The organism is Planococcus lenghuensis (genome assembly GCF_001999905.1).
Taxonomy (GTDB): domain Bacteria; phylum Bacillota; class Bacilli; order Bacillales_A; family Planococcaceae; genus Indiicoccus; species Indiicoccus lenghuensis.
Map to the genome: position 1 here is coordinate 2,421,463 of NZ_CP019640.1, position 461,373 is coordinate 2,882,835.

General features: G+C 47.5%; 431 protein-coding genes, 1 tRNA gene, 12 pseudogenes, 1 riboswitch and 2 other annotated features (2 of these 447 cut by a window edge). Of the genes and pseudogenes, 103 read left to right on the top strand and 341 right to left on the bottom strand.

The annotated features are described in order from the left end of the window. The 5 genes in view from ctaF to cyoE are tightly spaced (at most 55 nt apart) and all read right to left on the bottom strand, a layout consistent with a single transcriptional unit that may run on beyond the window. Positions 1–134 carry the start of a cytochrome c oxidase subunit IVB gene (gene ctaF / locus B0X71_RS12455; protein ID WP_077589723.1) on the bottom strand. 199 nt of this gene lie to the left of the window's left edge, so the window shows 134 of its 333 coding nt (coding positions 1–134); its start codon is at positions 132–134; its stop codon lies off the left edge, out of view. A gap of 1 nt (position 135) precedes the next feature. Beyond that, positions 136–765, bottom strand: a complete 630-nt coding sequence (locus B0X71_RS12460; protein WP_077589724.1) for a cytochrome (ubi)quinol oxidase subunit III — start codon at positions 763–765, stop codon at positions 136–138. Next, entirely contained in the window at positions 752–2,638 is a 1,887-nt protein-coding gene (gene ctaD, locus B0X71_RS12465; protein ID WP_077589725.1) for a cytochrome c oxidase subunit I, read from the bottom strand. Before ctaD ends, B0X71_RS12460 begins: the two co-directional genes overlap by 14 nt. 32 nt (positions 2,639–2,670) lie before the next feature. Then, entirely contained in the window at positions 2,671–3,774 is a 1,104-nt protein-coding gene (gene coxB / locus B0X71_RS12470) for a cytochrome c oxidase subunit II (protein WP_077589726.1), read from the bottom strand. A 55-nt stretch (positions 3,775–3,829) separates the two neighbouring features. Next, positions 3,830–4,747, bottom strand: coding sequence for a heme o synthase (cyoE, locus tag B0X71_RS12475; protein ID WP_077589727.1), 918 nt, complete (start codon positions 4,745–4,747; stop codon positions 3,830–3,832). Positions 4,748–5,107: 360 nt separating this feature from the next. Between cyoE and B0X71_RS12480 the strand changes: the two genes are divergently transcribed. Further along, positions 5,108–6,025 carry a COX15/CtaA family protein gene (locus B0X71_RS12480; protein WP_077589728.1) on the top strand — a complete coding sequence of 306 codons (918 nt, stop codon included), beginning with the start codon at positions 5,108–5,110 and terminating at the stop codon, positions 6,023–6,025. Between the two features lie 308 nt (positions 6,026–6,333). Then, the gene (locus B0X71_RS12485) at positions 6,334–7,749 is read left to right on the top strand and encodes an IS1182 family transposase (RefSeq protein WP_269750116.1); all 1,416 of its coding nucleotides are present in this window, start codon (positions 6,334–6,336) and stop codon (positions 7,747–7,749) included. 93 nt (positions 7,750–7,842) lie between these two features. Here B0X71_RS12485 and pyc read toward each other — a convergent pair whose 3' ends face one another. From pyc to B0X71_RS12500, 3 genes are all read right to left on the bottom strand, one after another. Continuing rightward, entirely contained in the window at positions 7,843–11,283 is a 3,441-nt protein-coding gene (pyc, locus tag B0X71_RS12490) for a pyruvate carboxylase (RefSeq protein WP_077589730.1), read from the bottom strand. 15 nt (positions 11,284–11,298) lie between these two features. Beyond that, positions 11,299–12,468 carry an FtsW/RodA/SpoVE family cell cycle protein gene (locus B0X71_RS12495; RefSeq protein ID WP_077589731.1) on the bottom strand — a complete coding sequence of 390 codons (1,170 nt, stop codon included), beginning with the start codon at positions 12,466–12,468 and terminating at the stop codon, positions 11,299–11,301. A 70-nt stretch (positions 12,469–12,538) separates the two neighbouring features. Then, complete coding sequence (locus tag B0X71_RS12500) at positions 12,539–12,820, bottom strand: Fpa/YlaN family protein (RefSeq protein ID WP_077589732.1); 282 nt, start codon at positions 12,818–12,820, stop codon at positions 12,539–12,541. 172 nt (positions 12,821–12,992) lie between these two features. Here B0X71_RS12500 and B0X71_RS12505 point away from each other — a divergent pair, with 172 nt between their 5' ends. The 3 genes from B0X71_RS12505 to B0X71_RS12515 are packed head-to-tail and all read left to right on the top strand — an operon-like array spanning position 12,993 to position 14,154. Further along, entirely contained in the window at positions 12,993–13,505 is a 513-nt protein-coding gene (locus tag B0X71_RS12505) for a hypothetical protein (protein WP_077589733.1), read from the top strand. Next, complete coding sequence (locus B0X71_RS12510; RefSeq protein WP_077589734.1) at positions 13,502–13,711, top strand: YlaI family protein; 210 nt, start codon at positions 13,502–13,504, stop codon at positions 13,709–13,711. The genes B0X71_RS12505 and B0X71_RS12510 overlap by 4 nt, the downstream gene beginning before the upstream one ends. After that, entirely contained in the window at positions 13,708–14,154 is a 447-nt protein-coding gene (locus tag B0X71_RS12515; RefSeq protein WP_077589735.1) for a hypothetical protein, read from the top strand. The genes B0X71_RS12510 and B0X71_RS12515 overlap by 4 nt, the downstream gene beginning before the upstream one ends. Here the strand turns inward: B0X71_RS12515 and B0X71_RS12520 are convergent. Together B0X71_RS12520 and typA are read right to left on the bottom strand one after the other, a co-directional pair. Beyond that, complete coding sequence (locus B0X71_RS12520; protein WP_077590992.1) at positions 14,148–14,447, bottom strand: YlaH-like family protein; 300 nt, start codon at positions 14,445–14,447, stop codon at positions 14,148–14,150. The genes B0X71_RS12515 and B0X71_RS12520 overlap by 7 nt on opposite strands. 56 nt (positions 14,448–14,503) lie before the next feature. Further along, complete coding sequence (gene typA / locus B0X71_RS12525; RefSeq protein WP_077589736.1) at positions 14,504–16,354, bottom strand: translational GTPase TypA; 1,851 nt, start codon at positions 16,352–16,354, stop codon at positions 14,504–14,506. Positions 16,355–16,462: 108 nt separating this feature from the next. Here typA and B0X71_RS12530 point away from each other — a divergent pair, with 108 nt between their 5' ends. Next, the gene (locus tag B0X71_RS12530) at positions 16,463–16,648 is read left to right on the top strand and encodes a YlaF family protein (RefSeq protein WP_077589737.1); all 186 of its coding nucleotides are present in this window, start codon (positions 16,463–16,465) and stop codon (positions 16,646–16,648) included. Positions 16,649–16,701: 53 nt separating this feature from the next. Here the strand turns inward: B0X71_RS12530 and B0X71_RS12535 are convergent, their stop codons facing one another. Together B0X71_RS12535 and B0X71_RS12540 are read right to left on the bottom strand one after the other, a co-directional pair. Then, positions 16,702–17,493 (bottom strand): inositol monophosphatase family protein, encoded by a 792-nt coding sequence (locus B0X71_RS12535; protein WP_077589738.1) that lies wholly within the window; start codon positions 17,491–17,493, stop codon positions 16,702–16,704. 71 nt (positions 17,494–17,564) lie between these two features. Further along, positions 17,565–17,759 (bottom strand): hypothetical protein, encoded by a 195-nt coding sequence (locus B0X71_RS12540; protein WP_077589739.1) that lies wholly within the window; start codon positions 17,757–17,759, stop codon positions 17,565–17,567. A gap of 151 nt (positions 17,760–17,910) precedes the next feature. Between B0X71_RS12540 and B0X71_RS12545 the strand changes: the two genes are divergently transcribed. Further along, a complete protein-coding gene (locus tag B0X71_RS12545) occupies positions 17,911–18,546 on the top strand; it encodes a YktB family protein (RefSeq protein WP_077589740.1) in 636 nt (211 codons plus the stop codon). A gap of 35 nt (positions 18,547–18,581) precedes the next feature. On the opposite strand, the gene B0X71_RS12550 is transcribed toward B0X71_RS12545, so the two are convergent. Further along, positions 18,582–18,860: a UPF0223 family protein gene (locus B0X71_RS12550; RefSeq protein ID WP_077589741.1), complete on the bottom strand. Its 279-nt coding sequence runs from the start codon at positions 18,858–18,860 to the stop codon at positions 18,582–18,584. A gap of 23 nt (positions 18,861–18,883) precedes the next feature. Next, positions 18,884–19,843, bottom strand: a complete 960-nt coding sequence (locus B0X71_RS12555; protein ID WP_077590993.1) for an NAD(P)H-dependent flavin oxidoreductase — start codon at positions 19,841–19,843, stop codon at positions 18,884–18,886. A gap of 139 nt (positions 19,844–19,982) precedes the next feature. Here B0X71_RS12555 and B0X71_RS12560 point away from each other — a divergent pair, with 139 nt between their 5' ends. Next, a complete protein-coding gene (locus B0X71_RS12560) occupies positions 19,983–21,452 on the top strand; it encodes an aminotransferase class I/II-fold pyridoxal phosphate-dependent enzyme (protein WP_077589742.1) in 1,470 nt (489 codons plus the stop codon). Positions 21,453–21,534: 82 nt separating this feature from the next. Here B0X71_RS12560 and B0X71_RS12565 read toward each other — a convergent pair whose 3' ends face one another. From B0X71_RS12565 to B0X71_RS12595, 8 genes are all read right to left on the bottom strand, one after another. After that, positions 21,535–22,326 carry a hypothetical protein gene (locus tag B0X71_RS12565; RefSeq protein WP_156889867.1) on the bottom strand — a complete coding sequence of 264 codons (792 nt, stop codon included), beginning with the start codon at positions 22,324–22,326 and terminating at the stop codon, positions 21,535–21,537. Positions 22,327–22,394: 68 nt separating this feature from the next. Next, entirely contained in the window at positions 22,395–22,520 is a 126-nt protein-coding gene (locus B0X71_RS21585; RefSeq protein WP_269750081.1) for a hypothetical protein, read from the bottom strand. Between the two features lie 750 nt (positions 22,521–23,270). Next, positions 23,271–24,209 carry a polysaccharide deacetylase family protein gene (locus B0X71_RS12570; protein WP_077589744.1) on the bottom strand — a complete coding sequence of 313 codons (939 nt, stop codon included), beginning with the start codon at positions 24,207–24,209 and terminating at the stop codon, positions 23,271–23,273. A gap of 111 nt (positions 24,210–24,320) precedes the next feature. After that, positions 24,321–25,730 carry a dihydrolipoyl dehydrogenase gene (lpdA, locus tag B0X71_RS12575; RefSeq protein ID WP_077589745.1) on the bottom strand — a complete coding sequence of 470 codons (1,410 nt, stop codon included), beginning with the start codon at positions 25,728–25,730 and terminating at the stop codon, positions 24,321–24,323. Positions 25,731–25,734: 4 nt separating this feature from the next. Beyond that, positions 25,735–27,132 carry a dihydrolipoamide acetyltransferase family protein gene (locus B0X71_RS12580; protein ID WP_077589746.1) on the bottom strand — a complete coding sequence of 466 codons (1,398 nt, stop codon included), beginning with the start codon at positions 27,130–27,132 and terminating at the stop codon, positions 25,735–25,737. A gap of 29 nt (positions 27,133–27,161) precedes the next feature. Next, entirely contained in the window at positions 27,162–28,139 is a 978-nt protein-coding gene (locus tag B0X71_RS12585) for an alpha-ketoacid dehydrogenase subunit beta (RefSeq protein WP_077589747.1), read from the bottom strand. A gap of 3 nt (positions 28,140–28,142) precedes the next feature. Continuing rightward, the gene (gene pdhA / locus B0X71_RS12590; protein WP_077589748.1) at positions 28,143–29,255 is read right to left on the bottom strand and encodes a pyruvate dehydrogenase (acetyl-transferring) E1 component subunit alpha; all 1,113 of its coding nucleotides are present in this window, start codon (positions 29,253–29,255) and stop codon (positions 28,143–28,145) included. 257 nt (positions 29,256–29,512) lie between these two features. Further along, positions 29,513–30,154: a YkyA family protein gene (locus B0X71_RS12595; protein ID WP_077589749.1), complete on the bottom strand. Its 642-nt coding sequence runs from the start codon at positions 30,152–30,154 to the stop codon at positions 29,513–29,515. Positions 30,155–30,300: 146 nt separating this feature from the next. Here B0X71_RS12595 and def point away from each other — a divergent pair, with 146 nt between their 5' ends. Then, entirely contained in the window at positions 30,301–30,867 is a 567-nt protein-coding gene (gene def / locus B0X71_RS12600) for a peptide deformylase (RefSeq protein WP_077589750.1), read from the top strand. A 119-nt stretch (positions 30,868–30,986) separates the two neighbouring features. Here the strand turns inward: def and B0X71_RS12605 are convergent, their stop codons facing one another. Beyond that, positions 30,987–31,763: a Cof-type HAD-IIB family hydrolase gene (locus B0X71_RS12605; protein ID WP_077589751.1), complete on the bottom strand. Its 777-nt coding sequence runs from the start codon at positions 31,761–31,763 to the stop codon at positions 30,987–30,989. Between the two features lie 286 nt (positions 31,764–32,049). On the opposite strand from B0X71_RS12605, the gene B0X71_RS12610 reads away from it, so the two are divergent. Both B0X71_RS12610 and rnjA read left to right on the top strand, forming a co-directional pair. Then, positions 32,050–32,268 carry a DNA-dependent RNA polymerase subunit epsilon gene (locus B0X71_RS12610; RefSeq protein ID WP_077589752.1) on the top strand — a complete coding sequence of 73 codons (219 nt, stop codon included), beginning with the start codon at positions 32,050–32,052 and terminating at the stop codon, positions 32,266–32,268. Beyond that, positions 32,265–33,932 carry a ribonuclease J1 gene (gene rnjA / locus B0X71_RS12615; protein WP_077589753.1) on the top strand — a complete coding sequence of 556 codons (1,668 nt, stop codon included), beginning with the start codon at positions 32,265–32,267 and terminating at the stop codon, positions 33,930–33,932. Before B0X71_RS12610 ends, rnjA begins: the two co-directional genes overlap by 4 nt. An 82-nt stretch (positions 33,933–34,014) precedes the next feature. On the opposite strand, the gene B0X71_RS12620 is transcribed toward rnjA, so the two are convergent. Beyond that, on the bottom strand, positions 34,015–34,674 hold the full coding sequence (locus B0X71_RS12620; protein WP_077589754.1) for a potassium channel family protein: 660 nt from the start codon (positions 34,672–34,674) through the stop codon (positions 34,015–34,017). Between the two features lie 229 nt (positions 34,675–34,903). Further along, on the bottom strand, positions 34,904–35,203 hold the full coding sequence (locus B0X71_RS12625) for a hypothetical protein (protein WP_077589755.1): 300 nt from the start codon (positions 35,201–35,203) through the stop codon (positions 34,904–34,906). A gap of 255 nt (positions 35,204–35,458) precedes the next feature. Between B0X71_RS12625 and B0X71_RS12630 the strand changes: the two genes are divergently transcribed. After that, complete coding sequence (locus B0X71_RS12630) at positions 35,459–36,661, top strand: MFS transporter (protein ID WP_077589756.1); 1,203 nt, start codon at positions 35,459–35,461, stop codon at positions 36,659–36,661. A 142-nt stretch (positions 36,662–36,803) separates the two neighbouring features. Here the strand turns inward: B0X71_RS12630 and B0X71_RS12635 are convergent, their stop codons facing one another. From B0X71_RS12635 to B0X71_RS12670, 8 genes are all read right to left on the bottom strand, one after another. Next, entirely contained in the window at positions 36,804–37,652 is an 849-nt protein-coding gene (locus B0X71_RS12635; RefSeq protein ID WP_077589757.1) for an ABC transporter permease, read from the bottom strand. Then, entirely contained in the window at positions 37,649–38,584 is a 936-nt protein-coding gene (locus B0X71_RS12640) for an ABC transporter ATP-binding protein (RefSeq protein ID WP_077589758.1), read from the bottom strand. Before B0X71_RS12640 ends, B0X71_RS12635 begins: the two co-directional genes overlap by 4 nt. Next, positions 38,581–40,944, bottom strand: a complete 2,364-nt coding sequence (locus B0X71_RS12645) for a DUF8725 domain-containing protein (protein ID WP_156889868.1) — start codon at positions 40,942–40,944, stop codon at positions 38,581–38,583. Before B0X71_RS12645 ends, B0X71_RS12640 begins: the two co-directional genes overlap by 4 nt. A 64-nt stretch (positions 40,945–41,008) precedes the next feature. Next, positions 41,009–41,896 carry a transcriptional regulator CcpC gene (locus B0X71_RS12650; RefSeq protein ID WP_077589760.1) on the bottom strand — a complete coding sequence of 296 codons (888 nt, stop codon included), beginning with the start codon at positions 41,894–41,896 and terminating at the stop codon, positions 41,009–41,011. Between the two features lie 51 nt (positions 41,897–41,947). After that, positions 41,948–42,391, bottom strand: coding sequence for a cyclic-di-AMP-binding protein CbpB (cbpB, locus tag B0X71_RS12655; RefSeq protein WP_077589761.1), 444 nt, complete (start codon positions 42,389–42,391; stop codon positions 41,948–41,950). A gap of 142 nt (positions 42,392–42,533) precedes the next feature. Then, positions 42,534–43,301 carry a 2,4-dienoyl-CoA reductase gene (gene fadH, locus B0X71_RS12660; RefSeq protein WP_077589762.1) on the bottom strand — a complete coding sequence of 256 codons (768 nt, stop codon included), beginning with the start codon at positions 43,299–43,301 and terminating at the stop codon, positions 42,534–42,536. 23 nt (positions 43,302–43,324) lie between these two features. Further along, positions 43,325–45,406, bottom strand: a complete 2,082-nt coding sequence (locus tag B0X71_RS12665; RefSeq protein ID WP_077589763.1) for an RNA degradosome polyphosphate kinase — start codon at positions 45,404–45,406, stop codon at positions 43,325–43,327. After that, positions 45,403–46,962: a Ppx/GppA family phosphatase gene (locus B0X71_RS12670; RefSeq protein WP_077589764.1), complete on the bottom strand. Its 1,560-nt coding sequence runs from the start codon at positions 46,960–46,962 to the stop codon at positions 45,403–45,405. The genes B0X71_RS12665 and B0X71_RS12670 overlap by 4 nt, the downstream gene beginning before the upstream one ends. Before the next feature lie 90 nt (positions 46,963–47,052). Between B0X71_RS12670 and B0X71_RS12675 the strand changes: the two genes are divergently transcribed. Then, the gene (locus tag B0X71_RS12675) at positions 47,053–47,508 is read left to right on the top strand and encodes a YkyB family protein (protein ID WP_077589765.1); all 456 of its coding nucleotides are present in this window, start codon (positions 47,053–47,055) and stop codon (positions 47,506–47,508) included. A gap of 84 nt (positions 47,509–47,592) precedes the next feature. Here the strand turns inward: B0X71_RS12675 and B0X71_RS12680 are convergent, their stop codons facing one another. The 6 genes from B0X71_RS12680 to B0X71_RS12710 form a co-directional block, all read right to left on the bottom strand. Further along, positions 47,593–48,450 (bottom strand): NAD(P)-dependent oxidoreductase, encoded by an 858-nt coding sequence (locus tag B0X71_RS12680; protein WP_077589766.1) that lies wholly within the window; start codon positions 48,448–48,450, stop codon positions 47,593–47,595. Between the two features lie 282 nt (positions 48,451–48,732). Continuing rightward, entirely contained in the window at positions 48,733–49,935 is a 1,203-nt protein-coding gene (locus B0X71_RS12690) for a DUF4129 domain-containing protein (RefSeq protein WP_198038589.1), read from the bottom strand. Next, entirely contained in the window at positions 49,932–51,086 is a 1,155-nt protein-coding gene (locus tag B0X71_RS12695) for a DUF58 domain-containing protein (protein ID WP_077589769.1), read from the bottom strand. The genes B0X71_RS12690 and B0X71_RS12695 overlap by 4 nt, the downstream gene beginning before the upstream one ends. Beyond that, complete coding sequence (locus tag B0X71_RS12700) at positions 51,086–52,021, bottom strand: AAA family ATPase (RefSeq protein WP_232336692.1); 936 nt, start codon at positions 52,019–52,021, stop codon at positions 51,086–51,088. Before B0X71_RS12700 ends, B0X71_RS12695 begins: the two co-directional genes overlap by 1 nt. Before the next feature lie 17 nt (positions 52,022–52,038). Further along, a complete protein-coding gene (locus B0X71_RS12705; protein ID WP_077589770.1) occupies positions 52,039–52,245 on the bottom strand; it encodes an aspartyl-phosphate phosphatase Spo0E family protein in 207 nt (68 codons plus the stop codon). 68 nt (positions 52,246–52,313) lie between these two features. Beyond that, positions 52,314–52,502, bottom strand: coding sequence for a hypothetical protein (locus tag B0X71_RS12710; protein WP_077589771.1), 189 nt, complete (start codon positions 52,500–52,502; stop codon positions 52,314–52,316). A gap of 334 nt (positions 52,503–52,836) precedes the next feature. On the opposite strand from B0X71_RS12710, the gene B0X71_RS12715 reads away from it, so the two are divergent. Next, a complete protein-coding gene (locus B0X71_RS12715; RefSeq protein WP_077589772.1) occupies positions 52,837–53,550 on the top strand; it encodes a hypothetical protein in 714 nt (237 codons plus the stop codon). Between the two features lie 40 nt (positions 53,551–53,590). Here B0X71_RS12715 and B0X71_RS12720 read toward each other — a convergent pair whose 3' ends face one another. Both B0X71_RS12720 and B0X71_RS12725 read right to left on the bottom strand, forming a co-directional pair. Then, a complete protein-coding gene (locus tag B0X71_RS12720; RefSeq protein WP_077590995.1) occupies positions 53,591–54,034 on the bottom strand; it encodes a MarR family winged helix-turn-helix transcriptional regulator in 444 nt (147 codons plus the stop codon). A 33-nt stretch (positions 54,035–54,067) separates the two neighbouring features. Then, a complete protein-coding gene (locus tag B0X71_RS12725) occupies positions 54,068–54,571 on the bottom strand; it encodes a methylated-DNA--[protein]-cysteine S-methyltransferase (RefSeq protein ID WP_408634099.1) in 504 nt (167 codons plus the stop codon). Between the two features lie 93 nt (positions 54,572–54,664). Here B0X71_RS12725 and B0X71_RS12730 point away from each other — a divergent pair, with 93 nt between their 5' ends. Next, positions 54,665–56,443 (top strand): B12-binding domain-containing radical SAM protein, encoded by a 1,779-nt coding sequence (locus tag B0X71_RS12730; protein WP_077589774.1) that lies wholly within the window; start codon positions 54,665–54,667, stop codon positions 56,441–56,443. Positions 56,444–56,678: 235 nt separating this feature from the next. On the opposite strand, the gene B0X71_RS12735 is transcribed toward B0X71_RS12730, so the two are convergent. From B0X71_RS12735 to B0X71_RS12765, 7 genes and pseudogenes are all read right to left on the bottom strand, one after another. Next, positions 56,679–58,028 (bottom strand): TrkH family potassium uptake protein, encoded by a 1,350-nt coding sequence (locus tag B0X71_RS12735; protein WP_077589775.1) that lies wholly within the window; start codon positions 58,026–58,028, stop codon positions 56,679–56,681. Between the two features lie 91 nt (positions 58,029–58,119). Further along, a complete protein-coding gene (locus B0X71_RS12740) occupies positions 58,120–58,872 on the bottom strand; it encodes a TerC family protein (protein ID WP_077589776.1) in 753 nt (250 codons plus the stop codon). A 224-nt stretch (positions 58,873–59,096) separates the two neighbouring features. Beyond that, positions 59,097–60,179 (bottom strand): annotated as a pseudogene (locus B0X71_RS12745) (SDR family oxidoreductase). Between the two features lie 92 nt (positions 60,180–60,271). Then, the gene (locus B0X71_RS12750) at positions 60,272–63,331 is read right to left on the bottom strand and encodes an efflux RND transporter permease subunit (protein ID WP_077589777.1); all 3,060 of its coding nucleotides are present in this window, start codon (positions 63,329–63,331) and stop codon (positions 60,272–60,274) included. 325 nt (positions 63,332–63,656) lie between these two features. Next, a complete protein-coding gene (locus B0X71_RS12755; RefSeq protein ID WP_077589778.1) occupies positions 63,657–63,917 on the bottom strand; it encodes a hypothetical protein in 261 nt (86 codons plus the stop codon). A 122-nt stretch (positions 63,918–64,039) separates the two neighbouring features. Then, entirely contained in the window at positions 64,040–65,608 is a 1,569-nt protein-coding gene (locus B0X71_RS12760; protein WP_077589779.1) for a peptide chain release factor 3, read from the bottom strand. A 106-nt stretch (positions 65,609–65,714) separates the two neighbouring features. After that, positions 65,715–67,175 carry a UDP-N-acetylmuramoyl-L-alanyl-D-glutamate--2,6-diaminopimelate ligase gene (locus B0X71_RS12765; RefSeq protein ID WP_077589780.1) on the bottom strand — a complete coding sequence of 487 codons (1,461 nt, stop codon included), beginning with the start codon at positions 67,173–67,175 and terminating at the stop codon, positions 65,715–65,717. Between the two features lie 175 nt (positions 67,176–67,350). Here B0X71_RS12765 and B0X71_RS12770 point away from each other — a divergent pair, with 175 nt between their 5' ends. Then, positions 67,351–68,922: an ATP-binding protein gene (locus B0X71_RS12770; RefSeq protein ID WP_077589781.1), complete on the top strand. Its 1,572-nt coding sequence runs from the start codon at positions 67,351–67,353 to the stop codon at positions 68,920–68,922. 45 nt (positions 68,923–68,967) lie between these two features. On the opposite strand, the pseudogene B0X71_RS12775 reads toward B0X71_RS12770, so the two are convergent. Continuing rightward, positions 68,968–70,355: pseudogene (locus B0X71_RS12775) on the bottom strand (aldehyde dehydrogenase). A 127-nt stretch (positions 70,356–70,482) separates the two neighbouring features. Here B0X71_RS12775 and B0X71_RS21230 point away from each other — a divergent pair. From B0X71_RS21230 to B0X71_RS12795, 5 genes are all read left to right on the top strand, one after another. Continuing rightward, positions 70,483–70,626, top strand: coding sequence for a hypothetical protein (locus B0X71_RS21230; RefSeq protein WP_198038590.1), 144 nt, complete (start codon positions 70,483–70,485; stop codon positions 70,624–70,626). Positions 70,627–70,765: 139 nt separating this feature from the next. Beyond that, positions 70,766–71,467 (top strand): thermonuclease family protein, encoded by a 702-nt coding sequence (locus B0X71_RS12780; protein ID WP_077589782.1) that lies wholly within the window; start codon positions 70,766–70,768, stop codon positions 71,465–71,467. Between the two features lie 18 nt (positions 71,468–71,485). Next, positions 71,486–72,004: a 2'-5' RNA ligase family protein gene (locus B0X71_RS12785; protein ID WP_077589783.1), complete on the top strand. Its 519-nt coding sequence runs from the start codon at positions 71,486–71,488 to the stop codon at positions 72,002–72,004. 97 nt (positions 72,005–72,101) lie between these two features. Further along, a tRNA-Val gene (locus B0X71_RS12790) sits at positions 72,102–72,174 on the top strand. A gap of 173 nt (positions 72,175–72,347) precedes the next feature. Further along, complete coding sequence (locus B0X71_RS12795) at positions 72,348–73,394, top strand: acyltransferase family protein (protein ID WP_077589784.1); 1,047 nt, start codon at positions 72,348–72,350, stop codon at positions 73,392–73,394. Positions 73,395–73,483: 89 nt separating this feature from the next. Here the strand turns inward: B0X71_RS12795 and B0X71_RS12800 are convergent, their stop codons facing one another. From B0X71_RS12800 to B0X71_RS12830, 7 genes are all read right to left on the bottom strand, one after another. Then, positions 73,484–74,194 (bottom strand): hypothetical protein, encoded by a 711-nt coding sequence (locus tag B0X71_RS12800; protein ID WP_077589785.1) that lies wholly within the window; start codon positions 74,192–74,194, stop codon positions 73,484–73,486. Positions 74,195–74,327: 133 nt separating this feature from the next. Then, on the bottom strand, positions 74,328–74,597 hold the full coding sequence (locus B0X71_RS12805) for a hypothetical protein (RefSeq protein ID WP_077589786.1): 270 nt from the start codon (positions 74,595–74,597) through the stop codon (positions 74,328–74,330). A 95-nt stretch (positions 74,598–74,692) separates the two neighbouring features. Beyond that, positions 74,693–74,962 (bottom strand): hypothetical protein, encoded by a 270-nt coding sequence (locus tag B0X71_RS12810; RefSeq protein ID WP_077589787.1) that lies wholly within the window; start codon positions 74,960–74,962, stop codon positions 74,693–74,695. Between the two features lie 381 nt (positions 74,963–75,343). Next, a complete protein-coding gene (locus tag B0X71_RS12815; protein ID WP_077589788.1) occupies positions 75,344–77,383 on the bottom strand; it encodes a TRAP transporter permease in 2,040 nt (679 codons plus the stop codon). Next, complete coding sequence (locus B0X71_RS12820; RefSeq protein ID WP_077589789.1) at positions 77,373–77,882, bottom strand: DUF1850 domain-containing protein; 510 nt, start codon at positions 77,880–77,882, stop codon at positions 77,373–77,375. The genes B0X71_RS12815 and B0X71_RS12820 overlap by 11 nt, the downstream gene beginning before the upstream one ends. A 74-nt stretch (positions 77,883–77,956) precedes the next feature. Next, positions 77,957–78,991 carry a TAXI family TRAP transporter solute-binding subunit gene (locus B0X71_RS12825; RefSeq protein WP_077589790.1) on the bottom strand — a complete coding sequence of 345 codons (1,035 nt, stop codon included), beginning with the start codon at positions 78,989–78,991 and terminating at the stop codon, positions 77,957–77,959. 195 nt (positions 78,992–79,186) lie between these two features. Then, positions 79,187–79,780, bottom strand: coding sequence for a phosphatidylglycerophosphatase A family protein (locus tag B0X71_RS12830; RefSeq protein ID WP_077589791.1), 594 nt, complete (start codon positions 79,778–79,780; stop codon positions 79,187–79,189). Positions 79,781–79,887: 107 nt separating this feature from the next. On the opposite strand from B0X71_RS12830, the gene B0X71_RS12835 reads away from it, so the two are divergent. From B0X71_RS12835 to B0X71_RS12845, 3 genes are all read left to right on the top strand, one after another. Further along, positions 79,888–80,610 carry an alpha/beta hydrolase gene (locus tag B0X71_RS12835; protein WP_077589792.1) on the top strand — a complete coding sequence of 241 codons (723 nt, stop codon included), beginning with the start codon at positions 79,888–79,890 and terminating at the stop codon, positions 80,608–80,610. A gap of 75 nt (positions 80,611–80,685) precedes the next feature. Continuing rightward, complete coding sequence (locus B0X71_RS12840) at positions 80,686–81,204, top strand: YjcG family protein (protein ID WP_077589793.1); 519 nt, start codon at positions 80,686–80,688, stop codon at positions 81,202–81,204. Further along, positions 81,205–81,633: a GNAT family N-acetyltransferase gene (locus tag B0X71_RS12845; protein WP_077589794.1), complete on the top strand. Its 429-nt coding sequence runs from the start codon at positions 81,205–81,207 to the stop codon at positions 81,631–81,633. 121 nt (positions 81,634–81,754) lie between these two features. Here B0X71_RS12845 and fabI read toward each other — a convergent pair whose 3' ends face one another. Both fabI and mgtE read right to left on the bottom strand, forming a co-directional pair. Continuing rightward, positions 81,755–82,525 carry an enoyl-ACP reductase FabI gene (fabI, locus tag B0X71_RS12850; RefSeq protein WP_077589795.1) on the bottom strand — a complete coding sequence of 257 codons (771 nt, stop codon included), beginning with the start codon at positions 82,523–82,525 and terminating at the stop codon, positions 81,755–81,757. 77 nt (positions 82,526–82,602) lie between these two features. Further along, positions 82,603–83,976: a magnesium transporter gene (gene mgtE / locus B0X71_RS12855; protein WP_077589796.1), complete on the bottom strand. Its 1,374-nt coding sequence runs from the start codon at positions 83,974–83,976 to the stop codon at positions 82,603–82,605. 78 nt (positions 83,977–84,054) lie between these two features. On the opposite strand from mgtE, the gene prpE reads away from it, so the two are divergent. Beyond that, positions 84,055–84,795, top strand: coding sequence for a bis(5'-nucleosyl)-tetraphosphatase PrpE (gene prpE, locus B0X71_RS12860; RefSeq protein WP_077589797.1), 741 nt, complete (start codon positions 84,055–84,057; stop codon positions 84,793–84,795). Here the strand turns inward: prpE and B0X71_RS12865 are convergent. The 4 genes from B0X71_RS12865 to B0X71_RS12880 are packed head-to-tail and all read right to left on the bottom strand — an operon-like array spanning position 84,786 to position 87,547. Further along, the gene (locus B0X71_RS12865; protein WP_077589798.1) at positions 84,786–85,667 is read right to left on the bottom strand and encodes an RluA family pseudouridine synthase; all 882 of its coding nucleotides are present in this window, start codon (positions 85,665–85,667) and stop codon (positions 84,786–84,788) included. The genes prpE and B0X71_RS12865 overlap by 10 nt on opposite strands. Next, on the bottom strand, positions 85,667–86,470 hold the full coding sequence (locus B0X71_RS12870) for an NAD kinase (protein WP_077589799.1): 804 nt from the start codon (positions 86,468–86,470) through the stop codon (positions 85,667–85,669). The genes B0X71_RS12865 and B0X71_RS12870 overlap by 1 nt, the downstream gene beginning before the upstream one ends. Continuing rightward, positions 86,467–87,144, bottom strand: a complete 678-nt coding sequence (locus B0X71_RS12875) for a GTP diphosphokinase (RefSeq protein WP_077589800.1) — start codon at positions 87,142–87,144, stop codon at positions 86,467–86,469. The genes B0X71_RS12870 and B0X71_RS12875 overlap by 4 nt, the downstream gene beginning before the upstream one ends. 13 nt (positions 87,145–87,157) lie before the next feature. Then, the gene (locus B0X71_RS12880; protein ID WP_077589801.1) at positions 87,158–87,547 is read right to left on the bottom strand and encodes a UPF0738 family protein; all 390 of its coding nucleotides are present in this window, start codon (positions 87,545–87,547) and stop codon (positions 87,158–87,160) included. A 135-nt stretch (positions 87,548–87,682) separates the two neighbouring features. Between B0X71_RS12880 and B0X71_RS12885 the strand changes: the two genes are divergently transcribed. The 3 genes from B0X71_RS12885 to B0X71_RS12895 all read left to right on the top strand — a co-directional run bounded on the left by B0X71_RS12885 (position 87,683) and on the right by B0X71_RS12895 (position 89,565). After that, positions 87,683–88,261, top strand: coding sequence for a CYTH domain-containing protein (locus B0X71_RS12885; protein WP_077589802.1), 579 nt, complete (start codon positions 87,683–87,685; stop codon positions 88,259–88,261). A 111-nt stretch (positions 88,262–88,372) separates the two neighbouring features. Continuing rightward, entirely contained in the window at positions 88,373–88,771 is a 399-nt protein-coding gene (locus B0X71_RS12890) for a globin domain-containing protein (protein ID WP_077589803.1), read from the top strand. Further along, positions 88,768–89,565, top strand: a complete 798-nt coding sequence (locus B0X71_RS12895; protein ID WP_077589804.1) for a DsbA family protein — start codon at positions 88,768–88,770, stop codon at positions 89,563–89,565. Before B0X71_RS12890 ends, B0X71_RS12895 begins: the two co-directional genes overlap by 4 nt. 276 nt (positions 89,566–89,841) lie before the next feature. On the opposite strand, the gene B0X71_RS12905 is transcribed toward B0X71_RS12895, so the two are convergent. The 11 genes from B0X71_RS12905 to B0X71_RS12955 form a co-directional block, all read right to left on the bottom strand. Beyond that, positions 89,842–90,750, bottom strand: a complete 909-nt coding sequence (locus B0X71_RS12905; protein ID WP_077589806.1) for a metallophosphoesterase — start codon at positions 90,748–90,750, stop codon at positions 89,842–89,844. A gap of 221 nt (positions 90,751–90,971) precedes the next feature. Continuing rightward, entirely contained in the window at positions 90,972–92,780 is a 1,809-nt protein-coding gene (gene pepF / locus B0X71_RS12910) for an oligoendopeptidase F (RefSeq protein WP_077589807.1), read from the bottom strand. Between the two features lie 57 nt (positions 92,781–92,837). After that, entirely contained in the window at positions 92,838–93,905 is a 1,068-nt protein-coding gene (locus tag B0X71_RS12915; protein ID WP_198038591.1) for a competence protein CoiA, read from the bottom strand. Between the two features lie 248 nt (positions 93,906–94,153). Beyond that, the gene (gene mecA, locus B0X71_RS12920; RefSeq protein ID WP_077589809.1) at positions 94,154–94,804 is read right to left on the bottom strand and encodes an adaptor protein MecA; all 651 of its coding nucleotides are present in this window, start codon (positions 94,802–94,804) and stop codon (positions 94,154–94,156) included. Between the two features lie 246 nt (positions 94,805–95,050). Beyond that, positions 95,051–95,446: a transcriptional regulator SpxA gene (spxA, locus tag B0X71_RS12925; protein ID WP_164474933.1), complete on the bottom strand. Its 396-nt coding sequence runs from the start codon at positions 95,444–95,446 to the stop codon at positions 95,051–95,053. Between the two features lie 373 nt (positions 95,447–95,819). Next, a complete protein-coding gene (locus B0X71_RS12930; RefSeq protein WP_077589811.1) occupies positions 95,820–97,025 on the bottom strand; it encodes a putative glycoside hydrolase in 1,206 nt (401 codons plus the stop codon). Positions 97,026–97,266: 241 nt separating this feature from the next. Further along, positions 97,267–98,205, bottom strand: coding sequence for an ABC transporter ATP-binding protein (locus B0X71_RS12935; RefSeq protein WP_077589812.1), 939 nt, complete (start codon positions 98,203–98,205; stop codon positions 97,267–97,269). Continuing rightward, positions 98,198–99,259 (bottom strand): ABC transporter ATP-binding protein, encoded by a 1,062-nt coding sequence (locus B0X71_RS12940; protein ID WP_077589813.1) that lies wholly within the window; start codon positions 99,257–99,259, stop codon positions 98,198–98,200. The genes B0X71_RS12935 and B0X71_RS12940 overlap by 8 nt, the downstream gene beginning before the upstream one ends. Before the next feature lie 18 nt (positions 99,260–99,277). Beyond that, positions 99,278–100,297 (bottom strand): oligopeptide ABC transporter permease, encoded by a 1,020-nt coding sequence (gene opp3C / locus B0X71_RS12945; RefSeq protein WP_077589814.1) that lies wholly within the window; start codon positions 100,295–100,297, stop codon positions 99,278–99,280. Continuing rightward, positions 100,297–101,232, bottom strand: coding sequence for an oligopeptide ABC transporter permease (gene opp3b, locus B0X71_RS12950; RefSeq protein WP_077589815.1), 936 nt, complete (start codon positions 101,230–101,232; stop codon positions 100,297–100,299). The genes opp3C and opp3b overlap by 1 nt, the downstream gene beginning before the upstream one ends. Before the next feature lie 201 nt (positions 101,233–101,433). Continuing rightward, positions 101,434–103,170, bottom strand: coding sequence for a peptide ABC transporter substrate-binding protein (locus B0X71_RS12955; RefSeq protein ID WP_077589816.1), 1,737 nt, complete (start codon positions 103,168–103,170; stop codon positions 101,434–101,436). 240 nt (positions 103,171–103,410) lie between these two features. On the opposite strand from B0X71_RS12955, the gene B0X71_RS12960 reads away from it, so the two are divergent. Further along, positions 103,411–103,752, top strand: a complete 342-nt coding sequence (locus B0X71_RS12960; RefSeq protein ID WP_077589817.1) for a DUF3899 domain-containing protein — start codon at positions 103,411–103,413, stop codon at positions 103,750–103,752. Between the two features lie 187 nt (positions 103,753–103,939). Continuing rightward, positions 103,940–104,152 (top strand) — a binding site (T-box leader). 40 nt (positions 104,153–104,192) lie between these two features. Next, positions 104,193–105,185 (top strand): tryptophan--tRNA ligase, encoded by a 993-nt coding sequence (gene trpS / locus B0X71_RS12965; RefSeq protein ID WP_232336693.1) that lies wholly within the window; start codon positions 104,193–104,195, stop codon positions 105,183–105,185. 44 nt (positions 105,186–105,229) lie between these two features. Here trpS and fabF read toward each other — a convergent pair whose 3' ends face one another. Together fabF and B0X71_RS12975 are read right to left on the bottom strand one after the other, a co-directional pair. Further along, positions 105,230–106,471 (bottom strand): beta-ketoacyl-ACP synthase II, encoded by a 1,242-nt coding sequence (gene fabF / locus B0X71_RS12970; protein ID WP_077590996.1) that lies wholly within the window; start codon positions 106,469–106,471, stop codon positions 105,230–105,232. Between the two features lie 27 nt (positions 106,472–106,498). Beyond that, the gene (locus tag B0X71_RS12975) at positions 106,499–107,434 is read right to left on the bottom strand and encodes a beta-ketoacyl-ACP synthase III (RefSeq protein ID WP_077589819.1); all 936 of its coding nucleotides are present in this window, start codon (positions 107,432–107,434) and stop codon (positions 106,499–106,501) included. A gap of 185 nt (positions 107,435–107,619) precedes the next feature. Between B0X71_RS12975 and B0X71_RS12980 the strand changes: the two genes are divergently transcribed. Further along, complete coding sequence (locus B0X71_RS12980; protein ID WP_077589820.1) at positions 107,620–107,811, top strand: YjzD family protein; 192 nt, start codon at positions 107,620–107,622, stop codon at positions 107,809–107,811. 67 nt (positions 107,812–107,878) lie between these two features. Here the strand turns inward: B0X71_RS12980 and B0X71_RS12985 are convergent, their stop codons facing one another. The 3 genes from B0X71_RS12985 to B0X71_RS12995 form a co-directional block, all read right to left on the bottom strand. Further along, complete coding sequence (locus B0X71_RS12985) at positions 107,879–110,008, bottom strand: ATP-dependent Clp protease ATP-binding subunit (RefSeq protein WP_156889949.1); 2,130 nt, start codon at positions 110,006–110,008, stop codon at positions 107,879–107,881. Between the two features lie 372 nt (positions 110,009–110,380). Beyond that, entirely contained in the window at positions 110,381–110,689 is a 309-nt protein-coding gene (locus B0X71_RS12990; RefSeq protein ID WP_077589822.1) for a metal-sulfur cluster assembly factor, read from the bottom strand. Between the two features lie 59 nt (positions 110,690–110,748). Then, positions 110,749–111,528 (bottom strand): alpha/beta fold hydrolase, encoded by a 780-nt coding sequence (locus B0X71_RS12995; RefSeq protein ID WP_077589823.1) that lies wholly within the window; start codon positions 111,526–111,528, stop codon positions 110,749–110,751. A gap of 130 nt (positions 111,529–111,658) precedes the next feature. On the opposite strand from B0X71_RS12995, the gene B0X71_RS13000 reads away from it, so the two are divergent. Further along, on the top strand, positions 111,659–112,465 hold the full coding sequence (locus B0X71_RS13000) for a Cof-type HAD-IIB family hydrolase (RefSeq protein WP_077589824.1): 807 nt from the start codon (positions 111,659–111,661) through the stop codon (positions 112,463–112,465). A gap of 19 nt (positions 112,466–112,484) precedes the next feature. Beyond that, positions 112,485–113,336, top strand: coding sequence for a DegV family protein (locus tag B0X71_RS13005; protein WP_077589825.1), 852 nt, complete (start codon positions 112,485–112,487; stop codon positions 113,334–113,336). A gap of 94 nt (positions 113,337–113,430) precedes the next feature. Here the strand turns inward: B0X71_RS13005 and B0X71_RS13010 are convergent, their stop codons facing one another. The 7 genes from B0X71_RS13010 to B0X71_RS13040 all read right to left on the bottom strand — a co-directional run bounded on the left by B0X71_RS13010 (position 113,431) and on the right by B0X71_RS13040 (position 125,397). Beyond that, the gene (locus tag B0X71_RS13010; protein ID WP_156889870.1) at positions 113,431–114,867 is read right to left on the bottom strand and encodes an alpha-amylase family glycosyl hydrolase; all 1,437 of its coding nucleotides are present in this window, start codon (positions 114,865–114,867) and stop codon (positions 113,431–113,433) included. Between the two features lie 164 nt (positions 114,868–115,031). After that, on the bottom strand, positions 115,032–115,409 hold the full coding sequence (locus tag B0X71_RS13015; protein WP_077589826.1) for a YisL family protein: 378 nt from the start codon (positions 115,407–115,409) through the stop codon (positions 115,032–115,034). A 70-nt stretch (positions 115,410–115,479) separates the two neighbouring features. Continuing rightward, positions 115,480–116,379, bottom strand: coding sequence for a fumarylacetoacetate hydrolase family protein (locus B0X71_RS13020; RefSeq protein ID WP_077589827.1), 900 nt, complete (start codon positions 116,377–116,379; stop codon positions 115,480–115,482). Positions 116,380–116,424: 45 nt separating this feature from the next. After that, positions 116,425–117,597 (bottom strand): DUF418 domain-containing protein, encoded by a 1,173-nt coding sequence (locus tag B0X71_RS13025; protein WP_077589828.1) that lies wholly within the window; start codon positions 117,595–117,597, stop codon positions 116,425–116,427. Positions 117,598–117,607: 10 nt separating this feature from the next. Further along, entirely contained in the window at positions 117,608–121,222 is a 3,615-nt protein-coding gene (gene addA / locus B0X71_RS13030; protein WP_077590998.1) for a helicase-exonuclease AddAB subunit AddA, read from the bottom strand. Next, a complete protein-coding gene (gene addB, locus B0X71_RS13035) occupies positions 121,209–124,676 on the bottom strand; it encodes a helicase-exonuclease AddAB subunit AddB (protein WP_077589829.1) in 3,468 nt (1,155 codons plus the stop codon). The genes addA and addB overlap by 14 nt, the downstream gene beginning before the upstream one ends. A gap of 91 nt (positions 124,677–124,767) precedes the next feature. Beyond that, positions 124,768–125,397 carry a TVP38/TMEM64 family protein gene (locus B0X71_RS13040; RefSeq protein ID WP_077589830.1) on the bottom strand — a complete coding sequence of 210 codons (630 nt, stop codon included), beginning with the start codon at positions 125,395–125,397 and terminating at the stop codon, positions 124,768–124,770. Between the two features lie 154 nt (positions 125,398–125,551). On the opposite strand from B0X71_RS13040, the gene B0X71_RS13045 reads away from it, so the two are divergent. Together B0X71_RS13045 and B0X71_RS13050 are read left to right on the top strand one after the other, a co-directional pair. After that, entirely contained in the window at positions 125,552–126,244 is a 693-nt protein-coding gene (locus tag B0X71_RS13045) for an AzlC family ABC transporter permease (RefSeq protein WP_077589831.1), read from the top strand. Further along, entirely contained in the window at positions 126,244–126,549 is a 306-nt protein-coding gene (locus B0X71_RS13050) for an AzlD domain-containing protein (protein ID WP_077589832.1), read from the top strand. The genes B0X71_RS13045 and B0X71_RS13050 overlap by 1 nt, the downstream gene beginning before the upstream one ends. Positions 126,550–126,566: 17 nt before the next feature. On the opposite strand, the gene B0X71_RS13055 is transcribed toward B0X71_RS13050, so the two are convergent. The 12 genes from B0X71_RS13055 to hpf form a co-directional block, all read right to left on the bottom strand. Then, entirely contained in the window at positions 126,567–126,818 is a 252-nt protein-coding gene (locus B0X71_RS13055; RefSeq protein ID WP_077589833.1) for a CsbA family protein, read from the bottom strand. A 22-nt stretch (positions 126,819–126,840) separates the two neighbouring features. Beyond that, positions 126,841–127,956: a trans-sulfuration enzyme family protein gene (locus B0X71_RS13060; RefSeq protein ID WP_077589834.1), complete on the bottom strand. Its 1,116-nt coding sequence runs from the start codon at positions 127,954–127,956 to the stop codon at positions 126,841–126,843. Then, complete coding sequence (locus B0X71_RS13065; RefSeq protein ID WP_077589835.1) at positions 127,953–128,549, bottom strand: redoxin domain-containing protein; 597 nt, start codon at positions 128,547–128,549, stop codon at positions 127,953–127,955. The genes B0X71_RS13060 and B0X71_RS13065 overlap by 4 nt, the downstream gene beginning before the upstream one ends. A 112-nt stretch (positions 128,550–128,661) precedes the next feature. After that, complete coding sequence (locus B0X71_RS13070) at positions 128,662–130,125, bottom strand: murein hydrolase activator EnvC family protein (RefSeq protein WP_077589836.1); 1,464 nt, start codon at positions 130,123–130,125, stop codon at positions 128,662–128,664. Positions 130,126–130,153: 28 nt separating this feature from the next. Continuing rightward, entirely contained in the window at positions 130,154–131,038 is an 885-nt protein-coding gene (gene ftsX, locus B0X71_RS13075; protein WP_077589837.1) for a permease-like cell division protein FtsX, read from the bottom strand. Beyond that, a complete protein-coding gene (gene ftsE / locus B0X71_RS13080) occupies positions 131,028–131,714 on the bottom strand; it encodes a cell division ATP-binding protein FtsE (protein ID WP_077589838.1) in 687 nt (228 codons plus the stop codon). Before ftsE ends, ftsX begins: the two co-directional genes overlap by 11 nt. A 391-nt stretch (positions 131,715–132,105) precedes the next feature. Then, a complete protein-coding gene (locus B0X71_RS13085; protein ID WP_156889872.1) occupies positions 132,106–132,582 on the bottom strand; it encodes a c-type cytochrome in 477 nt (158 codons plus the stop codon). Between the two features lie 38 nt (positions 132,583–132,620). Beyond that, a complete protein-coding gene (locus tag B0X71_RS13090) occupies positions 132,621–133,493 on the bottom strand; it encodes a YitT family protein (RefSeq protein WP_077589839.1) in 873 nt (290 codons plus the stop codon). 109 nt (positions 133,494–133,602) lie between these two features. Continuing rightward, positions 133,603–134,704 (bottom strand): peptide chain release factor 2 gene (gene prfB, locus B0X71_RS13095; RefSeq protein ID WP_156889950.1). Its coding sequence is split into 2 segments (ribosomal slippage): positions 133,603–134,631 and positions 134,633–134,704, totalling 1,101 coding nucleotides; the frame shifts between segments, so codons are not numbered across the junction. A gap of 58 nt (positions 134,705–134,762) precedes the next feature. After that, complete coding sequence (secA, locus tag B0X71_RS13100; RefSeq protein ID WP_077589841.1) at positions 134,763–137,285, bottom strand: preprotein translocase subunit SecA; 2,523 nt, start codon at positions 137,283–137,285, stop codon at positions 134,763–134,765. A gap of 87 nt (positions 137,286–137,372) precedes the next feature. Continuing rightward, complete coding sequence (locus B0X71_RS13105; RefSeq protein ID WP_198038592.1) at positions 137,373–139,757, bottom strand: putative bifunctional diguanylate cyclase/phosphodiesterase; 2,385 nt, start codon at positions 139,755–139,757, stop codon at positions 137,373–137,375. Positions 139,758–139,834: 77 nt separating this feature from the next. Then, on the bottom strand, positions 139,835–140,398 hold the full coding sequence (hpf, locus tag B0X71_RS13110; RefSeq protein ID WP_077589843.1) for a ribosome hibernation-promoting factor, HPF/YfiA family: 564 nt from the start codon (positions 140,396–140,398) through the stop codon (positions 139,835–139,837). Between the two features lie 127 nt (positions 140,399–140,525). Here hpf and B0X71_RS13115 point away from each other — a divergent pair, with 127 nt between their 5' ends. Then, a complete protein-coding gene (locus tag B0X71_RS13115; RefSeq protein WP_077589844.1) occupies positions 140,526–141,233 on the top strand; it encodes an SDR family NAD(P)-dependent oxidoreductase in 708 nt (235 codons plus the stop codon). Positions 141,234–141,311: 78 nt separating this feature from the next. Here the strand turns inward: B0X71_RS13115 and B0X71_RS21410 are convergent, their stop codons facing one another. The 6 genes from B0X71_RS21410 to B0X71_RS13150 all read right to left on the bottom strand — a co-directional run bounded on the left by B0X71_RS21410 (position 141,312) and on the right by B0X71_RS13150 (position 147,518). Then, positions 141,312–141,965, bottom strand: a complete 654-nt coding sequence (locus B0X71_RS21410; RefSeq protein WP_077589845.1) for a ComFC family protein — start codon at positions 141,963–141,965, stop codon at positions 141,312–141,314. Continuing rightward, positions 141,962–143,287 (bottom strand): ATP-dependent helicase ComFA, encoded by a 1,326-nt coding sequence (locus tag B0X71_RS13125; RefSeq protein WP_077589846.1) that lies wholly within the window; start codon positions 143,285–143,287, stop codon positions 141,962–141,964. The genes B0X71_RS21410 and B0X71_RS13125 overlap by 4 nt, the downstream gene beginning before the upstream one ends. Before the next feature lie 241 nt (positions 143,288–143,528). Then, positions 143,529–144,083 carry a YybH family protein gene (locus B0X71_RS13130; RefSeq protein WP_077589847.1) on the bottom strand — a complete coding sequence of 185 codons (555 nt, stop codon included), beginning with the start codon at positions 144,081–144,083 and terminating at the stop codon, positions 143,529–143,531. Between the two features lie 446 nt (positions 144,084–144,529). Next, positions 144,530–145,462, bottom strand: a complete 933-nt coding sequence (locus B0X71_RS13140) for a nuclease-related domain-containing protein (RefSeq protein ID WP_198038593.1) — start codon at positions 145,460–145,462, stop codon at positions 144,530–144,532. 205 nt (positions 145,463–145,667) lie between these two features. Further along, positions 145,668–146,342 carry a response regulator gene (locus B0X71_RS13145; protein WP_077589850.1) on the bottom strand — a complete coding sequence of 225 codons (675 nt, stop codon included), beginning with the start codon at positions 146,340–146,342 and terminating at the stop codon, positions 145,668–145,670. Positions 146,343–146,375: 33 nt separating this feature from the next. Next, complete coding sequence (locus tag B0X71_RS13150) at positions 146,376–147,518, bottom strand: sensor histidine kinase (RefSeq protein WP_077589851.1); 1,143 nt, start codon at positions 147,516–147,518, stop codon at positions 146,376–146,378. A gap of 173 nt (positions 147,519–147,691) precedes the next feature. Here B0X71_RS13150 and B0X71_RS13155 point away from each other — a divergent pair, with 173 nt between their 5' ends. Both B0X71_RS13155 and B0X71_RS13160 read left to right on the top strand, forming a co-directional pair. Next, on the top strand, positions 147,692–148,324 hold the full coding sequence (locus tag B0X71_RS13155; protein ID WP_077589852.1) for a YigZ family protein: 633 nt from the start codon (positions 147,692–147,694) through the stop codon (positions 148,322–148,324). A 110-nt stretch (positions 148,325–148,434) separates the two neighbouring features. Then, complete coding sequence (locus B0X71_RS13160; protein WP_077591000.1) at positions 148,435–149,436, top strand: LCP family protein; 1,002 nt, start codon at positions 148,435–148,437, stop codon at positions 149,434–149,436. Positions 149,437–150,166: 730 nt separating this feature from the next. On the opposite strand, the gene B0X71_RS13170 is transcribed toward B0X71_RS13160, so the two are convergent. Continuing rightward, on the bottom strand, positions 150,167–151,225 hold the full coding sequence (locus B0X71_RS13170; RefSeq protein ID WP_077589854.1) for a glycosyltransferase family 4 protein: 1,059 nt from the start codon (positions 151,223–151,225) through the stop codon (positions 150,167–150,169). A 299-nt stretch (positions 151,226–151,524) separates the two neighbouring features. Between B0X71_RS13170 and B0X71_RS13175 the strand changes: the two genes are divergently transcribed. Continuing rightward, entirely contained in the window at positions 151,525–152,463 is a 939-nt protein-coding gene (locus tag B0X71_RS13175) for an accessory Sec system S-layer assembly protein (RefSeq protein WP_077589855.1), read from the top strand. 112 nt (positions 152,464–152,575) lie between these two features. On the opposite strand, the gene B0X71_RS13180 is transcribed toward B0X71_RS13175, so the two are convergent. Continuing rightward, on the bottom strand, positions 152,576–153,526 hold the full coding sequence (locus B0X71_RS13180; RefSeq protein ID WP_077589856.1) for an NAD-dependent epimerase/dehydratase family protein: 951 nt from the start codon (positions 153,524–153,526) through the stop codon (positions 152,576–152,578). Positions 153,527–153,636: 110 nt separating this feature from the next. Between B0X71_RS13180 and B0X71_RS13185 the strand changes: the two genes are divergently transcribed. Next, positions 153,637–153,936: a hypothetical protein gene (locus B0X71_RS13185; RefSeq protein ID WP_077589857.1), complete on the top strand. Its 300-nt coding sequence runs from the start codon at positions 153,637–153,639 to the stop codon at positions 153,934–153,936. Between the two features lie 45 nt (positions 153,937–153,981). Here B0X71_RS13185 and B0X71_RS13190 read toward each other — a convergent pair whose 3' ends face one another. The 5 genes from B0X71_RS13190 to nhaC form a co-directional block, all read right to left on the bottom strand. After that, positions 153,982–154,581, bottom strand: a complete 600-nt coding sequence (locus B0X71_RS13190) for a 3'-5' exonuclease (RefSeq protein ID WP_077589858.1) — start codon at positions 154,579–154,581, stop codon at positions 153,982–153,984. Between the two features lie 295 nt (positions 154,582–154,876). Next, positions 154,877–155,980, bottom strand: a complete 1,104-nt coding sequence (locus tag B0X71_RS13195) for a general stress protein (RefSeq protein ID WP_077589859.1) — start codon at positions 155,978–155,980, stop codon at positions 154,877–154,879. A 133-nt stretch (positions 155,981–156,113) separates the two neighbouring features. After that, complete coding sequence (locus B0X71_RS13200; protein WP_077589860.1) at positions 156,114–157,433, bottom strand: NAD-dependent malic enzyme; 1,320 nt, start codon at positions 157,431–157,433, stop codon at positions 156,114–156,116. Positions 157,434–157,592: 159 nt separating this feature from the next. Then, entirely contained in the window at positions 157,593–158,273 is a 681-nt protein-coding gene (locus B0X71_RS13205; protein ID WP_198038594.1) for a general stress protein, read from the bottom strand. A gap of 113 nt (positions 158,274–158,386) precedes the next feature. Beyond that, positions 158,387–159,793 carry a Na+/H+ antiporter NhaC gene (nhaC, locus tag B0X71_RS13210; protein ID WP_077589862.1) on the bottom strand — a complete coding sequence of 469 codons (1,407 nt, stop codon included), beginning with the start codon at positions 159,791–159,793 and terminating at the stop codon, positions 158,387–158,389. 232 nt (positions 159,794–160,025) lie between these two features. Between nhaC and B0X71_RS13215 the strand changes: the two genes are divergently transcribed. Both B0X71_RS13215 and B0X71_RS13220 read left to right on the top strand, forming a co-directional pair. Next, entirely contained in the window at positions 160,026–161,471 is a 1,446-nt protein-coding gene (locus B0X71_RS13215) for a tetratricopeptide repeat protein (protein ID WP_232336694.1), read from the top strand. Between the two features lie 12 nt (positions 161,472–161,483). Further along, the gene (locus tag B0X71_RS13220; RefSeq protein ID WP_077589864.1) at positions 161,484–161,822 is read left to right on the top strand and encodes a hypothetical protein; all 339 of its coding nucleotides are present in this window, start codon (positions 161,484–161,486) and stop codon (positions 161,820–161,822) included. Between the two features lie 165 nt (positions 161,823–161,987). Here the strand turns inward: B0X71_RS13220 and B0X71_RS13225 are convergent, their stop codons facing one another. The 6 genes from B0X71_RS13225 to B0X71_RS13250 all read right to left on the bottom strand — a co-directional run bounded on the left by B0X71_RS13225 (position 161,988) and on the right by B0X71_RS13250 (position 166,287). After that, on the bottom strand, positions 161,988–162,266 hold the full coding sequence (locus tag B0X71_RS13225) for a hypothetical protein (RefSeq protein WP_077589865.1): 279 nt from the start codon (positions 162,264–162,266) through the stop codon (positions 161,988–161,990). Between the two features lie 52 nt (positions 162,267–162,318). After that, positions 162,319–162,954: a hypothetical protein gene (locus B0X71_RS13230; RefSeq protein ID WP_077589866.1), complete on the bottom strand. Its 636-nt coding sequence runs from the start codon at positions 162,952–162,954 to the stop codon at positions 162,319–162,321. Between the two features lie 85 nt (positions 162,955–163,039). Further along, entirely contained in the window at positions 163,040–163,267 is a 228-nt protein-coding gene (locus B0X71_RS13235) for a hypothetical protein (protein ID WP_077589867.1), read from the bottom strand. Between the two features lie 61 nt (positions 163,268–163,328). After that, entirely contained in the window at positions 163,329–163,790 is a 462-nt protein-coding gene (locus tag B0X71_RS21240; RefSeq protein WP_198038595.1) for a hypothetical protein, read from the bottom strand. A 308-nt stretch (positions 163,791–164,098) separates the two neighbouring features. Beyond that, a complete protein-coding gene (locus B0X71_RS13245; RefSeq protein WP_077589868.1) occupies positions 164,099–164,398 on the bottom strand; it encodes a helix-turn-helix domain-containing protein in 300 nt (99 codons plus the stop codon). A 590-nt stretch (positions 164,399–164,988) separates the two neighbouring features. Next, a complete protein-coding gene (locus B0X71_RS13250) occupies positions 164,989–166,287 on the bottom strand; it encodes a M20 family metallo-hydrolase (protein ID WP_077589869.1) in 1,299 nt (432 codons plus the stop codon). A gap of 518 nt (positions 166,288–166,805) precedes the next feature. Here B0X71_RS13250 and B0X71_RS13255 point away from each other — a divergent pair. Then, a complete protein-coding gene (locus B0X71_RS13255) occupies positions 166,806–167,987 on the top strand; it encodes an iron-containing alcohol dehydrogenase (protein WP_077591001.1) in 1,182 nt (393 codons plus the stop codon). 210 nt (positions 167,988–168,197) lie between these two features. On the opposite strand, the gene B0X71_RS13260 is transcribed toward B0X71_RS13255, so the two are convergent. From B0X71_RS13260 to B0X71_RS13270, 3 genes are all read right to left on the bottom strand, one after another. Beyond that, a complete protein-coding gene (locus B0X71_RS13260; protein ID WP_077589870.1) occupies positions 168,198–170,114 on the bottom strand; it encodes an IS1182 family transposase in 1,917 nt (638 codons plus the stop codon). Positions 170,115–170,402: 288 nt separating this feature from the next. Next, positions 170,403–171,560: an aminotransferase class I/II-fold pyridoxal phosphate-dependent enzyme gene (locus B0X71_RS13265; protein ID WP_077589871.1), complete on the bottom strand. Its 1,158-nt coding sequence runs from the start codon at positions 171,558–171,560 to the stop codon at positions 170,403–170,405. Between the two features lie 66 nt (positions 171,561–171,626). Beyond that, positions 171,627–172,265 carry a LytTR family DNA-binding domain-containing protein gene (locus B0X71_RS13270; protein ID WP_156889873.1) on the bottom strand — a complete coding sequence of 213 codons (639 nt, stop codon included), beginning with the start codon at positions 172,263–172,265 and terminating at the stop codon, positions 171,627–171,629. 158 nt (positions 172,266–172,423) lie between these two features. On the opposite strand from B0X71_RS13270, the gene aceA reads away from it, so the two are divergent. From aceA to yhfH, 3 genes are read left to right on the top strand one after another with little or no spacing between them, the layout of a single operon-like run. Further along, positions 172,424–173,716: an isocitrate lyase gene (gene aceA, locus B0X71_RS13275; protein ID WP_077589873.1), complete on the top strand. Its 1,293-nt coding sequence runs from the start codon at positions 172,424–172,426 to the stop codon at positions 173,714–173,716. 13 nt (positions 173,717–173,729) lie between these two features. Further along, positions 173,730–175,334 (top strand): malate synthase A, encoded by a 1,605-nt coding sequence (aceB, locus tag B0X71_RS13280; protein ID WP_077589874.1) that lies wholly within the window; start codon positions 173,730–173,732, stop codon positions 175,332–175,334. 24 nt (positions 175,335–175,358) lie between these two features. Then, entirely contained in the window at positions 175,359–175,487 is a 129-nt protein-coding gene (gene yhfH, locus B0X71_RS13285; protein ID WP_077591002.1) for a protein YhfH, read from the top strand. A 158-nt stretch (positions 175,488–175,645) separates the two neighbouring features. Here the strand turns inward: yhfH and B0X71_RS13290 are convergent, their stop codons facing one another. Beyond that, entirely contained in the window at positions 175,646–176,140 is a 495-nt protein-coding gene (locus B0X71_RS13290) for a cupin domain-containing protein (RefSeq protein WP_077589875.1), read from the bottom strand. Between the two features lie 91 nt (positions 176,141–176,231). Here B0X71_RS13290 and B0X71_RS21000 point away from each other — a divergent pair, with 91 nt between their 5' ends. Together B0X71_RS21000 and B0X71_RS13295 are read left to right on the top strand one after the other, a co-directional pair. Next, positions 176,232–176,372, top strand: coding sequence for a hypothetical protein (locus B0X71_RS21000; protein ID WP_156889874.1), 141 nt, complete (start codon positions 176,232–176,234; stop codon positions 176,370–176,372). A 59-nt stretch (positions 176,373–176,431) separates the two neighbouring features. Next, a complete protein-coding gene (locus tag B0X71_RS13295) occupies positions 176,432–177,091 on the top strand; it encodes an HAD family hydrolase (protein WP_077589876.1) in 660 nt (219 codons plus the stop codon). A gap of 44 nt (positions 177,092–177,135) precedes the next feature. On the opposite strand, the gene B0X71_RS13300 is transcribed toward B0X71_RS13295, so the two are convergent. Further along, the gene (locus B0X71_RS13300) at positions 177,136–178,656 is read right to left on the bottom strand and encodes a class I adenylate-forming enzyme family protein (protein ID WP_077589877.1); all 1,521 of its coding nucleotides are present in this window, start codon (positions 178,654–178,656) and stop codon (positions 177,136–177,138) included. A 124-nt stretch (positions 178,657–178,780) separates the two neighbouring features. On the opposite strand from B0X71_RS13300, the gene B0X71_RS13305 reads away from it, so the two are divergent. The 5 genes from B0X71_RS13305 (at position 178,781) to B0X71_RS13325 (ending at position 183,418) form a co-directional block, all read left to right on the top strand. Then, complete coding sequence (locus B0X71_RS13305) at positions 178,781–180,091, top strand: acetamidase/formamidase family protein (protein WP_077589878.1); 1,311 nt, start codon at positions 178,781–178,783, stop codon at positions 180,089–180,091. Between the two features lie 159 nt (positions 180,092–180,250). Next, positions 180,251–181,054: an ABC transporter substrate-binding protein gene (locus B0X71_RS13310; RefSeq protein ID WP_077589879.1), complete on the top strand. Its 804-nt coding sequence runs from the start codon at positions 180,251–180,253 to the stop codon at positions 181,052–181,054. 165 nt (positions 181,055–181,219) lie between these two features. Then, positions 181,220–182,005 (top strand): ABC transporter substrate-binding protein, encoded by a 786-nt coding sequence (locus tag B0X71_RS13315; protein WP_077589880.1) that lies wholly within the window; start codon positions 181,220–181,222, stop codon positions 182,003–182,005. A 38-nt stretch (positions 182,006–182,043) separates the two neighbouring features. Next, positions 182,044–182,703, top strand: coding sequence for an amino acid ABC transporter permease (locus B0X71_RS13320; RefSeq protein WP_077589881.1), 660 nt, complete (start codon positions 182,044–182,046; stop codon positions 182,701–182,703). Beyond that, entirely contained in the window at positions 182,696–183,418 is a 723-nt protein-coding gene (locus B0X71_RS13325) for an amino acid ABC transporter ATP-binding protein (RefSeq protein ID WP_077589882.1), read from the top strand. Before B0X71_RS13320 ends, B0X71_RS13325 begins: the two co-directional genes overlap by 8 nt. 128 nt (positions 183,419–183,546) lie before the next feature. Here B0X71_RS13325 and trpA read toward each other — a convergent pair whose 3' ends face one another. The 14 genes from trpA to B0X71_RS13390 all read right to left on the bottom strand — a co-directional run bounded on the left by trpA (position 183,547) and on the right by B0X71_RS13390 (position 199,893). Continuing rightward, the gene (trpA, locus tag B0X71_RS13330; RefSeq protein WP_077589883.1) at positions 183,547–184,326 is read right to left on the bottom strand and encodes a tryptophan synthase subunit alpha; all 780 of its coding nucleotides are present in this window, start codon (positions 184,324–184,326) and stop codon (positions 183,547–183,549) included. Next, on the bottom strand, positions 184,326–185,516 hold the full coding sequence (gene trpB / locus B0X71_RS13335; protein WP_077589884.1) for a tryptophan synthase subunit beta: 1,191 nt from the start codon (positions 185,514–185,516) through the stop codon (positions 184,326–184,328). Before trpB ends, trpA begins: the two co-directional genes overlap by 1 nt. Next, a complete protein-coding gene (locus B0X71_RS21245; protein ID WP_198038596.1) occupies positions 185,513–186,130 on the bottom strand; it encodes a phosphoribosylanthranilate isomerase in 618 nt (205 codons plus the stop codon). Before B0X71_RS21245 ends, trpB begins: the two co-directional genes overlap by 4 nt. After that, positions 186,127–186,897 (bottom strand): indole-3-glycerol phosphate synthase TrpC, encoded by a 771-nt coding sequence (gene trpC, locus B0X71_RS21250; protein WP_198038597.1) that lies wholly within the window; start codon positions 186,895–186,897, stop codon positions 186,127–186,129. The genes B0X71_RS21245 and trpC overlap by 4 nt, the downstream gene beginning before the upstream one ends. Beyond that, entirely contained in the window at positions 186,894–187,904 is a 1,011-nt protein-coding gene (gene trpD, locus B0X71_RS13345; RefSeq protein ID WP_077589885.1) for an anthranilate phosphoribosyltransferase, read from the bottom strand. The genes trpC and trpD overlap by 4 nt, the downstream gene beginning before the upstream one ends. 846 nt (positions 187,905–188,750) lie before the next feature. Continuing rightward, entirely contained in the window at positions 188,751–190,346 is a 1,596-nt protein-coding gene (locus B0X71_RS13350; protein WP_077589886.1) for a long-chain-fatty-acid--CoA ligase, read from the bottom strand. A 152-nt stretch (positions 190,347–190,498) separates the two neighbouring features. After that, entirely contained in the window at positions 190,499–191,737 is a 1,239-nt protein-coding gene (locus tag B0X71_RS13355) for a YobA family protein (protein ID WP_077589887.1), read from the bottom strand. A gap of 93 nt (positions 191,738–191,830) precedes the next feature. Next, complete coding sequence (locus B0X71_RS13360) at positions 191,831–192,955, bottom strand: YeiH family protein (protein ID WP_232336695.1); 1,125 nt, start codon at positions 192,953–192,955, stop codon at positions 191,831–191,833. A 104-nt stretch (positions 192,956–193,059) separates the two neighbouring features. After that, positions 193,060–194,256: an NADP-dependent malic enzyme gene (locus B0X71_RS13365; protein WP_077589889.1), complete on the bottom strand. Its 1,197-nt coding sequence runs from the start codon at positions 194,254–194,256 to the stop codon at positions 193,060–193,062. 138 nt (positions 194,257–194,394) lie between these two features. Further along, entirely contained in the window at positions 194,395–194,724 is a 330-nt protein-coding gene (locus B0X71_RS13370) for a hypothetical protein (RefSeq protein ID WP_077589890.1), read from the bottom strand. Between the two features lie 87 nt (positions 194,725–194,811). After that, positions 194,812–196,605, bottom strand: coding sequence for a gamma-glutamyltransferase (ggt, locus tag B0X71_RS13375; RefSeq protein ID WP_077589891.1), 1,794 nt, complete (start codon positions 196,603–196,605; stop codon positions 194,812–194,814). Between the two features lie 254 nt (positions 196,606–196,859). Next, on the bottom strand, positions 196,860–197,555 hold the full coding sequence (locus B0X71_RS13380; protein WP_198038598.1) for an SGNH/GDSL hydrolase family protein: 696 nt from the start codon (positions 197,553–197,555) through the stop codon (positions 196,860–196,862). An 81-nt stretch (positions 197,556–197,636) separates the two neighbouring features. After that, positions 197,637–198,608: a ring-cleaving dioxygenase gene (locus B0X71_RS13385; RefSeq protein WP_077589893.1), complete on the bottom strand. Its 972-nt coding sequence runs from the start codon at positions 198,606–198,608 to the stop codon at positions 197,637–197,639. Positions 198,609–198,816: 208 nt separating this feature from the next. Further along, positions 198,817–199,893: an RNA-guided endonuclease InsQ/TnpB family protein gene (locus B0X71_RS13390; protein ID WP_077589894.1), complete on the bottom strand. Its 1,077-nt coding sequence runs from the start codon at positions 199,891–199,893 to the stop codon at positions 198,817–198,819. Between the two features lie 280 nt (positions 199,894–200,173). Here B0X71_RS13390 and B0X71_RS13395 point away from each other — a divergent pair, with 280 nt between their 5' ends. Next, the gene (locus tag B0X71_RS13395) at positions 200,174–200,929 is read left to right on the top strand and encodes an NRDE family protein (protein WP_077589895.1); all 756 of its coding nucleotides are present in this window, start codon (positions 200,174–200,176) and stop codon (positions 200,927–200,929) included. A 72-nt stretch (positions 200,930–201,001) separates the two neighbouring features. On the opposite strand, the pseudogene B0X71_RS13400 reads toward B0X71_RS13395, so the two are convergent. Beyond that, positions 201,002–202,167: pseudogene (locus B0X71_RS13400) on the bottom strand (IS3 family transposase). A 311-nt stretch (positions 202,168–202,478) separates the two neighbouring features. On the opposite strand from B0X71_RS13400, the gene B0X71_RS13405 reads away from it, so the two are divergent. Next, entirely contained in the window at positions 202,479–202,997 is a 519-nt protein-coding gene (locus tag B0X71_RS13405) for a hypothetical protein (RefSeq protein ID WP_077589896.1), read from the top strand. On the opposite strand, the gene B0X71_RS13410 is transcribed toward B0X71_RS13405, so the two are convergent. The 11 genes from B0X71_RS13410 to B0X71_RS13460 all read right to left on the bottom strand — a co-directional run bounded on the left by B0X71_RS13410 (position 202,994) and on the right by B0X71_RS13460 (position 213,549). Then, on the bottom strand, positions 202,994–203,593 hold the full coding sequence (locus B0X71_RS13410; RefSeq protein ID WP_077589897.1) for an anthranilate synthase component II: 600 nt from the start codon (positions 203,591–203,593) through the stop codon (positions 202,994–202,996). The two genes, B0X71_RS13405 and B0X71_RS13410, sit on opposite strands and share 4 nt — an antisense overlap. Next, a complete protein-coding gene (trpE, locus tag B0X71_RS13415; RefSeq protein ID WP_198038746.1) occupies positions 203,590–204,933 on the bottom strand; it encodes an anthranilate synthase component I in 1,344 nt (447 codons plus the stop codon). The genes B0X71_RS13410 and trpE overlap by 4 nt, the downstream gene beginning before the upstream one ends. A 70-nt stretch (positions 204,934–205,003) precedes the next feature. Then, positions 205,004–205,220 (bottom strand) — a binding site (T-box leader). Between the two features lie 156 nt (positions 205,221–205,376). Continuing rightward, positions 205,377–206,207 carry a hypothetical protein gene (locus tag B0X71_RS13420; protein ID WP_077589898.1) on the bottom strand — a complete coding sequence of 277 codons (831 nt, stop codon included), beginning with the start codon at positions 206,205–206,207 and terminating at the stop codon, positions 205,377–205,379. A 505-nt stretch (positions 206,208–206,712) separates the two neighbouring features. Then, positions 206,713–207,837 (bottom strand): M20 family metallopeptidase, encoded by a 1,125-nt coding sequence (locus B0X71_RS13425; protein ID WP_077589899.1) that lies wholly within the window; start codon positions 207,835–207,837, stop codon positions 206,713–206,715. 133 nt (positions 207,838–207,970) lie between these two features. After that, a complete protein-coding gene (locus tag B0X71_RS13430) occupies positions 207,971–208,183 on the bottom strand; it encodes a KTSC domain-containing protein (RefSeq protein WP_198038599.1) in 213 nt (70 codons plus the stop codon). Between the two features lie 2 nt (positions 208,184–208,185). Beyond that, positions 208,186–209,103: a DMT family transporter gene (locus B0X71_RS13435; protein WP_232336696.1), complete on the bottom strand. Its 918-nt coding sequence runs from the start codon at positions 209,101–209,103 to the stop codon at positions 208,186–208,188. 60 nt (positions 209,104–209,163) lie between these two features. Continuing rightward, positions 209,164–210,657 (bottom strand): amidase family protein, encoded by a 1,494-nt coding sequence (locus B0X71_RS13440; RefSeq protein WP_077589900.1) that lies wholly within the window; start codon positions 210,655–210,657, stop codon positions 209,164–209,166. Between the two features lie 209 nt (positions 210,658–210,866). Beyond that, positions 210,867–212,204 (bottom strand): RNA-guided endonuclease InsQ/TnpB family protein, encoded by a 1,338-nt coding sequence (locus tag B0X71_RS13445; RefSeq protein WP_198038602.1) that lies wholly within the window; start codon positions 212,202–212,204, stop codon positions 210,867–210,869. A 219-nt stretch (positions 212,205–212,423) separates the two neighbouring features. Then, positions 212,424–212,648 (bottom strand): hypothetical protein, encoded by a 225-nt coding sequence (locus tag B0X71_RS13450; RefSeq protein ID WP_077589902.1) that lies wholly within the window; start codon positions 212,646–212,648, stop codon positions 212,424–212,426. 17 nt (positions 212,649–212,665) lie between these two features. Beyond that, the gene (locus B0X71_RS13455; RefSeq protein WP_077589903.1) at positions 212,666–213,136 is read right to left on the bottom strand and encodes a DinB family protein; all 471 of its coding nucleotides are present in this window, start codon (positions 213,134–213,136) and stop codon (positions 212,666–212,668) included. 110 nt (positions 213,137–213,246) lie between these two features. Next, entirely contained in the window at positions 213,247–213,549 is a 303-nt protein-coding gene (locus tag B0X71_RS13460; RefSeq protein WP_077589904.1) for a DUF2188 domain-containing protein, read from the bottom strand. A 185-nt stretch (positions 213,550–213,734) separates the two neighbouring features. Here B0X71_RS13460 and B0X71_RS13465 point away from each other — a divergent pair, with 185 nt between their 5' ends. Genes B0X71_RS13465 through B0X71_RS13480 form a run of 4 tightly spaced genes read left to right on the top strand, consistent with a single transcriptional unit; the run spans position 213,735 to position 215,794 of the window. Next, the gene (locus tag B0X71_RS13465; protein WP_077589905.1) at positions 213,735–214,040 is read left to right on the top strand and encodes an antibiotic biosynthesis monooxygenase family protein; all 306 of its coding nucleotides are present in this window, start codon (positions 213,735–213,737) and stop codon (positions 214,038–214,040) included. Next, positions 214,037–214,390, top strand: coding sequence for a hypothetical protein (locus B0X71_RS13470; protein ID WP_077589906.1), 354 nt, complete (start codon positions 214,037–214,039; stop codon positions 214,388–214,390). The genes B0X71_RS13465 and B0X71_RS13470 overlap by 4 nt, the downstream gene beginning before the upstream one ends. A gap of 17 nt (positions 214,391–214,407) precedes the next feature. Then, entirely contained in the window at positions 214,408–215,067 is a 660-nt protein-coding gene (locus B0X71_RS13475) for a cobalamin B12-binding domain-containing protein (protein WP_077589907.1), read from the top strand. Further along, positions 215,048–215,794: an STAS domain-containing protein gene (locus B0X71_RS13480; protein WP_077589908.1), complete on the top strand. Its 747-nt coding sequence runs from the start codon at positions 215,048–215,050 to the stop codon at positions 215,792–215,794. Before B0X71_RS13475 ends, B0X71_RS13480 begins: the two co-directional genes overlap by 20 nt. A gap of 59 nt (positions 215,795–215,853) precedes the next feature. Here B0X71_RS13480 and B0X71_RS13485 read toward each other — a convergent pair whose 3' ends face one another. From B0X71_RS13485 to B0X71_RS13520, 8 genes are all read right to left on the bottom strand, one after another. Then, a complete protein-coding gene (locus B0X71_RS13485) occupies positions 215,854–217,551 on the bottom strand; it encodes a glycerol-3-phosphate dehydrogenase/oxidase (RefSeq protein ID WP_077589909.1) in 1,698 nt (565 codons plus the stop codon). Between the two features lie 169 nt (positions 217,552–217,720). Next, positions 217,721–219,217 carry a glycerol kinase GlpK gene (gene glpK, locus B0X71_RS13490; protein WP_077589910.1) on the bottom strand — a complete coding sequence of 499 codons (1,497 nt, stop codon included), beginning with the start codon at positions 219,215–219,217 and terminating at the stop codon, positions 217,721–217,723. A gap of 13 nt (positions 219,218–219,230) precedes the next feature. Continuing rightward, a complete protein-coding gene (locus B0X71_RS13495; RefSeq protein ID WP_077589911.1) occupies positions 219,231–220,076 on the bottom strand; it encodes an MIP/aquaporin family protein in 846 nt (281 codons plus the stop codon). Between the two features lie 192 nt (positions 220,077–220,268). Next, the gene (locus B0X71_RS13500) at positions 220,269–220,814 is read right to left on the bottom strand and encodes a glycerol-3-phosphate responsive antiterminator (RefSeq protein ID WP_077589912.1); all 546 of its coding nucleotides are present in this window, start codon (positions 220,812–220,814) and stop codon (positions 220,269–220,271) included. A 210-nt stretch (positions 220,815–221,024) separates the two neighbouring features. After that, entirely contained in the window at positions 221,025–221,582 is a 558-nt protein-coding gene (locus B0X71_RS13505) for a DUF4126 domain-containing protein (RefSeq protein ID WP_077589913.1), read from the bottom strand. A 59-nt stretch (positions 221,583–221,641) separates the two neighbouring features. After that, entirely contained in the window at positions 221,642–222,559 is a 918-nt protein-coding gene (locus tag B0X71_RS13510) for an ROK family protein (protein ID WP_077589914.1), read from the bottom strand. Positions 222,560–222,656: 97 nt separating this feature from the next. Next, positions 222,657–222,923 (bottom strand): YciI family protein, encoded by a 267-nt coding sequence (locus tag B0X71_RS13515; RefSeq protein WP_077589915.1) that lies wholly within the window; start codon positions 222,921–222,923, stop codon positions 222,657–222,659. Continuing rightward, complete coding sequence (locus tag B0X71_RS13520; RefSeq protein ID WP_077589916.1) at positions 222,920–224,017, bottom strand: threonine aldolase family protein; 1,098 nt, start codon at positions 224,015–224,017, stop codon at positions 222,920–222,922. The genes B0X71_RS13515 and B0X71_RS13520 overlap by 4 nt, the downstream gene beginning before the upstream one ends. 124 nt (positions 224,018–224,141) lie before the next feature. Between B0X71_RS13520 and B0X71_RS13525 the strand changes: the two genes are divergently transcribed. Next, complete coding sequence (locus B0X71_RS13525; protein ID WP_077589917.1) at positions 224,142–224,858, top strand: MBL fold metallo-hydrolase; 717 nt, start codon at positions 224,142–224,144, stop codon at positions 224,856–224,858. A 79-nt stretch (positions 224,859–224,937) separates the two neighbouring features. On the opposite strand, the gene B0X71_RS13530 is transcribed toward B0X71_RS13525, so the two are convergent. After that, complete coding sequence (locus B0X71_RS13530) at positions 224,938–226,191, bottom strand: glycosyltransferase family 2 protein (protein ID WP_077589918.1); 1,254 nt, start codon at positions 226,189–226,191, stop codon at positions 224,938–224,940. Further along, on the bottom strand, positions 226,188–226,949 hold the full coding sequence (locus B0X71_RS13535) for a hypothetical protein (RefSeq protein WP_077589919.1): 762 nt from the start codon (positions 226,947–226,949) through the stop codon (positions 226,188–226,190). The genes B0X71_RS13530 and B0X71_RS13535 overlap by 4 nt, the downstream gene beginning before the upstream one ends. Positions 226,950–227,303: 354 nt before the next feature. On the opposite strand from B0X71_RS13535, the gene B0X71_RS13540 reads away from it, so the two are divergent. Next, positions 227,304–227,699: a helix-turn-helix domain-containing protein gene (locus B0X71_RS13540; protein WP_198038603.1), complete on the top strand. Its 396-nt coding sequence runs from the start codon at positions 227,304–227,306 to the stop codon at positions 227,697–227,699. Next, positions 227,696–228,643, top strand: coding sequence for an RNA-guided endonuclease InsQ/TnpB family protein (locus B0X71_RS13545; protein WP_077589921.1), 948 nt, complete (start codon positions 227,696–227,698; stop codon positions 228,641–228,643). Before B0X71_RS13540 ends, B0X71_RS13545 begins: the two co-directional genes overlap by 4 nt. A gap of 303 nt (positions 228,644–228,946) precedes the next feature. On the opposite strand, the gene B0X71_RS13550 is transcribed toward B0X71_RS13545, so the two are convergent. From B0X71_RS13550 to B0X71_RS13565, 4 genes are read right to left on the bottom strand one after another with little or no spacing between them, the layout of a single operon-like run. Next, a complete protein-coding gene (locus tag B0X71_RS13550; RefSeq protein ID WP_077589922.1) occupies positions 228,947–230,596 on the bottom strand; it encodes a polysaccharide deacetylase family protein in 1,650 nt (549 codons plus the stop codon). Positions 230,597–230,614: 18 nt separating this feature from the next. After that, complete coding sequence (locus B0X71_RS13555; protein ID WP_077589923.1) at positions 230,615–231,598, bottom strand: hypothetical protein; 984 nt, start codon at positions 231,596–231,598, stop codon at positions 230,615–230,617. Beyond that, positions 231,595–232,824 (bottom strand): glycosyltransferase family 2 protein, encoded by a 1,230-nt coding sequence (locus B0X71_RS13560; RefSeq protein WP_077589924.1) that lies wholly within the window; start codon positions 232,822–232,824, stop codon positions 231,595–231,597. The genes B0X71_RS13555 and B0X71_RS13560 overlap by 4 nt, the downstream gene beginning before the upstream one ends. Then, complete coding sequence (locus B0X71_RS13565) at positions 232,821–233,582, bottom strand: hypothetical protein (protein ID WP_077589925.1); 762 nt, start codon at positions 233,580–233,582, stop codon at positions 232,821–232,823. Before B0X71_RS13565 ends, B0X71_RS13560 begins: the two co-directional genes overlap by 4 nt. Positions 233,583–233,852: 270 nt before the next feature. On the opposite strand from B0X71_RS13565, the gene B0X71_RS13570 reads away from it, so the two are divergent. Continuing rightward, complete coding sequence (locus tag B0X71_RS13570; RefSeq protein WP_077589926.1) at positions 233,853–234,590, top strand: NERD domain-containing protein; 738 nt, start codon at positions 233,853–233,855, stop codon at positions 234,588–234,590. Between the two features lie 58 nt (positions 234,591–234,648). On the opposite strand, the gene B0X71_RS13575 is transcribed toward B0X71_RS13570, so the two are convergent. The 6 genes from B0X71_RS13575 to B0X71_RS13600 all read right to left on the bottom strand — a co-directional run bounded on the left by B0X71_RS13575 (position 234,649) and on the right by B0X71_RS13600 (position 239,345). Next, positions 234,649–235,641: an oxidoreductase gene (locus tag B0X71_RS13575; protein WP_077589927.1), complete on the bottom strand. Its 993-nt coding sequence runs from the start codon at positions 235,639–235,641 to the stop codon at positions 234,649–234,651. A 133-nt stretch (positions 235,642–235,774) separates the two neighbouring features. Further along, entirely contained in the window at positions 235,775–236,080 is a 306-nt protein-coding gene (locus B0X71_RS13580; RefSeq protein ID WP_077589928.1) for a hypothetical protein, read from the bottom strand. A gap of 65 nt (positions 236,081–236,145) precedes the next feature. Continuing rightward, the gene (locus B0X71_RS13585; protein ID WP_077589929.1) at positions 236,146–236,616 is read right to left on the bottom strand and encodes an immunoglobulin-like domain-containing protein; all 471 of its coding nucleotides are present in this window, start codon (positions 236,614–236,616) and stop codon (positions 236,146–236,148) included. A gap of 194 nt (positions 236,617–236,810) precedes the next feature. Continuing rightward, positions 236,811–237,455, bottom strand: a complete 645-nt coding sequence (locus tag B0X71_RS13590) for a flavin reductase family protein (protein ID WP_077589930.1) — start codon at positions 237,453–237,455, stop codon at positions 236,811–236,813. 85 nt (positions 237,456–237,540) lie between these two features. Next, on the bottom strand, positions 237,541–238,812 hold the full coding sequence (locus B0X71_RS13595; RefSeq protein WP_077589931.1) for a hypothetical protein: 1,272 nt from the start codon (positions 238,810–238,812) through the stop codon (positions 237,541–237,543). Next, positions 238,812–239,345, bottom strand: coding sequence for an SEC-C metal-binding domain-containing protein (locus B0X71_RS13600; protein ID WP_077589932.1), 534 nt, complete (start codon positions 239,343–239,345; stop codon positions 238,812–238,814). The genes B0X71_RS13595 and B0X71_RS13600 overlap by 1 nt, the downstream gene beginning before the upstream one ends. Positions 239,346–239,548: 203 nt before the next feature. Between B0X71_RS13600 and B0X71_RS13605 the strand changes: the two genes are divergently transcribed. Beyond that, positions 239,549–239,758 (top strand): hypothetical protein, encoded by a 210-nt coding sequence (locus tag B0X71_RS13605; RefSeq protein WP_156889876.1) that lies wholly within the window; start codon positions 239,549–239,551, stop codon positions 239,756–239,758. A gap of 114 nt (positions 239,759–239,872) precedes the next feature. Further along, positions 239,873–240,583, top strand: coding sequence for a helix-turn-helix domain-containing protein (locus B0X71_RS13610; protein ID WP_077589934.1), 711 nt, complete (start codon positions 239,873–239,875; stop codon positions 240,581–240,583). 202 nt (positions 240,584–240,785) lie between these two features. Here the strand turns inward: B0X71_RS13610 and B0X71_RS13615 are convergent, their stop codons facing one another. The 9 genes from B0X71_RS13615 to B0X71_RS13655 form a co-directional block, all read right to left on the bottom strand. Beyond that, positions 240,786–241,571 (bottom strand): class I SAM-dependent methyltransferase, encoded by a 786-nt coding sequence (locus tag B0X71_RS13615; protein ID WP_198038604.1) that lies wholly within the window; start codon positions 241,569–241,571, stop codon positions 240,786–240,788. Between the two features lie 19 nt (positions 241,572–241,590). Further along, positions 241,591–243,033 (bottom strand): D-alanyl-D-alanine carboxypeptidase/D-alanyl-D-alanine endopeptidase, encoded by a 1,443-nt coding sequence (gene dacB / locus B0X71_RS13620; protein WP_408634149.1) that lies wholly within the window; start codon positions 243,031–243,033, stop codon positions 241,591–241,593. Between the two features lie 108 nt (positions 243,034–243,141). Continuing rightward, a complete protein-coding gene (locus B0X71_RS13625) occupies positions 243,142–243,630 on the bottom strand; it encodes a VanZ family protein (RefSeq protein WP_077589937.1) in 489 nt (162 codons plus the stop codon). 26 nt (positions 243,631–243,656) lie between these two features. Further along, on the bottom strand, positions 243,657–244,166 hold the full coding sequence (locus B0X71_RS13630; RefSeq protein ID WP_077589938.1) for a DUF6933 domain-containing protein: 510 nt from the start codon (positions 244,164–244,166) through the stop codon (positions 243,657–243,659). A 254-nt stretch (positions 244,167–244,420) separates the two neighbouring features. Further along, positions 244,421–246,064, bottom strand: a complete 1,644-nt coding sequence (locus B0X71_RS13635; RefSeq protein WP_077589939.1) for a hypothetical protein — start codon at positions 246,062–246,064, stop codon at positions 244,421–244,423. A gap of 310 nt (positions 246,065–246,374) precedes the next feature. Beyond that, positions 246,375–247,154 (bottom strand): 2-keto-4-pentenoate hydratase, encoded by a 780-nt coding sequence (locus B0X71_RS13640; RefSeq protein ID WP_077589940.1) that lies wholly within the window; start codon positions 247,152–247,154, stop codon positions 246,375–246,377. Between the two features lie 72 nt (positions 247,155–247,226). Further along, on the bottom strand, positions 247,227–247,673 hold the full coding sequence (locus B0X71_RS13645; RefSeq protein WP_077589941.1) for a DUF6376 family protein: 447 nt from the start codon (positions 247,671–247,673) through the stop codon (positions 247,227–247,229). A gap of 111 nt (positions 247,674–247,784) precedes the next feature. Then, a complete protein-coding gene (locus B0X71_RS13650) occupies positions 247,785–249,161 on the bottom strand; it encodes a trypsin-like peptidase domain-containing protein (RefSeq protein WP_077589942.1) in 1,377 nt (458 codons plus the stop codon). A 110-nt stretch (positions 249,162–249,271) separates the two neighbouring features. Next, a complete protein-coding gene (locus B0X71_RS13655) occupies positions 249,272–249,727 on the bottom strand; it encodes a DUF6376 family protein (protein ID WP_077589943.1) in 456 nt (151 codons plus the stop codon). Positions 249,728–250,005: 278 nt separating this feature from the next. On the opposite strand from B0X71_RS13655, the gene B0X71_RS13660 reads away from it, so the two are divergent. Beyond that, positions 250,006–251,151, top strand: coding sequence for an acyltransferase (locus tag B0X71_RS13660; RefSeq protein ID WP_077589944.1), 1,146 nt, complete (start codon positions 250,006–250,008; stop codon positions 251,149–251,151). Positions 251,152–251,559: 408 nt separating this feature from the next. Here B0X71_RS13660 and B0X71_RS13670 read toward each other — a convergent pair whose 3' ends face one another. Further along, complete coding sequence (locus tag B0X71_RS13670; RefSeq protein WP_077589946.1) at positions 251,560–251,838, bottom strand: hypothetical protein; 279 nt, start codon at positions 251,836–251,838, stop codon at positions 251,560–251,562. 642 nt (positions 251,839–252,480) lie between these two features. Between B0X71_RS13670 and B0X71_RS13675 the strand changes: the two genes are divergently transcribed. Then, entirely contained in the window at positions 252,481–252,861 is a 381-nt protein-coding gene (locus tag B0X71_RS13675; RefSeq protein WP_077589947.1) for a GtrA family protein, read from the top strand. 33 nt (positions 252,862–252,894) lie between these two features. On the opposite strand, the gene B0X71_RS13680 is transcribed toward B0X71_RS13675, so the two are convergent. After that, entirely contained in the window at positions 252,895–253,881 is a 987-nt protein-coding gene (locus B0X71_RS13680) for a glycosyltransferase family 2 protein (RefSeq protein WP_198038605.1), read from the bottom strand. 191 nt (positions 253,882–254,072) lie between these two features. Here B0X71_RS13680 and B0X71_RS13685 point away from each other — a divergent pair, with 191 nt between their 5' ends. Together B0X71_RS13685 and B0X71_RS13690 are read left to right on the top strand one after the other, a co-directional pair. Continuing rightward, positions 254,073–255,605 carry a glucosyltransferase domain-containing protein gene (locus tag B0X71_RS13685; protein WP_077589948.1) on the top strand — a complete coding sequence of 511 codons (1,533 nt, stop codon included), beginning with the start codon at positions 254,073–254,075 and terminating at the stop codon, positions 255,603–255,605. A gap of 293 nt (positions 255,606–255,898) precedes the next feature. After that, positions 255,899–257,101: a stalk domain-containing protein gene (locus B0X71_RS13690; RefSeq protein WP_077589949.1), complete on the top strand. Its 1,203-nt coding sequence runs from the start codon at positions 255,899–255,901 to the stop codon at positions 257,099–257,101. A gap of 69 nt (positions 257,102–257,170) precedes the next feature. Here the strand turns inward: B0X71_RS13690 and B0X71_RS13695 are convergent, their stop codons facing one another. The 29 genes and pseudogenes from B0X71_RS13695 to B0X71_RS13840 form a co-directional block, all read right to left on the bottom strand. After that, entirely contained in the window at positions 257,171–258,913 is a 1,743-nt protein-coding gene (locus B0X71_RS13695; protein ID WP_077589950.1) for a phospho-sugar mutase, read from the bottom strand. A gap of 28 nt (positions 258,914–258,941) precedes the next feature. Then, positions 258,942–259,832, bottom strand: coding sequence for a UTP--glucose-1-phosphate uridylyltransferase GalU (gene galU / locus B0X71_RS13700; RefSeq protein ID WP_077589951.1), 891 nt, complete (start codon positions 259,830–259,832; stop codon positions 258,942–258,944). Between the two features lie 269 nt (positions 259,833–260,101). Next, positions 260,102–262,150 (bottom strand): LTA synthase family protein, encoded by a 2,049-nt coding sequence (locus B0X71_RS13705; protein ID WP_198038606.1) that lies wholly within the window; start codon positions 262,148–262,150, stop codon positions 260,102–260,104. Positions 262,151–262,667: 517 nt separating this feature from the next. Continuing rightward, on the bottom strand, positions 262,668–263,729 hold the full coding sequence (locus B0X71_RS13710) for a DUF6612 family protein (protein ID WP_077589953.1): 1,062 nt from the start codon (positions 263,727–263,729) through the stop codon (positions 262,668–262,670). Positions 263,730–263,821: 92 nt separating this feature from the next. After that, a complete protein-coding gene (locus B0X71_RS13715) occupies positions 263,822–264,022 on the bottom strand; it encodes a hypothetical protein (RefSeq protein ID WP_077589954.1) in 201 nt (66 codons plus the stop codon). Between the two features lie 54 nt (positions 264,023–264,076). Further along, on the bottom strand, positions 264,077–264,256 hold the full coding sequence (locus B0X71_RS13720; protein WP_077589955.1) for a hypothetical protein: 180 nt from the start codon (positions 264,254–264,256) through the stop codon (positions 264,077–264,079). Further along, positions 264,219–264,992: a type II toxin-antitoxin system SpoIISA family toxin gene (locus B0X71_RS13725; protein WP_077589956.1), complete on the bottom strand. Its 774-nt coding sequence runs from the start codon at positions 264,990–264,992 to the stop codon at positions 264,219–264,221. Before B0X71_RS13725 ends, B0X71_RS13720 begins: the two co-directional genes overlap by 38 nt. Positions 264,993–265,021: 29 nt before the next feature. Beyond that, positions 265,022–266,050, bottom strand: a complete 1,029-nt coding sequence (locus tag B0X71_RS13730; protein ID WP_077589957.1) for a glycosyltransferase family 2 protein — start codon at positions 266,048–266,050, stop codon at positions 265,022–265,024. A gap of 463 nt (positions 266,051–266,513) precedes the next feature. Continuing rightward, positions 266,514–267,176, bottom strand: coding sequence for a DUF4352 domain-containing protein (locus tag B0X71_RS13735; RefSeq protein ID WP_232336698.1), 663 nt, complete (start codon positions 267,174–267,176; stop codon positions 266,514–266,516). 524 nt (positions 267,177–267,700) lie between these two features. Continuing rightward, entirely contained in the window at positions 267,701–268,267 is a 567-nt protein-coding gene (locus tag B0X71_RS13745; RefSeq protein WP_077589959.1) for a TetR/AcrR family transcriptional regulator, read from the bottom strand. Between the two features lie 120 nt (positions 268,268–268,387). Further along, positions 268,388–269,590, bottom strand: a complete 1,203-nt coding sequence (locus B0X71_RS13750) for an ABC transporter substrate-binding protein (RefSeq protein ID WP_077589960.1) — start codon at positions 269,588–269,590, stop codon at positions 268,388–268,390. Between the two features lie 94 nt (positions 269,591–269,684). Continuing rightward, positions 269,685–270,392, bottom strand: coding sequence for an ABC transporter ATP-binding protein (locus B0X71_RS13755; protein ID WP_077589961.1), 708 nt, complete (start codon positions 270,390–270,392; stop codon positions 269,685–269,687). Continuing rightward, on the bottom strand, positions 270,376–271,152 hold the full coding sequence (locus tag B0X71_RS13760; RefSeq protein WP_077589962.1) for an ABC transporter ATP-binding protein: 777 nt from the start codon (positions 271,150–271,152) through the stop codon (positions 270,376–270,378). Before B0X71_RS13760 ends, B0X71_RS13755 begins: the two co-directional genes overlap by 17 nt. Before the next feature lie 16 nt (positions 271,153–271,168). Beyond that, positions 271,169–272,179, bottom strand: coding sequence for a branched-chain amino acid ABC transporter permease (locus B0X71_RS13765; RefSeq protein WP_077589963.1), 1,011 nt, complete (start codon positions 272,177–272,179; stop codon positions 271,169–271,171). Position 272,180: 1 nt separating this feature from the next. Beyond that, positions 272,181–273,044, bottom strand: a complete 864-nt coding sequence (locus B0X71_RS13770; protein WP_077589964.1) for a branched-chain amino acid ABC transporter permease — start codon at positions 273,042–273,044, stop codon at positions 272,181–272,183. Between the two features lie 43 nt (positions 273,045–273,087). Further along, positions 273,088–274,236: an acyl-CoA dehydrogenase family protein gene (locus B0X71_RS13775; RefSeq protein WP_077589965.1), complete on the bottom strand. Its 1,149-nt coding sequence runs from the start codon at positions 274,234–274,236 to the stop codon at positions 273,088–273,090. 17 nt (positions 274,237–274,253) lie between these two features. Next, a complete protein-coding gene (locus B0X71_RS13780) occupies positions 274,254–274,670 on the bottom strand; it encodes an acyl-CoA thioesterase (RefSeq protein ID WP_077589966.1) in 417 nt (138 codons plus the stop codon). Positions 274,671–274,676: 6 nt separating this feature from the next. Further along, entirely contained in the window at positions 274,677–275,849 is a 1,173-nt protein-coding gene (locus tag B0X71_RS13785; RefSeq protein WP_077589967.1) for a thiolase family protein, read from the bottom strand. Between the two features lie 20 nt (positions 275,850–275,869). Further along, positions 275,870–276,283: a MaoC/PaaZ C-terminal domain-containing protein gene (locus tag B0X71_RS13790; RefSeq protein WP_077589968.1), complete on the bottom strand. Its 414-nt coding sequence runs from the start codon at positions 276,281–276,283 to the stop codon at positions 275,870–275,872. Further along, positions 276,280–276,729, bottom strand: coding sequence for a MaoC family dehydratase N-terminal domain-containing protein (locus B0X71_RS13795; RefSeq protein WP_077589969.1), 450 nt, complete (start codon positions 276,727–276,729; stop codon positions 276,280–276,282). Before B0X71_RS13795 ends, B0X71_RS13790 begins: the two co-directional genes overlap by 4 nt. Before the next feature lie 18 nt (positions 276,730–276,747). Next, positions 276,748–277,512, bottom strand: a complete 765-nt coding sequence (locus B0X71_RS13800; protein ID WP_077589970.1) for an SDR family oxidoreductase — start codon at positions 277,510–277,512, stop codon at positions 276,748–276,750. 77 nt (positions 277,513–277,589) lie between these two features. Then, entirely contained in the window at positions 277,590–278,768 is a 1,179-nt protein-coding gene (locus tag B0X71_RS13805) for an acyl-CoA dehydrogenase family protein (protein WP_077589971.1), read from the bottom strand. A gap of 145 nt (positions 278,769–278,913) precedes the next feature. Next, positions 278,914–280,485: a long-chain-fatty-acid--CoA ligase gene (locus B0X71_RS13810; protein ID WP_077589972.1), complete on the bottom strand. Its 1,572-nt coding sequence runs from the start codon at positions 280,483–280,485 to the stop codon at positions 278,914–278,916. Between the two features lie 13 nt (positions 280,486–280,498). Then, positions 280,499–281,269 carry an SDR family oxidoreductase gene (locus B0X71_RS13815; protein WP_077589973.1) on the bottom strand — a complete coding sequence of 257 codons (771 nt, stop codon included), beginning with the start codon at positions 281,267–281,269 and terminating at the stop codon, positions 280,499–280,501. 162 nt (positions 281,270–281,431) lie between these two features. Continuing rightward, positions 281,432–281,993 (bottom strand): annotated as a pseudogene (locus tag B0X71_RS13820) (M15 family metallopeptidase). After that, complete coding sequence (locus tag B0X71_RS13825) at positions 281,950–282,621, bottom strand: DUF1643 domain-containing protein (RefSeq protein ID WP_198038607.1); 672 nt, start codon at positions 282,619–282,621, stop codon at positions 281,950–281,952. Before B0X71_RS13825 ends, B0X71_RS13820 begins: the two are co-directional and overlap by 44 nt. A gap of 135 nt (positions 282,622–282,756) precedes the next feature. Then, positions 282,757–283,470 carry a type 1 glutamine amidotransferase gene (locus B0X71_RS13830; protein WP_077589975.1) on the bottom strand — a complete coding sequence of 238 codons (714 nt, stop codon included), beginning with the start codon at positions 283,468–283,470 and terminating at the stop codon, positions 282,757–282,759. A 40-nt stretch (positions 283,471–283,510) separates the two neighbouring features. Then, a complete protein-coding gene (locus tag B0X71_RS13835; protein WP_077589976.1) occupies positions 283,511–284,965 on the bottom strand; it encodes an amidase family protein in 1,455 nt (484 codons plus the stop codon). 250 nt (positions 284,966–285,215) lie between these two features. Beyond that, positions 285,216–286,283, bottom strand: a complete 1,068-nt coding sequence (locus B0X71_RS13840) for a M42 family metallopeptidase (RefSeq protein ID WP_077589977.1) — start codon at positions 286,281–286,283, stop codon at positions 285,216–285,218. Between the two features lie 720 nt (positions 286,284–287,003). Between B0X71_RS13840 and B0X71_RS13850 the strand changes: the two genes are divergently transcribed. Next, the gene (locus B0X71_RS13850; protein WP_077589979.1) at positions 287,004–287,648 is read left to right on the top strand and encodes a transposase; all 645 of its coding nucleotides are present in this window, start codon (positions 287,004–287,006) and stop codon (positions 287,646–287,648) included. Between the two features lie 109 nt (positions 287,649–287,757). Here B0X71_RS13850 and lexA read toward each other — a convergent pair whose 3' ends face one another. The 7 genes from lexA to B0X71_RS13885 all read right to left on the bottom strand — a co-directional run bounded on the left by lexA (position 287,758) and on the right by B0X71_RS13885 (position 296,124). Continuing rightward, positions 287,758–290,190 (bottom strand): transcriptional repressor LexA, encoded by a 2,433-nt coding sequence (gene lexA / locus B0X71_RS13855; protein WP_077589980.1) that lies wholly within the window; start codon positions 290,188–290,190, stop codon positions 287,758–287,760. A 267-nt stretch (positions 290,191–290,457) separates the two neighbouring features. After that, the gene (locus B0X71_RS13860; RefSeq protein ID WP_198038608.1) at positions 290,458–290,682 is read right to left on the bottom strand and encodes a YgaP family membrane protein; all 225 of its coding nucleotides are present in this window, start codon (positions 290,680–290,682) and stop codon (positions 290,458–290,460) included. A 220-nt stretch (positions 290,683–290,902) separates the two neighbouring features. Next, a complete protein-coding gene (locus B0X71_RS13865) occupies positions 290,903–292,216 on the bottom strand; it encodes a 2-hydroxycarboxylate transporter family protein (RefSeq protein WP_332309449.1) in 1,314 nt (437 codons plus the stop codon). 187 nt (positions 292,217–292,403) lie between these two features. Further along, positions 292,404–293,120: a response regulator gene (locus B0X71_RS13870; protein WP_077589983.1), complete on the bottom strand. Its 717-nt coding sequence runs from the start codon at positions 293,118–293,120 to the stop codon at positions 292,404–292,406. After that, positions 293,113–294,774: a DcuS/MalK family sensor histidine kinase gene (gene dcuS, locus B0X71_RS13875; RefSeq protein ID WP_077589984.1), complete on the bottom strand. Its 1,662-nt coding sequence runs from the start codon at positions 294,772–294,774 to the stop codon at positions 293,113–293,115. The genes B0X71_RS13870 and dcuS overlap by 8 nt, the downstream gene beginning before the upstream one ends. A gap of 497 nt (positions 294,775–295,271) precedes the next feature. Next, positions 295,272–295,520, bottom strand: coding sequence for a hypothetical protein (locus tag B0X71_RS13880; protein WP_077589985.1), 249 nt, complete (start codon positions 295,518–295,520; stop codon positions 295,272–295,274). Between the two features lies 1 nt (position 295,521). Beyond that, a complete protein-coding gene (locus B0X71_RS13885) occupies positions 295,522–296,124 on the bottom strand; it encodes a deaminase domain-containing protein (RefSeq protein ID WP_077589986.1) in 603 nt (200 codons plus the stop codon). Positions 296,125–296,931: 807 nt separating this feature from the next. Here B0X71_RS13885 and B0X71_RS13890 point away from each other — a divergent pair. Continuing rightward, complete coding sequence (locus B0X71_RS13890) at positions 296,932–297,885, top strand: alpha/beta hydrolase (RefSeq protein ID WP_077589987.1); 954 nt, start codon at positions 296,932–296,934, stop codon at positions 297,883–297,885. A gap of 295 nt (positions 297,886–298,180) precedes the next feature. Here B0X71_RS13890 and B0X71_RS13895 read toward each other — a convergent pair whose 3' ends face one another. Together B0X71_RS13895 and B0X71_RS13900 are read right to left on the bottom strand one after the other, a co-directional pair. Next, positions 298,181–298,438, bottom strand: coding sequence for a Txe/YoeB family addiction module toxin (locus B0X71_RS13895; protein WP_077589988.1), 258 nt, complete (start codon positions 298,436–298,438; stop codon positions 298,181–298,183). Then, complete coding sequence (locus B0X71_RS13900; RefSeq protein WP_077589989.1) at positions 298,439–298,696, bottom strand: type II toxin-antitoxin system Phd/YefM family antitoxin; 258 nt, start codon at positions 298,694–298,696, stop codon at positions 298,439–298,441. Positions 298,697–298,876: 180 nt separating this feature from the next. Here B0X71_RS13900 and B0X71_RS13905 point away from each other — a divergent pair, with 180 nt between their 5' ends. Next, positions 298,877–300,232 carry a hypothetical protein gene (locus B0X71_RS13905; protein WP_077589990.1) on the top strand — a complete coding sequence of 452 codons (1,356 nt, stop codon included), beginning with the start codon at positions 298,877–298,879 and terminating at the stop codon, positions 300,230–300,232. Positions 300,233–300,374: 142 nt separating this feature from the next. On the opposite strand, the gene B0X71_RS13910 is transcribed toward B0X71_RS13905, so the two are convergent. After that, positions 300,375–300,800 (bottom strand): CBS domain-containing protein, encoded by a 426-nt coding sequence (locus B0X71_RS13910; protein ID WP_077589991.1) that lies wholly within the window; start codon positions 300,798–300,800, stop codon positions 300,375–300,377. Between the two features lie 334 nt (positions 300,801–301,134). Here B0X71_RS13910 and B0X71_RS13915 point away from each other — a divergent pair, with 334 nt between their 5' ends. Together B0X71_RS13915 and B0X71_RS13920 are read left to right on the top strand one after the other, a co-directional pair. Beyond that, positions 301,135–302,205 carry an aldo/keto reductase gene (locus B0X71_RS13915; RefSeq protein ID WP_077589992.1) on the top strand — a complete coding sequence of 357 codons (1,071 nt, stop codon included), beginning with the start codon at positions 301,135–301,137 and terminating at the stop codon, positions 302,203–302,205. A 170-nt stretch (positions 302,206–302,375) separates the two neighbouring features. Next, positions 302,376–302,975 (top strand): DsbA family oxidoreductase, encoded by a 600-nt coding sequence (locus B0X71_RS13920; protein WP_077589993.1) that lies wholly within the window; start codon positions 302,376–302,378, stop codon positions 302,973–302,975. A 138-nt stretch (positions 302,976–303,113) separates the two neighbouring features. On the opposite strand, the gene B0X71_RS13925 is transcribed toward B0X71_RS13920, so the two are convergent. Then, a complete protein-coding gene (locus B0X71_RS13925) occupies positions 303,114–304,754 on the bottom strand; it encodes an AMP-binding protein (protein WP_077589994.1) in 1,641 nt (546 codons plus the stop codon). 494 nt (positions 304,755–305,248) lie between these two features. Here B0X71_RS13925 and B0X71_RS21795 point away from each other — a divergent pair. Next, positions 305,249–306,614: pseudogene (locus B0X71_RS21795) on the top strand (cytochrome P450); the annotation flags it as partial. A 107-nt stretch (positions 306,615–306,721) separates the two neighbouring features. Then, a pseudogene (locus B0X71_RS21800) lies at positions 306,722–308,443 on the top strand (diflavin oxidoreductase); the annotation flags it as partial. 446 nt (positions 308,444–308,889) lie between these two features. Here B0X71_RS21800 and B0X71_RS13935 read toward each other — a convergent pair. From B0X71_RS13935 to fdhD, 5 genes are all read right to left on the bottom strand, one after another. Further along, positions 308,890–310,227 carry an RNA-guided endonuclease InsQ/TnpB family protein gene (locus B0X71_RS13935; RefSeq protein WP_198038609.1) on the bottom strand — a complete coding sequence of 446 codons (1,338 nt, stop codon included), beginning with the start codon at positions 310,225–310,227 and terminating at the stop codon, positions 308,890–308,892. Positions 310,228–310,545: 318 nt separating this feature from the next. Beyond that, positions 310,546–311,532: a CBASS cGAMP-activated phospholipase gene (locus B0X71_RS13940; RefSeq protein WP_077589997.1), complete on the bottom strand. Its 987-nt coding sequence runs from the start codon at positions 311,530–311,532 to the stop codon at positions 310,546–310,548. A gap of 346 nt (positions 311,533–311,878) precedes the next feature. Next, positions 311,879–312,340, bottom strand: a complete 462-nt coding sequence (locus tag B0X71_RS13945) for a PIN domain-containing protein (RefSeq protein WP_077589998.1) — start codon at positions 312,338–312,340, stop codon at positions 311,879–311,881. Next, positions 312,337–312,588, bottom strand: a complete 252-nt coding sequence (locus B0X71_RS13950; RefSeq protein ID WP_077589999.1) for a hypothetical protein — start codon at positions 312,586–312,588, stop codon at positions 312,337–312,339. Before B0X71_RS13950 ends, B0X71_RS13945 begins: the two co-directional genes overlap by 4 nt. A gap of 82 nt (positions 312,589–312,670) precedes the next feature. Next, complete coding sequence (gene fdhD / locus B0X71_RS13955; RefSeq protein WP_077590000.1) at positions 312,671–313,498, bottom strand: formate dehydrogenase accessory sulfurtransferase FdhD; 828 nt, start codon at positions 313,496–313,498, stop codon at positions 312,671–312,673. A gap of 153 nt (positions 313,499–313,651) precedes the next feature. Between fdhD and fdhF the strand changes: the two genes are divergently transcribed. Both fdhF and B0X71_RS13965 read left to right on the top strand, forming a co-directional pair. After that, the gene (fdhF, locus tag B0X71_RS13960) at positions 313,652–316,573 is read left to right on the top strand and encodes a formate dehydrogenase subunit alpha (RefSeq protein ID WP_077590001.1); all 2,922 of its coding nucleotides are present in this window, start codon (positions 313,652–313,654) and stop codon (positions 316,571–316,573) included. Positions 316,574–316,593: 20 nt separating this feature from the next. Then, positions 316,594–317,070 (top strand): helical membrane plugin domain-containing protein, encoded by a 477-nt coding sequence (locus B0X71_RS13965; RefSeq protein WP_077591008.1) that lies wholly within the window; start codon positions 316,594–316,596, stop codon positions 317,068–317,070. A 203-nt stretch (positions 317,071–317,273) separates the two neighbouring features. Here the strand turns inward: B0X71_RS13965 and B0X71_RS13970 are convergent, their stop codons facing one another. After that, positions 317,274–318,038 (bottom strand): HIRAN domain-containing protein, encoded by a 765-nt coding sequence (locus B0X71_RS13970; protein ID WP_077590002.1) that lies wholly within the window; start codon positions 318,036–318,038, stop codon positions 317,274–317,276. A gap of 1 nt (position 318,039) precedes the next feature. Next, a complete protein-coding gene (locus B0X71_RS13975; protein ID WP_077590003.1) occupies positions 318,040–318,915 on the bottom strand; it encodes a HipA domain-containing protein in 876 nt (291 codons plus the stop codon). A 312-nt stretch (positions 318,916–319,227) separates the two neighbouring features. Here B0X71_RS13975 and B0X71_RS13980 point away from each other — a divergent pair, with 312 nt between their 5' ends. After that, positions 319,228–319,482, top strand: a complete 255-nt coding sequence (locus tag B0X71_RS13980; RefSeq protein WP_198038612.1) for an AbrB/MazE/SpoVT family DNA-binding domain-containing protein — start codon at positions 319,228–319,230, stop codon at positions 319,480–319,482. A 378-nt stretch (positions 319,483–319,860) separates the two neighbouring features. Continuing rightward, complete coding sequence (gene bioD, locus B0X71_RS13985; protein WP_198038613.1) at positions 319,861–320,565, top strand: dethiobiotin synthase; 705 nt, start codon at positions 319,861–319,863, stop codon at positions 320,563–320,565. 107 nt (positions 320,566–320,672) lie between these two features. On the opposite strand, the gene B0X71_RS13990 is transcribed toward bioD, so the two are convergent. The 26 genes from B0X71_RS13990 to flgB all read right to left on the bottom strand — a co-directional run bounded on the left by B0X71_RS13990 (position 320,673) and on the right by flgB (position 342,816). After that, positions 320,673–321,578 (bottom strand): AEC family transporter, encoded by a 906-nt coding sequence (locus tag B0X71_RS13990; protein ID WP_077590006.1) that lies wholly within the window; start codon positions 321,576–321,578, stop codon positions 320,673–320,675. Positions 321,579–322,002: 424 nt separating this feature from the next. Continuing rightward, on the bottom strand, positions 322,003–322,449 hold the full coding sequence (locus B0X71_RS13995) for a YaaR family protein (protein ID WP_232336699.1): 447 nt from the start codon (positions 322,447–322,449) through the stop codon (positions 322,003–322,005). Positions 322,450–322,455: 6 nt separating this feature from the next. Next, on the bottom strand, positions 322,456–322,908 hold the full coding sequence (locus tag B0X71_RS14000) for a hypothetical protein (RefSeq protein ID WP_077590007.1): 453 nt from the start codon (positions 322,906–322,908) through the stop codon (positions 322,456–322,458). Positions 322,909–323,005: 97 nt separating this feature from the next. Beyond that, a complete protein-coding gene (locus B0X71_RS14005) occupies positions 323,006–323,785 on the bottom strand; it encodes a FliA/WhiG family RNA polymerase sigma factor (protein ID WP_232336700.1) in 780 nt (259 codons plus the stop codon). Between the two features lie 35 nt (positions 323,786–323,820). Continuing rightward, positions 323,821–324,678, bottom strand: coding sequence for a MinD/ParA family protein (locus B0X71_RS14010; protein WP_077590008.1), 858 nt, complete (start codon positions 324,676–324,678; stop codon positions 323,821–323,823). Continuing rightward, positions 324,671–325,792, bottom strand: a complete 1,122-nt coding sequence (gene flhF, locus B0X71_RS14015) for a flagellar biosynthesis GTPase FlhF (protein WP_077590009.1) — start codon at positions 325,790–325,792, stop codon at positions 324,671–324,673. The genes B0X71_RS14010 and flhF overlap by 8 nt, the downstream gene beginning before the upstream one ends. Next, positions 325,789–327,849, bottom strand: coding sequence for a flagellar biosynthesis protein FlhA (flhA, locus tag B0X71_RS14020; protein ID WP_077590010.1), 2,061 nt, complete (start codon positions 327,847–327,849; stop codon positions 325,789–325,791). The genes flhF and flhA overlap by 4 nt, the downstream gene beginning before the upstream one ends. 22 nt (positions 327,850–327,871) lie before the next feature. After that, complete coding sequence (flhB, locus tag B0X71_RS14025; protein WP_077590011.1) at positions 327,872–328,960, bottom strand: flagellar biosynthesis protein FlhB; 1,089 nt, start codon at positions 328,958–328,960, stop codon at positions 327,872–327,874. Further along, positions 328,953–329,741, bottom strand: coding sequence for a flagellar biosynthetic protein FliR (gene fliR, locus B0X71_RS14030; protein WP_077590012.1), 789 nt, complete (start codon positions 329,739–329,741; stop codon positions 328,953–328,955). The genes flhB and fliR overlap by 8 nt, the downstream gene beginning before the upstream one ends. Before the next feature lie 10 nt (positions 329,742–329,751). After that, positions 329,752–330,021, bottom strand: coding sequence for a flagellar biosynthesis protein FliQ (gene fliQ, locus B0X71_RS14035; RefSeq protein ID WP_077590013.1), 270 nt, complete (start codon positions 330,019–330,021; stop codon positions 329,752–329,754). A 16-nt stretch (positions 330,022–330,037) separates the two neighbouring features. Continuing rightward, the gene (gene fliP, locus B0X71_RS14040; RefSeq protein ID WP_077590014.1) at positions 330,038–330,727 is read right to left on the bottom strand and encodes a flagellar type III secretion system pore protein FliP; all 690 of its coding nucleotides are present in this window, start codon (positions 330,725–330,727) and stop codon (positions 330,038–330,040) included. After that, a complete protein-coding gene (locus B0X71_RS14045; RefSeq protein WP_077590015.1) occupies positions 330,724–331,371 on the bottom strand; it encodes a flagellar biosynthetic protein FliO in 648 nt (215 codons plus the stop codon). The genes fliP and B0X71_RS14045 overlap by 4 nt, the downstream gene beginning before the upstream one ends. Next, on the bottom strand, positions 331,371–332,435 hold the full coding sequence (fliY, locus tag B0X71_RS14050; RefSeq protein WP_077590016.1) for a flagellar motor switch phosphatase FliY: 1,065 nt from the start codon (positions 332,433–332,435) through the stop codon (positions 331,371–331,373). The genes B0X71_RS14045 and fliY overlap by 1 nt, the downstream gene beginning before the upstream one ends. Next, a complete protein-coding gene (gene fliM / locus B0X71_RS14055) occupies positions 332,425–333,411 on the bottom strand; it encodes a flagellar motor switch protein FliM (RefSeq protein ID WP_077590017.1) in 987 nt (328 codons plus the stop codon). Before fliM ends, fliY begins: the two co-directional genes overlap by 11 nt. A 14-nt stretch (positions 333,412–333,425) precedes the next feature. Continuing rightward, complete coding sequence (locus B0X71_RS14060; RefSeq protein ID WP_077590018.1) at positions 333,426–333,641, bottom strand: flagellar FlbD family protein; 216 nt, start codon at positions 333,639–333,641, stop codon at positions 333,426–333,428. Positions 333,642–333,694: 53 nt separating this feature from the next. Beyond that, positions 333,695–334,483: a flagellar hook-basal body complex protein gene (locus B0X71_RS14065; RefSeq protein WP_077590019.1), complete on the bottom strand. Its 789-nt coding sequence runs from the start codon at positions 334,481–334,483 to the stop codon at positions 333,695–333,697. A gap of 40 nt (positions 334,484–334,523) precedes the next feature. Beyond that, positions 334,524–334,991, bottom strand: coding sequence for a flagellar hook capping FlgD N-terminal domain-containing protein (locus tag B0X71_RS14070; RefSeq protein WP_077590020.1), 468 nt, complete (start codon positions 334,989–334,991; stop codon positions 334,524–334,526). Between the two features lie 19 nt (positions 334,992–335,010). Then, positions 335,011–336,381 (bottom strand): flagellar hook-length control protein FliK, encoded by a 1,371-nt coding sequence (locus B0X71_RS14075; protein ID WP_077590021.1) that lies wholly within the window; start codon positions 336,379–336,381, stop codon positions 335,011–335,013. Then, positions 336,378–336,839, bottom strand: a complete 462-nt coding sequence (fliJ, locus tag B0X71_RS14080; RefSeq protein ID WP_077590022.1) for a flagellar export protein FliJ — start codon at positions 336,837–336,839, stop codon at positions 336,378–336,380. The genes B0X71_RS14075 and fliJ overlap by 4 nt, the downstream gene beginning before the upstream one ends. Position 336,840: 1 nt before the next feature. Continuing rightward, positions 336,841–338,157: a flagellar protein export ATPase FliI gene (gene fliI / locus B0X71_RS14085; RefSeq protein ID WP_077590023.1), complete on the bottom strand. Its 1,317-nt coding sequence runs from the start codon at positions 338,155–338,157 to the stop codon at positions 336,841–336,843. Further along, a complete protein-coding gene (locus tag B0X71_RS14090) occupies positions 338,138–338,935 on the bottom strand; it encodes a FliH/SctL family protein (RefSeq protein WP_077590024.1) in 798 nt (265 codons plus the stop codon). The genes fliI and B0X71_RS14090 overlap by 20 nt, the downstream gene beginning before the upstream one ends. Further along, positions 338,928–339,947, bottom strand: coding sequence for a flagellar motor switch protein FliG (gene fliG, locus B0X71_RS14095; protein ID WP_077590025.1), 1,020 nt, complete (start codon positions 339,945–339,947; stop codon positions 338,928–338,930). The genes B0X71_RS14090 and fliG overlap by 8 nt, the downstream gene beginning before the upstream one ends. An 11-nt stretch (positions 339,948–339,958) precedes the next feature. Further along, on the bottom strand, positions 339,959–341,593 hold the full coding sequence (gene fliF, locus B0X71_RS14100) for a flagellar basal-body MS-ring/collar protein FliF (protein WP_077590026.1): 1,635 nt from the start codon (positions 341,591–341,593) through the stop codon (positions 339,959–339,961). A 25-nt stretch (positions 341,594–341,618) separates the two neighbouring features. After that, positions 341,619–341,915, bottom strand: a complete 297-nt coding sequence (fliE, locus tag B0X71_RS14105) for a flagellar hook-basal body complex protein FliE (RefSeq protein ID WP_077590027.1) — start codon at positions 341,913–341,915, stop codon at positions 341,619–341,621. Between the two features lie 35 nt (positions 341,916–341,950). After that, positions 341,951–342,406 carry a flagellar basal body rod protein FlgC gene (gene flgC, locus B0X71_RS14110; RefSeq protein WP_077590028.1) on the bottom strand — a complete coding sequence of 152 codons (456 nt, stop codon included), beginning with the start codon at positions 342,404–342,406 and terminating at the stop codon, positions 341,951–341,953. Positions 342,407–342,411: 5 nt separating this feature from the next. Beyond that, positions 342,412–342,816, bottom strand: a complete 405-nt coding sequence (gene flgB, locus B0X71_RS14115; RefSeq protein ID WP_077590029.1) for a flagellar basal body rod protein FlgB — start codon at positions 342,814–342,816, stop codon at positions 342,412–342,414. Between the two features lie 76 nt (positions 342,817–342,892). Then, a riboswitch (cyclic di-GMP riboswitch) is annotated at positions 342,893–342,982 on the bottom strand. 326 nt (positions 342,983–343,308) lie between these two features. Here flgB and B0X71_RS14120 point away from each other — a divergent pair. Next, positions 343,309–344,133: a flagellar hook-basal body protein gene (locus tag B0X71_RS14120; RefSeq protein ID WP_077590030.1), complete on the top strand. Its 825-nt coding sequence runs from the start codon at positions 343,309–343,311 to the stop codon at positions 344,131–344,133. Between the two features lie 51 nt (positions 344,134–344,184). Continuing rightward, positions 344,185–345,027, top strand: a complete 843-nt coding sequence (locus B0X71_RS14125; RefSeq protein ID WP_077590031.1) for a flagellar hook-basal body protein — start codon at positions 344,185–344,187, stop codon at positions 345,025–345,027. Between the two features lie 525 nt (positions 345,028–345,552). Here B0X71_RS14125 and flgL read toward each other — a convergent pair. From flgL to B0X71_RS14185, 12 genes are all read right to left on the bottom strand, one after another. Beyond that, positions 345,553–346,434: a flagellar hook-associated protein FlgL gene (gene flgL / locus B0X71_RS14130; RefSeq protein WP_077590032.1), complete on the bottom strand. Its 882-nt coding sequence runs from the start codon at positions 346,432–346,434 to the stop codon at positions 345,553–345,555. Between the two features lie 24 nt (positions 346,435–346,458). Then, complete coding sequence (flgK, locus tag B0X71_RS14135) at positions 346,459–347,727, bottom strand: flagellar hook-associated protein FlgK (RefSeq protein WP_077590033.1); 1,269 nt, start codon at positions 347,725–347,727, stop codon at positions 346,459–346,461. Between the two features lie 25 nt (positions 347,728–347,752). Continuing rightward, positions 347,753–348,238: a flagellar protein FlgN gene (locus tag B0X71_RS14140; protein ID WP_077590034.1), complete on the bottom strand. Its 486-nt coding sequence runs from the start codon at positions 348,236–348,238 to the stop codon at positions 347,753–347,755. A gap of 30 nt (positions 348,239–348,268) precedes the next feature. Further along, complete coding sequence (gene flgM, locus B0X71_RS14145) at positions 348,269–348,541, bottom strand: flagellar biosynthesis anti-sigma factor FlgM (RefSeq protein WP_077590035.1); 273 nt, start codon at positions 348,539–348,541, stop codon at positions 348,269–348,271. Between the two features lie 20 nt (positions 348,542–348,561). Next, positions 348,562–348,948 carry a flagellar protein gene (locus tag B0X71_RS14150; RefSeq protein WP_232336701.1) on the bottom strand — a complete coding sequence of 129 codons (387 nt, stop codon included), beginning with the start codon at positions 348,946–348,948 and terminating at the stop codon, positions 348,562–348,564. 122 nt (positions 348,949–349,070) lie between these two features. Then, the gene (locus tag B0X71_RS14155; RefSeq protein ID WP_077590037.1) at positions 349,071–349,496 is read right to left on the bottom strand and encodes a flagellar basal body-associated FliL family protein; all 426 of its coding nucleotides are present in this window, start codon (positions 349,494–349,496) and stop codon (positions 349,071–349,073) included. A gap of 14 nt (positions 349,497–349,510) precedes the next feature. Then, entirely contained in the window at positions 349,511–350,320 is an 810-nt protein-coding gene (gene motB / locus B0X71_RS14160) for a flagellar motor protein MotB (RefSeq protein WP_156889877.1), read from the bottom strand. After that, positions 350,310–351,116 carry a flagellar motor stator protein MotA gene (gene motA / locus B0X71_RS14165; protein ID WP_077590039.1) on the bottom strand — a complete coding sequence of 269 codons (807 nt, stop codon included), beginning with the start codon at positions 351,114–351,116 and terminating at the stop codon, positions 350,310–350,312. The genes motB and motA overlap by 11 nt, the downstream gene beginning before the upstream one ends. A gap of 312 nt (positions 351,117–351,428) precedes the next feature. Beyond that, complete coding sequence (fliS, locus tag B0X71_RS14170; protein ID WP_077590040.1) at positions 351,429–351,803, bottom strand: flagellar export chaperone FliS; 375 nt, start codon at positions 351,801–351,803, stop codon at positions 351,429–351,431. Between the two features lie 17 nt (positions 351,804–351,820). Then, a complete protein-coding gene (locus tag B0X71_RS14175) occupies positions 351,821–352,210 on the bottom strand; it encodes a hypothetical protein (protein WP_077590041.1) in 390 nt (129 codons plus the stop codon). Further along, positions 352,210–353,664, bottom strand: a complete 1,455-nt coding sequence (gene fliD, locus B0X71_RS14180; protein ID WP_232336702.1) for a flagellar filament capping protein FliD — start codon at positions 353,662–353,664, stop codon at positions 352,210–352,212. Before fliD ends, B0X71_RS14175 begins: the two co-directional genes overlap by 1 nt. A 180-nt stretch (positions 353,665–353,844) precedes the next feature. Continuing rightward, entirely contained in the window at positions 353,845–354,558 is a 714-nt protein-coding gene (locus B0X71_RS14185) for a glucosaminidase domain-containing protein (protein ID WP_232336703.1), read from the bottom strand. A gap of 239 nt (positions 354,559–354,797) precedes the next feature. On the opposite strand from B0X71_RS14185, the gene B0X71_RS14190 reads away from it, so the two are divergent. Next, positions 354,798–355,676, top strand: a complete 879-nt coding sequence (locus B0X71_RS14190; protein ID WP_077590044.1) for a hypothetical protein — start codon at positions 354,798–354,800, stop codon at positions 355,674–355,676. A 51-nt stretch (positions 355,677–355,727) separates the two neighbouring features. Here the strand turns inward: B0X71_RS14190 and B0X71_RS14195 are convergent, their stop codons facing one another. From B0X71_RS14195 to B0X71_RS14290, 20 genes are all read right to left on the bottom strand, one after another. Beyond that, positions 355,728–355,928, bottom strand: coding sequence for a YjfB family protein (locus tag B0X71_RS14195; RefSeq protein ID WP_077590045.1), 201 nt, complete (start codon positions 355,926–355,928; stop codon positions 355,728–355,730). Positions 355,929–355,952: 24 nt separating this feature from the next. After that, positions 355,953–357,203 carry a flagellin N-terminal helical domain-containing protein gene (locus tag B0X71_RS21590; RefSeq protein ID WP_077590046.1) on the bottom strand — a complete coding sequence of 417 codons (1,251 nt, stop codon included), beginning with the start codon at positions 357,201–357,203 and terminating at the stop codon, positions 355,953–355,955. A 452-nt stretch (positions 357,204–357,655) separates the two neighbouring features. Next, entirely contained in the window at positions 357,656–357,790 is a 135-nt protein-coding gene (locus tag B0X71_RS14205) for a flagellin (protein ID WP_052653961.1), read from the bottom strand. A 321-nt stretch (positions 357,791–358,111) separates the two neighbouring features. After that, complete coding sequence (locus B0X71_RS14210; RefSeq protein ID WP_077591011.1) at positions 358,112–359,035, bottom strand: flagellin N-terminal helical domain-containing protein; 924 nt, start codon at positions 359,033–359,035, stop codon at positions 358,112–358,114. A 168-nt stretch (positions 359,036–359,203) separates the two neighbouring features. Next, the gene (csrA, locus tag B0X71_RS14215) at positions 359,204–359,428 is read right to left on the bottom strand and encodes a carbon storage regulator CsrA (protein ID WP_077590047.1); all 225 of its coding nucleotides are present in this window, start codon (positions 359,426–359,428) and stop codon (positions 359,204–359,206) included. 3 nt (positions 359,429–359,431) lie between these two features. Continuing rightward, positions 359,432–359,890, bottom strand: coding sequence for a flagellar assembly protein FliW (gene fliW, locus B0X71_RS14220; protein WP_077590048.1), 459 nt, complete (start codon positions 359,888–359,890; stop codon positions 359,432–359,434). Between the two features lie 34 nt (positions 359,891–359,924). Then, a complete protein-coding gene (locus B0X71_RS14225) occupies positions 359,925–360,533 on the bottom strand; it encodes a restriction endonuclease (RefSeq protein ID WP_077590049.1) in 609 nt (202 codons plus the stop codon). A gap of 5 nt (positions 360,534–360,538) precedes the next feature. Then, complete coding sequence (locus B0X71_RS14230; RefSeq protein WP_198038614.1) at positions 360,539–362,635, bottom strand: bifunctional diguanylate cyclase/phosphodiesterase; 2,097 nt, start codon at positions 362,633–362,635, stop codon at positions 360,539–360,541. A 441-nt stretch (positions 362,636–363,076) separates the two neighbouring features. Next, the gene (locus B0X71_RS14235) at positions 363,077–365,335 is read right to left on the bottom strand and encodes a putative bifunctional diguanylate cyclase/phosphodiesterase (RefSeq protein WP_077590051.1); all 2,259 of its coding nucleotides are present in this window, start codon (positions 365,333–365,335) and stop codon (positions 363,077–363,079) included. Between the two features lie 266 nt (positions 365,336–365,601). Further along, a complete protein-coding gene (locus B0X71_RS14240) occupies positions 365,602–365,865 on the bottom strand; it encodes a hypothetical protein (RefSeq protein ID WP_156889878.1) in 264 nt (87 codons plus the stop codon). A 303-nt stretch (positions 365,866–366,168) separates the two neighbouring features. Continuing rightward, the gene (locus B0X71_RS14245; protein ID WP_077590052.1) at positions 366,169–366,414 is read right to left on the bottom strand and encodes a hypothetical protein; all 246 of its coding nucleotides are present in this window, start codon (positions 366,412–366,414) and stop codon (positions 366,169–366,171) included. 234 nt (positions 366,415–366,648) lie between these two features. After that, complete coding sequence (locus tag B0X71_RS14250; protein ID WP_077590053.1) at positions 366,649–367,833, bottom strand: J domain-containing protein; 1,185 nt, start codon at positions 367,831–367,833, stop codon at positions 366,649–366,651. A gap of 86 nt (positions 367,834–367,919) precedes the next feature. Continuing rightward, entirely contained in the window at positions 367,920–369,212 is a 1,293-nt protein-coding gene (locus B0X71_RS14255; protein ID WP_077590054.1) for a tetratricopeptide repeat protein, read from the bottom strand. A gap of 10 nt (positions 369,213–369,222) precedes the next feature. Continuing rightward, a complete protein-coding gene (locus B0X71_RS14260) occupies positions 369,223–370,956 on the bottom strand; it encodes an Hsp70 family protein (RefSeq protein WP_077590055.1) in 1,734 nt (577 codons plus the stop codon). A 31-nt stretch (positions 370,957–370,987) separates the two neighbouring features. Further along, positions 370,988–372,091 (bottom strand): nucleotide exchange factor GrpE, encoded by a 1,104-nt coding sequence (gene grpE, locus B0X71_RS14265; protein ID WP_077590056.1) that lies wholly within the window; start codon positions 372,089–372,091, stop codon positions 370,988–370,990. Beyond that, entirely contained in the window at positions 372,088–373,551 is a 1,464-nt protein-coding gene (locus tag B0X71_RS14270) for an AAA family ATPase (protein ID WP_077590057.1), read from the bottom strand. Before B0X71_RS14270 ends, grpE begins: the two co-directional genes overlap by 4 nt. Continuing rightward, positions 373,552–374,988, bottom strand: coding sequence for a DnaJ domain-containing protein (locus B0X71_RS14275; RefSeq protein WP_198038615.1), 1,437 nt, complete (start codon positions 374,986–374,988; stop codon positions 373,552–373,554). A 174-nt stretch (positions 374,989–375,162) separates the two neighbouring features. Further along, a complete protein-coding gene (locus tag B0X71_RS14280; protein ID WP_077591013.1) occupies positions 375,163–376,320 on the bottom strand; it encodes a PrsW family glutamic-type intramembrane protease in 1,158 nt (385 codons plus the stop codon). A 2-nt stretch (positions 376,321–376,322) separates the two neighbouring features. Beyond that, positions 376,323–378,005 carry a zinc ribbon domain-containing protein gene (locus B0X71_RS14285; protein WP_077590059.1) on the bottom strand — a complete coding sequence of 561 codons (1,683 nt, stop codon included), beginning with the start codon at positions 378,003–378,005 and terminating at the stop codon, positions 376,323–376,325. 12 nt (positions 378,006–378,017) lie between these two features. Then, positions 378,018–378,482, bottom strand: coding sequence for a zinc ribbon domain-containing protein (locus tag B0X71_RS14290; RefSeq protein WP_198038616.1), 465 nt, complete (start codon positions 378,480–378,482; stop codon positions 378,018–378,020). Between the two features lie 169 nt (positions 378,483–378,651). Here B0X71_RS14290 and B0X71_RS14295 point away from each other — a divergent pair, with 169 nt between their 5' ends. Then, positions 378,652–380,064: a TcaA 3rd/4th domain-containing protein gene (locus B0X71_RS14295; protein ID WP_077590061.1), complete on the top strand. Its 1,413-nt coding sequence runs from the start codon at positions 378,652–378,654 to the stop codon at positions 380,062–380,064. A gap of 88 nt (positions 380,065–380,152) precedes the next feature. Continuing rightward, complete coding sequence (locus B0X71_RS14300; RefSeq protein ID WP_077590062.1) at positions 380,153–380,485, top strand: hypothetical protein; 333 nt, start codon at positions 380,153–380,155, stop codon at positions 380,483–380,485. Between the two features lie 283 nt (positions 380,486–380,768). Here the strand turns inward: B0X71_RS14300 and B0X71_RS14305 are convergent, their stop codons facing one another. The 6 genes from B0X71_RS14305 to B0X71_RS14330 form a co-directional block, all read right to left on the bottom strand. Beyond that, positions 380,769–382,388, bottom strand: coding sequence for a bifunctional metallophosphatase/5'-nucleotidase (locus tag B0X71_RS14305; RefSeq protein WP_077590063.1), 1,620 nt, complete (start codon positions 382,386–382,388; stop codon positions 380,769–380,771). Between the two features lie 143 nt (positions 382,389–382,531). Next, on the bottom strand, positions 382,532–382,915 hold the full coding sequence (locus tag B0X71_RS14310) for a hypothetical protein (RefSeq protein WP_077590064.1): 384 nt from the start codon (positions 382,913–382,915) through the stop codon (positions 382,532–382,534). After that, complete coding sequence (locus B0X71_RS14315; protein WP_077590065.1) at positions 382,899–384,692, bottom strand: dynamin family protein; 1,794 nt, start codon at positions 384,690–384,692, stop codon at positions 382,899–382,901. Before B0X71_RS14315 ends, B0X71_RS14310 begins: the two co-directional genes overlap by 17 nt. Continuing rightward, entirely contained in the window at positions 384,689–386,644 is a 1,956-nt protein-coding gene (locus B0X71_RS14320; RefSeq protein WP_077590066.1) for a dynamin family protein, read from the bottom strand. The genes B0X71_RS14315 and B0X71_RS14320 overlap by 4 nt, the downstream gene beginning before the upstream one ends. 17 nt (positions 386,645–386,661) lie before the next feature. Beyond that, complete coding sequence (locus B0X71_RS14325) at positions 386,662–389,598, bottom strand: TcaA NTF2-like domain-containing protein (protein WP_077590067.1); 2,937 nt, start codon at positions 389,596–389,598, stop codon at positions 386,662–386,664. Positions 389,599–389,628: 30 nt separating this feature from the next. After that, on the bottom strand, positions 389,629–391,524 hold the full coding sequence (locus tag B0X71_RS14330; protein WP_198038617.1) for a dynamin family protein: 1,896 nt from the start codon (positions 391,522–391,524) through the stop codon (positions 389,629–389,631). A gap of 1,089 nt (positions 391,525–392,613) precedes the next feature. On the opposite strand from B0X71_RS14330, the gene B0X71_RS21420 reads away from it, so the two are divergent. Beyond that, on the top strand, positions 392,614–392,940 hold the full coding sequence (locus B0X71_RS21420; protein WP_232336704.1) for an amidase family protein: 327 nt from the start codon (positions 392,614–392,616) through the stop codon (positions 392,938–392,940). 618 nt (positions 392,941–393,558) lie between these two features. Continuing rightward, on the top strand, positions 393,559–394,101 hold the full coding sequence (locus B0X71_RS14345; protein WP_156889879.1) for a D-lyxose/D-mannose family sugar isomerase: 543 nt from the start codon (positions 393,559–393,561) through the stop codon (positions 394,099–394,101). A gap of 273 nt (positions 394,102–394,374) precedes the next feature. Here B0X71_RS14345 and B0X71_RS14350 read toward each other — a convergent pair whose 3' ends face one another. Both B0X71_RS14350 and B0X71_RS14355 read right to left on the bottom strand, forming a co-directional pair. Next, positions 394,375–395,274, bottom strand: coding sequence for a dihydrodipicolinate synthase family protein (locus B0X71_RS14350; RefSeq protein ID WP_077590070.1), 900 nt, complete (start codon positions 395,272–395,274; stop codon positions 394,375–394,377). A 112-nt stretch (positions 395,275–395,386) separates the two neighbouring features. After that, positions 395,387–396,586, bottom strand: a complete 1,200-nt coding sequence (locus B0X71_RS14355; RefSeq protein WP_077590071.1) for a pyridoxal phosphate-dependent aminotransferase — start codon at positions 396,584–396,586, stop codon at positions 395,387–395,389. Positions 396,587–396,942: 356 nt separating this feature from the next. Between B0X71_RS14355 and B0X71_RS14360 the strand changes: the two genes are divergently transcribed. Together B0X71_RS14360 and B0X71_RS21005 are read left to right on the top strand one after the other, a co-directional pair. Next, a complete protein-coding gene (locus B0X71_RS14360; RefSeq protein WP_077590072.1) occupies positions 396,943–398,319 on the top strand; it encodes a GDSL-type esterase/lipase family protein in 1,377 nt (458 codons plus the stop codon). Positions 398,320–398,329: 10 nt separating this feature from the next. Then, positions 398,330–398,503, top strand: coding sequence for a hypothetical protein (locus B0X71_RS21005; RefSeq protein WP_156889880.1), 174 nt, complete (start codon positions 398,330–398,332; stop codon positions 398,501–398,503). Positions 398,504–398,573: 70 nt separating this feature from the next. Here B0X71_RS21005 and B0X71_RS14365 read toward each other — a convergent pair whose 3' ends face one another. The 9 genes from B0X71_RS14365 to B0X71_RS14405 form a co-directional block, all read right to left on the bottom strand. Further along, entirely contained in the window at positions 398,574–398,987 is a 414-nt protein-coding gene (locus B0X71_RS14365) for a DUF4395 domain-containing protein (RefSeq protein WP_077590073.1), read from the bottom strand. A 411-nt stretch (positions 398,988–399,398) separates the two neighbouring features. Further along, positions 399,399–400,688, bottom strand: coding sequence for a threonine ammonia-lyase IlvA (gene ilvA / locus B0X71_RS14370; RefSeq protein ID WP_077590074.1), 1,290 nt, complete (start codon positions 400,686–400,688; stop codon positions 399,399–399,401). A 312-nt stretch (positions 400,689–401,000) separates the two neighbouring features. Beyond that, positions 401,001–401,519 carry a type II toxin-antitoxin system VapC family toxin gene (locus B0X71_RS14375; protein WP_077590075.1) on the bottom strand — a complete coding sequence of 173 codons (519 nt, stop codon included), beginning with the start codon at positions 401,517–401,519 and terminating at the stop codon, positions 401,001–401,003. After that, positions 401,516–402,052, bottom strand: a complete 537-nt coding sequence (locus tag B0X71_RS14380; RefSeq protein ID WP_077590076.1) for a MerR family transcriptional regulator — start codon at positions 402,050–402,052, stop codon at positions 401,516–401,518. Before B0X71_RS14380 ends, B0X71_RS14375 begins: the two co-directional genes overlap by 4 nt. A 148-nt stretch (positions 402,053–402,200) precedes the next feature. Further along, complete coding sequence (locus tag B0X71_RS14385) at positions 402,201–404,768, bottom strand: plasmid pRiA4b ORF-3 family protein (protein ID WP_198038618.1); 2,568 nt, start codon at positions 404,766–404,768, stop codon at positions 402,201–402,203. 48 nt (positions 404,769–404,816) lie between these two features. Next, positions 404,817–405,290: a ParB N-terminal domain-containing protein gene (locus tag B0X71_RS14390; RefSeq protein ID WP_156889881.1), complete on the bottom strand. Its 474-nt coding sequence runs from the start codon at positions 405,288–405,290 to the stop codon at positions 404,817–404,819. 340 nt (positions 405,291–405,630) lie between these two features. Continuing rightward, entirely contained in the window at positions 405,631–406,059 is a 429-nt protein-coding gene (locus B0X71_RS14395) for a protein-export chaperone SecB (protein ID WP_077590079.1), read from the bottom strand. After that, entirely contained in the window at positions 406,059–406,550 is a 492-nt protein-coding gene (locus tag B0X71_RS14400) for a helix-turn-helix domain-containing protein (protein WP_077590080.1), read from the bottom strand. Before B0X71_RS14400 ends, B0X71_RS14395 begins: the two co-directional genes overlap by 1 nt. Positions 406,551–406,762: 212 nt before the next feature. Then, on the bottom strand, positions 406,763–407,206 hold the full coding sequence (locus B0X71_RS14405) for a hypothetical protein (protein ID WP_232336705.1): 444 nt from the start codon (positions 407,204–407,206) through the stop codon (positions 406,763–406,765). A gap of 323 nt (positions 407,207–407,529) precedes the next feature. Between B0X71_RS14405 and B0X71_RS14410 the strand changes: the two genes are divergently transcribed. The 8 genes from B0X71_RS14410 to istB all read left to right on the top strand — a co-directional run bounded on the left by B0X71_RS14410 (position 407,530) and on the right by istB (position 414,686). After that, entirely contained in the window at positions 407,530–409,071 is a 1,542-nt protein-coding gene (locus B0X71_RS14410; RefSeq protein ID WP_077590081.1) for a YifB family Mg chelatase-like AAA ATPase, read from the top strand. Beyond that, on the top strand, positions 409,026–409,685 hold the full coding sequence (locus tag B0X71_RS14415) for an REP-associated tyrosine transposase (RefSeq protein WP_232336706.1): 660 nt from the start codon (positions 409,026–409,028) through the stop codon (positions 409,683–409,685). Before B0X71_RS14410 ends, B0X71_RS14415 begins: the two co-directional genes overlap by 46 nt. Positions 409,686–409,886: 201 nt before the next feature. Beyond that, entirely contained in the window at positions 409,887–410,141 is a 255-nt protein-coding gene (locus B0X71_RS14420; RefSeq protein WP_077590082.1) for an AbrB/MazE/SpoVT family DNA-binding domain-containing protein, read from the top strand. Continuing rightward, the gene (locus B0X71_RS14425) at positions 410,138–410,545 is read left to right on the top strand and encodes a type II toxin-antitoxin system death-on-curing family toxin (RefSeq protein ID WP_332309450.1); all 408 of its coding nucleotides are present in this window, start codon (positions 410,138–410,140) and stop codon (positions 410,543–410,545) included. The genes B0X71_RS14420 and B0X71_RS14425 overlap by 4 nt, the downstream gene beginning before the upstream one ends. A gap of 397 nt (positions 410,546–410,942) precedes the next feature. Beyond that, a complete protein-coding gene (locus B0X71_RS21595) occupies positions 410,943–411,068 on the top strand; it encodes a hypothetical protein (RefSeq protein WP_269750082.1) in 126 nt (41 codons plus the stop codon). Positions 411,069–411,592: 524 nt separating this feature from the next. Continuing rightward, positions 411,593–412,144, top strand: coding sequence for a hypothetical protein (locus B0X71_RS14435; protein ID WP_077590083.1), 552 nt, complete (start codon positions 411,593–411,595; stop codon positions 412,142–412,144). 386 nt (positions 412,145–412,530) lie between these two features. Next, positions 412,531–413,946 (top strand): IS21 family transposase, encoded by a 1,416-nt coding sequence (istA, locus tag B0X71_RS14440; protein ID WP_232336707.1) that lies wholly within the window; start codon positions 412,531–412,533, stop codon positions 413,944–413,946. Then, entirely contained in the window at positions 413,943–414,686 is a 744-nt protein-coding gene (gene istB / locus B0X71_RS14445) for an IS21-like element helper ATPase IstB (RefSeq protein WP_077590085.1), read from the top strand. Before istA ends, istB begins: the two co-directional genes overlap by 4 nt. A gap of 222 nt (positions 414,687–414,908) precedes the next feature. Here the strand turns inward: istB and B0X71_RS14450 are convergent, their stop codons facing one another. The 8 genes and pseudogenes from B0X71_RS14450 to B0X71_RS21805 all read right to left on the bottom strand — a co-directional run bounded on the left by B0X71_RS14450 (position 414,909) and on the right by B0X71_RS21805 (position 419,562). After that, positions 414,909–415,709 (bottom strand): ExeA family protein, encoded by an 801-nt coding sequence (locus tag B0X71_RS14450; RefSeq protein ID WP_077588586.1) that lies wholly within the window; start codon positions 415,707–415,709, stop codon positions 414,909–414,911. Next, a complete protein-coding gene (locus B0X71_RS14455) occupies positions 415,702–417,057 on the bottom strand; it encodes a DDE-type integrase/transposase/recombinase (protein ID WP_156889802.1) in 1,356 nt (451 codons plus the stop codon). Before B0X71_RS14455 ends, B0X71_RS14450 begins: the two co-directional genes overlap by 8 nt. A gap of 39 nt (positions 417,058–417,096) precedes the next feature. Beyond that, positions 417,097–417,609 (bottom strand): DUF6431 domain-containing protein, encoded by a 513-nt coding sequence (locus B0X71_RS14460; RefSeq protein WP_077588584.1) that lies wholly within the window; start codon positions 417,607–417,609, stop codon positions 417,097–417,099. 83 nt (positions 417,610–417,692) lie between these two features. After that, entirely contained in the window at positions 417,693–417,815 is a 123-nt protein-coding gene (locus B0X71_RS21600; protein ID WP_269750083.1) for a hypothetical protein, read from the bottom strand. 6 nt (positions 417,816–417,821) lie between these two features. Beyond that, positions 417,822–418,112 carry a GDP-mannose 4,6-dehydratase gene (locus B0X71_RS14465; RefSeq protein WP_077590086.1) on the bottom strand — a complete coding sequence of 97 codons (291 nt, stop codon included), beginning with the start codon at positions 418,110–418,112 and terminating at the stop codon, positions 417,822–417,824. Beyond that, positions 418,087–418,533: pseudogene (locus B0X71_RS14470) on the bottom strand (UDP binding domain-containing protein); the annotation flags it as partial. The pseudogene B0X71_RS14470 and the gene B0X71_RS14465, both read right to left, overlap by 26 nt. 312 nt (positions 418,534–418,845) lie before the next feature. After that, a complete protein-coding gene (locus B0X71_RS14480) occupies positions 418,846–419,193 on the bottom strand; it encodes a hypothetical protein (RefSeq protein ID WP_077590089.1) in 348 nt (115 codons plus the stop codon). Between the two features lie 99 nt (positions 419,194–419,292). Beyond that, positions 419,293–419,562 (bottom strand): transposase, encoded by a 270-nt coding sequence (locus B0X71_RS21805; RefSeq protein ID WP_077590090.1) that lies wholly within the window; start codon positions 419,560–419,562, stop codon positions 419,293–419,295. A gap of 142 nt (positions 419,563–419,704) precedes the next feature. On the opposite strand from B0X71_RS21805, the gene B0X71_RS14490 reads away from it, so the two are divergent. Then, on the top strand, positions 419,705–420,058 hold the full coding sequence (locus B0X71_RS14490) for a hypothetical protein (RefSeq protein WP_156889882.1): 354 nt from the start codon (positions 419,705–419,707) through the stop codon (positions 420,056–420,058). A gap of 192 nt (positions 420,059–420,250) precedes the next feature. On the opposite strand, the gene B0X71_RS14495 is transcribed toward B0X71_RS14490, so the two are convergent. The 3 genes from B0X71_RS14495 to B0X71_RS14505 form a co-directional block, all read right to left on the bottom strand. Beyond that, on the bottom strand, positions 420,251–421,549 hold the full coding sequence (locus tag B0X71_RS14495) for a lipopolysaccharide biosynthesis protein (RefSeq protein ID WP_198038619.1): 1,299 nt from the start codon (positions 421,547–421,549) through the stop codon (positions 420,251–420,253). A 365-nt stretch (positions 421,550–421,914) separates the two neighbouring features. Further along, positions 421,915–422,954, bottom strand: a protein-coding gene (locus tag B0X71_RS14500; RefSeq protein WP_198038620.1) for an IS630 family transposase whose coding sequence is annotated in 2 segments (ribosomal slippage) — positions 421,915–422,454 and positions 422,457–422,954 — 1,038 coding nt in all. Because the reading frame shifts where the segments join, the coding sequence is not laid out codon by codon here. 114 nt (positions 422,955–423,068) lie between these two features. Then, positions 423,069–424,343, bottom strand: coding sequence for a hypothetical protein (locus tag B0X71_RS14505; RefSeq protein ID WP_077590093.1), 1,275 nt, complete (start codon positions 424,341–424,343; stop codon positions 423,069–423,071). 150 nt (positions 424,344–424,493) lie between these two features. On the opposite strand from B0X71_RS14505, the pseudogene B0X71_RS14510 reads away from it, so the two are divergent. Further along, positions 424,494–425,850: pseudogene (locus tag B0X71_RS14510) on the top strand (transposase). 576 nt (positions 425,851–426,426) lie between these two features. On the opposite strand, the pseudogene B0X71_RS14515 reads toward B0X71_RS14510, so the two are convergent. From B0X71_RS14515 to B0X71_RS14545, 7 genes and pseudogenes are all read right to left on the bottom strand, one after another. Beyond that, positions 426,427–426,987, bottom strand: a pseudogene (locus B0X71_RS14515) (ISL3 family transposase); the annotation flags it as partial. A gap of 106 nt (positions 426,988–427,093) precedes the next feature. Further along, positions 427,094–427,543 (bottom strand): hypothetical protein, encoded by a 450-nt coding sequence (locus B0X71_RS21015; RefSeq protein ID WP_156889883.1) that lies wholly within the window; start codon positions 427,541–427,543, stop codon positions 427,094–427,096. Between the two features lie 321 nt (positions 427,544–427,864). After that, positions 427,865–428,857, bottom strand: coding sequence for a glycosyltransferase (locus B0X71_RS14525; RefSeq protein ID WP_232336857.1), 993 nt, complete (start codon positions 428,855–428,857; stop codon positions 427,865–427,867). Positions 428,858–428,862: 5 nt separating this feature from the next. Next, entirely contained in the window at positions 428,863–429,993 is a 1,131-nt protein-coding gene (wecB, locus tag B0X71_RS14530; RefSeq protein ID WP_077590097.1) for a non-hydrolyzing UDP-N-acetylglucosamine 2-epimerase, read from the bottom strand. Positions 429,994–429,995: 2 nt separating this feature from the next. Next, positions 429,996–431,108 carry a polysaccharide biosynthesis C-terminal domain-containing protein gene (locus B0X71_RS14535; protein ID WP_077590098.1) on the bottom strand — a complete coding sequence of 371 codons (1,113 nt, stop codon included), beginning with the start codon at positions 431,106–431,108 and terminating at the stop codon, positions 429,996–429,998. Beyond that, positions 431,105–432,130: a nucleoside-diphosphate sugar epimerase/dehydratase gene (locus B0X71_RS14540; RefSeq protein ID WP_077590099.1), complete on the bottom strand. Its 1,026-nt coding sequence runs from the start codon at positions 432,128–432,130 to the stop codon at positions 431,105–431,107. The genes B0X71_RS14535 and B0X71_RS14540 overlap by 4 nt, the downstream gene beginning before the upstream one ends. 17 nt (positions 432,131–432,147) lie before the next feature. Beyond that, a complete protein-coding gene (locus tag B0X71_RS14545; RefSeq protein WP_077590100.1) occupies positions 432,148–433,350 on the bottom strand; it encodes a glycosyltransferase family 4 protein in 1,203 nt (400 codons plus the stop codon). Positions 433,351–433,585: 235 nt separating this feature from the next. Here B0X71_RS14545 and B0X71_RS14550 point away from each other — a divergent pair. Continuing rightward, positions 433,586–434,958, top strand: a protein-coding gene (locus B0X71_RS14550) for an IS3 family transposase (protein WP_156889851.1) whose coding sequence is annotated in 2 segments (ribosomal slippage) — positions 433,586–434,045 and positions 434,045–434,958 — 1,374 coding nt in all. Because the reading frame shifts where the segments join, the coding sequence is not laid out codon by codon here. Positions 434,959–435,163: 205 nt separating this feature from the next. On the opposite strand, the pseudogene B0X71_RS14555 reads toward B0X71_RS14550, so the two are convergent. The 5 genes and pseudogenes from B0X71_RS14555 to B0X71_RS14580 form a co-directional block, all read right to left on the bottom strand. Next, a pseudogene (locus tag B0X71_RS14555) lies at positions 435,164–435,900 on the bottom strand (IS110 family transposase); the annotation flags it as partial. 172 nt (positions 435,901–436,072) lie between these two features. Beyond that, entirely contained in the window at positions 436,073–436,708 is a 636-nt protein-coding gene (locus tag B0X71_RS14565) for a NeuD/PglB/VioB family sugar acetyltransferase (protein WP_077590102.1), read from the bottom strand. A gap of 30 nt (positions 436,709–436,738) precedes the next feature. Continuing rightward, positions 436,739–437,389 (bottom strand): PIG-L deacetylase family protein, encoded by a 651-nt coding sequence (locus B0X71_RS14570; RefSeq protein ID WP_077590103.1) that lies wholly within the window; start codon positions 437,387–437,389, stop codon positions 436,739–436,741. Positions 437,390–437,438: 49 nt separating this feature from the next. Beyond that, the gene (locus B0X71_RS14575; RefSeq protein ID WP_077590104.1) at positions 437,439–438,338 is read right to left on the bottom strand and encodes a methionyl-tRNA formyltransferase; all 900 of its coding nucleotides are present in this window, start codon (positions 438,336–438,338) and stop codon (positions 437,439–437,441) included. 106 nt (positions 438,339–438,444) lie between these two features. Continuing rightward, a complete protein-coding gene (locus B0X71_RS14580) occupies positions 438,445–438,765 on the bottom strand; it encodes a transposase (protein ID WP_077590105.1) in 321 nt (106 codons plus the stop codon). Between the two features lie 487 nt (positions 438,766–439,252). Between B0X71_RS14580 and B0X71_RS14585 the strand changes: the two are divergent. Further along, a pseudogene (locus tag B0X71_RS14585) lies at positions 439,253–440,272 on the top strand (IS630 family transposase). Between the two features lie 169 nt (positions 440,273–440,441). Here the strand turns inward: B0X71_RS14585 and B0X71_RS14590 are convergent. The 7 genes and pseudogenes from B0X71_RS14590 to B0X71_RS14620 form a co-directional block, all read right to left on the bottom strand. Continuing rightward, positions 440,442–441,556 (bottom strand): annotated as a pseudogene (locus B0X71_RS14590) (IS4 family transposase). Positions 441,557–441,705: 149 nt separating this feature from the next. Continuing rightward, positions 441,706–442,320, bottom strand: a complete 615-nt coding sequence (locus B0X71_RS14595) for a sugar transferase (protein WP_198038622.1) — start codon at positions 442,318–442,320, stop codon at positions 441,706–441,708. Further along, on the bottom strand, positions 442,320–443,447 hold the full coding sequence (locus B0X71_RS14600) for a DegT/DnrJ/EryC1/StrS family aminotransferase (RefSeq protein ID WP_077590106.1): 1,128 nt from the start codon (positions 443,445–443,447) through the stop codon (positions 442,320–442,322). Before B0X71_RS14600 ends, B0X71_RS14595 begins: the two co-directional genes overlap by 1 nt. Before the next feature lie 67 nt (positions 443,448–443,514). After that, positions 443,515–445,392 carry a polysaccharide biosynthesis protein gene (locus B0X71_RS14605; protein WP_077590107.1) on the bottom strand — a complete coding sequence of 626 codons (1,878 nt, stop codon included), beginning with the start codon at positions 445,390–445,392 and terminating at the stop codon, positions 443,515–443,517. 138 nt (positions 445,393–445,530) lie between these two features. After that, positions 445,531–446,298: a tyrosine-protein phosphatase gene (locus B0X71_RS14610; RefSeq protein WP_077590108.1), complete on the bottom strand. Its 768-nt coding sequence runs from the start codon at positions 446,296–446,298 to the stop codon at positions 445,531–445,533. A gap of 47 nt (positions 446,299–446,345) precedes the next feature. Then, positions 446,346–447,050 carry a CpsD/CapB family tyrosine-protein kinase gene (locus tag B0X71_RS14615; protein ID WP_077590109.1) on the bottom strand — a complete coding sequence of 235 codons (705 nt, stop codon included), beginning with the start codon at positions 447,048–447,050 and terminating at the stop codon, positions 446,346–446,348. 5 nt (positions 447,051–447,055) lie between these two features. After that, a complete protein-coding gene (locus B0X71_RS14620) occupies positions 447,056–447,778 on the bottom strand; it encodes a YveK family protein (protein ID WP_077590110.1) in 723 nt (240 codons plus the stop codon). 160 nt (positions 447,779–447,938) lie between these two features. Here B0X71_RS14620 and B0X71_RS14625 point away from each other — a divergent pair, with 160 nt between their 5' ends. After that, positions 447,939–448,736, top strand: a complete 798-nt coding sequence (locus B0X71_RS14625) for an SGNH/GDSL hydrolase family protein (protein ID WP_077590111.1) — start codon at positions 447,939–447,941, stop codon at positions 448,734–448,736. A 12-nt stretch (positions 448,737–448,748) separates the two neighbouring features. Next, positions 448,749–449,675: an LCP family glycopolymer transferase gene (locus B0X71_RS14630; protein WP_077590112.1), complete on the top strand. Its 927-nt coding sequence runs from the start codon at positions 448,749–448,751 to the stop codon at positions 449,673–449,675. Positions 449,676–449,767: 92 nt separating this feature from the next. Here the strand turns inward: B0X71_RS14630 and B0X71_RS14635 are convergent, their stop codons facing one another. The 11 genes from B0X71_RS14635 to murJ form a co-directional block, all read right to left on the bottom strand. Then, complete coding sequence (locus B0X71_RS14635) at positions 449,768–450,733, bottom strand: glycosyltransferase family 2 protein (RefSeq protein WP_077590113.1); 966 nt, start codon at positions 450,731–450,733, stop codon at positions 449,768–449,770. A gap of 63 nt (positions 450,734–450,796) precedes the next feature. Further along, complete coding sequence (locus B0X71_RS14640) at positions 450,797–451,972, bottom strand: glycosyltransferase family 4 protein (protein WP_077590114.1); 1,176 nt, start codon at positions 451,970–451,972, stop codon at positions 450,797–450,799. Between the two features lie 95 nt (positions 451,973–452,067). After that, on the bottom strand, positions 452,068–453,234 hold the full coding sequence (locus B0X71_RS14645) for a carboxylate--amine ligase (RefSeq protein WP_077590115.1): 1,167 nt from the start codon (positions 453,232–453,234) through the stop codon (positions 452,068–452,070). Next, positions 453,221–454,570 carry an O-antigen ligase family protein gene (locus B0X71_RS14650; RefSeq protein ID WP_077590116.1) on the bottom strand — a complete coding sequence of 450 codons (1,350 nt, stop codon included), beginning with the start codon at positions 454,568–454,570 and terminating at the stop codon, positions 453,221–453,223. The genes B0X71_RS14645 and B0X71_RS14650 overlap by 14 nt, the downstream gene beginning before the upstream one ends. Before the next feature lie 21 nt (positions 454,571–454,591). Continuing rightward, positions 454,592–455,392 (bottom strand): DUF2334 domain-containing protein, encoded by an 801-nt coding sequence (locus tag B0X71_RS14655; protein ID WP_077590117.1) that lies wholly within the window; start codon positions 455,390–455,392, stop codon positions 454,592–454,594. 33 nt (positions 455,393–455,425) lie between these two features. Then, on the bottom strand, positions 455,426–456,484 hold the full coding sequence (locus B0X71_RS14660; RefSeq protein ID WP_077591019.1) for an NAD-dependent epimerase: 1,059 nt from the start codon (positions 456,482–456,484) through the stop codon (positions 455,426–455,428). Between the two features lie 14 nt (positions 456,485–456,498). Then, positions 456,499–457,158 (bottom strand): sugar transferase, encoded by a 660-nt coding sequence (locus B0X71_RS14665; protein WP_077590118.1) that lies wholly within the window; start codon positions 457,156–457,158, stop codon positions 456,499–456,501. A gap of 210 nt (positions 457,159–457,368) precedes the next feature. Next, a complete protein-coding gene (gene galE, locus B0X71_RS14670) occupies positions 457,369–458,415 on the bottom strand; it encodes a UDP-glucose 4-epimerase GalE (RefSeq protein ID WP_077590119.1) in 1,047 nt (348 codons plus the stop codon). Between the two features lie 44 nt (positions 458,416–458,459). Further along, entirely contained in the window at positions 458,460–459,689 is a 1,230-nt protein-coding gene (locus B0X71_RS14675; RefSeq protein ID WP_077590120.1) for a glycosyltransferase family 4 protein, read from the bottom strand. Between the two features lie 18 nt (positions 459,690–459,707). Beyond that, positions 459,708–460,997, bottom strand: a complete 1,290-nt coding sequence (locus B0X71_RS14680) for a nucleotide sugar dehydrogenase (protein WP_077590121.1) — start codon at positions 460,995–460,997, stop codon at positions 459,708–459,710. A gap of 83 nt (positions 460,998–461,080) precedes the next feature. Then, positions 461,081–461,373, bottom strand: the 3' end of a protein-coding gene (gene murJ, locus B0X71_RS14685) for a murein biosynthesis integral membrane protein MurJ (protein ID WP_077590122.1). It continues 1,222 nt past the right edge of the window; the window shows 293 of its 1,515 coding nt (coding positions 1,223–1,515); its start codon lies off the right edge, out of view — the gene reads right to left on this strand; it ends in the stop codon at positions 461,081–461,083.

Below are 461,373 nucleotides of genomic sequence, written 5' to 3' on the forward strand. Positions count from 1 at the left end.
GTGAATGCAATCAGTGTCAGAAAAATCATCAGTGCAAATGTCGCAACTTGACCGCGCATTTCATGTTCGCGTTTACGTTTTGCATACTCATACTCCGCCTGGGATCTTTTGTGTGTCTCAACATCATGTGCCATGTTATCCGACCACTCCCATCAAGTAGACTACTGTGAAAATGAATACCCATACAACGTCAATGAAGTGCCAGTACAGCGATACCGTATAGAACTTCGATGCATTATACAAGTTCAGTCCGCGTTTTGCGTTTCTCAGCATCAACAGGATGAACCAGCCGAGACCGAGCGCCACGTGCAGTCCGTGTGTACCTACAAGTGTGTAAAACGCGGAACTGAATGCACTTTGACCATATGTGAAGCCAAATTCATGTACGTAGTGATTGAACTCATAAATCTCAAATCCAAGGAATGTTGCCCCCAGCAGAACCGTTACAGCCATCCATGCCTGCATCGCCTTGAAATTATGGCTCTTCATATGGAACATTGCATAAACGCTTGTCAGAGATGAAGTCAAAAGAAGCATCGTCATGATAAAGACGAGCGGAAGCTCGAACAGCTGATTTGCCGTGAGCTCCATTCCCTGCGGCCCTTTATCCTTCAAAGCTAAATATGTTGCGAACAGTGTGGCAAACAGTACAGTCTCTCCACCGAGAAACAGCCAGAATCCGACAAACTTATTTTTACCTTCCAGTGTGGCCGTCTCGGGATGGTCCGGCCACGTCTGAGGGGAATACTGTTTATTGATGTCCACCTGTATGCCCCCCTTCTTCCAACAATTCTTCTTTATGGATATGGTAACCGAGATCATCCTTCAGTGAACGGGCTGCCATCGAGCCGAATGTGATCAGCATTCCGATAATCAGCACCGGCAGCGTCCATGCCTTGTCACCATCGATATGGAATAGTGCACCGAATGCGGCGACGAACAAGCCGAATGACATAATGAATGGAATGATCGAGTTGTTCGGCATATGAATATCCCCGATCGGTTCAGCATAGGTCATGCCTTCCGGATTACCTTCCATTTTTTCGAGCCAGTACGTATCCAGACTCCGGACAAGCGGTGTCTGTTTGAAATTGTAATACGGCGGCGGAGACGGGATAGCCCATTCGAGTGTACGGCCGTCGCCCCATGGGTCATTGCCGACCCGCTCATTTTTGACCGAAGTCATAATGATGTTGATCACCAAAGTAATTACACCAAGAGCCATGAAAATTGCTCCGACTGAACTGATCAGGTTATACAGATCCCAGCCTTGGTCGCCGACATACGTGTATACGCGTCGTGGCATACCCAACAGTCCAAGGAAATGTTGGATAAAGAATGTTAAATGGAATCCGATAAAGAATAACGTGAAGGTGATTTTACCGATTTTATCGCTCAGCATAGTACCAAACATCTTCGGCCAGTAGAAATGCAATCCGCCGAGAAGTCCCAGTACAACCCCACCGACAATTACATAGTGGAAGTGCGCTACGATGAAGTAGGAATCATGCAGCTGGTAATCGAGCGGTGCGATGGCCTGCATAACGCCGGTTACCCCGCCTGCTACGAATGACGGAATGAATCCGAGTGCATACAGCATTGGAGTCGTAAAGGAAATATTTCCGCCCCATATGGTTAAGAGCCAGTTGAAGATCTTAACCCCTGTCGGAACGGCAATCGCCATTGTGGCTACCGCGAAAATCGCATTTGCCGTGGCGCCAAGTCCGGACGTGAACATATGGTGTGCCCAAACCATGAAGCCGTAGAAACCGATGATAATGGTCGCAAATACCATGGCCGAGTAACCGAATAGCCTTTTTCTTGAAAACGTCTGGAAAATTTCAGAGAAAATCCCGAATGCCGGAAGGATGAGAATGTATACTTCCGGGTGGCCGAAGATCCAGAACAGGTGCTCCCAGATGATGGTATTACCTCCCATTTCCACGTTAAAGAAATTACCGTGGAATAGCCGGTCAAGGATCAGGAAGAACAGACCGACAGTCAGTGGAGGGAAAGCAAAGAGAATCAGTGCAGACGCGATAAAAGTTGTCCACGTAAACAGCGGCATTCTCATATAGGTCATTCCTGGTGCACGCATGTTGATGATCGTAACCAGGAAGTTGATTCCCGCAATCAGGGTCCCTGCCCCTGAAATCTGAAGTCCCAGTGCATAGAAGTCAACTCCGTGCCCTTCAGATGCCAGTGCAAGTGATGCATAAGATGTCCACCCTGCATCCGGTGCTCCACCGAAGAACCATGAAAGGTTCAGGAAGATCCCGCCAAAGAAAAACAGCCAGAATCCGAGCGAGTTCAGGAATGGAAATGCAACGTCCCGCGCTCCGATCTGGAGCGGAACGACGGCATTCATGAATGCGAATAATAATGGCATCGCAGCCAGGAAGATCATCGTCGTACCGTGCATCGTCATAATTTCATTATAAAGTCGCGCGCTCAGGAATTCATTTGCCGGCACTGCCAGCTGAATCCGGATGAGCATCGCTTCAATTCCGCCGAGGACGAAAAAGAAGCCGCCTGAGACTAAGTACAGAATCGCAATCTTCTTATGGTCAACGGTCGTGAGATAATCCCATAAAGTTGCGCCAAAGCCCTTTTTCCGTGCTTGTGCAGTAGAACTCACAACGTAACCCTCCCTTTTAAATTAAAATGTCCTTAATCTTGTTCTTCTTCAACCGTCAGGCTGAACAAGTATGCAGCAAGTGCATTCAGTTCTTCTTCCGTGAACCCTTCGCCATCACGCCCCGGAAGACTTCCCGGATCCGGCATCAGGTTACCCGGCTTGTATTCCTGCGGCTCAGAGATCCATTTTATGAGGTTCTCTTCGGAATGCGGCAGGAAGCCGGCGATCCGGTTACGGTCGCCGAATGTTGCAAGGTTAGGAGCGATTCCGCCGGTTGTCTGTGCGCCGGAAACTGCATGGCAGGCAATACAGCTTTCTTCAAACAAGTCCTGTCCTGCTTCTGCAAGTTCTCCTGCTTCTGCAACGTCTCCTGTAGATTCCTGCATTGCTGCTACCCAGGCGTTGAATTCCACTTCACTGAGCACTTTTACTTTAAAATCCATCAAGGCGTGTGAAGGTCCGCACAATTCAGCACATTTCCCGTAAAATACGCCATCTTCAAGATCAGCTGATTCTTCATCAAATGTCAGATAAAAAGTGTTGACCCCGTCAACGTTCGCATCCACTTTTCCTCCGATGGATGGAACCCAGAACGAGTGTTTTACGTCAGCTGCAGTAAGATTGAAATAAACTGTTTCATCTGCAGGAACGACAAGCTCCTGTGCTGTGTAGATTCCAAGGTCCGGATAAGCAAATTCCCACCAGTAAAGTTTTGCGGTCACATCGACCGTCAAGCTTGCAGGCGTTCCTTCTGCATCAAGAACTCCCATGTCGTCCACGTCTTCCAATTGATATGTAATTGCTACGGTTGGAACAGCGAGGAACAGGACAATCGCAATCGGAATTGCTGTCCAGAGAAACTCAAGACGCTGGCTTCCTTCCACTTGCTCAGGCATGAAGTCGTCTCCAACTTTTTTCCGGCGGAACTTGACGATTGCTAATACATAAATAATAGTTACAACAAGTATAACAAATACCATAACGCCAGTAGACAGCAGCAATAGATCATACTGATCTTCCGCCACTTGACCGGCCGGCTGAAGGATCGATATCTGTTCTTCCCCACAGCCTGCCAGGAAGGCCGTCAGTGCAGCCAGCAATCCAAACAGTCGCCACTTTTTAAGACCTTTCATCATAGCTTTTTAAACCTCTCTTTCATATGAATAATAATGGTGCTTCACAACACTGTTCTCAGACAAACAAAGCGAAAATGATCATCGAGACAAACAGTATGGTCATGTAATTCAGCGAATAGATGAACATCTGCATTGCCCATTTTAAATCATTTTTGGCACTGAAACCGCGAAGGGCTAAAATGAGCCAGCCGATATTCAATACAGTCGCCAGGATTACGAATCCTGCACCGAGTTCCAGCAGAAGCAACGGAAGCGGGAACAGCACAAGCACCCATGCAAGCATGGATTTCTTCGTGCGTGCGAACCCTTTGATGACCGGAAGCATCGGAATTCCGGCTGCCCGGTATTCTTCCGTCCGTTTCATCGCCAGCGCATAAAAATGGGGCGGCTGCCAGGCAAACATGATCAGGAACAATGCCCATGCCCCCGGCCCGAGGGCCGGTTCGACTGCAGCCCAGCCGATTAGCGGCGGGATGGCTCCGGAAATACTGCCAACAATCGTATTGCTGACATGGCGGCGTTTTGACCACATGGAGTACAGCACCACATATGCCAGCACTCCTGCAATGCCCCACAGACCCGCAGCCACTGAAGCGGAAAACAATAAGATTTCGCCTACAACAATGAAAGACAATGCCATCGCCAGAACAGCTGACGGTTTAAATCTGCCGGTGACTGTCGGCCGCGACTTTGTCCGGGACATGACCGGATCGATATCCTGGTCAATATAATTGTTCATAGCCGCAGATCCGGCAATAATGAAAGCAGATCCTGCTATGGCGAGCACCAGAAGGTCCAATTCCTGAAGAAAATGTCTTCCTGAAAACTGGAAAGCCAGCCAGAGGCCGGTGAAAACTGTGATCAGATTGGAATTGACAATCCCAATTTTGATCAGCGCTAAAAAGTCCTGTATGAAGGTTGCAGTTTCCGTCTCCGCGGTTTGCGGTGCGGAAAGCGACCGGCCATTAGACATAGAACCTCCTCCTTTCAATGTTGTAAGCTGATTCCGCTAATCCTTACTATATCGAATTCCCACCCATATTTCTACACGCAACTAGCAATTCACAGGAAATGCGGGGATTTCGAATGATTTCGCAGGAATACATACTCTTCCATGATACAGCACGAATCTGTTTTTTTTTAGATGTAAACGATGCCTTTTTTGAACAGTTTGTGAAAGAGCAGGCAATAGTTTTGTCCATTTTCCGAAACTTACCGGTCCTGCCCGTTTTTCATTGTTTTTTAAAAGGACATTCGCTATTATCGAGTATGCGGGCATACGCCCATGCATATTAAGCAATTGGTTTGTTCAGATAGAAAAGTAGGTGTCTCCATGCGCGGAAAACAATCGACATATTTAAAATGGCTGGCCGTTGCGGCAACGGTCGGCATGCTTCTGATCCTGCTTGGCGGGGCGCTTGTCACAAAAACAGAAAGCGGAATGGGATGCGGCCGCAGTTGGCCCGGCTGCAATGGTGAACTGATTCCGACAGAAATTACTGCTGAAGTGCTTATTGAATTTTCACACCGGCTCGTAACTGGATCGGTCGGCATTTTAATTGTTGTTCTGGCTGTTTGGGCATGGCTGGCATACGGTCATATTCGGGAGACAAAATTCCTTGCTTTCATGGCTGTGTTCTTTCTCATTCTCCAAGCTCTCATTGGAGCAGCCCAAGTGCTGTGGGGACAGGGAGATTTCATTCTTGCCCTGCATTTCGGCATTTCCCTGCTTTCCTTTGCGGCAGTTCTTCTGCTGACACTTCTGATTTTCGAAGTGGACAGGAAGTTCAATGCTGACCGGCTCCGAATTGGAAACAAGTTAAAAGTGCATACCATCGGCGTAACCCTTTATTCGTACATCGTCATCTATACCGGGGCTCTCGTCCGTCATACGGAATCAAGTCTTGTATGTGCCGATTGGCCTCTGTGCAGAAACGATCAATTCGCTCTTCCGTATAACCGGTTTGAGTGGGTACAGATGGGACACCGCCTGGCGGCTGCGCTTATTGTTGTGTGGCTTGGCTATATCGCCTGGCATACCTATAAGCAGTACCGGGACCAGAAAGTGCTGCAGCGCGGCTGGCTGATTGCTTTTACGCTTGTCCTGCTGCAGGCGACGACCGGCATGCTCGTGGTCCTGACCCAGCTGAACCTGGTCATTTCACTTCTGCACTCCCTGTTCATCTCGCTGCTGTTCGGGCTTCTGTGCTATATGATTATGCTGATTTCAAGAAGCAAGCATTCTTTATGATCTTTATAAAAAAACAAACGGGGCTGTCCCGAAAGGTCATGAAAAATGACCTCGAGGGGCAGTTCCTTTTTCTATTCGTAAAGAAGTAGCTGGGGTTCGGCCCGGCGGACGCTTTCCGCGGGCACGGCTTCAGACGCTTCCCTCGCTGGGCTCGGTCCAGGGTCTTCAGCTCGTGCTGGTCCCGCAGGAGTCGCCGCCGGCCTTCCCGCTAGTCAAGTCATCAGCGCATACAAAAATCGTCCGTTTCTGTAAAATGGGAGTTACCACACCACCACTCAGAAAGGACGATTTTTATACGCAATCCAACGATTGCTTACACCGATTATACCACGCAACCGGCTCTTCCGTCAGGTAAATTACTTGAACACGAAACCGCAGTTTCCACCCAAGGGCGCCGGCCGGCTCCCGCATTCAAACCGTATGATCCGAACCAGACCTTATGCATTCCTGATATTGGCGCCCTGATTCCCGACCATCATGTGGCTCGTGTGGTGGATCAACTGGTTGAGGCTTACCCTGAGGAAGTGTTGACCGCCTGCTACCCTGGCGGCGGGCGGCCACCCTTCCACCCGAAACTGATGCTCAAAGTTATTCTCTATGCCTATTCCCAAAAAGTTTATTCCTGCCGGGGCATCGCCACGATGCTGCACGAGGATCTTCCGGCGATCTGGCTGGCGGCGATGCAGAAACCGGATTTCCGGACCATCAACCATTTCCGGAGCGTCCGAATGGGAGCGGTCATCGATCAGTTATTCGAGTTCACTGTTTTGGAACTTCACCGGCAAGGGTTTGTCGAGTTTGAGAACTACTTCCTGGACGGGACGAAGATGGAAGCGGACGCCAATAAGTATAGCTTTGTCTTCCGTAAGGCGGTGACGGGGCAGGAAGCGAAACTGAAAATCAGAATCCAGGAAACGCTTCAGGAAATCCAGGAGATTGCCAAGGCGGAGGGATTGGAACTGGGCCAGCTGGCCGAGGAGCCGGCGGCTGTGGAATTGGCTTCAGTTGCGAACCGGCTGGAAGACCAAGTGGATATCCTGACGGATCTCATCGCTGAGGAAAAGCTCGTGGAAAACAGAAAAGGACTCCGCAAACGGCACAGTCTCCTGAAAAAGAAAGTGAAACTGATTCGTGAAAACTTCATTCCTCGCCAAGAAACGTATGCGGAACAGCTCGCCGTCTGTGGAGAGCGCAACAGCTTCTCGAAGACGGACCCGGACGCCACATTCATGCGGATGAAGGAAGATCATATGAAGAATGGCCAGCTGAAACCCGGATACAATATCCAGATGGCGACCGAGAATCAATTCGTGCTGTTCTATACCATTCATCAGCGCCCGGGAGATGCTCGCTGCCTGATTCCACATCTGGAAGCGCTGCAGGCATCTGCCCTGCCTATGCCGAAGACCATCGTCGCGGATGCCGGCTATGGAAGCGAAGAGAACTACCTCTACCTGATCGGGGATGAAAAAGAACCGCTTGCCGGCTTCCTGATCCCGTATGGCACCTATCTGAAAGAGCAGACGAAGAAGTTTAAAAACAATGAATGGAACGTGAAAAACTGGACGTATGAAGAAGCGGATGACCGATTCATCTGTCCAAACGGCCGCCGCGTCGTTTTCAAAAAATATCAGGAGAAGAAAACATCGAATTTGGACTTATCGCCATGGCGCATAATTTTCGGAAAGTGGCCGGTTTCCTCCGTTCACTTTCCGAAAAAGTAGACTTTAAAAAACAGGGAGAGAACAACCAATTGGTTATTCTCTCCCTGTTTTTAATTTAGGGGGGCTTTTTGGACAGCCCCGTTTGTTTTTTTATTATTTCCGATCCATTTCAATCAGCAGATCGCCTGTTGCAATCCCTTCATTCGGACTGACGTAAATCTCTCGGATGGTTCCATCAAATGGTGCCTGAACGGTCGTTTCCATCTTCATCGCCTCTGTTACCAGCAAATGGTCTCCGCGTCTTACTTCAGCACCTTTTTCTGTAACAACTTTCAGCACAGTGCCCGGCATGGTCGCTCCGATATGGCTGTCGTCAGCAGGATTCGCCTTCAGGTGGGCCGCATTGTCAGTCTCTACTGCCATATCCTGAATGTTGATCTCCCGCGGCTGGCCATTCAGCTCAAAGTACATCGTCCGCATTCCGTTTTTCTGCGGTTCACCGATGGACACAAGCTTGATCATCAACGTTTTTCCTTTTTCAATCTCTACTTGAATTTCCTCACCGAGACGCATGCCATATAGGAACGTCATCGTGTCCAACACCGAAACATTGCCGAACTGCTCATTGGTCGCTGTGTACTGATCAAAGACTTTTGGATACAGCGCATATGCAAGCATTTCATGACTTGTTACCGGCCGATCCAGCTTCTGGAATAATTCTTCATTAATTCTTTCAAAATCAGCCGGCTCCAGCAATTCTCCTGGACGTACCGTAATCGGTTTTCTTCCTTTTAGAATGACTTTCTGAAGATCTTCAGGAAATCCGCCGTAAGGCTGACCGATATATCCTTCAAAGAATTCGATGACAGAATCCGGAAAATCAAGGGCTTCCCCTTTTGTCAAAACAGTTTCTTCATCCAGGTTATTCTGTACCATGAAGAGCGCCATATCGCCCACCACTTTCGATGATGGAGTTACTTTGACCACATCGCCGAACAGCAGGTTCACCCGGGAATACATGTCTTTCACTTGCTCCCACCGGGCACCGAGACCAACGGCTTTCGACTGTTGCTGGAGATTTGAATATTGCCCACCCGGCATTTCGTGAACGTAAATTTCAGAATGCGGACTGTTCATTCCGCTCTCGAAATCATGGTAGTAACGTCGCACATCTTCCCAGTAACGTGATAATTTCTCAAGCGACGCGACATCACCGCGCACTTCCCGCTTTCCGCCGCTCAATGCATAGTGAAGCGTACTTGCAGAAGGCTGGGAAGTCAGCCCCGCCATGGAACTCAACGCCGTATCCACGATGTCTGCTCCTGCTTCAATGGCTTTTGCATACAGGAACACACCATTACCGCTTGTGTCATGCGTATGCAGATGGATCGGAAGCGAAACAGTCTCTTTAAGTTCTGAAATCAGGCGGTAAGCAGCTTCAGGCTTCAAGAGGCCGGCCATATCCTTGATCGCCAGAATGTGTGCGCCGGAATCTTCCAATGCTTTCGCCATTTCCTTATAGTAATTCAGTGTATACTTATCGCGGGATGGATTCAGAATATCACCAGTATAGCAAATCGCCGCTTCCGCCACTTTTCCGGACTGCCGAACTTCATCAATTGCCACTTCCATGCCTTTCAGCCAATTGAGTGAATCGAAAATGCGGAATACATCAATTCCGGCGTGACCGGCCTGCCGGATGAATTCCCGAATAACGTTGTCGGGATAGTTCTTGTAACCGACCGCATTCGCACCCCGGAACAGCATTTGGAACATGACGTTCGGGATTTCTTTCCGGAGCTGGATCAGCCGCTGCCATGGATCTTCTTTGAGGAATCGGTACGACACATCAAACGTCGCCCCTCCCCACATCTCTAGTGAAAACAGGTCCGGCTGCAGTCTGGCTGTCTCTTTGGCAATATCAAACAAGTCATAGGACCGGACACGGGTAGCGAGCAGCGACTGATGGGCATCACGCATCGTCGTATCCGTCAGCAGCACGTCCTGCTGGTTCTTGACCCATTTAATCAGCCCATCCACGCCTTCACGTTCAAGAATCTGTTTTGTTCCTTCCGATGCCGGTTGCCGGAGATCGACTTCCGGTTTCCGCGGGTCCGCATAAATCGGTTTAAGCTTTTTCTCAATTCCAGGAAATCCATTTACAGTAACGTTTCCGATATAGCTGAGCAGTTTCGTTCCACGGTCTTTCCGGACCGGAAAAATGAACAGTTCAGGTGTTGAGTCGATGAAACCGGTATCAAATTCACCGCTCAGGAATTTTTCGTGTTTTACTACGTTTTCCAGGAATGGAATATTCGTTTTAATCCCGCGGATTCGGAATTCCTGTAAGTTCCGATCCATTTTCGCAGCTGCTTCCTGGAAAGTAACCCCCCACGTGGATACTTTCACCAGCAACGAATCGTAGAAAGGTGTAATGACAGCTCCCTGGAATCCATTGCCTGCATCAAGCCGGACGCCAAAGCCGCCGCCAGACCGGTATGTCATCAATTTGCCTGCATCCGGCATAAAGCCATTCAGCGGATCTTCTGTTGTCACACGGGATTGAATGGCATGTCCGAACAGCGGAATTTCGTTTTGCTGCGGAATCCTCACTTCCGGCGAATGCAGGCTATATCCTTGGGCAATGTGAATTTGTGCATGCACAATATCGATCCCTGTCACCATTTCCGTAATTGTGTGTTCCACTTGGATTCTTGGATTTACTTCAATGAAGTAAAATTCATCATCTGCTACCAGGAATTCAACAGTTCCTGCGTTAACATAGGACACGTTATTCATCAGTTTAACAGCAGCTTCACAAATGCGGTTTCGGAGCTCGTCGGAAAGCGAATTTGAAGGAGCAATTTCCACTACTTTCTGGTGGCGCCGCTGAATGGAGCAATCCCGTTCGTACAGGTGGATGATATTTCCTGACATGTCCCCAAGGATTTGGACTTCGATATGCTTGGGCTTACTGATGAATTTCTCCACATACATTTCATCCGATCCAAATGCCGCTTTTGCTTCAGATTTCGCCCGCTCGTATGCTTCCGGCAATTCCTCTGCGTTGTTCACAATCCGCATACCGCGTCCTCCGCCACCCAGTGACGCTTTAATCATCAGCGGAAAACCTGCGGATGCAGCAAAATCCTGCACTTCCTCAAGGGATGCAACAGGACCGTCAGACCCTGGAATGACCGGGATGCCAGCCTTGATGGCTTGGTCGCGCGCTTTCACTTTATCGCCGAACATATCAAGATGCTTCGATTCCGGGCCGATAAAAACGATGCCTTCTTCTTCACAGCGCCGGGCAAAATGAACGTTTTCTGACAGAAATCCGTAACCGGGATGGATGGCATCTGATCCCGAATCCTTTGCGATTTCGATGATTCCTTCAATATCAAGATAAGCATCAATCGGCTTTTTCCCTTCGCCGACCAGATACGATTCATCAGCCTTATAACGGTGAAATGATCCCTTATCTTCCCGGGAATAAATCGCAACTGTGCGAAGATTCAGTTCTGTACAGGCGCGGAAAATCCGAATAGCGATTTCTCCGCGGTTAGCAACCAATATTTTTTTAATCGTCTTCAAACATAACCCCTGCCTTTACTCGTTTAATTTTTCATACTTGTGAACCGTTGAAACATTCAGAAGAATCCCCATAGCTAACGATAACAAAACGATGGACGTTCCGCCATAGCTGATGAATGGCAGCGGCACACCGGTCAGTGGAATGATTCCCGTCAGACCGCCCAGGTTAACAAAGCTCTGGATTCCGATCATACTGCCGACCCCGGCAGCCAGCATCCGGGCAAGCGGATCTTTCGTTGTCATCGCGATGGATAAAGCTTTCAGCACGATAAACGCCAGACCGCCGATAACAAAAGCTACACCAAGCACGCCTAGTTCTTCCGCAATGACCGCCATGATGAAATCGGTATGGGGTTCCGGCAGATATCCGAGCTTCTGTATCGACTGACCAAGGCCGAGTCCCGATAAACCGCCGGATCCTATGGCCAGATAGCCGTTCACAATCTGAAATCCATAGCCGAGTTCATCGGAAAACGGATTAAAGAAGGCATCGACCCGGCCAAGGCGTTTCTCGGTGAAAATCTGATCGCCGGCGAAGATCATGAAAGGAATGATAAAAATGGCGACAGCCCCGACCACGATACTTGAGAGCCGCATAAAAACGTTAAAGCGGATTCCGCTTGCCGCCATAACACAAAGACCGATCATACCAATTAGCGTGGCCGTCCCAAGATCGGGCTCAAGGAACACAAGAAAAATTGCAAACGTCATGACTACCACCGGCGGAATGATTCCTTGGTTTAACTGATTGATCGTCCCGTTATCGTATTTATTGGCAAATGCACCGGCCAGATAAAGGATGATGCCGATTTTCGCCACTTCCGAAGGCTGCATGTTCACGAGTCCCATAATACTGATCCAGCTCTGTGCACCGCCATTTGCTTCCCCGATGAAATGGACGAGTATCAGTCCAAGGAACATCACTGCAAGGATTGCCGTCAGTACTCTTCGATTGCGGAAATATTTATAAGGGAATAAAGCAGCAACGGCCAGCACCGGAAGCGAAATGGCCAAGTTGAACAGCTGCCGGATGAAGTAATGGTTCGGTGATTGATCGAGGACGTTATAGGCCCATGCTATACTGGCGCTGTAAATCATGATCAGCCCGAAAATCGAAAGTGCTATGTATGTAAAGAATAAGTGAAAATCAAAATACCGTCTATATTTCTCTATGTACGCTTTCATGCAGTTCCCTCATTCTGTCCATGTAGTTGAGATTAGTAAAAAAACTCAAACTGGGTGGTTTGAGTTTCAGTCATTTATTCGTATACGCCTCATGAAGGAGTGACAGCTTCTTCTCAAGTGTATCGATCAATAGTTTGCCTTCTTCCCGGTCAATCAGGCCGAGTTTAACAGCAAAATCAATTTCACGCGATAAGCCAAACATCTGGGTATCCAGAACCTCTTCATAGAGCGGGCATTGAGGCATTGTCAGATGATCCATCTGGACCTTGATCAGTTGCTCAATTTTCGCGGCATCTGCTCTGAGGAGTTCTGTAGCTTTCAGCTGATATGATTGTTCCTTTGTATGTTCCATGAGGACTCCCCCATACTTGATATTTCTTCTCAGTGTCGCTTGTCTTAAAGTGTAGCTGTAATTCCGGCAAATTGCAAGCTCGTTTACAGGAATGGGCTGAATCCCTTTGTCGTTTCACCAGGAACAGTTATACTGGTAATAATGACTATTTTATTTTTGGAGGCTTTTAATTATGGAAATGATTATACCTGTTAAAGGAGCTGTGGCTTTCCAGATCACATTGGACCCCGGCACATGGATTTTTGATGACCGCAAAATTGAGCTGACTGATTTCTTCAGCGGCAATACAGAAGAAACAGATGAGCTGGAAGAATACAAACGGGCAACCGGTGCACATTGGTCCCGTGAAATCATGGAAGGGGCAGTATTTCCGCCTACGCTGAAGACAGAACGCAAATTCAAGAAATCAGAATTGCTGACAGGGACGTTCGGCATGCGCCTGGAACCTTTCCTCAATAATGCCCAGCCGCTGGAAGGGGCGAATCAGGTGGTGATCGAGACAAAAGATGGCGAAACAGCTTTTGATATCGAAACGGCGAAGTCCCTTCTGCTGAAGTTCAGCCATGAAGGGAAACCGCTCCAGGAAGATGGACCCGCACACGTGCTGCTTCCGGATGGTTCGAACAGCGATCATCCCATCACGGATGTCCGGGCGATCCGTGTGGAGAAGGTGACAGCCGTATGATGGTGCAGTGTGTGATCTGTGACATCCTTGAGGAGTTGGACAACACGGCACCTGAGGCAAAGCGATTGCGCAATCGGCCGATCCACACGTATATGTGCGCGGCTTGCCACGAACGCGTGACCGCACGGACGAATGAGCGCATTGCGACCGGCAAGTTCCGATTTTACAGAAGTTCCCGAAGAATCGAAGGGGATTTCTATTCATGAAACTGCTGAAAGGTATTTGGATCGGGTTCTGGAGCGGCTTTATCCTCGCAGGTGTTTTGCGCTGGCTGGAAGCACTTACCGGCAAGCAAGTTTATTCGCTGCTGCTGAACATTGATTTCCTGCCTTTTGTAACCTCTGGAGATTGGTCGGAAACCGGGCTGTTCGTTCTCCATATCGGACTGTCTGTCGTCATCGGGATTGTTTATGTTTTCCTTGCAAAGAGACAGCGCTACACTTTCGGCCAGCTTTTTCTGATTAGCTTTCTGGTCGGTCTTCCTTTCTTCCTGCTGTACTTTCCGTTGGCCGCTTTAGCTGTGGAGCCACTCGTGTCGCCATTGGATCTCAATGCCTTTCTGTATTGGACTTTCGGACATTTTACATTTATCCTCGCCCTTCCGGTGCTCTATAAATTATTTGAACGCGAAAACGCTGCCTCTCAATGAGAAGCAGCGTTTTCGCGTTTTTCACGCCATAAGCGAACTTTATAAAGCACTAAGATCAGCATCGCGATCAGCAATCCTTCAACGACCGGCAGGAAGACCGCCAGAAACGTCAGGATTAAGCCGCCAAGCAAAAGAAACACACCGATGATGGCATTTTGCCAGAAGCCAAGCTTTTTGGCAAAACCCAGCTTGTACACAATTGCTGACAGCACGAATATGATGGCGAGAAGTGCAACTCCCGCTACATCATAATTCGGCAAGGTGCTATACAGAAAACGTGCGACAGGGTACATATTTTCATACACGAATTGCTGTTCGGCTCCCACGCTTTACACCCTTTCAGCAGAACTTATGCTTCAAGCTCAGCATATTTTTTCTTTTTCGCAAGCCGTTCCCGCTCGTTTTTATCCAGAATCTTTTTCCGAAGGCGGATCGATTCCGGCGTCACTTCACAGTATTCATCGTCATTCAAATACTCGAGGGCTTCTTCAAGCGTCATGATTCTTGGTTTTTTCATCGTAGTGGTCTGCTCTTTATTCGCAGAGCGGATGTTGTTGGCCGCTTTCACTTTTACAATGTTGACGGTCAAATCATTATCCCGGCTATGTTCGCCGACGATCATGCCTTCGTACACTTCCGTACCCGGCTCAACGAAGACAATACCACGGTCTTCTACACCGAGCAGGCCGTATGAAGATGCCTTGCCGCGTTCCATCGATACGAGTACACCTTGTCGTCTGCCGCCGACCCGGCCGGCTGCAAGCGGCTGGTAGCTATCAAATGTGTGGTTGATGATTCCATATCCACGCGTTTGCGTCATGAACTCAGTTGAATAACCAATCAGACCGCGTGCCGGTACGTTAAAAATCATCCGGACCTGTCCGCTTCCGTTATTGATCATATCAAGCATTTCACCTTTTCGTTCACCGAGTGATTCAATAATCGCACCGGTATACTCTTCAGGCACATCCACTTGAACCCGTTCAACCGGTTCACATCTGACTCCATCGATGACTCTGACGATGACCTGAGGTTTTGACACTTGAAGTTCAAAACCTTCGCGTCGCATATTCTCGATCAGGATGGACAAGTGCAACTCGCCGCGTCCCGATACGATCCACTCATCCGGTGAATCTGTATTATCGACACGGAGCGATACATCCGTCTGGAGTTGTTGTTCCAGACGCTCCTGAATTTTGCGTGACGTGACGAATTTCCCTTCTTTCCCTGCGAACGGACTATTGTTCACGAGAAATGTCATCTGCAGCGTCGGCTCATCGATGCGAAGAAGCGGCAACGCTTCGGGATGATCCTGCGGACATACCGTCTCACCGACGTTGATGTCTTCCATTCCGGAAATCGCAATCAAATCTCCCGCTTCCGCACGTTCGATTTCAACCCGTTTCAGGCCGAGGAAGCCATGGATTTTAGTAACCCGGAAATTTTTCACTTTTCCATCAAGCTTCATGAGAGAAACTTGCTGACCGACTTCGATCGCGCCGCGGAATACACGGCCGATCCCGATTCGCCCAACATAGTCGCTGTAATCCAGCAAAGCTACTTGGAACTGAAGCGGCTCGTCCCGATTATCGACAGGAGCTGGAACGTGATCAACGATGGAATCGTAGATGACCTGCATGTTTTCTTCCTGATCAGCCGGATCCGGTGAATCAGATGCCGTACCATTCATGCCGGAAGCATAAATGACCGGGAACTCCAACTGGTCATCATTTGCATCCAATTCGATGAACAATTCGATGACTTCATCGACAACCTCTTCCGGTCGTGCAAAGTCACGGTCGACTTTATTGACAACGACGATCGGCTGCAAATTCTGTTCAAGGGCTTTTTTCAAAACGAAACGCGTTTGCGGCATACAGCCTTCATACGCATCCACAACGAGAAGGACGCCATCCACCATTTTCATGATGCGCTCAACTTCTCCGCCGAAATCCGCATGTCCTGGGGTATCAAGGATATTAATCTTCGTATCCTTGTACTGGATCGCTGTATTTTTCGCCAGAATCGTGATTCCGCGCTCTCTCTCAATATCATTCGAATCCATTGCACGTTCATCCACATGCTCATTCGAACGGAAAATTCCTGACTGCTTCAAAAGCTGATCGACAAGTGTTGTTTTCCCGTGGTCAACGTGTGCGATGATCGCAATATTTCTGATATCTTGACGTAACTTTGTCATTCTTTCACTCCACTATTCTTTTTTTCGAATGTCTAACTGTGCTATTATAACATAAACAAATAAAAATCCATATTAATTGATTTTGAATGTATGACAGGAGGAAATGATTTGAAAGACATTAAATGGGTCTTCGTGTTTTATTCCCTCGCTGCACTTGCTGCCATGGCAGGAATCGGTGTGGCGGTCGGTGAACGGAGTGCCATCGGCATTTTCCTCATGATTGCGGTCCTCGGCCTGGTGATGGCCATGGGATTCAAGACGAAGAGAAAAATGATCGATGCCGGATTGCTGTAGGAAAAGTAACTTTCTTCATTAAAACAGGGAACGCCGCGGCGTTCCCTGTTTTGTCATTTCAATTTAATATACCGATCCAGAAGCAATGGATGAATTGATGGATTTGCGATCAAAAAAGAATCCGATTGCAATAAATTCGCCGAGTCTCCATGAAAATTGGAAGCGACTGCTCCTGTCTCCAACGCAATAACCAGTCCCCCGGCAATATCCCAGGGTGACAGCCGCATGGACACATAGGCGTCCAGTCGCCCGCTTGCCACATAAGCGATTTCAAGAGAAGCCGCTCCGTAAGAACGGGCGCCGCGGATATCCCTGATCAGCTGAATCACTGCTTCGTGATCAATGTACCGGTTGGGTGTGAGCCAAGTGGAATTTATACCGACCATCGCTTCACTGATCGCCGTCTCCGTAAGATCAGGCAAACGTTCATCATTCAGATACGCCCCTTTTCCCTGCTGGGCGCTATAGAGATCATCATTTACGACATCGTATATGTATCCCAGCACACCTGTTCCTTCTTGATATATTCCGAGTGATATTGCAAAATTACGCTTTTGATGCACAAAATTCATTGTCCCGTCAATCGGGTCGAGTATCCAGATAATGCCCGATAAATCCTCTACAGGGTCCCCGAACCCTTCTTCTCCGAATATCCGGTGATCGGGAAAATCGTTTTTAATCCGTCCGATAAAGAATTGTTCAATTTCCTTATCAATATTCGTAACCAAGTCATTCGCATCGGCTTTCGTTTCCACCTGAATATCCTGTACGAATGAATTCCGGATGCGGTGGCCCGCTTCTTTAATCAATGATTTGGCATATTTATCGATGCTGCTGAAATCCATGTCGACTCTCCTCCTCTTCCCTCATTATAACGACAGAAGCACCTGAACAGAAGCATTCAGGTGCCAACGTCCTACAGAGCATGAAGAGCACTCAATTCCGAATGAATTTCAGTCAGCCGTTCTATGCTCTTCTTCCGTTGCTTTTCGTCCTGGTTTTGCATGGCATCAAACAATGAGCTCAATTCATAATCCAGTTCCAGCCTTAGTGTCTGAACGTGTTCTTTTTCGAGATGGGCTTTGCGGATAATGTGGACAGCCTGCTTCATCGGGCGCACCTCCCTGCCGAGACAATCGTCAGAATTGTTTTATAGTTAACTTACAATACCCCCATATTATCGGAAGAAAACGTTTTTTGAATTTTTTCCTTATGATTTGGTACACTGGATGGTGATGAATTTAAAATCAGGAGGTCTGCAGATGAATCACTTTTGGACAGATGAAGATTTTCATGTTTTCGATGTGCCTGGACTCGACGAGCGGATGGATGAACTTAAGCGGCGGATCCGCCCGAAATTCGAAGAACTGGGACAAATCTATTCCTCTTACTTATCTGAAGTTGACGGGCAGGAATTTTTTGCGCATATCGCCAAACATGCCCGGCGTACAGTCAACCCGCCACAAGACAGCTGGGTGGCGTTTGCCGCCAATAAGCGGGGATATAAAGCTCATCCACATTTTCAAATCGGTTTATGGGGCAGTCACATCTTTGTGATTCTGGCTGTTATTTATGAAGCAGCTGAAAAGACCAGGATGGCATCGGATTTATTGGAAACCCGTGAAGTCCATGAACTGCCGGAGGATTTTGTCTTAAGCGGAGATCACACAAAACCTGAAGCGGGAAGAATGGATGACATGACTTCGGAAGATGTGACCGGACTGCTAATCCGGCTTCGGGATGTGAAAAAAGGAGAGCTGGTCATCGGCCGCCATTTATCCCGCGCTGACGCGGTCACCATGTCAAAGGAGGAATTCCGGGCATTCACTGAAAACACATTCGATCAGCTCCTGCCGATCTATAAGACACTTACACATGGCCCGAAAATTTCCCAATGAAAAATCTCGCAGCGACAAATTGCTGCGGGATTTTTCTATTTAGCGGATACTTTCAGTTTCTCGCCATTTTGTGAAGCTTTCATTTGCTTGATGACCGGGTAGCCGGCGTAGCCGCTGACTTCTTCAAACTCGCGCAGCAATGTTTTTTCTTCGGCCATCGAAGGCACAATGTCCTTAAAGCGTCGATAGCGGTCCATCATGTCTTCTCTGGCGATTCCTTTTTCGTACGCCAGTTCAATTCCCTCGAAAAACTCGATGACTTGGACAATTTCCCCGGTTGACCAGTCGGTGGATAATGGATAAGCATACTCCATTAATGTCACTCTCCTTCTTCCACTTACTTACCCCATTTTCGCCTGATTAATTCAGCTTCTCCAATCATTCGCTCAATCAATTCTGCAACGGAAGGCACGTCCCGAATCATACCGGTCACCTGACCAGCCCAGCCGAAGCCGGACTCTGCCTGACCGTCATGAATATAGCGCTTATTCGCTTCCCCGCTTATGTAGGACTTCAGCGCTTCATATGTCGGCGTCTCCTGTTCGATTTCCAGAATCTTTTCCGTCCAGTCGTTTTTGAGAACCCGCGCCGGTGCACCGATGCTCCGTTTGATGATCTGGGTACCGCTTTCCTGACTGCTGATGAGCGCTTTTTTGTACGCTTCGGAAGCATGGATGCATTCTTCCGTCGCAATAAACCGCGTGCCCATTTCCACCCCTTCCGCTCCAAGTGCAAGAGCTGCCATTAACCCGCGGCCGTCTCCGATTCCACCGGAGGCAATTACGGGAATGTCCACCGCGTCCACTACTTGCGGCACGAGAACCATCGTGCCGATGTCATCACGGCCCAAATGACCGCCCCCTTCCTGACCGACAACCATTACGGCATCAGCCCCGAGCTGCTCCGCTTTTTCTGCCTGCCGTCTGGCAGCAACCAATACGAGTTTTCTGATGGCTGTTCCTTTCAGCTGTTCAAAAATCGGTGTCGGGTTGCCGCCCGTCATCGAAACGACTGGCACTTCTTCCTGGATCGCCACGTCCAACATGTGATCAAAGCGCCTTCCGTGTTCACCGATTGCAAAGTTTACACCGAACGGTTTATCGGTCAAGCGACGCACTTTCCGGATTTCTTCCCGCAATTCCTCTGGCGATGACAGACTCATCGCTGTAATCTGCCCCAGTCCGCCTGCATTCGAAACGGCTGCTGCCAAATCAGCATATGCCAAATAAGCCAGCCCTCCCTGAATGATCGGATACTTGATATTAAGCAATTCTGTAATTCGCGTTGAAAATTCCATTTCTTCCATCCCCCTTTTCCTACCTCAATTTACTCTATTCGGGAGCAATTCTAAAATTCCTTCATTATTCCTAGTATCGGCCCTTCCGGCATGCTATAATGCTTTTGTTTTCATTTTATAAGTGAGGTGATACGGCCAATTGTCACAATCAGAAACCCCGTTATTCGATGTGCTGAAGAAGCATCGGAACCGGAATCCTATTCAATTCCATATTCCAGGCCATAAAAAAGGACAGGGAGTCGACCCGGAATTCCGGGAATTTGTCGGAGACAATGTCCTTTCAATCGACTTGATCAATATTGCTCCACTTGATGACCTTCATTCACCAAAAGGCGCCATCAAACAAGCACAGGAACTTGCCGCCCAGGCATTCGGTGCTGATTATACGTTTTTCTCGGTCCAGGGAACAAGCGGTGCTATTATGACCATGATTTTGAGCGTCGTTGGACCCGGAGATAAAATTCTGGTTCCCCGGAATGTCCATAAGTCGATCATGTCTGCCATCGTTTTCGCCGGAGCGGTGCCGGTTTTCATTCATCCGGAAGTAGATCCGGAATTGGGCATTTCCCATGGCATCACACCGGAAGCAGTAGAAAAAGCACTGGAAGAGTATCCTGACACTAAAGCGGTGCTCGTCATTAATCCGACGTATTTCGGTATTGCAGCAGATCTGAAACGGATCGTTGATATTGCACATAATTATGCTATTCCTGTACTTGTAGATGAAGCGCACGGCGTCCATATTCATTTCCATGAGTCTCTGCCAATATCAGCAATGACAGCCGGGGCAGATATGGCAGCGACCAGTGTTCATAAGCTCGGCGGCTCCATGACACAGAGCTCTGTTCTGAATGTCCAAGGCGAACTCGTATCTGCCAAACGGGTGCAGTCAATTTTGTCGATGCTCACGACAACTTCCACATCTTATCCGATTCTGGCATCGCTGGATACGGCACGCAGGCAACTTGCGATGCACGGGCAGGAATTGATTGACCAATCGATCCGGCTTTCCCGTGAAGCCCGGAAGCGGATTAACAAAATTCCGCATCTTTTATGCGTCGGGCAGGAAATCCTGAAAACCTCAGCTACGTACGATATGGATCCGACGAAACTGCTGATCAGCGTAAAAGATCTTGGCATCACTGGCCATCAGGCAGAGGAATGGCTGCGAACGCAGGCAAACATTGAAGTGGAATTGTCGGACCTCTATAACATCTTATGTATCATCACGATCGGCGACACCCAAAAAGAGATTAATCTCCTGGTGAATGCCTTAAAACGGATGAGCGATTCCGTTAAAACAGATTCCGTCATTCAGGAAGCGGAAGTGCTGCTTCCGGATATTCCCCGGCTGGCGATGACACCGCGTGATGCTTTTTATGCCACCACGGAAGTGGTTCTCATGGAAGAAAGTGTCGGACGCATTTCAGCGGAGTTTGTCATGGTGTATCCGCCGGGAATCCCGATTTTCATCCCGGGGGAAATTATCACGCAGGAAAACATCGAATACATCCATAAAAATATTGAAGCGGGACTTCCAGTGCAAGGCCCGGAAGATAACCGCCTTCAATACTTGCGCGTAATCAAAGAACAAGTGGCGATCCGCTGAACCGGATTCCATCTTGCCGGCATAATACGAACCAAAACAGGCAGCCATTCTCTTCACTGGAGGAGCGGCTGCCTGTTGTCTTCTACTCTTCCATTCTATAATAACTCCGGTCCAATTCACCGGGAATTCGGACAATCAGCCGTTTAGCTTCCGAAATCACCTGTGCTTTTCGGCCATCAAGAAACCGGAGGGGACTCTCTGAATGAGTGGATATGGTTCCTTCGATTTCAAATCCTGGAAATTCATTATCCAAGTGAATAGTGTAATTATCCGGTTCTTTATCCCAGTAACCGCTTGACGATAATTCATCGAAATGAACGGCGTACTTCCGGCCTGTGTTATACATCTCACTTTCTTCCATGTGGATATTGTAATAATAATTGCCGCCCGGTTCTTCCTGATAAGTTCCTTCAATCCCTTTCAGTGCGACCGCTTCCTGAAATGGAATATTCACAGATTCAGCCGTATAAGTTTCCGCTCCATACTGGATTGTGTATGTGTGTTTCCCTTTGCAAATCTTAGAATCACAGCTGCTTTCATCCACTGTGAAACCGATTGTCAGCACGACCGGCCCTTCCGTGTGATAATCGCCTCCACTTCCTCCGAAATGAGTGGGAAAGTCCGTTTCAACTTGGCTATCCGCGTATTCAAGTTCATACCCCAATTCCTGTTCCAGTTCCGCAAGTTTTTCCCGTGAGTGCGCTTTTACGTCACCTTCAAAGATAAGGTCTTCCACGGCATTCTCCATGAACCGGTTCCCAACGGTTCCGTGGATATGCATCACTGAATGAAAGACAATGAAGCCAAGGAAGTTATATGTGATGAGCTTGAGAAAAAACGTTTTGGTCCTGCGCAGCTTTACCCATTTAGCCACCAGAATCATTATTCCCAGATCCACAAGGAAAACAATGATCGGCAGCCCGATAAAAGCGCCAAAAAACATTAATCCGGCAAACAGATTCGTTGGTCATACCAACTGTCCCACACGCAAACCACATAAATCACAATCAATGCCGCATTGCCGATGACAGCAACACACCATTCCTTCGACCACCCATCCATGCACATCCCACGCTTCCTTGTCCTCAGACTGCATACTCTTTATTGTATAGAATCCATGATTGGCACTAAATTCCCTTGACTCCTTGACTATACATGGGCGGTCAGCAAGGCCTGCGGTTTTGGACATTTAAAAACAGCACCGCAAGTCAGCGATGCTGTCAGACTGTAGACAAAAGATTTTTTATACAAATAACTGGATATGAACGAGTCTCGTTCAATTAAAAGAAAGTGAAAACAGGAAAAAGGACGCTCCCGTCCTTTCCGCGGACTGACTGCCGAGCCTCCCCGTCCTGAAGGACGAGGGGATCTCGTCAGCCAGTTATTCCGCAGGAAAGGCAGGGACCGAAAGGATTGAGGAGTCTGCCTTTGCGACGAGCTTGCGCAGGAGCATCTCTTTTTGACAGGAGCGTTTCCCTTTTTCCTGTCTTATTTTCATTAGGATTCGTTATGCCGCTAAGCGTTCTGAAACAGTAAAGATCACCAAACGAGGCTGGATAACTAGTAAGGATATTCTTTACGGTCATCCCGTAACTGTTCTCACAGCACAGTCGAAGTAAAACTCGCGAGACTCCAGCAGGAGAGCGGACAAAGGAAGACCCTGCAGGCCGCTTGCGGCCGAAGCGGCTTGCCGTCCGCCTGCGGAAAGCGAGCGGGTTTTGCCGACTGCTGCCGAAGGTAATCCGTTTATGCAATCTGCTCCGAGTTTATCTACACTCTGATAGCACCGCAAGTCTGCGGTGTTGTCTATGTCATCTGTTATTCCTGGTCTCCGACTGTTCCTCCACCTTCAATCAGGTCCGGATCCGCAAATGTATATCCCTTGTCACGCAGGCCTTGAACGATGTCCGGAAGGGCTTCCGCTGTCCATTCCCGGTCATGCATCAGCAGAATGGCACCGTCTGTCAGCAGTTCTGTATTTACCATGACATCAGCCAAAACTTCTGCTTCCATGTATTCTGCATTCCAGTCATAGCCATATGTCCAATTCATCGTCAGCATATTCAACTGGTCTGCAACAAGGTAACTTGTTTCCGTATTCACTCCAAAAGGTGCGCGGAAAAAGCGCGGCTGCTCACCAATAGTTGTCTGGACCTGTTCTGTAACAATTTGAATTTCTTCCGTCTGGTCTTCAGGTGGCAGCTCAGAGAGGTTTTCGTGTCCCCAGGTATGATTGCCGATTGCAAATCCCATATCCTCAATTTGCTCGAGCTTCTCTTTCCCTTCAGGTGTATCGATGAAATGTCCGTTTACAAAGAAAATCGCCGGAACGTCGAGTTCTTCGAGCGTTTCCGCCATTTGTACCGCATACTCATCCGGTGCATCATCAATCGTCAGCAGAACGACATTCTCAGGCGCTTCTTCCGTTAAAGGCAAAAGCGTCCAAGTATCAGGGTTAACGCGGTATATCGGTTCGTAAGTTGTTTCTTCCGCTACTTCTTCTTCCTCTGTTTGCTCTGTTTCTTCCACCACTTGTTCGTCCGTCTCTCCGGTCACTTCCACTTCATCTGTATCAGCAGCGCCATCGTCGGTATCTTCTTCCAGCGCTTCGGTCTCTTCCTCGACATCTTCTGCGCCTTCATCAATCTCTTGTTCAACAGCTTCAGTTTCAGCTGCAAGTTCATCCACTTCTTCGTCTCCGCATGCAGCAAGTACTGCCAGCGAAGCAGTAAGAATAATCCAGTTCTTCCGTTTCATTTGTTCATCCCCTTATCCTTTTTCAATCGTCTTTCTTAACCATACCCTTACTAAGATAAGAATACACGAAAAACCCGTCCGGCAGTTTTGCCGGACGGGGTCATTGCTATCTTACTTTACAATATGAATCGGTGTGCCAAGTGCCACTTCAGCAGCTTCCATCGCGATTTCTCCAAGCGTTGGGTGCGCATGAATGGTCATGGCAAGGTCTTCGACTGTAACACCGGTTTCGATTGCCAGACCCAGCTCTGCAATCATATCCGAAGCGCCCTGGCCGACAATTTGAGCACCGAGCAGCAGACCGTCGGATTTACGTGAAACGAGTTTCACAAAACCATCCGTTGCATTCAGCGCAAGCGCACGGCCGTTGGCTCCGAACGGGAATTTAGCGGCTGTCACTTCAAAACCTTCTTCTTTTGCCTGATCTTCAGACAGCCCGACTGTTGCCAGTTCAGGATCCGTAAAGCAGACAGCAGGAATCGCAAGATAATCGACTTCGGATTTTTCACCGGCGATCGCTTCTGCTGCGACTTTCCCTTCATATGATGCTTTATGTGCAAGCTGCGGACCTTCAACGATATCGCCGATTGCATAAATGCTTGAGATATTTGTGCGGCATTGCTTATCCACATCGATCAGTCCGCGTTCACCCATCTTCAAGCCGAGCTCTTCAAGCCCGAGCTCATCGGTGTTTGGACGGCGGCCAACTGTAACGAGCACATAATCCGCATCCACTTTCTGTTCTTCGCCTTTGGCTTCATACGTGACTGTGACGCCGTCTTTTGATTCTTCGACACCTTTCGCCATCGCTTCCGTGACGACTTCAACACCTTTTTTCTTCAGGTGTTTTTTGACGATTTGTGTCATTCCTTTTTCAAATCCGGCAAGAATATCTTTCGTTCCTTCCAGAATCGTCACCTCAGAACCAAGGTTGGCATAAGCCGTACCCAGTTCAGTTCCGATATAGCCGCCGCCGATGACAACGAGTTTTTTCGGAACTTCTTTCAGGTCAAGTGCCCCTGTTGAACTCAGTACACGGTCTGAGAATTTGAATGACGGAATTTCAACTGGCCGTGAACCCGTTGCAATGATGGCATTTTTGAATTTATACGTCTGTGAATTCTTCTCATCCATCACTTTCACTGTGTTCTCATCCACGAAATAGGCTTCTCCGTTCACGATCTCCACTTTATTGCCTTTGAGGAGCTGCTCAACGCCGCCCGTCAGCTTTTTCACAACGCCGTTCTTGAACTCCTGCGCTTTTTCAAAGTTGATCGACACTTCTTTTGCGACGATTCCCATGTCATCTGAATCCTGGGCATGCGCAAAGCGGTGTCCGACTGAGATCAATGCTTTTGAAGGGATACAGCCGACGTTCAGGCAGACACCTCCGATGTATTCTTTTTCTACAATCGTTACTTTCTGACCGGTTTGTGCAGCACGGATGGCTGCAACATAACCGCCAGGGCCTGAGCCAATGACGAGCGTATCTGTTTCGATTGGGAAATCTCCTACTACCATAAGTTTACGCCTCCATTAATAAAAGTTCTGGTTCGCTGAGCAATCGTTTAATGTGATTCAGTGCATGCTGGGCAGTTGCTCCATCGATCATGCGGTGATCGAAGCTCAATGATAATGCTAACACAGGAGCAGCTGCAACTTCACCATTTTTAATAACCGGTTTTTCGGCAATGCGACCTACGCCGAGAATTGCCACTTCCGGATGGTTGATGACCGGTGTGAACCACTGGCCGCCGGCTGAACCAATATTCGTAATCGATGTTGATGCACCTTTCATTTCACCTGGTGCCAATTTTCCGGACCGAGCTTTTTCCGCCAATTCATTGATTTCGCTGGAAATCGAGAATACTGACTTACGGTCCGCATTTTTCACCACCGGCACGAGCAAGCCACGTTCTGTATCCGCTGCGATTCCGATATTGTAATAATGCTTGTGGATAATTTCCTCTGTCGCATCATCATACGAGACGTTCAGTGACGGGAACTCACGCAGTGTGCTGACGAGCGCTTTGACGATATATGGCAAGTACGTGAGTTTGATGTCTCTCTCTGCGGCCACAGCCTTGAATTTCTTGCGGTGGGCCACCAGTTCCGTTACATCGACTTCGTCCATCAGTGTAACGTGAGGAGCCGTGTGTTTTGAATTGACCATCGCTTTGGCGATCGCTTTTCGGATGTTCGAAATCTTCTCGCGTGTTTCCGGGAATTCACCTTCCGGAACCTGCGGTGCTTTCGCTGCAGGTGCTGCCTGCTCCTGAGCTGCTGCCGGAGCGGCTTCCTGTGGCTGAGCTGCCGGCTGCTGTCCGCCTTCTTTGAATCCATCGATATCTTCTTTCAGTACGCGGCCGTTATTGCCTGAACCGGCCACCGAACGGATATCGACGCCTTGTTCACGTGCGTATTTCCGCACGGATGGCATTGCGATCACGCGCCGGTTCGGATCCGCTTCTGCGGCTTGAGGTTGCGCTCCCGCACCGGTGGATCCTTCTGATCCCTGCGGCTCCGCTTCGTCCTTCGCCTGATCTTTATCGATGTCCTGTCCCTGTTCCATTGAACCGGACTGAGCAAGCTCTTCGGTTCTTTCCTGACCAGCATCGCCAGCCTGCTTTTCATCGGAACCTTTCTCGCCCGCATGCTCGCCCTTGAACTGAATATCTTCAGCATCCGGTGCATCGATTCGAATAAGCACGTCGCCGACGACTGCCACAGTCCCTTCTTCCACAAGCACTTCTTCAATTGTCCCTGCAACAGGAGATGGAATTTCCACTACTGCTTTATCGTTCTGTACTTCACATAAAATGTCGTCTTCTTCGATGGTGTCACCGGCTTTGACAAACCACTTGACGATTTCGCCTTCGTGAATGCCTTCACCGATGTCCGGTAAACGGAATTCAAATGCCATCTCTTTCACCCTTCCTGTTGTTTACTGACTTAAAAATTCAATACTTTTTTCGCTGTTTCTACTATATCCTTTGCGTTCGGCAGCCAAACCGCTTCAGCTTGAGAGAACGGGAATACTGTATCAGGCGCAGTCACACGCAATACCGGCGCTTCAAGGCTCAGGATGGCACGGTCATTAATTTCGGCGACAACATTCGCTGCTACTCCGCCTTGTTTCTGCGCTTCCTGCACGACAATTGCACGATTTGTTTTTTCAACGGATGCGATGATTGTATCGATATCAAGCGGCTGGATTGTACGGAGATCCACCACTTCCACTGAATGGCCTTCTTTTTCCAACTCTTCAGCTGCTTTAATGCTTTCCTGTACCATCGCACCATACGCAATGATCGACAGGTCCGTTCCTTCCCGCTTCACGTCCGCTTTTCCGAGAGGAATCGTGTACTCCTCTTCCGGGACTTCCTGACGGAATGAACGGTACAGCTTCATGTGTTCCAGGAAAATGACCGGGTCATTGTCACGGATGGCAGAAATCAGCAGTCCTTTTGCGTCATAAGGCGTAGACGGGATTACCACTTTCAGTCCTGGCTGCTGGGCGACAAGCCCTTCCAGGGAATCCGCATGGAGTTCAGGTGTGTGTACACCGCCGCCGAACGGAGAACGGATAGTGATCGGCATATTGAATGCACCGCCTGTACGGTAACGGTAACGGGCCATCTGGCCATTGATGGAGTCCATTACTTCATAAACGAAACCAAAGAACTGAATCTCCGGTACAGGACGGTAGTTCTCCAGTGACAGACCGATTGCCAGGCCGCCGATGCCCGATTCAGCGAGCGGTGTATCGAATACGCGATCCTCCCCGAATTCTTTCTGAAGCCCTTCCGTCGCCCGGAATACGCCGCCGTTGTTTCCGACGTCTTCTCCGAATACAAGGACATTCTCATCATTTTTCAGCTCTGTCCGGAGAGCTTCCGTAATCGCTTGGATCATTGTTAATTGCGCCATCGGTTACTTCGACTCCTTCGCTTTATAAGTCTCATACTGTTCTTTAAGGTTTTGCGGCATTTCATCATACATGATTTCCATCAGGTCGGTCACTTTCTGTTTCGGCGTGTTATCCGCCTGTTTGACCGCCGCTTTTATTTCTTCTTTCGCCTGCTCGATAACTTCGTTTTCTTTTTCTTCGCTCCACAGGTCTTTCGCTTCCAGATATTTGCGGAACCGGACGAGCGGATCTTTCTTTTCCCATTCGGAATCCGTTTCGGATGTACGGTAACGAGTCGGGTCATCTCCGGCCATTGTATGCGGGCCATAGCGGTAGCAAAGTGTCTCGATCAGCGTCGGGCCTTCTCCGTCAACAGCACGTTTTCTCGCATCGCGTGTAACGGCATAAACAGCCAGTGGATCCATCCCATCGACCAGCACACCAGGAATTCCGGCTGCCACTGCTTTTTGGGCAATCGTCTGAGCGGATGTCTGCAGTTCCCAAGGCGTGGAAATTGCATACTGATTATTTTGCACAAAGAAAATAGCCGGTGAGCGGTAAGAGCCGGCAAAGTTGATGCCTTCGTAGAAATCTCCCTGTGAAGATCCGCCATCTCCTGTATATGTGACAGCGACCGCTTTCTTGTTTCGCTTCTGCAATCCCAATGCTACTCCGGCTGTCTGTACATATTGCGCCCCGATGATGATTTGCGGCGGCAGCACGTTCAGACCCTCAGGCATCTGATTTCCTTTAAAATGTCCGCGCGAGAACAGGAAAGCCTGGTGGAGCGGCCAGCCATGCCAAATAAGCTGCGGCACGTCCCGGTAACCCGGAAGAATATAATCTTCCTTCTGAAGCGCGAAATGCGATGCAATCTGTGAAGCTTCCTGTCCGGCAGTCGGCGCATAGAAGCCGAGTCGTCCCTGACGGTTCAGTGAGATGGAGCGCTGATCCAGGATCCGTGTATACACCATGCGGCGCATGAGTTCCTGCAATTCCTCATCTGACAGATTCGGATCTGCGTCTTTGTTGACGATTTCCCCTTCTTCGTTCAGCACCTGGAACATTTCGAACTTGCTCTCAATGTCCTGCAATGTGCCGACCGGATCGAATTGTTTGGATTTTTTCGATGCCATACCTGCAACTCTCCTTTGATCTGTATTAAAAAATTTTGATAATATAGTAATACAAGTTGTTTTACCATTTCAGTATACTTGAGTTATTTTAGCCGGTCAAACATTGAAATCCCAGTGCCCCGGCCCACTTTCAGTTAACAGAAAAATCTTATAACACAAAACTGTACCAACTATTTTTATCCCCTGTTATATATGCTGTTAAACCTGAAATAGACTTTTATCCAACAAAAAAACGGCCGGAAATCCGGCCGCCTATCCTACTCTTCTTCCTCTAACTGTTCAATAATGCTGTTTTTCAACGTGTTGAATTCTTCTGTTTTTTGGTTAAAAGCCTCTACGCTTGTCAGCACCGCTTCATTTTGCTCGTTAACAAGCGTCGTCTGCTCCTGCAGCTGCTCCAAGTCTGTTTCCTCATCGCCGAGCAGGTTGTAAAGCTCGTTTTGCAATACCGCCAACTCCTCATATTCAGCGATGAAGGTCTGATGAGCAGCATAACGTTCTTCCATTACAGTCTTCAATGCTTCCAGTTCGCTGATAATCGCTTCGTCTTCCGCTTCGGCGATCACGCTGTCAATTTCCTCGAATTGTTCAGCCGCAGCCGCTATGGATTCTTTCTCGGTTTCAAGCAAGGCCAGGCGCTCTTCTACCGAGGCGAGCGCTTCAGCTGAAAGTTCATTGACTTCTTTCATCTCTTCCTGGGTCAGAGCCATAACCGATTCGAACATCTGCTGTTCTGACTGTTCCAATTCTTCCAGTTCACTCTGTACATTCAAATATTCTTCTTCTGCAGCCAGCGTATCATTCAGCACACTGTTCAAATCTTCCCTCACTGAAGATTCAGAACAGGCACCAAGCAATAACGCACTTGATAAAACCGCAGCTGTAATTGTCTTTTTCACCGGTTGACCCCCTTTTAACGATACTTTTAACTATAGGCGACACACACCTAAAACTCAACAGTTTTCGGGCTTTTTTCCTTCCCAGCACATCCGGGTTTCGCTATACTAATAGGCAGGTTGATTTTAAGAAAGGAAGTTTCAGAGATATGATTTTGATGAAAGATATCATCAGGGAAGGCAATGAACTTCTCCGCACATGCGCAGAAGAAGTTTCATTTCCACTGGCACCTGAAATTGAACAGCTCGGGCGCGAACTGCTGGAGTATGTACAAAACAGCCAGGACGATGATTTAGCAGAAAAATACGGACTTCGCCCCGGTGTCGGCATCGCAGCACCGCAGGTCGGACAGCTTCACCGACTATTCGCTCTTCATCTGGAGCAGGATAACGGGGAGTGGCTGAGCTTTGTCGCAGTCAATCCGAAAATCGTCAGTCATTCCATTGAACTGGCTTATTTATCCACAGGTGAAGGTTGCCTGTCCGTCGACCGGTCTGTGCCGGGTTATGTGCCGCGCTACGCCCGCATCACCGTGAAATTCAAAGACCTATCCGGCAATGAAAAACGAATGCGCCTGAAAGGGTTTCCCGCTATTGCATTCCAGCATGAGCTGGATCACTTGAATGGCGTGCTGTTCTATGACCGGATCAATTCCGATGATCCATATGCGGAAATCGAAAACGGAATCATGATTGATATGGGCAAAGACCAGTGACTCCAGTCATTGGCGTCCGGCTGCAGACAACCCCTGACCAAGAGGTTTGCCTGCAGTTTTTTTATTTTCAAAATCGGTCTTTAACCGGAAAATTTCTTTTAAGAAGTCTGCGGATCCATTCAAATCAGTCCAAGATGCGTGAATGCCTTCGCCAATCCATGTTCATCCACGTGATCCGTAATATAATCCGCTTTTTTCTTCACTTCTTCGTGGCCATTCCCCATTACGACACTGTAGCCGGCAAGGTCCATCATCTGCACGTCATTCAATCCATCTCCAAACGCAATCGTGTCTTCGAGGGCATGACCAGTGGCTTTAATGAGTTTTTTGATTCCCTCCGCTTTTGAACCCCCAGCAGGCAGAATGTCACAGGAAACGCGGTGCCATCTCACAAAGTCCAAATCCGGAAACGATTCATGGTAAGCAGGCTCTTCTTCCCGGGCGCAGAATACAAGAGCCTGATACACAGGACTGTTCAAGTAGAAATCCTGTTCTTCCGGCGGATGGGTAAAACCGATTTTCAGACTCTTGATACTTTCGCTGATATGCGGATGAAAATCAATTGTCGATACCATCCTGGCTTCGTCCATGTAAACGATGGGATGATCCCGAAGTTCTGCAAACCGGGATACATCTTTCAGCAATTGCTTGTCGATCGCTCCTTTATGAATCGGCTGGCCTGAATGCACGACATACTGGCCATTGAACGAGATAAATGAGTCGACCTCCAATTCCGCAGCCAACCTTTTGAACATGAACGGCGCCCGGCCTGTTGCAATGGCCAAATCATGTCCGTTTGCCCGCGCTTTCTCTAATGCTGATTTTGCCGAGTCAGGCAAACGCTTATTTGTATCCAGCAGTGTTCCGTCAATATCTAACAGCAATAACTTCTTCATCCAGTCCATCTCCAATCAAAAATATACCAAATTATTAGAACTTTTTTCTCTGTCAAGGAAAAATCCGTTGCAGTATAATTGCCTGTAAGGGAGGGATTTATCTTGCTAAAACGCATCAAGCGGAAAATCCTCAGACAGCTGAACGGCGTAATGAATAAGAAAAAAATTGCATAGTATCATTCGCCCTTCTGCCTTGCAGAAGGGCCTTTCTTTATTTTACGTGATTGCCGTGATAAGATAAAGAAAGGCATTTTAATTATCGTACGTGAAAAAAGGAGAGCAAACGATGATTTTTAAAGTTTATTATCAGACAAACCGATCTGAGGTTCCAGTCCGCGAAAATACCAAGAGCCTCTATGTCGACGCATCGAACGAGCGTGAAGTTCGCAGACATTTGAAAGATCGGGACTTGAACATTGAGTACATTCAGCTGCTTGAGGGCAACCACCTTGAGTATGAACAGGCCAATCCCCACTATGAAGTGGAGACAGCTGATAACCGATGAAGGCAGTAAAGAATGATCAGACAGCTGTTTTCGCACTGGGCGGACTGGGCGAAATCGGCAAAAACACATACGGTGTCCAATTCCAGGATGAAATCATCCTGATTGATGCCGGCATCAAATTTCCGGACGATGATCTGCTTGGAATCGACTATGTGATTCCGGATTATACGTACCTCGTCAAAAATGCGGATAAGATCAAAGGGCTTTTCATCACGCACGGCCACGAAGATCATATCGGCGGCATTCCCTACTTGCTGAAGCAAGTAAATGTGCCAGTATATGGCGGGAAGCTGGCCCTCGGGCTGCTCCGCAACAAACTTGAAGAACACGGATTGATCCGGCAGACGAAGCTGATCGAAATCGGAGAAGATGATGTCATCAAATTCCGGAAAACATCCGTGTCCTTTTTCCGGGTCACACACAGTATACCGGATGCTTATGGTGTAGTAGTAAAAACGCCTCCCGGCAATGTAGTTCACACGGGCGATTTCAAGTTCGATTTCACTCCGGTCGGTGAGCCGGCTAATTTGCGGAAAATGGCGGAAATCGGTGCAGAAGGCGTCTTATGCCTCCTGTCGGATTCCACGAATGCTGAAGTGCCGAATTTCACGATGTCAGAACGCAAAGTCGGGGAGACAATCGAAGAGATTATGCGCAGCGTGGAAGGCCGGCTGATTTTTGCGACGTTCGCGTCCAATATTTACCGGGTTCAGCAAGTAATTGATGCAGCGGTCAAAGATGGACGGAAAATTGCGATTTTCGGACGAAGCATGGATAACGCAATAACAATTGGCCGGGAACTCGGCTATGTCAACGCGCCGGAAGAGTCTTTCATTGATTCGCATATGATCAACCGGCTGCCGGCTGATAAAGTCCTGATCCTCTGTACCGGATCCCAGGGCGAGCCGATGGCGGCACTGTCACGGATCGCTAATGGCACGCACCGTCAAATTTCAATCCAGCCTTCGGATACGGTCGTCTTCTCGTCTTCCCCGATTCCAGGGAATACGCGAAGCGTCAACCGGACCATTAACCTGCTGTTCCGGGCGGGTGCGGATGTTATCTATGGCTCACTTAATAATATCCACACATCCGGGCACGGTTCACAGGAAGAACAGAAACTGATGCTGCGGCTGATCAATCCAAAGTTTTTCATGCCGATTCACGGCGAATTCCGGATGCTGAAAATGCATAAAGAACTTGGTGAGGACTGCGGAATTCCGACCGAAAATATTTTCATTATGGAAAACGGAGATGTACTTTCCTTAAGTCCCGATGAAGCAGCACGGGCAGGCCGGGTGCCATCAGGCGATGTATACATCGACGGAAAAGGCATCGGGGATATCGGCAACATCGTCCTGAAGGACCGCCGGGTTCTTTCAGAAGAGGGACTTGTGATTGTCGTCGTTTCTGTCGACAAAGAAAAACGCAAAGTTGTTTCCGGACCTGATATCATCTCCCGCGGCTTTATTTATATGCGGGAATCCGGGTCGATGATCTATGAAGCGCAGCAGATGCTGAACCGGCATCTTAATAAGAAGATCAAGCAACAGCCGGACGATTGGCCAGAGTTGAAAAGTGAGATTTCCGATGTGCTCGGCCCCTATCTGTATGATAAGACGAAGCGCAGACCGATGATCATGCCGGTTATCATGGAAGTGTAAAGAATATAAACAAGAAAAGAAGTTCCGGAGGCATCCCCTCCGGAACTTCTTTTCTTGTTGTAATTATTTTAGTGTGCTTTTACTACTGCATCATCTTTTTCTCAAAACGGTTGATGTCTGCGTCAGAACCGATAATAATCAGGATATCTTCTTCTCTGATCCGGAAATCTGCTTGTGGTGAGACATTTATGTCCTCTCCGCGTTTAATGCCGACAATATTGATGCCGTATTTTGCACGAATGTCCAGGTCTTTAAGGGTATACCCTTTCAGCTTACCGTTCGCCCGAAGTTCCATGATAGAATACTCTTCAGACAATTCCAGGTAATCGAGCACATTATTCGACAACATATTATGTGCAATGCGCCGGCCCATATCCCGTTCAGGATGCACCACTTGGTCTGCACCTATCTTCCGAAGCACTTTTTCATGGTAGTTATTTTGCGCTTTTGCTGTAACGTTGCGGACACCGATTTCCTTCAGCATGATCGTCGTCAAAATGCTGGACTGAATATCATCACCGATTGCTACGATCACATGCTCAAAATTACGGATACCAAGTGATTTCAGCACCGTTTCATCCGTCGTATCCGCAGCAACCGCCTGCGTCGCAACGGTTGCAAATTCATCCACCCGTTCAGTATCTTTATCAATCGCCATGACGTCCGCACCCTGTTCAATCAGTTCACGGACAATACTTGAACCGAACCGGCCGAGTCCGATTACCACAAATTCCTTTTTCATGTTTCTGCCTCCGTCTGTTCATGCATGTCTTATATAAATCGAACCACTGTTTTTCATTTGCCGATCTTCCATAAACCAGCGGCGCCGGCATTTCCGCAGGTTGGGCTCATCGCAAAAGCCATGTCCGGATCATCCAAGGCACGCTATAAACATTTTAGTTCTTTGATTCATCATATACAATTTACCATAAGATGAAAATGTTCCCCGGCTCAAGCCAGGGAACATAATTTTATCGCTGTTTGCGGTCCGATGGCTTGGCTGGCCGGTTCTTACAATACTCGCAGTGCAAGTCAGCGCAGATTTCTTCGCGCCATTCATCGCATTCGGTGCAATAACTGGCATCGAATGCATCATGGAAAGCCAGCGGCGACAGGCATGTATGGCAATAGGAATGAACATCTGTCCATTCAATCACTTGCCGCTTTGCCAAGAGATACAACCCTTTCTCGCCTTCTTTGTAATTCATGATGGATGGCTTCCGTGCTTTCCTGTTTTTAGGATCGAGGAGAAATCTCAACTTGTCATCCATTCTGTTCACTTCCTGTCCGAACTATCATTCCCCTCATCATAGGGGATGCAAGGCCATAAAATCAATAGCTGCCCATCAGTTTTTCTTTTTCTGTCACGGATCAGCCCAATAGCAAACAGAATCGTTGACGGATTGACTTTATCCCTTCAGTCCATTCTGTGAAATCCAGCTGCATTCCGTGTGTCCTGCCCCAACCTGTGGTAAACTGTTTTTTAGCAATACGAAATACTTTTTTTTGAAAGAAGGAACTCCTTTATGGCGCAGACAAATCGGTTCGCCTTGTATATCCTTATGTTTAATATGTTTATCGCAATGAGCGGAATCGGTTTGATTATTCCTATTATGCCAGCTTATTTGGAAACGTTCGGTGTTGCCGGACAGGCACTCGGAACGCTGATCGCCACTTTTGCATTGGCCCAGTTTCTGTTTTCTCCGCTGGCAGGTGATTTGTCCGATAAATACGGACGTAAAAAACTCATTATTTTCGGACTGGTCGTTTTCGGCTTATCTCAACTTCTTTTCGGTTTGGCCACTGAGTTATGGCTGCTCTATGTAGCCAGATTCTTCAGCGGTCTTGGCGGCGCTTTCCTTGTTCCGCCAATGATGGCCTTTGTCGCTGATATCACGACTTACGAAGAACGCGGACGGGGCATGGGACTGCTCGGCGCTTCCATGTCGCTCGGCTTCATGATCGGACCGGGGATTGGCGGTTTCCTCGCTGAAGTTAGTCTGCGGTTTCCATTCATCATTGCGACCATTGTGGCACTTATTGCAGCTGTCATTTCAATGATTGCGCTGCCAAATGTCCAGCCAACCGTTACAAATGCGCTTGCTAAAAGTGAAAATATCTTCCAACAGATGCGCCGGTCAACGGCTACGCCTTATTTTGTTCTGCTGATCGTCATGTTTGTTTTTTCTTTCGGTCTTGCTAATTTCCAGTCCACATTATCGCTCTACGTCGATCAGCGATTTAATTATTCCCCTCAGGACATCGCGATCCTGATTACTGCCGGCGGTTTTGTCGGGGTAGTTGTGCAGACTTTTGTAATCGACAAGCTGTTCCGGCGTTTCGGTGAGATGAATGTTATTCAAGTCAACTTGGTTATTGCTTCACTTGCTATGATTGGTATTCTCGCTGTCAGTTCGTTCTGGACCATTCTTTTTGTTTCTATGGTCTTCTTTACATCAACTGCGTTACTCCGGCCGGCGATTAACACATTGATTTCCAAACTGGCCGGTGAACAGCAGGGATTTGCCGCCGGAATGAACAATGCATATATGAGTCTCGGGAATATGTTCGGGCCTGCCATTGCAGGAATTCTTTTTGATATTGATATGACATTCCCTTATATCGCAGGCACACTCATTTTATTGATCAGCTTTTTCATTGCCACCCGCTGGTCTTCAAGAAATCGGCAGCTGATTGCTTCAAGCCGGGAAAGTGTACAGTCATCTTAAAAAGCGAAGGAGAGCTCACTTGCTCTTCTTCGCTTTTATGGATTTTGGCGCTTCGCTTTCCAGCTGAGTTCCCCTTTTTGCTCTATGTTTTTTGAAGCGAAAAATCAACATTGTTCTTTAACAAGATCTTATTGTCCTTTTCTCACTTATATCTGTGCATGTTCACACGGAGGGTTTTCACTGCTACTAAAAGCGCAGCAGCTGTCAGCAAACTATAGAAAATGACATACGTAACCCAGAGCGGAAACCGGATGCCCGTCAAGCCGTATACTTCTTCCAGTGTCTGCGGTTCCAGCAATGACAGCAGCACGATCACCGGATTGATCGCTCCGAGAAAATAACTCAGTGGTGATACGGTGTTTTCCGGATACAGTCCGGCTGCGTTGTTGAATTGCAGTGATAACAGCAGAAAAAAAGCAGTCATACCGGCGAAGAAAACCATGGTCCCATAAGTGGAGATCATGGAGACGATCGTGCGCCTCGTCACAGTTGAATACATAACACCGACAGATCCGAATGCCAAGAGTGTAGTAATGTCAAACATCAGAATCATGAAAACCTGTCCCGGTGAAACACCACCGTACAGAAAGACCAGACTGTAAATGGGCAGTCCGGCTATAATCAGTAACAGTAGAAATACAACAGAGGATGTCAGCTTGCCGAAGATAATCTGGAAAGATGTCTGTGAAGTGGTCAGCAAAATATTGAGCGTCTGTTTTTCCCTTTCTGTGCTGATTGCACCGGCTGTCAGCCCAGGTGTGATGAATAAAATCAGACCCAGCTGAATAAAGGAAATCATCATGAACAGGATAATGCTGTCCGCTGGCCGGAAAAACCCGTTTCCTGAAAAGGCCGTCTGCAAATAGATGAATCCAAAGACAAAAATACTCATAGCGAGCAGATAAAACAGCACACCCACAAAACTTTTGGCATTGCGGAACCGCAGTTTCAGCTCTTTGATGAGCACCGGATTTATCAGGATCACTCTCATGCCGTATCGCCTCTTTCAGTGATTGCCATATAGACGTCTTCCAAATCGGTCTCTTCTTCTGCAAAGGACACGATCGGCAATTCTGCCTGAAGTGCCTTCTTCAGCAACTCCTGCTGTTCCTGCTCTGTGCCTTGGTAAAAAAAGGTGAACACTTTCTTCTGAAAATCAACGTTGACCCGGCTAATGGATGGATCTTGTTCAAAAAAGACAGCAGCTGTTTCAAGCTGATCGAGCAGCCGCACTGTAATCATTTTTTCGCTCTTCAGTTTTTCCTGAATCGCATGGACAGACCCAAAGGCTTTCAGCTTCCCTGCGTCAATAACACCGATCGTGTCGCACATATCCGCCAGTTCCGGCAAAATATGCGATGAAATCAGGATCGTTTTCCCTAATTTTTTCAGCTCGATCAAAATCTCCCGCATTTCAACACGCGCCCGTGGATCCAGACCGGAAGCCGGTTCATCGAGAATCAGAATATCCGGATCATGAATCAGCGCCCTGGCAAGACAAAGACGCTGCTTCATGCCCCGCGATAAATCATCCACATAGTCATACCGTTTATGCTCCAAGTTCACCAATTCCAGCAATTTCGGAATAGCCGAATCCCGCGCCACTTTGCTCAATCCATAGCTGGCGCCGTAAAAGTCCAGATACTCCTCTGCCTTCAACTGATCGTAAACACCGAAAAAATCCGGCATGTATCCGATTCGCTTGCGTACTTCTTGGGGGTTTTCAGTGAGACTGATTCCGTCGACAGTCACTTGGCCGGCTGTCGGCTGCAGAAGAGTTGCAATAATTGAAAATGCTGTGGATTTTCCGGCCCCATTCGCTCCGACAAATCCAAACACTGTACCGGATTCAATCATCAGATTCAAATCCTGAAGCGCATAGAACGAGCCGAATTTTTTGGTCAGTCCTTTAATTTCAATCATTCTGCAATGACTCCTCTCACTGACAGCTGCGGTAATGTGATTTCCGGATCAGCCGCTGCCGACTGACGGACTTCGAACTCCAATATAATTTGGCCGTCAGCAGACATATACTGCCCGGCGTTTTCTGTTAACCTCTCCTGCTCGGGGCTGAGCGTTTTGTATTCCCCGGACCGCTGATTCAAAATGGCCATCCGCATCCCCCGACTGATTCCAGAGAAGTTCAATTCCTCCAGTGAAAGCCGGGCTGCGAGCTCAAGGTCAGTCATAGAATAGGTGAGCGTATAGATTCCATCCTGCATGAAATAAACCGGCGGCATTTCCGAAATCTGTTCAGCGTAACCGCCGGGTTCCTGTGAAGTGACTGCTGTGTCAAAGAATGGGCTATCCAGCTCTACGTCACCGGCCATAATATGTCCCGGGGCAATCGGCTGCAGCAGCAGATTGACTGCCGAAACGTCCGCACGCTGCCCCTGAAGTTCCACTGGCGCAATTGCTTCCCGGGTAAAGCCGATTAAATACACCGACCGGTCACCGTCCGCTGTCACATGGTCGTAAGCCACTGAAAGGGCAGCCTGTTTCCGCGCCGGCAGGATATCTTCGGGCTCTGCGACCGGCTGAAAACCGTAGTACTGAGCGGCAGGAGACGCAGGCGCCAGTACATTCGACTGGACTGCTTTACTGACAGCCTGTTCTTCTCCCGGGCCCAGTGAACCGATTTCCATCATCCGTGTCCCCGACCATATCGTGATATCTTCTACAGCGAATGAAAAGCCATTACGAATCGAACCGGTCAGCTGACCATCTTTAACCGTCAGGTTGGTTTCGAATTTCCCGGCCTGTTCAAGAAAAGTGTGACCTACTATGGACGACACCGACCAATAACGCATATTCCGGATGATCAGCGCTGTCTCTTCCGCGTTCTGTTCAACTATTGCTGCCTGATGCAGATTCCGGTCTGCAAATAAACCGGTCAGTGAGCTGGCCAGCTCTGTGCCGCCCGGTGCTTCAAACCGGTAATCACCGTCTCTGTTGGACAGCAGGGAGTTGACAAAGTATCCATCCAGGCTTCCTTCACCGCTGGCTTTAAAGAGACCGGTCTGCTGAATTTGCGGGTTTCCGAGCCGGTCTTTTGCTCCTGCTGCAAATAACAGGACAGATGCCAGCAATGCCAGCAGAGGGATTATTAGCCAGGCGTATTCCCTGCGGTCTTTCCATTTCAGCACAGCATAAAGTACAGGCACTGCCAGCAGGATATAAAGAGCCACAAGGATTATTGCCAGTGGCAGGGAGACCGCAAAACTTTCAAACAACTCATTGACTGAACCGATATCGTAGACGAGCCGGTCCTGAATCAGCTGCTCCGGAGGCAGTACGGTCTTCTGTGACTGCCCGGTACTCAATAATGACTGCATATACGTCGCATAACCGCTGTCACTGGTGATTCGTGGATCTCCGATCGAAAAAGCGATTCCGATCACCTGCCCGCTGCCCAGTTCCCGCGATGCTGCGACTGGCTGTTCCCGGTTTTCAGAAAGGACCATTGCACCTTCGTTCAGCACGGCCTTATACCCGGGAACCGGTTCATCAAATCCTTGGATGTCCAATTCTTTTGCCGCTGCTATCGTCAGTGGCAGGTAATCCGTCAAGTTCGCCGCTGTCCCGGCTGCCGCTGATCCAGCTCCGAAAACAACAGTACCTCCTTCCTTAATCCATTGCAGCACGGCATTTTGAGCTTCAGCCGGCAATTCTCTGTATGCCGCTTCATCCGCAATCAGGTAGTCGAGCGATTCCAGTGCTGCCGGGTCCGTCGGAAATTGGAAGTCGCGGAGCCGGTTCAGCTGAAACAACTCCGTTGCTGCGCCTTGAGAAGCTAACCCTGTCCGCAATGAAATAAAGCTGTCTGCGTTGCTAGACAGAACACCGATAAAGCGGGTGGCGGGATCCATAAATAAGGGCGTCAATGTGTCAGACCCTTTGAAATCGATGGGTTCGCCATCTTCCCAGCCGCCTTCATACAGGAAAATCATCTGCATCTGCTGACCGCCCATATTTCCTTCACCCAATCCGGGAATGGCAAATTGGATGGTTTTTGTTTCTCCCGCTGCCAGCGTGACAGGGATTGCACGGCCGCCTCCTAAATTGTAATTTTCCATGAACTCCACAATGAGATCCCCTGTAAAATCGGATCCGCTATTGGAGAGTGTAATCACAACCGGTGCTCCCTTGCCATACTTTACTTTCCCTTCAAATCCCGCTTCCGTCTGCACGGTAATATCAGGTGCAGCCGCCGCATATGGCGGACAGACAAAAATTGCAGTCAACAGCAGCACAGCCAGCAACATACGACAGCCTCTTCCCATCCAGTGACACCCCTTCATTCTTTCTCTACTGACTAGAACGCTTCAGGACTGCTTAAGTTTCTCTTTATCCCCCTTTTGCAGTCAGCCGGACCGCATGTTCCTGCACAATATCCACGAACGCCGACACCTGACGAAGTTCAAAGGCGGATTCATATCCAATGAGCCAGGTATCCCGCGTCAATTCAGTCTCTTCCCCTTCGCCTGCCAGTGGAATGGTATGCACCCCTTTAAGATCAGAAAGCGTAATGGCCGGCAATATTGCGTAGCCGATTCCATTGAGCGCCATCTGCCTGCAAGTCTCGATCTGATCCACTGTGATTTGCCTTTTGGGGTTGGAATCGAAATGTTTCTGCCACCATTGCCGAATTTCTTCATAATAATTTGAATCGCTTTTAAATTGGATGAATGGCCTGTCTGTCCGGCTTACTTCATCCATTGTCTGCATTTCCTTATCCACCAGATACAGCGGGTCTTGGAATAAGTGGATTTTTGTTCCTTTCCAATCTGTGTGGCCGCGTACGATGCCAATATGTGCTTCTCCTTCGTAAAGGGCCCGGACGATTTCAGAGCTCCATCCGGTGATCAATGAAATTTTCGCATCCGGATACACAGTCACAAAGTCTTTCAGCACTTTTGGAAGCCAGTTCTGTCCGATGATGGATGCGCAGGCAATCCGGAGTGTACCGTGCACTTTGGAAGAAAGCGTATGCAGCATTTCAAACACTTCTTCTTTCCGTTCCAGTGTCTCCGATGCAAATCGGATGACAAGCTCACCTGCGGGTGTAGGCATCAGCCCTTTCTGTGATCGCACAAATAGCTGCTCCCCCCATTCTTTTTCGATATTCTGAAGGCGCTGGGACAGGGCTGGCTGTGACAAAAAAAGTCGTTCAGCCGCCTTCCGCATATTCCGCTCTTCTGCCAGCACTTTCAGGATCAATTCCTCACTCGCCATCATTTTTCTCCTCCCTATTTCCGGCAACAGAAAAAGGCCCCCTGAAGAGGCCTAGTCATGAAGCTGGTATAATCGTTTTTTAAGCTGTTTCAGCATTACGCGCCTTGTCAGTATACCGGTGAACATACCGGCATCATCGACCACACACAAGAAATTCTGGTCTATCAGCAGATCAAGCGCCTTTTGAAACCGGTCATCCGGTCGGATAAGCGGCATATCCGTCTCCATGATGTCTTCCACTTTCAAGTCCGGCAACCGTTCATATTCAATATGGTCCAATCCTAAAATGGCATCCGTAATTCGCTGGGCGTTAATCAAACCTCTGAAACGGTACTTCAAATCCAATACTGGTATAGCTGAATAGCCGGTTTTTGTAAGCACCAGCAATGCATGTTCAGCACTGTTTCCGATTTGTACATGAGCGACTTTTTCCGAAGAAATGATAAAATCCTCAATTTTTGCTTCAAGAAAATCTCTGTTCGGTAATGAAATCATCACATTGTCTCCTTTATGACGTGGCAGATGAGCCGATTCCTCTGTATCATCATACCATAAAACGAATATATATGAATAACCGAATCCTGTGAGCAGGCCGGCAATTCCAGTTCATTTAGGGTAGCTGCAGGGCGCTCCCCCGTCAGAACGGGAATTTATTGAGCCACTGACCGCCATCGAGTGTTACAATTTCACCATTCATATAAGCCGCTTTGTCCGATAAGATAAAGGCAGCAAGTTCCGCGATCTCTTCCGGTTTCCCAAGCCGGCCAAGCGGCACGGATTCCAGTGTCCGTTTAGCAGCTTCTTCCGATTCCCATAATTTATCTGCCCCTCCGGTCCGTTCGATCGGCCCAGGTGCAATGCCATTCACCCGGATGCCGTATTGAGAGCCCCATTCCACTGCCAGCGTACGGGTCAGTGACATGACACCCGCTTTGGCAGCCGCAGAATGGGCGACGCCAGCTCCGGCATTCCAGGCGTATGTAGCCAGCATATTCAAAATGCTGCCTTTGTGTTCATTGTCAATCCAGTAATTCCCGACAGCGTGTGAACAGAAAAATGTGCCATTCAACACAATATCAACAACTGATCGCCAGCCATTTGGCGACAGTTTTTCAGCATGGGCGATGAAATTTCCGGCAGCGTTATTGACCAGCGCGTCAATTCCCCCGAATTTTTCATGAGTGAATTTCACCATTGCTTTTGCATGTTCCGGTTCCCGGACATCCATCTGGAAGAGTTCCACCTGTCCCCGGCCATGGTCGATTTCCCGCTGTGCTGCATTGAGTTTTTCCATATCCCGGCCGGTAATGACGACATTCGCCCCTTCTTCAGTAAACTTCTTTGCCATGTAAAAACCCATTCCGCTTGATCCGCCTGTAATAATGATGGTTTTATTCGTGAACATCCCAAATTCCCCCTCCAATTTACTTACTCCATTTCCCGTGCTTTATACGCCTGTTCCAGTAAATAGTTCTGGCTGTTGAATTTCCCGTGTTCCCCCGGTTCGGCATAATCGTATTCACCGCTTGCGTTCTGCAGCCTGGCTTTCGCCGTATCCGCTAGCTGGATATCCATAAACTCCATAATCCGTTTCTTGATCCTGTCTTCAAGCACTGGAAACAGAATTTCTATCCGCTTGGTCATATTGCGTGTCATCATATCAGCAGAAGAAAGATACACCCGGTCTTCTCCGCCATGATGGAACCAGTAAACCCGCGAATGTTCCAAAAAACGGCCAACGATTGAAATGACCCGAATGTTTTCGCTGACTCCCGGAATACCGGGCCGCAGACAGCAAATGCCCCTCACGATTAAATCGATTTTCACACCAGCCATTGATGCCTTGTACAGGTTCATGATCAGTTCTTTATCCGTCAGCGAATTCATCTTCAGCTTCATGAATCCTTTGCCGTGCTTTTTATGTGTATCCGTCTCTTCTTTGATGAGCCGGATCATTTCATCCCGGATATCAAAAGGCGAAATGATCAAGTGATTGAACACCGGTTTTTCTGTATACCCGCTCAGAAAATTAAAAAAGTTAGTGGCATCAATGCCAATTTCCTGTTTCGAAGTGATAATCCCCATATCCGTGTACAGTTTGGCAGTCTGGTCATTGTAATTGCCTGTTCCCAGATGGACGAATCGCTGAATCTCCCCTTCCGCCCGCCTGATTACCAACGTGATTTTTGAATGGGTTTTCAAATTATGCATCCCGTAAATGACAAGACATCCGGCCTGTTCAAGCTCTTTAGCCCAATGGACATTATTCTCTTCATCAAACCTGGCTTTCAGTTCTACGAGCACGGTCACTTGCTTGCCGTTTTCCGCCGCCTGTTTCAATGCCTGAATAACAGGCGAGTTTCCGCTTACCCTGTATAATGTCTGCTTGATAGCCAGAACAGCGGCATCATTCGCTGCTTCCCTTACAAAGTCGACGACCGGAACAAACGACTCATATGGATGATGAAAGAACAAATCCTGTGAAAGGGCTTTCTTAAACAAGTCTTCATCCGACTGCAAATCAAGCGGCGGCTGAGGGATAAACGCCTCATACCGCAGGTGATTATGATTCGGCACATTCTTATTGAATGAAAAGAGCGCGGTCAAGTCGAGCGGCCCGTCGATGAAATAAATATCTGACTGCTGGATTTCCAGTTCCCTGCATAAATAAGTCAGCAGCTTTTTATCCACATTCCCGCCTTGGACCTCAAGTCGGCAGGCGGCACCCCACTTCCGCTTTTTCAGCTCTTTCTCTATTTCTACAAGCAGGTCCTGAGCTCCTTCCTCGTGAATGGTTAAATCTGCGTTCCGGGTGATGCGGAAAGATAAAATAGAGCGGACGGAATAGCCTTTAAACAGCCGGCTGATTTCCTGCACAATAACATCTTCCAGCAGAACGGTTTTATATACATTCTTGCCGCACGGCACTTCTATAAAACGCTCCAAAATTGGCGGCACTTGCACAATGGCAGTTTTTTCAATCGCTTCTTCGCTCTCCTGCTCTTCAATTGTCACGATGAGATTCATCGTCTTGTTGAACAGTGTAGGAAATGGGCGGTAAGCATCAACAGCGACCGGCGTTAAAACGGGGAAGATTTGGCTTTCAAAATACTCTTTTATAAATCGCTGCTGCTTTTTATTCAGTTCAGTCAATGGCACGACTCCGACTTGCTCCTCCTCCCGCAGCACTTCCATGAGCCGGGCAAACAGCACGGTCTGCCGCCTCACCAGTTTCTGAGTCCGGATTGCAATTCGCGCCAGCTGTTCTTTCGGGGTCATGCCGGCTTTATCTTCCGGTTTATTATACCCTGCCCTCACTTGGTCCTGAAGACCCGCGACCCGCACCATGAAAAATTCATCGAGATTCGAACTGAAGATCGCCAAAAACTTCAATCTTTCCAGCAGGGGGTTTTCCGGATCTTCCGCTTCTTCTAAAACTCTTTCATTGAACGCAAGCCAGCTGAGTTCCCGGTTATTGTAGTAATCTGTTTTCCCTGCGAGCCCTTTCATCGCTGCACTTCCTTCCCACTCTGTGCCAGCCGCCGGAATACGAGTAAAACATCCTGCCCGATGAAATTTTCCAAATGCTTCTTCTGGCGGCCGGCGTGGTACTCCTCTGCCATTGAATTTCCGCTGGCGCCGACATGAAGTTCAAAGCCGTTTGGCGTCTGAACTAATTCAATCTCCCGCGCAACTTGCCGTTTACTGACATTCAATGCGTAGACGAACTTGAGCAGCCTTCCGAAATCCCTGTATTTCTTTATTTCTTCATCGCTGAACCAATCGCCGAAATCCTTCGCATAACGGCTGAATAATTCTTTGTTTTTATAGGAAGCTACAAGTGCCAGCCGCACCCGGTCCTTATGGAACAGCCCATCGATGGACCGGTTAGCCAATAAGTAAAAAGTGTGTTCACTCGCGCCATCCTGATCAATATACTCGCCGAGACTGAACAGCGAGGCGGCACGAGCAATCAGTTCTTCATCTTGCGGATTGCATTGAAAAAAACCCAGATCACAGCATTTCAGATAAAGACCGACTGCCGTCGCTTTCATAAATTCGCTATGTTCTTTATTCACCCCGAATTCAGCGACCAGCTCCTCGTAACTATGCCGGAAGACATCATGTTTATCAAACACCTGCTCATCCTGCTGTCTGATGGCATTGATCATAATGCCTTCCCGGAGACCCTTACGGCTGAAAATGAACTCATTGGCCTGTACTGTCTTAAGGAGAATCCGGAACACTTCAATTGCGAGCAGAATGATATCCGCCCGGTCACTCGACAAGCCTTCCACTTGTTTCATATCCTGCAGGGTTTTGCCTTGGAACCGGTCGCTCATTCGAATAAGGTCACCAGGCTTCATCTGGTACTGATGCACACCTGAAATCGGATAATGCTTTTCTTCCTGGTCAATCTGCGCCACATTCCTGGCGCTCCCGCCAATACCGATGACGGGCAGACCCAGTCCCTGGAGCCATGGAAGAGATGCAAACTGTTCTGTCACAAAAGCTTCCAGCTTCTTCTGATTTGCAGCCGTGAGCCGGTCTTCTTCTATAAACTGCTGCTTCAGTGATACGGCCCCGAACGGAAAACTATGCGTGTGCTGCAATTTCTTATTCTGAAAAAAAGTGATTTCCGTACTGCCTCCACCGATATCAATTGTCACACCGGATTCAGCAGGAATCGAATGGACGACCGCGAGAAAGCCGAAATACGCTTCCTCTTCTTCCGAAAGCACATCAATTGTGAGTCCGGTGGCCTGTTCCATCCGACTGATGATTTCCTGCTGATTTGACGCTTGCCGGACCGCTGCGGTTGCAGTCGTGTATACATTTGTTACAGCAAAATCCGCCAGTATTTCGTTAAATGACTGCAGGATTTCTTCCAGTCGCCTGATGCCTTCTTCTGCCATTATCATACTGTCATCCAGAAAAGTGCGCAGTCTGGCAACAGTCTTGATATTTTGAATTTCATCGAGTCCCCGTTCCTTTGTGTGTTCGTAAATCACGAGTCGCACTGTATTGGAACCAATGTCGATGACCCCGATTTTCCCGTGTTCCATAAACATCCCCCTTTCTTGTTATACCGTATACAGAATCGTCACATTTTGATATGATAGGGCCAACCAAATGACAGGGAAAGGAATGATTCCGTGCCAGCTGCCAGGACAGATTCGGAAATCGCTCAGGCGATCTTCACAGTAAACCGTCATGCAAAGACCGCTCCGGACAATCAGTATTTATACGCCTTAAAAAAAGAAGCGCTTCAGAAGATGGTACTTCAGAACAGAGCTCGCAAAATCGGGCTGCACTTCAGCAAAAACCCCCAAAAAAGTCAACAGCAGTCCTCTGTCCTTGTCCAATGCGGTGAATATTATTTTCACTTGCTGCCCAAAAAAGAAGATTTTAAGCAATTAGAACATCTGGGGGAACTCAACAGCTCCTATCGGAATCCGCCAAGCCGGATGAATCTCCGCAGCGCCAAAGCAATCCTGACGGAATTTACCGGCCTTCACCCGAAAGAACAGAAACCCGTGAAACGCCAGCAGTCCTATACTCCTCCTCGCTCCGATCGCTTTTATTCGAATAAAAAATCCTATTTTGACTGATTGGATACAGCCGGACCAAAGGCGTTATACTCCTGGTCCGGCTTCTTGTTTGCCGCTGTGGCTATTCCTGTATCTGCTTAGTGATCAGTCATAATGGCGAATCAGGGCCTGTGTGCCATTTTCACTGTAGCCTTTTTCCGCAAGTTCTTCATACATGGACAGTGACAGCCGGAGCCCCGGCAGCTTCAGTCCCAGCCGTTCTGCCTCGTCGGCCGCTATTTTCATATCCTTGATAAAATGTTTTATGTAAAATCCCGGCTGAAAATCTTCTTCAATCATGCGCGGCACGAGATTGGAAAGAGACCAGGATCCTGCTGCCCCGGTCGATATGGAGCGCAGGACCGTTTCCGGATCCAGTCCCGCTTTTCTTGCATAAACAAGCGATTCACAAACCCCGATCATTGTGGAAGCAATCGTGATTTGATTGCACATTTTCGTATGCTGGCCTGCTCCCGCCGGCCCCTGATACACGATATTGCCGCCAAATAATTCGAATACTGGATAAAGCCGGTCGAATTCGCTTTTCTCTCCGCCGATCATAATAGAAAGCGTGCCATTTCGGGCGCCGATATCACCGCCGGACACAGGTGCATCCATCGCATGCATTCCACGGTTCTTGGCTTCTTCAGCGATCCGCTGTGCCAGCAGCGGCTGTGAGGTAGTCAAATCGATCAATGCTGCGCCTTCCTTAGCATGCCGTAAAATGCCCAGGTCACTGAAGTATACTTCTTCAACATCTTCCGGATAACCGACCATTGTAAAAACCGTCTCTGCCTCTTTTACGGCTTGTCCGGATGTATCTGCCCAAGCGGCGCCTTCTTTGATCAGATTTTCAGCTTTTATCCGGGTCCGGGTATGGATTGTGACTTTGTGACCTGCTTGTAATAAGTGCCGGACAATACTATTTCCCATTACACCTGTTCCGATAAACGCAATTTTCATTTATTATCCCTCCCGATTTACTTCCATCTTACCAAACCGTCGCTGAACGTTCATTTCAAAGAGCAGACATCGATGGAAAAATCGATTCTTCATGAAGCTGGATACCGCTTTCCTGTATGCCCTTGGAAAATCATTCGGTTCCACAGCAGAAGTCAAAAAGGGATGGACGCTCTTACTTCTCAGCCCATAAAAAAAGGCCAGCCCATCAGTCGGGCCGGCCACAAAAGGGGGAAATGAGAATGTTGCTGTGTTCAATAATAGTATCCCCCGCCTGCAGTTCATCTAAACCTCGTTCGGAAAAAACTTTTTTATTTTTTCGATTTCCTGCAGAAAAGCTTCAGCATCCGCTTCTGAAATGGTACGGCCGCCATACCGGACACTGTCATATGTCCGGAAAAAAGCAGCAGGGCCCGGCCAGTTCATCCGCCTGAACCATTCACGCACAGTTTCAGCTTCTTCCCGCCCGCAGCCGTTTTCCGCCGCCTCCCGTTCAAACTCCCGGAACTTTTCCCGTATAAGAGGCAGATCGACCGCTGAATATTCGATGGCTTCCTGCTGCTGCTCCTGTTGCCCGGAAGCTGCATTTCCATAACTGACTTCCGCCGGGACTTCTGCAGGTGCCATCTCCGCAGGTCTGTACTGCCGCTTTCTCAGCCATAGAACCAGGGCAATAATAACTGCTGCGATAACAGGAACAGCAAGCCATTCATAAGGAAAAGGCGGTGTATAGACCGTCATCTCACCTGTTGCAGTTTCGGGCGGGCCGGGACTTTCCGTTTCTTCACCCGCTTCCCGCGGTTCTAAAGGAGCCTGTTCAAGAAATTGAAGCACATTCTCCATCAGTCCTTCAAACGGCTGCAGCACAAACGCCAAAATCCCTCCAATGGCGCTTCCGAGTGCGACTCGGATTCCATCGATGATCAAATAGAATGACAGCGCACCGCCTGCCGGCAATAAAATAAGCAGACTGGCGGCTTTCAGAAATGATTGCCGCGAAATAGCTGCAGCAGTGGCGGCATATCGGTACAGGAGCCGGCTGCCGGCAAAAAACAGCAGCGTGAAAAAAGCGATCGCATAAAAAGCGATCAACCGGTTCTCTTCTCCCCAGATGATCAGTGCAAACAGGCTGAGCGGGAAAACGAGCAAGAACAGCAAGAGAAAGTTGCCGTCATATTCATCCTGACGCTCAGAAAACCGGGCGTGAAGCCGCTGGAATGACAGAAGCGCAAACAGGATGCAAAGAATAGCTGAAACACCGGCAAATAATAAACTGCTCATGACAATCAGACAAATGCCGGCTGTACGCAGCGGGTTATACGCCCACTTCAGTAAGACACCTGTTATCAGGATCCCTGCAGCAATTGCCGACACCAGGAACAATAAGCCAGGCGGGGCTGCTGCATTGCCTCTTAAAAGCAGCAAAGGCAATGCCAGCAGGCAGGAATCCAGCACAAATAAGCTGAATGGTAACAGTCTCTCTGTCATCCGGCGGTCCCCCCGTTCCGAATGGCTTGAATCTTCAAATCGGTTCTTTGGCTCCATTTGGCGACGAAGCTGCCGATCCGAAGCGAGTCATCAGTCAGCACATAGGTACGGACCGGCAGCTGGACGTGAAAATCCAGATGGGCCAGAATATTTGGCAGGGGTATAACCGAATCATTCTTCGAAATGACCGCCAATAATTCCAGCGCCCGCTGCCGCTGTTTCTGACCGGTCCCTTCCGGCAGATAAAGATACGGCACTTTACCGGCAGACCGCACATTAACAGCGACTGAGAAAGCAATGCCATCTTTTGCGCAGCGGTCAACGAGCGATGCCAGCTCTTCAATCCGTTCTTCAAGATGCGGTATAGTTGAATAGCGGGATGCGACATCAGCGATGAACAGAATGGATTCATCTGCCGTTTTACTGAATACTTTCGTCTGGTACCGCTGAAGGCGGGCACTCGCTTTCCAATGAATATGGTGAAATTGATCAGAGGGCGCATAATCCCGGGTGCCGATCGGCTGAAACAAATCATCAAATACTGAATCCCGCACTTCCAGCTGTCCGGGTCTGAGCTTTGATGAAGAGCGGTCAGGCGATAGCGGATAAAGTTTCGGATAAACCAGAATTTCCTGCCGGACCGGTTTATTATACTTCAACATACTTTGACCCTCGCCGAACGGATGGGGAATATACAATTCCATTGACTGAATTTTGGCCAGTCCCCGCCGTTTGCCTTCTATCGGGAGTCGGACACGGACCGTTTTTCTGAAACCCGCCGTGAACGGGATATCCACTTCCACCAGCTCCCCAAAACGCTTTTCGCCGCCTGTGACCGGTTCTGCAACATCAGGGAAAAACACTTTTAGTTTCCCGCCCCATATCGGAAGTCCGCGATTGATAAACTCCAGATCCCATTCCGAGCTGCCCCCCGGCAATAGCCGCTTTCTCACCCGGCCGCTGACAAGCACCAGTTTCTCGCCTGCATGGTTGATGTAATAGAATTGCATTCCAATGATGATGCCGGCAAAGACAAGCACAGCTGCCGCTATATACAGCCGCATGAAAGTTGTCAGGAAAAGAAACAGCAGCAGGAGCGCCAATACCCGCTTTTCCTCATGCGTCTCCAAATGATCCCGATCCCATTCCATTACATAACCTCTACAGGCGCAGAAACAGAATCCAATACCGCCTCCACTATATCCTTCGGCTCATGCACCAGTGAACCTTCCGGTGTCAGCATGATCCGGTGGAGGCTTACCGGTGCGAACACCACCTTTACATCATCCGGTGTAACAAATGCCCGGCCTTGAAGAAACGCCCAGCCCTGCGCCGCATTTGCCAGCGCAAGCCCGGCCCGTGAACTGAGTCCCAGCTCAATGGCTTCATGCTGGCGGGATGCCCGGATAAGCGCCACTATGTATCTTTCAATATCTTCATGCAGGTCAACATTTCGGGCTTCAGCCATCCAGTTCCGGATATCCGCCTGTGCGGCTGCCGGCTCTTCTGTTCCCGTTCCGGCGCTCCGCCCGCCGCGGAAACCCTGGACGATCTTCAGCTCTTCCTCTTCAGAGGGATACCCGATCTCCAGCCGGAATAAAAAGCGATCCAATTGGGCAGCCGGCAATGGAAATGTTCCTTGCTGCGATTCCACCGGATTCTGAGTAGCAATTACCATGAACGGATCCGGCAACCGGACGGTCTCTCCGTCGATGGTGGCCTGTTTTTCCTCCATCGCTTCCAGCAAACTGGACTGCGTGCGGGGAGTCGCCCGGTTGATTTCATCAGCCAGCAGCAAATTCGTCATGACAGGGCCGGGGCGCAATTCAAATTCGCCTTGTTTCGGATTATAAAATCGGATTCCTGTAACATCTGAAGGAAGAACATCCGGTGTAAACTGAATGCGCTGGAAAGCCCCGTCAAAAGAGGCAGCAAACGCTTTTGCCATCCAGGTCTTCCCGGATCCGGGTACGCTTTCCAGCAGAATGTGACCGCCTTGGAGAAGTGCGATCAGCATAAAATCTATTTCCCGCTCCCGGCCGATTACTTGTTCATTTAATCGCTTTTTCAATTGCAGTAAATCCAACGAAATTCCCCTCTCCCTTACACTTTTCTTTTACTGTGCCGCGATGGTTCCAGCCCCTCATTGGACAGGTGGCTTTTTCTGCTCTTTTCATAAATGTTCATGATACTGTCCAGTCGCTTGCTTAATTTCAGTGTTTCAGGGCTTGAAACTCCATTCCTTACTGCAGATTCGATCATCGCTTTCCGCGTCGCTTCCAGATTAATGACGATAACAGACGATATCATGTGCAGCACTCCCTATGTGCAGATCTTTTTATTCATTATACACCTGAATAAAAAGCATTGGTACTTTTTCAATTTCTTGGAATTTTCGAGAACGTGTACGTGACATTCCCGTGATGGCCAGCCTCGCCTCTGAATTGCTTGAAGTCCGACCGGCTGATCAGCACTGCCCTTAAGTCTTCAAACTCCTCTTTTGTCACAGCAACTTCTGGAATGTCGCCTGCTTTCAATTGATCGAGCATTTCATTATAGTTTTTCATACGATTCCTTCTTCCATAAAAAATTCATAAGAGACCTTTTATCTATGTCCCTCTTTCCGCGCTGCAGCGCTCAGCAAATCGGCGTTTAAAATTATCTGAGTCGCCACATTGCCCAGCCCTGTAATTTACTATACAGCAAAGACCAAAGGATTGAAGTTAGAAGTTATTTGCAGATTACTCTAATGCTGTCTTTCCTAGTTCTTATGCCCGTAATTTAAGAGTCAGTATATTTTTGGTACGACTTTTTCACTGTTTTACTCCTAGACTCTGCCCGCAAGAACTGAAACCTGTCATAATGTTCATGCGTCAACTGTTTTATAAAGGAGGGTCAATGATGAGTACAAAATTGAGATTTGCTGCTGTATTGCTAGCAGCCAGCAGCACACTGGCCGCATGTGGATCAGCAGAAGAAGCAGAACAGACCGAGACTGAAGTCTCAACAGAATCAGTTGAAGCAACTGGGACTGAAGCTTCAGAAACAGTTACCGAGAACGAGGTCTCTGAAGAAGTAACAACGACTGAAGAAACTGCTGATGCTGAAGAAGAAATGGCAGAAACAGAAGAAGCAGCAACTGAAGAAACAGAAACTGAAGAAGCTGCTTCCGCGGGAGAAACAGCTCAAGAAGAGCAGGGCGTCTGGACCCAGAGTCCCGAACAGACATACTCCATTGCATTACAGCCTGGATTTGAACTTTCTTCAGAAGAACCATATAAAGATGCGCTCTATTGGTCTGAAGATGAGTCGGTATTCATGCGCATAGAAGTATATTCGAAGGGTGATATGGATTTCGCATTTACTGCTGACACCTTGGAACAAACTCTTCAGGCAGTTAATCCGGAAGCGGAGCTTACTGAGACAGCTTCTTTTGATAAATCCGGATACATAAATGCAGTCGCAAAAGAAACTGAAACAGCTAATGGGAAAGTAACCGGTATTGCGTACGAAAACGACAGTTCAATCGTCCGCCTTACTATTTTCGATACCACAACGGCTGGTCTTACAGACACGTTCATCCAGATGGGAAAATCAATTAAACCTGGAAAATAAGTAAAAGGCTTGCCGCTTGGGCAAGCCTTTTTCAACGTTTTCAATATGACAGATCTTTGATGGAAAGACCCAGCTTCTTCAAGAGTTCAATCGCTTCTTCCTTTTCATCGGATGATAGGGAATTCGTCAGTTCGTGTAAATGCTGTTCGTGTTCCGGAAAAAGGCTTGCCATGAGAGCCTCACCATCAGCTGTAATCTCCGCATACGTCACCCGCCGGTCAGTCGGACAGTTTACGCGGCTGAGATATCCGCGCTTTTCCAGCTTATCGATGACATACGTAATCGAACCGCTTGCCAGGAGAATTTTCCCTCCAATTTTCTGCAGCGGCTGCTTGCCTTTATGGTATAACAACTCCAGTACCGCAAACTCCGTCGGATTCAGTCCGTTCGCCTGAAAAAACTGATTCGTCTTTTCGGAAATGGCCTTATGCGCACGGGAGAGCACGATAAAGAGCTTCAGTGATTGCTTGATATCTTCATTCATCTGATCCACTCGTTTCAGCTTATTCAATTCCCATTATAACGGCATTTTTCCTGGGTTGTCAAAAACGGGCGAAGACAGGAATTTTTCATGCACAAGCAGTCCTTCTTTTAAAGAGACCCGGCTCCCGGCATATCCCTTTAACGTCTTATCTTTTCCGATCACCCGATGACATGGAATGATAATGCCGATCGGGTTGCGCCGATTGGCCTGTCCGACTGCACGCATCGCTTTCGGATTGCCGATCCGCTCCGCCAGTTCCTGATAACTGATGGCTTCTCCATAGGGAATCGCCTCCAGCTCTTTCCACACTTTCCGCTGAAACTCAGTGCCTTCCACTTTCAATGGCAACTTGAATTTTGTTCGTTTGCCATCGAAGTATTCAGCCAATTGCTTTTTCGTCTGCTCCATCAGCTGCTGTTCTTCCGCTGTCCCTTCGCCGGCTGCCGCCGGCTCTCCAAAGTCAACATGCACCACCGCATTGCCATCCACTGTGATCACCACCGGCTCAATCGGTGTTTCCACTGTTCTTGTCAGCAAGTTCATCCCTCCATCCCTTCTGCTTTCCTCCTATTGTACCTCTGTTCACCGACTGGTAAAATAAAAGCACTCGACAGAAGGAGAACTTTCACCATGACTATCATTTTATCAACACTGAATGCAAAGTTCATTCACACAAATATTGCGATCCGCTATTTGAAAGCTTCAGCTCTTCCCGAGTTTGATGTTACTCTCGCTGAATATACAATTAAAGATCCCATCTATAATATCGTTGCTGATCTTTACCTGAAAAAGCCGGACGTTCTCGGCTTCAGCTGCTATATCTGGAATATTGAAGAGACCATCGAAGTCATCCGGATGATGAAAACAGTCAACCCGGATACAGTGATAGTCGTCGGCGGTCCCGAAGTGACATATGATGCATATGATTTACTTAAACGTGTACCGGAAATCGACTATATTGTAATCGGCGAGGGGGAGCAGTCTTTCAAAGAACTTCTGAAAGCGCTCGACGGCCGTCAGGAAATTGCAGCCGTACCGGGTATCGCCTGGCTGAAGGATAATAAATTTACTGTCCATCCGCCAGCGGCAAAAGCGGATCTCCGGGAGCTTCCGTCCCCCTTCCGTTTTCCGGAAGATATCCAGAACTTGCCGCGCCGCATCACCTATATTGAAACGAGCCGGGGCTGTCCATTCTCCTGCCAGTTTTGCTTATCATCCATTGAAGTGGGGGTTCGCTATTTCAACCGGGAACGGATCAAAGAGGACATTCGTTATCTGATGAATAATGGAGCAAAAATCATTAAATTTGTAGACCGGACTTTCAATATCAGCCGAAGCTACGCCATGGAGATGTTCCAGTTCCTGATCGATGAACACAGACCCGGCGTCGTGTTCCAGTTCGAGATCACAGCCGATATTATGCGGCCGGAAGTCATCCAGTTTTTGAATGATAATGCTCCTGCCGGTCTGTTCCGCTTTGAAATCGGGGTGCAGTCGACGAATGACCTAACAAATGAACTTGTGAAACGGCGCCAGAACTTCGAAAAGTTGAAACGGACGGTTACGATGGTAAAAGAAGGCGGCAAAATTGATCAGCATCTCGATCTGATCGCCGGGCTGCCGGAAGAAGATTATGATTCATTCCGCACCACGTTCAATGACGTATTCGCCATGCGGCCGGAAGAACTTCAGCTTGGATTCCTGAAGCTGCTGCGCGGTACAGGCTTGCGTGTTCAGGCAAAAGAGTATGGCTACACCTATATGGACCGGGCACCATATGAAATCTTTTCAAACAACGTCCTGACATTTGATGAAATCCTGCAAATCAAACAGGCCGAGGATGTACTGGAGAAGTATTGGAATGCCCATCGAATGGACCGGACCATTGAATACCTCGTTTCCATCTATCCTTCCCCGTTCGACTTTTTCCAGTCGTTCGGAACATATTGGGAAGAACGCGGCTGGTCACGCATCGGTCATCAGCCGGAAGACCTGTTCAGGCGGCTTGAGGCGTTTCTAATCGAAGATGGCATTGCCAATCTGGGCATAGTCCGTGATCTCCTTAAACTCGATTACCTGCTGATCCAGAACGGAAAGCCCAGAAAACCATGGTGGCCGAAGGATATGGAAGAAACAGAAAGAACCGGCCTTTACCGGGAAATCGGTAGCCGACCGGAAATCGCCGGCAGTCTGCTTGATGGTATGAGCGAACGCGAAATGATTAAACATACGCTTCTCATACCATTTGGATTCGATTCACAGACCGGCAATCCGGCCGAGTATTCATCCGGCCCCGGTTACTTGCTCGCGCTGTTCAGGCAAGGGCAGTCGCCGTCCATGAAATTCATACAAAAAGAGCAGATCAGTAGCAATCACCCGGTCAGCCGGATAGTGCGAAACCTGGAATAACATGCCGCTCAGACCGTTGATTCGCACCTGAATCAGCGGTTTTTCAATACTGCTGATTCAACGCTTCCCATCGAATGGCATTGGTTTCGATGTCCGTTTTGACAAAAAACCAACGACGAGTCCTGTGGAAATACGAAGCGCCGCAGTTACTTTGCGGGACACCAAAAGGGCCTTCCGCTATGGAAGGCCTTTTTTGAATTGAATACCAACGATTGATTTTTTTGGCGCTTTTTTGTCATCCAATAATGACGCGTTCTTTCGGAAAATGGAAATTGGTTGGATCCGACTTGCCGCCGAGGGTGAAGATGAATGAGATCAGCCCGACCCGGCCGATGAACATCAGGAGCATTACGACTACTTTTCCGATCGAAGACAGCTCAGGCGTCAGTCCAAGTGACAAGCCGCATGTTCCGAATGCGGAAGTGATCTCAAACAATATCGCGATGGCATCTGCTTCCGGCTCTGTGACGAGCAAGATCATTACGGACACCATCACAAGGAACCCCGCCAGAATAATAACGGCAAATGCCCGGAAAACATCAGTCAGGTAAATTTCCCGGCTGAAAACTTTAATACTGTTCTTTCCTCTGCCGAAATTTATAAGAAACAGGATAGCGATGGCAAAAGTCGTCGTGCGGATGCCACCTCCCACAGAACTCGGCGAGGCGCCAATGAACATTAGAGCACTCATGAACACGTTCGTCGCTTCACCGAACAGGCTGACATCAATTGTGGCCAGCCCGCCGGAACGTGAGGAAACCGACTGAAAAAGCGCGGCGAAAAACATCTCATGCCACGCCATGTTCCGGAAGGAATTGCCTGCCTCTAAAATCAGAATGACGACAGTCCCGACTGCCAGAAGCGCAGCGAATGTAGCGGTTGTGATTTTTGTAAACAGCGAAAAACGGAAAGATCCATCCTGATCCGCTAAAAAAGCTTTCGCTTCAATTAGAACGGGAAATCCGATGGCTCCCAGGATGATCAGGAGAATCACGATAATTTGAACAAAATAGTCATTGAAATAAGGCAGCAATGAGGCCCCGGTTATATCAAACCCACCGTTCGTTGTGGCCGATACCGAGGTGAATGCACCATGCAGAAGTGCTTCAGCGAAAGTTTCATAAAACTGGGTAAAATACAAAGTCAGGACCAATGCACCAATTGCTTCAATCAGCAGTAGAATCTTGATGATTTCCTTGATCAGATTAACGACTCCGGACATCTGTGTCTGGTTATGGTCAATCATGATCAGCTGCCGTTCACGAAGGCCGATCCGTTTTCCGACCAGCAGCCAGAAGAATGTGCCGATGGACATAATACCAATTCCGCCGAGTTGCATGATGAACATCAAAATAATGATCCCTTGAACGGAATAAGTGTCTATAATCGAGAGGACTGTCAGCCCTGTGACGCTGACCGCGCTGACTGCCGTGAACAGGCTATCGATAAGAGAAACTTCAATCCCCGGCCGGTGAACGCCTGGAAGACGCAGCAATAAGAACGAAAATCCGATAGCAGCGAAGTAATAAGCTGCAATCAGCTGCGCAGGTGTTAAATTACGAACTTTCTCAAATGAAATATTCATCAAAAAATCCTTTCGGCCTGTCTGTCTCTCACCATTCTATGTAATTCAGCAAAAAAAAGAAAGGGAGAATTTTCTCCCTTTCGCATCATTCCTATTCTTTCGCACGGCTTCTTACACCCGTCAGATATCCAACGACCACGATGGCAACAAGTACACTCCAGAAGATGATTTCCCATGTAGTTGAATGCGGGAAGTGCGGATCAATAATCTGCAGATTCTGGTGTCCAAGTGTCAGCACAGCCAATTTGACACCTACCCACCCGACGATGACAAAAGCCGCGGTTTCAAGCTGTGGATATTTTGCCAGCAACTGTACAAATTTATGGGCGGCAAACCGCATGATGATCACACCAATCAGTCCACCGGCAATCATGACAGAGAATTGACCGCCGTTGATGCCGCCGACCTGGAAATCTCCTACTTCAGTGAGTGTTACTGCGATGGCAACAGCTGCCAGCATCGAATCAATCGCAAATGCGATGTCCGCGAGTTCCACTTTTAATACAGTCATCCAGAAACCGGAGCCTTTCGTTGCTTCCGGCTCTACGCTATGCTCTTCCCCTTTTCGCTGATCATAAATGTGCTTAACAGCGATAAAGAGCAGGTAAGCTGCACCAAGCGCTTGGATCTGCCAGATATCGATCAGCAAGGTCACCATGAACAATGCAGCAAAACGGAAAACGAATGCACCGAACAAGCCATAAAATAAAGCTTTTTTCTGTTGTGCCGGCGGCAGGTGCTTAACCATAACAGCCATTACCACAGCATTATCCGCCGCTAAAAGCCCTTCAAGACCAATTAGCACGAGCAGTACCCATGCATATTCCAAAAAAACTGTTTCCAACAAAATCTCCTCCTGTATTTCGCCCAACAAAAAAGACCCTCGCCTAAAAAAAGGCAAAGGTCTCGCTAAGCAAATTAGTACAACTTGCTATTATAGCCGATGGCGCAGGCCATGTATTGACGACTATAAAATAGGTTTCCCTAAAGCTACTCCCCTTTGACTGACGTCAAAAGTTATTCGGTTTCTAAAATAAGTATACCAGACCCGAAACTGTTGTAAAGCATCTAAGATATCGGAATCTTCTTAGATGTGTCGTTTTTGTGTTGCTGATAGAACCGGACCATCGCCGGCAATGTTTCCAGGAAATCCGCACAGTGAATACCGCTCCCTTTGAGGAGCCGCTGGGCATTCGATGCATCAAAAGAGGCATGCCATTCAAAGTAATCGAGTGTCTCCGCCTCTGTCTGCAGGTACTTCCGGATCGGCCGCACTCCCATACCGATTTCCGCCAATTTCTTGGGCAATCTTCCCTTTGGCGGCTTTCCGGTCATCTCCAGGACCATTGCCCGGTAAATCTCTTCCACCGGGTGTGGAGCCGGGTCGGTCAGATGCACTGTTTCCCCTTCTGCTTCCGCCAGCCTGCTTAAGTACACTGCTGCATCAAGTACATAGTCAACCGGCACGACATTCAGAGACTCGGCAGTGTTCCCGATGTACGGAATGACAGGCAACATCTTCAGACGGTCAATCATGTTCAGAAAAAAATACGGACCATCAAATTTAACGGTCTCCCCTGTTTCAGAATGCCCCCGGACAATGCCCGGGCGGATGATGGTGATCGGCATTTCCGTTTTCCGGGCATCCACCAGCACTTCCGCTTCAAATTTCGTCTCCTCGTAATAGTTCTTGAATGCTGCCGGCCGGATTAATTCATCCTCATACAGCATTCCTTCCCGCAGACCTGCCACATAAGCTGTGCTGAAGTACATGAAACGTTTCAGTTCCGGAAGCTACGCGATAAATTCCAGTACGTTTTGCGTTCCTTCAACGTCCACTTTCCATGCGATAGGTCTTGGCACCGCCAAGTCATAGATGGCCGCCAAATGCCAGAAGATACAGTCATTCTCTGCCATCCGTATTCGCTCAACCGGCGAAATCCCCAAAGCTCCCTTTGTGATATCCCCCTGGACCAGATGTACTTTGGTACCTGTTTCCTGTTCGATTTCCTGTGCCTTGGCCCTCGCTTTTTCCATTTCCGAAGGCAGAACGATTGCCGTCAGCCGGCTGTCCCCCCGGGTATGCCTGCAGATCAATTGACTTGCAATGAACCCCGGAAAGCCTGTAAAAATAATCTCTTGCATGCTCATTCCTCCCGACAAAAAAACCTGTACAGAACTAAGTTCTGCACAGGTCACTGTAATTCCTTGTTATATGAGGAACAAGCATTGGAAGATTTCTGTTACTTCCTCGTTTTTCTTCGCGTTTCCCGGTCAAATAAGCTATAAACGACCGGTACCACGTACAGTGTCAGGAAAGTGGAACTGATCAATCCGCCGATAACTGTAATGCCCATCGGCTGGTTTATTTCCGTTCCTTCCCCGATGCCAAGTGCAAGAGGGAGCAATCCCAGGATTGTAGTCAATGCCGTCATCAGGATTGGCCGAAGCCGATCGCGGACTGACATGATAATCGCTTCGTGTGAGGCAATACCTGCCGCTTTCCGCTGGTTTACGTAATCCACCAGCACGATTCCGTTGTTGACGACGATTCCGACAAGCACGAGCAATCCGATGACCGCGGTGATGCTGACCGGTGTATTTGTCACGAATAGAGCGATGGACATCCCGATGACCATAAGCGGCACCGTGAACATAATGACAAATGGGTACTTAAATGACTCGAACTGGGCTGCCATCACAATGTAGACAAGCACGACAGCAAGCATGACAGCAAGCGCCATATCATCAATGGAATCTTCCAGCAGTTCCCGGTCTCCGCTGAAATTGATTTCCGTCTGATCGTCCAGGTTCAAGTCTGCAATGGCCTCATCGACCCGATCGGACATATCACCAAGGGAAACACCTGACCCGTAGCGCAGTGTAAAGGACACGCTTCTCGCCTGGTTTGACCGGCTGATCGTTACCGGTCCTTCGGTCACTTCAATATCCGCGACGTCTTCAAGCGCAATGAACGTGCCGGATGGCGTCCGGAGAGATAAATCACGCAGCTGTTCAACGCTGTCCCGGTATTCTTCAGCGTAACGGACATAGACGCTGTACACCTCATCTTCATCCGTCACGATTTGAGTGGCAAGAGCTCCCCGGGTTACATTGTTTACGGTCTGGGCGATTTGAAAAGGCGCCAGTCCATATTCGGCTGCAGCTTCCCGGTCGACTGTCACTTGAATTTCTTCAACTGTTTCTTCCAGATCAGTCGTCAGCTCCGTTACGTTCGGCAAGTCGATCAATCTCTCACTGATTCCAGCGACCGCTTCGTCAAGACGGTTGCCGTCCGTATCCGTGACCGTAAAGGATAACGTGTTCGGCGAAGAGCCCGCAGCTGTCTGGAGGTTAAAACTTACTTCCGCCTGTTCTCCGACGGCTTCCTTCACTTCCGGTTGCACGTCATCCACGAATTCGAATACAGAGCGGTCACGCGCGTCCAGTGAGACGAGTTTGACATATACTTCTGCCTGATTCGTTACAGAGGCTCCCCGCGATAAGCTTTCCTGTGTGCCGCCGATCAAGCTGACATAGACATCCACATCTTCTTCATTCTCCAGCTCATCTTCAATGATCTGCACGGCTTCCTCGGTGGCTTCAAGTGAAGATCCGCTTTCGGTCTCGACGCTGATGCTGACGAATCCTTCATCCGTGGCGGGCAGGAATTCTGTCCCAACACGCATGACACCGAAGATACCGACGGCAAGTAAAACGAGCGCTGTGAGCAGCACCAGGAAGCGGTGGCGCAGTGACCAGGCCACTGAACGGGCGAAGCCGGTCATGAACCGGGAATGCTGCCGTTTTTCTTCCACACTCTCATCATGCGGCTTCAGCATTTTGGAGGCAAGCATCGGAATGACTGTAAGAGCTACAGCCAATGAAGCGAAGAGGCTGAACGAAATTGTCAGTGCAAATTCCGTAAAGATCTCGCCGATCAGTCCTGAGATGAAAATAACCGGGACGAATACAGCAACTGTTGTAAGTGTAGACGCTGTAATTGCTCCTGCTACTTCCCTCGCTCCATCAGAAGCTGCCTGCCGGGGATCTTTTTTCATACCGAGATGCCGCTCGATATTCTCGATCACCACAATGGCATTATCGACCAGCATGCCGATACCGAGCGCCAGCGCACCTAAAGTCATGATATTAAGCGCAAAATCCGCAAAGTACATTAATACGAATGTAACAATAACGGAATATGGAATAGCCACACCGATAATCACCGGGCTTTTAATCCCCCTGAGAAATAAAAACAGCACAAGCATGGCAAAGATCCCGCCATACAGCAAGGTCATTCCGATGTTTGTAATGGCAAGTTCAACATACTCTCCCTGATCGAACAAAATGTCCGATTCCACTGAATTGAACCGTTCTGTTTCAAGCAGCTCATCCAGCCGCTCCTGGAACGCTCCGGATACTTCCGCAGTGTTGGCGCCTGATTCTTGCAGTACGGATAACAGAACAGCCGGCTCCTCGTTCGCCCGCGTTTCAGTTCCGCTCTCCTGCTCACCAAGCGCTACTTCTGCTACATCACTGAGCAGTACATTGTCACCGGTAAGCGGATCAACTGTCACAATCAGTTCCTGAATCTCCTCCACGCTTGTCAGCGTGCTCACGATACGCGTTGATAGCTGCCGGTCATCCTCCGTTTCAATGGGATCGCCCGGCAGTGAAATATTATTCGCCTGAAGCAGCTGGACGATGTCCGCCTGCTGTAGCCCATACTCCTCCAATGTCTCCGGATCCAATTGCACCTGCACTTCTTCAATAAGGGCTCCTGAAATATTGACACTGGCGACACCTTCCGCCTGCAGCAATTCGGTTTCCAGTTCCTCCGCCAGTACGCGAATGTCCGTACTGGTATCCGTTGCTCTGAGCGCCAGCTGAATAACCGGGAATTGAGCCGGATCAAATTTCAGGAATTGCGGCTCTCCCGAATCTTCCGGCAGCGGCGTCTGATTCAGCCGCTGCAGCACGTCAGACTGCACATCATCGATGTCTGTGGCCCAGCTGAATTCCAGAAGAATAAAATTGGCGCCTTCCTGGGAAGTGGACTGGATCGATTGGATCCCTGGCAGCGTCGCCAAACTCGCTTCAAGCGGCTCGGTCACTTGCTCACTCACTTCTGTCGGACTGGCGCCTGGATAATTCGTCACCACCACACCAATCGGCGGATTCAGCTCAGGAATCAGCGTAACCGGAATACGGGTGAACGAAACTGCACCTAAAATGAGCACCAAAAACATCACAACGATTGTAAAAACTGGTCTTTTTATTGAGAAATCGCTTAATTTCATTTCGTTTACCCTCTCCTGCCGCAAAATGCGGATACTACCTATTCAATCATAAGAAATTGAAGGACAGACTTCAAATCAGGAAGAAGAAAACCTGCCTGGAAACTATCCGGCAGGTGTCACAGTTTGTTCATATGGCAAGCCATCAGACTGCATTTGCAGCAAATAACTTGCCAGGAGCGGATTTGCCGATATAATAGCCTTGCGTAAAGTCATAGCCCAGCTTCCTGCATACGTGAACTGCTCCCCATTGAATGGAGAGCTTCGAAAGGCAATGACCTTCAGCCATATTTACCAAAATCTATCTTCCGAACTTTTCTGCATATCCTCAGGTCGTCCCCTTCCCCTTTCGGTTCACTGGTTTTATTGATGAAACTCTTGATGCCGGCTTCAATCGCATTTTGCCTGCTTTCAATTGCAGCTTTCCTTGCCCGCTGATCGAGTAGACGGCGACTCCTGCGGAAATCAGCACAAGCTGAAGACCCCGGCCTGAGCGCAGCGAGGGAAGCGGCAGAGGCCGGGCTTGCGGAAAGCGTCCGGCTGGAGCGATTTCTTCAGAGCCGAAATAGCCAGTAGTAAAAAAGATCAAGGAGGCATCCCTTGGTATAGCTGAGGTTGACGCAATCTCGGCTGTTCCCGCGAATAATCCAGGAGATTAAAAAATACATTTCCCTGTCTTCACAAAAAAAGCCTGCCCATGGGCAGACTTTTTTAAAGTAAACTATAAAGTTTTATATCCGGATTCTTATCCTGGAACCAGCGGGTGGCAAACTCATTCTCAAACAGGAACACGAGATTATCATGCCGGTCTTTTACCAGCATCGACCGCGGTCCGGACATGGATTCTTTTACATCCTGTTCATTTTCAATCCAGCGGGCCACTTTTGTCCCGACCGGCTCCATCCGGACTTCAACATTGTACTCATTTTTCATCCGGTGCTCGAACACTTCAAATTGCAGCTGTCCGACAGCCCCCAGAATCACTTCTTCCAAATGGAGTGTTTTGTAATATTGAATGGCGCCTTCCTGCACAAGCTGCAAGATCCCTTTGTGGAAGTGCTTTGACTTCATGACGTTTTTTGCAGTCACTTTCATGAACAATTCCGGAGTGAATTGCGGAAGTGCTTCGTATTGAAGCTTCTTACCGACCGTTACTGTATCTCCGATCTGGTAATTTCCGACATCGTACAATCCGATTATATCGCCTGCGACCGCTTCCGCTACTGTTTCCCGGTCATCTGCCAGGAATTGTGTGGATTGGGCAACTTTGAAAGACTTCCCCGTCCGGGCAAGGGTTACATTCATGCCACGCTCGAATTTACCGGTGACAATGCGCAGGAAAGCGATCCGGTCCCGATGCGCCGGATTCATGTTGGCCTGGATTTTAAAGACAAATCCGGAAAACGGCTCTTCCACCGGATTCACCACTTCTTCGTCCTGTGTCACCCGGCCCTGAGGCGGCGGTGCGAACTGCAGGTATGTCTCCAGGAATGTCTCCACACCGAAATTCGCCAAGGCACTGCCGAAAAACACAGGTGTCAATTCACCATTCGCGATCCGTTCAGCCGAGAAATCATTCCCTGCCTCGTTCAGCAATTCAATGTCTTCGAGGGCCTGTTCATAATAGGAAGTTTCTTTCATCGGATGGTCCCCGATCAGCTGACCGTCTTCGTCCAATTCCATGAAACGGCCTGTTTCTGAACGAAATGGTTCAACGCGGTTATTATACCGGTCATAGATGCCGAGGAATTCTTTCCCCATGCCGATCGGCCAATTCATCGCATAGGATTCAATCCCCAATACTTCCTCCAGCTCTTCCATTAGTTCAAGCGGTTCTTTGCCTTGTCGGTCCATTTTATTGATGAATGTAAAGATGGGGATGCCACGCATCCGGCAAACCTTAAATAATTTGATGGTCTGCGCTTCAATCCCTTTTGCTACATCGATAATCATGACAGCCGAATCGACCGCCATCAATGTCCGGTAAGTGTCTTCACTGAAATCCTGGTGGCCGGGCGTGTCCAGAATGTTCACCCGTTTGCCGTCGTAATCGAACTGCATGACAGAAGATGTAACTGAAATCCCCCGCTGCTTCTCGATATCCATCCAGTCAGACGTTGCAAATTTGCCGGTTTTTTTCGCTTTGACTGTTCCTGCATCCCGGATTGCACCGCCGAACAGCAGCAATTTCTCCGTGAGCGTGGTTTTCCCTGCATCCGGGTGGGAAATAATTGCAAACGTTCTTCTTCTATCTATTTCTTGCTTTAGTTGTTGTGACATATTGTCTTGCTCTCCTTTTTTCTGCCTACCTCATCTTAGTGTGGCCATCTGAAAATCGTCAAGCTAAAACGCCGCATTGCCCATTTCCGGCAAGCAGCGCTTCAGCTCAGCAGAATTTTTTCTTTGCTTCTTCAATCGCGATCTCTTTATCACTGTGCGGCTGTTTCTCGTTTCCGACGATCTGATAATCTTCATGTCCTTTTCCGGCCAAAACGATAATGTCACCTGGCTCTGCCTGCTGAACGGCAAACCGGACAGCTTCCTCCCGATCGCCGACGCAGGCATAATTTTCATGGACCATGCCTGCGGCCAAACCGGAAAGGATACTATCATATGCTTCAAACCGGGGATCATCTGTCGTCAGCACCACAAAATCAGCTACTGATGCTTTTTCAGCCATGACCGGCCGTTTTGTCAAATCCCGATTCCCTCCCGTGCCGACCAGGAAAATAATCCGCTTTTCCTTAAATTGGCTTACGGAATGCAAGGTCTTCTCAATGGCATCCGGTGTATGGGCATAGTCAATGAAAATCGAAACCGGCGCTTCATGCTCCACTTTTTCTAGCCGGCCATTAACCGGCGGAATTAAGGCAAGCGCAGCCGCCAGCTCCTCCATCCGGTATCCTTCTGCATAAAGGGCAGCCAATGCCGCCAAGGCGTTGGAGACGTTAAAATGACCAAGGAGTCCCATGGACACCATCTGTTCTCCCTCAGGATATTCCAACCGGAAAGAAGTGCCTGAAGGTGTCATTTTAATATCACGGGCCATAAATTGAGCCGGCACTGCAATGCCGTACGTATAGACCGGATACGGCGTCATCTCTGCATACCGCTTCGACCATGGGTCATCCGCGTTCAGGACCACTTGCTTTTTTTCCTGCAGGTTCTGCCCAAGCTGAGCAAACAGCAGACCTTTTGCCTGTCCGTAGGCTTCCATGGTGCCGTGGAAGTCCAAGTGATCATGTGTAAGATTTGTGAATATCGCTGTATCAAACTCCACACCGGCAAGCCGGCCTAATATTAATCCGTGTGATGAAACTTCCATCGTCATGTGATTGCAGCCATGATCCGCTGCTTGTCGGATCATCCGCTGGGTCGTCAGTGAATCGCTTGTTGTATTGGCTGACTGGTGGAGCGTTCCGTCCAGGTTAAAACCGATTGTCCCGCTTAGGGCGGATTTTTCACCCAATTGCATTAAAATGGCATGCACCATGCCTGCTACACTTGTTTTGCCATTTGTGCCAGTGACACCGATCATTTTCATCGATTTGGATGGATAACCATAAAACTTGGCGGCTATCAGTCCCATGGCCCGCACAGTATTGTCAGTCAGGACGACAGCAGCTTTCCGGACGTTAACGGGCTTGGACGCAATGATCACTGCCGCTCCTTTATCTTCCGCAGCTTCTGCAAAATCATGCCCATCCACTGTATAGCCTTCAATGCAAACAAACAGCGAGCCTGGCTGCACGTCGCGCGAATCCATTGTAATATGTTCAATGCTGGCCGGCAGCCCCCCGGACAGAAGCCGGTGCGGCAACCCCATCAATAATTCATTAGTTTTCATTACTTATTCCTCCTAAAAAAAGCGGCAGACATAGAAAAAAGCCGGATACTCATTTCCGCCCATCAGCGGCTTTCACCGTCGTGTTTCTCCTTTCCTATCATACCAAAATACACTTTGTTCCGACACTCCCATCTTTATATAGTAGAATGGGATAAAATGATTCCTGAGGTGCTGTATGAATCAGACGATTACAATGTATAAATGGAACCGGCTGCTCTTGCCCTGTTTCTGGCTGTTCCTTGGTTTATATGCGGGTTTCAGTCTTCTGACGCCACTTTCATTCTCGCTGCCGGCGATGCTGATCGGAATTGCCACCGGTCTCTTTCTTCTCGTACTGCTGCGTTTCCGTATAAACGAACGAATTCTTCAGCATGTGTTGCTTTTATCCATGAACCTTTATATTTTTTTAGCTGTCTGGGATTCCACATACCCAACCGCCTATACGTTTCTGATTCTTCCGCTTCTGGCAGCTTCTTTTTATGTGGATGCTGTCCCCGTACTCGTTCTTATGGCAATCACGCTTCCTGAACTGGTGCTGGCTGCGCTGTTCGCCCCGGTCCATATCACGCTGGCAGTTTATCCTGTGCTCGGGCCGTCTGTTCTGCTGCTGATCACTGCTATCGTCATCCTTGTACTTGTGCACTCTGTTTATTCCGGTAAATTCTGGCGGGCTATGGAAAACAAAAACCGCTCAATGGAGCAGGCGCTTCTTTCCAGAGAAGGTTATCTGCAGCTGTTTTTCGGCAATGCACAAGACGCGATTGCCGTCTTTGATCTGAACGACCGGGTAATCGATATTAATCCTGCCTTTGAAGAACTGTACGGCTGGACCCGGGAAGAAGCCATTGGCCGAAAACTCCCTATCGTTCCGCCTGAACACCGAGAAGAGGCAAATGACCGGCTCCGGAATCTGTTTAAGGGACAAAGCTACTCTCTCCTTGAAACCACAGATATGCGCCGGGATGGCTCTTATTTCGATGCGGAAGTGACCTTGTCATCCATCCGGGATGAAAATGGAAAAGTGATTGCCACTTCCGTTATTTCCAGGGATATCTCTTACCGAAAAGAGACTGAGAAATTAATCGTCCAATCTGAAAAACTGAAATTGGCAGGCGAAATGGCAGCAGGGGTAGCACATGAAATCCGCAACCCGATGACGGTCATCTCGGGATTTGTTCAGATGATGCATCATGACACAGGCCATCCTTATCAGCCCTACACCAAACTGATTCTGTCGGAGATTGAACGGATTAATCTGATCATCGGTGAATTTCTTATCCTGGCCAAACCCCAGGCAGTACAATTCAGCAAAGTCAGCCTCCGTCAGACACTGGAAGAAATACTTCTGCTGTACGGACCGGAGTTCAATATGCAGGGGGTTATTTTCCGGGAGACATGGGAGACTGAAGATTTTGCTGTACGCGGTGAAAAAAATCAGCTGAAACAAGTGTTCATCAACCTGATCCGCAATGCCATTGAAGCGCTTGGAAATGAAGGGAAGATTTCGCTCCATGCAGAAAAAGCGGCGGACCGCACAGTGATCATCCGTTTAAAGGATAATGGTTCCGGCATTCCACCAGAGGTGCTCACCAAAATATTCGAACCATTTTATACGACAAAGTCAACCGGCACAGGACTGGGGCTGATCATTTCACAACGGATCATCCAGGATCATGGCGGTTCGCTCAGTGTTCTCAGTGAACAAGGGAAAGGAACGGAAGTGGTTGTTCAGCTTCCGCTGATTTAAAGCAAAACCGGCTCTTCCATTCAAGAGGAAGGGCCGGTTTTCTCGTTACCGCAGAACGGTCCGCACTAATTTCACTTTCTTGCCATAAGGCGGGAACAACAGGTTTACCGGCAATTTCGTCGATTTTTTCATGATCGATTTAGTGTGCGTGAATGCTTCAAAGCTTGTGTAGCCATGATAGGCACTGAGCCCTGATGATCCGACACCGCCGAATGGCAGGTGAACATTTCCGACGTGTGAGACCGTATCGTTGATGCAGCCGCCGCCAAACGGCAACTGATCCAGAAAGAATTGCTGTGCACGCTCGGTTTCAGAAAAGAAGTAAGCAGCAAGCGGTTTGGGCAATTTCCGGATTTTCGATAGCAGGGTCGGCAAATCCTGGTAAGTGAGCACCGGCAGGATGGGACCGAATATTTCATCTTCCATCGCGGGACTGTCCCATGAAATATTGTTCAGTATAACCGGTTCGATATAGCGCTGTGATCGGTCCGTTCTGCCGCCGTATGCGATATGATTTGTCTCTCTGTCGATGATATCCGTCAGCCGGTCAAAATGCAGCACATTCACAATGCGCCCATAATCCGGACTGTCAATCGCGTTTTTACCGTAAAAAGTCTTAATCGCATCTTTCATCTTCTCAATCAGCTCATCTTTTACGGATTCATGAACGCAGACATAATCGGGAGCCACACATGTCTGGCCGGTATTCATCAGCTTGCCCCAGATGATGCGTCTGGCTGCGGTATCGAGATTCGCAGTGTGATCGACAATTGCCGGGCTCTTGCCCCGAGTTCAAGCGTCAGCGGTGTCAGCCGCTCTGCAGCCGCCTTCATGACGATTTTGCCGACTTGGACGCTCCCGGTAAAGAAAATATAATCGAATGGCGCGTGGATGAGCGCCGTCACTTCATCCTTTGCTCCTTCGACAACCCGGATATAGTAAGGCGGGAATGCATCTTCAATGACTTTACGGATCGCCTTTGCCACATTCGGTGTTGTTTCAGAAGGTTTTACAATAGCGCAATTGCCGCCGGCGATTGCACCAAGCAGAGGTTCAATGACCAGTTGGAAAGGATAATTGAATGGACCGATTACCAGGACAGATCCGTACGGCTCCCGGATAATAAAGCTCTTTGCCGGCTGCAGATGCAGAGGTGTTTTTGCCTCTTCCGGCTCCATCCACTCTTCCACATGCTTTTCCATGTACCCGATGGAATTGAGCACAAAGCCCACTTCAGTCGCGTATGCTTCAAACTCACCTTTACCCAAATCCCGCATCAGAGCTTCCGTAATCTGTTTTTCGTTCACCTGAATCGACTGCTTCAATTTTCTGAACTGCTGTTTCCTGAATTCTGCCGGTCGGGTGGTACCCGTGTAAAAGAAATCATGCTGTTCCTCAATCATCCGTGCGACTGTTTCATCTGTTACTTGCATTCCGATTCCTCCTTTGCTTCTTTATAATTGTAGCTTGAATCATCTGACATTACAAAATCCGGCTGTTTAAAGTCCAGTCCCTTCCGGGTATAGAGAAATAACCAGCTATTACAAGGAGGAATTCAACATGAATCACACAGAAAACTGGTGGGAAACAATTTTTGCGGGAACACTTGAAGTCGGTCTTAACAAAGAACGCCTTGAGGACATTGATGAAGAATCATTTTTATATTATGACGCAGATAGCCTGATGCAGGAGCAGCAGCTGTAAATGCAGAACCCACTGGCACTGATCTACCTTGTTACATAGAAACGCCTTTTCCGTTACAATTAACCGGAGAAGGCGTTTTAATATGCAGGGCTTTTTCATGTCCTGCATCCATAGTGAATAACCGAAAACAGGTGATCCAATGAAAACCATTAATAGCTTGCTGTTCAGTCTGCTCTTCCTGCTTGCCGGCTGCAATGCAGCAGAACCGGCTGACAGTCTGGGCCGGATGCCAGCAGAACTGCTGTCTGTTATCGATGGCGATACGATCAAAGTGCTTTATGAAGGCCGGGAAGAGACCATCCGGTACTTATTGGTCGATACACCGGAAACCAATCATCCGGAATTGGGCCAGCAGCCGCTTGGACCGGAAGCAACCGGAAAAAACAAGGATATTCTGAAGGCAGCAGAAATTGAAATCGAATTTGACGAAGGCAGGCAGTACGATGACTATGGCCGCCTGCTCGCTTATGTGTATACGGATGGCGTAAGTGTCCAGGAGCAATTACTGGAAGCTGGACTGGCCCGGGTCGGCTATGTATTCCCTCCAAATACCCAGTATATCGAAGAATTCGAACAAGCCGAGGATATCGCGCAGGAAATGGGAATTGGAATTTGGGAAACTGCGGGTTATGTAACGGACCGCGGGTTCAATTCAGAAGTGTTTGAACAGACAGGTTCAGGAACAGACAGCACCTGCAGGATTAAAGGCAACATCAATCGAAAAGGCGAGAAAATCTACCACCTCCCCGGAGCCTTGAATTACGAACAAACGAAACCGGAGGAATGGTTCTGTTCTGTCGAAAAAGCAGAAAGTGCCGGATTCCGGACATCCCCAAATTAAAGAAGTGGAGGAGAAATGATGCAAGCACTAGTACTCAGGTTCGATTATAAATCCTCTGCCTTTATGGAAAATCTGCAAAAGCAGGCGGTCAATGCCGCTGGGATGTCCGGGCCGCCGCTTCCGCCGCATTTGTCGCTTCTGACGTTGCAGCACGCGGATTCCGCAAGCTTAAAACGCGTGGCCGAAGACAAAGCCCTGCATCTGAATAACACGTTCCTCTCATTCAGCTCCATCGGTTTTTTTAAGCAAAATGGAAGATTCTTTCTGTCACCGGCCGCTTCCAAAGCGTTGATGGATGCGCATTTTAAGATCCAATCAACCGCCCGCGGATACCAAGGCCACCTCCATGAGCATGAACCAGAAGAGTGGACGCCCCATGTACCGATCATTACTGGCATCTTACCTCCATTCCAAGGACCGATGTTCGCCCGACTGTCGATGGAATTTGAGCCTTTTAAAGCTAAAGCTGCCGCCATTGAATGTTGGACGTTGACCGGTGATCATATCGAGACGGATTGGAGTCTGTTCCTGGATTGATCGCTGCAGAATGGATAAAGAAACCGGATGTTAATATAAAGTCTTTGTTGACTTTTATCCGAAATAGGTTATATAATAAATCTTGTCTTAACGAAACGATTCCTTAGCTCAGCTGGGAGAGCGCTACCTTGACAGGGTAGAGGTCGCTGGTTCGAACCCAGTAGGAATCATATGATCATGCGAAAGAGCCTTGCAGAAGTATTCTCTGCAAGGCTCTTTCTATTATTTCCGGCCTGCTGTTTTTCCGCCATTGTGTTTGAATACAGTCTGATGGGGCATATTAACTATACAAGCCGGTTAGCCGGCAACTGAAAAGGTAACTTGCAGACTAAGGGTGTGTGCCATGCAACCAAGAAAAACAGAATTGAATGCCAACGAAAAAAATCGGGACCCATTCTTTGATAATGCCCGGTTTATCCTCGTATCATTGGTTGTCTTCGGTCATTTGATCAGTCCCGGCCGGGAATACAGCGACCCCATTTTCTTTGCGAATAACTTCCTCGGCTCATTTCGGATGCCAGCCTTGATATTGATCACAGGCTACTTCTCGAAGCGATTCATCAAGGATGGTTTCGTCAAAAAAATCACGATGCACGTCCTGATTCCCTACCTTATATTTCAGGGCGTCTACTCGCTGATGAATGATTTCATTTACGATCGTGAACACTTTGTGCCGAATTTTTTCATCCCTGCATACGCAATGTGGTTTTTGCTCAGCCTTTACTTCTGGAACATGATGCTGTTCATTTTCACGAAGTTTAAATATCCGATTTTGATGGCATTTCTGGTTGGAATCGGAGTAGGCTGGCTTGATGATGCAAGTCATTATTTAAGCGTAACCCGGACATTCGTGTTCTTCCCATTTTTTTTGATCGGCCATTATTTGGGTAAAGATCAGTTTGATTGGATCAAACAGAACATGACCAAGAAATGGTCAATTATCAGTATTGCTGTCAGTTGGCTGCTCTTGTCTTTGTTTCCGCTTCAGGAGGCAAGAACGTATTTGCTTGGCAGGTATCCGTATATTGAAATTGCCGATTCTTATTTTGAGGGAACAGTCGTTAGAATCGTCTTCTATATTATTATGCTGTTAGGGATTCTTGCATTTTTGCCTTGGGTTCCAAAAAAAGAGACGTTCTTTACAAGGCTCGGCAAGCGGACGGCCTATGTCTATATCCTTCATATATTCGTGATGAAACTTTTCTATGCGCTTGAATGGACTCCAGACATCCAATGGTGGCATATTATCGGCGTCCCAATCATTTGGCTGCTTATCGTCTACGTTACCAGTTCTGATTGGGTGGCTTCGGTTACCCGGCCATTTATCGAGGGACGGATTGCGGAGCCATTGTTTAAAGATGAACCGAAGACGCGGAAAAGCGAAAAATGACCGGCGCATGCCGGCATATGCCAAGAGAAAAAGGAAGAATCGCAGCGTAAATGCGATTCTTCCTTCTCTATACTAAATTATTTTCATTATTATTCTGCCGCTTCAATCTCTTCGACTGTTCCGACTGTCTCTTCCAGTTCAGCAAAGTCTGAGAAGTCAGCAATTGCCATGTCATATTCAGCTACCACATAATCATTGAATTCGACTGCTGTCCAGCCAAGTGGTGTCAGGTAAGTCGTTTCAAGTTCAGCTTCGTCAATTGCACCGAAGTCCACTTCTTCTGCAGTTGCTTCTTCTTCACCTTCCGCAGCCTGAATCTCTTCAACCGTTCCGACTGTCTCTTCCAGTTCAGCAAAGTCTGAGAAGTCAGCAACGGCCATGTCATACTCAGCCACTACGTAATCATTAAATTCGACTGCTGTCCAGCCAAGCGGTGTCAGATAAGTCGTTTCAAGTTCCACGGGGTCAATGACACCGTAGTCAATTTCTTCGGCCTCTTCACCTTCAACCACTTCTTCTGTTTCAGTGGTGACTGCACCGTCCAATAAGCCTTGTTCTTCCGCCCAGAGATTTACGTCATCTTCTGAAAGATAACCTTGTTCTTCAAACCATGCGCCTACATCTTCTTCTGCAATGTAACCCTGCTCTTCAAACCATGTACCTACATCATCTTCGTTAACGTAACCTTCCAGGTCTGTCTCGGTCAGTCCTCCCGCTGCTTCTTCGCCTGAACAAGCAGCTAGAATTCCTGTGGATAGTACCGCAATCCCTGCCCCTTTAACCATTTTATTGAATTTCATAAATATCGTCTCCTTTCGTTATAAAAAGTCTTATTCACGTTTCATAATATCCTGCTTTGGATGGCAACAGCCACTACACGCAAAGAAGCGTCCAGTGGCTGTATGATGTTCCAGTTCCCAGAATACAATTTTCTTATTCAAACAGGCCTTGTTCTTCAGCCCATGTATTCAAGTCATCTTCCGTATAGAAGCCTTGTTCTTCAGCCCATAGACCGAGGTCCTCTTCCGTATAATAGCCTCGCTCTTCAGCCCAGACACTCAAGTCATCTTCCGTGTAATAGCCTTCCAGATCGGCGTCTGTCAGGTATTCCCCTTCGCCGGCACCTTCTTCAGCACAGCCGGCCAGAACTCCAACGGATAATGCTGCGATTCCGACACCTTTTATCACATTTTTAAAAGCCATTTTCACACTCTCCTTTTTTGTAAAATAATTTTTATAGTATCGTGATATTCTGAGATTTTCATTGGTTATCAATGATTACTCTTTAAAACTGCTGCTTATTCAAAAAGACCTTCTTCTTCAGCCCATGTATTCAAGTCATCTTCCGTATAGAAGCCTTGTTCTTCAGCCCAGATACCAAGATCTTCTTCCGTGTAATAGCCTTGCTCTTCTGCCCATGTATTCAAGTCATCTTCCGTATAATAGCCTTCCAGATCGGCATCTGTCAGGTATTCCCCTTCACCGGCACCTTCTTCAGCACAACCGGCCAGAACTCCAACGGACAATGCTGCGATTCCGACACCTTTTACCACATTTTTAAAAGCCATTATTACATTCATCCTTTCTTTTTGAAATATAATTTTTACGTTACTGTAACATTACCCGGCCCTCATTTTAGTAAACGTGTAATAAGATTTCTTAAAGATAACAGCAGCAAACTCTTAAGAGCAGCATGTAAAAATGCAATAACGTCTGTACACTCCTTCTCCTAAAACAGTTCAGCATATAATGTTATTTTTTAGGTACCCGGCATTCCCTGTACTAAACATCTGCCAGCTGTTCATCTGATACATAACAACAATCATTAAAGTTCCTGGTTGCCTTGTTCCGTAGCCACTTCCTGTATTAAATAGCTTTGAGAAGGGTTCTCCGGATTTCTGCATAAAAAAAACAGACCCGGAGAGGAATCTCGGGTCTGTTGAACCTTTCTATGCGGTTGTTGTTCGTTCCTGCTGTCGATTGCGTGTAACAAATTGGATCGCCAGCAAAATCAGGAAAACAGCGAGCCCTATGGTATCCGACACACTTTCCGGATAAATAAGTGCAAGTCCGGTCAGCACGGCAACAATCCGCTCAATCCAATAAAGCTTCCGGTACCAGAAGCCGATGAGACCGGCACCGATAGCCGTCATGCCGGCGAGTGCCGTAAAGACCACCCATACGACTTGGGGCAATGTTGTATCAATCATCAAGAGTTCCGGTGAGAGAACGAACATATACGGGATGATGAAAGCCGCGGCGGCGAGTTTAGCAGAGTTAACACCGGTTTTAATCGGCTCTCCGCCGGATACCCCTGCAGCCGCAAACGCCGCAAGCGCAACAGGCGGCGTAATGTCGGCGATAATCCCGAAATAGAACACGAACAGATGGGCAGATAATGCGACAACCAGCGGCACTGCTGCACCTGTCGGCTCACCGAGCATCAGCAGCGTAATGATCGCTGGCGCGGCGATTGTTGATGTAATAACATAGTTAGCGGTTGTAGGCGAGCCCATTCCAAGCACGATGGATGCCAGCATCGTGAAGAACAGCGTCAGCAAAATGCTTCCGCCTGAAGCTGATACGAGACCGGTCGCCAAGCTTAGCCCGAGCCCTGTCTTTACCACAACGCCCACAATGATACCGGCAGCTGCAGTCGCCGCAGCGACTGCCAATGCTGTCCGCGCCCCATCCACGAGCGCATTAATCGTATCCTTGATGCCGATCCGCGTCGCCCGGTCAATCGCACTGACGATAATGGTCAGCAGAATGCCGTAGAGTGCGGCCTGCATTGTCGGAATTCCGATCAGGAGGAACACAATGATTGCCACAATTGGCGATAGTAAATATATCTTCTTCAACACTTCTTTACGGTTCGGCATTTCTTCAGCTGGGATTCCCTTCAGTCCAACCCGCTTTGCCTCAAAATGCGTCATGATCCAGACTCCGGTGAAATACAGCAATGCCGGGATAGCAGCCGCTTTGGCGATATCCCAGTACTGGATGCCGCCGCCGATGAATTCGACCATCAGGAAAGCCGCTGCTCCCATGATTGGCGGCATGAGCTGACCGCCTGTGGAGGCGGCTGCTTCCACTCCGCCTGCAAACTCTTTTTTATATCCCAATTTTTTCATCATCGGAATTGTATAAGATCCCGACGTCACAACGTTCGCCACTGAACTTCCTGAAATAGTACCTTGAAGAGCACTTGAAAAAATGGCTACTTTTGCCGGTCCGCCCGTCAGGCGTCCCGCCAGTGTGACTGCTAAATCGTTAAAGTATTGGCCAACTCCTGTCTTGACGAGGAATGCACCGAATAACAAGAACGTAAAGATGAACGTCGCAGACACGCCGATTGGCGTTCCTAAAATGCCATCCGTTGTAAAGAACATCAGCTGAACAACGGATTCGAGATCCTGCCCCCGGTGAGCCAAAAACCCCGGAAAACTCCGCCCAAAAAACGCATAGATTAAGAATACCGAAGAAATGATCGTAATCGGCAAACCGACTGCCCGGCGTGTGGCTTCGAGTGTCAGTACAATCGCCAGGACACCGACAGCCATATCTAAATCGCCGAGACGTCCGACCCGCTGAATAATTTCTTCATAATAGATTGGCCAATACAACCCCACTCCTACTGAGAGGATGGCCAGGATAATGTCATAGAAAGGCACACGATCTCTCCGTGCGCCTCTTTTTCTGGCTGGGAAGAGCAGGAAAATCAAAGCCAATGCAAATCCCAAATGAATCGAACGTTGAATATAGGCTGTGAACTGCCCGAAAATTGCGGTATACAGCTGGAACAGGGCAAATGCCAGCAATCCGAAGAAAATGATGTTTTTCATGATGCCGACTACGTCCCGCGTATTCGACTCAGGGTCGTACTTCTGCAGCAATTCCTTCTGCTGATCCTCTGTGAAATATGTATCTTCCGGCGGCAATTTTTCTTCCTGCCGTTCTTCGTTATCCGGCGGCAATTTATTGCTCATTCAGCTTCACTCCTTTTACCTGTTGATATAAGGAAAGTTTCTCTACATGGAATGTATAGGACTCTCCCCGCTGCAGTACCTCTTTCAAGTCATACACGCGGCCTTCCGTCATCAATTCAAGATCCAGGTCGACATCGCCAACAAACAGACTGAATTCAGGGAGAATCCGATTCATGTTGCGGATAAAGAACTTCCCGTCTTCTTCGACAAACACTTCCCCTTTTCCTGCATTTGCCGGCATACCAATGGCAAAATCCTCATACTGCAGCTCTGTAATCCGGAAATTCCCTTCCTTTGTCACTTCGTAGCTCTCAACCACGTCGGATAAATGAATGGAATGCGTATAGCGGATTTGAAAAAATGATTCCTGTTTCGGCAGATATGCCGCCAGTTCGCCTGTTTCATTGTGGATAAATGCATAACTCGATTGCCAAGGCACAAAAAAAACGAGAGTGTTCAAAAGGAAGAAAATCAGCATATATCCAAAGAGCTTCTGCATTATTTCTCCTCCGCTTCCCTTAACACAAATAACGGCGATAAGGCCATGGCCTTATCGCCTGTCATCAATCCAGCTTATTCGCCGAGCACTTCATCGAAATAGAGCTGTGCTCCTGGATGCACATCGATGCCAACGCCATCCAACGCAGTTTCCGCATTGATCAGCGCCGCTTTCGCGTGTGTGATTTCATCCGTGTTTTCATAAATCGCTTTAGTTGCTTCATAAACGAAATCTGCAGAAAGTTCTTCTGAGACCACCATCATTGCCATGACGGATACTGTCGGCACTTCTTCCGTCAGACCATAAGTTCCTGCAGGAACTACGTCATTCGCATAGTATGGGTACTGCTCGATTAATGCTTCCGCCATATCGGCTTCAACCGGTACGATAACGACATCCGCAACTGCGTTCAAGCTTTCCACTGCGCCGGTCGGTGTACCTGAAGTGATGAAGGCTGCATCAATCTGGCCTGCCTGCAGGCTCTCCTGCGATTCGCCGAAATCCAGGTTCTGGGCTTCGATATCATCAAGAGTCAGTCCGTGGACTTCTAGAAGCTGTTCAGCATTGGCTGCTGTACCGGAGCCCGGGGCACCAATCGAGATACTTTTGCCTTCAAGATCATCAAATGATGTGATCCCTGAGTCCGCAGTTGTAACGAGCTGGATTGTCTCCGGATACAAGACGCCCATTGCCGCGATATCTTCTACAGCTCCGGTTTCTTCAAACATCATCAAACCTTCAGAGGCATAGTAAGCGATATCCGTCTGTACAAAAGCCATTTCAGCATCACCGTCTGCAAGTGCCGCTACGTTTGCAGCAGAAGCCTGAGAGGATTCAGCTGTAACATTGACGCCTGTCGCTTCTTCAATGATCGCTGCCATTGCGCCGCCGAGCGGGTAATATGTTCCGGTTGTTCCGCCGGTCAGAATACTGACGAATTCAGGGAATTCCGCAGCTTCCTCTTCCACCACTTCTTCTTCAGCACCTTCTTCCACCACTTCTTCTTCAGCGCCTTCTTCCAGCGGTGTCTCTTCATCGCCGCATCCAGCCAACAGCACAGATCCAGCGACGGCAAGTGATGTAATCATTCCGAACTTTTTCTTCAACATGCATTTTCCCCCTTCATATTGAATGTTATGTAGCTTCTGTTAATCATACCATGCCATTCACTTTCCATGTCAATTACATTTTACCTAATAGATAAAACTATTGATTTTTCCGAAAAAATAATTATCAAAAATGAAACATGGCCGCAAAAAAACAGCGTTTTTTGGAAATGCCAGGATTTATACTTTTTCCAACCCCTACATTTCTGCGCCTTTTACGTTTGTTTCCGGTGCAGTATCATCCGGATCCACATCTTCAAACGTCCGGCCCTGTTCTTCCAGGTCTCTTGTCCGGTGCGCAATGCGGGAAGATGCACAAGCGGTGACACTGGCCACGAGATCGTCGAGGAAGGTATGGACACCTTCGCCGTGTTTAGTATCAAGTTTATGGATGATGCCGACTTTATTTTTATCCAGATGGCCAAACGTGGTGACTGCAATGCTTCCGTACGTCAGGACAGCACCAAGCCCGATCATTTCGTCCACTCCGAACAGCCCTTCATCCGAATCGACAATTTGCTGAAGCGGGCTCGATAACTTGCCCTGTTCCGCAAGTTCATCAAGTTCGATGCCGACAAGCAGGGCATGTTGTACTTCCCGTTTCATCAGCACGCTCTCAACGGATTCAATGCAGTGCTGCATCGTCAGTCCATTATTATACGGGACCTGCATTTCAAACACGATTTCCGCAATATCTTCAACTGTGACGCCGCGCCTCTCCAGAGCAGTGTGGGTCGCTTTTGTCACTTCATCCGAATGCACCCGCATTTTTCTTCCATCTTGCTCTTTCATTTTTAAAAAACCCCTTTCCTCTGCCAGACTTATGCAGCTTCTATAATTATACCTTGTTCTATCAGTATGTTACAATTTTCATAAAATCCAAACCGGGAGGATGACAAATGGAACGAGGCGTTATACAGGAAGTCGCACTTTACAGCAACGAGTTACAGGAAGAAATGGAATTACTCATTTACGTTCCTGCCAATTACTCCCCGCTTTATAAGTATACAGTCATTATCATGTCCGATGGCCGGGATTATTTTCAGATGGGCCGGGTTTCCCGGACAGCAGATGCGTTGCTGGAAACCAACGAGATCGAGAACGTGATCCTGGTCGGGATTCCTTATAAGAGCGTTAAGGACCGATGGGAAAAGTATCATCCGGATGGCAGCCAGCATGCAGCTTATGTCCGGTTTCTGGCACATGAAGTCGTTCCTTATCTGGATCGGGAGTATCCGACTTACCAGATTGGCAATGGCCGCGCATTGATGGGTGATTCTCTTGCAGCCACTGTTTCATTGCTGACAGCCATAAAATACCCGAACAGCTTCGGCCGTGTCATCATGCATTCACCGATGGTCGATGAAACGGTCCTCGAAAAAGTAAAGAGTTTCACAGAACCGCATGCTTTCTCCATCTATCATGTGATCGGCGAGGAAGAAACGGAAGTGCCGACTACCCAAGGCGGACGGGAAAATTTCCTGGAACCAAACCGGACGCTGCATCAATTGTTGGAACAAAAAGGATTTTCATCATTTTACGAAGAGTTCGCAGGCGGACATACGTGGAAGTACTGGCAACGGGATATGGAACGCGCATTGCGTCTGAACTTCGGCCAATGACCTGTTCACCATCCACCAGCTATATTTGCTATAATGAAAGCGCGAGTAATGATTCAGATGAGGAGGTCATCAGTTATGAAGTATGGCGTTGCAGCATTTCCATCAAAAGAAATGCAGGATATTGCGAATTCTTACCGGAAGCGGTATGATCCGCATTATGCCAAAATCACCCCACATATGACGCTGAAAGATGCGTTCCGGGCAGACGATGCGAAAATTAAAGAAATTGCCATCGAAATCGAGAAGGTTGCAAAACGGCATTCGCCGTTCATGATGCATGTAACCAAGGTGAGCTCATTTGCACCTGTTACGAACACGCTATATCTTAAAGTGGAACAGACACCTGAGCTCATGAGTCTCCATGAAGACCTGCATTCCGATTTCTTCGGAGGGCCGCCGCAATTCCAGTATGTACCGCATATCACGATTGCTCAGCAGCTGTCAGATTCAGAGCATGCTGATATCTATGGCCAGCTTAAAATGGCCGGCATGGATCATAAAGAGACCATTGACCGCTTTCATCTGCTGTATCAGCTGGAAGACGGATCCTGGCAAGTGTATGAAACATTCAGACTGACAGGAGAGAAATCCTGAGTGCTGAAACTGAAGGTTGCTGAAACATCACTGGAAAAAGAACAGGCTTTTGACGTGCGGAGACGGGTGTTCACCGATGAGCAAGGCGTTTCACCTGACATTGAGTTTGATGAGTGGGACAAAACCGCTGTGCATTTTATCGGCTATAATCTTCAGCAGCCGATTGCAGCGGGCCGGTTGCGGATTATCGAACAGGGCATCGGTAAAGCGGAACGGATCTGTGTCCTCCCCGAATTTCGGGGACACGGAATCGGCGCCATGATGATGACTGAGGCAGAAGAATATGCACGGACTCAAAAACTTCATATTGTACGGCTCAATGCGCAGGTTCATGCACTTCCCTTCTATGAGAACCTGGGTTACACGACCGTTTCAGAAGAATTTCTGAGTGCAGGAATTCCGCATAAGACAATGGAAAAAACGCTATAAACCACTCAACCCGGACTGCAGGCAGTCCGGGTTTTTGTGCAGTTTAATTTGGTATTTCTACGAAAAAAAAGCACCGGAAAAATCCGGTGCCTGGATTGAAAGAAATGTCTTGCTGATTTCCTTAAAGAATATGATAGCCGCTGTCCACATGAATGACTTCGCCCGTAATGCCCCGGGACATCTGACTGAACAGGAACGCGGCTGTGTCGCCGACTTCTTCCGGTGTCGTGTTGCGGTGCAGTGGTGCTTTTTCTTCAATTTCCTTAAGAATCGTGTTGAAATCGCCGACGCCTTTTGCTGATAATGTGCGGATCGGTCCTGCTGAAATGGCATTGACCCGGATATTGCTCCGACCGAGATCATGGGCCAAGTAACGGACAGACATCTCCAGTGACGCCTTGGCGACACCCATCACATTATAATTCGGCATTACACGTTCCCCGCCGATATACGTCAGTGTCACAATGCTTCCGCCTTCTGTCATGAGCGGCTTTGCATGCTTCGCGATGATTGTGAGTGAATACGATGAAATGTTTTGTGCAAGCAGAAATCCTTCCCGGGAAGTGTCTGAGAAATCCCCTTTGAGTTCTTCTGTCTTTGCAAATGCGATGCAATGTGCAAGACCGTCGATTTTTCCGGCTTGCTCCCCGATTTGGCTGAAACATCTTTCCACGTCTTCGTCACTGGTCACGTCACATGGCAATGCCAGCTCATGATTCCCTTCTAACGTATCAACGAGATCCCGGACCGGTTTTTCAAACCGTTCTCCTGCATATGTAAAAATCAAGTTTGCCCCCGCAGCGTCCAGGGAGCGCGCAATCCCCCATGCGATACTGCGCTTATTGGCCACGCCCATGATGACAAATGTCTTGCCGGCTAATGAAATAGTCATTTTATTCTCCTCCTGCCTTTTTTATTACCTGGTGCTAATATTACATGATAAAAAAGAAAAGTGCAATTTGCACTTTTCTATAAGTCTCCCAGAAACAGTGTTGCCAATCCCAGGTAAATAACAATACTGATAATATCGTTCAGCGTTGTGATGAATGGCCCGGATGCCACAGCCGGGTCGATTTTCATACGGTGAATCAGCAGCGGAATGAAAGACCCGGCCAGCGTCGCCACGAAAATAGAACTGAAAATAGCCGCACCGACAAGCAGTCCGATCAGCAAATCACCTTTCCAGAAATAAACGAGCAAAATAACAACAGTGGCACAAGCAAGGCCCGTAATGAGCCCTGTCCCCGCCTCTCTGGCCAGCAGTTTCAATTTGCTTTCTTCTTCAATATCTCCTGTTGCAATTCCGCGGACCGCAACAGCTAGCGCCTGCGTGCCGCTATTGCCTGCCATCCCTGCAATCAGCGGGATGAACACAGCCAGCAATGCCACTTGATCAAGTGTTTCTTCAAACAGTCCCATCAGGTTGGCTGTAATCATTCCCAGAAACAAGAGAAGCACAAGCCAAGGCAATCGCTTTTTCGCTGCCGTGAGCGGTCCCCGGTCGAATGTCTCCATATTGGAAACCGCCGCAAGTTTAGAGTAGTCATCTGACGCTTCTTCTTCAATTACATCGATGACATCATCAACCGTGATAATGCCGAGGAGATGGTGCTGGAAATCGACGACCGGCAAGGCCAGGAAGTCATAATCGCGGATCATGCGCGCCACTTCCTCCTGGTCTTCACTGACTGATACACTGACTACTCGTTCATTCATGATGGAACTGATCAGTGTGTCTTCATCTGCAATAATCAGATCCCGGAGCGTGATGATCCCGGACAATCGCTTCTCTTCGTCAATCACGAACACATAATAAATCGTCTCGGCGTCAGGCGCTGCATTCCGCAAAATATTCATTGCAGAACGGACCGTGGAGTTCTTCGGGATGGCAACGAATTCCGTTGTCATAATGGAGCCGGCTGTATATTCCTCATAATGAAGCAGATCTTTGATTTTCTGTGCCGCTTCCCTATCCATGATGGTCAGGTAACTGACGACTTGTTCTTTATTTAATTCATTTAGAATATCAACTGCATCATCCGTATACATATCAGCAAGCAGATCGGCTGCGTAATTTGCATTCATCTCTCTGAAGTATGCTTCGTACTGGTCATCATCCAGCTCAATTGCTTCGTAGATGTCCGCCATTTCGTCCGGAGATAAATACTGGTAGAGCAGCTGCCGTACATCCGGATCTGCCTTCACATAAAAAACGGACTGGTCGTATGGATGATGGGATAAAAACTCTTCCCGGAACGCCTCGACTTCCCGCCGTTCCAGCAAATCCATCAGGAGTTCCTCGTCCAGTTCACGCCCCTGTGCTGTAATTTGTTCTTCCGCCATCAGCTGCTCCCTCCTTTCGGCTCCATCGATTTGTTCTTTCTCTTCAATACGATACACTAAGAACAGAGGTGAGAAAAGATGAAAGTAGATGTAATCGGTGATATTCACGGCTGTTTTGCCGAATTGAATCAGCTTATTGAAAAACTCGGATATAAAGCAAGCCTGAATGGCACATACCGGCACCCGGCAGGCCGGCAGCTCGCATTTGTCGGAGATGCACCGGACCGCGGCCCGGACTCCCTTTCCGTCCTCCGGCTGCTGTTCAGTATGCAGGATGCCGGCAATCTCTCCTACTCTCCAGGCAATCACTGCAATAAGCTTTACAGGTACTTTCTTGGAAACCATGTTCAGATTGCACACGGACTAGAAACGACCATAGCGGAATGGAAAGCACTGCCGCTCAAAGAACAGGAAATCTTCCGCAAGCGTTATAAGAAGTTCTATGAGGCTTTACCGCTATATCAGCAGTTTGACAATGAACTCGTGGTGGCGCATGCCGGGATACGCGAGAATATGATCGGACAGCCGATTTCGAAAAAAATCAGTTCGTTTGTGCTTTATGGCGATGTTACCGGAGGTTTCCATCCCGATGGCCGTCCCGTCCGCCGGGATTGGGCGAAACACTACAACGGAAAACAGTGGGTGGTGTATGGCCATACCCCGACCTCCGAACCATACTTTATGAATCGCACGGTCAATATTGATACCGGCTGTGTATTCGGAGGCGCCCTCTCAGCATTCCGCTATCCCGAAAAAACCATTGTTTCAGTTCCTTCCCGGCAGCCGTTCGAGCCGGACCGGTTCCATCATTATGTTTGAAGGAGATGCTTCATATCTGAAGGAAGCGGCGAAGAGAATACAAAAGGTTCCCGGCTGACCGGGTGGATGAAGGTAAGGCGGGTGCAGTGGAGTGCCTGCCGGTCAATCAGCTCTGTCGGCCCTCCGTATAAATCATCCCCCAGCAACGGATAGCCTGCATGCGATAAATGAACCCGGATCTGATGGGTCCGGCCGGTGCCAAGCTGCAGGCCGACATGCGTATAATTCGGATAACGATTCAGCACTGTTACTTCAGTATGCGCATGCTGGCCGTCAGCGCGGACTTCCCGTTCAATGATAGAGCCGGATTTTCGACCGATCGGTGCTGTAATCGCCCATTCGCTTCTAAGAGGCGTTCCATGGACCAGCGCCTCATACTGCCGTTTCATCTGCCCGTTCTGCTGTTCCTGGGACAGCACATGATGAATGTGACGATTCTTTGCAATACAGACGAGGCCGGATGTATTCCGGTCCAGACGGGTTACGACATGGATTGTCGCAGGTGTTCCCGTCTTCTCGAAATGAGCTGCAACAGCATTTGCAAGCGTGCCAGCCGGATGGTCGCGTGAAGGAATTGTACTCTTGCCTGCCGGCTTGTCTGCAATAAACACTGCCTCGTCCTCGTATACGACAGTTAGCATGGCTTCTTCTGCCAGCAGCCCCGGACTCCGTTCCTCCAGTGGAAAAACGACAGTTACGCTGTCTCCGCAATTCAGTACATGACGCACCGTCTGCGCACAGCCGTTCACCAGGAGCTGGCCTCCTTCAAACTTAACAGCTGACAGCGTCCGTTTTGATATGCCCCATTCCGCCAGTGCTTCCCGAAGCAGCTGGCTTTTTCGGGCTGTAAATGTCAGCTGAAAAGGCTGCATTAATGTTCACTGCCTTCGATGAATGAATCATGCACCCGTTCCCAGAACGGAAATGGCCGAAATCTGGCGAAACGGACTTTCTCTTTTGCTACATCATACTCGATTGCCGTTACATTCTTATGCAGCAGATGCAGGTGGTCGACTGTAATCATGAAATCCTGTACCTTCGCCGGTTTCAGAACGCATTGGTGATGGGCAGGCAACACCAGTGATGAACCCACCGTTCGGAATACACGGTTATTGATCGATGCCATTTCTGTCAGCTGCATGGCCTGAAGTGATGGATGAATGATCGCACCGCCCAGCGCTTTATTGTACGCTGTACTGCCGGATGGGGTCGACATGCAGAGGCCGTCTCCTCTGAAACGCTCGAAATGGTCCCCGTTTAAGAAGACGTCCATAACAAGGGTGACGTCCGGTGATTTTACAGTCGATTCATTCAACGCCAGGTACCGGGCAGAAGCATTTTCCTGTTCACATACCACATTCACTTCAAGTAATGGGTATTCAATTACCTTATATTCTTTTTTAGCAATGGATAGAACCAGTTTTTCAATTTCAATCGGCTTCCAGTCGGCGTAGAATCCGAGATGGCCTGTATGTATGCCGACAAAAGCGACCTGGTCCAGCTGATCCCGGTACTGATGAAATGCATGCAGCAATGTTCCGTCACCGCCGATGGACAGGACCACGTCCGGAGCCGCTTCATCCCAGCTCATACCGAAGTCCTCCAAATATCCTCTTGCTGTTGCAGCCAATTCGTTGGACAATTCATCACTTCTTGATTGGATATAGAATTTCATGCGTCAGTTCGTCCTCCTTCGCGCTTCGAGGAAAATCGGGATCCCGGCGCTTCTTTAAATTCACTGAAATAAGCCTGTGCTTCTTGTATCTCATGCCGGATCAGCGACATTTCCTCATCCAGCCGAAATGCTGCTTCTGCTGCTCCCTGCAGCCGGCGCTGAATCTCCTCAGGGAACGCACCTTTGTATTTATAATTCATCGAATGTTCGATTGAGGCCCAAAAATTCATTGCCAGCGTCCGTATCTGGATTTCGACAAGGATCTTCTTTTCTCCGTCGATGGTCTGCACAGGATATTCCGCAATGACATGATATGAACGGTAGCCGCTCTGCTTCTTATGGGAAATATAATCCTTTTCCTCGACAATATGCAGGTCTCTCCGCTGACGGAGCAAATGCACGACCGTCTCAATATCATCAACAAACTGGCACATCATGCGCAAACCGGCAATATCCTGCAGTTCATGTGCCAGCCGGTCCGAAGGTTCGAACGGGATTCCTTTTTCCAGCGATTTGTCATAAATACTCGGAAGAGGCTTTACCCGGCCGGTTACAAACTCAATCGGTGAATTTTGGTTTTCTGTTTCAAATTGTCCCCGCATGCCGCGGAATTTCACTTTCAGTTCGTCCACAGCCTGCTTGTAAGGTGCCAAAAACTGTTCCCACTGTCCCATCACCCGGTCCTCCTCACTGTCCCCGGCGCCGAAAAGCCACTGCTTCCCGGAACAATTCCCTCTCCTCTGCCGGGAACGCCGTTTCTGTCTGATCTGCGCTGTCCAGAAGTCGCAGGAGCTCTTCATGGAACTGCAGCAGCGGAATGGTCTGATTTCCCCAGACGATGGATGGCAGCCGATCCTGCTGCAGCGCAACGGCTAATGCGTGGTTCCATTTCCGTTCAAAGCGCACATACACCGCTTTTTTTCCTGTACTCAGCCGGTAAATGATTGCGCCGTTTTCCGGATCCGCCGTCATTTCACCGGTTGCTTCCAGCAATTGGAACGGCTCTTCTTCATTGATATAGAACCGGCTCTCCAGTTCATCATGCTTAGCTGACGAAATATCGGCAAACTTGTGCATCCGATCCTCTCCTTTTCCAGCTGCTTCACTTATCGTTATTTTAGCACAGCTTGCCTTTCGTTGCAGATTGCGAAAAGTTAGCTGATAATGAAAGAGTGTTCACAGCACGGAATCCGCAAGACTGGAGTGATAAATGTGACAAAAGAGCTTGAGATCGAATATAAAAATATGCTGACGAAAGATGAATATCAGCGATTGCTCTCCCATTTTAATTTTACCTATCAGGAAGCCCATGTACAGGTGAATCATTATTTCGATACCCCAGACGGCCAATTGCGCAAGCAAAAATGTGCGCTCCGCATTCGCCAGACCGATAAAGAAATTGAGTGCACATTAAAAACCCCTGCTCCCGATGGGAATTATGAAATCACCGACGAATTAACTGAAGAACAGGCAGCTGCCATGCTGAATGGTGAGGGCTTTTTTGCCCCCGAGGTGACTGAAACACTGGAATCGCTCAATATTGCCCCTGCAGATCTCCAGCCCTTTGGCACACTGACAACCCGGCGGCTTGAAGCGCCACATGAAGAAGGACTTCTCGTCTTTGACCATTCTGAATATGGAACCGAGGAAGATTACGAGCTTGAGTATGAAACAGAAGATGCAGTGAAAGGTAAAGAGCGGTTTGAACAGTTTCTGAAGGAACATCATATTCCGGCCCGGCCGGCTGATAAAAAGATCGCCCGGCTGGTCAAATACCTGACGCGGGACTGATTTGGATGCCGGATTGCTTATAAGCGATCCGGATTGCCGGTCGATATATTTGTGAAAAACTGCAAGCGTTGATAGAATGAGTACACAGGTTGAAGCAAAGGAGATTGTTATATGACTGAGAAACCGATACTTCCGTACGAGCAGATTGGTGCGGAAAAACTGTCACAGCTGATCGACGCTTTTTATGCACGCGTCGGCAAGCATCCGAAGCTAAAGCCGATTTTTCCAGATGATTTATCTGAAACTGCCCGTAAGCAGAAGCAGTTTATGACTCAATATTTAGGCGGGCCGAATCTCTACTCCGCCGAACACGGACATCCGATGCTGAAGGCACGCCATTCACCCTTTCCGATTACTCCGGAACGCGCACAGGCCTGGCTGGAATGCATGAGCGATGCAATGGATGAAGTCGGATTGGAAGGAAAGTTCCGTGAAGTCTTTTACCAGCGGCTTGTCATGACGGCTCATCACATGGTGAATCGGCCAGACGAAGAGGAGGTGTGGAGTTGAATTATCAGGACCCATCTTTTGATGTTGTTCCGGCTCCCGACCCAAAAAAACGGCTGGAGCTTTATGTATTTGTGAGTCCACTTTGCGAAAAAAGCTGGAAATTGCAATCCGTCATCCGCAAATTACAGATTGAATATGGCACTTATTTTACAGTACGAACCGTATTGGCCACCAAATTGACCGCTCTAAATACGGTCGGTTTCGAAAAAACAGAGCAGAAGAACAGTTCGACTCACCCTGTGCTCGCTTCAGTTGCCATCAAAGCAGCTGAACTTCAGGGCAGACGCGCTGGCAGCCGGTTTTTCCATAGTCTTCAGGAACATTTATTCCTGAAAACGAAAGATGTTGCCTCATATTCAATTTTGCTCGATATCGCTGAAGAAGCGACACTGGACTTAGATGAATTCCAGCAGGATTTCCATTCCGCTCAAGCAGCAAAGGCTTTTCAATGTGATATGCAGATTACTCGTGAAATGGAAGTCGATGTTGTTCCAAGCATTGTATTCTTTAATGAAAACATTGAAGATGAAGGAGTCAAAGTCGCTGGTCTTTATACGTATGATATTTATGAAGCTGTTCTAAAAGAAATGCTCGGCAAGGTGGAACCAAAGCGACAGGATCCTCCGCCGATGGATGAACTCTTTAAAAAATACCAAACTCTTGCGACGCGAGAAATCGCCTCGATTTATAATATTCCGGAACAGCTGGCTGAACGGGAACTGAAAAAACACCTTCTTCAGCAGAAGCTGACCTGCATTGACCATCCCGAAGGTACACTCTGGAAAGTGAAATAAGAAGAACTGCAGCCAGGAGTTTATTCCTGGCTGCAGTTCTTTTTTGCTGAAACAAGCTGATAAACGAAGAAAAGCTTCTTCCTCTCGGAAAGAAGCTTTTCTTCTGTTATTACACAAAGGGGATGGGAGAAATGTTCACGCTCAAACAAAGGGGTGTATGTTTGCTTGTGATTTATTTCACACCTTAAATTTATCATACTATAATTGTTAATGCAATATTTCACAAACGATTTCACAGTTTCGCCATATCCGGCCAGATTGACAATCATAGTTTTTCTATTCTGCTGCATTCAGTGTAAAAAACGTCAGTTCCGGTTTAGCATTGAATCTGATCGGCACCGCACTCATACCGATGCCCCGATTGATATAGAGCCGGTTCCCTTCAGCTCCATAATCGCTGTCTGCCCATCCGTCTATATGGACTGGCTCTTCTGAAGTCAATGCTACCCAAGACCATTGCGGCAGTCCTGGCAGGCTGATCTGTCCGCCATGTGTATGTCCCGCAACAGCCAGCGGTGCTGAATCTACCGGAATTTCTTCAAAGGAATTCGGATTGTGCATCAGGGCGACCCGCGGCGCTTCATCCGGTATTTCTTCGAATGCTGCAGCCGGCACATCTTCCTCTGCCCACTCTGAACCAATTCCTGCGATATAAAGCCCGGATTCCCCATCAGCAAGGACTGCGCCTTCTGCATCAAGTGCAACAGCTTCGTTATGGAGCACTTCAATACCCATATCTGCCAATGCATTCCGAAGCCTCTCCACTGTTTCAGGCGATGGGTTCCCTTCTTTTTTATCCAGTCCATAATCATGATTGCCAAGTACCGTATAGACTGGAATATCAGCTTCTCCAATCGGGCGCAGCACCTCGACGGCTTGTGCCACTTCCGCCTCTGATTGGTCTTCAGGATGATAGATAAAGTCACCGAGTATCAGGACAGCCGCCGGATCCCGGTCGACAATTTTTTCAACGGCTTCTTCGACAGTACTTTTATTATCCAGCCACATGCCGACCTGGAAATCTCCGAACACTGCGATTTCCTGCCCTTCCCATTCAGCAGGCAAGTTAGGAATTGCAGCTTCTTCTTCTTCTACATCTAAAAGATATGGTTCAATCAATCCATAAATTAGGAAAGCAGCTACCGCTATCACAATAGCTATCAATACCGTTTTCCACGTTTTCATCTCATTTCCTCCTTAATTCAATGCGCTTACTACCTGAATTTCCCCTGTATGGACCTAGTTAAACACCAAGTCAGTCAGCAGGCCAAAAGGACTACGTCTCTTTTTGACCTTCCATAAGGCCTGGACAACAACCTCTCTCGGCCTCTTATTACGCTGGTAAAAACTGAAAAAGACTGCAGTTCTCCCTGTTTAAGACGGGATAAACTGCAGTCTTATTTCTATTATTGTTTTGCCAACAGACTTTCCAGTTCATTCAGTTTTTCTTCAAACACTTTGCATGCCTGCTCAATCGGTTCAGATGAGGTCATGTCTACTCCGGCCGCTTTCAGCACTTCAATCGGATAATCTGAACTTCCTGCTTTCAGGAAATTATCGATGTACCGCCTGACAGCCGGCTCTCCTTCTTCAAGGATCTGCTGGCTTAAAGCTACAGCAGCACTGAAGCCGGTTGCATACTGGAACACATAATAATTATAGTAGAAATGAGGGATACGGGCCCATTCAAGTCCGATCTCTTCATCGATGAATGCTTCTTCACCGAAATACTTCTTGTTCAGTTCATAATAGACCTCAGTCAGTTTATCGGCTGTCAACGCTTCTCCATTTTGATCCATTTGATGGATCACATGCTCAAATTCAGCGAACATAGTCTGTCGGAATACGGTTCCGCGGAAGCCGTCCAGCCAGCGATTCAGCAAGTAAATATGTTCCAGGTCGTTATTCGTTTGTTCCATAAGATAATCATTCAGCAATGCCTCGTTGCAAGTAGATGCCACTTCTGCTACGAAGATGGAATAATTCCCATAGACGTATGGCTGGTTCTGACGGGAATAATAGCTGTGAACGCTATGTCCGAACTCATGGGCAAGCGTAAACAGATTTTCAATATTATCATGCCAGTTCATCAGGATATAGGGATTTGTTCCATAGGCGCCTGAAGAATAAGCGCCGCTGCGCTTTCCTTTTGTCTCCACGACATCCACCCAGCGATTGGTGATTCCTTCTTGCAGGATACCGCTGTAGTCCTCACCAAGAGGCGCGAGTCCTTTAAGCAACATTTGCTGCGCTTCTTCATATGGGGTGTCCATTTTCACTTCTTTTACTAAAGGAGTGTACATATCATACATATGGACGGCATCCAGTTCAAGAACTTTTTTACGGAGTGCGACATAGCGATGCAGAAGCGATAAATTGTCATTCACTGTTTCAACTAAATTATCGTAAACGCTCTCCGGAATATGGTCGGCCGACAATGCCGCTTCCCGGGCTGAACGGTAATTCCGGATACGGGCAGTGATGTTATCCCTCTTCACCGTACCCGAGAGCGTTGAAGCGAACGTATTTCGGAAGTTTCCGTATGTTTCATATACTGCTTGGAAAGCATCCTGTCTGACACGGCGGTCTTCGCTTTCCAAAAAGCGGACGTAGCTGCCGTGTGTCACCTGGACTTCCTGGCCGTCTTCACCGGTAATGACCGGGAATTCGAGATCGGCATTATTCAGCATGCCGAATGTCTGTGCGGGAGCTGCAGCCACTTCGCTCATCTGGGCCATCAGTGCTTCCTGATCGGCCGGTAATACATGCGGACGGAGTTTATTCAGTTCCTCCAAAGACTGGCGGTACATCTGAAGACCTTCATGGCTATCCACAAACTCATTCAGTGCACTCTCATCCAATGAAAGAATTTCAGGTGTCAAAAACGACAGGGAAGCACCGGTCTTGGCGAGCAGTGAATTCATCCGGCTGTCCAGTGCCTGATAATGGGCATTGGTCGTGTCCTGGTCATAGCGCATATGCGAGTATGTATAAAGCCGGTGAAGTCGCTCTGACACCGCATCGCGGTATGTAAGCACTTCAAGAAGGGCATCCGCACTCTCAGTAAGCCGGCCCTGATAGGAGTCCGCCTGTTCCACCATTGCACTGACTTCTTTAAACTCAGTCTCCCAATCCGCATCTGTTGCAAAAATATCCTCAAGTCTCCAGGTCAGTTCTTCAGGGACTTCTTTACGTGTTTTTACTTTATTGTTCATCTTTTGTTCCTCTCTTCCTGTTCGTTGAATATCCATCCTCCCTTATTTTCTCAACCTTCAATATGTTTTGCAACTTTGAGAAAACAGGAATGCAGCCATATCTTCTTCAGAATCCGTGTCTACCAATTGCTGATAAGCCAATGCATATTGTTTGATTACGCGTTTTGCAGTCTCTTCATCGCCCGCTGCAATGCTGATTCTGCCGGAATTTACCAGAAATTCTTCATTAAAATCCCCTTCTATGACAAGCAGCTGCCAAAGAACTGCGTGCATCCGGAAAACTTCTGCATATTGAATCGGCACACCCAGGAATGGAGGCAGCTGTTCAACATTGTACCGCATTTTGTAAATCACCCGCCAAAATGGATCCTTTAAGTGCCGGCTGCCGAATTTGCGGGCTCGGACAAGGCGGTCGCGCTCTGAACGGAACAACAGGCAGATTTGCCGAAACTCCTCCTTGTTTACCGGCCGTGCCCGGGCAAATGGAAATATCTGCTGACTAGCAGGGAGTGATCTCACTTTTCCTGCCCACCGATTCCCGCCTAAATAGAAAAGATTAGAAGCATAGCAAAACATGTCCCGGTCCGGATCAAAGAACAGTACGCAGTTTTGCTGTTTTAGTATCGCCTGTTCAAATACTCTTAGCTTTAGTGCTTGGACTCCTTCTGAAACAGGTGCGGCAGTCCCTGAAATCCAGCAAGGAGTAAAGCCGGCTTTCCGGTAACCCGCTGTCCTTCTCTCCACTTCTTCAGCCGGAATCGGGCTGCATTGATATTCAACTGCATAGGTATCACTGATTAGGAGATCAGCACGTTGAGCAATCGGCTGAATATATACTTCAAGCTGACAGGAAAATTTTCTGCTGGTAAAAAAGGAATGGAGCTGATGTTTGCCGGATAAATGTTTTGGGGATTCAGGTTCACTTAATGATGCACAAAGCGAATGATGCTGATGTGCGAAATGGGGAATTTTCACACTGCCAATCTTCAGGAGGAGTTTTTCGTTGCATAGCGGGCAAAAAAAATATCGGGTCTGTCTCAACCGGTGAAGTTCCGTACGGCTTATCGTTTTTGTCAGGATGATCAATTGATCGTCCTGCGTCTTTGCGGTCAGTATACTAATCACTCTCCTTTTCCGAATTATATGGGAAAGCATTCCACTGTCGCAACCGGAAACAGCCCAATCAAAAAACAAGTCAGATTTTAATATAGACGGAGCAAAAAACTATCTATAAATAATGCACTTTCCTTTGGGTCACCTTGCACAGAGCCCTGTGTTCTGATTACACAGCTGCCTTGTGTCTATACAAAAAAGGCATTTCCGAATGAGAGTCATTCGGGAATGCCTTTAGAAGCTATTTGCTGTGAAACAGCTTAGCCGAAATAATATTCGGTATTGGTCAGTGCATGGTCGGCAAATATTTCTTTGCCGTATTCCTGCAGCCGGTGAATTGTAGTCATTGAACCGTCCAAATGCTCTGAAATGATGCTGACATAATTCTGGACATCTTCATCAGAGTGGATGATTTCGTCAAAACTGACATACAGATAGTACTTACCTTCAAAGAAATAAAGCTTGGAATCCAGCTGAACGTATTTCAGGTTCCTGGCAACCGGTACAAGTTCCTCTACCTCTGAAAGAACGAATGTATAATCCAGACGGCCGGCTGTGTGCTGGTCGAACATGGCATCATAATCGTCAAATTCCGGATTTTCTTCGCCCATGAACATTTTACGGCGCTCTTCCAATTCTCCCGGAATGTCCATTTTTTGTCCGTCTTTCGTCAACTGGGCTTTGGTCACAGTCACTTCAAGTCCTTTGTCCATTGCCTGAACTTGAATCCAAAGCGGACCTTCCATCTCGAAATCTGCTTCCTCGTGCACTTCGTCCATCATTTCCCAGAAAAGCTCTTCGCTTTTTTCCTTGTTAAACCATATTTCATCGCGGGTAAAGCCCCGTTCTTCTACATCGACATAGGAAATGTAAAACTTTACTGTATTGTCATTCACGCGCTCAATGTCCATTTTACATCTCTCCTCTCGAAATGGACCAGGAGAAACGGTGTCTCCAAAGCCGCTCCGTTGTAAATCTCTTGTTGTTTTCTTGTTGTTTCTCTGCTTCCCCGTCTGCCGGCAAACTAAACAGTTTTTAGGAAAGTAAAGAGATTTTAACCTAATTTCCGGTGAGTTGCAACTAAACAGGATAGAAAAAAGCTGCCGGATTTAGTGTATGAGTTTCCAACAGATCCGGTCAGCTTTTGGTTATTTATTCTAATTCACCATGCGCTGCGCTTCAAGCAATTGATACGCTCTTACTTTGCGCGGCAGGAAACGGCGGATTTCATCTTCATTGTACCCGACCTGCAACCGTTTCTCGTCCATGATGATCGGACGGCGAAGCAGACCCGGATGTTCCTGGATCAGTTCGTACAGACGTTGCAGAGGCAAAGATTCCAAATCAACATTCAGTTTTTGGAAAATCTTAGACCGGGTGGAGATGATTTCGTCGGTTCCATCCTCTGTCATCCGGAGGATCTCTTTGATTTCACTGATCGTCAATGGTTCAGAGAAAATGTTTCGTTCTGTATATGGAATGTCATGTTCTTCAAGCCAGGCCTTTGCTTTTCTGCAAGATGTGCAACTTGGTGAAGTAAATAGTGTTACGATCACTGCGGACACTTCCTTTCGGATTCGGGAAACTGTATTTATTTCCAGATTAGAATCACTTTAATTTAGAAGTCTAACATCATTATACAATAAAACCAGTCAAGTTGATACAATATAATCTAAAAAAAGTGAAGCTCCATGCGAATTCATTACGGCAATTATCTTGGCTGTCACTGACGCTTTTAGTAATACTCTCAAGTGGTATTAATTTACCCTTGAACACTGAAAAATAAACTGTTTTCCAAAAAAAATATTCTCAATTACGAATTTCTTTTTGAAAAATTTCTTCCTTATATAGTACGTTCCAGACAGGCAATAGTTTCAGAAAACAGCAAAAAACCGCTCTGTTTTCAGAGCGGCCGTTTCAATTTGATCAAGGGGTATAGTCGACTCCATTTGTGTACTTATTTCCGGCATTCCATAACAAGTACTCATTGATTCCGTTATCTTTCAACGCTTTAATCTGCGCTTCCACTTCCTGCGGGCCATAGACTTTGTAATTCCCTGAACCAAGATAAGACGCAGTGAAGTCCTGGATCCATGGCCGTGATACCGGCGGATTCTCCAATTCGGCAATCCGTGCGCTTTCAGCTTCCGCATAGCCATCGATCAATTCATAAGGGTACAAGTCCGGCTTATCAAGGCCAAAAGAAGGTCCCCAGTGACTCGGATAAATCATCGCCGAAATCACATCTACATTCTCAGAAATTTTAGAGAAGTTCTGTCCGATATTCGGCTCCTCAGGTACCATAGCTGCATAGCCGAATATATCCACAGATACATCGACACCATACGGCTCAAGTCGTTCTTCCGCATAGGCAACGAAATCCGTCACTGCCTGTACCCGGCTCTGGACTGAATCTAAGTCGGATTCCTCATAGTCCCCTCTGGAATAGGTCAGCTCCTCGTCCATATAGCCGAACCCTTCAGGAAAACGCACATAGTCGAACTGGATTTCCTGAAATCCCATTTTAGCGGCTTCTATCGCAATCTGGACGTTATAATCCCATACTTCTTTCATATACGGATTGACGAATGCCTCTCCGCGTCCATTCTTCCACACTTCTCCCCCGGCTGTATAAGAAAGCTCCGGGCGGCGTTCCGCCAGTTCTGTATCCTTGAATACAACAATACGGGCAATCGGATAAATCTCCCGTTCTTCCATTTCCTCTAACAGCGAACGCGGATCAGCGATATACGGCTTGCCGATGTCAAACTCTGCAAGTTCCGATCCTTCTTCCGGCTCATACGTTAAATGGCCGAAATCATCTTTAATATCAATAACCATTGCATTAAGATCAGTCGACTCAACATAATCGGCCAGCTGACTGAACCGGGCACCTCCAGCTGAATGCCCCGTCAGGAAAATTCCCCGGACTGCATCAGGATATGTAAAATCCAAACCGGAATCATAATAAAACAGTTTCGTAGCAGCTACGAGTTCAGGGTTGATTGGAAAATTACTATATGCACGGAGGGCGAAATCTTGCACATTCGCCTGCTCAGCAGCATGCACTTGCGGTACAGCTAGTACACCAGCGGCGATGACAGCAGCAGATACTTGTTTCAGCCATTTCATGTCTTGACAGCACCTCTTCTCAGTATTCTATTCATTTTAACAAGTAACCAAATGAAAGGAAAGGATTTATCGGATGAACCACCGATATGCTTTCTCTTGAGCTGTAAACGGATGATTTCCATACATAACACACATCCCTTGCGACACCCGGTTTACGTTGTCAAACAAAGCCACAGAGACCGATGTTTTCGGATCTCTGTGGCTTGGGTGTTGCTTGGAAACTTATTTATGGTTATGTGATTCAGAACGTGGCTTTTTCCTGTTTTAACGATTCGAATTCCCGTTCAGAACAGAATACATAATGCCCCGATGTCACTTCGCGCATGGCAATCTCTTCACCATCTTCGTATTTGTGTACAGCAGGATCATATGACTTCCGTACGCGGTTCCGTTCATAGTCCGGATCCGGAAGTGGAATTGCAGACAGGAGTGACTGGGTATACGGATGAAGCGGGTTTTTGTACAGTTCATCTGCCGGAGCCAATTCAACAAGCTTGCCGAAATACATAACGCCAATCCGGTCAGAGATATACTTAACCATGGACAGATCATGGGCGATGAACAAATATGTCAGCCCTTTCTGCTGCTGGAGTTCTCTCAGCAGGTTAACCACCTGCGCCTGGATGGATACATCAAGAGCAGAAATCGGTTCATCGGCAATGATGAATTCTGGATCAACAGCCAATGCACGGGCAATGCCAAGACGCTGCCGCTGCCCGCCAGAAAATTCATGCGGATAGCGATTGGCGTGTTCTTTGCTGAGTCCGACAGTCTCAAGCAGATCATGGACCATTTCTTTTCGGTCTGTCTGATTTTTGGCAAGACCATGGATATCAATACCTTCTGCAATGATGTCCATAACTTTCATGCGCGGATTAAGAGAAGCGTAAGGATCCTGGAAAATCATCTGCATTTTACGGTTAAATTTCTTCAAGTCTTTTTTTGACTTTTTTCCATGGACGTTCTCGCCATTGAAGTATACTTCGCCTGCGGTAGCATCATAGAGGCGGATAATAGTCCGCCCGGTTGTTGATTTACCACAGCCAGACTCACCTACCAGGCCGAGCGTTTCACCTTTGTATATATCAAATGTAATATCATCAACTGCCCGGACTTCATTTGCTTTGTCTTTATTGAAATACTGCTTCAAGTTTCGAATTTCCAACAGCTTTTCAGACATTTACTTTGCCCCCCTCATAGTAGCGGCTTCCCGGATAACTCTTCATTCGTTCAATGATCATCGTTGGCGGCTCCACTTGTGGTGCATCGGGATGCAGAAGCCATGTTGCTGCATAATGTGTATCACTGACCTTGAAGAAAGGCGGTGATTCTTCGAGGTCGATTTGAAGGGCATAATCGCTTCGAAGAGCAAAAGCATCTCCTTTAGGCGGTGACAGCAGATCGGGCGGTGTACCTGGAATTGCATACAATTTCTCATCCGCAGTATCAACAGACGGCATGGAGCTGAGGAGCCCCCATGTATACGGGTGCTGTGGATTATAGAAAATCTCATCCACCGTACCGATTTCTACAATTTTCCCGCCATACATAACGGCTACCCGGTCAGCAATATTAGCAACAACGCCAAGGTCATGGGTGATAAAAATGATCGATGTATCAATTTTTTTCTGCAAATCTTTCATCAATTCCAGGATTTGCGCTTGGATGGTTACATCAAGTGCGGTAGTCGGCTCATCAGCAATCAATATTTTGGGATTGCAAGCCAAAGCGACTGCAATGACGATCCGCTGACGCTGACCACCGGAAAACTGGTGAGGATATTGCTTCATCCGCTGTTCAGGATTCGGCATACCAACCATCCGCAGAAGGTCAACCGCAATCCGTTTCGCTTCTGCCTTTCCGACTTTTTGATGTTTTAGAAGCGGTTCAATGATTTGAGTACCGATTTTCATTGTCGGATTCAGCGAAGTCATTGGATCCTGGAAAATCATTGAGATATCTTTTCCTCTGATTTTTTGCATTTCTTTATCTTTCAGCTTTGTCAGATCACGTCCGTCAAACAGAATTTCTCCACTCTTGAATTCAGCAGAGTTTTCAGGCAAGAGACGCATGATCGATTTAGTTGTGACAGACTTACCGGAACCGGATTCCCCCACAATCGCCAGCGTTTCTCCCTTATAGAGATCAAAATTCACGCCACGGATCGCTTTTACTTCACCAGCGAACGTATTGAAGGAAAGCTCAAGATCCTTAACTTCCAGAATTTTTTCCATTGTCTGCTTCCCCCCTTATTAATCTTTCATCTTCGGATCGAGCGCGTCACGCAGCCCGTCACCGATCAGATTAAACGCAATCATGATGATACTCAAGACTATTGCAGGATAGACCAGAATATGCGGCTGGAATTCAATCAGTTTATACCCGTCATTAATCAGTGTTCCAAGTGAAGCTTCCGGTGCCTGCAGCCCCAGACCGATAAAGCTTAGAAACGCTTCAAAGAATATGGCATTTGGAATGGTAAACATCGTGTTGATGATGACAATCCCAAGAATATTCGGCAATAGATGTTTCCAAATAATCCGTGTATTGCTGGCTCCCAGTGTTTTCGAAGCCAGAACAAACTCTTGGTTTTTAAACTTGAGGATTTGTCCGCGGACAACCCGGGACATACCGATCCATCCGGTAATCGTAAGAGCGATGATGATCGCTGTAATCCCAGGATCCATAATCATGATCATCAGGATAACAACAACCAAGTTTGGAATTCCGATCAGGATTTCGACAATCCGCTGCAGAACATCATCAATGCGCCCCCCGAAATAACCGGAAATACCGCCATAGACGATACCGATGCCCATATCGATGATTGCAGCCATGAAGGCGATGAAGAGAGAAACTTGCGTTCCTGCCCAGACCCGGCTGAACATGTCACGTCCCAGTCCATCTGTACCTAACCAGTAATTGACTTCAACGTTTTTCATTTCATATAAATCGACTTCCTGTCCGCCGAGTGTACCGACGCCGTCAAATAACGGAAGAAATTCAAGTCCACCGACTTTAGGCGGCAGGTTGGCGTGCGTGATTGTCTGCTGGTTCGGATCGAACTGGCCGATATGTGGTCCGATGATCGACATGATCAAAATCAAAAGGAAAACAACCAGTGAAACTACGGCCCCTTTGTTTTTACGCAGTCGTCTCCAGGCATCCTGCCAGAAGTTCAGGCTTGGTTTTGCGATTTTCTCTGCTTGAGAAGGGTCAATGGTTACCCGCTCAAACACTCCCTTTGGAAGTTGTTCAGGATGTTGAGTCATTAATCTTTACCTCCAGACAAACGGATTCGGGGATCGATAATTCCGTAAAGAATATCCACCACCAGAATGATGAAAATCAGGAACGCAGAGAAGAAGAGTGTCGTACCCATGATGACCGCGAAGTCATTAACTGTAATGGCTTTGACAAACTGCTCGCCGATTCCGGGTATAGCGAAGATTTTTTCAATAACAAGAGAACCTGTCAGAATAGCAACAGCTAAAGGTCCAAGTACGGTAACAAGCGGTATAAGTGCATTCCGAAAAGCATGTTTGAATGCAACTTCCGACCGGCTGGCTCCCTTGGCTCTTGCTAATGTAATATAATCAGAACTTAGCACTTCAATCATTTCAGTTCGAATGAAACGGGCTGCAACAGCAAGCGGCGACATTGCAAGCGCAATAGTCGGCAAGACACTCGACATGAAGCCATCATCCCAAAGTGCAACCGGGAACCAGCCAAATTTCATACCAAACCAGTACTGCAACCCAGCAGCAAACACGAATGACGGTATGGAGATCCCGAGAATCGCTGCGAATGTGCTGGAATAATCAATCCATGAATTCTGTCTCAATGCTGCAATCATTCCCAGTAAAATACCGATGAATGTACCAAGAATCATTGCCTGAGCACCAATTTGGAATGACGGCCCAATCCGGTCAAGTAGAAGAGTTGTTACTTCCACACCCATGAACTGATTAATTGAAACGCCTAGATCGCCTTGCAAAAGACCAGTTATATACTCAAAGTACTGAACGGGCAGCGGTTTATCCAATCCATACTTTGCCAATACGATTGCCTCTTGTTCTGGGGACAGTTTTGAAGCGGCAGCAATTGGGGAACCAGGCAGAATTTTCATCAAGAAAAACGTGGCTGTCGCAATAAGATACAGCGTGATTAACATATAAATCAACCGCTTAGCAATATACTTTAACATTGTTGCACCTCCTGAAAGTTACTTCTATTATACAAGCATTCTTTTTGTTTAAAAAGAGGTTCTTCCGCTTTTCTAAATATATGTTCAAATTTTTAATGCGGTCATTTAATTTTCTGTGAATTTTTCTCCATTAGAAAAGAGAGTATACCGCGTAAACCTGCGATATACTCTCTTCATTGTGTCGATCAATACAGTAAACTCTTACTCTGCTCCATCGATGTAAGCCCATTTGTAGCTATAGTCGCCGCCAAATGGATGTGAAACGATGTTATGCACATAAGGTTTTTGCAGTGACATCAGACCGCGCTGATAGACTGGTGCAATAGCAGCGTCCTCGAGGAGGATGCGTTCTGCTTCAGCCATAGCAGCCCAGCGAGCTTCAGGGTCTAAAGCCAATTCGTTTTTCGCTGATTCAACAAGTGCGTCGAATTCAGGATTAGAATAGCTCATTTTGTTGTTCGGTCCGTCTGTAACGAACAAGTCGACGAATGTCATTGGATCCTGGTAATCAGGTCCCCAACCAGCAAACTGGATATCGTAGTCCTGTGCTTCATCAGCCTCAAGACGCACGCTGAATGGCACTTCTCTCAGTTCAAGAGTCAGGCCAGGAAGAGTTGTTTCAAGCTGCTGCTTCAAATACTCATCCATTTTCTTGGAAAGTTCTGTGTCTCCACCGAGCAGTTCAAGTGTGATTTCTTCAACGCCAAGCTCTTCAAGTCCAGTTTCCCATGCTTCAAGAGCAGCTTCCGGATCATAGCCGAGCAGATCGCCATTGATATCGCGGAAATCTTCGCCTTCTGCATTGAACGCAAAGTCAGTTGGTACAAGGTAATCAGCAGGAAGTGATCCGTTAGCCAGGATTACAGTCGCCAAGTCTTCTTTGTTGAAAGCCATCGCAATTGCTTCGCGGATATTTTCATTAGCAAGCGGTGTTGGCTCGCCATTGCGTTCCTGATTGAATTTCAGGTAGAACAATGTTGGTTCCAGTTCAGACACGAGTTCAGGATCACTTGCATACTGCATCGCGAATTCACCTGACAGAGCTGTGCGGTCTTTCTCGCCAGACTGGTAAAGGTTTACTGCAGTTGAAGTTTCTTTAACTACATCGTAATTGATTTCTTCAAGGTTAACCGCTTCAGCATCCCAGTATTCAGGGTTTTTCTCAAGTGACCAACTCAGACCAGTTCCGTCCCAGTTTGTCAGAACGAATGGTCCATTGTAAAGCAGGTTTTCAGAGTTTGTAGCATAGTCATCACCAGCGGCTGTTACGAATTCTTCATTCAATGGGTAGAATGTTCCGAAAGCCATCAGTGATTCGAAGTAAGGAACCGGACGCTCCAACTGTACTTCGAGAGTTGAATCATCGACTGCAGTAACGCCGAGTTCAGATGGTTCCAGTTCACCGGCAGCGATTTCAGTCGCGTTGTCAATTACACCGGAGAACATGTATGGGCCGTAAGAAGATCCGGTAGCCGGATCGATCGCACGCTGCCATGCAAAGACAAAGTCATTAGCTGTGACAGGTGTACCGTTTGACCATACAGCATCCTCACGGATTTCAAATGTATAAGTCAAGCCGTCTTCACTGACTTCAGGTTCACCAGCAGCAACTGCTGGTACAGCAATATTTTCTTCATTCAGGCGGTACAGACCTTCGTTGACGTTGTTAAGCAGGTTAAATCCTACTGAATCTGTAACGAGTGATGAATCTAATGTTGGAATTTCTGCACTTTCAATCAGTTCCAACACCTGCGGCTCATCCAGTTCTTCTGGAACTTCAGCCACCACTTCTTCTTCGCCTTCAACAGGCTCTTCCTCTACGACTTCTTCTTCATCCACGACTTCTTCTTCAGTTGCTTCTTCGCCGCCACAGGCTGCGAGGAACATGCCAAGAACAAGAACGAGACCGAGAAGCCAGAAAATCTTGCTGTTTTTCACTCAGTTGACCCCCTTAAGTTTTCTGAAAAATTGGTACAATACTTATTATACAGATTCTGGCGTATATGTACAGACCTCCATAAAAAAACTTATATAAAAATGATATTTAGTTCACATACTTGTCATAAAAGCCTTAATCTTGTCACATTCCACAGTTCTAATTGCATAGCTGCCAGATAATTAATCTTTGATTTTACCATCCGGTTCTTTTACAATAAAAAGAAAATGAGGTGTATATTATTGAAGAAGTTTTTACTGAGCGCCTTAGCTGTGCAAGCGATTATTTTGCTGACGATTTTGTTCCGTGAACAGCAGCTTAGCCTGCTGTCATATATTGATACTTCGTTTATCTATGGCGGTATTCTCTTTTTCATTGGGGCGACCATTTATGTCGTCCAGAGCGGATTTTTTGATATTTTCACAGTCAGTATGCGCAAAGCATTTGACCTCCGCTCCGGTTTTGACATCGATGAAATGCGCACGCCTTCTGAATTGATCGCCGTACCTTTTTTGCCGCTGCTGTCAGTCGGCACGGCAACAATCACGTTGATGGGTGTTGCTTTGTTCTCCTATTATATCTAAAACTTCACAAATGTTCAGTATTGTACTATACTAAATTTCAGTTATTCCGATTACATGGTTCCGGCTGAATGACTTCCCGCTTCCAATCTGCCGGGAATCAGCACCAGAACCTTATAATCTGATCGTGTACGGAGAGCAGCCGGGGAAGAATCATTGCTTCCTCTGCAGACCGCCGGGATGATCTGTCGATAAAGCGCAGATGAAGAGTAGTACAGGAAGCTTCTTCTTATCAGAGAGCCTGTGGATGGTGTGAACAGGTGAAGAGCTTTTTGGAATGGACTTCGGAGCTGAGCCGGTGAACTCAAAGTAGCCGGCTCCGTCCCCTTCACGTTACGAAGTTGAGCGGCCGGCGACGGCAATCAGGGTGGTACCGCGGAACAGCACATCATTCGTCCCTTTTTCCAGGATGAATGATGTGCTTTTATAATGGGGAGGAATTTATGATGAAACGGATTTTTTCAGGGGTCCAGCCCACTGGAACTGTAACACTCGGCAATTATATTGGTGCTTTCAAACAATTTGTGGAGCTCCAGTATGATTATGATTGCGTGTTCTGCATTGTCGACCAGCATGCCATCACCATGCCGCAAGATCGACTGGAGCTTCGCAAAAGTATTAAGTCATTGGCAGCTCTGTATCTCGCTGCAGGCATTGATCCAGACAAAGCCACGTTATTTGTTCAGTCGGAAGTACCGGCCCACGCACAGGCTGGCTGGATGCTGACTTGTACAGCATCCATCGGTGAACTTGAACGAATGACCCAGTATAAGGATAAATCCGCAGGCAATGCGGCTGTTTCAGCAGGTCTTCTTACCTACCCTCCACTTATGGCGGCGGATATCCTGCTGTATCAGACCGACATCGTTCCGGTCGGCGATGACCAGAAACAGCATATTGAGTTGACGCGCGATCTCGCTGAACGATTCAATAAGCGGCATAATGATGTCTTTACGCTTCCTGACATCCGTCTTCCGCAGAATGGCGCCCGCATCATGGCGTTGCAGGATCCCAATAAAAAAATGAGCAAATCAGATCCCAATAAAAAATCGACCATTACGCTGCTCGATGATTTGAAAACCATTGAGAAAAAAATCAAAAGCGCTGTCACGGATTCGGAAGGCATCGTTCGATTTGACAAAGAAAACAAGCCGGGCATCTCCAACCTTCTGACAATCGAAGCAGCTTTGACAGACCAGTCCATTAAATCACTGGAAGCCAAATATGCTGATGCTGGCTATGGAGAATTCAAAGCATCCGTAGCCAAGGCAGTGACCGATCACTTGAAACCGATCCAGGAACGTTATAACGAACTGATCAATTCAGAGGAATTGGACAGGGTACTGGATGAGGGGGCTGAAAATGCCAGTAAAATTGCCAACAAGACCCTTAAGAAAATGGAAAATGCCATGGGCCTTGGCCGAAAAAAAAGATAAAGTGAAAACCACCTTGCCTGTTTTCTGAGGCAAGGTGGTTTTTATTATGCTTCGATTTTTTTAAATACGAGTGATGCGTTATGTCCCCCGAAGCCGAGTGAGTTACTCATAACATATTTCAAATCAGCTTTGCGGGCTTCATTCGGAATGTAATCAAGATCACATTCCGGATCCGGGTCAGTGAGATTCATTGTCGGGGGCATGATTCCCTCTTGCAGCGCAAGAATTGAGAAGATTGCTTCTACTCCGCCGGCCGCTCCGAGAAGGTGCCCTGTAACCGACTTAGTGGAACTCATGCCGAGCTTATACGCATGATCGCCGAAAACAGATTTCACGGCCATCGTCTCGTATAAGTCGTTATACGCAGTGCTTGTACCGTGCGCGTTAATGTAATCGATCTCCTCTGTTTTTACCGCTCCATCTTCAAGCGCCTGTGCCATCGCCCGTGCAGCTCCCTCGCCCCCTGGAGCCGGTGCTGTGATATGGTGGGCATCGCCGGTGGAACCGTATCCGGTAATTTCCGCATAAATTTTAGCTCCGCGGGCCTTCGCATGCTCATACTCTTCGAGAATGATAACCCCGGCCCCCTCCGCAATGACAAAACCATCCCGGTTCTTATCAAACGGCCGGGAAGCCGTAGCGGGGTCTGTGTTGGTTGTCAGCGCTGTATTCGAACTGAACCCGGCTACTGACAGACGGGTAATCGGTGCTTCTGCTCCTCCCGATATCATGACATCAGCGTCACCACGCTGAATCACTTTGAAAGCATCGCCGATGGAATTTGTTCCGGATGCACACGCCGTTACCGTACAGGAGTTGATGCCCTTGGCACCAAAGTAAATTGAAACTTGCCCTGATGCCATATCCGGAATAATCATCGGCACAAAAAACGGGCTTGTCCGGCGATAACCGCGTTCATTCAGAATATCGTGCTGAGTTTCAATCGTTTCCATGCCGCCGATTCCGGAACCGATCCAAACGCCTGTCCGAAGTGCAGTTTCATCATCCAGTTCCAATTCAGCATCTTTCATCGCCATAATGGATGCAGCCAGTGCATAATGCGTGAACCGATCCATTTTTCTGGCGTCTTTCCGGCTGATATAATCTTCTATAGAAAAGTCTTTTACTTCCGCTGAAACCTTTGCCGGGAATTCATCCGGATTCAGCCGGGTCATTGGTCCGATTCCGGATTTCCCCGTTTTTACCGCTTCCCATGAAGCTTCAGCAGAATTGCCGACCGGTGAAACTGCTCCTAACCCGGTGACTACTACGCGACGTTTTGTCATTTCATTTCCGTCCTTTCGCATTTCCCCTTATTTCCCCCACTTCATAGCGATGGCTCCCCATGTGAGACCGCCGCCAAATCCAACCATAACGATTACATCATCATCCTTGATCTTGCCGCTTTCCAGTTCCTCAACAAGTGAGATCGGAATCGACGCTGAAGATGTATTTCCGTACTTATGCACAGTCTTCGACATTCTTTCCGGCGGCAGATCGAGCCGTGTGCGCGATGCCTCCATGATGCGGATATTAGCCTGATGCGGTATCAGCATATCGATATCGTCTTTTGTAAGCCCAGCTTTATTGATAACGCCTTCAGCTGACTCACCCATCTGACGCACGGCAAATTTAAATACTTCCCGGCCATTCATCGAAATGAAGTCACCATCCTGCAGCAAGTATTTCCCGCCTGATCCATCAGTGCCAAGCTCGAAGGATAAAATACCCCGTCCCTCTGATACTTTCCCCATTACAGCAGCTCCTGCTCCATCGCCAAAAAGCACAGCTGTGTTGCGGTCCTGCCAGTCAGTGATCTTTGATAATTTTTCAACACCGACAACCAGAATATAATCGTAGACATTTCCATCAATGAATTGCTTGGCTGTCGTCAGTCCATACATAAATCCTGCACAGGCTGCAGACAAATCCATCGCTGCAGCATTCACTGCGCCAAGTTCCTGCTGAATCATACTGGCGACAGAGGGAAAACCGTAGTCCGGCGTCACTGTAGCAACTAAAATTAATCCGATTTTTTCAGGGGTGATACCTGAATCATCGATTGCCCGCTGTGCCGCCCTAAGAGCCATATGTGAAGTGTTTTCCTCGTCTCGGGCAATGCGCCGCTCTTCGATTCCTGTCCGGGTCCGGATCCATTCATCTGAGGTATCCATCCGTTTTTCCAAATCTGCATTCGTCAGCACTTGTTCCGGAAGATGTCTTCCGATACCGATTATTCCAGCATTCATATGATGACCTCTTTTCATTAACATCAAATACTATTACCTGGTATTAATTTTAGCCCATTTTTCGTTTTTTTACAACCATTGGACAAATTTTCGCCATATCAGGTATGAAAGCTCAACTTTCATTCTCTTTGCCAACACTTTTATGGTATGATAAGATCAGAACTTTTATGCAGAGGTGAAACCGTGTGGCGTATATCATGACATTTGTGTGGTCAGCATTGCTGATCTCAATGGTAAATTATGTAGTAAGCGCAATTCAAGGCGTTCCATTCGACTTCATGTGGGGTATTTACATGTCCCTTATCGTATCAGTCCTTGTGTTCTTGATTGCCGCGTTAATTCCAGGCAATCTTGCCCCAGGAAAAGATCACCATTAAAAAAATGCCCTGAACAGCCGGTTATCCGGCTGTTCAGGGCATTTTATGTGCTGCTTGGCATTACTGGTTAAACAGATGGGACATTAAGAATAGTTAAGTTTCCATTTTCCATCGTCAGCTGGAGAGTCGCGCCTTCCGTAACTCCGCCCTTGATCAGCTCCCGGGCGACCCGCGTTTCGATTTCACGCTGAATGAACCGCTTTAACGGCCGTGCACCAAATACGGAGTCTGTTCCGGCTTCAACTACATATCGGATCACACTGTCAGCGACATCCAGGCTGATGCCTTGCTGACTCACCCGCTGTTCAAGATCTTTCATCATTTTCTTGGCGATCCCATAAAAATGCGCATTGCCGAGTGAATGAAAGATGATGATGTCATCAATCCGGTTCAGCAGTTCAGGGCGGAAATGGTTGCGCAATTCAGCCATGACTAGATCTTCCGTTTCGTGTTCACTGCTATCAGCAATAAACGCCGATCCAATATTTGATGTCATAATGACTACCGTATTCGAAAAGTTCACCAGTCTTCCCTGACTGTCCGTAATCCGGCCGTCATCGAGCACTTGCAGCAGGATATTCGCCACATCGGGATGCGCCTTTTCAATTTCATCCAGCAGCACGACAGAATAAGGATTCCGGCGTACCGCTTCTGTTAGCTGGCCGCCCTCTTCAAACCCAATATAGCCGGGAGGGGCGCCGACGAGCCGGGAAACACTGTGTTTTTCCATATACTCCGACATATCGATACGGATGAAATGATCTTCGGAATCAAACAGATTCGCAGCAAGTGCTTTAGCAAGTTCTGTCTTCCCAACACCGGTCGGGCCAAGAAAAATGAATGAACCGATTGGCTTATTCGGATCTTTGATGCCGGCCCTCGCCCGCCATACCGCTTCAGTTACAAGCTGCACGGCATTGTCCTGACCAATAACGCGTTCTTTCAGCGTATCATTGAGCCGGAGCAGTTTCTCCCGTTCTCCTTCAATGAGCTTGGTTACCGGGATTCCTGTCCAGCGGGCAACAATCCCTGCAATTTCTTCTTCCGTCACTTCCTCGCGCAACAGACGCTGGCCGTCTCCCTGCTGCAGTGCACCTTCCAGTTTCACCAACTCTTTTTCCATTTGCGGAATCCGGCCGTGTCGGAGTTCAGCAGCCCGGTTCAGGTCATACTTGTTTTCTGCATCTTCCAACTGACGCCGGGCAGTATCCAACTGGCTGCGTTTTTCCTGAATGGCCTTCAAGGCTCTTTTTTCTTCATCCCAACGGGCCTTCATATCTTCTGTTGTTTCTTTCAGGACATTGATCTCTGCCTGCAGCTGGCTCAGCCGCTTCTTGCTCGCTTCATCTTTTTCTTTTAACAGAGCCTGTTCTTCGATTTCAAGCTGCATCAGACGCCGGGTTGTTTCATCAAGTTCCTGTGGCATGGAGTCGATTTCCGTCCGGATGAGTGCACAGGCCTCGTCGATCAGATCGATCGCTTTATCCGGCAGGAACCGCTCTGTGATATACCGGTCCGATAATGCAGCGGCTGCGATAATCGCCCGGTCATGAATCCGGACACCGTGGTGCAGTTCAAATCGTTCTTTCAAACCGCGGAGAATTGAAACTGAATCCTCCACAGAAGGCTCACGCACCATCACCTGCTGAAAGCGCCGTTCAAGAGCCGGATCTTTTTCGATATGCATGCGGTATTCATCAAGCGTTGTTGCTCCGATGCAATGCAATTCACCGCGTGCCAGCATTGGTTTAAGCATATTGCCTGCATCCATGGCGCCTTCCGTCTTTCCTGCCCCAACAATTGTATGCAATTCATCAATGAACAGAATGATGCGGCCGTCCGACTCCTTCACTTCTTTAAGGACGCCTTTCAGCCGTTCCTCGAATTCACCGCGGTATTTAGCGCCTGCGATAAGTGCGCTCATATCCAGTTCATACAGTATGTGATCTTTCAGACCTTCCGGCACGTCATTCTTTACAATCCGCTGAGCGAGCCCTTCAACGATTGCCGTTTTCCCGACACCCGGTTCACCGATCAGCACAGGGTTATTCTTCGTTTTCCGGGACAAGATTCGGATCACATTCCGGATTTCCTGATCCCGCCCGATGACTGGGTCCATCTTACCGGACTGGGCTTGTTCAATCAGATTACGGCCGAATTGCTCCAATGGTGTTTTTTGTTCTTCATTAATATTCATCATCTGCTCTCGCCTCCTAATCACTTAGCCTTTAATTATTTGACCTTTTTTGACTAATGTAATTATATGACGCTTCAGACCCTTTTGCAAATGAAAACTATAGGAAAAGCGCAAGCGCCCGGTAGCCCCGACAAACGCTGGAGGGCGCGCCTGAGATGACGGTCTTTGTCATCGCGGGCGGGTCTGAAGCGACCTCGAGGGGCTGGGTGCTGGCGTCTGGACAAGCGGAAAAGCGCAAGCACCCCGGTAGAAGCGCTGACAGCTTTCACAATGAACACAAACAAAAAATAAGGCGATGGGCCATTATAATTTTTCCACGCAAAAACCGCATCTTCCATTACTGGAAGATGCGGTTTCCTCATTCATTATCAATTATCTTACGCCAAGTGCCATTTTTGCATAGCGGGACATGTGATCTTTCGACCATGCCGGCTGCCAGACGATATTTACTTCAACTTCATTCACTTCGGGAAGTTCTGATAAAGCTGTTTTTACCTGATCCACAATCATCGGACCCATCGGGCAGCCCAGTGATGTCAATGTCATCGTCACAACTGCTTTTCCTTCTTCCTGGAGCTCCACATCGTAGATGAGCCCAAGATTGACGATATCGATGCCAAGCTCCGGGTCAATAACCTGCTCCAATGCTCCCATCATGCTGTCGCGCATTTCCTGATCCATTCAAGTTCCCTCCCTTTTCCGTATATCTTCAGTTTAGCAAATTTCATAACTAAAAGAAATCAGCGTGCTTCCTGTTTCATCAAATGAGCTGCCAGCCAAGAAGTGGCTTCAAGCATCCCTTCACGGGAAACGGCATGCCCGGCCTGCCGGTCACGGATGAATCGGATTCGTTCCGGGAACTCCGCGTAATCTTCAAGCAGTAATTGATAGAAACCAAATGTCGGCTCAAACGGCACCGTTACATCTTTCTCTCCATGCCAGAAGTAGACCGGCCGCCCTTCCAGTTTCTGGCGATTCTTCGTCAAGTCAAACTGCGCAAGCGATGTCATCATCGTCTCCCGTTCTTCTTCTGTAAGCGGCAGCTTGAATCCACGGGATTCGAATTGCTGCATTTGTGCTTCTGCAAATTGTACATACCCAGCCGATCCCATCATAATGGCCGCAGTTCGGATCCATGGATAAACTGTCAGTGCACCCAGTGCTGTAATTCCACCCATGGAAGTACCGGCAACGCCAATCTCGCTGTCTGCCAATCCCTCTTGCTGGACATGTGTGTTAAGGAAAGCCAGTTCATCGATTGATGTCAGAACAGTTTCCCAGAATCGCATACTTTGCTGAACCTGATCGATTGGTTCCGTCCGCTCACCATGGAGAATGGCATCAGGCAAGATTGTCCGGATGCCTTTTTCGGCTAATTGGTAAGCATAATGCAGATTATGTTCCTTTGCGCTTGTAAATCCATGAAGAAAAACGACGGTTGGCAGCGGCTCATTGAACTGCGCATCCGGCCCCGTGTGCAGCACAGGGATTTCTCCCCATTGTTCTTTTATCACTTTCATCTACTAATTCCAACTCCTTTCCATTATTTTAACGCCTGATTGCCCGAAAAACAGCTAAAACAACTGAAGTTTTTGACGCGGCAGGCTCTTTATCGATAAACTGAAAGATAGAGAGAAAGGGGATACCGACATGAAACAGCATTTAATTGTCCTCGATTTGGACGGAACACTTTTAACAGATGAGAAAGTCATCTCGGCTAAAACGAAACGTATACTGCAAAAGGCCATGGCGGCTGGCCATCAAGTCATGATTGCAACCGGCCGGCCGTACCGGGCAAGCGGGATCTATTATGAAGAGCTTGAGCTGACGACGCCGATTGTGAACTTTAACGGCGCATTCGTCCATCATCCGTCAGATGCCCGCTGGGGAGTACATCATTCCCCGATCAGCTTGAATGTGGTTCACGAAGTGGTGGAATCTCTGCATGACTTTGATTTCTATAATGTCGTCGCGGAAGTGAAGGATGATGTCTATGTCCACCAGCACGATGAAAAATTGCTGAACATCTTCAAGTTCGGTGATCCCGAAGTTACAGTCGGTGATTTGCGCAATTACTTGAAGGCCGATCCGACTTCCATGCTGATCCACGCACCAGTGGAGAAAGTTCCGCTGATACATGATCATTTGAACGCCGTCCATGCGGAAGCCATCGACCATCGGCGCTGGGGTGCTCCTTGGCATGTAATCGAAATTGTCCGCAGCGGGATGAACAAGGCTGTCGGACTTGACCGCGTCGCCAAGTCGCTCGATATCCCCCGGGAGCGGATCATCGCTTTTGGTGATGAAGACAACGACCTCGAAATGATTGAATATGCCGGGGTAGGGGTTGCGATGGATAATGCCATCGATTCATTGAAATCCATTGCCAATGAAATTACATCATCCAATAATGCGGACGGAATTGCCGAATTGCTTGCTGACCGTTTAAAACTATAAGGGAATCGGAGGAATTTTTATGAAAATCTTTGCTGACAGTGCATCTGATTTACCGAAATCCTTTTTTGAACAAAACGGTGTGGGATTGTTTCCGCTCCGGGTACATATCGGAGAACAGGAATTCCAGGATATCCTGACCATCGATTCAAAAAAAGTCTATGAAGAAATCCGGAATGGCCAACATCCGAAAACATCCCAGGCTTCTCCTGAAGATATGCTGGCTGCTTTTGAACAACTTGCCCAACAGGGTGAAACCGGACTTTACATCGCTTTTTCATCTGAGTTATCCGGCACACACAACACGGCTGTCATGGTGGCCGAGCAAGTGCGCGAAGAGCATCCGGAACTTCAACTGACGATCATTGATACGAAATGCGCATCGCTTGGATATGGATTGATTGTAGAAGAAGCCGTCGATATGCTGCACGCCGGCAAGTCAGCTCAGGAAATTGAAGAACATACCCGGTTTATGGCAGCTCATATGGAACATCTTTTCACAGTGGAAGACCTCGACTATTTAGCCCGCGGCGGCCGGGTCTCCAGAGCCAGCGCTTTTGTCGGCGGGCTGTTGAATATTAAACCGCTTCTTCATGTAGAAGACGGCAAACTGATCCCGCTTGAAAAGTTGCGGGGCCGTAAAAAAGTCATGAAGCGCATGCTTGATGTAATGGCAGAGCGCGGTGAAAAACTGGATGAACAGCGCATCGCCATTAGTCATGGAGACGATGAAGCGGTAGCGCTAGAAATGAAACAGGCGATCGAAGAACGATTTAACCCGAAAACGGTTGAAGTCCACTTGATCGGTTCCGTAATTGCCGCACATACAGGTCCCGGTACCCTGGCTGTCTTTTTCTTGAACAAAGCGCTGTAAAAGGTGTCAGCCGGCTAATATTTTTCAGAAGCTTTATATAGTGTTAAAAATACCCCTCCGAAATGACTTGTCGGAGGGATATTTTTATTCAAAGCTATTGCTGAGCCGGTCGCTTGCCTCTGCGCCAGACAAGCCACAGAAACAGGACAAACAGGACGAAAACAAGTGCCAGTGCAACAAAATACCAGCTGTTCAGTCCCCGTTCTTCCATCACGGTATAAGCTTCTGCCAGTTCCCGGTTCAGTGTAATCTGGTAGTCCCCTTCGTCGTTCTGCCGGACGATATCACTTTCAAACAATCCCCGCATTTCCTGGCTGTTCCCAATTACTTCTCCCGGAATCGTCAAATGTTGCGTATCGGTCGTATTGTTGATCGCGATGATCCATGACTCTTCTTCATTCGACCGCTTATATACGAACCAACCATCATCAGCTGCGAGCACTTCTAATTCACCGGTGCGGAGTGCTTCCGACTCATTGCGGAGAGAGGTCCAATCGCCGATATAGTTGATCAGCTCTTCATCCACGCGCAAATTGAGGATATCGTGTGATTCAGGCGGACCGGATCCAGTAACCGCAATTTCAGAGCCATACTGGACCACCGGTATTCCCGGCATCGACAGCAGCTGAGCAAATACCAGCTTCCACCGGGTAGGCGGATACATCGTTGATTCAAGCACACCCGCTGTAAACCGGGAACTTTCCAGTGAATCAATCCGGATGAGCTGCCCTTCGCTTCTCTCCATCAAGTCGATCAGCGCCGCAGTATCTGTATCCGCTGTCCGGTATGCTTCCCGAAGAACTTCTTCAGCTTCAGGCAATACCGTCGCATCCAGGTCGATTGCAGCTTCCTCAGAAAGCGGACTGTCGCTTAGAATGTAAAGCGGCCGTACTTCTTTCAGCGAATCAGCAAATACGTTGATGAACTCTGGAGCCAATTCATCTGTATCCTGCAGTCTTAGTCCATCAACGTTATAGGTGTTAATGAATTCGCGAAATGCTTCAATCAGCGCTTTCTGTACATCAGGGTTCTCAGTATTAAGTGCGAATGTCCCATCTTCATTTTCTGTGGCCCATTCCGGATATTCCTGTATCCAAAGATGATCTGCACTGAGTTTCTGTGTAGGAACGTCCACGATGATCCTGATTCCGCGGTCATGCGCTTCTTCAATCACCGCTTTCAGTTCTTCAGCTGTACCGAAATGCCGCTCCAGCAAGCTATAATCCGAAACTTCTCTTCCGTCGTACGAATCTGTTGCAAATATTGGCCCGATGGACAACATCGTAAACCCAAGTTTTTCGACGTGCTCCAGATTTTCAAGAAGGCCGGCAAAATCCCCGCCATTGAAGGCATTGGCATCCCGCGTGTCCACGTCATAATCATTCTGTACTTCCTTATTAAAAAAACGATCCACCAGTATATCGTAAACAGTTTCGTCTTCGATTGTGCGTTCTTCCGCCGCCTGCGCAGGCGTCATGACAGACAGCGCCAGCAATCCTGCGAGGAAACCCGTGATCCATTTCTTGCCCAAATCTGTCTCCCCTTTCCATTCAAGACAATCAAAGCTGCTGGTATTATTTTAACAAACCCGATTGGCTACCGCTATGCACAATCCGGAAAATCAACCGGCACATCACCGGTATGCGTCAATCCTGTGAACTAATACGCAAAAAAAACAGACGCCGGAGCGCCTGTTTAAAATGCTAGAAAATCGAGGTTCAGTGGAAGTCTGAATCCGTAGAACAATGTTACAAACAGGAAAACAGCAAACAGCAGCCAGAATAGCCCCGTTGATTTTCCTTTCTTGCCCCGAACCAGTACCATTTCCATCATACCGATCGTCAGCAGGCCGAATAGGAATTTCAGGCCATACTCCATCGCATTAATGGAAGAGAACTCGAAGAACAAGGCACCACCTGTGATGATGATCAGGATGTAGAACACCCGCAAAATCATCTGTGTAATTTTTCGGCCTTTTGAGTCCGCAGCCATGGCTGCCGCTGCAAAAAACAAAATCAGACCGACGACCCATGTTGTGATGTGCAAATGTGTTGATGCTGTAAGAAAGTCCAAATTGTCACCCCATTACCAAGTATGTCGGTTTTCAGTATAGCACACCGGGTTGGGAGAGACACAAACAGCTTTATTCCAAATGTGTCACAAGTGTGCCGATGCCTTCAATCGAGATTTTAACTGTATCGCCGGCTTTCAGGAACTTCGGCGGATTGAATCCTTTGCCAACGCCGGCTGGTGTACCGGTCAACAAAATATCGCCTGGTTCCAAAGCAACATATTTGGATACTTCACTGATCAGGTCATCTACAGCACGGATCATGTTCGCAGTCGTCCCGTTCTGCCGCACTTCATCATTCACTTTCGTGACGATGGATAGTTGCTGCATCGGGGCAATTTCATCTTTCGATACAAGATACGGTCCCATTGGACAGGAACCGGGCAGGCTCTTGCCAAGGAAGAATTGCTGGTGTTTTTTCTGCAGATCCCGGGCGGTCAGATCATTGGCAATCGTGTAACCGAACACGTGATCATACGCGAGCTGCTTGGGAATAGCTCTTCCTGCTTTCCCTATGACGACTGCCAATTCACCTTCATAATCATATTGATCTGTCAGATCTGCATGAACGGGAACCGTTGCTTCATCGCCGGCTATAGTAGTCGGTGATTTTGTGAAAACCACCACGGCTTCAGGAACCGAATCGCCCATTTCTTTTGCATGATCTTCATAGTTTTTTCCAATGCCAATGATATTTTTCAACGGCCGCGGAATTGGTGCCAGCCATTCAATATCCATAAAAGAGTGTTTGAATTGTTCAGGGTGATCTGACTGCTTTGCCGCTTCCGTCAATTTACGGACTTGTTCTACAAATTCCATACCGAGAGAAACCCCTTCAATCAGGGTTTCCGGAAACGACTTCAACGGCTGCAGTTCCTGCTGGATTTTCAGAACATCCCATACTGCTTCTTCCTTTTTTACTTTCGGACCGAATCGCACTTCGCCTGAGTAGCGGAATGATAACAGCTTCATTCAATAAACACTCCTTCTGTTGTGATTGCTATTCATTATACACGTTCACGAACCGGATGGGGTGCTTTTTTTCGTTCCATACGTGACTTTGCGCCATAGCATTTCAAGCGGTCCCTGTTTGAACCGCGTCAGCCATAATTCCGCAAAAATCACAAGAAGCGCATAGATGCCAAATGCCATCCATGTACCGGTGACCACATCAATCTGTCCATACAGCCCGAATCCATACGAATAAAAGATAGTCGTCGCAATGACGGATTCAGCGATGTATGTGGTCAGTGACATACGGCCGGTTTTTGCCAGCGGGCGAAGCAATTTATGAATGTATACATTCTGTGCAAGCAGGGCAATCACTGCGGCATACCCGACAGCAACGAGCGGCCCGCCGATGAAATCCTGTAAATATTGCGTGAAATAATCCGCCTGCCAGAGGAACGGCAGGAACTTCAGCAGCAAACCGGCACCTAGACCGATTACCGCAAGAGCTGTCCATAATTTCCATAGCCGCTTCGCCTGTTCAATGAGGCGTAACTTCCCGGCCGCGGCACCGATCAGCATATACGGCAAAATGGTCACTGTGAAGAACAGAGCATTGCCTAAATTATTTGTGTTGTACCAATCAGCAAAGCGTTGCATGAAAATATCTGAATAAGACCCTTGTGCATATGCCTCATAGGAACTGATCACTTCTTCGATGCCGGTATAGAAAGGTGCCCCGGACGTTGCTGCCATGTAAGAAGCAAGCAAAAACATCGTATGCGGCACAGCATAGATAAGTATCGCACTGACGAGCAATGCAACGGCAGGAAGCCGCAGCAGAAAAATGAGCAAAAATCCGAGCAGCGCATATGTAATCAGAATATCCCCATACCAGATGAGAAAGGCATGGATCATCCCAAATACGAGCAGCACAAGCAGACGGCGTACGGCAAGCGGCAAAAATGCCTGCCCCCTCTTTTCCGCCCGCATGAACTGAATCGCCAGTCCGTACCCGAACAGCATGGAAAACAACGGATAGAAACTGGTCTGTACAAACACATCAATGTATTTGAACGCCGCCCGGTCTGCTGGTGCTTCAAAAAAACTGTATGAATCGATATAAGAAAACGGGGTATGGAATGCGAGCATATTCACCACAAAAATGCCGAGGAGCGCAAAGCCCCTCATCATGTCAATCGCATCAATCCGTTCATCCAACGCTACCGGCTGCAATTTCACGGCAATCCTCCTAAATCCTGACTTCCTGATCCGCATCGAAGAGATACAGCACCCGCTCTTTTACGTGTATCAGCAGAATATTTTCCACAGCTTCTTCATAAGCAGTAAGCTGCACACCGTAACGTTCGGCCATTTCCTTTGGAACATCCGCTATCTGGCGGGTCCGATCCGTTTTATAATCCAGCAGGACCCAGCCGTCTTCTTCCTCAAACAGGCAGTCAATGATCCCTTGGACAATCTGGTGATCACCATCCTGGTCTTCACGGCCGTAAGTGAACGGCACTTCCCGTTTGATGGCTTTTGCATTCCGGAGCCGCTTCCAGATATCGCTGTCATAGAAACGGACAATGCCGGCGGGATCCACCGCATTCCCTTCATCGGGCGTCAATAGTTCACGACCAACCAGCTCATCGATAAATGCTTTTACTTCTTCCGCATTCAGTGACTTGTCCAGCGGCAAATGTTGCATGACAGCATGGACGGCTGTCCCGATATCTGCGGCTGTTAATCGGTCTTCCTGCATGAAATCCGGCCGGTGATACAGCGTGGAACGCATCGGTACAGCGGGGCGCATGAAGATTTCCGGTTCCTCGAGCCGCTCAAGTGCCTGAAGGCGTTTCAGCTCGGTCACCGATTGCTTCGAACGCTTTTCCACTGCTTTCTGATGCGGATAGCGGAAATTGAACCGGTGCTCGATTTCAGCTGCAGCATCCTCCGGTTCACTTTCCTGCCCCTCTGTTTCTTCTGTCAAGACAAGTGTCGGCTTTAGATCAATAGCCTGTTCAACAGAAAGCCGGAACCGGGCTGGATGTGACAATGTTTCCCCATCCAATCCGAGTGAATCCGCCACTTGTGGGTGGCGTGCAAGTGCCGGGCCGATCCAGTCCAGGAATCCCTTAGCCCGGGAACGCACGAAATCAGGCAATTGCTTTCCCGCTGTCATGTGTCGCCATGATTCCGTGAGTTTATCCAGGTCCCGGACAGATGCCGACAGATACAGCCTTTCTTTTGCCCGGGTCATCGCCACATACAGCACCCGCATCTCCTCTGCCCGCATCTGAAGCTGCTGTTTTTCTTTTACAGCCAGAAACGGCAATGAAGTATAAGCGAGCCGGGTATCCGGGTTGACTGCCTTGACGGCCAATCCGAATTCCTTATCCGATAAATAGGATTTTTTAAAATCCATTTCGTTGAACGACCGGCCCATCCCTGCCAGGAACACGACCGGAAATTCCAGCCCTTTTGATTTATGGACAGTCATAAGTCGGACGACATTTTCCCGCTCCGACAATGAACGGGCAGTTCCAAGATCATCCCCTCTTGCTTTCATCCGATCAATGAACCGCAAAAAGCGGAACAATCCGCGGAATGACGTTTTTTCGTATTCCAATGCCCGGTCATGCAGGGCACGGAGGTTCGCCTGCCGCTGCTTTCCGCCGGACATGGCACCTGCCATCTCCAAGTAATTCGTATCCATGTAAACCTGCCAGATCAGATCTGCCAATGAGCCTCTCCGGGCCAGATTCCGCCAGTCTTCCAGCTGTACCGTAAAACGGCGGAGTTTTTCTGCAGTATCAGGACGGATGCCGGTTCCGCCGCGTATAAATTCTTTTAACGCATCATAATACGTTCCTTGTGGAAGTGCAAGGCGGATTTGAGCAAGTTCGTTTTCCTTCAGACCAATGAAGGGTGCCCGGAGAACAGCAGCCAGCGGGACATCCTGGTATGGATTATCGATGACACGCAATGTATTTAGCATGATCATCACTTCCAGCGCGTCGAAATATCCGCCTGTCAATTCGGCATAGAGCGGAATACCGGCCTTTTTAAATTCATCAGCGATATCCCCCGACCAGGTCATGGAACGCATCAGAATAACAATATCCCGGTATTCAAGCGGCCGGTTCTCGCCTGTCCATGGATCCTGCACTGTCGCTCCGGAGTCCATCAGCGCATTAACCTTATTAGCGATCAGCCGGGCTTCCCATTGTGATTTTTCTAATTCTTCGTCCAGTTCTTCTTTATCTTCTTCCAGATCAGGATCATGGATCAGTGTAAGTTCAACCGGCATGCCATTACCGGTATATGGAGCTTGCGGCTTCAAAGCAGCCGCTTCATCATAGTCGATTTCACCGACCCGTTCACCCATGATCTGCGAAAAGATAAAATTTGTGCCATCCAGGATTTCTCTCCGGCTTCGGAAATTGGCATTCAGATCAATCCGGCGGCCTTCTTCTTTCGGGTCGCGCTGAAATTCGGCATACTTTCCAAGGAACAGCATGGGTTCAGCCAGCCGGAATCTGTAGATGGATTGTTTTACATCCCCGACCATAAATAAATTGCCGTTCCGTTCATCTCCGGACTTCACCAATTGCAAAATGGTCTCCTGCAGAATATTGATATCCTGATACTCATCCACCAGTACCTCTTTAAACCGCTTCTGATACTCTTCTGCAATCGCTGAAGGCCGTCCCTCTGAACGAAGGAGCTGCAATGCGTAATGTTCAAGATCCGCAAAATCGACAATTGCCCGCTCCATTTTCAAAAGACGGTACTGTTCTGCGAATTGCTTCGTCAACGCGGTCAATGTGCGCATCATCGGTGCCATCTCCCGCATTTCCTGAAGCAGCCGATCGGGCGGACGGATAAAATAATCATCCCTGACTTCTTCCATTACCTTCTTCAGCTGCGCACGCTTTTTCTTGGCAGCTTCCGCAAGCTCCGGACTGCAGGAGTCTTTTCGGATAGCCGCCGCTTTCTCCAGCCGGAATCCGTTCATGAAACGAAACAGATTTTCCCATGATTCATCCAGCGCACCGAGCGCACTTTGAATCACATCTCCGTCCAGCCGGAACGTTTCTGCCAGCGGGGCAGGACCATCCGGTTCCTGGGCGAGACGGACCCCTTCTCCTGCAATCTGCAGCGCTTCTTCAAATGCATGGCGGATCGACAGTTTCAAGTCGGCTGCGAACTGCAGCTCATCCACCGTAAACCCTTCCGGCACATCGTACAGGGCCGGCACGCTGTCCAGCCAAATTTCAGGGTCCGGATGCACCCGTGAATAATCAAACAAATTGCTGATCAGTGTTTCCATCGCTGCATCGCTCCGATCAGACGTAAAACTGTCCGCAAGACGGTAAACCCCTTCGGCATCTTCGCTATCATATGCCCGTTCAAGTACCGCTGCCATGACATCATCCCGCAGCAATGCTGCTTCCGTGTTATTGGCAATCCGGAAACCGGGGTCAATGTCCAGCAAATAAGCATACTGCCGGACAATCTGCATACAAAATGAATGCAGCGTGGAGATCTGGGCTTTATTGATCAGTCTGAGCTGTTTGCGCAGATGCTGGGATTTCGGATTGGCTGCAAGCGCTTTTTCAAGCGCTGCGGCCATCCGGTGCCGCATTTCTGCAGCAGATGCATTCGTGAATGTCACCACGAGCAACTCATCCACATCCATCGGATCCAGTTCGTCCATGACCCGTTCGATCATCCGATTGATCAGCACCGCTGTCTTCCCGGAACCGGCGGCAGCGGAAACCAATGTGTCCTGCCCTTTTGCCCAAATCGCTTCCCATTGGGCATCTGTCCAAGTGGCATTGGCCGGTTTAGTCGGAATCATCTTCATTCAGCTCCTCTTTCATTAAATCAATTGATTCTTTCGGTGAGTTCGACGGAAGCCGCCGGTACTTCTGATCCGGGTCAGCCGGATCGAATTGGCACACAGGCCGGTAAGAACAGAATTGACAAGGTGTTTTGTCCTTCAGCTTGTATGGATCGATACGGGTATCACCGCCAAGTATTCCATTTCCCGCCTGCTGGTGTTTATGCCGGGTGAATTCACGGATCATTTGCATGTCCTCGAGTTCCACGGTCTTAGACTGGGAAGGAGAGACTTGGCCATCCTTTTTCAGATACACAGGGATAATTTTGGAATGGCCCTCCGCTTTTCCATCCATTGTCCGTATTACTTCCGGATCTTCAACGATCAATCCGTTCATTTTGTAAGCTTTTAACAATTCTGTCTCCAATTCCTCTGCTGTCAGTAATTTCGTCTGCTTCAGCATCGGATTGTGCATATGAAAATACAGGACACCTGCCGGTTCAGCTTCTGTGCCGAGCCAGCGGCCTGAATTTGTCAGCGCCACATCCAGATAAGTGAAAGTCTGCAGCGCGAGACCGCGGTACACTTCATTAAGATCCAGTCCATTCCCCGACATTTTGTAATCGAGCACCCGCATATATGGCTTTCCGTCGATTTCTGCAGAATCGACCCGGTCAATACGACCGCGGACATACATCTTTCGACCGCGCTTGAGATTGACTTCAAGCGGCGGAACAGCTTCCTTCGGTCCGAATGCGACTTCCATTGCAATTGGCGAGAAACCTGTCACTTGCGCATGCTTTGACAGCATCGCGGCTGTCTGGCGAATCACACCTTCTAATTTATGCTGAATGTAACGGTAGCGGGAGGAGCTGATCAGAATCTGATTCACGAAATAAGGAGACAGTTCCTCCATCGCCTGCTTCGCCAGGTTTCGGCACTGTTTCTTTGTAAGTGAAGCCCAGGATACCCCCAGTCTGCCTACCTCATCTGAAATCCATTTGATTGCCGCATGGAATAAATCACCTATCTGCGGTGATTCCAATTCATATCTGCTCCGGTCCTTCAGCTGTAGCCCGTGAGCTGCAAACTGAGCGAACGGACAGCTGAAATACTGCTCCACCCGGGAGACGCTCGAAGAGACTGGTGTCCCGTAAAGCGATTCTGTGAGTTCTTCATCAAGCTGCTCAGCTTCATTGGGCTTTATCGGTGCCAGGATCTTATCTACTACAGATTTGTAAAATAAATCTTTCTTATAATAGTCGAGTACAGCCTGCCAGACGGGAGACAATTCCCCTTTCCTGACTTGACTCGTCAGATACATAAGCGTCGGGCGCGGATGAGAAATATATGCCAGCTGCGTCTGACCCTTCATGTCTTCAGGATCCATGACAGCCGGTTCCGGAGCAATCGAGAACATCTCCAATAATTGCTGAACGTACAAGGACGGCAGCAGCGCCCCGCCCTCTTCGTCCGCAATGGGATAAGAAACGGTTAACGTATCAGAAGCAGATGAGAATGCCCGGTAGACGACATAAGCCTCATCCAGTAGCCGCATCCGGGAAGTCGGTGCCAGTTCATAACCGACATTCATGAACCATTCCCGTTCACTGTCTGTCAGCAGCCCTTCTCCTTCAATCCGCTTTGGCAGCACCCCGTCCGTCGCACCGATCACATACACTGACCGAATGTTAATAAGACGTGCAATATCCACAGTCTGAACGGTCACCTGATCGATTGATGGAGGGATGCGCGAAAATTCAAGGGTTTCAAACCCTTCATCCAGGATTTTGACGGCGGTCGTCAGTTCCAGTTCCTGACTGCCGAACATCAGAACGAACTGATCCAGCACTTCTATCCACCTGTCCCACGCCTGCTCGTGTTCTGTCGCCGCAAGCAGCCGATGTTCCTTTTCTTCACGTTCTTTCAGGCGCTGAATCTTTTCATACACGCCAAGATCCTCAATAAACACAAACAGCGCTTCTGCCACATCCCGACCGGTCCGGCATCCATCCAGTTTATCCCGCAGGCCGGCAAGCGGTGCCAGAATCATATCCCGGACAGCATGCAATTCCTCCTGCTGCGCTTTTTCTTCATCTGTCTGTAAAACTGTATGGAGTTCAAGCCCCCGGTATTTTTTGTAGAACCACCGATTTTCGTCGAACCAGCGTTCTCCATAAATGCCATTTGCGATTATAAAATTCTCAAGTACGTCTCCCCGTTCACGCCATTCATGTACGCTTTCTCCCGGAAAAAACAAATCCGTCTTGACCGCCCTGAAAACCGGTTCATAAGACAGGCCGCTCAAAACCGCTTCAAGGGCCGACCGGCTGAGTTCAATCAGCGGATGGTGAAGCATGGATTTTTTCCGGCTGATAAATACCGGAAGCTCATATTGGGCGAAAATCGTTTCGATCAGCTCATTATATGCTTCAGGCTGCCGGTATAAGACAGCCATATCCCGATAACGCATGCCTTGCATCGCCTGTTCCCGGATCTTTCGCGCCACTGCATGGATCTCAGCCCGCCGATTCGATGCCTCTGTAACGCGGACATATCCTTCTGACTCAGTCTGCACGACCGGCTGCATATCAAAACAGCGTTCAAGATGAGCAGTATCCCGATTATTAAAACGGCGTGGTTCAGTCATGTGGACAGGTGGCTCCGATTCGATTCCATCCTGAGCTGCAAGTTCTGTCAATCGCCGGGCTGTACGGACAGGCTGGTAAAATAATGACTGCTCTTCAATTGTTCCGGTAAGTTCATCCATCGGCAAGGCGATGGTTACTGACTTTGCATACTTCATGAGCTCCCGGATAATTTCATATTCCTGAGCAGTGAATGTCACAAATCCATCGATATAAATATCAGCCGTTTTTATCAGTTCAGAATATCGGACTTTCTCGGCGAGCATCCGCAGATGCCCCTCTGAATCGACATAGGTCGTACCCAGACGGCTCTCGATTTCTGTGAGAATCAGTTCAAGGTCTCCGGCTTTATCAAGCAACGTTCGCGGAGCACCCGCTGAAGCGAGTGCATTCCGCAATTCCTTCAATTCTCCGCAATCTACGCAATAGCGGGCGAACTCCTTAAGCAATTCCTCGATCTGATCTGTAAATCCCCGTTTGCCCGCAGCCCGCCGGAATAGCTGAAAATCTTCCTTGTGTTCTTCCAGTAGGCTCCGGATCAGCATGCGGTAACCGAATGTATTGACTTCCTTCCGGCTGATCCCGCCTACTTCCTGAAGCACGCGCCATGCCAGCCGCTTGAATGTCACCGCCTGTGCCCGGATCAGGCCTTTCATGCTGTATCCGGTGGAGAGTCTGTACTCGGTCGAGAATGACATTTGATCAGGCACCACGAAAAAAATCGGGTCACCATCTGCATCATGTTCGAGCGTTTCTGCAATTTCCTCCTGGATAAAACGGGTTTTTCCGGAACCCGCGCGTCCGTATACGATTCGTAGCGACACAGCTTTTCCCCCTTAAAACAAGAACATTTGTTCTATCAATTATACAACAAAACATCCCTGCATTCCACCGCTTCATGAAATGCAGAGATGCTCATCGATTTTTTTTGTCCGGCTCCTTACTCATTTCCCTGAATTCCTGCTCGGCCTTCGCGTTCAGCCGTCTTTCAAAAAATTTACCGGCAACATACAATACAGCAATCACTGCCACAACTATCGCTGTCCGGAGAGGCTGTGTAATCAAAGCCCGCCAGTCATAACCGACGAAACTCACAAACAGAATCATAACAAACTTACCGGCCAGGAGTGTCAGTAAATAATACTTCTTTTTAATATTTGAAAGTCCGGCCACCACATTAACAATCGACGAGGGCGTAAACGGAAAACAAAGCAGCAAAAACAGCGGACCGAAACCATTCCGTTCAACCCATAAAATCAGTTTCTGCACCCGTTCGTGCCGCGTCATGAAATTCAGAAAGCGGGCTTGTCCATAATTCCGGACCACCAGGAATACGAGATAGCCCCCGGCCACTGTACCGGCCCATGACAGTAAAAATCCAAACCACAATCCGTAGGCCGATGCATTGGCGACGACAAACACAAAAAGCGGTAAAAATGGAAGAAAGGCTTCCAGGAATGGGAGCAGAAAACTGATGAACGGTCCAAATGCTCTATAGGAAGCCATCAATTCTTCTATATTCTCTAGCGTGAAAAAATCGGTCATACCGGACTCCTTTTGCAATAATGGAAGAAATTTTCATGAAATTGTTTATAAACACATGAATCTTTGGTATTGTTTCTTTGGTATTGTTATTTATCAGTTTACCGGACAATATTGCTGTCTGAAAGCATGAACACTCAGGAAAAGGAAGATGCCTATGCAAGCGCGTGACTTCTCCGCGGGTCTGAAAGCAGGTACCAGCATTGCGATCGGCTATTTTCCAATTGCATTGACATTTGGGCTGCTTGCCAAGACAACCGGTTTAACCATTTTGGAAGCAACCGCCATGAGCATTTTCGTCTTCGCTGGTGCCGCGCAATACATTTCGCTGTCACTGATTGCCTCAGGAGTCAGCCCCACAGTGATTGTCCTTAATACGTTCATTGTCAATATCCGTCATTTTCTGATGACCGCTTCCCTGAACGAGAAGATGGAACCGGATTCGAAATGGAAAAAAGCGCTGTATGCGTTCGGAGTCACAGATGAAACTTTTTCAATCCTGGCCACTGGGAAGGGCAACCGGATTCCAACTGCGTTTGCCGCTGGTGTCATCTTGATTGCTTATGGCAGCTGGGTGACTTTCACGGCTGTTGGCCACCGGGTCGGTGCTAGTCTTCCCTTGTTTTTACAGGCGGCGATGTCCATTGCGCTATATGCCATGTTCGTCGGTCTCCTTGTCCCTTCGATGCGCGGGAACCGGAAGGTCGTCATGCTGGCATTGACTGCCGCTCTGTTCAATTCTTTTTTTTATTTCACCGGATTGCTGGCAACCGGCTGGGCCATTTTGGTCGCCACCTTGGCTTCATCGATCTTCATTGAAATCGTCTATGCACGAAAGGGGAAATCATAATGGACGCCTGGTATTGGTGGATGATTTTAGGCATGGCCATTGTCACATACATCCCCCGCGCGATTCCGCTCACATTTTTAGAAGGGCGGGAACTTCCGAAACCGGTACAGAATGTACTTCGCAATATTCCTTATGCCGTGCTCGGCGCCTTAATTTTTCCGGCTATTTTTTTTATCCAGGAAAATATCTGGTTTGGTGTTATCGGGGCAACTGCAGCATTCGGACTGGCATTCAGCGGCGCAAATGTAATGATTGTCGTGCTGGGTTCGATTGCCGTCTTGGCCGGATTCAGTTTATTGCTGTGAAAAAAGCCGATTTTCAGTCAGTCCTGAAAATCGGCTTTTTCGGCTCTTTTCACCATATTGGACGCATACCAAAATCCGGCTGTAAGTGAAAACGCATTGACGGCAAACAATAGCCAAGTGTTTGTATAGCCGGCGTAAACAGCAGCAGCAATAAGTGACACAGTCAAAATGAGACCGACAACATGGTGATATGTCACACGGGTAAACAAGACGACCAACAGACCGGGAACGAAAAGCGACAGCATAAATTTGGTCAGCATGGATTCCATGTGTTCATCTCCTGTCTTTAGATCAACCAGCCTGAAAAGCTGCTTCCAGCTGTTCAAGGATATCTTCAGCGCTTTCGATGCCCGCTGAAAGTCGGACAATCCGGCCGGTAATACCGAGTCGTTCCTTTTCTTCATGGGATAACGCCCGGTGACTCGTGCCGTATGGATAGGAGACTGTCGTTTCAACACCGGCAAGCGTAGGTACGATCAGGATCCAGCCAAGGGAAGAGAAAAAGCGGTCTACATCTGCTTCTTCTCCAAGTTCAAACGTCACCATGGCGCCTTTCCCTGGATACCAGACCTTCAAGCCTTTCGTTTCCAGAAACGCAGCAATCCGGCCGGCATTCCCTGTCTGTGCTTTTATGCGGAGTGCAAGTGTTCGGATTCCCCGGACAGCCAGCCAGGACTCAAACGGACTGAGATTCAGCCCCATGCCGGTAATCGTGCGTTCCGCTTCCGCGATCAGCTCTTCATGCCCAACGAGCACACCCGCAGAGACATCACTGTGACCGCCAAGATACTTCGTGGCACTGTGCACGACAAGATCAGCGCCCAGCTCATACGGTCTGCTCTCACACGGAGTAGCAAAAGTGTTATCGATCATTAACTTAGCGCCATATTGGTTCTTCAGCTGCACCAGTGCCGCAATATCTTCGAGGCGGAGAAACGGATTGGTGATGGATTCGCTGATCAGCAGTGAAATCTCAGGATAATCGATCAATTTTTGTTCCACTGCATCGGGGTCCGCAAAATCCACAAAATGTCCCGTGATTCCCAGATTCTTTAATTCATTCTTCAATAATGCGACAGTGCCCCCGTACACATCCTGAGCGGCCAGCACATGACTGCCAGCTGTGGCTGCCGTCAATATACCGGCCAGAATGGCGCCGGTACCGGAGGAAGCCGCCACGCCGCGCGGTGCATTCTCTAAATCCGCGACGGTCTGCGCAAGCAAATCGGTGTTCGGGTTGCCGTTTCGTGTATACAGATACGAACCATTGCCTTCATAATACCCGTTCATTTCTTCCAGTGAATTAAAGGAAAACGCAGAGGTCTGATAAATCGGCTGGACAAGCGGCTGAATCTGTCGTTCCTTCAATGGTTTGCTGTGGACAGCCCGCGTTTCAATTGATTTCATTCGATTTCCTCCTCTGCTAGTCCGCTTACCAGTTCCTCCAGCATATCATTGCTGAGCGGGCCGCGGATCTGAGTCACAAGACGCCCTTCTTCATTTATGAGAAACGTCGTCGGGATCGTCAGTATTCCGTATGCTTCCCGCACTTGCCCTTCTTCATCCAAAGGGATCGGGAATGTTAATCCGTATTCCTGTACGAAAGCATTCACTTTATCCAGGCCGCTGTCTTGGTCGGTTAAATTGACAGCCAGGATTTCCACATCAGCGTCCGCTGCTAATCCTTCATAATAGTTTTGCATTTCAGGCATCTCTTTTTTACAGGGTTCACACCAGGATGCCCAAAAATTCAGCACGACAGCCTGTCCCCTGTAGTCCGATAACCGGATGGTTTCTCCACCCAGGCTTTGGAGCCTGAAATCAGGCGCCGGTTCCCCGGCTGCCAGTCCCGCCCCGCCCGCTGCAGAAAATTCAACGACGGATCCGAGATCATCCGCCGGAATCAATTCATTCTTTTCCAATCTGTCCTGTACGATGCCGACAATAAAATAAACGATCAGGCCGGCGAGCAGAAGCAGACCAAACACTTTTTTCGCCATAAGGACGCTTCACTCCAATCCCTACTATCATACGATACAAATCTCATCTAATCTACTGCCCATCAAGACAAATTAAAAACCGGGAAGCAAAAGCTTCCCGGCATTCGTTACATTAAAATGATACATAATTCAATGGATTGACGAAATTCGTCCGCGCGCTGTTCCATGGTCCCACGTGCACTTCGAAGTGAAGATGCGGCCCTGTGGAACGCCCCGTGCTGCCCATACCACCGATGAATTGACCAGCCCCCACGGATTGACCCGGGCTGACCGCAATTGAGCTTAAATGCGCATACACAGTCGTATATACCTGACCACCGATCGAATGGGTCAGCATGATCATATTGCCATATGTCCCCATCGGTCCGGCATGAACAACTACACCATCGCGAGCTGCAACGATCGGTGTTCCGGAATTATTCGCAATATCGAGACCGATATGTGTCTCATAACCATCACCGATATCCCGGCCGCCAGCTCCGGAAGAGATGTATCCGGTCGTCGGACGAACCCATCCCGATGAAGGAGATGAAGAACTTGATGCGACTTTGCTTTTAGCCGTTACAGTTGCAGTTTCTTCAACAGGTGCCGGTTCACTGGATGCCGATGATGCCGGTGTGCTGTTCTTTTCTGCGGCTGCCGCTCTTTCAGCTTCAGCCCGCTCTGCCGCGGCCTGTTCAGCAGCCGCCCGTTCAGCAGCCGCTTTCTCTGCAGCGGCTTTCTCTGCAGCGGCTTTCTCTGCAGCCAGTCTCCGCAGGCGCTCTTCTTCCTGCTTGCGCGCGACTTCTGCGAGTCGTGCCTGTTCTGCAGCTACCTGCTGTTCGAGTTCCGCACTGACTTCAACGGATTCAGCATGGGCTACTTCCAATGCCCCTTTTTCTTTTAGAAGCCGGGCCTGCTCTGTCTCCAACTGTTTGACAAGGCCCGCCTTTTCACTTTTTTGGTTATCAAATGATTGCTTTAAGCCCACCAGTTCCGCCCGCTGCAGTTCCTGCTCTGCCAGTTTCTTTTCGACAAGCGTTTTCTGTTCGCCAAGCAGTTTCTTGTCTTCTGCCTGTTGCCGCATGATTTCGCGGTCTGCTTCGATCAGTGTATTGACTGCAGAGAATCGGTCAATGAAGTCAATGAAGCTGTTTGCTCCCAAGAGGACATCGATGTATTCAACCGGACCGCCGCTTTTCTGAATGGCGCGTGCGCGTTCTTTCAGCAGCTCTTCGCGTTCAGCGATTTTCTTTTCAAGTTCAGCGATGGATTGCTGCAGTTCTTCAATCTCAGAGTTCGTCTGTACGATTTCCCCTTCAACAATTGCAACCCGCTGTTCAGTCTCCCGGATCTTGCCGTCCAGTTCCTGGATCTGCGCCATGATCTGTTCCAGTACAGACTGATTCTCGCTGATCTGACTTGTTTTTTCACTGATGCCTGAACGAAGTTCACCTTGCTTTTGCTCCGCCTGTTCCTGGCGTTGCTTCAATTCGTCCAGTTTGCTCGCTTCTGCCGATGGAACCAGCAGACTTGCTGCGAGCAGAGAAGATAATCCAGTCATCATCCACTTTGACTTCACGCTCAAAATCCCCATTCCCCTTTCGCAATCAACCATCTCTATTTTAGACTTTTAAGAATTTCCGTATTGACATAAAGCTGCCCCAGATACCGATAAAGACTCCCATGAGCAGGATCAATGCATTAACCTGATAAATAAATGGAGAGAACTCCAGCAGCTGGATCATCTCACCGCTGAGTCGGGGCTCTGCGTATAACGTGACATTATAGTAAAGCAACGTCACAAGAGCGACCGGCACAATTGCACCGAGAATACCGAGCCACATCCCTTCCAGAATAAACGGAATCCGTACAAACCAGTTGGTGGCTCCTACCAGTTTCATGATCTCAATCTCATGGCGCCTTGCCACAATTGTAATCCGGATTGTGTTTGAAATCAGGAACATTGCAGTAAACAACAACGCCAGAATCAGGCCAAGACCGATATTGCGGCTCAGGTTCAGGAAACTGAAAAGCTTTTCAATCTTGCCTTCTCCGTATTTTACATCTTCGATTCCCTGAAGGCTTGCCACTTGAGTTGCCACTGAAGCGGTCTGCTGAGGATCCGCAGCTTTGATATAGAAAACATCGTTCAAAGGATTGCTTTGATTGAACAGACTGAGTTCATCGCCATAATCCGTAATCAGTTCCTGCAACTCATCTTCTTTTGTAGCATATGCGACCGACTCAACTCCCGGAAGCTGACCGATTACCGTTTCCAGGTTGCCTGCTGTACTTTCATCGGCGGTTAATGTCACGAACGCTTTGATCTCCACATCGTTTTCCAGATCATCTGCCACTTTGTTTAAGTTCATCATAATGACCATAAAGACTCCGACGAGGAGCAGGGTGACAGTCACTGCGCTTACAGATGCGAAAGTCATCCATGCATTGCGGCCGAGGCTTTTAAAGCTTTCCCGGAAATGGCGGAATGTCGTTCTAGGCTTCATAGCCGTAGTCACCTCCGGCTACATCCCGGACAACAAGCCCGTCTTCGATTGCTATGACTCTGTGCCGGATTGCATTTACAACTTCCCGGTTATGCGTCGCCATAATAATTGTTGTGCCGCGTGCATTGATCTGCTCAAACAGTCTCATGATCTCCCATGAGGTATCCGGATCCAGATTCCCGGTCGGTTCATCTGCAATGACCACTTTGGGAATATTGACGATGGACCGGGCGATCGCTATGCGCTGCTGTTCACCGCCGGATAATTCTGCCGGCAGCATTTTCGCTTTATGTTCAAGTCCGACCATCTGTAGAACTTCCATTACCCGCCGCCTGATGGCTGCCGGTGATGTTTCGATGACTTCAAGGGCAAAAGCGATGTTCTCATAAACAGTCAGGCGCGGAAGAAGCTTAAAATCCTGAAACACAACGCCAATCTGACGTCGCAAGTAAGGAACCCGCTTGCTTTTCAGTTTTGCCAGGCTTAGGCCATTCACCATAATCTGCCCGGCTGACGGTTTTTCTTCCCGGTAAATCATTTTGATGAATGTGGATTTCCCCGCACCGCTTGGCCCGACTACATATACGAATTCTCCCTGGTTGATTTCCAGGTTAACGCCGTTTAAGGAGACAATTCCATTCGGATACTTCTTATATACATTTTTTAACTGGATCATGAATTTACCACCTATAAGTAATCAGCCGATTATTACTATATGTAAAACCGGCAGACTCATTATAACATTTGAATCCTCTTGAATTATTACATTTATGTATCAATTCTGCTTCATTCTTTCCTCCTTTTTGCTTCTATAGACTTATTTCTATAATCGGTTGTATGCCCTTTTTCACACTGCTCTTATTCTGTTCGACATATACCGGCTATCTCCTCTTTCCTTAGTCCAATTGACAGGCCTTTCTGAATTTTTTCTCGTTTATTGCAACCGGTCAACAACTCTCCTTTCTTTCGGGCTTGGTCATTGGCTGATGCTATGGCCGCAAAAGAAAATGCAGAAAGCCTGTTAATTCAAGGCTGTCTGCATTATGAATTTCAGCTATTATCAGGTTTTATTGGAGCGTTGATAAATATTCCGCCACTGCTTCCGCTTCTGCGCCGGTAATGATTTCAGCGGGCATGGCTCCCGGTCCTTCGTGAATCACAGTGAGAATTTCATCAGACGACAAGCGGGATCCGACGTCATTCAGTGCCGGGATACCTCCGACTCCTGCTAAATCCGCTCCATGACACGATGAACAGTTTTGCTGAATAATCTGTTCAGCATCAACAGTTGCGACTCCTTCAGAGCCTGCATCCCCTTCCGCGTCATCTTCACCAATTGCATCATCCGGAGATTCAGCCACAATATCTTCTTCATCTTCCTCGACCACTTCTTCAGCTGCTTCTTCTGTATCTTCTTCAACCGGATCTTCTTCAGGAGCATCCTCTGTCAGTTCATCTGATTCTGTGAAATCCGCTTCTTCTTCGCCGCATGCCCCTAATAAAAGTGCTGAACCAAAAACCATAGCCATCAAGTATTTTCTCATGATATACGACTCCTCCTGTCTGTTCTGTATATGCCAGTTCAAGCACGCGTGAAACCTTCCCCGAGCACTTCAGAGGCATCGGACACAATGACGAACGCCGTCGGGTCCACTCGCTTCACCAGTTGTTTCAGCCGGGAAAATTCTGTCTGATGCACGACCACCATCACAACCGGTTTTTCCGTCTCCGTGTATCCGCCTGTAGCTGCCAGTTTCGTTACACCACGGTCAATGTCCTCATAAATCGCATCGCGGATCGCTTCTTGTCTATTAGTTATGATATACACTAATTTGGATCTTCCTAAACCGACTTGCACAAGATCGATTGTCTTTGTTGTTACATATAAACCGATAAGTGCATACAGTCCTTGTTCAATATCGAAAACGGCGGCAGCCGCCAGCACAATCAGGCCGTCAATCAGCGCAACGCTCGTTCCGAGTGTGAAGCCGGTATACTTGGTGATGATTTGCGCGGCAAGATCCGTTCCGCCAGTGGAAGCATTCCCGCGGAATACAGCACCAAGTCCCAATCCGACCCCGATTCCGCCGAATAAGGCACCAAGCAGCGGGTTAAGGGTCCATGGTTCCCATGAATCTGTCATGAATACAATAAACGGCAAAAAAATCGTCCCGACTGCTGTTTTAATCCCAAATTGCTTACCAAGCAGGATTACTCCTGAAATGAATAATGGAATATTCATTGACCATTGGACAAACGCCGGTTCCCACCCCCACAAGCCATACAGAATGGTGCTGATTCCGCTGACTCCGCCGGATGCCACTTCATTTGGCAAGAGGAAAACATTGAACGCAATAGCGACACAGGCGGAACCCGCCAGTACCAGTATGTACTCTGTTACGGCTGATAAGAGCGGATGCGGCTCTTTCTGAATTCGTTTATTTTTTCTTTGCACGGTCCTGTTGCCTCTTTTCTTCTCTAGTTCGGTCCTGAACGAGTATAGCAGACAGATCTGCAGATGTGAACTTCACCCGAATAAAGAAAAAAGCGCCCGAAGACGCAGTTTACTGCATCTTCGAACGCAAATAGGAATTGATGAATCCGTCGATATCTCCATCCATTACGGCTTGGAGGTTTCCGGTTTCATGGTTCGTCCGGTGGTCTTTCACCATTGAATACGGATGGAATACATAAGAACGGATCTGGCTTCCCCATCCGATCTCTTTTTGTTCTCCACGGATCTCCGCCATCTGAGCTTCCTGCTCTTCAATCTTCAACGCATACAATTTAGCTTTCAACATATTCATGGCCTTTTCCCGGTTTTTGATCTGAGAACGTTCCTGCTGACAGGAAACAACTGCGCCCGTCGGGATATGCGTGATCCGTACAGCGGAATCGGTTGTATTGATATGCTGACCGCCTGCCCCACTGGCCCGGTACGTATCGACTTTCAAGTCTTCTGTCCGGATCTCGATTTCAATTTCTTCATTGAACTCGGGCATAACATCAATCGATACAAACGATGTGTGCCGACGACCGGATGAATCGAACGGCGAAATCCGGACAAGCCGGTGAACGCCTTTTTCCGCTTTCAGATAACCATACGCGTTATGACCTTTAAAACCCAAGGTAACGGATTTGATGCCGGCTTCATCACCCGGCAGGTAATCCAGTGTCTCTACTTTGAACCCGCGCTTTTCTCCCCAGCGGGTATACATCCGCAGCAGCATTGAACCCCAGTCCTGCGATTCAGTGCCGCCTGCTCCCGGGTGCAGCTCAAGGATCGCGTTGTTTTTGTCATACGGTTCACTCAGGAGCAGCTGTAATTCAAAATCATCCAATTTCGCTGTGTACTCCTTCAGCTCGGTGCCGAGTTCCTCCTGCAGTTCTGTGTCCGCTTCTTCCCGGAGCAATTCAAGCGTCATTTCCAAGTTTTCCTGCGTCTCCTCGAATCCCCGGTAGGTGCCCACCAGATCCTTCAGACCATTTAATTCGGATATAACGGACTGGGCGCTATCCTGGTCATTCCAAAAGTCAGGATCCAGCATCATTTCATCGAGTTCCTGTATGCGTGCCTCTTTGTTCTCTAAGTCAAAGAGACCCCCTGTAGTCCGCCAATTTTCCGGCTGTATTGTCTAGCTCGTTACGTACTTCTGCTAATTCCATCATGTGTGATGATCCTCCTCATAATAAGACCGAAGAGCACTGGCTCTTCGGCTTGGTGTTACTGCTGGGCAGCTTCTGCCCCATGACAGTTTTTGAATTTCTTGCCGCTGCCGCAAGGGCACAGTGCATTGCGGCCGATGGTCATTGCTTTTCTGGCCGGCATGCGCTTTTTCTTTTCTGTCCCTTGTTCTTTCGGATTCACTGCCTGGCTCTTCGCTACTTCCTGACGCTCCAGGTTATCGCGGATTTCCGCCTTCAGTGCATATTTGGCAACATCTTCATCAATGGATTCCACCATCGCTTCAAACATTGCGAATCCTTCATTCTGATACTCACGAAGCGGATCATTCTGTCCATATGCCCGCAGATGGATTCCTTGGCGCAGCTGATCCATTGCATCGATATGGTCTGTCCATTTTGTATCGATCGTGCGGAGCAGGACGACTTTTTCAAACTCACGCATGCGTTCGGGTGTCAGTTCCGCTTCTTTTTCATTATAGTACCGGATTGCCTCCTGCTGTACAAGGCTGATCAGCTCTTCCTGTGACTTCCCGTCAAGGTCCTGCAGCGACAGTCGGTCTTCAGGCAGAAGATTGGCATGGATTACATCAAGCAACGTCTTTAGGTGCCATTCCGCCTGGCTTTCCCCTTGCGTATACGACTGGACAGTGCGACGGATTGTGCGGCTGATCATATCTTCGACAAGCCCGCGCATGTTCTCTGTTTCCAGCACTTCCATGCGTTCCTTGTAAATGACTTCACGTTGCTGTCGCAGCACGTCGTCATACTGAAGCAGTCGTTTCCGCGCATCGAAGTTATTGCCCTCCACCCGTTTCTGGGCGGACTCGACTGCACGGGATACCATGCGGGACTGCAGCGGCTGGGAATCGTCCATGCCAAGCCGTCCCATCATTGTGCGCATCGAGTCAGATCCGAACCGGCGCATAAGATCATCTTCAAGCGACAGATAGAACTGAGTAACACCCGGATCTCCCTGACGGCCTGAACGGCCGCGAAGCTGATTATCGATCCGGCGGGATTCATGCCGCTCGGTCCCGATGACAGCCAGACCTCCGGCTTCGGTGACCCCTTCTCCGAGCTTGATATCGGTTCCGCGCCCCGCCATGTTGGTCGCGATCGTAACGGCACCTTTCTGTCCGGCATCCAGAATGATTTCTGCTTCTGTGCCGTGGTTCTTGGCGTTCAGCACGCTATGCTTGATGCCATACTTCGTCAGGTAATTCGAGATGATTTCCGATGTCTCGATTGCGACTGTACCGACGAGCACCGGCTGACCGTTCTTGTGCCGGTCCCGGATATCTTCTGCAACGGCTTTATATTTGCCTTCGATGGTCGCAAAGATTAAGTCCGGGTGATCTTGACGGATTACCGGTTTGTTCGTCGGAATAGACACAACATTCATATTGTAAATATTGCGGAATTCCTCTTCTTCCGTTTTCGCTGTACCTGTCATACCGGACAGTTTGTCATACCGGCGGAAGTAGTTCTGGAACGTAATCGTGGCCATTGTCATCGATTCGTTCTGAATTTCGAGTCCTTCTTTCGCTTCGATCGCCTGGTGCAGTCCATCAGAGTAGCGGCGCCCTTTCATGAGGCGTCCGGTGAACTGGTCAACAATAATCACTTCTTCTTCCTGCACAACGTAATCAACGTCCTTATGCATGGTGACATGCGCTTTAAGTGACTGGTTAATGGCATGATTCAGCCGAACATGGGCAATATCGAACAGGTTATCGATTCCGAATGCCTTTTCAGCCTTTTCGATGCCATCTTCCGTCAACACTACACCTTTTGTTGTTTCATCATAGGAATAATCAGTATCCTTGTTCAGCATGCTGGCGAACTGGTTCGCCTGCACATAGAGCTGGGCTGCCTTGGCTGCAGCGCCGGAAATGATCAGCGGCGTCCGCGCTTCATCGATCAAAATCGAGTCCACTTCATCAATGACGGCATAATGAAGCGGGCGCTGCACCATATGCTCTTTATAAAGCACCATATTATCCCGCAAATAATCGAACCCAAGTTCATTGTTCGTGCTATACATGACATCCGTCTCGTAAGCAGCCCGCTTTTCTTCTTTCGTCAGTCCGCTTTGATTTAAGCCGACCGTCAGTCCGAGCCACTGATACAGCTGCCCCATTTCCTCAGCATCCCGGCTGGCAAGGTATTCATTGACTGTAACGACGTGGGTGCCTTTTTTCGTCAGAGCATTCAGGTAGATTGCGAGCGTCGATGTCAGCGTCTTCCCTTCACCCGTCCGCATCTCGGCGATATTACCGCCGTGAAGCGCAGCAGCACCCATAAGCTGAACGCGGAAAGGATAAAGGCCAAGCACGCGCTTTGCCGCCTCCCTTACAGTCGCAAAAGCTTCCGGCAGGAGGTCATCCAGTGACTCTCCTTTTTCATGGCGTTCCATGAATTCCGCTGTTTTTGCCTGCAGTTCCTCATCAGACAGCGCCTCAAATTGCGAGGCGAGCGCTTCAACACTGTCAGCTGTCTTTTCCAGTTTCTTCAGATCACGTTTATTTGGATCAAATACTTTATTTAAAACTCCAAGCATGTATAACCGCTCCCTGCTTAATTTACCTCGATAAGTTTCAACGTACATTTTACCACTTTCACTTGATGTGAAGCAAATAGTTGACCGCTAGTTCTTGCGGGCAGCCAGGAACCGCAAAAGGTCATTAAACGGAAGCGGGCGGCTCACCAGGTATCCTTGCACCGATTCAGCCTTCCAGCTTTTCAAAAGGGCCAGTTCCTCATCCTGTTCCACCCCTTCAGCCACGACTTTCATATCAAGTGCCTTTGCAAGCTCGATAACCGTATGGACAATTGCCTGCATATGCGGTTCTTCTGCCATCCGGCTAATAAATGTGCGATCGATTTTCAAGCGGTCAACCGGAAGTATCCGCAAGTAATTCAGTGATGAATAACCTGAACCGAAATCATCCAATGCCACTTTGATGCCGATTGCCTTCAGTGCATAAAGTGTCCGGCGCGCTTCATTGATACGGTCAACAATAACCGATTCCGTAATTTCAATTTCAAGCGCTTCAGGAGGGTAGCCATAAAAAGCGAGAAGCCTTTCGATTTTCCGGGGCAAATGGTGGTCATGCAATTGCCGCACATTCAGGTTGACAGATACCGTTCCGATTTCAGGATGCTGTCTCAGCAGATCACTTCCCAGCCGGATGCTCTCCTCCATAACCCATTCATCAATACTTGTAATTTGCCCGCTTTGTTCTGCCACAGGGATGAATTCACTCGGACTGATTAATCCCTGTACCGGATGATTCCACCGAAGTAATGTCTCCACCCCATTCAGCCTGCCTGACGCCAGATCAAGCTGCGGCTGAAAGTGCAGCACCAGCTCGTCGTTGTCAATCGCAGTCCGCAGACCCCGTTCAATCGAATTTCGCGCGGCAACTTTCTGTTTCATATCATCGCCAAAAAATAAAATGCGGTCCCGGCCGGCTTCTTTAGCCTCAGACAGAGCCGTGTCGGCAGCAGCCAGCAACTCTTCTTTATTGGCTGCATCGTACGGATATACCGAAACTCCGATTGTCGCTGTCATATACACCAATTGTCCTCGCACCTCGTAAGGCTCTGTCAGCCGGGCATGCAATTCTTTCATATGCAGATGAAGCAGCGCAATATCTTCAACTGTCGCCCGGAGCACAAGGATGAATTCATCTCCGCTGAAGCGCCCGATGAAAGTTTCATCTGTCATAAACTCATTGCGCAGCCGCTGACTGAATTGCACCAGCAGCTCATCCCCGAATGTGTGTCCGCTGATATCATTGATCTGTTTGAAGCGGTCAAGGTCAAGAAAAGCGATGGCGACCACTTGATCTGACTCTTCCGCTTTCCGTATAGCTGCAGTGATCACTTCTTCCGTATGGTAGCGGTTTGGCATGTCTGTCAGATTGTCATACAGCGCCTGATAATTCATCTCGGCAACCTGCTCATGAATCCGCTCGGCAAGACGCTTCACCGCTCTGGCTATCGCTCCGACTTCATCGCCCCGGCTGAGCGCTGCAGAAATCTGATGGCCCGGAACTTCAGCCTTGCTTATGTCATGAAGCAGCACCGGGATTTCCCGCAGCAAATATTTTAATACTGCAAGGATTGTCAGGAGAACCGCCACCACGCCCACCAGCCAGACCAGAAGGGAAAACGACCGGAGTTCCTCGATCGGCTCAAGCGCGACTGATGCCGGAATTGCGCTGATCACAGACCAGTTCAATGTCGGAACCTGGACTCTCTCTGCAAGCAGCAAGCCATTTGCCGTGGAGATCTGCTGCACCTCTCCTACAGGTAAATCCTCATTGTTCAGCACTTCTCCCAAACGGGCGGGATCATAAATCACGTCCCCTTCCTCTGACAGAATCAGCAGTTGCTGATCGAATGACTGAATCGAATCAAGGACAGGCAGAATTGCTTCCAGGTATATATCCAGCCCGACAAAACCGAGTCGTCCTTCTTGGTCTATCACTGGATGTATGACGCTGACTGTCGGTTTCGATGTCAGCAGATCCGTGTAAGGCCGCGAATATGTAGTGTCGAGGCTATTTGTCGCCTCTTCAAACCAAGGCCGTTGGAGCGGCGCAGTTTCGACAAGCTGTTCTCCATGATCAGCGATCAAAAATCGTTCTTCAGTATGCGATACCCAGACCGAGCCGATTCCTTCACTGCTTTCCTGAATCTTCGTTACCGCTTCATTCAGCTGAGAATAATATGGATTTGCTGCTATGCCGTTTCCATCTGCAACAGCCAGGAAATCAGCTGTCAGCGGCCGCTTTGCCAGTTGACGGGCAATTTCCCCATTCAACTCCAGCTGTTTTGAAATATCCAGCGCTGTCAATTCACTTTTCAGCAGCAATTCATGTTCAATATGTTCCAGTAGGTAATTCTCATAGCGTTCTGTTGAGACAGCGGCCAGTAATAGCAGCACTACCAGTACGGCAACCAGCATTACGACCGCCACTTTTCCCGTCAGCCCCGTCTTTACGTCTTTCACTTTCCTTCCCATGCCGCCCTCCTTACCACTAGCCATGTTTTCAAGAACAAAAAAAGCCTCTCCGGGTTTAAGAGAGGCTTTCAACTTCGTCAGCTTGTTTCAATCAGCCCGTATGTGCCGTCTTTCCGTTTGTAAACAATATTCGTGCCATTGGAATCTGCATCTGTAAAGACGTAAAAATTATGACCCAGCATGTTCATCTGAAGCACAGCTTCCTCTTCGTCCATTGGCTTCAGATCAAACTGTTTTGTCCGGACGATTGTCAGGTCTTCTTCATCTTCTTCAGCGATCCGCTGCTGCTGCGCTTCGTTTTCAAGCGCTGCGAAAGCAACTCCGATTCCGTCGCGGTCACGGAACTTACGATTTACCCGGGTCTTGTATTTGCGGATCTGCCGTTCAAGTTTATCAACAATCAAATCTACTGCCGCATACAGATCATTGTGGCGTTCTTCTGCGCGCAGTGTTAGATTTTTCATCGGAATCGTGACTTCCACTTTTGTTTGAGCGTTATTGTATGTTCGCACGTTCACGTTCGCTGTAGCGTTTGTGCCCTCTGGAAAATAACGTTCGACTTTTTCTACCTTCCGTTCAATATGTTCACGGATTGCCGGTGTAACGTCGATGTTTTCTCCTCGGATGTTATATTGTAACATACAAATTCCTCCTTTATTAAATGCATACTGTACCATTCTATTTTTCCCCACCGACCTCCTGCATGAAACATAAAAAGTTTTAGCCTGCGATGTAATAGGTAAACTGACATCAAGGAGGGGACAAATTATGTTCGAGCAAAAGACTGTGATTGTTACAGGTGCCGCACAAGGCATCGGCCGAAGTGTAGCTGAGCACTTCGCCGAAAAGGGGGCCCGGGTCATCGGGCTTGATATTGAAAGTGCGTCGGCTGCGTCCATCGATTTCTGGAAATGTGATGTCGGGGATTTTGAAGACGTGACCCGGACGTTTATGGAAATCAATGAAGAATACGGAGCCATCCACGCACTCGTGAATAACGCCGGAATTTCTGAATTTAAATCGCTCTGGGAAGTGAGTGAAGCAGACTGGGACCGTGTGCTCGATACCAATTTGAAAAGTGTCTTTATCTGCAGCCGTGAAGCTGCCCGTTATATGACGGAAGACGTACGGGCTATCGTCAATATGGCATCAACCCGGGCATTCATGTCCGAACCGGACACTGAAAGCTACGCCGCATCCAAAGGCGGCATTTTCGCACTGACCCACGCCCTTGCCGCCACACTCAGCGAAAGGAATATCCGCGTAAATTCCATCGCGCCGGGCTGGATTCATAATGGAGATCCTGATGACCTGCGCCCGCAGGACCATTCGCAGCATTGGAGCGGACGCGCCGGCCGACCGGATGATATTGCGCGGGCCTGCCTCTTTCTATGCAATCCAGATAATGAGTTTATCACTGGAGAAAACCTGCGGATCGATGGCGGCATGACCAGAAAAATGATTTACGAACATTGAGATTCCCGCCCGCCACCTGGCTGGCGGGTTTTTCTGAATTGATTTCACTTTAATTTGCTGTCCTGCCATCAGAATCATTTATCCGCGAATCAGCGTGAAAACAAGAATCTCTTCAGCACCGGCTTGCCGCAACACTTTTGCTGCATGACGCAATGTCGTGCCGGTCGTGTATAAATCATCAGCAATCGTTACACGTTTCGGCACTTCCGCTCCATTCCATTTGAATAGAAGAGGTGAAGCCAGCCGTTCCTGTCTCGTCTTTTTCCCTTGGATGCCGCCCTCCTTCACAAGGGTTTGCAGATACGGCAGCCTTGCAGCATCGAGCATGCGCTCCACTTGCGGAAAAGTTCGTTCCCGTTCGCGTTCTTCATTCATCGGCACCGGTACGATGAATCGTCCTTTCAACGCGTCATGAAGCACAGGAGCGAAAACAGCAGCGAGCGCTTCATCTTTAAGAAATTTATATTGATGCAAGTAACGTTGCATCGCTTCGTTATACATAAAGAGACTCTTGCCGCCGGAAATCAGTCCGGCATATTTCGTCCGCTCCCACATCCGGCACTCCGGACATAAATTAGCTGATGAAATTCCGCAAACAGGACAGACCGGTCCTGTGATCCGGCTGAATCCCTGTTCACAGCGGGCACAAATGACTTTGCCGATATCCCGGCAGAACATCGTCCGCCAGGAGACCTGCATAGCCATCCGGCGGTCACAGAGCAGGCAATTCATGAAAAGCCCTCCGTATTGTAGAGCCGGATCAGCCGTCGGGCACTGTCCATTTTCCGGGAAATTCCGTTATGGAAAAAAAGCACATCCCCGGTCGGCTGCTCTGCCGACCGACCAGCCCTCCCTGCAATCTGAATAAGCGCGGCCGCCGTAAAAATCGCTTCATCCGCTCCAACGACAGCCACTTGAACGTTGGGAATTGTAATGCCGCGTTCCAGAATGGTCGAAGTCACCAATCCTGGCACCTCCTGATTCCGCAGCTGCAGTACTTTCTGTTTCCGGTCCGGGTCTTCCGCATAAACTGCCTGAATGCGCGGATCAAGTGCCTGGAATAGCGGAATCGTTTCTTCGATGAGTTCAATGGTCGGCAGGAATAGCAGGAACGGCTGCCGGTTTCGCAATTTTTCTTCCAGCCAGGATTTGAGTTTCGGCGGAATGGTTTTTCTGCGGAACGCTTTCCGGTAATTCCATAGAGACCGGTACTCCGATTCAGGAAGCGGATGGCCATGATAGCGCCTGAAGATGCGGGACTGATTTCGAACCGATCGTAGCATTGCATTTGACGGTGTGGCAGTCACATACGCAACCGGGGCATCCGGCTTTTTCGCTTTCTGTACGGCATACTGCAATGCCTGATCGGCGGAGTAAGGAAATGCATCGGCTTCATCGACTATCATGAAACCAAAAGCCTCTTGAAACCGGTACAATTGATGGGTCGTAGCGATGACGAGCTGGGCAAAACCGGTTTCTTTTGGTGCATCGCCGTACAGCGTATGTATGACAGTACCGGGAAAAGCCTCTTTCAGCCGCGGGGCAAGTTCAAGAACGACATCCGTGCGGGGAGCTGCCAGGCATACCCGCTTGTTTTTCAATAATGCCGCATAGATCGGCGGAAACAAAAGCTCGGTCTTACCAGCACCGCATACTGCGTAGATCAAATGGTCTTCGTTCCGTTCAAGACTGGCAAGCAATTCATCAGAGGCCTGCTTTTGAGGTGAAGTGAGCGTGCCATTCCATGCAAATGAATGGACGCATGAAGGGGATAAAGAAGGATCTGCCCAGGTAATCAGTTCGGTGCAGGAACTGACCCGCCCCATGGTAAGACAATGCCGGCAGTACAAACAATCTGCCTGGCACCGGGCACAGCGGAATTTCACAATGTGCCGGGTATTTTTTTCGAGGCAGCGGGCACATTGCTTATCCGTAATTCCAGGAATAACCTTGATTTTTCCGCTGAGGATCAGTGCATCTATCTCATCAGCAGGAAATGGTGTATGTTCACGAAGCCAAATCCGCCCTGTCAGAAACACTTCTATTTCATCCATTCGCAAGTTCCTTTCTTTTTATAGTAGGTTCTGTTAAAGAATAATGTTGTTTTTTACTACAAAAAATCTGGAGCAAAAAGCGGAAACGCCTGCAGAAAAGCGAGGCGCTGAAATCCACTCGGGCTTTTAAGTCCGAGTTAGTTCAGTGTAAGCCCGCGGCAAGTGGAGCTATTTTGCGGAAAATCAACAGAGATATTTAACATAGCTTTGTAGTAAAAAATCTCCCGCCATTGCAGGAGATTCACTGGTTACCGATAAAATGAAGGGCCGATACGCGCCACTCGCCATCTTCTTTTTCAAATACAACAACTTGTCTGCCCGTCTGCTCGATCGTGTTATCCGTTTCTGCATCAACCATCGTAACATCAATAACAGCGAATACTTCCGCCCGATCTTCTTCGTACTTCACAATTGTCATATCACTCGGTTCATATGTTGTTTCATACTGTTCAAATGTATCCAGCAGCAACTCTTTATCCGCTTCCCGGTCAAATCCTTCCGGGTCATCGGCGAGTACGTTCATGAACGCATCAATATCTTCAGCATTGAAGGCGTTAATGTATGCGTTATAAGCTTCAAGAAGTACTACTTCTTCTCCTGCCGGCACATCCGCGGCAATCGGTGTCCCGTCTTCATCGAGCGTAAACCCGACCGTATCATCTTCCACGCCGTGACCTATGGCATCATTTGTATTTTCATACCCGGCTTCAGCTGTATCTGCATTCTGTGTTTCTTCATCTGCTGAACAGCCGGCTAATAAACCCATTGCGCCTGCAGCAAGCAACCATTTTTTCATCATGCATTCCTCCTGCGGTTATTTTTGCACAACCGGAGCCCCTATTCAACTTGCATGCGGCTGGAATATGCAATGTGTGGCAGGATTGTGGCGCAGTTTGGGTATGTTACTTGCGAATTTTTCACAGTTACTTGCGAATTTTTCACAGTTACTTGCGAATTTTTCACAGTTACTTGCGAAAGCGGCTTCGTTTCTTGCGAATTGGAAAACACTTGCGATACTCCCCCGGTTACTTGCGAATGCGCCGGATTTACTTGCGAAAACGGCTTCGTTTCTTGCGAATTGGAAAACACTTGCGATACTCCCCCGGTTACTTGCGAACATGCCGCATTTACTTGCGAAAACAGCTCAATTTCTTGCGAATCGGAAAACACTTGCGAAATTCCCCCCGGTTACTTGCGAACACAGTACATTTACTTGCAAATGCAGCTCAGTTTCTTGCAGGTTCATCTTTTCAATAAATACTTACTATCCCTGAATGTTCCGATGCGTTCCAGATCCATGCTCCGCAATAATCTCCCTGCTGCATGCACACTCGTTAATCCCAGCATTTCCCGCGCGTCCCGGTTTGTTATCGGTTCCCCTGTAATCAGCAGCCAATCCCGCACAGTCCGTTCGTGCGCAGCTTTCTCTTTTGCTCCGCATCCGCAAATCCAGCAGCCATGCAACCGCTTCATGCCAAGCCGGCCGCACGCATTACACCACACACCTGTTTTCATCCTTGAAATGGGAAACCTCTTATCCAAGTGAAACGGCGGATGCACAAAAGGCCGATGGAACCTGATTAGCTCATCTGCAATTTTTTGCATTTCAGCTGGATGCATCATCCAGGCTTCTTCCGCCAGACGACTCATAAAAAGGGGTAGCTGGTGGGAGAATAACACAACCTGCGAAGATGGAATATTTTCCGGAATTTGTTTCGCATAGGAAAACACGAGGATGGACCGGAGCGGCACAATGAGTTTATGGCGCATGAGCCATTCCTCGAAGAGCCACGAATGTGTTTCCATTTGCTCGAGCGGGCTCTTTATGCCGGCTCTTGAACCATCTTCTTTTAACTGAACCGCCTGTTGTGGATTTTGTCTGATCTGCGTGCGGCCACCCAGGTTTTTCACTTCAAATACATAGATGCACCACGGCGTAATCATGACGGAGTCCAGCTGGAACGGAAATACAGATTCCAGCGATACATCATGCAAAATCAGATGCGGAAACTTCGGCTCACACTGCTCCATGTAATAATCGAACCGTTCTTCCCCACCCACACCGGCGCAGACACTCTGGTACTCTTTTTCGAGAGCATCGCTTCCAGGAAATCTGCGCATCAGCACTTCCAGCCGTTCTTTATCCGCCGGCTCACCTCTCATCTTTACAAGCAATAGCCTCCCTCTTTTCCGCTCTAATGTAGCACGCCGCTTATCATTCGCCAATAGCATTCAGCAAACCCGTATTTTCAAGCTATCTATGCCGGCAAATCGGTATTTTCAGACACTTCCATCTGCTTTCCCCACACTTTCTGAATTAAAAAGCCGATATTTTTCCATGCAAAAACCCGCAGCACGATGCTGCGGGTTTATGAAAACTTTATCGAACTTCCACCCAGCCATTTTTGATTGCTGTAACAACGGCTTGCGTCCGGTCATTCACCTGCATTTTCTGCAAAATGCTTGAAACGTGGTTTTTTACGGTTTTCTCAGAAATAAATAACGTTTCCCCAATCGCCCGGTTGCTTTGGCCATCCGTCAGCAGCTGAAGCACTTCACTCTCACGTTTCGTGAGCAAATGGTAAGGACGTCGGATTTCCGACTGGTGGAATGACCCCTTATTTTCCCGCTCGCTCAATCGCCGGAACTCCGCCACGAGGTTGCGAGTGACTTTCGGGTGCAGGTAAGAGCCGCCCCGTGCGACAACTTTGATCGCTTGGACAATCGCTTCTGCATCCATTTCCTTCAGCATGTAACCCAGTGCACCAGTCTTGAGAGCATGCGTTACATACGATTCATCGTCATGAATGGACAGGATGATGACTTTCGCATCGGGGTGCTGTGCGATCAGTTCACCGGTTGCTTCCACGCCATTTTTCTGTGGCATGTTAATGTCCATCAGGACTACATCCGGCTGGTGTTCTTCGTATAATTTACTGACTTCTGTGCCGTCGCCGCCTTCCGCTACTACATCAAACGAATCCTCGAAATCCAGGATTCGCTTAACTCCCTCACGGAACAGCTGGTGATCGTCCACTATGATTATTTTTGTCATTCAGTCATCCTCCTCCACTCCAAAAAATCTATTTCACTTATCTGTCGGTATTTGAAACATCAGGACCGTTCCTGCTCCGGGCGCTGAGTTAATAAACATTTTACCATCAATGAGGTCAACCCGCTCCCGCATGCCGATCAAGCCGTATGATTGCTGTTTAACCGCATTTGGATCAAAGCCGGTCCCGTTGTCTTTCACGATGAAGGTCACTTTGTTTTTCTCCCATTCAGCTGTCACCTGGATTTCACTGGCTTTTCCGTGACGAACGGCATTTGACACTGCTTCCTGCACCATGCGAAAGACCGGAACTTCCCTTTCTGCCGGCAGCCGCCTCTCCCTGCCTTCTGACTGGAAACTGATCCGGCACCCAGGGTTATAATCTTCAATTGTGGCCAAGTATTTTTTCAATGTCGGCACCAGCCCAAGATCATCGAGCGCCATTGGCCGCAAATCATAGATGATACGCCTAACCTCAGTGAGCGCGTCCCTTACCATCTCTTTCAACGACGTTATTTCCTGGAAAGCCTGAGCTGCCCCTTTTTCGCGGTATGTCCGCTCAATCAAATCGGATCGGAGAAGCACATTGGCCATCATCTGGGCTGGTCCATCATGGATTTCACGGGAAACCCGCTTTCGTTCCTCTTCCTGTGCTTCAATAATCCGAAGACTGTAATCTTGTTTCAATTGCGTATTTTCCAGTTCTGTTCTGTCCGACTTTTGATTGGATGTCATATAATTAATGACGAAATTCACCTGATTAACGAATAACTCAGCACGCTCAATCGTCCGCAGCAAATGCTGCAGCCGCTGTTCCAGCTCATCCCGTTTTTGCCGGAGCTGCTTTTCTTCAGAGCGGTTCACTGACAACTGAATTTGAAGATCATTGGCCTGCTCATACACTTTACGCACTTCGGTTTCAGTGTATATACTATTGTCCCGTGACACTTCCGCCAGCCGCCTGCGGGAGACTTGCGCTTTTTCTTCCAGCACATCCCCTTCCGCTATGGCCCGGGAAATATCTGTCCGGATCTTCTCCAGTTCCACATGCAGTTCTTCATAACTTTGGCGGCTCTGTTCACTTATAATGAAAATATCCTTCTTGGACTGGTTCATTGTCTCCATCATTCGGCCGAAAATGAAATCCAGTTCCTGGAAATTCGACTTCTTGGAAGCCATTTGCAACCCGCCTAATCTGTGCTGAAAATAATTCCTTAGCCATCTGGACAGCAGCTATGCAGAGGTTAATCCTAACTGCCTAGAACTTCTTTAGTATAGCATGAAGTATATAGGTATATATTAAGAAACCATTACAAATTGTCTGATTATATTCTACAACAGGAGGTCATAAAATGCGAGCCAATTACAAAACCATCAAAGGTTTTGCCACTGCAGAAATCATCATTCAGAAATCCCGATTCATCGGACACGCAGCGCGCGCAGAAACGGAACAGGAAGCGCTGGGCTTCATCGAATCCATCAAAAAAGAACACAGCAGCGCCACACATAACTGCTCTGCTTACCTGATCGGCGAAAACGACCAGATCCAAAAAGCGAACGATGACGGAGAACCCAGCGGGACTGCCGGTGTCCCTATGCTCGAAGTCCTGAAGAAGCAGGGACTAAAAGACACTGTTATTGTTGTTACCCGTTACTTCGGCGGGATTAAACTTGGCGGAGGCGGATTAATTCGCGCTTATGGCAAGTCTGTGACCGAAGCCTTAGACGCCGCAGGCATTGTGGAGCGCCGGCTTCACCATTTGATGGACGTTTCAATCGATTACACATGGTTGGGGAAAGTAGAAAATGATGTCCGGCAATCCGTGTATCCGCTAAAAGAAATCAGCTATACGGAAAGCGTTAATCTCTTTATTTATGTACCGGCCACTGAAGTGGAATCCTTTACAGCCTGGATGCTGGAACTGACAAACGGTCAGGCGGAAATCGAACAGACTGATTCTGAATTCCTGGAGTTTCCTGGCTGAATTCTTTTATTTTACTCGCCTTTTCAACCGTTGTATAATGGAGTGTAGGAATAAAATTGCCACATGACCGAGTTATGGACCACTTCATTTATGCGGAGGCAGATAAACTGATGAATAGAAAAGAATACCGGCGGCAGACAGGCGGCGGGAAGAGAACCTGGCTTAAATGGATCATCACTATTGCTGTTACATTGCTGCTTGCCGTTTCTGCATATGGTATTTTCTTGATCAAGCAGGCGGAACAGGCCGCAAATGACTCGTTTGAAAGTCTTGAAGGCCGTGATATCTCTGACTTGCGGACGGAAGAAGTTGAACCGCTCGACGATAATGTATCAGTCCTGTTCATGGGACTGGACAACAGTGAAAAACGGAATCAGCAGGACAACAATACCCGGACCGATGCATTGATCCTTGCGACACTGAATAATCAGGATAAATCAGTGAAATTGGTGAGTATTCCGCGGGATTCCTATGCTTATATCCCTGAAATCGGTACGGAGGATAAAATCACACATGCGTATGCCTACGGAGGAGCCGAATCGACAATCGAAACAGTGGAAGAACTCTTCGATGTACCGGTGGATTATTATGTGAAAATGGATTTCAATGCATTTGTGGCCTCGGTGGATGCTCTAGGTGGAATCACAGTTGAAGTTCCATACGCTCTTGATGAAGCGAATGAGAATGATCAACAAGATGCGATTCAACTAAGGCCCGGGATCCAGAAAGTTAATGGTAGCGAAGCGCTCGCTTTAGCAAGAACCCGCTATTACGACAATGATATTGAACGGGGAAAACGACAGCAGATGATTCTCGAAGCAATTTTAAATAAGGTGTTATCTGTTAGTTCCGTTTTCAAATATGGTGATGTTATAGACGCTGTCGGAGAAAATGTAAAGACAGATCTTACTTTCAAGGATATGCAGGCTTTCATTGAATATGCACAAGGTGGCCACTTGGACATAGAGAATTTCTCGCTGGCGGGTTATGATGATATGTCAACCGGAACCTATTACTGGAAGTTAGATGAAGATGCTCTTATCGATGTCTCCAATACTCTTCAGAAACATCTGGAGTTCCAACCGAATCCAGAGAATACATCTAGCAGTTAGGCATATTCCAAAACTGGAAATTGAACAAAAACTGATAGCGGAATTTAGAGCCACTCAGCAAAATGAGATAAGGAAAAGAAGCACTCCCAACGTCGTATGTAGTAAAGACGACAATTTGGGGGTGTTTTTTCTGTAGGTGATCAAAAAAGGGATCATCAAAGCGGTTCTAACAGGAAGAAATCAAACCAGAGGTTATCCGGACAAAGCTCAGCGACGACTATACTAGTGTAAAATCATGTAACTTCCCCACGAGGAAAGGATGCTTTATCTGCCAACCATTCTAAACTTCTATAACAACGAAGTGATTGTTTATCAAATCAGCAAGCCCAGCTCGTACTGGATACGCTGGCAATCGCTTGTCAGAAGAATAGAATATAGCCGGCCGGCATTATTCTGCAAGTTATCCAGGTTCCTCATACATATCCAGCGCTTTTCGGTGACGACAAAAGAAAAAGGCATTATCACTGGCATATTCCAAAAAGGAAACTGCTTTGATAACGCCGTCATCGAATCCTTCCACTCCCCACTAAAGTCGCAAGAACTCCCTGCCCTGAAAAGGGTATACTTAACTAATGCCTTTGTATAATGAAAATCGGAAGATTAAATGTACTACTACAACTACATTGGACCATTTTAAAAGTTAAACTGCCATTCCCCGATTGATTATCGGACAATGGCAGCCTCGGTGTTTTCTTATATCTCAAATTACCGGGTTAATTCATTTTTTGCCTCAGTGTTTTTCAGTTGCTTTACGATTTGCACGAAATAAGTTTAACAATGGCCGGTAATTCTGTCCTGCCAGTCCTATCACCTCAACAAATAACTCAATCACGATAAGCATGACCGTCACTAATAAGACAGCTCCCCAGACTGTTGCTTGTGAGAACAACAGTGCAGCTAAGCCAAAAAGTGCAGCAATTCCATAAATAATCAAAACTGTCTGGCTATGAGAAAAACCTGTTCGTAGCAAACAATGATGCAAATGTGATTTATCTGCAGCTGATAAAGGCTGTTTTGCTCGAAGCCGACGCACGATTGCGAAAAAAGTATCAGAAATCGGCACTCCCAAAATAATAATTGGGATAATAAGCGCAACTGCTGTTACATTTTTAAAACCCATTAGTGCCAACACAGAGATGATGAAACCCAGGAACAGAGCCCCTGTATCACCCATAAAAATCTTTGCCGGGTGAAAATTATAAAACAGAAAACCAAGTGTACTTGCGATCAGCAATGAAGCCATCACTAAGACAAACATATCCCCCATAATGAAGGCCATGCCGGCAAGTGAAATCATTGCAATTGTCGAAACACCTGCTGCCAGCCCATCAAGTCCATCAATTAAGTTGACTGCGTTTGTAATAGCGATGATCCAGACAATTGTCAGCGGAATGCTCAGATAGCCAAAATCCAATTGACCGCCGAATGGCAGATTAATAAATGTTATCTGTAAATCTCCCCACACAACGACAATCCCTGCAGCCAAAAACTGTCCCAAGAGCTTTGCCTTGGCAGTTATTTCTCGCATGTCATCGAATACGCCTGTTATTACAATTACTAATGCTCCGATCAACAGCGGAACAGCAGCCGGATTGTCTGGCCTTGCAACTAAATAACCGATTAAAAAAGCACAGAAAATGGCCAGACCGCCTAAACGAGGCATCACTCTTGCATGTACTTTCCGGTAGTTCGGACGGTCAACAGCACCAACCCGGAAAGCGAGTCGCTTAACTAATGGGGTTAAAACTATTGAGCCGATAAATGCTACTACCAATCCCAGGTAAAGCATGTTGTTCCTCCTCTGGCACCTCTTGTGCACGTAAATCAATTCACTAATGATAACACAATTCCTCTACCTGCCGGAAGAGAAATTTATTACTTTGAGAATATAGACGCAGTGATTCTGCTAAGGTTTCAACCATCAGTAGAGTTTGCAGGTGAAGTTTGTTAAAATATATGACAGTGGTGAATTCAGCAGCGAGAATGAGCAAAAGACTGAATCAATGCTTTTAAGAAACGAAAACAGGAATTAAAATGCGATGGTGTTCATTCACGTTAAGTATACCCTGAACAGGAGGAATTATTCCTATGGCAGACTTTTCACCTTTCAATAAATATGAAAAAAACGGCGAAGATTCAATTGTAGACTCCAACAAAATTACAGAAGGCACTTCTGCAGCTGAAGAGCAAACGGAGCCAGCTGAAGAAGTGAAAACGACTTTATCCATCCATCCTGACTGGGAAATGACAGAGGAACAGGAGCAGTCGCTCGAGATGCTCGGTTCTTTTTTACCTAACCTGAAAGCCGGGCAGCTCTCGCTGTCAGGCATCGAAATCGAGGAAGATGAAGAAACAGGTGATTGGCAGGTCGAAGCCTTTTTCCGGTCTTCTCTTCCAAAAGAGATCAAGCTAGGAAAAATGGAATTGCTGGTCCTTGATGACAAGGGACAGCCGATTGCTGCCCAAGTGTTCGATATGTCAGAGCTCGGCACACTCCCGCCCCGGTCGGACCGCCCTTGGGTTTTCCGTTTTGATAAGGCGAATATCCGGGCAGATAAGGCACCAGAAGAAGGCTGGAAGCTCACTTTCAATTTACGGTCCCTTATGCCCCACCGGCTTGATTTTGATGAAACCTGGAAAGACGCACTGACAGACGAGCAGAAAAAAGTTCTGGTAAAGGCTGTAAGCACACTTCCGGCCCTGAAACCCGGCGAAGTAAACGTTACCGGTTTTCAGATCCGGCCGCTTGAAAACGGCAATCTTGCCGTTTCCCTGCTGATCCGCAACGGTCGGAAGCGGAATCTGGTCATCGAGAAAATCCCGCTGGAAGTGCTTGATGCCCAGCGCCGGCGTGTCGCTGCCGGCTCATTCAATTTAAATAAACTGACAGTGAAGGCCAACACGACAAAACCTTGGAATTTCATCTTTCCAAAACAAATGGTTTTAGTCGATGATCCTGACTTCTCGAAATGGACTGTGCGGGTTGTGCAGCCTAAGAAGCCTGATCAGCAGCCACCTGTCCAATAATTACAAAACGGACTTGCAGCATTTTGCCTGCAAGTCCGTTTTTTTGTGAATAGGAATTTCCTTGTCCCGGACAGATCAGCTGAAACCTGTCGGCAGTAGTGCCCGCAATCTCTTAAAGCTTTTGCAGCACAGATTCCTGTTTGTCAGACAGCCCCGTCTTCAGTTCACGGGATTCTTCACTGAACCACTTCCGGGTGTCTGCCGCCAGTTCGGCAAGCGGTGTAAATTCCAATCCGGCTTGTTTGGCCCGCCTGTTATCTGCCAACAGAAAACCTTCCGGATACTCAGGTGATACGGGAATCCATAACGGAATCTCAAATGGCTGGATGTTTCTTTCCTTCAGTGCTTCATCGGACACCCATATTTTTTCTGCTCCTCCTGTATCGAGTGCATCCACGAATTCACCCATTGCTACAGGATCAGCGGTCACGTTGAACGTCCCTGTTGTGCCGGCTGCTGTTTGAGTGACCGTAAATTGCGCAAGATCCCGGGCCGCGATCCATTGGACTTTCCGGTCCGCACTTCCCGGTATGATGACAGTTCCCTTCTCTGCCAGCTTCACTGCCCAGTAAGTGAAACGGTCTGTCGGATCAAACGGACCTGCAACAATGCCTGGACGGATAACGAGCGCTTTCTCTCCGAATTCTTTCCGGATCAGTTCTTCACACATAATTTTCAGCGGACCGTACGTCTCGCCTGTTACCTGATCGCTGTCCGGTCGGGTTTTATGCAGAGAAGCATCTTCCCCGGCAGGTCCTCCGGAAAAGTCGTCATATACTGAAATAGTGGAAATGAACGTATAGCGATCGGTTTCCACATGCCGGAGCACAGGTTCTAAATCAGCGGGACTGTATGCACTTACATCGATGACGGCATCCCATTTTTCCCCTGCCAGTTTATTTGCATCCATGCGCCGGTCTCCGGTGATCCGCCGAAGTTCCGGAAATGCATTCGGCTGGCTCTTCCCCCGGTTAAACAGTGTGATATCATGCCCCTGTTTCACTGCTGTTTCCGTAATATGCCGGCCAACGAATGAAGTTCCGCCAAGTATTAAAAGCTTCATCAAAAATCCCTCCATAGTCACAAGTGTTTATAGTTTCCTTTTCATAAAAACGTGGTATGATAATTCAAATTCTATAAATAGACTTTAAAAACAGAGGTGCACAAACTAATATGAACGACGAATTTCGCGAGTATGCCATGAAGACGCAATGGTCACCGGCCGATGAAGCAGCTGTCCTCCGCATGGAATGGCTGAAACGCGCAGAACTGGCTAAATCCATCACCTGCCCGGGATTGCTTGTCGATTTGTCACTTGATCAACATGCAGAAGTACGGGAAGGCGCTGCACACAATCCTTATACACCGTTGCCCACACTTCGCCGTCTGGCAGACGAGGATCTCTGCAGCAGCATCCGGAACGCCGCCAGACTGACACTTTCATCACTCGCCGCATCTTCTTCCACAGGATAATAATATAACTAAGCCAATTGCCTCCAGCTGCTCTGCTGGAGGCTTTCAATTTTGGACAGCACAGAACTGGTAAATCGCTGCGGCAGCCAGGCAATCACCAAGTGCATCATGAGCGTGATGTTCCAGCTCGAGAAAGGCTGACAACGTCGTCAGCTTGTAATCCGGGATGTTCCGTAACGTCTGTTTGGCAAGCCGGACGGTATCGATGACGGTATATGCCGGAATAGACGCTATGGAATCCAGTGCATACAGAAATCCCATATCGAACGGGGCATTATGGGCGACAATCGGATAATCTCCAATGAATGCGATTAAATCATCGATGACTTCTTCAATGACCGGTGCCCCTGCCACGTCTTCATTCCGGATGCCAGTGATGGAAGTGATGGTCCTGGAGATATGGCATTGTGGGTCCACCAGCAGGTAGAAGGTATCCGTACGGCGATGATTTTCATACTTAACCGCCCCGATTTGAATGATCTTATCTTTCCAGGCACTCAAACCGGTTGTTTCAAAGTCGAGAACGACATAATTTTTGACCACTTCCATGCTGAGTGAATATTTCTGTTGCCGGTTTTTCCGGCTGCCGCTGTATTGCATTTTTTTCTTTTGTTTAAGTAATTGTTCCGCACTCCGCTTTTCCATCGGTCCCCGCCTTCCTGAACAGTTTTTATTGTACATGAAAGAGTTTGGAATTTCCGGCAAAAGAAAAATGCCTGCACATTTTTCTTTTGTACTCCTTTCTATACCGAGCTGACCAATCAGTCAGCAAAGCCGAAAGAAACTGAACGCTCCGTCATCAACAGACCTTGGAATTGCCATAAAAAAGCTGCCCCACAAGTTTGCAGGGCAGCCTTCGATGTTTCTTCTGCATCTCCATAATTATACCGCAGAAGCATTCAAGTCATACAGCGGTCTTACCTTCAATGGCGCATGTCGTTTAGAATGGCCGGGATGAAGGCGGTAAATCGTCATTGCGGATACTGCGGCGATTTCGCCCATCATCCGGCAGGTCGTCTTCACGATCGCTGCGTTCCCGCTTGTCAGTGACCACTCGTTTTTCCCGCTTTGTTTCCGCAAGATGCTGTTCCTCTGAATCCCGCCCGAATGGTGCCGGACCGAGATTCGGATCGTTGCCGGGTGAAAATTCATCGTCACTGCGGTTCACCCCATCATTGCGGTCTTCATACGGATGATCTTGATGACGGTCGGCTTCTTGTTCTGTTTCCCGCAGCAGACCTGGTTCATGGTTAGTACGGGCACTCGATCGCGGTTCAATATCATCCTTACTTGATGATGGATGAATCGGAGAACCATGCTCTTCTTCATTATTGCTTGCTTTATGTGCGGCTCTCTCACCTTTTTGCACGTCCTTGTCAATGATTCGGGCATCAGGATGCCGCACATCGTCTCCCCGCTCTTCGTGGCGGTCAAACAAAGCATATGCCGTATTGCGGCCATGGATACCGTCATCGTCTTTAATATGCTTCCCTTCGATATACCGGTCATCAACATAACGGGAATCATTCTGCGTCTGTTCCGCTTCTGGTGTGGGCCGGCTTGTATTATCTTCTGCCCGGCGTGTTTCCGTTCTGTTATCAGTTGAATCAATCACGATGCGTTCTGCCGTATAGTCGGTCTCACTGGTCTCATCTTCTTCAAAATTCGTTCCGGCTGCGATCACCCGGCCATCATCGAATTTATCCCCCACCGTCGTTCCCGTATCGTTGATCCTATCACGGCGCGGTACTCCGTGATCCGCATAAATTACTGCTCCACCGCGGTTAAGCCCATCCTTGAACTTTCCCTGATCCGTTTCTGTCAGGTTCAATTCGCGGAAGCGTTCTTCGTTTAAGTCCCTGTCTGTGTAGAAAGATTTGAATCTCTCTGTTCCATCTGAGACGTGTTGAATCAATTCGCTTTCATTGCTTGCAAGTATATGCAAATCTCTTTCGTTATAACCCTGCAACTTCAGCTCTTCCACTTTCCGGTCCAGTTCATCCGGTGTATAAATCACTTCTACTAAACGTTCATTTGACTTCATAGTTAGCCTCCTGTCTTCAAAATATGTCTACTTTCTATGTACCCGGTGCCCCAGAACCATTAAACCATCCTGTGGCGGTGTGAATGACAGATAAATGCAAAAAACTGCCCCCCGTTCGGGAGCAGTTTCAGCGTTATTTGGCTTTGATTGAAGCGACACGTTCCACTGCTTCTGCGACCGCCTGATGTACCGCGGGGTTCAGCGCATTCGGCACAAGATCGCCCGGTCTTGTATTATCCACGATCGCTTCTGCTGCTGCGATCAGCATCGCATATGTGATTTCCTTAGCTTCCGCATTCAATGCGCCGCGGAATATTCCCGGGAAGCCCAGCACGTTATTGACGAGACGTCCGTCAGCAGCAAATGCAGCACCGGCCTCAAGCGCATCTTCCGGTCGGATTTCCGGATGTGGATTGGACAAGGCCAGGATGACTTGCCCCTTTTTCACCATTTCCGGTTTTATGAGCCCTTGTACGCCTGTTGTCGCAATGACGATGTCACATGTATCCATCAAATCATTGAGCGAATCCATTGTTTTTCCGCCATAACCTTTTAGTCGGTTTACTGCTTCTTCGTTCAGATCAATGCCGAATACATCCTTCACTCCATATGCCATGAGCATTCTGCAGATTGCAATGCCGGCTGCCCCCAGTCCGATCTGTCCCACTACCGCCTTTGCAGGATCAATCTCCGCCGCTTTGCAGGCTGTCAGAAATGAAGCAAGTGTCACGACAGCTGTTCCGTGCTGATCATCATGCATGACCGGAATCGGCAGCTCCGCTTTCAGCCGTTCTTCAATTTCAAAACAATGAGGGGATCCGATATCCTCAAGCAAGATTGCACCGTAGCTCTGATGGATGTGTTTCACTGTCTCCACTACTTTGTCCGGATCGCTCGTGTCCAGTAAAACCGGTACACCGCTGATACCTGCAAACTGGTCAAACAGAACAGCTTTCCCTTCCATGACGGGCATACCTGCGACCGGCCCGATGTTTCCCAATCCCAAAACCGCAGTACCGTCAGTCACAATGGCCACTGTATTGCCGATGCTTGTGAAGTAGCGGGCCTTTTCCGGATGCCGCTGGATCTCTTCGCACACATTCGCTACTCCAGGCGTATAAACCCGGCGCAGGTCACTCAGCGACCGGACGTCCGTCTTGCTCTTCATATGAATTTTGCCGCCCTCATGCGCCTTTAGCACATCATCAGTCACAGCAAGGATTTTCACACCATTACCAAGTGCTTCCACTTCACTAACAACCGCATTCAGTTCATCGTCGTCTTCACAGACAACTGTAATATCACGCACCGTTGAAAGCGTGCCGATTTTAATTGTTTTAATGTCACCGATATCGCCGCCGACATTTCCAATAGCCGTCGCCACTTTTGCAAAACTGCCGGGTGCTGATGGGATTTCTACGATCAATGTCCGAATAACTTGTCTTTCTGTCATAAAGACCCTCCTCTGGAATATGCTCTTCTATGTTACGTTATCCCCTTTAAATGGTACAGCAAAAACAGCAAAGAATCCCTTCAGACAATAAGATATCACCTATGAACATAAAAAAATCATCATGCAGCTGTTGCTGCATGATAATTCTGATTCAGCTTCCTATTGTTCAGGATTGGAATTTGTCTCTGTCTTGCTCATTCCAGCGCGGGGTCGCTGAACAAATGGTTTTTCTCCTTCAGTGAACGAGTAATGATTGATATCCTTCAGCAGGATTGGGAATACCATGAAATCACCTGTTGGGATGAAGGTTTCTCCTTCGGCGAACCGCTCTTCCTGCTGGCCGTAATTATTATCAACTGAATTGACATACTGATTCGTTGACGGCGAAATATGGGCATCTGGCGCGTCTGCACCGGCTGCGGATCGGTCCTTGAAGTCACCGTCCCGGACTGCATCAACCGGTCCTCGGTCATGTCCGGTTTCTGCTGCAGCCGCTGCAGTTCCCGCTTCTTCTTCCACATAAAGCAAAACGCCGCCGCTTCGAATAGCTTCCCGGCACTTCTCACGTTCAGCATCGGTCAGATGGAGTGCATTCAGTCCTTCATCGGCCTGATCCCGGCCACTTAAAAAGTTTTTGAATTTATCTGCAAACGAAGAATTGCTATGATCTGATTCCACTTGAATTCCCATCCCTTGTTCCCAGGACCGGAATTTCTTTTCGTCATCCGCAATTACATGAATATCGTGTGCGCGATACCCCTTTTTCTCCAGGTCAAGAATCCAGTTTCTTGCTTCGGCATCAGAAAACGCGATACCTGCCAGTTCTTTATTCACGTGCATAGTGAAAACCTCCATTGAGTCTGATAGTATTATTCATCTTTACCCGACTCCCGAGAATCCCTAAACACAACAGCCTCTCAGCATGAAGAAACTGAGGGGCTGCGCACTGTTTATTATTCAGGCTGGACAGTATCCGGTGTATAATCGTCTGACTGTTGTTTCGTTATCGTAAAACCGGTCAGTCCGTAGATGATGGAAATGAGCGGCACAGTGTAATTGAAGACCGCAAACGCCGCATATTCAAACGCACTGACACCAAGTGTTCCGAGAATAAAGACACCACATGTATTCCAAGCAAAGAAAACAGAAGTCAATGTCCCGCCGTCTTCAAGGGCGCGGGATAAGTTTTTAGAGGCCAAGTTCTTTTCCTTGTACGAACTCGCATACATCCGGGAGGGGACTACGATCGAAATGTACTGCTCGGCGCACATAGCATTCGTTGCAGTCGCTGATAACACAGTGGAAGCAACAAGCCGGCCGCCGGTTTTGGCCATTTTCAAAATCTGGGCCATGATTGCCTTCAGCATTCCGGTATATTCAAGAATACCGCCAAACGACATTGCCACGAGAATCATGGAAACGGTATACATCATTGAATCGAGGCCGCCCCGATTGAACAGATCATCCACGAGAATGTTACCTGTTTCAATAACATATCCGCCCTGCAGAACACCGACCGCTTCCGAAAGCGATCCACCCTGCACGAAGATCTGCGCAACAAAACCAAGGAGCACACCGACCAACAATGCCGGGATGGCAGGAACTTTAAAACCGACCATTACGAAAACAGCCAGCGGAATCAGGAGCAGCCATGGCGAAATAACGAAGCTGTCCTGCAATACAGCCATCGTCGTTGCGATATCTGCTGTGTCAGTACCTGCAGCTGAAAAATCCCGGCCCAAAAACCAGAAAACAGCGAGCGCAATGATGAAACCAGGCACCGTTGTCCACCACATATGCTTAATGTGAACGAATAAATCCGTACCGGTCAACCCGGCTGCTAAATTGGTCGTATCTGAAAGCGGTGACATTTTATCCCCAAAATAAGATCCGGAGATGACCGCTCCCGCAATCATCGCAGGAGGAATTCCCATGCTGAGTCCAATGCCCATTCCGGCAACTCCGATTGTCCCCATCGTTGACCAGGAGCTTCCAATGGCCAGCGAAACCACTGCACAAATTACAGCGATTGACACAAGAAAGAGGGCCGGTGTTAAAATATTCAGCCCATACAGGATCATGGTAGCCACTACACCGCTTCCGATCCACGAGCCGATAATAAGACCGATTAAGATAATGATGATGATGGCCGGCAAAGCAAGCCGGATGCCTTTGTACATCGCTTCTTCAATGTCTTCCCATTTACTTCCGGACCGCCAGGCAACCAGCGCTGCAACAGCCGTACCGAACAGAAGCGGCATATGTGGCCCCTGTTCCAGGTATACGATGGTGATGAGCATAGCTGCAATCATTGCAATCAGCGGCACAATCGCCCACCAGAAAGATATCCGATTTTCCATTCATGTTCCCCTTTTCGTCTATTTTTAATAAAAACCTGCCATTTTAATATTCTCTCCATATTCCGACAAGAAATCAAGCCTATTTTTTATACAGTACTGAATATTTAATTAGATACCAACGGACTACAAGATCGAACGAACTAGTTTGATTTCGAGACTTTCATACGCAAAAAGTTTCATTTTAGGAATTTTCACAAAAAACGTTAATTCATTTTTTGTAAAAAGTGGTAGTATGAAAAATAGAAAACTCTTCGCTGAAACGGAGGCGGATCTCATCGTATTAGGCAGTCGTTTAACCACGTCGGTTACAAAACCATCCGGACGTGTCCTGAATGGAAAACCCAGAATTGCCAGCTTCCTCCCCGCCGGTCCTGAAAGGAGAAGTCGAATGGAAACTGGAGCCCGCATCAAATATCATCGAATAAAACAGCAGCTGGAACTGAGCGACCTGGCAGCAGACCTTCTGCTTCCAGCTGAGCTAAAAAAAATCGAGTTAGGCGAAATTACCCCTTCACCTGAAGTATTAAAAGCGTTATGTGAAAAACTTAAAATCCCGTTAAATCCAATTGAAAATCCGATTGGACAAGAATTGATCGAGCAATTCAAGGAAATGCTGCTGCATCCGCAAGAACGAATCCGGATCAGAGAGCATTACTATTTCATTTTGCAGCACCCTCTGCTCAACATTGATGAAGAAGTAGAGCTGGAATATAGCATTCAATTGATTCGTTTCTTCGTCATCACAGGAGACTTAGATGGCGCTGGAGAAAAGATTCAAGAACTAGAAAAATTCAAAGAATTTATGAACCAAGAGCAGTACTATCTATTCCATAAATATTGCGGGAACCATAATTACATGATAAAGAATTTTGATGAAGCGCTGAATTTATACTTACTTGCAGAAAAAATCGCTCCATCTTCTGTATTACCAACTGAATGTGGTGACCTGTATTATTCTATAGCTATATCTGCTGCACAGTTGCACAAAAATGAAGTAGCTGATAAATATTCTCGAATGGCACTTGCTATCTATGAAGAAGAATTCGTACCTAAACGTATCGTTGAGTGTCATATTAACCTTGGTATTACGCAGCAGCGTTTAAAAAATTTCAAAGCATCACTTGACCATTTAAAAATCGCTTTAAAAATCGGCAAAAAGTTGAATATTAATAATTTACTATATATTTCTGAGTTTAATTGTAGTATTTTCTACTACGCCCACCGAGATTTCAACTCTTCAATTCATCACATGGAAAATTGCCTCAACTATATACCTGATGAATATATTGCTGATAAATTGGCCGCGTACTGTTTACTTGTAAAATGCTGTTTCGAGAAACAAGATTATATAGGACTTCAGAAATGGATGAAGACAGGAAACAATTTAGTAATCGATAATAATATTGATCTTAACTCTCCAACTAATCAAAAGTTTAGCGAAGCCTATTACGAATTCCGGTGTCTACAAAATCTCTATGAAGAAAATTACACTGCATTCGAAAAAGATGCGCTAAAAAGCCTAATTCCGGTATTAGAAACCGATAAAAATTTTCACGATCTGGCATATTATTATGGACATTTGGGTAATGTATACTTGAAATTAGGAAAATTCAAGAAGTCTGCTATAATGCTAAGTGAGGCTCAAGAAGCTCTTAAAAAATTCAATAGTTTTCATTGAAGGAGGATTCTTATGAGAAAAGCAAGCATTTTTGTTCTACTAACAGGTGTTTTTTTTACCAGTTTAGTTTCTCACCCTAGCACACTTGATAGCACTAATACAATTGCAGCTCGGGAGATTATCCCGGAGCCTTGGAGCTCGAAGCATGAAATCGCAGCTCGGGAAATCATTCCGGAACCTTGGAGCCCGAAGTATGAAATCGCAGCTCGGGAAATCATTCCGGAACCTTGGAGCCCGAAGTATGAAATCGCAGCTCGGGAAATCATTCCGGAACCTTGGAGCCCGAAGTATGAAATCGCAGCTCGAGAGATTATCCCAGAACCTTGGAGCTCTAAATACACATCGGTGTAGAGCATAACCTTACATAAAGAGCACTGTCAGTATTCGTGACAGTGCTCTTTTAATATCCACTTATCCTTAACTGCAATTGCTGGCTCGTAGGTTTTCGGAACAGGCTAAGCGACTGCTTTGCACCTTGCCTAAAAAATGAGGCATAACTGATTCCTACCTTTACAGCTACCGGTTAATCGGATCATGATAATATATGTATGCTAAAATGTCTTCCCCTTCTGCGGATTGCCATTCCTTCCACTGCTCTGATTCTTCATCAAAATATTCAAATCCAAAAATGTAATTGGATTTACGGTCCTGCCGTTCGAATTCCATGATGAAAATTTTAATTACTTTTGCCGCCGTTTCGACTGAATCGACCTCATAGTCCCGGAAATGCTCTTTTCGGTTATCCAAGAAAACAGCAAACCAGACACGGTATTTTCCTCCCGCTTCTTTTCGCATGACCTCCAGCCCTCCCCTTTTTTACGTGGCCAGTCAGCCGCCAATCGCAAAATCAGATCCCGCATAGTTCCATTGCCCGTCGCCGGCCGTTGCCTCCGAACTGCTTTCTGATATCCGGGTGCTTCATAAACCACTCGCAATAATCGGCAATCATGTCAGCAGCATTTGCCGGCACAACCATCCCGGCCGGCCCATGTTTATCACCTGCTTTTCCAAACAGCAATTCCACAGCCTCGGCCTCTCCCACCGCAATCCATGGCACGCCTTCAGCCATTCCTTTTAATATACTTAATGGATACTTGTTTGCCTTTCCCATCCACAGGCATACATCCAATTTTTGAAAATGGGTGCCTCCTTCTGCTGTTACCCCCAATTCAACAACTTGCTGCAATTGCTGGCAGTCTTTCTCTTTCTGAAGCCAGCTACTTACCTCTGCTGTCATCCCTTCCTCCAACACTACAATTAACTGGAACCGGCACTGTCTGGACAACAGAATTCGAGCGACTTTAAAGATAGTCAGAATAGCATCGGTTTCTAACCGGTCATGAACCGATCCGATCCTGAACCGGTTAACCTGCTGCTCAACGCCGGCCTTGCCACTTTCTACGACAATGGATTGAAGCAGTTGATCCGGCGGTTTAATCATTTCCGGAATATTACCTTTTCCATTGATCACTGCAGCTGCCATAATTACCAGCCCTTTCCGCTTAGATGAAATTATAAAAACCTGCAGTCCGCCCGATGATCAATGGCATATAAATTATTCCGCCTTTTCATAAACGGATTGTCTCTAATTCCTTCACTGCTCTATCAAACAATTGCTGTTTTGGCTCCAGTCTGTAATAACGTCGCCAGGCGATAAAAATCTCTTTTACCACGCCAAGCTTCTTTGCGCCTTCCACAGCGTTTTTTTGTTCAATTACACAAGTTTCATACATGATTTGCTTGAGTGGTTTGTCAAAATTCCGTTCTACGACTCCTTTATACTGTACATAGCGCACGTTTTTCACCCGCTTTCAATTTTTAGCAGATTCATTTCCCCCGTCGCTGATTTCTCTCTGTCTATTTATTCTCCGGATCATCCGTCGCCTTTTTCCGATACTCGTCCACAAGCTCCGCTGTGAATTCATAGAACGGCAAAAGTCCTGCTTCCGGGTCCAACCCTTCACTTTGATAATGGACTGATTTACAGCAAGCAATTCTGCGGTCAATCATTTCAGCAAACCCGCGAAGAGATACTTCATCTCCATATTGAAGCGGCCGGTCCAAGTTCTCCTCCTGCAGGTCCTGGCTGAATTTCTCTTTCCGACCGGTCAATTCATCTACCGCTTCATCAAAAGCAATTTGCTTAGGTTCCAATCTGTAGTGATGACGCCAATATATAAATATTTCCTTTGGAACTCCCAGTCGCTTTGCGCCTTCTAAAGCACTGACTTTTTCTTCTTTGCATAGTTTATACATCAATTCTCCCAGGGATTGTTCATATTCCCGTTCCACTACTTTTCTGTACTGTCCATACTTCATCGCTACCCTCCTTGCTGACGCAGGATGATAATAAAATTCAGTTTAAAAGTACTAAATTTTTAGAATAGTTTATCACAAAAACCGTGATTTAAAAAGCCTTAATAGCAGTGTTTCAAGTACGTTTTATCTATAAAAAAATCTAAAAAGGTATTTTAAATGAATTAAAAGACCGTACTGACGCTTCATTTACTAGGAATAAAGGTATTTTTAATTATATGTAACGAATACATTTATATTTAAAAAATGAATAATTTGAACTAAAAAAAGAACTCGGAAGCTATAGCTTCCGAGTTCTTTTATGCATCTCCTTACTTCTTCCATAAACCGATGATTCCATTTCTGCGATAGATCAATTCATTATTCTCAAGCACTTTCAAAATTTTGGTCAATGTCTGATGGGGCATATTCAATTCTCGGGTCAATTCCTGGATAGTCCGGAACAATACTCCTTCTTTCGTCGAGTTTGACTGGAAGTATTCAAGGAACCGTTCTCCTTTATCATTTAAAGACGGAGAAGCAGTTTTCAAACAATTCCTGCATTCCTGAATAATCAGCTGCTCCGGGTAATAATTTTTTTCATTATTTTTGTAGCTCGTGGAAGACGCCATGCAAAAACCTCCTAACAAAGTGAGAGTAATTCTCCCTTCTTACTAAACATTATACCCATTTCAGTGCTAACTGCTCAATGAATTTTCAAATTTTTTGATAGTTCTATTTAATTATTCTTCTTCAAGTATTTTTCGTATTTTTTTGAAGACCCGATATATGTGTGAGAATCTTAACAGGAAGAGGAGGCAAAAAGGAGCATTTTTAGGCCCCTCTTTATGCTTACAGGAATTTATCGATCATTAATTCAAAGAAGTTCTTTTCCAAAAGAACCAAGAGTTGCCGACTCACCAAAAAGAATCCATTGCCCTGCAAGCACTAAAAGTGAGCTGTTCCGAAAGTGTCTATTGTGACCGATTGGGATAGCTTTGATTGTTTCAAGTGTTATTTTCTGTTTTTACTGACCGCATTCCTTTTTTTAGAAAAGTTCACTTATTTCTGAAGAAATAAAGAAAACCATCCGGCAAATTTAATCCTGCGGATGGTTTTCTCCTAATTGTTTTGTTTTGTCGGATTCATACAAATGCCAACAGAAGAATCAGCTTCTGCTCTACTGAACCTGTCAGTCGCTGAGCGAGGCTGCGTCTGTCCATTAACCGGCAGTAGCCGATTGCTGTTGCTCAATAAAGTCTTTTAAAATATGCGCTGCCGTGACACAATCATTCAGCGAGGTCCATTCCCGCGGATTATGGCTAATTCCATCTCTGCTACGGGCAAATAGCATGGCTACTGCAATATGGCGCCCAAGGATCATTGCGTCATGTCCGGCCCCGCTGGGTATGCGAATCGGAGTGATATTAAACTTTCTCAGTGATTCCGAAAGCTGGGACTGCCATTTTTCTTCAACGGGGATTGGCTTGATTTTTGTTTTTTGGCTAAGTTTTGCTGCAACGCCGCTCGATTTACTGATCCGATTTGCTTCCTGTCTGACTGCCTCCAGCAGCTGATCCCTTGGTTCTTCATGGATATCCCGCAGATCAACAATCAATTTCACTTCCTGCGGAATAACGTTCGTTCCATTCGGAGACACATCCAGTTTTCCAACGGTCGCCACCGCAGTATCGCTTATCGTAGCCGGCAATTCGGCAACGCGTTGAATGAAGGCAGCGGCCGCTACAAGAGGATCCTTCCTTCCTCTCATCGGTGTATTGCCTGCATGACCTGCTTCTCCTGTAAAAACCACTTCCAACCAGGCAGGTCCTGCGATGCCGCTCACAATGCCGACCGGCTGCTGTTCCTGTTCCAGTTTCTTCCCTTGTTCGATATGCAACTCCACAAACAATTCAAGTTCCTCTGTGATATCCCGTTTCGCCTTCCGATAGCCCTCCAGGCTGCTGCCGTATTCAGTCAGCACCTGTTCAAAAGACGTACCATTGAAATCTGTCAGTGCTGTGAATTCGTCCAAATCCGCTTCACCGGTCATAGCCATACTGCCGCTCAGGCCACTGTTGAAACGGGATCCTTCTTCATCTGAAAAGATCAGTAATTCATATGGTTTTTCAGGCTGATACCCAGTCTCCCGCCAGGCTTCTGCCACTTCCAAGGCCGCAAGTACGCCAAGCGGACCATCGAAATGGCCGCCATTCGGCACGCTGTCCACGTGCGATCCGGAAGCGATCGCTTTCGCCTCCGCATTTTTCCCTTCCAAACGTCCGATTACATTTCCCGCGCCATCTTCCCGCACGTGGAATCCCGCTTCCCGCATCCATTCCTTCACCAGTTCTTTTGCCTTCTTCTCATCTGCTGAATAGCCCGGTCGCCAAAATCGCTGTTCCGACACACCGATTTCTGCAAGTGAAGCAAACCGTTTAGCCAACCGTTCTCCGTTCACACCGTCTTTATTTAGGTTCTGATCATATCCATCCACCAGCTGTGCATAAAAATCCTTCATTTTTTACTCATCCTTTCTCTTTAGCTGCTCAATTCTCCGACACAGTTCAACACAATGAAGAATCCATACGGAATCGGACTTTTACACGAACAGCAGCAATCTTCCTGCCGCCATGCAGGATTACTGACAGCCGGCATTTGAGCTATGGCTCTTTTGCCTGCCCTCCCTCCTCTTTCTGAATCGACCTTCCGTCCATTCTCCATTATCATACTGCGATGTCTTCTACTTTAGCATAGTGAATTGCATGAAAACATAATTTATTGATAGAAAAGATTTGGGCTTTCCCGCCAAGTTCTTTCTATATAAAATTATCAGAGTATTGGAACTGACAGGACCATCATGCTATTCTATCAGCAAGGAAGAGGAATAGAGTGATTGTTATACATAATCTGCAGAACTATGAACATTCCTGTAATCCTATGAAATCAGCTGTTCTGTTTAATGCAGGTATGATACCGGGCAGTCCCGGAACTGCCATTGACCAATCAACAATCATCTTGAAAAAAAGGAGTGACCGCATGACCGTTTCAAAACTCGTATTTGTTCCACTCAGTTACACCGGATGGGGCGCACTTGATCACTTGATTCCTGAAACAAAAAAGCATTCTCCCCGGAAAATACTGATCGTGACCGATCCGATGCTCGAGAAACTTGGATTAACGAAACAAGTGACTGAACCGCTTCAAAATGAGGGTTATGAAGTCATCCTCTATACAGAGGTGGTGCCGGAACCGCCGATCGCCATCGGGGAAAAACTCGCGAAATTTACGCGCAGCGGCGGTTTTGATATGGTGATTGGCTTCGGTGGCGGCAGCGCACTCGATTTGGCGAAAGTCGCTTCTGCAATGGCTGCCCATGAAGGAAACGTGGCCGATTACTTGAACCTTAGCGGAACAAAGAAAATTTCCAAAAAGGGGCTGCCGATGATCTTGATTCCGACAACTTCAGGTACGGGATCTGAAGTGACGAACATCGCCGTATTATCGCTTGAAACGACGAAAGATGTCATCACCCATGATTATTTGCTGGCGGATGCAGCGATCGTCGATCCGGTCCTGACTGTTTCCGTGCCGGCAAAAGTGACGGCCGCCACCGGCATTGATGCGCTGACTCATGCGGTTGAAGCTTACGTTTCGGTCAATGCCAGCCCGGCGACGGATGCGCTTGCGCTCCAGGCGATTCGCCTGATCGCCGGTTCCCTTAGACAGGCGGTTAATAACGGCGAAGATAAACAGGCCCGGACCGATATGAGCCTCGGTAGTTACTTGGCCGGCCTTGCGTTTTTTAATGCCGGTGTCGCCGGCGTACATGCCCTCGCCTATCCGCTCGGGGGCCAATTCCATATTGCCCACGGTGACTCGAACGCTGTGTTGCTGCCGTACGTGATAGGATATATCCGCAAAAGCTGCATGTCACGCATGGCGGATATTTTAGAAGCGCTCGATGGGAACTCCGCGTATCTGTCTGACGAACAAGCATCGCGCCGCTGTGTGGAAGAACTGGTCCGGATTGTGAATGACGTCGGTATCCCGCAGACACTTCAAGGCTTTGATGTGCCGGAAAGCGCGCTGGAGCCACTGACTGCAGACGCCGTCAAACAAAAACGCCTGCTGGCCCGAAGCCCCATGGAACTTGCGGAAGATGACATTCGGAAAATTTACCGGTCGGCCTTTGATGGAATTGTGACAGAACCAACCTGATGGAACTTGTCTTGCCCGGCCGGCCCCCTAAGCTGTTCAAATTATCTGCAGACGTTTGCCAAACATGCTCGGCGGGAAAACAATACTAACCAAACATCCGGGAGGGATCGCATATGTCTGATAATCAGGAAAAAGACGTACTGAAGGACAATCAGGAGAAGATGCGCGAACTGATAGACGAGAAGGAACAAGAAGACGGCAACAACGCCGTCAATCCCGAACAGCAGAAACGCGAGAACCAGTCGCTTGAGGACCAAGCGCGCGTACCGGATCGGAACAATGCCATGAAACCGACTGTCGCCAACCGGAAAGCACCCGGATACGACGATTAAAACGAAAGGGGCTGTCCAAAAAGCCCCCTAAATTAAAAACAGGGAGAGAATAACCAATCGGTTGTTCTCTCCCTGTTTTTTTAAAGTTCGCTTTTTCGGAAAGTGACCGGAGGAAACCGGCCACTTTCCGAAAATTATGCGCCATGGCGATAAGTCCAAATTCGATGTGCACTTTCTGAAGCCCCCGGAGATGGAACCGGCGGAACGCCAAATTGCCCTTGATATCGCCGAAACCGGTTTCCACCTCGATTTTTCTTCGGGCATATACCGATTTTCGGTCCTCACATTCAAGGGCTTCTTTCGCTTTCATTTTCAATTCCTCATAGACCGGGTTCCAATGAACCTGACGGTTCCCCTTTGCCTTGGTACACGATTCTTTCAGCGGACATCCGGTACAGTCTTCACATTCGTAGATTCTATAGGACTGAACAAAGCCCGATGCATTTTTCTTCTCCTGATATTTTTTGAAAACGACGCGGCGGCCGTTTGGACAGATGAATCGGTCATCCGCTTCTTCATACGTCCAGTTTTTCGCGTTCCATTCATTGTTTTTAAACTTCTTCGTCTGCTCTTTCAGATAGGTGCCATACGGGATCAGGAAGCCGGCAAGCGGTTCTTTTTCATCCCCGATCAGGTAGAGGTAGTTCTCTTCGCTTCCATAGCCGGCATCCGCGACGATGGTCTTCGGCATAGGCAGGGCAGATGCCTGCAGCTCTTCCAGATGTGGAATCAGGCAGCGAGCATCTCCTGGGCGCTGATGAATGGTATAGAACAGTACAAATTGATTCTCGGTCGCCATCTGGATATTGTATCCGGGTTTCAGCTGGCCATTCTTCATATGATCTTCCTTCATCCGCATGAATGTGGCGTCCGGGTCCGTCTTCGAGAAGCTGTTGCGCTCTCCACAGACGGCGAGCTGTTCCGCATACGTTTCTTGGCGGGGAATGAAGTTTTCACGAATCAGTTTCACTTTCTTTTTCAGGAGACTGTGCCGTTTGCGGAGTCCTTTTCTGTTTTCCACGAGCTTTTCCTCAGCGATGAGATCCGTCAGGATATCCACTTGGTCTTCCAGCCGGTTCGCAACTGAAGCCAATTCCACAGCCGCCGGCTCCTCGGCCAGCTGGCCCAGTTCCAATCCCTCCGCCTTGGCAATCTCCTGGATTTCCTGAAGCGTTTCCTGGATTCTGATTTTCAGTTTCGCTTCCCGCCCCGTCACCGCCTTACGGAAGACAAAGCTATACTTATTGGCGTCCGCTTCCATCTTCGTCCCGTCCAGGAAGTAGTTCTCAAACTCGACAAACCCTTGCCGGTGAAGTTCCAAAACAGTGAACTCGAATAACTGATCGATGACCGCTCCCATTCGGACGCTCCGGAAATGGTTGATGGTCCGGAAATCCGGTTTCTGCATCGCCGCCAGCCAGATCGCCGGAAGATCCTCGTGCAGCATCGTGGCGATGCCCCGGCAGGAATAAACTTTTTGGGAATAGGCATAGAGAATAACCTTGAGCATCAGTTTCGGGTGAAAGGGTGGCCGCCCGCCGCCAGGGTAGCAGGCGGTCAACACTTCCTCAGGGTAAGCCTCAACCAACTGATCCACCACACGAGCCACATGATGGTCGGGAATCAGGGCGCCAATATCAGGAATGGATAAGGCCTGGGTCGGATCATACGGTTTGAATGCGGGCGCCGGCCGGCGCCCTTGGGTGGAGACTACGATTTCATGTTCAAGTAATTTACCTGACGGAAGAGCCGGTTGCATGGTATAATCGGTAGAAGCAATCGTTGGATTGCGCATAAAAATCGTCCTTTCTGAGTGGTTGTGTGGTAACTCCCATTTTACAGAAACGGACGATTTTTGTATGCATTGATGACTTGACTAGCGGGAAGGCCGGCGGCGACTCCTGCGGGACCAGCACGAGCTGAAGACCCTGGACCGAGTATAGCGAGGGAAGCGTCTGAAGCCGTGCCCGCGGAAAGCGTCCGCCGGGCCGAACCCCAGCTACTTCTTTACGAATAGAAAAAAGGGGCTGCCCCTCGAGGTCATTTTTCATGACCTTTCGGGACAGCCCCTTTTTTTTACGCCTTATGAAACTGTCTGTATGAATTTCTCCATCCGCTTCATGCCTTCTTCAAGCACAGGCAGACTGTAAGCATAGGAAATGCGCAAGAACCCTTCACCGTATTCCGTAAATGCGGATCCCGGCACCGCCCCAACGCCCCCTTCTTTCAGCAGTCGCTCTGCAAATTCAGCGGAAGACAAGCCGAACTTCTTAATGGACGGAAAAATATAAAAAGCGCCGGTCGGCAGCACGACGTCAAGCCCCATGGCTGTCAGTTTCCTGTATACAAAATCCCGCCGTTCGATGTAAGCTTCATTCATCGTTGCCGGGACATGCCGCTGGGTCGTCAGCGCTTCAATGGCTGCATGCTGACTTGGCAACGATGCGCATGTCGCATTGTATTGATGAACCTTTAACACGTGTTGCATGACCCAAGCCGGCCCCAGGACGAATCCGAGCCGCCAGCCGGTCATTGCATGTGACTTCGACAGCCCATGCACGATGAACATCCGGTCGCGCAAATGTGCGAACCGGGCAAATGACCGGTGCTGATCGTCAAAGGAATTCTCGCTGTACACCTCGTCCGATACGATAAACACTTCGTGCCGGTTTAGCACGTCAGCCAATTGCTGCAGTGTTGTTTCATCCAATGTAACGCCCGTCGGATTGGACGGGAAATTCATGAGGACCGCTTTCGTTTTGTCAGTGATCAATGCCTCCAACCGCTCAGGGTCCGGCTGGAAATCCGTATCCGACGTATCGAGATAAACCGCTTTCGCTCCCGACAGCCGAATGAGCGGTGCGTAACCCGGATAAGCCGGCGCCGGAATGATCACTTCATCCCCTTCTTCCAAAATCGTCCGAAAAATGGAATCGAGTCCTTCACTTGAGCCGTTTGTTGCGATGATTTCGTTTGCCGCACTGTATGTAAGGCCGTGGATGTCCTTGAAGAATGACTGGATGGCGAGCCGCAATTCCATCAGCCCGGCATTATGCGAATAGCCGGTCTGGTTGGCTTGAATCGCCCGCATGCCTGCTTCTTTCACTGCTTCCGGCGTCGCAAAGTCTGGCTGCCCGACCGTCAGTCCGACAGCGTCCGGATAATCTGCCAATAGATTGAAAAACTGCCGGATGCCCGAAATCGCGATTTCTTCCGTCCAGCGGTTGATTGAAATCCCCATGAATGCAAAACCTTCTCTCTTGTGTTTCCTTTCATTATCACACAGAACTTCCAATGGAAGAAACCCTTAAAATCCAAGCCGCTTCCGGACGTCCGCTGTATAATTCTGACTGACCGGCAGCAGTGCCTCATCCTTCAGCTTTAATAGGAAACCCGAAGAAATATCCCGGGTGATTTCACGGATGCAGCGGATATTGACGATGTATGATCGGTGGACAGCCAGGAAGGTATCCGGCAGCAGCTCCCGAAGCTGCTTCAATGTATAGGCCGTACTATAGGTGCCTTCTTCTGTGTAAAACCAAGTTTTTTTATGCTGGCTTTCAATGTAGAGGATGTCTTCCACCGGCACCGGATGCCATGTATCCTCCGTTTTTCCTGTCAGGAATGCAACCGGTTCTTTCTGCTTCATTATGTAAGCGGATGACAGCAGCACCACAACCGCCCCGCCCGTGATCGGATAGCCGATGCCGAAACAGGTCTCGCCCGGGAGGAAATCCGTCACTTGCCGTTCCACCCGTTGGCCTGATTCCATGACTTGGCTGGCAATGCTCCCCCTCTCCACAGGCTGGCCGATCCGGATAGATGCGTTAAGTGCACCGGAGCGGAAATACACATAATCCCCGTCTCGCGCCACCGCAATCGCCGCTTCCGCCGGCATCCAGTCCATCCAAAACGTTTCAAACTTCAATACATCCTTCAATTCCATTATACATACCCCTTCCATCCATCCATATTGGCTTTCATCCCGTAAAAACCGTCTTTTGTCGGAAAATTGTTTCAAACAGAACATTCTGTACTATATTAATAAACAAGATAACACACTGTTATAAAACAGTAAATCATTTTCGAAAGGTGAGGATTAATTTGACGACAAAACAACAGCAAATCGATGAACTGAACAGCAAATGGGCAACGGATGCGAGATGGCAAGGGATTGAACGGCCGTATACAGCAGAAGACGTCGTGAAACTGCGCGGTTCTGTAATGATAGAACATACATTGGCGAAACGGGGTGCCGAGCGCCTGTTCCGTTCGCTGCATGAAGAGGAATTCGTGAATGCGCTTGGGGCGCTGACCGGCAACCAGGCGATCCAGCAAGTGAAAGCGGGACTGAAAGCCATTTACTTGAGCGGCTGGCAAGTGGCAGCGGATGCGAACGTCGCCGGCCAAATGTACCCGGATCAGTCGCTATACCCGGTCAATTCCGTTCCGCAAGTCGTCAAACGCATCAACCAGGCACTGGAACGGGCGGATCAGATTGACCAATCCGAAAACCGGGCCGATGGGTTTGACTGGTTCGCACCGATCGTCGCGGATGCGGAAGCCGGTTTCGGCGGACCGCTGAACGTATTTGAATTAATGAAAGCGATGATTGAAGCAGGTGCTGCAGGCGTCCATTTTGAGGACCAGCTCGCCTCTGAAAAAAAATGCGGTCATCTTGGCGGAAAAGTATTGCTTCCAACTCAGAATGCGGTACGGAACCTCATTGCCGCCCGGCTGGCAGCAGACGTGCTCGGCGTGCCGACCATCCTGATCGCCCGGACCGATGCCGATGCAGCGGATCTCATCACAAGTGATATCGATCCGGCAGATCACCCCTTCATCACCGGAGAGCGCACACCGGAAGGTTTTTACCGGACGACTCCCGGCATCGATCAGGCGATTGCGAGAGGACTCGCTTACGCACCGTATGCAGATCTTGTCTGGTGTGAGACTTCGCACCCGAATCTGGAAGAAGCGAAACAATTTGCAGATGCCATACACGCTCAATTCCCGGACAAAATGCTTGCTTACAATTGCTCGCCTTCGTTCAACTGGCAGGCGAAGCTCGACCAGGAGACGATTGCAAAATACCAGGTTGAGCTCGGCAAGATGGGCTATAAATTCCAATTTGTCACTCTCGCCGGCTTCCATGCGCTGAACCATAGCATGTTCGAACTGGCACACGATTACCGGGATCACGGTATGGCGGCGTACTCGAAACTGCAGCAGGCAGAATTTGCAAGCGAAGCAAAAGGCTATACCGCAACACGCCATCAGCGTGAAGTCGGTACCGGCTATTTCGACGAAGTTTCACAGGTAATCTCAGGTGGTACTTCATCCACTGTTGCGATGAAAGGCTCAACGGAAACGGCACAATTCGTGCCGACAACATGAGAGGGGGATGCAAATGACCACAAATCAGACTTCTGTTGAACGCATAACCGTCACAGGCGGCCCGGTGACAGGAAGCGATACAGTCCTGACACCGGCGGCACTGGAATTTTTGATCGGCTTGCATGACCGCTTCGATAAGCGGAGGAAAGAGCTGCTCCACAACCGGCAGGAGCGGCAGCGGGAAATCGACGATGGCAAACTCCCTGACTTTCTGCCGGAAACAGCGCATATCCGGACGGGCGACTGGACAGTTGCTCCACTCCCGCCGGATATGCAGGACCGGCGGGTGGAAATCACCGGACCGGTCAACAGGAAAATGATCATCAATGCCTTGAATTCCGGAGCAAAAATGTTCATGGCGGATCTTGAAGATGCCAACTCCCCCACTTGGAACAATGTTATTGAAGGACAGCGCAACTTGCAGGACGCCGTCCGCCGGGAGATCCGCTTCACAGATCCGAAAAGTGGAAAAGCCTATGAACTGAATGACGAAACAGCTGTGCTGATGGTGCGACCGCGCGGCTGGCACCTGGAAGAGAAGCACATCCAGATTGACGGGCAACCGGCTTCAGCAAGCCTGATCGATTTCGGCCTTTACTTCTTCCATAACGCACAGGAGCTGATCGACCGCGGCACCGGCCCTTATTTTTACTTGCCGAAGCTTGAGAGCCACCTGGAAGCCCGGCTCTGGAATGAAGTTTTCATACACGCACAAGAAGCACTCAGCATCCCGCAAGGCACAATCCGGGCGACTGTCCTGATCGAAACGATTCTGGCCGCGTTTGAAATGGATGAAATTTTGTACGAGCTCCGGGACCATTCCGCCGGCCTCAATTGCGGCCGCTGGGATTATATTTTCAGCGTTTTGAAACGGCTGCGTAACCGGCCGAAAACCATCTTCCCGGACCGGGCCCAAGTGACGATGACCGTGCCGTTCATGCGCGCATATACCCAGCTGGCGATTAAGACTTGCCATAAACGGAATGCCCCGTCAATCGGCGGCATGGCGGCACAGATTCCTGTAAAGAATGATCCGGAGGCAAATGCTGCTGCGTTTGAGAAAGTACGGCTCGACAAGGAGCGGGAAGTGACAGATGGACACGACGGTACATGGGTTGCCCATCCCGGACTTGTAGCTATTGCAAAAGCGGAATTTGATAAACACATGCCTGAACCGAATCAGATTCACCGCAGGCGGGACGACGTGAATGCGACAGCGGATGAGCTGCTGGCCGTTCCCCGCGGCATGATCACCGAAGCTGGACTCCGGGAAAACATTTCAGTTGGTGTACAATACCTGGCCGCCTGGCTGAACGGCAGCGGGGCTGTCCCGATCAATAACCTGATGGAAGATGCTGCAACAGCGGAAATCTCCCGCGCTCAGGTCTGGCAATGGATCCGTCATCCGCAAGGCTGCCTGTCGGACGGACGGAAAGTGAGTGTCCGGCTGTTTCAGGAAGTGCTGGCGGAAGAGTTGGCAACAATCCGGGAAACCATCGGTGAAGAAGCATTCGAACGGGGAAATTTTCAAGAAGGTGCTGATTTGTTTTCATCGCTGATTCTGGAACGGGATTTCGTGGAATTCCTGACGATACCTGGCTATAAAAAACTCTCATAAAAAATTAGGAGGCGATTTATCATGATGGAAACACTCGAATTTTACCGGAACTTGCCGAAAAAGGTCTGTGTCGAATGTGGACAGGAAATCGAAGAACAGCATGAATCGTATCTATATGAATGTGAGCGTTGCATTGGACATGGCAATGATTAAACACAAGGAGGCGGACCTTTTAGAGGCCGCCTCCTTGTTTATTCGCAGCAATGCGCCGTGTTTATAGATGATCGGCATATGATGGGTGAGTTACTTGCGAGCCTCACTTATCCGGCACTTTATCCGCTGCATGGTTGTGTATTGCCCAAATTCCACGGTTACTTCCATGCTTCAAACAGCGGCCCGTCCTCTCCGTAAATCGGGTCCTGCATCGGCAACGGCACACTGGCGATTTCTTCGAGCGCATATGGGCGTTCTTCCGGCTTGCCCAGTTTTTTGTTCGGATTGATGCCGCTCGGGTATGCGCCCACCACTTGGAAATCGTCGGACGCCTCTAATTTCTTATGACCGGTTCCTGCCGGAAGCACGGCGACATCGCCCGCTTCTACCGTTACGGTTTTCCCTTGTTCACCGCCGAGCCGGATTGCCGCTGAACCGGACCGCACGCCGAGCACCTCATGCGTGTTACTGTGGTAATGGTGGTAATCAAATACGCCGCCTTGCCAGCTGTTCGTCCAATCGTGTTTATTGAACGTCTTTTCAATCGCGGAGGGATTTTCACTGAATGCCCCTTTATACAAAAGCACAGGCAGGTTCGGGTTATTCGGGATATTGCCATCATCCTGGAAATTCAGTTTCTGGATTGAGTCCATTTCAAATCATCTCCTTTTTCCTTAATTACCCGGCAGCCGTCCGTTTAATTCGGAAAACAGACGGGAAAACGATAACCAGGAGGGATTTTTGATGAGTGAGAAAAAAGACTACTTTAAAAATGAAAACGGTGAAAACACCGAACAGCAGCAGGAGAACCAGTCCACCAAGGATCAGGCACGTAAACCCGACCAGCAGAACAATATGAAACCGCAGGAAAATCAGCGGAGATGAATCGGAAGCCGCCCATCATCGGGCGGCTTTTGGTATGATACACCAAAGGAGTGAATACAATGCGCGCAGCCATATTCGATTTCGACGGCACGTTATATGCCGGAGAAACGTTTGATCTTTTGATGAATCATTTAAAGTACCATCCCACCCACAAAAACCGCTATCAAAAATTCTACAGAGCCATCATGCCACCCTATATCGGTTATAAACTGAAACTGGTACCTGAAGCCGTCATGCGGGAAAAATCCATGCAGGCCTACCTGTCCGCGTTTCATCAGCTTTCTGAAACGGAATTGACCGACTACTTCCGTGAAGTCGCTGACAAAATGAAGGATAATTTAAATCAGGAAGTTAAGAAACGAATGGAGAAACACGCCGAACAAGGCGATTTCGTCATGCTTGTATCCGGTGCCTTCACCCCGCTGTTGGATGCTGTAACAGCAGACTTGCCGGTCGACCGGGTCATCGGTACGCAGGTCTCCTATCCGAATGGCATATTGGATAAGCGTTCCCCCGTCCGGCATATTCAATCGGAACGAAAAATCGAGGAGATTAAAGCCGCTCTCGGCGATCGTGAAATCGATTGGAATGATAGCTTTGCCTACAGTGACAGTGTGTCTGATTTGCCGATTCTCGAACTTGCCGGTAATGCAGTTGCCGTTCAGCCGGACGAACGATTACGGACCATCGCCTCGAAGCGCGGATGGGAAATCCTGTGAATAAGAAATGCCGACCGGTTGCCCAGCCGGCATTTCTTTTGTTATCATCCTGTTTTCACTTCATCGCGCAGCACCGTCTTCAGCACTTTTCCACTTGCATTGCGCGGCAGGCTATCGATGAATTCCACTTCCTGAGGTAGTTTATATTTGGCGATTTTTCCTTGGCAATAGTCCAGCACTTGTTCTTCCGTCAATCGCTGCCCTTCTTTCAGGACGACGAAGGCTTTCGGCACTTCCCCCATCACTTCGTGCGGTACCCCGATCACGGCAGCCTCCAACACTTCCGGAATTTCATACAGCACTTCCTCGACTTCCAGTGGATAAATATTTTCGCCTCCGCGGATAATCATGTCTTTCTTGCGGTCAACGATATATAAAAACCCTTCCTCATCGAATTTACCAAGATCACCTGAGAACAGCCACCCATCCCGGACTGTCTGATATGTCGCCTGTTCATTCTTCAGGTACCCCTTCATCACTTGCGGGCCTTTTACGATAATTTCACCGACTTCCCCGACCGGGAGCGCATTTCCTTCTTCATCCGCTACCCGGACGCCTGTATACAAGAGCGGCTTGCCGACAGACCCGATTTTCTCCAGCGCTGATTCATCGGTCAGACTGGTGGCGGCCGGTGCGTTCTCCGTCTGGCCGTACAAGTTCTGGACTTTCACGTCCGGGAACAGCATCTTCACTTTCTTCACGAGTTCATAGGGCATCGGAGAAGCACCGTATGTGAATAAACGAAGGGATGATAAATCAGTCTTTTCAAGCTGCGGGGTGTTCAGCAATACGCTGTACATCGCCGGCACACCGAAAAAGATGGTGATTTTTTCTTCCTCCATCGTTTTCAAATTCTTTTCTGCAGCGAATCCCTCTTCGATCACAACTGTGCCGCCCTGGTAAATCAGTGGAATACTGAACACATGACTGGCTGCACAATGGAACAGCGGCGCCACAATCTGCACGCGATCTTCTGCCGTCATTTCCATCGAGGCAGACCAGATTTCCGCTGCGGCCTCCACATTTTTATTCGACAGCATCACGCCTTTCGGTTTACCGGTTGTGCCCGATGTGTAAAAGACGACAGACGTATCTTCCGCCATTCGTTCAATTGGAATCGCTTCACCTTCCTTGCCGGTTACAATCGATTCCAATGATGGCGCTTCCCCCTCACCCGTTCCCCGTACAATCCGGTCTTCGAGTGCCGGTAGTTTCGGCAGCAGTTTCCCGATGAGTTCACTGTAACTCTCATTGTAAATAAGGCCGCGCGCTTCCGAATGGGACAGTATGTACTCGATTTCAGAAGCTGCCAATTTCACATTGACCGGCAATACCGTGAATCCGCCGATCTGGCAGGCATAATAGCAAACAAGAAAATCATCGCTATTGGGTAGATACAATGCCACGATATCATCTGCCCTATATCCCTTGTCCTGGAAATACCGGGCAAGCGATGAGGCTTTCCGGTAAAAGTCCCTGTAGTTCGTTTCCGTTCCATTAAACACGGTAATCGCTTTCTCCGGCTGTTTATCAGCTGCTATTTTCAACTTTTCTGCAATAAACATCTTCCCATCCCCTTTTGAAATCATAAGCTCTTTATTCATTATACCGGAAGCGGTTTTAATTTTGGCAATATTTAATAATGTTCATGCTATACTTTAAATAAGACTGCAAAAGGAGGGAAAAATCATGTCAGCTGCAAAAGAAACCTTACTCGTTAATGAATATGTAAACGGCGTGCTCGACCCCGAACTCGATATGCTCGGTCCCTTGAAAGACGGCGGCCATATTATCGCCCACACCGCTCCCGGCTGTTGGGGTCCGATGATCACGCCGTGCATCCGGGGCGGGCATGAAGTGACACGCCCGGTCTATGTGGAAGGGGCAGAACCGGGTGATGCAATTGCGATCCGCATTAAAACGATCGAAGTCACCTCGCTTGCCACTTCTTCCGGCAACGACCAGCCGGTTGAAGGCCGATTTCTCGGAGACCCGTTTATTGCAGTGAAATGCCCGGGCTGCGACACGCTGTATCCCGACACCGTCATCCAAGGCACAGGAGACGAAGCCATCCGCTGTGCAAATTGCGGAGAAAATGTCACGCCATTCGTTTTCACGAATGGATACACCATGTTCTTTGGTGAAAATGGGGATGTTGGTGTCACACTCTCAAAGGAAGCGGCCGAAACGATTGCGCAGGATGGACGTACCTATATGAAAACACCGGAAAATTCCGTACAGAATCCGATTGCCACGTTTGCACCGCATGACCTCGTCGGCACCATCGCACGCATGCGGCCGTTTCTCGGTCAGCTTGGTACGACACCTTCCCGTCCGATTCCGGATTCACATAACGCCGGGGATTTCGGATCTTTTCTGATCGATGCACCGCATGAATATGTCAGCACGCAAGAGGAACTTGATGAGCACCGGACGGACGGCCATATGGACATCAGCCGCGTACGTGCAGGCGCCATCCTCCTCTGCCCTGTCAAAGTGCCGGGCGGCGGCATCTATTTGGGGGATATGCATGCAATGCAGGGAGATGGTGAAATCGCCGGCCATACAGCGGATGTGGCGGGTGTCTCCCACCTGCAGGTCCATGTATTGAAAGGCGTGAAACTCGACGGCCCGGTTCTCCTGCCGAATACAGAAGATTTGCCATACACTGCAAAGCCTTTTACCCGGGCGGAAAAGGAAGCGGCGAAGAAAATTGCGGAACGATGGAACATTGGCGAACCCGAAGAATCCCTTCCAGTTTCATTCATCGGTACCGGTCCTACGTTGAATGCCGCAACCGACAATGGTATGCAGCGGGCAGCCGATCTGTTCGGGGTGCCGGTGCCTGAAATCCTGAACCGGGCAACCATCACCGGGTCCATTGAAATCGGCCGCCATCCAGGCGTCGTGACTGTGACCTTCCTTGCGCCCCGGCATTATCTAGAAAAAGCAGGTCTATACGAACTGGTCGATAACCAATACCGGGAACGCGAAGAATGACCGGTGCAGGAAGGCGGCTCTGAAGTGCTGTCTTCCTGTTGCTCAGTTACATAATTATTCACATTTTTTATACCAAAATTTAAAATAGCTTTTCTCCCGTATATTTTTCTGGTAAAATTCGTTTTATCGAATATTTATTCAAGAATGGAGGATTTATTCATGTTTAAAAATAAATTGGTTTTTGCCGGATTTGCTTCGGTTTCTCTCGCACTCGGCGCATGTGGCGCGGAAGAAGCGGCAGAGGTTGAAGAAGCGGATGCAGGAGCCGGAGAAGTCACGGAGGAAATGGAAGTTCTGGAAGTGGCGACGTCTGCTGATTTCCCTCCATTTGAATCGCGCAACACCGAAGGGGACTTTGTCGGTTTTGACATTGACCTTGCAAACTACATTGCCGATGAACTCGGTTATGACCTCGAAATCACGGACATGAAGTTTGACGGGCTGATCGGTGCGCTACAGAGCGAGCGGGTCGATATGGTCATCTCCGGCATGAGTGCGACCGATGAGCGCAAAGAGAATGTCGATTTCTCCACCGCCTACCATCATTCCGGTGAAATGTTCCTGACGCAGGCCGGGTCCGATATCGACACACTGGAGGATCTTGAAGGAACAGTGGTCGGCGTCCAGCTCGGTACGATTCAGGAAGACGGCGCACAAAAACTGCTTGAAGAAGAAGATCTTAATTTCGAGCTGAAAGCACTTGATAATGCCGGGCTGCTCATCCAGGAACTGATGAGCGGGCGCATTGATGTCGTGTATATGGACGAGTCGGTTGCTACCGGCTATATCGAGGAACAGGGACTTGAAGGATTTGCAGACCCGACAACGAGCTCGCCAGGCATGGCGGTCGCTTTCCCGAAAGGCAGCGAATTGGTTGATGAAGTGAACGCTGTCCTTGCAGAAGCGGAAGAAAGCGGCTATTTGGCTGAATTAGAAGAAAAATGGCTGTCAGAAGAAGAGTAACCACTGATACTTCCGGGCAAAGTCACCGCGCTTTGCCCGTCTTATTTTTGATTGCAAGACCGTATGTCTTTTGACGGCCTTTTATAAACAGGACTTTTCTAACCAGGATTATTCTGTTAAAATCCGTTTTATTGAATAAACATTCACACAGGAGGTTTTTATTAAATGCTGAAAAATAAATGGATGTTAACAGGAATGGCTTCACTCACCCTGGCACTTGGTGCCTGCGGTGCAGAAGAGGCAGGACCGGCAGAAGAAGGCGCAGCAGAATCTGAAGAAGCTGAAGTACTTGAAATGGCGACATCTGCAGATTATCCGCCGTATGAATCACGCAATGCAGAAGGTGAATTCGTCGGTTTTGATATTGAACTGGCCGAGTATATCGCCGATGAACTTGGCCGTGAACTTGAAATCACCGACATGAAGTTTGATGGACTGGTCGGTGCCTTACAAGCTGGCCGGGTGGATATGGTGCTGGCCGGCATGAACGCAACTGAAGAACGGAAAGAGAATGTTGAGTTTTCAACCGTCTACCATAATTCCGGCGAAACATTCCTGACACTTCCGGATGCCGGCATCTCGTCGATTGAAGATTTGGAAGGACGCACAGTCGCCGTTCAGCTTGGCACAATGCAGCAAAATACGATCGAAGCGCTGGTCGAGGAAGAAGGTATGGACATCGAAATCAAAGCGATCGATGATGCCGGCCTCATGATCCAGGAGTTGATGTCCGGACGCGTGGATGCCGCTTATCTTGATACAACCGCTGCAACCGGGTTTATTGAAGAACAGGGTCTGGCCGGGTTTGAAGATCCGACTGTCGAATCCCCTGGTGTCGCTATCGCTTTTCCGAAAGACAGCGAGCTGGTCGATGACGTGAATGAAATTTTGGCGGAAGCGGAAGAAAGCGGCTACCTCGAGGAATTGCGAAACGAATGGCTCGTCGAATAGAAAGCCGGGTAAATCCATTGCTAAAGGTGTGTGACTAAATGAATCTCGATTTTACGCAGCTTGTTCCCTATCTCCCATTTATCCTTGAAGGGATATGGGCAACCCTGAAATTCGTAGCCGTCGCGCTCGTGTTCGGCTCAATACTCGGCGTTCTGCTGGCGCTATGCAAAATCGGCAGTATCATGTTTCTCCGGTGGTTTGCAGATGCCTATACATCCGTATTCCGCGGCACGCCGCTCATCCTGCAGCTGATGATCATTTATTTCGCGGTGCCGCAACTGACCGGTTATGATATTACTGCATTTACATCAGCTGTTCTTGCGTTCGGCCTGAACTCGGCGGCCTACATTTCCGAGATTATCCGGGCCGGCATCAATGCGGTCGATAAAGGACAAGTCGAAGCCGCCCAAGCGCTTGGAATTCCGTATAAAGCCATGATGAAAGATATCATTCTGCCGCAGGCGTTCAAAAACATCCTTCCTGCCCTGATGAACGAATTTATCACGTTAACAAAGGAATCGGCACTCGTTTCCGTCATCGGGTATCTCGACCTGATGCGGCGCGCACAGGTGGTCGGCGCTGAATTGTACCGCAATTTCGAACCGCTTCTGTTTGTCGGACTCATTTACTGGCTGATGGTGATGGGCTTGACGCTCATTGGCAGACAAGTCGAACGGAGGATGAGAGCAAGTGATTAAGACCGAAAAACTTTTCAAGCAGTTCGGGAAAAACGTTGTCCTGAAAGATATCAATACGGAAGTGGTCCAAGGTGAGGTAGTCGCAGTCGTCGGTCCGTCGGGCTCCGGCAAATCGACATTCCTCCGCTGCCTGAATATGCTCGAAGTGCCCACTTCCGGAAAAATTACGTTCCGTGATCAGGAACTCACCAATCCAAAAACGAATATCCAGAAAGTCCGGGCGCAGATTGGCATGGTGTTCCAGCATTTCTACCTGTTTCCGCATTTGACGATACTCGACAACCTTTCATATGCACCACAAAAAGTGAAGGGCGAATCAAAAGCTGATGCAGAAAAAAAATCGAAACAGTTGCTCGAACGGGTTGGCCTCTCCGATAAAGCGGAGGCCTATCCTTCCAGCCTGTCCGGTGGTCAGAAACAGCGGGTTGCGATTGCGCGGGCACTTGCCATGGAACCGGATCTCATGCTGTTTGACGAGCCGACCTCCGCACTTGATCCCGAGATGGTGAAAGAAGTGCTCGATGTTATGAAAGACCTGGCAAAATCCGGCATGACGATGCTTGTCGTCACCCATGAAATGGGCTTCGCCCGGGAAGTGGCGGATCGCGTGCTGTTTTTGGATCACGGTGTCCTCATTGAAGAAGGCACGCCCGATGAATTCTTCGGCAATCCGAAGACGGAGCGCGCACAGGATTTCCTGGAAAAAGTTTTATAATGAACGCAGAAACCCCGCGAGGCAGAAAATGCCTCGCGGGGTTTTATCGTCCTGGTCTGTATGACAAATTGCAGTAAATCGGTCTGAACGCGGATTAGCGGCTAATCTCGATCCGCCGCTCCAGCTCTCTAGCCTTTATTCACCGCTAAGCCCGTCACGCCTTGCACGAGTTCACGGATATCGTCTTCCCGGCCTTCATGGAATGCCTGGACGATCGTTGAGCCGACGATGAAGCCGTCACACGAGGCAACGAGCCCCGCAGCTTGTTCCGCACTCGAAATGCCGAAACCGGCCATGACCGGCACCGGGCTTTTCGAACGGATCTTCTTGAGGAATGGCGCTACGCTGTCCGAAAATTCCGTGCGGCCCCCGGTGACACCTTTCACCGTCACAGCATACACAAAGCCTTCCGCCTGTGCCAAGATCGCTTCAAGCCGTTCGTCGGTCGTCGTCAGCGTCACGAGTTGCACAAGCGGCACTTCCGCTTCCGACAACGCCGGCTGTACGAGATCCTGATGCTCAAACGGCAGATCCGGGATGATAACACCGGCAATACCGGCTTCCCGGCAGCTTTCAGCGAATGCTTCCGCCCCGTACTGCAGCACTGGATTCAAATACGTCATAATGACGAGCGGCACTTCAGGCGTATGCTTAAAACCGCGTACTGTCGCAAATACATCGCGAAGCGTCACGCCTTCCCGAAGCGCCCGCACACCGGCATCCTGAATGACCGGTCCATCCGCCACCGGGTCGGAAAACGGAATGCCGAGTTCAATTGCGGTCACGCCAGCTTCCTCGAGAACTTCAATCCGGTTTTCCAGCGTTTCCAGTCCGCCGTCCCCTGCCATGATATAAGCAACGAATGCCGGATTTTGTTTTTCAATCGATTCCTGCAAAAAGCGTCCCATCATTCCACCTCCACGTGCTTGCGGATTGTTTCCATATCTTTATCACCGCGGCCGGACAGGCAGACGACGAGCACAGAACCTTTGTCCATCTTCTTCGCCTGGCGCTCTGCCTCTGCCAAGGCATGCGCCGATTCGAGCGCCGGGATAATTCCTTCAAGGCGCGACAATTTCTTCAGCGCATCGAGCGCTTCATCGTCGGTGATCGCCGTGTATTTCACCCGGCCGATCTCGTGCAGATAGGCATGTTCCGGACCGATTCCCGGGTAATCAAGACCTGCTGAAATCGAGTGAGCTTCCTGAATCTGGCCGTCTTCTGTCTGCAGCACTTTCATGAACGCGCCATGCAGCACGCCGAGCTTGCCGCCTGTCAGTGTTGCCGCATGCTTCCCGGAATCAATACCGGAGCCTGCCGCTTCCACGCCGATCAATTCCACGCTTTCATCGTCCACAAACGGATAGAACATCCCGATTGCATTGCTGCCGCCCCCGACACAGGCCACAATGGCATCCGGCAGTTTCCCGGTTTTTTCTTTCACTTGCCGCTTTGTTTCGTCGCCGATGACGCGCTGGAAATCGCGCACCATCTCCGGAAACGGATGCGGCCCGAGCGCAGAGCCGATCAAATAATGCGTGTCTTCCACGTTTGCCACCCAATGGCGCAACGCTTCATTCACTGCGTCTTTCAACGTCGCGCTGCCGGCACTCACACCGCGCACTTCCGCGCCGAGAAGTTCCATCCGGAACACGTTCAGCTGCTGACGCCGGATATCCTCGTCACCCATGTAAACAATGCATTCCAAACCGAACAGCGCGCATACCGTTGCTGTCGCAACACCGTGCTGACCGGCGCCGGTTTCAGCGACGATTTTTTGTTTGCCCATCCGTTTTGCGAGCAGTACCTGCCCGAGCGCATTATTGATTTTATGGGCACCGGTATGGTTCAAATCTTCCCGTTTCAGATAAATTTCAGGACCGTCGAATGCTTCTGTAAGCCGTTTTGCATACGTGAGCGGCTGTTCGCGTCCCACATACTCCTTCAAATAATAATCGAGCTCTTTCTGAAATTCCGGATCCGCCTTGACTTCCGTATAGGCCGCTTCCAGTTCTTTTACTGCTTTCATTAACGTTTCCGGTACAAATTGGCCGCCGTAGCGCCCGAAAAAGCCCGGCCGTTCTTTCGCTGACGTCATCCCTTTTCCACTCCTTTTGCTGCCTCGATGAATGCCCGGATTTTCGCCGGGTCTTTTCTGCCGTCTGTCTCCACGCCGCTCGAGACGTCAACCATGACAGGTTTCAGTATCCTGATCGCTTCCGCTACGTTGTCTGTATGCAATCCGCCTGCAACTGCCAGCCGGTTCTCCGTTTCCGAGAAGCCTTTCAGCACGTCCCATTTAAACGTTTCGCCGCTGCCTCCGCGGTACTCCACGCCGGGCGCATCCGCCAGCACGACCGCCGCTTCGGAAGCGGCCAATTTCGCTCCATCTTCTTCTGTCCGGATCGATACCGCCCGGATGACCGGGACCGGCAGTTCTTTCAGCACATCATCCGGTTCATCGCCGTGCAGCTGAATAAAATCCAGTCCCACTTTGCGGGCGATGCGCGTCATTTCCTCCGGCGTTTCATTGACAAACACCCCGACTTTCTTGATGTGGGGCGGTATTTGCGCAGCCAGTTTTTTTGCTTCGTCAACTGTCACCTGCCGTTTGCTCGGCGCAAAGACGAATCCGATCAGATCAGCACCTGCCTCCATCGCCGCCTGCACGTGCTGCTCTTCTTTCAGTCCGCAGATCTTCACCTGGGTCATCGTGCTTCCTCCTGACGGAACAGCGAGTCGAGGAATGCTCCCGGATCATTGGCACGCATGAGCGATTCACCAATCAGCAGGCCTTTGACACCGGTTTTCACAGCCCGTTGTGCATCTGCCGGTGAATGAATGCCGCTTTCGCTGATGAAGAGCTGTTCGTCTGTGAAGAATGAAGCGAGTTTTTCGGTATTCTCAAGACTTACTTCAAACGTCGACAAATTACGGTTATTGATGCCGATCAATTCCGCACCAAGCGCCAACGCGCGTTTCATTTCTTCTTCATCATGCACTTCAACGAGCGCTTCCAGTCCGCGTTCTTCTGTATAGGCAAACAACTCGTGCAATTTCTCATCGTCAAGTGCTGCCACGATAAGCAATACGACTGTTGCACCGGCATTTTTCGCCCGGTCAATCTGCTTTTTATCGACAATGAAGTCTTTATTCAGTACCGGAACGGCCACTTGTTTGGCGACTTCATGCAAATCGTCGATCGAGCCATTGAAATATGACTCATCCGTCAGCACGGAAATCGCGGATGCACCTGCCTGTTCATAGCGTTTCGCCTGGCCGATGACATCCACTTCCGCGCGGATAACCCCTTTTGACGGGGACGACCGTTTGATCTCCGCGATGACGCCAGCTGGTTTTGCGAGGCGCAATAAATCCGCAAGCCGCGGTTTTGCCGGGTAATCTGTTTCCGGAAAATCCGTTCTCAAACCGGCCAATTCCTGCTTTTTTGTTTCAAGTATTTTCGTCAAAATTGTCATTGAGATACCTCCTGGGCTACAAGCTTCCGGTACACCGCTTCGACACGGCCGGAAGAAAGACTCCTCTTCGCTTCTTTTACACCTTCTGCCACGCACGAAACCCGGCCGGCCACATAAAGTGCAAGTCCGGCATTCAATGCAACCACGTCCTGATAAGCGCTTTCCTTTCCGGCAATCAGCTCCCGGAAGATTTCTGCATTGCGCTGGGCGTCCCCGCCGCGAAGCGCTTCTATCGGCTGTACATTCAGCCCGACATCATGCGGATGGATTATCATGTCCGTCAGTCCGTTTTCATCAAATAAAATCACGTGATTGTCACCTGCCAGAGACAATTCGTCCATCCCGCCAGCCCCGTGCAGTACCGCTCCTCGCTTCCGCCCGAGTTTCACAAGCGCTTCCGCCATCGGCCGCATCTTATCTTTGCGGTATACACCGGTTACTTGGTACGTCACCGGAATCGGATTCGCAAGCGGTCCGGCCAGATTAAAAATAGTCGGCGTATCGATTGATTTCCGCACATCCCGCAAGCGTCCGATCGCCGGGTGGATCGCCGGTGCGAATAAAAACGCGAGACCCGTTTCTTCGATCACTTCGTTGAATCGCTCTGCGGCCACATTCACATCCACACCGATCGCTTCCAGCAGATCGGAACTTCCCGCTTTACTCGATACGCTCCGGTTGCCGTGTTTCGCCACTTTAACATCAAGAGAAGCCAAGACAAACGCGACCGCTGTGCTGATGTTGAAACTATGCGATTTATCGCCGCCGGTTCCGCAGACATCCATCAATTCGTAATCACCGGCATCGATATTCGCCGTCCGGCTCAACAATTCACCCACAAGTCCTGCAATTTCCGGTGCTGCCTCACCGCGCGTATGGAGAGCGATCAAAAATTCCCGGATCTCCTCGGGTTTCGTTTCTTCTGCGAGCATCTGCTGCCCCGCCTGTCTCATCTCGTCTTCCGAAAGAATGCTTCCGCTGTTCACCTGTGCTGTATATTCTCTCATGTTCTCTTCTCCTCTCAGCTCTTTTGATTTCTGATGGCTCCTGGACAACAAAAAAACCGCAGCTGAACGCAAATCGCATTCTGCTGCGGAGGACGGGTCAACCCCGCGGTGCCACCTCACGTTGATGCCGGATTCCGGTCATCATCTCAAATGCCCGTTAACGCCAGGCATACGTCTCCCCTACAAGCCGCGTCTTTCCTGCCGCATTCGGGTAAGCTCTCGAAAGTCCATTCGTGCAGGTGCCGCTCTCCGGCTTCCACCAGCCGCCGGTTCTCTATGCAGCGCACACTGCCTACTCTTCTTCGTCTCCGATTTATCTCTTCTCTGCTCTAAGGTCTTGCTCTCAACTGGTCTCTTGCTCTGAATGAACTTGTTATCCGTACAACAAGTTGTGTCCAATCATATAAGGTTTCAACTATTCTGTCAAGTGACCGGATTTTCAGCGGATGGATATGTTTTTTATCTGGAACTGACACATCTTGAGTAATGAATGCAAGCTTACTTGCGGATTTAGTTTAAACGCGTGCAAAACTTCGGTTATTACTTGCGGATTTATCATAGATACTTGCGAAATAATTCCGTTTGCTTGCGAATCTTGGGCTGTTATTTGCGGATTCACTGGTTTTATTTGCGAAATCGGATTTACTCGCGACGTCCCTTGTTTACTTGCGAATCCGGAGCTGTTACTTGCGAATTCACTGATTTTACTTGCGAATCCATTAATTTTTCTCACAAAATCTCATTAAATACTTACAAAGAATTCAAAACCTTATCCAACCACCAAATTGCCAATAAAAAAGGGAATCCACGCTCCCTGTCCGGAGCGCGGATTCCCGCTTGAGTTCGTCAATTCACATACCGACCGGGCTGTTTACCTTTCTCATTCCAGTACGCGTTCCGCAAATGTACTTTCTGAATTTTCCCGGATGCTGTCTTTGGCAATTCATCAACAAATGCCACACTTGTGACAGCTTTGAAGTGCGCCAGTTTTTCACGGGAAAATTGAATAATATCTTCCGCAGACGCCTCGGCGCCATCACGGAGCACGACATAGGCATGCGGAGTTTCGCCCCATTTTTCGTGTGGCACGGCGATGACTGCCGCCTCCAGGACTGCTGGATGGTCGTACAGAACACCTTCCACTTCAATGGATGAAATGTTCTCACCGCCGCTGATAATGATGTCTTTCTTGCGGTCGGTGATTTCAACATAACCGTATTCATCAACTGTCCCCATGTCCCCGGTATGCAGCCAGCCATTCTGAATGGCTTCCTTCGTCGCTTCTTCATTCTTCCAGTAACCATGCATAACACCGTGTCCCCGCACGACGACTTCGCCCACTTCCTGTCCGTCCGCCGCAACTTCTTCTCCTGTCTCATCCACGACGCGCACATTAGAGCCGATCATCGGATACCCGGCTTTCGCTTTGATACGCGTCTGCGTCTCTGCCGGCAGTTCATGATGCTCGGAGCGAATCGTCGATACAAGACTGAGTGGTGACGATTCAGTCATGCCGTATACCTGGATGAATTCCCAGCCCAATTCTTGTTCAACCCGCCGCACAAACGCAGGCGGCGGTGCCGAGCCGGCAATAACGACACGGACATTCTCACCTGACGCCGGTGCATGTTCTTCAAAGTACTGCAACAGAGCATTCAGAACCGTCGGCGCCATATGCAGGACCGTGACTCCGTGTTCATTGATCGCCCTGAAAATCGCTTCCGGTGTCGCTTTTCGCAAACAGACATGAGTTGCGCCATTCGCCGTGTAATAAAACGGAGAGCCCCAGCCGTTTACATGGAACATCGGCAGCACATGCAAATACACATCCGTATCCGTCACCCGCAAATGATGCATCGTTGTCAGCGCATGCAGGTAATTGTTGCGATGCGTCAGCATCACACCTTTTGGATTGCCCGTTGTGCCGCTCGTGTACAGCAGACTGCAAACATCGTTCTCATCAAGTTCGGCCCGGTTAAATGGAATTGCCGGAAACGCGGAAAGCCATTTATCATACGCCAAGTCCTCGGTTTCGCCGGTCTTGTAATGAACGATAATTTTCTGCACGGTTTCCAGCCGGTCGCGGATCAGCTCGATAAGCGGCAGCAGATCTTCATCTGCAAATAGCACTTTGGATTCACTGTGGTTCAGGATAAATAAATAATCATCCGGTTTCAACCGGATATTCAGCGGCACCATCACAGCGCCCAGCTGGAAAATGCCGTAGAACCCTTCAAGCATCTCAGGTGTGTTCGGTGCAAGATAAGCGACCCGATCCCCTTTTTCCACACCTAGATTTTTGAGTCCGTGCGATAGCTTATTCACCCGATCGTTCAGTTCATGGTATGTAAGTGTCCGGTCTCCTCCGATAACGGCTTGTTTATCACCGTAAAGCCGTACGGCTCTGTCCAGAAATTCCGGAAGCACCAACGGTATATTCATACGATCACCCCACTTCTAGTATATGAATCAGTATACCACTGACTCTTTTCCATTTCTATACTATTCACACTTGTCAGACTTGTAAGCGTGCAGCAGCGAGACGAGTGTTTTAAGCGAATGCTTCCCGCAAAAAAAGCGGGCAGCAGCCCGCTTCATTGTTCATCCGGTATAATCTGTTCCTTTTCTGTTCCATTAAGTTGCAGAACAACCGTCCAGTTATCCGCCTCTGCATTGTATGCGACCGACTGGATTGCAGGGACTTCAAATGATTCTCCACTCATTCCTTCAAGTGCCGTCCGCACGGCTTCTGCCTCAGTCAGATCCGCTCCTTCCGGTTGATATGCCGGCAGTACTTCTACGAATACTGCTGTCCCCTGTCCTGGATAGGATTCCATGATCGGCCCGGCTGCTTCCACCTGCACTCGCTGGCCGACTTCCAGCTGCTCTGCTGCTTGAGGGAAATCATACCAAATGGCGGAGTAAAATTCCTCCTGTCCGCCATTTTCACTGAAATCCTGCGCCTTGGCAGCAATAGCGAGGATACGGTCATCTTCCACGTCCACCAAGTAAGCGCCTTTATCCGACGGTTCTGGTACCGTCGCCGGTTCAGGGTATGCGACTGCCGCTTCTCCCGGCAGCGGCACCATCATGCCGGACTGTTCAATGACCACTTCCTGATCCGGCAGCATGGCAGCCAGCTCCTGTTCCTGCTCTTTCGCAAGAAAATTATGGCCCACTTGGATTTCCCCGGTCTTCACATCAGGTGCGACACTGAATGAGGCTGCGCCATTCGGATGGGCCGTTGCTAATTCATTTAATTTTTCGCCAAGCTCGTTTGCTGCCGCGTTCAAGTCTGCTTCCGCATAAGCACTATCAAAAATGTGAATCGGTGCTGCCAGTATTTCTCCCGCATCCACCTGCTCCTGCAGCATGGAAACAAGCTCATCGACACGCTCATCCGGTTCTTCAATGCCGACCCACACCCCGGGCTCTGCTGCACCGGACTGCGGTGTTTCAATATACAGCACACCAGCTTCACTAAAGTTTCCATATACATCCATTACTGCTTCATGAACAGCTTGTGCCTCGATTTGCTGTACAGCGAGCCCTTCCGCAAGTTCATCCGTCGGTTCCCCAAACGCGCCCGATGTGAATTCTTCCATTTCCCTCACAGCCGCTGCCGCTTCATTCCGCGCTGTCGGCTCTGCCGTCTGCTCAAGCGTCGCAATGATTTCATGGCCACCTTCTGCGGCCGGTTCTTCAGAAGATACCGATTCATCCCCCGGCGTCGTCTCTGGTTGCTCTGTCGGTTCCTCGGAGGATAACTCCCCTTCGGTACCGCATGCCGCCAGAACGAACGCAAAGCTGATTGGCAATACAAGCTTTTTCATTCTTTCCGCCTCCTTTATTGAATCAGACGGATAATGCAGAAAAAAGTCACAGAATTGCCTGAGCTGGAACCTACCGCTTCAGCGGTAGAAGTATCAGACAGCAATGAAATCGCCAAACACGGAAATCAGCACAAGGCTCACCGCACCAACAGCAAATGCTGCGGTAAATCCGATGGCGAATGGTTTCATGCCGAGCCCTTTAAATACATTGAAACTGGTCGATAACCCGATACCGGCCATTGCAATACCGAATAGATAAGTGGAGCCGAATGTGCTGACAGCTACAGCTGCCTGTTCCCATGTCCCAGGAGCCAGCAGACCGAATGCTTCCCCTGAAGCTGTTGCTGTCGCATCTCCGATTGTCCGGAGGAGTGCCATGGCAAAAAATCCGATGATGAACAGCGGAACAAGCTGATGCCATTTCGGCAGCACGGCGGATTCCTTATCCCGCTTCCATAACAGCACGCTGACGAATGGAATCACAGCAATCAGGAACAGGTTACGGATCAGCTTCGTGACAGTTGCCACATCGACGACTTGGGCAGAGTTGATCAAATCGCCGTAAATCAGTGCAGCACCGGTCACTTGTGCAGTATCATGAATGGCGGTTCCGAGGAACAGACCGGCTTTCACAGGGTCATCCGAAAAAAAGAATACAATTATGTATGGATAAATCAACATGCCGGTAAGACCGAATATCGTAATATTGGCCACTGCATACGCCACTTCATTTTCCTTCGCCTTGATCACTGGCGCTGTCGCCATAATGGCTGTTAAGCCGCAGATGCTTGTTCCTGAAGCGATCAATGTGCCAAGCCTTGCCGATTGTCCCAGTTTTTTTGTACAGAACAGCGTAACACCTAAGGCGACAGAAATGCAGGCAATGATCAGCGGAATGCCCCATGCACCGAGCGCAAGGGCTTCCAGCAGACTGAGCCGAAGACCCAGCAGCACAATACCCGCTTTCAATACCATTTGTACAGAAAAAGTCACGCCTTTTACAAAGCGGGAATTTAGTCCGATGGTATTGCGGATGAGAATGCCGAGTAAAATAATAATAAAAATCTCCGATACCGGGTTCACTCCGTCTTCAGGAAGCACACCGGTTGTCTTCAGCAATACACCCAGCGCTTCTGCACCAAAAATACCTGCAAGCATCAGCAGCAGGCACAGGAAGAGCCCCGGTGCGATTTCCTGGCAGTTACGCAGTCTTCCCAATTTGCTCATCTCCTACTAAATTTGATTGTACTCTTCAGTATAACAAGAAATACGTGAAATCGAAAAACTGCATCCGGTACGGCCGGATGCAGTTTTGAGTCTATTTAATGTTCATCAGTTGCCAGCAGGGCGGTAACACCGCTTTTCCTGGCTGTTTCAGCAACTGCAGCAGCAACAGCTGGTGCTACCCGACGATCAAATGGTGCCGGAATCACGTAATCGGCGTGAAGTTCTTCTATAGCCAGCAGGCCGGCAATCGCTTCGACGGCGGCAATTTTCATCGTTTCATTGATCTCTGTTGCCCGCACATCGAGGGCTCCCCGGAAAATGCCGGGAAACGCCAGAACATTATTGACCTGATTCGGAAAATCCGAACGGCCGGTTCCGATAACTTTCGCTCCTGCTTCTTTAGCAAGGTGTGGGAGAATTTCAGGATTCGGGTTTGCCATTGCAAAAATAATCGAGTCCGGCGCCATTGAGCGGACCATATCCTGTGTCAGCGCCCCTTCTGCAGACACGCCAATGAACACATCGGCTCCTCTGATTACATCTTTCAATAACCCTTCCGTCCGGTCACGATTCGTGAATGAACCAATCTCTTCTTTATAAGAATTCATTCCGTATAGCCGGCCCTCAAATATGGCACCTTTTGTATCACACATGACGATATCGGTAAATCCGCTGGCATGCAGCAGTTTGACGATTGCAATTCCGGCAGCACCCGCGCCATTAACTACAACTTTTGTTCCTTCTTTTGTCCGGCCGGTAAGCTGCATGGCATTCAGAAGACCTGCAAGCGTGACAATCGCCGTGCCATGCTGATCATCATGAAATACCGGAATATCCAGTTCCTCTTTCAGCCGCTCCTCAATTACGAAGCAGGCAGGTGCAGCAATATCTTCCAGGTTAATCCCACCGAAACCGGCATCCAGCAGCTTGACCGTTCTCACTATTTCGTCCGTATCGGTCGTCTTCAACGTGATCGGAAACGCATCCACTCCTGCAAATTCCTTGAAGAGTACCGCTTTTCCTTCCATGACCGGCAGGGAAGCAGCGGAACCGATATTGCCAAGTCCGAGTACAGCTGTCCCGTTCGTTACAACCGCTACTGTATTGCCTTTCATCGTATATTCGTAAATTTTCGTGCCATCCTGAGCAATTTCCAGGCACGGAGCAGCAACGCCCGGTGAATAGGCAAGACTAAGATCTTCTTTATTCGCCACCTTCACTTTGGACCGGACTTCCAGTTTCCCTTGATGTTCCCGGTGCAGCTGTAATGATTCATCCCGTAAATCGCCCACTCCATCATCTCCTTTTCAATTCGCAGCCTTCTTTGTGGCGGCTATCCGTTATCCATTCCCGAAATATGACCGGGTTAAGAGTTTAATTTGAATGAACTATTTATTTTCATAAAAAAACCGTCCTTCGACGGTTTTTTTCTACAAATGAAACGATTCATCGTATAATGGCTTCACATGCAGATCATATGCTTCTTTTACTTCTTCGATATCATAGATTCCACCGGGCACTGCTTCGTCTTCAAGCTGTTCGATATGCTTGGCCACTTGATCGGCAAAGAATTTGCCGGCTGCCACTTCATTCGGATAGAGATTGCGGGCGTCAGCCAGCAGTTCTTCATCCAGCATGCGATTGAATGCATAATACACCGCCGCATTGACAACCGTTACATTATCGCCGTTCACGTTGGTAGCCAAATAATAATTGCCATACTCGTCTTTAATCAGGTCCCGTTCTGCTACGATTTTCATGCAAATCGCCTCCTTACTTCTTGTTTTTCTATACCCTTTCCCGGTTCAGAAAAAACAGGGTGAGCCAGCTGGCTCACCCTGCACTGATCACTTATCGTCTTTTCCGTTTGGATGCCCTTTGCCTTTCTTGCTGTACTCAACACCGATAGCAGCTCCATTCCGACTGGAGTCGGCCACGCCCTTAAACAGGCCTAATTCCCGGTCAATCAGGATGCTCTGAACATTTCCCAGAACTACCGGGGAAGAACCGAAACGGTGCCCCATTCCCTTGAGGACAGTAAGCACCTCAGCCGGCACTCCTTCTTCATAGCGATAAGAAGTGATACTGTTTGAATAGATCCGCGGTTCTTCGACGGCTGCTTTCAATTCCATATCGTATTCGATTGCATGGAGAATCGTTTGAAGGACAGATGTGATAATCGTCGGCCCGCCCGGTGAACCTACGGTCAGGACCGGTTCGCCATCATCGAACACGATGGTCGGTGTCATGCTGCTGAGCGGCCGCTTGTTCGGCTGCACTTCGTTTGCGCCGCCTGGGACAGCGTCAAAATCAGTCAGTTCGTTGTTCAGCATGAATCCGTAGTCCGGCACCATGATCCCTGTACCGAATACTTGTTCAATCGTCGTGGTATACGACACGACATTGCCATATCTGTCCGCTACGGTGAAGTGAGTTGTTTCTCCGTACTGGTCATTCGCCGGCTGTGCAACCGGTGCCGGACCCGAACCAGATTCAAATGACCACGGGTCGCCTGCTGTCGGGTTGGTGTTGACTGAGTCCAAGCTGATTAGTGCCCGGCGTTTCGCAATATAGTCGGGATGCAGGAGACCTTCAACAGGTACATCGACAAACTCCGGATCCCCTGCATATGCTGCCCGGTCTGCATAAGCGAGGTGCATGGTTTCCGCTAACAGATGATATTTTTCCCATGACCGAACGTTATACTGGGACAAGTCGAATCCATCGAGAATTCCGAGCATCTGCAGCAGGAACACGCCGCCCGAACTTGGTGGAGGCATCGAAGCGATCTCATAGCCCTGATACTCGCCCCATACCGGTTCATCAACTGTCAATTCGTAATTCGCCAAATCTTCAGCAGCCATGGAACCCCCGAATTCCTGGACCGTTTCTGCAAGGGCGTCGGCAATCGGGCCCTCGTAAAATACATCTGTCCCTTTTGCCCGGATTAACTTTAATGTATCCGCTAAATCCGGTTGAACGAGGAGTTCCCCTTCCTCGAGCGGTTCACCATTTGGCAGGAATACCTCTGCTGCTGCGCTTCGGCTCAGCTTCTCTTCGTTATCAGCAATCGCCTCGGCAAGCACCGAGTCGATCGGGAAGCCCTTTTGTGCAAGTTCGATTGCCGGTTTGATCAAGCGCGGCATCGGCAATGTTCCCCAGCGTTCATGCGCTTCTTCCAGTCCTTTTAGCGTTCCAGGCACCCCTACGGCTGTGCCTAGCATTGAGCGGGTGCCAAATGGAATCGGTTTTCCATTTTCATCGAGGAACATATCCGGTGTTGCGCCAGCAGGTGCCCGCTCCCGGCTGTTCACGATTTGGGTTTCACCGGTTTCAGCGTCATACACCATCATAAATCCGCCGCCGCCGATTCCCGACATCATCGGTTCTGTTACGTTCAAGGCAAACTGAATGGCAATTGCTGCATCAACTGCGTTACCTCCTTTTTCCAATACAGCTGCACCAATTTCCGAAGCGAGCGGGTGGGCTGTAGCAACCATACCGCCATCCGCCACAGCGACTTGGTCGTATTCCTGATAATTTATGTACCCTTTTTGCGCACTGCCAGAAGCCGGGAAAACACCGATCACTAATACGGTGCTCAGCATTGTGACAGCAGTTGAATTCAGTAATCCTTTCATATCTTTCCTCCTCCTTTCAACGTTAATTTTAATTTAACTGAAAGTATTTGCCTTTTTCAATCAAAATTTTCTAAATATTTTAAAATTAATTATAAAGAACTGAAGATTTTACCGCTCCTCCGTCCTTGGAATGAGAAAATCTATGGATAAATAATAAAAAATCGTTTTTACTCATAAACCTCGTTGGGAAAACGAACGAGAAGCGGAAGAACTTAAAATAACGAAAAAAACCGCTCCCACTATAAGGAACGGTTTTAATGGTCGCCAGAGTGAACGGAATAACCCCGATCAGCCAACGTTGTTTTCAAAAGATCATTCATGATTTTATAGCCATCCTCGTTCGGGTGAATCGAATCAAGCCAGATGGAGCGGTTCTTCCCCATGGCATTCAGCCGCGCAACAATGATGTCTTTTTCGCCGATTGCCGTATTCCAAATGGTGATCAGCAAATTGGTGAAACCAAAGTACTGCACTTCTTTCTTCATCGAATTATATAAATTGTTTTGAACAATCATCGCATTGCTGCTGGTATCCCGGATATACCGGTAAATTTCCAAAAGATTCTTCCGGTAATTGCGTTTCAACTGGCCGAACTGGCGGATAAGTTGTTGCGGACCGCCGGTTTTGAAAGCACGCAGCAAATCGTTGCCTCCGATATTCAGGATAACCAGATCTGCCTCCCGGATGGCTTCATCCCATCGATGAAGCTGTAGCCGTTCCACCAGGCCGTCACTTGTCAGGCCGTTAATACCGAAATTGGTCACTTCACTGTCAGGAAACGTCTGTTTTAAATAGGTTGCCAGTCCGCCTTGCGTTCCGTAACCATAAGCAACAGAGTCACCAAGAAGGACAATCCGTTTAATATACAGGGGTTTCATTGCCTGTTTCAACCGAAGAAACGGCACCCCAGCAAAAAGGGCGCCCGTCCGTGAATGCTGTGTCGTTTTCAATACTCCACACGTCCCTTTCATACTAATCTTCTTGTTATTTTAACATAAAATTAGCATTTATTCGATTGGAACGCTTTTATATCATGAACGCTTTATGTTGATCGGCTTGATATTTGCTTCAATCGATGCCCGCTGATTTTCTAAAAACGGCGGCAGCGCCAACGATTCGCCAAGCGTTTCGAACGGTTCGTCTGTTGCAAAGCCAGGACCGTCTGTTGCGAACTCGAACAAGATACCATTCGGTTCACGGAAATACAGCGACTGGAAATAATAGCGCTCCACCAGTCCGGAATTCGGCAGACCGGTCCGGTTCAGTACATCGGCCCATTTTGCCAATTCTTCCTCATCATCTACCCGAAATGCGACATGGTGGACACCGCCGCCTCCCTGCTGTTCAACCGGCAGAAAATCATTCGGTTCAAGATGCACTTCCGCTCCTGAGCCGCCTTCCCCTGTTTCCATGATAATGATTTCGTCCTGGCCCTCCGCAATCGCCGGAATGCGGGACTTTTCCCGGAAACCGAGCAGCTGGAGCACTTGCTGAGTGGGCTGCGCATAACGGACTGTCAGCTTAACCGGGCCAAGTCCGAGTATGCCATGCTCAGTTGGAACCGGACTCTGATCCCATGGCTTGCCGCCTGCTACGCCTTCATTGTGCTCATCCGATACGATTGCGAGCTTCTGCCCTTCCGGATCTTCAAAGAAAATGACATTGCGCCCTGCGAATTCTTCGATCGGTTCATGCTTCACGCCGAATTCTTCAAACCGCTGCCGCCAATAATCCAGCGCCCGGTCATTCGCCACCCGGAGTGACGTGCCTGAGATACTGCTGACGCCTTCCTTTTTCGGTCCTACACCCACGAAATCGAAAAAAGTCAGTTCTGTTCCGGGATTTCCCCGCTCGTCTCCATAAAACAAATGATATGCGGTCGTATCATCCTGATTAACGGTTTTCTTTACAAGGCGCATGCCCAGCACTTCCGTATAGAAATTCACATTATCCTGTGCATCACCGGTGATTGCTGTTAAGTGATGGATTCCTTTAACATTCATCAGCTCACATCCTTTTCTGTAATGTTGACACTCCCACAGCTAAAGCAGTGGGATTCTGAAGTGCCCGAACATCCTCGGTCCATTTCTGGTTCGGATGAGCCTTCAGTTCAGGGCGGTGCCATCAGCCCATCCCGCACCGTTCGGGAAACCGTCGATTTCCGTGTGCCTGTGCGGGCGTCCCTGCTGTGACCACAGGGATAGGTTGTTTCTATCCTGCTTTCTTCGTTGCCGACAGTCCGCTAATCGCCTTGGCGATATTGATGGCGGCGTTCAGGTCGGCGTGCAGCTGGTATCCGCACGTGCGGCAACGGAACACATGCCGCTTCCGGTTCGCTTTTTCGGCGTGTCCACACTTGCAGGTCTGGGAGGTGTAGTCCGGTTTCACGTATTCCACTTGGATTCCCGCCATGGCCGCTTTGTATGCGATGAATTCCTGAAGCTGGTAGTGTGCCCACGAATGCAGGTTCCGTCCCGCTTCCTTCTTCGATTTAGCGGAATGACGGATGCCGGTCAGATCTTCCATTCGTAGCGTGCGAACACCGTTCGCCACTGCGAAATCGACTAACCGACGGCTGATGAGATGGTTCATCTCCTTCATCCACTGCGCTTCCTTGCCTTTGGACTTTCGAATAGCATTTAGTTTCTTCGCCTTGCCGAGTTGCTTTCTGCGGGCGGCGTGGCGTCTTCTGTGGAACGCCACTTCTCTACCAGAGAAGAAACAGGCATGGGTTCCAATGGAGCCGACTGCGAGAAAGTCCAATCCGACGTCGATGCCCATCATTTTTTTGGCTGTTTCTGCCGGTTTTGGTGTAGCGAACGCAAACGAGACGGACACGAACCACTTGCCTTTCTTTTCGTGCAACATGGCCGTGCCGATGTTGGCCCCTTCCGACAGGGCGAGTTCCAGCCGTTTCAGCTGGTGCGCCTTCGCCACGACAGGCACACCGACACGCTTTTCCTGCGTCGGGAATGACACCTTGTACTGCCCGTTCTCGTGTTCAATGCGGAAGTTCTGGTTGTTGTAGACGCACCACTGGCGACGGAAGATTTTGGCTTTTTGGTTTTTCTTTTTGGATGTGACTTCCCGAATCGTCTGGTTGACGATGGCGGACGGCAATTTTTCATCCGAGAACTTCCTGAAATGCGCCGATGTCGCCCTCGCCAATTCCTCATAGCCGAGGAGCCAATTGGCAAATCGGGTATTCAATTCGGTCATCTGGCGGTAGATCGCCTGTTTGTGTCGGGTCGGTTTCATCAGTTCCAGTTTCATCGTCAATGTCGGCATCCACTCACCCCTTATCGTCGGTTATACCGATAACTTACCAGAAATGGGCAATCAAAGATACTTGCTTTCATCCCACCCCTAAAGGAGTGGGCTTTCTCGCTCGTCAATTCTGTAAATTTTCTGTTCGACGCAGAATTTGTTCCGTCCTCATCATCCCACACTTTTTATCTCGATATCAAGATAAGCAATTGAAAGAAGCGATTTTTCGTTTTCTCTTCCATTTCATGTTATAACCGAATTAAGAAATCAGATGTATTCAGTTGGAAAGGAGCTGTCTTTGATGTGTCTTATTAATTTTCAATTCCACAATGACCCGCGCTATAAACTTGTGCTTGCAGCGAATCGGGATGAGTTCTACGGCAGGCCGACCGCACCTGCTCATTTTTGGGAAGATTCACCGGATTTGCTGGCCGGGCGGGATTTAAAAGAAATGGGTACTTGGATGGGGGTGACCAGGAATGGCCGGTTTGCGGCGCTTACGAATTTCCGGGACCCCGACCGGGAAACATCCGGAAAGCGGTCCCGCGGTGAGATTGTCCAGAATTACTTAACGGGCAATGAGTCATCGGAAGCCTTTCTGCAGAACTTGGATCCGTCTGCTTATAATGGATTCAATATCCTTGCAGGTACACCTGATGCACTCTTTTATCTCAATAACGTTGAAGGGAATGTGCAGGCTGTCTCCCCCGGCGTCCATGGCGTCAGCAATCATTTCCTGGATACACCCTGGCCGAAAGTTCAAAAGGGAAAAGCAGGACTACGCGCTGCGCTTGAGGAAGATGACGTAAACATAGAAAAGCTGTTCCAATTGCTGCAGGATGCAGAAGCGGCAGAAGATGTCAGCCTGCCGGACACAGGTGTGGGAATCGAACTCGAGCGGAAATTATCCCCATTGTTTATCCGCATGCCCGACTACGGAACAAGGGCATCCACTGTTCTGACCATCGATCGGCACAATCAAGTGACATTCATCGAACGGATATACGAAGAAGGAATTTTTCAGACCGAAAACCGTTTCACCTTTTCAGCTGGCTAAGTTATATATAAGAAAAATGCCAGATGACAGTAGACTGACATAGCGATTTGGAACACATATAAAACACCATCTTTAGGTTGCCATGGCCCCGAATTCTTTCGGGGTCAGGTAGCCTAATTTTTCTAGGATCCGTTCTTCGTTGTAATACTGGATATAGTCCTTCACTTTTGCCGCAACCTCGATATTGCGCAGGGAATTGAACCTGACGAACTGGAATTCTTCTGATTTGATGCTGGAATGAAACGATTCAATGACCGCGTTATCCCAACAGTTGCCCCGTCTTGACATACTGCTGACCAAGTGTGCCTGTTTCACCAGGTCTTGATAGGCGAAGGACGTATAGACACTCCCCTGGTCGGAGTGGATGATGACGCCTTCAGGGTTTCCGCGCGCTTCCAGTGCCGCCTTCAGTGTGTCCGTCACGAGTGCTGTCTGCTGGTGGTCATCCAACTTGTATGCGACGATTTCGTTATTGAACAGGTCCAAGATCGTCGACAGGTACAGCGTCGAACTGCCGTACTGAATGTACGTGATGTCCGTCACCCATTTCTCATTCGGTGCGGAAGCCATGAAATTTCGTTGCAGGAGGTCCGGTGCCACGATGACCGATTCACCCTGTGATTTCCATTTTCGTTTTGGTTTCACCCGGCACTGCAGGTTGTGTTTCTGCATGATGCGCTGGACGGTGTTGCGATGCCGGTCGATCTTGTACTCCTTCTTCAGCCGCTTCTTGATTTTCCGGTGGCCAAGCCGGTACTTCGTCTTCTTGCACAGTGCGATAATCGCTTCTTCTTCGAACGTCAGGGCATCCGCTACGCCTTCGGCCAGCCAGCGGTAATAGTTGGAGCGTGCCACGCTCAATGCGGACAGGATCGCTGTCACCGTATATGTTTCCCGATACGTTTCCACTAATTGGAGAACTACTTGCTTTTCAACTCCTTTGCCATCTCCAAGTACTTTTTTACGATTTCGTTCTCCATTTCCAGGTTTGAAATCCGCTGGTCTTTCCTCTCCAGCTCACTTGCGAATTCCGGTCCGTGCCCGTAGGTATACTGCTTCCCGATCGGTTGGTCGAACCGGTGGATTTCATTTGCCTTGTATCACTTCATCCAGGTATAGATTTGGGCTTTGTTCTTAATGCCGTATTTTTCCATGATTTCTTTGTTTGTCAGTTCGCCACTCATCTTGTCCTTGATGACTGCCCACTTCGTTTCGCTTGTATACCGGTTTTTGCCCATGCAAAAACACCTCCGATTTCAGTACTTCTTGCAAGTGTACCACTCCGAAGGTGTTTTATTGTGTCTCATTTATTTATGTTAGTCTACAGCTCCCTGGTTGCTTTATCTGATTATCCTGTATTTCCTTGGCGTTACACTGAACAAACGGATCGGCAGGCGCTGGTCCGTTTTTCTGTTTTCCGGATCATGTTTCCTAAGTGAATGTGGTTCTACAGGCTGATTTTTTACCTGCAGCCCGGATTAACGTCCAGTCCGGCATGCGCTACAATAATTTGAAGTGTCATCCCTGAATTGGAGAAATGAGGAATAGAATGAAGAAACACTTGCTTATTTTATTCGGCATCATTTTCTTCCTGATGCAGCCATTCTTTTTATGGCTGTTGGAACCGGAAGAAACACTTGATGTCGCTGTTCTGGATAAAACAGTGCCCCAGGAAAATTACCGGGAGCACCATGGACTCATCTGGCTGCTGCAGCATTACAAGTATAGAGCGGCAGAGGGTGAACCCTACCGTAACATAGCCGACTACTATGGTTTCATACCGGACGAAGCCGATGAAAGTTATGGAATCCGTACGCTTCCGCCTTCCCTGGATGGAACGGACCTTATTTATGTTGCCGATACGTACGGTGTATACAAAGAGGATCTTGCATGGAATGAGGAAATCGCTTCCGGCGATGCGCTGGAATTGTGCTGGCTGGTCAATACTTTTAAGCTTTATGAAAACAGACTGGCAACTCCGCTGGCCGCATTTCTTTTCCCTGACTCCGCTGCAAGAAAACAGGCACACCGTCTGCTGCCAGTGTGCCTGTTCCCTGTCTTCACTTAAGCATTCGTCGGCTGGACGGAATTCTTCAACTTCGGCACAGCATCGAGGAAATTCTGAACGAGCCGGTCGCCATCGGGTGTCCCGATCGATTCCGGATGGAACTGGACGCCGAACAGCGGAAAGCGGTTGTGGCGAATCGCCATGACCGTCCCGTCATCCGCTGTAGCCTGCACGTTGAATACATCCGGCAACGAAGTTTTTTCCGCCATCAGGGAATGATAGCGCATGACCGGCAGCGGATCAGGAAGGCTTGTAAACAGATCCTGTCCTGTATGCGCGATCTCTGATACTTTCCCGTGCATGATCACAGGCGCTTGGATGACATTTCCGCCGAACGCTGCAGCCAGGAGCTGATGGCCTAGACAGACCCCGAGAATCGGGATTGATCTATACACAGCTTGAATCAGTTCAATCGATTCCGGCAGGGCATCCGGATGGCCCGGACCCGGCGACAGGATGATGGCATCCGGTTTCAGTTCGAGCACTTCCTGTGCCGTGATGGCGTCATACCGCACGACTTTTACTTCTGTCCGCCTCGCGACTGCCTGATAAATGTTGTAAGTGAATGAATCATAATGATCAATGAGGAGAATCATCCGAACACCTCCATCAGAGAACGTGCTTTATGCAACGTCTCTTCGTATTCTGCCTGCGGGTCCGAATCGTATACGATTCCGGCTCCTGCCTGCACATAGACCCGTTCGTCTTTTACGACAAACGTACGGATGGCAAGTGCGACATCCAAGTTGCCATTGAAGCCGAGGTATCCGATCGCTCCGCCGTATACTCCGCGCCGCTCGTCTTCAAAATCCCGAATCAGCTGCATCGCCCGGACTTTCGGTGCGCCGGATACCGTGCCGGCCGGCAGACAGGCGACGAGCGCATCGAGCGGATGCATATCGGTTGCAAGCGTTCCGGTCACTTCCGACACGATATGCATAACATGCTGGTATTTCTCGATTTCCATATACTTCGGAATCTGCACCGATCCGACGGCTGCAACCCGGCCGACATCGTTCCGGCTCAAGTCGACAAGCATCTGATGCTCCGCCCGCTCTTTCGGATCCGCCAGCAATTCTTCCGCCAGTGCATCATCTTCTTCTTCAGTTATCCCCCGTCTGCGCGTGCCGGCGATCGGATTCGTCTTGATTTCCCCGTTCCGCACGGACAATAAACTTTCCGGTGAGGCGCCGACGATCGCATAGCCGTCAAATTCGATATAGAATTGATACGGTGACGGATTCTGTTTCCGGAGTTTCCGGTACAGCGTGAATGCATCGCCTTTATAATCCGCATGCAGCCGCTGGGATAAGACGACCTGGAACACGTCTCCCTGACGGATATGCTCTTTTGCCTGTTCAACTTGCGTCCGGAAGGAGTCCCCGGTGATTTCTGAAGAAAAATGCAGCTTTCCCGGTTCTTCTGGAGCCGGTTCATCTTCCGGTATCTGCAATTGCGCCTGAACAGCATCCAGAGCTGCCTCACCGTGAAGCGACAGCACCGTCACTTCCTGCCGCAAATGGTCAAATACGACGACTGTCTCGTATTGCTGCATATGGACGGCCGGCATATCGAGCGTATCCTTGCGCGTAGCCCCGATCGGTTCATATGCCCGGATGGCGTCGTAGCCGATATAGCCGGCGAGCCCGCCTGCAAACGGCACATCAACCGGTGACTCAACGTGCGGCACCCGCTTTTGCAGCAGATCGAGCGGCTTGCCTGTCACTGTGTGTTGTTCACCTGTCCGGTGATCGATTTCCGTCAACTCATTATCCGTGCCGATAAAACTCTTCGCAGGTTCCGCTCCGATAAACGAATACCGGCCGGAAGCTGTATGCTTCAATGAACTTTCCAGCAGGCATTTACGCGCGCCTTCAAGCCGTTTAAAGATGGCAATCGGCGTCAGCCGGTCACCTTCCAGTTTTCTCGTGTACATCTCCACTCTGCTCAGCTCCTTTAATTTCACGCAAACAAAAAACACCCGCCGAATGGACAGACGAGTCCATTCAGAGGGCGCCAGTATGCGCGGTACCACCTCTTGCTGAAGCCAGAAACCGGCTTCCTCTCAAGCCCCGTAACGAGGGGGACGGATTCCTCTACTGATCGATCTGTTCAAGGAATCTCTCATAAGTCCATTCATGCGGAGACCGGTCAGTTTCCACCTGCCACTGACTCTCTGAATTCGGCCGCTCCCGCATTACTTTTCTTATTCAGCGATTTGCTCTGCTATTCTCCGCCTGGCTCTGCTCAGCTGTACAGCGGCTGCACCGCTCCCGGTACATTCTCCGCGTCCGTACAAAAGGTTTGGTTCATCATAAGAAATTTTAGCGGAATTGTCAAACATGGCTGTTTGCATCAATCCCGGTAACCAGCCAGTGATCATTCACCAGCTGACGCTATAGTGAATGGTACGATCAGGGAATCGAGGATTAATCTATATTCTCCCGCCGGCCACTCATCACTTAACTCGGACAGTTCCAATTCCCACTCGCATTTCTCGTACGACGGGCAGGAAAAGGAATCAGCGGAAATGGTTTTTTCGTTTTCCTGATATGGCACCCATTCCAGTTGCTCATTTAACTTTTTAATACGAATGGTTTCGACCTGAAACACCTCGGGCTGCCAGTTTTCCACGTTGATCAACAGAGTGGGCGTGTCAGCGGATAATGCAGCCTGCGGGGAAAAAGCAATGATACCCGCTGGCTGACCTGTTTTCTTCTCCAGCGCCCGGTACAGAATATCTTTGATGGCTGCCGTATCCCCATCATCTAAATAGTACCGCCCGTTCAGGTCTCCAGTTTTCTCAAAAGCTCCTCTTATTTCATCAAAAAAGAAAAAGTAAATCGAATTCAGCGGACCCTCCTTTTGAAAAAGGAGAGTCAGACTTTCGCCGATGGCCGTTACAGGCCCCTCCTTCCGGTCAGCCCGTTCCATAGCGGTGATGATCATCAAGATATCTTCTTCATCCGTTAAAACCACTTCATGGGAAACTGAATGCTGCGAGTCATACGTGGTGAAAAACGCACCCGAGCCAATTACTGATTCGATGCTGTCCAGATCAATTTCCAGGGGATCAGCAGCAGTCTTCGCTTCATCTGTCTGTTCCTGAGGAACCTGTTCAACCGATGGAACAGGTTCTGCTCCGGATGCACACCCGCTCAATATCAGGCCCCCACCGAGCAGGCTGCCCAGCAGCGATGACATTTTCATATTCTTCCCCCCCGATTCTCTCTCCGGTTCTCTGCCTGTACTCAGTAGTCGTGCTGCAAGTCAGTAAGTTTCAATAACCCCCTTGTATACTGAGAAAAGCGCAAGCGCTCTGAAATAGCGAGGAAGGCAACCTAAGAACGCGGCATCGTACCGCAATGGTTGCCTGCGCATCATGGAGATCTCCGACGGGCGCTGAAGGACTGCAGTCGATGGCGCTCTATGCCTTCGTGAGCAAGTACGAAGCGACCTCGAGGGACTGAGATAAAGGGAAGTGGTGTGAGCAGTGAAAGCCCGATAGCAGATTGGAGGGGCCGACCCGAAAACCTATTTCCGGCGGGAGGGACGAAATCAGCATACGGTCTGGCGAAACGAAACTGGATATAAAAAACCACAAACATGTTATCCGTGATGCACCGAACTTATATACTTTCTTGTTCTTGTATAAAAAAGCTGTACGATCTAGTCAATCGCATAGCTTCTCCCCCTCCTCCTTTAAAAACCACCATCAGAGAGAAACAATCAATTTTCCGAGCAACGCCGTCCGGAACGGAATCTGGTCTTTCAGGATGTGTTCATCTTTTGCGTGCATGCCACTGCCTGCCGCGCCGAGTCCATCTAGCGTCGGAATCCCCATGCTCGATGTGAAGTTTCCGTCACTGCCTCCGCCGACCGATGCCTCACCGATCTGGATGCCCAGCTCCGCTGCCACTTTTCGGGCACGCTCGAACAATTCACCGGTTTCCGCTGTCCGCTGCATCGGCGGCCGCATGATGCCGCCTTCAACTTCAAGTTTTACCCCTTCCGCGTGCGGAGTAAGTTCTTCCATCAAATGCGCGATCCGGTCCTGTTCCTCTTCGGTTTCCGTACGTACATCCACTCCAAGCACTGCTGAATCCGCAACGACATTCAAGGCACCACCGCCTTCCATCGCCCCGACATTTATCGTCGTGCCGGTCTCATAATCCGTCAGCGATTCAAGATACAATATCTGTTCCGCCGCTTCCCGAATGGCGCTGATCCCTTCATCATGATGGTTTCCGGAATGCGCCGCTTTTCCGCTGATGCGGACGAAATAGCGGGCAGATCCTTTTCGGCATGTTTTCAGCGCACCTGATTCCTCGACCGGTGGCTCTGTCACCAGCACGAATGACGCCGTTTTCGCTTCTTCCTTGATCACCGTCCGGGCAGAAGGACTGCCGATCTCTTCGTCACTCGTGCAGATGTGGACAATTTTCTTATTTAATGAAATGCCAAGATCGCGGCAGGCTTTAAGTGCCCAGATCGCCTGCACAAGACCACTTTTCATATCGAGGATGCCTGGTCCATAGATGCGGTTCCCTTCTTCCCGGAACGTAAGCTCCCCTTGATCCCATACCGTATCGAAATGGGACAGCAAGAGCAATTTATTTTCTCCGTTGCCATATTCAAAACGAAGATGATTGCCATATTCCTCTTCTTCGATTACGTCCGCTTTGCAGCCGAGCCGTTTTGCGTACAGTTCCTGCACCCGCTTGCCGCACTGGTCTGCCAATTGTTTATCCGAAGACGGTGAATCCGCCTCTACAAGAAATTTGATGTCTGCGATAATGCCATCCAGATGTTCTGCTATGTAAGCCTGAATTCGGTCCATCTTTCGTTTCCTCCTAAAAGTTCATATCATCAGTATTCCACGAACTGCGACCCAGCACCAGACCTCTTCTAATAAAAATTTGATCAGCCCCTTTTGAAAAATCAAAAAACCGCCCCAGCAGGAGCGGTTCCTATCACCATGCCCGGTTATACGGGTAGCGGTCTTTAATCTTTTCGGCAAAGTACTTTCCGTGTGATCCGGCACTCATGAGTCCGCGGAATACATGCTCCGGCACTCCCTGGTAGTCATAGATGCTGCCATCCTGGAATTCAATCCGCAGGATGCCATCAAACGGGTTGTAACCCGCTTCTTTTAAATGGGTTGATAAAAGCTTGAACATATCCATACTCAGCCCTCCTGCCTTGTTTTAATACGCCGCCTTCTGCGTCTGATCAGTTCCTCTGCCGCGCCCGAGCCAAGAAGCACCCCGGACACGATAAAGATGAACCCGATGAAATGCGCCGGCAACAGTTCCTCCCCTAAAATTACGGCTGCACCGAGCAATGAGAACAGCGTTGGCAAATTAAGGAAAATTGCTGTCTCTGCCACGCCGACTTTACCGATCATATGGTTATACGTCATATGACCCACGGCTGTTGCAAGGACCGCTGATATGAAAAATGCCGCCCATACATAGCCCGGTGCATCATCAAATTGCGCAAACCCGCCCGGCTCCATCTGCGTGCCGATCACGAGCAGGATCACTGAACCGATAACCAGCATATAGCCTGTCAGCAAGCGGGGATCAAGCGTTTTTGCAATTTTACTGATGATGATGAAACTGAGTGCCTGCGTGAAGATGGCAAGGAACATATACAAATCGCCGACTCCGATGCCGGCGATTCCTCCTTCGCCTGCCAGTACCGTAATTGTGATACCGATGGTCCCGAGCAGAAACCCGACCGACCGTAAAACCGACGGTACCTGTCGCAAAATGACCGTTGCGAGGAAGGCACTCAGCAGTGGTCCGAGCCCAAGAATCAGTCCACCGTTCGCAGCCGTTGTGATTTCAAGACCGATCGCCATAAAGAAATGGTGTCCGACCACATTCAGCAGACTTCCGCCGACAATAAAAACAGATTCCCGTTTTGTCGGCAGGCGCAGCAGCTTCATGAAACTCAAAATCAGAAACACCACAAAGCCCGCTGTCATGACCCGAAGCGCCTGAATCGTTACCGGCGGCAAATACTCGACCAGCAATTTTACAATTGATACATTTAGCCCCCATATCACCATGACAGCCAATAAAGTAATATAAATTTTCAAAAGATGATTCCTTCTTCCATCAATCCTGTACTATTCCCATATTCTACATGAAACAACTGATCAATTGGCGAAATTCGGATTCCCGGCCATGCCGATCCAAAGGTCTGACTGTTCGATCGCCGCTGCCGTCTGCAGCAGCAATGCTTCATTGCCTTTATTCGCCATGAGCTGGACACCGATTGGAAGGCCGGCCGCCGTTACATGAACCGGTACCGATACGGCCGGCTGTCCCGTCAGATTTGCGAGCTGCGTAAATGGTGTGCAGGTGAGACTCGGAAGGAACATATCATAAATGAGCGCCTGCTCTTCCTGCCAGGTCTTCGCCCGGGCGAGGCGTGCAAGCAGCATAGCCCGCGACTCTTCAGAGTGCGTGAGGTCGCCGACTTTCGGTGCAGCTGAAGCAGTTGCCGGTGTGATATATAAATCGTAGGTTTGGTGAAGGTCCGCCATTTTGGCTGCTGCCCGGTCCCATGATGCAATGCTTGCGGAATAATCAGCAGCCGACACGTTTTTTCCGGCTTCTGCCATCAGCCAGCCCTCGATCTCCAAATCATCTTTCGTAAGCGGACGGCCGAGCATTTGACCGAGCTGCCGGACAACGAGTGCCATCTCGCCGCTGTTCATGATGTAATAATCCTGCATGAGCCGGATGCCGTCCACACCATTCCCTTCCTCTTCTACCCGGTGCCCTTGGCGTTCAAGCCATTTCACCGTTTTCCGCACGGCCTCTTTCGCCTCAGCCGACACCGGCGTCCCGACCGGCGATTCCAGTGAGAATGCCACTGTTAAGGACTTTGGTGCCTGCTTCAACGTTTCCAGGTAACTGCCGGCGAATAACGGCACCTGGAATGCCGCTTCCGGCTGAATGGTCTGCAGCACATCAAGAAGCGCCGCGCTGTCGCGGACCGTTCGGGTCAAAGCGAAATCAATCGAAGCTCCCTGCCATTGCCGGCCGGTTCCCGGCCCTACCGGTGTCCGTCCGCGTGTCGGCTTCAAGCCGAACAGCCCCGTGAACGAAGCCGGAATCCGAATCGATCCGCCGCCGTCACTTGCACCTGCCACCGGCACAATGCCTGATGCGACAGCTGCTGCCGATCCGCCGCTTGAACCGCCCGGTGAATAATCGGGATTCCATGGATTGCGTGAAGCTCCATGTGAGGCAGGTTCTGTGATGTTCTTCAATCCGAATTCCGGCGTATTGGTGTGGCCGATGAATGACACCCCGGCGGCCCGGAGCCGCGCAACGAAATTCGAGTCGCGGTCCGATAAGGCTGATGCCAATAGCTTCGACCCCGACGTCAACGCTTCCCCTTTCAGCGCCTGCGAAATGTTCTTCAATGCGATCGGCACGCCCATGAACGGACCATCAGGCAGATAGGCAGCTTCCGTTACTGCCTGCGGATGCCGCGTTTTTGTAAAAGCGTTCAGTTCAGGATTCACTTGTTGCAGCCGGGTGAAACTCAGCTCCAGCAGCTCAGCCGGCGTCACTTCCCGCTTCTGGACGAGCTCTGCCAGTCCCACCCCATCAGTTTGCATGTATGTAGTTAAATCCACGTCATCCCTCCATCATCATTTCGATTATCTTGTGAAAGAATACCATTTTGTGAACTACCCGCCACTTAATTTTCTTCGAAAATTTGAAGTGGGGGCTTCGGGAAAGAAAACTTCCCCTCTTTTATTGCTTGGTCACCCACGGAACCCACGTTCCATGTCACAAGCCTTGAATTCGTGGCGTCCCGACCACTACTCAGCGGGAAAATACGTTAGCTGGAGACGGGGGCGGCTAAGAACCCCAAATCCGACAGCGTGCGGATGCCGTAGTTCTTGAGGTTGAGGGCTGCGTTATGGTCCCAGTCGATCATGGCTTGGCAATGCGCACACGCATACGTCCGTTCAGAAAGCCGCAAGTTCTCTTTTTTTGTGCCGCAGGCGCTGCACAGTTTACTGGATGGAAAGAAGCGGTCGGCGACGATGTAGTGTTTCCCTTTTCGTTCCGCTTTGTATTTGAGCATATTACGGAACATGCCGAACCCGTTGTCGTGCAGTTTCTTGCCGAGTTTCAGGCACTGCGCCAGGTTTGACAGGTCGAGGTCTTCCACCACAATCGCATCGTAATCATTGGTTATCTGGTCACTTTTCTTGTGGAGAAAGTCTTTCCGCTGATTGACGGCCTTCGCCATCGTCTTCTGGTAGTTCTTGAGCGCTTTCTGGTAGTTCTTCGAATCGATCGGATTTCCGTCTTTATCCTTCGGCGCCCGTTCCTTCTTCCGTGCCAGCGACTTATTCTGCCGCCGCTGCCGTTTCTCGATGAGGCGGTGGAACCGCGGGTATTCCGCCTTTTGCCCCTCGCTGTCCATGTACAAATCGGATTGGCTGTAGTCCAATGCGGTAATTTTGGATGTGGCGACCTTTTCCACGAGTTGCAGCTTTTCAAATGGGTAATCGACGGAAATGGCCACGATGTAGCGGTCACCTTCCCGTTTGATGGTCGCCTTTTTGATCAGGCCATCGGCGGGAAGCGCGCGATGCAGGCGGATCGACACACCCTCGGCGAATTTCGGGATGCGCAGGAACGTCACCCCATCCCGTGATTCGATGCGGATGTTCCCGTTCGTCTGATTGGTCGTATAGCTGAACCTGCCCTGCTTTTTACTGTGGAACTTCGGCAGGCCTTCGACATCCTGAAGGGATGGCGCATAGCCGTCCGTCATCTTCTGACGAACCGACTTTTTATACTGCAGTGGTCGCTTGCCGTATGTCTCGTTGTACTTTTTGATGGCCGCCTGGAAACGGATCTTGGCATCGTTGTACACAAACGAATCAGTCGACCGATCCAGGAAATCATAGCGCTGGGTGATCGTCGTATAATTCGGAACCTTGTACGCCAGGAATCCGCCTGAGAAGCTGATGGCCTCAAGGTGCTCGTACAGCCCCGCCACGTATTCGTTATAGATTTTGCGCTCGCAGCCGAACGCCATCTCGAGGCGCTGTTTCTGTTCGTCCGTGGGGAAAATGGCGAAACGGAAGGCACCCGTCACCCATCCACCAGGCAATTGTTTTTTCGTGCCTTTGATGTGATGTCCGTTTTTGTCTGTCGCCATGCCGCCGCCCCCTTTTCCCATTCGTCACAGGTGTGCCGGAACATGTGTTCTGTTAGTTTAAGTATACACGTCCGCCAAGCGAAAAGAAAACAAAAAACTGTCGGCGAACGCCGACCGACATTCATCCCCACCCTGCTCGCTCCGCTCCCCGAGGATGGGGACTTCTTTCGGAATTCGTTAAAACACACTCAGCCGATTTTAAAGTGAGCTCAGTTGAAATCATCCTTCTTCTGCTGCCACCGAATAGCATTTCAGGCTTATTCCAGACATTTTTTTGCTTGGCACACCAAAATTTTTAAAAGTAAATTTTCTCTGTCCCTCAAATAAAAAAAGAATGCCTATTTGGCATTCCCGATCATACAACGGATTTACAATATGAACGACAGCATAAAAATAAAGCTCCAGTAGCAAAAAGCCGCTGAAGCCGCGAATCAGACTGCTCATCACCATTCCTCCAGATCCTACAGCGGCAGCGGCCGGACATGTGCATCAATTTCTTTCTGATGTTTCCGGTCGTGAGCCACCATGCCGCTGAAGTAATCGAGCAACGTAATTTCAGGATTGCCTGGATACGGCTGCAAAAATCGCTCCTCAGGAATCTTATCGATAAAGGTGACAAGCGCATTGCGCACTAACACGAATTCATCGATGAGGTCTTCTTTTGAAATGCCTGACCGGGCAAAGTCGCTCGCATGTTTATTGAGCGCATCCACATCCACTTTGAGTTTCGGCGGTTCATCTCCGCGCAATAGATAGGAGATCCGGTTTTGAATCAGGAACTTATCCCAAGTAATAAAATGTGATATAACATCTGCCGGCCCCCACGCCCCTTCCCGGAATGGGCGAAACCACAATTCGTCCGGAACCGCCTTCAGTGACTCTGCCCATTCAGCCGTCGCCAATTCTTCTTCCATAATGCGCTTTTTTTCCATAAACATCCCCTCATAATAAGTCTGATACTTTCTTTATTCGACAGAATACCGCCTGCTTCCTGCAAAAAAACAGCCCGGGCAGAGGGATTTCCTCTTTCCGGGCTGTTGCTTCAGTCATCATTACCGCTGTTATTGTCATCGTCGTCTTCATCAAAATCAAAATTCTCCTGGCGCTCAATTTGGCCATCGTCATCATGGATGATGGCAATCGTGCCGGCATCCTTCGCTTTCTGGATAGCATCATCAATCGCTTTATCGCGGTCGTCGTACGTTTCGACCGGATCATCTTCACCTTCCCGTTTGATGGCCCATTCGCCGTCACCGTGCGGCACCATGTGGAACCGTGCATCTTCTGTGCCGGCGCGGTCTTCGAAATACTCACTGCGGTTTTTGTTATCGTTGTTATCAGCCATTCTATTGCCTCCTTGTAATCACGTCTTATCTTCTATATTACCCGGACAGCATACCGGGAAACGTAGCTTGACCGACAAGATCTCCTGTCCGCTTTCCAGCCCTCCGATGAGTCCCCAATTCTTCTATTTTAAAGATGCCAATGGTAAACTAAAGGTACTTTTTATGAATCGAGGAGGAATTCCGGTTGTTTATTGTGACATCGACGGTGACTGTTCCACCGGGGAAATCCGGGGAAGTCATCGATATATACAGAAACCGCTCGCGCCGGGTTGATCGTGCTGACGGCTTCCAGTCATTCCGGCTGCTGCAGAATATGAAAAAGCCGGAGGAACTGACTGTGCAATTGGAATGGGAGTCAAAAGCGGCCTACCTTGCATGGGCGCGGAGTGACGAGTTCAAAGAGATCCATGATCTTGAAAAAAATTACCCGGACCAGGAATTGGCAGGCATCGTGCCGACTGTCCGGCAATACGAGGTTGTGACTGAATGAACGCAGCAGTAAAAGAGCAAATCGCCGATCAAGTGACCGCCGGCATTTATGAAGCCTATCCTGATTTATGGGAACGGTTCGGTGAGCGCGGATATAAGCATACGAAAGAAGACAATCACCATCACTTGGATCATCTGGAGACCGCCTACGAACTCCGACAGCCCCAGCTGTTTCTGGAGTATACTGACTGGCTTGAGACCGTGCTGACAAGCCGAAACGTGGAAACCGGATTAATCATTGATAATTTCGGCCGGCTGATTGATGTAATCCCAGGACAGACAGATCCCGATGAAGAATCATTCATGATCAGCTGTCTGCAGGATGCGGTCCGAAAGCTGGAACGGCCATGAACGGAGAGGAGTCATCTATGTTAATTGAGCCAAAAGCGTTGGCCCGGTTATTCCTTGACGGGGAAGAGACAAAGGCGCTGACAGAAATCCAGGCGTACTTGGCAGAACACTCCAAAAAGGAACTGTATCATGACTTACTGACACCAGCCATGATTCATATTGGAGAACTTTGGGAACGCAATGAAATCTCGGTTGCCGATGAACATCTGGCGACAGCGATCTGTGATTTTGTCATGTCTGCTGTTGATATCCGGCCCGTTTCACTGCCGTCCGATGGCAGCAAAACAGCCCTCGTGCTCGGCGTTGAAGGCGAACAGCATTACCTTGGACTGAAGATGACCGCATCGCTTCTGCGGGAGAATGGCTGGAGTGTCCATTATCTGGGACCGGATCTTCCGCTGGATCATGCATTGGCAGCCGCCGAACGCTGGCAGCCGGATGCCATTGGCTTATCAGCAGCGCTGGCCTACCGGGCGCCTGCTGTCCGCAAATTCGTGGAAGCATTCTTGGAACTTCAGCCGGCCCCCGTCATTTTCATCGGCGGCCGGGCCGTAAGTGCAGCAGACCTGTCCCACTTGGAACAAGAAGGCGTCCTGCTGTTTGACAATCTGCATCAGCTGGAGCGCTGGATCCGGGAAGAAGGAGGAACAGAGCAATATGAAAAATCCGCAATCTGAGGAATGGCCGCTCCCTGTACTGAAAATAACCCGGGATTTCACCATCCAGGACCGGTCATTAGAGGCGGAGAAAATCCTTGTCCCCGCTGCCTCATTTCTTGATTTACTTGATGAAGACAGCCGGCAAAAGGCAGAAAACCTCCTGCCGAAAGGGCTGCCGGGCAAGGGGATTGAACTGAACTTTCTCGGAAGAGGAGAAGAACGGTTTGCTGCTGATGTCCATGTAAACTGGAATGATGAAGAGACCGCTACGCTGGTCATCGTGCCGCACGCCGAAAGCCACAGACGCATCGCCGGCCAGTTCACGAGTCTCCGGCAGCGGCTGAACGAGACGAATTACGACCTGCTGCTGGAAAAGATGAAAGTGGATGAATTGGTGAAACGGGTCCGGGAATTATCAGCTCCGCTCATCCGGCTTGATCGATCGCGCATGCTCATCCCGCTCTTTGGGGATTTGACAGTAGAACAGATGGCTGCAGTGCAGGAGAAAGTATTGAGTGATACATACGCATCCGGCGCAACGAAAATCATTCTGGATTTCACCGCTGTCGATCTAATCGATAATTCCGGTCTCCAGGAATTCAATTCGCTGCTGCAGTCGCTCAGCCTGATGGGCACATCCGTCACGCTGACCGGCCTGCATCCGGATCATGCCCGGCGGCTCAATGAATTGGATGTTCACCTGGGCATAACGTATGCTTCCTCGCTTCAGGATATCCTGCAGTAGCAGGGATCGCTATTTAAAAAAGCGTGAGACCGGTACCGGTCTCACGCTTTTTCGATTTATTATTTCGCTTCAACCGGTTCTTTCTCTACCCAATTCACGCCATACGGCACCGGCTGGGTCGCTTCAAACAGAAGTTCATCCAGCTCTTCGCGGTACAGCTGTTTCTGCTCATCCGTCCAGCCAAACGCACCAGCCATGTAATTGAGGACCGGATCCTTATATGTCCGTACCCAATCAATCTGGAAATAGATGGCCCCGGTCCGTCGGACAAAGAAGTCGACTGGCTTACAAGTCGCTTCATGTTCAATGCCGTACCGCAGCATGGCATACGCAAGCGGATGGATGCCGATCTTATCCGCCTCGTCTTTGCCGGATACGTAATACTCCAGCACTTTATCCACATTTGCGCCGTAGCGCTCCGTCAGCTGGCGAAGAGCGCCTTCCGGCAGACCGAGCGGCTCACCTGCCCGTTCAATATCATCGATGAATTTCTTAAAGCCTTCCGAGCCGCCGACTTCACCGCCTGAAATCGGCAGGTGTTTCGTGTCACTTTTCGGGAACGTCCGCCCCTCTTCTTCCTTCAGCTGGGAAGCGACGAGATCCGCGATATGCTCCGCCATTTTCCGGTAACCGGTCAACTTGCCGCCGGCGATTGAAATAAGCCCGGATTCCGAAACGAAAATCTCATCCTTCCGGGAAATTTCAGAAGGATCTTTCCCTTCTTCGTAAATGAGCGGCCGGACACCCGCCCAACTCGATTCAACGTCTTCCACAGTCACACCAACTTCCGGAAAGATGAAATCGACAGCCTTCAGCAAATAGTCGCGGTCTTCTTCCGTCATGGTCGGGTGTGCGATATCCGCTTTGTATACCGTGTCCGTCGTCCCCACATACACTTTGCCTTCGCGCGGGATTGCAAAGGCCATCCGGCCATCCGGCATATCAAAGTAAATCGCCTGTCGGAGCGGGAACCGGTCTCCGTCAAACACCAAGTGAACCCCTTTCGTTAACTGAAGGGTTTTCCCCTTCTTCGAGCCATCTTTTTCGCGCAGTTCATCAACCCATGGTCCGGCTGCGTTGACGACTTTCTTGGCACGGATGGAGTGGATGGTGCCGTCGATCTGGTCTTCCGCATTGACACCCACGACGCGGCCGTCCTCATAAAGGAACTGGATAACTTTCGCGTAATTGAGTGCATGCGCACCGGTCTCCACAGCCTTTTTCATCACTTCAATCGTCAGCCGGGCGTCATCCGTCTTGTACTCCACGTAATATCCGGCACCTTTCAATCCGTCCCGCTTCAGCAGCGGTTCCCGTTCGAGTGCTTCGTCAATATTCAGCATGCGGCGGCGCTCGCCCTTTTTCACACCTGCCAGGAAGTCATAAACGCGCAAGCCGATATTTGTGCTGTACGGGCCAAAATTCCCGCCCTTGTAAAATGGCAGCATCATCCATTCCGGCGTTGTTACATGCGGGCCGTTCTCATACACGATTTCCCGTTCTTTGCCGACTTCCGCCACCATCTTCACTTCGAATTGCTTCAAATAACGCAAGCCGCCATGGACGAGTTTCGTGGAACGGCTGCTGGTGCCCGCCGCAAAATCCTGCATTTCCAAAACGCCGATTTTCATTCCGCGGGTTGCAGCGTCAAGCGCAATCCCTGCACCTGTGATTCCACCGCCGATGACAAGCAAATCAAGTTGCTGGCTCTCCATCTCTTTGTACGTCGCTGATCGTTCAAAACTGGAAAATCCCATAGACCTTATCTCTCCTTCTGTTGACAGAAAATCGAAAAGAGACCAGACGGCACCCCTCAGAGTAATTCTGCAGGTGTCGGTGGTCTCTCAAATTCTCCATCCAGTTATTAACTTGTTCTGACACCTATTATAGCATATCAAAAGCCAAATAGCGCCGAATAACCATGTGTTACAGTTTAAATGTTCGTGTAGCTTCGACAGCCTGCTGCCACCCATTATACAAGGACGCACTTGTCTCTGCATCCATTTCGCGTGTGAAGCGTTTTTCGAGCTGCCATTGCTTCGCGATTTCGTCCTTATCTTTCCAATAACCAACAGCAAGTCCGGCAAGATATGCTGCACCGAGCGCTGTTGTTTCCTGAATGCCTGGCCGTTCAACCGGAACATCCAGAATATCACTCTGGAACTGCATCAGGAAGTCGTTCGCGACGGCTCCGCCGTCAACACGGAGCGTCTTCATGTCGGTTCCCGCTTCTTTTTGCATAACGTCCACGACATCTTTTGTCTGATAGGCCAGCGATTCAAGCGTTGCCCGGATGAAATGGGCTTTTGTCGTACCGCGTGTCAGACCGAATACGGCTCCGCGTGCATCCGTGTCCCAATAAGGTGTACCGAGCCCGACGAATGCCGGCACCATATAAACGCCTTCCGTTGACTCGATCTGTGTCGCATAGTTTTCGCTTTCCGGTGCTGTGTTGATAATCTTCAAGCCATCACGCAGCCATTGGATGGCTGAGCCGGCCACGAAGATACTGCCTTCAAGCGCATATTCCACTTTTCCGTCCACGCCCCATGCAAGCGTCGTCAGCAAGCCCTGTTCAGAAGCGACCCCTTCTTCACCTGTGTTCATGAGCACAAAGCAGCCGGTGCCGTATGTGTTTTTCACCATGCCTTTTTCGAAGCAGGCTTGTCCGAATAGCGCGGCCTGCTGGTCCCCGGCAATACCGGCGATCGGCACTTCATGGCCGAAGAAATGATAGTTCACTGTTTTTGCATAGACTTCGGATGACTGCTTGACTTCCGGCAGCATGCTTTTCGGTACCGTAAGAATTTCAAGCAGCTCGTCATCCCACTGCAGATCATAGATATTGTACATCAGCGTGCGGGAAGCATTGCTGTAGTCTGTGATATGCGTTTGGCCCCCGGACAGCTTATAGACGAGCCAGGAATCGATGGTGCCGAACATCAAATCGCCATTATCCGCTTTTTCCCGGGCACCTTCCACGTTATCCAAAATCCATTTTACTTTGGTGCCTGAAAAATAAGCGTCGATCAGCAACCCTGTCTTTTTACGGAACAATTCATTATGTCCCTGTTCTTTCAGTTCCCGGCAGATACCATCGGTCTGGCGCGACTGCCAGACGATTGCCCGGTAGACCGGTTTTCCGGTATTGCGATCCCACACGACAGCGGTTTCCCGCTGGTTTGTAATGCCGATCCCTTCCACTTGGCTCGGTTCAATATCCGCTTTGCGGAAAACGCCTGCCACACAGGCAAGAACGGATGTCCAGATTTCATTGGCGTCGTGTTCCACCCAGCCCGGCTTCGGGAAAAACTGTTCGAATTCCTGCTGGGCAGTTTCAACGATTTCCCCTTTTTTATTGAACAGAATAGCCCGTGAACTGGTTGTTCCCTGGTCGATCGCTAAAATATACGTTTCACTCAAATTGATCCCCTCCTCAGACTGTTTTCCCTACAATTTTATTCTCTTCTAAATGATCCGTTTTTTTTCGACCCTTTTTCAGTTCTGTGTTGGCAGCACCGATCAGGATCAACAGCATCACCACGCTCAGTCCCCAGAAGACCGGGCTGTAATCCCCGGTAAAGAAAGCTTTATAGAAAACAGCGCCGTAAACACCGCCGAAGAGCGGACCGACGATCGGCACCCATGCATAGCCCCAATTCGAATCGCCTTTTCCAGGAATCGGCAGAATCGCATGCGCAATCCGTGGACCGAGATCACGGGCCGGGTTGATCGCATAGCCTGTTGCTCCGCCGAGCGACATCCCGATCGCGATGATAAGAGCACCGACGATGAGCGGATTCAGACCTTCCGTGAAATCATTGGCTCCGATGAACAGAAGTCCCATGACGAGCACCGCTGTACCGATCGTCTCACTGACCAGGTTTGAAAATGGACTATGGATGGCAGGATCAGTCGAGAAGACTGCCAGTTTGGCCCCTTGGTCTTCAGTCCGTCTCCAATGCGGCAAATAATTAAGAAAGACAATGAAAGCCCCGATGATGGCACCGACCATTTGCGCCGCAATGTATAACGGTACTTTCTCCCATGGAAATTCACCGACCGAAGCAAGACCGAGTGTCACAGCCGGATTGATGTGAGCACCGGAAAACGCGCCTACTGCATATACCGCCATCGTAACGGCCAGTCCCCACGCAATCGTAATGACGACCCAGCCGCTGCCTTCTGCTTTGGAATCTTTCAACACCACACCTGCAACAACCCCACCACCGAAAATAATCAGGATCATCGTTCCGATTACTTCAGCTACAAACTCTGACATGGTAAAACACCTCTTTTCTCAGTTTAAGCAAGACTGTCAGGCTGATACAGAAAAAGACCCACACCAAACGCACACACTTCCACGGTGAAAGCGGCATTTGATGTGGGTCTCCAGATCTCCATCACAATCTTAACTTGTTAACTACAACTTAACGGATTATGAAAACGCTGTCAACAGGTTTTTATACTTTTTTCATAATTCCCACAGATCACTCTGAGATGTTGAAATGGCGATGGCTCCTCCTTCGAGGGCCCGCTGAATGTCCGCTTCCGTGCGGATAAGCCCACCTGCGATAACCGGGATTTCGATTTGATCAGCAATTTCCCGGATGACAGAAGGAATAACCCCTGGCAGCACTTCGATGTAATCCGGCTGTGCCTGCCGGATGATTTTTAAATTATGATCAAGTGCCTGACTGTCCAGGATGAAGAGACGCTGGATTGCCAGGACCTTGTTCTTCTTGGCCATTCCGATAACATTGGCCCGAGTGGAGACAATACCGTCCGGTTTGATACTGCGGACCAGAAACTCGATTCCCTGTTCATTTGTCTGCAGTCCTTGAACAAGATCGGCGTGCACCAGCACTTTCTTGCCTGCTTTCTTAATTTCACGCACGAGCGGCTTCAGCTGTCCGAGATGGACTTCGAGAATAATGATGTACGGATAATCACTCGCGAGAAGCCGGTCAAATCCTTTCATGCTCCTGATCGCCGGAAGCACACCTTGCAGTTTGTCCATGCATTATTCCCTTCCTTCCGTTTGTCATTTCACTATAATTATGTAAAAAGCATACATCGATTTGCCGCTGCTGTCTTTACGAAACATCCAGCTTATCTTACCAACAGGCTTGGCAATTTGTAAATGAACTGCTTTGTGTGAACCATAGGAAAAACATCAAAAAATAAAAAGCACCATAAACATGAAGTCTATGGTGCAATAAGGTTTAGGTTATGCCATCCGATCTTTAAATGTAATCCGTCTGTATGCTTTATAAATCAGGTATCCGGCCACAGCAAGGACGATGACAGCGAGCACCGGCACAAGAAAAATCAGGACCGGACCGACAATCGCTATGCCATCTTCCATGGCGGATACGACAGGACTTACTGCCGCAGTTTCGCTGACACCTTTGACGATGGAAGTTGTGGCATGGGCAGTCGTCGCAATTCCGCCTCCCCCGATAATGGCGATGCTCCAGCTGACAAACGGATCCATATCACCGATGAATGAAGCCGTCAGCAAAATCCCGGCGACTGTTGCGGCCGGAGTGGCAAGCATTTTCAGGAAAGTACCAAGAACCGGCAGGTAATTGACACCGATTTCAAGCAGTGTCGCAACACCGAACGCAATCAGTGCCGGCGTACTCCCGATCCATTCAAATCCTTCTGCAAGCGTCACCCATTCCGTGCGCACGAACAATCCGGTTATGAGCAGCGGCGTGAAGATGCGGAACCCTGCCGTCGCACTGAGTGCTAATCCGACAATCACAGCCAGAATCGCTTCCATTTATATCCCTCCAAACAACAGCTTTCATCTTTATTAACCTATACCCCATTCCGGACCGATTAAGAGCCCGGCTGGAAACAGAGCGCTGCAGCGCCGATCACACCTTCACTCTGATTCAGTTGGGCCGGTACAACTTGCGTCTGCCGGCCGACAGCATCAAGTGCATAGCGGCTGATATGCGTCTGGACCGCTTTGAACAAGGGATCACCAACTTGTGAAACTCCGCCGCCGATTATGATTGCTTCGGGGTCGAACGTATTGACAAGCGACACGGCAGCAGTGCCCAATGCATGAAACACCCGGTCAACAAACTCCATTATAGCAGCATCCCCCGCCCGGTATAGATCGAATACTTCTTTCGTTGAAAGTGTCCGACCTGAAATCACCGAGCCATGCTTGGCAATCGACGTACCGGAAGCAATCAACTCCAAGCAGCCATAGAGACCGCAGAAACAGCGGCCGAATGACGGATCGACCACCATGTGCCCGATTTCACCGGCATTGCCCCGCCGGCCGCTCACAAGCCGGCCATCCGATACGATGCCGGCGCCGATGCCGGTACTGACAGTTACATAAACAAAGTCATTCAAGCCGCGTGCAGCTCCAAGCCATTTTTCTGCAAGTGCCGCGGCGTTTGCATCGTTCTCCAGTAAGACCGGTATGGAAAATCGCTGCGCCATCAATTGCACAACCGGCACATCGATCCACCTCGGCAAATACGGCGGTGAATGGATGGCACCTCTTTTCGTATCAAGCGGCCCAGGCGCTCCGATACCGATACCGCTTAAGTCGCCTGCCTGAAGGCCAGTCTCCTTGATCAATTTGCTGATGACTCTGCTGATGCGTTCGATCATCTCCTCCGGCGCCACGGTACCATCTGTCGGAATGACCGTTTTTTTAAGAATCTCCCCCGTTTCCGCCACGACTGCCGCTGCTGCTTTTGTTCCTCCTATGTCAACGCCAACTGCGTATTTCATCCCCGTCGTCTTCCTTTCCTGTTGAATCCCGATAGAAATACCTTACCGCATCAATCAAAAAAATGCAGTCCCGGAGACCGGAACTGCAACGCGGGTGTCAGTCTGCCCAGACTGCCTCCCATTCATGGATTTCGCTGTTTCTTGCCCCTTGCCGGATATAAGGATCCTGATCCGCCAGTGCTGCACAGTCCGCGAGCGATTCAGCCTGGTAGATGATCAGTCCGCCGGAACCATCCGGAAACCGGCCGTTCGCACGCACATGTCCCGCGGTTCGCATTTGTTCGAGGAATGCCAAATGATCCGAACGATAGCGAACGCTTTTTTCTTCATCAGCCATTCGCAGAAACACCGCAAATGTCTTCATGACATCACCTTCTTTATTTCTGAATCGAATTGCTGAAACACTTTCCGGACTTCCGCTGCTGACAGATTCGCATATTGATCACCGAGACTCACTTCAAAATAGCAATTGTGGTCGTCTATTTTCCGCACATAGCCTGTAATTCCGATGCCGGTCTGTTCCTGTGCAGCAGCAATCGCTTCCGCTGCCTGTTCTTCGGGCAGAGCGATATGGACGTGGAACATATTCGATACCGGCACTTCCGGCAGCGTCGTGACGGCAGGCACATTATTGAAATAACCGGCCAGTTCTGTTGCATCCTCATAATACCGGCGCATCTGGTTGACCCGCTGATCAAAATAATAGTCGGCACTCACGATGTACGGATACAAGCTGATCAAATCGCCGCCGTGCCTCCGTTTCCACACTTTGGACTGCTGAATGAACTCTGCGTTCCCCGCAAGTACCGCCCCCGCAATGCCGCCGATGCCTTTATAGACGGAGATATACACACTGTCGAACAATGCGCTTATCTCGGCTGCCGTTTTTCCGTAATAAGGCAGGACTTCAAGAAGTCGCGCCCCGTCCAAATGAAGCCGGATGCCATGTTCCCGGCAATACGCAGAGATGTCTTCGAGCGTCTTGTAATCCGGCAATTGACCGCCGATTTCCCGCTGCGGCAATTCAAGCAGGATACAGGCGACTTTTTCCTGCATGTTTACGATATCTTCAAGTGTGATAATACTATTGCGGTCCGCCAGCAATATGGATTGGATGCCGTGCAGCTCCTGCAACCCGTTTTCTTCGTGGATCTCCAAATGACTTAACGGGTGGTAGCCGACTTTCCGGATCCCCTCCTCGTCGCTCCAGATACGCAGGGCTATCTGCTGAGCCATCGTGCCGCTCGGGAAGAACACGGTCTCTTCTTTCCCAAGCAGTTTCGCCATCTTGTCTTGGAAAGCATCAATTACTTGGCCCTCGCCGTAATGATCACTCTTTAGTCCGTCATCCACTTGGGCAAATGCCTCTTTCAATATGCGGGCGGTCCGCTTCCCGTGCCCGGCCAGTTGGTATTCGGTCTCTTCGAATGTATCCCGCAGTCGATTTGTATCCTTCATCCTGGTTCCTGCCCCCTCCGGTTTCCTTCCCCTTACTATACCATGATTATTCTTTCGCTTTGCACTCGCCAAATCCGTCATTTTCCGGCAAACTGGAGGAAAGAATGTGAAGGAGTGAATAGCAATGCGGACGACCACAATTGGAACGGTTCATCAATTATCATTCATGCCCGACGCATTTCCTGTGAATTGCTATTTAATCGAAGAACGGGATTCCCTGACACTCATCGACACCGCTCTTCCTTACAGCACGGCGGGTATCCTGAAGACAGCAAGAACGATCGGCAAACCAATTACACACATCATTCTGACCCATGCCCATATGGATCACGTGGGTTCGCTCGATGAATTGACGGACGCTTTGCCAAATGCCCAAGTCGGTATTTCAGTACGGGATGCCCGCCTGCTTGCCGGTGACAGCGATTTGCTCGCCGGTGAGCCGCAGAGCCCTGTCAAAGGCGGCTTGCCAAAAAAGATCCGGTCACGACCGGATATTCTCTTGAAAGAGGGAGATCGGATCGGTTCGTTGGAAGTGATTTTTTCACCCGGCCACACGCCAGGTTCCATTTCACTGATTGATACGCGGAACGGCAGTCTGATTGCAGGCGACGCTTTTCAAACTAGAGGCGGCGTTGCGGTATCAGGCCAAGTGAAACCGCTGTTCCCTTTTCCTGCCATGGCCACCTGGCACAAAGGAGCAGCCCTGATCAGCGCCAAGCGCCTGCGCGCGCTCAATCCGGCACTGCTTGCTGTCGGCCACGGCCGTATACTCGAACAGCCGGCTCGCGCGATGGATAAAGCGATTGCTGTCAGTGAGAAGAAATTAAAACCTTCAAGATGATGATATGCAGCCGGTCAATTAAAAAAGGCACAGCCCGGTCCTCTGATCGGCTATGCCTTTCTTTTGTTGCAACTGTTCCTTAAAGCGGGTCTTTTTTCAGTTTCTCTTCCAGTTCCGGGCCGAAACGCTGTGTTTTATCCCAAGCGATGGCTTCATTCTGAATCCGACTCCAGACATACAGCACAAAGCTGCGGAATAACAGCAGGAGAAACAGCTGGGCGTAAGTGAAATACATCGTGAGGGCGAGCAGGACATTTTTCAGGGAAACATTCTTATCAACGACAAGCGCGCTCAGCAGCTGACCGACGTACACGACATACGTTAAAAACCACAGCATCAGCACCGGCGTATTCATGTGAGGCAGTTCATACCCCGTGATGCCGAAGATGAAGAACAGATCCGATAAGAGCAGCATCAGCACAAACACCAAATAAGTAAAGACGTGCTGCAGACTGAAGATGAAACCTTTCCCTTTCCAGAGCGACCATTCACGAAACGATTTTTCAAGCAGATAAATGTTTCCGGTCAGCCACCGGGTCCGTTGACGGATCAGTGCATTGATGGTTTCCGGTTCCTGTTCCCATGTACGGGAAGTCGGCACGACCGGGAGCCGGTAACCCGCCGCATTCAGCCGGACCGTCAGCTCGGCATCTTCCGCTAACGCATATACATCATAGCCGCCCATTTCTTCGATTGCAGAGCGCCGGAGCAGCATGTTCGTGCCGGCGAGTGAACCCAACTTAAAGAGCGCCCAGCGGCCGCATTGCATCAGCAGCTGAAATACCTGAAACTCGAGCCCGATCATCCGGGTGAGCACATTCGCGCCGGAATTCCGCGTTTTTACATAGCCGACAGCCCCCGCAGCATCCGGCGTCCGCTCGGCTGCTTGCACCAGCTTTTCGAGTGCATCCGTTTCCGGCTCATTGTCCGCATCGAATACCATGAAGTAATCCGAAGAGATGAGGCTGATGCCATAATTGAGCACGCGTGATTTTCCGTTAGGTGCTCCTTCAGGGACAGGTATGTAATGAATCCGGGAAAACACTGCCGCATATTCCTGTGCAATCGCAGCTGTGTCATCTTCCGAGCGGTCATCGAGCACATAAACATCCAACCGGCCACTGTACCGAAGCCGGTTCATTGCCTGGAGCGTCGCATCAAGAACCAATCCTTCGTTATGTGCCGGAATCAGCACGGATACACTTGGGTAGTTCTCTAACTTGGATGAGTCCCCGGTTCGTGCCCGGTACCAGATGCCGGCAATTGTCAGTACGGAGTAATACAGCAGCAGCAGCCAGAAGAACCCTAAAATAATCGTGATGGCATGACTCATCCGGCCTCCTCCATGGCGAGCGACAGCTGACTTAGATCCCTCAGTTGCGCTTTCTTTACTTGGTACGGCGGTTCCAGCAGATTCAATTCCTGCTGCAGGTTTTCCTGAAACCGCTCAACCACCCGCTGGACGCCTGCCGCATTCGTGTCTTTCAGCAGCAGGTAGAGCGTATCGTCCATACTGGTCGCCAAGTCATATTTTTGCCTGATTGTGTGCTGGATCGTCCGCTCCATCGTGTCCATTACGCTTCGCTGAGCGCCTGTACCGTCTTGAATTAGAGCCAGCTCCAAAAACCAGATCTCCTCTTGATGGCGCTCGCTTGATTTCATAAGCCAAGCAGCCTGCTCGATGAATTCATGGACAGTCAGGAGCTCCGATTCACCTGTGTATTTCTGAAGCAGGCTGATCTGCCGTTTCAGTTCGTCCTGCTCATACCCGAGCTGCTTCACTGCATTCAGCAACACCCAGTACAACAGCAGAAAACCTGTAAACAGCAAGTGACTGTAGATGAGCGGCAATTCATTGGCCGGCTCCTCCGTCGTCACAAATACATAAAACGCCAAAAATGCGCCATAACTCAGAATGGCGCTCATCGCATACAGGAACACGAACCGCTCGTGGATCGCCGCCATGATCAGCAGGGAAATAACCGAAACCGCTGTCAATTCCCGCCAGAATGGCAAACCGGTAAAGATGAGTGCCCATCCGGCCCCTAAAATCAGGACGAGGAGGATTCCCAATTTCAAATTATTCTTCATGGTCTCACCTGCTCTTTCGTTTGATTAAACTGCTCTCTTTAATCTACTCCTGATACCGTTCTGTGACTCCAGTGATCTCCGTCCATCACGGTTCCGGAACAAGGAAAGTCCCTTCTCAGAGATCAGCGGATGCTAAAGACAAAGAAGTTTTTTAAAATTCCATTTAGTTTAACGAATTCCGAAAGAAGTCCCCATCCTCGGGGAGCGGAGCGAGCAGGGTGGGGATGAATTTCGGTCGGCGAACGCCGAAAATTTTTCTTTTCTTTTTGTCAAACCAGCCTGTATACTCGAAATAAACAGAACGTGAGTTCCAGTATACAAAGGGCAATGAATGAACAGGAAGGAGGCAGTGTCATGGCGGCTGACAAGAAGGGAAGTCCTATCAAAGGCACGAAAAAGCAATTGCCTGACGGGTGGATAACAGGCGCGTTCCGTTATGCCATTTTTCCGACGGATGAACAGAAGCAGCGCCTGGAGATGGCATTCGGATGTGAGCGGAAAATCTACAATGAGTACGTGGCCGGGTTGGTTGAACACCTAACATCCATCGAATTCTCAGGCGGTTTTTTGACCTACAAGGTTCCGAATTACACGACGATCACTAATCGGTTTGATTTCCTTGACAAGTCAAATGACGCCTTTGTCTACAACGATGCCAAGATCCGTTTTCAGGCAGCCATCAAAAAATATAACGAGACCTACGGTAAACGCGCCCGCTGCAATACAAGGAATCTGTACAGAAAAAGATGAAAGCCGGCTATGTGCCTTCCCTTCGAGACGTCAAGGGGCTGCCGAAATTTCACAGTAAAAAGCAAGGCAGATTCAGCTATACAACCAACCAGACGAATGGGAATATCCGCATCGAATCGAGGGATGGGGTGACGTTTCTGCGCATTCCGAAATTCCCTGAAGGTATACCCGTTCGATTGCATCGGGAACTGCCCGCCGATGGGCTGATCAAAAAGGCGACCATCAAACGGGAAGGTGACCGCTACATCGTGGCCATTTCCGTCGATTATCCATTTGAAAAGCTGCAACTCGTGGAAAAGGTCGCCACATCCAAAATTACCGCCTTGGACTACAGCCAATCCGATTTGTACATGGACAGCGAGGGGCAAAAGGCGGAATACCCGCGGTTCCACCGCCTCATCGAGAAACGGCAGCGGCGGCAGAATAAGTCGCTGGCACGGAAGAAGGAACGGGCGCCGAAGGATAAAGACGGAAATCCGATCGATTCGAAGAACTACCAGAAAGCGCTCAAGAACTACCAGAAGACGATGGCGAAGGCCGTCAATCAGCGGAAAGACTTTCTCCACAAGAAAAGTGACCAGATAACCAATGATTACGATGCGATTGTGGTGGAAGACCTCGACCTGTCAAACCTGGCGCAGTGCCTGAAACTCGGCAAGAAACTGCACGACAACGGGTTCGGCATGTTCCGTAATATGCTCAAATACAAAGCGGAACGAAAAGGGAAACACTACATCGTCGCCGACCGCTTCTTCCCATCCAGTAAACTGTGCAGCGCCTGCGGCACAAAAAAAGAGAACTTGCGGCTTTCTGAACGGACGTATACGTGTGCGCATTGCCAAGCCGTGATCGACCGGGACCATAACGCAGCACTCAATCTCAAAAACTATGGCGTTCATACGTTGTCAGACTTAGGATTCCTAGCTGAACCTGCATCTGTCTAATTCGTTTTCCCGAAGATAGTGGTTGGAACGCCACGAATTCAAGGCTTGTGACATGGGGCGTTGGCCCTGTGAGTGACCAAGCAATAAAAGAGGGGAAGTTTTCTTTCCCGAAGCCCCCACTTCAAATTTTCGAAGAAATTAATTGGCGGGTAGTTCACTTAAATAGTACTATATGCACCACACTTAATCCATTACTTTCTAATTAATAATTGAAATTTATTAATTGAAATAAACCCAGTATTTTTCATTAAATCCATGCAAAAAGACCTTGCACATTCGTATGTGCAAGGTCTTTTCATAAAATCAGCGTCCGCGGAGAACCCGCTTCTGACGGATGGAAGTGATTACAATCAAGAGAAAGACCAGTATCGGAACCGCGAACCACCACATATCCTTGGCCGTCTGGGCTACAAGCACGCCAACGCCCCGGTCCACCGTGATTTTTCCATCACCCGTCGAGATGGTCAATCCATTCACGACCACCCGGTTATCCAGTTCTTTCATATTCACCCACTCGTATTCGTCATACACCGATAAAACATCCAGCACATCTTTCAAGCCATCGAGCCCAAGATACGGATGATAGAAAAAAGCGAGATAACTGTCTGAAAAACTGGCGGCATAGCGGGCTTGTGCCGTCAATTCCGTTACTGCATCCGGATTGTCTGGTTCAATGTAGCCGAGCGTTTCCGGCAGCACCTGCATGCCGTGCAGTTTAACCGGTTTCGTTTCAAATAGGCTGATACCTGTCCCGTTGAATGTCTTATCGGATAATTGGATTTCACCGACATACGTCGAGAAGTAATCGGAAAGAATTCTATATCCGGTTTCTGACATGGAGTAATGCGGCGCTTCGAAAGCGAGTGGATACAATCGCTGCTCAGTCAATTCCTGAATGCCCCGTTCGACAGTCGTGCGGATATAGGACTCCTCGAATGCCTGTCCCTGTTTAAGGAAAGCGGCGAATTCCTCATCCGTCGAAAAATCCTCCCGGAGCAGTACCGGTTCATCTTTGCTCTGATAGATCGGCCGGTCGTGCTCCACATCCCAATACTCGAATCCCTCGCCCGTTTCGCTGTCCCGGTACTGATGACGGTAGCCGTGCAGAATGATGGAGGCGCCGTTCGCCTGCATCCCAAGGAGAACGCGGACAAGCTCCGGTTCATCTGCCAGTCGGATCTCTTCGTGAGTCTGGGGATTCAGATACACAGGAATCACCGTAATGGCATAGGGGATATTCTGTTCCGCCAAGTAATCGCCGATTGCTCTCAGCTGGATAGGATCGCTCTTTGGATGCACATCCTCAAGCCGGAGAAACTTCTTCGGTGCCTGCCGTTCGGCCTGATAAAAATCAAATAAAGTTTCTCCCAGTGCATCGCTGACCGGTCCGGTAACCGATTCAGCAACAGCGACGAACGTATTCCCTTGCCGGAGTATCAGCGGAAGTTCACCGCCAGCCACCTCTGCTGTATAGAGCACTTCCCAGCCGGCCGTATTTTCAAAGCGGGTCACCAGTTTATCGACAGGTGCTTCCCAGGTACCAGCCGCATTCCGGATGGCTGTGATTTTTTCAGCTCCATCCGGCCCCAGCTTCTCCACTGCCGGAAACCGGTCAATATGCCGGCCGATCAAATACAGAGGTCCGGTGAATTCACGGAATAGTTCAAGTTCTTTATCGGACAGCGCCTCTTCACTGAATCCGGCATACAATACATGCGAATAGCCGGCAATTCCTTCTTCTGCCGCTTCTGATAACGGCAGAATTGTCCTGTCTGACGCAAAATGGCCCGTAGCCAGATCGAGCGCATGCAATTCATTCACCTGCACGCCCGCATCGCCTTTATAGACGATTAGCGTTTTTGCCTGATTGGCTGCAGCCTCGGCAGCAGCCGGTGAGACAGCGGAAAAAATCAGGCTGAATCCCAGTAACAGCATGCTGAATACCGGCTTCATGGCTCAATCCCCCTTTTATCAGTCCTTTTTCTGCAGCAGGAGCTGATAATGAATGTAATCGAAAAAATGCAGTGCATCTTCATCATGTTCGCTGGCGATTACCCGCACATTTGCTGTAACTTCTTCTGCAAGCTCCGGCTCCCCGATTCGTTCAAAATACGCTTGCAGAAAGTAATAGACAGCAAGTGATTCATACGGGACGGTTGCCTGGAGTGAATTCCGATCATACCGGCCGAATACTTTCCCTTCAGTGTTCCACTCCGTCAGCAGCCAGTCATCGAAGCGGTCGGAAGAAAGTCCTTTATCCGCCCGATTAATGGCAATCAGCAATTGGTCGATCATGTGCACTTCGTCGTTTTTTACATAATTGCCTTGCTGAAAATCATAATACTCCGGGAAAAATAGTTCTGTTTCGTCCACATTTTCAAGCAAATCCTGGCCGCCGACCGTTCCGGAAGGATCATCGATCAAATAGCTGAGCGTGATCCGCTGCGCCGGCTGACCGATTGACCAGTCGTAATAATCGACGGGATAGCTTTCCGTCTGCTGAAGGCGCAAAAGCGTAGAAGCGAGCCGGTCGGCCAGCTCCCGGTAAGCCGGTTCCCCGAACCGCTCCGCTCCTTCCCGCAATACGCGGATCAGCCGCATATCGTCTATGAGCGCATTGACATTTGAATTTTCATAGAGTACCCAACGGACGAACGTGCCTCCCTGTTCTTCTGTGATGAACGCTTCCTGAAGGCGCCTGAACTGTCCGGCAAATGCCTCAGCATCGCCAGCTTCCACCAAGTACTGCATATACAGTCCGATGCTCTCGGATAAATAGGCGGAGTCCTGTTTATCCGGGTAGGCATGGATAAACCCTTCCTCATTCATATACTTCGCTGCAACTTCCTGCTGCACAGCCGTCCCCTTCTCCGTATCCTGACTTTGCTGCGGATCATCACCGGCACAGCCGACCAGCGCAACCACGGCCAGCAATGCCTGTAGCCATTTATTCATTCCACCGTTCCTTTAAAGCGCTGGGTCTTGTCCCAGGCGATGGTTTTTTTACGCAGCCGATTCCACGTGTATATACTGATGCTGCGGAACAGCAGGAGCAGAAACAGCTGCGCATATGTGAAATACATGATGAGGGCAAGCAGAACATTTTTCGCCGATACATTCCGGTCCACGACAAGTGCACTCAGCAACTGGCCCACATACAGGATATAAGTCATAAACCATAGCATGGTCAACGGCGCATCCATTGCCGGCAATTGGGCTCCTGCGAGACTTGCAAGAAAAAACACGTCCGACACAAGCAGCGTGAGCACGAACATGAGGTAAGTGAGCACATGCTGCAGACTCAGGATAAACGTCCGGCCGGACCAGAGTGAACGGTCCCGGAATGATTTTTCCAGCAAATAGAGATTACCACTCAGCCAGCGGGTCCGCTGCCTGATGAACGCCCGCAGCGTCTCCGGTTCCTGCTCCCATGTACGGGAAACCGGCACGACAGGAAGTGTATAACCCAAGGCGGTCAGCCGGACCGTAAGCTCGGCATCTTCCGCAAGCGCATTCACATCATAGCCGCCGAGTTCCTGGATGATGAACCGCCGGAGCAGCATATTTGTTCCAGCGAGGGAACCGAGATTGAACAGCGACCAGCGCCCGCATTGCATCAGTAATTGAAACACTTGAAACTCCAGACCGATCATGGCTGTCAGCAGATTGGTGTCCGTATTCTTCGTCTTCACGTAACCGACAGCTCCCGCTGAATTCGGTGTTCTCTCCGCCGCTTCCACCAGTTTTTTAACCGCATCCTGTTCCGGTTCATTATCCGCGTCATAAACAACGAAATAATCCGACTCAGTCATCCCAAGCCCGTAGTTCAGGACACGGGACTTGCCGGATGGCTTCCCTGCCGGTACAGGAATGTAATGGATACGGGAAAACAGCTCTGCGAATTCCTTTGCGATTTCCGCTGTGCGGTCTGTCGAACCATCATCGAGCAGGTAAATATCCAACTGACCGCGATACCGAAGCCGGATCATCGCCCGCAATGTGTCTTCAAGCACAACGTCCTCATTATGGGCCGGAATCAGCACCGACACACTCGGGTAATGTTTTAAGCTTTTGGGCTGCCGGCTTTGCAGCCGGTTCATGATCCCTGCAACAGTCAGCAAAGAATAGAATACAAGCAGCAGCCAGAAAAAAAGGAGGATGGCAATCAGGATCACTGTCATACCGCTTCCTCCTTCACCCGCACAAGCTGACCGATATGGGAAATACGTTCCTTCCGGGCGCGGTAAGGCGTTTTGACCAAATTCAATTCCTGCTGCAGATTCGCCTGATAACGTGCCAGTACCCGGGCAACTCCTTCTTCAGACGTTCCCTTCAGCAATAAGTAAATTCTATCATGAACTGCTGTCGCCAGGTCGAACTTTTGGCGCATAGTCGTTAAAGTGGTCCATTCCATTACATCCCGGAGACTGGAATGCGTGCGCATGGCCCCAGGAATAATTTCGATTTCCACGAGCCATGTCTCCTCCTGATTCCGTTCAGCCGCTTTTAACACCCAGACAGCTTGTTCCATGAATTCATGTACCGTCAGTAATTCGGAATCGGGACCGTATTTCTGTAATTCCCTAACCCGACGGCGAAGCTCATCCGACTCATAGCCGATCTGTTTAATTTCATGCAGAAGGAGCCAGTAAAGGAGCATGAACGCAGTGAACAGCAGGTGGCTATAAATGTAAAGCATCTCCACTGACGAGCGCTCTTCAGCTGCAAAGGCATAAATGGTAAGAAAAGCGCCATAACTTAACACAGCACTCATGATGTAGGCAAATAGATACCGCCCGTGAATCGAAGTCATAATGAGTACCGATATACAGGCGACTATCGCGGTCTCCCGTGAAAACGGTAATCCAGCCATCCCGATTGCCCAGCCTGTGACAAGAATCAGTATTAACAATGTGCTCAGCCTTACATTCTTCCCCATTCCTTTCACCTCCATTTTTCTAAAAATTATAAAAATTAAACCATTTATCTTACATTACTACAACGACTCCTGATTCACCATAACTATATATTCATAAAAAATGAATAAAAAATTGTAATATCAATTGTCCTGCGTTTTAAGTAATAAAAAATTTCAAAAACTGTTCCATTATTGAAGATGTACAGGCATACTGAAAGAAAGAAACAATAACTCGCAGGAAAAATAGTTTTAAATTATTTTTTATTTCATTCAAATGGGAGGTGTAGGAATTTGGCTATCGGCATTTTACTGACTTTGCTTGCAGTCGGCATCGCATTGAAGTCGCCACAAGTGAAAGGGTATTTAGGAGAAATGGGCATCCGGTTTGCCTTGCGGGGGTTAGGAAAGGAAAACATTGAAATATTGAATGACATTACGCTGCAAAACGGGAACAAAACGGCGCAGATCGACCATATTGTCATCGGGCGAAATGGCATCTTCGTAATCGAGACGAAAAACTACCAAGGCTGGATTTTTGGTTCGGAGAAAAATGCCAAATGGACGCAGACCATCTATAAATCCAAGCGGCAATTCCAAAACCCGATCCACCAGAATTATGGCCATATCAAAACACTCGAACAGTATTTGCCGGATTACGTGCAACCGATCGTTTCCATCGTGGCGTTCACCAACAGCGGCACGTTGAAAAAAATCGATGTGACTTCCGATCACATTCACGTTGTCCAGACAGATGGCGTTGTCCCTGTCATCAAGTCGTATACAGAAGAGAGATTCAGCCAGCGGAAAGTGCATGAGATCGCCGATCAGATCCGCACCTTCAGTTTGCGCGGCAGAACTGTCAAACAACAGCATGTGGCGACCATTCAGGCGGATCAGCAGCAGAAAGCAAAAGATATGTCACAAGGCATCTGTCCAAAATGCGGTCAGCCGCTTGTCGCGCGGACCGGGAAACGCGGGTCGTTCACCGGCTGTTCGGCTTTTCCGAAATGCCGGTTCACCGCAGCTTAAAAGCCGATCCCCGATTTTCAGGGGAACGGCTTTTTGCCTGATGTATGCAGTGTCGCGTTTATTTAACGGGATTGCTGAATAGCCAGTTCTTCACAAAATCCGGATCCTCCAGCAGCGGCCGGCCGATGGCGATGCAGTCCGCCCGCCGTGACTTCACAACCTCTTCCGCCAGTTCTTGCGTGTGAATTAATCCCACCGCAATGACTGGTACCTCTGTATATCCCTTAATGGTCGCCGCATGCGGCACCTGGTATCCCGGGCCGACATCAGATGGTTTTACCGGCAACAGTCCGCCGGTCGATACATGGATAGCATCCACTCCGAATGGTTCAAGTGCATTCACCGCTCCCCCGATATCGTCAGGTGTTAAACCGCCATCGACATAATCAGTGGCCGAAAAGCGGATCTGTACAGGATACTCTTCCCCTACCTGCTTCCGCACAGCTTGGAGAACCTCTTTTAGAATCCGTAACCGGTTTTCGAAAGAGCCGCCATAGGCGTCCTCGCGCTTATTGGATAGCGGTGACAGGAATTGATGCAGCAAATACCCATGAGCCGCGTGCAATTCGATGCCATCGAATCCCGCTTCCACCGACCTCCCCGCTGCCTGCCGGAATTGCTCCACGACTTCCCGGATTTCTTCCTGTGTCATCTCGTTCGGCGTTCCATAATCCTCATTGTATGGCAATGCACTCGGCGCCAACATTTCCCCTTGGTTATCCGGGGAAGCTTTTCGGCCGCCATGGCATAACTGGATAAACACCGGCACGCCATGTTTATGGACCGCTTCCGTCACATTTTTCAATGGGCTGATGTGCCGGTCACTGAAAATCCCAATATCATTCTGAAACAGCCGGCCGCTTTCAGCTATACTTGTCGATTCAATTATCACAAGTCCCAAGCCGCCTGCTGCAAACCTGCTGTAATGGCCGGCATGGTAGTCCGTCGCATAGCCTTCAGCGCTTCCGCGATACTGCTGCATGGGTGCAGCAATCAGCCGATTTGCCAATTCAATACTTCCGATATTGATCGGATGATTCAACAAAGACATCGTGCTCCTCCTCTTCTGTCAAGACATTGATGCAACACCATCCTTTACCCGTTTTCCGACCGCATAGTCCAATCATAAAAAAGCCGCTCACCGGACCAGGCGGGCCAGTGAGCGACTTTTCTTGCACGGCCGCTTATTTAAATTCGATCGGATGAATTGTCTCAAGTTCCACGATATTATCTTTCGGCTTTTCCTTATTCACTGTGCGCACATTCATATCCGCACGTCCGGTTTTGTTATCGAAGGTTTCAAACGTTACATGCACCGGCTCTTCCGATTGCAGGTTATCCAAAAACAACTCATAGCGCGGCACGTTGTGCATCACCAATTCGTACTGAACATTGCCATCCAATTCCTTTTCCAGGAATGATCCGGATGCAAATTCAATTTCTTCTCCACTCTTCGTCATTTGCAGTCTTCTCAATTCATATGCAGCCATTGCATAAACTCCTTTCATTTTTCGTCCTATATACTGTTTTGACGTATAAGAGCGAATTCAAACACTTATTTCACCGTAAATGGCACCGCGACGGAAGTTTCGTAGAAAGGTGCTTCGGACGCCGAAAATGTCTTCACAAGCCGATACTCACCCGGCAAGAGAGTCTCGCCCAGCTTCTTGATCGAGAAAGTCTGCTGGATTTCAGCTCCTGCCGGCAACTCCTTACCGTAGTCCTTGAAATCGGCATCCTTATAAAAGACAGCATCCGAATGATCCATTGCGAACCATTGACCATCCTTATTCACTTCGATTGAAAAATACTCGCCGAATTCCATGGCTTGTCCGCTCTCATTCATCATAGTCGTTGTAATTTCAACCGGGGGATCTGTAAATGAATCTTCTGCAAGCGCAATGGATATCCCTTCTCTTTCCATTGGCATCACCTGTTCAGGCACCGGATCAGCGAATGTAGGTACTGTTTCTTCATTTCCGCAGGCAGCAAGGAATACCAGACTTAAAGCCAGGATTCTTTTCATCACGATCGCCTCCTGACTGAAGCCTAGCAGAGGCCATCTTCCGGAACCTTGATGGGCGTCAAGCATGGGATTACTTCCCTCAGTTTCGAGCCGATCAAATTACTTCATCCATCCCATATCTAATAACCAATACCCATTTTTCGTATCTTCCTCATTCACCGGAAAAATCTCAACCCAGTTTTTCCATCTCCCTTTCAGCGCCTGCCGCTTTTATCCACCGGCTTTTTGATGAGTTCGCCCAGATTGTCGTTCGGCAAAGAAAAAATGGTCTCAACCAGTGCATAATTCCCGGCAAGCCGGCCGAGCGGAGCCAGTTTCTCCAAGTTAATCCGTCCGTTTTCGTATAACTCGTCATCCACATGGAACCGTACCAATTGGCCGATGACAAGGTGGTCATCTCCAAGCTGAAGGATTGTGTGGAGTTTGCATTCCATGCTGACGGGCGCTTCCGCAACGCGTGGAGCCCTTACGACTTCACTTGCTGCGGATGGCAAATCGGCGTAGTCGAATTCATCCACGTCAGGCGGCAGCGTCTCGGCGCTTTTTGCCATTTCATTTCCCATCGACGACGTCAGAATATTAATGACGAATTCCTTCTGATCGCGGATATTGTGCAGCGTATCCTTCACTGTTCCTTTCCGTTCCCCTGTCCCTTCACCAACCGAGAAAGCGAGCATCGGCGGATTCCGGGATACCACATTAAAAAAACTGTACGGTGCCAGATTCGGAATTCCCTCCTGCGAAATCGTCGATACCCAGGCAATCGGCCGCGGCACCACACTGCCGACCAATAATTTATACATATCCTTTACGGAAAGTTCATTTGGATCAATGATCATCGTCATCCCTCTTTCAGATCTTGGATTCATTTTATTCCATAGGACAGAAAAACCGCCGCCCTTTTCCGGATGGCGACGGTTTCTGTTACTCAGCAGCTTTCAGTTTCATGAGCGGCCAGTACAGCAGCCAATAGGTGAATTGCGCTTCTTCCTCAACGAGCGAGATCCGGCGCGGGAACATCCCCGGATCTGTGATTGATCGGATACGCTCTTTCACACCTTCGTCGGCATCCAGTGCCAACAGTGCATCAACTGCCGCATCGTAAGAAGCACCCGCTTCGAGTGATTCCCGCAGCTGACTCAGATACAGCCGGGCATTTTCCGCTACACTGTCGAGCACATCGAGCAATTGGCCCGCTTCTGCAAGTTTCCCTTCTGTGAGCAGCGAGCTTGCCAAAAGCCAGCCGGTTCCCTGGTGATCCTGGGAGTTGCGCTCCAGCAGATGAGCAAGCTCCTGCAATGCCCGTTCGGTATCCCCTTGAGTGATTTTCCAGGCTCCAAACGCGAATAAAGCCCGCAGTGCCGGCCGGTTTGGCACGTACAGCCATGAATCATCAAAGTCGGACTCATAGCGGCGAAGTCCGGTATTGACAGCTTTCAGAAAATAGGTTTCCTTCTGAAGGATATCTTCTTCCTGTTCCGCCAGCAGCAAATTCACATCCGGAAGATCCGGTGCAAGTTCAGCTGCCTGCCGGGCGAGCTGCAGCCGTTCTGCATCACTGCCGGAATCATATGCATCATAGCAAAACTGCTGCGCCCGCTCTTCATCGGTCGCCGGTTCGAATGGTTGGTTCTGCTCTTCCTGCAGCATCCGGTCCAGCTCATCGGCAGAAGCACCTTCATGCCGGGAAACCCGCGTGAACATTTCCCACAGCTCCCGTTCAGTCGGCTGTGGGTCGGTTCCGATTTCTTCCGCTGTCCCGAATTGCTCCGAGACAACCTGACTCACACGCTCGGCGATGAAGTCGGCAACCATGTCGCGGTATTTGGCCAGCGTGCCGCCAGTCACATCGAAGTATTCACCAATTTCTTTCTGCGTCACATCCCGGTCGCCGAACACCGCATTTTCTGTTGCACCTGCAATCAGCCCTGCTGCCACTGCTTCGGCTTTTCGGGCATTGACCGGTTCCTTCAGCAGAAACAGCTGGGCAATCCGCATCATCGTATCCCGTTCCAGTCCATGTTCTGTTAAGTAGCGGTCAACCGCCGCCAGTACATCCTGTTCAAATGCGGAAAACTCCAGTTCCCCTTCAAACTCGCCGAATAATTTGTACAGCGAAAGCACATCACCGTCGAAGGACTGCAGTCGCTCTTTAATAGCTTCCATCAGTTTTTTCTGATTCGGCGGTATGAACATCAGTCCGGCTGTTCCTTGAAGGCTGCGCTCACCGCCTCGCGGATCCGGCATAACAGTGCCGAATAGCCAGCCGCCGTTCCCCGATAGGCATTCGCTGCGATTGTGTACAGCTGCTTGCTCACTTCATCCTGAAGGGTCAGCGTAAAGCCGTCGTTCGCCGTCACTTTGCCGAGTGCGATGAACGGCTGCTGCCAGGCAGTCAGCACGTCCCGTACCTGCGGGCGTTGCGCTGTGTTCACCTGACGGATCAGAAACCGCCGCCACAACTCTTGGCGCTCGATATACATGTATGTTTCAAACGCTAGTGTTTCAATAAGTTGTTCATCGAATAGGCCCGTCAGCTCTTTCGACCATTTCGTAATGCGTTCCGATATTTCATTATGCTCACGGTGGCCGAGCCCTTCATTTACGGCCCCTTCCATTACACTTTGCAGTTCTTCATCGATTAACTCATGAATCTCTTTTGGCCGTCCGCAGCATTTCTTATGTTTCTTACCGCTGCCGCACGGGCAAGGCTCATTGCGTCCAGTCATTCCATTCACCTCTTCTAAAAATATCTCGAAATAAGTCTATCATACTTCCCGATGTTTCCTGGTCCACTGAAAGTTTACCCTACTTTTACAGTCTTTAAAATTAATTTCAGTAAACCTGGAAATGGGATTTATAGTCCGTAGCACTTCCCTTCGCCTATTATCTATAATGATTGAGGCTGCGGAACCTGCAGGCTGCAGCCGCCATGTCATTTGCACAGGAGCTGATCAATATGATGGATTTGGAACTAGCCGCTCAGTCGCAAAAAGAGGAAGTTGAGAGAAGAGCTGAAGGAGCTTGGCGTCATCAGGACAAGATGGACAAGCGATTCCTGGAAAAAGTGATGAGACGCCTGCGGACGAAGCGCCGGAAGCGTCTTCTCAATCCGATCTACAAAACACCACTGCTCTTATAGATTTTTATTCAGCCGGACCATCCTCCCGATGGTCCGGCTGCAACTTGTTCTGTATAGCCAGAACGGCCAGCGCATTTTATAATAAATAATAAACGGTTGAAGCGAGGGGCTGCGATGGATGTTTTAAAAGACTTTGGCGTGCGGATGAAAGAACTGCGTCTGAAAGCCGGCATCACTCAGGAATCACTGGCCATCCGAGCTGAACTGGACCGCTCCTATGTCGGTGCTGTCGAGCGCGGTGAAAAGAACTTATCTCTTCTCAATATCGAGAAAATCGCCAATGCATTGGATGTTGATCTGTCTTATCTGTTTGAAGACGAACGATTCGCTCCGCGTTCCACTTCCTTAAAACGGGATCTTAAAAAACCGTTAGAGACCAGGTTCGTTTACGATATTGACTTCGATAATCAAGTTATGGCCTGGAAAGTCACCGGTCCGCTGAACGAGCACGACGTACATAAAATCGCGCAGAACATCAAAAGCCTGGTCCTGCTCCTCAAAAAAGGTGAAGTGAAACTGCTCATCGATAACCAGCCGATGATCATCGACGGCCTTCCTTTCGTCTTCTCCCCTGAAGTGTATGACGTCTGGGAAGAACTTCAGACCTGGCTGCTGCCGTACTTGAACCGGGTGGTCGTCCTCTGCAATTCCCGGTTCATGAAAAACCAGCTGGACCGGCTGGCAAAACGGAGCGGGATTGCCTGTATCTCCAAACACATTTTCAGCCCCGACCTGGAGGGCAACAGCCGAGAAGCGCTGGCCTTCCTTGATATTGAATCTAATCCGATCCTAACAAGTGAACCGAAAGAAGCCGGCTCCGTGTGAGCCGGCTTCTTTCGTTGTGACGTTAGTATGCTTCATGAAACAGCGGGGCTGTTTCTTTGCGAGTTCCACAAGTTGGGGCTTGAGTTCCACCAGTTGTGGCTTGAGTTCCACTAGTTTGTGCTTGAGTTCCATCAGTTAGGGGCTGCTATCTCTAACGCCAAATTAAAAACCCCTCCATAACAACAGGAGAGGTTCACCGCATTCACTTTAATTGTTTTTCGCACATGACCATCCACTCATCAATGACTAATTTTTGGATTGCATCTCCTTGCCCCGTGATGGCGAAATAATCCATGGCAACCGGGTCCGCTCCCAATAAATGCTCGGTGACGCGCCCGATCTGGTCGTCGTTTTCTGCAGTGCGCGCTACCCATACCGGGTAATCGAAGGTTTTCTTGCGATCCAATGCTTTTGTGATCATGAGCCCGTTCGCCGTAAACAATTCCGTCCACTCGTCCTTTGACAGGCAACGCACGTGGCTGTCATCACGCAATTTTTCGGTTTGATTCATGAAAGCGCCAAGTGCCGGATCATTCGGTGCCACGTTATCAATCATCAGGAATTTTCCGCCTGGTTTCAACACCCGTGCAGTTTCCGCAATGAAACGGTCCGGATTCGGGAAATGATGCGGTGCAATCCGGCACGTCACGATATCGAATGTATCCTGCAGAAAAGGCAGCGATTCCGCATCGGCGATAACAAACATGACATTATCAAACGAAGACCGCAAGTACTTGGCGGTATTGTCCAGCATCTTTTCGGTCAGATCGGTCGCAAGAACAAGAGCGGTATGCGGTGCGAGCGCTTTTGCGACATGGCCGCCACCAGTCGCGACGTCAAGCGCAACAGCAGTTTTTGCAGGTTGCAGCCACTCGGCCAGCAACGGTAAATCTGTTCCTTTTGCATGACTATCACTTGTCACGTACTTATCCGCGTTTCTGCCAAATACATGCTTCACTTTTTCTTTTGCCGTTTTTTCCATGTTCATCCCCCCGATTTCCCGTGAATTATTCACCGTACTCGGCAATCGCCGCTGCGATAGCATCTTCAGTGGTTTTTTCATCTTCCAGCAGGTTATTGACCAAAACCGAAAAGATGAGACGTTCGCCGCTTTTTGCCGTCACATAGCCGGATAGCGTAGAGACAGATGTCAACGTGCCTGTTTTCGCCTGAACATTCCCGTTAGCTGCTCCATCCGTCAAGCGGTCCCGGAGCGTGCCACCGACGAAACGCTCTTCCGCGCCTGCAATCGGAAGCGACGCAAGGAACGCTTCATACCAAGGCTTCGCCTGCACCGCAAACAGTAATTGTGAGATTTCATTTGCCGGAATCATATTGGCATGCGACATGCCGGAGCCATCGCGCAGCTGAATCGTCGCCGTGTTGACGCCCAGAGTTGCCGCGACTTCTTCGATGACGCGCAGACCCGCATCCCAGCTGCCTTCCCCGTGCACCTTCCTCCCCATTTCTTTTGTCAGAATTTCGGCATGGCCGTTATTGCTCAGTTTCATGAACGGAATCAGAAGTTCCCGAAGCGGCATCGATTGCCGGTCCGTCAGCAATGCGGTGTCTGCAGGCACTTTGCCCATCCGCAAGCCATTTATTTCGATTCCTTCAGCCGCCAGTGCCTGATAAAAAAGACGCAATGCATATCCTGCCGGTTCCCAGACGGAAATCCATTCCCGTGCTTTTTCGGTGCCAGAAGGTATGCTTCCTGTCACTGTAATTTCATTGGTCCCATGCACCCGAAGAATTTCAATCGAATTCGGTTCATCTGCGCCCGCTGTTATCGCCCGGTTCGTGACCGATACATAATCTGTCGATGGCGATAACATCACTTGCGCCGCGGCCCCTTCCTCTTTACCAGGATGCACTTCCACAAGCACAGAACCGGCATCGTAGTCGCTATTCGGTGAAGCGGTCAGCGCAGATATTTGTGAACCGTAATAGTAAGTTTCATCCGTCCAAGTGATGCCGGAAGATAACCGGACCGCATCAAACCACGTATCATCCCCGATGAGATCTCCGTTCACACGCCGGATACCCTGCTTCTTCAGCTCTATAGCAAACGTGCGGAAATCTCCTTCCACCAGTGTCGGATCTCCTTTGCCGATCAAATACAAACTCCCGTTCAGCACTCCTTCCTCCAAAGTTCCGTCGGTATGTATTTCCGTTGTAAAGCGGTAGTTCTCTCCCAGGATTTCAAGTGCAGCAGCGCCCGAAAACAATTTCATATTCGATGCAGGCCGCAGCCGCATCTCCCCGTAGTGATCATAAATTTTCTCACCCGTATCCGCTTTCCGGATGCTGACACCCGCTAACGCACCCATCAGCCGATTATCGGCAATAATCCGGTTCAGCTTCCCTGCAAGCCCGCTGTAACGCCCTTCTTTCTCTGTGAACAACTCGTCAGCCCCTTTGCGTTTCCTGAAAAAATCATACCATATCAGCAGAACCAATATTCTGATTTTTCTTTCCCTTTTTCTGAAAAACTGTTTTCTCCATAAGCAAAAAAGCCAGCCCGCATGGGAACTGGCTAACTTTATGCTGTCTGAGAGTTATTTTTCTTCTGCGCATTGTCGCTGTACTTCTTGGCTTGGCCTCGGCTTACGGAACAGGGTTCTCCAAAAATAGAGGCCAATCCCCGCTGCGGCTCCAGCACTGTCAATGAGTACATCCGTCACGGCAGGACCTCGCCCCGGCACGAAAGATTGGTGATATTCATCCGATATGGCATACAGAACCGCGATGATAAATGCGCTGAAAATGCTACGGATACCATGGATTCCGCTTTGTCTGAGTGCGTAAAGCGCCAGTACCGCCAATATCAAATACGCTATGAAATGTGCGCACTTCCGGATAAATGTGTGAAACTGTTCTGGATCAATCTCCAGGAACGGCAAGACACTTTCAATTGTGTTCATTACCATTCCGGTGATTCCGGAACTGAGCCCGCCGGATGCCGAGCCCTGCTGGCCTGACAGGAAGAAAATCAGCGCCATCCACAGGAGAACAGGGACCCAGGAAAAAATGTATGTCTTATTCATCTGTTCAATTCCTTTTCTCTACCTAATCAATGTCCTGCAAATCGGCCGGTCAGCTCTGCAATCATCGTCTTGCCTGAATACACCAGCGGAAGCTTCAGCATGACGAACTCGTTCAGCCGCCGATTAATATCAGAGAGACTGACCGATTCCCCGCTGTCCAGAATCGCTTCGATATAAAATGCACTTTCATTCAATTGGCCGAGGATGGACCGCTCACTCGTTTTTGTAAAGCGCACGCCATCCATTCGGGAAAGGTACGCCTTGATCAGTTCCTCATCCGTACCGTCCGCCGCCAGATTCGCCGCCAGTTCCTGTCGCATGATTTTCTCAAACTTAGCCATTTCCTTCTTCGTCACTGGACCTATGAGAAAATTATACCGGGTTTTGTTGTTCATCAGAAGAATGAACTTCCGCCGCTGCAGCATCAGCAGGTTAGCATGCCAGGCATAGAGCGCATCCTGTTCGTCTCCGGGCTTCGGTTCCGGCTTGACCTTCATGCTATCAAGCATTTTTTTCGTGCACTGGATAGTCATCATGTATATTCTGTCCTTTCATACAACCGGTCATACAGATCATACTTCAGAAATATAAACCTCTTTATAATACGCTCCTGTTCTGCTGTTCACCGGTGCGTAAAATTCCATCGACATTAAAACTTATTCAATGATGCTTCATTATATCATTGGGAATCTATATTTTTACATTTATAAAATGAAAAAGCCACGACGGAAAATAACTCACCATCGCGGCTCAATCACTCAGTGGTTCAGTTCATTACGATCATTACTCACTAATCCTTTTCATTTTTTTCCGCTCTTTCCATTCGGCTGATCACCTGCTGCACTTCTTCCATGAATACCGGAATCTTCTGTGAGACATGCGCTTCCAGCACCCACAGAACCTGCAGTGCGCTGTACACTTTCTGTTCCTCCACAGGCACATCGTCTTCAGTGCTTTCAGATGTCAGCATCCGTTCAGCCAGATCGTCCTGGAAAATCGGGTAATAATCGAGCACAGATGCATAGAACTTATCAAGCTGCAGATTTTCAAAGCGCATCAAGTACGTGCAAACGTTGAATTCTTCCGCAAACTCGGCTTGGAATCGTTCCAGCAGCCGGATGTCGGTCTGTTCAAGTGTCGTATAGACAAGATCATGGAATGCCAGGAATTCTCTCACATACACATAGATAAACTGCGGGTTTGCCGCTTTCTCCGGCGGTAGCCCGAACAGGTTATTATCATGGTAATGATTGTGGAGCTGGCGGTACAGATTCTTCAGCTTCAGCCTCTTCAGTAAAGCCTGTTCCGCTTCCCATTCCTGTTTTTCTTTTTCCGCTGCTGCTTCCCGTTCCCGCTGTTCTGCGGTTTGGACTTCTTCCAATTCCAACAGGGCTTGCTCAAGTTCAAGTCTTTCCCTAGCGTCTGTCTCTGCTTGCTTGAGCTGCGCTTCTTCCCGCTCATGCTGCTTCTCTTGCCAGCTGTGAATTGCTTGAATCAGGGCTTCTTCCCGTTCGCGCCGCATTTTTTCCCAGGTGCGCTGCTCATGAGCAAACGCTTCTTCCCGCTCACGCTGTTCGTCAGCCCATACCGATGCCTGTTCCCATTTTTCCTTGGCCAGCCTTTCTGCCTGTTCCCGGTTTGTTGTTTCGTTCACCCGGATTTCCGCGATCAAAGCAGCTTGCCAGTCACTTTGTTCTTCAGCAATCAATTTTGCTTGTTCTCTTCGTTTTTCTTCCAATTCACGCATTTCTTCAATCAGCAAATTTTCCCGCTGATGCCGCATCTTTTCCCATTCCCGCTGTTCCCGGATAAACGCTTCTTCCCGTTCACGCTGTTCGGCAGCCAGCGTTTTTTCACGTTCCCATTTCTTGTCGGCCATTGTTTCTTCCCGGATACGCCGCTTTTCCTCTTGCTCACGTATCTCATGAATCAATGCTTCTTCCCGTTCACGCTGCTCTTTGGCCAGCAGGCGCTCTTGCGCACGCTTTTCTTCGGCCAGCTTTTCCTCCTGCTTCCGGGCTGTATCGGCTAATGCAATTTCCTGTTCGCGCCGTTCAGCAGCCAGCTCTTCTTCCCGTTCATGCTTTGCTTCCCGCTCGCTCACTTGAGAGCGCCGCTGTTTCCGGAATGCGGTCAGCATTATAAGTACGACACCGGCAATGCTCACAACAAAAAACGCGGCCAGCACAATAGCCAGCACCACGAGCACCGTCAGCCCGCTGAAACCGTTCCATAAAATCACCACCGGCGCCACAATCCCGATCAGGAGTGCAGCAATAACGATGGCGATCAATCCCTTTATCGCTGTATCGAATTCCGTTTCCACAGGCGGCCCCTCCCTTTCGTCTCCCGAGGTGAGCCACACAATAATCCCGGTGACCACCAGCAGCAGAAAGATAAAAAGCAATAACATAACAAGTTGTGTCAGTATCATAGGCAGACTTCCTTCCGTCTTCCCTCATTACTCCTTAAATAGCCTCCAAAAACTTTCTTAAACCCATCCAAAATCGGACGACAAGTGCTTAAAGTGCGTTCAGCGATTTTTAAAGTGTATTCATTGGCCCATAAAGTACGTTCACCCAAACTTAAAGTTCACTCAATCAGTCTTATAATGCATTCAGCACATTTTAAAATGCACTCATCTCTTCTTAATCGCCACTGGACACCACCCAACATAAATTCCTCTCATAAAACACAAAAAACCACCCCCGTATCACCTCAGGGATGGCTCGCATCTCAACAATTTATTTCACTTCCAGCGTTACGGTTCCGATTCCTTCATAATCCACTTCATATGTCCCGCGCTCCAGCGGCTTTGGCAGGATGAATGTGCCGGATGATACGGACATTCCTTTCCGGAGCACCATGCCATGCATGGAAAGTTCATTCACCAGCCATTTTATAGCGTTCACCGGATGCCCCAGCACTTCCGAAGAATCGCCGGCTGCGATTTCTTTCCCGTTTAGCGTCAGCACGCCGCGCACCCCATCCAATGCTTCATATGACAGATCCCCGCGCGGTGTGCCCGTCATAATTTTCCCCGCCACCGCACTGTCGGCAATGACTTGACCGAGCGACACATTCGGGAACCAGTCCGTGAAGCGGGAATCGGGAACTTCAATCCCCGGTGCGATGAGTGTTTTCCGCAAAATGTCCTGCTCGTTATCATGAATCGTTAAATCCTCCTGCACAATAAAGATCAATTCCATTTCAATCAGCGGGGAGAACATCGAATCCAGTTCGATTGTCCCGTCACTGATCGCGGATGATGTCAGCGCGCCGTACAGCGGTGTATCGGAGGCGAATAAAGCTTGAGTCTCGTCGCTCGTCAGGCTGATTTTATAACCGATCAATTCTTCGTTCAGCCGCGTGAACTTATGGGATGTCACTTCGTGCTGCACTTTATAAGCATGGTCTTTCTGCAGTGATGCCGGAATGACGCTCTTATCCAATGGCACTTTGCTGCTGTAGGCCTCGAACAGAAGCTCGCCCAGTTCCTGCACACTCGGGGTTTTCTGTGTCATACTTCCACTCCTTGTTTTTCGTCTTTCGGATTATTTTACGCTACTCCGGCTGCAATCACCAGAGCAATCCGATTATTCACTCAGCGCCTGAATCTGATTGACGATCCGGCCGACTTCGCTTAGCGTACGGAAGATTTCCGTGTTTTCAATCACTTCAGGAGCCAGCGTACCATCTTCGATATTCGTCAAATACAAATCGATCCCTTCCAGAGCCCGCTCATTCAAATTGATGGCCTGCTCATGCAGCTGGCCGCCGACCGCCGGCTCTTCAAGCGCATTGAATTCCTCGATGTTCTGCCGCATGTCTTCAAGCTGCACCTTGAGATCGGCGGCCGCCTGCGGATCTGTCACCGCCCGTTCAGCAAGCGCCGGCACCTCATTGGCAAAATCCTGCGCTTCATTTGCATATTCCGTCGCTTCGCTTACATACGTCACTGTCGAACTGACATCTTCGAGCAAAGAACAGCCGCTCAGTCCGATGGCTGCCGTCAGAAATGCAGCTGCCATTGTTTTTTTCATGAAAAACCCTCCTGTATTTTGTTTATATTCTCTACTACGGATGACGAACCTGAAAGATTCATCATGAAAAAACATCCCTTCCGGCTGAAGAGATGCCTTTCCGCTCATCATTCACTTGTCCCGAGTAATCGCCGAGATGTAATAGTAACCGTACTCATCCATCACAACAGTGTATGTCTTTACCCGCTCTTCCGCTGACCATTCGCCGGCTGAATTCTTAAAATCGAATGTTTCGTGCGTATGCACGAGTGCATGGTCCTTAAAAATCTCCACATCCGTAACTTCCAGACTTGTGAATTCGAACTCCATGCCCTGCCCGGCAATCGAGTCAATATACTCCCGGATGCCATGGTAAATGTCACTGTCATAGACGAGCAGATCTGCGACATAGATAAAATCCTCATATTGAAGCGCCATTTCATAAAAGTCCCGGTAACTGCCGATGAACGCACCAAGCGACGTCTCATCATACTCATACGCTGTCGTCTCATCGTAATTATACTCATAAGCTCCATCTTCATAGTTTCCGTAGCCTTCAGAAGAGCCGAACACAGACACAACTGCATCTTCCGACATCGGGTTATCTGCCCAACCCGTCAGCGTGCTGTGCATGGAGTACATCGGAATCGAAAAGCCGATTTCTGGCCCTTCCATGATCAGCAGCGAATTGATGCCGATAACTTTTCCCGTTTTGGCATCAATCAGCGGTCCGCCGCTTGAGCCGGGTGCCACTTGTGCATCAATCTGGTACACGTCCTCGTAGATGAATCCGACTTCAAAATCCCGTTCCGTGCCGGTCAGGTAACCGATGGAAGCGGTATTCTCAAATCCGGAAGGACTGCCGAGCGCAATCACTTCCGTACCGACCGGCGTTGCCGCCAATTCGGTTTCCAGCGGCTCCATGCCGGCAAATGCATCCACCAGGATGAGCGCAATGTCCGATTCATCTGAAATACCGACCACGCGTCCCGACTTTTCCTGCCCGTTCACAGTCCGGACCATAACGTCTGTAACCCCTGCAACCACATGCGCATTCGTGACGACCATTCCTGTATCGGTGAATAAAAAACCCGAGCCCATGCCGGTTTCCGTCAGGATGGTATACACTTTTTGCTGCGCCTCTTTAATAATGGCGGTTTTCGCTTTATGATTCGTTTCCGTTTTTTTCTCTTCATTAGCCGGCAGTACAGGTTCTTCCGCTTCTTCCCTTTCTTCCGGGACTGCCACGGACACCGGTTCCGGTACCGTACCGGCCGGCTCTGCCGTATCCGTTCCGAGCCAGATAGCTGCCGTCCGGCGCACTTCATCCTGGAATAAAAGCGCCGTTCCCGCTGCGATAAAGAATATGGCCAGGAGAAGAACCAATAGACTTCTGCCGACTCCTTTGCTCAATCGGCCTGGTCGGGATTGGTCCGCCAAGGGCAGTCCGCAATTTGCGCAGAAATTCGCATTCCCATCATTTTTCTCACCGCATTTTATACAGAACATGCTGGCTCCTCCTAACCGGTCCTAATACAGCAACGGAGAATTTTTGTATTTATTTGATTCGGCAAAGCACCAAAAAACCCCTGCACCCGGATAAAGAAATCCGGACTTCTTTACGCTTCTTCCTCAAGCGCCTGGATTTCATCCAGGATATCCACTACTGCGCTCAGCGTCTGAAAAATCGTTGTTTCTTCTGCTGCTGCCGCATCCAGTGTATCTTCTTCAATGCTTGCCTGGAATGTTTCAATCCCTTCCAGCGCCTCTTCATTCAAAGCGACCACATCAGCGTGAAGGTCCGCCCCGACTTCCGGTTCCTGAATCGCATTGAACTCTATAATATTGCGCCGCATGCTTTCCAGATATGTCTCCAGTTCGGCTGCCGCATCTTCATCCGTCACAGCTTCATTAAGCAAAGGAGGAACTTCTTCCACGAAATCATTCGCGGCTTCTTCAAATTCCAATGACTCATTTTCATAGGTGACTGTTGTTTCAACGCTCTCTTCTTCGCCGCCGCATCCTGTAAGTGAACTTGCTGTCAGGATGAATAGCGCTGCCGTTATTTTTTTCATCATATCTCCTCCCAATATATGTTCATATACTCACTTTTATTAATCTTTACCTATCCTTTACCCCAGTTGGCAGCAATCTATGACTGCTTTAGGAAAATTGCAACAAGCCTCTTACAAAGAATGGATTGCTTTAAATCTGGTATCTGATTGTAAGCAAGCTTTAATATTTGTAATTGAACAGTAGGATTGCATTGGGAACAAACGGGGGATTTATACTTGTAAGAGGCGCCGATAGCTTAGCAGTTCGCTTCACACATTGAAAAGGGAACGGTGAGATCATGAAAATTGAGAGAAGGCACCTGACAGAAGTGCAGTACGCACGGGCATTTGCTATTTTCGCTGTATTAGCCGTTCATTCATCGAGTACCGGGGTCACATTGGTATCTCACAGCTCATTCACATTTCTGTTCTATAACTTTTTCAACATCGCAGGCAAATTAGGAACACCTACTTTTATTTTTTTAAGCAGTTTCGTTCTTTTCTACACATATTATTACAGGGAATTCTCATTTCACTTACTTAAGCAATTCTACAAAAAACGCCTATTGTACATCTTAGTTCCTTATCTCTTTTTCTCAATTGTTTATTTTTCAGTGGTTCAGTTGATATATGGGGAAGAAACCTCCTGGGCGCTTTTGATCCGTGATTTCTTTATTAAACTTGCGACTGGAGACGCTTACGCACATTTGTATTTTGTTTTTGTCAGTGTCCAATTTTATTTAATGTTTCCAGTACTGCTGTTGCTGTTTAAAAAATCGGCCTTTATCAGGAGATACGCGTTACCCATCGGGATTGCACTTCAATGGAGTTGGGTATGGCTGAATGCCGAATTTTTCCAAAGCCCGATGAAAGGGTCTATCGCATTCTCATACTTCATGTTTTATTTCTTTGGTGCATTTCTGGGCGTCAATTACGAGAAAATCGCCGTTTATCTGTTTGATTGGAAGAGATACACATTGGCAATCGCCGCAATATTTATCGGCTATGGATTCATGATGAATCTGTATGTCGGTGTGTATTACTTGACGCGGACCGGACAGCTTTCTCCCTCTAATGAACTGGTGGAATTTGCTTGGAGCATGCACGCCCTCTTCGCTAGTAGTTCCATTTTTATCGTTGTCCATTTCTTTAAGTTTTGGAAAAACGAATGGGTTAAAAATATGCTTTATGAAATTGGTGCTGTATCGTTCGGCATTTACTTGATTCACCCGCTTTTTTTGCTGTTTCTCCGAGCAGCATTGCCAAGCGGAACACCGATCGTTTTTCATTCCTGGCAGTTGTTCACGTTAATCGTCATCTTCATAGGCAGTTGGCTCATCGTCCGATTGACATTCAATTATCTGCCATACAGCTGGATCATCTTTGGGAAAGATGGCACTCCGGCTTACCCTCCGGCAAAAACCGCAAGAAAAGCGAACGCATGAAAACAAAGACACCTTAAAAAGAAAGAGCATCGGCTTTTAGCCGATGCTCTCTTTGTGTTTCTTTGTCAGGTGCCACGAGTACTTTTTGTCGGCTACGTTTCCGATCACTGCAAACACCAAAACACCGATAACCACAATAGCAGATTCTGTCGAATCAAAATTTCTGTAAGACGTCAGCGTGTTATCCAGCCACCGATAGCCGACCACCGACCAATAGGCTATGAGGAATCCGCTGGCAGCGCCGGCAACAGTTCCCCCTAAACTAAACCATTTCGTATCGCGCTTTATGAAAAACAGCCCCGCCAGCAAACAGACAATAGAAATCACATGGAAATATGTATAAGGCCATTTGAGATTATTAAAAAATGGATATGTCCAGGCGTCAATAACTTTGACAAGCCGGATGAGCTAGAATGCGAAACCTGCTCCGAGCAACAGTCCAAGCAGATTCAGCCGCTTGTAAAAAATCAAGAAAATGATAAATAATACCGGCATCACCGACAAGCCGATTATAATTGCTGAGATTAGAGAAGAAAAAGCCGGGCCGAGCGAGCCGGCTTCCACTGGAGGCAGCTGGGCAATTTCTTGTTGATAAAAGACGCTAACTCCAAAATATGCTAAAAGTATACTGATCCCCGTCATAAAGGTGGCCATCGCTGAAATTACGATTCTTACAAACCAATCCATTGTCATCCCCCTTTTTCTTTAATGGTCATAAGCAACCACTTTCCATTATTATACATACAGTATAAGTCCTGTGCATCAAGGGCAAAAAAATCGCAGGACACTGAGGCTTCCTGCGTCGCTTTTACTTATACGCCAGATGTTCATGTTCCCAAAACGCCTCTTCGAATTTCTCACTAAAATAAAATAATCAAGTCTATCAATTCCGTGCAAGTTACAATTATGATTCTTTTTCAGGATCTTTCATTGCTAACCCCGTGAACGGCAGGAAGACAATTCCCATTGCAATAAACGCGTTCCGATAAATCTCGCTGGCTGTTGATTTATGTAGAGAATCCATAATACGCAAAGGTGAGTGAAGCAATCAGCCCTGACAAAACCAGTAGCAATAACAGGAGGTTCACGCCCCTCCTTCGCTTTGTCCTCTGATTGTCACCTCGCCGGAGCACACAGAATGAAGTGGCAAATCTAACTCCAAATTATACCGTTTTTTCTGATAGCCATCGTATAGTTACACATCGTAAACTGTATTTTTTCTTGCAAAAAACCCTAAAATAGGGGAGGATAAAGAAAGCATTCAGTATGAATTGGCAGGAAGGGATAGTATCTGTGCGAATGAATCTAAAATCCTTGGAGCAAACTACTATGGTCGCGAAATTTTTAAACTCTGAAGTGTTCCGTTTCCTCGTGGTTGGCGTCGCCAACACACTTAACTATTATGTACTGTACCTGCTGTTCAATTATGTGTTCCATATCAATTATTTAACAGCCCATATTACAGCATTCATCATCAGCATGATCGGTTCCTTTTACTTGAACTCCTATTACACGTATCGGTCACGGCCATCATTAAGTAAATTCTTGAAGTTTCCGCTGACTTATGTCGTCAATATTGCGATTTCGACCGTAAGCATCTATATTCTCGTGGATCTGCTTGAGATTAATGAAACGGTATCGCCACTCATTGCGACGTTAATCGCAATCCCATTCACATTCGTCATTTCGAAGAAAATTTTAAAAACCTAGTAAAAGAAGACCTTGCCAAGAAATCAGGAGATTTCACTTGGCCAGGTCTTTTTCATATACAGAGTGTAATTTTTCTTCAGGTGGCGTTGTTTGTGAATAATACTCGTCGATAAGGTAAACCGGCCGATTTTTCGTTTCCAAGAAAATCTTGCCTAAATACTCGCCAATAATACCGAGCGACAGAAGCTGCATGCCGCCAAGAAACAAAATCACAACCATTAACGATGGGTAACCCGGCACCGGATCTCCGAAAAATAGTGTACGCAGGACGATGAACACCATATACACGAATGCGAAAACCGAAACAATGAGTCCGAAGAATGACGACAGCCGAAGCGGTTCTACGGTAGATGAAGTCAAGCCATCAATCGCAAGATTAAAAAGCTTTGGATAGTTCCATTTTGTCGTCCCGGCTGCCCGTGCTTCCCGGTCAAACAGGATCTCTTTCTTGTGATAACCAATCCAACTGAACATCCCTTTAGTATACCGTTGGGATTCCCGCATCTGTTTTAGCGCATCGATACACCGTCGGTCAAGCAGTCTGAAATCTCCGGTGTCGGGCTGAATTGGCACATTCGATACTTTATCCAAAATTCTATAATAAGAATTCGATGACCATTTCTTGAACCAACTCTCGCCTGCGCGGCTCCTTCTCTTAGCGAATACGTCATCATAGCCTTGCTCCCAATAACCGATCATTTCAGGGATCAGTTCAGGCGGGTCCTGCAAATCCGCATCGATAATGATGACTGCATCCCCTTGGACATGATCAATTCCTGCAAGCATAGCTACTTCTTTCCCAAAGTTCCTGGATAAATTAACATAAGAAATTTCCGGATAATCCAGCCGCAGCAGCTTCAGCTTCTCGAGAGTCCGGTCCCGGCTGCCATCATTGACGAACAGAAATTCAAATCGATAATCAGCCAGCGCCGATGTGACACCTTTCAAACGCTTCAAGAGCACCTCAAGCACTTCTTCTTCATTGTATGCCGGGATAAGTATCGTAATCAATTTCTTCAATTTAACTTCACCTTTCATTTCCTTCAACTGGTTCGTCCCTGATTATATCACGAACGCAGCCCTCGATATCGATCAATTACAATGTATCAGACCAAGGGTGTCCTTTTCAAACGAATATCTGCTATGATATAATTTCGAATGATTTTTAACAATACTTTACAGCATCCATCAAAGTACAGAAGGAGAAAAAAATGTCCGATCAGCAATTGTCAAACTGGCTTCAACAGTTGAAACCCCAAACGAAAACCGCTTTTATCTCAGTATTGGTCATCGGATTCCTTACGCATACGTTTGTCTTCACGAATACATTACCAAATCATGACGGACTGGTGAATCTCTACAGTACACAGGATAAGTCAGACCTCGGCCGCTTTTTCCTGTCACCTTTCAGTGGCATAAGCTCTTATTTCAGCCTGCCATGGATCAATGGTGTTCTTTCTGTTTTTTACTTAGCGTTAATGGCAGCTGCTCTTGTGGAACTATTTCAGCTGGAAAAGAGAATTTCCGTTATCCTGACGGGAGGTCTGGTCGTCACTTTCCCGGCTGTTAGCTCTACATACGCTTATATGTTCACAGCAGATGGTTATATGGCTGGAGCAATGCTTACCGTCCTGGCATTACTTATCACAAACAAATACAAGTATGGTTTCCTGCCTGGCAGTCTGTTATTTTACTTTGGCGTTGGAGTCTATCAAGCCAACTTGCCATTCCTTCTTACACTAGTCGCCGTTCTTCTTGTGAGTGATATTCTAATACGCGGAATGAAATTGAAGGAATTTATCATACAAACGATTCGCTGCGGCCTGCTTACGGTAATCGGCATGGTGCTGTACGCAGTAACATTCAGGATTTATAGAAGCAGATCTGGAAATATATCAGATTACCAAGGGCTGTCTGATGTGGGGCTAAGCATTGATATTATCGATGAAGCCATCTGGCAGGTGGTGGGCAGGACTGGAGACTTTTTCTTCCGTGGATTCTTAACTGATATTCCTGTTACGTTATTTGGAATGCTGAATATAGTCGTGTTCCTGCTCATTGCTGCCGGCATTGTGTTGCTCATCATACAGAACCGATTATGGCAGGACTGGCTCATGCTGCTCATCGCATTTGTACTTCTTGCAGCGTTGCCGTTTCTATCCTACAGCCTATACTTCATTTCACCTGGCGTTGTCTATCATATGCTGATGGTGATGGCACTTCTTAGCTTTTATTTACTTCCTGTCATTTTCTTTGACCGACTAGACCTTCAGGTTTTTTCGAATAAGATCTTCTCATGGATGACAATTCTTGCGATGACACTCATCGTATTCAATTTCGCGATCATCGCCAATATTACCTATTTCAATCTTGATTTGAAATATGAAAAGACGACAGCTTTCGCTGGCCGGCTCGTTAGCCGAATCGATCATACTCCGGACATAGATGAAGCAGGTAAACTGGCAATTATCGGCAGAGCACAGACGGATTTACCACTCACTTCGGAGATAATTCCACAAAGCATTCCAGCAATGACCGGTTCATCCGGCGGTCTCCTGCTGACACAGCCTTATCTGTATCAAGCCCTGTTCAATACGTATTATGACCTTTCCTACAGGCTCGCTACTCCGCCTGAAATCCAGGCACTACAGGAGACCGAAGCTTACGAAGAGATGGCTGTCTGGCCGGCTGAAAATTCTGTTCGCGTAATCGACGACATCATCGTTGTGAAATTCGGGGAATAACTATCCGCTCAGTCAAGTAATATAGAATCTCTAAATATTTTCTAATTAACCCGCTAATTCATAATTGGATCGGCGGGTTTTTAAGTAAGTTTAAATGCACACAGTGAAACAATTATCAGTAATGCATTCAAGATAGAGTTTCGACCACGGTATGAGAATCAGCCTCCTTTTAAAATAATTTACAGCTAGTTTAAAAACAGCTGCTTTCCATCTTTCATTCAAAAAAATTTATGCTATAATCTAAATTAGTACAATTCATCCAATACTTTAGTCCTTATGTCAAAGGAGATACCATGAGAAAATTCACCGTCTATCTCATCTTAACGCTGCTAATTATCTTATCTGTTTTGTTACCGGGCACATTGCGGGCGAACGCTGTGGAAACTCCTGTGTCTGTTTATGCGAATGGCAGTCTGATTCAATATGATTCAGCACCGACTGTTGTAAATGGACGGACGATGGTGCCAATTCGCCATACACTTGAAGCTTTCGGAGCGACAGTTCAATGGAACAGCAATACAAAATGGACGACGATCACGAAAGGATCGGATACTGTCCAAATTCGGACAAACGATACAACTGCTTACCGGAACGGGGTGGCTTTCACCTTGGAAACAGCTCCTTTCAGTAAAAATAACAGAAGTTACGTGCCACTACGATTCATAGCAGAGACTTTCGGGTACCGGGTGGAGTGGAACAGCACTTCCCGTTCCGTCTTCATCACCGAGCCTCTGCAGCCCATAGCTGTTCCAGTTCTTATGTATCATCATATTGCTGAGAACGGAGCGAGCGGCTCAATCATTTCACCGGCACGTTTCCGTGAACACATGCAAATGATCCATGCAGAGGGTTATACGACAATTACGGATAACCAGCTGTATGAGAATCTAAAAAATGGCGCACCGCTTCCGCTAAAACCGATTTTAATCACATTTGATGATGGCTATCAAAGTAATTTTACATATGCCTATCCAACTCTGAAAGAATTGGGAATGAAAGCCAGTATTCATCTTATTACAAGCAGGGTTACTGATGGAACTCCTTCATATACGAATGAAATTCCTAAAATGTCATGGGCAGAGGCACAGCAATCAGGAGATGTATTCTCATTTCAAGGACATACAGAGGATTCTCACTTCAAAGGCGTGACAGCGAATGGCACAACCCGAGGTGTTATCACCGGCAGAATTATTAAGGCTGATGGTCAATTAGAGACCCAAGCGGAATTTGAGGAAAGATTGCTTCGGGACCTCACCGTTTCAAAACAAACGATTGAGGAGCGGCTTGGCCAGCAAGTGATAACTCTTGCCTATCCATTCGGCGATTATTCTGCAGATACCATCCGCATCGCCCAAAAAGCAGGGTACAAGATGGCCTTCACCGTCAAACAAGGTAAAGTTGAGTCGACTACTGCGGATCTGTTCCGACTGAACCGCATCACAGGTAATGGTCAGCTGACTGCAGACCAGTTGCGGCAAGTCATAAACCAATACTGAGAGATATAGCAATATTTAATCGAAAAAGAAGCAGAGGATAAGTTTCATCCCCTGCTTCTTTTTTTGATACTATGCCTGCATATTCTGTCTGACCCGCGCCATAACTGCCTCTTTTAATCCTACCAATGCTTGTTCACTGGCCTTTGCTGTAGTTCTTTTGACGCCGAAATAGAATTTAATCTTCGGTTCTGTACCCGATGGACGCAGGCAGAACCACGATCCGTCTTCAAGCTTGTATTTCAGAACATTCGATGCGGGCAACGTAATCGCTTCTTCAGATTGATCAGCAGTGAAAGTCCGGACGCCGGTCTTATAATCCTCAATTTCAGTCACCTGCTGTCTGCCGGCGGACTCGGGCGGTGCCGAACGGAAGCCGGAGAGAATCACATTTATTTGTGCGACACCGTCCTTGCCTTTCAGTGTCAGCGACTCCAGGCCTTCCCTATAGTAACCGTACGTCTGGAACAATTCCTGCAGCCCGTCATACAGGGTCATGCCTTTCGCTTTATAGAAAGCGCCTACTTCAGCAATTAGCATGCACGTCTGAATGGCATCTTTATCCCGCACGAAGTCCTTGACCAAATAGCCGTAGCTCTCTTCGTAGCCAAATAGGAAGCTTTTCTCACCTGTCTGTTCAAACTCCAAGATTTTCTCTCCGATGAATTTAAACCCGGTCAGTGTATCGATCGTATCCACACCATGGGCAGCTGCAATATCACGTCCGATTTCCGAAGTCACAATCGTTTTCAGCACGACCGCATTTTCAGGAAGCGTATTTGATTTTTGTTTTTCTTCGATCAAATAATGCAGCAGGAGTGCCCCGACTTGATTGCCGGTCAGCACCTCGAACGCGCCATCCGCATTCCGCACGGCGACGCCGACCCGGTCGGTATCCGGATCTGTCGCCATGAGAAGATCCGCGTTATGCTGTTCACCGTACTTGATGGCCAGCTCGAACGCTGCATGTTCTTCCGGATTCGGGAATTCAACCGTCGGAAAACTGGAATCGGGCTTTTCCTGTTCCGGTACGACTTTCACATGCTTGAAGCCAATCGCTTCAAGCCCTCTACGGACGGGAATATTCCCGGTTCCATGGAGCGGCGTGTAAATGATGGTGAAATCATCTGCCACTTCACTGATCACATCTGAATTGGCCGTCACTGTCTTCAATTGTTGCATATACGCCCGGTCGACCGTCTCACCGATGACTGACAGCAGGCCGGATGCCTTTAGCTCTTCTTCATTTCCGACATCGATCGCCAATTCGTCTTCCACGGCGTTTACGTTCCCCACGATGGCATCCGCCGCTTCGGACGTCACCTGTGCGCCATCTTCCCCGTACACTTTGAAGCCGTTATACTCCGGTGGGTTGTGACTCGCTGTAATCACAATTCCGTTAAACGCATGCAGATACCGGACGGCGAATGATAGCTCCGGTGTTGATCGCAGCGATTCAAACACATACGTCTGAATGCCATGCGCGCCAAGCGTCTTTGCCGCTTCCAGCGCGAATTCAGGAGATTTAAAACGGGAATCATACGCGATCGCCACACCGCGGGCTTTCGCTTCCTCACCATGTGAATCGATATAGCGGGCAAGGCCTTCCGCAGCTTTTCGGATGGTATAGATGTTCATCCGATTAATGCCTGGTCCGAGTTCCCCGCGGATGCCGCCCGTTCCAAATTCCAATGCCCGGTAAAAGCTGTCCTCAAGCTGTTTCGGGTCCTGTTCCAGTGCATGGAGCGCTGTTTTCAGTTCCGGATCCAATCCGCTGAATTGTTGCCACCTAGTAACTTCTTTCTGCCAATCCATTCAGATACCCCCATCAGCTTATACATAATTATTGTCCGATCTCTTCCTTGTTTAAGATGCTCTCCAGGTAAGCCAACACATCTCCACGCAAATCATCCCGCATAAGCGCATAATCGACCGTCGCTTTAATGAAACCGAACTTATCCCCGACGTCATAACGGAGTCCGGTGAATTCTTTGGCGAGCACAACCTGTTTTTCATTCAGCTTCAATAGGGCGTCCGTCAATTGGATTTCACCGCCAGCCCCTGGCTCCAGTGTCTCCAGAATATCGAAGATTTCGGGACGCAGAACGTACCGGCCCATGATTGCATAATTGGAGGGTGCATCTTCCCGTTTCGGCTTTTCGACGAATGAATCAACATGGATGATGCCGCTGTCCGTCTGCATGCCTTTCGGAGAGATAATTCCGTACTTCGACACATCGCTTTCCGGAACCTGTTGCACTCCGACGACAGACGAATTATAGCGCTCATACGCTGAAATCAACTGCTTCAATGCTGGATTTCCCGGTGAATGAACGATATCGTCTCCGAGTAGTACCGCAAATGGCTCATCACCGACAAAGCGGCTTGCACATGCGATGGCATGGCCCAGCCCTTTCGGTTCTTTCTGACGAATGTAGTGGATATTCACCATATTAGAGATTGACTGGATTTCTTTCAGAACATCATGCTTCCCTTTTTGCGCCAGTGTTTCTTCCAGTTCGTAGGATTTATCGAAATGGTCTTCGATGGCCCGTTTACCACGCCCACTAACGATAATGATATCTTCAATACCAGATGCGACCGCCTCTTCTACGATATATTGGATGGTCGGCTTATCTACAATCGGCAGCATTTCTTTCGGTTGTGCTTTTGTGGCCGGAAGAAAGCGCGTCCCAAGACCCGCCGCCGGGATAATGGCTTTTCTGACTTTCATAGAATCACTCCTGATCGGCCCCTTCTGCAGCAGGACCCTAATTTTATTAAGTTTGTTTCCTGTGCTATTTTACCATAAAACAGGCAACAATTGTCTGAATTCAATATGTCGTTTTTTCAGCTACGCTTGCTGAAAACCGCTTTTAATTGGCAAAGAAACCATATAAAAGCAAGAAATATAGTAAGCTTTGAAAAGCAAATTACCGTTGACTCTATATCAAACAGAAAAGCAAAGGCCGGATTCATCAACAGAATCCGGCTTTAGATTGATTATTCAGTTTCCACTAAAATAAAGGGCTCAGATTTTCGGAGTATACTGTTCCGTGAATTAAATACAGCAAAATGCAGTTCAGTTCGCGGTTCAATCTCTTCTTTACTAATGGTGAAAATAGATAATCCATTGTCAGACAGCATCCATTCCGACGGCAGGCTTTCGTTATCTCCATTCCGCAGTTCAGCATACTTTGGTGCACCTTTAACAAGAATTTTAAAGGCGTTGGCTGTTTCATAGATTTCTTGAACTTTAATAGCTGAATACAGTCCTAAGTGATATGCCGCACTCGGAACTTCCATTAATGTCAAGCTCACTTCCTCTACATAGCGCTTGCCATGCAACAAATCATGCTGGAGAAGCTGCAGATCTTTCATTTCTTCAGTCAAACCACCCATCTCAGCTTGCCATTGGTTATATGGAATGACGGAGTTCCCTTGTTCACGCATTTCATTAAGAATCGCTGTTACTGTATTTCCTTCCACTTCCGCCATATCTAAAACAATAGGCCCAAATTGATTCGGCGTGACATCCAGTTCCTGTGGCTCATCTCTTTCAGAACTCCAGATGAAATACGGCAGTTTATGGGTTGCGAGGAAATCTTCGTAATTCCCTGTCATATCGTTTGCAATATCTGCACCGGCCGCACCGAACACTTGCTCATTATTGTCAAACGACGGATAATGATCCCCAAAGAATACAACAATAGCCGGTTCCTCCCGCTTTTCAATTTCATCAATCAACCGCCCAAGCTCCTCATCGACACTGTGCATTTTCTCCGTGAAGCGGTTTAAGTATTGACGGGTCTCTTTTTGGAGTGTATCGGTTTTCAGAAACTCAGAATCCTCAAGCGGCGTATAAGGCATATGCGCTTCCGTTGACACTGCATGGATAAAGTCCCTCTCTTCACTGTTGTCCATAGCAGCAAGGATTGAATTGGTAATATGCTTGTCATTCGGGAATCCATGTCCTGAGCCATTTGGATAATCAAGGTCCATGAATTCTCCAGAAATGAACCGGTTAAAACCAAGCATTTTATATACATCTTGCCGCTGATAATACCAGCCGTAGAATGAATGGATGGCTGTCGTATCATAGCCTGCTTCCCGGAACTCGTATGCGACAGAAGGCAACGGATCTTTTATATACAATTGGTAGGCAATAGAGTTAGGCGGCAAAAATTGTCTGCTGAAGCCCGTTAGCGCTTCAAACTCTACGTTGGCAGTACCTCCCCCGAACTCCGGCGAATACATATCTCCGTGCAAAGAATCTTTATAAAGTTTACGGAAATTCGGGACTGGATCTGCTGCAAAGTGTTCCTCCCCGAATTCATATGGGTCGACAAATGACTCACTCATCAGAAAAATAACGTTTGGCTTTTCACTCGCTGTTCCTGGTTCTGGTATATAGGTGTCGCTAATTTCCTGAACGGCATTTCTTGAATAGCCGGATGGCGGTTCGATTTGTGTATTTTTCGCTAGTAAGGCAAAATTGCCGAATAGCCCGTTACGTGTCATGCCCACTTCAAGTTGCCACCACGTGTTCTCGAATTTCGCTTTTTGCATTGGTGAGTATGGATAATCAGTCCAAACGACGAACAAGAATGTAGCAGAGATAAAGAAAGCTGTACATTTTATTATCCAGTTTTCCTTATACCTTGGGATGACAAAAAAGATTACAAAAACAACAGCGATAAATGCAAGCCCAATACCAAAAAACATTCCTATATTAAAACCGATTGGATTCTCCAACCCGCCAAGTTCTCCAAGTAATGCAAAATCACCGATTGCAATCGGTGCATGGCGGAGTTCCATTTTCATTTTATTGGCAAAGGCGAACGCGATTAACACTCCGCTCAGCATTAAACTCGTTAACATAAACCATTTACGGGGCAGGATAAATAGCAAATTGAATAGAGCTAGGAGCAGAAGCATATTTAATACAAAGCGTTCCGAGTAATTGACTCTCCATTCCTCAAATGACATTGCTGTTACTTGGCGAACAATCACTTCACTCACAATCAGTGTTAAAACCGGAAGTACAATCATAAAAGAAAATGTTAACAATTGAACAGTCAACTTTTTCAGGCCTTGTTTATTCTTTCGTTGCTTTTGATTAGATGGTTGAGAAGCCATAAGAAGTTTAGACCCACTTTTCTATTTAACTTTAATTTATCCCTTTTTCTGGTACAGGTTTTTCTTTCTTGTATTTTAACATACCGAAGGTTAGACGCAAATAACGGGCAAATCATTTCCCGTATACAAAGATTCCGTTTGACATCCCGAGGTGTATCGGGGATCAAGTGAAGCAGTATTAAGATCAGCAAAAATTGCAATTTTGTTTACTACCCATAGTTCCAATAATTTTTGTTGATTTGGTATGTAAACATAGAAACAGGAGATGAAAGTATATCTTGCTTTAAATGTAAAAGTCGATTGAACCTTATGAGAAAAGAAAACATAATCAGTAAATCAAGACAGCAGCCAAATTCCTCAATTCTACAGAAAAGGTCTAACAAAAACGGCCAGTCCCTTTTCAGGGACCGGCCGATAATCTTCTCTTATTTTATTCCGCTGCAGATTTTCTGCGGGTGAAAAGAAGCACACCGCCGAGTGTTGCGAGCGCAAAACCACCCAGTGCATACGCTGGATTGGCCGTTGCTGTGTCAGGTAATTCCTCGCCTTCCGGCTCTTCTTCAGCAGCCGGCTCTTCTTCGTCCAACCATTCTTCTTCGTCCAACCATTCTTCTTCTTCAAAATCTTCAAAGTCGATCGGTGTCGCACCGTCTATGATTTCCTGCGGTACAGTGATCGGGCCGACGTTATTGAAGTCGCTGTAGGTGACGTCGATGCTTTGCGTGAAGCTGATGGTTTCACCTTCCGCTGAGATGTCCATATCGAGCAGCAGGGACATTTCGTTCACATAGTAAGTCTCTTTGTCGACGACAATTTCATAACCGAGTTCATTGAACGTAATGTCTTCAAAGAAGGAATCGAAAAGCATGTCCGTGTCTTCGCCGGCAAGTCCGGATTCCAGGATGCTCTGTGCGGATTCCATCAGTGATTCTCCGTCTCCTTCATAGGCCAGCAGGTAGGCATCGCCCAAGTCTTCGACAGACCAGTCATCACCGAGCGCCGCTGCCTGAGCCGGCAGATCACCCGTCATCGACATGCCAAGCAAATCCTCGACGCCGCTGAACAGGTCATCCGGCAGTTTTACCCAGCCATCGACCGGATCTTCCTGATAGAAGCCGTCTTCCGTCCAATACAGTTCAATCGTTTCTTCCCCGTCCGGGAGTTCCGTCGTAATGGTCTGATGCAGGGCGAACGGATCAAGTGTCACTTCTTCCTGACTGTAGATTGAAAGTGAAAGAGGGTCCTCCCCCTCAAATAACGGCATGGTCAGCTCGATTTGCGACTCACTCGCATAACTTTCAAGCGAAGCCATCGCTTTGTTGGACTTCTCCAGAATTTCGCCGGCATTAAGGTCTTCTGCTGCAACTGACAAAGGGGCTGTGATTGTAAACAGGGCGATTCCGCCCATCGGAATGGTTTTCTTTAACATCTGCACGCTCCTCTTCACGTTTTTAGAGTTAGCCTGAATCTGGATGACTGATTTATGTAACATTTATGCGGCTCCCCTAGTTCCCGATTCCCTCTTTTCGCATAGAAGAAACGCTTAATTTTCCAGTTCCCATGGACGAGTTGCCTGTTTTGCAGTCATGCCTGTTCCCTGAAAACCGACAGAGGCACAACTGCACTGACGACGTATTGGCCGGCATCGATGATTTCAGAGATTTTCAAATCGACGCATATACTCGACAATACATAGGCATTTTCCGGTTCAAGATTACGCATTTCCGCCAAGTAATCCACATCATTCACTTCTTCTTGTTCACAAATTGCAAAATGAATGAACACATCGGCTGTTCAGAGAGCAGAGAACAGCATATCCAATCAGTCATGACACGCCCGCTACGAATTCCGCCGGACGATAATCCGCCGGTCATCCGCCTGCTTCAATACAACCTTTCCTAATGCACGAAGCCGTTTCGTATCCGGACTGATACCAATTTCCGGCGACACGATCCGCTGCCGTTTCCGTTTCATTTCCTTCTCATACTTCCGTTTCCGCTCCTCGGCTTCCCGGTCCATCCATGTCCCCTCCTTCATCGAATACAGTTGTCAGCAAAAAGACGTTGATCAGGATATCCATACATAAAACATCGGTTTCATTCACCCGTCGTTCCGACGATACAACTTCCAGGATATAAGGTGTGCGATTGAATTCAATCGGGAACAGCGCCACTTTGCTGTCCGACCGGTAAACGGTTTTCATCTTTTTCAAATTCGCTTCTGCAAGCGGCCATTCCTGCGCGTCAAATTGAAGCTTGAATCCGGCAGGTTCGTAAGGGTGAAACGAAATATCCATGTCTTCAAGGTCTGCATATTGCTGCAGCATGCCTTGAAGGCCGGCAAGGTAATTTTGTTCATCCGTATAATACCCGATCACCGCATCGCTATTAATGAGCGCATGAACATTTTTCACACTTTTATAATCTTCTTCTTTTGATTCGGAAAACTCCGTAATGGCATCCGTGACGGCATCGAGTTCATAACTGCCCGCTTTCTTTATATATAACCCCAGAAAAATGAAGGAATCAACGAATGCAAATACGACAAGGACGATCACATAATTTTTCCAGTCCTCAAATAAACTATTCGGTTCTGCGGTTAAATAAATCAGAAAACCAAGCAGCAGAATCCCGTACCAGCTTTTCCGGATGAGCGATACGGTTTCCGGCCGAAAATCGCGCCGGCCAGCCAAAATGACATAAGCAGCAATCAGCAAAAAACAGAGCCACGCCCCAGCAATGAAAAACGTCTCCATAATATTATCAGCCTTCTTCGGTAGTTAGATTATCCAATATACCAGCCATACTTCTCCATCCAGGCATTCCCTTCATCCCGCATGTACTCAGCATACGCTACCGGAGAGGACAGGAACAGATCAATGCGTTTCTTAAGATGGGTGTCATTTCCTTCATAGCGTTTCATAGCAGCGATCACTTGATCGTTCAGTCCCGGGAGGTCCTTGTCGACATCCCGAAGCACTTCATTCGTATTTTCAACGCCTTTGCTTTCAATGCATGAATTTAAATTGTAGAAGTAATGGCCGATCTTATAGGCGTCATACGCCGCCTGCCGCTCTTCAGAGGGAGCAGCGTCGATGAATGCGTATGCTCGATCCAATGCCCCGACAATATCAAGCCGACGGGTATTATAGCTATGCGTTACGGAGTTGCCCCGCTGCAGGTAGTAACTCATGACTTTATTGATGAAGCGGACGGTTTTCGCGCGTCCCAATGCTTTCACCGTGAATTCCTGGTCTTCACCGCATTTATAGTCTGTCGTAAATCCGATACCTTCCCGTTCCAGGAACTCGCGCTTATAGGCGGCACTTCCTGACCAGATCCATAAAGTCTTATGTATCATCATATTATTCAATGCTTCTTCTCCGTACATCCAGTCGAAATCCGACTCAAAGCGGTCGAAATAGCGGCGGTATACGGAACCGTCCTCATTCACTTCATTGTATCCCCAGCAAATGATGTCCGCCTTCCCGTTCTCGTCTGATGCCCGAATCGATTCAATGCAATCGGCTGATAAGTAATCGTCTCCATCAATCAGCAGAATATAATCACCTGTCGCTTCAGCGATTCCGAAATTCCTCGCCCGGCTTACGCCGCCATTCTCGATCGAGAACACCTTGCAATCGAATGCTGCGTTTTCTGTGCTTTTCAGCACTTTCTGATGAGAATCATCCTTCGAGCCATCATCCACGATGATCGCCTCAAAATTTTTATCTGTCTGTGCATGCAACGAGTCCAAAATCGCATCAATATATTGTTCCAAGTTATAAACCGGTACCACAACACTGATCTTCATCGTGCATTTCTCCTTTGATGATTGATTTTTCTTTTTCTCCCTATTCCCGTCTGCCAGCTGCTGGTAAACGTCTATGAATAATGTGCCGATTCCCGCTTCATATTTTTCTGAAATGATGCCACCGTAGGAAGTGCCATTGTTTTACTTAGTCCGTCTTCCCGGAAAACTAAAAAAGAACGGCAAGCCCTAGCTTGTCGTCCTTATTATTCATAATGCTTGTTCAATGACTTCATCATCCTCATCTTCTTCATCTTTAAAGACACCGTCTTCACCTAATCCGTCCGTAATACCAGTACCGATTTGCAGGTTATTTTCTCCCTCTTGGATACCTGGGTTATATTCGTAAAGATCATTTGCAAATAGAAAAACACGCTTCCCAATGGATTTTCAAACCATTTGAGAACCGTATTTTTAATTTATTTACTATAGAGCCGCGAGATATCTCACGTAGTTTGGAAAGCGCCTATTTAAGCTTAATTTTCTCATTTCCGACTTGGATAAACCACTCACCTTGCGCGAACTTCTCTTTGGAAACTTCATAAACAGCAGTATCTGTCACACTAATATCAGGATTTAAATCAGATAGAATCTTAGAATTATCTATCTCTGTTTCTACTGCATAGGAACTGCTTGCATCGATATCAGCAGAATACTCGGTTCCTTTCTCATCCAATAAACTCACCGTCGGGTAACTGAACATTCCCACAGGCTCGTCTGATACATTTTTCAGTGTGTATTGAATAGCAGCAAAAGTTCCACCATCAGATGCTTTTTTGCCAAAGAAATCAGGATCGCCTATAGTATCCAACTCTTCAAAGACTGAAACAGTTACCTCTAATTGGTCGATTGTCAGTACATCCCCGATTTTGTATACTGTTTCTTGTTTTTCAGGTGCTGCGGCAGTCTGAGTCTGAGCTCCTTCTGTGTCACTGTTGGTAACAGTGGCAGTTTCTTCTCCCCCACTACCTAAAATACTGACGAAAGAAATAAGAAAAATAAAACCAATGGTTGAAAGAATCTTATGCCGCATCAACCAGTTTCTCTGGTCCTTACCACAGCTCGGACACTTCTTAACTCCTTTTGCTATTTCTTTTTTGCAAGCTTTACATGCAACTAACTTCGACAAACAATCACCTCTTCTTTTTAATTCCACCTAATGTTACTACATTATTCCAATTTAAACATCTAAAGTCATAAAATTAATAGAAAAATATATCCAAAAATTAGTAATAAAGAACCAAAAAGGTGCATTGCTAGTAAATTAAAGGCTCTGTTAAAGAATAATGTTGATTTTTCACTGCAAAAAATATGGAGCAAACATCGGAAACTCCTGCGGGAAAGCGAAGTGCCGAAATCCACTCGGGCTTCAATGCCCGAGTTAGTTCGGCGCAAGCCCGGGCAGCTGGCAAGGCGACGTCCTGTCGCGCCAGCTGCATGACCCGCTTCCTGCGGGCCCGAAAGTGGAGCTGTTTTTCGGAGTATCAACAGAGACATTTAACATAACCAAATTAAAAGGCAGCTTCGTCAACATCTGCCATGCAAATTCCTCCCAATTTTTTGCCATAACATTTATACAGCGCAGCTACTGAAAACGTTTCACGAAAATAAAAAAAGAACAGTCGGACGGCTCCGGCTGTTCTGCTTTCATTGCTATTTCTCTGCCAGCACACCATTCAAAATGAAATCGGTGTACATGTCCGCGAGTTCGCCAACGGATAATTCACCTTGCGGGTTAAACCATTGGTAGCTCCAGTTTGTGATGCCAAGAATAGCGAAGGTGATCATTTTCGGCTGCAGCTCTTTGCGGAATTCACCATTTTCGATTCCTTCTGCCATTACCTGTTCGATGTTATCCCGGAACTCGCCCCGCTTCTGACGGATGATCGCTGCGTTCTCCGGCGTCAAGTGCCGAATCTCACGGTAATACACGCGTCCGATCGGCCCCTGCTTTTCAATATCCCGGATGACAAGCTCGACGATTTTAACAAGTTTATCCCGTGAAGTTTTCTCCGTCTCCACAATCCGCTTCTGGCGGCTCAGTAATTCATCGATATACTGCAGGTGGATATCCATCAGCAATTCTTCTTTACTTGTGAAGTGATAATAGAAAGAACCTTTTGTGACGCCCAGCGTATCGACGATATCCTTGATCGATGTGGCGCTGTATCCTTTTTCGACAAACAGGTCGATGCTGTGTTTGATCAGTTCATTTTTCATGGAACCCTCTGCCTTTCTCTCCGGTCTTGCGGTTGCTTGTGATGCTAGTATATCACTTCACCTCCACCTGTACCCAAGAAAAAAAGAGAGAGCAAGTCAGCACTCTCTTTCGGCCCGTCATCATTCTCCTTCCATCACTTGCAGTTCACCATCTTCAATATAAGCCATGCGCAGCATGGAGCCGAAACCGCCGTCTTCACCGACGCTCGGGATAACATACACTTGCTTATCCTCCGGCACGTTTTGTGCTCCTGCGTCCATTGCCGCCATGATCGCTTCTGTGTCTTCAACCGTACCGGCTTCTTGCATCGCTTCAGTCAGCACATAAAGAGAGACGTAATGGAACGCGGATTCCGCACTCGGATTCCGTTCATTGCCTGCCGCTTTGTACTTCTCGATGTATTCAGCCGTTCCTGGGAATTCCGTATGGATAAGGGGCGTTGTTGAAATCGCGCCCTCGAGCATGCTGTAATCACCGCCCAGTACGGCCGCCATTTCATCAAGTTTCGCCTGGTCCATGATCAGGAAGCCGCCTTCAAAGCCAAGATCACGCGCTTGTTTTGCGACCAGAGCCGTCGGTTCAGATGGTCCGCCAATGAACATGACATCCGGGTCTTCTTCCAGGGCATTGGCAACAATCGTCTGGAAGTCAGTGTCTTTACTGAAATCGATTGATTCATTGAAGACAACTTCCCCGCCATTTTCTTCCCATACCGGCTGAAGTGCCGCCGCCCAGTCTTTTCCGTACTGACTTGCAGTCGGCAGGAAGGCGATTTTCTCACCGAAACGCTCCATTTCATATTCCGTGAACGGCTGAAGGTACTGGTCATATCTCGGTGGAATCCGGACCGTCATCGGATTTCCCTGCTCGGTCACGCCTGGCTCACTCGTGTAGCCCATGAGGATGAAATCCTCCATTTCATTGAATACCTGAAGCGCATAGACACCGCCGCTATGCGGTGTGTAAATGACATTGGCATCCTGTTCCTGCACAAGCCGTTTTGCGTTGGCAGCTGTTTCATTCGGTAAGTATTTATCATCCAATGTCTCCAGGTTAATGGTGTATGTCGTGCCATCGACTTCAAAGCCGCCTTCTGAATTGATGTCTTCCACGGCCAGTTCAAGGCCTTTCAATGTCTCTTCTCCGTACGAAGCAGCCGGCCCGCTCAGCGGACCGCTGAACCCGATTGTCAATTCTTCGCTGCCGCCGCTTTCATCGCTTACTTCCGCCTCCGTCTCTGCTGCGTCTTCACTGCAGCCTGTTGCCACCAATGCCATTGGAATCAATAAACCAGCAAACAATCCTTTTTTCAATGAATGCATGAAGTTTCTCCCCTTTTGTACGGATTATAATTAATCAAGCGGTCGCCGGTGGCCGGGTTCACCTCCTTAAAATCTCCGGAAACCGCGGCTTTCCTCAGGCGCCGATATAGGCTTTGCGGATGGCATCGTTCGTGAATAAATCTGTGCTATTGCCTTCAAGGACGACGGACCCATTTTCAATGACGTAGCCCCGGTCCGCGATTTTCAGGGCGGCATTGGCGTTCTGTTCAGCGAGCAGCACCGTCGTCCCGCTTTTATTGATATCTTTGATGATCGTAAACATCTGTTCGACGATAAGCGGCGCCAGACCGATCGATGGTTCATCAAGCATCATCAGTTTCGGCTTCGCCATGAGCGCCCGGCCGATGGCGAGCATCTGCTGCTGCCCGCCGCTGAGTGAACCGGCAGCATTGTCCCGTTTCTCGTGCAAAATCGGAAACAGGTCATATACTTCTTCGAGTGAATCCTTCAATTGCGCTTTTTTGCGCCGGTGCACAAATCCGCCCATTTTCAAATTCTGCTGAACCGACATCGCTGAAAACAGCTTGCGGCCTTCCGCGCATTGCACGGCGCCTTCTTTCACCATGCGGTCAGGGGAATTGCCTTTTACGCTTTTCCCGGCGAATTCGATATCGCCGGCTGCCGGCTTATTCAGTCCGCTGATTGTATTGAACAGCGTGCTTTTCCCGGCGCCATTCGCGCCCAGGAGGACCACAAGTTCGCCTTCCTGCACTTCCAGATTGACCCGGCTCAACGCTTCAAAAGCGCCGAACCGGACGGTCACGTCAGTTAGCTTCAGCAACGGAATCCCCTCCCAGATACGCTTCGATGACGACCGGATTATTGACGATTTCTTCCGGTGTGCCTTCGGCGATTTTCGCTCCGTGATTCAGCACCATGATTTTGTCCGCGAGTCCCATGATCATCTGCATCTTATGTTCAATCGTGCATACCGTGATGCCGCTCGCCGCCAGTTTTTTCATCAGTTCCGCAAGTCCCTCTGTCTCTTCCGGGTTGATGCCGGCAGCCGGCTCATCGAGGAACATCACTTTCGGATCCGTGGCAAGCGCGAGTGCGATCGCCACCCGTTTTTTCGCTTCCTGCGGGATGGCCGCAACTTGCGTGTGGGCGAGCTGGGTCAGCCCGACGAACTCGAGCGCTTCCACTGCCCGGTCGTGCGCTTCCGTTTCTTCCCGCTTCTCCCGCTTCGTCCGGAACACAGCATCAAACAATTTTGATTTCGTCCGCAGTCGGTGACCGACAATGATGTTATCGAGGACCGTCGACTGTTCAAATAAATGAGTCGTCTGGAATGTCCGGGCGATGCCGAGACGCGCTCCGATATGGACGGGTGTTTTTGTAATGTCCCGATCTTCAAAAAAGATTTTTCCTGAAGTCGGCCTGTGAAAGCCGCTGATCAAATTGAAGAATGTCGATTTCCCTGCACCGTTTGGTCCGATGATCGCCGTAATCTTGCCTTGTTCGATTTCAAAATCCACGTGATCAACAGCGGTCAGGCCGCCGAATTGCTTCGTGATGCCCTGCACTTCGATAAATGCCATCGTGATGCCTCCCGTCTCATTTTTCCGCTTCTTTCGCTTTCATCGGCTGGAATTGCTGCGGTGCCCGCTTATCCCGTCTGCCTTGGAGCTTTGCTTTCAGCTGATAGAATCCGCCGACGATGCCCCGCGGATAAAAAATGACAACAAGCACGAGCACCGGACCGAAAATGAGCATCTGGTATTCCTGGAACCCTTTCAGGAACTGCTCGAACCAGATGAACAGCATCGTGCCGACAATCGGGCCGGACAAAGTGCCGATGCCCCCGACGATCAAGTACATCAGGAAGTTGAACACCATCGTTGTGCTTGCCACTTCCGGTCCGATAAAGCGGGTCAATGCGGCATACAAGGCACCGGCAAGTCCGGCATAAGCGACCGAGACGACAAATGACACGAGTTTATTCACCCCGGTGTTAATGCCGAGCGTCTGGGCGAGTTCTTCACTATTGCGTATTGCTACATACGTCCGGCCAGTGAGCGACCGCACAATCCGAACGGCGATGACGATGGACAGCAACAGGAAAAACAGCACGAGGTAATACATGGCCGTCGGCGAGTCAAACGCGATCGGTCCGATCGGATCCGGAATCGGGATGCCGATAAGACCGCGCACGCCGCCGGTGAGGCCATCCCAAACATCAATCAGCAAATAAATGAGATAGCCGACGATGAGTGTGTAAATGGCGAAAAAATGTTCTTTCGTCCGAAGTGCGATTGCACCGAGCACCAGTCCCGCCAAACTCGTCAGCAGTACAGCTGCCACAAGAGCCAGCCAGAAATTCATACCGGTGCGGGTCGTCAAAAGACCGAGCGTATAAGCACCGATCGCGAAAAATCCGGCGTGGGCGAGCGATAATTGACCGGTGAATCCGGCAATGATATTCATGCCGTATACACTGATTGTGAAAATGAAACCGACAGTCATGACATGGAGAATGTAGGCGTTGTCGGCATAGATCAACGGAAAGACGAGAGCGAATAAGACGAGTATGGCGATGACGGTCCGCTGGTTCAGGAATTTGTCCATATCAGTAACTTCCCTTCGCGAACAAGCCTTCCGGCCGGACGGTCATGATGATGATCAGCAACAGGAATGCAATCATGTCCTTGTAATCACCGGAAATATACGTCGCCCCCATACTTTCCGTCAATCCGAGAAGAAGACCGGCAACAATGGCCCCCGGAATGCTGCCCATCCCGCCGATGATGACGACAACGAATGCTTTTAAAATAACAAGATGCCCCATTGCCGGGAATACGAGATTAATCGGAGAAGCCAGCGACGCTGCAATGGCGGCGAGCGCACCGGAAATCGCGAAGGTCATCATGGCGACGGCGTTCGAGTTGATGCCGACCAGGAAAGCCCCTTCCCGGTTCTGCGCCATCGCGAGGATTGATGCACCCATCATTGTCTTCTTCAAAAAGAACGTCAGGAGAACGACGCACAGAATGGCGACACCGATAATGAGGATGCGCTGTTCAGTGAGGAATACGCCGCCGACTGCCACCGTGTCGCCGAATGGCGTGATCATGCGCAAGTACTCCGTTCCCCACACAAGTTCGACAAGCGCTTCAAAAAACAAGACGAGACCGATGGCGGCAATTTTGTCATGGATCGGCGGTGCGTCCCGAAGCGGATGAAACACGAGCCGTTCCATCAATACGCCGAGCAGGGCGACAACGATGATCGATGCAGCAATAGCGATAAAATAATGGACACCGGTCGCCTGCATGACCATCAGCGTGACATACCCGCCGACCAGATACAGGGCGCCATGCGCAAAATTTGGAATGTGCAGAATGCCGAAAACGAGCGTCAGGCCAATGGCGACAAGCGTGTAAACGCTTCCAAGAGTGAGGCCGTTAAAAAGTTGCTGTAAGAACAAATCCATCCTCTTTCCTCCCTTTCCTCAAGCGGGCGGATGAGCACCGCCTTTATGAGTACTCCTTATTCAATCGGCCGGCGATGATGTTCTTCTGAATTTCCGATGTTCCTTCGTAAATGCGCGTGATCCGGGCATCCCGGTAATAGCGTTCAATCGGATAATCCGCGATATAGCCGATGCCGCCATGCACCTGCACCGCTTTATCCGCCACCCGGTTATACACTTCCGAGCCGAACAGTTTCAGCATCGCCGCTTCCTTGATCACTTGCTGGTTCTGATCGACCATCCAAGCGACGCGGTACATGAACGACCGGAGCGTTTCCACATCGACCGCCATTTCCGCGAGCATATGAGCGACCGCCTGATGCTCGATGATCGGCTGGCCGAACTGGACGCGTTCTTTTGCAAACTTTACCGACAGATCGAGCAGTTGCTGTGACGAACCGAGATTGCGTGCGGCAAGTCCCGCCCGGCCGTTCGCCAAAATTTTGAGTGCATTGACGTAGCCCTGACCGACTTCACCGAGCACGTTTTCAGCCGGCACTTCGCAGTCTTCCATGATAACTTCGGCGGAATGAGAGCCATGCAGCCCCATTTTCTTTTCTTCTTTCCCGACCGCAAAGCCCGGGAAATTCTTTTCAACGATGAACGATGTGATACCCTTCGCGCCTTTCTCCGGATCTGTCACGGCCATCACCGTAAAGATGTCCGCTTCCGTCGCATTCGTAATGTAATGTTTCGTGCCGTTCAAGATGTAGTTATTTCCTTTTTTGACAGCCGTTGATTTCAGATTGGTGGCGTGTGAACCCGCTTCCGGTTCAGTCAGTGCAAATGCGCCGATCCGGTTGCCGGCCGCCATGTCCGGTAAATACTTTTTCTTCTGTTCTTCATTTCCGAGTTCCACAATGCCGACGGTTCCGATGCCGGTATGCGCGCCGATCAGCGTCGTATAGCCGTTATGCGTGGCGCCGATTTCTTCATACAATGCACATTTTCCGACCATCCCGATACCGAGACCGCCATATTGCTCCGGAATGCTGAGGCCGAACAACCCCATTCCCTTCGACAATTCAATGATCCGCTCGGGGATTTTCTGTTCTTCTTCAATCTGCATGGCGACAGCTTCCACTTCGTTTTGAATAAAATCCCGTACATTCCGCTTCAAAAACAGAATATCTTCATCCAGCGTAAAATCCATTCAGGCATCCCCTTTCCTTAAGCCGGCACCAGGAATTCTTCCAGCATGCCGCGGAGCGTATCCGGAACCGGCTGGGATACTTGATTGATAAAATCAAAACACACGGCGGTAGCGTGACCCGAGGCGATAGGCGTCCCCGTTTCCGTGTCCCGGATTTCATGCCGGAGCGAAAAGCTTTTCGTACCGATCCGGTCGACTGAAGTCGTCACCGTCAGCAATTGACTAGAATAGGCCTGCGCGATGAAATTGCAGCCGGTCGCAGCCATGATGAACCTCATGTTCTCCCGGGACCCTCTGCCGCGGAAGCCGATCGCTTCAAAAAACTTCGACCGGGCTTCTTCCATATAGAAAAAATAACTTGTATTGCTGACATGCCCGCCGGCATCCGTTTCGCAAAACCGCACGTAGATCGTCGTTTCCGGAAGCTGTTTCATAGCGGGTCACCCTTCCCGTTCGATGATCGTGGCGATTCCCTGCCCGCCGCCGATACATGCCGTAATGAGTGCATAGCGGCCGCCGGAACGTGCCAGTTCGTACACTGCTTTCGTAATCAGGATCGCTCCCGTCGCACCGAGCGGGTGACCGAGCGCAATGGCGCCACCGTTGATGTTCAATTTATCGGGGTTCATATTCAATTCTTTATCGACGGCCAGCACCTGCGCCGCAAATGCCTCGTTGAGTTCGATCACATCGATTTCCTCAAGCATCAGCCCCGCTTTTTCCAATACTTTTTGAGTGGCAGGAACCGGACCGATGCCCATGATGTTCGGATCGACGCCCGCAACAGCTTGCGCGCGGATGACCGCGAGCGGTTTGACGCCGAGCGAATCGGCTTTTTCGCGCGACATGACGACGAGTGCAGAAGCTGCATCATTCAGGCCGGAACTGCTGCCTGCTGTGACCGTGCCGCCTTCTAAAAATGCCGGCTGGAGTTTCGCCAATGCTTCCGGTGTTGTCTGCGGCCGCGGATGTTCGTCCGTCTTGAACACGACCGGTTCCCCTTTCCGGACAGGAATCGTGATCGGCACAATCTGCTCATCGAACCGCCCTTCTTCAATGGCCTGCGCAGTCCGGCGCTGGCTCTCCAGCGCAAATTCATCCTGTTCTTCACGGCTGATCTTGTATTTCGCCGCCAGGTTTTCGGCCGTGATGCCCATCGGCGGATCGCCGATCGTGTCGGTCGACAGTCTTGATTTTCGGAATTTCGGCGGTGCTGCGCTGTACGCTTTTTCCGGCCGTTCCATCAAATACGGGGCGCGGCTCATGCTTTCTACACCGCCGGCGATGAACACGTCACCGTCTCCTGCCCAAATCGCATGCGCCGCTTGATTCACGGCATTGATCCCTGAACCACATTGGCGGTCAACGGTCAGACCCGGCAAATGGTCCCCAAGCCCGGTTTCGAGTGCGGTGAGCCGGGCGATATTCCCGCCGCCGCTCAATACGTTGCCCATAATGACATCATTCACTTCTTTTGAATTCACACCTGCGCGTTTCAGCGCTTCTTTGATCACTTCCGCCCCGAATACATGCGCCGGTACCGACGCCAATGCGCCGCCTTGTCGGCCGATTGCTGTCCGGACGGCTGATACGATCACTGCATCCCGCTCCATGTTCTTCACTCCTTCGTCAGTTATAGTTCAGGCAATTCTGCTGAAAACACCACAGTGCCTTTCAGCACGTCCCGCCCGTCTTGATTGACGGCGGCGACATCGAATGTCAGCTCCTGGTCCTGCGTATCCTTCAGTGTTGCGTTCAGCGTAACGACATCTCCGATAAAAACCATCCCTTTAAAGCGAATCGTGTATTCCTTGATGAAGCCTTCTTCCAAATACGGCGTAAACAACTTCGCCAGATTGCCCATCGTCCACATGCCATGCGCGATAATACCGGGCAGACCCGCATGTTCCGCTTCCGCATCAATCGTGTGAATCGGATTGAAATCGCCGGACGCACCGGCATACTTGATCAAATCGAGACGCGTCACAGGACTTAAGCTTACTTCCGGAAGCGATTCGCCGGTTTTCAACTCGCTCAGCTGAATCATGCGCTCATCCCCTTCCGTGCCGCTTCGTTGATGATGACGATCCGCTCTTCGGTGAATAACAGCTCACCATTCGCATTCTCGCCGTACTTTGTCATGATAAGAAAGCCCATATTGCCCATTTTGCCGCTGCGCTCATAGTAATCCTTCACTTCCATCCAACAGTACACCGTCTCGCCAACGAACAGCGGCCGGACATACTGATAAATCTGCTCGCCGTGGATGAGCCCTTTCGCCGGCAGCCGCAAATCCGGAATGACGCCCACATCGAACGTCACCGGAAATGTCGGCGGGGCGATATTCCGTTTATACACCGAATTCGCACCCGCTGCCTCGTCGACGAAAATAGGGGCCGGATCGCCGATCGCTTCCGCAAACTTCCGGACAGCGCCCCGTTCAATCGTATTTTTCACTTTTTCTGATCGCTTCCCGATGCTGTCTTTCCACATCGCGTTCGCCTCCTTTTCCTAGCCTCTTGGTCCGCCTGCCACGTACAGCACTTGCCCGCTTACGAACGATGACTGCTCATCAGCGAAAAAAGCCACCGCGTTCGCGATATCTTCCGGCTTGCCGCTCCGGCCGACCGGAATCTGCGATACGCTTGCGTTGATCAGCTCTTCAAATGAAATGCCGATGCGTTCCGCCGTCGCTTTCGTCATATCGGTTTCGATAAACCCGGGAGCCACGGCGTTCGCTGTAATGCCGAACTTGCCGAGTTCAATGGACAGCGTCTTCGTGAAGCCTTGGAGACCCGCTTTCGCTGTCGCATAATTCGTCTGTCCGCGATTGCCGAGCGCTGATGTCGATGAAATATTAACAATGCGGCCGTATTTCTGTTTCGTCATGTGCTGCTGCGCGGCGCGGGTTGCGTAAAAAGCACCTTTCAAATGTACGTCCATAACGGTCAGCCAGTCCTCGTCCGTCATTTTGAACAGCATATTGTCGCGGATCACGCCGGCGTTATTAACAAGAATATCGAGCGTGCCGAATTTGTCGACGACTTCCTGGATCGCCTGCTCAACTTGATCACGCTCTGTAACACTTGCATGTTTTATGTAGACCGAATACCCTTGGTCGGTTAATTCCTTTTCCGCACCATTCAGCGCCTCTTCATTTACATCGATGATGGCGACATTCGCCCCTTCACTTGCGAACCGCTCGGCAATCTTGAAACCGATTCCCCGGCTGCCGCCGGTCACTAATGCTGTTCTGCCTTCAAACCGTTTACTCATCACTGATTCCCCCTAAATTACTGACTCGTATTGTGGAGCCAGCCGGTTTTTATCCGGCCGGCTCTAAGCATTCCATTTTAAACAAATTGTCCGACTTTCACGTGGCCTTTCAGTAAATTCCGCGCGATGATGATGCGCTGGATCTCGTCCGTCCCATCGTAGATGCGCCACAGCCGCGCTTCCCTGTACCAGCGCTCGATCGGCAGTTCGCGCGTATAGCCCATGCCCCCGTGGATCTGCATCACCCGGTCGACGACGCGGTTGCCCATATTGGCGCCATATAGTTTCGCCATGGAAGCCAAGTGCCGGTTGTCTTCGCCTTGATCAAGCGTGAACGCCGCATTCAGAACGAGCCATTTGGCCGCTTCGATTTCAACCGCGGAATCGGCAATCTGCCACTGGATCGCCTGACGCGTGGCAATCGGCTTTCCGAATGTTTTGCGCTCCTGCGAGTAATCGATCGCCATCTGCAGTAACCGCTCACCCATGCCGACGGCGCGTGCACCGACGACCCAGCGGGCGAAACCGATCCACTCGAGACCGAGCTTGTAGCCGCCGTTGATTTCACCGAGAATGTTCTCTTCCGGCACCCGGACGTTATCGAATACGAGGCCGGCCGGTCCCCATTCGCCCATCGTATCGATATATTCCGATTTCCAGCCCATATCCCGGTCGACGATGAAACACGTCACGCCGTCCCGGCCGCCAGTCGAGCGGTGCAATTCTTTATCAGTCACGGCGATCGCCATCACGAAATCCGCTTCGTTCCCGCCGGTGATGAACGTTTTCTCGCCGTTCAGCACCCACTCGTTGCCGTCTTTCACTGCGGTCATTTTAATGTTTTGCGTATCCGATCCGGCATCAGGTTCCGTCATCGCGAAACAGGATTTCTTCTCGCCATTGATCGTCGGGATCAAATACTTTTTCTTTTGTTCTTCGTTGCCGTAATACAGAATGTTATCGGCCGAACCGCCGAATGAAAACGGCACGAACGTTTTCGACACTTCCATGAGAACGATCGCCAGCATCATCTGACCCAGATCCGCCCCGCCGTATTCTTCCGGTGTGTTGATGCCCCAGAATCCGAAATCCTTCGCTTTTTTCTGCAGCTCTTTCATCTTTTCTTTCGAGATGCCCGGACGGCCTTCCCGTTCGTTTTTCAGCACTTCATTTTCGAGCGGCATCAGTTCTTTTTCAACAAATCGCCGGATTGTCTGCTGGACCATCCGCTGTTCTTCTGAAAGGCGTAAATGCATGATCATCTCTCCGTTTCTATTTTCGGTTCATTTTTATGTTCCTGTTCTGGGATTGGCAGTGAATTCCGCAAGTTTTGCTCTGAATTGCACAAGCTGAGTCCTGAATTACACAAGCTGGACTCCGAGCTCAGTTAAACCCTCTGCTTCACACAGTTTTGAACTGCTCTTTCAGCGTGCGCTTCAAAATCTTACCTACAGCAGTTTTCGGCAGCTCATCCACGAATAAAACCGTGTCCGGCACTTTATACGCCGCGAGTTCAGCGCGGCAGAAATCAATCAGCTCCTGTTCGGTTACGTCGGATCCTTCCTTCAGCACAGCAACCGCCCGCACCGTTTCACCCCGGTACTCATCCGGCACGCCGAACACCGCGGCTTCAAGCACAGCGGGATGCCGGTACAGCACGTTTTCCACTTCAATCGGATAGACATTGAAGCCGCTCGCAAGAATCATTTCCTTCTTGCGCCCGACGATGTAGAAATAACCGTCTTCATCCATCTTCGCAAGGTCACCGGTGAACAGCCAGCCGTCCCGGATCGCATTCGCCGTTTCTTCCGGCTGCTTCCAATAGCCTTTCATCACTTGCGGCCCTTGGATGATGAGTTCCCCGACTTCACCCGGCGGCAATTCCTGCTTGCCGGTTGCGACGTCGACGATTTTCGCGTCGGTATTCGGCAGCGGAATGCCGATGCTGCCGTTTTTCTGCACGCCGCCGACCGGATTCCGGTGTGTGACGGGAGATGCTTCCGACAGCCCGTAACCTTCTGCGACCGATGTGCCGCTCACTTCATTGAACCGGCTCAGCACTTCCGGCGGCAGTGGCGCAGACCCGCTTGTGCAGCTCGCAAGACAGCTCAAGTCGAATTTTTTCTTTTTATGGTAATCAAGGAGCGCGATATACATCGTCGGCACACCCGGAAACGCGGTTGGTTTCGTCTGTTCAATCAATCCCACAACTTGCTCGACATCGAATTTCGGCACAAGGATCAGGTTACCGCCGTTATAGAATGTCACACACATGCCGCTCGTCATGCCATACACATGGAACAGCGGCGAAATCGTCAGCACCCGCTCTTCTCCTTTTTTCGTCTGGATCTCTCCGGTCGCGACACTTTGGAGTGTATTGGCGACAATATTGCGATGCGTCAGCACAGCGCCTTTCGGCAATCCCGTCGTTCCGCCCGTATACTGAATGACCGCTGCATCTTCCGCCGGGTTGATGTCCACTTGCCGCACGTCCGCTACCGTTCCTTCCGTATAGTCTTTTTCCAGGTCTACAGCGAGTGCATGCTCGACAGACGTCCGGTCTTTGATTGCGTCGAATAAAGGCTCGAGCCGGTCGAGCATGATGAGCACTTTTGTACCGGAATCATTCAGAATGTGCAGCAGTTCTGCCGGCTGGAACATCGGATTCAATTGGACGACTGTTGCGCCGCATTTCAAGGCACCATAGAAACTGATCGGATACTGCGGGCAATTCGGCAGCATGATCGCCACCCGGTCGCCTTTTTTCACGCCAAGTTTACTGAGCGCCGCGGCTGCCCGGTTGATCCGTTCCGCGAGTTCGCGGTATGTATAACTTTTCGAAAAAAACGTGATGGCCGTGTGATTCGCGTATGTTTCAACTGATTGATCGAATAAACCGCTCAGTGACACATCCGGTATCTCAATTTCTTTCGGGTTCCCTTCTGCAATATGAGCCAGCCAAGGTCTCTCCATCTCTACTCCCCCTTTATAATGAACTTCCGCCATCGACAGCGATCACTTGCCCCGTTACGAAGTCACTCGCCCGGCTCGCTAAGAATAAGGCTGTTCCCTGCAGCGATTCCGGATCACCGAGACGCTTCATCGGGTTTTTATTGATAATGGCATCGGCATGTTCAGCAATGGTGTGCTTCGTCATCTTCGTCTCGAAAAAGCCCGGTGCAATCGCGTTTACATTAATGCCGTGCCCCGCCCATTTGCGGGCCAAGTCCCGGGTGAAATGGTGAACGGCGGCTTTACTCGTGCTGTAGCCGATAGCGTTCAGCACTTCCGGCGGCTCTGCACGCAAGCCCGCGACCGATCCGATGTTGATAATTTTGCCGTAGCGGTTGCTGATCATGTGGTTGCCGACCGCTTTGGATAACAGGAATGTTCCGGTGACATTGACGTTGATCACTTTCTGCCACGCTTCGAGCGGCATGTTTTCAGTAAACTCACCCCAGGTCGCTCCGCTATTATTGACCAGGATATCGATGCGGCCGAAATCTTTCAGCACCGCTTGCACTGTTTCATTCACTTGCGCTTCCTGACTGACATCACATTTATACGCTTTTGCCTTGATTCCAAAATGCGCTGATAGCCCTTCCGCCGTCTCTTGGCAATTCTCCAGTTTCCGGGAACAAACGGCGATATTGGCGCCGTGTTCTGCAAAAACTGCTGCAATATCCCGGCCTAATCCACTTCCCCCGCCTGTGATCAAGGCTGTTCGTCCTGTTAAATTGAATAATTGATCTGCCATGTTCCACTCTCCTTCACCTAAATACTGACCGACCGGTATTTTGAAGTTAAAAAAATAGCACTTACGGAATTTATTTAGTTTGTAAGCGCTTACTATCAATTAAAATTCAGTATATACTATTTGTTCTGACAATTACAAGATGTTTTTTAGATTATTTTTGTATTACCCTCCGCTGATACCCACATACTCTTCGAGCGTCTTGCCGCTCGCTTTGATCTTCCCGGCTCCGACCGAACCGACATACCGGAAATGCCACGGCTCATACATGTAGCCTGTGATGCCTTCCTTTCCGTTCGGATAGCGAAGGATGAACCCGTATTTATGCGCATTTGAGGCAAGCCACTTTCCTTCTTTCGTCTGGGCAAATGACGTCTTAAGCCAGATCGAACGCCAGGCCGCTCTGGTGTTCACTATGGCCGGGACATGCGCTGAACCGTTCGGCAGCTGTCTTGCCGTATTGCTGGACATAATTATTGTACAGCGCCTTCTGCCGCTCATAGGCCCGGAATCCGCTGAACATCGTCAAATAGACCCCCTGTTTTTTTGCTGCGGCAATCATGGCATCGACGCCTTTTTGTGCCACGGGAGTAACGCCCGGATTATACGCCGATGGCAAAAGGTCTAAAAGGTTTAATTTCACTGTGCCCAAACCAGGTGATTTTGACAACCGAGTCCTGCAATCAGACCGGTTCCATATCTCCCTGCAGATGGCGTTCCATATCATCAAGCCATTTTATGCATTTATCGTGCAGGCGCGGAAACGGGTGGTAATAGTAGGGAGGGCTGTCATGCTGCAGCCCTTCCACTGTACAGAGGGAAGCAAGGACGCCAAGCGCTCTCGTGGCCTGTTGCCGAATCACCGGATTCGTTCCCCAGCCTGCAATGATGCGCTCTGCTGATTGCAAGAGATGATTCAGTTCGTCTGTCCGTTTTGGCGAGAAAATGCTGTGGTACTGCTCTTCCTGTTGCTCCATGAACATCAGCTTTTCTTCAAGCTCAGAGAAGTTCCCGGCCCGAAGATCCGATAGATTGATGACCTCCAGACGTTGCCAATTCATGCGGTCCATAAGCCGCATTAATTGATAAACTGTATTATCCGGATTTGCTTTCAGGTGTGGAATATTGGCCAGCTCTTCCGGGTTCTTCGTGAAGAGTGCCGCCTGGTCGATGGGCATGCATCGGCCGGGACTCGCCAGTACGAACAAGGCATCAGCGCGCGTTGCTTCTGTCCCGATCCGCCGAATGATAAGTGAGCGTCGGCATATTTCCCGTCTCTCACCCGACTCCAGCTCATAAAACGCACCTTCCGTTTCAAAAACTTGTTTCAGTTCTCCCTCTGTCGGATACAGCATCCCCATTCCTCCCTTATCAGTTCTTCCCATCTCTTATATTCATTCGGCACGCGAAATGTAAAATCCTTCCGAGCAATTAAAAAGAGCAACGAGTTTGATCCCGTTGCTCTCTATGAACAGATATTTTCAGCTGGCCTACCCGACTGCCTTCTTAGCCAGCCCTGCCCATGTCCGCACCATTTCCCGGAATAATTTCGTCGTCCCGATCAGCGCCGGGATAATTTCGGTCTCCAGATTGCGGATGAAGTCCGGCTGGAAGCTCTCCATCCAATCCCCTTGCTCTGCGACCCAGCTTCTGATCAGTTCTTCATTGACTTCGGGATGGAATTGTACCGCGTATATATTGTCATTCATCCGGAATGCCTGATTCGAACAGTAAGCGGTGGATGCGAGCAGTGTTGCGCCATCCGGCAAATTGAACCGGTCGTTGTGGTACTCCATGAATGCAAACGTATCCGGCAACGCATTGAACACCGGATCTTCTTTCCCGGCTTTGGTTTTCGTGATTTCCGTGATGCCGAACTCCGGCTCATCCATAACTTCGATTTTGCGGCCGAATGCGCTGGCAATCAGCTGAGCACCGAGACAAATACCGAGCACTGGCTTGCCCTGTTCACTGAAACGCACGATCGTCTGCTTGATGTTCGTTAAATACGGATGATCCGCATCATCATCCGCCCCCATAACACCGCCGAGTACGATGAGCGCTTCAAAGGCATCCGCTTCTTCCGGGAGAACGAAATTCTCTTTTTCCAATAGAATCCGATACGTAATAGCTTCCGCTTCTAACGCAACCAGCAATTCACCCGGCGCAGACCGGTGATCAGGCTGCGCAATCAGAACATTCATCTGGTCACTCCTTTCCACTATTCAAATTATCCCAAAACAATTAATCAAATTTAGGCGCTTTCCGCTTTTTGGTGGCCTGCTCATAAGCGTATGCCAATTCAATCAGCCGTGGCTCGCTGTATGCTTTGGCGCTGAATGTAACGCCGACCGGTTCACCTCTGTCAGTATAACCGGCCGGAACAGTGATCGATGGGTAGCCCGCTTTTGCCGGCATGGCCGCGCCGCGGTTATTCTGAAACAGCAATGCGTCAAGATTGTGTTTGTCCATGGCTACGTCGATTCCTTCTGTTGCGGCTGTCCGGATATCGGTCGCCCGGTGCTCCAGGTAAGTCGGATCATTCGGGTCATCACTCAGCGACTGGGATTTTTCCAGTTCCGATTGCCCGAATTTCATCCGCCGCTCCGGATCTTGTTTGTTAAATGCAATAACGTCAGCCAGGGATTTTACCGGCACTTCTTCAGAAGTCGCGCTCAAGTATTCATTGACCCCCCGCTTGAATTCATACCATAACACATCGGATCGGAACTCCTGAACCGGGATCGTGATTTCCTCGATAATCGCGCCCTGTGCTTTCAGCACGGCAATGGCTGCGTCCATGATGGCCCGCTCGTCCGGTTTCTCATCATTCAGGAAGGTTACATCAACACCGATCCGGACACCTTTCAATCCATCGGCTTTTAAATGCGGCGTGTAATCCGTTAATGCCTGCTTGTCATTCCGGTGTGTTGCCGGGTCCTGTTCATCCACAGCAGTCAACGCACCGAGCGTAATCGCCGCATCCGTAACCGTTCGCGCCATTGGTCCTGCCGTGTCCTGGCTCGCTGAAATGGGAATGATGCCGGTACGGCTGATCAGGCCGACAGTCGGTTTGATGCCAACGATCGAATTGGCACTTGCCGGGCTCAAGATTGATCCGGAAGTCTCTGTGCCGATTCCGACAACGGCAAAATTTGAAGCAATGCTCGCACCGGTTCCGGAACTCGAACCGCCGACGCTGCCCGCTTCAAACGCTCCGACACCATATGGATTCTCCACTTGGCCGCCCAGCCCGCTGTAACCGCTCGGCACATCGTTCTGTGTCATGAAATACGCCCATTCGCTTAAATTCACTTTTCCGAGAATGATGGCGCCGGCTTCCCGGAGCTGTGCAGCCACAGGCGCATCCTCTTTCGCATAATTATTTTCAAGCGCAATCACGCCGGCAGTCGTGGGCATATTATCTTTTGTGTTGATATTGTCTTTCAACAGCACCGGAATGCCGTACAATGGCCCTTGCTCCTCCTGCCCGCGCTTGTCATCCCGTTCCGCTGCCACTTTCAAGGCATCCGGATTGATGGTGAGCACCGAATTGATCTTCGGCCCGTTTTTGTCGAATTTATCGATTCTATCCAAATAGGCCTGAACCAATTCGACGGACGTTAATTGATTGTTTTTAAAAGCCTCCTGGATTTCACTGATGGTTGTTTCTTCTAATTCAAATGCTGTTTTCTCCAAACTGATTGGCCCCTTTTTAGTTGATGAATGGCTTACCTCATGTATCGCTTCCTGTCTATTGAAAGGAGCATTACATTTCCCTAATTCTATTATATCTTTATTTCAGAAATCAAAGAAATATTCTAATTTTTTTAAAATAAAACAGCATAAACTGCCCGCAAAATCCCAAGATTTCACGGGCAGTCATTTTGCATTCAACATGATTCATAACCGTTCAGCGCCTGCCGTTAAGGTTCCATACCGGGCATCTTCAGACGAAATTCATGTCGCCCCAATTCTCACTGTCCCGGAGCATGGCTTCCAGCAGTTTAAATCCATCTTCAAAATCCTGGAGGTTCGCCATTTCCACCGGCGAGTGCGAGTATCGGCGAGGGAAGGTGATCGCGCCGCCAAGCACGCCTTCTTTCACTAAATGAACGGCAGACAAATCGGATGTCCCTCTCGGCGTCACCGATAATTGAACCGGTACGTCCGTCTGTTTCGCATAGGACACAATCAGATCCTTCATCTGCGGCGCCATGATGTTCCCTTGGGCACCACCGCCGGACAAGAGCGGCAGTACAGGCCCTTTACCGATTTTGATCGGGTAATAATTGCCATCCGGCGTATCGGCGCAGGCGATGGTATCGATCACTAACGCATAATCCGGGCTGACTTTATAAGTGGCCGCTTTTGCGCCGCGAAGTCCGACTTCTTCCTGAACTGTGATGACACCGACGATTTTGCCGCCGAAGTTCTTATCCTGCAGCTTCTTGAACAGCTCGACAATTATGACACAGCAACTGCGGTTGTCGATCGCTTTTCCGCAGATCAAGTCCTGGTTCGTAAACCGGTCCAAATCACTGATATATGTAATCGCGTCTCCGATATTGACGCCCATTTCGAGCACTTCTTCTCTCGAACCCGCTCCAATATCCACGTACAGCTCTTCAATCGGGACCACTTTCGTCCGTTCCGCCGCCGTCTGCATATGGCCGGATTTCACGCCAACTACGCCAAAGTGACCGTTCACATTCACTTTTCGGCCGGTCAATAACGAGTCCATCATGCCGCCTGTCCGTTCCATCCGCAGAAACCCGCTGTCTTCAATGGCGCTGACCATGCAGCCGATTTCATCGGAATGCGCCGACACCATGACAGTCGGCCCCGGCCGGTTTCCTTCAAGCACCGCATACACATTGCCCATATGGTCCACTTCCACATCAGCGAGCGGTTCTAATTGTTCAACAACCCGTTTCACTACCTCATGCTCCCGCCCCGGTCCACCGGGAAGTGCTGCCAGTTCTTTTAAGCTTGTATAGAAATCTTCTTTAAACATAGTCTCCCCCTTTTTTCTTGTCCTGCCTTTTTTCTTTTTTCTGTCCCTGTGTCAGGCACAACTTCAAAATAATTCTGACAGTAATTGCTTTAATGTTCAATAGGAAAAGCCAGATTCTCCGCTTCCATTGTGTTTGTCCCTGTGTCAGATACGTTTTTTTCATCCCTGTGTCAGACACAATTATTGTGTCCAGGCATGTACTCGTAGAATGAGAGCGCAAAAATTGTTCGAAACACAGGGACAGACCCACAGGGACAGGTCTAAATTTCTAATTTGACTATAGACATCTTTACCTCCTTTTCGTACACTGACGTAGAAAGAAAAAATTGGAAAGGAATGGATTGCCATAGCGAATTTCAACTTTTCACCAAGTCGAAAACCTCTGCAACACCGGTCGTTAACCCCCATAACGACATGCGCAAGTACTGCTGCATTATCATTTAGTCGTCGGTCAGCAAAAGACCAGTGGTTGGACCTATCGATTCGTCAGATAAGTGCACCTAGATGTAAAGTGTTTTACACCCTCCCCTGTAAACTCTTCTTTTTAATGGAAGCTGCAGTTATCAAGTTGAACTGCATGCCAAATATGCCTCGATTATACGCCTGTCTAGCAGGTAAAATTCCCTTGTTTGCTCCCAAACTTATATTCGGTAATCGTTTTTTCACAGAAAAGGAAGTTCTAGAAATTCGGCGAGTTGAATTTACTGGAGCTAAGTATTCATGACCCGGAAGCGGACATTTCATCCGAGTTCCTATTACCATGTCATCATGCGAGGCAATAACCGGCAGCCGATCTTCAGCAGCAAAGAAGATATGTTCGAATTGCGTCGTGCGTTTTTACATGTTTACCACCGCTATCCGTTCCAAATGCTCGCTTTTTGTTTCATGACGAATCACTATCATTTGCTAATCAAAACAGATGGCGCTCCCCTCCACAAAATCATGGCACTCGTTAACCGGCGCTACAGCGATTCATTCTCAAAACGCTATAGCCATATTGGGCGAATTTATCAGAAGCGATATTTCGCTAGGGAAGTAAATTCCCGCTTCGGGCTTTTGCAAGTCAGCAGCTACATTCATCGGAACCCGATCGAAACGAAAGTGCCGATGGTAGAACGCCTAGAGGACTATCCGTACAGTTCCTTCCCCTCATACTGGTCAGAAGAAAAACCGGCACTGCCATTTCTGAACCTTGAGCTACTTCAGACTTTGGTGCCGGCGCCTTTCGAAAAAACGAACATCGGTTACTGCAAATACTGCCTGACTCACCGGCAGAAAGTGGAAGAAGATTCACATTTGGAAGAGATGGAACCGCCAGTTGTCCCTGTGTCAGACATACTTTCGGTAGATCACCATTACTTTTAAACGTAAAATAGCCGTATTCAAGGATTCTTCGTCCTAAATGCGGCTATTTTTTCGTGAATTGTTTCTAACACAGAGACACAAACAAACACACGGACACAAACAAACATCTCTACTTCTTCAGCACACCGATGACCCGCCCGTTGATGAGCACGTCCTCACTTCTCATCACGATGGGCTCATACGCCGGGTTTTCCGAAATCAGCACAATTTCACTGCCCATCGGCATGTATTTCTTCATCGTCGCTTCTTGGCCGGTTACCGCAATGACAATGTCGCCGTTGGAAGCGGTATTTTGCTGATGAACGATGACAACATCGCCTTTATCGATTCCGGCGTCGACCATACTGTCGCCGGTGACGGTCAGGCAAAAGGTCTCACTCGGAGACATCACCCAATCCCGCGGCAGTTGAAGGGATGCCTCGTAGGATTCAGAAGCCAGCATCGGCATGCCGGCGGCAACGTTTCCGATGAGCGGGGCGGCCACCGTTTCATGCACTTGCAGCAGCACGTCCTGTCCCGCTTCTTTCACTTCGAGGTGGTCTCCCGTTTCGTTATCGAGAATATAATCATACTGCCTGCCGTTTTTCAAATTCAGATAGATGCGCTTATTTTTCGCATCGGGCAGAAACTGCGGTCGGCATTTCGGCAAATCCTGAACTTCCTCGCCGTTCCGGTCGATGATTTTAATCTCGAGGCCATCTGTCGCAATCCCGTAATAGGCCCGGTTCTCAGCTTCCATATAGGATATTAATTGGCTGACCGCGTCATCGATCCCGCTGCCGAAGCGCTTCACTTCCGCAATGATATAAGGAGTCGCTTCACCGCCGGCATAGACCATCACCGCGATATCACAATAACCTTTTTTCGAGAACTGCTGGACTTTGAATTCCAGTTCCATCAATTCATACGGATAGCCGTAAACCTCGCAGAGTTCACGGATCAGCCATTGACGGATGACTTCCTCCCGCGAGTGAAGATCGACAAGTCCGTCCGTCAATGGGTAATGAGCCATGCTGATCGTTTCAAACGGCCGGAGCAGCGCATCTTTCTTCATCCGCAAATGATTCCGGTCGATTTCTTTAACGAATTTCGACGGCCATTTCACAGACGACATATACAGCAATTCGTTGGCCCGGGTCATGCCGACATACAGCAATTTGCGCTCGTCCGTCTCCACCGTTTTCTGGTCATCGGCATCTGAATACAAGTCCTGGGGGATCAATCCTTTATTCAGATCGATCAGGAAAATAACTTTGAACTCCAAGCCCTTGATCGAGTGCATCGTTACAAGTTTCACTTTATCGGACTCGAAATCCGGTTCTTTCGTCTGGAGAACTTCGCAGGGAATTCCGGCATCCGTCAAATCGATGGCGGCGCTCTCAATATTGCGGTTGCCGCGCGCCACGATGCAAATATCGGATAAGGCATAGTCATTCTGCAGCGCTTTGATTTCTTCCGCAAGGAAATGCGCCTGCTGCTTCGGCGTGTTAAAGAAGCGGTAAATCGGCGGATGGCCGTGACGGTCAATCAACGCGGGTTTAACAAAGTCAACGTTCGACTGGATGCTTTCGTCCGCTTCAATCAAATTGAAAGCCGCTGTCGAAATTTCCGTCGTGGTCCGGTAATTCTTACTGAGCGCCCGGGATTTCCCGCTCATATCATAGCCGATTGTCGTGTACGGCCGGCCTCTGCCCAGCCAGGACTGCGGGTAAATGCTTTGCGTATTGTCAGCGACAAACATCAGAGAGGAATGCGGTTTTTCTCTATACAGCTCCTTCAGAAACTCCAGCTGCACCCGCGTCAGGTCCTGACTTTCGTCAATGATGATATGCGTGTAGCGACTGCCGTTGCTTCGCCGGACTTCCTCCAATGCAAAGGCGTTCATTTGCTTGAACGTGATGAGCCCTTCCTTTTCAAGCAATTCCTCAAAATGACATGCCACATCAAAAATCGCCGCCCGGGTCTGTGAGTTCTTCATCAGTTTTTGCGGTGTGCTGCCATCGCCTGATGCCCGGCCGATCCGGTCCGCCGACTGGTATGTCTCTATGTCCTTCATTGAGCATGATTGGATCCATTCCGTTTCCTCTAGCAGAAATTTGCTGTTTTTCGGGGACAGCACTTTCACATCCGGATATGATTTGTTCACTGCATGGATGGCAAGGATCATATATTTATGCATCTGTTCCTTCGTGGCAATTTCGAATTCTTTTCCGTTCCGTCTCGAATAACGGCCGAATGCCTTGAACATCAGGCTATCGATCGTTACAATCTCTACTTCCGCATCGGACGCAAATAAACGGGGAGCTTCAGCCTGCTCCAGATCTGCCATCCGGCCATATTGATGTTTTATGTAATTCAACAGAGTTCTATTATATGTAACAAGGAGAATCTGATCATCGTCTTCATGACAGTAATGATCCTTCAGAAAATTGATGCGCCGGATGGCAACCGTCGTTTTCCCGGATCCGGCAACGCCTTTCACAAGCATCGGACCGGCCGGTTCCAGTTCAACAATCCGCCGCTGTTCCACATTCAGTTTCATGATGGACACCCCCTTCACTTTTTACACATTCTACCTTTATATTAAGAATATTGGATTACAATAGCAAGAACGAACAGCTTTAATGCCGTGCTTTCCGGCCCGCAGCAGGGGAAGATGCAGGATTATTACCAACAGACAGGTTCACTTTCCGCAAATAGTCTTATGGCAATCAAAAATCCTCAGCCAACCGACTGAGGATCCGTACGTGTAATATTCCGTGGTTTTTCATCACTTCCGGTGTAGCTCACGCGTCATTTGCCAGTTCCGTTACTGTTTTGCCTGCTTCGCGCCCGGCTCTTGCAATCCCATCGCATCAGTTATCGGACAGTAATGCGTGATGCCTTCCGCAACTTTTTGGGCGCCCATGACTGTCATGAAGATATCGGTACCTGACGGTTTCTCCCGGGCCATTTTTGCTGTGCAATAAGATAAAAGTGACAAACCACCGGCTATGCGGATCATGGAGTCGATTGTTCCAATGTTCTGTTTCACGATCGTTGCCTCCTTCCGTTTCTCATCGCTGCTTACACTCATATAGTTCCCGTTCCGATTTCAAGTAAACGGTGAGCACCTATTCATTTCGTGTTGTTTGTGTCCCTGTGTCGAAGACAATCTTCGACACAGGGACACAAACATTATCTTCGACACAGGGACACACAAAAAAAGCCGTATCCAGGAAGCTTAGAGACTTCCGGATACGGCTTGAATTGATTCATATGAAGAACGGAATGAAGATACTCGCAAGCAACAGGATCAAGGCACCGCCGAGACGGGACGAGATTTGCGCGAATGGCATCAATTCCATTCGTCTTGCAGCGGACAGGACCGCAACGTCGCCGGTTCCGCCCATGTTCGCCATACACAGTCCTGCTGTGATGGCCGCTTCAATCGGATAGAAGCCCATGAATTTGCCGAGCACGCCAGCACCGATGACCGCGCCAAGCACAACACCGAGGACAATCAGGACGTAGGCGATGCTTAATGCGTTCAAGACTGCTTCAAGGTCTGTGTATGCAACACCGATACCGATCAGCAATGCGTTCGTCCAGTTGCGTGCCACGAATTCGTACCACTGGCTGGCACCTTCAACAATGGATTCCGGCATCACGTTCGCCACTTTTAGTGCCGCAACGAGGATGATCATGATCGCATATGGATGAAGCGGGATGAAATCGCCAAGCAAGTTCCCTATAACATAGAAGGAAACAGCCGCCAGGACACCGATACCCATTTTAGACAGGCTGTATGCCGGCGCTTCTTTTTTCTCATAATGGAAATTCCGGATCAATTGGCCATTCCCTGTGAGATTCGGGTATTTATTCCCGACCATATTCAAGATGCTGGCAAGCACGATGGCAAAGACGTTTCCGAGTGCCAGAGCCGGTACGAGAATCGACAAATAATAGCCGGGTTCATTGCCAAGCATCTCGGAGTAGACCTGCGACATCGGCACAGCTCCTGCTCCCATGCCGCCGCCCATGATCGGCATCGCAATGACAAGGATCGCTTCCTGGATGCTGAAACCAAGGATCATGCCGATCAGCGCGGCAAGCGCAATGGCCCCGGCAACAGCCGCAAGCAATGGGAGTGCATAGCGCACGCCGGCTTTGACCAGAATCTTCGACTCCATACCGAGAATACTGCCGGTGATCAATGCGGCAATATAAAAGTTCAGGAAGTCGCCGCCCCGCATGAATTCAGAAATTACAATCGTCGTACTTTCCGGCATCAATCCGCTGTAAACCATATATGCGGAACCGAAGATGGCGACAATTGCGCCGCCGCCGAGGAACGTGCGGACAACCGGTGTGTGATCGCCCACCCATCCGAGCAATTCACCGAGCACCATCATGATCAGCAATGCGCCAATGATTCCCGCCGGCAAATTCTCTGTGTACATGGCATAAATGGCAACCGCAGCGAAAATACCGAACCATAAAATCGGCATATCAAAAATCCGGAATGTCGCGATATCTTTCTTCATTGGCACTTCTGTTGGAACGTCTTGTTGTCTAACATCTACCACAATGATTCACCTCATCCACTTTTTATTTTCAGGCTGACTTCTGCAGCTGTGTGACTGAAAGCGTCTATAAAAGTAACCGCTTTCAATGGGATGGTCTCATTGTAAGAGAATTTTCAGAGATCAAATACCTTAAAAAATTATTAATAATATTGTAATTAAAAAAAGCAGCCGGCTGAATGGCTGCTTGTTAAATATACGGATCAATCCGGTGCTGTTCCGGTTCATTCAATTGGTACTGATAGATAGGACGGCCGACACCATATACGAGCGTTTCTTCCAAATAAGCAATATCTGTTAAAAACTTGAGGTACTTCCGGACCGATACCCTGGAAATATTCGTTGCCTGCGCGATGTCTTCCGTTGAAAAGACGCCCGGCCCGGCCGCCTGCACAGCATCCCGGACGGTGAGCAATGTCGCTTTCGTCAATCCTTTCGGGAGTGCACCCGGCACCACTGATTCCGGCTTGGCTGCCCCTTTTTTCCGGAGCAGCCGGTCAAGTTCCCGCTGGCTGATTTTGCTTCCGTCATCCAGTTTGGCATACTGATTCTGATAATGGACAAGCGCTTCCTGAAAGCGGCTGAACTCGAACGGCTTGATCAAATAATCGATCGCCCCGAGCCGCAATGCCTGCTGAATCTGATGGATCTCAGAAGCTGCCGTGATCAGGATGACATCGACGTCCTCTTTCTGTTCACGGAGCCGGCCCATAAATTCGATGCCATCCCCACCCGGCATATGGATATCGAGGAGAATCAAATCCACGTCCATCTCCTTCAATAATCCGACTGCGGTGTCCGTGTCACCGGCAATGCCAACACACGTAAATCCATCAATCTGCTGAATATACTGCTGATTCAGCGCCGCGACCATCGGATCGTCTTCCACAACCATCACGTTAATCATTGCCGGCACCTCCTGCTTCATATGGAATGATCACGGTGAACGCCGTTCCTGTTCCTGTTTCCGAATCGATTTCAATGGATCCTTCCAGTTTGTCCACACTCACTTTCGTCAAATAAAGGCCGAAGCCCCGGTGATGCCCTTCTTTTGATGAGACCCCTTTTTCAAATACCGCTTCCTGCATTCCAGCCGGAATGCCGGTTCCGGTGTCGGTAACCGTCATCGTCAGCAGCTCATCAATATATGAAAACTCAACGGTGATGATTTGTTGATCGGCAGTCAGCACATTATCAACAGCGTTATCAATGACGTTCCCAAGGATCGTGATCAGTTCATGGGTAACAGCGGGATCTGCAGGCGCCGGAATTTCCGTTTCGCACGTCACCGACAGATCGACATGCGCTTCCCGGGCATAACTCATTTTGCCGATGACAAAGCCGGCGAACACCGGATCCTTAATATGCCGGGTGACATTGCCGACTTCGTGCGCCTGATGATCAACGAGCCGGGAGATGAATCGCTTTACCTGATCATACTCACCCAGCTTGATCAGCCCGAGCAGGACATGAAGCTGATTCATAAATTCATGGGATTGCGCACGCAGAGTCTCAGCATACATTTGCACGCCCGTCAGCTGGTTTGCAAGCTGGTTCACTTCCGTCTTGTCCCGGAATGTTGCAATCGCCCCGATGACCTCACCATTGACGACAAGCGGCACCCGGTTTGAAATGATCGATACGCCGTTAAGTTCGAGTTCCTCGTCCAGGTCCGTCCGGTTTTCCGTCAATACTTGATCCAGTTTGCTCCCCGGCAAGAAATCATGGATATCCATGCCGATCGGTTCCCGGTGCATCAGGCCGGCCTGCCCGAAAATCCGTCGCGCCGACTGATTGACAAGCACGATTTCAGCCTGCTTGTCGATCGCAATAACCCCTTCATAGACGGAGTCGAGCATCCGGTTCCGTTCCTCATGGATGCGCGCAATGGCGTACGGCTCCAAGCCGAACAGGCTTTTTTTGATGTAGCGCGCCAGCCATAACGCGCCAATGATACCGAATAACAGCCCGATCAATGAACCGATCAGAATCTGCCGCTGGCTCTGATTGATTGCGGCTTCAACATTCGCGAGCGAAATCCCGACTGCCACTGCACCGATCTGATTTCCTTCTCTGCTGAAAATCGGCGTGAATGCCCGCAGCGATTCTCCCAGTGTTCCTTCCGACCGGGATACGTATGCCTCACCCTGCAGCGCCCGCACTTCATCGCCGCCGACGAAATGCTGGCCGATCAGCTGCGGATTCGGATGCGATTGCCGGATGGCATCCATGTCCATGACCACGATGAACCATACGCCGGTGGCTTCCTGAACCGCCATTGTATAGTCCTGGATATCTCCTTCGATTACTTCATTCTGCAATCCGTTTTGGACCACCCGTGACTCTGCGACCGTCTTGGAAACGATGACCGCCTTTTCTTCCAATTGATTTTCTATATTATCACTCGTTGTTTCCGTGATCAGCAAGTTCGTGATCACGAGTGAAATCAGCACGACTGCACACACAAAAACCGTAATCACGGCACTTAATTTAAAACGCCTTGAAGCGATTGCTTTCACCTCGTTCTGTACTTCTGCTTGGAGCAACTGCAAGGATTCCATAAAGCAGCCGCACCCAAATGTTATTCTACTAGGTGCGGCACGGTTTGGGTATGATATTGTGTTTGCCGGCAAGATATACTGGGTGAATGGAAAATAAAAAATAAACCCTTATTTCATTTTTCTTACAAAATAGTTCTGGATAGAAACCATACGACCTCTCTATTTATGAATAACTATTTACTTAAAGTTTTTATAGGTTTTAAGCAATTATTTAGTCCCCTGGTATTCTGTTATCAACTTTTACAGCGTGTTAGTGACAGTAATTTTAAGATCAATTCCACTATCCTAAGTGCTTCTTAAATTACTAATTAATCATGTTGAGAAGTAAAATTGTTTACATAGTAAGTAAGACCAAACATCCCTTGTAATACGAAGGACGCTTGGTCTTACTTCCTGAATATTAGTTACTAAAAATATATTCCCAGTTTAAAGCTATGTTATTCTAATTTGCATAGTAATAGTGAATGTCTCGAGATTATTAATCCTTAGCAGTTACATTAACTTGAAAGCTCGCTTATAAAGCGCATTATAGTATGCTCTATCTCTATGCTTCCTTCATTTTCTTCAATCCAATATAAAGCATCTTCTTCAAGTTTTGACTTAGCGGCTGCTGTATCAATACCAGAATTTACATAATTTAAGTAAGAAGTTTGGATCCACTTTTTGAATTCATCAGTACTCATATCCAAAAAAGCGTCTAAGATACCCTTTTCAACATCAAATTTGATAGTTGTATCCACAGCCATACTACTTCCTCCTTTTAAAACCATTGTATACTCTCAAGTATGATACTTCAATTGAAATATCGTCATGTTCTTTAATGAAGTTCAATAGTTTATTATTACAACTAAGACAAGGACTAAAAGTTGTGAATAATTGAATTTCCCCTTGAATTTCTTCATTTCTATATCGACGAAAGAAGTTCTCAACTAACTTGGACTCAGAATCAACATCTCTATACCATACATCCTTCATCTTTAAAGAATCCCTGAAATATAACTCATCGTTTGTAGAATTAACATAGCCATCCTGGTAATTTGGCTCATCTACTTGAACCGAATAACTTTGCAGTAAATACTCATGTAACTCGGGTGAAATATTCTTATTTCGTTCACTCTGTATTTGACTATGTGCAAACAATTCTACTCTTTGTTCTCTGCCACTAACTTTACCTGTGAAAACTAAATATCCTATGTTAGGAGACTTGGCTAGAGTGTTAAAGTAATCTTGAGTGATTCCTGGATTTCTCTCTAATATACTTTCCAATAACCTTTTATAATTTTCTTCGTATTCTTTGTAAAAATCGCTGGGTCTCTTCCGATCAATTTTAATTAAACTGTATTTACTCATTCCCTAATCCTCCAATTTCCAAACTCCCAAATAAGAAGTTAAGTTTTACCGACATATAGAAGTGAGTATGTGTAAAACCCAAATCTATTAATAATAATTAAAAGATATCAAAGCTACTAAATTCTCCTTGCTTCGCATAAAACACCTTTGCCGTTGTGTCGATTCGCTACTTTTTACTTATTCGGCAATGGGTTTTATTAGCTCGTAAGATAAAAATCTCAATGAATTGCTAGGTATGAAATTGAATGCAAAGTGTTCCTTTGAACCTCTATCTTATTGATTTAACTCCAATACGATAGAGAGATTTCGGAAGACTGGCAAGCCTTTATTATATTTGCAGAGACTACAATGTTATGTACATTTCTACTTCATAATTCTGCGCATCTATTTTGTAATACACCACTTATTCAGTTTTAACTTCTCTATCATTGGATAATAATGTTAGTTATTTTTTCACACTATCTATACCTTCATTTAGAAGGGATTAATCTCTGTCACCAGCGTTTACCATTAAGCAGTTTCGATAGCGTATATGATGAGAGGCGTACAGCGCAAGTAATACCACTATCAGATTGGTGATCTCAACATTATCCTTGACTCTGAATACTCTTCTTCCTCTATTTCTCAGTCTGCTCCTGTAGTACTTTCATTTGATACTAATATTCCAGTTTTTTATTTTACAATTTTTCTCCATTATTCGCTATTTCAGAGTCAATATAAACTCTCTATAACAGGAATATGCTGGATGAATGGCGAAGTAAGTGAAGGCAAAGGGGAAATCCAACCAAAGATGGGAGAGATTGATCAATGCCTGTAAATCCGAAGATCCAGTACATTTTGGACCAGATGGCTGAAATGATGCCTGCTGATTTTTCACTGGACCAAGTATCACCTGAAGCGATGCGCAATTCGAATAGCGCGCAGTTCACTGCGCTGCAGCAAAAAGAACCGGTGGACAACGTCGAAGATCGCACGATCCAGCTGGCAGATCGGGAACTGCCGATCCGCATCTACACACCGAAAGGCGAAGCGCCTCATCCTGCTCTCGTGTTTTATCACGGAGGCGGCTGGGTGCTTGGTAGCATTGAGACGCATGATGCGGTGTGCCGGGAAATTACGAACCTGGCTGATTGCGTCGTGATTTCTGTTGAGTACCGTCTGGCACCGGAGCATAAATTTCCGGCTGCAGCGGAAGACGCCTATGAATCCCTCGAGTGGGTAGCGGCTCATGCGGCGGAACTTGGAATCGACCCAGACCGCATTGCAGTCGGCGGTGACAGTGCGGGCGGTAATCTTGCAACGGTCGCATGTCTCATGGCGAATGAACAAAACGGCCCCAAAGTCGTCCATCAGTTCCTGCTTTATCCATCAGCCGGCCCTGCGTTTGATTATCCGTCCGCTGAAGAGAACGCTGAAGGGTATTTGCTGACGAAGGACATGATGATCTGGTTCCAGTCGCATTATGTAGCGAACGAAGAGGACCGGAATCATCCGTACTTGTCGCCTATCCTTGCGGAAGACTTGAAAGGCATGCCACCGGCGACGATCCTCACAGCGCAATACGATCCGCTGCGGGATATCGGAATCGCTTTTGCCGAGAAACTACGGTCTCATGGCGTGGAAGTATTCCATAAAAATTATGATGATCTCATCCATGGATTCGCGAATTTCACTGCTTATGTTCCAGAGGCGCGCCAAGCTGTGGCAGAGGGAGTCGAGGAATTGAAGAAGGCGTTTATTTCGGCGGAGCGGCAGGTGTAATATCGGCTGTTTCGTCGATGAATAGATAAATAAACCGCAGCCGGAAACTTCCATAGTTTCCGGCTGCGGTTTTTAGCTTCCATCACCAATAAAGAAAAGGAATAAAATTTCTTTATGTCTGAAACAAGTACTTGGCTCCGCAGCATTCGAACCAGCGACCCCTACCCTGTCAAGATAGCGCTCGTCGTTTCAGCTATGGATATCATGCTTATTTACTCTCCCCCTCTTTATGCATTCCCCGCTCCGTAAGCATGCTAAATCCTCTCTTAGCAATTCAACCATCAGACACATGATTTTATTTATAGTGATATTTACACTGCAGAATATAGACGTTTTTTTCATCAATCCGATAAACTAAGCGATCGGTTTCGTTAATTCTTCTTGACCAATATCCCGCCAAATCAAAGCGAAGCGGTTCAGGCTTACCGATACCTTCATATCCATTGCGCTGAATATCTTGGATAAGCAGGTTAATCCGTTTCAACGTTTTTTTGTCCTCTGTCTGCCAAGAAACATATTCTGCCCAAGCCTGTTCTGTAAAGACAAGATTCACTTAATCCGTCTCCAGTAGGTTGCGTGATGCAGCCAAGCCTTCTTCCAACTGCTTTTTGGACTCCATCAAGCGTCGACGGTTCGCTTCGTTACCAAGCAAATGGACATTTTCCATTAAATTATCGTATTCATCTGCAGAGATTATGACAACATTCTTTTCATTTTTACGTGTAACGATTAATGTCTCATAGTCATCTGTCACCCGATCTAAATAATCTTTTAAATTTGTTCGGAAAGTGGAGTAATTGACTGCTTCCATCGTTTCATCCTCCCCAATTATCTTGTACAGTATATTGTACAATCACTATTTAATGAATGCCAGTACCTTTACTTTATCTTTAGGGTGAATGGATTTATAAGACATCAGCTAACTTCTTAGACGACACCCCTTTCTTCTGTCAAACTGAGAGCAGAAGCTTTAGCCAAAAGGAGTCTCACCATGAAACCAATCTTCCGGCCGCTCAGCACTTTATTGATGGGTGGAACTTATTTGCTGTCTGTCTTTTTCCCGATACCGTATGCGACATTCTGGATCAGCCTGTTCGCGCTAACGGCGCTTATTTCCTATTTCCCTTACCTGCACCGGACCCCGAAGAATATGGTCTTGGCACTGACAGTCGGTGCACTTTTGCTGGATTTGAGCTGGAACGGGCTGCAGGCGTTTTTCTTTGGCCTCCAGACGAATGCCAATCTCCTGGCGATTTTCATCTTTGTGCCGCTCTTGGCAATCCCGGTGCAGCAGGGCAATTACTTAACATATATTGAAGTGCTGTTTGCCGCTTACATTAAGAAAACCCACCAGCTGTATTTATTCACGACCGTCTCGGTCCTCAGTGTCGGATCCATCATGAATGTCGGTTCCGTTCCAATCCTTTATCAACTGACGGATACGCGTTCGTTTCAGCCGTATTTAATGAACCGGATCAACGCCATGACCCGCGGTTTCGTCCTCGCTTTCCTGTGGTCGCCGTATTTCATTTCGGTCGGACTGGTACTGTCTTACTTCGATGTCAGCTGGTTTGAACTGTTTCGAATCGGATTCCCGCTTGCTGTTGGAATTATCCTGCTCGGATTTCTTTTTGAAAGCAGGACAAAAAAGCCCGTTCAAACGGAAACCCATACATACGACCAGGCAACTTTACGGAAAGCGAAACGGAAAGTGATGGAATTGATGTTCATCGTATTCGTCATCACGGCCATCATCATGACGATCGAAAACATGACCGAGCTGTCAGTGCTGACCATCATTCCACTTGTGGTCATTGCCGCCTCCGTCATTTGGTCGCTGTTCATCTCATCCATGAGTGATATCAAACAAAATTTCCAGTCATTTTTTGAAGAACGGGTTCCCCGTATGGGCAATGAACTCCTGTTATTCATCATCGCCGGTGCATTCGGCACTGCGCTTCTGAAAAACGGAGCCGATCACTGGATTCAAGTGCTGCTGGAGACGTTGAACATCACGCATGTTCTCATTCTGATTCCGCTTCTCCTGCTACTTATGGCCGTGCCGGCGATCTTTGCGGTTCACCCGATCATCACAGCTACCATTCTGGCCATCACGCTGAGCGATTCCCGTATTTTTGCCGATGATCATCTGTATGTCAGTCTCGGCCTGCTCAGCAGCTGGATGGCAGCGATTCTCGTTTCTCCGTTTTCCGGACTGAATCTGCTCCTGGCCTCTCTCAGCAGGCGAAGCGCGTTCGAAATCAGCCTGAAAAGCAACCTATGGTATGCGCTGTTTCTGTGGGGGATTTGCTACGGGGTGATTGCGGTGCTTTATATAATTCAGTAGAATTGAACTGTTTCTGTCCCTGTGTCAAACCCAATTAGTTTCCAACACAGGGAACACGCAAAAACAGCCATTCCCGAGTCTAAGAAATTGCGGGAATGGCTGTTTTAATTCTGTTTATCATTTTGTGTTTTCCTTAAAAATTTTATCGGTTCGGCTCAGCAGGTTTTGAGACATCTTCGATGACTTCGGCTTGTTTTTCAGCAGATGGCGCATCTACTGCAATATCCCCAAGTGCCACGATACCGACGACTTCATCGCCTTGAACAATCGGTAGCCGGCGGACTTGCGTGTCTGACATCCGCTTTGCCGCTTCTTGCACGTCCATGTCCGGTGTGCCCGTCACCATATCGGAAGAAAGGATCTGATCGACCGGTGTATCAAGTGAAAATTGAGCCGCGATTCCACGGGTAATGATGTCCCGGTCGGTGATGATGCCGCGCAATACCCCATTTTCGGTAACCGGAATTGAACCAACATCGAGCTCCGTCATTCTTCTGGCCACTTCCTGAAGAGGGGTGTCCGGTGAGCACGTTTCTACATTTCTGGTCATGATTTCGCTGACTTTCATGATGAATGCCTCCTTATGAGTTATCATGCTGTTTACGAAATCCAAATGCACTTGTCAGTCAATCAAATTGATTCGGTCATCGAGTCGATTGCTTCGTTTTGTGTCACTTCAGTGATGAATCAGGAAAGGCTTCTCAGCCTGGGATTACACCTATATTGTTCCCGTTTCATGACAGCCTAAACGGAATTTTTTGCAACAGAAAACGTATCATTTAACTATATCCTTCAGTTGGAACCAAGAGACCGATCGAGCAGTTTTGCATGCCAAGCCGCCGGGTAGTTTACTACTAACGCTCGTTATTAAAGTCACGGACATTTGATTTGGAGGCGATACTGTGGAACACATCTACCTGGGAAATTCTGGACTGCGGGTTCCGAAGTACATATTGGGAACCATCCCGTTCAGCGGAACGAACGGCTTTGAACCCGCCGGGAATCTGGATGGGGACGATGCCCGCCGGATGGTCGACATTGCATTGGAATCCGGGATGAATATGTTCGATACCGCCAATCTTTATTCAAAAGGAGATGCGGAACGGGTGCTCGGTGAAGCGATCAAAGGCCGCCGGGACGAAGTGCTGCTGACGTCAAAAACAGGCTTCCCATTGGGTGAAGATCCGAACGCCCGCGGCACTTCCCGCAACAATATTTTAAACTCCATCGACAATTCACTGGAGCGGCTCGGCACCGACCATGTCGACGTGTATTTTGCACATTTATGGGACGGGCAGACACCGGCCGAAGAAACGATCGAAACGATGAACGGGCTCATCAAAGCCGGGAAAATCCGCCATTGGGGCGTATCGAATTACAGCGGCTGGGCACTGGCGCGGACATATTCCCTTGCGGAACAGAACGGCTTCATCCCGCCCATCACCCAGCAGATCTACTACACGCCGGAAGCGCGGGAAGCGGAATACGAATTGCTGCCGGCCGGAACCGAACTCGGCATCGGCAATATGATCTGGAGCCCGCTTGGTGAAGGATTGCTGAACGGCAAGATCGGACGCAATAAACAGGCGCCGGAAGACACCCGTCAAGGCGGCGGCTGGCCGGAGCCTTGGGTGTACAATCAGGAACGGCTTTACGAGGTGATCGATGCGCTGGAAGAAATCGCAAAAAACCACGACGCCTCTGTCCCGCAGATCGCTTATAGCTGGGTCAGAGACCGTCCGAATGTCGGACCGATCGTCATCGCGGCGCGCAATGAAGCCCAATTGAAGGAAGACATCGCTTCATTTGATATCAAGTTAACTGAGGATGATCATGACCGCATCGAGAAAGTTGCCCGCCCCGCGCCGTTCTATCCGCACTGGCACCGGGCCTTGAATTACGCCGATATGGCGAGCCCTTCAGAGCAGACGTATTTGAAGGGATACAAGGAAACGATGGGACTGGATGAGTGAGCAGCAGTACTGTTCAATGATGTGATTTCTCGCTGTAGTAATCGAAATCCGCCCAATTCGAATCACGTGTAAAAACCAAAAGTTTCCTCTATCCTATAATTGACTACCAATTTGGAGGGATACCCATGAAAATTGAAATGTGGACAGACTTCGCTTGACCGTTTTGCTATATTGGCAAACGGCATCTGGAAGATGCCATCAAGCAGATCGATCACCCGATTGACGTGACATACAGAAGCTTCGAACTGGACCCGACAATGGACCGGGATGTAAAAGAAAGCAATTACGAACGATTGGCCAAGAAATATGGCATGAGCATCGAACAGGCGAAAGCGAATACCCAGAACATGGTGCAGATGGCGGAAGCGGCCGGTCTGGATTACCAGATGGATACGCTGATTCTGACGAATACGTTTGACGCCCACCGCTTAGCGATGTTCGCTGAAAAGTACGGATTGATGAAAGAAATGACCGAACGGATTCTTCATGCCTATTTCACGGAATCGAAGCACATCGGCGATCATGAAACTTTAACCGACCTGGCAGTGGAAGTGGGCCTGGACCGGGAAGCTGTCAGCGAGATGCTGGCAAGCGATGAAATGGCGGATGCCGTTCGGGCGGATGAGCAGGAAGCCAAGGAAGTGGGCGTGACCGGCGTTCCGTTTTATTTGATCAACCGGAAATATGCGTTAACAGGCGCTCAGCCGACTGAGGTATTTGTTCAGGCGCTGACACAAGTTATTGCTGAAGATGAAGAGACGACTGGTTAAGCCACAGGGAATATGATTCTCTTATATTGAATAAACAAAGACCGCGCTTAGGAATCGAGTGATTCCTGAGCGCGGCTTTTTCATCTTCAATTATCTGAATTGATCTCGTCACAACAACATAAAACAAAATAGCTCCACTTATTGTCCGCGCAGTTGAAAACGCTGGATTTTGCCGCTCGGTGTCTTTGGCAGGACGTCGACGAATTCAATTTCACGCGGATATTCATGGGCCGATAAATTTCTTTTCACAAACTGGCTTAAGTCGTTGCTCAGTTCATCGCTTGCCGCAAAACCGGACCGGAGGACAACATACGCTTTGACGACTTCTCCGCGCTGCTCATCCGGGACACCGATCACCGCAGCTTCCGCCACTGCTTCATGGCCCATCAAGGCGCTTTCGACTTCAAACGGCCCGATCCGATAACCCGCGCTGGAGATAATATCATCCGAACGACCGGAGAAGTAAATAAAATCTTCTTCGTCCCGGCTGGCAGCGTCTCCCGTGAGGTAATAACGTGATCCAGCCACGAAGCGCTCCCGCGTCCGCTCTTCATCCCGATAATAGCCGCGGAACCAGAAGAACGGCGAATTGTCGGTATCAATAGCTAACTGCCCTTCTTCGCCCGGCGGTAATTCTGTCCCGGATTCATCGACAATCGCCACCTGGAAGCCCGGCATCGACTGCCCCATCGATCCCGCTTTAACCGGGCGCTGCAGGGCCGGATGATGGTGGTTATTCACGACCATGCCCTGTTCCGTTTGGCCGTAATGGTCATAGACGGGCACACCTAAATGCGCTTCCGCCCAAGTGCTGACGTCCGGATTCAGCGGTTCACCGGCACTTGAAAGCACGCGTACCTTCAGCTCTTCTTTCAAGCCTTCCGGCACACCCGTTGCCCGCATCGACCGGTAAACCGTTGGTGCAGCCGCATAATTTGTGACACCATATTCCTTAAGCACCCGGTAAGCTTCATCAACACTGAATTTGGCATTGTACATGATGAACGTCTGACCGAGAAGCAGCGGACCGACGAGGGCATAATAGAGACCATAAGCCCAGCCCGGATCGGCAATGTTCCAAAAGATATCATCCTGTCTCAAATCAAGTCCGAACCGCATATAACCTTCGAATGACGCCAATGCCTTTACAGGAACCTCCACGCCTTTTGGATGCCCCGTCGTACCGGATGTGTACAATAAGATAAACAGATCTTCCCCTGTCACTTCCGCGTTTTCTTCAATAGGTGCTGCCTGCCCAAGAGCATTCCAAAAATGCGTATCCTTCGCTGGTGCTTCCTCTTCCATTTTGGATGTTACCGTAATGATCCGGAATTCCCCTGTATCGTTCGCCTTGGCTTCAATTTCCGTCCCGTTCAGTTTCTCCCGGTTTTCTCCGTCCGTGATAATAACACGTGCCCCGCTATTCCCTGCACGGTAAGAGATGGCTTGCGGTCCAAATGCAGTGAACAGCGGCACATGAACTGCGCCGATACGCCAAATGGCCAACACTGAAATCAGAAGTTCCGGTCCTTTCGGCAGCAGCACCGCCACCCGCTGTCCTTTTTCAACACCGTGATTTTGCAGCACGCTTGCAAATTTCCTGGAAAGTTTCTGCAGCTCGCCGTATGTATACGTCCGCTTATCCCCTGCTGTGTTTTCATAAACCAAAGCCCGCTTGTTTGGATCATGGCGGTCACACAGCAAATGGGCGACCGAAGGAATTTGACGGTCATACTCATCAATCCATTGATTTACTTGTTCTGTCAGATTTTCCGGCATCGTCTTCTCCTCCTGCTTAAATTAATTAATTATTTTAAAAGCAATGACAATTAAAGTATAACGCTAAATCGGGAAGTTCAAAACTTTTCCGGCGTGCAATGGGAAAATCCGTCTCAAGTACACCCATGGCTACTTTTCTTCATCGAATGACCGTCAAAAACAGTGGATTTCATGCCAGATAACTTCTTTGCAACACAGTGATCGTGAATGAACTTAATTACTTAAATCGCAGCGACGCAATATTAAATTGCTTGACAATCTGCCTTTAAATACCGAAAAATGGGAATAATATCTTCCATCGCCTAAAGGACTTCAGAATTGCAGTCCCAAAGGAAGCTATCGCTCGATCGACCTCCTGTTTCAGGAATATTTGCATACAGCCAAATGAACCATGCGATCGAACGCGATTTGCAACCGAACGCTGTCAGAGAAGCTTCAGCAGATGAAATGTTCAAGTGATGCGTATAAAAATACAAATTGAAAGGATGTTTATTATGAAAGACACTGCCGTTATTCCTCAACCTAAAACCTATGGACCGTTAGGAAATATTCCTTTGATCGATCGTGATAAGCCCATCCTCTCTCTAATGGAATTAGCCGAAGAATTCGGCCCTATTTTCCGCATTCAGACGCCGGTAGGCAGATCCATTGTCGTTTCAGGCCATGAACTGGTCAAAGAAGTATGCGATGAGTCCCGTTTTGATAAAAGTGTGGAAGGTGCTTTAGCGAAAGTCCGCGCCTTCACTGGAGACGGACTCTTTACGAGCTGGACCCACGAACCGAATTGGCACAAAGCCCATAATATTCTGATGCCCACATTCAGCCAGCGGGCCATGAAGGATTATCATGGCATGATGGTGGATATCGCCGATCAGCTTGTTCAGAAATGGGCCCGGCTCAATCCGAATGAGCCGGTGGATGTGCCGGAAGATATGACCCGTCTGACACTGGATACAATCGGTTTGTGCGGGTTCAATTACCGCTTCAACAGTTACTACAGGGAAACGCCTCACCCGTTCATCACGAGTATGACCCGCGCGCTTGATGAAGCGATGCATCAATTGCAGCGTCTGGATGTGCAGGATAAACTCATGGTCATAACCAAACGCCAGTTCAATCACGATATTAAAGCGATGTTCAGCTTGGTGGATAGCCTGATTGCCGAACGCAAGGAACGTGGCGATCAGGGAGAAAATGATTTGCTGGCCCGCATGCTGAATGTAGACGATCCGGAAACCGGCGACAAGCTGGATGATGAGAATATCCGCTTCCAAATCATCACCTTTCTGATAGCCGGCCATGAAACGACGAGTGGTTTGCTGTCATTCGCCCTCTACTTCCTGCTGAACAACCCTGATAAATTGCAAAAAGCATACGAAGAAGTGGACCAGGTCTTTTCCGGATCCACACCGTCTTATAAAGAAGTGACGCAGCTGAAGTATATCCGCATGGTCTTAAATGAATCACTGCGGCTGTGGCCGACCGCACCAGCGTTCAGCCTGTATGCTAAGGAAGATACGGTGATTGGCGGAGAATACCCGATTCAAAAAGAGGCGGACAGAATCACTGTCCTGATTCCCCAGCTGCACCGCGATAAAGAGGCATGGGGAGAAGACGCGGAAGCGTTCCGTCCTGAACGATTTGAAGATCCGAAACAAGTGCCGCACCATGCCTACAAGCCATTTGGAAATGGCCAGCGGGCGTGTATCGGCATGCAATTCGCACTCCATGAGGCAGCACTTGTGCTCGGCATGCTGCTGAAACATTTTGAGTTTGTCGATCACAGTGATTACGAGCTCGACGTCAAACAGACACTGACATTGAAACCCGGTGACTTCACCATACAAGTGAAGCCCCGTACTTCAGCTCCTGGCACGCCTTCAGTCGCCGTGGCGGAAGAAAAGGATAACACGGAACTGGCAGCGGAAGATCCAGCTGTTCAAAATGTCTCCGTTCAAGGTCTTAATAATCGGCCGCTGCTGGTTCTGTATGGATCGGATACCGGAACGGCGGAAGGTGTGGCACGTGAATTGGCTGATACAGCAACCTTGCGCGGCATCCGGACCGAAGTGGCATCGCTTGATGACCGGATCGGCAAATTGCCGAAAGAAGGGGCCCTCTTGATCATCACCTCCTCTTATAATGGCAAGCCGCCAAGCAATGCTGACCAATTCGTGCAATGGCTGGAAGAATCGAAACCGGGTGAACTGGCGGGTGTCCAGTATGCGGTCTTTGGCTGCGGTGATCATAACTGGGCCAGTACATATCAGGACGTGCCGCGGTTCATTGATGAGCAGCTTGCCGAAAAAGGCGCTGTCCGGTTCTCCGCCCGCGGCGAAGGAGATGTGAGCAGCGACTTTGAGGAACAGCTCGATCAATGGAAACAGACGATGTGGATGGAGGCGATCGATGCCTTTGATCTCAAAGTGAGCGAAAATCTCGAGAAAGAACCGAACACATTAAGTCTCCAATTCGTGAAAGGAATCGGCGGATCGCCATTGGCGCATTCATACGAAGCCGTCCATGCAACTATTGCTGTGAATCAGGAATTGCAGGCAGCAGAAAGCGAACGCAGCACCCGCCATATCGAAGTGACTTTGCCGGAAGGCATCACTTATCAGGAAGGAGACCATTTGGGTGTATTGCCTGCCAATAGCCGAGAAAATGTCGGCCGCATTCTCCGGCGGTTCAGCTTGAACGGCAATGATCACGTGCTTCTGTCGGCGAGCGGACGCAGTGCAGCCCATCTTCCGTTAAACCAGCCGGTGAGCCTGCATGATGTGCTGACATTCAGTGTGGAAGTGCAGGAAGCTGCCACGAGAGCGCAAATCCGCGAGCTTGTTTCATTTACCACTTGCCCGCCGCATAAGCGGGAGCTGGAGGCATTGCTGGAAGATGGCGTCTATCAGGAGAACATTCTGAAGAAACGGGTTTCCATGCTGGAACTCTTGGAAAAATACGAAGCATGTGAAATGCCCTTTGAACGCTTCCTGGATTCGCTTCCTGCCTTAAAACCGCGGTATTATTCCATTTCAAGTTCGCCGCTTGCCGCACAAAGCCGGTTAAGCATCACAGTAGGTGTTGTGGAAGGGCCCGCATGGAGCGGAAGAGCTGAGTATAAGGGAGTGGCGTCCAATTACTTGGCCCATCGCCAGCTTGGGGATGACATCCTCTGTTTCGTCCGGACGCCACAAACAAACTTCCAGCTGCCGACGGACTTGGAAACACCGATCATCATGGTAGGGCCCGGTACCGGAATTGCACCATTCCGGGGATTTTTACAGGCGCGCCGCATTCAGCAACAGCAAGATAAACGATTAGGGGAAGCGCACCTCTACTTTGGCTGCCGCCATCCCGAGAAGGATTTTCTCTACCGGACAGAATTGGAACAAGGTGAAAAAGACGGCATTTTATCTTTACACACCGCTTTTTCCCGGCTCGAGGGACAGCCGCGGACGTACGTCCAGGATCTGATTGAACAAGACGGGGCTAAGTTAATTTCTTTATTGGACAGCGGAGCCCGTCTGTATGTATGCGGTGATGGAAGCCGGATGGCGCCGGATGTAGAAGGAGCTCTTCAACAGGCATACGAGCAGCAGCACTCGGCAACTGAACAGCAGGCGAAAGAATGGCTGGAAGAACTGCAGCGTACAGGCCAATACGCGAAAGATGTTTGGGCTGGTGTGTAAGAATACAGACTGCAAAAGAAGCTATTCTTGAAACCCGATTTTCCGGTTTTGGTCCCCCTGTTGCGTCCATAACTTCATAGAAAAAAGGAAGAGAGATGCGCATGATGAGCATCTCTCTTCCTTTTTATCAATTGATACATCATGAAGGCTGCAATAACTGTCTTTCCCTGATTTCTGTTCACTTATGAATTATTCCACTTTTAAATGGGCATGCAGAAAGCAGCATTGAAACCGGTTGATTGCACGAAGGGTGGCCACTTGCCCAGATAATTGCCATGACTCAAGTGAACTACCCTCCACTTCATTTTCTTCGAACAATTGAAGTGGGGGCTTCAGGAAAGCAACCGCCTTCCCTCTTTTATTGCTTGGTCACCCACGGAACCCACGTTCCATGTCACAAGCCTTGAATTCGTGGCGTCCCGACCACTACTCAGCGGGAACATACGTTAGATGGAGACGGGTTCGGCTAGGAACCCCGAATCCGACAGCGTGCGGATGCCGTAGTTCTTGAGGTTGAGGGCCGCGTTATGGTCCCGGTCGATCACGGCTTGGCAATGCGCACACGCGTACGTCCGTTCAGAAAGCCGCAAGTTCTCTTTTTTTGTGCCGCAGGCGCTGCACAGTTTACTGGATGGGAAGAAGCGGTCGGCGACGAGGTAGTGTTTCCCTTTTCGTTCCGCTTTGTATTTGAGCATATTACGGAACATGCCGAACCCGTTGTCGTGCAGTTTCTTGCCGAGTTTCAGGCACTGCGCCAGGTTTGTCAGGTCGAGGTCTTCCACCACAATCGCATCGTAATCATTGGTTATCTGATCACTTTTCTTATGGAGGAAATCTTTCCGCTGGTTCGCCGCCTTCGCCATCGTCTTCTGGTAGTTCTTCACGGTTCTTTGGTAGTTCTTTGAATACACGGGTTGTCCATTTTCATCTAGTGGCGCGTGGTTTTTCTTCCGTGCGAGCGACTTGTTCAGCCGCCGCTGACGTTTCTCGATCAGTTTATGAAAACGGGGGTATTCGGCCTTTCGACCTTCGCTGTCCCTATACAAATCGGACTGGCTGTAATCCAGTGCCGTTATGTCCGCTGTCTCAATTTGTGTCTTCAACGGCGCCTGTTCGAACGGGTAATCAACGGAAACGGCCACCATATAGCGGTCGCCTTCCCGCTTGATGGTGGCTTTTTTGATGATTCCGTCAGAAGGCAGCGCGCGGTGCAGGTTGAGCCGCAGTCCTTCCGGGAACTTCGGGATCCGCAGGAACGCTGCGCCATTCTTTTCCCCGATGCGGATATTGCCGTTCGTCTGGTTCGTGGTATAGCTGAATTTCCCCTGTTTCCGGCTGTGGAACTTCGGCAGGCCTTTGACATCCTGAAGGGACGGCATATCGCCGTTTTTCATCTTTTTCCGGACGGACTTTTTGTGCTGCAGGGGACGTTTTGCATACGTTTCGTTATATTTTTTGAGGGCTGCCTGAAAACGGATTTTGGCATCGTTGTACACAAATGAATCGTTTGAGCGGTCCAGGAAATCAAAACGGCTGGTGATCGTGGTGTAATTCGGTACGTTGTACGCCAAAAACCCGCCTGAAAAGCCGCCGCTTTCCAAGTGGGCGTACAAGCCTGCGACATATTCATTGTACACTTTCCGTTCACAACCGAATGCCCGCTCCAGACGGGGTTTCTGTTCGTCTGTCGGGAAGACCGCAAAACGGAAAGCGCCCGTCATCCAGCCGTCAGGCAATGCTTTTTTCGTTCCTTTGATATATGTTCCCTGTTTGTCTGTCTTCATTGCCATCCGTCCTTTCCGCCAGCCATTTTAAGAACATCTGTTCCCTTGGTTTCAGTATAGACATTCGGCTGGCAAAAAGAAAGACCAAAAGAAAGCTTCGGATACCGCCGAACGAATTCATACCCACCCTGCTCGCTTCACTCCTTGAGGATGGGGACTTCTTTCGAAAAATGTTAAACTGTTACGGTCAGTCAGACTTTTTTAAGCGGGATTGCTGCCGATCAATAACCGGTAAAACATGAGATAAGTGAATATGGCCGGAAGAACAAGTAAATCAGGCAGGCCGGCAAGGTCACTTGACCGAATCGGCCGGCTGCTTCAGCCGCTCCCTTCTTCTTTGGCACTTACCAAGAGATCACACAGCCGATCAATTTCAGCATCCCTGGAACGGATCATTTCTTCTGCCATTTCTTTTAGTTTATTGATGTTGTCCTTTGAGACATTATCCAACGCGTCATCCGGATGTTCAAGCGGGGACTGGAAACGGTAATACCGTTCAACTCCTGCTTGCAGAGGCAGGAGTTTCCTAAGCTGATAATCCACGGTTTCACTCAATCCATCAAACGCGATACCGATGATAGCCGGTGCCCAGTTTGCCACTCCCCAGTCCTTCGCTTTCTCATATCGGATCGGTTCAGTTTGACTCCCGGTTCCAAGGGAAACGACCAGCAGTTCTTCCTCTTCGGGATATAATACTTTTGCATCTGCATAGGCGCACATTGCCGGATTATTTGCAAAAATCCCGCCATCCACAAACGCGAATAACTCCTTTCCGATCTTGATCCTTTTAGGTTCAAAATAGGTGGGAGCCGCAGAAGTCGCCTGTGCCACATCCTTCATGAACAGATCTCCGCTTTGTTTTGTGAAATTGGGATGTTCATTCCCAAAACACTTAAAAAACCAGGGTGTTCGCTTTTCGATTTCATAAGCAATTATCATCACATAGGTAAGCGAATCAGAAAGTCGGTAATCCCCGAAATACTCTTCCAGCACTTCTTCAATGCCTTCATTTGAATACCGTTCATCGAACAGACCTTTAAGGCTGTAACGGATGAACTGCTTATCGAAAATCCGCTCACTTTTATCTTCATAAAGCGTCGCAAGCTTAGCGGCCGTGTACGCCGGCTCGCCATTTTCATTCGGCTTCACAAGCCCAAGAGCCAGGATTCCGCCTGTAGAGGTACCGGCAATCAAGTCAAACAGCTCACAAATTCTTTCACCCGTGCGCTTTTCAATTTCGGCCAGGATCAGTGCTGGAATGATTCCCCGAATGCCCCCTCCATCTATTGTAAGAACTGTTTTCATATAATCTGCTCCTCTTTCGTCACGTTGAATCAAAGCGCCATCTCTTTAACTTAAGTAATAACGTTACTCCACTTATATGTAACACTTCTTTTTCAAATAAAGACTATATTAAATCTCTCTATTGATATTCCGCTAAACAGCCCACTTGCCTGCTGGCGCGTGTTTGCGCTATTTACTCCATATTTTTGCAGTGAAAAAATCAACTTCGTTCTTTAATAGAGCCTAAATAAAAATACAGAAACTGCCTTCGCAGCTTCTTTACTTTACCGAAGAAGGCAGTTTTTATATTTAACTAACGCTCACCATCTGAATAACTTCTGAATAAAAGAGAACGTTGGAGTCGCTCTTATGTAATTGATTTTTTGAAAGACTCGAATTCACCGGCCTTTACTGGATTTATGTATGTTAAGTTAAAGTTCTTTTTAATATATAGAAAAGCTTTATCATTATTGCTGTATAAAGTAGCGTCATTTATAAGAGCAGAAGCTGCGATTAGTGCGTCTCCGTGTTTCAATTTCTTGTCTGTCTCGCTGCTCCATTTTCTTCTGATTTCAGCAGCTTTCAAGGCTATATCTAGCGTGATGTCCATGACTTTATCAGCTGCTTCGATATAACCTTGTCTTGCTGCCTTTATTTTTTCGTCGGTCTCTACTTTGCGATACCACACTAATTCCATTGCAACAATCGCTGGCATGTGGATTTCATTGCCCTCATCAAGCACTTCGTCAAAAAGATTGACTATAGGCAGAAATCCTAAGTAGTGATTCACATATACATTCGTGCCGAAAATCACAATCTTTCGGTTCACTCTTCCTCATGCCTCCATGGCTCTTCACGCGTGCTCAGTTGCTCGAGTTCATTAAGGTCTTCTCCTAATTCTCTGGCTTTGCCGGCGAGTATTCTATAGCGATTCTTTTTTTCTTCACACGCTGCTTCAGTCATCTCTTCCTTTTCATCCTTTTCTTCGCCTATAATCCGCACTTCAGAAAAATTATTTAATATTCTTGCCACTTTTTCCTTATCACTTGTTTTAACGGTGTATTCTTTAGTTGCCACTCTCACCACCTCATTCCTGTTGCTTTTTATTATATCATCAGCTTGCAATCCATAAAATTTAAATACTCAGAAAAAACATGCGCTATTCCTCCAGTTGGAAAGACGGGTATGCTATCTTTTCCTCACTGACGATTCGCTCATGATGCGTGTACAAGTTAAACGAACCATCCCGGATGAAGCCGACGGTCGTGATGCCAAGCTCTTCGGCAAGCGTCAACGCGAGATCGGTCGGTGCAGATTTGGAAAGGACGATTTCACAGCCGATTTTCGCCACTTTCATGAGAATTTCGGAAGAGATGCGGCCGCTGAAGACAACGACTTTATCATGGACAGGAATGTCATTCCGAAGACAATGGCCGTATATCTTATCAAGTGCGTTATGCCGGCCGATGTCCATCCGCGAAAGCACAAGTCCGTGTCGATCACAAAGTGCGGCATTATGAACGCCGCCGGTTGCATGGAATGTCTCCGCTTCCTGCTCCATCGCCTCCATCATCCGGAAACAATCGGCTGGTGTGAGCCTAATCCGCGTTTCCGTCATCTTCTTCACCCGCAACGCATCATGGGCGAACACGAAGCCTTGCCGGCTCATCCCACAGCATGACGAGACGAAGCGTTTATTCAGAAGCTGTTCGTAGAATGGATAGACTTTATCCGTTTCGACATGAAGTACACCCGCTTCTTCGTCCAGGCGCAGATTCCGGATGTCCCGATGGTTCGGAATGATGCCTTCAGACGCAAGAAACCCGACCGCCATATCTTCCATATATTCCGGCGTGCAGACAATCGTCATGAATTCCTTGCCGTTGATCTTGATGGTCAGCGGCTGTTCAATGGCCACCCGGTCCTCCACTTCCGCGAAGCCTTCTTTCGTATAGCGGAGCACCGCCCGTTCTGTATCCCGTTCCATCCGAGTTTCCTCCCTTCTAGTACGAATCCCTCTTATTTTTTGACAATTTAAACACTTCGTTGTTTCTCGATAATAGATTGACTATAATAATACCATATCGCAATATTGAAGCGCTTTCATTTCCCGCTTCATCAAATTAAAGGAGGTACTGCCATGCCGATCCGCATCAACGGTTCAAGCTATGAATTCCGGGAAGGCCAGACAATCCTTCAAGTCATCAATGAACACGGTATCACCCATCCACAAATCTGTTACCTGCCGGAAGTCGACCCGATCGAAACGTGCGATACATGCATCGCGGAAGTCAACGGAGGGCTCCGGCGGACGTGTTCGACACCTGCCCATTCCGGTATGGATGTCCGTCTCACGTCGCCCCGGGCGAAGAGTGCGCAGACGGAAGCGATGGACCGGATCCTCGAGAATCACCTGCTGTACTGCACCGTCTGTGACAATAATAACGGCAATTGCAAAGTACATAACACCGTGGACATGATGGAAATCGAACATCAGAAATACCCGTTCACGCCGAAATGTTCGACCGACCAAGTCGACTTCACCAACCCGTTCTACCGTTATGACCCGAACCAGTGCATCGCCTGCGGGCAATGCGTCGAAGCCTGTCAGAATCTCCAGGTCAATGAAACACTGTCAATGGATTGGGAACGGGATCGCCCGATCGTTCTTTGGGACGGCGGTGCAAAAATCAACGAATCCAGCTGTGTAAGCTGCGGTCATTGTGTCACCGTCTGCCCGTGCAACGCGCTCATGGAAACATCGATGCTCGGGAAAGCGGGCTTCATGACCGGGATGAAAGAAGAGCACCTCACGCCGCTAATCGAGCTCGTCAAAGACGTGGAACCGGGCTACAGCGGCATCATGGCCGTCTCGGACGCCGAAGCGGCGATGCGCGACACCCGGACGAAGCGGACAAAGACGGTGTGCACATTCTGCGGCGTCGGTTGTACGTTTGAAGTATGGACAAAAAACCGGGAAATCCTGAAGATCCAGCCGGTCTCCGATGCACCGGTCAATGCCATCTCGACGTGCGTGAAAGGGAAATTCGGCTGGGATTTCGTCAATAGCGATGATCGGCTGACCACGCCGCTTATCCGGCGCGGGGACGAGTTCGTCGAAGCCTCTTGGAGCGAAGCGCTTGACCTGGTTGCGAATAAACTCGGGTCCATCCGCACGGAATATGGAAAAGACGGCGTCGGATTCATTTCCTCATCGAAGATTACGAATGAAGAAAACTACATCATGCAGAAGCTGGCCCGTCAGGTATTTGAAACGAATAATATCGATAATTGCTCGCGCTATTGCCAGTCTCCTGCGACGGATGGCCTATTCCGCACCGTCGGCATGGGCGGAGACGCCGGAACGATTCAAGATATCTCGAACGCCGGACTCGTCATCATCATCGGAGCCAATCCGGCTGAAGGGCATCCGGTCCTAGCGACACGCGTCAAGCGGGCGCATAAGCTGCATGGCCAGAAACTGATCGTCGCGGATCTCCGTAAAAATGAAATGGCGGAACGCGCTGACTTGTTTATCAGCCCGACACAAGGAACGGATCAAGTGTGGCTCATGGCGGTTACGAAATACTTGATCGATCAAGGCTGGCACGATCAGCGTTTCATCGACGAGCATGTTCATCATTTCGGGGAATTCCAAGAAGTGTTGGAACGTTACACGCTCGGCTATGCCGAAGAAGTCACAGGTATTCCACAGGCGACACTCATCCAAATCGCTGAAGCGATCCGCGATGCAGACGGGACATGCATCCTTTGGGGGATGGGCGTCACGCAAAATGTCGGCGGTTCCGATACATCCGCAGCGATTTCGAATTTATTGCTGGCAACCGGCAATTACGGACGGCCCGGTGCTGGCGGCTATCCGCTCCGGGGCCACAATAATGTGCAGGGCGCCTGTGATATGGGCTCGCTTCCGGGCTGGTTGCCAGGCTATCAGCACGTATCGGATAATGCGACCCGGAAAAAATTCGAGGAAGCTTATGGCGTGGAGATCGGGGATAAGCCAGGCTTTGACAACGTCTCAATGCTGAACGCAATCAATGATGGCGTCATGAAGGCGATGTATTTGGTCGGCGAAGACATGGCGCTTGTCGACTCCAATGCCAACCATGTCCACGATACACTGTCGCAGCTCGACTTTTTCGTCGTCCAGGACATCTTCTTTTCGCGGACCGCCCAGTATGCCGATGTCATCCTTCCCGCTGCCCCGTCGCTCGAAAAAGATGGCACATTCACGAATACCGAACGCCGCGTCCAGCGCCTGTATCAAGCGCTGCCGGAACTCGGACAGGCGAAACCCGATTGGTGGATCATCCAGGAAATCGCGAATCGCCTTGGCGCCGATTGGGACTATGGCCACCCGGGTGACATCTTCGAAGAAATGGCCAGCCTGACACCGCTGTTCGCGCAAGCGGATTACGCTGCGCTCGAAGGCTGGAACAGTTTCCTGTGGGGCAGCCTCACCGGCGAAAGCACGCCGCTTCTGTATGTGGATGGCTTTAATTTCCCGGACAAGAAAGCCCGATTCGCTTTATCCGACTGGGTCGAGCCGGTCGTCTATCCGGAAGAGTTTGATCTCCATATCAACAACGGCCGCCTGCTCGAGCATTTTCACGAAGGGAACTTGACGGACCGGTCGGCTGGTATTCACGAAAAGATTCCGGAGAACTTCGTCGAAGTGTCACCGGAACTCGCGAAAGAACGGGGACTTGAGAACGGATCGACCATCCACCTCGTCTCCCCTTACGGCGCCGTGAAAGTGCCGGTGCTCGTGACTCACCGTGTGAAAGGCAAGGAACTGTTCCTCCCGATGCATACCGTCAATAAAGAACGGGCGATCAACTTCCTGACCGGACCTGCCACGGATCACCGGACGAACACGCCGGCTTATAAGCAGACGAAAGTTCGGATGGAAGTCCTCAAAAAAGACGGGAAGAGCCCATTGTCGAAATCGAACCCGCGCGACAAGAAACGGAATCCGCAGATGGGCGTGGAAGTCGAACGGAAATGGCGGCGGCCGGATTACTTCCCGCTGACGGATTAATCGAAAGAAAGGTGATGGCAATGGCAGCACCGATTACGCGAATCGCAAAGCGTGAACCGACATCCGAAGAACAGAAGCAGCAGAAACTGGCTGAACTCGAGACATTACTTACCGAACAGGACGAAGCGATTAACAAGATCCTGCAGCTCACCGGGGAACTGAATGACGCCGGCATCCTTGATGCGGTGAATGCGATGGTGAAAGCTAGAGATAACATCACAGGGATTGCAGTCCAGCAAGCCTCTCGCAAGCCGGTCACGAACCTGCTCAATCACTTGCTGAATGCAGCCGGTGCGCTCGCTGCCATCGATCCGGCCGCTACGGCTAAGCTGTCTCAAAGCGTGCGCCGAGGGTTGGACGAAGCGGATCGGGAGCGGCAAAGCGACAAAAAAATCGGCGTCTTTGGAATGGTGAAAGCTGTGCGAGATCCGGACATCAACCGGTCCATTCGTTTTGGAGTTAGTTTTCTAAAAGGGATGGGAAAGGGGTTAAGGTGAATGCGAGATATTTTCGCACTTTGACTTGCATCCTTTGATATCTCTTCCCTGCCTTCTGCCAAGTATGACTGATTCTTTTCCCATTAAACACATAGAAGCCACCCTCAAAACCGTTTGATTTCGGTGGTGGCTTCTTTTCTATAAGAATTCTTGCGTCTGAACAAATAATTTGGTTTCCAAGATTACAATTAATGAAAGACAGTTTATGCAATTGCTCGCTGAAGTACATGGATAAGTGTAGATTTTTCGAGTGATTCAGCATCCTGCAAATCCACTCGTGCTTCAAACGAAACTTCCACCCACCACTGCGGTGCAAAGGAAGGGCGAATCTTTTTCACTCGAAGGGTCAATGGAACTCCCCGTGTAAGTAAAGCATGAAGAGCCTGATTATATACGCCAGGTATATAACCGAGATGAAGTCCTTGCTTTGTTAAAACCCGAATTGCATGCGGATCTATTTCGTTTTCTGGTTCCAACTGCAATAATAGTAGGTCACCTGCTGTGACTTCATGCATCCAGCTATTCTTTAATTCATCTCGATGCCGCATACCATTTATGAAGAAACTGGCACTTAACTTATCCCCATTCAATCGCAGAGGTTGTTCGAATGTATACGGATCGTTGGCAAGCGCTCCGCGAGTAGCTTGCAGGATATCCATTCGATCTGCACGTTCAGTCAATCCATAATCCTTAATAAAGTCCCCGTAGCCTACTCGCGAACGGTCAGGGATTCGACGATTAAATGCCTCGAATAAATGAGCAGCTTCATACTTCACTTTCAGTAAAGGGAAAGCTGGAAGAAGTGAGTACCCCTGCTTCATTGCTGATTTCACATCACGAGTCGACTGACTGGCGTGCGTATATTCGAATTTATACAGATTGCCGTCGTAGCTTAATGTCCCGACGTGGTAATATAAACTGTCTTTTTTACATTTCCAAATAAGCAGAAGTGATTTAACAAAATTCAAATCAATTACCTCCTTCCATTTTTCGGAGTAGTTGTTCTTTTCTGTAGTCAATAAAATGGGTTAGAAATTTCTTTCGTGTTTCCGAGATTAAAGGTACTGCTTGGCAATACACTTCAAATGCTTCCATATCAAACGAGAGTAATTTTTCATAAAATGCCTTCGTTTCTGACGGATAGCTCGTGATAAGGTATTCAATCACAGATGAGGCTTTTATCTTCGGAGTTTCACGGTTATCTAAACCAACCTTTAACAGCGTTTTTTTATATAGCTTGTGCATCTTTTCTGGTGAAGAAAGGTACTCCAGCAACTTCTCATCCGGTAGCTGCCAGCCAAGCGAAGCTCCATTATCATACAAGGGACTTGGCGATGGTTCTCCTTCCCGGAATAACAGTTGCCAATTATGACCATGCCGATCCTGATTTCCAATGAGAATATCGAAAAAGTTCATATGGACAAAATATTCTTTTACAATTGGATAATAGTTAAATTGGTTAAAGAGACTAAGAAATTCTTCTAAGCGTTGTAAGTTGGATAAAGAAGAATCACTTATATCCTTGTATTCTTCCCCGAATTGACCAATCAATAACGCTGCTACAGTCTCCCGGTCATCCGCTCCGAATTGAAAAGCGAAATGTTTCATCAAGCAGGCCCTTCGATCACCATAATAGGCAATCTCAGCATCGACCGCCTTTAAACCCAACATAGAAGCAATTTTAGCGGCTATTATTTCATTTAAATCTTCCCAATTCGTACGCTTTTGGTCGAATTCTCTTGGAAACTTAATTACGTAAGGGACACCTTCAGGAGAGAGCAGTTCAAATTTTTCTAAAGTACTGTTTTCGCCGTAACCCGTAATTGGCCAATCCGATACATCCATCAAGCAAACCCTCCCCTTGCTATCTCCTTTACTTCTCATTTTTTGCAAACAAAAGTGAATCACTTATACGTATTGTAACATTACTTGCCAATACAAGTGCAAAGTGATATTTTGCTGCGATTTCCAAGTTATCTATTCCTCACACTATCGCTCGCCACTCTTTTAGTATAGACAGCTCTGTTTAATGCAATTACTAAGAATGACTACATTACTTTTGTTGGCAAAACATGACTTCTGATTGGAACGTTAGTGTCGATAAAACGAATAAATTATGCTATAACACGATTAAGTAGAGGGACAGGAGGAAAAACAGTGGCATTCACAGAAAGACGCATTGTACAAGTTGGCAACTCACTGGGCCTTACATTACCCATCGAAGTACCGGAGGAGTTGAATATCAAAAAAGGGGATAAAGTCCAAGTTGAACTGGTCGGCAACCAGCTCGTCATTAAAAAAGCTCCTGAAACAATTGCACAACTGGATGGCATTCCTCCAGATTTTTGCACTATCCTTAAAGAAGAGATGGAGACGCATCACGAAGCTTTAAAAGGACTCGTTGATAGATGAATCGTTTTTTCTTGCTGCTGAAAGGATAATCCATATCGATCAAAGTGTTATATTGCCGTATCGTGAACATGGATGTTATAGAATGTTACAAACCCGCTGGTAGACGTTGGAGGAATAAAAGAAAACACCCAGGTATCTTAAAAGCTTCATTAAATTGGCCTTTCCTCGTGTTCCACTCGATTAAGATTATTTATATCAATAAAGATTCAAAGCCACCTTCAAAATCAGTTGATTTCATTAAGGATGGCTTCTTTTTCTAAGATTCTCCTTACATACTTGGATTCATTTTCAACACAAGACTTCAATCTTAAACAAAGAGTTACTCCTAAATAAATCAACTATGCTACACTACTGCTAATCTGAATAAGGAGTGATTCTTTGTCCGGCATTTTTATTACAGGTACCAGCTCTAATGTTGGTAAAACCGTTATCACCACATGTCTTACATACGCTTTTCAAAGACGACAAGTAAATGCGGTTCCCTATAAACCGGTGCAGTGCGGAGCGATTACGGATGGTGCGGAATGGCTGGCTCCGGATGTGGAACTTTACCGGAAAGTTTATACATCAAAAGATAACGAGCAGCTTAATTCTTTTCTGTATGAACCCCGGTTTTCCCCTCATTTGGCTGCCCGATTAGCTAATAACCCGATCGATCCGCAAGTGATCAAACGGAATTATCATGCGTTGCAAGAGACACATGACCTGGTGCTAGTAGAAGGCGCAGGCGGACTGGCTGTTCCGTTAATTGATGAGCAGTACGGAACCCCCGAACTGATTATAGAGTTGGATATACCGATTATCATTGTTACTCATGCTACTGTCGGGACACTTAACGCTACTACGTTAACAGCTCACTATGCTCAGAGCAAAGGCCTTAACATAAAAGGAATCATCATAAACGGTTATCCGGACAATCCTACTGAAGGGATTAAGCATAACCCGGCAATGATTGAGAAAGTGACAGGAATACCGGTTATTGGGATTGTTCCCCAGGTCGAAAATGTGGAAGCTCGCATAGGTGAAGAGGAAGTATTGGAGGAACTGATAAGAGGAATTGATTTAGATAAATTGTATGGTTAGTCCTTTCTTAAAGCACTTATGCCTGAATTAGGAACCAAAATAGAGCCATCCTCAAAATTCGAGGATGGCTCATTCGCTTTTCAGGTGCCATATGTTGTTAACTTCACCTACAGGATAACCAATAAAACCGGAATAGTGATAACACTCACGACCGTACTGACGAACATCGCACTTGAAACCATGTCCGGATTCATCCCGAATTTGATAGCCAGTAAAGTCGTTGTCGCAGCGGTTGGCGTGGCAGCGGCGACGAGCAGCACCTTCGATTCGAGCGCATCAGCTGGATAGATGACAAGCAGCAACAAAAACGCCAACACAGGGAAAGCGACCAGTTTGAACAACGTCGCCGTCCCGATAAACCGGATGACGCTCTTCAGCTGAATTGACGCAAGCGTAATACCAAGAAGCATCAGCATCAGCGGGATTGCGGCTTGCCCCAAAAGTCCGGTCGCATTTTCAATAGCTCCCGGCACCGGAATGGCGAAGATTTTCAATCCCAACGCAAGCAGGATGGCAATGAACCCCGGCATCCGCACAACTGTCAGAAGAATCGCCTTCTTCAGCATCTCACTATGATTCGACGCATAATACACACCTGCCGAATTCATTAATAGCGATTGCATGACCAAATAGATGATGCCGATCGCCACTCCTTCTTCCCCGAAGGCGAAAAGAATAATCGGCAGTCCGTAATTCCCGGCATTCGGAAAGCCGCTCGCCAGCATCAATGTATTTTGATACGCCTGATCCCAACCGAGAAGTTTCCCGGCCACAAAAATAAATAGGGCAAATAACAGGAACAAGGCAAAGGCAAATAGGACGATTCGCCCCAAATCTGCCAGATCCATCTCTGAAGTCGAAACAGAGTAAAAGAAAAGTGCGGGACTGAAGACATAAATCGCAAGATTAGACACCGACTTCGAGTCCACAGGCAAGTACTTGCCCACGATAAAACCGACACCTAAAATCAGGAACACCGGCAAAACAACATTTAAAATTTCTGCAATGACCACAAGTTTTCACATCCAATAAAAGTACAGGGAAATTCTCCGTTTCCCTATATCTATCCATTTTACGGAAAGCTTACTGAAAAAACCAGCTAACTTTACAGGAAGCTCTTCTTTCCATCCATAAGTTCTATTTAGTTACGGCCACCTCTTTCATCCAATAAACATACGAAAGCCACCCTCAAAATCAATTGATTTCATGGAAGGTGGCTGCTTTTCTACTATAAATTGCAGTTCAGTTTTCAATACAGAAACGAAATGAATCATACCAGTCTATTGAAGCAAGTGAAAGGTGGCGACTCCGGCGGGAACAGTACAAGCTGAAGACCCTGGACTGAGCAAACGCGAAGGAAGCGGCTGAAGCTGTACCCGCGGAAAGCGTCCACCTTCAACTGCTCCGATAGAACAATAATGAACTTATAGCAAAACCCTACATATACAAATTCACCAGTAACCCCTTAATCTCCCCGACAAGCCGCAATGTCTCCACACCATCCGACTCGCTTGCCAGCACCTCATCCTGCAGCTCGATCAGCTTTTGATCAACGGTTTCGATGACTTGATGCTTCCGCATGCCACCGTTGTAACCAAAGCTTTGTTTCTCACTCAGCTGCAGCCCGTAATTCACCGATTCCCCGATGAACTGCTTCAGCACCTGCTTATAAGCCATCAGATTTTCAAGGGTCCGCTGCTTGGCGAGTTTTTCCCCTCGGGCATCCACTTGCGTCATTAATTGCGTTAACGACTCGAATTGCAGTTTCGCCTGCGATTCCTTCATGGCACTAGCGAATAAATCAGCCGGTTTACTGCCGGCTGTACCTCTATGTATCCGTTCGTTCTGGAAATTCTGCTGGCCCTCAATACGCAAAGCGCCCACCTCACCCTACTTCTGATAGCTTCGTTTCCTGTTCAGCATGTTCACGATCAATTCCGTTTTGCCCAATTCCAGTCGCAGCACTTTCGCAATCTGCTCCGGTGAAAAGCCTTGCTTATGCAGGGTTTCCACTTTTTTATTGTCTTCAAAGCCAGCATCCAAACTGGCTATATCTTCATCAACAACCGGAGCATCATTCGGCTGAGAGCCCAGTTTCTCTTCCAATTCCAGCAACCGCTCATTAAATTGCGCCTCTTTATTTTCAATATGTACAAGAAATTCCTTGTACAGCTCTTCGTTTTTCTCTTCAATGTCTGCTGTGAACATTTCCAAATTCCGATAAATATCAGCTGTCTCAGAATCGAACCGGCTCTTCTGCTGCTTCAATTGATTCAGCAGGACAAACGATCTAATATTCACCAGTATAGCGAGTACAAATAACCCGATTAACACCCATTCCATCCGTCAACACCTTGACCTTCATTAAATTGTGTCTGACACAGAGACAACAAAAATTCCGAATCCTCTCTGACACAGGGACACCAACAACTTCCTCTCCTCAATATGCCTCGTTCACCGACAGCACGGCCGCCTGCAGCCGCAGTATCGCTTTTGAATGCAGCTGTGAAATGCGGGATACGCTGACACCGAGCACTTCAGCGATTTCGGTCAGTTTCAGTTCTTCGTAATAGCTAAGCGCGATAACGATCCGTTCTTTTTCCGGCAGCCGCTCGATCGCCCGCATCAGTGCTTCTTTGATCAATTGCTCGGACAGGTGATGTTCCGGCGATCCTTCTTTCCCGCTCTGGATCAATTGATGCTTTCCTGTCGATTCGGAATCGTCGTTCACGGCTTCGTCGATGGAGATCATCGCCGACAACGCCGCTTCCGACACCGTCTTATTCAGCTCTTTCACCGTGATGCCCAAATACATGCTGACTTCCGCATCGGTCACCGACTGGTTGTTCTGCTGTTCGAGTAACGCATACGCCTGCTCAATTTTTTTGACCTTATCACGCACCGAACGGGGCAGCCAGTCGCTGTGCCGCAACCCATCAATGATGGCGCCTTTGATCCGCCAGGAGGCATACGTCTCGAATTTCAGGCCGCGTTCAATATCGAATTTATCAAACGCATCGAGTAACCCCTCATACGCCAGGCTGCGGACGTCATCTTTGTCGACCGTTTTCGGTAAATTGATCATAAAGCGCTGAATGACGTAGTCGACCAATGGCAGGTAGCGCTCGACTAAGTCATTCCCTGCATCGGGATCCCGATGCTGCTGCCAGCCTTCCCAGCTGACCAGCTCTTCTTTTGATGCTTTGCTGCTCATTGTCATCTGTTTCACCACCACGTCTAAGATCCACCGGCCTGTTACTTGAAGAGCATTTTCAATAAAAAGCCTTTGAGCCCCAATTTATATGGAACCGGAAGCTGCAGGTATTCCCCCGTAATGCGGTGAATCGCCTGTGAGGCATCGCAATGCGGGTATGCCAAGAGAAACGGGCTTTGTTTTTTCACGGCACTCGGCACATTGCCGTCGCTTGGGATGCATCCCAGTGCCCCCAATTTCTTTTCAAGGAATTGCTCGGTCACCCGCTGGAAATTCGCAATCGTGTCATGGCCTTCTTTATCGTTCGTACACTGGTTCACCACGAGCTTCAAGTGAACATTCGGATCTTTGGCATGCACCATTTTCACAATCGAGTACGCATCCGTAATTGATGTCGGCTCCGGCGTTGTCACAAGAACAACATCATCCGCCGCCAGAATGAACCGGAGATTTTCATACGAAAGCCCGGCGCCCGTATCAAGCAGAATATAATCGACGACGCCCTGCAGCACGCTTAATTCTTTGAAGAATTTATCCATCCGCTGTTCATCGAGCCGGAACAATTCGTTGAAACCGGAACCGCCTGAGATGAACAGCAGCCCCTCCGGCCCTTCCTCGATGATGTCCCAGACGCTTAAATCCTTCTCAAGCATCGTCGCAATCGTTTCTTTCGGGGACCTGCCGAGCAGCACATCCACATTCGCGAACCCTAAATCCCCATCGAACAGCAGCACTTTCTTGTTCTGCCGGATGAGGCCCAGCGCGAAGTTCAAGGTGAAGTTCGACTTGCCGACACCGCCTTTGCCGCTTGTCACCGCGATGGTCCGCGTCTGCCGGCGCTCTTTTTTGCTTTTCTTCTGCATGACACGTTCGCGCAATTGATTCGCTTGATCAACCATGGTTATCTTCCCCTACTATAAAATCTGCAATCAATTCGGGCGTGGCTTTCAAAATATCGTCCGGAACGTTTTGACCGGTCGTAATATAACGGATCGGAATGGAATAATGGACAAGCAGATTCAAAATCGCCCCCGCGGAACTCGTTTCATCTTTTTTGGTCAAAATCAGTTCATCAATCCCGATCGTCTTGAAATTCGCCAGGATTCGCTTCATGTCTTCATATTTAGAAGCAAGGCTCAGCACCAGGTTGATCTGGATGCGCCCTTTGCCGGCAAGCAACCCTTCCAAATCATCGATATAATTTTTTTGCTGATAGTTCCGGCCGGCTGTGTCCATCAAGATGATGTCGCAATCGCTCAGCGCGTTCAGCGCGTGAGAGAGATCATTCGGTGACTCCACCACTTCAATCGGCATGTTCAGGATGGACGCATATGTCTTCAATTGCTCGACAGCCGCGATCCGGTACGTATCGGATGTGATCAAGCCGACCCGCTTGTCCTCTTTTAGCATATAGTCGGCCGCGATTTTCGCGATCGTCGTCGTCTTTCCGACGCCGGTCGGACCGATAAAGCAGACGATGTCCGGGTCTTTCACAGCGGGCTGCTTTTGATGAGCAGTCACGAGCCGGATGATTTCTTCCCGCGCCAGCTGCTTCACTTGCCGTTCGGTACCATCTCCCCGCTCGTTCAGCGTCAACATCAGCCTGGAATACAATTCCGACTGGATTTCCGCCGTGACTTCTTCCTGATTCAAGTGTTTATTCAACGCTTTTAAAGACGCCGGCATCCGGTCTTCATCAATGACCTGCAGCATGAATTGCTTGATGTGTTTCAACTCATCGAGCAATTCGGTACTCGACACGTTCGCCTGCGGAACCGGAGCCGCTTGTTCCGCCGCCTGACGCGGTTCCGGCCGCTGAACCGGTTCGGGCTTTTTCCGGGACGGCGCTTCAACCGCCGCTGTCACTTCCAGCCGTTCTTTTTGGAATAAACCCAAAAATCCGCCGGTCTTGATTTTTTTCGTATTTAAAATGAGTGCATCGGTTCCGAGATCCCGTTTGATCAGCGGGATCGCTTCCGTGGTATTTTTGACGATGTAAGTTTTTAGTCTCATGATACGCTAACCGCTTCCGTTGAAAGATTGATGACGCCTACACTCTGGATTTCAATATCCGATTCCAATTCGTTATAGGACAGAACCGGCAGATCGGGCGCAAAGCGTTCGATAAACTGCCGCATATACAGCCGGATGGACGGGGATGTCAGCAGGATCGGCTGGATGCCGGTCTGCTGTAGCTGCGTCGCCTGCTGTGAAATGCTTTCGAACACTTTCTGGGACGTTTCCGGATCCATCGATAAATAATTGCCCTGCTCGGTGCGATGGATGGAATCCATGAATTTCTTCTCAAGACCCGCTCCGGCCGTCAGCACCTGAAGTGTGCCGCCCGGATTCACATATTGCAAAGTGAGCTGACGTGACAGCGCCTGTCGCACATACTCCGTCAGCAACTCGCTGTCTTTCGTATGGCCGGCATAATCCGCCAAGGTTTCCAGGATCATCAGCAAATTGCGGATCGACACTTTTTCCTGCAGCAGCTTCATGAGCACTTTCTGCACTTCACCGATCGTCATCATGTGTGGAATCAATTCTTCCACGACAGCCGGCGCCGTTTCCCGCACATTGTCAATCAGTGATTTCACTTCCTGGCGGCCGACCAATTCATGCGCATGCCGTTTGATGACTTCTGTCAGATGCGTCGACACGACCGACGGCGGATCGATGATAGCATAACCCGCCATTTCCGCTTCTTCTTTCATGTCTTCGGTGACCCACAGCGCCGGCATGCCGAACGCCGGTTCATGCGTCGCGATTCCTTCAATGCTGTCGTCATCCACTCCGCCGCTCATCGCCAAGTAACGGTCGAGCATGATGTCACCCGATGCGACCTTATTGCCTTTGATCTTGATGACGTATTCACTCGGGCCAAGCTGGATGTTATCGCGGATGCGGATGACCGGAACGATGATGCCGAGTTCCATCGCGCATTGCCGGCGGATCATGATAACCCGGTCGAGCAGATCACCGCCTTGGTTTTTATCGGCGATCGGGATGAGGCCGTAACCGAATTCGAACTCGATTGCGTCGAGATGAAGCAGGTCCGTGATGCTTTCCGGCTTCTTCATCGCTTCGAGCGCTTTATCATCGTCCGTCGCTTCTTTTTCTTCTTCTTCCAAATCATTTAAAGCCCCTTGCATCTTAAAGGCACCGAATGCGATCAGGCCGGCGACCGGCAAAATCAACATAGGATTGATCGGCGTCAGGAACGCAATCAGGATCAAGGTTCCGGACACGACATAAAGCATTTTCGGATAAGCGAATAATTGCTTTGTAATATCCGAGCCCAGATTCCCGTCGGACACTGCCCGCGTGACCACAATTCCCATCGCTGTCGAAATGAGCAATGCCGGAATCTGGCTGACCAGTCCGTCCCCGATCGACAGGAGTGTGAATAATTCGGCCGCTTCCCCGATCGGCATGCCATGTACGACCACACCGATGATGAGGCCACCGATAATATTGATGATGGTGATAATGATTCCGGCGATGGCATCGCCCTTGACGAATTTGCTCGCTCCGTCCATCGCCCCGTAGAAGTCGGCTTCCTGACCGATTTTCTCGCGGCTTTTCTTCGCTTCCTGGTCGGAAATCATGCCGGCGCCCAAATCTGCATCAATGCTCATTTGCTTGCCGGGCATGGAATCGAGCGTGAACCGGGCGGCAACCTCCGCCACACGCTCCGAGCCCTTCGTGATGACCAGAAACTGAATGATGACGAGAATCAGGAACACCAGAATCCCGATGATGACTTCACCGCCGACAACAAACGAACCGAATGTTTCGATGACTTCCCCGCCTGTCTGGTTCGACAGAATGGAACGGGTGGTGGATACGTTGAGCGCGAGGCGGAACAACGTGGTTAATAGGATCAATGAAGGAAAAATTGAAAATTGCAGGGCTTCTCGTGTGTTCATCGCCACGAGGATAATCGTCAAAGCGATACTTAAATTGGCGATGATCAAGAAATCCAGTAACAGTGGCGGAAGCGGAATCACCATCATGATGACAATCATGATCACTGATAATAAGACAGCATAGTCTCTCGTTTTCAAACGGGCAGCTCCTTCCGGTCGGTTATCCGATCTTCCCTTTTAGTCTGTATATGTATGCCAACACTTCAGCGACGGCGATAAATAAATCCTCCGGCACTGAATCGCCCACTTCCACTTGCTGATACAAAGCGCGGGCGAGCGGTCTGTTTTCCATCATGACAATGCCGAGTTCTTTCGCTTTTTCTTTTATTTTCAGCGCGAGGTGGTCTTTCCCCATCGCGATGACAATCGGCGCTTCCATCGTTTCCGCATCATACTGGATGGCGATGGCGTAATGCGTCGGGTTCGTGATGAGTACGTCGGCTTTCGGCAGATCCTGGATCATCCGGTTCATGCTCATTTGCCGCTGGCGTTCCTTGATCTTCGACTTGATCAAGGGGTCCCCTTCAGCCTTTTTAAACTCGTCCTTAATATCCTGTTTGGACATCCGGATGTTTTTTTCGAACTCGTATTTCTGGTACAGGTAATCCAGGACAGCTAAACCCATCAATAAGAGTGATGCAGCCAGCCCCATTTTCAAAACGAGTGATCCGATAAACGATAAGGATTCCCCGATGCTCTTCTGGGACAATAAAAACAGTTCGCTTTTTTCCAGCCATAGCACAAGAAATGCGGCTGTGCCGATAATCGCGATTTTCAGCAACGATTTGGCCAGTTCAACAAGCGCCCGAACGGAAAAAATCCGTTTCGCTCCCTGTACGGGATCCAGCCGGTCCAACTTCATTTTTAACGGTTCGGCTGTAAACAAGACACCGATCTGTACGTAATTGCCGGCAATGCCGAGAATGAGCGCAATAACCAAAATCGGGGCCATCATAACAAAGGCATAGACGGTCATTTGTTCAAACAACGTCTGGATTGACGCTTCGGTCAGCTCCCAGCTGATGTACTGACTGAAATGGATGCGGAAAACGGTCAGCAGCCGATCCAGCATCCAGCCGCCTGCAAAATACAACAGCAGAATGCCGCCGAACATGATCAGCGCGGCCGGGATTTCTGCACTTTTGGCAACTTGCCCTTTGCGTTTTGACTCCTGGCGTTTTTGCGGGGTCGCCTTTTCCGTCTTTTCGCCGGCAAAAAATTGCAAGTCGAGCGGATAGCGTTTATTCACTTAGCGTCCCCCCTAACAGGCTCATCAAGTCCATCATGCTCGTCACCATTCGTTCGAACAAAAACTGCAGCAGGTAAAAATAAACCGGCATGGCCAGAAACAACAGGATAAAACCGACGAAAATCTTCACGGACAGCCCGACCGCAAAAATGTTCAGCTGCGGCACCGTCTTCGCCAGAATTCCCAATGCGATATCGACTAAAAACAGCGCTCCGACAATCGGCATGGCAATTTGCAGCGCCGTCAGGAAGATGAACGAAAACAAAGTCGTGATGAACTCAGCCGTTCCGTCGAATCCGACCGCAAAATCGATGCGTTCCACCGGAAAAATCATCAGGCTCTGCATAATGCCATCAAGCAGCAAATGATGGCCGTTCACCGAAAGCAAGAACAGCAATGCCATCATGTACTTGAAATGCCCGATGATCGGAACTTGGGCTCCCGTCTGCGGATCAATGACATTGGCAATCGCAAAGCCCATCTGAAAATCGATGAACGCACCTGCAATCTGAACCGTATAAAGCACAAGTGTTGCTGTGAACCCGAGTGCGACACCGATCGCCAATTCCTTAAAAATAAGAAGGGCGTAATAGGCATCCAGCGCAATAATTTCATCAGTGGAAACGCCGCCCAGGGCAATGAGTGATAAAAGTGCAGCCAGGCCGATTTTGAATTGGGTCGGGATGCCTTTCATTGAAAACAGCGGTGCAATGAGGAAGAAACTGGTCAGCCGGATCAAGATTAAAAGAAAATAAGGCAGCGCCTCGACAATGGAAGTCATTTCACACTCCTTATCCGATCATGTGCGGGAGATTTTGGAACAAATCCCGTGTATAGTCCACGATCATCGTCAGCATCCAAGGCCCGAAGACGACCAGCGAGACGAACACCGCAATGATTTTCGGAACGAAGGCCAATGTCTGTTCCTGTATTTGCGTCATGGCCTGGAAAACACTGACGAGAAGTCCGACCGCGAGTGCGATGAGCAGCATCGGCGCCGACAGCAGGATGACCATGTAGATCGCTTGCTCTGCAAGTTTTATTACCGTATCCGGAGTCATTGGTTTCTTCCCTCCCTCAAAAACTGAGCAGCAGTGATTCAACGATCAAGTACCAGCCATCGACCAGTACAAACAATAAAATTTTGAATGGCAGTGATATCATGACCGGCGGCAACATCATCATCCCCATCGCCATGAGCGTACTGGCGACGACCATATCAATGATCAAAAACGGGATGAAGATGACAAAGCCGATCTGAAAGGCGGTTTTCAGTTCACTGATGGCGAATGCCGGCACCAGCGCGGTGAGCGGTATGTCTTCGATGCTCTCCGGTTTCTCGAGTTCCGCGTATTTGAAGAACAGCGCCAAATCCTTTTCCCGCGTATGTTCCGCCATGAATTCCTTCACAGGCAGTATCGCCGTTTCAAACGCTTCTCCCTGCGTCGCCTCGCCGGCAAGATATGGCTGCAGCGCCGTGTCATTAATTTCTTCGGCGACGGGCGCCATGACGAAAAACGTCAGAAACAGCGCGAGGCCGATCAGCACTTGATTCGGCGGCATGGATTGCGTGCCAAGTCCCGTCCGGACAAATGACAGCACGATAATGATCCGGGTGAAGGAAGTAAGCATGACCAGGATGGCCGGTGCAAGCGACAGAATTGTCAGCAATGCCAATAGCTGGAGCGTTACGGCGACGTCCTCCGGGTTATCGGTTCCCGCATCAATGCCCGGGATGCTGATTAGCAGCAGTAATTCCGGCATCATGATGACCGCTCCTCCCGCTCCTCTTCTGCCTGGTGCAGTTCGGACGTCAATTGCTCGCGGCTCTCACGCTGGCGGTCGAGACTTTGCTTGAACAGCGATTCAAACCCTTGGCTCCATTTCGGCGTTTCTCCGTCGCTCGCCGGTTTACCGAATGTCAGCGCGGATTTCAATGAAAAGGAAGACGGGGTTTCCAGGCTTTTTTCGATAGCGCCGATTTCGGCTGCGTCTGAAAACTCTTTGATTAACGTCACTTCATCCCCGACGCCGATTAAATATACCTGTCCGCCGACTTTAACTAATTGCAATGATTTATTATTACCGAGCGGCGTCCCGCCCATGAGCTGCACAGCTTGATTCGGCTGCAGTTTTTGCTGACGCAGCGCCAGAAACTTGATCAGCGCATAAATCAGCACTACGATTAATGCGGTATAGAAGACGAGTTTCACAATCACCGAAATGAGGCTCGTGTCATTTTCACCGGTTGTTTCAGTTTCTTCGATCGCTTCATCATCAATGGTCCCGTTCTCTAAGGCGTCGCTCACACTTGGCGCTGCACTGGCTGCCGCCGGTGATAAGATGATGGCGACACTTATCAGCAGCATGCACAGTAACGATGCAGCAGCCGGTTTTAATAAGTACCTCATCAGCGCAGTTTCGAAATGCGGTCTGCTGCACTCAGAATGTCTGTTACCCGCACACCGAAATTTTCATCGATGACGACCACTTCGCCCACTGCTATCAATTTATTATTCACAAGAATATCCACCGGTTCACCCGCCAATTTATCGAGCTCTAAAATCGAACCTTGGGAAATGCCCAGTATTTCTTTCACCATGCGTTTCGTCCGGCCGAGTTCGACCGTCACCTGAAGCGGCACATCAAGCAGCATGTCCAGATTATTCGGTTCAGACTGATTCGGTGCTTCGTCATCGAAACTGGCGAACTGAACGGATTGCACGTTCGGTGTTCCGCCTGGTTTTGGCTGCGGATTCGATCCGTTTGATTGATTATCCGATTGAAATGGCATCGTCTGTGTCTCCTCTTGCATATCCTCATCTGCTGAATCGTCCAACACGGCCGCCAGCTGTTTCGCCAGCCGGACCGGGAGGCAGAAATGAAAATTCAGGTTTTGCCGGCTGCCGACTTTTGCCTGGAACTTGAATTCGACGGCCCCGTCTTCCTTGATAAAATTCGCGGCTTGGAACGTTCCCGGTTCCGTTACAAGATCGACGCCTGACAAGGAATGCGCCACCTCTTGCTCGAGCAGCGCCGATAGGGAATGCGCCACGGCATCAAACGCCATTTTCACGGCTGTCTGCACCGTTTCCAGTTGAACGGCCGGGTCTTCCGAATCCCCGTCATTCATTATTTCCGCCATTGCCCGTCCGTCTGCCTGAGAAACGGTCAGGAGCTGCACGCCTTCAAGGAATTCGCTGTAATCGCTCAGTACCACGAAATAGGGAACGGACGCTTCCTGGAACATGTCCGCTGTCCGTTTCACTGCCAGTTCCGGTGCCGTGATCAGCACTTGGTCGCCAAATAGCCTGGTGAATGGACGCGCGGCACTGCCCAGCGCTACGCAAAATGTTTCCTTCACGATTTCCTGTTCGGTTGCATTTAATGTATCCGGTCCATTCGCCGCCTCCGGTTTTCCTTTGCGGCCCAACAGCCCGTTCATTTCATCTGGAGATAATTTTTCATTTGTCATCGTATTCATCCCCTTCTGACCGGACTTCTGTGATCTGGACCACCATCCGGCCTTTCGCGACCCCCGGCTGCCCGAAAAACTTCTGTTTTTCATCGACCCAGACGGTTACCGGATCATCATATGCTTCGTTCAGCCGGATGATATCTCCGTTTTTCAGGCTCAGAAAATCGCTGATGTTGATCGTCGATCTGCCGAGCACCGCTTTGACATCGAATTTTGTACCCTGCAGTTTCTGCTCGATTGCTTCAACTTCCCGGTCTTCCACCGCTTTTTTCTGGTTTGCCAGCCAGTGGCGGGCCGACAGTTTCGGCAATACTTGTTCGAGCACCACATGCGGCAGGCAAATATTGATGACCCCTTCCACTTCACCGATTTTAACGTTCAACTCGACGAGAATGACGGTTTCATTCGGCGGGGACATCGTCAGAAACTGCGGGTTCACTTCGATTTCCTTCAATTCCGGCGCCAGCCTGATGACCGACGACCAGGCTTCCTGAAAGCTGTCGATCGCTTTTACAAACACCCGCTCGATCAAACTGATTTCGATTTCCGTTAAATCGTTATGTTTCTGGAGCACTTTGCCTTGGCCGCCGAGCAGCCGGTCGAATGTGACATAAGCCAGGTCCGGTGAAAGTTCCATCACCATGCTGCCTTGAAGAGGTTTCGCTTCGAACACGCCGAGAATGGACCGCTTTTGGACATTCTGGATGAATTCCTCATACGGGCATTGCTCGACCGAATCGACAGTGACCTGGACCATCGTCCGCAACTGAGCAGAGAAATACGATGTCAGTAACCGGGCGAAGTTCTCATGGATCCGGGTCAGTGTCCGGATCTGATCTTGTGAGAACCGGAGAGCTTTCTTGAAATCATATGTATGCACGCTGCGCTTCCGGCTGTCGGCATGTTTTGCGGATTCCTCTTGCTGTAAGGAAGAAAGGATGGCATTCAGCTGATCATCCGATAATGTATTCATCGTGTTCTTCCTCCTTAATCCGTTCCGGCTTGCTCTTGCAGCCCTGTTAATAAATTGATTTTCCTGTAGTATTGCGTCACCAGATCAGCCACCTGCTGTTCCGTCTCCAGCACATGCATCTTTTTGCCCGACAGCAGCGAGACGACCGTATCCGGCGTGGATTCAATCCGTTCGATATAGACAGCATTCAGTGTAAACGTCGTATTGTTCAGTTTCGTTAATTGGATCATACAGTCAATGATGAAAGAAGGCGTCAGCCTCCCCTCATCCTGTCCCCCTCACCTTATCGCTTCAAGTTCACGACTTCCTGCAGAATCTCGTCAGAAGTGGTGATTGTCCGGGAATTGGCCTGGAAACCGCGCTGTGCGATGATCAATTCCGTGAACTCTTCTGTCAGATCCACGTTTGACATCTCCAGCTGGCCCGAACCGATTTCGGTGTTCTGGTTGGCCGGTGTGTTTATCACTATGACATCGCCGCCTGCTTTCCCGGTCATTTCATAGAGCGAGCCGCCGAATTTTCTGAGTCCCGCCGGATTGGCAGGCGTAGAAATTCCGATGAATCCTTCCGGCACTTCCGTTCCATCCGGCTGTTTGCCCATCACTTGACCTTGCCGGTTGATGGTGAATGAATCATATACAGTCGGATCAATTTGAAGTGCATTGCCATCGCTGTCCAATACGTTATAGCCTTGAGCTGTCACCAAAAATCCGTTGGCGTCGGTCGTGAAATTCCCCGCCCGCGTCAGGAAGCGCCCTTCCTGGCCCTGTGCTTCCGGGTCTTGGACCACAAAGAACCCGTCTCCCATAATCGACAGATCCGTTCCGACTCCTGTCGTCATAATTGACCCTGGCGTGTGCTGAACGTTTATCGCTGCAATCGTCGATCCTAATCCGACCTGCATCGTGTTGGCTCCGCTGTCCGATAAATTCTGGCTCAATAAATCCTGGAAATTAATCGTACTTTTCTTGTAGCCGATCGTATTGGCGTTCGAGATGTTATTGCCGATGACATCCAATTTCGTCTGGAAGTTTTTCATACCTGATACACCTGAATACATGGAACGAAGCATATGTTTTTCCCCTTTCGAGTATCATCCGTCCCGCTTGGGATCAGACGATCTCCTGTCCGATTTTTGTGGCTGTGTATTCCTCAATGCGGCGGATTGCATCCAGTGAAATTTTGATGTCTCCCGGTTCGAGTTCCGCTGTCAATCGCCCGTCTTTCACCGTCAGCGCTTTTACCACACCTTCACCTGACTGCAGCTGTCCGTCCATTTCCTGTTCCCAGAACACTTTATTTCCGATCAAGTGCGCCTGTTCCATAAGGGAAGGCTTTCCAGCGATTTCAACAGAGCGGTTCATCGTCTGATTCAAGTTCGTCAGCTGTTCGAGGCTACTGAATTGCGCCATCTGCCCGATAAATTCCGTATCTTTCAATGGCTCAAGCGGGTTCTGATTTTTCATCTGCGTCACCAAAATTTGCAGAAACGCATCTTTTCCTAAAGCGCTAGCCGACTGAGCCGGCTGCCGGCTGCCTGCAGCCGGCATTGTTGCAGCTGATGGACTGTTTACATTCATTGGAATCGTCCTTTCTTAATTACACGCTGTAATCCACTGCCATGACGCCAGCAGAAGATCCGGTTCGTTTTCCGGACTCCTCTTCCACTTGTTCATAGCCGCGTGCCGCACTGGGTTTTTGCTGGCGGAACGGCCGCTGTTCAGGCTGGCTGTTATGCTGCCCGGCGAATCCTTGCGGCTGCTGATAAGACACATTCAGTGTATCGACTGTGATTCCTTGCTGAGTCAGGGAAGTCCGTAATTGATTCAGCTGAAAATCGAGCATTTCCTTGGCAGCGAAACTGCTTGTGAAGATCTGGGCGATAATCTTGCCGTCAGCGGCATTGAGCCGGATGTCAAGATGCCCCAAGTGTTCAGGAAAAATGGACACTTTAATCTGGGTGCTTTCCCCGTTCCCCGTCAGCCGGATCGACTCATGAAGCACCGGGGCTAAATCGGCTGTAAGCTGGGAAGCCCGGACGACCGGTTGAGGAGTTGCAGGCGGGAGCGGCCGCTGTAAGTTCGGTTCCGCTTTGACTGTCTCCCCTCGGGATTCGGCAGTTGATTGATTTACCTCTGGTGACCGGACCGTTTCCAGTGATTGGTCTGTTTCTACAGATGAACCAGCTACCGGTGATGGCTTACTTTCTATAGCTTGGCGTGCTTCTGGTTGCTTGTTCTCTGCGGTCCGAATTGCTTCCGGCTGCTGTTCCGGCAAATTCGGAACAGCAGGATCTGTAACCGGAATACTAGTGATGGCTGATTGCTGCGTTGGCGTTTCTGCCTTTAAGGTCAGCGGAACCATTTCTTGGACTCGTTGCATCTGCCGGAATTGCCGGGGCGCACTCGCGAGTTGCTGTTCGGCTGAAAGACGCTGGAGGAGATCCGTCAATTGCTTAAAGATCGCTTCTGACTGGCCTTTAGCGGCAACCGGGCCAATGTTCTCTTCTGTCTCAGATACCATAGGTGTATTGCTTTCTTTAATTCCTTCAATCGCTTTCGCACTTGCTTCCTGCAGCTGTCGAACCGTTGTTTCCAATAGAGCGAGCAAGCGCTGTGAGTTCTGTTCTTTCGGCAAAACGCCTACTGTTCCTCGCGGTGGCTGTTGTTCAAGCTGTCCGAGTTGCTGAAGCAATGCCTGAACGGCGCCGGCGACCACTTCTCGCTGTTGTGGTGTCAGTTCATCTGCCGGCAACTCCTCCAAGATCTTCAGCGCTTCCTGAAGCTCATCCGCCGACTGCCGGCTGTTTTCAGCAGCCGGTGCTTCCGCAGTCACAGCGGCAAATAATTGGGCAAACACATCAGAAGTCCGAACCGGATGTCCGCCAGTCTTTTGTTTGGCATCCGCTGCTGATCGGGTCTTCACGCTATCCGACAGCAGCTTTGGCACTTCAGCCAGGACCGTCTTCATTCACCTGACCCGGCTCTTGAAGAACGGTAAAAGCGGGTGCTTGCCAACTCGTCAAAAAAGTTCTGCTCTTCCGCTTTGCGCTGTTCTTCAAAAAGCGCCTTTTTTTGCTGTTTCATATGTTCCCACGTTTTTTCTTCCTGCGCTTTCCGGTTCAATTGATGCTGTTTTGTGGACACATCATGGTCCAGGCGGTCCAACTCCCGGTTGTAAGACACCAATTGCTCCTGAAGCTGCTGTATGTAATTAACGAGTGAACGCAATTCTGATATGTGGACGCCACCCTGCTGCTTTTCCTTTTTCAATCGTTCGGCATCCTGAATTTTTGAGTGGATGGCTTCCTGATGGCGTTTCCCTGTTTCTTGCTGGCGAATCGCATGTGCCATTTGACTTTGCGCAATGCTTTTTTCATTTTCTTTTAACTCCAGTAACCGCTGAAATTGAAAATTGAATGTTGTCACCCTATGCACCTCCAAACTTGGATGTAAGTTTCCTGATGCTTTCATCCAGTCCATTCTTTTCAAAAATGTCCTGCTGCAAATACTCCCGGATAAACGGATATGACCGGATTGCATCATCGATTTCCCGATTGGCGCCGCTCTTATAAGCGCCGATGTTGATCAAGTCTTCCGATGAATCATATGCGGCTAACAGTCGTTTGAATTCCACTGCCGCCTGCCGGTGTTCTTTTGATACGACTTCATGCATGACCCGACTGACACTCGCCATCACATTAATGGCAGGAAACTGGCCTTTCTGGGCGAGTTTCCGGTCCAATACAATATGGCCATCCAGAATTCCCCGGACCGCGTCAGCAATCGGTTCATTCATGTCATCCCCGTCCACGAGAACGGTATAGAACGCAGTGATGGAACCTTTTGCGGATGTGCCTGAGCGCTCCAGGAGTTTCGGCAAAAGCGCAAACACGCTCGGTGTATACCCTTTACTGGTCGGCGGTTCACCGACTGCCAAGCCGACTTCCCGCTGCGCCATCGCAAACCGCGTGACGGAATCCATCATCAGCATGACGTTTTTACCCTGATCGCGGAAATACTCTGCGATGGCAGTCGCCGTCAGCGCGCCTTTGATCCGTTGCAGCGGGGTCTGATCAGACGTCGCGGCCACAACGACCGATTTGGCCAGTCCTTCCGGGCCGAGATCCCGTTCAATGAAATCCCGGACTTCCCTTCCCCGTTCGCCGATCAAGGCGATGACATTGATATCCGCTTCCGTATTGCGGGCAATCATGCCCATCAAAGTGCTTTTTCCGACGCCGCTGCCGGCGAAGACGCCGACCCGCTGACCTTGTCCGATCGTCAGCAGCCCGTCGATCGCCCGGACACCGACTTCCAGCGGTTTTTCAATCCGCGGACGCTGCAAGGGATTCGGCGGTTTGTTGCTCGTTGAGTACTTCTTCAGGCCCGGCGGCAATTTGCTGTCATCAAGCGGTTTCCCGGTGCCGTCCAGCACTTTCCCTAAAATGGACGGCCCGACTTTGATCTGAAGCGGTGAGCCGGTCGCGACGACGAGACAGCCGGGACCGATCTGTTCGATATCCCGGAGCGGCATCAGCATGAGCTTGTTTTCCCGGAACCCAACGACTTCCGCTTCGATCGGTTTCTCGTAATGATTCGGATACAGGAGGCAAAGTTCGCCGAGTTTCGCGTTCGGCCCCTTGGATTCAATGGTCAGCCCGATCACCTGTACGACTTTCCCGTGCTTTTTCACCGGTTCGACTTCGTCCACCAATGCGAGATAATCAGATTCTCTGAAGATCATGATTCACCTTTTCTTCGCAATAAGCGAGCAGGCTTTTCTTGATTTCATTCAGCTGACTGTCGACCGTAACGTCATAGGAACCGTTCGACGTATGAATCATGCAGCCGCCTTTTGACAAAGCTGCCACCGGGATGAGCCGCAGTTCCGCGTCCGCTTTGACGTACGGTTTCAGCTCTTCCAAATACGGTGATATGATCAGGAAGTCTTCCAGCGACACGTGCATGATGATGTCTTCTGATTCTTCGACACTCTTCAATGCCTGCTTGACGATTTGAAGCAATTGATCATCGTGCTGCTGCAATTCCCGTTTGAGAATCTTTTCCGCGATTTTGACGCTGAGGTTCAGTAAAAACGGTTCTGCCTGCTGAATGATGTTTGCTTGCTCTTCATGTGCTGCAGTAACCAATTCTTCCATCGCTTCCCGCTGCTCGCGGAAATCCGATTCCGCCTGGCGGGTACCTTCCGAGAGGCCGGTCTGATAACCTTCCGTCTTCGCTTCTTCCGCTTGACGTGCTGCTTCCCGTTCCGTTTCCCGGCGGCTTTGTTCCTGCCACTGCCGGATTTCTTCACGGGCTGCCGCCTGTTCTGTTTCAATTTGTTCCTGCAATTGTCGGTACCGTTCTTCCAATGTCCGGATCTCTTCTTGCAGCAAGCGCCGCTGCTGGGCCGGTGTCAATTCGGACTGATCAAAATGCCGCTTGGGTGTTTCGATTTTCTTTGCAGCGATGAGCCGCTTTTCCGTTCCAACAGTACTATGGAAGCGAATGACGTTAGACAACGAGCTCATCTCCTTCCCCGCGGGCAATGACCACTTCACCTTGTTCTTCCAAATCCCGGATCAGCGTAACGATCGTTGTCTGAATGCCTTCAATATCCTTCAGCTTCACAGGACCCAGTACATCGATTTCTTCGCGGATCAGATCCGCACGGCGCTCAGACATATTGCGGTAAATGCTTTCTTTGACTTCTTCGCTTGCCACTTTCAATGCATACGTCAGATCAAGATCCCGCACATCGCGGAGAACCCGCTGAATCGAACGGGCATCAAGCTGGGCAATGTCCTCGAATACGAACATGCGCTTTTTGATCTCTGCAACCAGTTCCGGGGAATCCGTTTCAAGTTCCGACAGAATCGCTTTTTCGGTGCTGCGGTCCACTTTATTGAGCACTTGGACAATCGCTTCAACACCGCCGGTAGCTGTATAATCCTGTGAACCGGATGCAGACAATTTCCGCTCGATGATCTGTTCCACCTGGTGGATCACTTCCGGGGATGTGCTTTCCATCAACGCAATCCGCCGGGCCACTTCCGCCTGCTTATCCGGATCGAGCTGGGAAAGAATGTGGGAAGACTGTTTCGGCTCCAGATAGGACAGCACGAGTGCGATTGTCTGCGAATGTTCATGCTGCAGAATATTGTAAATCTGATTCGGATCGGCCCGCCGTGCAAAATTGAACGGTTTGACTTGCAGCCTGCTCGTCAGTCGGCCGATCGTGTCCAGCGCTTTTTCTTTCCCCAATGCTTTTTCAAGCACATTGCGGGCATAATCCAATCCGCCTTCACTCATATAATCCTGCGCAAGGATCATCCCGTAAAACTGATTCAGGACATCTTCCATTTCACTGCTTTTCAAGTGACGGATGTTGGAAATCTCCAGCGTCAGCTGATCGATTTCCGGTTCCGACAGCTGCTTGAAAATTCCTGCAGAGGCTTCAGGCCCTAAGCCGACCAGCAGGACTGCCGCTTTTTGAAGCCCGTTCAGCCCTGTAATTCTTTTCGCTTTTGCCATACGTCACACCCCTACTCTTCGTTCATCCAGGAACGCAATAAATTCGCAAAGTCTTCCGGCCGTTCCTTGGCCAATTTTTCGACAGTTTTCCGTTTCGGATTTGCAATGGAATCGAACTCGGACAGATCAATCTCCGCTTCTTCGGGCAGACTGTCATCCGGCGGCGGCTGGTCGAATATCCCCATGACATACTCATTCTCCTCCTGATCCCGTCTCCGCTTGCGGATCAGCAACACTGCAACAACTAAGACAACCAGCAAGGCGGCAATTCCGATACCGGCATACAGCAGGAAGTTCGCCGGAAGTACAGTCCACCATGGCGCAACCGGCTCTTCCGCTTCGACGACCGCTTTTCCTTGGAATTCGGTTGCGAAGATGGAAATACGGCCTTCGAGTTCTTCTTCAGTCATTTCAGTGCCGTTCATGCTCAACGTCGTGCTGACAGTATTCGTTAAAATACTGCGGATATCATTGATGTTCTGTAATGTCAGACTTTCCGGATCAGCCGGAACCGGCGGCTCTACACCGACATTGATCGTAATGTCATCAATGACATAAGGGCTCAATTCAATCTGGCGGTTAATTCGGTTCACTTCCGAGTTGATCCGTTCCTCGGTGCGTTCGGATTCGCTGCTACCGATGCCATCAGCGCCCGGATAATTTGCAATTTCGGTCTCTCCTGCCCCTGTGGCATCTTCGACGACTGCCCCTTCACTGGAATAGGATTCGACAATCCGTTCGACACTGATGGCAATGCCTTCATTCGTTTCTTCATTCACGGGTTCGACGAGATTTTCTTCGCGCCGTTCCTTTGTGAAATCCATACTCGTCATAACGGAGACGACGACTTTGTCCCGTCCAAGTGTAAGTCCAAGTAATTGCTGAAGTTCCCGTTGGATATCCTGTTCGATGTCTTCCTTGATCTCCCGTTGCTGCTGATACACGGACAGCGTCGTATCCACTACGTCTTCTTCCAAAATCTCGAACATCTGGCCATTCTGGTCCATGATCACAATCTGATCTGCCGGTAAATTTGGGATACTTTTACTGATTAAATGATATAACCCGTTGACCTGCTTTTGATCGAGCTGAAAGGCGGGATCACCGGTCACCACAATCGAAGCGGTGGCCACTTGTTCTTCATCTGTGATCCAGATGTTTTCTTTCGGCAGCGTAATCATGACGTTGGCATCCGTCACGCCATCAATCTGGCGAATCAAGTATGCCAGTTCGTTCTGCATCGCATCCCGCTCAACCACATCGAAATGGCGATCCGTCATGCCGAGTCCCATGTTTTCGCTGAACACGCTGTAATTGACGTTGCCGTTTTCAGGGATTCCTTCCGCAGCCAAAGCGATTTTCAAATTGGCCAATTCGTCTTCCGGCACGCTGATGATGCTGCCGTCATTCGATACCTCCACGAGAATGCCGCGTTCTTCGATGGCCGCTTTGATTTCCCCGGCTTCCGCCGGTGCAAGATTGGAATATAACGGAGCGAAATCGTCCCGAGAATTGAAAAAGAAAAACACGGAAAGCACGAGCGCTGTCAAAACGAAAGAGCCGATCATAATCCACTTCGTCAGGCCTGAAAATCCCGCCCATGCCCCCTTGAGTTTTTCGGTGTAAGCCGATACTGTTTCTTTCATTTGCCATTATCCTCTGCGCTTGTCTTCATACTTGCATCCTCATCATTTCCTGGTAAGCTTCGACGACTTTATTGCGCACTTGCATGGTCAATTGCAGGGATAAATTCGCTTTCTGGGAAGCAATCATGACTTCGTGGACATCCTGAACTTGCCCGGTCACAAGTCCCGTCGTCAGTTTATCCGATTCTTTTTGGGCGCTATTCACTTTATCCAGCGCCTGTTTGAACAACTCGCCGAATTCGCCTGTTTTATTGTCTGTCTGGACTTTGGGACTTTCCTGAGGCTGTAAGAATGGGACTTGAATCGAACTAATCGTGTTCATGGGAACCTCCTAAAATCTCCGATCAACGGGACGGGTTATTTGCCGATTTCCAACGCTTTCATGAACATGCTTTTGGATGCATTCAATGCGGTTACATTCGCTTCATAAGAGCGGGTCGCAGACATCAGATCCACCATTTCCTTCACCGGATCCACGTTCGGCAGCCGGACGTAACCATCTTCATCCGCTTCCGGATGAGTGGGATCATACGATAACGCGAACGGCGTCCGGTCCTCTTCGATTCTTGAAACCGATACACCGGATACATGAGCGGATCCTCTGCCCATCGCCGCCTGAAGATGCTGGCCGAATGGCGACACACCGCTTTGCGACAGCTCCACCGTTTTCCGGCGGTACGGCATCCATTCGCCGTTGACCCGTTCGGCCCGGGTTGTGTTGGCATTCGCGATATTGGAAGAAACGACGTCCATCCGGAGCCGGTTTGCCGTCAGGCCGGAAGCGCTGATATTAAGTCCGTTGAATAAGCTCATCTTCCTTACCTCCCATCGCTGATGACAGAGCGGAGACTGTTGAATTTCCCATTGATCCGCTCGGTCAGCGCGTTATTCCATAATTGGTTTTTCGCCATTTCGGCCATTTCGTAGTCCATATCCACGTTATTGCCATTTGTTTTGAACTTTGTATTGGTGTTCACTGTCACGGAAGGTACTCCTGCTGAATTTTCCGTACTGAATGGGATATGACCCGCTGCTGTTTTGAAGCTTTTCAATGATCCGCTGCTATCCATTGCGTTCTGCAGTGCAGATTGGAAGTTTACTTGTCTGCTTTTGTAGTTCGTCGTGTCGACATTCGCAATATTCGCCGCATGCGTCCGTTGCTTCAAAGCCGATGTCGATAACGCCTGTTCCAATGACTGGAACGTCTGAGGAAATATATTCATTGCTGAACTCCTTTATTCTTAATTTGGCCACAAAAAAACCACCCCGAAAAAAGGGTGGATTATGCATCTCCCATCTTTCGGTAACCCGGCTGCCAAGCACAAAAGATTGTGCGTAGGCCCGTGGCTTTGCGTCCTTTCCTTTCGGAGAAGTTTGCCGTTATCGTGACGATTGTTGTATTCAGTTTTTTAAATGTTTTAGGTCTTTTTACTGATTTGGATATTTTGTGGAAAAACATTACTTAACTCGATAAAAACCGGACGTTCTTATAATCAATTACGGCTTTTGATACTGATCTAGCTTTTAAACTCAATAAATTGACTCATTTTCAACTGTTCTTGATGGTGATAATAGCACGTTTTTTTGATTTTGGCTATTTTTTCTTGGAAAAATGATTTTGTTTTAATTTTCCTTTTTCTATATATTTTATTTAATTATAGTGGTATGCTAACGCCAAATTGCAAGAGTTTTTTAAGAAAGGGTGAATTTTTTTTATGTTCCGCGGATTATATATTGCAACTTCCGGACTTATGGCCCATAACCGTAAACAGCAAGTACTCACGAATAACTTGGCGAATGCGAATACGCCCGGATTCAAACAAGACGAGACGGTGCTTCGGGCTTTTCCTGCCCAATTGATCCAAGCCATGCAGGCGGGCAAGCATCCAGCTACTATTGGCAAGCTCCATACCGGCGTTTACGCCCAGGAAGGGATTCCGTCTTTCGTGCAAGGCGCATTAAAGGAAACCGGGAATCCAACCGACATTTCCCTGCTATCCGGCGCATTGCCGGTCGATCCCGAAACACAGCAGCAAGGTACACTGTTATTCGCAGTCAATGCCGGAGACGGGCAAATCCGGTATACACAAAACGGTCAGTTTGCAGTCGACCAGGATGGATTTCTGACGACAGCTGACGGGCTGAATGTCTTAGACGCGAACTTCCAGACGATTCGTACGGATTCAGAGAACTTTACAGTCCAAGGCAACGGTGAAATTATCCGGGAAGACGGAACGAACGCAAATCAGCTTTGGGTCGGGTATACAAATGATCCTGAACAGCTCGTAAAAGAAGGCCATAATCTCCTTCGCTGGGAAGGTGATTTCGAGAATGCGCCGCTTGGGATTGAAGCGGCCGGACTTCCGAACATGCCTGGAGATTTCGTAAAGCAAGGCATGGTCGAACAGTCGAACGTGGATCTGACCCGGACGATGACGGACATGATGAGCACGTACCGCAGCTTTGAGTCGAGCCAGAAAGTCATCCAGGCTTACGACCGGAGTATGGAGAAAGCGGTCAATGAAATCGGAAGGGTTTGATGTATTAGTCAGATTTTTATCAGTACTATTTACTAAAGGAGAATTATGCCCATGAATATCCAAATGAATTCTGCAGCTACATCGATGCGGGAATTGCAGAAGAAGATAGATTTGATTGCGAATAATATTTCGAATGTGAGCACGACGGGATATAAGCGGCAGGAAGCGAATTTTTCCGACGCGCTTACCGTATCGATGGAAAAGCAGGCGGGGCTTCAGCATGAAATCGGGCGGCAGACGCCGAATGGACTGCGAATCGGATCAGGGGCTATCCTGTCCCAGACGAATTTACGAATGGAACAAGGTTCATCGCTTCAGACGGGTCGCCCTTTCGATTTTATGATTGGCGGCAATTCCGGATACTTCCGGGTCGCATCTGAAGGAAATACATATTACACAAAAGACGGTTCTTTCCAAGTTCAGCCGGTGCTGAACTCCGATCAAGTCGCCTTGGTGACGAACGCAGGAGATGCGGTTGTTGACGGCAATAATCAGCCGATCGTTTTTGAAAACGATTATGATTCCGTTACTGTCACTGAAAATGGCGGACTGGAAATTACATTTAAAGATCAAGCGAAACAGCCGGCCCAGTTCCAGTTGAGTATCGCTAAAATTCTGCGTCCGGACCTTCTTGAAAAAGCGGGCGGCAACCGCTATCAGCTGCCTGGTACAGAAGCTGAACAGATGGCAGCCGGTGCACTTCAGCTTTTTGGAACAGCGGCAGAAAATGATGGCAGCGCCCGGGTGATGCAAGGCGCGCTTGAAGCATCCAATGTAGATTTGACTGAAGAAATGACGGAACTGATTACTGCACAGCGACTGCTCCAGTCACAAGGAAAAGCGATTTCGTTCGCGGATGACATGATGGGGCTTGTTAATACGATGCGGGGATAAATGGAGAAGCTGACGCCGGAATTCCGGTGTCAGCTTTTTTTGATTTATGCTGGGAGTTTGACTGAATGATTATTAAAATTGGGTGAGTGCACTTTAAACGCTGGTGAATGCACATTATACTTTATTGAATGCGTTTTAAGAAAAGTTGAGTGTACTTTAAGGGCCAGCGAATGCACTTTAAGACCGCAACTTGAGTCAATATGCGTGGTTGAAATTCCCAGGAAAGCTGATGCGGGTTGCCCGGTATCAACTTTTTTTGATTTGTGGTGAAAATACGGTTGAATGGTGATTAAGATTGGCTGAGTGCACTTTAAGCGCTGATGAACGCACATTAGACTTTAATGAACGCGTTTTAAGAAAAGCTGAATGTACTTTAAGAGCCGGCGAATGCACTTTAACCCCCACCAGTTCCCAATCCTCCTCTTTAAAAAACAAAAAACCACCATAAATCCAAAATTCATGGCACCATCCCCGTTACACCTCAAAAAAAGAGCGGGTGCCGGATAAGGGCAACCGCTCTTCAAATTATCTCAGGAAATCCATCAAGGTTGGCTGAATGATTTTCGCCGTAGCAGACAGACTTGCCTGGTAGATGCTTTCTTCGCTTTTCAGTTTTGTAATGGTTTCTGCATAGTTGACATCTTCGATTTGCGACAGCATGGTCTGTAACGCTACGTTACTGTCTTGCACGCGATTGGTGATGGCTTCGACCCGATTTTGTCTGGCACCGACTTCAGCTGCAGTGGTCAAAAGCCGCTCCATTCCTTGGTCGATATGGTCGAGCGAGACGGTTTCACCTGCTTTTAATGCGGCTGCTACACTGTTCAGTACGTTGAATAAATTATCGTTTTCGTTAGCATTTCCGATCAATTTGTCTGCCGTAACGTTAATGTTGACCGCTGCACCTTCCCCGATGGTGAACTTCCTCTGATCGGTGTTGAAGGTGCTTTCGGTATAGGCACCAGATGTCGGAAACGGCGGATTTTTTGTATTGGATCCATTGAACAAGTACTGGCCGTTCACTTTCGCATTGGCGAATTGATGGATTTGTTCATGCAACGCTTCTGTTTCCGAGGCGATCATGTTGCGGTCCTGGTCGGAAAGTGCCCCGTTGTTTCCTTGTACGGCCAGTTCACGAACCCGCTGCATGACTTCGACCATCCCGTTGATGGTCTGATCGGCTTCCGACAGCCACAGATTCGCTTCATCGGCATTCCGTTCATATTGTTTATTGGCAGTGAGGGCACTTTTCAAGTTCATCGCTTTGCTGACACCGTTCGGATCATCCGACGGTTTATGTAATTTCTTGCCTGTTGACAAGTCGAGATTGGTTTTTTCCATGCGGCTTAAATTCTGGTTCATGTGCCGCAAGGAGTTTTGATGCAGCATTTGCTGGGAAATTCTCATCCGGGTTTTCCTCCAGTCTCCCGGTTAGCGAGCCATCCGGTTGATAAGCGTGTCCAGCATTTCATCGGCAGTCGAGACAATTCGTGCCGCTGCGCTGTAGGCGTGCTGGTATTTCACTAAGTTCGCCATTTCTTCATCCAGTGAGACACCGGTGACAGATTGCCGGCGATTTTCTGTTGCGTTCAAGGTAGCGTCAAAACTGCTGACGAACCGGCCAGCCGCTTGTGTTTCAGCTCCGAGTTCACTGACGAGTGTCTGATAACCGCTCTTCACTTTTTCGGTTGCCGTATCGGTGTCGGTCGGTAACGCATATTGACCGCTGTCTTCATTCACCGTTAACCCGGCAATTGTGAAATCAGCCTGATTTCCTGCAAAGAGATTCGTGCCAGCCGATCCATTTTCAGCCGACATGCCATTCGCTTCAGCAAATCCTTTTACGGTCTCGTGCAACTGGCTATGGTATTTCTCCACGGTCGCAATCGACTGAGCCAAACCGGTCAGTTTGCCATTTGCCGGCTCGCTGTCCGTTGTCAACGTCGAAACAGTTTCAGTACCGGATACAAGCAGTACCGGCGCTCCTTCTTTTTGCAGCAAGCTGACCGAGTATGTACCGTCCGTCTGCTCTTTGACTTGGACGCTCACGAGTTTCGACAAGCTGTCCACGGCCAGATCCCGCTGGTCCTGCAAATCGTTGGCATTCTTGCCGGTCCGCCGGATGCTGTCATTAAGGGCGGCGATTTGTTTCAGGTAATCATTCGCTTCCTGAACAGTGGCGACTGTTTGCGATTGAAGATCCGTTTTCAGACTGGACAATGAACGGTCCATTGCCTGAGCTGTCTCTACAAAAGCTTGAGCCCGTTCTTTAACAACGGCCCGCGCCGGCTGGCTGTCCGGATTCAATGCCAAATCCTGCTGCGCGCTCCAGACCGCATCCATTGCGGAATTAAGGCCGGTGTCACTCGGTTCATTGACGACTGTTTCAATGCGGCTGAGCGCAGTTTGTTGGGTTTGCCATTTAGCCAGTGTTCCGGCGCTGTCGCGGTACTGCTGATCCAAAAAGCGGTCCCGGACACGCGTGATCGATTCCACCAGGACACCGGAACCGAGCTGGCTCGGATTGGCATCGCCATTCGTCCAGACGTCCAGTGGTGGTGAAGTGACCGTATTCACTTGCTGGCGGGAGTAGCCTTTCGTGCCCGCGTTCGCGATATTGTGCCCGGTTGTGGCGATGTTCGCCTGGCTCGCCATCAGGCCGCGTTTTCCGAGTTCTAATCCATGGAATGTTGAAACCATTCAATTCCCTCTTTTCTCATGCCGGTTATGCTTTCGTATCAAAAAAGCCGGTGCCGCCGGCCGGTGGAGTTTGCTGTCCGTGCGGTGATTGGTAATTGTATTGCTGCTGGCGTGAGCGGGTCACTTCTTCGATCATGTGATGAACGAATTCCATCGCATCTTTCAGCAGCTGTTCGTTGATTTTATTTTTGGCCTGTAGTTCAACGAGCAATTCTTGCAATGTCTTCATGCGCGACTGAATGTTCTTCCGGGCGATTTCATCCGGTAACCGGTCGATGAATTCATGGAAACGGAGTGACGGATGCGCCCCCATGAGAGCCGTCACGGCCTGTTCCCGTTTGTCATCCGCCTGGTTCAGCTGCCGGACGAGCCGCGCTTCCTGCTGCACGAGTTCATTGAGATCATCAATCCGGCGGTCGATCAGAATGGTTTTCTTCTCGTCCGCATACACAATCAGCTGTTGCTGAATACTGATCAATTCTTCCAGAGCTGTAATGACTGATTGGGGCACCTGTATACCCTCCTCTGTTAAGGGGTGAATTTATTTATCAAACCAAAAATCGTAGAATTTACCGGCAAGTTTTTCGTTGCTGACCTCATACTCACCCGACTGGATCCGGGCCTTCAGCTCCTGGATCTTATCTTGCCGTTCGGCATCGATATCGTCTTTCTTTTCGAACAGTTCTTTTGCTTTATCGGAAATTTGCAGCTGGTCTTCTCGCTGGAGGGGATTCGATTTTGCAACCGGCGTTACTTGCGTCTGCTTATGGTAAGACTGCACAAATGCAGACCCGTTCGTCTTATCGATATTCATCTCCTCGCCCTCCTTTCTAGTCATTTATTGCGCTTCAGGCGCCAGTACTGGGCTTCGTTCTGATGGCCATGCTGGGCTTTTCTGATTTCGTCCTTCGCTTTTTCCCGAGTCATCATTTCGTCGACAGCGGTGGAATAGCGCTCATAGCAGTCGTTGCACAGCACTTGCCTTTTGATCAATGTACCACATTGCGCGCATTCATAGCCTAAATTGGGATAGTCCTCCGCGAAAATCCGGCCCCCACGAATAAATTCCATGATCCGCTTTTCAGAGACTTCTGCAGCCTTACTTACTTCTTGAAGAGTCGCATAGCGATTCTGCTCCTTTTTCAGAAAGTCGGCTACATATTTAAAATCCTGTTCTATATCTTCAAAGCAATTCAGGCAGTAATCAGTGTGGTCCTTCAAAAAAAGCCGTCCGCATATTCTGCAGTTCTCCAGTTCTCCCTGCCCCATGATTCATCACCCGTTTTCTCTTATGTCTATCTTTTATATCGGCATTTTATCTCAAAAGTTTACGGTTATTTGAATTACTGCACTTTAAATTCCGTCACAAGCACCCGTTCCACAGTTCCTGTCTCCATGATGCTCTCCAGCTTGAGCGTCAATTGCTGTTCCAGCGCATCAATGCCTTCGACGCCGATCAGCTGTTCTTTCGAAAAGCCTGCAAGCGTCGAGATCGCTGCGGCCCGGACTTCTGCCGCCCGCTGGTCAGTTTCTTCTTTCGCTTTTTTATTGCTCAATAAAATATTAAAACGCACGACCGCAAAGCTGTCCGGATTGGCCAGATTTGTCGTGATCGTATCGGTTTCCGTACTTAGCACCGCCAATTCCTCGGCAGCCACACCGGTATGTTTGGCAGCACTTTCAGCGTTTTTACCGAAGAACACAAACGCGCCTGCGCCGATGATGAGAATCACGGCCAAAGCTCCGAAAATCACTTTTAAATTTTTCATTCTATACCTCCAGTTTAGTCGTCCTGCTGTTCGTATGGTGAGATCAGGACCTCCACCCGGCGATTATTGGCTCTGCCTTTTACTGTATCGTTCGGGGCAATCGGTCGGTATTCCCCGTAGCCGGTGGCACTGAATTTCTGCGGTTCCAGCTCATCATTCTTCAGCAGGATTTTCATGAAATTAATCGCCCGGGCGGCGCTCAATTCCCAGTTAGACGGAAACTCAGCCGAGTTGGTCGGCACGTTATCCGTGTGCCCTTCTATGAAGATGTCCCGCGCGGGATTGGTGATCAGGAGCTCCGAGATCTCTTCCACGAGCGTCACGGCATCAGCTGTGACCGTTGCGTTCCCCGGGCTATATAGAATGCCGTCTTTTATTTTCAATATGAGCCCCTTCGCCGTCAACTCTGTCTCCAGCCGGGCGGATAACCCTTTTTCTTCGATATAACTTTCTATTTTTTTCTGCTGTTCAGCGAGTGCCTCGAAGTCTTCTTCAGCAGACATGACCGCTCCTGTGCTATCACCGGTTAACTCACTGTCTTCAGCTTCAACAGCATCCGGTTCGGCCAGTTCCATCGAGTCGGCCGATTCTGTAGTCGGCTCTTCCGGTTCCATGGGTTCAACCGGCGTCTGGTACTCTAGCACCCCGGTTCCGCCTTGCAATTCATTATTGAATGAATTTGAGATTTCCTTGAATTTTTGTGAGTTCACTTCACTTGCTGCATACAATACGATAAACAAAGCCAAGAGAAGCGTGAGGATATCGGCATATGGAATCAACCAGGATTCGTCGACATGCTCATCGTGTTTTTTCTTACGCTTCAACTTGAACACCATCCCTGTTGTTCGCTGCTTCTCCTTCAAGTACTCGGTCTCGGGCCGGCAGATATGTCAGTAATTTCTCTTCCACTGTACGGGCCGGCAGTCCTTCTTGCACAGCCATCATGCCTTCGAGCATAATATAGCGCATTTTGATTTCCTGTTCGGATTTCCGTTTGAGTTTATTGGCGAACGGATGCCATAATACGTAGCCCGTGAAAATTCCGAACAGCGTGGCGATGAAGGCCGCTGAAATCGATTTTCCGAGTAACGCCACATCGTCCAAATGGCCGAGCGCTGCTACGAGACCGATGACCGCACCCAATACGCCGAGTGTAGGTGCATACGTGCCGGCCTGAGTGAAGATCTTTGCACCAAGTTCATGCCGTTCTTCCATCGCGTCAATGTCTTCTTCGAGTAATTTCCGGATCTGTTCTGCCGGCTGTCCATCGACCATCATTTTCAAGCCGCGCTGCAGGAACGGATCATCGATTTCGTTCGATTCCTTTTCCAAGGCGAGCAAGCCGTTTCGTCTGGCAGCGGTGGCCCAGCCGGTGAACAGCGGGATCATCTCGGTGATCGACATGATTTTCTGGCCGCTGAACAGCACTTTGAACAGTGCAGGGATTTTCTTCACTTCATTCATCGGAAATGCGATCAAGATGCATGCTGCTGTCCCGCCGAAGATGATCACCAATGCAGCCGGGTTGACCAGGGCGATCGGGTTGGACCCTTTCAGCATCATGCCGCCGATCAGTACGACGATTCCGAGCAATAAACCTAAACCTGATGTCTTATCCAAATCGTTCCCTCATTTCCATCTATGTAAATTGGGAGTTAAGTCTGCTAATGTTTCACAAAACAGCTGCGCTTTCGGGCCTACCGGAAGTGGGTCATGCAGCTGGCGCGACAGGACGTCGCGGTGCCAGCTGCCGGGCTTGCGCCGAACTAACTCGGGCTTTGCGCCCGAGTGGATTTCGGCACATCGCTTTCCCGCAGGAGTCGCTGCTGTTTTGCTTTTGTCACACGTTGACGTCTGGGGGGATGCCTTCCTTTGCATCTACCTTTCAGCCAAGTTTTTTCTGCTTACGTCAGCATAATACTTGAAAAATCGTTACACTCTTGATGTTTCGATAATCTGTTTCCACGTGTCTCGCAGTTCGCGCATGAGTTCTTCAACTTCTGTCAGGATGTCAGCGTCGTTTTTGGTGTTGGCTTCTACGAGCCGGGTGTACATGTAGTCATAGAGCTGGCCAAGGTTTTGGGAAAGATCGATGTTCGGATCAAGTGTGACTTGCAGTTCCTGAATGATATTTTGTACTTTGATCAAGTTGATGTTCTTTTCTTCGAATTTCTTGTCAGCGATCGCTTTTTTGGCGAGCCGCATGAATTTCATGGAACCGGTGTAGAGCATTAATGTCAGTTCCTGCGGAGAGGCGGTCATGACGGAATTTTGCTGATAGGTCTGGTATGGACTGATGATTGCCAAGAGAAATCCTCCTCTTTCTATTTTCGCTGGTCGATGAATGAACCTTCTGTGGCTTTGTGCTGATAGACTGCCATGTATTTATTGGAAGTCTGTTTAGTTTGAGCGAGCTTGTTCACCTGAGTGGTAAATGAGTGATGCAAGTTAGCCAGCACCGGTTGAAGCGACTGATCGATCATTTTTAATTGACTGATAATGCGTTGATCTTCTTCGGTCCATCGAAAGTCTGGCTGCCGGGTAACTTGTTCCAGCTGCTGAATCACTTGTCCGCGTCTATCAAATAATGCCGGTAAGGCTTCGAGCTGGCCATCAGGATTGTCTTCCATTTTCATAGCAATCTTACTAGCTTGAAGCTGGATTTCTTCTGTCAGCGTCAGCATCTCGAGCAAGATGGAATGATAATTATTCATCACATGCCACCGAACATGTTCTGTTGCATCCATGTGCTCTGCGAGTTCATCTGGCTCAGCGCTTTTTCCATGGCGGTGAATTGTCGCCAATAGCGGTCTTCGATTTTCCCTAACCGGTCCTGCCAGCGGGTGATTTCTTCATCCATTTGGCGAAGCCGCTTGGAAATGGTGCTGTTATCGACAGTATAGGAAGGGTTCCCTGCCCGTTCACTCAGACGTTTGACGGTATCGTTCAGCTCACCATATACCCGTTGCCCGATTCCACCACCGCCAGCGTTCGTGCTGAACAACTGCATGACTTCATCCGGTTTATCCGTAAGTGCTTTTTTCAGTTTGTCTTCATTGATGAAAAGCTTGCCGCCTTCCCGGTAATCACCGGTTGAGATGCCGATTTCAGCGAGCGTGTTGATGCTGCCTGTTGCCAGACTACTCACAGGGTCCATGAATGCCCGCCGCAAATCCTGCAATGCGCTTTTTAAAATCGGGTCATTGCGCAATAACCCGCTTTTCGATTTTTCCTGCCAGAGTTCGATTTCCGTTTCGCTCATGTCTTTCTTTTGTTCATCAGAGAGCGGCTGGAAATCCCGATACCGTTTCTCGACCAACTTTTTTTCAATTGCCTCAATCGTTTCATTGTATTTTTCCACGAAGCTTTTGATGGCCTCAAATGGCTTGGTTGCATCTGATTTCACTGTGATGGTATCTGCGCCTATCTTCTCTAATGTCAATGCCAGTCCGTTGATTGTCGTTTTATTTGAAGTGAGATTATCGATCACAATACCCTCAAAAGTGACTTTTCCGTTTGTCGCAGTCGAGGTATTTGTGAGCGCTGTATCGGCAGTTGAGAATGACGTCAGTCCTGGCTTATTTATAATTTTATCGGCCAGCGCCTGGGAACTGAAATCCAACGAGAAGTTCTGTGCAGCTCCCATTTCCTTTGTAGAAATGAAAAAACTCGATGTCGTGTCGTCGAAGTTCACACGAAGAGCAGGTACAGAACCTGCGGTTGCGTCCTGAAGTTTCTTCGCCACATCTGCAAAGCTCATAGTTTCTGTGATATCTACAGCTGTGGCTGTTCCACTTATAGTGATTGTCCCAGCAACACCAATCTTATCCGTTGATTTCGCAGCCGAACCAGTAGAGTTCTGGACACCAGCAGCAGAATGCATTTTTGCGGCCTTTGCCACGCTATGTACGTTCACTTCGTAAGAACCGCTCATTGCATTCGCAGTCGGTGACACGGTCACATTGCCGGCCAAAGTGGTAGCGCTGTACGCATTAAACGTCCGCTGCAACCGTAAATTGCTGGCCAAATCACGCAAGCCGGACAGTGCCAGATTGGATTCACGGTAGGACTCCTGCTGCCATTCCGTCCACGTTTTCTCCTGCATCAATTTATCCAGCGGCAATTTCCGCACTTGCATCATTTCTTTTACGATTGAATCTGTATCCATCCCCGAGGCTAATCCACCAACCCGCATACTGCTCACTCCGTTCCCATGTTCGTTACACTTCCTGTTATGCTCTATGGTTATATATCGGCAATAAAGAGAGAAATTTAATAGCCATTTCAGGTTTTCTTCATTTTTCCGCAAATAAAAAACAAGAGGAGCTCCCGGAGGAACCACTCTTGTTTACGTAAGACTGTTGTAGTAATGGGAAACACCTTTCGTCCAATGGTTGTTCAAGCCCGTCGGATCATTGGCTGCTCCAACCGGCGCATACTTGGCACCGATTTTAGCAATGGAATCTTTTCCTTCATTCAAATAGTTCTGACGCAGGTTACGGGCCATATCGAAAATGCTGTCTTCGACAGTTGCATAACTTCTCAAGCCGTTCTTTCCCATCATGCCCGCGATATTATTCTTATCATTAGCGGCTCTTGAACCGCCATTGCCTGTTTCATGGATTGCAATGGCTGATAATAAATTCGGATTGATGTCATATTTCTTGCCGGCTGCAATGAAATGTCCAGCCGTTCCTTCCAGTTTCCCTTCTAGGTTCTGATCCAGCTTCAGAAATTGTGTCGGCTGAAATTTGAAATCACTCATATCTCCTGCTGATGTGGGAACATCTTTCCTGACAACTGATTGTACAGTTGGAATGGCAGGATTGTAAGCATTGGAAAGCGGCGCTGTGAACGTGATCGTCATCGATGGAACTGGCGATGTCTGGTTTGGCGCTTGGTTCAGCATCCCATTTGATTGAGGAGCGACTGCACTGGTTTGCCCCATATTGCTCATCATGGCATTCATAAGCATGAAGAAAAATGAATTCGGATCCGCAGCACTGGTCATCGGATTGTTGGTATTGCCCATAGGATTGGCAGTCGGCATCATCCTGGACATCGAACTCATCATCATGTAAGAAAGTAAATTAGAAGAAATCGGAGACGTCATGGAAACTGAACACATCCTTTATGTAAGTGAAGATGATTTCATTATACGGATTAAGAAAGAAAAAAGAATGGGATAATTGAGGGGAGTAAAAATGATAACAAGAGAGAAATGAACGAAAAATAGACAATAATAACTACTTCGTCACATAATAGATTAAACTCTGTTATTCCAAAAAGGAGAGGATATCTATGCATGATTTACTTTGCGGGAAATTACTGGGTGATGGCTGTTTGACCAAGCAGTTGGGCAGAAAACCAAGATTTCAATTTACGCATTGTAAACAAGATAAAGGATGGAGTGAACATTGCTATGAGTCCCTTTCTTCTTTTCTTCCTTTAAATCCTCCTAAATATAGAAAGTTAATTGATTCTCGAACTACTGCAGGCTATACAGAGAGTTATATTGTTCAATCACGTACTTCTGAAGAATTTTGTCGACTTTATGAAATTTGGTATCCTCTATCCCAAAAAACTCTTCCAATACCTTACATCCAAAAACACTTTACTGATAGATCCCTTGCTTGGTGGTATCAAGATGATGGACATCTTAAACAGCAAAGAGGAATTCCTCGAAAAATCATTCTATCGACTGATAGCTTTTCTAAGAAAGAAAATCTCTTCCTGATTGATTTTTTAAAGAAAAAATATGGTTTAGCATTCTCACTAGACAATCAAAATCGTCTGCTTTTGTACGACCAATTTCAAATCATCTACTTTTTAAAATTAGTTGATCCTTATCTTCATGAATCAATGAGCAGGAAAAAATCTCCTCCAGGAACTCAGAGAAAAATTGCAGCTCGTACTTCTATCTATCTACCCAACAATATTGTTCTCATAAAACCAACTTCAGAAATCAATTCTCAATATGAAAAACTCCCATTATTAATCAAAATAATTTCGGATCATCACGGATTTTTCAAGTGGTATAGCTTTATCTCTAAACAAACGAGAATCACAAATGGCTATCAAATCAGAATTGAAGCTGATCATAGAAAAGTTTTAGAACGGTTAAGGGTTGAAAGTGGGTTAAGTGTCAGTCAATTGACGATGTGCTGTTTTAATCTATAGGTAAAAGCTGCAAGGCGTTAATCTACCTGTTATCGCCTTACAGCTTTTCAATTAGCCTCTGCTATCTATGTTGCTTCCGATATGCGGCTGCACAGATAGCTCCATCGCTTTTGTATTGGACTCTTGGAGCATCTTGATAACGCCTTGCCCATTCGATTCTGCCTGATCCATCACTTTTTTCATAACTGACACATTTGCTTCCTGCCGGACATTTACTTGGCTTAACGTCATTGATAATGCAGCAATATCCATTTGATGACCTCCCTATCATTTTAATCATTGCCGTAGTAATTGAAGCACAGCCTGCGGTTGCTGATTGGCATGCACCAGCATCGCCTGTGCTGACTGGACAAGAATTGAGTGCTTTGTTCGTTCAGTCAACTCTTTAGCTATATCTGTATCCCGGATACGAGATTCCGCTGCAGTCAGATTCATCATTGTGTTGCCAATATTGTTCTCGGTATGTTCCAATGCATTTTGATAAGCACCGAACTTAGATCGTTCTTCAGTCACTTTCGCCAATGCTTCATCTATTATTGAAATGGCTTTTTCTGCCTTTGTTTGCGACGTGAATTCTAGTTCGTCAATTCCCAAAGCAACTGTCCGAACATCAGTGAGTTCCACTTTCATATGGTCTTCTGTATTTGCACCCACTTGGAATGTTAAACTGTTTTCATCTTCATCAGCGGAAGTTACCGATTGTGAAGTCAATTGAATTCCCAGATTCGATTTTAAACTGAATGTGGAAGAGCTTATACCTCCAGTGTTTCTGATTTCCACTTGCCATATACCTTCAATCGGATCATTAAAGGTCATAGCCTCATTCGAAGCCGCATATCCGTTATACGTTGCAGAAGATGCCGAATCAGTTGCACCAATTGTTTGAGTACTACTGCCTCCCATTGTGCCGCTGTATCCGAATTCGTGTCCTGTAGGTGAAATAATATTCATATCCGGCCATTCCGCCCCGGAAATAGTTCCGAACATGGCTTCCACTGTTAATGGCTCAGTATTTGATGGCAATACATTAATATAGCCGGCGACTAATTGTTCTCCAGGCTGAACAGTCACTTCAATCTCTTTCGCCACTTTCACCGGCTCTGATTTCCCCACATTAAGCAGTTTAATACTATTGAATTCCGTGTTATTTGCTATGTCGTTAATACTTTTCTTTATTTGACCAACTTCTGCTTGGATTTGCACTCTATCCGTATTGGTTAAAGTTCCGTTTGCTGCTTGAACAGCCAATTCCCTCAAACGCTGAAGATGAGGGTTACTTACCTTTGCCAGTCCGCTTTCTGCAGTCTGAAGGAGGGAAATCCCATCTTTCACGTTTCGCTCAGCCTGTGCCAATCCGCGGATTTGTCCCCGCATTTTTTCAGATATGGCTAATCCGGCTGCATCGTCTTTAGCCTGATTGATCCGCAAACCGCTCGCTAGCTTTTCAGCGGAATTCATAGTCTGTTTGGAAGCGTTGGAAAGCCGATTATATGTATGTAATGCTGCGATGTTATGATTTATACGCATCTTCTTATGCTCCGGTTCTGATTAGTTTTAATGGAAAAGAGACTCTAGCAAAACTAGAATCTCTTTTAACCCTTTTGAAATTAACGCAGTAATTGAAGTACAGCTTGTGGTTGCTGGTTGGCTTGCTTTGCCGCTATATCTTTCGATCATAGAATAGACTATATCTTCACCCTTAAGTTCTTAAGGGGCTGGGCACTTCGAATGGCGCTTGCCACCCTACGGATTTCATCGTCATAGCTTAGCCTTAGACGGTTTATCCTAGTCGTTGAACCTTCTCCACTCTTTCGAGACAGGAGCTTGGCTGCTGATTATCCATTGGTCCATCCTCATCATTTTCAGACCGTCACATCTGCCGTTTCCAGCTTTGTTGTGGTTGATGAAGCTTTAGGAAGTTCCAGCAATTCACCCAGTTATGCTCTGACCCGTTACCCGGCCAGACGCCCTGCAATCATTTATCTCAACAGCTGTAAAACTGCTTGAGGTAGTTGATTGGATTGAGCCAACATTGCTTGTGCTGCTTGTGCAAGAATCGAGTTCTTAGTCTGGTTCATCATTTCTTTCGCCATCGTGCGAACATTTACTTTCATAAATGACTAGACTATATCTTCACCCTCTAGTGTCAGTAGGGGTCGGGCACTTCGGATCACCAATGCTGATGTACACTGATTCCCCTACGGATTTCATCACCATAGCTTGCGCCTTAGATGGTTTATCCTAGTCGTTGAACCTTCTCCACTCTTTCAAGACAGGAGCTTGGCTGCTGATTGCCCAATCTTTCATTTTTTCAAGCCGTCACGTCTGCCGTTTCCAGCTCCGTTGTGGCAATAAAAGCTCTAAGGGATTTCCAGCAATTCACCCGATTGTAATCTCTGGCTGTTACCGGCCAGGACGACTGTACCTCTGCCTGCTTACGCGGCTTTGGCATAATCAACGTCGCGAATGCGTGATTCCGCTGCCGTTAAGTTTTCAGCAGATGTTCCAAGATTGTTGATTGTGTGATCTAAACGGTTTTGGTTCGCACCAAGTTTAGATCGTTCAGAAGAAACTGTTTCGATTGCGTTGTTAATTGTTGTAATTGCACCGTCAGCAGCTGTTTGTGATGAAATATCAATACCAAGAGTTCCCTTGACACCATCAGCTAGCTTTGCGTCAGTCTCTATAAGAAGGGCTCCAGTACCATCCCCTCCATAGTAACCTGCCGCTGCTGTTTCATCGACATCAACAGTTGTTGTATTATCCGCCACAGCAGCTTTCCAAGTTGCAACTACAGTTGTACCATCACTTCCAATAAGTGTCCCAGCAGTATTACTTGAGGTGTACTCTGTACCTACTTGAAGTGCTTCAGAACGCATATCATTTACAGACAAAGTAAGGTTTTGACCTTCATTTGCACCGATATGGAAAGTTCCAGTAAATTTGCCATCTAGCAATGTTTTTGTGTTGAACTCAGTATTATTGCCAATTCTAGAGATTTCTGACGCAAGTTCATTTACTTCCTTTTGAAGTTCCTTACGATCAGTGTCTGTGTTTGTATCGTTGGCAGATTGAACAGCCAATTCACGCATACGCTGCAGGATATCGTGAGTCTCGTTCAATGCGCCTTCAGCTGTCTGCATTAACGAAATGCCGTCTTGCGCATTTGCTGAAGCTTGCTCCAACCCGCGAATCTGTCCGCGCATTTTTTCAGAGATTGAGAGTCCAGCTGCATCGTCTGACGCTTTGTTGATCCGAAGACCAGAAGACAATTTCTCCATGCTGTTTGACTGAGCGTTAGTTGCACTGCTCAACTGACGGTGCGTGTTCAAAGCTGTGATGTTGTGATTGATAATCATTTGTTCATTACCTCCGTGTAATTTGATTTGTATTTTGTAAGAGCCCAAATCCGTTTGAACTTCCTTACACTATCTTTATCGGAGAATTGGAAAGAATGTTTAGCGTTTTTTGAAATTATTTTCAAACAATCAAAAAAGAGGACTGCAATGACTGCAATCCCCTTCCATTCACTTATTCCGCAAGCTTAAGAAATCACTCAAGTTAATAACATTCGATGTCGCCCGCCTGTTTTCTTCCTGAATCTCCAAATACACTTCTTTCCGGTGCACGGTGATATGTTGTGGGGCGGTGATTCCGAGTTTAATTGTATCCCCATCAACAGCGGTGACGGTGATTTCGATATCATCATCAATGATAATCGATTCACCTTTTTTTCTTCCCAACACAAGCATCCCTTACACCTGCCTTAGGGCAGCTTTTGGTTCCGGCTGGAATAGCGGCTGTTTGATCTGGTAGTCTTTATTGTTCAAGACGACTTGCATGCCTTGCTGTTTTTTATTATTGATAATCAATGGTGCTTTTAAGTTCGTGGTCGCATCTTTCATTTCATCTTGTACGGTGACGGTTGTCAGCACGATTGCATCTGACGGATTCACCAGCTTAAGCCGTTCCACTGCCTGTTCTTCGAGTTTTACATCGTACTCTCCGAAAAACGCAAATGGGTCAACAAGAAAGAAACTGATTGCCCCTTCTTCAATGGATTGCAGGAAAAAAAACGGTGTATCTTTCTGTGCATCCGCCGGAATCAATGCATACTGCTTAAATTCCTCGAAACCCGGTATACCTCGCTGGAATGTAATGATCCGATTATTCGCTACTTCCAATTCACCAAACCGCTCTGTCTGAACTTTCATGGATGACTCCCTTCTGATTACATGAAGTTTATCTTTATTGTATCTGTCTATCCCCTGCTATACCAACGGCTTTTTTCTGTTTATGAATCTGTGTTCTTTTGCGCTTTTGCCAGTTTTCGATAAAATCCTGCACATGGTGTCCATCCAAGAGTTCGACGTTCAGCCCTTCGGCAGCTTCTATAGCGCTTTTTGTGTAACCGCTCGTTGTGATGCACCAGGCATCAAGGCATTTATGTATTCTTTTTCCTGCGTTCAACCGCAGAATCGTATCGTTCCCCACCTTTTTCGTTTTCCAATGTTTACATTGGACTGCGATCCTCATATTATCTTTGGGGTTGGTAAGAATAACATCTACCTTCTGATCTCCAAATCCGTCAACAATCTGCGAATGATATCCTTTTTCTTTATAGTACATGGCAATCAGTCTCTCGAACTCGCCACCGGTAAGTTCACTTAAATCAGCGTCTATGATCTGATCGTCATCCAGCTCTCTCTTCACATCAGCAGGCAACATTTGGCTTTTCTTGCTTTCTTCGCTGATCGGCTTTGAGCTGTTTTTTGGCTTTTCCTTATCTTTAGAGGGCAACAGTAGTTCAAGCAGGACTTTCCCTGCATGCAATATCATATTCAAGAGTTCTTTCATTTCGCTTACCTCAGTTCTGCAATCGATTTTCCTGCTCCGATATAGTTCAGTAAATCTTCAAAAAGCAGGGGCTTGCTAAAGTAAAACCCTTGCCCTAAATTGCACTTATATCCATGCAATAAATCCGCCTGCTCTTCCGTTTCAATTCCTTCTGCTACGACTTGGATATTCAGGTTATGTGCCACTTCAATAATCGATTTGATGATCGATTTCTTTGTATCATCGGCCTCCAAATGCCGAATAAAGGATCGGTCCACTTTCAGGTAATCAATTGGTAATTTACTGAGATAACTCAAGGACGAATAGCCCGTGCCGAAATCATCGAGCGATACTTTCACACCAAGCTTATTCAATTGATTCAGTTTATCCATCGTTTTTTCAACATCGTACAGGGCCACCGTTTCTGTAATCTCCAGATTTAACCGTTCCGCAGGAAACCCGGTTTCCTGTAAACGCGCATGGACGTTTTGCACGAAGTTTTCCTGGATCAATTGCTTCGCCGAAATATTAACGTTCAGCAGGACAGGCTGTTCAAATGCCCGCATATCACGCATCGCTTTTTCCAGCACCCAATCCCCGATCCGGTTGATCTGCCCGCTCTTTTCTGCCAAGGGAATAAAGTCCATTGGTGACACATTGCCATGCTCGGGATGGTTCCATCGGAGGAGTGCTTCCACTCCCTTCAGTTCAGCCGTTCCTAATTCAACTTTTGGCTGATATACCAAATGGAATTGATTCAACTCAATTGCTTTACGAAGCGCATTCGTCAATTGAACACCCTTTAGCGCCTCACTGCTGATTGCGTGATGGTAAAATGTATAGCGTTGCAACCTATCATCATCCCGTTTCGAGTGGTACATCGCTACATCAGCGAACTGAAGCAAGGAATTGATATCTTCACCGTTCTCGGGGAACAGACTAATTCCCACAGAAGGAGTCACAGTCAATTCACCTGAAAGGGCCTTCGGAACTTCCGTAACAATCCGTTCCGCAATTGCCTCTACTTCAGCCGTGTCTTCATACGTCAAGAATGAAACAAACTCATCTCCGCCATACCGGGCAATGAAACCACGGTCTCGTAATAGTTCATCCAGTTTGGCTGCCACTTGCTGAATCAACCGGTCTCCGACATGATGGCCTTGTGTGTCATTCACCAATTTGAACTGATCCAAATCGATAAACAATAATGCCAATTTCTGCTCATTTACTTTAGCTGTTTCTAATTCCTTATTGATGGTGCTGTAAAATAAGTTGCGGTTAGGAAGACCAGTTAACGAATCGTAATAAGCCAGGTAATTCACCATATGGAGCGCATCTGTTTTCGCCGTCACATCAAGGAGAGTGCCCATAAGCGCCGGCCTGTTTTGATAGATGATAATGGACGACCGTAACTCCACCCGAATTTTCGACCGATCTTTTCTGATGATATTGATTTCCTGGACGCCATTTTCTTTTCCATCGAGAAAAGCGGATACCCGGCTCAGTACCAGTTCAATACTTTCTTCGTCCAGCAATTGATCATAACTCATTCCCAGTAATTCCTTTTCACTGTAACCCGTCATGTTAACCATTTGGTTATTTGCGAATTCGAGCTTACCGTCTTGCGATATGTATACACCTTGAGCACCGTTTTCCACAATGCTTTGATATTTTGTTACAGACTCGGCTAACTCGATTTCAATCTGTTTCTTCTCAGTGATATCCCGGGTGGTTCCGTTAATCCGGATGATATCGCCATTTCTATCGAGGACGGGTTTCCCTTTTGTCTTAAGCCAAATCTCTGAGCCATCCTTTTTCACAGTGCGATATTCCTGATCGAACGACGCCTTGGCATGCAGAAACTGCTTTACAATGTCTTCTCCTTGCTTATCATCCGGACCAAAAAAACTCTTCAGCAAATTATCATCCGGTAAGTCCTCAGAAGAAAATCCGTAGATCTTCTCTAATCCCCCTGTTATCGTCACTTCACCGGTCTTACTTTCATAAGACCAAAAGATGATTTTTGTATCATCCCCGAAAAAGTCCAAGTCATCTTGCTCCGTATAGTCGAAAAACGACCGTACACTTTTCACTTCCTTGATTTTATTGCTCCCGAAGTTCATCTCCTTACCCCCTGTATGTGCCTCCATTTATAATTGGAGGTCTCTCTATTTATTATTATATATCGGTTATGTTTTCCATTTATTTAATAAAAATGGGTAGAATGAACGAAAGAACAGAAATTTTTTCAAACAAATGAAAGCTATATAGCTTTTTCTCCTTCATTAGCCCAAATGATAGCGGCTCAGCTTTCCCGAAATTCACTTTAATCAAGAAATAAAAAACATAAATCATAACCCTAAATAAATTCTATTGAACAAAGTGATTTTTGAATGATGAGCAAATGAGTCTTCCATTCTTGTCTGATCAGTCTTTGATTCCGTTCTATCCCTGTGTCAGGTGCAATTAACAAAAAGAAGAAAAACACGCTACTTAATTTGGTTCTGACACAGGGTCACACACAATTGGTTCTGACACAGGGTCACACACAATACACAATTCAATTATGTAACCTGCACCGTCTCCTGCACAGGTACCAGCAGCTGTTCGAATTCTTCCGGCGCAACCGGCCGGGAGAACAGGTAGCCTTGCCCGATCCGGCATTTATGGCTGGTGAGCACTTGCACCTGGTATTCTTCTTCGATCCCTTCTGCAACAATATCCAAGTTCAGGTTTAGCCCCAGTTCAACGATAGTTTTGACCATGGCATGCTGGTTGATATCCGTAAGGGCGTCGATGAAAGATTTATCGATTTTCAGTGTATCAATCGGCAGGTTCTGAAGCACATGAAGTGAAGAGTAACCGGTTCCAAAATCATCAAGGGAGACACGCACCCCCATCTTCCGGATCCGTTTCAGGATTTGCGTACTTTCCCATACGTTCTGCATGACACTTTCGGTTATTTCCAACTCCAAGCTACCCGGGTCAAGCTTGGCATCCGTCAGTGCCCGGTCCACGGTTTCCAGAAAATCCTCCCGCTGAAACTGCAGAACAGAAACGTTTATGGAAATACACATCGGAGCAAAACCCTTTTCCTGCCATGCCTTGTTCTGCCTGCTCGCTTCCCGCATGACCCATTCACCGATGCGGATGATTTGCCCTGTCTCTTCCGCTACCGGGATAAATTCGCCGGGTGATACGAAACCGAGTTTGGGGTGCCGCCATCGGAGTAGCGCTTCCGCTCCGATAACTTCCCGGCTCTGCAAATCCACTTTCGGCTGATACACAAGAAACAGTTCCTCTTTTTCAATGGCCTTTTTAAGTTCGTTTTCGATTGTCATCTTCCGTTCCAGCGTCGCATTCAGATCAGAACTGTAAAACCGGAAGCCGTTCTTGCCGTTCGCCTTCGCGAGATACATTGCTGCATCCGCATTTTTCAGCAGTTCTTCGCTGTCTCTTCCGTTTTCCGGGAAGAGGCTGATGCCGACACTCGGTGTGACGTTGACTTCATAATCGTCAACCAGAAACGGCTTGCTGAACGTTTCCAAAATCGCTTCAGCAACCGCAGCATATTCAGCATCCGGCATATCCGGCAGCATGACGATAAACTCATCACCGCCCAACCGGTATGCTGCTCCTTCTGTGCCCAGCACTTCATTCAGCCGGGTAGCTGTCTGAACCAGTACCTTATCGCCCACGAAATGACCGAGCGAGTCATTGATCACTTTAAAACGGTCCAGGTCGATCAGCAACAGCGCACGCCGAGCGTTCTGCGTATCATCGATCACCGCTTTGATATCTTCAATGAACCCAATGCGGTTATTCAATCCCGTCAGCTGATCGTGATAAGCGAGGTGCTTGTACTCGTCCGCAAGCTTTTTATTTCGATTGATGACCAATAACTGGCGGCCCATCACCATCATGAAAATGATCAGCAACCCTAAACTGAGCGCATTGAGATCCCATCGGTAACTGGCCATCACGGCGATAATGAGGACAAGAATGCCTATATACGGAAAGAGGAACTCCAGTCGGTCAATCACCGGGCGTGCTTGCAGACTCGGCTCTTCTCTGTCCCATTTTGCCTGGTAACCTGCAAAACCGATGAAGAGCATCGCAATGACCCACAACAGGTCGACGACAGTACCGGATTCCAGTACTTGATGCACAGTAAAGTACGCATACAGTGAATCCGCTGTGACTTGAAAACTAAATGCGATTACGATATAGATTCCAACCCGTTTTTCTTTCCGTTGCTGATTCAGGTAAAACAGAAGTGTAATAACGAACAGGATACTTAAATCGACGACCGAATAGAGTAGTGTTGACAGGTTCACCACGAATGAATTTTGCGATATCACTGTTGGATTAACCAAATAATGAAGGCTGAATGATGTAGCCGCAATCATATACACAATGATGTTGAACAAATACGGATTTTTGGATGCAGAAGTGCTCAATTCCCTGACCTTATAAATAAGGGCAGCCAAATAGCACAAATAAGACAGCAGCCAAATCACATAGGAAGCTGACTGATAATCCACTGCCGAGTGGATCACCTGCTGATATAGCCAGGTTAAATTAGAGGAAAAAGACAAAGTGGCGCCGATGCCTAACAGCAGCCAGAAATTCCGTTTTGGCGGGTCTGTGTAGCGGAATGCGCCAACCAACCAGTACAGCGTTATCAGTACCGCTCCGATTTGAAACAGATTCACTCCCAAACTCCGTATCCACTCATCGTCCTGGAATATAACCATCCATGAGCAGTAGCTCACGATAACGCCCAATAAAATAACTAACCGTAAACGCCCCAATTTCAGCATATGAATCCCCCTGCCGGCTTGTCTGGCACAACTTTTCATCACCTGACGCCGTTTCTCTATCTATAGTTTTTCTTTTTGTAGTACTATTGTATCTTAATTTCATTTTCATAAATAGATATTATTACTCAAAATTATTTAATCTTCAATTATTGTCTAATGCTCGATCAAGTAACTCTTCCTTTTCGTTTAATGATTTGCAGGATTTATAGCTGAAAAGCCGCCCGGGAAGTAACTTCCCAAGCGGCCCTTTTGTGCTGTTGCAACGATTAATATGTATACGAAGAAGCGGCCATTCCGATTAAAACAAATAAAATAACATACAAAAACAACACAATAGAAACGACGATCAACGAGGCTCGTGCAAAATTCCGAAGGTTCACGTTTGTACCAGCGCTGAATGACCAGACCAATATCATGATAAAACCGACCACCGGGATTGCCATGAGTATAAGTGCCACAACCCAATCCCTCAGTAATACGACCTCTTCACTACCGGCGGCAGTTTTTGTTTGCTGTTCAATTGTTGTCATATGGTGTTCTTCCTTTCTTTGTCCTTCTGATTAGTAAGTTATTGATGATATTAGAGCTTGAAGAACTTCCTCTCTTTATTGATTGGAATTTTTGCTTTCCTCGAGCATTCAGTTCATCGGTGGGCTCCCGTCAAAAGAATTAAGACACTCCCCCAGAAACACAATTACTTCTTTTGCATAAACCCTTTCATCCACTATGTATGTAATCGGTGTTTTCGTGGATTAATTAACCCTTATCCAACGCACCGCATAAAAAAAGAACGCCCTCATGGACGTTCTAATTTCAGCTCTATTTGGCCTTACTTACCCGACATCGATCATTTCAGGCTTCACATTAAAGCGCACAGCGACATCATGCACCACTTCTTTAACGCTATTGTAATTGAATTTGAACAGGCGTGAATGCTTCTTGAATTCCCCGTAGTACTGCACAGCTTTTCCTTGCTTATCATAACAGTAGATTTCACTGATTCTGATCAAATCTCTGAATGGATTCGGCTGTTCATAATCATCGCCCGCAAGAATCACTTCCACTTTCTTCACTTCCACTATTATCCCTCCTCATATCCATAATAATACAAAAGAAAGGACTTTATTTACTTGTTTTGAATAAAAATTAATTTTTCTACGGGATAAGATGGTATCTAAAGAAAGAGCTATAATCCTCTTATTCGAAAATATCCGCCATTATGATTTCTATACTTCTTTTCTATATGTCCATCTATTTATGATTGGTTATAAGTTTCTTTTGCTACTGTTATGGTAAATAAAATTCCCTTTTCTCTATAAACCGCATGAATCCAACATTATGGCAAGCACAAAAAGCACAGCACCTAAACAGCCCAAGCAACTTAAGACGGATTTTATTGGACCGGCGAAAAAGTACCAAACGATTCCGATAACAATACCTAAGAATGGCTCTATGGAGAACGCGATGACCAGGCCAAAAATAATTGCCCATAAGACCGATCCTCTGACTGGTTCACTCGAATCTCCTGTTGTGTGAACCTGTCGTCGTGGCGGAGATTGGTTGTTTGCACGTGGCAATGGACTTGGATCGGCTTCAGGCTCTTCAAGCGGGCCTACTTCTATTTCTACTTTTTTTATCCACCTGGACACTTGCGCATCCGAATTGCGATTTATCTTCTTTATAGTTTGGACGAGTTCTTTCAGTAAATAATTATCTGTATCCAATCCTACTGCCACATCGATCATTAATTGCAGTAGTTTTTTTCGGTCTTCTGCATTTTCGGCCAAGGATTCAATTCGACTAATGATATTTTCATGATACCGTTGATCATTTTTGATCGCTGTTAGAAAATACAGTTCTGATAACAATGGAAAATCATAAACAGTGACAGTCGACATCCTCAATTTGTTTTCCAATACTTGGCACGCTTCATCTAGCTCCCCTAGATGAAGGAAACAATTGGAAAGATTAATAGAATAATTGTTCTCTTCTGGATCCTTTTCGACTAATCGCTTATAGAGAGCAGCAGATTCTCTGAATTCATCTTGAGAAAAGTAAAGCGATGCTAACTGAGACAAATATAACTCGTTTTGCGGATACTCTTCCACAAGAAACAATAAAAGTTCTTCAGCTTCTGATGGCATATCTAAGAAAAAATAACATTGAGCTTGTAAATTCAACATTCTTTCATCGTCCGGATAGTTTTTGATTGTTTGCCTGATCAATGTCATTGCCTGATTATACTGCTCATTCCTAAAGCCCACCTGAATCTTTTCTATATTTTCCTGATACTGCCCGCCGTCCTGAATCGAGAGGTCATATTGCTTCCTTCTCTCAGGATCCTTTAATGTCTTATACACTTTTGTATAAAACTCGAATTCTTCAGGGTGTGCTTCATTCGTATACTGCCTGATCATTCTTACATAGGCCCGTTGCAATTCCACAGCGGTGACAGTTTCAGATACACCCAGCGATTCATAATAATTCCCCGAACTCATGCTCTTGCCCCCGTTACTAAAACTTATTGGACTTAGTTACACAAAGCAACGCTTCTGCTGTGATTCTAATGACGTAAAATCCAGTCTTACATCTCTTTCTCTTGCATAGTGTCTAATAATTTTTCAGCGTATGTTGCTGTCCATTCTGACGGGTACTCGTCTTGAATTTGAGACAAAACCAGTAAAGCCTCATCTTTTTTACCCTCGCTGTGATAAGCATCTGCTTGGATTACTAAAAGATCATCTTGGTATGGTGATTCTAAAAAGTGTTCGGATTCAGACGTGAGGAATTGGTTCAATAACTCCGAATCTCCTGTAAGAGTACTCAATTGTTGTGTGGATCTGATTAAATAATATAGACTATCGTCGCTAAAGTACTCAGACGGACTTAGTTGGAGACTCAACTCGAACCTTTCTTTTGCTTTTATGTACTCCCCATTCTGATATAGCGCGTATGCCGCATCATATTCCTTCTTTGCTTCCTCTGTTCGCAGAGAAGTCAGATCAAGGTCAGCTTCCTTAAACAATTTTTCCGTTGCTTCATATTCAGACACTCTCTCGTTACTTGCACCTAATTCTTCTTGCAGAATTTCTTTTTCCGATTCCAGACTTATAAGCTTTGATTCCAGTTCATCGATAACTTCTTTAAGCCCCTCAGAATCGCTGTCTAGTTCTTGCTGGTCGGCGAAGGCACTTTCTTGTTCAGCCGTATCGATTTGACTGACAATATACGTTCCACCGATAAAGGCTGCCACAATAGCAATCGCTGTCGCTCCCATTCGGCGCTGCCCTTTCTTCGTCTTTAACGGATGCACGATTTCATTTGTTTTTTTCCATTCCCCTGCTGTTTCTTCCCTTAACAATTCATCCCTTAATGCATGGACAAATCGAATAATAGACGGTGTTTTTTGGATAGAAGGCGGTGAATCCAGGATAAATGAGAATGCTTCTTCCGTCTGTCCCTGTTCCGCCAAAATGAGAAAGTAAAGCCGGTATACATCCGCCGGCAATGGAAAAGTGAAATCGCGGTTTAGCAAGGGTACCATCATACTTCTTGCTTCTGAAAGTTTCCTTTCTCTGACCAACGACAAAGAATGGTTATAAATAGCGCGGATCTCTTCGTACTTTCTCAAGGTTGAAAGGACTTGTTCCCGGCGCTCAGGCAATTGAGGGAAATCTGCTATCTTTACGCGTTCCCAATGTGTTAGTCCGGCAACCGGATTCCCCATCATTACTTCCACCAGTCCGGCCAGCCAATTTGTTCCGGAATGAAAAGGGGCAGAAGCTAAAATGGACTGCAAGATCCATTTTGCTTCTTCCAATTTATCTTCTTGAACAAGTGCTACTGCTTGGTTGTATCTCTTAGATAGTTGTTCCATCATACAACTCCTATACTAGCTCAATTAGTAGATCCGTAAGCTCTTCCTCATATTTCCGGACTAATTCACGGTCATTCTTCTCTAAAGCGAATTTGATATTTTGAAGAAGGGACGCCAGTTTTTCTTTTTCAAGCCCTTCCGCTGATTTCAGCATCCGTTCACCACGAGTAATTACACTTTTCACTTCTTTATAGAGTTCGGATTGCTGATAATCCTTTTCGACTTGAGATTTGGCCAGCTTTACTTCCTGCTCAGACATTGTTCCCGCCTTTGTCTTTACAACGGAAGACGCTCTTTTACCCGTGCTTACAATTGTCGCTTCCACTTGAAGGGTTCCATTGATATCATACGAGAACTTCACTTCTATCGGCTCTTGGCCCATTGGCGCTGACGGAATTCCTTCCAACATGACATTTGAAAGGAAAATATTTTGATCTGCGTATTGGCTGTCGCCTTGGAATACGTTTATATCTACGCTGGTCTGGTTATCATCTGCGGTGTAATATATTTTTTTCTCGCTAACTGGGATTGTACTGTTTCTTGGAATAATCGGATCAAAGAAACCCGGAACAATCTGGCCGCCAATGTTCTTTACGACTTCAGTTCCCAATGTGTACGGGCAGACATCAATGACCATAATTCCTTTTGTAGTATCAATCTGCCCTGACTTGATCCCTGCCTGGACTGCCGCACCAAGTGCTACCGCCTCATCGGGATTAATGTCCTTTTTCGCCTTCTTGCCGAATTTCTCTTCCACCAACTTTTGAATTAAAGGAATCCTTGTAGAGCCGCCGACAAGCAGGACTTCATTAATTTCGTCAATATTAAGGTTTGAATCTTCCAGTGCTTTATCAACTTCCGTCAAAGTCTTCATTGCCATTTTTCTGATCAGATCCTCAAATTCATCTCGTGTGATATTCAGGTTCACGCTAATGGGTGCATTATCATATACAGCGATGAATGGAATGTTAATGTTTACATTTGTCTGGCTTGAAAGATTTTTTTTGATATTTTCCGCTTCCAGCTTAATTTTTGCTCTGCGCTGATTGATTTCTACTGCTGAGCCGAAATCGAGCAGATCAATGCCTTCTTGCTGCTTGAAGTTCTGGATAATCCAGTCTGCAAGCGTGTTATCAAAATCCACTCCCCCGAGACTGTTATCACCAGCACTCGCTTTTACCTCGACAACCCCTTCAAATATTTCAACTACCGAAACATCAAACGTGCCCCCGCCAAGATCGTATACAAGGATGTGTTGATTTTTATCCATATTTTCTAATCCATACGCGATTGCGGCAGCTGTCGGCTCGTTGATGATCCGCTCCACTTTCAAACCTGCGATTTCTCCCGCCTTCTGCGTCGCTTTTCGCTGGGAATCTGAAAAATAGGCGGGAACTGTAATGACTGCTTCTGTAATAGCTTCTCCTAAATACTCCTCGGCACTTTCCTTCAGGTATTTCAAAATGTGAGCTGAAACCGTTTCAGGCCGGTACTCTTGGCCGGCGACCATAACCGTTTCATCACTCCCCATTAACCTTTTCACCTCTGTTATTGTACGATCCGGAAAACCTGGCATTGATGACTTTGCATTTTGTCCGATCACCATCTCATTGTTAGGGCTCATTTGAAAAACAGATGGAGTCGTACGTCCACCTTCTATATTTGGAATAATTTCCGGTTTTTCGCCCTTTAAATATGCGATTGCTGAATTCGTTGTACCTAAATCGATTCCGATGATTGCCATGTAAGTTTCCCCCAAAAAATTAGATTTAGAATTAGATGATTGATGTGACGCTTGCTTTTCGCAGGACTCTTCCTGTTGTTCTATCCATGAACCCCCGCTGGTGGACTGCAAATACTTGATATTTTTCCAGAGGTTCTTGAACTTCATGTTGAGGAATGGTTCCTATACATTCCATCGTTTTTCCATCCAATAATTTCTTCATGACTGGAATCTCAATAATCCCTCGCATTTCCAGCAATGATAGCGTTTTAGTAACTGCCTTTTCTATCTCTTGGCTCCATCTTATTTCATTTGCTTTTAACGCAGATTGATAAATTAAGTCCAACATATCAAAAATTCCAATGGCGACAAGCATCATCTTTTGATGATCTTCCAGCGCCTCTTTTTTTACTTTTTCGATCTCATCGCTTTGTTCTTCATTGGATATTTGGGTGAATTCTTCTAATTGCTGTTGAAACTCTTGCATAAGCTTATAAGTGACCCGGTTGCTGTTTTTAAAATCACCTTTGATCTGTTCTTGTAATTCAAGCAAAGAGTGTTGAATACCAGTTAGAAAATTAGGTTCACTCTCTCTTGGGTCGTAATAAAACTCCTCTAAAAACTGGAGACTTTCTTTTTCTTTATCAATTATCTCTTGGAAAGTCATAGTCAAAATATTCTCTCCTCCTTCGAAAAGACTGGCTACTTTACTCTTTAAGACTTGCTCAGTTTCATATAATTCGCTTTCCCACTTTCCAATGGGGAACTCGTCACTTGCTATGTGGTGTGCCATCGATTCCTTAACAATGCGTATAGCGCATACAGCCCAATGAAACAGACTATATACCGTCACTTTTGATACTAATTTTAAGTAAGCAGTTATTCCTTCCGCTATTTCTAAAAGCGATAACGTACTTCCTGTTCTTGGTTCCTCCTGAACGGATTTAACGGTATTTTTCGAAATCTGCGGAAAGGTAAATGTTCGCCAATCATTGGTCCGGTGCTGATCCGCTTTTAGTACATTGCTCTGAAACGGATAATATGACTTTCGCGTTTGATACTTCTTTCCAGTTTTTACGTCTTCTCTGTAAAGACCTATGGCCTTCAGTAAATCTTCTGCATCTTCGTCATATATTGAATTTCTCCAAAGACTCAATGTAACACCCCCCTTGAATCAAATTGGAGATCATTGTCCACTGGTTTATTTGCACTTCTTGAATTTTCCATGTTAGCCAGGACATGATGCATGACAGCTTGCTCGATCTGATCCAACTGGCCATAAGGCAGACCGTTTTTCTTGGAAGATACGACGAAGTCAGCCTTACAAAAAATTGCTTCTTCGATAATATTTCGAACTAAACGTCCATTTCCATGGTTTTCCGGCTCTTCACCAATTTTTTGCATAATAATTTTTCTGAAAACTTCTCCCGCTTTTTCTGTCATTTCATACTGCTTTTCTTTCAGCATCTTCTCTCCAATTTCCATCAACTCATCAATCTGATAGTCATCGAATGTGATTTGGGTACTGAATCGGGACTTCAAGCCTGGATTGGATTGTAAGAAAGCATTCATTTCTTGGGGATATCCAGCTAAGATAATGACTAATTCCTTTCGCTTGTCCTCCATTTCCTTCACTATCGTATCAATTGCTTCTCTCCCGAAATCATTCGCCTGACCACGAACCAGAGAGTAAGCTTCATCGATGAACAGTACACCTTCTTTAGCTTCTTTTAATTTGCCTAATGTTTTGATGGCTGTATGCCCGATGTATTCGCCGACCAAATCGGCTCTGCCCACTTCCACCAAATGGCCACTTTTTAAGACACCTAAAGACTTAAACAGCCGTGCAATAATCCGGGCAATAGTGGTTTTACCTGTGCCGGGATTTCCTGTAAAAACCATATGCAGACTCGGCTGGTCTGCCTTAAGTCCTTTTTCCTGACGCAATTGGTTAAAGATAACTAAATTGCAAATTTCGTTAACTCGTTTTTTCACCCTTGTAAGTCCAATATATGAATCAAGTTCTCTCAATATGTCTTCTGTAGCAGGCTCCTTGGCAGATGTTTCTCCATGACCCTTTAAGTCTTCTCGGGCATCAAGGACTTTTTCCATTTCATCAATCCAACCTAGGATATAACTTGTAGAATCATTGATTCCTGATCTTGAAACAGCGGTACGAATAGAAAACCTTGCTTTACGTAATGATACCTGAATGCTTTTTACGTTTCTTTGAGTTATGTAAGGCATATGCTCGTCAATATCCCTGGCAACAGACAAGTTCTGTACAGCTAATGCAGCATGCGCAAATTGAACATACGGATTCCGGTCAGCATCACCTGTATGGTAAGAGATAGAGGACAGCCACTCTCTTTCCGCTTCTTCTGTTTCCCCTTTAGCTTCATGAAACTGAGCCAATTTTTGATGCCAGTTGCTCAGATAATGATAGAGCGGAATAAGTGAGTGGTGATCGGCTAATTGCACTTTCTCAATAAGCCTGTAAGCGCGGAGCAGATGATAACGGAACATCGATATATCTTCTACTGCCAGCGCCTCTTGTACTTCTTCATCAAGCTCAGCCATTGATTCATACAACATTCTCAATCTGGATGATTCCATTTAACCGTCCGCCTCTCTTCTGAACGTCTCAAAAAGTTGATCATTGAGTCTGTAAAGGGCCGGATAACGGGATATCATCTGTACTACCGATTCCTGTAATGCGTAATCGGTCTCTTCCATGATGTCCAATTTAATAGAAGTCATCATTTCTTCTTTCTCATCTTCCGTATCAAAATACCGGAGATAAAACAAGACTAATCTCTTCACAGGGTAGCAAATGTCACTATCATCCATAAGAAGTTTCACTTCTTCGTGGCACTGTATAATATGATTACACATATCCATGAAGTCATTCAGCACATCTTCCCTCGTCTCAAAAAGAGTCGGATACTTCACTAAAACTCTTTTTATTGACCTCAATGTTTCCTTAGGGTTATAGAATGAACTGTCATGAAGATTCTCAAATGCTCTGTCTGTGAGTTCATTGAATTCTTCCTCTAAAAACTCATCACTAAATAGATACAAAATGAATAGATTTTTAACCCATTCAATAACCTTTTGATCACGCTCAAGCTGATCAAATTCCCTATATATATCCGCTCTGTGAATAGCAGTTTCAACAAAATGATCCAGCTCTTCGGTTGATCCAGCCTGTTCCTTTTGTATAAAAGTAAGTAATGAAGCTGCATAGCTATAGAATTTCTGTCTATACAAAGCGAATCCTACATCCATTAATTCTTCCAATATCACATTTTGTTTGCCCTCATGTTTATTCAACTGTTTCTTGCATCGAGCGATTGAAACTTCAAATTCTGATTGATTTTTTAAATAAGCAGCTATTTTTATTCTTTTCACCAAATAGTAGAACGCATGAAAATTCCCAGTCTTTTCTTGGCTAATGAAGGCTTGATCCAATGTCTTGAACGCCTTGTTTTCTTCGCCTGCTCTATTTGAATACAAATCAGCCAAAGCAAACAAATAGCTCATCTCATTTGGCATGCTGATATACATTTTTTTATAATACCTGATTGCTTCTTCCGTTTTCCCACATTTCTCAAGTGCAATCCCATAGTCCAGTTGGTATGTCTTGTTATCAGGTTCCTCTTGGATAGCGATTTTGAATTGCCGAAGGGCTTCTGCATACTCTTCCAGATACAGAGAACATAACGCGCTGTAATGGCGGGTCTCTGTCTGCATGGGTGCAATCAGCAGAATTTCATTGAATAACCGTTTTGCATCTTCAAAGTCATCGGTTGCATAAGATTCCATTGCCTTTTTCTGCAGCGCTTCCAAACGATCTCCATGGATGATTGTTGCATCATATTTCTTTCGGGATTGCGGATTTTTCAGAAGATCATAAGCATTCCGGATCGACTTGAATTCTTCCGGATATTGATCAACCGGGTATTGCTTTACCACCTTAAAGTATGCTCTTTTGATTTCGTCGCTTGTGGAAGCCGGTTCTATTTCCAGTACCTGATAATGTGTCCGTTCCAAGCTTTTCACCTCCAACTGAAACTTTCCCGTTTATTCCTCAGTCAAGATCACCCGTCAATTTCAGGAACTATCATTCCTTCAAAAAATTGCATTTCGATATAATTATTCAACTTGGAATCGGCTCTATCGACTAACAAGAACAAATTATTCTTTCGACACAGACCATAAAACAACCTACGCCCCCTCCACCTCTTGATGCAGCCTGGCAATCTGTTGCAACCCCGCGTTAAGGAGCGTAAAGATAAACACCCATGCAAGTAGGATCAGGACGATGAATCGGAAGTAAAATTGGTCGAAGGAATACAGTGGCATATCCCATACGGCATGCAGGATAATGGCGACACCCAACAGCCGGACAAACCGGAAGTCGAATAAATGATCTTTCATCAGGGAATGTTGCCCCTTCACATATACAAGTGCTGCCCCCGCAATTGCCGACCAGGCAACATGGGTACCAATTGCCATCCATGCCCGAAGGACAATCACATCGAGCATCATTTCATCTCCGAGGATAAAACCGGATGCACTATAGGCGTACCAAGCGTAACCCGCAGATTCAAAGGCTGCGAAACCTGCACCGATCGTGGCACCGATCAGCAGACCATTCAATATAAACTTGGGATTCAGCTTTTTGATGAAGTATGCGATGATTCCGAGTTTCCCTGTTTCTTCTACAATTCCGATGATCATGGCTCCTGAAAAATCCACATCATCTACGGGGAGAAATGAATAAAGCACCAAGGTCAGCACAAGCGAAGCGGCTCCGCCAACAAAAAACATCTTTGCAATCTCGTAAATGCTAATATTGCGGGGTGCGTTCATTTCCCAGAAGAAAATCAGCAGGGAAAACGGCACCGCAAAGGAGCCGATCGTAATTAGTCCCGGAATCGATAACGGGTTCTCGAACATGAATGTACAGATATAGAGCAAAGCATAAGTCAGAAAAAAAGTGATGAACACCCGGGAAAACAGCCATGGTTTCGGCCACGAAGAAGAGATTTCATGTTCCTGCGGCGTCGTTATCCCGGTTCCCGCGATGAACAGCAGTTCCCCTTCTTCTTTTGAATGCTTTGCCAGTACAGCAGAGAACACTTCCCGCAAACTGACTTTCAGTTCCCCCTGTTCCCCGACGAGTGCATTCAGTTTTCCTGTCGCCTGCAATAATTGTTCCTTTACATGAAGCGGCTCAGGAGGAACCACTTTCCTTTCATCCACGAGAACCGGCTGCACGTAGGAATGGTGACTTGGGACACGTTGCGGGAGAACACAGCCGCAAGATGTACAGAATTTCCCGTCTGTATTGATTTTCTCACCGCAGTTTCCACAAAACACGATCAATCACCTGCTCTCTTTCCATTCTGCCGATACCATCCGGTTGACGCACCAGGCCCCGTATTCGGCAATTCCTGCAATTTCCCACCCAGGAATCCATTTAAAAAGCCGCCCAGCCAGACGAAGACAAGCGCAAATAATGCGGAAGTGATAAATACATTGACCACATCAGAATTCACTTGAAAAAGCATGGCTTCGTAACCATATCCCCACAAATCATCACCACTCGTATTCACTGTGAATTTCATACCGGTAAACAATTGGATAACCGTCATCACAGCCGCATAGACCAGACTGAACTTCAGCAATTCGACGAACTTTTGTCTGTGCGTCTGGAATAACAGGTATCCGACAGTCGCAAGAAGCAGGGCTGGCACAACGAGACTCATTTTCAACAGAATCGGAATACCCCCATTGATGAAAAACAATTCACCGATGAAGCTTAAGCTATACAGATCATCCAATCCCTTTAAGTCGTAATAGGAGCTGAATAATTGAAGCGAAAAGAATTCCCGATCTTCCCATTCAAGTGCACTGAAATCAAGCGGTATGAGATGGCTCAGATTCCAGACCCACATACCGAGCGGGCCGATCAGCAGCTTTTCTGCAGGAGAGCCATAGAAATAATCCGATGTTCCATAAAACTGGTCAAAGAAACCGAAAAATACGAGATTAAAAAACGTGACACCGGTTAATGTGACAGCCGATGCAAGCGCAATATACTGGACAATCGCCGGCTGCCGCTGCAGGAATGCCAATGTCCCTCTTCCCTGCAGGGCGAGTATTGCAGTCAGTCCTGATATCCCTGCCGCCATCAACGTTCCGATTGCGAACGATTCGACTAAGGGGAAAGTGCCGATCACTTCCACTTCAATATAGGAATAATAGACATCAAGGCCATCACTGAAATGGAAACCTGCAACATAAGAAGCGATTGTAAGGAACACGCCATATGTAACGCTGAACAGCAGAATAGAGTTAAATACAGGCAGACCATTGCGCTTGATAAACCGGCTCAGGATCAAGCCGCCTGCGATCAACAATATAACCATAACAAGAAAGAAGGACATCGACGGATTTTGAATCAGCACTTCCATCCGTTCTTGGAAAAGTTCGGAGTCGTCACTGCTGATGACTTCGCCGCTGAACTCAAAATCGACAGTATGCAGGAGTGACACATAGGTAAAAAGGTTGTAGACGTCCGGAAAATCGATGTCCATCCCGGTCTCTGCTGCCATTTCTTCCGAAAGCAGATTATCTAAATGCCGGATTTCTGCAGTTGATATCGCCCCGGCTGACTCCTTAACAATCGCTTGTTCCACTTGATCTTTCAAGAGAAACGAGGCAAGAAGCACAAGCAGGATTGTCAGTCCAGCTGCAGCCAACACTGCGGGATAAGACGTATCGGCGAAGAAACGACTGACTCCACCAGACACTGCTTCCGTTTTTGGATGCGACGGAGCGGGCGGTACAGGAATAATGGCGGCAGATTCAATGATGCTATGAGAAATTCCGCAATGCTGGCAATATTGCCCTGTTGAAGTGATTTCATTGCCGCAGCCGCCACAAAAACCGGTCGCTTTCCGGCTTATAACTGAATTACCAGATGGCAGGATCGCCTGTCCGTCAGCGGTACAATAATTTGAGAAAGCCGGATGCTGAAGACCGCATTCTTTACAGAACATGATACCTGCCCCCTACTCTCTCGTACTGCCACAGCATGGGCAGAATTGAGCAGAAGCAGGCACCGTTTCAGCGCAGTACCGGCAGTCTCTTGTTTCTTCAATTGTTTTCTTCAATTGCTGTACCGGTGTACCACAGGAACCGCAAAATTTACTGCCGTTAAGGATTTTGGAACCGCATTGCTGACAGCTCGTTTGCTCGGCTTCCAGCCTCATCGCCTGTTCTTTCCCCAGCTTGTAAATCTTTTTGTCGATGTCCAGAATAGCCTCACTGTACTCAGCAAAGTCCGGGTTGATGACCCGCTGAAGGCGTAACTCGCGATGCATTTTATCGCCCATCCGAAAAATAAGATGCTGCCGTTCCGTTCGCAATTTATCCACTGTCTTCTCAAGCTGGCCTGCTTCCTGATCTGAATGCACTTCAACCGTTTTCAGGGCGGCATACCTTCTCTGTTCTGTCTTATTCGCCACTTGCTGCATGTCCCGTTTCTCCCTCCATGGTGATTTTCTTGTTTTATAGTTAAATAATAACATATTGAATAATCCTTTATTCAGTAAAATTTACTATTTTTATTAGACCAATACATTCATTTAGACACACTCACATGGTATATTTAGCATAACTAAAACAAAAAATGGAGGAAGCGAAATGCAATGTACAAATTGTGGAGCGGAACGCAACGAATCACACAAGTTCTGTTTAAATTGCGGCACAGAATTCAGTCAAGCGCCGCTAGAACCTCAAGCACCACCTGCTGTCCGGAAACCGATTTCATCAAAACAAAGAAAATGGAGAGTGGCCGCTATCATCGCAGGAGCTGCTGTGCTTGCAACTGGGGTTGGCGGCCATCTTTACATGGAGGCCAAATATGATCCAGCGAGAACAATCGCAGCTATGAATCAGGCCTTCAGCACGAATCAGCCAGCTGAATTTCTTTCGTACTTTACTGTTGGAGAAGGCGTGATTGTGGATGATAAAGGATTTTATGCCTTTATGGAAGATCAGGACTGGCCGTACATCCGGGACTGGATCCAGGAAGAAACGAATTTGCTGAAGAATGAAGGGCTTGCCAATATCATCGAAGATACTGACGGCAATAAACTCATAACCGTTGTAAGCGAACCGGTCCTGTTCGGACTCTATGAGGACATCTCTTTCCTCGTCCATCCCGTCAATGTATTCACAGAATTCGATTTTGATGAATCGACGCTAACCGTCGGAGAGAAACTGATCGAAGGCAATAGCGGAGAGCGCATGGCGGTCGGCAAATTTCTGCCCGGGAATTATAAATGGAAAGCTGTTGCAGCGAGTACATATGCTCCAATCGAGGGATCAGGCACCGCTCACGTAAAAGGAAACGGATCAAACAGCTTCACAATCGAGCCGGATTTGAATGCCGGGATGGTCGAGCTTTCATCCGATGTTGCAGATGCCGTTTTATGGGTTAACGGAAAATCCACCAAAAAGACGGTGAAAGAGTTAGCTGAGTTTGGTCCAATACCTTACAACAAATCCGTTGAATTAACGGCGGAAACCAAGAATGAGAATGGAGAGCTGGTAAAAGGGGAATTGGTCAAAATCGATTCCGGAAAAGCGCATATTACGTTTGCACATGTTCAGGAACGACAGGAAGCACTGCGACAGCAAGCACGGGAAGAAGAGCAAATGGAGGAACTGGTCTATGAACACGAGTATTACATCCATGACTTCATCGATTCATTCCGATACGAATTCGAGTCCGCCTTAAATTACGCTGACTTTTCCTACATCGCCAGTTTTTTCCCGGCCGGCAGTAAAGTTCAGACAGAATACAGAGCAGATATCGACCGGCACGGACGGATGGACGAGTACTATAATTACTACTTCGACTCCACGATTGTCACCGATATTGAAGCAGTCGACAGCGAGACACTCGTCGCTACTACCCAAGAAACATTCACGTTCGAAAGCGGCAATGATTATTATGACTACATTAAAACGAAAGCTTATACAATCGACGTAGATGGCGGGTATTTCATCACGGACATTGAGACACTGACTTCTGATTCGGAGCAGTATTAATAAACGCGGTTTAATATTGGTTGAAGAATAATTACTTGGAATTATTCTCCTTAGTAGCTAGCGCAGCCCGGCCTATATCCTAGAGGCATTGCCGACGATCACCGTGGTGATTCTCGTAACCGGTCTCATCTCGGCCATTCTGTCAACGACCGGCAGCTTCTACTTGAACATCGCCAACAGCCTCGGTTACTTCTGGAAAAAAGCCAATAAAGCAGGCGCCATCTCCTCTGTCGTCTTCGGCTCCGGGTTCTTCATGACGCTGATGATTACAGAGGCGATCGCGCATGTTTACCAGGCACCGCTCTTTAGCTCGCCGGTTGGCTACTTCACTATGATTACTGGCAGCCTGGTAGCTGAAGCTGTTGTCAGACGCACTAAATCAGTACAGGTAGGGCAACAGGCATCGCAACTTAACGAGTGAACACTCAAAGAAAATCCCCATTGTCAGCGCTAACTGACAATGGGGATTTTGACGTTGGAAATGTCGTTGCTCATAAAAGTCATGTCTCAAACACTCAATTAATTCAACAAAACCGGCTTTGGTTATTCACCAATGAAACCTTCCAAGTTCAGTCACTTTCGTTGAACCTCATCCGACGCCGATTGCAGTACTCGTTCTCAGTGTACTGTCTCGAAGGTGTTTTATATTACTCCAAAAGTTCATTTAAGTTCAGTAAATGTTGCTCACTAGGAGGTGTGACAACTTATTTTACGCTGATGCGGTCTGTTGCAGGAGCTTCGATCGCTCCGCCCTGTTCAATAATGTACGCTTCAAGTGCATCCAAATCGACTGGCCCGACTACTGGGTCAGCGCCATCCAGCAGTTTTGTGAACCCGTCTCCGCCGGTTGAAAGGAAATTATTGACGCTGACTGTGTACGTTTGATCGGCAAGAATTTCGTTTCCGGCTGAATCCCGTAAGTCTGTCACTTTATTGCCGATTGCTGCATTTTTATCATAGGTGTAAGTCAGACCGGATACTTGTAAAATGGTGGTTTTGCTTTCTGTAAATTGCTGTTCAAGCACTGCTTTGATTTGTTCACCTGTATACGTCATGCTGACAAGGTAATTGCCGAAAGGCTGAATCGTATACAATTCGCCCCATGTAATCGGCCCGGCATCCAAGCTTGCCCGGATTCCACCCGGATTCATAAGGGCAAAGTCTGTTGCCATCGCCACCCGCTGTGAATCAGCGATCAAATTGCCTAAAGGCGATTCGCCGCTGTCGTCACCGGTTCTTGTAATCGTTCCCTGAGATCCGCCGACTATGCGGTTGATCAAAGGCGCGACATTTTCTTTGTATTGGTCAACCATCGCTTTTACTTCAGCGTCAGGCTCAATGCCATCGTGGAAAGTCGTGACCACTTCAGCTGATTTTTGGACAATGTCTTTTGTCTTTGGGTCAATGACGAGGTCGATGTCCGTGAATGCCGTTCCATAGGAATACGCTTGGACGACCAGTTTATTATCGACAATAGCATCGGAATACGCATGATTATGTGCGCCCAATATAATATCCACTTCATCGTCTATGCTGTTAGCCAGTTCAACGGCTTCGCCCGTCGCGTTTGTGCCATCTGTGTTTGAACTAGCAGGAGCGTGTGCCAGGACCACAATCGATTCAACTCCCTGTGCTTTCAACTCGGCAACCGCTTTGTCGATGGCTTCTGTTGAATCGGTAACTTCGATATTTTCCAGGGCACTGGCGATAACGACTTCCCTGATGTCTTCTGTCACGACACCGATAAAGCCGATATCCATGCCATTAACTTTTTGGATTTGGTAGGCAGGCAACAGATTTTCCCCGGAATTCTTGTAGACCACGTTCGCTGCTATGTAAGGAAAACCCGCTCCTTCGAACTCGCCGGTCGTTTCATGGTAGCCGCCGAACAGAAGACGATTGAGTTCATCCACGCCTCTGTCGAATTCATGATTTCCTAATGTGCCGATATCAAAGCCAAGTGCATTCATGATTTCAATCGTGGGTTCATCCTGCAGAAGAGCTGAAGCCGGCGAGCTTCCGCCCGTCATATCTCCGGAATGGATCAGTAATGTATTTTTATTTTCCGCTTCTCGTTGCTTTAAATAAGCGGCCAAATACTCAGCGCCGCCAACATATCTTCCAGCAACTTTTCGCGTGACATCAATTTGTCCATGCCAGTCATTGACACCCAATAACTGAACTTCAATCCCGCGATTGGATACTTCCGCATCTCTTCCGGGTTTAGCTTCTGCCACGCCTGGCGCCACGGAAGTTACGAGTAATCCTAATGCTGCAGCTGTGCTTGCAATCACATTGATTTTTTGTTTTCCATTATTCTTCATGCACTGATACATCCCTTCGAGGTCTGCTATATTTGAATGAAAGCGCAGACAGTTAAAGAATACCATAAGACTTTATCCATAGAGTAGGGTCACTTAGACCTAATTGCCGATTGACCTTGTATTCCGCTCAAGTATTTCACATATTATTTCAAGTTATTAAGAGAGTTGCCATCCGGGTTTGAACGGATGTACCCCCCTCCTTGGTCTATCGTACGGTCAACCATTGTATTTCCATCTCCATCACGGAAGTAACCATCCACCATAGTGCCGTCTGCTCGAATATACGCATCCACGTAATGAGGCTGGACAAAATGATTATTACCCAAATCGAGGTTCAGTGGCTCAAACTGAAATAAATGCGCATGCTTCAATGGATCATTGAATGAAAAAACATCTTGCCCGCCCGAAAAAGACGTTGGTTGAATCATTTCAGCTTGCACTGAATGATCAACTTCCACAAGGTCAGTTGTTTCACTGAAGCTATTTTCCGTTTCGATTCCGTTAGATGCGTTATCCCAATTGTTCATATAATTCTTTGCCCCCTTCTTGTGTTTCAATCCATAGTTTTAATGCAATCTGTTTCTTATTTTGTTCACTTAAGTTTCTGGCTTTGCTTTTGTGCTGTAAAGTTTCTTTTTGCAGAATTGCTTCATATGAATTGAGAAGGCGATTAAATTCTTCAATTGAACTAGCGCTGATTTGGTTAATCGACTGATTGATGTACATTTTCAATTGAGCTTCCAAGTCATTGATCATACTGGTCAATTTCTGACGGACATTCCGTGTTAGTTCTGGCTTGATTTTGTTTAATTGGTATTCTGCAAATGTTTGAGATACGAGCGGCAGGCCAGCCATACCGATTAAAGGCAAGAGGATTGGCGCGCCTACTATAGCTACCAATGCGCCAGCACCGCCAAGAACGAGTCCTGCTTTAACATTGGCGTTTCCGCTTTTTGCCTGAAAAATCGGAATCGTTGATAGATGGGTGAATGAATCCATACGCTGGCCCTGTAATCGGATACTTTGATTGAACGAACGCGCTAATCCCTGAGATACTTCTTTTTCTAATTTTAATAGCAATTGCTGGATGGCATCTTCGTTTTGGTCGAGCCATTGCGTGATTTGCGAACGGATAGCTGTGGGCAGCTGAACCTTCACTAAATTTTTCACATCAGCTCCTTGAAACATTTGAATCCGTGTGTCCATATCGTTTATAAGCCGGTCGCCGAAATGATGCACTGATTTGCCTACCATGAAATTGATTTCAGCTTCTCGGTCGTACAGGTAGTTTTGTAATTGCATTTCCTGATCGGACAATTTCCGAAACCACTCTTTTACAGCCTGCAATTGATTTTCCAAATCTTCTTCAGTTTGCCGGGCCAGCAGTTCGGCAGTAGCAATTTCCTGTTGAATGACTTCGTTAATCTCCATCAAGCGGATATAGAAATGATTGATTTTTTCCTGGCCTCTGGACCCTGAATCGATGCGCCGTTTAATTTCTTGTTCCAATTCAACAATTCCCGAATACTTCGTTAGTTCACTATCATTTTGTAACCGCCCATCTAGTGCTTCTTTCGCAGAAATAGGGAATAACGCATCCACTCGTTCCTCTGTAATAAGCTCCAAGCGCCGTTCGACGAATTCAACCAACTCTTCCTGTTCGTCCTCGTCAATGCGATCCATAAAGTTCGCCGCATAAATGATACGGTCCCTTCCGCTTTTCATCAACCGTTCTTTGATAAACTTCTCTTCTGACTTCTTAATCGGCGAAGTTAATGAACACATGAAAATCACTACATCAGCTCTTGGGAGGAATTGATGGGTCACTTCCGTGCGCTGTTCACTTAAATCATTGACTCCTGGCGTATCAATCAATACTACCCGGTTCTCAAGAAGCGGCGAATTGACCTCCAGATTGATCAACTTGACGTTGTCAGCATCAAAATTCTGAGAAGCTGTATATTCGTGCAGTATGTCCAAAGAATCATAAGATTCCTCGGAACCGTCTGTCTTCATCACTTGTACAAGGTGTGTTTCACCATGACGAACCACATTAATTGTTGCGGTTGTCGGAGTGACGCCTCTTGGCATGACATCCTGACCTAAAAGTGCATTAACAAAAGTAGATTTTCCGTGCTTAAACTCGCCAACAACCATGACGGTATAATGATCTGCTTCGATATCCTCTTTCAATTCCTTGAGTTGCTTCAATTGGGAACTGTTTGGAATTGCAGCAGCGAGCAACTCTTCTGTCCGCATAATTTTTTCGTTCAGTTGGTCTTTTTCCTCTTGATAATTCATCATGCCGCACCGACTTTCCCAGCAGCTTGTTGCTGAAGTTTATTTGCGAGCTGTTCCAAGTTCGCTTTGATGCTATTCAGTTCTTGTTCTTGTAAATCAAGGACAGACAATCTTTTATCAATTTCTTTTCCTTCAAGTTCCGTTGATTTGATCAGTTGCTTTAATTGACCTTCAACCTGTTTCAACTGTTCCTCAATGATGTCTTTAAATTGTTCTTCAACCGAGTTACTCATCGTCTGATATTCAGCTTTCATAATTTTCATTTTGTTTTTGTTATTATTGTTATAGTAATCCAGGAGTTCTTTCTTGAATTTCTCCTTTTCATCCATTCCTTTAATTTTCGACCAGCCCCAGCTAAAAGCTTTTGTCAAACCATATCCTATAGAGTTCACAATCATCCCGGCTCCCACTGCTGCCTTTACAAAAAAACCAGTAGGACTATGCCAGGCCTCTTCTAAACTATCGTGTATCGAACCAAACAAATCATCGATTTTGCTTTCTGCTTCTTGATGATTGTAGACCGCTGGAACCAAGGAACCTATGCTTTGCGGAGCGGTCATGTCCGTCAACTCAATATCCATGCTTGCCCATTCTGCATTCACTTCTTTGGAAGTCGTTTCGAGCGCAGCTTTTGCAGTTGCATTCATTTTTTCTTTTTTCGCTTCAAAAATGGAACGTTCCAGTGGGGCGACGGCAAGCTCAATTTTTTTGCTGATTTCTGTAAGTTCAAGGCGACGATTTTCCTCAAACGTACAGAGTGCTAAATCTGTTACTTTTTCGAGCTCCTGCTCGTACCACTTCGTTAGTTCTTTTTCTTCAAATTTCAATGTTTTACCTAAATCCTTACGGGCCTTCTTGCCATTTTCACTCGCAATTTTCACTTTAGGTCGGAAAGCCGCTACTTTTTCCTTTAAGTTTTCAGTCTGCGAATTGAGTGCATTACGTTCAAAATCGACCTTTTTTTTCTTGACTTCCTTTATACTTTCCAATGTCCTCTTCAACGGCTTAAGCAATTTGATGCTTCCTCGCTCGTACTGAAGAAAATCTGCTAGGTTTCTCTCCAGCTCCGGAAACCCGGTATCCTCGAAATTCCAGACTTCAATCGGACGTCCTCTTTTCGTGACAATCTGTTCCCCGTTCAGCTTCCGGCGTGAATTCAGCGCATGTTTTGCTGAAACCATGAAAATTTTAGGGTCATAGAGAATTTCTTTTAAATGCTGGTATGCAAACTTCAGCACCTTCGATTCCTCTTCTTTCGATTCCAAATGATCTTTGAAATTGACCACAATAAAAATCTTCTGAATATCGTTGGCTAAAAGTCTGTCTTTCAATAAACTCATTTCTGATTCTGATAAGATCTTCAATGCACTAAGCAATAGAATCGCCGCATCGGAACGTGGAATAATGGTGTTGGTAATTTCCTCGCGAATCGGGTCTAAGTCGTTTGTGCCGGGAGTGTCTATTACTTCCACGCCATTCGCACAGAGCGACAAATTCCGTCCGATTTCTGCGTATTTGATTTTTTTCATATAATCCACAATTTCTTCATGTTCTTTTTCAGATGCCGCATCGCCGATTACCGGTTCCATCGGTGCCACCAATTTCCTGAAATCTTCTTCAGTAATCACATCCGGCGCTTTTATGCCATTGTGATAATGCAATTTGATAAAAGAGTGTGGGCTGTACACGATTTTATTCAAAATCGTTGTTGTAGGCTTGGCAGATGAAGGCAGTATCTGTTGACCTAATAAAGCGTTAATAAACGTCGATTTCCCTCTTGAAAATTCTCCTACCACGGCTAATTGAAAATTATCATTCAAAATATCCGATTTATAATGGTGTACTTTCTGCTGTTCGTCTTCGAGCTCCATATCCTGCAACACCTGATCATATTTACTTAATTCGTTAAGTAAGCAAGAACGGTTCTCCTTGTACTCATTCAAATCGATTCCCATGACAAATCCCCTTTTGTTCAAAATTCTGTTTCAGATAAAATCTCCAAATTCAGGAGCTTCTCTATCTCCAGTAATCCTTCTTCCGTCACTTTGACCAAGTAATTAACAAGAACTTCTTTCAAATCACCGGCTCCATTTTGGTAATGATACTCATCATGTACATAAAGTTCTACTACGTAATGAGACGAATCCCAAACCTCAACCGATTCGATCCTAATTTCATGGTTTCTCATCTGCATATTTTTCTCTATTGCGTTGGAGATGTATGACTCCGTCGCCTCATATTCCGATCCGTCTTCAGCATAGTAATGGGAAATTGATTCAAATCCGGAACCATTGAACGCCATTTCAGAATCCAGATAAAAATTACTCATCATACGAGCAACTTCTGAATGTTCCACAAGTCCGACGGTATCTTCAGCCGGTTCTTCAACAGTCTCCTGGTCTTCGGAAACTTCCTCTTCAACAGTATAGTCAAGCACTTCTGCTGATTCACTCAGCGTTATAATATTTTCGATTAGAAACCTGTTGTCCGCTATTGCGGATAGTAAGTACTCTTTTGTCCGTTCGTTATAAGAAGCTTCACCTTCAATGCTCGCGATTGTATAGGTCTCAGCCGTGGTAACACTGTATCGGTTCGCTTCCAGTTCTTCTATCGCAAGAACTTCAACAGAGTGAAAGTCATAATACAAGCCCCTTCCATCAAGCGAAACGATATAATCAGCCAAGTCTCTATAAATGACTGTCTCTCTATCTATATAATTTGGAAGCTCTGTTACAGATGCCTGGTTCAAATCTTCCATATAAGCCGCACGAAATTTTTGGATGAATGAAACAATTTCTTCTTCATCTGTCCAATAAATTGGCATATCTTCTTGTAAGGCAGGTTCAGCTTCCGCTACCGGTTCAGCTTCCGTTTTCGCTTCTATACTCAACGGCACAGCTTCCTCCTCAAAATCACTCAATTGCCATTCTGTTTCCGGCTCTTCGAATTTTTCATAAATCTCATTAGCCGTATCCTTCGCTTCATTCCAATTAGAAATCCCATCGACAGTTAAAAACACCGGGTAAGACAAGAGCAAAAGAACCGAGCCCACAGCAGCTCTTCTTCGTTCCACTAATGTTGAACGGGCGTCTTTGATTTCCTTTGCATTTTGTTTCGTAGAGACCGACAGCGGTAAGTATTCCGTCGTCTTGAAAGAAGAATCACTTACTGCTTTGAAAGAAACCGGTTCAAGTCCCGGCTTATGCTCTTCGAAGGTATAGAATGATTTCATCTGTTCGATCAGTTCAACATAATCAATATCGGCATAGACAGCTTCCACTTCCTCAAACAGCTTCATCGCCTGTTTGTAGCTCTTCAACTGCAAGACCATTAGTCGCTGCGCCTTGAATAAAGGAAATACTTCTGTCTGGAATTTTCGTTGTCTTTCCAGATGACGTTGTAGATTTAAGATATCGCTTATACTAATGGTTCCATATTCCTCATACATATCCATCCGGAATTCCTTAAATTCGGCCAATTCTTCGCTATAAGCCTCTCGTTTCTGCCGAATTTTCTGTTCAATTCTCTTCCTCACCGCAACGTTAAATTTACCGATCGATCTTTTCAGTGTTATTGAATTTTCATTAAGCTTTTTTATCTGCGAATTCCATTCTCGAATTTCCTTGTTTAACAGCATTTCTTCTTCAGCAAATTTAACTTTCTTTCCTAGGGAAATCCACGATGAATTGATATTAATCCATTTATCGTCCAGTTCCCGCCGTTCGTTCATAAGTTGCATGCGTTTTTGGAGTAACGCTGATTCAATCTGCCGATGCGAATTCAGTCCCAATTTTAAGTTGTTATTCCAAGAGCTTACCAAGTCTTCTGGCGATCCGAGTTTTTTGATCACTTGCTCTGTAAAATCGCTATCCTGCCCTTCCTCCATGTGAAAACTTCGCCAATCGGCTAAGTATTTGGAGAGTTGATTTTCAAGGTACTTGATCTTTTCACCTTGTTCAATGAACTCAGGAAAATGCCGGTTTTGGAAAGACCAGACTTTATCGGTACTTTTCAAAAATGCAAACGAAGTCTTTTTCTCTTGAACATGATTCAAGTATTCCTTAAGCGGCTTCTTGAGTTTCCGGTAAAAGCCTTCCATCTTTCGCAGATGGACAGGAGCGATTTCATCAAATATTTCATCAATGGCTTGTCCATTTCCCCACTCGAACAATTGAGCGTCTTCTTCCAATTTTCCTTGCAGAATATCTTTTGCTGAAATTCCATACAATTTTTGAATAAGCGGATACATGCGTCTTTCGTTAAATTTCAAAAAAGAATCGATGTCTTCTTCTTCATCAAGAAGGTCGATTGCATTTACAACACCCAAAACAGGCACTTCTAAATCTTGCATCCGCTGCAGCAAACTCATTTCAGAAGCTGTGCCGACACTCATTGCATGAAAAAGCCAAATCCCCATTTCATTTCTTTCCATAAAACTTTCCGTGACACGTGTATGATGTTCATGAAGAGCCGTCAATCCAGGACTGTCGATAATCGTATAAGTTTTCAGTAGTTCTGAAGGCAGCTGGTACTCGACATAGGATAACTGACGGCGAATATTTTCCCCTTTCCCGCTCCGCTCCACCGTTAACTGTTCAAGCCATTTCCTGTCATAAGCAGCCGTTGTTCCGTCCTGATAATGAGCCACGACTTTCTTCTTTTCACCGTATGTTAGCTTAGTGATAACTGCAGTTGCCGGTGTAATGTCTGCCGTTAATAACTCCTCACCAAGCAACGCATTGATAAATGTTGATTTACCGGCATTAAACTCCCCGCTCACCATCACCATTAGATTATCCCGTAAGTCTGTCCCGACTATTTTCAACGTTTGTTCAAGGGATTGAAGTTCTTCTTGTCGGGCAATTGTTTTCCACTTATCCAAACCACTTAATAGTTTTTCCTTATCCATACGATTCCTCTTATCCACTCTTATTTGTTATTAAAATATACTCATCACCACGGCCACACTCGCAGCTATCACTCCTGGATCTTTTATCAATTGAGGGCTCAACTTGACCAGTTCCTGCTTTAGATCTAAGGGAACTGGCATGAATTCACTGGATTGCATATATGGTCGATGGTTACTGGTAACAGCTCTTACCTTGAATTCTGCTATCGGATTCTTCAAGGATCCCATCTGTATAATTCTAGCCAATACACTCGTTTCATCCCTCTCCTTGTAAAGAGTACTTAACAGACCTAACATGTGTTGTATATCTCCTTTTGAGAGATTCGCTGCATGCTTTTGCACTGCAAGATAAAGATATGGAAGCACTTCCCGTTGAAAATCTCTAATTTCTTCTGCATAGTCTTCCATCTTCACAAGATCTTCAACTGCCCATTTACCCACCACTTGTTTAATAGGAAGTAACACATTTCTCCAATCCATATTCAGTCGTTTAATTCGCTCATTTACCGGTTCAATTTCTTTTTTGACTTCTTGCTCCACAACTTTAGTAAATGTTTTCAAAGATTTTTCCACTTCTTCTTGCTTCGAATTTAAGATTTTGATTTTTCGCTTCACGTTTTCAGCGTATATGCGGTATTCTCTATCTGCTTTAATGTACTTATATGTTTGGAAAAACTTAAAATAAACTTTATTTATATCTTGAAAACATTCTTCTGCTGCTACCTTTTTCACGTTTAATACTCTATCCTCTAAATTGACCTCTTCGAACCACTTTATGTAAGCATTTAACTGAGGTAGCACAATTGACTCCCATTCTCCCCTTAATTTTATCGGTTTTTTAAATTTAGTGATGAAGGGCTCGATGTTCGTTGGCTCAAGCAGGTTATTTTGCAGAAAAAGATTCCATTCAGCGATAAGATCTTCTTTCTTTTGATACTCCGCTTTCAGTTCTTCTGCCAAATCCAATGTTATTTTCTCCATTTTTAAGAAGTGTGTAAGCAATAGCTCTCTGTTCTTTAAAAACACCGAGCTCTCTTTCTCTCTTAATAGAGATTTATAGAAATCATTGAGCGCCGTTTGAACTTGAAGGAAAACTAACTCCAGCTTTTCATTTTCAAAACTTACAAACAAAGATTCTACCGCTTCGAGATTACCCCATTCCTTTAGCTGTTCATCATCTTTAAGTTTCCCCTCTAGAATATCCTTAGAAGAAATACCATCCAGCTGCGTAATCATTGGAGTTAACCTCCGAACGTTATACTCATAAAACGCATCAAGATCTTCATCCTCATCCAGTCGGTCAATTCCATTTATCAATCCAATTGTTGGAATCCCTGATTCATATAGCTTCTGGAGCCAAGTTACCTCTGACGCTGTTCCAACATTCAAGCTGTTGAACAGCCAAATTGCAGTATCCGCTTCTTCAAAAAAATGATTCGTCACATCTGAGTGTTTCTGAAACAAGGAAGTAAGACCTGGACTGTCTATAAGCGTATAGAACTTCAGCAGCTCAAAAGGCAACTGGATTTCAATGAAAGCCAGCTTACTCCTTATGTTGTCTCCATGTTTATCTCCTTCTGCAGTTACTTCCTTTAAAAAAGAAAAATCACACTCTTGGATTGTCTGATCTTTAAAATGCAGAAACAATCGCTTTTCATGGCCGTACGTCAATTTTGTAATCATAGCAGTAGCAGGTGTGACATCACTAACTAACACCTTTTCACCCAGCAATGCATTGATGAAAGTCGTTTTACCTGCATTAAACTCTCCTGAAATCAAAATCGTAGGTTTATCCTCTAGCCCCATCAATATTTTTTTCAATTGCTCACGTACTTCCAGCTTAGCTTTTCCTTTGAGTAAGTGGCTGTGCTTGAGAAAAGCTAACCAATTTCTCACTCCATGCAACGCTCTTTCTCTCGCTTCCATCTCCGTCTCCGCCTTCACTAAGTTATACATAAAATCATGAGGACTTAAGAAAAACAATATCTAAAATCATCCCTAAGTAGCTGTGAAATTTTAAAGAAAGCTCTTTAATTTAGTTTTCATGAATTGTATGCTCTGTTTTACTAGTTCCTTTCCTAATTCACCTCCTTTTTGTTTGTCAGTCTCTTTTCCTGTAGTTTTTCCGACATTCCCTAAAATAAGTTCTCCTCAGTTGAATTTACTAGCGAGTCGCCAACCGGTGAACCAATCGGTCCACCTACTGTCTTTCTGACAAATCCACCTATACTTCTTCCAATTATTTCTCCTGCCCTCTCTCCAACCTTTCTTACTATGTTATTAACAGATTTATCAATCACTGTCTCTAACATTTTTTAAGTCTCTAATTCCCCTCTCCTTCTTTTGCTTTACAAACCTTCAATCTTGGAATTGATGCCCAAGAGCTTTAACTTCAATGGCTTTTCCTCCGTAATGGGATAAATGTTTTGATGGTAATAGACAAAATTATTTTGAACACTGTATAACGGGAAGATTAAAACAAATTTATTTCTCACTTTTATTATGTAATGAATAAAGTAGTGTTCTAATCCCTATCAACTTCTTTAGTGGTGGATATTTTCTCCAGTTCTTTAGTATATCGGTTAATTTCCCTTGAAATTTAACAATGAAGTGCAAAAAGTTTAGGAACGATAGTTCCATAAAAAGCTCGATGTCCCTTGGAAAAGACGGGAGTTTTCTAGCAGTTGGCCACAGCATTCCAGCTATTTCTCCTCAAGTTTTACAATTAATGAAGCATTGATAGAAATAGAAGCCATCCTCAAAATCGGAGGATGGCTTCTTTGCTTTGCAATGGCCTTGAATATACTGAAGAGTTTCTGTTTAGAGTTTCTGTCCCAAGGACGCATTTATAATAAACGAACTGGAGAAACTGGGCGCACGGACTGAGCTGGTCAAAATTCCGTCTCTCGCGCAAGCGGAATTTGCCGAACTTGTCACCATTACATCAGAAACGAGCGCCGTCCATCACCCAAACTTGATAAACAGCCCGAAAAATTCGGAGAAGACACGCGATTTTTGCTGGAATTCGGTGAATTGGTAAGTGCAGTGGATTATTTGCAGGCCCAGCAAATCCGCCGGAAATTAAATAAAGACTTTGCGAAGGTATTCGAACGTGTGGACGGCCTCATCAGTCCGACTTTGCCGTTCTTGCCACCTCCAATTGGTGACAGCACCGTTGACATCAACGGCCAAGCATTGAGTTTCCTGGATGAAGTCATCCGCTTTACCGGTCCCGACAATTTAACAGGCCTCCCGGCTTTGAACATCCCGTACGGTGTCCGCGACGGACTGCCAATTGGGCTGCAAATATGGGCCCTGCCTTCGAAGAAGAAAAAGTATTGAATGTCGCTTATGCTCTAGAAAAGCTTCAATTAATGAAGGGCCAAAAACCGGGCTTGATTGACACCGCCTCACGTTAACCGACAGCTTTCAGAACACTTTATTGTATGCTGTCGATAATAATCACTTTTTTTCAGTAAACATTCAAAAGCCATCCTCGAGGTCCGTTAATTTCACTGAGGGTGGCTGTTTTTGCATACAATTGTTGTGAATAAACGGAAGAGTTTCTGTCTTAGGCACGCAGCCGCCCCCCTAAATCGCTCCCTTATTAGAGCAGCAAGTTAAATTGTTTCTGTCCCAGGGACGCGATTTCCCTCATCTTTCAAAAGTGTTTTTCCGTCCCGCCGTTTCGTAACGTTTTCAAGTTCCAGCACCTTCATAAAACCGCCCCCTTCCATTAAATTATAACTGTTTCTTTTTTTGAATAGACATACAAAAGCCACCCTCGGAATCGGTTGATTTCAATGAGGACGGCTGTTTTGGCATACAATTGTCGTGAATAGATTGAATCGGTTCTGTTACAGGGGTGCACTCAAAAGAAATTATCGATCCTGGCTATTGTAAATTCCTATTCTTTCTATGTAGACTTTTATTATGGATTGCAAAAATGGAGGAATGGAAATGATTTCACGTGTAGAATATGAACAAGTTAAAAAAGAAACACTAACTTTTTTCGAAAACGCTAATATTAAATTGACTGATGAAGAAGTGAACAAAATAGAGGTCACGGATTTTGGATTAAACCGAATCCGAGAATTGGGGCTGCAGCTGGTGGAGTATGTCAATACAGAGCGTTGCTGCGCAAAAGATCTGATCTTGCTGCCTCGCCAGACATGTCCTGAGCACCTTCATCCACCAGTAGGCGATTCTCCCGGAAAAGAAGAAACTTTTAGATGCAGGTTCGGAACGGTCTATCTGTACGTACCTGGTCCAAAGACAGAACAACCATTGGCACGCATTCCCAAAGGAAAAGAAGAAACATTTACAGTATGGCATGAAATTGTTTTACATGAAGGCGAGCAATACACGTTAGAACCAAACACACTTCATTGGTTTCAAGCAGGAGATAAAGGAGCGCTTGTATCGGAATTTTCGACAAAGAGTACAGATGAAAATGATATTTTCACAGATCCTAGTATCAAACGTATTCCAGTAGTGGAATAAATTAATTGTCTCTTATACTCATAAACTTATACTGATTCTTATACTAAAAGTAACAGCACTTAGTGAAGTTTTTGAGTGATCCGCCTTTGTATTCCGTTCAATTATGGCCACTTCTTTTTTCTATAAATATACAGAAGCCATCCTCGAAATCGGTTGGTTTCATTGAGGATGGCTCGTTTTCTATACAATCGCCGCGAAAAATTGAATTGTTCTCATCCCAGGGATACGATTTAAAAAACTGAATTGTTCTTATCGCAGGGACGCGGCAATGAATCACTCTAAATTCTGTAAAATCCCTTTTATATTTGCTTTCCCATTTTCATCCACTTCACTGAATGGCCCTAACGAAGAAGGAGAGAGGTTAAAGTCTTTTTGAATTAGACATTCCTTTATGACACTTAAAATGGATGCATTGTTTTTGTAGATCTGGCTAAGTCGAAGAATTTGATCGTTTTTCTTTTTTACCTCTTGGAAATCGTTTGCCTGGTAGGCACTATACAGTCCGGTGAACAACTCAGGAGCAAAATTGCTTGTGCCAATGATCCCTCCGTCTCCGCCCATAAACAAGGTGTTCAGCAAATGGTCATCATAGCCGCATAGCACAGCGAATTGCGGATGGGCTGATTTAACCGTTAAGATTAAATCCTTTATATGCGCGATTGAATCAATCGTGTCTTTGATTCCGGCAATGTTCGGATTGCTGTCCACCAACTTTTTGACGAGGTCTGCCGATAAACTTTGGCCAGTACGTTCCGGGAAGTTGTATAACAGCATCGGAAGTAACGTGCTGTTTGCAATCGAATTAAAATAACGCAGCAGTTCTTTTTCGCTTAGTTTCCAATAGTATGGGTTGATGACGACTATTCCGTCTGCACCCATCTGCTCTGCAAATCGGCTCAGTTCAATTGATTCCTTGATCGTGTTGCTGCCTGTCCCTATTAATACAGAGGTACGTTTGTCCACATAAGCTGTTACAAACTCTGTAATTTCTTTTCGCAAGCCGGTGTTCATCTGACTGAATTCACCAGTGCTTCCTAAGAAAAAGAGTCCGTCTACTTTCGCCTCTATCAAATGATCGATGATCGCTTTGGCAGAAGTTTCATCAAATTCCCCATGTTGATCGAACGGTGTAACAACCGGGGGGATGATGCCAGAAAAAGAAGGGTTCGTCATTTCATTCACTCCTATGGTTCATAAGATTTTGATGCGATATGAGTTAATTAAAGGCGCTCGCCCGCACACAATGACAATTGGATTCTCTTTTTCTAATCCGACTGTTGGATCATCACTCGACAGCTAGTTGTTCAACCTCATTATTCCCTGAGACTTTTTCCTGATAAAATTCCCCTAACGCCTCTATGCCTTCTTTCAATTTCTCTTCGTCTCCCGCAAAACAGATTCTGATCATGTTATCACCGGAAGGACCGAATGTAGAACACGGGGCAACCGCCACTTTCCTTTCAATAAGCAATGACTTGGCAAAGTCCATGGAATCCATGTTCGTTTCTGAAATGTCGATGATGATATAAAAGGCCCCATTCGGTTTTACAAATTTCGTTTCGTACTTATCCAGCAGCTCACAAGCCAGGTCCCGCTTCTTTCTGTAGAGTTGATTCATTTCCTTCACGAATTCATCGGCCAACGGAGAGGTTAATGCGGCTTCCCCTGCTTTTTGCGAAATGGAAGAGGCACATGTCGTAATCGGCTCTTGCAATTTTGTCGTGATGGAATATAAATGATCCGGTAGTATGGCATATCCGAGCCTCCACCCCGTCATGGCGAATGTCTTGGAGAAACCATATACGCATATAATAAAGTCATTGTAGCTTGAATCTACACTCAAAGCAGAAATATGATCCTTCTCGTATACCAGTTCGTCATAGATTTCGTCGGAAATAATATAGATGTTTCGCTTTCTCGCTATCTCAATCAGTTTTTTGTATGTATCTTTTTCTAATACCGCACCTGTCGGATTGCTGGGTGAATTGACAATGATTGCTTTCGTTTTCTCCGTAATCATGTCTTCCAGTTTATCAAGCTCCGGTAAGTACTCGTTGTTTGGATCAGTCGGATAATATTTTGGAATGGCATTCTGTATTCTGATCAAGGAATCGTAGTTCGGATAAGCAGGATCAGGTATCAGCACTTCTTCACCTACATCGACAATGGAAAGTAAAACGATATTCAGCGCTGCAACCGCTCCTGGAGAAACGACCACATTGTTAAGTCCGATTTCTACCCCATATTTCGATTGCATCCTGTTAACGATCGCTTTTCGCAATGAAGGAATTCCCGCATTAGCCGTATAGCTCGAAAAATTGTCTTGGATCGCTTGAATCGCAGCGGCTTTCACAAAAGAAGGGATTTCAGCAATCGGTTGTCCTATCTGTAACTCAATGACGGGGCCATCAATGGCTGAAGCCAATTCCATAATCTCTCTTATTCCGTTTCGTTTGATCTCATCTCTTTTACTGAGCAAAGACATTTAACCAACATCTCCTTTAGGATATTCCTTGATCAATGAGCTGTATTCACAGATATGTTCAATAAATTTTTAATACTCCCTTTATTTTATCAGCGTCAAATCTTTATTCAACTTCTAGTGCCCTTCTTCTATTTCTTCTGGAACGCCACTATCCGCCCCTCTGTTCCATCCAATTATGACCACTTCTCTTTTTCAATGAGAACGGCTGTTTTTGTATCCAATTACTAAGAATAAACGATGCAATTTTTGTAACCCCATATAAAATTTTTCAATATTTTGTATTTATCCCTTGTTAAACCCATTTTTTAAAGTAAGATAGTAATGTACGACAATTACATAGGATAGGAGATGTGAGCATGGGGAAGAACACGTTTGTTTTAACGGTTTTGGCAGCAATGTTAACGCTCAGCTTTTCTTTTTCACCTTCTAATGTAAGCGCTGACAGCAAGAGCGGTCATTGGGTCGGGGCTTGGTCGGCAAGTCAGACAGAGGCTTGGACAACAGTGGATTGGGACGGAGGATTTTCTCAAAACGGTTTCGAAAATGAAACAATCCGTATGATTGTAAACCCAACGGCTTCAGGTAAAGAAGTAAGAGTTCGCCTGTCCAATGAATTTGGAGAGCAGCCGTTAACATTTGGAAAAGTAACCGTAGCGGATACTGCTGAAGATGCTTCGGTGGTCGCGGATACGGTTGAACAGTTAACCTTCAACCAAAGTGAATCCGTCACGATTCCCGCAGGAGAAGCTATCGTCAGTGATTCGGTTCCGTTTGATGTGGCCGACGGAGCGAATTTAACAATCAGCTTATATATCCCCGGCAATAGCGGACCGGCTACTTGGCACAATACAGCGAATCAGCAAAGTTATTTCGCTGATGGCGATGCTGCATTGAACATAGACGGGGACGGATTTGAAAACAGTTCCGATTCCTGGTTCTATTTGTCCGGTGTCGATGTCTTAACAACGAACAACAAACAGACAAGGACGGTTGTCGCATTGGGGGATTCCATTACAGATGGGTACCTGTCCACCTTGAACGCGAACCACCGCTATACTGATTTCCTGGATGACCGCTTGGACGAAGAGTTTAAAAACCAGACCTTCTCTATTCTGAATCAAGGGATTTCCGGCAATAGAATCCTGACCGACTCCCCGATTTTCGGAGAAAAAGCACTGGACCGGCTGGAGCGGGATGTTTTCTCTCAAACAAATGTAACTGATATCATTCTTTTCGAAGGAATCAATGACATTGGCCATAGTGATCCTTACCATGTGTACGATGCCGACCTGATTATCGAAGGAATGAAGCAAATTGCCGAAGAGGCGCATGAGCGCGGAATCAATATTTACATTGGCACACTGACGCCGATGAACGCGTTCACAGGTGACCCTAACTACTACACAGAAGAAGGGGAAACAACACGCCAGGAAGTCAATGAGTGGATTCGCAGCCAGAATGTTTTTGACGGCGTGTTTGATTTTGATCACGTCCTCCGTGACCCGGAAAATCCGGACAAAATCTTGCCGGCATATGATAGTGGGGATAACTTGCACCCGAACGATGCAGGCCTGAAAGCGATGGCTGATTCTATCGATCTTTCCGTTTTTGCCCAAAAAGAAGGCGAAGAACTCCCTGATACCGCGACAAATACATTGAATTATTTGCTGGCTGGCTTGATGCTGATGTTGATCGGCGCAGGACTTTTCCTCTCCAATAGAAGAAAAGCATAAGAAGTGAAAAATGATAAAAGTGGCATCTCTCCTGACGGGAGAAATGCCACTTTTATATTTACCGATCGGCCGCTGTCTGCCGTTCAATTATGATTACTTCTTTTTTTCAATGAAAATGAAAAAGCCATCCTTGGAATTGATTGGATTCACGAAGGATGGCTTCATTTGCATACAATTATCGTAAATTAACTGCGTTGTTTCTGTCACAGGGATGCAGTTCAACCGCAACAACCAAGCCTTTCAGGTCTTCAAAGTTACGCCTGTGTTTTTGTGCGTCTATGTTTCCACATTATATAGCGATAACGGATCGTACAACCAATGCAATAGCCCATCAAAGCCATGCCGGCTGCGATGATAACCATGATGCTGAAGGCATAGGCAACCAGGTGAATGTCGAGAGAAAAGGAAATGAGCGATAACCCTAAACAAATCGTCGCAATCCATTGATTAAATAATTGCTGATCCTTGTCTTCCTGCAAATAGCTTGTCAGCGGCTTTTTCAAAAAGCGTCGGCTGAATTGAATCACCGGATTTTTCTTTGTCATCAATGTATAAGCTCCAATAGCGAACGGCAAAAACAGAATGGCCGGCTGAAGCCAGAGCGCCGCTAAAACGGTAACGACGATAAAAGCCTGGTTGATCTGTACAAGGGGTTTCGGAATAGTCATGCATGCCCTCCTTCTCTATTCGCTTATTATACCAATTGACTTACTAGGTATAAAATGAATTGCTTGACGACTGGAATCATCTGCAGCACTTCGTTTTATCGAAGAAGGCATTAATATCCCGATAAGCGGTCTTTCCCTATTATGTAAAATAGGTGGACGATGCAATTATGTCTACTTCATTTTTTTAACAAATACGCAAAAGCCATCCTCAAAATCAATTGATTTCACTGAGGATGGCTTCATTTGGACACAATTATTGACCTCACCCTGGGTTCGGTCCAATTATGTCTATTCAATTTTTTCAGTAAACACACAAATCCGTCCTTAAAATCAGTTGATTTCTCTCAGAACAACTTCATTTAGATACAATTGTCGTGAATAAACTGAATCGTTTCTATCCCAGGGATGCATTCAGATCAGCAAGTTAAATAGCAACGGGTCATTATTGATTTCCTTATAGGGAAATCCGTTTTCGTCCATCCTTTTCACAAGCGGTCCGTAGTCTTCCCGGGCCTTCAATTCAATGCCTACGATGACAGGTCCTGCCTCACGGTTGGTCCGCTTGGTGTATTGGAAATGCGTGATGTCATCCTGCTCCCCCAACACTTGTTCCATAAACTTGCGCAGCGCACCGGCACGCTGGGGAAACGTGACGATAAAGTAATGCTTCAACCCTTCATAAATCAGCGATTTTTCTTTGATCTCCTGCATCCGCTCAATATCATTGTTGCCGCCGCTGACGACACACACCACATTTTTCCCTTTAATTTCTTCCTGATAGAAATCCAGCGCCGCCACCGACAAAGCACCCGCCGGTTCCGCGACAATTGCATTTTCGTTATACAGCTGCAGAATGGTCGTGCAGACTTTGCCTTCGGGGACAAGGACGATATCATCCAAAACATCACTGCAGATTGCCACCGGCAACTCGCCGACCTGTTTGACCGCTGCGCCGTCGACAAATGTATCAATCGAGTCGAGACGGGTTACTTTGCCGTTGCTAAGCGACTTCTTCATACTGGCGGCGCCCGCCGGCTCAACGCCAATCAGTTTCGTGGACGGGCTGATCCCTTTTAAATACGATCCGACGCCTGACGCCAACCCGCCACCGCCGATGGCACAAAACATATAGTCGACAGGCTCCTGCATGTCGTTCAGGATTTCCACAGCTACGGTGCCTTGGCCCGCTATAATCCGTTTGTTGTCAAACGGATGGACAAACACCTTTTCTTCGGCTGTACAATATTCCATCGCCGCTGTATAGGCATCATCAAACGTGTCTCCTTTGAGGACGACCGATACGTATTCGCCACCAAAGCGCTTTACTTGAGAAACCTTTTGGCTGGGGGTTGTCAGCGGCATGAAAATCTTCCCTTCAATCCCCAGCGCAAAGCAGGAATACGCAACGCCTTGGGCATGGTTGCCGGCGCTGGCACAAACGACTCCTTTATTTCGTTCTTCTATTGTCAGACTGCGGATAAAGTTATAAGCGCCACGCAATTTGAATGAGCGCACCACTTGCAAATCTTCCCGTTTCAAATAGACGTTGCAGCCGTATCTGGCAGAAAGAATTTCATTCCGCTGCAGCGGCGTTTTAATCACGACGTCTTTGAGTGCCTGATTCGCTACCATAATCTCTTCAACCGACACTTTTGACGCCGTCACTTTTCTTTCCAACTCTTCGGTGTTGCTTCTAGCCATAGGTGTCACCTTCTTGGTTTAGTATTTCCTTACTCTATCATAATGTACAGTACAAGTGAAAAGAAAATTTCGACAATATCGTCACTGCTCTTTAAACAGCTAGAAGTGGTTCTTATGTAAAGTTGGTGAAGGAATTTTTGCCCCTCTTTCCCTGTGTCCTGTGCAATGATGTCTATTTCATTTTTTCAGTAAACATACAAAAGCCACCCTCGAAACCAGTTGATCTCACTGAGGATGACTTTGTTTGGATGCAATTGTCGTGAATAAACTGATTTGTTTCTTTCACAGGGACACGATTTGATAATGTCGATTTTATCTATATCGCTCGTCAGGTAAAATCCACGTTGATGGAGAGTTACCTGATTTCTCGATAGGAGGGAATCGAATATTTTCTTTTGGGTCATACAAGGAAACACCAAAGAAGCGGGAAATATGAAAATCTCTTGTGTTATTAGTCACTATTTCCGCATTTTCATTGATTGCATCTACCGCAATTTTAGAATCTGCTAATCCAGGCAATCTGGGTAAAAACGCTTTCTTTTCTTCTTTGTGGAGTTCTCGTATACACCTTCCCATTCTTCTATAGGCATGGGCTTTCCGGTCCGCTGGGTCAGTAACTTCTACTTTAGGAAATGCTTTGATCAAACGACGTACAGCACCTCTCTGTCTCTCACTGATTTCCATAGCTTGTGACCTCAATTCGCCGACAGTCACCATAGATAATAGTAAAGTATCTTCATTAGCCATGCAATTATCCAAAAATCTCTCTACGTCTCGCTGCTGCTGTATATAAAAGCGAATAATATTCGTATCGATTAGATAACGAGTCATGAGTGGCTCTCTGATTTTCTGTTGTCTTCAATTTCTTTCAATCCCTCAATAAACTCAGGGCTGTCTTTTAAAACTTCTTTAGCTTGTTTAATTTCTTTCCACATGGTTTTTTTACTTTTTAACCAGCGTTGGACAATAGGGTTCTCCAATTCTTTTTCAGGAATTATCCAACTATTCCTCGTGCCTTTTTCAGCAGTGATGCTCCCTCTTTCACATTCTCTGCGTACTAACTGGACAGAAACGCCACAAATCTCTGCAAACTCTCCAGCGTTAAAAGTCCGATTTGTTTCTTTTACAGGAACGATTTGAGTTTTCTCATTTGATTGATTGATTGCACTTAATAATTCTACAATTTCCGAAGCTCCAACTTTTCTGGAGTGCTCTGTCAATTCTGTTATATCCGACTTCTCCAGCATGTTCTGTGTAGCTATAAAGGCCTCAAGCGTTTTTATAAAAGCTTCCTGCTTAGGATTGTAAGTATATCCACTCCGCTTAATGGTTTCAATTTGCTCAGTGGTAACGTCCTTTATCACTACAATCACCCCTTTGTATTTATTATACCGCTAGTTTCCCCTAAAATAAAATTAACGAAACTAGCGAAACAAACACAAAATGCAGAAAACATACTTGCAACACTATTGGTAATGCAATGTAAAAATTGTTTCTGTCCCAGGGACGCACTCAAAACCGTCCCGCCATCGCTTTTTTCAGCCGCTCCAGCTCCGGCAGTGTCTTCTTCATCACTACACGCAGTTTTAATTCCTCAACCAGCGGCCGGACGAGCCGTTCGGTTTCGGCTGTCACCCACAGCGATTCCGGTATCCCGCCCTGCTGTTCGATGAAGTCCCGAAGCCCTTGCTGGGCAGCCTCCGCTTTCGCTTTTCTCCCTGTGATGTCCTGATATACAGTCAATCCGCTCGCATGGTCCATCCCGACAATGATCAGTGGAAAATACGGCCGTTCATCCGGTTCATCCTGGACGGGATAATTGACGTGGAACAGCCCGAATTCCGCCTGAAGAGCAGATGCTTTCAGCTTTTTCAGTCGGGCGATATCTGTCTCCGGCACTATCAATTCGGCAGCCGTCCCTTCTTCTGGATCCGCCGGCTCATCGATGACAAATCGGCCGGCCTGCCATTCGCCGCTCTCGTTCATCCGACGGCCGAAAAACGCGCGGCTGTGCGGATCGACCAGGATTTCCAATCCACCCATCACGCCCTTCAAAACCGCTTTTGTCTGCCCGATGACTTCGACCAACAGACGCGCTTCTTCCGCGTCGATCGTCCATGGATAATACCCAGGCACGAAGCTCCGGAACATCGGCCACTTTTTCTTGCCTCTGAACGATCGGCCAAGATCTTTCAATAGCTGGAGATCGTCCTTTTCGAGTTCATCACGATCCGAGAAGGAAGCGAGGATGCTCCGTTGTCCGAACACCAGCTCTTCAGTCGGCATCGACTGGCTCATCGTGTTCAGTAAACTCTCGTAACCTTCTTCCCCGATATAGACAGCGAGTCCGAACTCCTCGCCGCCGGCACCGAGGACCGATACGAACAGCGGCGTCCCGTGCACCGGATCCTCCACGACAAAGATTTCGTCATCATACAGCCACTTCCACGGCTCCAGCTCCCGGAGCTCAACCATTTCGGTGAGCAGTTGCTGCCAGATTCCCGGATTCGCACCGTTGTCCTCCGGTTCCTCTTGAATCGGATCAGCATGCAGCATTTCCAGCAGATCATTGACAACATCCGTCATTTCTTCCGGAGTGGCTTCCCGTTCCGGATCTTCCGGTTCAAAATCGTACTCATCCGGCGCTTCCCCCACCGCTTTCACACACCACGGATAATACATGGCCGGATCGACCGGCAATCTTTTTTTCAGCACGATTTCATGCTCCCAGTCGGCACCGAAATCATACGTATACACCGCCCGGTCCTTTTCCACCCGGAACCAGTCTGCAAGCCGCTCTTCCTGCTCTTCCAAGGTGTCATCCTGCAAAAGAAATCCTACATGCTCATCCGATGGCTCGATCAATGCTTCTTTTCCCGATTTGCCGTCGATGCGCGTCATCCGGAAACTGTGCAGATGATCACCGTCCCAATCGAACGCCGCCTGCAGCACGTGGTGAAAATTTGCAAAACTCATCCGGCTGTCTACCAAGAGCCGGCGCCACACCGGCGGACTCGTCCGCATCAGCTTCACTTTGAACTGCAGAATCCGACCGGTGTTACCATCATCTGGCTTATTGCCCTTCCTGCCACTCTCACCCTGTTCAAGTTTCACTTCGTCGGATCCATCCTCTGCATCACCGATAAAATCGATAGCGATGTCCCGGTACTTCAGCATGGTCGCCACGGAAACACCGAACTCAGCAGCCAATTCCTTCTGCGTAAGCCCTTTCGGTACAACACCAATTTCCGTTGCCGCCTGTACGATTCCCGCGGCAACCGCTTCCGGCTTCCGGGCATTCAATTCCATCCTCCGCAACAATTCCTCTGTGAATTCAGCCAGCCCCAATGCGCCCGGGTGTACCGCCAGATAGCGTTCCACGGCCCCGAGCACTTTCTGCTCGAACGGCGGCAGTGCCGCTTCGTTCTCTTCATCGTTCAACCGGACGAGCAGTTTCAGGAGTCCCAGCAAATCCCCGGACGGCATGTATTCCTTCAATTGCCGGATGAAATGCGGCGGCGTATCCCTTTTCAAATACATCGTTCCGTATGTGAAGGTGATGGCGTCGTCTCCCATTACCGGGTAAGGGAAAGCAACACCGAGGAACCATTGTCCGACATGGTCCGGATCTTCCTGGACCGCTTTGTAGAATCGCCCGTCCACTTCATCTTTCACAATCAGCCGGCCATCCTCCACCCGTTCCGCCTTCGCCAGCAGAAGAAACGGACGCCGCCATGCCTCAAGCGTTTCCGCGACCTTCCCTCCCGGATGCTTCCTGAGCTGTTTATCAAGAAAAGCCCGCCAGTCCGCCGGGTGCTCCAGGAACATATACGTATCGTACGCCGCCTGCTCGATGAACTCATCCGGAAACACGCCCCGCAGTTCATCGAGCCACTTACTGATCCTTCCCTCAATCCAGATGATCGTTTCTGGTGTAAGCCCTTTCGACTGGAACTCCTCATTTATGGCGAGAAGTTCCGTCTCGATCATCCTCGACGTTCCAGCAGCCTGTTCTTTTCCACAACATTTTTTGAACTTCTTCCCGCTGCCGCATGGACACGGCTCATTCCGCCCTGGCATGGCCATCCGCCTCCCTTTCAGTTAAATGTGTATCGTCTGTCTTCTTCCTTATATCTGCGCTTCACCAACAATCGCCCATTTTCCACGGTATTTTTCCACCAAGTCGATCTTTTCGTTCCAATACGGCACATACAGCCGGTCCGCTTCCGGCAACGTGAAAAACCGCCGGTGCTGCTCGGCCGTTAAATAATACGCCGGCAACTCCTTTACGCCCGACCGCCGCGCCTTCGCCACCCGGTGATTGCCATCGATCAGTCGGAACACTTCCGGCCGCATCCGGACCATGATGACCGGCTTCGACAAATCCGCCTTCGGAATAAAATCTGCGTCCAGACTGTCAGAATCCGCCCCCGGTTCAGGCGGGCCGATTTGCACGACGGACAGCTGCACTTGTTCAAGGTTGGCTTCAATCCAGGCTGTCGCTGTCGTGATGTTCCACCTGAACGGATAGCCGCCCAGCACCTCGTCTCCCTCAACCGGTGTACATGGAATAAATTCCGGATTCTCTATTAATCTGCTCATTTCCGTCCCTCGATTCTTCAGTCTTTATTATAAAAATACCATATTGAATCAGGCCTGTAAGTGGTCCTTCCCTGGGTTCGGTTCAATTATATCTATTTCAACATTTCAATAACTATACAAAAGCCGTCCTTAAAACCAGTTGATTTCACTAAGGGTGACTTCATCTGGATACAATTGTCGGGAATAAACTGAGTTGTTTCTGTCCCAGGGATGCAATTTATTTTCCAATAAAAGTACGAAAGCCACCCTCGGAATCGGTTGAATTCACTGAGGGTGGCTTCTTTTCTATTTTATGCAATTGCCGTAAATAAACAAAGAGTCTCTGTCACAGGGACATGATTCAATCCACTTTTTTATAGCTGATGTGGTCTTTCTCTAACATGAATTTAGCTACGTTTATGACCGGCATCGTCAATGAAGGAAACTCATTTGAACGAGAAGTAATATCCGAGATTAAGGATCGAACATAAGGAAAGAGGATGGCAACAGCATTAGTTGTTAAATAATTCTCAAAAGGAATGCCATTACTTTCTTTTTCTTGGTATTCAAAAAAACCTACTACTTCTATGTGTACAAAAAACGGGGCATCCACCTCTTCCAAGCTTCCTATTTTGCCGACCAGTCTTACTTCAGCACGTTCATTCATTTCAATAATTTCACATGAAAAATCTGGAGAGATGTTTATCTTTTTACTTTCAGTATCAAATTTAAAATTTTTTTCATATGAAAACTTTGGTACGATATAATCTTCAAAAACAATACCTGTCATTATATTTCCACTCCTACTGTTGCTTCATCAGTTACTGTATAGTCTCTACGGAGAGTATTGTAAGTATAAGAGCCTTCTGTTGTATATTTGCTCTCATGAACGGATATATTTTGCTTATTAAAAGAATGTTCAACTTTGATTTCTATATTAGCAATAGAGTTAGAAGATAAATTATTTATATTATAAATTTGCCTTTTACTCTTGTTAGTAAGATAACTTGATTCTGGCACAATCTCCTTGTTGATCAAAATAGACATATTTAACCCTTGCGCAATTTTAGATAAAGTATCTACAGAAGGACTCGTTAAACCGGCTTCAATTCTTCCGATTGTCGACTTTGGCACGCCTATTTTATGAGCTAATTTTTCTTGAGAGAGAGAAAGCGCTTTTCTTTTAGTTTTAATTTGCGCAGCCACATTCCCTTCCTCTCTCAATTGATTGACACGGTCCTCGCCTAAAATTTGCTTTGCTCTTTCTAAATAATTATTCATCGAATCTTCTCCTTACTTGATATGATAAAAGACTAACGCAACTTGCTTTTCTTCAAATTTTAAAGCTTTCTAATTGTAGTAGTTAATTCAAAACTCAAATGTTTCACTGCTTCGTCACAAGCAATCCAGACAAGGTACCTCGTCCAAATTGCTTGTTTGGATTTCGCAGTTTTTATTTTACTGTTCAGAATCGAAGCAGTGGTGACCATAGCCTAATAGATGCTTGGGTGTTCCTGTAAATAAAGTTCATATACCGTTTCTGCTGGTTCAATATCCGACCTTCTTATGTCTCCATTATACTGCTTATCAAAAACGTGCAGTAGGAGAACTGTATGAAAGTCATGAATCACATAAATGACGCGAAAGTTGCCAATCGAAAAATCTTCCATTCCCCATCGATATAACTTTGCATGATATTCTTCACTCACGTTACGCTCAAGACGTTTGATAGAGGGAGGTAATTCATCCTCACTCACATCTTCATCTTGTTCGGGATAAGGATTTATAGAAATGATTTCTCTTTGCCTAATGTACACCTCTAAAAGCAGAGTCCATTTTCCTTGTCTGCCAGTTATCTTTTCCTGTTCCGCCATTTGAAATATTCTTTCTTCAAAAAGCAGCAAATTGCCTAATTCTTCAACTCTATACTTCTTCACAGCCCCAGTTCCTTTGTTAATTGATATCCCAATGATAGCAAATATGCTATCAAAATTCAAAGATTGTATTAATTCTTTCAGTTTTTTGTTATAGTGCTCTTCCCTTTGCTACGTTTAATGACGGCGCTTCTCTTTTCCAATAAAAGTACGAAAGCCACCCTCGAAATCGGTTGATTTCACTGAGGGTGGCTTCTTTTCTATGCAATGGCCTTGAATAAATTGAAGAGTTACTGTTCCAAGGATGCAAATTAAAGAATTGTTTCGACAACTACTCCCCCTTCCCGTACACTGAAATAGCGGTCAAGTAAATTCAGAAAGAAGGGATGGCTATCGCAAATTATGTATACAGTGTCGGGATGACCGGTTTGAAAGGCCAGGTCATCAAAGTGGAGGCGACGGTTCGCGATGACAAGGAACAATGTGTGATAATCGGGCTTCCGGATGCCTCGATCAAAGAGTCGAAAGAGCGGATCCTGAACTGCCTGCACGCGCTGAATGAAGATATCGACATGAAGAAGATCACGATTCACTTATCACCCGCGGATATCCGGAAACAAGGCACATCGTATGATGCCGCGATGCTGCTGGCCGTCCTGCAAGCCATGACAAAAAAACCGGTCGTCATCCCCGAGACGACATGTGTCATCGCCGCGCTGACACTCGGCGGTCAGCTGACCACATTCCACAGCATGATTCCGACGATCCATCAGGCGATCCTGCTCGGTTTCAAGAAGATTTACATCCCACCGATTGATATTTCCCTGTTTGCGAAAGCTGCGGATAGCGAGTTGATCCGCATGCCGGACATGCCCACACTGCTTGCCCATCTGGAAGGCAAGCCCTCCCTGTTTACAGACGACTTCACCCTTTTACCACCTGAACCGATTCCCGAAGAAACGGACAACGTTCCCCATGTCTGTTTTTCAGCCATCCGCGGACATGCGGAAGCGAAACGGGCACTCACGCTTGCGGCGGCGGGTGGCCATCACGTGCTCATGACCGGTCCGCCGGGCTGCGGCAAAAGTCTGCTCGCCAATGCGTTCCATACCATCCTGCCCGATATGACCCATGAGGAACTGCTGGAAGTATACAGCATCTACCAGCTCGCCAAGCAAGCGCGCAGTCTGTCGGAACGGCCACCATTCCGCAGTCCGCATCATTCGTCGTCCGAAGGGGCAATCATCGGCGGCGGTCGGCACCCGAAACCCGGCGAACTGTCACTTGCGCATCGCGGCGTTTTGTTCCTCGATGAACTCGGCCATTTTCCGCGCCGGGTCATCGATACGCTGCGTCAGCCGCTCGAATCCGGCTTCGCGGTCATCAACCGGGTGGAAGGCTCCGATCAATTCCCGGCTGCCATCAACTTGATTGCCGCGACGAACCCCTGTCCGTGCGGCTATTACGGATCCAATGAACGCTACTGCACATGCAGCGATAAAGTCCGGCTGAAATACATGCAAAAGATTACTGGGCCGATCATCGACCGGATGGATTTCGTGTTGAGCATGAAAAGCCAAAGCGTCCTGGCCCAATCTACCGCCGAAACGTCTGAAGCGATACGGCGGGAACGGGTAACGGTTGCCCGTGACCGCCAACGGACGCGCTACGGGATGAACACGACGAATGCAATTGTTCCGGTGAAACTGTTCGAAGAGCGGGCCGGCTTCACCGAGATGCAGCGGAAGAAAGTTGCTGACATCTCCTTTCAGGAAAAACTGAGCAGCCGGGCTTCACTGAAAATCATGCGGCTCGCCCGGACGATTGCGGATCTGGAAGGAACGGAATGGGTGACCGACCCGGCAATCGAGGAAGCACTGCAGTGGAAGCTCCAAGCCGGACGCGTCCACGGCGCGCTGATACGGTAAACGGAATGACAAAGAAACGGACATTCAATCCGAATTCCTATTACCATGTCATCATGCGCGGCAATAACCGGCAATCGATTTTTCGGACAAAAGAAGACATGTTCGAACTGCGCCGGGCTTTTCTCCATGTGCACCAGCGCCATCCGTTCACGATGCTCGCTTTCTGTTTCATGACGAACCATTATCATGTGCTGATCAAGCCGCAGGCCGAATCGTCGCTCAGTAAAATTATGGGGCTCGTCAACCGGCGCTACAGCGATTCCTATGCGAAGCGGTACAACCACATCGGGCAGATCTACCAGAAGCGCTATTTTGCAAAAGAAGTCGACTCACGCCTTGGCCTGCTTGCCGTGAGCAGCTATATCCACCGGAACCCCATTGAAACGAAGGTGCCGATGGTGGAACACTTGAGGGATTACCCGTACAGTTCCTTTCCGCTGTACTGGGACGAGGTAAAGCCCGCTCCCCCGTTTCTCGACCGGGAGCTATTGAAGAATTTGCTGCCGCCGCCTTTTGAGAAAACGAATGCCGCCTATTGCCGGTACTGCCTGACTTACAGGCAAACAGCAGAGGAAGATCCTCACGAAGAAGAGATGGAGCCGCCGGTGATGTGATCACCTGGCGGTTTTCTTCTAGGAAAATCCGGCTCAATGCCTTGCTTTCCAAAATCCGTATTTTATTTTGTGTTAGCACTTAATCTTAGTATCAGAGACAGAATTAGCTTTTTGCCATAGAGACAGCCTACCGTTATAATAGTTATAACAATAAGAGTATGTTCTAATTTATGAGCACCAACAATTAAGGAGGATTTAGCGATGGCGGCAACTGAAAGACGCATCACCAAGATCGGCAACTCGTTGGGATTAACCTTACCGAATGAGGCGTTGAAAGCATTGAATATCAACAAAGGCGATGAAGTTCAAGTTGAACTGGTCGGCAATCAAATCATCATCAAGAAAACACCGGAGATGATTCCGTTACCCGAAGGCGTGCCCGCTGATTTTTTCAACGTACTCGAAGAAGAAATGGAAGCTCACCGTGAAGCATTAAAGGGACTCGTTAACCGGTGACTCTGTTCTTCCTTACAGTAGAAATGGCGATCCTCATCAATCAAAAGGTGATATTGGAACATTCCGCAGATGAACAGACGGGTGTGAAAGATCATGCCTTACTCGATTCCGCATTAAAAAGACCGCAACAGTCAGTATTCGGTGAAGATGCTTATCCTACATTACACCTTAAGGCCGCAGCTTTATTGGAATCCCTTGCACAGAACCATGCGTTCCACAACGCTAATAAACGGACAGCATTGGTGTGTACGGCGGTCTTCTACCGTTATAATGGCTGCAGCCTGCGTTTCCCTTCTTCTAAGACCGAAGAAGATTTCGTGGTCGATGTCGTGAACCATCGCTACACGTTGGAGGAAGTGGCTGATATTCTAAAAGCGAACAGCACAGAGAATCAGATATTCTAAGCTGTCCCTGTATCAGGTGCAATTATGGCTATTTCTCTTTTTCAATAAAAATACAGAAGCCTTCCTCGAGATCACTTGATTTCACTGAGGATGACTACTTTTTCATGCAATTGTCGTGAATAAACTGAATTGTTCCTGTCCCAGGGATGCGATTTCAACCGGCGCTACAGTGATTCCTATGCGAAACGATACAACCACATCGGGCAGATCTACCAGAAGCGCTTTTTTGCGAAAGAAGTCGACTCGCGCCTTGGTTTGCTCGCCGTGAGCAGCTACATCCACCGGAACCCCATCGAAACGAAGGTACCGATGGTGGCCCACTGATTATCCGTACAGTTCCTTCCCGCTGTATTGGGAGGCGGACAAACCCGCTCCCCCGTTTCTCGACCGGGAGCTGTTGAAGAATTTGCTGCCGCCGCCTTTTGAGAAAACGAATGCCGCGTATTGTCAGTACTGCCTGACCTACAAGCAGGAAGCAGCGGAAGATCCGCACGAAGAAGAAATGGAGCCGCCGGTGATGTGATTACCCGGCGGCTCGTTTCATTGCTCTCTTCTGGCCCTCATTTTCTCCCTGTTATTGTTGTGAGTAAACTGAATAGTGCCTGTCACAGGGACGTGTCTAGGTTTTTAATGCAGAAAACATGGGAAAAGAATCAGTATTAACTTCTGATAACCACTCATGCTGTATTTTCTTCGGTTAATAGCTGAAGAAGATCTTATGGGAGGTAATTATTATGAGCAAAGTTCAGAATGTTAAAAATATAATCGGTTACCTTTAGATAGCGGGATTTCCACTGACAAAAGAACAGGTGAACCACTTGCTGTTAGATAAGAAGCTTCCACATATCCGTTATGGTTATGTCATCTTGATTTTTGAAGAACACATCGATTGGTGGATATACCAGCAAAAACGAAAAGAAGTTCAGAAATAGCCTTGCGACAGCGGGGCTATTTCTATAGAACAAAAATCCCCGGTGTGGAGTTCACTCTTTTGTTTTCCGGCCAATGTCAATTCATTGATTTCAATCAACTAGGAGGAATAGTGACATGAAAATTAGCGTATTAAACATCACTTTGTTGGCGACATTGACGCTGGCTGGCTGCGGGGAAGAAGCGGAACCGGTCGAAGAACCACCAGTCGAGGCTGAACCGGCCGTGGAAGAATCAGCTGCGGAAGAACCCACTGAAGAAGAACCGGCTGTGGAAGAACCCACTGAAGAAGAATCGGCTGAAGAAGAACCTACTGAAGAAGAAGCCATGAGTGATCAAACACCAGAAGGACTAGAAACGGAAATTATAAACGAAGCAGTAGAGGCCGATTTTGAAATGTTGACCGCAGGGGAATATGGGGAGGAAGTGCTTTATGTGACAGGTGAAGCTACCGAAGTGGAGAATGAGCAGGCAGACGGTGCCACATTCACACTTGAAACGGATGGCGGGCCATTGGTGATCACGAATATGTCTGAGACCGAAGTGACAGCAGGAGACAGCATAGTTGTTTATGGAACATACGGAGGTGAAGACGAAGCGTCGGGCCTGCCGAACATCATTGCGACCGTCATAACAGGCGTCACTGAAGAAGATGACGCTAATTCATGATAAACCGGAAATTCGTTTTTTGCTCCCTGTGTCCCGCTCAATTATGACTACTTCTTTTTTCCAATAAACATCCAAAAGCCGTCCTCGAAATCGGTTAATTTCATTGAGGACGGCTATTTCGGCATATAATTGTTGTGGCTAAATTGAATAGTGTCTATCATAGGGATACATTTTTTAGTTTTTTCGGAATTTCTACTTCGCTATTCTATTGACAACTTGTTCTGAAAGGGTCTGATGAATTTTTTTGATTACATTGAATAACCCTTGATAACCCTTCCCTGTGTTCGGTGTAATTATGTCTATTTCATTTTTTCGGTAACTATACAAAAGCCGTCCTCAAAACCAGTTGACTTCATTGGGCACAACTTTATTTGGATACAATTGTCGTGAATAAACTGAATTGTTTCTGTCCCAGGGATGCGATTAATCAATTCCCTGAAAAGCAACAGTCGGACACCCGGAGGCGTCCGGATGTTGAAGCCATTCACAAAGAGATGGCGAAAAGCGGCGTGACACTGTCTCTTCTCTACCACGAATACACAGCGGCTTGTCGAAACAGCCGTGAGATTCCTTGTAGCTACCGCCAGTTCTGCCGGTTCTATCGTCAATTCGCGATGACGACGAAAGCGACCATGCGCATCAAACGGAAACCCGGCGAGATTTTGGAAGTCGACTGGGCTGGTCAGACGGCTGAACTGCAGGACCCGGTTACAGGAGAAATAGCTCCTGCCTATGTATTTGTCACAGCGCTTCCGTGCAGTCAGTATGCCTACGTTGAAGCGTTTCAATCGATGGATGCCGAAAGCTGGATTGCGGGTCACCAGAATGCGTTCCGGTTCTTTGGCGGCGTAACGCGAACCATTGTGCCTGATAACTTGAAAACGGGTGTGGAGAAGTCGTCCCGCTCTGAACCGGTCATCAACCGGACCTATCAGGAGATGGCTGAACATTACCAGACGGTCGTCATACCGGCTAGAGTGGGCCGGCCGAAAGACAAGCCGAGCGTGGAAGGTGCCGTCGGCATCATCTCCACTTGGATCATCGCGTCTCTCCGGAATGAAACGTTCTTCTCATTGCGGGAGCTGAATGCGGCAATACAGGAAAAACTGAAGGAATTCAATGAACGGCCCTTCCAGAAGCGAAAGGGAAACCGGCTTACCGCTTTTCTGGAAGAGGAAAAATTCGCTCTCCTGCCATTACCGACTCTCCCTTATGAGTTGGCAACGTGGCAGAAGATGACCGTCCAATATGACTATCATATCCACGTGGAGAAGATGTACTATTCCGTTCCCTATGAATACATCAAGCATGTAGTAGATGTACGAATTACACGAACAATGATCGAAGTCTTCTTCAACAACTTCCGGATCGCTTCACATAAACGCTATTACGGCAACGAAGGTCATCCAACCACGGTTTCGGAACACATGCCGGCCCAGCACCAGCAGTATGTCGATTTCAACCGTGACTATTTCTTGGAGTGGGCGAAGACCGCCGGTCCTTACACAGAGACGACCATGAAAGCTATACTCGCCGCCTACAGAGTGGAAAAACAGGCACTGAAATCATGCCTGGCGCTCACCAAACTGGCGGACCAATACTCAATCGAGCGAGTGGAAACGGCCTGCGGCCGGGCGCTCGACTATTCGCCGCGACCCAATCTAACCAGCATCAAAACGATATTGAAGACCGGACAGGACCGGCTCCAGTCCTCAGAATCCGACTCGACAGAAAAGAATCAGGCAACGTCCTCACACGGATACACAAGAGGCGCAGCTTACTTTGGGAGGAAAGAGAAATGACAAAAGAAAGCACAGTGACGAAATTGCACGAAATGCGGCTCAGCTCAATGGCAGAACAGTTTCAGAATCAGCTGTTAAGCCCCGAGTACAACGAATTATCCTTCGAGGAACGCTTCAATCTGCTTGTGGACGTGGAGTGGTCCCGCCGCAAGAACAATAAGCTTGAACGCCTGATTCGAAAAGCGGATTTCCGTTATGGCCAGGCATGTATCGAAGATATCGAATATCACGCGGACCCGAAACTCGACAAGGCACAGATTCTCCGGCTCGCATCCGGCAATTACATACAGGAGAAGCAGAATCTCATCATCAAAGGCGCTTCCGGTAACGGGAAATCCTACCTCGCCTGCGCCTTCGGCGTAGCAGCCTGTCGGCAATTTTATTCAGTCCGCTATGTCCGACTTCCGAACTTACTAGATGAGCTGGCGGTCGCAAGGGGCGAAGGCATTTACCAGAAAGTGATGAAAGTCTATAAGAAAGTGGATCTGCTTATCTTGGATGAGTGGATGCTTACTTCTTTGCGGGAGAGCGAGGCACGGGATGTCTTGGAGTTAGTTGAAGCACGCCAACAAGTCGCATCCACCGTCTACTGTTCCCAATTCGATACACAAGGCTGGTATGAAAAGATCGGTGAAGCGACACTGACTGACGCCATCCTGGACCGAATCATCCACAGCTCCCACAGCATTCTGATTGACGGCAAAATGTCGATGCGGGAACGCCATGGATTAAATGCCTAAACTCTAGTGGACCGTCACCGTCAGGTGATGGTTCTTTTTGTCAGTTGCCTGTCCCTCTGCCTGACCGCAGTGTCCCTCAATCCTGTCTCGGCTGTCCCTGAAACTTGGCACAAGTGTCCCTATTTGTTATTGACGTCTGATTTTGTCTGGAAATTGACGGTTCTTTTTGTCCCCAACCTGACGGTTTCTTTGTCCGGAAAAATAGAGAAAAACGAGGGGGAACTAGGCCAGTTCTCCCTCGATCACTTTCTTCACCATCCGGTCGTCGATGATGCGATTTCCATTCTGCGCCGCAAACAACAGGCAATGCGTTGCCAGCTTGTTGATGAGGCGCGACGCACCACTCGAATAGCTGAACACCTCATCAATCGCGGATTCGCTGAAGATATCCCGTCCGACACCTGAGAAGGAAAGATGTTTGTTCATGTACTGTTCGGTCTCCGCCCGGTCAAGATGATGCAGCCGGAATTGGATATCAATCCGCTGGCGGATAGCTGCGAAGGATTGGAGCTGAAGGCGCTCCCACAGTTCGTTCTGCCCGACCATGATCAGCGCCATCGGACTCTGGGCATCCATGCGGAAGTTCAGGAGGAACCGCACCTCTTCCAACATCTCCCGGTCGAGTAAGTGGGCTTCATCCACCACACAGACGGGCGTCAGCTTATGGATGCCTTTCATCAGTTCGATTTCGCGATGCAGTTGCCGCTTGGCATCGCCCCGATAAAACTTGGACTCGAGTCCCAATTGTTCCAACAGCCCCTTATAGAAATGCCGGGGCGTCAACTTTGAGTCTGACAGATAAAGCAGCTTAAAGCGCGAAGGATCCAGTTGATCCGTAAACCGGCGGATGGCGGTGGTCTTTCCGAGTCCGCATTCACCGGTCATGACCGCGAAGAGCTGCCGTTCTGCGGCATAGTTCAGCCGGCCAAGGATTTCTTCCAGCTGATTCGATTCGTACAATTCGGCGGTCGGGATGTCCCGGGAGAACGGCGTGGCACGCATCTCAAAGAACGATTCAAACATGTTCCGCACCCCCTTTTCCGATGTGACGGAAGCTCACGGCCGGCACACTCGGTGTCACGGCAGCTGCCTTGCGGTCCGCGTTCACTTTTTTGGCCCCTTGCAGGAGGCGAGATGAACCGGCAGGTTCTTTCGTCATCTTTTCCGGTAGCGCTGGTCGCTTCCCAGTCTTCTCGGTGATGACCATTTCCCGCGCTTTCCAGCTATCATAACCTGGATAGTCGACGGTCAGTTCGCGGGTGTCCTGCGGATCAAACGTAATTTCCACCTTGCAGCCGACAAAGTTGAGACCGACTTCATATTTGCGGTCCTGGAAACTGATGCAGCCCGATTTATCGACTTTCCGCGTCTCCGCATGCAGGAAGGCATGGGCCAGCTCTTCGGCTGAGACCGAACGGAGCTGGGTCGATTCGTTGCGAAACGCTTCAAATGGCGTCTTGCCGTCCAGTGCGCTGTGTGGTTTGTGGGCGTAGCGCTCTTTCACCCAGACATCCAACCAGCCGTTCAGTTCATCGACGGTCTTCGGTTCTTCGAGTCGCACTTCCTGCAGGAACTCGTCAAAGGTTCGATTGAACCGCTCGACCTTGCCGGTCGATTCTGGTGAATAGGGGCGGGCATATAAAAGCCGTGTGCCGAGCTTGGAACAGGTTCGCGCCATCCATTTGGTGCGATATTGCTTGCCGTTGTCGAAGTAGACGCTCTCCGGTACCCCATGCTTCCGGATGGATTCACGAAATGCATCTTCCACGCAGCGCGCATCCAACATCGGATAGAATGCCACATGGAGCGGGAAGCGGGTCGCATCATCCAGGAACGCCACCATGTAGACCTGTTTCTTCGTCCCGTTTGGCCCGATCGGCAGGTAGGGTCCGTATTTGATATCCGAATGCCAGAGGGCATTCCGACGGCGTTTCTGAAATCGCCGCACGGCGCCCGATGTCTCATGATACATTTTCATCTGACGGGCGCTATACCCTTGTTTTGACAGGCGTTCCTGTAACGTGCTGCGCTTCAATTCGCCTTTTGCGACGACACCGTCCCACTCAAGAATCTGGATAATCGAGGCGATGCTCCGGCTCGGAACCTCTCGTCTCAGGAGGATTGCCTGCTCCACCACGTGATCTTGAAGCTCCCGGGGAACCGAACGGTATGGTTTCTGCTTCAGCCCTTCAAAGCCTTCCTTCTTGAACTGCGCGACGTAGCGTCGGATGGTGCGTTCGGAGAGGCCGTGCCGCTCACAGATTTGCCGGCGGAGCTTTTGCAGTTCCTGGGCATCCAACTTTTCATTCAATAGAGGCGCAATCATCTGAAACCGATGGGTTGCGAGTTCTTCCGCTTTTGTCCTTGCCACTTTCAACACTCCTTCTTGTTCGGATAGTTGAAGTGTAATTCACGGACTGTTGGACAAAAAGGCAGAACGGGTATGTATCCAAAAATGATGGTTGGCAACCGGGCGGACAATCTTTGCCAGCCATCCGCCTTCTGCACCAAACCATTGTCCAATTCGCTCATGCGCAGGCAGCTTCCGACTGGACAGGTCGATCGCTGAGGTCTCATTTTCCCGGAACTGGATGAAGAGAGATTGAAGGATAAAGAGCCAGTAATCGATCAGATCAAAGAACCAATACCGCCAACGATAAAGGGTCGATTCATCAGCTGCCACCGTCAGGTGGCCAGTGGGGCGGGTCGCCTCCTCGATGACATCCGCACCGTATCGTTTATAGGGCACAATCACATCCGGTAATTCATGATGGATCTTTTCACATCCCCTGCAGCGCAACCGTCTAATGATGAATGTACGGGATTCACCGCTGTCTTCTCTTACTTTCCGTTCTCTGGAGCCAATGACCTTGTACGCTGTATGACTGCAACAGGGACAAGGAACCTTTTCTGCACACCTAATAAAAAACGCCTTTCGAGGTGCATTCTTCTATGTTATAATGAGAGACGATTATCATATCATGTCAAGAGACGTCTCCCGTCGAGCTACTGGTAATAGCCGACACCAAGGGAGGCGTCTTTTCCTTTCTTCAGGATCGTTAAGGACATTATATCCGTCAATTCCTGGACAAACAATACCATCAACTTTTGGACATTATGAAATAGCATTAACACCTATTCAATGGCCATACTCAGATGGCAGACATGGTAAAAATTCATGGCCGTAATCACTGTAATCGCCGCTTTATCTGAAATATCTTCTTTAATGAACGTAAATTCCTCAAAAGGCTGCAGCAATTCCAGCCGCGTTTCCTTCAGTTTCATATCGTAATAGTCATTCAGGTTATCAATCCCCACTACCCGGCATCTCTGCTCAAGCAGTCGCTTTGCCACATAATAACCAATAAACCCCGCTACGCCAGTAACGAGGTATGTTTTCTTAGGATCGAGTGTTTTGTAAGGCAAGCTTCACCGACTCCTTTGCGTTCTCTCGGCTCACAGGTCTGCGGCCGATCGAATGATATTCCACGCCTGCTTCTTCCATTGCTTCTACCGTGTAAATATTCCGCCCATCGTAAACTAAAGGCGTTCGCATCAGCTTCTTGTACGCATCAGGCAAGACGGCTTTCACTTCTCCCCATTCGGTAAAGATAAAACAAACATTAGCATCATCCAACGCGGCTTCAGGATTTGAGACGTATGTCATACTGCCGCTCCCAATGTTCCCTTCCGGAAATACTTTCGCAAAGTTTTGTGCGCCTGCTGGATCAAACGCATAGACATCAGCACCTTGTTTGAGCAATAAAGGAACGTTTACCAATGAAGCGGCTTCTCTCAAATCATCTGTGCCAGGTTTGAACGTCAGTCCCCGCACAGCGACTTCCAATTCTCCAAGGCATCTCGATACTTAACTTAACAGCGTTGATATCCTGCCATATCCCTTGGGCAAATGACTGAATGAAAGAGAAGTTCTCCATTTGATCATTTTCCAGCCAGTCTATTAGATTTTCTGATTGTTTTTCCTCGAATAGTTTCCGAAACGAGTAGATGAGCTCGTTGAGTTCTATGACTTGCGGAAAGTTGGTTAATAACTTATGAGGTAATTTTTCCATCTGTTCTCGATGTGTTTCTTTTTTTATATCCCAGAGGATGGCAATTATTTTTTGTCGGATTGAGATCGGTGTAGGCCTGTCTAGTTTCATTTGCTTCCGTTCTTCCGTTCCTCGGAAATCATATTGTTCAAAGTTGAGACTGAGCCCATATATCCATCAGAACGGCACCCTTCTTCAATGGTTTTACTCGATTGTTTTTTTAGAATCAAAGTGCGAATTAAGGGGCGAAACTGCTGAAAGGCAGAAGTGCGTTGGGGCAGAGGCTTCTCAGTATACTTCAAATCCTTGCTCACCGTTCCACTTGAAATGCCGAGCAGCTGCTGAATACCTGTCTTGAAGTAGCCTTCCTTATACAGCGATTGCACCCGTTGAATGCGGTTCCATCTTTTCTCTTGATTTTGAATGCGCTGATGTTCATGTTTACGTAATTTCACTGTTACTTCTTCCTGACGGCATGTGGATTTGTCTGTGCTTGGGGGTGCCCATTTAGCTGGAACAAGTCCTTTGATTGTGTTCTTTAGTGCTTCAAAAAGCTAATGGAGAAGGTGCCAACGGTCTGCAACTTGTAGAATGTTCGGAGAAGCTTCTTTAACGGCTACGGCATACAATTTAGATCCATCGCGTGTGATCAATTCAATTGGCGGATGTTTTTGAAGCCATTCAATTACCTGGATAGGCTCTCTAATTTCCAACATATCCATAGGTTCGTGTGTTAGTAAATCGATAAAAAGAGTTCCATAAGTAAATCGTTTTTTAAACGCAAAATCATCAATGTCGACGAAAGGGAGATGGAGCGAGGTCAAAGGTCATTCCCTTTACTCGTCTGAGAAGCGTATCATGACTGACTGGAATGTGTATTGCTCGGCAAACCTTTTCTGCCGTCGGACAATTCATTGAAAAGGCGATTTTTTCAATAGCGCTCTCTAAGCGATTGGTCTTTCGCTTATGAGACTGGAGCCACGGCAACCGTTCCGTAAATACCTTTACCGGACAATCTGGATGATCACAAAACCACTTATGGACTATAATTTGGAAGTGTATGTGCCGGTCAGCGACTGGCAAATCGTCTACATTTCGGCAATAACGGCTATGTGTGCGATGAGAAATTCGATGGCAGAATGGACATGGCGAGGAAGAGGACAAGCGTTTGACAACGAAAAACAATTCTTCCTCCTTCTGCTCTTGATAAAGCAGCCGGAGATCCTGATCCAATTGAAAAAGCAGCTCTTCCAAGGAGCTTCCTATCATCTCGTTCGACACTCTTTCCGTTTGGATATTCTTATACCCCAAAATTATTAAAAAGTAGCATCCCCAAAAGAGCGTAAGAACCCTTTTCTATTGCAAAATACAGTTGTATGCATATAAGAGAGGCTACAGCAATTTCAGTAACTAATCTCCATATAAAAAGGAGACTTCTTAGCTCTTTTTTCAAAAACAAGAAATTAAACCACTAAAACGCAATAATTATTTATACTTGAATTCGGTTTCATACTATACTTGTACTCCTTTGTTTCTTACTATACTTATATTCCTTTGGAGAATGAATAGACTTATTACTAAGCGCACCATCATACCAATACATAATGCCATAGCGCCTCCTGGTAGCCCAAAAGCTGGTATTAAAAAATATGAAGACAAGGAACACGCCCCAGTCATAAGCATATATATAGGTATTTGTGCAATAAATTGTCTTGTTGCATTTATACTCGTTCCAACAGCAGAACTGACATACCAAATTGTTGCAGCCACCATTGTCCAGTTTAAGGTAGTAGAAAAAGCCGCATATTCAGGACTATAAATCAAAGCTAAAGCCTCTTTCCCTATAATAACAGAGATTAATACACCAAATAATCCAATAATGAAAGAAAAAACAATGAAAGAAAAAGTGAATTTTATAAATGCATTAAATTCCTTATTAGAATATAAGATAGAAAGCCTTGGCAATACTGCTTGTCCAATAGCTCCAATTATAGTACTTCCTATTACCATTAAATAAGTTACTGCTACAAAGAATCCTAACATTTCCTCTCCGTATAAATGTTCTATGAAGTAACGAGGTACATTGAGATGTAGAGAATCAAGACCTGCAACTACTCCTAACGGAACAGAAATACTTAATAACTCTTTTAAGTTCTTTCTTGTCCAATAAATTTTATATTTTTGTCTATTGTTCTTGGGCATCGAACTTACTAATACAGAAAAACAAGCTTTGTAATCATAGAAAAACAAAATTGCTAGCCAACTAAGAACCAACCCTGCCAAAGCAACTAACAAGTTGCCTGTCTGATACATAAAAAAAACGATAACAAATAATGAAATAATTCCTTTTAATATCTTTGATACTGCAATTAACCGCATTTTTTCCATAGATTGAAACGTGCCGTGGAAAATATCACTTATCGATTCCACAAGCTTAGACAGAGACACTAAAAGAACAACAGCTAACGTTACTAAATTTAAAGTAAAAAATAGAGAAGAAATAAAACTAACCAAAAGGGCAACGATAAGCATCATGATTCTTAAAGTAAGATACTCCCTAAATGCATATTTTTCAGTTTGGTATGTAACCATAACAGTTCTTAAATTCATATTAAAGAATATGAAATATGGTGCGGCTATTGCCAACCCTAGCGCATATTGTCCTACTATTTCTGGTGATCCTAATTTAGTTATAGAAATAAGAATTCCCCATTGACATATTGCATACACTAAATTGCCCAGAAAGACCCAAAGGATGTTTTTTTTTAATGATATTTTAACTTTTGTTCTATCAAATAATAATTCAGCCAATAGAATCACCCTAAATTTCCCATTTAATCTCTAACCTATCTTAAATTTTATTATGATTACTAAGCAAAAATCTCTCTTATATAATTCCAAGTTCCATCTAACTCTTTTTCAATATCAAATCAAAGTAACTTTAAGTAGTAGAAACTTTTGAATTATTATAAACATAGACAGGACTTTAACTCTTATTACCACAACTTTTATGACAACAAATAAACTTGGGATGGATCACTAATCCTTCATTTAAATATTTTAAAATTAGTAACGATAAAACCAGAGATAAACTCAGCCAAATCCTAGAATAATATTATAAGTTCAAGAAGCTTGGTTATCATTTAATTTTGACTATATAAATTGAGTTAAAGAATTTACATTCTGACGCACAACCGGTCAATCACTTCTGCCCGGCGCTGATCCACGTCCTTGAGGAAAGTGCGGACAGCGAGTTTGATCTTCTGAACATTGCCGAAAAAAACGTTGTGGATGACAGCTTCCTTCAGCCACTTCCACACGCCTTCCATCAAATTCAACTGCGGACTGTAGGGCGGCAGGAAGACGAGTTCCAAGCGGTTACGGTGTTCGTCTAGGAATGGCTGGATCAGCTTGGCATGGTGGATCCGGGCATTATTCAGAACCATGACGATTTTACCTGTTGGGTAGACAGTTAGAAGTTTCTGGAGGAAGTGCAGGAACGTTTTAGCATCATAGTGTTCTTCTTCGATACAGAAAATTTCACCGGTCCCGTAATCCAGCGTGCCAATCAGTTTGACGCCCTTGTGCTGGCCGAATGTCGGAATGATCCGTTGTTTTCCGCGCAAGAACCAGGTGCGGCCGATCGCCTGATAATCCCGAATCATCGATTCATCCTCGAACAGCAGGTGGTCAATCTGGCCGTCCATCAGTTTTTTTTAAGATCCGGGAATGTCTCGTTCTGGAAAGCAGCCTGTTTTTCGGGATCAGCTTTCTTCAAGGGATACGTCGAACGCGTGAAGCTGAGGCCAAGGGATTCGAACAGCTGGGAAAGTCCTTTCGGCGAATAGGTCTCGCCCCATTCCCGTTCGATCAGCTCGACTGCGAGCGCTAACGTCCAGTTAGCGCGTGCCGGGAACCCAACATCCGCCGGCGTCTTGTAGGCGATGATCTCCCGCAGTTCCTCCTGCTGTTCGCCCGTCAGTTTCGGTGGTCTTCCAGTGGATGTGCCCCGGCGGAGTCCGGCGAGTCCGTTTTTCTTATAAGCTGCCACGTAGCTCCCGACAGTGTGCTCCGTGCGGCCGATGACTTTAGCGGCCTCTTTCCGGGTTTTGCCTTCAAGGACCAGCTTGACCGCCTGAAACCGTTCAAACATCCGGCGCTCCTTTTCCGTGTTCATGGCTATCTGCAGTTCCTGGATTTCCGCTTCCCGGTTCATGGCTGACCATTCCTTTCAGGCGTTTTTCCCAGTATACAATGTAGATGAAAAAATGAAAAATATTTATCTCAACTTATATAGTAAGTTTACTTCATATTATTTCAAATACTCTAATTAACTTTTCTTAGTCTTTGCTTCCGTAATTTTATTGTTATCTACTCTTTCTATGTGAAAAAACTGGAGTAAAAGAACAATAAAAATCCACATTACTAAACTAACTCTATTCAAAGTCAATGTGGGACTTCCAATTGAAGAACCAATTATTAGCAAATTTATGAGCAAAAAAAACTTAGATTCCTCTTGGAATCTATTTTGTTTGATAAAAATTGCGCTAAGAATCGATAAATATAATAATAAAAGTATAAAAAGCGTGAAACCTATGGATCCACCTACCGCGAAAAACTGAAAATAACCACTGTCATAAACAGGAGTTTGTCCGAAACCTCTTCCAAAGAAAGGACTCTCTTTCCAAACTTCATTAAAAAGCAATACTTGTTGAGAATCTTCGCCTCCAAATCTCCCTGCAGTAAGCAATTTAATCCAGTTATCACTAGAGTTGAAGAAGCGCAGTAAGTAATTTAAACCTGACCATTGTTTAAGCAAAAATATATAAGTTAAAGATCCTACGATCACTGACAGATTGATTAACCAGAAAACTAATGTGCCCTTTTTTTTGCTAAATAGAATTCCTACTAAAAATAAAAAAATTCCTCCAAATAAGAAAATTTTTGAAACAGTAATAAGACCACCTATCAAAATCAAAAATAAACTCGTAATGTAATTTATCTTTAACACTCTCATTTTACCACTAATATAAATCCAGCACAGTAGACCCAAAGAGTACATTACTCCTGCTTCTAGCGGTTGATTGAAAATACCAGAATAACGACCATTAGTTGCCGCTCTCGCCGCTACTGAATCTTCGCTTCCCCAAAAATGTTTTCCCACTTCCGAAATATCTACAAACAAACTAATAAATATGAAAAGGGTATTCAAAGACAAAAGAAATAACAGTATTTTACAAGACAATATTAAATTGTTTTCTACTTTACCTATGCTGTAAGTTCTGTAGGCAAACATAAAAATAGAAATAACAACTAAAGGTTGTATAAAACTCTCCATATCCGCTAAAGCTTTGATAAATAAATATTCACCATTTCCAATCAAAGTTGCTAGTATTGCAACTATTAAAAGAAAGAGCCACAGTAAATGTATGAATAAATGGCTTATAAAAACAGGAAGTTTATTTCTAATAGCAAATCCTATTAAAATTACTGCAATCGGATACAGTATTAGGTGCTCAATTCTTAGGCCACCTATTATATAAAAACCAAATGAGGAAATAATTAAAGCATAAGGTAAAACATCGTAGATCTTTAAAATATTCATTCTCTTCTCCTAATTATATTATATGAATCAATTTCATAATTATGAGGCCTTGCGGCTCTAAGGCGGTTAGAAGTGAAAAAAGGAGCACCTCCCCAAATCCTGTATAATGGTAGTCACCACAACACACCAAAACAGGAGGGAAAGCGCTCTATGCCTATTATAAGACAAGATAACCTGTTTGACATGCAGGAATTATTCGAAATGGCACCTACCCATCGGTTCAATGCCATTTTTTCAACATTAGAACTGGGTCCGCTTCTTCGCATCTTTGATAAAAAGACCCATCGAGGGGCTCCTCGGGAACTGAATTACGGCGCCATGATCTATTCGTTGATCGCTCGTGTGGTGGAGCGAATCCCGACGATTAAACTATTGGTTAAACGCCTGGAGCAAGATCCGTTCTTCCGGTTCGACTGTGGATTTCTATTATCTGATGACATGCCCTCTGAATCTTCCTATTCCCGGATGATCGCAGCGATCAGCGAGACGGATGCATTGGCGGACATCCTGGATGTCCTGGTCGCCCAAGCCATCCTGGAAGGCTTCATCATGGAAGAATCGCTGGCGATTGATGCGACTCATTTTGAAGCACGTGACAAAGCGATCGCTTCACCCAAAAAAGAGAAACCTGCCCCGAAGAAAACTTGGACGCAAGTCCAAGAGTGAACGAGATGCCTGGCTCGCCGAACAGAAAGCACAGGAAGAAGCCAAGACCCTTTACGAAAAAGAGATGATCCATCTGCTGGATGAATCGGCCGATACACTGGTGCGCGAGATGCCGATTGCCCCGAAATGGGGCATCAAGAAAAACAGCGACGGCAAGAATACGTTCTGGTTTGGGCAGAAGGCACACCTCGCCGTCAGTACCGAAAGCCAGTACATCATTAGTGGGCTCATGAGTTCCGGCAGCCTTAATGACGGAAAAGCTGCCATTCCACTTCTGAAGCAGATTGAAAAGCAGATGCCCGGCCGATTTTAGGCCGGCATCATGGATAAAGGTTACGACTTCAAGCCGATCTACGAGCAGTTGCGCCGGATGAATCTCCAAGCCGTCATTGCCTATAATCCGCGCCAGGAAGGGGAAGTGCTTGGATTCAATGAGCACTTCGCGCCAACGTGTGTCCGGGAACACGCGTATCGATATGACAGTTTCGATGCCAAATACGAGACCCTGAAGTACACCCGGCCATCCGAATGCGTGACTTGTCCCCTGCGGCATGATTCCCTTTGCCAGAAAGTCTATAAGATTAAAAGGTCGATCGACCTTCGGAAGTATACCGTGCCGGCCAGAGGTTCCGTGAAATGGGCTATCGCCTACAAGACGCGGGGAGCCGTTGAGCGGGTCAACGCCTATCTGAAGCAATCCTTCGACTTGAACAATGTGCGGCATCGCACCGGCAAAAAAGCAAAAATTCATTTTCAATTGGTTACACTCGTCTACAATGCCTGCCGGATGGCAGCCGATCGGCTGAAACTGATCAGTGAAGCAAATCCAGCCGCTGCTTGACGTTTATCCGATGATGGAAGCCGTTCCTTTTTTTGTCTAGGAGGAACGGGAACTTGCGAGACTCCTGCGGAACAACTGGCGGGCAAGATCCCGCCGCACGGAACGGGCGGTGAGGCTTGCCGGTCAGTCCGCGGAAAGCGAGCGGGTTCCTGTCCGTCCAACTTTTCGGTAAATTCATAGATCCATTTTTTTAGAGAGAAAATGACCAGAAAAGCAGTCTGCACTTTTTTAAACAGGTGATTTATGAAATTAGCTCATATAATCCGGATTTCGTTTATTGAAAATCAAAATTGAATAATATATTTTAAGTACCTGTACACTTTGCCCGAGGAAACTGAGAAAACTGACTTTGTAATCCCTTCTTTAAACAAATACAAATCTGAATAACAGCAGTTTCAAGCTTCGAAATCTACATTAATTTCACTTAAATTATGAGCGAATCTGTTCCTGCTTGATAGGGCTAAGCCTTAGTAATTTAGTTTTAGCAAAGGCTGCCCAGTTTTTATCTTCAAACATATACAAGAAATCTTTTTTGTAACCTTTTGGTTCATTACCAAAAGACGGGGGGATAGTCAATTAACCGGTCTCCAGGTAGATTCGCAGAAAAAGATGGGCATCATTTCGATAGCCGTATCCTCGTCTTTTGATAAGCTTGATTTTATTGTTGGTTTCTTACATAATACCGTTTGACAGCGGCAATAAAATGGTTTCCAACAGTGCGGTTTCCCAGATGATCAGGCTCTTTGCAATTTTGGCCACTGCTCCGCATGCATGGAACTGATAGCGCTTCATCCAGCCGGAAAGCCGGCGGGCCCGCTTGGGGGGCGCATCGTCGCTTTGAAGACATACCGGATGTGCTGTAAAGCGACGATAGAGATGGCATAAATGGCTGTCTTCCTTTAGCCACCGAGACACGTTTCCCCGTTCCTCTTCTGTGAGAGCCGCCGGCTCACAAGCCAGGCACCGGTCGATGAAGCGGACGGTGTGATGCTTTTTCGCTTCCGTGAGATACCGATGCCTTCTTTTCAGCGCATCCGTGAAAAACTGGACGATATGGAAACGGTCCAGAATGTGGATGGCGGCCAGTAAGACGGTCTGAATCGCTTTCGCCATGGCGGGTGCCAGGTCGCTCACTGCCGCTTTGACGGATGGATCCCTTCACCTCGGAAAGGACCGGGCCGACAGCCGTGTCTCGTCCCGTCCGCGGGCAATGGTCAGCACAACATGTCCCCGGTATCGGCATTCAGCACACTGGTCGCATAGGAGTGCCCTTTCCGAAAAGCGAATTCATCGACACAGATCCGTTCCGCTTTTTCCTCTTCCAGCTGTTCCGGCGCGTACCGTACCGGTAGAACCAGCGTTCCACTGTCGTATAGGACAGCTGATACTCACATGCCACATCCGAAAGGGTGCGGCCATGGCAGTGGCGGACGATTTCCCGCCGGTAGACGGTCGTCGAATAGCGGACGAGTCCAAGCCCGTAATCATAAGTGAACGTGTATGCGCAATCCAGACACCGCTGCCTTGGAACGGCTATCTCAATCCAAAGTGTACCGATATGCCAGGCATATCCATGTCGGAAATGGCGAACCTTCCGATCATGGCGGTGGGTTCTTCCATGGCAGATCAGGCATAGGATGCAACCGGCAGGCGCCTCGACGGGAAAAACAGCCAGCGTTTCATCGGATGGCATGGACACCATGAAAAAAGGTGGCAATGGATCAGGGATTTGATAAACTGGGTGTACAAAGCGAAAACTCCTATCGTGGTTTGTCTAGTCAACAATTACGATAATGGGGTTTTCGCTTTTTTTCTAATTTTCGCATCCTGTTTACGTTTACTTAGTCAACCCCACGTTTCGGTGATGAGCCAGCAAACTGTTTCATTTTTCATTTTTCATTTTTCATTTTTTCAACGTATCTATTTTTAACAACCAAGGATTCTTTTCTCTATTCTCTATACACCTTTTATAAAAATTACTTATCACTCTTTTTCAAGTTACACTCTTCAAAAATTACAGCGCATTTTCACTTAAGTTTTTAGACATATTACTAGCTAGTTCCTCGCCATTAAAAGGATTAAAAAAGGTAACATTCTTATAATCATCTAAAATTTCATGAGAAAACGCACAATCGGAAGCAATTATTGGAGTCCTATGCATTTTGGCTTCTAGCAAAGGTAAACCGAAAGTTTCAACATAAGAAGGAAATATTAAAATAGATTTGCTATAGTATTGGAAAACTTCTTCTCTACTAATTCCACCAATAAATATGATCGGTAAATGATTATTTTCCACGTCTTTGAAAAGAGATTTAATAAAATTGGTTTCTTCTCCTGTAAGTGTAAATATAACTTTGAAGTTTTCGATTTTTCTTTCTTTTAGAATTTTAACTGCTTGAACAATAACATCATGGTTTTTATAATGTATTGCATTTGCAGGATAAAAGAATAGGGTTTCTTTTTTTTGATCGTCTTTATAGTAGTTTTTAATTTTCACATCAATTTTTGGTCTTTGTAACTCGAATTTACTTTCATCTTCTTTTGTTTTTTCTATACAAGCTTTTTTTATCCAATTTGTTTGGACTTTCACTTTATCAGCTTTTTTTATTGAGCTAAAAATCATTTTACCTATTATATTTTGGTAGACCCAAAATTTAAAATTCTCGTTAATCTTATACTTCTTTTCAATAAATGGTAAAGGCTGATGTAAATATAAAACTTGTTTAGTTTTTACTTTAGGTATTATTAAATTCTGCAAAGATAAAACTTCAGAAATTTTGTATCTACTTACTAATTTAGGAGCTATAAAATGATCAAAATATAATCGATGAAACCAACTCCGTTTTACCCAACTGTATTGAAGAACCTTTGTGTTGCTAGTTTCTGGTAACTTAGGGGTACTAACTACAAAAAACCAATCATTTTCTTTATCTTTAATTGCTCTTTCATAGAATTCATTTAATATCGATAATGCTCCCCCTTTTTCAGCAGGCACATCAAAAACCATTATTTTCAACTAATTTTCCCCCATACAACTCTATTAACATAATCTGTATAAGATAATAAAATTCTAAGAACTTTATCAGATACATTAGGCCTACTATAATCATTAACAAGTCTTAATATCTCATTCTTCTGTGCTTCAAGTATTTCTAAGCCCTGTAAAATTCTCTCTTTCTTTAAACCTACCATTATAACACTAGCTTCTTCCATTGCCTCCGGTCTTTCGTGAGCCTGTCTAATATTAAGTGCCTTGAAGCCAAGTATGGAAGATTCCTCACTTATCGTCCCGCTATCACTAAGAACCACTTTTGCTTTCATTTGAAGTTTCACATAATCATTAAACCCTAAAGGTTTCATAGTCTTAATTAGTGAACTGAATTTAATACCCTTAGCATCAATCATTTTCTGAGTTCTAGGATGAGTACTAATGATTATCGGCATACCATATTGATCTGCAATTGCATTTAAGCTCACACATAGATCCATAAAGTTCTTTTCAGAACTGATATTTTCTTCCCGATGAGCAGATACTACAAAATATTCATCTTCTTTAAGATTCAGTTTCTCAACTATATTTGATTTCTCAATATCTTCTTTTTTTGAGTTGAGAACTTCAAGCATTGGACTTCCTGTTTTAATAATACGATCTGCCGGAAGACCTTCTCTTAAGAGATATTCTCTAGCAATATCACTATAAGTCAAGTTAATATCTGCAGTGTGATCGACAATTTTACGATTTGTTTCTTCAGGAACACGTTGATCGAAACATCTATTTCCTGCTTCCATGTGGAAGATAGGAATTTGTCTCCTCTTTGCAGCAATTGCACATAAGCAACTATTTGTATCGCCAAGTACTAGTAATGCTTCTGGTGTAACTTCTTCTAAAATCGGATCGATTTTCACAAGAATATTACCGATCGTTTCAATTGCTGTACCATTCGCTGCATTTAAGAAATAGTCAGGTTTCCTCAAGTTAAAGTCCGCAAAGAAAACTTCATTCAATTCATAATCGTAGTTTTGGCCAGTATGTACAAGAATATGTTCAATTGCATTAGATTCCTCTAATTTATTGATGACTGCTGAAAGTCTGATAATTTCTGGTCTTGTTCCAACTACAGTCATTACCTTTAACTTCTTCATCTTTAAACCTCCAAATAATGAGTGTCCGGCTTTTCTGGATCGAAGCTTTCATTCACCCACATAACTGTGACTAAGTCTGTTTCTCCTACGTTAACGATTGAATGTGTATATCCTGTTGGAATATCGACAACCTGCAGTTTATCGCCATTCACATAGTATTCGATAATTTCTTCTGAATCAATATTCCTTAATCTGATTAAACCATTGCCACTTACTACTAGAAATTTCTCGTTTTTAGTATGATGCCAATGATTCCCTTTAGTAATCCCTGGTTTTGAAATGTTAACCGACACCTGCCCGCGATCTGGAGTGCGGAGGAACTCAGTAAAGGAACCACGATTATCGACATTCATCTTTAAATCATAAGAAAAATTATCTCCTGGCAAGAAACTTAGGTAAGTACTGTACAACTTCTTCGTCAGTTCATCGCTCATTGCAGGAACAGCTAAAGAGATTCTGCTTTCTTTAAAGCTTCTGATTCGATCAGCTAAGTCACCCAATTCAACCTCATGAGTAACTGGTACAATACAGAATTCTTCTTTGAGAGTTGGATTTCCTTTGAAAGTTCTTAGAAACTCTTCCAGCACGTCATCAATGTAAGCCAACTCCAGTATAGCAGAAGGATTGTTTACCTGGATATCCAAATCTCTGGCGACGTTATAACAGAATGTAGCAACTACTGTATTGTAATTTGGCTTACTCCATTTACCAAACAAGTTTGGCAACCTGTATACAAATACGCTTGTGCTTGTTTCTTTTGCATAGGCAAACAATTCATCTTCCCCAGCTTTTTTGCTCTGACCATATGGATTATCTCTTTCCGCTTGAATCGAAGAAGTGCTCAATACTGGAGCCTTGTTTTCATTTTCAATTAAAAACTGGAGCAATCGAGAAGTTAAGCCTTGGTTTCCTTCCATGAATTCACTTTCATTTATAGAGCGGTTAACGCCTGCCAAATGGAATACAAAATCACAGTCTTTCGTAAATTGTTCAAGGTCTTCTAAAGAGTTCTCTCTATTAAATAGATACATTTCCTCGTGCCCTTGATTTCTTAATTCTGCAACCAAATTTTTACCGACAAATCCATTAGCACCTGTCACTAAAATCTTAGTCATTGTATCACACCCATTTTTGCCAATTCTTCTTTTACTACATCAAGTGTGAGTAATAAATCTTTAATTTCCTGCATTGATAAACGATGCGTGTTGTGAGAATTGTACTCCCAGCCTTCTGATATTTCTTCTTCACCTTCAGTGAAGTATTTATTGTAGTTTAAGTCACGGTTATCTGCTGGAATACGATAATAGCCGCCCATATCTGTAGCGACAGCCATCTCTTCTCTAGTAAGAAGAGTCTCATACAATTTTTCTCCATGACGAGTTCCGATTACTTCAATAGGATTATCTACTTTAAACAGTTCTTTAAGTGCTTGAGCGAGTTCACCAATCGTAGAAGCAGGAGCTTTTTGAACAAAGATGTCCCCTTGATTTGAGTTCAAGAAAGCGAATAGTACTAATTCAACCGCATCTTCCAACGACATTAGATATCTTGTCATTTCTGGATCAGTGATGGTTAAAGATTTACCAGCTTTAATTTGGTCAATGAATAGTGGAATCACTGAGCCACGTGAAGCCATAACATTACCGTACCGGGTACCACAAATATTTGTATCATGAACACTAACAGTTCTTGATTTTGCCACAGTTACTTTTTCCATCATTGCTTTTGAGATGCCCATTGCATTGATTGGGTAAACAGCTTTATCAGTGGAAAGACATATAACTTTTTTAATACTATTTTGAATAGCTGCATTTAGAACATTTTCGGTACCAATGACATTTGTCTTAACTGCCTCCATTGGGAAAAATTCACATGAAGGAACTTGCTTTAATGCTGCTGCATGAAATACATAATCAACATTATTCATTGCAGTATTTATGCTATTTACATCTCTTACATCGCCGATGTAGTATTTCACTTTGGAATTATTTAGTCTTTTACGAATGTCTTCTTGTTTTTTTTCGTCTCTTGAAAATAAACGGATTTCTTTAATATCTGTATCTAAAAATCTATTTAGAACAGCATTACCGAACGACCCGGTACCACCCGTAATTAACAATGTTTTACCTTTAAACATTTTTTAACCCCTTTCCTTTATCCGAAATGACTCATAATAACCTCATAAGTGTGTTTAGAAGTATAATTTTCTTCTAAATATTTTCTGGCGTTATTCCCCATTTTTTTCCTCACTGCTTCATCACTTAGTTCTTTGATTTTTTGATTAAATGCTTGCACATCATTACTCTCACACCAGCAACCAAATTGGCCCTGTTCAACTATTTGCCCAATATCAGTATTAGGATCGGTTGCAGCAAGCACTGGCATAGCAGCTTGCATATAAGACAACAATCTTGACGGAAAATTGGGAATTGTAAAACGATGATCTAAGAAAATTAGTCCCACGTCACAAGAGTTCACTAAAATCTCATAGTCCTCTTTAGGAAGTTCGCTAAATAATTTTGCATTTAAAGGCTTGCTAGCTTTAAAGTAAGTTTGTATTTTATTAAATTCAGTTCCAGATCCTGCTATAACAAAGTAGACATTACTATTTTCTTTATTTACTTCCAAACATTCTATCAAAAAATCTATTCCTTGAGGTTTTCCTAAATTCCCACCATAGATGAATACTGTTTTATCAACTGGTATATTATATTTGTCTCTAATTCTCTTCTTGTCTCGATCATCAGTATCAATCTTTACAGGATTTATACTATTAGGACTTATTTCAACTATCTGAGCATTTAAATTTGGATTTTGGTTTAAAACAAAATTTACGTTTGCTTGAGACATGCATCCAATATAGTCTGATTGCTTATAAAGCTTTTTTTCTTTTATTCTAAAATATTTATATATAATACTTTTATTACTAAACATATTTAAATCTACTGCATTTTGAGGGAAGATGTCTTTTAGTAATAAATATGATTTAGCATTGTCTCTTTTTTTAATATAACTAATAACTTTCCCAAAAGTTATAGGGGGGGTAGAGTAAATTACTAGATCAAATTTAATATTACTTAAGTGATCTTTGATTGCTTTTAAAAATTGATTTTCAATTCTCAAAGTTGAAATTCCCTTTTCGAGACTTCTCACTTTTGTTATGTTTCCGATTTTAACTTTTACAAATTTAACACCATTTTCATTAACATAGCTCGTAGCTTTATTTAATCTCTTTTCTAAGGGGGTCACAACGTATACTTGATGCCCTTCATTTCTAAAGCACCTTAATAGATCAGTGTAAATACCTTTATCTTCTATACTATTCAATCTCCCAATAGATAAAAATAATATATTCAATTTTCCACCTTCCTTATTAAAAGCTAGTTTAAAACAAGTTCGAATTTTAAAATGATATTATTTAAATGCTTTATAATGCTATATAATTTGAGTTAAAAAATCAGCATTTTTCGGTTACCGGCATTAAAGGCACTACGCTCGCTTGCCGCAGACGAACGGCCAAGCCTCCTCTACCGGCTGTGCCGACTGCACTGCACCCCAAATGTTGGACACCCACATTGGAGGTGCAGTGCTAATGAGGAAATTCACAGAAACCGAAAAATTCGAAGCGGTCCAGCAATATCTGAATGGGAATGCCTCCTATCGGGGCATCGCTGAACAGATTGGGATTGATCACAAATCAGTCCGGAAGTGGGTTGGTCTGTATCGGGCGCACGGGATGGATGGTCTCCGGCTCCGTTCTTCATGTACAAACTACTCGGTTACGTTTAAACTGGACGTACTCAAGGACATGATGGAGACGGGCGCCTCCCTCCTGGCTACGGCTGTCAAGTACAATATCTCTTCCCCGCAGACCGTGCTTCGCTGGAAACGGCAGCTAATGGACCGGCCAGAGACGCTCCTCTCCCTCGAGAAGGAGGAGTCGGCGGTGAAACGGGACCAACGGAAGACGTCAGATCAGCAGGATGCACTGGAAAAGGCGTTGGCAGCTGCCGAGGCGGAGAACGAGCGCCTGCGCATGGAGCTTGCCTATTCAAAAAAGCTGAGAGCCTTAGCTCAGAAAAAGGAGTCATCACCAACCAAGAACGGGCGCAAGCCGTCTTCGAGTTAAGGCATGAATTTCCGGTGAATCAACTGATCAAGGTGGCGGGCATGGCCCGCAGCACCTATTATGCATGTGTAGCGCGCATGAACCGGCCAGACCCGGACGCGGCACTCAAAGAACAGATCCAGGCCATCTATGATGAACACGACGGCAATTACGGGTATCGCCGCATCTGTGATCAACTGGTGAACCAGGGGATACGGGTGAACCATAAAAAAGTACAGCGCCTCATGGGCGAACTGGGATTGAAAAGCACCTTTCGACCGGTACGGACCCGGAAGTATAATTCGTATCCCGGCAAAGGCAGCCATGTGGCGCCGAACCTTCTGGATCGCCAGTTCACAGCGGATCAGCCGAACGAAAAATGGGCCACCGACATCACGGAATTCAAAGTGTGCAGCCAGAAGCTGTATCTGTCACCGGTGCTGGATCTGTTTAACGGTGAAATCATTACGTATACCTTAGGCGCGCGTCCAACCTACAAACTGGTGTCCACCATGCTGGACCAAGCGCTCGAGCGCTTAACACCGGGCGATGACCTTCTTCTGCATTCCGACCAAGGCTGGCATTACCGGATTGAGCCGTACCGTGAAACGCTTGTGGCGAACCACATTACCCAGAGTATGTCCCGAAAGGGTACCTGCTTGGATAATTCGGTGATGGAGAACTTCTTCGGCATCATGAAATCCGAATTTCTGTATAAGCGGACATTTGCGACAGTTGAGCAGTTCGAACGGGAATTGGCCGACTACATGGAGTACTACAACTGCAAGCGCATTAAGAGCAAACTGAATGGCCGGAGTCCGGTTCACTACCGACTCCAGCTACAGGCCGCTGCCTGAAAGCAAATTCATGTCCAAGAATTGGGGGTCACTGCACGACATGCGGGGTCTTGTCCTGTCCGTTTTTCCGCAGGCATCTCGCGTTTCTCCGTTTTAACGCCGTTTTCAATGTAGAATATTTAGCTCAACTCCCTCTATAAATGTTGATGTATCAATGGTTCAAGCCATCCAAGGGTTGCCAAAAAAATATTTTCAGCCCATCTGGTTTCCGATACTTTCTAAACCTGCGAATTTCCACCCGGACCATCGATTGGTCTTCCGTCAGGCCGATGGAATCATGCGCTTGTTCAATGAGCTGTTTCACTTTCAACTTTTGGGGCAATTTCAATCCCTCCACCTGCCGGTACAGCGCGAGCACCTCTTCCGGCTCCTGTGCTGCCACGTCACTCGGAAATGGCGTACATTCCAGTGCAGCGAGCGCCATTTTCCCAAATGAGGGGAACACAATCCGGAATTCCGGAAAGTAGCGATCAATCCAACGGATGAGCTTGTTTTTAATCTGGCTTAGCTCATCGGTTAGGTTCCCACGGAGCGTGGCGCCGACACGCAAATCCGCTTCGGTCTCTTTCGGAAGACGCGGATGGCTGTATCGCCCGTCTTTCGCCAGCCGGGTGATGACCAGCGCGTCTTTCGTATCGTTCTTTGTTTGCAGGTTGTCATCCAGTTCCTTTATCCGTTTGACGTGCATCAGGTTGCACCACATGACGAGGGGAATGCCCCGCTCGTTCAGAAAGCAGGCCAGGTTGAGCCAGTAGCCAGTAATGACCGGTCGGTTCAATCCCGATAGAACGTCGGTCTTCCCGAACGCCTTTAAACACGCAGAATCTGATCGTAGAAGAGTTCGAATCCTTGTCGGGACTGATGAACCGGAAAGGACTTCCTTAAAGAGCCGGCGCGCTCATCGACCATACAGGCGTAATGTTTCTTTTTGGCGATGTCCATGCCAATGACCAGCGTCTGGTCGGTAACTTTGCGTAAACTTCATAGGAAGTCTTCCTTGGTATTCAAATCAGGGGTCAATTCTGCAGATTCGACACCCCGCATCATACCAAGAGGTTTTTTTGTGTTCAAGTCCCGAAAAAGTTTGTAACAGAAATGCTTATATAATAAACTTTTAACCTTTAATTTTTTTTGCTGGAGTACCAACATATACACTGTTTTTATCTGCATTTTTTAAGAGAGTACTTCCAGCACCAATAACAGTATTTTCTCCAATAATATCCACACCTGTCACAACCTTAGAACCCATACCAATAAATACTCTTCTTCCAATATTTATTGAAGCCCCTATACCGGTTAGAGTAGAAATTAGACAAGCAGTACCAATATTAGTGTGATGAGCTATAACAACTCCTGGGCTTAATATGCAGTAATCTTCTATTACTACTTTTGTCCAAACGAAGACGTTCGCATGAATATAAACACCTTTGCCGACAATCGCGCTTTGGCTGATATTAACCGAAGGATGAATAAGGGAAGGAGTTTCTCCTTGGAAAGAGTTAATTTCAAGCATTATTCGCTCTCTCACTGTATTATTTCCTATAGCTACAATAAATTTATGGTTCTTGATTTCATTTTTGTCTAAGTTTGAAAATTTCCCGAGTATATCAATACTCATAACTTTGGAATTCATTTTTTGGATATTATCATCATAAAAACCTTTGACTTTATATCCTAAAAGTTGAGCTAATTCGCACATAACCTCACCATAGGTTCCAGCTCCGATTATATATATATCATTATTTTCCATAAAATACTCCTAACAAAGAAAATTCTTTAATTACATAATTTTTCTAACTAACATGAAAGTTTCAGCAAATGGAACTCCTATAGTTGAACCCCTAAATTTCGCTAAAGACTCAATTATTTCATTAGATCTAGGATGCGGAGCTTCATTTAGCTGTGACTTATAAGAACTCATAGCTTCTAACTTCTGTTTAAAATAGGGAGAGATATCACTCCATACGTTCGGTATATAAGCATTATCAACAGTAGGAATATTCCATTCGGTTTCTGATAACGTTTCGTATACAAATATATTTTCGATGTTCAATCCATTGATTGGCCTCATTGCCACCATAGCGCTGTGGGATACGATCCCATGATCCATATGCATGTCTCCTTTATGTGGAATAAAGGCCATATCGGGCTTAACTTCTTGTACCACCCTATGAAATTCTTTATTTAAATCAATTAAGGGAGTTTCTTTCAATCTTACTACCGGAAAGTCAAGAAAGATTGTTTCCTTTACGCCTAAAATTTTATGTGCTTCTAACGCTTCACTTCTAATCACATTTAATTTTTCCGCAGTTGCACTTTTAGTTACTTCACATACAACTACTTCATGACCCAAGCTAGAATATTTGGCAATTGTACCACCTACACCTAAAACTTCATCATCATTATGCGGTGCAAATACTAATATTTTCATAACTTTTCATCCTTTTTTTATCCCTATCATGTTGTACCAATGGATAATATTATTTGAATTTCTGTCCAACAATAAGTTCTTGAGTAATTTCTAATTCATATTCATACACTCTTAAAAGACCGTCTTTACAAACAATATCAAAATACCCGTTTTTAATATTAGCTATTTGCCCTGGAAAGCCAATGTACTTAGGATTTTTAAAAAAATCGGCTTTCCAAATTGTACATTTATACTTTCCTTTGTAAAAAGAAAAAGCACCAGGATAAGGTTTTGACACAGCTCTAATTAGCCTTTGTATGTCTCTGGATGATTTGTTCCAATCAATGCGTCCATCTTCTGGAGTTCTTTTCAATAAATAGGTTGCTTCTTTCTCATTTTGCTTAAGGGGTACTATAGAATTCTCCAGCAACTTAGGCAAAGTTTTTTTTATCAACTTTCTAAATGCCTCGTGACACTTCAGTTGAACATCCGATGCATAATCTAATTCACTAATTTGATAATCTTCTTGAGCAATTATATCTCCAGAATCCATACCTTCATCAATGAAAAAGAGAGAGCACTTGGTATTTTTAACATCTAAGATAATTTGCCATACTAATGCAGCTCTACCTCTGTGCTTTGGAAGTGGCGTTGGATGAAATCCAATCGTTCCCTTTGAAGCAAGATCAATAATTTCTTTTTTTACTAATTGCGATAAACCGATTACAAATATGTAGTCTGGAGAAATTTGTTTTATTACATCAATATGTTGCTCATCATTGATATTTTTGAATTTCCGATAAGGTATATTGTTTACAAAAGCTAACTCATGGATAGGTTCATATCCAGAGACATTTGCAGAATATTTCTCATCAAGTGAAAAAATCATATCAACCGAGAAGTTTATGTCAATCATTTCTTCAATTAATGCTTTAGTAGAACCTACAGACCCAATTACAATCGTTTTCATAATCTTCTCCTTTTAGCAAGGCTTTTTAAAATAACTATATGAGCCAATTTCATAAATCGGCCTTTTAAAAAAGTGTAGACTGCTCTTCTGTTTGTTTCGTCCTTTTTTAAATCATCGTGTCTGTCTTACTGATTGCGGAAATCATCCGGGAATAGGAAGACTTGGATGGCACGTCATCAAATAACAGAAATGCACAGTCGAACCGGAAGAACGGGTCTTGCCCCAGGCGTTTAACCCATAGTTTAATCGTCGGAATTCGCTTCACCACACGAACGATCAACGAATAGATCATGGCACCGTAATTCAGTTCCCGAGGAACCCCTCGATGGGTCTTTTTATCAAAAATGCGAAGAAGCGGACCCAGTTCCAATATCGAAAAAATGACATTGAACCGGTGGGTAGGTGCCATTTCGAATAATTCCTGCATGTCAAACAGGTACTCTTATCTTATAATAGGCATAGAGCGCTTTCCCTCCTGTTTTGAGTATGTTGTGGTGACTACTATTATAGAGGATTTAGGGAGGTGCTCCTTTTTATTGCCGTTTTATGCTTAGAGCCGCAAGGCCTCGCAATTATGAAATTGATTCATATAAGTTGAGATAAATCTGGCTCTTCACCAAGAAATGCACTTGGTTTCTTTTCGACAACAAAGAAAATCGCATCATCCTTTAAAAAGGTGGAGAGTTGCTGCAGTTGTATCTGGAAGAAAGAGCAATAAGCGGCGACTCCAGCGGAATCAGAGGGCCAAGCGAGACCCTGCAGATCTCGTAAGCGAACGAAGCGGCTCGCGGACCGCGTCCGCTTTAAGTAATTTCTTCTTGTCAAGTACAGACTTTGGTGAAGAGCCATAAATCTTTTTCATTTTTTCGTCTACATTGCATACTGAAAAAAACGCCTGAAAGGAATGGTCAGCCATGAACCTGGAAGCGGAAATCCAAGAACTGCAGACAGCCATGAACTTAGAAAAGGAGCGCCGGATGTTTGAACGATCTTAGGCGGTCAAGCTGGTGCTTGAAGGCAAGACCCGGAAAGAAGGCCGCTGTCATCATCGACCGCATGGAGCACACCGTCGGGAGCTACGTGGCAGCTTATAAGAAAAACGGACTCGCCGGACTCCGCCGAGGCACATCCACCGGAAAACCGCCGAAACTGACTGACGAACAGCAGGAGGAACTGCGGGAGATCATCGCCTACAAGACGCCGGCGGATGTTGGGTGCCCGGCGAGCTGGTCGAACGGGAATGGGGCGAGACCTATTCGCTGAAATGACTTTCCCAGCTGTTCGAATTCCCTTGGCCTCAGCTTCATGCGTCCGACGTATCCCTTGAAGAAAGCTGATCCCGAAAAACAGGCTGCTTTCCAGAATGAGACATTCCCGGATCTTAAAAAACTGATGGACGGCCAGATTGACCACCTGCTGTTTGAGGATGAATCGATGATCCGGGATTATCAGGCGATCGGCCGCACTTGGTTCTTACGTGGAAAACAGCGAATCATTCCGACATTCGGCCAGCAAAAGGACGTCAAACTGATTGGCACGCTGGACTACGAGACCGGTGAAATTTTCTGTATCGAAGAAGAACAATATGATGCCAAAACGTTCCTGCACTTCCTCTAGAAACTGCTGACTGTCTACCCAATGGGTAAAATCGTCATAGTTCTAGATAACGCCCGGATCCACCATGCCAAGCTGATCCAGCCATTCCTAGACGAACACCGCAACCGCTTGGAACTCGTCTTCCTGCCGCCCTACAATCCACAGTTGAATTTGATGGAAGGCGTTTGAAAGTGGCTGAAGGAAGCTGTCATCCACAACATCTTCTTCGGCAGTGCTTCGGCAGTGTCCAGAAGATTAAACTCGCTGTCCGCATCTTCCTCAAGGACGTGGATCAGCGCTGGGCGGAAGTGATTGACCGGTTGTGCATAAGAATATAAATTCTTTAACTTAACTTATATCACTAGTGTTGCATAAAAGTAGAAGAACAATCAATCGAAATATTTTGAATCATTTTCGCCAAAAAAGAACACGCCTGAATAAAGGTAGCACTATCCACTTGGTAATTTTATACAAATAGCCCAGGAAAACGGTGACCGACCATTCGTTTTACGGAACCGATGTTCCTTCAATCCGGCGAAGCCAGTCCCTGGCATTCTTCCAGAGCTTCGCCGTTAACAGGCGCGTGATGGCCAGAATTGACTTTTTGCTTTCTGTTTCCAGCTGGATCAGTACGTTCAGGCAGTAGGCGATCAAGGCGAGGTAGATCTGATTTTTTACGGCATTTTCGCTTTGTCCGTAGAAATGCTTGATCTTCACGTGCTGCTTGAGCCATTTGAAGAACAATTCGATGGCCCACCGTGACCGGTAGATGTCACTGATTTCCGCTGCAGACAAGTCGAAACGGTTGGTGACGAGGCGCAACTCTCCGCCTTTGCCATCCGGTATGACCACAATCCGAAAGACGTTTTCCGTACAGTTTGTGGCGTTTCCGATAAAAGCCATCGTATCTGAAATGGCATCACAACAGACGGAAGTGCGAATTTTTCTACCGGACGTACGACGGAATTTTTCTTCAGCCGGCTGACAAAAAAGAGGCCGTCGTCTGTAAACGTGTCAAAGCGGACGTAATCCATATAGCCCCGGTCGAAGACATACATGGCTTCCTTGTCGTCAACGAGCACTTCCAGCTGGTTGCGGTCGGATTCCTTGGCGTTCGTGATGATTTCCTTGTCCGGGTAATGGGTTCCCTTTTCATCGAATACCAGACGCAAATGCAGTTTGACACCCGATTTGGTCTTCCGGAACTTCGCCCACTTAAAGTGATTGACGTTCAGGGGAAGCGTGGAAGAGTCGATGACTTTCAAGGGCATCCCGTTGGGGGATGGCATCTTCTTTCCTTTGATTCGGCTCACAAGCTGTAGGAAGAGATTCGAAAGAATCACTGGGTCCAAGCCGTTATTTTTTCTCGACAGCTGGGAAACACTGATGGATTGAACGCCGGCAGCCCGTTGGAGGTCAGTATTGGCCAAAGCAGCTTCCAGCGCATGAAGGCTGTCCGCTTTCATTAATTGGGCATGCAACATCAAAAGCAGGTACGCCTGCGTCGTCAGTTTTTTTGTATAGCGATCCTGTCGATGATTCTTCACAATTTCGTTGAATTTCTCAAAATTTATGGGGTAAACCCATTTACCAAATGCCGTTTTTTTAGTATTCTTGTCCATGCGTGAGTCCTTTTTAGTGGATTTGGACAGGAACTACCTGTGCTTTCCATTATGAAGGACTTTTTCTATTGGATTTAACTGATTTTCGAAGATTTGATGAATTTCTAATGTTCCAGATAAATTAATGCAACACTAGTGAACTTATATAGTTAATCTGTATTATTCATAACTTTTTCTTTTTTAAATTTCTCTTCTCCCATAGATACTATGGCGAGAGTTTTAGTAAGGATTTTAAAGTCTAAAAACAATGAAAAATTTCTGACATATTCTATGTCATACTCTATTCTTTGTTCCCAGGGCAGAGTTATATTCCCATTAATTTGCGCTAATCCTGTCATGCCTGGTTTTACATTTATACGCTTCAATTGATGCGGGGTATATTCTAATACCTGTTTCATAATAGTTGGTCTCGGGCCAACCAAACTCATATCGCCAAGGAACACATTCAAAAGTTGAGGTAATTCATCAACCTTACTTCGCCTTAGCAACTTTCCGAGCTTTGTTAAACGATCCTTATCCTTAGAAAAATCTAATTTGGACTCTGCTTCTTTATTTACTTTCATTGTACGAAACTTCAAGATATTAAATTCTACCTGGTTTTTTCCAACTCTTTTTTGTTTAAAAAAAATCGGACCAGGCATAAAAATTTTCATAAGAATAATTACAATAATAAGAATCGGAGACAAAAGAATTAATCCTATACCACTACCAAACAAATCAATAACTCGTTTAATGAAAAATTTCATCTTCTTTGTAGAATCCATTACTTCCACAACCCTCGAATTATCTTAACAACTCTCCCCAACTCCTCATCCTTAACCTTTGTATCACTCGGCAAACAAACCCCAGTCTCAAACAATCTCTCTGAAACATTAGAACCAACGAAGTCATACCTCTCAAAATAAGGCTGCTTATGCATCGGTTTCCAGATTGGACGGGACTCAATATTCTCTGTTTCTAATGCGTTCATTACATCAATCGGCTGTACTTTACCTTTCAACGTCAAAGTACTTAACCAATAGTTCGGTCTGTTCCATTCATTGGTTGGCATGAATGAGAGCCCCTCAAGATGACTAAGTTCCTGCTGGTAAAATTCAAAGATTGCCCGTTTCTTCTCAACCCGCTGATCTAGTACTTTTAACTGACCTCTACCAATTCCAGCTACCACGTTACTCATCCGGTAATTATAACCCAGTTCACTGTGCTGGTAATGAGGTGCTGGGTCGCGACTCTGCATTGCCCAGAATCGTGCCTTTGCAATTCGTTCTTCATCATTAGAAATCAGCATTCCTCCACCAGACGTCGTGATAATTTTATTGCCGTTAAAAGAGTAGATACCGTAGTCACCAAAAGTCCCTGTCTGTTTTCCTTTATAAGTTGTACCAAGACTTTCGGCTGCATCTTCAATTAAAGTGACATTATATCTCTTGCAAATTCCCATGATTCTATCTAAATCTGCTGATAATCCATACAGGTGAACAACAATTACCGCTTTCACTTCTGGGTATTTGATAAAGGCTTCTTCGAGCGCTTCTGGGCACATATTCCATGTTTCATAATCGCTATCGATGAAAACCGGAATCGCATTTTGATAAATGATTGGGTTAGCAGTGGCCGAAAACGTGAGTGACTGGCAAAATACAATATCTCCTGCGCCTACGCCTGCTGCCTTTAATGCAAGATGAAGTGCCGCTGTTCCAGAGGATAAAGCGGCAGCCGCTTTTGTTCCTACTTTCAAAGCGAGTTCCTTTTCGAATCCATTTACATTCATTCCGAGCGGCGCAATCCAGTTCGTATCAAATGCTTCTTTTACATATTCCATTTCGTAACCTTCATCGCTCATATGAGGAGATGAAAGGTAGATTCGGTTCATTGTCTTCATTACGGTCATAAAAGTGGCCTCCCTTTCATCAATATTATAGGAAAACACACATCCAATTTCAGGGCTGTGTGTATGGTCATTTCGTCGCTTGAGCTGGCTCTCGCTGCTGTTGACTTGTCATTAAGAGCGTTGGTACTGAAACCCCATCTGTATCTACATTCTTCCTATTTGCCAACCCAACTAGCAATTCTTTGATTTCACTATCACCTAGTTGAGGGATCTTCTCTAACACATATAACAATTCGTGCTGACTAATCGGATTAGCTTTTCCGATATAAATTTTCGGGAACACTTTCTCTTTCTGAATCTCGTTTTCATTCAACAATTCCTCAAACATCTTCTCACCTGTTCGGATGCCGGTAAACTGGATCATGATCTCATCTTCTGAGTAACCACTTAAGCGAATGAGGTTCTTGGCAAGATCTACTATTTTAACTGGTTCACCCATATCAAGTACGAAAACTTCCCCACCTGCCGCAAGTGTCCCCGCTTGGATGACAAGACGTGAAGCTTCTGGGATAGTCATGAAATAACGGGTCATTTCAGAATCCGTCACGGTTACCGGTCCGCCTGCTGCAATCTGCTTCTTGAATAAGGGCACCACACTGCCTCGTGAGCCAAGGACGTTCCCGAACCGGACAGCTGCGAATTTTGTATCGCTTTCCTTCGCCAAGTTCTGGACAATCATTTCCGCTACCCGTTTCGAGGCACCCATGACGTTCGGCGGGTTTACGGCCTTATCTGTTGAGATCATGACGAAATTTGAGACGCTAGCAAAATGAGCAGCTTCTGCCACGTTGCGTGTGCCGTAAATATTGTTCTTCACGGCTTCAATTGGATTGATTTCCATTAATGGGACATGTTTATGCGCTGCGGCATGGTATACTACATCCGGTCGATACTGTTGCATGACTTTCAGAATACGATCTCGGTCTTGAATATCCGCAATTACAGGAATGAGCTCCGTATTATCTCCGATTTTTTTCTGCAATTCCATATGAATCGTATAGATGGAGTTCTCTCCATGTCCGAGTAAAATCAGTTGCTTTGGGCCAAAACGAGCTACTTGCCGGGATAGCTCCGAACCGATGGATCCGCCGGCCCCTGTCACCAAAATTGTTTTACCGGAAAGCTGAACCGCGATTTTGTTCATGTCAAGCTCGACTTCTTCCCGACCGAGTAAGTCTTCGATTCTTACATCTTGGATATCTGTAACAGATACTTTACCTGTCATAATATCTTCAATTACAGGAATCGTCTGAGTACGGATTCCCGTATCGACACAGCGTTTGATGAGCTCTGCCATTCCTTGTTTGCTCATGGACGGGATGGCGATGATAATATGCTCGATTTCGTTATCCCTTACGGTGTCTGCAATGATATCCGTACCGGCCAATACCCGGACACCGAATACTTCCAGTCCGTGTTTCCGGGAATCGTCATCGAGAAAGGCAATCGGCTTTAGGCCCGACCTCGGGTTACCAAGAAGTTGTCGACCGACTAGTGTTCCCGCCTTGCCGGCACCTATGATGAGTGTTCGTTTTGTCTCATATTGTTCTTTTTGTACTTTGTTATCACGGAAAAAACGCCATGATAAGCGAGATCCGCCAATAAGTATTACATGAAGCATCCAGGTAATTGCGAGGGCACGAAGCAGAATATCGTTGACGGCGATCAGTTGCATTGCCGCCACTGTTGCAATAGACCATGTGACTGTTTTAAAAATTAACGCTAATTCACCAACAGATGCATATTCCCAAACTTTTCGATACAGCCCATAGTATGTAGCAAAGATGTGATGCCCTACAAATATTGTGATTGCACTTACAAGCAATACCCTGCTTTCCAGTGGATTGGTCCAAGGGTGTAAAAGATAATAACCTAGAAAGATTGAAAAGAAAACAATGAGGGAATCCAATCCAATCAAGAGAGATAAACGATTTTTCAATGACAAGTATATTCGCCTTCTTTCAATATGTAAAAAGTGTTAATTATTATTTTAACAAAAAAACACTAACTTTTATCCCAATTATAGTATTACTAAAGATATAAATCATTAGCACATTTTGTCGAAGATGGCCTTTCTTGTCTATTACTTAAGTACTCTCCACCATTTAGAATCACTTATTTCTTCTGGTTCCAATTGAATCAGGAACTCATTCCGTATTATTCGATCATTATTTTCCAGGAGAATATCAATAACCTCGTGTTTTTTTCTTTTTTCCAAATGATCAAGTCCTTCATTAAACAAAGCCGGACGGGTTTTTATATTATGTACATCTGATCCATATGTATGAACAAGATTAGCTTCGACCAATTGCATTGCTGTTTTTTGTATTGCTCGCCCGAAATGTCCTGCAAGACTCCCCGCTGTGATCTGCCCAAGTGCACCATTCGTGATGAGCCGATAAAGTCTGTTCGGTTTTTCTGCAATAGCCTTATTCCGTTCGGGGTGCGCAATGATCGGTATTAAGTTCATACCGAGAAGCTGCTGAATAACTGGAATAGTATACGCCGGCACGGTGTTGGACGGAAGCTCGATCAGCACATACCTCGACCCAGCAAGCGTCAATGCTTCTCCTTCTGCAATTTTGTCTGTAAGTACATCCTTCAGCCTCAATTCCTGACCCGTATGGAGTTTTAGCGGAATTTGTCGATCTTGGAGTTCTGTCGACAACTCTGCAATTTGTTCTCTAATAGTAGTAGCTTGAACATGGAATTGCGGATGAAACGCATGAGACGTAGCAATGATATCTGTAACTCCTGCATTTACGGCTTGCTCAATCAAATGGAGTGATTCTGTCTTTGTTGTGGGTCCATCATCTACTCCATATAGTATGTGACTATGCATATCCAGCATTCAACATGCCCCCCCTAAAAGAAGCAGAGCAGAAAGGAAGACCTTTCTTACTCTGCCGTTCCGTAGTATTGGTAATACCCATTCTCTTTTTCAAATTTAAAATTATTTAACACTGTGCCGAGGATTCGACCATTTGTCTTCTGGATCGCTTCTTTCGCCTTTAGCGCATTCTCTTTTTCTGTAGCGCCTGAGTTCACGACAAGAATTGTCCCTTCGCATTTATTTGCGAGAATTTGTGCATCTGTCACTGACAGGACAGGAGGTGCATCAAAAATGACGAGGTCGTATCCGCTGAGCAATTCCTGTAACACTGCATCCATCGTCCGGGAAGCCAGAAGTTCTGCCGGATTTGGCGGAATGGGTCCGCTTGTAATAAGATCTAGGTTCTCGATGTTCGTTCGCCGGATTGCATCTTCCATATTCGCCTGTCTTGTTAAAAGGTTTGATAAGCCGATTGCGTTATTAACGTGGAACGTATAATGGGAAGTCGGCTTCCGCATATCTCCATCAACAAGCAGCACACGTTTTCCAGACTGTGCAAACACCACGGCTAAATTGGCGGAAGTGGTTGACTTCCCTTCCCCTGGTACTGCGGAAGTGACCAGCAATGTGCTCACTTCTTTGTCTGCTGAAGAAAAAGAGATGTTTGTCCGGACGGTCCGGTACTGTTCGGACACATAAGACTTTGGATTCGAGTTTGCAATCAGTTTCCGGGCTACTTGCTGTAGCCCTTTTTTTGTTGTCTTTGCCATGGTGTCTAGCCTCTCCTTCTCCGGGTCGGTACGTCTACGGTAACCATTTCTTTATCTGGAATGGGACTGATGAGGCCGAGTACCGGAAGATTCAATACGTCTTCGATATCTTGTTCATTTTTCAGTGATGTATCCAAGTACTCCAGTAAGAAGGCAATCCCTACGCCGATCATAAGACCGATCACACCCGCAATCGCCATATTGAGCAGTGGATTCGGTTCGACTGGAGATAACTCATCTGTGAAAACAGCCGGCGTTAATATCGTAACGTTATTTACATTCATGATTTCGCGGATGTCTTCTTCAAATACTTCTGTAATCGTATTGGCAATTTCAACCGCGAGTGCCGGATCGGAATCTTGTACAGTCAGATTCACGACTTGTGAGTTCTGAGCAGTTGCTACGGTGATTTGATCGCTGAGTTGTGCAGCATTAATTTCCAAGTCTAACTGTTCAATCACTTGATTCAGAATAGCCGGACTTTTAATGATCACACTGTATGTATTGATCAATTGTAAGTTCGCCTGGATGTCCTGATTGCTTACGGTGGCCGTTTCCGTGTTTTCCTGATTCACGAGGATTTGAGAGGAGACTTGATATATCGGTGTGAGAATCAGGAATGACACGATGCCAGCAATGGTAATCGCTAAAATAGTGGTTAATGCAATAAGACCTAACCGTTTCTTTACGGTTTTAAAAATATCCTGCAAACTGATTGTTTCTTCCATCTGTTGCTTATCTCCTTTAACTGGGCTTTTACAATAGCTTACAACAGTATAGCAGATAATTCGAGACGAAATCGGGATTTTTTTGAAAAGTCATATAGGCTATTTGACTGAATTATGCTATCTTTATCATAAATCGTTTGGAAAAAGAAAGGAGTTTGGTATGAAATTGCGTTCCATGGGCACAGCCTTGCTTGTGTTGTGCTGTCTGACCGTTTTAACTGTCAGCTATATTACATATAAGAATAAGATTGATTTAACAGACGCGCTGCCAGTACCTGAAGTAACGGAAACAGCAGTAAAAGAAACTGAGGAAACATTGCCTGATGGTGAAGTTGCAAGCGCTGGATCGGAATGGGATTCATTGACTGCAAACATGGACGAGTCAGTGCAACAGCTTTTCACTGCCCGTCAAGAGGCCGGTGAATCGATTCAGTTCCTGATTACCGGATCTAACACAATGCTGGATGGCGAACCAGGCTATGCAGCGAGACTGAAAGATGCACTCGAGGAAGCATACGGAGATCTCTTGGAAGTGAAAGTCATTTCATTCGGCGGGACTTCCCAGACATTTTCTGATCAGTTCGTGGATCTTTCTTCCGGCTATGACGTTGTATTACTTGAACCATTTACGCTGAAGAATAACGGAGTAGTGGCGATTGAGGACGAAAGGGCTGCAATCCAGAAATTTTTCGGACAAGTGCAGGAAGTCACACCGGATGCTGAACTTATTCTTCATCCCCCGCAGCCGCTGTTCGGCGCGAATTATTATTTGACCCAAGTCGATGCGTTAAAAGAGTTTGCTTCACTTCACGAATACGGGTATATTAATCATTGGGACGCCTGGCCGGCGACCGATGATGAAGCACTTAAGGAATTTTTGACTGATAGCGCCAGTCCGAACAATGAGGGTGCCCGCGTATGGGCGACTGAACTGATCGACTATTTTGTCGCACAGTAATGGAGGAACCACATGAAACGAAGTGAACGCAGGGCAACGGTAAAGAAGAAAAAATGGCCCTGGATTGTCGGGATTTTAGGAATTCTTGCGATTGGCGTAGGCTTATATCTGTTTTCTGTCTACAACAGCTTTTCTTCTACGTTAGATGAAATTCATGCACCAATTGAGCGCGAAGTATCCGATATGCGTGTCGAAAAAGTAGAACTGGAAGACCAGGACCCCTTCTCTGTATTGATGCTTGGTGTTGACGAACGCGAAAATGACCGCGGCCGTTCAGATACGATGATTGTCGCGACGATCAATCCTGAGACACAGTCCATGAAAATGGTTTCCATTCCACGGGATACGTACACGGAAATCATCGGCTATGGAACGATGGATAAGATTAACCATGCCTATGCTTTCGGTGGTATCGAAATGTCGATGGCGACGGTTGAGAACTTACTCGATATTCCAATTGACTATGTTGTACAGGTGAACATGGAAGGATTTAAGGATATTGTTGATGCTGTGAATGGCGTCAACGTAAACAATTCACTTGCCTTTGATGAGTTCCCTGCAGGAGAAGTACACTTGAACGGCGAGGAAGCACTTGCTTATGTACGGATGCGTAAAGAAGATCCGCGTGGTGACTTTGGCCGACAGGATCGCCAGAAACAAGTTATCCAAGGCGTTATGAAAAAAGGAATGTCAGTGAACAGTTTAACGAATTACAAAGACATCTTTAATGCCCTTGGCGATAATGTAAGAACGAATATGACCTTTAACGAGATGGTTGAAGTGCAGCAAAATTACCGCGGCGCTGTTCAGGAAATCGATCAACTTTCGTTTGATCAGGGACAGGGACAGACGATTGATGGTGTTTGGTATTACATGATGAATGAGCGGGAACTTGAAGAAGTTCAATCGGTATTAAAGAGTCATTTAGAATTGGAATAGGAACATTCTAACCCTCTGGTGGACTCCATTAAATGGAGTCCACCAGAGGGTTTTTAATGACCATATACCATTTAAATCTTCAACTCCTATTCCTACTCTGACTTCCCCCTACCTAATGAAATTCCTTGATTTGAAATCTTTGATAGTCGGTATAAAAGAAGCAACTTATTTATATTCAGTTTTACACTCCGAAGCTTATTGTTTAAAGAGATACGATGAATTTCTTTCTTGTACTTCATATAATATTCCAATACCTCTTGTTCAATCCCTCCTAGTGAAATCGCTTTTAATAACCGATAGGTAATTAAAGCAGATAATCGATAGTTTAATAATGCTTTTCGCGCTTTCAAGTTTCGGCTAAATTCTTCTTTCTCCAGCAACCGATTAATAAAATTTATCTCTTTATCGATTTTATCCATCGTAAAAGCTGATAGTTTTTCTCTGTCTTCAAATATAGTGTAATTCGTTAAATGCTCTTTTACACAAGTAACCTTTACTGTCTTACTTACCACTTGGGCAAAGAACTCAACGTCCTCTCCCCACGATACGCCCTCTGTAAATTTCAATTTGTTCTTTTCCAAGAAATCTCTTCTCACCATATAGGCCGTCGTGTGGACATCCACATTTCCCAGTAAATAATCCAGGAATACATCTCCTTTTCTGAACGTCGTTTTTGACTTTATTCGCCGTAATGGCGTTACATTATAATACCCACAATAACAAACATCGTTTTTACGGTCTGTCAATTCTTTGTACATCTTTTCGAGAAACGCGGGTTCATAATAATCGTCAGAGTCTAAAAAACAGACGAAATCTCCTTTTGCTTCTGCTATCCCTTTATTTCGGGCCGCTGCAACTCCAACATTCTCCTGATAAATGTATCTGAAATTAGAGCAGTTATAGCTTGCTATCGTCTCAGCTGTTTGGTCTGTACTGCCATCATCAATAATGACTGCTTCAAAGTCTTTGAACGTTTGGCTTACTAAAGAATCCAAAGCTGTCTTGACTATGACCTCTCGATTGTAGACTGGAATAATGACCGAAATAGAAGGTTTCATATTTCACCTCGATGGAATAGATGGAGAATAACTTAACATGGAATAGAGACTAAAAAAGTTTTCTTAATTGCTGTTAACTCTTTTATACCTGTTAGCAAGATTCCCCTTTAACGTAAGCCTGCCTTCCAGAGAACTTAAATAGATTTTTTGCATATCTTTTAGTGCTAAACCGATCCCGTAAGCTTTTGCTAACTCAATATTCCGATCACTGAATGTTTTTCTTAGTTCTGGATATTTGTATAAGCTATTTAACGAATTTGCGAAACCTGAGTAATCCTTTACTCCCACTACGAAGCCGTTTTCACCTCTTGACACTAGATCGCGGTTTCCTCGGCAATCAGTGACTACAAGTGGCAGCCCTGTCGCCATAGCTTCCAGTATATTCACTGGGAGGCCTTCTTGCCTTGAGGAAGAAACAGCAACATCCGCCATGCACATAAGTTCAGCAACATCCCTCCTGTAACCTAAGAAATCCACTGACTCGTTAACACCGAGTTCTTCTGCCTGTTTCTTATACTGTTCCAGTAAATCTCCAGTTCCAACCAGTAATAACTTTACGCCCGGAACTTTCTCTTTCAGCAGAGAAATCGTTTTTAACAATAGATCTTGATGTTTTCGGTAACTGAGTTCTCCGGCATATATTAAAATGAAATCCTCTTCTTTATATCCATACTCTCGCCTCAGCTTTTTTTTCATGTTCAGCGTCCGGGGGCTGTACTTTTCCAAATCGACGCCTACTCCCCGCACATGCTCGATTCTGTTAGCTCTGAAGTTCCTGTCTATCGCTCTTTCATAATCTTCTTTGTTTATCGTTACTAAGGTATCCGTGTACTTGGCTAGCCAGCGCTCCGCTGGATAATAGAGCAACCAATTGATCAATGGAGCCCCTCTATAATAATGGAATCCATGAGCCGTATATATCACTTTTGTTCCTTTAGTACGCGCTTCCCTGGATGCCAGCCTAGCGACAGCCCCTCCCATGGGAGTATGGCAATGGATAATGGAATAATTATTTGTATCGATTAAGTTCTTCAATTCTTTTAAAGCGAATATATTTTTCAGTTTGAATGGGGATTTCTCAAACGGGATATCGAATTTTTCATCAACAGACGCAAAGTGTTCCTGTCCATTGCTGGCAACGTGTACTTCATAATCACGCTCCTTAAACCATTCCAAAAAAGGTAAGTGGAAATGCCTGATATGTTGATCTATCGTTGCTACGAAAAGGACTCTTTGCATACTGACACCTCCTTGAATATCAAATGAGCGGCTATCGCAATATCACTAATGTGCCAAGAAATCACTTGCCCTGTCTGCCGGATTTCCTTTTAATATTAATCAATTTTCCTTCTTGGTAAAAATTGTTTTTTGTAAGATGTCCATTCATAGAGGGCTGGTTTGATATCCCGCCAGTCTTCAACGTCCAATTTTTCCTGACCTGTTAAAAGATACTTAAAATCCGTCAGCCACTCGCTCATCACTCGGAGTTTTCCAGATTCATTTCTTAGTTCTCTTACCAACCAAGCCAGATCTTTCTTTAGATTACGCTGCCGAATATGGAGAGTAGGTAATCGGAGAGTTTCTGCCATCAGATCATTTCGATATAATTGATAGAGCCAGAACGGATAATCTAAACCTGAAGAAATTGTCAGCGGGAGAGATCCCCAAAACCGCCCGTTTATCTCCATGATTGCCCAATTGTCTGTTAGCGGATCCCCCTTAAATTCCACCATCGCGACACCTGTCCAATTGATTCGCCGGATCAGTTTTTCCGTGTATTCTTGTAATAGCGGATCAACCGGTACAGTGCATCGATAACTGCTACCCCCTCCGTCACGGGGCTCATGTAACCTGTTTTGCTGAGTAACAGAAAGGATTTCCCCGTCTTTTGCTAACAAGTACAGACCGGCTCCGGTTCCTTCGCATGTCTCTTGGATCATTATAGGTGAAACCGGCAAAATCTCCTTGCAGAATCTTATCATTTCTTCCTCGCCACTCACCTTTTTCACCGTGAAGTTCAAAATAGTATCTTCCTGGATTAGAGCACTGGACACTGGCTTCACATAAACTGGGTATGGAATATCCTTACACCGGATAAGATCCTCTTCTGAATGAACGGTTTTATATGCTGGAAAAGGAATCCCAAGTTCCCCGCTGAGTTCCAATAGCTTTTCTTTGTTATGTGCGTAAATTGCTGTTTCTCCGGGAGGCAATGCTATAATCACGTTTTTTTCAATTTGTTTTCTAAATACTGAACAAATTTGACACCCGGCGTCATCAATAGGAATCAAGAGATCGTAATCGATATCGTGCAGCAGTCGGCAAAGCTCATTCATAAATTTCCGAGCACTCTGTCTAGGGTTGCCGATGGTAAAAACATTCTTTACATACATTGATTTCTCTGCGCTTGTTTTTGTCCCCATCTGAACAATATCAATAAAAACCCCTTTTCTTCCCAGTGATCTGCAAACAGCCAGTCCAGCCCGTTCATTGCTCCCCAATAAGAGTACTCTTGTCAAAACGCAGCACCTCTTCTCTTGAATCCCTTTTCATCTGAAGCTCTGGGCGTAAGTATATAATCATCAATGACAGCACAAATGCATAGATGAATACGTTGATGAAAACTGCATCCAGAAAAAAGTAACCTGCTCCCATAATGACGATAGGCAGTAAACCGATCATGTAAATTCCATATACGCCACTCACATCTTTAATGATTTTTGCTAGATTCACAAAAGCAATCCCAATAAAAATTAAATTGATTCCTCCGCTTTGCGCAATCGCTCCTAAGACCAAATTATGTGCGACAATCACGCCACTCCCTTGTTTTGGATAGACATTTTCATGAGGACCAAGCAAGAGCTGTCCGATATCCTGTGAGTAAAGATGGAGATAGGCCATCCAAATATCGAGTCTTCCACTTCCTCCGTCGCTATCTGCGTTATCAATACGACCAGTCAAATTTTCAAATACTGAATCTACAAATACTCTATTCTGATTGGTAACATAGACAAGGAACAAGGTGACTACCGCTGATACTACTACCTGCCGCTTATCTACTTTCAGCATAAGATATGCATAACAGAAAAAGTTTGGTGTGAAAGCCAAAAGTCCGCCTCTTGATTGCGTCAGCAAGACACCCGCCATGAAAAACAACATGAGTATATTGCATAAAATCGGATTCATTCGCTTTTGGTGCAAATTAATTAGACATAGGCCTGTTGCAATCGAGAACATGACCGCAATGTAATTCGGATCTTCTCTTAATCCATAGAGCCTTGATGCCAGCAAGTCAATCTGGAGTGTGAAAATTGTATAAATCAGTGAAAATAATAAAAGAAGCGCTGTGCCAAAAATGAAGTATTTCGTAATAATCAGTGCTTTCAAAGTGAGTGTTCGTTTATAAACAAGAAACAAAGAGCTAATATAGACGATATTTACAAAAAAACGCAGGTTATCAAGATCAAATAATCGGCTATATACTAACGTATGCAATCCTAGGAAGAAGACCATGAAAACAATCATCATAAACATCACAAGATCAAGCTTAAATTTCCGCTGAATGAACAACTTGAGGAATAGGAGGACGATGACGACTGAAACAATACTGAATGGAGCACCTTCCATTCGGAGCATGTTTTCCAGCGGCAACAGAGCAAATAACATGCAGAAGGCAATGATGTCGCTTTTAGAAAGAAAAATAATAACTAGTAACGCTGCGCCGGCAAAGTATAAAGCCGCAATTCCGGTATACCAGTATAGAAAGACTAGCAGCAGCGGTACGGCCAAAAACGCAGTATTTATAAAATGCCGTTGGCCAGTCAGAATCTCTCCCATATTCCTTCCTCCTTCCTTGAGTTAATTAACTCTACTTCTGATCTTTTGCTGTTTTTTCTGCACCGCCGCCAAATGGCCAGTACGGAATTCCCGAGCTTTCCGGATTCCTTTAAAGGTGGTTTTTAATAAAAGATGATTTATACTCGCCATAGGATTAAACCTCTCTTCTTGTATAACTCCACTGAATGTTGTAGCGTCTGCTACATTCTCTTCTAAAAATCGCTCTACTTGGACAATGTCTTCCGCTGTCATCGTGTTCAGATGAAGACAAAAGGTATACGTGCCCAGGGGTAATTTCTTGGGTTTCGCAAAAAGTTGAGGAACAAATAACATCTTATTTCTTCTATATGCTGATAGTCCAAAACCGTCTGTAACTGAACAGATCCCGACTCTCCGCAATGCCCGGATTGTATTACTATCGAAAGAGTGAGAGGGTGCCATAAATGTGATATATTCAACTTTGTTTTCTCTAAAAATTTGCGTAGCCTTCTTCAGCTTATCCAGCTGCTGGTTATAAGACAACCCGGCGAATTCGCTTCTTGCCTGCAGTCCGATAATGCCTGATTCATTAGTGGCGTATAAATGTTGATATCCATGCACTGCCACTTCCCATCCGGCTTTTTGTCTGTCCCGGATCTCCTCCCAGAAAATTACGGGATCGATCCCAGGATGTCCTTTAAGTTCTAAGTCCTGATTATCAGGAATAACGCCTAAAAGAGGTTTAATGCCATAATAAACAAAAACTTCTTTAAGCTTTTCATAATTCGTCCAGTTCATATTCGGTGCAATATCATCTAAGCGGAATAGAAACTTAAAAGCCACTGAACACCGCTCCTCTCTACTTAAATGCTTTTCTTAGCTCTTTTCTGACAGTTTAACTTCGTTTTGCTTATCACACGATAAATTCCTTAATTCATAGTAATCCGTATACCACTCAATGAACTTTCTGATCCCCGTCCGAATCTCCGTCGATGGCCGAAAGTTGATATCACGGTATAAATCCTCCACATCCGCATAAGTTTCAGGTACGTCGCCCGCTTGGAGTGGTAAGAATTGTTTGATTGCAGTTTTGCCGGTTGCCTCTTCTATTGCGTGGATAAACTCCATTAAATTAACCGGATTATTATTACCAATGTTATACACTTTATAAGGCGCATAGCTGGTCCCTGGATCTGGCTGCATACCATCCCATTTCGGGTTTGATTCCGCCGGTTTGTGGAGGAGACGGAAAATGGATTCTGTAATATCGTCGATATACGTGAAGTCCCTTAGCATATTGCCGTTGTTATAAATCTCAATTGGTTCCTCTTCAAGGATGCTTTTCGTGAATTTAAACAATGCCATATCCGGCCTGCCCCAAGGCCCATATACAGTAAAGAACCGGAGTCCTGTTGTCGGCAATCCATATAAACTGCTATATGTATGTGCCATCAATTCATTTGCTTTCTTTGTCGCTGCGTATAAACTGAGCGGGTGATCGACGTTATCATGCACAGAAAATGGCAATTGACGATTCGCTCCATAAACTGAGCTTGATGATGCGTAGATGAGATGGTCAATTTTATGTCGTCGGCAAGCTTCCAGCACGTTCAGGAACCCATTGATATTTGAATTGATATAAGCCTGAGGGTTTTCAAGACTGTACCGCACACCTGCTTGGGCAGCTAAATGGATGACTTTTTTGATGCCGGTCTGCTTTAAAATCCTGCTTAACTCTGCGCCGTTCTCCAAATCTAGCTCGATAAATGAAAAATCCTTGTGGGCTGTCAGTTTTTCAAGCCTTGCTTCCTTTAAGTGAACGTCATAGTAATCGTTTATGTTATCGATACCTACGACTTCATGTCCCGAATTCAATAGTTTTTCAGACATGCTGTATCCGATAAAACCTGCTGCTCCTGTCACCAATACTTTCATCTTCTCTGCTCCTATCATCTGGCTCCACTTCCTGTGAAGATAATTTTCCAAGTCTTATAAAGTATTTTCAAATCGAAAAATAGATTTTGATTTCTAATGTAAAATAAATCGTACATAAGTTTTTGTTCTGGAGATAAATCGTATCCACCATTGATTTGAGCTAATCCGGTAATACCCGGCCTCACTCGAAGCCGCTCGACGAAATCTGGAAGTTCTCTACGAAACTCTTCAGTGAGTTCCGGACGCTCCGGACGTGGTCCGATGAGGGACATATCGCCCTTTAAAATATTCAGCAATTGTGGAAGTTCATCAATTCTTGTCTTCCGAATGAATTTGCCGACTTCTGTAACTCTGCAATCATCCTTTTCTGCCCATTTTGCCCCTTCCTTCTCTGCATCTGAGACCATGGAACGAAGTTTATAGATCGTAAACACTTGTCCTTGCATCCCTAAGCGTTGCTGTGAATAGAATACGCTTCCTTTGCTCTCAAGCTTAATGGCGATACCTGCAATCAAAATGATCAGCAGGATCAATGGCAGTCCAATGAAAATAAGTGTCCGCTCTATCGCATACTTCATCACTTCATAAGAGCGATTCATGTTTCCGAAGTAGATAACACGTTCCCGTTCCCTGAAATTCTGATTCTCCCAATAGTCCTCATTCCGCAATTTCATTTTCCACCCCACCTAACTTGGTCTCTCACGTGCGAGCAGGATTTTAGTGCTTTACCAATTTAAGATTAGTGTTGTGGTATTTCTCGTTCTCTATCGCCATACCAATTCTCTGTTACATACACCATTCTCTCACCCTAAGCTTATTCACTATATCCACCTGCTCATACGGGACTCCTTTTCTCGATTGATGAATGAAAAAGCAATGACAAGTTATTCACTTCTCACGAAATCAGGCAGCCTCTCCAAAAAGAATGTTTTTTGTCTTTTCATTTCTTTTTCCCAGCGCCAAGCGTCGATGCACATCTCCCGGATTCCTCTAATCGCTTTCCAGTTCAGCACTTTCTCTGCTTTAGAAGGATCTGCATAACATACTGCAGTGTCTCCCGGGCGCCTCGAAGTGACTTTATACGGAACCCGCACGTTATTTACCTGTTCGAAAATAGTCACCATATCAAGAACAGAATATCCCTTACCTGTTCCAAGGTTGAATGTGTGTTTGCCAGCGTGGTTTGTCAAATAGCTGAGCATCTTAACGTGCCCATCTGCCAAATCCATGATATGGATGAAATCACGGACCCCAGTGCCGTCTTTTGTCTCATAATCCCCTCCGAAAATACTTAATTCAGAGCGTTCACCACTTGCCACTTGCGTAAGAAATGGCATCAAATTGTTCGGTGTGCCTTGAGGATTTTCACCGATCAATCCGGATTCATGGGCACCAACCGGATTGAAATAACGCAGCACACCAATTCGCCAAGTAGAATCTGCTCCATACAAATCCTCCAGCATTTCTTCAATCATTAATTTTGTCCGGCCATATGGATTTAAAACACTGGTAGGCTCTGTTTCCCGAATTGGCGGCTTGCTATTATTTCCATACACGGTAGCAGAACTGCTGAAAATCAGTTTTTTCACGTTCATCTCATCCATCACTTTGAGCAAATTGATGGTCATACCGAGGTTATGTTCATAGTATTTAAGTGGTTCCTTGACGGATTCGCCGACCGCCTTCAATCCTGCGAAGTGAATGACCGCATCGAATTGGTATTGCCTGAAGACTGATCGGAGTGAATAGATATCCAGCAAATTACAATGCACATACCGGACTGGTGCATCACAGGCCCTTTCCAGCTTTACTAATTTTTCCTGCCAATCATTCACGCAATCTAGAACTACACTATCTATTCCGTTTCTGCATAGCTCTGTGACAGTATGACTTCCGATATAGCCTAGTCCTCCTGTTACAAGTACTTTCATTTTCCGATCTCCCCTTCATCTCGGATTAGATAACTACCGGTTTTTTACCGTTGCCTGCCGAATCGGACAGCATTATGCGCATATTGCTCATCGGGTTGGAGTTCGATCCTCTGAAGAGTTGTCTGATAAAAATCATACATTGCTGACCAGACGGCTCCGTTACTGAAGTTCTCTTCTGCCCACACTTTACCTTGGACTGCAAACTGCTGGCGCTGATCAGAATCCATGAGAAGTCGGCGAACTTTCGCTTTCACATCTTCTAAATCTCCAGCTTTAGTAAGATAACCGGTTTTCCCATCGATGATTGTGTCTGTCGTCCCGGTTACGGCAGCTGCTACAGGAGGGACTCCTGATAGTGTCGCTTCTATAAGCACATTGCTGAATCCCTCTCGCTTTGACAGCAAGACGAATACATCCATTAAGTGAAAATACGGGACTGGTTCTGGTTGGTAGTCGAAATGTATGATATCCCGGTGGTTTTGAATTATATCTTTTGTCGTCTCTTCTACAGAGTCTGCCTCCTCAAAATCTCCAATCAGCAAAAGTTTTAGTTTGGGAACTTCCTGCCGCAGTTGGACGAATATACTTACCAACTCATCGACTCCTTTGTCCTTCGTCATACGGCCTACATACCCAAGAACCAAATTGTCCTTAGACAGGCCTATCTCTCTGCGTTTTTCTTCTGCCCAGACACGGGACTGTTCTGTTCTTTCAAATTTGGATATGGCGAAACCATTGCTGCTGCCTCTTCCTAATACATGGATCTTTCTCTCCTCTGCGATATCAAGATCGATGAGTTGGTTCTTGATGCTCTCAGAAACAGCAATTACATGGGTCGCTGCCTTTGCTGCTGTTCGTTCGGCATTAAGTAATAACAATCGTTTTACACCTTCTGTTGTTTCCAATCGCAGTCCCCTTACTGTATAGATTCGAATTGGGACACCACATATTTTAGCCGCCATTGTGAGAATCAGTCCTGCTTTGGGAGTCCCGGCGTTCACGATCGCCGGTTTTTCTTGATGAAGCAATTGGATGGCATGGTACAGGGAAAGGGAATCCTTGAATGGGGAAATTTCCCGCTCCATTTCTATTTTTAAAATGTCGACTTGTTCTGAAGCTCTGTAAAATTCTGCATGGTCGCCCGGTGAACAGAGCGCCTTCACGTCGAATCCTTTCTCTTTCAGGTAACGTAGCTGTCCGTCCATCAAATCGAGACTGCGTGGCACTGTCACTCCATGGATTATTTTTGATCCTATGATTTCACCCTTCCCCATTTATCCAAGGACCTCCTCTTAAAGTCTCCATAATTCCATCTTCTCGGGCTTTTCGTGTCTCTTTAGTACACATTTTACATCTACAATAAGTCCTTCCTGATTATCCAGAAGACGATTGAATTGCATCCATCCAGCTTCCTTATAGCATTTATGTGGCACCGCCAAAATCACCGCTGAAGCTGGTAATAAGTCTTGCTCTGCCGTTAGCATCAAGCCATATTGCCGTTCAGCATCTTCTGTCTTTGAAACTGCGTCTGTCACTTGGACCTCGACTCCGTACTCTTGCAGTTCTTGAATGATGTCCACCACTTTTGAATTCCGCAAATCCGGAACATCTTCTTTGAACGTAAGGCCCAGGACTGTGACGCGAGTACCCTGCACAGGCAGATTACGTTGAATCAGTTTTTTGACGACTGCCCTCGCAATGTATCGGCCAATCCCATCATTAATCCGTCGCCCGGCTAGAATCACTTCCGGGTGATGGCCAACCGCTTGCGCTTTATGTGTCAAATAGTACGGGTCCACCCCGATGCAGTGTCCTCCCACAAGTCCCGGGGTGAATTTCAGGAAGTTCCATTTTGTTGCTGCTGTTTCCAACACATCATTTGTATCGATATTCAACCGATTGCAGATCAGCGCCAATTCATTCATCAATGCAATATTGACGTCACGTTGCGTGTTCTCAATGACTTTTGCCGCTTCAGCTACCCGGATAGAAGATGCCTTGAAGATTCCGCCTTCAATTACAGTCCCATAGACAGAAGCAATAAATTCGCACACTTCTTCATTTTGTCCGGAAACCACTTTTTTGATTTTCGTAAACGTATGGGTTTTATCTCCAGGGTTTATCCGCTCCGGTGAATAACCGACAAAGAACTCTTTTCCTGCTTCGAGTCCTGAATACCGCTCCAGAACCGGAACACATTTTTCTTCTGTAGCCCCCGGATAAACTGTCGATTCATAAACGACAACAGCTCCTTTCCTCATATGCTGCCCGATCATCTCACTGGCTTTTATGAGAAGAGATAAGTCTGGCTGATTGCTTGCGTCGATCGGTGTCGGAACTGCCACGATAATAAAGCCAGCTTTTTGAATAGATGAAGGGTCAGAAGTGAAATCAATGCCGGCAGCCCGCAACTCCTCTCGGCTGATTTCCCCCGTATGGTCAATCCCTTCCTTCAAACTACTAATTCTTCTTTCATCCAAATCAAATCCGATAACCGGGAACTTCCGGGCAAAAGCAACCGCAACAGGAAGTCCTACATAGCCCAGTCCGACTATGGCAATTACCAGCTTATCAATCGTCATAACTTCATCTCCCCTTGTCTGCGCATCAGGCCACCCTTTTATTGGTCCATTCCTTGATTCAGAGAAAATTTTCGGTTTTCTTTTCACTTCTTCGCAATCGTCCATATCCGCATTTGATATCGAATCACATCATTCTGCCGAAGCAGCCACAATACTCCGCCATAGACCAGGACTCCGGTTAAAATCCCGATACCTAACGCAATGATTCCCGGCGTAATTTCTCCCGCTGCTTCATACATTCCTTTCGCCGCTATCCCCATAATTCCAGAAGCAAGTAGCGCCTTCCACAGATCGGCCACTGTATCCTTTGTATGTAACGTACCGATTTTCCGGACAAGAGCGGCATATAAAAGGACGATACTCGTTAAAGCAGAAA

What these genes read in the sequence shown, in the direction of transcription:
- coxB (WP_077589726.1), bottom strand. Translation starts at nt 3,774, where the DNA reads ATGATGAAAGGTCTTAAAAAGTGGCGACTGTTTGGATTGCTGGCTGCA.
- cyoE (WP_077589727.1), bottom strand. Translation starts at nt 4,747, where the DNA reads ATGTCTAATGGCCGGTCGCTTTCCGCACCGCAAACCGCGGAGACGGAA.
- B0X71_RS12480 (WP_077589728.1), top strand. Translation starts at nt 5,108, where the DNA reads ATGCGCGGAAAACAATCGACATATTTAAAATGGCTGGCCGTTGCGGCA.
- B0X71_RS12495 (WP_077589731.1), bottom strand. Translation starts at nt 12,468, where the DNA reads ATGAAAGCGTACATAGAGAAATATAGACGGTATTTTGATTTTCACTTA.
- B0X71_RS12500 (WP_077589732.1), bottom strand. Translation starts at nt 12,820, where the DNA reads ATGGAACATACAAAGGAACAATCATATCAGCTGAAAGCTACAGAACTC.
- B0X71_RS12505 (WP_077589733.1), top strand. Translation starts at nt 12,993, where the DNA reads ATGGAAATGATTATACCTGTTAAAGGAGCTGTGGCTTTCCAGATCACA.
- B0X71_RS12510 (WP_077589734.1), top strand. Translation starts at nt 13,502, where the DNA reads ATGATGGTGCAGTGTGTGATCTGTGACATCCTTGAGGAGTTGGACAAC.
- B0X71_RS12515 (WP_077589735.1), top strand. Translation starts at nt 13,708, where the DNA reads ATGAAACTGCTGAAAGGTATTTGGATCGGGTTCTGGAGCGGCTTTATC.
- B0X71_RS12520 (WP_077590992.1), bottom strand. Translation starts at nt 14,447, where the DNA reads ATGTACCCTGTCGCACGTTTTCTGTATAGCACCTTGCCGAATTATGAT.
- typA (WP_077589736.1), bottom strand. Translation starts at nt 16,354, where the DNA reads ATGACAAAGTTACGTCAAGATATCAGAAATATTGCGATCATCGCACAC.
- B0X71_RS12535 (WP_077589738.1), bottom strand. Translation starts at nt 17,493, where the DNA reads ATGGATTTCAGCAGCATCGATAAATATGCCAAATCATTGATTAAAGAA.
- B0X71_RS12540 (WP_077589739.1), bottom strand. Translation starts at nt 17,759, where the DNA reads ATGAAGCAGGCTGTCCACATTATCCGCAAAGCCCATCTCGAAAAAGAA.
- B0X71_RS12545 (WP_077589740.1), top strand. Translation starts at nt 17,911, where the DNA reads ATGAATCACTTTTGGACAGATGAAGATTTTCATGTTTTCGATGTGCCT.
- B0X71_RS12550 (WP_077589741.1), bottom strand. Translation starts at nt 18,860, where the DNA reads ATGGAGTATGCTTATCCATTATCCACCGACTGGTCAACCGGGGAAATT.
- B0X71_RS12555 (WP_077590993.1), bottom strand. Translation starts at nt 19,843, where the DNA reads ATGGAATTTTCAACGCGAATTACAGAATTGCTTAATATCAAGTATCCG.
- B0X71_RS21585 (WP_269750081.1), bottom strand. Translation starts at nt 22,520, where the DNA reads ATGTGCATGGATGGGTGGTCGAAGGAATGGTGTGTTGCTGTCATCGGC.
- B0X71_RS12570 (WP_077589744.1), bottom strand. Translation starts at nt 24,209, where the DNA reads ATGAAACGGAAGAACTGGATTATTCTTACTGCTTCGCTGGCAGTACTT.
- lpdA (WP_077589745.1), bottom strand. Translation starts at nt 25,730, where the DNA reads ATGGTAGTAGGAGATTTCCCAATCGAAACAGATACGCTCGTCATTGGC.
- B0X71_RS12580 (WP_077589746.1), bottom strand. Translation starts at nt 27,132, where the DNA reads ATGGCATTTGAATTCCGTTTACCGGACATCGGTGAAGGCATTCACGAA.
- B0X71_RS12585 (WP_077589747.1), bottom strand. Translation starts at nt 28,139, where the DNA reads ATGGCGCAATTAACAATGATCCAAGCGATTACGGAAGCTCTCCGGACA.
- pdhA (WP_077589748.1), bottom strand. Translation starts at nt 29,255, where the DNA reads ATGGCATCGAAAAAATCCAAACAATTCGATCCGGTCGGCACATTGCAG.
- def (WP_077589750.1), top strand. Translation starts at nt 30,301, where the DNA reads ATGATTTTGATGAAAGATATCATCAGGGAAGGCAATGAACTTCTCCGC.
- B0X71_RS12605 (WP_077589751.1), bottom strand. Translation starts at nt 31,763, where the DNA reads ATGAAGAAGTTATTGCTGTTAGATATTGACGGAACACTGCTGGATACA.
- B0X71_RS12610 (WP_077589752.1), top strand. Translation starts at nt 32,050, where the DNA reads ATGATTTTTAAAGTTTATTATCAGACAAACCGATCTGAGGTTCCAGTC.
- rnjA (WP_077589753.1), top strand. Translation starts at nt 32,265, where the DNA reads ATGAAGGCAGTAAAGAATGATCAGACAGCTGTTTTCGCACTGGGCGGA.
- B0X71_RS12620 (WP_077589754.1), bottom strand. Translation starts at nt 34,674, where the DNA reads ATGAAAAAGGAATTTGTGGTAATCGGACTCGGCCGGTTCGGTTCAAGT.
- B0X71_RS12625 (WP_077589755.1), bottom strand. Translation starts at nt 35,203, where the DNA reads ATGGATGACAAGTTGAGATTTCTCCTCGATCCTAAAAACAGGAAAGCA.
- B0X71_RS12630 (WP_077589756.1), top strand. Translation starts at nt 35,459, where the DNA reads ATGGCGCAGACAAATCGGTTCGCCTTGTATATCCTTATGTTTAATATG.
- B0X71_RS12635 (WP_077589757.1), bottom strand. Translation starts at nt 37,652, where the DNA reads ATGAGAGTGATCCTGATAAATCCGGTGCTCATCAAAGAGCTGAAACTG.
- B0X71_RS12640 (WP_077589758.1), bottom strand. Translation starts at nt 38,584, where the DNA reads ATGATTGAAATTAAAGGACTGACCAAAAAATTCGGCTCGTTCTATGCG.
- B0X71_RS12645 (WP_156889868.1), bottom strand. Translation starts at nt 40,944, where the DNA reads ATGGGAAGAGGCTGTCGTATGTTGCTGGCTGTGCTGCTGTTGACTGCA.
- B0X71_RS12650 (WP_077589760.1), bottom strand. Translation starts at nt 41,896, where the DNA reads ATGGCGAGTGAGGAATTGATCCTGAAAGTGCTGGCAGAAGAGCGGAAT.
- cbpB (WP_077589761.1), bottom strand. Translation starts at nt 42,391, where the DNA reads ATGATTTCATTACCGAACAGAGATTTTCTTGAAGCAAAAATTGAGGAT.
- fadH (WP_077589762.1), bottom strand. Translation starts at nt 43,301, where the DNA reads ATGTTCACGAATAAAACCATCATTATTACAGGCGGATCAAGCGGAATG.
- B0X71_RS12665 (WP_077589763.1), bottom strand. Translation starts at nt 45,406, where the DNA reads ATGAAAGGGCTCGCAGGGAAAACAGATTACTACAATAACCGGGAACTC.
- B0X71_RS12670 (WP_077589764.1), bottom strand. Translation starts at nt 46,962, where the DNA reads ATGGAACACGGGAAAATCGGGGTCATCGACATTGGTTCCAATACAGTG.
- B0X71_RS12680 (WP_077589766.1), bottom strand. Translation starts at nt 48,450, where the DNA reads ATGAAAATTGCGTTTATCGGAACAGGTGTAATGGGAAATAGTATTGTC.
- B0X71_RS12690 (WP_198038589.1), bottom strand. Translation starts at nt 49,935, where the DNA reads ATGACAGAGAGACTGTTACCATTCAGCTTATTTGTGCTGGATTCCTGC.
- B0X71_RS12695 (WP_077589769.1), bottom strand. Translation starts at nt 51,086, where the DNA reads ATGGAATGGGATCGGGATCATTTGGAGACGCATGAGGAAAAGCGGGTA.
- B0X71_RS12705 (WP_077589770.1), bottom strand. Translation starts at nt 52,245, where the DNA reads ATGATATCGTCTGTTATCGTCATTAATCTGGAAGCGACGCGGAAAGCG.
- B0X71_RS12710 (WP_077589771.1), bottom strand. Translation starts at nt 52,502, where the DNA reads ATGAAAAACTATAATGAAATGCTCGATCAATTGAAAGCAGGCGACATT.
- B0X71_RS12715 (WP_077589772.1), top strand. Translation starts at nt 52,837, where the DNA reads ATGAGTACAAAATTGAGATTTGCTGCTGTATTGCTAGCAGCCAGCAGC.
- B0X71_RS12720 (WP_077590995.1), bottom strand. Translation starts at nt 54,034, where the DNA reads ATGAATGAAGATATCAAGCAATCACTGAAGCTCTTTATCGTGCTCTCC.
- B0X71_RS12730 (WP_077589774.1), top strand. Translation starts at nt 54,665, where the DNA reads ATGACTATCATTTTATCAACACTGAATGCAAAGTTCATTCACACAAAT.
- B0X71_RS12735 (WP_077589775.1), bottom strand. Translation starts at nt 58,028, where the DNA reads ATGAATATTTCATTTGAGAAAGTTCGTAATTTAACACCTGCGCAGCTG.
- B0X71_RS12750 (WP_077589777.1), bottom strand. Translation starts at nt 63,331, where the DNA reads ATGAAATTAAGCGATTTCTCAATAAAAAGACCAGTTTTTACAATCGTT.
- B0X71_RS12760 (WP_077589779.1), bottom strand. Translation starts at nt 65,608, where the DNA reads ATGTCACAACAACTAAAGCAAGAAATAGATAGAAGAAGAACGTTTGCA.
- B0X71_RS12765 (WP_077589780.1), bottom strand. Translation starts at nt 67,175, where the DNA reads ATGAAAACTAATGAATTATTGATGGGGTTGCCGCACCGGCTTCTGTCC.
- B0X71_RS12770 (WP_077589781.1), top strand. Translation starts at nt 67,351, where the DNA reads ATGAATCAGACGATTACAATGTATAAATGGAACCGGCTGCTCTTGCCC.
- B0X71_RS21230 (WP_198038590.1), top strand. Translation starts at nt 70,483, where the DNA reads ATGAATCACACAGAAAACTGGTGGGAAACAATTTTTGCGGGAACACTT.
- B0X71_RS12780 (WP_077589782.1), top strand. Translation starts at nt 70,766, where the DNA reads ATGAAAACCATTAATAGCTTGCTGTTCAGTCTGCTCTTCCTGCTTGCC.
- B0X71_RS12785 (WP_077589783.1), top strand. Translation starts at nt 71,486, where the DNA reads ATGCAAGCACTAGTACTCAGGTTCGATTATAAATCCTCTGCCTTTATG.
- B0X71_RS12795 (WP_077589784.1), top strand. Translation starts at nt 72,348, where the DNA reads ATGCAACCAAGAAAAACAGAATTGAATGCCAACGAAAAAAATCGGGAC.
- B0X71_RS12800 (WP_077589785.1), bottom strand. Translation starts at nt 74,194, where the DNA reads ATGAAATTCAATAAAATGGTTAAAGGGGCAGGGATTGCGGTACTATCC.
- B0X71_RS12805 (WP_077589786.1), bottom strand. Translation starts at nt 74,597, where the DNA reads ATGGCTTTTAAAAATGTGATAAAAGGTGTCGGAATCGCAGCATTATCC.
- B0X71_RS12810 (WP_077589787.1), bottom strand. Translation starts at nt 74,962, where the DNA reads ATGGCTTTTAAAAATGTGGTAAAAGGTGTCGGAATCGCAGCATTGTCC.
- B0X71_RS12815 (WP_077589788.1), bottom strand. Translation starts at nt 77,383, where the DNA reads ATGAGCAATAAATTGCCGCCGGATAACGAAGAACGGCAGGAAGAAAAA.
- B0X71_RS12820 (WP_077589789.1), bottom strand. Translation starts at nt 77,882, where the DNA reads ATGCAGAAGCTCTTTGGATATATGCTGATTTTCTTCCTTTTGAACACT.
- B0X71_RS12825 (WP_077589790.1), bottom strand. Translation starts at nt 78,991, where the DNA reads ATGTTGAAGAAAAAGTTCGGAATGATTACATCACTTGCCGTCGCTGGA.
- B0X71_RS12830 (WP_077589791.1), bottom strand. Translation starts at nt 79,780, where the DNA reads ATGAAAGAGCAAGATGGAAGAAAAATGCGGGTGCATTCGGATGAAGTG.
- B0X71_RS12835 (WP_077589792.1), top strand. Translation starts at nt 79,888, where the DNA reads ATGGAACGAGGCGTTATACAGGAAGTCGCACTTTACAGCAACGAGTTA.
- B0X71_RS12840 (WP_077589793.1), top strand. Translation starts at nt 80,686, where the DNA reads ATGAAGTATGGCGTTGCAGCATTTCCATCAAAAGAAATGCAGGATATT.
- fabI (WP_077589795.1), bottom strand. Translation starts at nt 82,525, where the DNA reads ATGACTATTTCATTAGCCGGCAAGACATTTGTCATCATGGGCGTGGCC.
- mgtE (WP_077589796.1), bottom strand. Translation starts at nt 83,976, where the DNA reads ATGGCGGAAGAACAAATTACAGCACAGGGGCGTGAACTGGACGAGGAA.
- prpE (WP_077589797.1), top strand. Translation starts at nt 84,055, where the DNA reads ATGAAAGTAGATGTAATCGGTGATATTCACGGCTGTTTTGCCGAATTG.
- B0X71_RS12865 (WP_077589798.1), bottom strand. Translation starts at nt 85,667, where the DNA reads ATGCAGCCTTTTCAGCTGACATTTACAGCCCGAAAAAGCCAGCTGCTT.
- B0X71_RS12870 (WP_077589799.1), bottom strand. Translation starts at nt 86,470, where the DNA reads ATGAAATTCTATATCCAATCAAGAAGTGATGAATTGTCCAACGAATTG.
- B0X71_RS12875 (WP_077589800.1), bottom strand. Translation starts at nt 87,144, where the DNA reads ATGGGACAGTGGGAACAGTTTTTGGCACCTTACAAGCAGGCTGTGGAC.
- B0X71_RS12880 (WP_077589801.1), bottom strand. Translation starts at nt 87,547, where the DNA reads ATGCACAAGTTTGCCGATATTTCGTCAGCTAAGCATGATGAACTGGAG.
- B0X71_RS12890 (WP_077589803.1), top strand. Translation starts at nt 88,373, where the DNA reads ATGACTGAGAAACCGATACTTCCGTACGAGCAGATTGGTGCGGAAAAA.
- B0X71_RS12905 (WP_077589806.1), bottom strand. Translation starts at nt 90,750, where the DNA reads ATGAAAACGTGGAAAACGGTATTGATAGCTATTGTGATAGCGGTAGCT.
- pepF (WP_077589807.1), bottom strand. Translation starts at nt 92,780, where the DNA reads ATGAACAATAAAGTAAAAACACGTAAAGAAGTCCCTGAAGAACTGACC.
- mecA (WP_077589809.1), bottom strand. Translation starts at nt 94,804, where the DNA reads ATGGACATTGAGCGCGTGAATGACAATACAGTAAAGTTTTACATTTCC.
- B0X71_RS12930 (WP_077589811.1), bottom strand. Translation starts at nt 97,025, where the DNA reads ATGAAATGGCTGAAACAAGTATCTGCTGCTGTCATCGCCGCTGGTGTA.
- B0X71_RS12935 (WP_077589812.1), bottom strand. Translation starts at nt 98,205, where the DNA reads ATGTCTGAAAAGCTGTTGGAAATTCGAAACTTGAAGCAGTATTTCAAT.
- B0X71_RS12940 (WP_077589813.1), bottom strand. Translation starts at nt 99,259, where the DNA reads ATGGAAAAAATTCTGGAAGTTAAGGATCTTGAGCTTTCCTTCAATACG.
- opp3C (WP_077589814.1), bottom strand. Translation starts at nt 100,297, where the DNA reads ATGACTCAACATCCTGAACAACTTCCAAAGGGAGTGTTTGAGCGGGTA.
- opp3b (WP_077589815.1), bottom strand. Translation starts at nt 101,232, where the DNA reads ATGTTAAAGTATATTGCTAAGCGGTTGATTTATATGTTAATCACGCTG.
- trpS (WP_232336693.1), top strand. Translation starts at nt 104,193, where the DNA reads ATGATGAAACGGATTTTTTCAGGGGTCCAGCCCACTGGAACTGTAACA.
- fabF (WP_077590996.1), bottom strand. Translation starts at nt 106,471, where the DNA reads ATGACAAAACGTCGCGTAGTAGTCACCGGGTTAGGAGCAGTTTCACCG.
- B0X71_RS12975 (WP_077589819.1), bottom strand. Translation starts at nt 107,434, where the DNA reads ATGAATGCTGGAATAATCGGTATCGGAAGACATCTTCCGGAACAAGTG.
- B0X71_RS12985 (WP_156889949.1), bottom strand. Translation starts at nt 110,008, where the DNA reads ATGAATATTAATGAAGAACAAAAAACACCATTGGAGCAATTCGGCCGT.
- B0X71_RS12990 (WP_077589822.1), bottom strand. Translation starts at nt 110,689, where the DNA reads ATGGATCAGGAAATGCGCGACAGCATGATGGGAGCATTGGAGCAGGTT.
- B0X71_RS12995 (WP_077589823.1), bottom strand. Translation starts at nt 111,528, where the DNA reads ATGAAAGTGATAAAAGAACAATGGGGAGAAATCCCTGTGCTGCACACG.
- B0X71_RS13000 (WP_077589824.1), top strand. Translation starts at nt 111,659, where the DNA reads ATGAAACAGCATTTAATTGTCCTCGATTTGGACGGAACACTTTTAACA.
- B0X71_RS13005 (WP_077589825.1), top strand. Translation starts at nt 112,485, where the DNA reads ATGAAAATCTTTGCTGACAGTGCATCTGATTTACCGAAATCCTTTTTT.
- B0X71_RS13020 (WP_077589827.1), bottom strand. Translation starts at nt 116,379, where the DNA reads ATGAAGCTGTTATCATTCCGCTACTCAGGCGAAGTGCGATTCGGTCCG.
- addA (WP_077590998.1), bottom strand. Translation starts at nt 121,222, where the DNA reads ATGATTCCGACTAAACCGGCCAATGCCACTTGGACAGATGCCCAATGG.
- B0X71_RS13040 (WP_077589830.1), bottom strand. Translation starts at nt 125,397, where the DNA reads ATGACCGATTTTTTCACGCTAGAGAATATAGAAGAATTGATGGCTTCC.
- B0X71_RS13045 (WP_077589831.1), top strand. Translation starts at nt 125,552, where the DNA reads ATGCAAGCGCGTGACTTCTCCGCGGGTCTGAAAGCAGGTACCAGCATT.
- B0X71_RS13050 (WP_077589832.1), top strand. Translation starts at nt 126,244, where the DNA reads ATGGACGCCTGGTATTGGTGGATGATTTTAGGCATGGCCATTGTCACA.
- B0X71_RS13055 (WP_077589833.1), bottom strand. Translation starts at nt 126,818, where the DNA reads ATGGAATCCATGCTGACCAAATTTATGCTGTCGCTTTTCGTTCCCGGT.
- B0X71_RS13060 (WP_077589834.1), bottom strand. Translation starts at nt 127,956, where the DNA reads ATGAAATCAATTGAAACGCGGGCTGTCCACAGCAAACCATTGAAGGAA.
- B0X71_RS13065 (WP_077589835.1), bottom strand. Translation starts at nt 128,549, where the DNA reads ATGGCGAAAAAAGTGTTTGGTCTGCTTCTGCTCGCCGGCCTGATCGTT.
- B0X71_RS13070 (WP_077589836.1), bottom strand. Translation starts at nt 130,125, where the DNA reads ATGGGGATTTTGAGCGTGAAGTCAAAGTGGATGATGACTGGATTATCT.
- ftsX (WP_077589837.1), bottom strand. Translation starts at nt 131,038, where the DNA reads ATGAAGCCTAGAACGACATTCCGCCATTTCCGGGAAAGCTTTAAAAGC.
- ftsE (WP_077589838.1), bottom strand. Translation starts at nt 131,714, where the DNA reads ATGATCCAGTTAAAAAATGTATATAAGAAGTATCCGAATGGAATTGTC.
- B0X71_RS13085 (WP_156889872.1), bottom strand. Translation starts at nt 132,582, where the DNA reads ATGAGAAAATACTTGATGGCTATGGTTTTTGGTTCAGCACTTTTATTA.
- secA (WP_077589841.1), bottom strand. Translation starts at nt 137,285, where the DNA reads ATGCTTGGAGTTTTAAATAAAGTATTTGATCCAAATAAACGTGATCTG.
- B0X71_RS13105 (WP_198038592.1), bottom strand. Translation starts at nt 139,757, where the DNA reads ATGGGAAGGAAAGTGAAAGACGTAAAGACGGGGCTGACGGGAAAAGTG.
- hpf (WP_077589843.1), bottom strand. Translation starts at nt 140,398, where the DNA reads ATGTTACAATATAACATCCGAGGAGAAAACATCGACGTTACACCGGCA.
- B0X71_RS13115 (WP_077589844.1), top strand. Translation starts at nt 140,526, where the DNA reads ATGTTCGAGCAAAAGACTGTGATTGTTACAGGTGCCGCACAAGGCATC.
- B0X71_RS21410 (WP_077589845.1), bottom strand. Translation starts at nt 141,965, where the DNA reads ATGAATTGCCTGCTCTGTGACCGCCGGATGGCTATGCAGGTCTCCTGG.
- B0X71_RS13125 (WP_077589846.1), bottom strand. Translation starts at nt 143,287, where the DNA reads ATGGATGAAATAGAAGTGTTTCTGACAGGGCGGATTTGGCTTCGTGAA.
- B0X71_RS13130 (WP_077589847.1), bottom strand. Translation starts at nt 144,083, where the DNA reads ATGAAAAAATGGTTGCTTGCTGCAGGCGCAATGGGTTTATTAGCCGGC.
- B0X71_RS13145 (WP_077589850.1), bottom strand. Translation starts at nt 146,342, where the DNA reads ATGACAAAAATAATCATAGTGGACGATCACCAGCTGTTCCGTGAGGGA.
- B0X71_RS13150 (WP_077589851.1), bottom strand. Translation starts at nt 147,518, where the DNA reads ATGGCTTCCAAGAAGTCGAATTTCCAGGAACTGGATTTCATTTTCGGC.
- B0X71_RS13155 (WP_077589852.1), top strand. Translation starts at nt 147,692, where the DNA reads ATGCGAGCCAATTACAAAACCATCAAAGGTTTTGCCACTGCAGAAATC.
- B0X71_RS13160 (WP_077591000.1), top strand. Translation starts at nt 148,435, where the DNA reads ATGAATAGAAAAGAATACCGGCGGCAGACAGGCGGCGGGAAGAGAACC.
- B0X71_RS13170 (WP_077589854.1), bottom strand. Translation starts at nt 151,225, where the DNA reads ATGCTTTACCTGGGATTGGTAGTAGCATTTATCGGCTCAATAGTTTTA.
- B0X71_RS13175 (WP_077589855.1), top strand. Translation starts at nt 151,525, where the DNA reads ATGGCAGACTTTTCACCTTTCAATAAATATGAAAAAAACGGCGAAGAT.
- B0X71_RS13180 (WP_077589856.1), bottom strand. Translation starts at nt 153,526, where the DNA reads ATGAAGCTTTTAATACTTGGCGGAACTTCATTCGTTGGCCGGCATATT.
- B0X71_RS13185 (WP_077589857.1), top strand. Translation starts at nt 153,637, where the DNA reads ATGAACGACGAATTTCGCGAGTATGCCATGAAGACGCAATGGTCACCG.
- B0X71_RS13190 (WP_077589858.1), bottom strand. Translation starts at nt 154,581, where the DNA reads ATGGAAAAGCGGAGTGCGGAACAATTACTTAAACAAAAGAAAAAAATG.
- B0X71_RS13195 (WP_077589859.1), bottom strand. Translation starts at nt 155,980, where the DNA reads ATGAAGTCAAATGAACGTTTAGTAGAAGTGATTTATACACCGGATGAA.
- B0X71_RS13200 (WP_077589860.1), bottom strand. Translation starts at nt 157,433, where the DNA reads ATGACAGAAAGACAAGTTATTCGGACATTGATCGTAGAAATCCCATCA.
- B0X71_RS13205 (WP_198038594.1), bottom strand. Translation starts at nt 158,273, where the DNA reads ATGCACGTGAATAAAGAACTGGCAGGTATCGCGTTTTCTGATGCCGAA.
- nhaC (WP_077589862.1), bottom strand. Translation starts at nt 159,793, where the DNA reads ATGGAAAATCGGATATCTTTCTGGTGGGCGATTGTGCCGCTGATTGCA.
- B0X71_RS13215 (WP_232336694.1), top strand. Translation starts at nt 160,026, where the DNA reads ATGAAAAATAGAAAACTCTTCGCTGAAACGGAGGCGGATCTCATCGTA.
- B0X71_RS13220 (WP_077589864.1), top strand. Translation starts at nt 161,484, where the DNA reads ATGAGAAAAGCAAGCATTTTTGTTCTACTAACAGGTGTTTTTTTTACC.
- B0X71_RS13225 (WP_077589865.1), bottom strand. Translation starts at nt 162,266, where the DNA reads ATGCGAAAAGAAGCGGGAGGAAAATACCGTGTCTGGTTTGCTGTTTTC.
- B0X71_RS13230 (WP_077589866.1), bottom strand. Translation starts at nt 162,954, where the DNA reads ATGGCAGCTGCAGTGATCAATGGAAAAGGTAATATTCCGGAAATGATT.
- B0X71_RS21240 (WP_198038595.1), bottom strand. Translation starts at nt 163,790, where the DNA reads ATGAAGTATGGACAGTACAGAAAAGTAGTGGAACGGGAATATGAACAA.
- B0X71_RS13245 (WP_077589868.1), bottom strand. Translation starts at nt 164,398, where the DNA reads ATGGCGTCTTCCACGAGCTACAAAAATAATGAAAAAAATTATTACCCG.
- B0X71_RS13250 (WP_077589869.1), bottom strand. Translation starts at nt 166,287, where the DNA reads ATGAAGGATTTTTATGCACAGCTGGTGGATGGATATGATCAGAACCTA.
- B0X71_RS13255 (WP_077591001.1), top strand. Translation starts at nt 166,806, where the DNA reads ATGACCGTTTCAAAACTCGTATTTGTTCCACTCAGTTACACCGGATGG.
- B0X71_RS13260 (WP_077589870.1), bottom strand. Translation starts at nt 170,114, where the DNA reads ATGCGCAATCCAACGATTGCTTCTACCGATTATACCATGCAACCGGCT.
- B0X71_RS13265 (WP_077589871.1), bottom strand. Translation starts at nt 171,560, where the DNA reads ATGGGGATTTCAATCAACCGCTGGACGGAAGAAATCGCGATTTCGGGC.
- B0X71_RS13270 (WP_156889873.1), bottom strand. Translation starts at nt 172,265, where the DNA reads ATGGAATTGAAGGATGTATTGAAGTTTGAAACGTTTTGGATGGACTGG.
- aceB (WP_077589874.1), top strand. Translation starts at nt 173,730, where the DNA reads ATGACCACAAATCAGACTTCTGTTGAACGCATAACCGTCACAGGCGGC.
- yhfH (WP_077591002.1), top strand. Translation starts at nt 175,359, where the DNA reads ATGGAAACACTCGAATTTTACCGGAACTTGCCGAAAAAGGTCTGTGTC.
- B0X71_RS13290 (WP_077589875.1), bottom strand. Translation starts at nt 176,140, where the DNA reads ATGGACTCAATCCAGAAACTGAATTTCCAGGATGATGGCAATATCCCG.
- B0X71_RS21000 (WP_156889874.1), top strand. Translation starts at nt 176,232, where the DNA reads ATGAGTGAGAAAAAAGACTACTTTAAAAATGAAAACGGTGAAAACACC.
- B0X71_RS13295 (WP_077589876.1), top strand. Translation starts at nt 176,432, where the DNA reads ATGCGCGCAGCCATATTCGATTTCGACGGCACGTTATATGCCGGAGAA.
- B0X71_RS13300 (WP_077589877.1), bottom strand. Translation starts at nt 178,656, where the DNA reads ATGTTTATTGCAGAAAAGTTGAAAATAGCAGCTGATAAACAGCCGGAG.
- B0X71_RS13305 (WP_077589878.1), top strand. Translation starts at nt 178,781, where the DNA reads ATGTCAGCTGCAAAAGAAACCTTACTCGTTAATGAATATGTAAACGGC.
- B0X71_RS13310 (WP_077589879.1), top strand. Translation starts at nt 180,251, where the DNA reads ATGTTTAAAAATAAATTGGTTTTTGCCGGATTTGCTTCGGTTTCTCTC.
- B0X71_RS13315 (WP_077589880.1), top strand. Translation starts at nt 181,220, where the DNA reads ATGCTGAAAAATAAATGGATGTTAACAGGAATGGCTTCACTCACCCTG.
- B0X71_RS13320 (WP_077589881.1), top strand. Translation starts at nt 182,044, where the DNA reads ATGAATCTCGATTTTACGCAGCTTGTTCCCTATCTCCCATTTATCCTT.
- trpA (WP_077589883.1), bottom strand. Translation starts at nt 184,326, where the DNA reads ATGGGACGCTTTTTGCAGGAATCGATTGAAAAACAAAATCCGGCATTC.
- trpB (WP_077589884.1), bottom strand. Translation starts at nt 185,516, where the DNA reads ATGACGTCAGCGAAAGAACGGCCGGGCTTTTTCGGGCGCTACGGCGGC.
- B0X71_RS21245 (WP_198038596.1), bottom strand. Translation starts at nt 186,130, where the DNA reads ATGACCCAGGTGAAGATCTGCGGACTGAAAGAAGAGCAGCACGTGCAG.
- trpC (WP_198038597.1), bottom strand. Translation starts at nt 186,897, where the DNA reads ATGACAATTTTGACGAAAATACTTGAAACAAAAAAGCAGGAATTGGCC.
- trpD (WP_077589885.1), bottom strand. Translation starts at nt 187,904, where the DNA reads ATGAGAGAATATACAGCACAGGTGAACAGCGGAAGCATTCTTTCGGAA.
- B0X71_RS13350 (WP_077589886.1), bottom strand. Translation starts at nt 190,346, where the DNA reads ATGAATATACCGTTGGTGCTTCCGGAATTTCTGGACAGAGCCGTACGG.
- B0X71_RS13355 (WP_077589887.1), bottom strand. Translation starts at nt 191,737, where the DNA reads ATGAAAAAGCTTGTATTGCCAATCAGCTTTGCGTTCGTTCTGGCGGCA.
- B0X71_RS13370 (WP_077589890.1), bottom strand. Translation starts at nt 194,724, where the DNA reads ATGAAAATCGTAGCAGAACGGGACCTGATTAAAGACGAGTATGGCAAT.
- ggt (WP_077589891.1), bottom strand. Translation starts at nt 196,605, where the DNA reads ATGAAAGGATTACTGAATTCAACTGCTGTCACAATGCTGAGCACCGTA.
- B0X71_RS13385 (WP_077589893.1), bottom strand. Translation starts at nt 198,608, where the DNA reads ATGAATGTTAAAGGAATCCATCACTTAACAGCAATCACCGGTGATGCA.
- B0X71_RS13390 (WP_077589894.1), bottom strand. Translation starts at nt 199,893, where the DNA reads ATGCCGACATTGACGATGAAACTGGAACTGATGAAACCGACCCGACAC.
- B0X71_RS13395 (WP_077589895.1), top strand. Translation starts at nt 200,174, where the DNA reads ATGTGTCTTATTAATTTTCAATTCCACAATGACCCGCGCTATAAACTT.
- B0X71_RS13405 (WP_077589896.1), top strand. Translation starts at nt 202,479, where the DNA reads ATGAAGAAACACTTGCTTATTTTATTCGGCATCATTTTCTTCCTGATG.
- B0X71_RS13410 (WP_077589897.1), bottom strand. Translation starts at nt 203,593, where the DNA reads ATGATTCTCCTCATTGATCATTATGATTCATTCACTTACAACATTTAT.
- trpE (WP_198038746.1), bottom strand. Translation starts at nt 204,933, where the DNA reads ATGTACACGAGAAAACTGGAAGGTGACCGGCTGACGCCGATTGCCATC.
- B0X71_RS13420 (WP_077589898.1), bottom strand. Translation starts at nt 206,207, where the DNA reads ATGAAAATGTCATCGCTGCTGGGCAGCCTGCTCGGTGGGGGCCTGATA.
- B0X71_RS13425 (WP_077589899.1), bottom strand. Translation starts at nt 207,837, where the DNA reads ATGGACCGAATTCAGGCTTACATAGCAGAACATCTGGATGGCATTATC.
- B0X71_RS13430 (WP_198038599.1), bottom strand. Translation starts at nt 208,183, where the DNA reads ATGGATATGTTCAAGCTTTTATCAACCCATTTAAAAGAAGCGGGTTAC.
- B0X71_RS13445 (WP_198038602.1), bottom strand. Translation starts at nt 212,204, where the DNA reads ATGGCGACAGACAAAAACGGACATCACATCAAAGGCACGAAAAAACAA.
- B0X71_RS13450 (WP_077589902.1), bottom strand. Translation starts at nt 212,648, where the DNA reads ATGAGCAGTCTGATTCGCGGCTTCAGCGGCTTTTTGCTACTGGAGCTT.
- B0X71_RS13455 (WP_077589903.1), bottom strand. Translation starts at nt 213,136, where the DNA reads ATGGAAAAAAAGCGCATTATGGAAGAAGAATTGGCGACGGCTGAATGG.
- B0X71_RS13460 (WP_077589904.1), bottom strand. Translation starts at nt 213,549, where the DNA reads ATGGCTGATAACAACGATAACAAAAACCGCAGTGAGTATTTCGAAGAC.
- B0X71_RS13470 (WP_077589906.1), top strand. Translation starts at nt 214,037, where the DNA reads ATGAACGCAGCAGTAAAAGAGCAAATCGCCGATCAAGTGACCGCCGGC.
- B0X71_RS13475 (WP_077589907.1), top strand. Translation starts at nt 214,408, where the DNA reads ATGTTAATTGAGCCAAAAGCGTTGGCCCGGTTATTCCTTGACGGGGAA.
- B0X71_RS13480 (WP_077589908.1), top strand. Translation starts at nt 215,048, where the DNA reads ATGAAAAATCCGCAATCTGAGGAATGGCCGCTCCCTGTACTGAAAATA.
- B0X71_RS13485 (WP_077589909.1), bottom strand. Translation starts at nt 217,551, where the DNA reads ATGGGATTTTCCAGTTTTGAACGATCAGCGACGTACAAAGAGATGGAG.
- B0X71_RS13495 (WP_077589911.1), bottom strand. Translation starts at nt 220,076, where the DNA reads ATGTCAGAGTTTGTAGCTGAAGTAATCGGAACGATGATCCTGATTATT.
- B0X71_RS13500 (WP_077589912.1), bottom strand. Translation starts at nt 220,814, where the DNA reads ATGGACAAACTGCAAGGTGTGCTTCCGGCGATCAGGAGCATGAAAGGA.
- B0X71_RS13505 (WP_077589913.1), bottom strand. Translation starts at nt 221,582, where the DNA reads ATGGAAGCGATTCTGGCTGTGATTGTCGGATTAGCACTCAGTGCGACG.
- B0X71_RS13510 (WP_077589914.1), bottom strand. Translation starts at nt 222,559, where the DNA reads ATGAAATACGCAGTTGGCGTTGACATAGGAGGAACAAAAGCAGCAGCG.
- B0X71_RS13515 (WP_077589915.1), bottom strand. Translation starts at nt 222,923, where the DNA reads ATGAAGACATTTGCGGTGTTTCTGCGAATGGCTGATGAAGAAAAAAGC.
- B0X71_RS13520 (WP_077589916.1), bottom strand. Translation starts at nt 224,017, where the DNA reads ATGAAGGATACAAATCGACTGCGGGATACATTCGAAGAGACCGAATAC.
- B0X71_RS13525 (WP_077589917.1), top strand. Translation starts at nt 224,142, where the DNA reads ATGCGGACGACCACAATTGGAACGGTTCATCAATTATCATTCATGCCC.
- B0X71_RS13530 (WP_077589918.1), bottom strand. Translation starts at nt 226,191, where the DNA reads ATGAGTCATGCCATCACGATTATTTTAGGGTTCTTCTGGCTGCTGCTG.
- B0X71_RS13535 (WP_077589919.1), bottom strand. Translation starts at nt 226,949, where the DNA reads ATGAAGAATAATTTGAAATTGGGAATCCTCCTCGTCCTGATTTTAGGG.
- B0X71_RS13540 (WP_198038603.1), top strand. Translation starts at nt 227,304, where the DNA reads ATGGCGGCTGACAAGAAGGGAAGTCCTATCAAAGGCACGAAAAAGCAA.
- B0X71_RS13545 (WP_077589921.1), top strand. Translation starts at nt 227,696, where the DNA reads ATGAAAGCCGGCTATGTGCCTTCCCTTCGAGACGTCAAGGGGCTGCCG.
- B0X71_RS13550 (WP_077589922.1), bottom strand. Translation starts at nt 230,596, where the DNA reads ATGAAGCCGGTATTCAGCATGCTGTTACTGGGATTCAGCCTGATTTTT.
- B0X71_RS13555 (WP_077589923.1), bottom strand. Translation starts at nt 231,598, where the DNA reads ATGAATAAATGGCTACAGGCATTGCTGGCCGTGGTTGCGCTGGTCGGC.
- B0X71_RS13560 (WP_077589924.1), bottom strand. Translation starts at nt 232,824, where the DNA reads ATGACAGTGATCCTGATTGCCATCCTCCTTTTTTTCTGGCTGCTGCTT.
- B0X71_RS13565 (WP_077589925.1), bottom strand. Translation starts at nt 233,582, where the DNA reads ATGGGGAAGAATGTAAGGCTGAGCACATTGTTAATACTGATTCTTGTC.
- B0X71_RS13575 (WP_077589927.1), bottom strand. Translation starts at nt 235,641, where the DNA reads ATGTCTTTGTTGAATCATCCGATCAATATCGGAAGTATTGAATTGGCA.
- B0X71_RS13580 (WP_077589928.1), bottom strand. Translation starts at nt 236,080, where the DNA reads ATGGCTGCATATGAATTGAGAAGACTGCAAATGACGAAGAGTGGAGAA.
- B0X71_RS13585 (WP_077589929.1), bottom strand. Translation starts at nt 236,616, where the DNA reads ATGAAAAGAATCCTGGCTTTAAGTCTGGTATTCCTTGCTGCCTGCGGA.
- B0X71_RS13590 (WP_077589930.1), bottom strand. Translation starts at nt 237,455, where the DNA reads ATGATCATTGATCCAAATGAACTTTCCGTAAAGGATATGTATAAATTA.
- B0X71_RS13595 (WP_077589931.1), bottom strand. Translation starts at nt 238,812, where the DNA reads ATGTTCATACCGCCGAATCAGAAAAAACTGATGGAAGCTATTAAAGAG.
- B0X71_RS13600 (WP_077589932.1), bottom strand. Translation starts at nt 239,345, where the DNA reads ATGACTGGACGCAATGAGCCTTGCCCGTGCGGCAGCGGTAAGAAACAT.
- B0X71_RS13605 (WP_156889876.1), top strand. Translation starts at nt 239,549, where the DNA reads ATGTCATTTGCACAGGAGCTGATCAATATGATGGATTTGGAACTAGCC.
- B0X71_RS13610 (WP_077589934.1), top strand. Translation starts at nt 239,873, where the DNA reads ATGGATGTTTTAAAAGACTTTGGCGTGCGGATGAAAGAACTGCGTCTG.
- B0X71_RS13615 (WP_198038604.1), bottom strand. Translation starts at nt 241,571, where the DNA reads ATGAACATGGAAAAAACGGCAAAAGAAAAAGTGAAGCATGTATTTGGC.
- B0X71_RS13625 (WP_077589937.1), bottom strand. Translation starts at nt 243,630, where the DNA reads ATGAATAAGACATACATTTTTTCCTGGGTCCCTGTTCTCCTGTGGATG.
- B0X71_RS13630 (WP_077589938.1), bottom strand. Translation starts at nt 244,166, where the DNA reads ATGATGACTATCCAGTGCACGAAAAAAATGCTTGATAGCATGAAGGTC.
- B0X71_RS13635 (WP_077589939.1), bottom strand. Translation starts at nt 246,064, where the DNA reads ATGATACTGACACAACTTGTTATGTTATTGCTTTTTATCTTTCTGCTG.
- B0X71_RS13640 (WP_077589940.1), bottom strand. Translation starts at nt 247,154, where the DNA reads ATGACACAGAAAACCCCGAGTGTGCAGGAACTGGGCGAGCTTCTGTTC.
- B0X71_RS13645 (WP_077589941.1), bottom strand. Translation starts at nt 247,673, where the DNA reads ATGAAAAAAACAATGGCAGCTGCATTTCTGACGGCAGCCATCGGACTG.
- B0X71_RS13650 (WP_077589942.1), bottom strand. Translation starts at nt 249,161, where the DNA reads ATGTTCTGTATAAAATGCGGTGAGAAAAATGATGGGAATGCGAATTTC.
- B0X71_RS13655 (WP_077589943.1), bottom strand. Translation starts at nt 249,727, where the DNA reads ATGAAAAAAATAACGGCAGCGCTATTCATCCTGACAGCAAGTTCACTT.
- B0X71_RS13660 (WP_077589944.1), top strand. Translation starts at nt 250,006, where the DNA reads ATGAAAATTGAGAGAAGGCACCTGACAGAAGTGCAGTACGCACGGGCA.
- B0X71_RS13670 (WP_077589946.1), bottom strand. Translation starts at nt 251,838, where the DNA reads ATGGATTGGTTTGTAAGAATCGTAATTTCAGCGATGGCCACCTTTATG.
- B0X71_RS13675 (WP_077589947.1), top strand. Translation starts at nt 252,481, where the DNA reads ATGGTCGCGAAATTTTTAAACTCTGAAGTGTTCCGTTTCCTCGTGGTT.
- B0X71_RS13685 (WP_077589948.1), top strand. Translation starts at nt 254,073, where the DNA reads ATGTCCGATCAGCAATTGTCAAACTGGCTTCAACAGTTGAAACCCCAA.
- B0X71_RS13690 (WP_077589949.1), top strand. Translation starts at nt 255,899, where the DNA reads ATGAGAAAATTCACCGTCTATCTCATCTTAACGCTGCTAATTATCTTA.
- B0X71_RS13695 (WP_077589950.1), bottom strand. Translation starts at nt 258,913, where the DNA reads ATGGATTGGCAGAAAGAAGTTACTAGGTGGCAACAATTCAGCGGATTG.
- galU (WP_077589951.1), bottom strand. Translation starts at nt 259,832, where the DNA reads ATGAAAGTCAGAAAAGCCATTATCCCGGCGGCGGGTCTTGGGACGCGC.
- B0X71_RS13705 (WP_198038606.1), bottom strand. Translation starts at nt 262,150, where the DNA reads ATGATTGTACTTCCGGTTTTAACACTGATTGTGAGTGAAGTGATTGTT.
- B0X71_RS13710 (WP_077589953.1), bottom strand. Translation starts at nt 263,729, where the DNA reads ATGTTACATAAATCAGTCATCCAGATTCAGGCTAACTCTAAAAACGTG.
- B0X71_RS13720 (WP_077589955.1), bottom strand. Translation starts at nt 264,256, where the DNA reads ATGGACCGGGAAGCCGAGGAGCGGAAACGGAAGTATGAGAAGGAAATG.
- B0X71_RS13725 (WP_077589956.1), bottom strand. Translation starts at nt 264,992, where the DNA reads ATGGAGACGTTTTTCATTGCTGGGGCGTGGCTCTGTTTTTTGCTGATT.
- B0X71_RS13730 (WP_077589957.1), bottom strand. Translation starts at nt 266,050, where the DNA reads ATGAAGATCAGTGTTGTGGTACCGGTTTATAACTTGGAACAATATATT.
- B0X71_RS13745 (WP_077589959.1), bottom strand. Translation starts at nt 268,267, where the DNA reads ATGAAAAATGAACTGATCAAACACAGCATCGACCTGTTTGTCGAAAAA.
- B0X71_RS13750 (WP_077589960.1), bottom strand. Translation starts at nt 269,590, where the DNA reads ATGCATTCATTGAAAAAAGGATTGTTTGCTGGTTTATTGATTCCAATG.
- B0X71_RS13760 (WP_077589962.1), bottom strand. Translation starts at nt 271,152, where the DNA reads ATGGCATTTATCGAAGTGCAGGGCATCACGAAGCAATTCGGCGGCCTG.
- B0X71_RS13765 (WP_077589963.1), bottom strand. Translation starts at nt 272,179, where the DNA reads ATGGACAAATTCCTGAACCAGCGGACCGTCATCGCCATACTCGTCTTA.
- B0X71_RS13770 (WP_077589964.1), bottom strand. Translation starts at nt 273,044, where the DNA reads ATGGATTTGTTCTTACAGCAACTTTTTAACGGCCTCACTCTTGGAAGC.
- B0X71_RS13775 (WP_077589965.1), bottom strand. Translation starts at nt 274,236, where the DNA reads ATGGATTTTACGCTGGATGAAGATATTCTGTTTTTGAAGCGGAATGTA.
- B0X71_RS13780 (WP_077589966.1), bottom strand. Translation starts at nt 274,670, where the DNA reads ATGAAACAGCTTCCGGAAACGACGATCTACGTGCGGTTTTGCGAAACG.
- B0X71_RS13785 (WP_077589967.1), bottom strand. Translation starts at nt 275,849, where the DNA reads ATGGAGCGGGATGCAGTGATCGTATCAGCCGTCCGGACAGCAATCGGC.
- B0X71_RS13790 (WP_077589968.1), bottom strand. Translation starts at nt 276,283, where the DNA reads ATGATTCAGCTGAGCGAGTTGAAAACCGGCGAATCGCTTCCGGAAGTA.
- B0X71_RS13795 (WP_077589969.1), bottom strand. Translation starts at nt 276,729, where the DNA reads ATGTGGAAAGACAGCATCGGGAAGCGATCAGAAAAAGTGAAAAATACG.
- B0X71_RS13800 (WP_077589970.1), bottom strand. Translation starts at nt 277,512, where the DNA reads ATGAGTAAACGGTTTGAAGGCAGAACAGCATTAGTGACCGGCGGCAGC.
- B0X71_RS13805 (WP_077589971.1), bottom strand. Translation starts at nt 278,768, where the DNA reads ATGCATTTACGCCTTTCAGAAGAACAGCGGATGGTCCAGCAGACAATC.
- B0X71_RS13810 (WP_077589972.1), bottom strand. Translation starts at nt 280,485, where the DNA reads ATGGAGAGACCTTGGCTGGCTCATATTGCAGAAGGGAACCCGAAAGAA.
- B0X71_RS13815 (WP_077589973.1), bottom strand. Translation starts at nt 281,269, where the DNA reads ATGGCAGATCAATTATTCAATTTAACAGGACGAACAGCCTTGATCACA.
- B0X71_RS13825 (WP_198038607.1), bottom strand. Translation starts at nt 282,621, where the DNA reads ATGCTGTATCCGACAGAGGGAGAACTGAAACAAGTTTTTGAAACGGAA.
- B0X71_RS13830 (WP_077589975.1), bottom strand. Translation starts at nt 283,470, where the DNA reads ATGAATGTTCTGATTGCGCAGCCTGATCACCGGTCTGCGCCGGGTGAA.
- B0X71_RS13840 (WP_077589977.1), bottom strand. Translation starts at nt 286,283, where the DNA reads ATGTTTAAAGAAGATTTCTATACAAGCTTAAAAGAACTGGCAGCACTT.
- B0X71_RS13850 (WP_077589979.1), top strand. Translation starts at nt 287,004, where the DNA reads ATGACCCGGAAGCGGACATTTCATCCGAGTTCCTATTACCATGTCATC.
- lexA (WP_077589980.1), bottom strand. Translation starts at nt 290,190, where the DNA reads ATGAAACTGAATGTGGAACAGCGGCGGATTGTTGAACTGGAACCGGCC.
- B0X71_RS13870 (WP_077589983.1), bottom strand. Translation starts at nt 293,120, where the DNA reads ATGATTAACGTGATGGTTGTGGAAGACGATCCGATGGTCGCGGCGCTG.
- dcuS (WP_077589984.1), bottom strand. Translation starts at nt 294,774, where the DNA reads ATGGAATCCTTGCAGTTGCTCCAAGCAGAAGTACAGAACGAGGTGAAA.
- B0X71_RS13880 (WP_077589985.1), bottom strand. Translation starts at nt 295,520, where the DNA reads ATGGCTGTGGATACAACTATCAAATTTGATGTTGAAAAGGGTATCTTA.
- B0X71_RS13885 (WP_077589986.1), bottom strand. Translation starts at nt 296,124, where the DNA reads ATGAGTAAATACAGTTTAATTAAAATTGATCGGAAGAGACCCAGCGAT.
- B0X71_RS13890 (WP_077589987.1), top strand. Translation starts at nt 296,932, where the DNA reads ATGCCTGTAAATCCGAAGATCCAGTACATTTTGGACCAGATGGCTGAA.
- B0X71_RS13900 (WP_077589989.1), bottom strand. Translation starts at nt 298,696, where the DNA reads ATGGAAGCAGTCAATTACTCCACTTTCCGAACAAATTTAAAAGATTAT.
- B0X71_RS13905 (WP_077589990.1), top strand. Translation starts at nt 298,877, where the DNA reads ATGAAACCAATCTTCCGGCCGCTCAGCACTTTATTGATGGGTGGAACT.
- B0X71_RS13910 (WP_077589991.1), bottom strand. Translation starts at nt 300,800, where the DNA reads ATGAAAGTCAGCGAAATCATGACCAGAAATGTAGAAACGTGCTCACCG.
- B0X71_RS13925 (WP_077589994.1), bottom strand. Translation starts at nt 304,754, where the DNA reads ATGCCGGAAAATCTGACAGAACAAGTAAATCAATGGATTGATGAGTAT.
- B0X71_RS13935 (WP_198038609.1), bottom strand. Translation starts at nt 310,227, where the DNA reads ATGAAGACAGACAAACAGGGAACATATATCAAAGGAACGAAAAAAGCA.
- B0X71_RS13940 (WP_077589997.1), bottom strand. Translation starts at nt 311,532, where the DNA reads ATGAAAACAGTTCTTACAATAGATGGAGGGGGCATTCGGGGAATCATT.
- fdhD (WP_077590000.1), bottom strand. Translation starts at nt 313,498, where the DNA reads ATGGAACGGGATACAGAACGGGCGGTGCTCCGCTATACGAAAGAAGGC.
- fdhF (WP_077590001.1), top strand. Translation starts at nt 313,652, where the DNA reads ATGCCGATCCGCATCAACGGTTCAAGCTATGAATTCCGGGAAGGCCAG.
- B0X71_RS13965 (WP_077591008.1), top strand. Translation starts at nt 316,594, where the DNA reads ATGGCAGCACCGATTACGCGAATCGCAAAGCGTGAACCGACATCCGAA.
- B0X71_RS13975 (WP_077590003.1), bottom strand. Translation starts at nt 318,915, where the DNA reads ATGGATGTATCGGATTGGCCAATTACGGGTTACGGCGAAAACAGTACT.
- B0X71_RS14000 (WP_077590007.1), bottom strand. Translation starts at nt 322,908, where the DNA reads ATGGAATGGGTGTTAATCGGGTTATTTGTACTCGCTATACTGGTGAAT.
- B0X71_RS14005 (WP_232336700.1), bottom strand. Translation starts at nt 323,785, where the DNA reads ATGACAATGAGCAGCAAAGCATCAAAAGAAGAGCTGGTCAGCTGGGAA.
- B0X71_RS14010 (WP_077590008.1), bottom strand. Translation starts at nt 324,678, where the DNA reads ATGGTTGATCAAGCGAATCAATTGCGCGAACGTGTCATGCAGAAGAAA.
- flhF (WP_077590009.1), bottom strand. Translation starts at nt 325,792, where the DNA reads ATGAGACTAAAAACTTACATCGTCAAAAATACCACGGAAGCGATCCCG.
- fliR (WP_077590012.1), bottom strand. Translation starts at nt 329,741, where the DNA reads ATGACTTCCATTGTCGAGGCGCTGCCTTATTTTCTTTTAATCTTGATC.
- fliQ (WP_077590013.1), bottom strand. Translation starts at nt 330,021, where the DNA reads ATGACTCCGGATACGGTAATAAAACTTGCAGAGCAAGCGATCTACATG.
- fliP (WP_077590014.1), bottom strand. Translation starts at nt 330,727, where the DNA reads ATGATGCCGGAATTACTGCTGCTAATCAGCATCCCGGGCATTGATGCG.
- B0X71_RS14045 (WP_077590015.1), bottom strand. Translation starts at nt 331,371, where the DNA reads ATGAGGTACTTATTAAAACCGGCTGCTGCATCGTTACTGTGCATGCTG.
- fliY (WP_077590016.1), bottom strand. Translation starts at nt 332,435, where the DNA reads ATGACAAATGAAAAATTATCTCCAGATGAAATGAACGGGCTGTTGGGC.
- fliM (WP_077590017.1), bottom strand. Translation starts at nt 333,411, where the DNA reads ATGAATACATTATCGGATGATCAGCTGAATGCCATCCTTTCTTCCTTA.
- B0X71_RS14060 (WP_077590018.1), bottom strand. Translation starts at nt 333,641, where the DNA reads ATGATCCAATTAACGAAACTGAACAATACGACGTTTACACTGAATGCT.
- B0X71_RS14065 (WP_077590019.1), bottom strand. Translation starts at nt 334,483, where the DNA reads ATGCTTCGTTCCATGTATTCAGGTGTATCAGGTATGAAAAACTTCCAG.
- B0X71_RS14070 (WP_077590020.1), bottom strand. Translation starts at nt 334,991, where the DNA reads ATGAATGTAAACAGTCCATCAGCTGCAACAATGCCGGCTGCAGGCAGC.
- B0X71_RS14075 (WP_077590021.1), bottom strand. Translation starts at nt 336,381, where the DNA reads ATGAAGACGGTCCTGGCTGAAGTGCCAAAGCTGCTGTCGGATAGCGTG.
- fliI (WP_077590023.1), bottom strand. Translation starts at nt 338,157, where the DNA reads ATGATCTTCAGAGAATCTGATTATCTCGCATTGGTGGACGAAGTCGAA.
- fliG (WP_077590025.1), bottom strand. Translation starts at nt 339,947, where the DNA reads ATGGCAAAAGCGAAAAGAATTACAGGGCTGAACGGGCTTCAAAAAGCG.
- fliF (WP_077590026.1), bottom strand. Translation starts at nt 341,593, where the DNA reads ATGAAAGAAACAGTATCGGCTTACACCGAAAAACTCAAGGGGGCATGG.
- fliE (WP_077590027.1), bottom strand. Translation starts at nt 341,915, where the DNA reads ATGAACACGATTAGTTCGATTCAAGTCCCATTCTTACAGCCTCAGGAA.
- flgC (WP_077590028.1), bottom strand. Translation starts at nt 342,406, where the DNA reads ATGAGCTTATTCAACGGACTTAATATCAGCGCTTCCGGCCTGACGGCA.
- flgB (WP_077590029.1), bottom strand. Translation starts at nt 342,816, where the DNA reads ATGAATATATTTCCTCAGACGTTCCAGTCATTGGAACAGGCGTTATCG.
- B0X71_RS14120 (WP_077590030.1), top strand. Translation starts at nt 343,309, where the DNA reads ATGTTCCGCGGATTATATATTGCAACTTCCGGACTTATGGCCCATAAC.
- B0X71_RS14125 (WP_077590031.1), top strand. Translation starts at nt 344,185, where the DNA reads ATGAATATCCAAATGAATTCTGCAGCTACATCGATGCGGGAATTGCAG.
- flgL (WP_077590032.1), bottom strand. Translation starts at nt 346,434, where the DNA reads ATGAGAATTTCCCAGCAAATGCTGCATCAAAACTCCTTGCGGCACATG.
- flgK (WP_077590033.1), bottom strand. Translation starts at nt 347,727, where the DNA reads ATGGTTTCAACATTCCATGGATTAGAACTCGGAAAACGCGGCCTGATG.
- flgM (WP_077590035.1), bottom strand. Translation starts at nt 348,541, where the DNA reads ATGAATATCGATAAGACGAACGGGTCTGCATTTGTGCAGTCTTACCAT.
- B0X71_RS14155 (WP_077590037.1), bottom strand. Translation starts at nt 349,496, where the DNA reads ATGAAAAATTTAAAAGTGATTTTCGGAGCTTTGGCCGTGATTCTCATC.
- B0X71_RS14175 (WP_077590041.1), bottom strand. Translation starts at nt 352,210, where the DNA reads ATGAATAATTATCATTCCATCTTGCTCGAGATGCTGACGCTGACAGAA.
- fliD (WP_232336702.1), bottom strand. Translation starts at nt 353,664, where the DNA reads ATGGATACAGATTCAATCGTAAAAGAAATGATGCAAGTGCGGAAATTG.
- B0X71_RS14185 (WP_232336703.1), bottom strand. Translation starts at nt 354,558, where the DNA reads ATGTCCAGGATGATGCCGACTGCCAATCCTATGGGCAATACCAACAAT.
- B0X71_RS14190 (WP_077590044.1), top strand. Translation starts at nt 354,798, where the DNA reads ATGCATGATTTACTTTGCGGGAAATTACTGGGTGATGGCTGTTTGACC.
- B0X71_RS14195 (WP_077590045.1), bottom strand. Translation starts at nt 355,928, where the DNA reads ATGGATATTGCTGCATTATCAATGACGTTAAGCCAAGTAAATGTCCGG.
- B0X71_RS21590 (WP_077590046.1), bottom strand. Translation starts at nt 357,203, where the DNA reads ATGCGTATAAATCATAACATCGCAGCATTACATACATATAATCGGCTT.
- B0X71_RS14205 (WP_052653961.1), bottom strand. Translation starts at nt 357,790, where the DNA reads ATGAAAGTAAATGTTCGCACGATGGCGAAAGAAATGATGAACCAGACT.
- B0X71_RS14210 (WP_077591011.1), bottom strand. Translation starts at nt 359,035, where the DNA reads ATGATTATCAATCACAACATCACAGCTTTGAACACGCACCGTCAGTTG.
- csrA (WP_077590047.1), bottom strand. Translation starts at nt 359,428, where the DNA reads ATGCTTGTGTTGGGAAGAAAAAAAGGTGAATCGATTATCATTGATGAT.
- fliW (WP_077590048.1), bottom strand. Translation starts at nt 359,890, where the DNA reads ATGAAAGTTCAGACAGAGCGGTTTGGTGAATTGGAAGTAGCGAATAAT.
- B0X71_RS14225 (WP_077590049.1), bottom strand. Translation starts at nt 360,533, where the DNA reads ATGAAAGAACTCTTGAATATGATATTGCATGCAGGGAAAGTCCTGCTT.
- B0X71_RS14230 (WP_198038614.1), bottom strand. Translation starts at nt 362,635, where the DNA reads ATGAACTTCGGGAGCAATAAAATCAAGGAAGTGAAAAGTGTACGGTCG.
- B0X71_RS14235 (WP_077590051.1), bottom strand. Translation starts at nt 365,335, where the DNA reads ATGCTGAAATTGGGGCGTTTACGGTTAGTTATTTTATTGGGCGTTATC.
- B0X71_RS14240 (WP_156889878.1), bottom strand. Translation starts at nt 365,865, where the DNA reads ATGACAACAATTGAACAGCAAACAAAAACTGCCGCCGGTAGTGAAGAG.
- B0X71_RS14250 (WP_077590053.1), bottom strand. Translation starts at nt 367,833, where the DNA reads ATGAGTTCGGGGAATTATTATGAATCGCTGGGTGTATCTGAAACTGTC.
- B0X71_RS14255 (WP_077590054.1), bottom strand. Translation starts at nt 369,212, where the DNA reads ATGGAACAACTATCTAAGAGATACAACCAAGCAGTAGCACTTGTTCAA.
- B0X71_RS14260 (WP_077590055.1), bottom strand. Translation starts at nt 370,956, where the DNA reads ATGGCAATCATCGGAATCGATTTAGGTACAACGAATTCAGCAATCGCA.
- B0X71_RS14270 (WP_077590057.1), bottom strand. Translation starts at nt 373,551, where the DNA reads ATGGAATCATCCAGATTGAGAATGTTGTATGAATCAATGGCTGAGCTT.
- B0X71_RS14285 (WP_077590059.1), bottom strand. Translation starts at nt 378,005, where the DNA reads ATGTTCTGTAAAGAATGCGGTCTTCAGCATCCGGCTTTCTCAAATTAT.
- B0X71_RS14290 (WP_198038616.1), bottom strand. Translation starts at nt 378,482, where the DNA reads ATGCAGCAAGTGGCGAATAAGACAGAACAGAGAAGGTATGCCGCCCTG.
- B0X71_RS14295 (WP_077590061.1), top strand. Translation starts at nt 378,652, where the DNA reads ATGCAATGTACAAATTGTGGAGCGGAACGCAACGAATCACACAAGTTC.
- B0X71_RS14305 (WP_077590063.1), bottom strand. Translation starts at nt 382,388, where the DNA reads ATGAAGAATAATGGAAAACAAAAAATCAATGTGATTGCAAGCACAGCT.
- B0X71_RS14310 (WP_077590064.1), bottom strand. Translation starts at nt 382,915, where the DNA reads ATGAACAATTGGGATAACGCATCTAACGGAATCGAAACGGAAAATAGC.
- B0X71_RS14315 (WP_077590065.1), bottom strand. Translation starts at nt 384,692, where the DNA reads ATGATGAATTATCAAGAGGAAAAAGACCAACTGAACGAAAAAATTATG.
- B0X71_RS14320 (WP_077590066.1), bottom strand. Translation starts at nt 386,644, where the DNA reads ATGGGAATCGATTTGAATGAGTACAAGGAGAACCGTTCTTGCTTACTT.
- B0X71_RS14325 (WP_077590067.1), bottom strand. Translation starts at nt 389,598, where the DNA reads ATGGATAAGGAAAAACTATTAAGTGGTTTGGATAAGTGGAAAACAATT.
- B0X71_RS14330 (WP_198038617.1), bottom strand. Translation starts at nt 391,524, where the DNA reads ATGGAAGCGAGAGAAAGAGCGTTGCATGGAGTGAGAAATTGGTTAGCT.
- B0X71_RS14345 (WP_156889879.1), top strand. Translation starts at nt 393,559, where the DNA reads ATGATTTCACGTGTAGAATATGAACAAGTTAAAAAAGAAACACTAACT.
- B0X71_RS14350 (WP_077590070.1), bottom strand. Translation starts at nt 395,274, where the DNA reads ATGACGAACCCTTCTTTTTCTGGCATCATCCCCCCGGTTGTTACACCG.
- B0X71_RS14355 (WP_077590071.1), bottom strand. Translation starts at nt 396,586, where the DNA reads ATGTCTTTGCTCAGTAAAAGAGATGAGATCAAACGAAACGGAATAAGA.
- B0X71_RS14360 (WP_077590072.1), top strand. Translation starts at nt 396,943, where the DNA reads ATGGGGAAGAACACGTTTGTTTTAACGGTTTTGGCAGCAATGTTAACG.
- B0X71_RS21005 (WP_156889880.1), top strand. Translation starts at nt 398,330, where the DNA reads ATGATAAAAGTGGCATCTCTCCTGACGGGAGAAATGCCACTTTTATAT.
- B0X71_RS14365 (WP_077590073.1), bottom strand. Translation starts at nt 398,987, where the DNA reads ATGACTATTCCGAAACCCCTTGTACAGATCAACCAGGCTTTTATCGTC.
- ilvA (WP_077590074.1), bottom strand. Translation starts at nt 400,688, where the DNA reads ATGGCTAGAAGCAACACCGAAGAGTTGGAAAGAAAAGTGACGGCGTCA.
- B0X71_RS14375 (WP_077590075.1), bottom strand. Translation starts at nt 401,519, where the DNA reads ATGACTCGTTATCTAATCGATACGAATATTATTCGCTTTTATATACAG.
- B0X71_RS14385 (WP_198038618.1), bottom strand. Translation starts at nt 404,768, where the DNA reads ATGCCAGGGCGGAATGAGCCGTGTCCATGCGGCAGCGGGAAGAAGTTC.
- B0X71_RS14390 (WP_156889881.1), bottom strand. Translation starts at nt 405,290, where the DNA reads ATGAGCAGATTAATAGAGAATCCGGAATTTATTCCATGTACACCGGTT.
- B0X71_RS14395 (WP_077590079.1), bottom strand. Translation starts at nt 406,059, where the DNA reads ATGACAGGTATTGTTTTTGAAGATTATATCGTACCAAAGTTTTCATAT.
- B0X71_RS14400 (WP_077590080.1), bottom strand. Translation starts at nt 406,550, where the DNA reads ATGAATAATTATTTAGAAAGAGCAAAGCAAATTTTAGGCGAGGACCGT.
- B0X71_RS14410 (WP_077590081.1), top strand. Translation starts at nt 407,530, where the DNA reads ATGGCTATCGCAAATTATGTATACAGTGTCGGGATGACCGGTTTGAAA.
- B0X71_RS14420 (WP_077590082.1), top strand. Translation starts at nt 409,887, where the DNA reads ATGGCGGCAACTGAAAGACGCATCACCAAGATCGGCAACTCGTTGGGA.
- B0X71_RS14435 (WP_077590083.1), top strand. Translation starts at nt 411,593, where the DNA reads ATGAAAATTAGCGTATTAAACATCACTTTGTTGGCGACATTGACGCTG.
- istB (WP_077590085.1), top strand. Translation starts at nt 413,943, where the DNA reads ATGACAAAAGAAAGCACAGTGACGAAATTGCACGAAATGCGGCTCAGC.
- B0X71_RS14450 (WP_077588586.1), bottom strand. Translation starts at nt 415,709, where the DNA reads ATGTTTGAATCGTTCTTTGAGATGCGTGCCACGCCGTTCTCCCGGGAC.
- B0X71_RS21600 (WP_269750083.1), bottom strand. Translation starts at nt 417,815, where the DNA reads ATGCTATTTCATAATGTCCAAAAGTTGATGGTATTGTTTGTCCAGGAA.
- B0X71_RS14490 (WP_156889882.1), top strand. Translation starts at nt 419,705, where the DNA reads ATGAGACTGGAGCCACGGCAACCGTTCCGTAAATACCTTTACCGGACA.
- B0X71_RS14505 (WP_077590093.1), bottom strand. Translation starts at nt 424,343, where the DNA reads ATGAATATTTTAAAGATCTACGATGTTTTACCTTATGCTTTAATTATT.
- B0X71_RS21015 (WP_156889883.1), bottom strand. Translation starts at nt 427,543, where the DNA reads ATGCCATCCGATGAAACGCTGGCTGTTTTTCCCGTCGAGGCGCCTGCC.
- B0X71_RS14525 (WP_232336857.1), bottom strand. Translation starts at nt 428,857, where the DNA reads ATGGTTTTTGATGTGCCTGCTGAAAAAGGGGGAGCATTATCGATATTA.
- wecB (WP_077590097.1), bottom strand. Translation starts at nt 429,993, where the DNA reads ATGAAGAAGTTAAAGGTAATGACTGTAGTTGGAACAAGACCAGAAATT.
- B0X71_RS14535 (WP_077590098.1), bottom strand. Translation starts at nt 431,108, where the DNA reads ATGACTAAGATTTTAGTGACAGGTGCTAATGGATTTGTCGGTAAAAAT.
- B0X71_RS14540 (WP_077590099.1), bottom strand. Translation starts at nt 432,130, where the DNA reads ATGTTTAAAGGTAAAACATTGTTAATTACGGGTGGTACCGGGTCGTTC.
- B0X71_RS14565 (WP_077590102.1), bottom strand. Translation starts at nt 436,708, where the DNA reads ATGGAAAATAATGATATATATATAATCGGAGCTGGAACCTATGGTGAG.
- B0X71_RS14570 (WP_077590103.1), bottom strand. Translation starts at nt 437,389, where the DNA reads ATGAAAATATTAGTATTTGCACCGCATAATGATGATGAAGTTTTAGGT.
- B0X71_RS14575 (WP_077590104.1), bottom strand. Translation starts at nt 438,338, where the DNA reads ATGAAAACGATTGTAATTGGGTCTGTAGGTTCTACTAAAGCATTAATT.
- B0X71_RS14580 (WP_077590105.1), bottom strand. Translation starts at nt 438,765, where the DNA reads ATGCAGGAATTATTCGAAATGGCACCTACCCACCGGTTCAATGTCATT.
- B0X71_RS14595 (WP_198038622.1), bottom strand. Translation starts at nt 442,320, where the DNA reads ATGGATTCTACAAAGAAGATGAAATTTTTCATTAAACGAGTTATTGAT.
- B0X71_RS14600 (WP_077590106.1), bottom strand. Translation starts at nt 443,447, where the DNA reads ATGACCGTAATGAAGACAATGAACCGAATCTACCTTTCATCTCCTCAT.
- B0X71_RS14610 (WP_077590108.1), bottom strand. Translation starts at nt 446,298, where the DNA reads ATGCTGGATATGCATAGTCACATACTATATGGAGTAGATGATGGACCC.
- B0X71_RS14615 (WP_077590109.1), bottom strand. Translation starts at nt 447,050, where the DNA reads ATGGCAAAGACAACAAAAAAAGGGCTACAGCAAGTAGCCCGGAAACTG.
- B0X71_RS14620 (WP_077590110.1), bottom strand. Translation starts at nt 447,778, where the DNA reads ATGGAAGAAACAATCAGTTTGCAGGATATTTTTAAAACCGTAAAGAAA.
- B0X71_RS14625 (WP_077590111.1), top strand. Translation starts at nt 447,939, where the DNA reads ATGAAATTGCGTTCCATGGGCACAGCCTTGCTTGTGTTGTGCTGTCTG.
- B0X71_RS14630 (WP_077590112.1), top strand. Translation starts at nt 448,749, where the DNA reads ATGAAACGAAGTGAACGCAGGGCAACGGTAAAGAAGAAAAAATGGCCC.
- B0X71_RS14635 (WP_077590113.1), bottom strand. Translation starts at nt 450,733, where the DNA reads ATGAAACCTTCTATTTCGGTCATTATTCCAGTCTACAATCGAGAGGTC.
- B0X71_RS14640 (WP_077590114.1), bottom strand. Translation starts at nt 451,972, where the DNA reads ATGCAAAGAGTCCTTTTCGTAGCAACGATAGATCAACATATCAGGCAT.
- B0X71_RS14650 (WP_077590116.1), bottom strand. Translation starts at nt 454,570, where the DNA reads ATGGGAGAGATTCTGACTGGCCAACGGCATTTTATAAATACTGCGTTT.
- B0X71_RS14660 (WP_077591019.1), bottom strand. Translation starts at nt 456,484, where the DNA reads ATGAAAGTATTGGTGACAGGAGCAGCAGGTTTTATCGGATACAGCATG.
- B0X71_RS14665 (WP_077590118.1), bottom strand. Translation starts at nt 457,158, where the DNA reads ATGAAATTGCGGAATGAGGACTATTGGGAGAATCAGAATTTCAGGGAA.
- galE (WP_077590119.1), bottom strand. Translation starts at nt 458,415, where the DNA reads ATGAAAGTACTTGTAACAGGAGGACTAGGCTATATCGGAAGTCATACT.
- B0X71_RS14675 (WP_077590120.1), bottom strand. Translation starts at nt 459,689, where the DNA reads ATGGGGAAGGGTGAAATCATAGGATCAAAAATAATCCATGGAGTGACA.
- B0X71_RS14680 (WP_077590121.1), bottom strand. Translation starts at nt 460,997, where the DNA reads ATGACGATTGATAAGCTGGTAATTGCCATAGTCGGACTGGGCTATGTA.